The 331,372-nt window shown below is 66.2% G+C and carries 283 protein-coding genes, 3 tRNA genes, 3 rRNA genes, 7 pseudogenes and 1 riboswitch (1 of these 297 running past the window's edge); of the genes and pseudogenes, 179 read left to right on the plus strand and 117 right to left on the minus strand.

Annotation, left to right across the window (positions count from 1 at the left end; genetic code table 11):
* The 5 genes from E0E18_RS00560 to E0E18_RS00580 all read right to left on the minus strand — a co-directional run.
* Positions 1-273, minus strand: partial view of a DUF4191 domain-containing protein gene (locus E0E18_RS00560; protein ID WP_066589071.1) — the beginning only. 501 nt of this gene lie to the left of the window's left edge; 273 of the gene's 774 nt are visible here — the first part of the coding sequence; it begins with the start codon at positions 271-273; its stop codon lies beyond the left edge, outside the window.
* A 21-nt stretch (positions 274-294) separates the two neighbouring features.
* On the minus strand, positions 295-1,341 hold the full coding sequence (gene lipA, locus E0E18_RS00565; protein WP_066589068.1) for a lipoyl synthase: 1,047 nt from the start codon (positions 1,339-1,341) through the stop codon (positions 295-297).
* Between the two features lie 60 nt (positions 1,342-1,401).
* On the minus strand, positions 1,402-2,163 hold the full coding sequence (gene lipB, locus E0E18_RS00570) for a lipoyl(octanoyl) transferase LipB (RefSeq protein WP_130839067.1): 762 nt from the start codon (positions 2,161-2,163) through the stop codon (positions 1,402-1,404).
* A gap of 118 nt (positions 2,164-2,281) precedes the next feature.
* Positions 2,282-4,030 carry a 2-oxoglutarate dehydrogenase, E2 component, dihydrolipoamide succinyltransferase gene (sucB, locus tag E0E18_RS00575; RefSeq protein WP_130839068.1) on the minus strand — a complete coding sequence of 583 codons (1,749 nt, stop codon included), beginning with the start codon at positions 4,028-4,030 and terminating at the stop codon, positions 2,282-2,284.
* 135 nt (positions 4,031-4,165) lie between these two features.
* Complete coding sequence (locus E0E18_RS00580) at positions 4,166-5,779, minus strand: leucyl aminopeptidase (RefSeq protein ID WP_130839069.1); 1,614 nt, start codon at positions 5,777-5,779, stop codon at positions 4,166-4,168.
* Positions 5,780-5,856: 77 nt separating this feature from the next.
* Here E0E18_RS00580 and E0E18_RS00585 point away from each other — a divergent pair, with 77 nt between their 5' ends.
* Positions 5,857-6,969 (plus strand): branched-chain amino acid aminotransferase, encoded by a 1,113-nt coding sequence (locus tag E0E18_RS00585; RefSeq protein WP_066589057.1) that lies wholly within the window; start codon positions 5,857-5,859, stop codon positions 6,967-6,969.
* A 122-nt stretch (positions 6,970-7,091) separates the two neighbouring features.
* Here the strand turns inward: E0E18_RS00585 and E0E18_RS00590 are convergent, their stop codons facing one another.
* Positions 7,092-7,934 (minus strand): nicotinate-nucleotide--dimethylbenzimidazole phosphoribosyltransferase, encoded by an 843-nt coding sequence (locus tag E0E18_RS00590; RefSeq protein WP_130839070.1) that lies wholly within the window; start codon positions 7,932-7,934, stop codon positions 7,092-7,094.
* A gap of 4 nt (positions 7,935-7,938) precedes the next feature.
* A complete protein-coding gene (locus tag E0E18_RS00595) occupies positions 7,939-8,682 on the minus strand; it encodes a DUF3043 domain-containing protein (RefSeq protein ID WP_130839071.1) in 744 nt (247 codons plus the stop codon).
* A 166-nt stretch (positions 8,683-8,848) separates the two neighbouring features.
* Between E0E18_RS00595 and E0E18_RS00600 the strand changes: the two genes are divergently transcribed.
* Positions 8,849-9,193 carry a HesB/IscA family protein gene (locus tag E0E18_RS00600; protein WP_066589049.1) on the plus strand — a complete coding sequence of 115 codons (345 nt, stop codon included), beginning with the start codon at positions 8,849-8,851 and terminating at the stop codon, positions 9,191-9,193.
* A 92-nt stretch (positions 9,194-9,285) separates the two neighbouring features.
* On the opposite strand, the gene asnB is transcribed toward E0E18_RS00600, so the two are convergent.
* A complete protein-coding gene (asnB, locus tag E0E18_RS00605) occupies positions 9,286-11,223 on the minus strand; it encodes an asparagine synthase (glutamine-hydrolyzing) (RefSeq protein WP_130839072.1) in 1,938 nt (645 codons plus the stop codon).
* A gap of 553 nt (positions 11,224-11,776) precedes the next feature.
* Between asnB and ctaC the strand changes: the two genes are divergently transcribed.
* Positions 11,777-12,862 (plus strand): aa3-type cytochrome oxidase subunit II, encoded by a 1,086-nt coding sequence (gene ctaC / locus E0E18_RS00610; RefSeq protein ID WP_227870993.1) that lies wholly within the window; start codon positions 11,777-11,779, stop codon positions 12,860-12,862.
* 27 nt (positions 12,863-12,889) lie between these two features.
* Positions 12,890-13,321, plus strand: a complete 432-nt coding sequence (ctaF, locus tag E0E18_RS00615) for an aa3-type cytochrome oxidase subunit IV (RefSeq protein WP_066589041.1) — start codon at positions 12,890-12,892, stop codon at positions 13,319-13,321.
* Between the two features lie 159 nt (positions 13,322-13,480).
* Here ctaF and trpD read toward each other — a convergent pair whose 3' ends face one another.
* On the minus strand, positions 13,481-14,578 hold the full coding sequence (gene trpD / locus E0E18_RS00620) for an anthranilate phosphoribosyltransferase (RefSeq protein ID WP_066589038.1): 1,098 nt from the start codon (positions 14,576-14,578) through the stop codon (positions 13,481-13,483).
* A 465-nt stretch (positions 14,579-15,043) separates the two neighbouring features.
* On the opposite strand from trpD, the gene ctaE reads away from it, so the two are divergent.
* The 4 genes from ctaE to qcrB all read left to right on the plus strand — a co-directional run bounded on the left by ctaE (position 15,044) and on the right by qcrB (position 19,481).
* Positions 15,044-15,655, plus strand: coding sequence for an aa3-type cytochrome oxidase subunit III (gene ctaE, locus E0E18_RS00625; RefSeq protein WP_066589036.1), 612 nt, complete (start codon positions 15,044-15,046; stop codon positions 15,653-15,655).
* Positions 15,656-15,727: 72 nt separating this feature from the next.
* Entirely contained in the window at positions 15,728-16,636 is a 909-nt protein-coding gene (gene qcrC / locus E0E18_RS00630) for a cytochrome bc1 complex diheme cytochrome c subunit (RefSeq protein ID WP_066589033.1), read from the plus strand.
* Entirely contained in the window at positions 16,633-17,838 is a 1,206-nt protein-coding gene (gene qcrA, locus E0E18_RS00635) for a cytochrome bc1 complex Rieske iron-sulfur subunit (RefSeq protein WP_110481547.1), read from the plus strand. Before qcrC ends, qcrA begins: the two co-directional genes overlap by 4 nt.
* Complete coding sequence (qcrB, locus tag E0E18_RS00640; protein ID WP_066589028.1) at positions 17,835-19,481, plus strand: cytochrome bc1 complex cytochrome b subunit; 1,647 nt, start codon at positions 17,835-17,837, stop codon at positions 19,479-19,481. The genes qcrA and qcrB overlap by 4 nt, the downstream gene beginning before the upstream one ends.
* A 131-nt stretch (positions 19,482-19,612) precedes the next feature.
* Here the strand turns inward: qcrB and E0E18_RS00645 are convergent, their stop codons facing one another.
* The gene (locus E0E18_RS00645; RefSeq protein ID WP_130839073.1) at positions 19,613-20,200 is read right to left on the minus strand and encodes a 3'-5' exonuclease; all 588 of its coding nucleotides are present in this window, start codon (positions 20,198-20,200) and stop codon (positions 19,613-19,615) included.
* A 370-nt stretch (positions 20,201-20,570) separates the two neighbouring features.
* Here E0E18_RS00645 and E0E18_RS00650 point away from each other — a divergent pair, with 370 nt between their 5' ends.
* From E0E18_RS00650 to E0E18_RS00670, 5 genes are all read left to right on the plus strand, one after another.
* Positions 20,571-21,179, plus strand: coding sequence for a C40 family peptidase (locus tag E0E18_RS00650; RefSeq protein WP_110481546.1), 609 nt, complete (start codon positions 20,571-20,573; stop codon positions 21,177-21,179).
* 211 nt (positions 21,180-21,390) lie between these two features.
* Positions 21,391-22,551: an NlpC/P60 family protein gene (locus E0E18_RS00655; RefSeq protein ID WP_237559565.1), complete on the plus strand. Its 1,161-nt coding sequence runs from the start codon at positions 21,391-21,393 to the stop codon at positions 22,549-22,551.
* Between the two features lie 101 nt (positions 22,552-22,652).
* Complete coding sequence (locus E0E18_RS00660; RefSeq protein ID WP_237559566.1) at positions 22,653-23,816, plus strand: glycosyltransferase family 4 protein; 1,164 nt, start codon at positions 22,653-22,655, stop codon at positions 23,814-23,816.
* A gap of 76 nt (positions 23,817-23,892) precedes the next feature.
* Positions 23,893-24,924 carry an ROK family protein gene (locus E0E18_RS00665; protein WP_078057524.1) on the plus strand — a complete coding sequence of 344 codons (1,032 nt, stop codon included), beginning with the start codon at positions 23,893-23,895 and terminating at the stop codon, positions 24,922-24,924.
* A 14-nt stretch (positions 24,925-24,938) separates the two neighbouring features.
* A complete protein-coding gene (locus E0E18_RS00670; protein ID WP_130839076.1) occupies positions 24,939-25,718 on the plus strand; it encodes a lysophospholipid acyltransferase family protein in 780 nt (259 codons plus the stop codon).
* Between the two features lie 11 nt (positions 25,719-25,729).
* Here E0E18_RS00670 and E0E18_RS00675 read toward each other — a convergent pair whose 3' ends face one another.
* Positions 25,730-27,022 carry a glycosyltransferase 87 family protein gene (locus tag E0E18_RS00675; protein WP_237559567.1) on the minus strand — a complete coding sequence of 431 codons (1,293 nt, stop codon included), beginning with the start codon at positions 27,020-27,022 and terminating at the stop codon, positions 25,730-25,732.
* A gap of 58 nt (positions 27,023-27,080) precedes the next feature.
* On the opposite strand from E0E18_RS00675, the gene E0E18_RS00680 reads away from it, so the two are divergent.
* Genes E0E18_RS00680 through E0E18_RS00690 form a run of 3 tightly spaced genes read left to right on the plus strand, consistent with a single transcriptional unit; the run spans position 27,081 to position 30,215 of the window.
* On the plus strand, positions 27,081-28,235 hold the full coding sequence (locus tag E0E18_RS00680) for an acyltransferase family protein (RefSeq protein ID WP_130839077.1): 1,155 nt from the start codon (positions 27,081-27,083) through the stop codon (positions 28,233-28,235).
* 11 nt (positions 28,236-28,246) lie between these two features.
* The gene (locus tag E0E18_RS00685) at positions 28,247-28,768 is read left to right on the plus strand and encodes a polyadenylate-specific 3'-exoribonuclease AS (RefSeq protein WP_130839078.1); all 522 of its coding nucleotides are present in this window, start codon (positions 28,247-28,249) and stop codon (positions 28,766-28,768) included.
* Positions 28,769-28,826: 58 nt separating this feature from the next.
* Positions 28,827-30,215, plus strand: a complete 1,389-nt coding sequence (locus E0E18_RS00690) for a class II 3-deoxy-7-phosphoheptulonate synthase (RefSeq protein WP_110482541.1) — start codon at positions 28,827-28,829, stop codon at positions 30,213-30,215.
* Positions 30,216-30,291: 76 nt separating this feature from the next.
* Here E0E18_RS00690 and E0E18_RS00695 read toward each other — a convergent pair whose 3' ends face one another.
* The gene (locus tag E0E18_RS00695) at positions 30,292-32,583 is read right to left on the minus strand and encodes a PASTA domain-containing protein (protein ID WP_237559568.1); all 2,292 of its coding nucleotides are present in this window, start codon (positions 32,581-32,583) and stop codon (positions 30,292-30,294) included.
* Between the two features lie 173 nt (positions 32,584-32,756).
* Between E0E18_RS00695 and E0E18_RS00700 the strand changes: the two genes are divergently transcribed.
* Positions 32,757-33,119: an Rv2175c family DNA-binding protein gene (locus E0E18_RS00700; RefSeq protein ID WP_130841080.1), complete on the plus strand. Its 363-nt coding sequence runs from the start codon at positions 32,757-32,759 to the stop codon at positions 33,117-33,119.
* Here the strand turns inward: E0E18_RS00700 and E0E18_RS00705 are convergent.
* Positions 33,033-34,715 carry an alpha-(1->6)-mannopyranosyltransferase A gene (locus E0E18_RS00705; RefSeq protein WP_066589015.1) on the minus strand — a complete coding sequence of 561 codons (1,683 nt, stop codon included), beginning with the start codon at positions 34,713-34,715 and terminating at the stop codon, positions 33,033-33,035. The two genes, E0E18_RS00700 and E0E18_RS00705, sit on opposite strands and share 87 nt — an antisense overlap.
* 1 nt (position 34,716) lies before the next feature.
* Positions 34,717-35,856 (minus strand): polyprenyl synthetase family protein, encoded by a 1,140-nt coding sequence (locus E0E18_RS00710; RefSeq protein ID WP_237559569.1) that lies wholly within the window; start codon positions 35,854-35,856, stop codon positions 34,717-34,719.
* Between the two features lie 167 nt (positions 35,857-36,023).
* Between E0E18_RS00710 and E0E18_RS00715 the strand changes: the two genes are divergently transcribed.
* Positions 36,024-37,079 carry a methylenetetrahydrofolate reductase gene (locus E0E18_RS00715; RefSeq protein WP_130839080.1) on the plus strand — a complete coding sequence of 352 codons (1,056 nt, stop codon included), beginning with the start codon at positions 36,024-36,026 and terminating at the stop codon, positions 37,077-37,079.
* On the opposite strand, the gene E0E18_RS00720 is transcribed toward E0E18_RS00715, so the two are convergent.
* Positions 36,979-37,683, minus strand: coding sequence for a GNAT family N-acetyltransferase (locus E0E18_RS00720; protein WP_130841082.1), 705 nt, complete (start codon positions 37,681-37,683; stop codon positions 36,979-36,981). The two genes, E0E18_RS00715 and E0E18_RS00720, sit on opposite strands and share 101 nt — an antisense overlap.
* Before the next feature lie 220 nt (positions 37,684-37,903).
* Here E0E18_RS00720 and E0E18_RS00725 point away from each other — a divergent pair, with 220 nt between their 5' ends.
* The 24 genes and pseudogenes from E0E18_RS00725 (at position 37,904) to E0E18_RS00835 (ending at position 68,862) form a co-directional block, all read left to right on the plus strand.
* The gene (locus tag E0E18_RS00725; RefSeq protein ID WP_066589001.1) at positions 37,904-38,356 is read left to right on the plus strand and encodes an SAV_6107 family HEPN domain-containing protein; all 453 of its coding nucleotides are present in this window, start codon (positions 37,904-37,906) and stop codon (positions 38,354-38,356) included.
* A gap of 209 nt (positions 38,357-38,565) precedes the next feature.
* Complete coding sequence (locus E0E18_RS00730) at positions 38,566-38,946, plus strand: DUF3040 domain-containing protein (protein WP_066589000.1); 381 nt, start codon at positions 38,566-38,568, stop codon at positions 38,944-38,946.
* A 580-nt stretch (positions 38,947-39,526) separates the two neighbouring features.
* Positions 39,527-39,958: a division/cell wall cluster transcriptional repressor MraZ gene (gene mraZ / locus E0E18_RS00735; protein ID WP_066588998.1), complete on the plus strand. Its 432-nt coding sequence runs from the start codon at positions 39,527-39,529 to the stop codon at positions 39,956-39,958.
* A gap of 164 nt (positions 39,959-40,122) precedes the next feature.
* Complete coding sequence (gene rsmH / locus E0E18_RS00740; RefSeq protein ID WP_130839081.1) at positions 40,123-41,145, plus strand: 16S rRNA (cytosine(1402)-N(4))-methyltransferase RsmH; 1,023 nt, start codon at positions 40,123-40,125, stop codon at positions 41,143-41,145.
* 59 nt (positions 41,146-41,204) lie between these two features.
* Positions 41,205-42,005 carry a cell division protein FtsL gene (gene ftsL, locus E0E18_RS00745; protein WP_130839082.1) on the plus strand — a complete coding sequence of 267 codons (801 nt, stop codon included), beginning with the start codon at positions 41,205-41,207 and terminating at the stop codon, positions 42,003-42,005.
* 120 nt (positions 42,006-42,125) lie between these two features.
* Positions 42,126-44,048 (plus strand): peptidoglycan D,D-transpeptidase FtsI family protein, encoded by a 1,923-nt coding sequence (locus tag E0E18_RS00750; RefSeq protein ID WP_066588993.1) that lies wholly within the window; start codon positions 42,126-42,128, stop codon positions 44,046-44,048.
* Positions 44,045-45,772, plus strand: coding sequence for a Mur ligase family protein (locus E0E18_RS00755; protein WP_130839083.1), 1,728 nt, complete (start codon positions 44,045-44,047; stop codon positions 45,770-45,772). The genes E0E18_RS00750 and E0E18_RS00755 overlap by 4 nt, the downstream gene beginning before the upstream one ends.
* On the plus strand, positions 45,769-47,439 hold the full coding sequence (locus tag E0E18_RS00760) for a UDP-N-acetylmuramoyl-tripeptide--D-alanyl-D-alanine ligase (RefSeq protein WP_130839084.1): 1,671 nt from the start codon (positions 45,769-45,771) through the stop codon (positions 47,437-47,439). The genes E0E18_RS00755 and E0E18_RS00760 overlap by 4 nt, the downstream gene beginning before the upstream one ends.
* A 12-nt stretch (positions 47,440-47,451) precedes the next feature.
* The gene (mraY, locus tag E0E18_RS00765) at positions 47,452-48,552 is read left to right on the plus strand and encodes a phospho-N-acetylmuramoyl-pentapeptide-transferase (RefSeq protein ID WP_110481537.1); all 1,101 of its coding nucleotides are present in this window, start codon (positions 47,452-47,454) and stop codon (positions 48,550-48,552) included.
* Between the two features lie 9 nt (positions 48,553-48,561).
* Positions 48,562-50,103: pseudogene (gene murD / locus E0E18_RS00770) on the plus strand (UDP-N-acetylmuramoyl-L-alanine--D-glutamate ligase); the annotation flags it as partial.
* A 104-nt stretch (positions 50,104-50,207) separates the two neighbouring features.
* Positions 50,208-51,848 (plus strand): FtsW/RodA/SpoVE family cell cycle protein, encoded by a 1,641-nt coding sequence (locus tag E0E18_RS00775; RefSeq protein WP_237559570.1) that lies wholly within the window; start codon positions 50,208-50,210, stop codon positions 51,846-51,848.
* On the plus strand, positions 51,815-53,056 hold the full coding sequence (gene murG / locus E0E18_RS00780; RefSeq protein WP_419866055.1) for an undecaprenyldiphospho-muramoylpentapeptide beta-N-acetylglucosaminyltransferase: 1,242 nt from the start codon (positions 51,815-51,817) through the stop codon (positions 53,054-53,056). Before E0E18_RS00775 ends, murG begins: the two co-directional genes overlap by 34 nt.
* The gene (gene murC, locus E0E18_RS00785) at positions 53,049-54,539 is read left to right on the plus strand and encodes a UDP-N-acetylmuramate--L-alanine ligase (RefSeq protein ID WP_066588978.1); all 1,491 of its coding nucleotides are present in this window, start codon (positions 53,049-53,051) and stop codon (positions 54,537-54,539) included. The genes murG and murC overlap by 8 nt, the downstream gene beginning before the upstream one ends.
* 56 nt (positions 54,540-54,595) lie before the next feature.
* On the plus strand, positions 54,596-55,372 hold the full coding sequence (locus E0E18_RS00790) for a cell division protein FtsQ/DivIB (protein ID WP_237559571.1): 777 nt from the start codon (positions 54,596-54,598) through the stop codon (positions 55,370-55,372).
* 219 nt (positions 55,373-55,591) lie between these two features.
* Entirely contained in the window at positions 55,592-56,851 is a 1,260-nt protein-coding gene (gene ftsZ, locus E0E18_RS00795; RefSeq protein WP_066588975.1) for a cell division protein FtsZ, read from the plus strand.
* On the plus strand, positions 56,829-57,596 hold the full coding sequence (gene pgeF, locus E0E18_RS00800) for a peptidoglycan editing factor PgeF (RefSeq protein WP_066588972.1): 768 nt from the start codon (positions 56,829-56,831) through the stop codon (positions 57,594-57,596). The genes ftsZ and pgeF overlap by 23 nt, the downstream gene beginning before the upstream one ends.
* Positions 57,597-57,646: 50 nt before the next feature.
* Positions 57,647-58,198 carry a cell division protein SepF gene (locus tag E0E18_RS00805; protein WP_130839087.1) on the plus strand — a complete coding sequence of 184 codons (552 nt, stop codon included), beginning with the start codon at positions 57,647-57,649 and terminating at the stop codon, positions 58,196-58,198.
* Between the two features lie 5 nt (positions 58,199-58,203).
* A complete protein-coding gene (locus E0E18_RS00810; protein WP_066588961.1) occupies positions 58,204-58,503 on the plus strand; it encodes a YggT family protein in 300 nt (99 codons plus the stop codon).
* A 424-nt stretch (positions 58,504-58,927) separates the two neighbouring features.
* Positions 58,928-59,965, plus strand: a complete 1,038-nt coding sequence (locus E0E18_RS00815) for a DivIVA domain-containing protein (RefSeq protein ID WP_130839088.1) — start codon at positions 58,928-58,930, stop codon at positions 59,963-59,965.
* A gap of 21 nt (positions 59,966-59,986) precedes the next feature.
* A complete protein-coding gene (locus E0E18_RS13945; RefSeq protein ID WP_174217110.1) occupies positions 59,987-60,145 on the plus strand; it encodes a hypothetical protein in 159 nt (52 codons plus the stop codon).
* Positions 60,146-60,434: 289 nt separating this feature from the next.
* The gene (gene ileS / locus E0E18_RS00820; RefSeq protein WP_110481532.1) at positions 60,435-63,650 is read left to right on the plus strand and encodes an isoleucine--tRNA ligase; all 3,216 of its coding nucleotides are present in this window, start codon (positions 60,435-60,437) and stop codon (positions 63,648-63,650) included.
* A 188-nt stretch (positions 63,651-63,838) separates the two neighbouring features.
* Positions 63,839-65,302, plus strand: a complete 1,464-nt coding sequence (locus E0E18_RS00825) for an amino acid permease (protein ID WP_110481531.1) — start codon at positions 63,839-63,841, stop codon at positions 65,300-65,302.
* A gap of 231 nt (positions 65,303-65,533) precedes the next feature.
* The gene (locus tag E0E18_RS00830) at positions 65,534-67,054 is read left to right on the plus strand and encodes an amino acid permease (protein WP_130839089.1); all 1,521 of its coding nucleotides are present in this window, start codon (positions 65,534-65,536) and stop codon (positions 67,052-67,054) included.
* A 203-nt stretch (positions 67,055-67,257) separates the two neighbouring features.
* Positions 67,258-68,862, plus strand: a complete 1,605-nt coding sequence (locus E0E18_RS00835; RefSeq protein WP_337189521.1) for a DNA polymerase IV — start codon at positions 67,258-67,260, stop codon at positions 68,860-68,862.
* Here the strand turns inward: E0E18_RS00835 and E0E18_RS00840 are convergent.
* The gene (locus E0E18_RS00840; protein ID WP_130839090.1) at positions 68,795-69,712 is read right to left on the minus strand and encodes an asparaginase; all 918 of its coding nucleotides are present in this window, start codon (positions 69,710-69,712) and stop codon (positions 68,795-68,797) included. The genes E0E18_RS00835 and E0E18_RS00840 overlap by 68 nt on opposite strands.
* A 130-nt stretch (positions 69,713-69,842) precedes the next feature.
* On the opposite strand from E0E18_RS00840, the gene E0E18_RS00845 reads away from it, so the two are divergent.
* On the plus strand, positions 69,843-70,541 hold the full coding sequence (locus E0E18_RS00845; RefSeq protein ID WP_130841090.1) for a WKL family lipoprotein: 699 nt from the start codon (positions 69,843-69,845) through the stop codon (positions 70,539-70,541).
* Positions 70,542-70,597: 56 nt separating this feature from the next.
* Here E0E18_RS00845 and E0E18_RS00850 read toward each other — a convergent pair whose 3' ends face one another.
* Positions 70,598-71,557 carry a hypothetical protein gene (locus tag E0E18_RS00850; RefSeq protein WP_237559572.1) on the minus strand — a complete coding sequence of 320 codons (960 nt, stop codon included), beginning with the start codon at positions 71,555-71,557 and terminating at the stop codon, positions 70,598-70,600.
* 50 nt (positions 71,558-71,607) lie between these two features.
* Between E0E18_RS00850 and lspA the strand changes: the two genes are divergently transcribed.
* The 4 genes from lspA to rarD are packed head-to-tail and all read left to right on the plus strand — an operon-like array spanning position 71,608 to position 74,811.
* Positions 71,608-72,225 carry a signal peptidase II gene (lspA, locus tag E0E18_RS00855; protein ID WP_272914239.1) on the plus strand — a complete coding sequence of 206 codons (618 nt, stop codon included), beginning with the start codon at positions 71,608-71,610 and terminating at the stop codon, positions 72,223-72,225.
* Positions 72,222-73,157 (plus strand): RluA family pseudouridine synthase, encoded by a 936-nt coding sequence (locus E0E18_RS00860; protein ID WP_130839092.1) that lies wholly within the window; start codon positions 72,222-72,224, stop codon positions 73,155-73,157. Before lspA ends, E0E18_RS00860 begins: the two co-directional genes overlap by 4 nt.
* Positions 73,157-73,900 carry a hypothetical protein gene (locus E0E18_RS00865; protein WP_202616670.1) on the plus strand — a complete coding sequence of 248 codons (744 nt, stop codon included), beginning with the start codon at positions 73,157-73,159 and terminating at the stop codon, positions 73,898-73,900. Before E0E18_RS00860 ends, E0E18_RS00865 begins: the two co-directional genes overlap by 1 nt.
* Positions 73,897-74,811, plus strand: a complete 915-nt coding sequence (gene rarD, locus E0E18_RS00870) for an EamA family transporter RarD (RefSeq protein WP_130839093.1) — start codon at positions 73,897-73,899, stop codon at positions 74,809-74,811. The genes E0E18_RS00865 and rarD overlap by 4 nt, the downstream gene beginning before the upstream one ends.
* 26 nt (positions 74,812-74,837) lie before the next feature.
* On the opposite strand, the gene E0E18_RS00875 is transcribed toward rarD, so the two are convergent.
* Together E0E18_RS00875 and E0E18_RS00880 are read right to left on the minus strand one after the other, a co-directional pair.
* On the minus strand, positions 74,838-76,190 hold the full coding sequence (locus E0E18_RS00875; protein ID WP_419866056.1) for a D-arabinono-1,4-lactone oxidase: 1,353 nt from the start codon (positions 76,188-76,190) through the stop codon (positions 74,838-74,840).
* 8 nt (positions 76,191-76,198) lie between these two features.
* Positions 76,199-77,413 (minus strand): alanine racemase, encoded by a 1,215-nt coding sequence (locus E0E18_RS00880; RefSeq protein ID WP_130839094.1) that lies wholly within the window; start codon positions 77,411-77,413, stop codon positions 76,199-76,201.
* A 61-nt stretch (positions 77,414-77,474) separates the two neighbouring features.
* On the opposite strand from E0E18_RS00880, the gene nadA reads away from it, so the two are divergent.
* From nadA to E0E18_RS00895, 3 genes are all read left to right on the plus strand, one after another.
* Positions 77,475-78,593 carry a quinolinate synthase NadA gene (gene nadA, locus E0E18_RS00885; protein WP_187119935.1) on the plus strand — a complete coding sequence of 373 codons (1,119 nt, stop codon included), beginning with the start codon at positions 77,475-77,477 and terminating at the stop codon, positions 78,591-78,593.
* A 41-nt stretch (positions 78,594-78,634) separates the two neighbouring features.
* The gene (gene nadC, locus E0E18_RS00890; RefSeq protein WP_066588935.1) at positions 78,635-79,570 is read left to right on the plus strand and encodes a carboxylating nicotinate-nucleotide diphosphorylase; all 936 of its coding nucleotides are present in this window, start codon (positions 78,635-78,637) and stop codon (positions 79,568-79,570) included.
* A 66-nt stretch (positions 79,571-79,636) separates the two neighbouring features.
* On the plus strand, positions 79,637-80,161 hold the full coding sequence (locus E0E18_RS00895; protein WP_130839095.1) for a hypothetical protein: 525 nt from the start codon (positions 79,637-79,639) through the stop codon (positions 80,159-80,161).
* Here E0E18_RS00895 and E0E18_RS00900 read toward each other — a convergent pair.
* Positions 80,146-81,321 carry an ATP-binding protein gene (locus E0E18_RS00900; protein WP_161972224.1) on the minus strand — a complete coding sequence of 392 codons (1,176 nt, stop codon included), beginning with the start codon at positions 81,319-81,321 and terminating at the stop codon, positions 80,146-80,148. The genes E0E18_RS00895 and E0E18_RS00900 overlap by 16 nt on opposite strands.
* A gap of 124 nt (positions 81,322-81,445) precedes the next feature.
* Here E0E18_RS00900 and dnaE point away from each other — a divergent pair, with 124 nt between their 5' ends.
* Genes dnaE through E0E18_RS00920 form a run of 4 tightly spaced genes read left to right on the plus strand, consistent with a single transcriptional unit; the run spans position 81,446 to position 86,293 of the window.
* Entirely contained in the window at positions 81,446-85,012 is a 3,567-nt protein-coding gene (gene dnaE, locus E0E18_RS00905) for a DNA polymerase III subunit alpha (protein ID WP_110481523.1), read from the plus strand.
* Positions 85,013-85,678 carry an IMPACT family protein gene (locus E0E18_RS00910; protein WP_066588922.1) on the plus strand — a complete coding sequence of 222 codons (666 nt, stop codon included), beginning with the start codon at positions 85,013-85,015 and terminating at the stop codon, positions 85,676-85,678.
* 15 nt (positions 85,679-85,693) lie between these two features.
* Positions 85,694-85,918: a hypothetical protein gene (locus tag E0E18_RS00915; protein ID WP_066588919.1), complete on the plus strand. Its 225-nt coding sequence runs from the start codon at positions 85,694-85,696 to the stop codon at positions 85,916-85,918.
* Positions 85,919-85,924: 6 nt separating this feature from the next.
* Positions 85,925-86,293 (plus strand): RNA-binding S4 domain-containing protein, encoded by a 369-nt coding sequence (locus E0E18_RS00920; protein ID WP_066588917.1) that lies wholly within the window; start codon positions 85,925-85,927, stop codon positions 86,291-86,293.
* Between the two features lie 70 nt (positions 86,294-86,363).
* Here E0E18_RS00920 and E0E18_RS00925 read toward each other — a convergent pair whose 3' ends face one another.
* The 4 genes from E0E18_RS00925 to E0E18_RS00940 are packed head-to-tail and all read right to left on the minus strand — an operon-like array spanning position 86,364 to position 89,660.
* A complete protein-coding gene (locus E0E18_RS00925; RefSeq protein ID WP_066588913.1) occupies positions 86,364-87,353 on the minus strand; it encodes a GTP pyrophosphokinase in 990 nt (329 codons plus the stop codon).
* A gap of 5 nt (positions 87,354-87,358) precedes the next feature.
* The gene (locus E0E18_RS00930; protein ID WP_237559574.1) at positions 87,359-87,931 is read right to left on the minus strand and encodes a hypothetical protein; all 573 of its coding nucleotides are present in this window, start codon (positions 87,929-87,931) and stop codon (positions 87,359-87,361) included.
* A gap of 47 nt (positions 87,932-87,978) precedes the next feature.
* Positions 87,979-88,950 (minus strand): BRCT domain-containing protein, encoded by a 972-nt coding sequence (locus E0E18_RS00935; protein WP_130839097.1) that lies wholly within the window; start codon positions 88,948-88,950, stop codon positions 87,979-87,981.
* Positions 88,947-89,660: a TetR/AcrR family transcriptional regulator gene (locus E0E18_RS00940; protein WP_130839098.1), complete on the minus strand. Its 714-nt coding sequence runs from the start codon at positions 89,658-89,660 to the stop codon at positions 88,947-88,949. Before E0E18_RS00940 ends, E0E18_RS00935 begins: the two co-directional genes overlap by 4 nt.
* A gap of 118 nt (positions 89,661-89,778) precedes the next feature.
* Between E0E18_RS00940 and E0E18_RS00945 the strand changes: the two genes are divergently transcribed.
* On the plus strand, positions 89,779-90,489 hold the full coding sequence (locus E0E18_RS00945) for an Rv0361 family membrane protein (RefSeq protein WP_130839099.1): 711 nt from the start codon (positions 89,779-89,781) through the stop codon (positions 90,487-90,489).
* Positions 90,486-90,992, plus strand: a complete 507-nt coding sequence (locus tag E0E18_RS00950) for a hypothetical protein (RefSeq protein ID WP_110481519.1) — start codon at positions 90,486-90,488, stop codon at positions 90,990-90,992. Before E0E18_RS00945 ends, E0E18_RS00950 begins: the two co-directional genes overlap by 4 nt.
* A gap of 75 nt (positions 90,993-91,067) precedes the next feature.
* On the opposite strand, the gene E0E18_RS00955 is transcribed toward E0E18_RS00950, so the two are convergent.
* Positions 91,068-92,816, minus strand: coding sequence for a hypothetical protein (locus E0E18_RS00955; RefSeq protein ID WP_130841098.1), 1,749 nt, complete (start codon positions 92,814-92,816; stop codon positions 91,068-91,070).
* Positions 92,817-92,910: 94 nt separating this feature from the next.
* On the opposite strand from E0E18_RS00955, the gene hisD reads away from it, so the two are divergent.
* The 17 genes from hisD (at position 92,911) to E0E18_RS01040 (ending at position 109,785) form a co-directional block, all read left to right on the plus strand.
* The gene (gene hisD / locus E0E18_RS00960) at positions 92,911-94,263 is read left to right on the plus strand and encodes a histidinol dehydrogenase (RefSeq protein ID WP_130839100.1); all 1,353 of its coding nucleotides are present in this window, start codon (positions 92,911-92,913) and stop codon (positions 94,261-94,263) included.
* 9 nt (positions 94,264-94,272) lie between these two features.
* Positions 94,273-95,472 carry a histidinol-phosphate transaminase gene (locus E0E18_RS00965; RefSeq protein ID WP_066588885.1) on the plus strand — a complete coding sequence of 400 codons (1,200 nt, stop codon included), beginning with the start codon at positions 94,273-94,275 and terminating at the stop codon, positions 95,470-95,472.
* Positions 95,469-96,074: an imidazoleglycerol-phosphate dehydratase HisB gene (gene hisB / locus E0E18_RS00970; RefSeq protein ID WP_066588881.1), complete on the plus strand. Its 606-nt coding sequence runs from the start codon at positions 95,469-95,471 to the stop codon at positions 96,072-96,074. The genes E0E18_RS00965 and hisB overlap by 4 nt, the downstream gene beginning before the upstream one ends.
* Positions 96,071-97,384, plus strand: coding sequence for an MFS transporter (locus E0E18_RS00975; protein ID WP_130839101.1), 1,314 nt, complete (start codon positions 96,071-96,073; stop codon positions 97,382-97,384). Before hisB ends, E0E18_RS00975 begins: the two co-directional genes overlap by 4 nt.
* A gap of 46 nt (positions 97,385-97,430) precedes the next feature.
* Positions 97,431-98,081 (plus strand): imidazole glycerol phosphate synthase subunit HisH, encoded by a 651-nt coding sequence (gene hisH / locus E0E18_RS00980; protein ID WP_130839102.1) that lies wholly within the window; start codon positions 97,431-97,433, stop codon positions 98,079-98,081.
* Positions 98,082-98,174: 93 nt separating this feature from the next.
* Complete coding sequence (gene priA / locus E0E18_RS00985; protein WP_066588864.1) at positions 98,175-98,930, plus strand: bifunctional 1-(5-phosphoribosyl)-5-((5-phosphoribosylamino)methylideneamino)imidazole-4-carboxamide isomerase/phosphoribosylanthranilate isomerase PriA; 756 nt, start codon at positions 98,175-98,177, stop codon at positions 98,928-98,930.
* On the plus strand, positions 98,927-99,949 hold the full coding sequence (locus tag E0E18_RS00990) for an inositol monophosphatase family protein (protein WP_078057427.1): 1,023 nt from the start codon (positions 98,927-98,929) through the stop codon (positions 99,947-99,949). Before priA ends, E0E18_RS00990 begins: the two co-directional genes overlap by 4 nt.
* On the plus strand, positions 99,946-100,722 hold the full coding sequence (gene hisF, locus E0E18_RS00995) for an imidazole glycerol phosphate synthase subunit HisF (RefSeq protein ID WP_066588862.1): 777 nt from the start codon (positions 99,946-99,948) through the stop codon (positions 100,720-100,722). Before E0E18_RS00990 ends, hisF begins: the two co-directional genes overlap by 4 nt.
* Positions 100,719-101,081, plus strand: coding sequence for a phosphoribosyl-AMP cyclohydrolase (hisI, locus tag E0E18_RS01000; RefSeq protein WP_066588860.1), 363 nt, complete (start codon positions 100,719-100,721; stop codon positions 101,079-101,081). The genes hisF and hisI overlap by 4 nt, the downstream gene beginning before the upstream one ends.
* A gap of 1 nt (position 101,082) precedes the next feature.
* Positions 101,083-102,630 (plus strand): anthranilate synthase component I, encoded by a 1,548-nt coding sequence (locus E0E18_RS01005; protein ID WP_066588858.1) that lies wholly within the window; start codon positions 101,083-101,085, stop codon positions 102,628-102,630.
* Between the two features lie 119 nt (positions 102,631-102,749).
* On the plus strand, positions 102,750-103,376 hold the full coding sequence (locus tag E0E18_RS01010; protein ID WP_110482528.1) for a TIGR02234 family membrane protein: 627 nt from the start codon (positions 102,750-102,752) through the stop codon (positions 103,374-103,376).
* A 33-nt stretch (positions 103,377-103,409) separates the two neighbouring features.
* A complete protein-coding gene (gene trpC, locus E0E18_RS01015; RefSeq protein ID WP_130839103.1) occupies positions 103,410-104,213 on the plus strand; it encodes an indole-3-glycerol phosphate synthase TrpC in 804 nt (267 codons plus the stop codon).
* Positions 104,214-104,298: 85 nt separating this feature from the next.
* A complete protein-coding gene (gene trpB, locus E0E18_RS01020; RefSeq protein ID WP_130839104.1) occupies positions 104,299-105,603 on the plus strand; it encodes a tryptophan synthase subunit beta in 1,305 nt (434 codons plus the stop codon).
* Complete coding sequence (trpA, locus tag E0E18_RS01025; protein ID WP_130839105.1) at positions 105,600-106,373, plus strand: tryptophan synthase subunit alpha; 774 nt, start codon at positions 105,600-105,602, stop codon at positions 106,371-106,373. Before trpB ends, trpA begins: the two co-directional genes overlap by 4 nt.
* A gap of 24 nt (positions 106,374-106,397) precedes the next feature.
* On the plus strand, positions 106,398-107,390 hold the full coding sequence (gene lgt / locus E0E18_RS01030) for a prolipoprotein diacylglyceryl transferase (RefSeq protein ID WP_130841100.1): 993 nt from the start codon (positions 106,398-106,400) through the stop codon (positions 107,388-107,390).
* Between the two features lie 49 nt (positions 107,391-107,439).
* Positions 107,440-108,870 carry a pyruvate kinase gene (gene pyk, locus E0E18_RS01035; RefSeq protein ID WP_130839106.1) on the plus strand — a complete coding sequence of 477 codons (1,431 nt, stop codon included), beginning with the start codon at positions 107,440-107,442 and terminating at the stop codon, positions 108,868-108,870.
* A gap of 6 nt (positions 108,871-108,876) precedes the next feature.
* The gene (locus E0E18_RS01040; protein ID WP_130839107.1) at positions 108,877-109,785 is read left to right on the plus strand and encodes a patatin-like phospholipase family protein; all 909 of its coding nucleotides are present in this window, start codon (positions 108,877-108,879) and stop codon (positions 109,783-109,785) included.
* Here E0E18_RS01040 and E0E18_RS01045 read toward each other — a convergent pair.
* The gene (locus E0E18_RS01045; RefSeq protein WP_130839108.1) at positions 109,767-111,002 is read right to left on the minus strand and encodes an amidohydrolase; all 1,236 of its coding nucleotides are present in this window, start codon (positions 111,000-111,002) and stop codon (positions 109,767-109,769) included. The genes E0E18_RS01040 and E0E18_RS01045 overlap by 19 nt on opposite strands.
* A gap of 16 nt (positions 111,003-111,018) precedes the next feature.
* Positions 111,019-112,383 (minus strand): DUF4921 family protein, encoded by a 1,365-nt coding sequence (locus E0E18_RS01050; protein WP_066588833.1) that lies wholly within the window; start codon positions 112,381-112,383, stop codon positions 111,019-111,021.
* A gap of 72 nt (positions 112,384-112,455) precedes the next feature.
* On the opposite strand from E0E18_RS01050, the gene E0E18_RS01055 reads away from it, so the two are divergent.
* Positions 112,456-112,833, plus strand: coding sequence for a hypothetical protein (locus tag E0E18_RS01055; protein ID WP_066588831.1), 378 nt, complete (start codon positions 112,456-112,458; stop codon positions 112,831-112,833).
* A 179-nt stretch (positions 112,834-113,012) separates the two neighbouring features.
* Positions 113,013-113,207, plus strand: a complete 195-nt coding sequence (locus E0E18_RS01060; RefSeq protein WP_066588826.1) for a hypothetical protein — start codon at positions 113,013-113,015, stop codon at positions 113,205-113,207.
* Positions 113,208-113,289: 82 nt separating this feature from the next.
* Here the strand turns inward: E0E18_RS01060 and ehuA are convergent, their stop codons facing one another.
* The 3 genes from ehuA to E0E18_RS01075 all read right to left on the minus strand — a co-directional run bounded on the left by ehuA (position 113,290) and on the right by E0E18_RS01075 (position 116,145).
* Positions 113,290-114,069, minus strand: a complete 780-nt coding sequence (ehuA, locus tag E0E18_RS01065) for an ectoine/hydroxyectoine ABC transporter ATP-binding protein EhuA (RefSeq protein WP_066588823.1) — start codon at positions 114,067-114,069, stop codon at positions 113,290-113,292.
* Positions 114,069-115,040, minus strand: a complete 972-nt coding sequence (locus E0E18_RS01070) for an amino acid ABC transporter permease (protein WP_066588820.1) — start codon at positions 115,038-115,040, stop codon at positions 114,069-114,071. The genes ehuA and E0E18_RS01070 overlap by 1 nt, the downstream gene beginning before the upstream one ends.
* A 67-nt stretch (positions 115,041-115,107) precedes the next feature.
* Positions 115,108-116,145, minus strand: coding sequence for an ABC transporter substrate-binding protein (locus E0E18_RS01075; protein ID WP_130839109.1), 1,038 nt, complete (start codon positions 116,143-116,145; stop codon positions 115,108-115,110).
* Positions 116,146-116,506: 361 nt separating this feature from the next.
* Here E0E18_RS01075 and E0E18_RS01080 point away from each other — a divergent pair, with 361 nt between their 5' ends.
* The 3 genes from E0E18_RS01080 (at position 116,507) to E0E18_RS14415 (ending at position 119,389) form a co-directional block, all read left to right on the plus strand.
* Complete coding sequence (locus E0E18_RS01080; RefSeq protein ID WP_130841102.1) at positions 116,507-117,598, plus strand: Cj0069 family protein; 1,092 nt, start codon at positions 116,507-116,509, stop codon at positions 117,596-117,598.
* A 116-nt stretch (positions 117,599-117,714) separates the two neighbouring features.
* Positions 117,715-118,638, plus strand: coding sequence for a tyrosine-protein phosphatase (locus E0E18_RS01085; protein ID WP_161972225.1), 924 nt, complete (start codon positions 117,715-117,717; stop codon positions 118,636-118,638).
* 307 nt (positions 118,639-118,945) lie between these two features.
* On the plus strand, positions 118,946-119,389 hold the full coding sequence (locus tag E0E18_RS14415) for a DUF6968 family protein (protein ID WP_066588814.1): 444 nt from the start codon (positions 118,946-118,948) through the stop codon (positions 119,387-119,389).
* 83 nt (positions 119,390-119,472) lie between these two features.
* Here the strand turns inward: E0E18_RS14415 and E0E18_RS01090 are convergent, their stop codons facing one another.
* The 3 genes from E0E18_RS01090 to E0E18_RS01100 all read right to left on the minus strand — a co-directional run bounded on the left by E0E18_RS01090 (position 119,473) and on the right by E0E18_RS01100 (position 120,871).
* Complete coding sequence (locus E0E18_RS01090) at positions 119,473-119,874, minus strand: DUF805 domain-containing protein (protein ID WP_161972226.1); 402 nt, start codon at positions 119,872-119,874, stop codon at positions 119,473-119,475.
* Between the two features lie 199 nt (positions 119,875-120,073).
* Positions 120,074-120,150, minus strand: a tRNA-Leu gene (locus E0E18_RS01095).
* Between the two features lie 46 nt (positions 120,151-120,196).
* The gene (locus tag E0E18_RS01100) at positions 120,197-120,871 is read right to left on the minus strand and encodes a TetR/AcrR family transcriptional regulator (protein WP_237559575.1); all 675 of its coding nucleotides are present in this window, start codon (positions 120,869-120,871) and stop codon (positions 120,197-120,199) included.
* A gap of 155 nt (positions 120,872-121,026) precedes the next feature.
* Here E0E18_RS01100 and polA point away from each other — a divergent pair, with 155 nt between their 5' ends.
* From polA to E0E18_RS01120, 4 genes are all read left to right on the plus strand, one after another.
* Positions 121,027-123,759, plus strand: coding sequence for a DNA polymerase I (gene polA / locus E0E18_RS01105; protein ID WP_130839112.1), 2,733 nt, complete (start codon positions 121,027-121,029; stop codon positions 123,757-123,759).
* A gap of 33 nt (positions 123,760-123,792) precedes the next feature.
* Positions 123,793-125,040 carry an isocitrate/isopropylmalate family dehydrogenase gene (locus E0E18_RS01110; RefSeq protein ID WP_130839113.1) on the plus strand — a complete coding sequence of 416 codons (1,248 nt, stop codon included), beginning with the start codon at positions 123,793-123,795 and terminating at the stop codon, positions 125,038-125,040.
* 178 nt (positions 125,041-125,218) lie between these two features.
* The gene (gene rpsA / locus E0E18_RS01115; protein WP_066588808.1) at positions 125,219-126,679 is read left to right on the plus strand and encodes a 30S ribosomal protein S1; all 1,461 of its coding nucleotides are present in this window, start codon (positions 125,219-125,221) and stop codon (positions 126,677-126,679) included.
* A gap of 284 nt (positions 126,680-126,963) precedes the next feature.
* On the plus strand, positions 126,964-127,278 hold the full coding sequence (locus E0E18_RS01120) for a hypothetical protein (protein ID WP_130839114.1): 315 nt from the start codon (positions 126,964-126,966) through the stop codon (positions 127,276-127,278).
* 228 nt (positions 127,279-127,506) lie between these two features.
* Here the strand turns inward: E0E18_RS01120 and E0E18_RS01125 are convergent, their stop codons facing one another.
* Positions 127,507-128,061 (minus strand): PIN domain-containing protein, encoded by a 555-nt coding sequence (locus E0E18_RS01125; protein WP_130839115.1) that lies wholly within the window; start codon positions 128,059-128,061, stop codon positions 127,507-127,509.
* The gene (locus tag E0E18_RS01130; protein WP_130839116.1) at positions 128,058-128,585 is read right to left on the minus strand and encodes a helix-turn-helix domain-containing protein; all 528 of its coding nucleotides are present in this window, start codon (positions 128,583-128,585) and stop codon (positions 128,058-128,060) included. Before E0E18_RS01130 ends, E0E18_RS01125 begins: the two co-directional genes overlap by 4 nt.
* On the opposite strand from E0E18_RS01130, the gene E0E18_RS14545 reads away from it, so the two are divergent.
* Positions 128,584-128,778, plus strand: a complete 195-nt coding sequence (locus E0E18_RS14545) for a hypothetical protein (protein ID WP_237559576.1) — start codon at positions 128,584-128,586, stop codon at positions 128,776-128,778. The two genes, E0E18_RS01130 and E0E18_RS14545, sit on opposite strands and share 2 nt — an antisense overlap.
* Before the next feature lie 396 nt (positions 128,779-129,174).
* On the opposite strand, the gene E0E18_RS01140 is transcribed toward E0E18_RS14545, so the two are convergent.
* Together E0E18_RS01140 and E0E18_RS01145 are read right to left on the minus strand one after the other, a co-directional pair.
* Positions 129,175-131,445, minus strand: coding sequence for a 3'-5' exonuclease (locus tag E0E18_RS01140; RefSeq protein WP_130839117.1), 2,271 nt, complete (start codon positions 131,443-131,445; stop codon positions 129,175-129,177).
* 21 nt (positions 131,446-131,466) lie between these two features.
* Complete coding sequence (locus E0E18_RS01145; RefSeq protein WP_202616671.1) at positions 131,467-138,009, minus strand: DEAD/DEAH box helicase; 6,543 nt, start codon at positions 138,007-138,009, stop codon at positions 131,467-131,469.
* Positions 138,010-138,331: 322 nt separating this feature from the next.
* Here E0E18_RS01145 and E0E18_RS01150 point away from each other — a divergent pair, with 322 nt between their 5' ends.
* From E0E18_RS01150 to E0E18_RS01160, 3 genes are all read left to right on the plus strand, one after another.
* Positions 138,332-139,393, plus strand: a complete 1,062-nt coding sequence (locus E0E18_RS01150) for a tyrosine-type recombinase/integrase (RefSeq protein WP_130839119.1) — start codon at positions 138,332-138,334, stop codon at positions 139,391-139,393.
* Positions 139,390-140,094 (plus strand): hypothetical protein, encoded by a 705-nt coding sequence (locus E0E18_RS01155; RefSeq protein ID WP_130839120.1) that lies wholly within the window; start codon positions 139,390-139,392, stop codon positions 140,092-140,094. Before E0E18_RS01150 ends, E0E18_RS01155 begins: the two co-directional genes overlap by 4 nt.
* Before the next feature lie 82 nt (positions 140,095-140,176).
* Positions 140,177-140,917 carry a hypothetical protein gene (locus E0E18_RS01160; protein ID WP_130839121.1) on the plus strand — a complete coding sequence of 247 codons (741 nt, stop codon included), beginning with the start codon at positions 140,177-140,179 and terminating at the stop codon, positions 140,915-140,917.
* A gap of 25 nt (positions 140,918-140,942) precedes the next feature.
* Here E0E18_RS01160 and E0E18_RS01165 read toward each other — a convergent pair whose 3' ends face one another.
* The 4 genes from E0E18_RS01165 to E0E18_RS01180 form a co-directional block, all read right to left on the minus strand.
* On the minus strand, positions 140,943-145,382 hold the full coding sequence (locus E0E18_RS01165) for an Eco57I restriction-modification methylase domain-containing protein (RefSeq protein WP_130839122.1): 4,440 nt from the start codon (positions 145,380-145,382) through the stop codon (positions 140,943-140,945).
* Between the two features lies 1 nt (position 145,383).
* The gene (locus tag E0E18_RS01170; RefSeq protein WP_130839123.1) at positions 145,384-148,287 is read right to left on the minus strand and encodes a DEAD/DEAH box helicase; all 2,904 of its coding nucleotides are present in this window, start codon (positions 148,285-148,287) and stop codon (positions 145,384-145,386) included.
* Positions 148,288-148,528: 241 nt separating this feature from the next.
* Positions 148,529-149,470 carry a MaoC family dehydratase gene (locus tag E0E18_RS01175; protein WP_237559577.1) on the minus strand — a complete coding sequence of 314 codons (942 nt, stop codon included), beginning with the start codon at positions 149,468-149,470 and terminating at the stop codon, positions 148,529-148,531.
* 8 nt (positions 149,471-149,478) lie between these two features.
* On the minus strand, positions 149,479-150,813 hold the full coding sequence (locus E0E18_RS01180) for a 3-oxoacyl-ACP reductase (RefSeq protein WP_130839124.1): 1,335 nt from the start codon (positions 150,811-150,813) through the stop codon (positions 149,479-149,481).
* A gap of 282 nt (positions 150,814-151,095) precedes the next feature.
* Between E0E18_RS01180 and E0E18_RS01185 the strand changes: the two genes are divergently transcribed.
* The 4 genes from E0E18_RS01185 to E0E18_RS01200 all read left to right on the plus strand — a co-directional run bounded on the left by E0E18_RS01185 (position 151,096) and on the right by E0E18_RS01200 (position 155,802).
* Positions 151,096-152,412: an acetyl-CoA C-acetyltransferase gene (locus tag E0E18_RS01185; protein ID WP_066588795.1), complete on the plus strand. Its 1,317-nt coding sequence runs from the start codon at positions 151,096-151,098 to the stop codon at positions 152,410-152,412.
* A gap of 52 nt (positions 152,413-152,464) precedes the next feature.
* On the plus strand, positions 152,465-153,058 hold the full coding sequence (gene coaE, locus E0E18_RS01190) for a dephospho-CoA kinase (protein ID WP_066588791.1): 594 nt from the start codon (positions 152,465-152,467) through the stop codon (positions 153,056-153,058).
* Between the two features lie 76 nt (positions 153,059-153,134).
* A complete protein-coding gene (gene uvrB / locus E0E18_RS01195; protein ID WP_130839125.1) occupies positions 153,135-155,288 on the plus strand; it encodes an excinuclease ABC subunit UvrB in 2,154 nt (717 codons plus the stop codon).
* Between the two features lie 79 nt (positions 155,289-155,367).
* Positions 155,368-155,802 (plus strand): universal stress protein, encoded by a 435-nt coding sequence (locus E0E18_RS01200; RefSeq protein ID WP_066588784.1) that lies wholly within the window; start codon positions 155,368-155,370, stop codon positions 155,800-155,802.
* A gap of 43 nt (positions 155,803-155,845) precedes the next feature.
* Here E0E18_RS01200 and E0E18_RS01205 read toward each other — a convergent pair whose 3' ends face one another.
* Both E0E18_RS01205 and E0E18_RS01210 read right to left on the minus strand, forming a co-directional pair.
* Complete coding sequence (locus E0E18_RS01205) at positions 155,846-158,296, minus strand: HelD family protein (protein ID WP_130839126.1); 2,451 nt, start codon at positions 158,294-158,296, stop codon at positions 155,846-155,848.
* 34 nt (positions 158,297-158,330) lie between these two features.
* On the minus strand, positions 158,331-159,080 hold the full coding sequence (locus E0E18_RS01210; RefSeq protein ID WP_130839127.1) for an MBL fold metallo-hydrolase: 750 nt from the start codon (positions 159,078-159,080) through the stop codon (positions 158,331-158,333).
* A 286-nt stretch (positions 159,081-159,366) separates the two neighbouring features.
* Here E0E18_RS01210 and uvrA point away from each other — a divergent pair, with 286 nt between their 5' ends.
* Positions 159,367-162,231: an excinuclease ABC subunit UvrA gene (uvrA, locus tag E0E18_RS01215; protein ID WP_130839128.1), complete on the plus strand. Its 2,865-nt coding sequence runs from the start codon at positions 159,367-159,369 to the stop codon at positions 162,229-162,231.
* A 35-nt stretch (positions 162,232-162,266) separates the two neighbouring features.
* Here uvrA and E0E18_RS01220 read toward each other — a convergent pair whose 3' ends face one another.
* Entirely contained in the window at positions 162,267-164,207 is a 1,941-nt protein-coding gene (locus tag E0E18_RS01220) for a hypothetical protein (RefSeq protein WP_130839129.1), read from the minus strand.
* A gap of 370 nt (positions 164,208-164,577) precedes the next feature.
* Between E0E18_RS01220 and infC the strand changes: the two genes are divergently transcribed.
* The 37 genes from infC (at position 164,578) to der (ending at position 204,195) form a co-directional block, all read left to right on the plus strand.
* Positions 164,578-165,099 (plus strand): translation initiation factor IF-3, encoded by a 522-nt coding sequence (infC, locus tag E0E18_RS01225; protein ID WP_078057418.1) that lies wholly within the window; start codon positions 164,578-164,580, stop codon positions 165,097-165,099.
* A gap of 60 nt (positions 165,100-165,159) precedes the next feature.
* Positions 165,160-165,354: a 50S ribosomal protein L35 gene (rpmI, locus tag E0E18_RS01230; RefSeq protein ID WP_066588773.1), complete on the plus strand. Its 195-nt coding sequence runs from the start codon at positions 165,160-165,162 to the stop codon at positions 165,352-165,354.
* A gap of 58 nt (positions 165,355-165,412) precedes the next feature.
* Positions 165,413-165,796, plus strand: coding sequence for a 50S ribosomal protein L20 (gene rplT / locus E0E18_RS01235; protein WP_130839130.1), 384 nt, complete (start codon positions 165,413-165,415; stop codon positions 165,794-165,796).
* 101 nt (positions 165,797-165,897) lie between these two features.
* Positions 165,898-166,833, plus strand: a complete 936-nt coding sequence (locus E0E18_RS01240; RefSeq protein ID WP_130839131.1) for a TrmH family RNA methyltransferase — start codon at positions 165,898-165,900, stop codon at positions 166,831-166,833.
* Positions 166,834-166,933: 100 nt separating this feature from the next.
* The gene (gene pheS, locus E0E18_RS01245) at positions 166,934-167,956 is read left to right on the plus strand and encodes a phenylalanine--tRNA ligase subunit alpha (protein ID WP_130841109.1); all 1,023 of its coding nucleotides are present in this window, start codon (positions 166,934-166,936) and stop codon (positions 167,954-167,956) included.
* Positions 167,957-168,066: 110 nt separating this feature from the next.
* Positions 168,067-170,643, plus strand: coding sequence for a phenylalanine--tRNA ligase subunit beta (gene pheT / locus E0E18_RS01250; RefSeq protein WP_130839132.1), 2,577 nt, complete (start codon positions 168,067-168,069; stop codon positions 170,641-170,643).
* Positions 170,644-170,714: 71 nt separating this feature from the next.
* Positions 170,715-171,737, plus strand: coding sequence for an N-acetyl-gamma-glutamyl-phosphate reductase (gene argC, locus E0E18_RS01255; RefSeq protein WP_110481476.1), 1,023 nt, complete (start codon positions 170,715-170,717; stop codon positions 171,735-171,737).
* A gap of 47 nt (positions 171,738-171,784) precedes the next feature.
* A complete protein-coding gene (gene argJ, locus E0E18_RS01260; RefSeq protein ID WP_130841111.1) occupies positions 171,785-172,963 on the plus strand; it encodes a bifunctional glutamate N-acetyltransferase/amino-acid acetyltransferase ArgJ in 1,179 nt (392 codons plus the stop codon).
* A gap of 18 nt (positions 172,964-172,981) precedes the next feature.
* Positions 172,982-173,917: an acetylglutamate kinase gene (argB, locus tag E0E18_RS01265; RefSeq protein WP_066588753.1), complete on the plus strand. Its 936-nt coding sequence runs from the start codon at positions 172,982-172,984 to the stop codon at positions 173,915-173,917.
* Positions 173,910-175,082, plus strand: coding sequence for an acetylornithine transaminase (locus E0E18_RS01270; protein ID WP_066588750.1), 1,173 nt, complete (start codon positions 173,910-173,912; stop codon positions 175,080-175,082). The genes argB and E0E18_RS01270 overlap by 8 nt, the downstream gene beginning before the upstream one ends.
* Positions 175,083-175,090: 8 nt before the next feature.
* Complete coding sequence (argF, locus tag E0E18_RS01275) at positions 175,091-175,999, plus strand: ornithine carbamoyltransferase (RefSeq protein ID WP_066589938.1); 909 nt, start codon at positions 175,091-175,093, stop codon at positions 175,997-175,999.
* On the plus strand, positions 175,984-176,514 hold the full coding sequence (argR, locus tag E0E18_RS01280; protein ID WP_130839133.1) for an arginine repressor: 531 nt from the start codon (positions 175,984-175,986) through the stop codon (positions 176,512-176,514). Before argF ends, argR begins: the two co-directional genes overlap by 16 nt.
* Before the next feature lie 41 nt (positions 176,515-176,555).
* Positions 176,556-177,758, plus strand: a complete 1,203-nt coding sequence (locus tag E0E18_RS01285; RefSeq protein WP_066588744.1) for an argininosuccinate synthase — start codon at positions 176,556-176,558, stop codon at positions 177,756-177,758.
* A gap of 17 nt (positions 177,759-177,775) precedes the next feature.
* The gene (argH, locus tag E0E18_RS01290) at positions 177,776-179,215 is read left to right on the plus strand and encodes an argininosuccinate lyase (RefSeq protein WP_130839134.1); all 1,440 of its coding nucleotides are present in this window, start codon (positions 177,776-177,778) and stop codon (positions 179,213-179,215) included.
* A gap of 101 nt (positions 179,216-179,316) precedes the next feature.
* Complete coding sequence (locus E0E18_RS01295; protein ID WP_066590249.1) at positions 179,317-179,499, plus strand: Trm112 family protein; 183 nt, start codon at positions 179,317-179,319, stop codon at positions 179,497-179,499.
* The gene (tyrS, locus tag E0E18_RS01300) at positions 179,469-180,767 is read left to right on the plus strand and encodes a tyrosine--tRNA ligase (protein ID WP_066590251.1); all 1,299 of its coding nucleotides are present in this window, start codon (positions 179,469-179,471) and stop codon (positions 180,765-180,767) included. The genes E0E18_RS01295 and tyrS overlap by 31 nt, the downstream gene beginning before the upstream one ends.
* Before the next feature lie 388 nt (positions 180,768-181,155).
* Positions 181,156-182,674 (plus strand): 16S ribosomal RNA (locus tag E0E18_RS01305).
* A gap of 326 nt (positions 182,675-183,000) precedes the next feature.
* Positions 183,001-186,075, plus strand: a 23S ribosomal RNA gene (locus E0E18_RS01310).
* 129 nt (positions 186,076-186,204) lie between these two features.
* Positions 186,205-186,321: ribosomal RNA gene (gene rrf, locus E0E18_RS01315) — 5S ribosomal RNA — on the plus strand.
* Together the 16S, 23S and 5S rRNA genes form the textbook arrangement of a ribosomal RNA operon.
* Before the next feature lie 357 nt (positions 186,322-186,678).
* On the plus strand, positions 186,679-187,164 hold the full coding sequence (locus tag E0E18_RS14075; protein WP_237559579.1) for a hypothetical protein: 486 nt from the start codon (positions 186,679-186,681) through the stop codon (positions 187,162-187,164).
* Entirely contained in the window at positions 187,161-187,811 is a 651-nt protein-coding gene (locus tag E0E18_RS14080; protein WP_237559580.1) for a tetratricopeptide repeat protein, read from the plus strand. The genes E0E18_RS14075 and E0E18_RS14080 overlap by 4 nt, the downstream gene beginning before the upstream one ends.
* Positions 187,812-187,818: 7 nt before the next feature.
* Complete coding sequence (locus tag E0E18_RS01325; protein WP_066589648.1) at positions 187,819-188,835, plus strand: HAD hydrolase-like protein; 1,017 nt, start codon at positions 187,819-187,821, stop codon at positions 188,833-188,835.
* The gene (locus tag E0E18_RS13950; RefSeq protein ID WP_066587439.1) at positions 188,826-189,011 is read left to right on the plus strand and encodes a hypothetical protein; all 186 of its coding nucleotides are present in this window, start codon (positions 188,826-188,828) and stop codon (positions 189,009-189,011) included. The genes E0E18_RS01325 and E0E18_RS13950 overlap by 10 nt, the downstream gene beginning before the upstream one ends.
* On the plus strand, positions 189,011-189,847 hold the full coding sequence (locus tag E0E18_RS01335) for a TlyA family RNA methyltransferase (protein WP_130839136.1): 837 nt from the start codon (positions 189,011-189,013) through the stop codon (positions 189,845-189,847). The genes E0E18_RS13950 and E0E18_RS01335 overlap by 1 nt, the downstream gene beginning before the upstream one ends.
* Positions 189,844-190,767, plus strand: coding sequence for an NAD kinase (locus E0E18_RS01340; protein WP_066587447.1), 924 nt, complete (start codon positions 189,844-189,846; stop codon positions 190,765-190,767). The genes E0E18_RS01335 and E0E18_RS01340 overlap by 4 nt, the downstream gene beginning before the upstream one ends.
* Positions 190,768-190,821: 54 nt before the next feature.
* Complete coding sequence (recN, locus tag E0E18_RS01345; protein WP_130839137.1) at positions 190,822-192,552, plus strand: DNA repair protein RecN; 1,731 nt, start codon at positions 190,822-190,824, stop codon at positions 192,550-192,552.
* Positions 192,553-192,690: 138 nt separating this feature from the next.
* The gene (steA, locus tag E0E18_RS01355) at positions 192,691-193,884 is read left to right on the plus strand and encodes a putative cytokinetic ring protein SteA (RefSeq protein WP_066587452.1); all 1,194 of its coding nucleotides are present in this window, start codon (positions 192,691-192,693) and stop codon (positions 193,882-193,884) included.
* On the plus strand, positions 193,881-194,783 hold the full coding sequence (locus E0E18_RS01360; protein ID WP_130839138.1) for a copper transporter: 903 nt from the start codon (positions 193,881-193,883) through the stop codon (positions 194,781-194,783). Before steA ends, E0E18_RS01360 begins: the two co-directional genes overlap by 4 nt.
* Before the next feature lie 47 nt (positions 194,784-194,830).
* Positions 194,831-196,510 (plus strand): CTP synthase, encoded by a 1,680-nt coding sequence (locus E0E18_RS01365; protein WP_130839139.1) that lies wholly within the window; start codon positions 194,831-194,833, stop codon positions 196,508-196,510.
* 5 nt (positions 196,511-196,515) lie between these two features.
* Entirely contained in the window at positions 196,516-197,202 is a 687-nt protein-coding gene (locus tag E0E18_RS01370) for an NUDIX domain-containing protein (protein WP_110481469.1), read from the plus strand.
* Positions 197,192-198,130 carry a tyrosine recombinase gene (locus tag E0E18_RS01375; RefSeq protein WP_066587460.1) on the plus strand — a complete coding sequence of 313 codons (939 nt, stop codon included), beginning with the start codon at positions 197,192-197,194 and terminating at the stop codon, positions 198,128-198,130. Before E0E18_RS01370 ends, E0E18_RS01375 begins: the two co-directional genes overlap by 11 nt.
* Before the next feature lie 209 nt (positions 198,131-198,339).
* Entirely contained in the window at positions 198,340-199,206 is an 867-nt protein-coding gene (locus tag E0E18_RS01380; RefSeq protein ID WP_066587465.1) for a ParA family protein, read from the plus strand.
* A complete protein-coding gene (locus E0E18_RS01385; protein WP_174217106.1) occupies positions 199,206-200,015 on the plus strand; it encodes a segregation and condensation protein A in 810 nt (269 codons plus the stop codon). Before E0E18_RS01380 ends, E0E18_RS01385 begins: the two co-directional genes overlap by 1 nt.
* Before the next feature lie 135 nt (positions 200,016-200,150).
* Positions 200,151-200,705, plus strand: coding sequence for an SMC-Scp complex subunit ScpB (gene scpB / locus E0E18_RS01390; protein WP_130839140.1), 555 nt, complete (start codon positions 200,151-200,153; stop codon positions 200,703-200,705).
* A gap of 108 nt (positions 200,706-200,813) precedes the next feature.
* Positions 200,814-201,740 carry a pseudouridine synthase gene (locus tag E0E18_RS01395; protein WP_066589651.1) on the plus strand — a complete coding sequence of 309 codons (927 nt, stop codon included), beginning with the start codon at positions 200,814-200,816 and terminating at the stop codon, positions 201,738-201,740.
* Between the two features lie 26 nt (positions 201,741-201,766).
* The gene (gene cmk / locus E0E18_RS01400; RefSeq protein ID WP_174217158.1) at positions 201,767-202,501 is read left to right on the plus strand and encodes a (d)CMP kinase; all 735 of its coding nucleotides are present in this window, start codon (positions 201,767-201,769) and stop codon (positions 202,499-202,501) included.
* Positions 202,498-204,195: a ribosome biogenesis GTPase Der gene (gene der / locus E0E18_RS01405; RefSeq protein ID WP_130839141.1), complete on the plus strand. Its 1,698-nt coding sequence runs from the start codon at positions 202,498-202,500 to the stop codon at positions 204,193-204,195. The genes cmk and der overlap by 4 nt, the downstream gene beginning before the upstream one ends.
* 50 nt (positions 204,196-204,245) lie before the next feature.
* Here the strand turns inward: der and E0E18_RS01410 are convergent, their stop codons facing one another.
* The 3 genes from E0E18_RS01410 to E0E18_RS14085 form a co-directional block, all read right to left on the minus strand.
* Positions 204,246-206,069 (minus strand): siderophore-interacting protein, encoded by a 1,824-nt coding sequence (locus tag E0E18_RS01410; RefSeq protein ID WP_474077611.1) that lies wholly within the window; start codon positions 206,067-206,069, stop codon positions 204,246-204,248.
* A gap of 140 nt (positions 206,070-206,209) precedes the next feature.
* The gene (locus E0E18_RS01415) at positions 206,210-207,214 is read right to left on the minus strand and encodes an ABC transporter substrate-binding protein (RefSeq protein ID WP_130839143.1); all 1,005 of its coding nucleotides are present in this window, start codon (positions 207,212-207,214) and stop codon (positions 206,210-206,212) included.
* Positions 207,215-207,346: 132 nt separating this feature from the next.
* Positions 207,347-207,604: a hypothetical protein gene (locus tag E0E18_RS14085; protein WP_237559581.1), complete on the minus strand. Its 258-nt coding sequence runs from the start codon at positions 207,602-207,604 to the stop codon at positions 207,347-207,349.
* A 156-nt stretch (positions 207,605-207,760) separates the two neighbouring features.
* Between E0E18_RS14085 and E0E18_RS14420 the strand changes: the two are divergent.
* The 7 genes and pseudogenes from E0E18_RS14420 to E0E18_RS01440 form a co-directional block, all read left to right on the plus strand.
* Positions 207,761-208,288 (plus strand): annotated as a pseudogene (locus E0E18_RS14420) (AraC family transcriptional regulator); the annotation flags it as partial.
* A 69-nt stretch (positions 208,289-208,357) separates the two neighbouring features.
* Positions 208,358-208,852: a helix-turn-helix domain-containing protein gene (locus tag E0E18_RS14090; protein WP_237559582.1), complete on the plus strand. Its 495-nt coding sequence runs from the start codon at positions 208,358-208,360 to the stop codon at positions 208,850-208,852.
* A gap of 66 nt (positions 208,853-208,918) precedes the next feature.
* Positions 208,919-209,140 carry a hypothetical protein gene (locus E0E18_RS01425; protein WP_130839145.1) on the plus strand — a complete coding sequence of 74 codons (222 nt, stop codon included), beginning with the start codon at positions 208,919-208,921 and terminating at the stop codon, positions 209,138-209,140.
* Between the two features lie 10 nt (positions 209,141-209,150).
* Positions 209,151-209,327: a hypothetical protein gene (locus E0E18_RS14095; RefSeq protein ID WP_237559583.1), complete on the plus strand. Its 177-nt coding sequence runs from the start codon at positions 209,151-209,153 to the stop codon at positions 209,325-209,327.
* Between the two features lie 48 nt (positions 209,328-209,375).
* Complete coding sequence (locus E0E18_RS01430) at positions 209,376-209,813, plus strand: Fic family protein (protein WP_237559584.1); 438 nt, start codon at positions 209,376-209,378, stop codon at positions 209,811-209,813.
* Positions 209,814-209,882: 69 nt separating this feature from the next.
* A complete protein-coding gene (locus E0E18_RS01435) occupies positions 209,883-210,239 on the plus strand; it encodes a type II toxin-antitoxin system RelE/ParE family toxin (RefSeq protein WP_202616672.1) in 357 nt (118 codons plus the stop codon).
* Between the two features lie 11 nt (positions 210,240-210,250).
* Complete coding sequence (locus tag E0E18_RS01440; RefSeq protein WP_419866033.1) at positions 210,251-210,550, plus strand: helix-turn-helix domain-containing protein; 300 nt, start codon at positions 210,251-210,253, stop codon at positions 210,548-210,550.
* A 43-nt stretch (positions 210,551-210,593) separates the two neighbouring features.
* Here the strand turns inward: E0E18_RS01440 and E0E18_RS01445 are convergent.
* Positions 210,594-210,851, minus strand: a pseudogene (locus E0E18_RS01445) (ABC transporter ATP-binding protein); the annotation flags it as partial.
* A gap of 237 nt (positions 210,852-211,088) precedes the next feature.
* A complete protein-coding gene (locus E0E18_RS01450) occupies positions 211,089-212,636 on the minus strand; it encodes a helix-turn-helix domain-containing protein (protein WP_130839147.1) in 1,548 nt (515 codons plus the stop codon).
* Positions 212,637-212,750: 114 nt separating this feature from the next.
* On the opposite strand from E0E18_RS01450, the gene E0E18_RS01455 reads away from it, so the two are divergent.
* Positions 212,751-213,695, plus strand: coding sequence for an ABC transporter substrate-binding protein (locus tag E0E18_RS01455; protein ID WP_161972228.1), 945 nt, complete (start codon positions 212,751-212,753; stop codon positions 213,693-213,695).
* 103 nt (positions 213,696-213,798) lie between these two features.
* Here E0E18_RS01455 and mmuM read toward each other — a convergent pair whose 3' ends face one another.
* The gene (mmuM, locus tag E0E18_RS01460; RefSeq protein WP_130839149.1) at positions 213,799-214,809 is read right to left on the minus strand and encodes a homocysteine S-methyltransferase; all 1,011 of its coding nucleotides are present in this window, start codon (positions 214,807-214,809) and stop codon (positions 213,799-213,801) included.
* Positions 214,810-214,833: 24 nt separating this feature from the next.
* Between mmuM and E0E18_RS01465 the strand changes: the two genes are divergently transcribed.
* The 4 genes from E0E18_RS01465 (at position 214,834) to E0E18_RS01480 (ending at position 219,828) form a co-directional block, all read left to right on the plus strand.
* On the plus strand, positions 214,834-216,282 hold the full coding sequence (locus E0E18_RS01465) for an amino acid permease (protein WP_130839150.1): 1,449 nt from the start codon (positions 214,834-214,836) through the stop codon (positions 216,280-216,282).
* A 129-nt stretch (positions 216,283-216,411) separates the two neighbouring features.
* Complete coding sequence (locus E0E18_RS01470) at positions 216,412-218,058, plus strand: circularly permuted type 2 ATP-grasp protein (protein WP_237559585.1); 1,647 nt, start codon at positions 216,412-216,414, stop codon at positions 218,056-218,058.
* Positions 218,052-218,963 (plus strand): alpha-E domain-containing protein, encoded by a 912-nt coding sequence (locus E0E18_RS01475; RefSeq protein ID WP_066587518.1) that lies wholly within the window; start codon positions 218,052-218,054, stop codon positions 218,961-218,963. Before E0E18_RS01470 ends, E0E18_RS01475 begins: the two co-directional genes overlap by 7 nt.
* 13 nt (positions 218,964-218,976) lie before the next feature.
* A complete protein-coding gene (locus E0E18_RS01480; protein WP_066587527.1) occupies positions 218,977-219,828 on the plus strand; it encodes a transglutaminase family protein in 852 nt (283 codons plus the stop codon).
* 15 nt (positions 219,829-219,843) lie between these two features.
* Here the strand turns inward: E0E18_RS01480 and E0E18_RS01485 are convergent, their stop codons facing one another.
* Positions 219,844-220,788, minus strand: a complete 945-nt coding sequence (locus tag E0E18_RS01485; RefSeq protein ID WP_202616674.1) for a hypothetical protein — start codon at positions 220,786-220,788, stop codon at positions 219,844-219,846.
* Positions 220,789-220,991: 203 nt separating this feature from the next.
* Here E0E18_RS01485 and E0E18_RS01490 point away from each other — a divergent pair, with 203 nt between their 5' ends.
* A complete protein-coding gene (locus tag E0E18_RS01490) occupies positions 220,992-221,249 on the plus strand; it encodes a hypothetical protein (protein WP_130839151.1) in 258 nt (85 codons plus the stop codon).
* Positions 221,250-222,168: 919 nt separating this feature from the next.
* On the opposite strand, the gene E0E18_RS01500 is transcribed toward E0E18_RS01490, so the two are convergent.
* From E0E18_RS01500 to E0E18_RS01545, 10 genes are all read right to left on the minus strand, one after another.
* The gene (locus tag E0E18_RS01500; RefSeq protein WP_130839153.1) at positions 222,169-222,828 is read right to left on the minus strand and encodes a hypothetical protein; all 660 of its coding nucleotides are present in this window, start codon (positions 222,826-222,828) and stop codon (positions 222,169-222,171) included.
* Between the two features lie 17 nt (positions 222,829-222,845).
* Complete coding sequence (locus E0E18_RS01505; RefSeq protein WP_130839154.1) at positions 222,846-223,370, minus strand: hypothetical protein; 525 nt, start codon at positions 223,368-223,370, stop codon at positions 222,846-222,848.
* A gap of 1,045 nt (positions 223,371-224,415) precedes the next feature.
* On the minus strand, positions 224,416-224,868 hold the full coding sequence (locus E0E18_RS01510; protein ID WP_130839155.1) for a hypothetical protein: 453 nt from the start codon (positions 224,866-224,868) through the stop codon (positions 224,416-224,418).
* Positions 224,869-225,516: 648 nt separating this feature from the next.
* The gene (locus E0E18_RS01515; RefSeq protein WP_130839156.1) at positions 225,517-226,689 is read right to left on the minus strand and encodes a hypothetical protein; all 1,173 of its coding nucleotides are present in this window, start codon (positions 226,687-226,689) and stop codon (positions 225,517-225,519) included.
* A gap of 24 nt (positions 226,690-226,713) precedes the next feature.
* Entirely contained in the window at positions 226,714-226,959 is a 246-nt protein-coding gene (locus E0E18_RS14425; protein WP_130839157.1) for a helix-turn-helix domain-containing protein, read from the minus strand.
* Between the two features lie 2 nt (positions 226,960-226,961).
* A complete protein-coding gene (locus E0E18_RS14430; RefSeq protein ID WP_130839158.1) occupies positions 226,962-227,156 on the minus strand; it encodes an excisionase family DNA-binding protein in 195 nt (64 codons plus the stop codon).
* A gap of 428 nt (positions 227,157-227,584) precedes the next feature.
* Positions 227,585-228,844, minus strand: coding sequence for a tyrosine-type recombinase/integrase (locus E0E18_RS01530; RefSeq protein ID WP_161972230.1), 1,260 nt, complete (start codon positions 228,842-228,844; stop codon positions 227,585-227,587).
* Positions 228,845-229,039: 195 nt separating this feature from the next.
* Positions 229,040-229,113: transfer RNA gene (locus E0E18_RS01535), tRNA-Pro, on the minus strand.
* A 125-nt stretch (positions 229,114-229,238) separates the two neighbouring features.
* Complete coding sequence (gene rraA / locus E0E18_RS01540; protein WP_130839160.1) at positions 229,239-229,739, minus strand: ribonuclease E activity regulator RraA; 501 nt, start codon at positions 229,737-229,739, stop codon at positions 229,239-229,241.
* A complete protein-coding gene (locus tag E0E18_RS01545; RefSeq protein ID WP_237559586.1) occupies positions 229,732-230,745 on the minus strand; it encodes an alpha/beta hydrolase family protein in 1,014 nt (337 codons plus the stop codon). Before E0E18_RS01545 ends, rraA begins: the two co-directional genes overlap by 8 nt.
* Positions 230,746-230,940: 195 nt before the next feature.
* Here E0E18_RS01545 and secA2 point away from each other — a divergent pair, with 195 nt between their 5' ends.
* The 4 genes from secA2 to E0E18_RS01565 all read left to right on the plus strand — a co-directional run bounded on the left by secA2 (position 230,941) and on the right by E0E18_RS01565 (position 235,559).
* Positions 230,941-233,256: an accessory Sec system translocase SecA2 gene (gene secA2 / locus E0E18_RS01550; RefSeq protein WP_130839161.1), complete on the plus strand. Its 2,316-nt coding sequence runs from the start codon at positions 230,941-230,943 to the stop codon at positions 233,254-233,256.
* 164 nt (positions 233,257-233,420) lie between these two features.
* Positions 233,421-233,855 (plus strand): oxoglutarate dehydrogenase inhibitor Odhl, encoded by a 435-nt coding sequence (gene odhI / locus E0E18_RS01555; RefSeq protein ID WP_066589662.1) that lies wholly within the window; start codon positions 233,421-233,423, stop codon positions 233,853-233,855.
* A 113-nt stretch (positions 233,856-233,968) separates the two neighbouring features.
* Positions 233,969-234,736 carry a transcriptional regulator FtsR gene (gene ftsR / locus E0E18_RS01560; protein WP_110481456.1) on the plus strand — a complete coding sequence of 256 codons (768 nt, stop codon included), beginning with the start codon at positions 233,969-233,971 and terminating at the stop codon, positions 234,734-234,736.
* A gap of 262 nt (positions 234,737-234,998) precedes the next feature.
* Entirely contained in the window at positions 234,999-235,559 is a 561-nt protein-coding gene (locus E0E18_RS01565; protein ID WP_066587550.1) for a MerR family transcriptional regulator, read from the plus strand.
* Between the two features lie 12 nt (positions 235,560-235,571).
* Here E0E18_RS01565 and E0E18_RS01570 read toward each other — a convergent pair whose 3' ends face one another.
* From E0E18_RS01570 to gndA, 6 genes are all read right to left on the minus strand, one after another.
* Positions 235,572-236,030, minus strand: a complete 459-nt coding sequence (locus E0E18_RS01570; protein WP_237559587.1) for a hypothetical protein — start codon at positions 236,028-236,030, stop codon at positions 235,572-235,574.
* Between the two features lie 140 nt (positions 236,031-236,170).
* Positions 236,171-237,184: a 3-methyladenine DNA glycosylase gene (locus tag E0E18_RS01575; protein WP_237559588.1), complete on the minus strand. Its 1,014-nt coding sequence runs from the start codon at positions 237,182-237,184 to the stop codon at positions 236,171-236,173.
* Entirely contained in the window at positions 237,177-238,235 is a 1,059-nt protein-coding gene (locus E0E18_RS01580) for a hemolysin family protein (RefSeq protein WP_066587557.1), read from the minus strand. The genes E0E18_RS01575 and E0E18_RS01580 overlap by 8 nt, the downstream gene beginning before the upstream one ends.
* On the minus strand, positions 238,225-239,610 hold the full coding sequence (locus E0E18_RS01585; protein WP_066587565.1) for a hemolysin family protein: 1,386 nt from the start codon (positions 239,608-239,610) through the stop codon (positions 238,225-238,227). Before E0E18_RS01585 ends, E0E18_RS01580 begins: the two co-directional genes overlap by 11 nt.
* 6 nt (positions 239,611-239,616) lie before the next feature.
* Positions 239,617-240,777: a DEAD/DEAH box helicase gene (locus E0E18_RS01590; protein WP_078057330.1), complete on the minus strand. Its 1,161-nt coding sequence runs from the start codon at positions 240,775-240,777 to the stop codon at positions 239,617-239,619.
* A 528-nt stretch (positions 240,778-241,305) separates the two neighbouring features.
* Positions 241,306-242,754: an NADP-dependent phosphogluconate dehydrogenase gene (gndA, locus tag E0E18_RS01600; RefSeq protein WP_110481453.1), complete on the minus strand. Its 1,449-nt coding sequence runs from the start codon at positions 242,752-242,754 to the stop codon at positions 241,306-241,308.
* Between the two features lie 264 nt (positions 242,755-243,018).
* Here gndA and E0E18_RS01605 point away from each other — a divergent pair, with 264 nt between their 5' ends.
* A complete protein-coding gene (locus E0E18_RS01605; protein ID WP_130839163.1) occupies positions 243,019-243,603 on the plus strand; it encodes a PaaI family thioesterase in 585 nt (194 codons plus the stop codon).
* Positions 243,604-243,704: 101 nt separating this feature from the next.
* Here E0E18_RS01605 and E0E18_RS01610 read toward each other — a convergent pair whose 3' ends face one another.
* Together E0E18_RS01610 and E0E18_RS01615 are read right to left on the minus strand one after the other, a co-directional pair.
* A complete protein-coding gene (locus tag E0E18_RS01610; RefSeq protein ID WP_130839164.1) occupies positions 243,705-245,306 on the minus strand; it encodes a bifunctional hydroxymethylpyrimidine kinase/phosphomethylpyrimidine kinase in 1,602 nt (533 codons plus the stop codon).
* A riboswitch (TPP riboswitch) is annotated at positions 245,296-245,392 on the minus strand. (Overlaps the previous gene by 11 nt.)
* A gap of 177 nt (positions 245,393-245,569) precedes the next feature.
* Positions 245,570-246,997 carry an NAD(P)/FAD-dependent oxidoreductase gene (locus E0E18_RS01615; RefSeq protein WP_130839165.1) on the minus strand — a complete coding sequence of 476 codons (1,428 nt, stop codon included), beginning with the start codon at positions 246,995-246,997 and terminating at the stop codon, positions 245,570-245,572.
* Positions 246,998-247,340: 343 nt separating this feature from the next.
* On the opposite strand from E0E18_RS01615, the gene E0E18_RS01620 reads away from it, so the two are divergent.
* Positions 247,341-248,612 (plus strand): class I SAM-dependent methyltransferase, encoded by a 1,272-nt coding sequence (locus E0E18_RS01620; RefSeq protein WP_110481449.1) that lies wholly within the window; start codon positions 247,341-247,343, stop codon positions 248,610-248,612.
* Between the two features lie 12 nt (positions 248,613-248,624).
* On the opposite strand, the gene E0E18_RS01625 is transcribed toward E0E18_RS01620, so the two are convergent.
* Together E0E18_RS01625 and E0E18_RS01630 are read right to left on the minus strand one after the other, a co-directional pair.
* On the minus strand, positions 248,625-249,338 hold the full coding sequence (locus E0E18_RS01625) for a DedA family protein (protein WP_078057333.1): 714 nt from the start codon (positions 249,336-249,338) through the stop codon (positions 248,625-248,627).
* 246 nt (positions 249,339-249,584) lie between these two features.
* On the minus strand, positions 249,585-250,955 hold the full coding sequence (locus E0E18_RS01630) for an MFS transporter (RefSeq protein ID WP_066587580.1): 1,371 nt from the start codon (positions 250,953-250,955) through the stop codon (positions 249,585-249,587).
* A gap of 199 nt (positions 250,956-251,154) precedes the next feature.
* On the opposite strand from E0E18_RS01630, the gene E0E18_RS01635 reads away from it, so the two are divergent.
* Both E0E18_RS01635 and E0E18_RS01640 read left to right on the plus strand, forming a co-directional pair.
* Entirely contained in the window at positions 251,155-252,870 is a 1,716-nt protein-coding gene (locus tag E0E18_RS01635; RefSeq protein WP_066587583.1) for an FAD-binding dehydrogenase, read from the plus strand.
* Positions 252,871-252,907: 37 nt separating this feature from the next.
* Positions 252,908-254,383: an amidase family protein gene (locus E0E18_RS01640; protein WP_066587585.1), complete on the plus strand. Its 1,476-nt coding sequence runs from the start codon at positions 252,908-252,910 to the stop codon at positions 254,381-254,383.
* 20 nt (positions 254,384-254,403) lie between these two features.
* Here the strand turns inward: E0E18_RS01640 and E0E18_RS01645 are convergent, their stop codons facing one another.
* The gene (locus E0E18_RS01645; RefSeq protein ID WP_130839166.1) at positions 254,404-254,904 is read right to left on the minus strand and encodes a phosphoribosyltransferase; all 501 of its coding nucleotides are present in this window, start codon (positions 254,902-254,904) and stop codon (positions 254,404-254,406) included.
* A 45-nt stretch (positions 254,905-254,949) separates the two neighbouring features.
* Between E0E18_RS01645 and E0E18_RS01650 the strand changes: the two genes are divergently transcribed.
* From E0E18_RS01650 to E0E18_RS01665, 4 genes are all read left to right on the plus strand, one after another.
* Positions 254,950-255,894 (plus strand): 2-dehydropantoate 2-reductase, encoded by a 945-nt coding sequence (locus E0E18_RS01650; RefSeq protein ID WP_066587588.1) that lies wholly within the window; start codon positions 254,950-254,952, stop codon positions 255,892-255,894.
* A gap of 122 nt (positions 255,895-256,016) precedes the next feature.
* Positions 256,017-256,514 (plus strand): MarR family winged helix-turn-helix transcriptional regulator, encoded by a 498-nt coding sequence (locus E0E18_RS01655; protein ID WP_066587589.1) that lies wholly within the window; start codon positions 256,017-256,019, stop codon positions 256,512-256,514.
* On the plus strand, positions 256,511-256,933 hold the full coding sequence (locus E0E18_RS01660) for an organic hydroperoxide resistance protein (protein WP_066587591.1): 423 nt from the start codon (positions 256,511-256,513) through the stop codon (positions 256,931-256,933). The genes E0E18_RS01655 and E0E18_RS01660 overlap by 4 nt, the downstream gene beginning before the upstream one ends.
* Positions 256,934-257,032: 99 nt before the next feature.
* The gene (locus E0E18_RS01665; protein WP_237559589.1) at positions 257,033-258,022 is read left to right on the plus strand and encodes a zinc-binding dehydrogenase; all 990 of its coding nucleotides are present in this window, start codon (positions 257,033-257,035) and stop codon (positions 258,020-258,022) included.
* Positions 258,023-258,029: 7 nt separating this feature from the next.
* On the opposite strand, the gene E0E18_RS01670 is transcribed toward E0E18_RS01665, so the two are convergent.
* The 4 genes from E0E18_RS01670 to E0E18_RS01685 all read right to left on the minus strand — a co-directional run bounded on the left by E0E18_RS01670 (position 258,030) and on the right by E0E18_RS01685 (position 262,184).
* Positions 258,030-258,863: a hydroxymethylpyrimidine/phosphomethylpyrimidine kinase gene (locus E0E18_RS01670; protein WP_066587593.1), complete on the minus strand. Its 834-nt coding sequence runs from the start codon at positions 258,861-258,863 to the stop codon at positions 258,030-258,032.
* Positions 258,864-258,964: 101 nt separating this feature from the next.
* Positions 258,965-259,615 carry a DJ-1/PfpI family protein gene (locus E0E18_RS01675; RefSeq protein WP_227870969.1) on the minus strand — a complete coding sequence of 217 codons (651 nt, stop codon included), beginning with the start codon at positions 259,613-259,615 and terminating at the stop codon, positions 258,965-258,967.
* Positions 259,616-259,823: 208 nt separating this feature from the next.
* Positions 259,824-261,059, minus strand: a complete 1,236-nt coding sequence (locus E0E18_RS01680; RefSeq protein ID WP_237559776.1) for a pyridoxal phosphate-dependent aminotransferase — start codon at positions 261,057-261,059, stop codon at positions 259,824-259,826.
* A gap of 270 nt (positions 261,060-261,329) precedes the next feature.
* Positions 261,330-262,184 carry a DMT family transporter gene (locus E0E18_RS01685; RefSeq protein WP_237559590.1) on the minus strand — a complete coding sequence of 285 codons (855 nt, stop codon included), beginning with the start codon at positions 262,182-262,184 and terminating at the stop codon, positions 261,330-261,332.
* A gap of 100 nt (positions 262,185-262,284) precedes the next feature.
* Here E0E18_RS01685 and E0E18_RS01690 point away from each other — a divergent pair, with 100 nt between their 5' ends.
* Positions 262,285-263,709 carry an aminotransferase-like domain-containing protein gene (locus E0E18_RS01690; RefSeq protein ID WP_066587599.1) on the plus strand — a complete coding sequence of 475 codons (1,425 nt, stop codon included), beginning with the start codon at positions 262,285-262,287 and terminating at the stop codon, positions 263,707-263,709.
* Between the two features lie 7 nt (positions 263,710-263,716).
* On the opposite strand, the gene E0E18_RS01695 is transcribed toward E0E18_RS01690, so the two are convergent.
* Both E0E18_RS01695 and E0E18_RS01700 read right to left on the minus strand, forming a co-directional pair.
* Positions 263,717-264,595 carry an HAD family hydrolase gene (locus E0E18_RS01695; RefSeq protein ID WP_130839170.1) on the minus strand — a complete coding sequence of 293 codons (879 nt, stop codon included), beginning with the start codon at positions 264,593-264,595 and terminating at the stop codon, positions 263,717-263,719.
* A gap of 19 nt (positions 264,596-264,614) precedes the next feature.
* Complete coding sequence (locus E0E18_RS01700) at positions 264,615-266,417, minus strand: penicillin-binding transpeptidase domain-containing protein (RefSeq protein ID WP_130839171.1); 1,803 nt, start codon at positions 266,415-266,417, stop codon at positions 264,615-264,617.
* Between the two features lie 113 nt (positions 266,418-266,530).
* Between E0E18_RS01700 and E0E18_RS01705 the strand changes: the two genes are divergently transcribed.
* From E0E18_RS01705 to E0E18_RS01720, 4 genes are all read left to right on the plus strand, one after another.
* Positions 266,531-267,586 carry an alpha/beta fold hydrolase gene (locus E0E18_RS01705; protein ID WP_130839172.1) on the plus strand — a complete coding sequence of 352 codons (1,056 nt, stop codon included), beginning with the start codon at positions 266,531-266,533 and terminating at the stop codon, positions 267,584-267,586.
* A gap of 6 nt (positions 267,587-267,592) precedes the next feature.
* A complete protein-coding gene (locus tag E0E18_RS01710) occupies positions 267,593-268,504 on the plus strand; it encodes a class I SAM-dependent methyltransferase (protein WP_237559591.1) in 912 nt (303 codons plus the stop codon).
* A 174-nt stretch (positions 268,505-268,678) separates the two neighbouring features.
* On the plus strand, positions 268,679-269,251 hold the full coding sequence (locus E0E18_RS01715; protein WP_066589685.1) for a hypothetical protein: 573 nt from the start codon (positions 268,679-268,681) through the stop codon (positions 269,249-269,251).
* Between the two features lie 153 nt (positions 269,252-269,404).
* A complete protein-coding gene (locus tag E0E18_RS01720) occupies positions 269,405-270,403 on the plus strand; it encodes an isopenicillin N synthase family dioxygenase (protein WP_130839173.1) in 999 nt (332 codons plus the stop codon).
* Positions 270,404-270,480: 77 nt separating this feature from the next.
* Here the strand turns inward: E0E18_RS01720 and E0E18_RS01725 are convergent, their stop codons facing one another.
* Positions 270,481-270,819, minus strand: a complete 339-nt coding sequence (locus E0E18_RS01725) for a thiamine-binding protein (protein WP_066587614.1) — start codon at positions 270,817-270,819, stop codon at positions 270,481-270,483.
* 33 nt (positions 270,820-270,852) lie between these two features.
* Positions 270,853-272,019, minus strand: coding sequence for an aminotransferase class V-fold PLP-dependent enzyme (locus tag E0E18_RS01730; protein ID WP_130839174.1), 1,167 nt, complete (start codon positions 272,017-272,019; stop codon positions 270,853-270,855).
* A 122-nt stretch (positions 272,020-272,141) separates the two neighbouring features.
* On the opposite strand from E0E18_RS01730, the gene E0E18_RS01735 reads away from it, so the two are divergent.
* Positions 272,142-273,026 (plus strand): GDSL-type esterase/lipase family protein, encoded by an 885-nt coding sequence (locus E0E18_RS01735; RefSeq protein ID WP_161972231.1) that lies wholly within the window; start codon positions 272,142-272,144, stop codon positions 273,024-273,026.
* 90 nt (positions 273,027-273,116) lie between these two features.
* On the opposite strand, the gene E0E18_RS01740 is transcribed toward E0E18_RS01735, so the two are convergent.
* Entirely contained in the window at positions 273,117-273,443 is a 327-nt protein-coding gene (locus E0E18_RS01740) for a hypothetical protein (protein WP_130839176.1), read from the minus strand.
* Positions 273,444-274,371: 928 nt separating this feature from the next.
* Entirely contained in the window at positions 274,372-276,774 is a 2,403-nt protein-coding gene (locus E0E18_RS01745; protein ID WP_237559592.1) for an excinuclease ABC subunit UvrA, read from the minus strand.
* A gap of 99 nt (positions 276,775-276,873) precedes the next feature.
* Between E0E18_RS01745 and E0E18_RS01750 the strand changes: the two genes are divergently transcribed.
* A complete protein-coding gene (locus E0E18_RS01750; RefSeq protein ID WP_161972232.1) occupies positions 276,874-277,731 on the plus strand; it encodes a helix-turn-helix transcriptional regulator in 858 nt (285 codons plus the stop codon).
* A gap of 59 nt (positions 277,732-277,790) precedes the next feature.
* Here the strand turns inward: E0E18_RS01750 and E0E18_RS01755 are convergent, their stop codons facing one another.
* The 3 genes from E0E18_RS01755 to E0E18_RS01765 are packed head-to-tail and all read right to left on the minus strand — an operon-like array spanning position 277,791 to position 279,115.
* Entirely contained in the window at positions 277,791-277,976 is a 186-nt protein-coding gene (locus tag E0E18_RS01755; RefSeq protein WP_066587633.1) for a hypothetical protein, read from the minus strand.
* 24 nt (positions 277,977-278,000) lie between these two features.
* On the minus strand, positions 278,001-278,684 hold the full coding sequence (locus tag E0E18_RS01760) for a YceI family protein (RefSeq protein WP_066589689.1): 684 nt from the start codon (positions 278,682-278,684) through the stop codon (positions 278,001-278,003).
* Between the two features lie 56 nt (positions 278,685-278,740).
* Positions 278,741-279,115 (minus strand): hypothetical protein, encoded by a 375-nt coding sequence (locus E0E18_RS01765; RefSeq protein WP_066587639.1) that lies wholly within the window; start codon positions 279,113-279,115, stop codon positions 278,741-278,743.
* 44 nt (positions 279,116-279,159) lie between these two features.
* On the opposite strand from E0E18_RS01765, the gene E0E18_RS01770 reads away from it, so the two are divergent.
* Positions 279,160-279,531, plus strand: coding sequence for an RNA polymerase-binding protein RbpA (locus E0E18_RS01770; protein WP_066587654.1), 372 nt, complete (start codon positions 279,160-279,162; stop codon positions 279,529-279,531).
* A 123-nt stretch (positions 279,532-279,654) separates the two neighbouring features.
* Here E0E18_RS01770 and E0E18_RS01775 read toward each other — a convergent pair whose 3' ends face one another.
* The 14 genes from E0E18_RS01775 to arc all read right to left on the minus strand — a co-directional run bounded on the left by E0E18_RS01775 (position 279,655) and on the right by arc (position 295,876).
* A complete protein-coding gene (locus E0E18_RS01775; RefSeq protein WP_130839178.1) occupies positions 279,655-280,428 on the minus strand; it encodes a polyprenol monophosphomannose synthase in 774 nt (257 codons plus the stop codon).
* Between the two features lie 3 nt (positions 280,429-280,431).
* Complete coding sequence (lnt, locus tag E0E18_RS01780) at positions 280,432-282,117, minus strand: apolipoprotein N-acyltransferase (RefSeq protein WP_337189524.1); 1,686 nt, start codon at positions 282,115-282,117, stop codon at positions 280,432-280,434.
* The gene (locus E0E18_RS01785) at positions 282,114-282,665 is read right to left on the minus strand and encodes an FxsA family protein (protein WP_130839179.1); all 552 of its coding nucleotides are present in this window, start codon (positions 282,663-282,665) and stop codon (positions 282,114-282,116) included. Before E0E18_RS01785 ends, lnt begins: the two co-directional genes overlap by 4 nt.
* A 38-nt stretch (positions 282,666-282,703) precedes the next feature.
* Positions 282,704-283,435 carry an SDR family NAD(P)-dependent oxidoreductase gene (locus E0E18_RS01790; RefSeq protein WP_066587658.1) on the minus strand — a complete coding sequence of 244 codons (732 nt, stop codon included), beginning with the start codon at positions 283,433-283,435 and terminating at the stop codon, positions 282,704-282,706.
* Positions 283,432-284,589: a M24 family metallopeptidase gene (locus E0E18_RS01795; protein ID WP_130839180.1), complete on the minus strand. Its 1,158-nt coding sequence runs from the start codon at positions 284,587-284,589 to the stop codon at positions 283,432-283,434. Before E0E18_RS01795 ends, E0E18_RS01790 begins: the two co-directional genes overlap by 4 nt.
* Before the next feature lie 17 nt (positions 284,590-284,606).
* Positions 284,607-287,336 (minus strand): DEAD/DEAH box helicase, encoded by a 2,730-nt coding sequence (locus E0E18_RS01800; protein WP_237559593.1) that lies wholly within the window; start codon positions 287,334-287,336, stop codon positions 284,607-284,609.
* 161 nt (positions 287,337-287,497) lie between these two features.
* A complete protein-coding gene (tatC, locus tag E0E18_RS01805) occupies positions 287,498-288,361 on the minus strand; it encodes a twin-arginine translocase subunit TatC (protein WP_130841125.1) in 864 nt (287 codons plus the stop codon).
* Positions 288,362-288,445: 84 nt separating this feature from the next.
* The gene (gene tatA, locus E0E18_RS01810; RefSeq protein WP_110481433.1) at positions 288,446-288,742 is read right to left on the minus strand and encodes a Sec-independent protein translocase subunit TatA; all 297 of its coding nucleotides are present in this window, start codon (positions 288,740-288,742) and stop codon (positions 288,446-288,448) included.
* 64 nt (positions 288,743-288,806) lie between these two features.
* Complete coding sequence (locus tag E0E18_RS01815; protein ID WP_130839181.1) at positions 288,807-289,832, minus strand: helix-turn-helix transcriptional regulator; 1,026 nt, start codon at positions 289,830-289,832, stop codon at positions 288,807-288,809.
* Positions 289,829-290,905 carry a helix-turn-helix transcriptional regulator gene (locus E0E18_RS01820; RefSeq protein ID WP_130839182.1) on the minus strand — a complete coding sequence of 359 codons (1,077 nt, stop codon included), beginning with the start codon at positions 290,903-290,905 and terminating at the stop codon, positions 289,829-289,831. Before E0E18_RS01820 ends, E0E18_RS01815 begins: the two co-directional genes overlap by 4 nt.
* Entirely contained in the window at positions 290,902-292,338 is a 1,437-nt protein-coding gene (gene pafA / locus E0E18_RS01825) for a Pup--protein ligase (RefSeq protein WP_130839183.1), read from the minus strand. The genes E0E18_RS01820 and pafA overlap by 4 nt, the downstream gene beginning before the upstream one ends.
* Positions 292,335-292,538, minus strand: a complete 204-nt coding sequence (locus E0E18_RS01830) for a ubiquitin-like protein Pup (RefSeq protein WP_066587666.1) — start codon at positions 292,536-292,538, stop codon at positions 292,335-292,337. The genes pafA and E0E18_RS01830 overlap by 4 nt, the downstream gene beginning before the upstream one ends.
* A gap of 114 nt (positions 292,539-292,652) precedes the next feature.
* Positions 292,653-294,188 (minus strand): depupylase/deamidase Dop, encoded by a 1,536-nt coding sequence (gene dop, locus E0E18_RS01835; protein WP_066587669.1) that lies wholly within the window; start codon positions 294,186-294,188, stop codon positions 292,653-292,655.
* The gene (gene arc, locus E0E18_RS01840) at positions 294,185-295,876 is read right to left on the minus strand and encodes a proteasome ATPase (RefSeq protein ID WP_130839184.1); all 1,692 of its coding nucleotides are present in this window, start codon (positions 295,874-295,876) and stop codon (positions 294,185-294,187) included. The genes dop and arc overlap by 4 nt, the downstream gene beginning before the upstream one ends.
* 108 nt (positions 295,877-295,984) lie before the next feature.
* Here arc and E0E18_RS14290 point away from each other — a divergent pair, with 108 nt between their 5' ends.
* Positions 295,985-296,110 (plus strand): hypothetical protein, encoded by a 126-nt coding sequence (locus tag E0E18_RS14290; protein WP_272914240.1) that lies wholly within the window; start codon positions 295,985-295,987, stop codon positions 296,108-296,110.
* Here the strand turns inward: E0E18_RS14290 and E0E18_RS01845 are convergent.
* Entirely contained in the window at positions 296,089-296,925 is an 837-nt protein-coding gene (locus tag E0E18_RS01845) for a tRNA (adenine-N1)-methyltransferase (RefSeq protein WP_130839185.1), read from the minus strand. The genes E0E18_RS14290 and E0E18_RS01845 overlap by 22 nt on opposite strands.
* Positions 296,926-297,091: 166 nt before the next feature.
* Here E0E18_RS01845 and E0E18_RS01850 point away from each other — a divergent pair, with 166 nt between their 5' ends.
* The 5 genes and pseudogenes from E0E18_RS01850 (at position 297,092) to E0E18_RS01870 (ending at position 301,789) form a co-directional block, all read left to right on the plus strand.
* A complete protein-coding gene (locus E0E18_RS01850; RefSeq protein WP_066587675.1) occupies positions 297,092-297,769 on the plus strand; it encodes a YoaK family protein in 678 nt (225 codons plus the stop codon).
* A 137-nt stretch (positions 297,770-297,906) separates the two neighbouring features.
* A pseudogene (locus E0E18_RS14550) lies at positions 297,907-298,200 on the plus strand (FAD-binding oxidoreductase); the annotation flags it as partial.
* 246 nt (positions 298,201-298,446) lie between these two features.
* Positions 298,447-299,595 (plus strand): annotated as a pseudogene (locus E0E18_RS01860) (FAD-binding oxidoreductase); the annotation flags it as partial.
* Positions 299,592-300,986 carry an FAD-binding oxidoreductase gene (locus E0E18_RS01865; RefSeq protein ID WP_066587679.1) on the plus strand — a complete coding sequence of 465 codons (1,395 nt, stop codon included), beginning with the start codon at positions 299,592-299,594 and terminating at the stop codon, positions 300,984-300,986. The pseudogene E0E18_RS01860 and the gene E0E18_RS01865, both read left to right, overlap by 4 nt.
* On the plus strand, positions 300,983-301,789 hold the full coding sequence (locus tag E0E18_RS01870; protein WP_130839186.1) for a RecB family exonuclease: 807 nt from the start codon (positions 300,983-300,985) through the stop codon (positions 301,787-301,789). Before E0E18_RS01865 ends, E0E18_RS01870 begins: the two co-directional genes overlap by 4 nt.
* A 26-nt stretch (positions 301,790-301,815) precedes the next feature.
* Here E0E18_RS01870 and E0E18_RS01875 read toward each other — a convergent pair whose 3' ends face one another.
* The 8 genes from E0E18_RS01875 to E0E18_RS01910 all read right to left on the minus strand — a co-directional run bounded on the left by E0E18_RS01875 (position 301,816) and on the right by E0E18_RS01910 (position 308,921).
* On the minus strand, positions 301,816-302,748 hold the full coding sequence (locus E0E18_RS01875; RefSeq protein ID WP_130839187.1) for a Sir2 family NAD-dependent protein deacetylase: 933 nt from the start codon (positions 302,746-302,748) through the stop codon (positions 301,816-301,818).
* A gap of 61 nt (positions 302,749-302,809) precedes the next feature.
* Positions 302,810-304,276, minus strand: a complete 1,467-nt coding sequence (aspA, locus tag E0E18_RS01880; RefSeq protein ID WP_227871266.1) for an aspartate ammonia-lyase — start codon at positions 304,274-304,276, stop codon at positions 302,810-302,812.
* A 159-nt stretch (positions 304,277-304,435) separates the two neighbouring features.
* Positions 304,436-305,281 carry an ATP phosphoribosyltransferase gene (hisG, locus tag E0E18_RS01885; RefSeq protein ID WP_066589704.1) on the minus strand — a complete coding sequence of 282 codons (846 nt, stop codon included), beginning with the start codon at positions 305,279-305,281 and terminating at the stop codon, positions 304,436-304,438.
* A 28-nt stretch (positions 305,282-305,309) separates the two neighbouring features.
* Positions 305,310-305,573, minus strand: a complete 264-nt coding sequence (locus E0E18_RS01890; RefSeq protein ID WP_066589707.1) for a phosphoribosyl-ATP diphosphatase — start codon at positions 305,571-305,573, stop codon at positions 305,310-305,312.
* Between the two features lie 5 nt (positions 305,574-305,578).
* Positions 305,579-306,277 (minus strand): HAD family hydrolase, encoded by a 699-nt coding sequence (locus E0E18_RS01895; protein ID WP_110481425.1) that lies wholly within the window; start codon positions 306,275-306,277, stop codon positions 305,579-305,581.
* A 58-nt stretch (positions 306,278-306,335) separates the two neighbouring features.
* Positions 306,336-306,719, minus strand: a complete 384-nt coding sequence (locus tag E0E18_RS01900; protein WP_066587690.1) for a hypothetical protein — start codon at positions 306,717-306,719, stop codon at positions 306,336-306,338.
* Complete coding sequence (mshC, locus tag E0E18_RS01905; RefSeq protein ID WP_066587700.1) at positions 306,716-308,026, minus strand: cysteine--1-D-myo-inosityl 2-amino-2-deoxy-alpha-D-glucopyranoside ligase; 1,311 nt, start codon at positions 308,024-308,026, stop codon at positions 306,716-306,718. The genes E0E18_RS01900 and mshC overlap by 4 nt, the downstream gene beginning before the upstream one ends.
* A 22-nt stretch (positions 308,027-308,048) precedes the next feature.
* Positions 308,049-308,921, minus strand: coding sequence for an undecaprenyl-diphosphate phosphatase (locus E0E18_RS01910; RefSeq protein ID WP_130839188.1), 873 nt, complete (start codon positions 308,919-308,921; stop codon positions 308,049-308,051).
* Between the two features lie 43 nt (positions 308,922-308,964).
* Here E0E18_RS01910 and E0E18_RS01915 point away from each other — a divergent pair, with 43 nt between their 5' ends.
* The gene (locus E0E18_RS01915; protein ID WP_130839189.1) at positions 308,965-310,080 is read left to right on the plus strand and encodes a hypothetical protein; all 1,116 of its coding nucleotides are present in this window, start codon (positions 308,965-308,967) and stop codon (positions 310,078-310,080) included.
* An 86-nt stretch (positions 310,081-310,166) separates the two neighbouring features.
* A complete protein-coding gene (locus E0E18_RS01920; protein WP_066587712.1) occupies positions 310,167-311,279 on the plus strand; it encodes a quinone-dependent dihydroorotate dehydrogenase in 1,113 nt (370 codons plus the stop codon).
* A gap of 124 nt (positions 311,280-311,403) precedes the next feature.
* Here the strand turns inward: E0E18_RS01920 and E0E18_RS01925 are convergent, their stop codons facing one another.
* Complete coding sequence (locus tag E0E18_RS01925; protein ID WP_110481422.1) at positions 311,404-311,964, minus strand: YbhB/YbcL family Raf kinase inhibitor-like protein; 561 nt, start codon at positions 311,962-311,964, stop codon at positions 311,404-311,406.
* A gap of 162 nt (positions 311,965-312,126) precedes the next feature.
* On the opposite strand from E0E18_RS01925, the gene E0E18_RS01930 reads away from it, so the two are divergent.
* The 3 genes from E0E18_RS01930 (at position 312,127) to E0E18_RS01940 (ending at position 313,714) form a co-directional block, all read left to right on the plus strand.
* Positions 312,127-312,212: transfer RNA gene (locus E0E18_RS01930), tRNA-Leu, on the plus strand.
* Between the two features lie 97 nt (positions 312,213-312,309).
* Positions 312,310-312,978 carry a TVP38/TMEM64 family protein gene (locus E0E18_RS01935; RefSeq protein ID WP_066587713.1) on the plus strand — a complete coding sequence of 223 codons (669 nt, stop codon included), beginning with the start codon at positions 312,310-312,312 and terminating at the stop codon, positions 312,976-312,978.
* Between the two features lie 34 nt (positions 312,979-313,012).
* Entirely contained in the window at positions 313,013-313,714 is a 702-nt protein-coding gene (locus E0E18_RS01940) for a DNA-binding protein (protein ID WP_130839190.1), read from the plus strand.
* A gap of 48 nt (positions 313,715-313,762) precedes the next feature.
* On the opposite strand, the gene E0E18_RS01945 is transcribed toward E0E18_RS01940, so the two are convergent.
* Positions 313,763-314,626 (minus strand): DUF3097 domain-containing protein, encoded by an 864-nt coding sequence (locus E0E18_RS01945; RefSeq protein ID WP_130839191.1) that lies wholly within the window; start codon positions 314,624-314,626, stop codon positions 313,763-313,765.
* A gap of 39 nt (positions 314,627-314,665) precedes the next feature.
* Between E0E18_RS01945 and E0E18_RS01950 the strand changes: the two genes are divergently transcribed.
* Positions 314,666-315,508, plus strand: coding sequence for a hypothetical protein (locus E0E18_RS01950; protein WP_130839192.1), 843 nt, complete (start codon positions 314,666-314,668; stop codon positions 315,506-315,508).
* Between the two features lie 29 nt (positions 315,509-315,537).
* On the opposite strand, the gene E0E18_RS14295 is transcribed toward E0E18_RS01950, so the two are convergent.
* The gene (locus E0E18_RS14295) at positions 315,538-317,403 is read right to left on the minus strand and encodes a DIP1281 family NlpC/P60 protein (RefSeq protein WP_272914241.1); all 1,866 of its coding nucleotides are present in this window, start codon (positions 317,401-317,403) and stop codon (positions 315,538-315,540) included.
* Between the two features lie 1,046 nt (positions 317,404-318,449).
* Between E0E18_RS14295 and E0E18_RS01960 the strand changes: the two genes are divergently transcribed.
* The 5 genes from E0E18_RS01960 to E0E18_RS01980 all read left to right on the plus strand — a co-directional run bounded on the left by E0E18_RS01960 (position 318,450) and on the right by E0E18_RS01980 (position 324,050).
* Positions 318,450-321,251, plus strand: a complete 2,802-nt coding sequence (locus E0E18_RS01960) for an aconitate hydratase (protein WP_066587726.1) — start codon at positions 318,450-318,452, stop codon at positions 321,249-321,251.
* A gap of 33 nt (positions 321,252-321,284) precedes the next feature.
* Entirely contained in the window at positions 321,285-321,917 is a 633-nt protein-coding gene (locus E0E18_RS01965) for a TetR/AcrR family transcriptional regulator (RefSeq protein WP_130839193.1), read from the plus strand.
* An 80-nt stretch (positions 321,918-321,997) separates the two neighbouring features.
* Positions 321,998-322,264 (plus strand): ACT domain-containing protein, encoded by a 267-nt coding sequence (locus tag E0E18_RS01970; protein WP_130839194.1) that lies wholly within the window; start codon positions 321,998-322,000, stop codon positions 322,262-322,264.
* Between the two features lie 8 nt (positions 322,265-322,272).
* Positions 322,273-323,655, plus strand: a complete 1,383-nt coding sequence (locus E0E18_RS01975; RefSeq protein WP_066587730.1) for a PFL family protein — start codon at positions 322,273-322,275, stop codon at positions 323,653-323,655.
* A gap of 104 nt (positions 323,656-323,759) precedes the next feature.
* Positions 323,760-324,050, plus strand: a complete 291-nt coding sequence (locus tag E0E18_RS01980) for a PLD nuclease N-terminal domain-containing protein (RefSeq protein WP_078057346.1) — start codon at positions 323,760-323,762, stop codon at positions 324,048-324,050.
* Here E0E18_RS01980 and E0E18_RS01985 read toward each other — a convergent pair.
* The gene (locus tag E0E18_RS01985) at positions 324,023-325,651 is read right to left on the minus strand and encodes an ABC-F family ATP-binding cassette domain-containing protein (protein ID WP_066589716.1); all 1,629 of its coding nucleotides are present in this window, start codon (positions 325,649-325,651) and stop codon (positions 324,023-324,025) included. The two genes, E0E18_RS01980 and E0E18_RS01985, sit on opposite strands and share 28 nt — an antisense overlap.
* 421 nt (positions 325,652-326,072) lie before the next feature.
* On the opposite strand from E0E18_RS01985, the gene E0E18_RS01990 reads away from it, so the two are divergent.
* Positions 326,073-327,305 (plus strand): lycopene cyclase family protein, encoded by a 1,233-nt coding sequence (locus tag E0E18_RS01990; RefSeq protein WP_237559596.1) that lies wholly within the window; start codon positions 326,073-326,075, stop codon positions 327,303-327,305.
* Here the strand turns inward: E0E18_RS01990 and E0E18_RS01995 are convergent.
* From E0E18_RS01995 to sufD, 5 genes and pseudogenes are all read right to left on the minus strand, one after another.
* On the minus strand, positions 327,284-327,661 hold the full coding sequence (locus E0E18_RS01995) for a metal-sulfur cluster assembly factor (RefSeq protein ID WP_066589720.1): 378 nt from the start codon (positions 327,659-327,661) through the stop codon (positions 327,284-327,286). The genes E0E18_RS01990 and E0E18_RS01995 overlap by 22 nt on opposite strands.
* A gap of 182 nt (positions 327,662-327,843) precedes the next feature.
* Positions 327,844-328,284 (minus strand): annotated as a pseudogene (gene sufU / locus E0E18_RS02000) (Fe-S cluster assembly sulfur transfer protein SufU); the annotation flags it as partial.
* 27 nt (positions 328,285-328,311) lie between these two features.
* A complete protein-coding gene (locus E0E18_RS02005; protein WP_066587734.1) occupies positions 328,312-329,556 on the minus strand; it encodes a cysteine desulfurase in 1,245 nt (414 codons plus the stop codon).
* 63 nt (positions 329,557-329,619) lie between these two features.
* Positions 329,620-330,384 carry a Fe-S cluster assembly ATPase SufC gene (gene sufC / locus E0E18_RS02010; protein WP_110481415.1) on the minus strand — a complete coding sequence of 255 codons (765 nt, stop codon included), beginning with the start codon at positions 330,382-330,384 and terminating at the stop codon, positions 329,620-329,622.
* Between the two features lie 79 nt (positions 330,385-330,463).
* Positions 330,464-331,372, minus strand: a pseudogene (gene sufD / locus E0E18_RS02015) (Fe-S cluster assembly protein SufD); the annotation flags it as partial.

Genomic DNA, 331,372 nt, shown 5'->3' on the forward strand with positions numbered 1-331,372 from the left:
CAGTCGCCTCGAGAAGATCACCATGGCCACGACGGCGCCGATGAGCAGGCCGAGGATGAGGTTGAACCACCACGCTCCCACGACCAGGCTCAGGAGCAGAAGGACCGCGACCGGCACCAGCACACCCAGCAACATGTAGGGGACGAGCTTCTTGTCCCTCTTGCGCTGCAGCTGGAAAGCCTGCCACATCTGGCTGCGCGTCTGCTTCCGCTGAGCCTTCTTGGCGGCCTTCTCGAGCCGCTTGGTCTCTTTCTCCCGGGGGTCTTTCGCCATGCCGCCCAGTCTAGAGCATCACTACCGGGCGGAGGTGACCGGAGTCTCCTTCGACGGACCGTACTTGGACAGCAGGGTGCCGGCCTCCTGGCTGGTGGAGGAACCGAGATTGTCACCCAGGTGGGCGAGATTCTCCGGCAGTTCTTCGCCACGGGCGGCCATCGCCTCGGCGTAGAGCCGGCCGGACCGGTAGGAGGAACGGACCAACGGACCAGACATCACAGCACCGAAACCGAGTTCCTTGGCGAACTCCGAGTGCTCGATGAATTCCTCCGGCTTGACCCAACGTTCGATCGGGTGGTGCATGCTGGTCGGCCGGAGGTACTGGGTGATTGTGATGATGTCACACCCGGCGTCCTTCAGATCGGTCAACGACGAGCGCACTTCCTCGGCGGTCTCACCCATACCGAGGATGAGGTTCGACTTGGTGACCAGTCCGAAATCGCGGGCGGCGCGGATCACCTCGAGAGAGCGGTCGTAGCGGAATGCCGGGCGGATCCGCCGGAAGATCCGCGGCACGGTCTCCAGATTGTGCGCGAAAACCTCGGGACGGGCCTCGAAGACCTCGGCGAGCAGCTCGGGCCGTGCGGAGAAGTCGGGGGTGAGGTTCTCCACCCCGGTGTGGGGGTTAACCTCGTGGATCTTGCGGACGACCTCGGCGTACAGCCAGGCACCCTCGTCATCCAGGTCATCGCGGGTCACTCCGGTGATGGTCGCGTAGCGCAGGTCCATCTCGCGGATGTTCTCCGCCACACGCCTCGGCTCGTCACGGTCGAGGGCGGTGGGGCGCCCGGACTTGATCTGACAGAAGTCGCAGCGGCGGGAGCAGGTGTCCCCGCCGATGAGGAAGGACGCCTCCCTGTCTTCCCAGCACTCGTGGATGTTCGGACACCCGGCCTCCTGGCACACCGTGTGGAGACCCGCACCGGACACACGGTTCTTCATGTCCCGGTACTCGGGCCCCATTTTCGCGGTGGTCCGGATCCACCGGGGTTTCTGCTCGATGGGGGTCTGCGCATTCTTTGCCTCGATGCGCAGGAGTCGTCGGCCGTCTGCAGCGATAGTCACGGCTCCCAGCCTACGCTGAGGTGTCGGGTTAGTCACTGCGGGTAGTTCACTGTGGGTAATTCACTGTCGAGCGGTCGATTCCGCAGTCACCGGAACCGGACCGTGTGCGAGCTCCTCCGGCACATCCGTGACAGAGGTGGGCAGTGATCCGTCCAGCGCGTCAAGCATGTGGCGGGTGAACAGGGGAGACGCCTCGGCTACCGTGACCTCCCGGCCCAACTCGGCGGTCGCGGTGGTGACACCTGTGTCCGCCAGTCCGCAGGGCACGATGTGGTCGTAGAAGTCCAGGGTGTTGTCGCAGTTCAGTGCAACTCCGTGCATGGTGACGCCCCGGGTGACCCGAATTCCCACGGCCGCGATCTTCCGGGCCGGTAGCAGGGTACCGTCTCTGACGCCTGCCGGAAGCCAGACCCCGGAACGTCCGGCGACCCGCCCGACATTCTCGAGACCGAGGTCGCGGCATGTCGCTATGACCGCCTCCTCGATGCGGCGCACGTAGTCGACGACGTCAATCGGGTCCTCGAGTCTGATGATCGGGTAGGCGACGAGCTGCCCCGGGCCGTGCCAGGTGATCCTGCCACCGCGGTCCACGTCGATCACGGGGAGACCGTTGGTGGGAAGATCCTCAGGCTGTGTCCGCCGACCCGCCGTGTACGTGGAGGGATGCTGCAGCAGCAGGAGGGTGTCCGGAATCTGCCCCGCCGCACGTTGGCGGGCGAGATTTGCCTGGTGTCGCCAGGCCTCGAGGTAGTCCACGGTGTGGAGGTCGACGACATCGACCGGGTCGCTGGAGTGGCGTATTGATCCGTGCTGGAAGCCCATGCTCCAAGATCATACAACCGGCAAACACAACCGCCCCGCGAACTCCCGGTGAAAGGGAGTTCGCGGGGCGGCGGTTCACAGCGCCGGGCAGGTCCGCAGGCCGGCCGGGGCCGCCGGGCTACAGGCCGAGGTCGTCGGTGAAGTCCACGTTCTCCAGCCTGTCCTTCACACTGGTCAGGAACCTGCCTGCGTCAGCGCCGTCGATGCTCTGATGGTCGTAGGTGAGGGGCAGGTAGACCATCTGGCGGATGCTGATGGCGTCCTGTCCGTCCTCGGTGATGACCACCGGACGCTTGACGATCGCCCCAGTGCCCAGCATCGCCGCCTGCGGCGGAACGAGGATCGGGGTGTCGGTGAGAGCGCCCTCGGAACCGATGTTGGTGATCGTGAAAGTCCCGCCCATGATGTCGTTGGGCTTGAGCTTCTTGTTGCGGGCGCGGTCCGCGATGTCGGCGATGGCCTGGGCCAGCTCCGGCAGGGAGAGGTCCTGCGCGTTGTGGATCACCGGCGAGAGAAGACCCTCCGGGGTGTCTACGGCGATACCGAGGTTCACCGAACTGTGGTAGGTCATCTCCTTCGATCCGGCGTCGTAGGACACGTTGATGTTCGGGTGCGCCAGAAGTGCCTCGACGACCGCCTTGGCGAAGAAGGGCAGGTAGGTGAGGTTGACTCCGTAGCGCTCCCGGAAAGCACTCTTGCTGCTCTTGCGGAGGTCGGCGATCCTGGTCATGTCGACCTCGTGGACCTGGGTGAGCTGGGCGGCGCCGTGGAGGGACTCCAAGGTGGTCTTCGCGGTGATCGCCCGGATGCGGTTGACCTTCCGGGTGGTTCCGCGCAGTTCGGCCTTCGCCGGGTCGGCTCCCTTCAGGACCCGCGGGGCGGGCTCGGTGGTGGACCCGGTTGAACCGGAGGCTGCCTCTGCAGCGGCGAGGACATCCTGCTTGCGGATTCGTCCGCCGACTCCGGAGCCGGTGACGGTGGACAGGTCCACCCCGTGCTTCTCCGCCAGCTTCCGGACCAGAGGGGTGACATAAGGGAGATTGCCGGAGGAGGTCGCGGCTGCGGTCCCGGCAGGAGTCGGATCCGCGGTCTTGCCGTCCTTTCCGTCCTTGCCGTCAGCGGAACCGGAGGTACCGGTCGTGACAGGTTCGGCCGTCGGGGCTTCCGTCCGGGTTTCTGGCTGCGGCTCAGTCTCGGGCTCGGTCGGGGTTGCCGGGGTGCTGTCGGTCTTCTCCGGGGCGGGGGAGGACGTGGGGGCGGATGTGGCGGAGGCATCGCCGATGCGGGCGATGACGGCACCGACGTCGACGGTGTCGTCTTCACCGGCGAGGATTTCCACCAGGGTGCCGGCGACGGGGGAGGGAACTTCGGTGTCGACCTTGTCGGTGGAGACCTCGAGGAGGGGCTCGTCGACGGCGACGGTGTCGCCGACCTTCTTCAGCCACTGGGTCACGGTGCCCTCGGTGACGGATTCGCCGAGTTCGGGCATGGTGACGTCGGTCGCCTCACCGGAGGCCGCAGTGTCGGGGGCCGCGGCCGCCGGGGCCTGTTGCGTCTGCGGCGCGGGGGCGTCGTCACCTGAAGGCTCTCCGGCGTCCTCAGTCGTATCCGCTGCCGGGGCGCTTTCCCCGGCTTCGCCGATCACGGCGATCACGGCGCCGACATCGACGGTGTCGTCCTCGTCGGCACGAATCTCCAGCAGCACACCTGCAGCAGGAGAGGGGATCTCGGTGTCGACCTTGTCGGTGGAGACCTCGAGGAGGGGTTCATCCACGGCGACGGTGTCACCGACCTTCTTCAGCCACTGTGTCACAGTGCCCTCGGTCACGGATTCGCCCAGTTCGGGCATTTCGACGGAGTACGCCATGGTGTTGAAGCTCCTAAATGACGAAAAAATACAGATGTGGTCTCTGGCTGAATAGTACATAGGGTAGACCGATCCGGCGGAGTGGCGTACCGCGAACGAGGACGCCGGACCCGTCGTAGCCTCAGACTCCGGCTGTCACGCCAGGTGTTGCAGAGACTCCAGCAGTGCTATCAACGTCCGGACCGGAACACCTGTTCCGCGTGCAGGTGTGTATCCCCGGGCGGTGCCGGTGTTGTAGGCGGGCCCTGCGACATCCAGATGTGCCCACGGGATCCCGGCACCGACCGTATCCTCCGGGGTCACGAAATGCCTGAGATACAGGCCGGCTGCAGCCATGCCACCCTGTCGCAGTCTGCCCGTGTTGCGCAGATCCGCGACATCTGAGCGGATACCGTCAGCGACGTCGTCGGGAAGGGGCATGCTCCAGGCGTCCTCACCGGTCCTCCGCGCCAGCGCGGCGATCCGGTCACGCAGCGAAGGAGTGCCCATCACCGCGCTGACACGGTCACCCAGCGACACCACCTGTGCCCCGGTCAGAGTGGCGACGTCGACGAGGACGTCGGGGGAGTCCTCCACGGCACGGGCCAGTGCATCAGCGAGAATCAGGCGTCCTTCAGCATCGGTGTTGACGATCTCGGAGGTGGTGCCGTCATAGTGGCGGACGATGTCGCCGGGCCGCAGGGCGTCCCCGTCCGGCATGTTCTCCACCAGAGGCAGCGTCGCTGTGACCGACACCGGAAGCTCAAGCTCGGCCGCGGCCAGGACAGCGGCGACGACCGCTGCCGACCCCGCCATGTCGGAGATCATCGCGTCCATGCCGGCAGGCTTCTTCAGGGAAATGCCGCCGGTGTCAAAGGTCACCCCCTTGCCGACGAGGCCGGCGGAGACCTGTGCACCCTGTTCCGGGAGGTAGCGCATCCTCACCAGTCTCGGTGGGCGGGCGGACCCGCGCCCCACGGCGAGCAGTCCACCGTAACCCTGTTCCTCGAGATCAGTCTCGTCGAGGACCTCCACCTCCACCCCGGAGGCTGACGCGAGATCGCCGATGATCCGTGCGTAGGAGTCCGGACCGAGGTCGCCGGCCGGCGCGTTGACGAGATCCCGGGCACAGGCCACCGCCTCCACCACGGTGCACGCCCTGGTGAATGCGGCGTCCATCCCGGGCAGGTCAGGGCACACCAGCGTCACCGACCCGGGCAGCGCCCCGGCAGGTCCGGACCGGTGACCGGAGTAGAGGTATCCGCCGAGGGCGTGCCCCTCGGTCGCGGCCGTGACCACCTCCGCCGGGGAGGGGGCTCCGGTCACTCCGGTCAGATCCCCGAGCAGACTCACAGCGTGGCACGACGGCACGCCCGTCTGCTCTGCCAACTTCCTGAGCAGCCGGGAGACATCACCGGCGGCCTGTCTGACGGTGTCGGGTGCGATGTGGTCGGCGGGGCCGAGCCCGGCGGTGACGACCCTGGCCGCCGGAACACCGTCGACGGCCGGCTGGACGGAAGTCTCCCCGGACCGCCCGGTGATCCCCGCCCACACCGCCGTCTTCCACAGTGCCAGGCGTGCTTCCTCCCCCAGAGTTCCGGTGACCGGGATCTCGGGTCCTGACGCGCCCCTGAGCACGGGGACGACCAGGATGTCGGGACCGGCCGCCGGTGTGGAAGGTGCGGCCGGAACGGAGGAAACACTCAGGTTCAGGTCGGGGAGAAGGCCCCGGACGAGCCTGGGGACCTCCGTCGGTGTCACGGGTGTCATAGTTCATCTCCGCTGCTGGTGGACGGTGGTAGGGGGTGCCTCCGTTGAAAGTGCTTTCCGGGTCTAAGATACAGGGCATGTCAGCTTCCCCTGAGTTCACCCGCAATCTCACCAGCACCCCGACTCCGGCGGAGAAGATCGAGGAGATCCTCGCCAACCCGGGATTCGGCAACTACTTCACCGACCACATGGTCATCATCGACTGGAACAGGGACGCCGGCTGGCACGACGCCCGTGTCGTGCCGTACGGGCCCATCGCCATGGACCCGGCGTCCTCGGTCCTGCACTACGGGCAGGCGATCTTCGAGGGGCTGAAGGCATACCGGCACGAGGACGGGTCGGTGGTCACTTTCCGTCCCGAAAAGAACGCCGCGAGGTTCCGTAACTCCGCCGAACGGCTGGCCATGCCCGCGCTGCCGGAGGAGCTCTTCCTCGAGTCACTGCGTCAGATCGTGGATGTCGACCAGGCATGGGTTCCCGCCGCAGGAGGGGAAGAATCCCTCTACCTGCGGCCGTTCATGATCTCCCGTGAGGTCGGACTGGGCGTGCACCCCGCGTCGAGCTACTCCTACTACCTGATCGCCTCTCCTGCCGGTGCGTACTTCACCGGCGGGGTACGGCCGGTGAGCGTGTGGCTGTCCACCGAGTACGTCCGTGCGGCACCGGGCGGGACCGGTGCGGCGAAGTTCGCCGGTAACTACGCGGGGTCGCTCGCAGCCCAGGCGCACGCTGAAGAACAGGGATGCGACCAGGTCGTGTGGCTGGACGCCATCGAACGGAAGTACATCGAGGAAATGGGCGGGATGAACCTCGCCTTCGTCTACGGAAGCGGAGAGGACGCCGAACTCGTCACCCCCGCCCTCTCCGGCTCACTGCTCGCGGGAGTCACCAGAGACTCTCTGCTCACCGTGGCAGCCGACGCAGGGATGAAGGTCACGGAGAAGCGGGTGAGTGTGCAGGACTGGAAGGACGCTGTGGCGTCCGGAGCGATGACCGAGGCCTTCGCCTGCGGCACCGCCGCCGTGATCACGCCCGTGGGAACCGTCAAGGACAAGGACGGGGAGTTCCGGATCAACGGCGGCAGGCCCGGCGAGATCACGATGCGCCTGCGCGAGCTGCTCACCGGAATCCAGCACGGCACCGTCGAGGACACCCACCACTGGAACCACACCCTGATCCCCGCCCGGTGACAGTTCTTCCTCCGGAGGGCAGGGGCGCCTGACGGGGAAAGGTGGGGAAGGACGCCGGGAGTGCCCCCTAGAGAGCACCCCCGGGGGAGTTCCGGTCCCGGTGAGTGGTCCCGGTGAGTGGTTCAGGGGCGGGACACAACCACTGAGGCCCGGAGTACGGGCAGACAGGTCAGAGCAGCAGCACCGTCAGACACACCGAGATCGTGGCCGAACACCGGGGACAGTTCGAGTCGGTGTGCGGCGAAGGCGGCTGCGGCGTCCACCGGAACGTGCGGCAGGATCCATCCCTGCCGAGCACCGGGAGACACTGCCTCGGCCAGGAGGGCGGCGGCCAGCGTCCCTGCACCGTCAAGGATGACAGGAGTGCGACGGTCGGACGAACCGGAGAGAAATCCCACCAGGGCGGCCAGCGCCGGATCCCCGGCGAGGCGGAGAATTTCCTTCACCGCCCCTTTGTCCCACGGACCGTTCCGGTAGCCGCGGGTCCTGAAGAGGACGTCCCGGACAGCGACGATATCGCGCTTCCAGGCGGAGACGTCGTCTCCGGCCGCGTAGTTGAACAGGCTCACCGGCTCCTTCCTGCAGACGGTCCCTGTCACGGAAGCGGAGATGACGGGGTCTCCCGATCCACCGAGAAGCAGGAGCTGCACCCCGGAATCCACGGCACGGTCCGCGAGAGAGCGGCCGTGGGCAAGCCACCGGTCCACCTGGTCCGCCCGGAGCCCCGGTCCGTTCGCCGGGCCCTCGTCGGCGACAACCGAGACGGAGATGTCGGCGTCGGCGAGCTCCGCGAGCGGCAGCAGGGGAGAGGCACCCCCGGACACGTCCCTCCCGGTGTCGGCGTCAGAGGTGATGACGCTGAGCAGCGGCCTCGGAGCGTGCTCACCGGCCAGCGTGGCGGCAGCACCGTTGTCCTCCGCCCAGGCGCGGAGCGCGGGCAGCAACGGTTCTTCGGTCCCGGTCACGGCCCTACACCGTATCGCCGATACTGACCTGCGGGGCAGGCGTACGCATGCGGCGGATCATCGTCGCGCGGGTGAAGGCGTAGAAGCCGATGGTCCAGCGGCCGAAGGCGCGGTCGGGGAAGCGTTCGTCGATGAGCTTGTTGACCTTGCGCCCGAGGAACAGTCCTTCGACCACCAGCAGTGCGATGATGAAGAGCATCACCAGCGACACCAGGTTGGCGATCTCCGGAGCACGCATACCGACGATCATCACCAGCACCACGATGAGTGCGATGGGCAGGAACATGTTCATGGCGAAGCGCCGGGAGTCCACGTAGTTGCGGACGAAGAGCTTCTCCTTACCCTGGTCGCGGGGCAGAAGGTAGTTGGGGTCGCCGGCCATCATGCGCTCGTTGGCCCTGCGACGGGCGGCCGCGGCCTCCTCACGCTGACGGCGTTTCCTCTCCTTGTACTCCTCTTTCGACATGGAGGCTTTCTCCGCCTTCCTCCGCTCGCGGGCCTCCTTGGGAGTCAACGGGGCGTCATAGTGGACGCGGCGGGTACCGGCGGACCTCTCAACGTCATTGCGCTTCGGGGTGGGGCGCCCCTTCTTCGGGGTCACCCCTCTGGGCAGCCCTGCCCCGTCACGGGCATCCCCGGAACCTCCGGACCCGCGGGAGGCCAGGTCGTCGGAGTGCCCGGAGGGGGCGGTGGGGGCGGTGGTGGCGTCACCGTGCGTGTCGTCATCTTTTTTCCAGGGCAGCTTCACACTCACAGGCTAGAACACGGGAGTCGGGGTCCACCAACGAGGGCCCGAAGTCGGTGACGCCCGGCCACCAGTCACAGCTGGAAAGAGGTGGCAGGAATACGGCGGTGGAATTGTCGGTTGAACGGGGGTAGCGTGAACTCACATCCGCACTACCGAGGAGGAAATCATGACCGCTCCCGAGAAGACCACCGGCGTTGAACTGACCGGTGCGGCAGCTGAGAAAGCGGCCGCGCTGCTCGCACAGGAGGGACGTGACGATCTCTCCCTGCGCATCGCCGTGCAGCCGGGCGGCTGCGCAGGACTGCGCTACCAGCTGTTCTTCGACGACCGTATGCTCGACGGAGACCACGTCGACCACTTCGACGGCGTTGACCTCGTCGTCGACAAGATGTCCGCTCCCTACCTCACCGGCGCCAGGATCGATTTCTCGGACACCATAGAGTCCCAGGGGTTCACCATCGACAACCCCAACGCCACCGGATCCTGCGCCTGCGGCGACTCCTTCAGCTGAGTCACCACCACTGACCGCGTGTCCCCGGGCGGGGTCAGCCGGCGGCGGGCGGAGACCCCCGGACGAGAGTTCTCGTCCGGGGGTTCAGGCGTCTACAGCTGGACGGGGTAGTCGCGTTCGTCGATCTCCGGGTGGATGCGGTCCTCGACGAAGATCCCGTGCCAGATCATGAACGCGATGACGGTCCACAGACGGCGCGAATGATCCGGGCCGTGACCGGTGTTCATCGCAACCCGGTGCTCGTCGAGCATGGCGAGAACTTCCGCTCTGTTGAAGATCTCGTCGGTCTGGGACTCCTCGATGACGGTCCGGGCCCAGTCGTAGAGTTCAGGACCTGCGAGCCAGTGCCTGATGGGAACCGGGAACCCGAGCTTCTTCCGGTTGATCACGTGGGGCGGAACGATGAGCTCCATCGCACGGCGCAGTGCGTACTTCGTGGTGCCGTGACTGATCTTCAGATCGTAGGGGAGGGTACGGGCGACGTCGAAGACCACCTTGTCCAGGAAAGGCACCCTGAGTTCCAGTGAGTTCGCCATGGTGATCTTGTCTGCCTTGACGAGAATGTCACCCCTCAGCCACGTGAAAAGGTCGAGGTACTGCATTCTTGCCACCGGATCGAAGTTCCGGGAACGATCGTAGATCGGTGCGGTCACCTCCCTGTGGTCCCACTCCGGTCGTGCGGTCTTCAGCACCCTGCTGAGCTGCTCATAGTTGAAGGAACGGGCATTACCGTAGTACCGCTCCTCCATGGGAGTCGTACCGCGTAACAGCAGCGACTTACCCCGCCGGCCCTCCGGCATGATCTCACCGACCTTGTGCAGCACCTTCTTGACAGGGGAGGGGATCCGGTCGAACGGGGCCAGCGACAGAGGTTCCTTGTAGATGGTGTAGCCGCCGAAGAGTTCATCGGCACCCTCGCCGGACAGGATGACCTTCACCCTCTTGCGGGCCTCGGCGGCGACGAAGTACAGGGGGACGAGAGCAGGATCGGCCACCGGGTCGTCGAGGTACCAGATGATCTTCGGTACGGCAGCTGCGAACTCCTCCGGGGACACCACCTTGACCACGTGCTCCACACCGATGGCTTCAGCGGATTCGGCGGCGACATCCACCTCCGAGTAGCCTTCCCGCTCGAATCCGGTGGTGAAGGTCACCAGGTCCGGATTATGCCGCTTAGCGAGGGCCGCAATGGCTGTCGAATCGATGCCGCCGGACAGGAAGGACCCGACGGTCACGTCGGCCCGCATGTGCTTGGCGACCGAGTCTTCCAGCGCATCCGCGATGCGGTGGAACAGGGCGTCCTCCGTTCCCGCGGGGACGGGGGTGGGGGTGAAGTCCGGGCGGAAGTAACGTACCGCCTCGACCGGTCCACCGGGACGCAGGGTGGCGTGGCACCCGGACTCCAGACGGCGTATTCCGGAGTGGAGTGTCTCCGGCTCCGGCACGTACTGCAGATCGGTGTAGTGCTCTACGGCACGGTAGTCGAGGGAGAGGTCCAGTCCCGTCGAAGACGCCATGTCCAGGATCGACTTCTTCTCGCTGCCGAACACTGTCCCGGCAGCGGTCGTGGCGTAGAAGAGCGGCTTGATGCCGAAGGGGTCACGTGCCAGGAACATCTTCCGGTCCACAGAGTCCCACACCGCGAAGGCGAACATGCCGCGGAGGTGCTCGACCACCCCGGTTCCCCAGTGGTGGTAGCCGACCACGATGGTCTCGCTGTCGCCGGAGGTGCGGAAGGTGTATCCGGCGGCCTGCAGTTCCTCCCGGAGCTCCACGTAGTTGTAGATCTCACCGTTGAATGTCAGTGAGTAGCGTTCGGGTGAGTCCTCCGGGCCCCACTGGAGGGGTTGGTGGGAGTGCTCCAGGTCGATGATGGACAGGCGGTTGAATCCGAAGACGACGTCATCGTCGTTCCAGGTCCCGTCCTCGTCAGGGCCACGGTGGCGCATGCATGGCAGAGCGTGGGCCACGGGGTCGACAAACCGGGGTGCGTCACCGAGTGCGGTGAGAATTCCAAGAAGTCCACACATGAGCTGTAGAGGTCATCTCCATATAGATAGGGGAGGCGGTCGACCGCGAGGTACGACGGCGAGGTACCGGGTCCACACTACTAGCCGTGGGCCGAGGTACTGCCAGTCAAGTCTGTGGAACAGATCTCGAGCCGCCGTAGGCCCGCGGGAAGACTGTTCCGGTTGTCCTGCCGGTACCGATGTTCCGACTGCCCCGTTCTGCGAAGGGCGGTCCTCCGCACGGTGGGCAGACAGTTGGTCGTTACAGCGGAGGGGTACCAGGCACGAGACGACACGAACCTGTGTTCAACTCCCGAGAGCTCAACCCCGGAAGTTCAACCCCGGAAGTTCAACCCCGGAAGTTCAACCCCGGGAGTTCAACCCCGGAATAGGGCGGAGGTCCGGACACGGTCAGCCCCTAGATGGTGGCTGTCAGTGACGCATGGACTATTGTCACTAAGTGATACGGAACGAGTGGGTGGTCCTCTGCAGGTGACTGTCCGCGCAGGTTCCGGTGAACACGACGTGTGATTGAGGAAGGCATACTCGCGTGGAACAGCGAAAAGTTCACGGTATGGCCCGCAAGCTGGGACTGGTCGGTGCTCTGGGACTCGGTGCCCTGGCCCTTGCCGGCTGCGACGCCGCTCCACCTGACAACGGATTCTTCCATGCCCTGCGCATGGGGTGGCCGGACGGAATCACCCCTGAGTCCAAGTCGATGGGCAACTTCTGGGTCTGGACCTGGGTTGTCGCCTGGATTATCGGCCTGATCATGTGGGGCCTGATGTTCCTCGTGATGTTCCGGGACGGTGCCAAGCGCGCGAAGAAGGCGGGCAAGGGAGAGTTCCCTCGTCAGACTGCCTACAACGTCAACCTGGAACTGGCGCTCACTGCCGTCCCGGTGATCATTGTCATGGGTCTGTTCTTCTTCACTGTCCAGACCCAGGACAAGGTCACGGCCATGGACAAGGATCCGCAGGTCACGGTTGACGTCACCGCGTACCAGTGGAACTGGAAGTTCGGTTACGGCGAGGTCAAGGGCTCCCTGACCCAGGACGGGGCGGACTACTCCGGCGCGGACGCGCAGAAGAAGGCGGACTCCGCGCTGCTCTCTCAGCCGACCGAGGTTGATGAGGAGGGGGAGATCGTCGGTCCTATCCACGGTGGTTCCTCCGAGGACTTCTCCTACCTGAACTACGACAAGATCGAGACCGTAGGCACTTCCGAGGAAGTTCCGGTGCTGGTTCTCCCGACCAACACACCGATCGAGTTCAATCTCGCCTCCTCGGACGTCATCCACTCCTTCTGGGTTCCGGAGTTCCTCTTCAAACGCGACGTGATGCCGCATCCGGAGAAGAACCACCAGGAACGTCGTTTCCAGATCGAGGGCATCGAGAAGGAGGGTGCGTTCGTCGGACGGTGCGCTGAAATGTGCGGTACCTACCACGCCATGATGAACTTCGAGATCCGTGCGGTTTCCCCGGACACCTTCACCCGGTACCTCGAGTTCCGGAAGACCAACCCGGACGCCACCAACGCCGAGGCTCTCGACGCCGTGGGCGAAGACCCGTACGCCACCAGCACCCGGCCCTTCCTCCCGGACCGTGCAGGTACGCGCTCGGTCGACGGCGACAACTACATCGGTGACGCTGCCGCGTAAGCGGCAGTTAACTCGAAGGAGAGAACAATGCGGCAGACAGCCAAACTGATGTACGGTCTGGCGGCGTTCCTGGTCGTCATGACAGTGCTGTACTTTTTCGCCACCGCGAAATTGAGCGACAACGGTAATCAGCAGGGTATCGAGTGGGCGGGCGGAACGGGCCTGGTCCTCGCAACACTGCTGTGCCTCTTCCTCGGTGCCTACTTCCACCTTGCCAACCACAAGGCGGACATTGAGCCCAAGGACTGGGAGCAGGCAGAGATCGAGGACGGCGCCGGAGTCCTCGGGTTCTTCTCCGCAAGCTCAGGATGGCCCTTCCTCATGGCTTTCGCGATCATGCTGATGGGGTACGGGATCGCGTTCTTCCACATCTGGCTGATCCTCATGGGAGCGGTCATGCTGATCTGGTCGACCGTGATGCTGAACCTGCAGTACGGACTGCCCCCGGAGAAAGACTGACTTTCCACTGTCCGACAGGCCCGGCGGGCCCCACCTCGTAGCGAGGTGGGGCCCTCTGTTGTACAGCACGGCAGACCGAGGACCGCTGCGGGGGCGTCAGAGAGGTGACGACGCCCGGTCAGCCGCGAATTTCCCTCCGGAAGCTCTCGGCAGTGTCAGTCAGGCGGACAGGACGAGCTGCATGGCCTGCTCTGCTCGTCCGGACTCCAGCGCCTCACGGGCGACTGCAACCTGTTCAGTGAGGACGGTGTGCAGGTCGGAGTCCTCCCATCCCTTGACGGCGGCGAGCGCCGCTGCCGCATTGATCAGGACAGCATCCTTGACCGCGCCCTCGAGTTCGCCGGCCATGAGCCTGCGTGCGATGTCGGCGTTGAATTCCGGGTCTCCGCCGCGGAGTGCTTCTTCGTCGTAGATTTCGAAGCCGTAGGCGCGGGGATTGACGGTGAATTCGCCGGTTCGGCCGGTACTGTCCACCGTCACGACCTCGGTCGGAGCACTGACACTGATCTCGTCCATGCCGTCAAGGCCACGGACGATGAGGGCCCGTACGCCCTGGTGGGCGAAGGCGCCTCCCATGATCGGCATCATGTCCCGGAATGCGCACCCCACCAGCGCGTACTTCGGAGTTGCGGGGTTGGTCATGGGGCCCAGCAGGTTCCAGATCGTAGGAACCCCCAACTGCGAACGTACGGGGCCGGCGAAACGCATCGCCGGGTGATAGGTCTTCGCGTACATGAACGCGAACCTTGTACGCAACGCGTCAGCGTGCACGGTGCCGGGATCGCGCTCGATATCCAGCCCCAGAGCCTCGAGCACGTCGGCACCCCCGCAGAGCGAGGAGGCGGCGCGGTTTCCGTGCTTGACGACGGTGACACCGGCGGCTGCCACGACGAAGGACGCCATGGTGGAAATGTTGACGGTATGGTGGCCGTCCCCGCCGGTACCGACGATGTCCACGGCTTCGGGAATGTCGGAGAAGTCGACAGGGGTCGCGAACTCCCGCATGGTACTCGCCGCTGACGAGAGCTCTGCGGCGGTGATGCCTTTCACCCGGATACCGAAGGAGAACGCTGCGATCTGTGCGTCTGTCGCCCTGCCCGACATGATTTCGCGGACCGCCCAGGAAACCTGGGATTCGCTGAGCTCTTCGCGTCGACCGATCCGGTCAAGAACTCCGGGCCAGGTGAAGTAGCTCGGGGGAAGGCTGTCCTGCCCCAGTGGTGGAATGTGGTCCGGTGTGTGAGCCGGGGACGACATAGGGGATCCTCTTCTTTCGGGGTTTCTGTGATCTGGCGTCTGCCCAGAGAACCGGTCGGAGAGACAACCGGCGCTCCTCCAGTCTATTCCCGGGTCCGATCGGGGGTACGGCGAGCGGTGGTGGGTGTGTTCCGGCGTCTGCGGGTTAGCATTGGTGTGAGCCGACGCGACGACCCGGCGGATACCCGCCCGGGGCAGGACACAAGGGTGTTCGGACCACCCCCGATAAGGGGGGAGGGGTGGTTCCGCGGAGTTGGTGACGGGGTGTGCGGTCAGGTAAGGAAACCGCTCTCACCTGCAGGTATGCCACTACGTCGGATATGGGGGCAGGAAAGTTCCCGTCTAACCCCGTTTGTGGTGAACTCGCAGGAACAGGTGTCCGTTGACCTGCGGGTTTTCAGGAACCTCCGATTTACGGGGGGTCGCGAATCGACTACACGGTGATGACAGTACATACTTGATGACGTGACGAGCGCAGTTGGAAACCAAGGTATGGCAGCACCACAACGTGTTGCGACGCTGAACCGGCCGAACATGGTCAGCGTCGGCACGATTGTGTTCCTGTCGCAGGAATTGATGTTCTTCGCGGGACTTTTCGCGATGTACTTCGTGTCGAAGGCGAACTCGGGTGGTGACTGGCCGTCTCACCCGACGCACCTGAACGTGCCTTTCGCACTACTCATCACCGTGATCCTGGTGTCGTCGTCCTTCACGGCACAGTGGGGTGTTTTCGCGGCTGAGCGGGGCGACGTCTTCGGTCTCCGGAAGTGGTACGCCCTGACAGTCGTGTTGGGCGCCGTCTTCCTGTTGGGCCAGGCTTATGAGTACGTGAACCTGGTGCACGAGGGGACAACCATCGCGAGCAGCGTCTACGGCTCGGTGTTCTACATCACCACCGGCTTCCACGGTGCACACGTCCTCGCCGGCGTACTGGCCTTCGTCGTGGTGCTCATCCGCACCGTGAAGTCGAAGTTCACTCCGGCGCAGGCCACCGCAGCCGTCGTCGTGTCCTACTACTGGCACTTCGTCGACGTCGTGTGGATCGGCCTGTGGATCACGATTTACTTCATCCAGTAGGCCGAACGGGCCGATGTGTGACGCTCGGCCGTTAAGCCCATCGCATTCCATATGACGAGTTAAGGGAACAAGATGGATACCAACCACAGCATGACCGAGGGGGAGCAGCCGGTGACCGGCTCGCCCGAGGCATCCACAACACGCAGGACGCGCCGTAGCCGGCGTAAGCTGCGCCGGACCGTGGCCGGAGCGCTCGCGCTCGTGCTCGGTCTGTCCGGTGCAGGACTCATTGCCCAGGCCGTGACCCCGGATGCCCAGGAGGCGACCGCCGACGTCGACGCCGAAACCCTGATCAACCAGGGTCAGGAAATCTACGAGGTTGCCTGTATCACCTGCCACGGAGCCAACCTCCAGGGTGTCAAGGACCGTGGTCCCTCGCTGGTCGGTGTCGGTGAAGGTGCGGTGTACTTCCAGGTGCACTCGGGTCGTATGCCGATGAAGCGGAACGAAGCCCAGGCAGAGCGGAAGGACGCCCGGTTCAACGAGCAGCAGACTCTGGCTCTGGCAGCGTACGTCAACGCCAACGGCGGCGGCCCGGGGATCGTGCGGGACGAAGACGGCTCCGTCGCGATGGAGTCTCTGCGAGGAGCCAACAACGATGACGGCAAGATCGACCCGAGCGATGTCGCCCGTGGCTCCGACCTCTTCCGTCTGAACTGCGCCTCGTGCCACAACTTCACCGGTCGTGGTGGCGCTCTCTCCGGCGGTAAGTATGCCCCGGTGCTGGACAACGCCAATGAGCAGGAGATCTACCAGGCCATGCTCACGGGCCCCCAGAACATGCCGAAGTTCTCTGACCGTCAGCTCACCGCGGACGAGAAGAAGGACATCATCGCCTACATCAAGTCCGCGAAGGAGACCCCGTCCCAGGGCGGTTACGGTCTCGGCGGTGCCGGCCCCGTCACCGAGGGCATGCTGATGTGGATCGTCGGCATCGTCGTGCTCATCGGCGGTGCAATGTGGATTGGAACCCGGTCATGAGTGAGATCAAGAGCAAGTACACGGAAGACGAGATCAAGGCGATGAGCGACGAAGAGCTCGCCCGCCTCGGTACCGAGCTCGACGGCGTGACCGTCGCCTACCGCAAGGAGCGCTTCCCTGTCGAGGGAGACCCTGCGGAGAAGCGGGCGGCCCGTGGCGTCAACATCTGGTTCGCGCTCTCAGTGGTCTTCGGAATCGCCTTTGCTGCGGTGTACCTCTTCTGGCCCTGGCAGTACAAGCACCTCGAGGAGGACGGGCTGTGGATGTACACCCTGTACACTCCGCTGCTCGGTGTCACCGCAGGCTTGTCGATCATCAGTCTCGGTGTGGGTGCAGTCCAGTTCTCGAAGAAGTTCGTTCCGGAGGAGATTTCGGTCCAGACCCGTCACGACGGGCCCTCTGACGAGCTTGACCGGAAGACCATCACCGCGCTGCTGAACGACGCGTGGAAGACATCGACTCTGGGACGGCGCAAGGTCATGATGGGCCTGGCCGGAACCGGTGCCGCCCTGATGGGTCTTGCTGTGATCCTGCCGCTCGGCGGTATCGTCAAGAACCCCTGGAAGCCCAAGGCGATGGGTATTCAGGGAGACGGAACTCTGTGGACCACAGGATGGACCCTGACCGAGCAGAACACCAAGGTGTACCTCGGCCGGGACACCGCTGCGATTGCGGAGGAGCACGACGGGCACTACAGCACGCAGGGTGTGAACCGACTCGTACGCGTCCGCCCCGAAGATCTCGATGCCGGCGGTATGGAGACGGTGTTCCCCCTTTCCGAAGACATGGTCAATGACGGTGACCGCTACGACCCGACCCGGGACGTGTATGAGGAGCACATGCACTCGGTGCACGGATCCAGGAATGCCGTGATGCTGATCCGGCTGAGGCATGAGGACGCGTTGAAGGCCGTCCAGCGTGAGGGACAGGAAGACTTCCACTACGGCGACTACTACGCCTACTCGAAGATCTGCACCCACATCGGCTGCCCGACCTCACTGTACGAGCAGCAGACCAACCGTATTCTCTGCCCGTGTCATCAGTCCCAGTTCGACGCACTGCACTGGGGTAAGCCTGTCTTCGGCCCTGCGGCCCGCGCGCTGCCTGAGCTGCCCATTTCCGTGGACAGTGAAGGTTACCTCTACGCCAAGGGGAACTTCATCGAGCCGGTCGGCCCGGCATTCTGGGAGCGTAAGTCATGAGCACATCAACCAAACCGTCCCGTCTGGCGCATGCCGCCGACAACATGGACCAGCGGTACACGATGGCCGCCGGTATCCGCAGGCAGATCAACAAGGTTTTCCCGAGCCACTGGTCGTTCATGCTCGGCGAGATCGCCCTCTACTCGTTTGTCATTCTGCTTCTGTCAGGTGTCTACCTGACACTGTTCTTCGATCCCTCCCTGTCGAAGGTGATCTACGACGGTGCCTATGCTCCGCTCAACGGCGTGGAAATGTCGAAGGCGTACGAGACAGCGCTGAACCTTTCTTTTGAGGTCCGCGGGGGTCTCTTCATCCGCCAGGTCCACCACTGGGCTGCGCTGCTGTTCGCGATCTCCATCATCGTGCACATGCTGCGCATCTTCTTCACCGGAGCTTTCCGTAAGCCGCGTGAGGCGAACTGGGTCATCGGCTGTGTACTACTTCTGCTGTCCGTGGCTGAAGGCTTCATGGGTTACTCCCTCCCGGACGATCTGCTGTCCGGCGTGGGGCTGCGCATCATGTCCGCCATCGTGGTCAGCCTTCCGATCATCGGTACCTGGCTCCACTGGATCATGTTTGCCGGTGACTTCCCGGGTGACATCATCATTCCTCGCCTGTACATTGCCCACGTGCTGCTGATCCCCGCCATTCTGCTCGCGCTCATCGCAGCGCACCTGGCCCTGGTCTGGTACCAGAAGCACACCCAGTTCCCGGGGGCCGGGCGTACCGAGCGCAACGTTGTCGGTGTGCGGATTCTTCCGGTGTTCATCGTTCACTCTGCGGCGTACGGCATCATCACGTTCGGCGTCATCGCACTGATCGCAGGTCTCTTCCAGATCAACTCCATCTGGAACCTGGGCCCCTACAATCCATCGCAGGTCTCCGCAGGATCTCAGCCTGACATCTACATGCTGTGGACTGACGGTGCTGCCCGCATCATGCCGGCCTGGGAACTCTACCTGGGTAACTACACGATTCCGGGTGTGTTCTGGGTTGCCGTCCTGCTGGGTGTCCTTCTGGTTCTGTTGTTCACCTACCCCTGGATCGAGCAGCACTTCACCAAGGACACTGCTCACCACAATCTTCTGCAGCGGCCCCGGGATGTGCCGGTCCGTACCTCGTTGGGCGTCATGGCCCTGACCGCGTACTTCATTCTGACGCTGTCCGGCGGAAACGACCTGTTCGCTCTCCACTTCCAGATCTCACTGAACGCGATGACCTGGATCGGACGGCTGGGCTTCCTGCTGCTGCCACCGATCGCCTACTTCGTGACTTACCGCATCTGCCTCGGCCTTCAGAGGTCCGACAGAGCGGTCCTGGAACACGGTATCGAGACCGGTACGATCCGTCAGCTGCCGAACGGCGGTTTCATCGAAGTCCATCAGCCGCTCGGACCGGTCGACGACCACGGTCATCCTGTTCCGCTGGAGTACGCCGGTGCCCAGGTGCCGAAGAAGCTCAACGAACTCGGCCTTGCCGGACAGCCGGGCCGTGGCGGGTTCTTCCGCCCGGACCCGGAGGACATCGTCCAGAAGGTCTCCGAGATCGAAGAGGCCAACGAGCACGAGAAGATCGAGATGCTCAGGCGTCTCAACGATGCCAACCGTAAGGCACTCGAGAACGAAGGCCACGCGAACCCGTAGTCTCCTGATACCGTCATCTGACTGACGACACGTCACGTGAAGGGCCCCGCACAGTCTCACCTGAGACTGTGCGGGGCCCTTCAGCCCGGTGTGAGGGAGAGTCGGGTGTGGCGGGGGCGCGAGACAGACGCTCAGTCGTCGGCATGTATCACGCTGAGCAAACGGAGCAGATCCAGTGTGGCCCGGACGTCGTGGACAGCCCTGTGGGTGGGCCTGTGAGCAAGCTCGAAGACCTGTGACAACGTGGACAGCCTGTAGCGGCCCACCCGGGAACGCGGGACGAGGCGACGGGCGGTGTCAGCGGTACAGAGAGTTTCCGGTGGATCGAATGCCAGGTGGGAGCACGCTGCGCGGAGGAATGCGAGATCGAAGGCGATGTTGTGCCCCACCAGAGGAACATCCTGGAGAAAACCGGTGAGATCCCTGACAGCCTCTGCCCGGTCCTCGCCGGACTGCAGATCGTCCTCGGATATGCCTGTCAATCCTGTCACCACCGCGGGCACAGGGCGAGACGGACTGACCATGCGGTGGAACACAGCGACGGCGCAGCCGTTGCGGACGCGGAGAGCCGCGATTTCGATGAGGACATCTTCTGCCGGGTCGAGACCGGTGGTCTCGCAGTCGATGACCACACAGTTGGTCAAGGTCCGGCGCAGCTGCTCCTGGAGAAAAATGGAATCCACTGGTTCGTAGTTCTCCCCGTGCCGGACTGATGTCATGCTGCTCCATGCTAGGCACCGGACCGGACAGGTCACCCCCTGTTGTACCCCGTAACTGTTCGAATGTGTCGAGGATCACAGATGGTGGTGGTGTGCCATGGTCCGGTTGACCATGCGGTAGTGTGGCGCCGGCGCGACTCTCAGTATTTTGGCAGGTGAGAGCGTTATCTAATCGTTACTCCGGCAGGGGGGCGAGGGGTGGCGTGTCGGCGCGGCGCAATGCGTCACGGTCCGGTAACAGCCACGGCGGAGAAGATTCTCGGCTGCAGCACTGGACACGAAGCGTGATCGTTTCGTAATCTTCTCGTGACCTTGAGGGGCGCCGGTGATATCGCGTCCCCACAACGATCTCGAAAGGCTTTTCTTCCTTATGGGTATGCACAGTTTCAAGAACGGCTCCTCCCGGCGCAACATCGTGGCCGCGGCCGCGATCGGCGTCGGCGCCGTCGTGGCACTGCCTGCGACCGCCCAGGCCGCCCCCGTCCAGGTTCCGGGCACCGACTACTCGGTGGACGTCCCCGACGAACTGATCGCTGCGGCCCAGCCTTACGTCGATTCCGCCGTCGCCGCCGCCGGTTCCTACGCTGCGCCGGCTTCCGGTGCGGTCGCCTACGCCGCGCCTGCCCCCGTCGTCTCCGAGGGGCAGAGGATCGCGGATGCTGCACTGTCCAAGCAGGGTTCCCCCTATGCATGGGGAGCGACCGGGCCTGACGCCTTCGACTGCTCCGGGCTGACCTCCTGGGCCTACTCCCAGGTCGGCAAGTCCATTCCCCGCACCTCAGGGGCACAGGCGTCATCCGGAACCCCGGTGCCGCTGAATGCGCTGCAGGTCGGCGACATCATCTCCTTCTACTCCGGTGCTTCTCACGTGGGTATCTACATCGGCGACAACCAGGTGGTCCATGCTCCCACCGAAGGTGATGTTGTGAAGGTGACCTCCATGGACTACATGCCGATCAACAATGCGGTGAGGTTCTAGAGGCATCTCCTTCGCCGGTGCATCTTCAGTGCTGACGAGTGCTCGGGCCGACTCCACCTGGTGACAGGGGTGTCGGCCCGGCCCGTATCCGGGTGATAATCACAAATTTCACACCAGTCACAGGGTGTGTGGGTCGTTGAGGGTTCGCCGTGACCCTGTGGCAGTATGTCTGATGGAATTCAACGACTGTGTCCGAGAGGTTTGTTCAACAGTGATCAATCGTCCTAGTGCCCGGCACCGGGCAGGCACCACGAGGTTTCACACGGCCGGCGCCGGCCGCGCAGTCGCCGGCATCAGCCTCACCCTGGGTGCGGTGGTTGCGGGTGTGAGCGTGACCGGTGGCGGGCAGATCGCCCATGCGGACCCTGCCCCGGCCACGACAGCCGAAGATCCGGCGTCCTCGCCGGTCGACACGTCGGCCCTGCCCGCCGACGCTGACGGGCTGCTGGAGCGTCTGGAGGAGGTCTCCAGGCAGGCCGAGGCGACAAGTGACCGTGTGGTTGAGAATGCTGCCGCTCTGGAAGAGGCCAGGGCCCTGTCGGACCGTGCCAGAGAGGTCGTGGACAGGTACACCGCCGAGGCTGATGCCGCGGCCGCCCGGGCGAAGGAGGCGCAGGGGCCGGTCACCGACCTCTCCCGCTCGCTGTACCGGGGTGCGACCGTAGACCCGGTCACGGCCACCGTGGGTGCCTCCAGCCCACAGGACGCCATCGACAGGCGGGCCTACAGCAGTGCGCTGAGCGCCAGTCGTACGGCGAAGGTCACGGAACTCGAGGAATCTCTCCGCAGCGCGGCGTCCTCCCGCTCCCTGGCGCTGCGCACCAAGGCGACGGCCGACTTCCGGTTGGCTGAAGCCGCCCGGCAGCAGCGCGAGCTGGACGCCCGCACGGCAGAGCTCGACACGCTCAAGGACCAGATCGCCACTGCCGTGAACAACATGTCACCGGACCAGAAGCAGCGGTGGATCGACCGTAACGGGCCGATCCAGGTTGACGTCCCCCAGATTCTCCAGAGCGTGGAAGCGTCCCCGGTCTCGGACGGGGTCGTCGCCGCCGCCCTGAGCAAACTGGGTGCCCCGTACTCGTGGGGTGCCGCAGGACCGGACGCCTTCGACTGTTCCGGCCTGATGTACTGGGCCTACCAGCAGATCGGCAAGACCATCCCGCGCACCTCAGGCGCCCAGATCTCCGGCGGTACTCCGGTGTCCAGGGACCAGCTGCAGCCAGGGGACATCGTCGGCTACTACTCCGGGGTCAGCCACGTGGGAATGTACATCGGTGACGGCCAGATCGTGCACGCCTCCGACTACGGGATCCCGGTCCAGGTGGTCAGCGTGGACAGTATGCCGTTCGCCGGCGCCGCCAGGTACTGACCCCGCACCACCGACGGCCCCCAGTGGAATCTTCAGCAGAACCCTCAGCAGCGACTCGGTCAGCTGGCAGGCACGTCGCGGGAGAGGCCCGCGTACTCCTGGTGACCAATGATTTTCCCCCGGAACTGGGGGGAATCCAGAGCTATCTCCGCGACTACTGCGCAGAGTTCGAGCGCCGGGAACCCGGCCGGCTCGTGGTCTTCGCCTCCACCGGTGACGCCCGTGCCGCCGCAGTCTGTGACGCCGGTTTGCCGTACCCGGTTGTCAGGTGGCCGCACCGGATTCTGCTGCCGGGACCGGCTGCCGCAGCGGAGATGTCCCGGCTGATCCGCGACTTCGACATCGACACCGTCTGGTTCGGATCGTCGACGCCGTTCGCACTCCTCGCCGGTGCTGCCCGACGGGCCGGCGCGCGGCGGATCGTGGCGTCCACCCACGGGCACGAGGTCGGTTGGTCGATGGTTCCCGGAGGCAGGGCCGTACTGCGCCACATCGGTCGCTCGGTCGACTGCCTGACCTATGTCTCCCGCTACGCCCGCGACCGCATCATGGGTGCTTTCGGACCGACCGTGGCCTGGGAGCCCATGCCTGGCGGGGTTGACGCATCCGTCTTCCGGCCGGACGAGGAGGGTCGCCGGCGGATCCGGGAACGCTACGGCGTCGACAACCGCAGGGTCGTGGTGTGTATCTCCCGCCTGGTGCCGCGAAAGGGTCAGGACACCCTTGTCGAGGCCATGCCCCGGATCCTCAGCTCGATTCCCGACGCCCACCTCCTCCTCGTGGGGCCGGGTGACTACGCCGAGACGCTGCGACGGTCGGCACAACGTCTCGGCGTCTCCGACAGGGTCACGGTGACAGGTCCGGTCAGTCCAGGGGAACTTGTCTCCCACTACTGTGCCGGTGATGTCTTCGCCATGCCCGTGCGGACCGAGGCCGGAGGATTCTCTGTCGAAGGACTGGGGATCGTGTTCCTGGAGTCGCAGGCGTGTGGCGTCCCCACGGTCGCCGGCGACGGCGGCGGTGCCCCTGAGTCCGTCCTGGACGCGGTGACCGGAGATGTCGTCGACGGCAGGGACGCCGACGAGGTCGCCCGGATCGTGTCCGCACTCCTGGAGGACACGGAACGGGCACAGCGGTACTCCGTCCGGGGCAGGGAGTTCGTCCGACGGGCGTGGAACTGGCAGATCCTGGGGGAGGAACTGTCCGCGGTCATCGACGGTGACGGCAGGCGGACGCCCAGGCACAGTTGGAACTGGCGGGCCTGACGGATACGCTGGGAGGGTTGCACCGGGTAGCTCCGGCCTGCACTGCACGGTGAACTGAGAGGACGTGGACCCGGACGTGTCAACGAGTGAACGGCTGACAATCGGTATCGACATCGGCGGCACCAACCTCAGAGCGGCCGTGGTCGACGCCGGGGGCCGGATCATCGATGTTGAGCAGCTTCCCACCCCGAGCTCGGTCCCGGCCCTGGAGACCGCCATCAGCCACGTTGTCGCTGCTCTGCGTTCCCGTCACCGTGTCACGGCTGTCGGACTGGCTGTTGCCGGTTTCATCACTGCCGACCGGACCTCGGTGAGATTTGCCCCCCACCTGCCGTGGCGGGACATGGAGGTCCGTGACAGGCTGTCCCGGATCCTCGGTCTTCCGGTAGTCCTCGAGCATGACGCCAATGCCGCCGCATGGGGCGAACAGATCCTGGGGCCCGGCGGGGACGCGGGCACCTGGGCCTACTTTGCGGTGGGCACCGGTATCGGTGGTGCCCTCGTCACCGGCGGGCGGATATACCGCGGAGAATTCGGAACGGCCCCGGAGTTCGGACATCTCACCGTGGTGCGGGGAGGCAGGTCCTGCCCGTGCGGGAAACGGGGCTGCCTGGAGAGGTACTGCTCGGGGAGCGCGCTGGAACTGACCGCACGAGAATTCATCGCCACCGGAAGGCATCCGGACAGCGCGCTGGCGGAGCACTACCACTCCACCCCGGAGGGGATCACCGGTCGCACCGTGGTGAGCCTGGCGCGCAGCGGTGACATCCTGGCCGGGGAGGTGATCGAAGATTTCGGACGGTGGCTGGGAAGGGGACTCGCTGTGGTGCAGGAGATCCTCGATCCCGGGCTGATCGTCCTCGGAGGTGGCGTGAGCCGCGATGCGGACCTTTTCCTCGATGTCGCGGTGGAGGAGATGGCACTCAACGTCGTCGGTGCGGGCCACCGGCCTCTGGCCAGGGTGGAGACGGGAGTGCTCGGTGCGGACGCAGGTATGATCGGCGTGGCGCTTCTCGCCGGAGCAGTGGACGCCCGGCCAGATACCGGGTCCGATGCCCGGCCGGAAACCGGGTCCGATTCCCGGGTGGATTCCCGGGTGAACCCCTGAGAGAGGAAGAACAGTTGCACAACCGCACGTACTGGTGGTTGAGAAATGTCTTTGTCGGCCCGTTCCTGTGGGTGTACAACCGACCTTTCGCCAGCGGCCTCGACAAGATTCCCGCGTCAGGTCCGGTGGTCCTGGCCTCCAACCATCTGGCGGTGATGGATTCCCTCTACCTTCCGTTGCTGTCGAAGCGGCAGCTCACCTTCCTCGCCAAGAAGGAGTACTTCACCACTCCGGGGTTCGCAGGGGGAATCCAGAAGTGGTTCTTCTCGTCCGTGGGACAGGTCCCCGTCGACCGTGGAGACAAAAGCCAGCGCGACGCCGCCCTGCACACTGCGTTGCGTGTGCTGGAGAAGGGTGACCCGCTGGGCATGTACCCGGAGGGAACACGCTCTCCTGACGGTCGTCTCTACCGTGGAAAGACCGGGATGGCGAGGATGGCCCTGGAATCCGGCGCACCGGTGTACCCGGTGGCCATGATCAACACGCAGAAGGCGAACCACGCAGGCTCGTGGATCCTGCGCCCGTACCGGGTGGGCGTCATTGTCGGTGACCCTGTCGATCCGGCCGACTTCCACGTCGAGGGTGACCCCTACGCCAGTGCGCGGGGGCTGACGAACTATGTGATGGAACGGATCGCGGAGCTCTCGGGCCAGGAGTACGTCGAGGACTTCTACGCCGCGGACGTGAAGAAGTCCCTCGCAGCAGGGGAGGGCTACCCTGAAGGTTCAGAGCCGGGAAGAGGGGTTGTCCTGGGGCACCGTCCCCGGCCACGTTTCCTCCGTTACCGCCTCTGAGCAACTGCCGGTTACGTCGACGGCACCGGCGCGGCTCCGGGTTCAGTCCTGGCGTCGGCGCGGGGGGCAGGGCGGGTGGCCCGGGGAAGGAGGCCACCGATCACCAGCCAGCAGACCCCGGTGAGGACAAGTTCCGACCCGAGGATCTTCATCGCCACACTCCATGTCCTTTCGACGTCGTGGGTCGAGGGAAACCAGGTATGGACGACCAGCAGCACCGGTACCACGGTAACGACCACGGCGAGGAACACTGCGGCACGCCGGACCTGTCCGGTACCGGCACGGCAGGCGGACGCCACGGCGACAACGGCCATCGGCACGACCCACACCCAGTGATGCGCCCAGGACACCGGCGAGGCGAGAAGGCCGAGCAGAGCATTCGTGCACACGGCTGCCGTGGTGGCGCCGACTGAGAGCTGGCGGTACATCACGACCGTTACCGCGACGACAGTGACCACGGCCAGTGTGACCCATATACGGGTCTGGAGAGGGTCGTCGGTGAAGCGTGCGACAGCACCCCGCCAGGACTGGTTCGCCGAGTACATCAGACCGCCGATGCGGGTAGGGTCGCTGACGGTCTCGGTCCAGTACCGGAGGGAGTCTGCGGGGAGGATGACCCAGGCCAGGGCGGTGAAGGCGAGACCGGAGATGACGCTGGTAGCGGCGTCCTTCCACTGTCGGCGCAGAAGAAAGAACAGGCCGAACACGGCAGGGGTCAGCTTCAGTGCGGCGGCCAGACCCACCAGCATCCCCCGGGGCCACGGAGTCCTCGGCAGGAGGAGGTCGGCGGCGACGAGCAGCATGAGCATGATGTTGATCTGCCCGTACTCCAGGGTCGACACCACCGGCCAGGCGAACACCCCTGCCGCGGTGACCACAGCCGCAGTGGTCCACAGCCGGTGCCGGGGCAGGATGTCCCCGGATTCGCGGGAGAGAGAACGGAGCGTTATCACCGCGGTGAGGAGCAGGGCGACCACACTGACAACGGTGAACACGACTTCACCGAGCCACAGGGGCATCAGGGCGAGGGGGACGAATGTCACAGCTGACAGCGGTGGATACGTGAAAGGCAGCGTGATCCCTCCGACCCTGAACGATCCCTGGTAGAGGGGGACCGAGTCCAGGACTGCGTGTCCACCGGAGCGGTACACGTCGAAGTCGATGTGGTATACGACACCTCCGGGGCCGACGACGAACCTGACGGCGGTGTACACCACCGCGGCAGTGATAAGGACCACTGTCAGAGGGCGGAGTACCTGTCGGGCGCGCCCGGAGATGCGGGGGAAGCTCGCTGCAATGTTCACGGCAAGTCAGCCTACGGTGAGTTGCCGTTTCCCCGGAATTCAGGCAATCTCGTCACCCATGTCAGAAACTCCGGGGACAGCGGCCACGGCGGTGACGGGACCGGACAGGCCTGCACCGGCGGTCGGCGGCGCCCCGCAGAACGGGGTGCGCGAGCGGCTCCTGTGGGCGGACTGCGCCAAGGGGCTGTCGATCATCGCGGTGTGCTACATGCACGTGATCAGCGGCGTACCCGGGGCGAAGGACTCCGGCTGGCAGTGGTTCAGCACCGTGATGGATCCGGTCCGCATGCCCATGTTCTTCCTGATATCCGGCCTGTTCGCCCACCGGGTCATCTCCCGGACCCTCGGTGACCTCTGGTACCGGAGACTGTGGTTCCTGCTGGTTCCGTACCTCGTCTTCACCCCGGTACAGGCAGCCATCCGTATCTCCATGACCGGCGATGTGACCTGGGCCTCGATGCTCCGCGCCATTGCGCTGGGTGACCCCGGTATCTGGTTCCTCTATGCGCTGATGGTCTTCAACATCGCCGCCTGTCTGCTCCGCAGGGTACCGCCGCTGGTGGCCGTCGGAATGTCGGTGGTGCCGGCACTCGCCGCCGCCGCCGCAGGTCTGACCCAGTACAACGAGATCACCCACCTGACGGCGTATCTGCCCGCGTTCTTCCTGGGCCTTCACTTCCGCGAAGTGTATTTCCGGCTGTCGGAGGCGGCCTCGGACTGGCGGGTCGTCTCTGCGGCCGTGGTGGCCTATGTCGGGTGGGAACGGGTCATGGCGGACCTGACGCACCGGGTGGATCCCGACGGGTGGACCTCCCGGGAGGCTGCGTTGATGTCTGTCGCCTCGCTGGTCCGTATCTTCAGCGCAGTGCCGGCCGGCATCCTCCTGGCGACGTGGATCGCCAGGATACCTGTCGTGTCCACCGCGCTGGCGGCGGTGGGCCGGAACACTCTTCCCGTGTATGTCTCCCACCACGCCGCCCTGTTCCTGGTCAATGCGGTGATCCTGAGACGCCTGTTCGAGTCGGACCCGGAACGCTGGGCCTTCCTCACGGGTATGGACACACAGATCGTCATCGGCCTGGTCACCTGTGCCGTGGCGGGGATGCTGTTCTACCGTCTGGGTCGCGTTCCCGTGCTGAAATGGGTGCTCTACCCGCCGGCTCTTCCCCGGAGGAGACGGACAGGACAGGGCGGCGGACTGTCGGCCGGCTAGACTGGGCGACCGTGCGCTATTTCTATGACACGGAGTTCATCGAGGACGGCAGAACCGTCGACCTGGTGTCGATCGGGGTTGTCGCCGAGGACGGCCGTGAGTTCTACGCGGTCTCCACCGAGTTCGACGAGCGTAGGGCGGGGGACTGGGTCCGCCGTCATGTCCTCCCGCAGCTCCCGCCCCGGTCGGATCCGGCGTGGATGTCGCGGGCGGAACTGAGGGAACGGCTGTACCGGTTCCTCCTGCCGGGCCACACGCCGGGCGAGTGGCTTCCGGCGTCGGACCGTCCGGAACTGTGGGCGTGGATCGGAGCCTACGACCATGTCGCCTTCGCCCAGCTCTGGGGGGACATGACGGGGCTGCCGCGTGAGCTGCCGCGTTTCACCCGTGAGTTGCGGCAGCTCTGGGAGGACGCCGGGCGGCCGTCTCTTCCGGAGGAACCGTCGAACGCCCATGACGCGCTGGCGGACGCCCGTTTCAACGTGGTGAAGTACCGGCTGTCAGTGCAGGCGAAGAGGGCCCGAAGGTCCTGAGGCCGTCGGGGGCAGGGCAGTTCACCGTCCGGACAGGGTTGTCCGTATGATGACGCGCATGGGTTGGACTATTGACGCACCACTTGATGAGCTTCCTGATCTGCCACCGCTTCCGGGGGAGCTCGAGGACCGTTTCCAGGATGCCGTGGCACGTGACGCGAAGCAGCAGCCGGGCTGGGACCAGGGCCATGCGGACCGTGTCCGCAAGATCCTGGAGTCGGTGCCGCCGATCGTGGTCGCCCCGGAGATCCGTCGGCTCCGCCGGCAGCTCGCCGATGTCGCCAACGGCCGTGCCTTCCTGCTCCAGGGAGGTGACTGTGCGGAGACCTTCGAGTCCAACACCGAGCCGCACATCCGCGGCAACATCAAGACCCTCCTGCAGATGGCGGTGGTACTGACCTACGGTGCCTCCACACCTGTGGTGAAGATGGCCCGTATCGCCGGGCAGTACGCGAAGCCGCGCTCCTCGGACACGGACTCCAACGGTCTGCTCAACTACCGTGGCGACATCGTCAACGGCATCGAGGCGACCGAGGAAGGACGCCGACACGACCCCTCGAGGATGGTCCGGGCCTACGCGAACTCGGCCGCGGCAATGAACCTGGTCAGGGCACTGACCAGTTCGGGTACGGCAGATCTGGCGAAGCTCCACGAATGGAACCGCGAGTTCGTCTCAAACTCTCCGGCCGGGGCGCGCTACGAGGCTCTCGCCGAGGAGATTGAGCGTGGTCTGGAGTTCATGTCCGCCTGCGGGGTCAAGGACTCCACCCTCCAGACCGCCGACATCTACTGCTCCCACGAGGCTCTCGTCCGCGACTACGAGCGTGCGATGCTGCGACTCGCGCACGGCGAGAACGGTGAAGATGTCCTCTACAACCTGTCTGCGCACCAGATCTGGATCGGTGAGAGGACCCGGGGCCTCGAGGACTTCCATGTCGCCTTCGCAGCACTGGTGGGCAATCCCGTCGGAGTGAAGATCGGCCCGACGACCACTCCTGAGGAGGCCGTCGCCTACGTCGAGAAGCTGGATCCGGCGAATGAACCGGGCCGTCTCACCCTGATCAGCAGGATGGGCTACGACAAGATCCGGGACGCGCTTCCGCCCATCGTCCGGGCGGTGGAGGCCACCGGGCACAAGATCATCTGGCAGTGCGATCCGATGCACGGCAACACCTACACTTCGTCGAACGGCTACAAGACCCGTGACTTCGACCGGATCATTGATGAGGTGCAGGGGTTCTTCGAGGTGCACCGGGCGCTCGGCACCCACCCCGGTGGCGTGCACATCGAGTTCACCGGCGAGGACGTCACCGAGGTGGTCGGCGGTGCCCAGGACATCACGGACAGGGACCTGCCCTCCCGCTATGCCACTGTCGTCGACCCGCGGCTGAACACCCAGCAGGCACTGGAGCTGTCGTTCCTCGTCGCCGAGATGTTGCGGCGGTGAGCTGACGGGGGACTCCGGCAGTGTGCCCGGCGGTGTCCCCCTGACGGTGGGCGGTTCAGGCGCACATGGACCGGACTCACAGGGCCCGGACTGTGACCTCCGAGCCCAGCGTGGCCCGTGACAGGGGACCCGGTGACTGCGCCAGCACCACTCCGTTCGACCGACCGTCGACCGACACAGTGAATCCGGCGTCCTCCAGGATCCTCTTCGCATCTGCGACAGTTCTGCCGATGACCAGGGGAACCCTCGCCCTGTCGGAGGGGTGGAGTGTCACGGTGGTGGACTGCGAGGGATCGACCCGGGTTCCGGGTGAAGGCTCGGTGGAGGCAACGTCCCCGGCGTCCTCGTCGGTGTCGGAGACCGGGGTCCCGGTGACGGGGTTGAGGCCGGCGTCGCGCAACATCTGTTCGGCCTCCTCCACAGACCTGCCGGTCACGTCCGGCACGTCGACGGCAGAGGAGAGGACAAGCTGGACGGCGGATCCGGAGGGCACGCGGGAATCCGGTGCCGGGTCGGAGGTGATGACCTTACCTCCGTCGATGTCCTCGCTGAACCGGGAGGTGGTCCCCGAGACTTCGAGTCCGGCGGCCCTGAGAGTGTCCCGGGCCTTCTTCTCGGTCATCCCGGCGAGCCCGGGTACGGTCACCGGCCGCGGGCCACGACTGGTCTTCACGGTCACGGATGTCCCGGTGTCGACGGTGGCCCCTGCGACCGGGGATACGGAGGCGATCCCGCCTGCCGGTACGTCGTCGTCCCAGATCTCCTCGCCGATGGTCCAGTTCAGACTGCGTTCCCTGAGTTTGGCCTGATATGTCTGGAGAGTGTCACCGGTGGTGGGTGCAGGCACTGTCGGTCGACCGCGGGAGACCAGGACTGCAACCTCACTTCCCCTGACCGCACGGTCGCCGGACGCGGGGTCGGTCCCGGTGACGGACTGTGCGGGGTTGTCGTCCGACCACACCTCCGACACAGTCGACACGAATCCCGCCTGCTCTACGGCGGTGCGGGCACCCTCGACGTCCTGGCCGAGAACCTGCGGGATCTCCCCGTACCTGCCGGAGGTCACCCACCAGGACGCCACGGCGACGACCGCCACGGTGAGCAGGACCAGGACGGTCCACACCACTGTTCTGGCGACCCCCCTGTTCGTCAGGGGAGTGCCGGGGACAGGCTCAGGCGGCGGTGTACTCCGGGTCACGTGGGTGGGGTGGGACGGTTCCGGGTGCACGGTGGCACCGGGGAAGGCGGGTGCACCGGGGACCCGGGGGCCGGGTTCCGGTGGGACGTCGGGAACCGCACCCTGGCCGGGGTCCGGCACCCCCTGGTAGCGGGTCCGGGCAGTCTGCTGGTCGGGTGAACGTCCGGGTCGGCCGGGGGCCCGTCCCGGGGAACTCAGCGGTGGCACCATGCTGGTGGCCATGGCATCGTCGTCCCAGCTCAGGCGGTCACTGAATTCGGAGCCGGCCAGCGCGCGGTGGACGGCGGAGTGCTCGGGCACCGGCACCTTGAAGTCGGGCATGCCGAGGCTGCGTACAGTGTCCGTCACTGCGGCGAGGAACGCCTCCCCGTCCGGGTAACGGTCGGCGGGCTCACGACGGGTGGCGGTGAGGACGAGGTCGTCGACCTCGGCGGGGACCCCGTCAATGACATCCGACGGTGCGGGGACGTCGCGGGTGAGCCGCATTGCTGCGGTGTCACGCGGGGTCGGGCCCTTGAACGGCGGGCGCCCGGTGAGAAGTTCGAAGAGCATGATCCCGGCCGAGTAGACGTCACTCTGGGGGCCGGTGTCGCATCCCCGGACCTGTTCGGGGGACAGGTACGCGGCGGTCCCGATGACGGGACCGCCCTGGGTGGCGGACTTCTGCCGACTTGCCCTGACCAGACCGAAGTCCGCCAACTTCACCAGGTGGTCGTCGCGGATGAGCACGTTGTCCGGTTTCACGTCCCGGTGCACCATCCCCTCGTCGTGGGCGAGGGCCAGTGCCTCGAGCACGGGTTCCATGACCGCCAGTGCCGCGTACGGGGGCATCGGCCCCCGCTCGCGCAGGAGTTCCCGCAGTGTGCCTCCGGGGACGAGTTCCATGACCAGGAAAACGAGTTCGCCCTCCGGTCGTCGGTCGGTGCCCTGGTCGAAGACGTTGACCAGGCACGGGTGGCTCAGCCGGGCGACGGCCCTGGCCTCACGTTCGAACCGTGTCCGGGAGGCGGGGTCGGCGGCAAGGGAAGGGTCCATCACCTTGGCGGCGAGGTCGCGGTCGAGACGGATGTCGATGCAGTGGTAGACGGTGGACATTCCGCCGTGGGCGATGCTCGCCCCGATACGGTACCGCCCGTCGAGGAGATCACCGGGCCTGAGCTGATCAACCACGGTGTGTGGATCGCCTCCTGGGGGTCGTGGGACGGGGATACCGGGTACGTCGGGCCCGGACATGGGGTACCCGGCGATTATACGGGGGTCCTGAGGTTAAGGTGGTAGGCGTGAGCAACGACTACAGCACCGGAAATGCAGACGCCGCAGACGACACCGCCGCAGGAAAGGTCCTGACCACCCCCGTGTCAGGGATTCCGGCCGGTGAGAGGTTGCTGACCGTCCCCGATGCCGCCGAGCTGCTGAGCATGGTGGTCACCAGGGTCATGGACGAGATCAACCGGCACCGTCTCATCGCGGTCGAGGTCGACGGGGTGCGTTTCCTTCCTGCCCGGTTCTTCACCCGGGACGCGGAGATCAACAGGTTCGTTCCCGGCGTCATCTCCCTGCTGTCCGACGGGGGCTGGGAGGACGCCGAGATCCTCGACTACCTCTTCACCCCGGACGATTCACTGCCGGGGCGTCCTGTCGACGCCCTGCACGGTCACCTCGCCCGTGAGGTCATGCGCCGTGCCCAGGCCATGGCCATCGCCTGAGGGGTCACTGTCGTCGGTACGGTCACCCGTGGCGTCCGGCACCGTCGTGGTCGCTGCGGCGGTCCCGGCTGTGCCCCCGTCCCCGGTCTCCTGAACGTCCCCGGCGAGGCAGGTGCGGGTGATCCACCACATCACCAGCCCCACCATCACCAGCCACACCACGTTGTAGAGCCTGTTGTTGCCGCTGCCGTCGAAAGTCATCGACAGCACCATCGTCAGCCATGCCAGGGCGAGGACACCGCGACGGTCCCTGATCCACACGCCGACAAGCGCCAGGGGTGCAGCATAGTACCAGGGCAGGACCACGGCATTGAACAGACAGGTGGCAGCGTAGGCGGCGGTGGCACCGACGAACGCCTCCCTGACGGTGCGACGCCACACCGCCCAGGAAACGACCAGCAGGATCACCATGACGACCAGGGACACCGGTCGGACGACGCCGATGATGTCGTTGAAGAAGATGTTGTCGTCGATCATCCCGACAGGTCGGACCAGCACTGAAGCGATGAGTGACGGCACCGCCAGCGGATTGACGACTTTCGTGTTGCCGCTGATCTCTGAGATCCATCCCCAGCTCTGACCGCTTGCCACGGTCACGACCGCCACCGTCGCTGTCGCAACTCCGACTGAGAGCACACCGCCGCCGACGAGCGCGCCCGCCCGCCGCCCTGTGGCGTGTCTGATGTCCGCGAGGACCTGCCGCATGCTTCGCCGACATGCCGGGTCCTCACCCAGCGGACCGGCCGCCCGGGCGACGAATATCCACACCAGGAACGGAAGCGCGACGGCGGCGGTCGCCTTCAGTGAGATTCCCGCCCCGAGGAGTACCGAACCGAGCAGGACGCCGCGGACCGGCGAAAGCCGCACCGCAGCCAGCAGGCCGGCACACACCAGCAGCATCATGGTGACTTCGTTGTGCATGCCGCCGACCATGTGGAACACCGACAGCGGGTTGGCCACCCCCAGCCACACCGCTGTCTCCGGGTCGGCGCCGAGGGCCCCGGCCAGGCGGGAGACCGCCCAGACCAGTCCTGCGAAGCAGACGATGGAGAACAACTTGTAGACCACCACACCGGCGGTGATGTTCTCGCCGGTCAACCGGACCACGGTTTCGCCGATCCACATGTGCAGCGGGCCGTAGGGGGTGGTGGTGTTTCTCCAGTCGGGACTGACCTCGAAGAAGATACGCCCGGGTACGGCAGAGGCTCCGACCTCGTAGGGGTCGAAACCGTCCCTGCCCAGCGTGCCCTGCATGAGGTAGGAGTACACGTCCCTGCTCATCAACGGACCGGCGAAGACGAAAGGCGCAATCCAGGCGATGAGGGTTCCTCTGCCGAGCCGCTCGCCGTGGCGGAGGATCCTGCCCCCGATGACAGCCCAGGAGGCGATGTAGGCCAGGACACCGAGCCACATCACCACGACCAGAATGCCGGCGGCGTGGCCGAACCCGAGGTTCGTCAGACCGATCTCCTGGAGCAGACCGCCCCTGGTGCGGGTGGCACCGACGGCGTGGGAGGTGACGGCCATCACTGTCGCGCCCAGGGCTCCGAGCAGCACCGCCCGGCCCCGGGGAAGGTCGCGCAGACCTGGGGCCACCTCAGCTCCTCCGCTCGGTGAGCTGTTCGGCGAGAGCCACGAGCTCGTCGACGAACGGGGACGCGAGGTGACAGGACCGTAAAGTGTCCACGGCGTCCGAGGTCAGTTCCCGTACCCGGGCGGAGTTCTGCTCCGCGGCACCGGAGTCGACGATGATCTGCCGGAGTTCGTCGATTTCGGCGTCCGTCCCGACCGCACCGATTCCGGTGCGCAACCGGGATGCCGCGGCCGGGTCGGACCGGTCCGCACGGTCGAGGGCGCACATGAGAAGCCAGGTGCGCTTTCCGGAGCGGAGGTCGTCCCCGGACTCCTTGCCTGTGACCGCGGGATCCCCGAACACTCCGAGGTGGTCGTCCTCGAGCTGGAAGGCGACTCCGATCTCGCGTCCCACCTTGCGCAGCAGTGACACTGTCCGGGCGTCGGCGTCCCCCAGTGCGGCTCCCAGGTGCAGGGGCCGCTCCACCGTGTAGGCGGCGGTCTTGTAGACGTCGACCTTCAGTGCCGCGCCGGGATCCTCGGAACCGCTGTTCTCCAGTGCGATGTCGAGCATCTGCCCTGCGATGACCTCGGTGCGCATCCTCCGCCAGGGCTGGCGGGCACGGGTGAGTGCGGCGGCGTCGACACCTGAATCCGCGAACATGTCGTCGGCCCAGGAGAACGAGAGGTCCCCGACGAGAATGGCCTGGCTCTCCCCGTACCGCGCAGGGTCCCCTGTCCACCCCTGTTCACAGTGCAGCGCACTGAAGCGCCGGTGTGTCGTCGGCCTGCCGCGCCGGGTGTCCGACTGGTCGATGATGTCGTCGTGGATCAGTGCACAGGCCTGGATGAACTCGAGCGACGACACAGCGCGGAGCACGTCGCCGGGGCCGGTCGGTGCGGTCAGCGAGCCGCCGCCGCCCTCCAGTGCGGCCCGCAGCCCCGCCCAGGCGAACACCGGTCGGAGCCGCTTTCCTCCGCCGGTGACGAAGAGCTCGAGTGCTCCCACGGCATCGGCGACCACCGGATCGATGTCGTCGTAGTCGGCGTGCCGGGCACGGAAGAACGCGGCCAGTTCGGTGTCGACGGCGGCGGGGACATCCGTCAGCGGACTGTGGGCGGACCAGGTGCCCGTCATCTTCCGGCGGGCGGTTTCTGGGGTCATCGCGGTGCATCCTCCGGTGTCACTGGTCGGGCGGCAGGCACCGGACCGGAACGTACGTGGACCGTAGCCGTGGCACGGCTACGGGGCCCATGTGGACTCCTCCATACTAGGGGGTGGACGTCGACCCCCGGCCAGACACCCCGGGGCGTCTTCTATGATCAGGGACCATGCACTCTGACCCGTCCCCAGAATCGCCCACCGGCCAGGCTCCGGAGTCCGTGCCTGCGCCCGGCCTCCCCGGTGCCCCGGGTGTCCCCGGTGGGCACAGCCTTCAGGTGGCCGTGTCCGACACCCTCAAGCGCGGTACGCCGGGCAGGGTCCCGTTCTCGGTCGAGTTCATGCCGCCGCGTGACGATGCGGCAGAGGCCCGTCTGTGGTCGGCGGCCGAAGCTTTCCACGATCTCGGTGCGAGCTTCGTCTCCGTCACCTACGGGGCAGGTGGGAGCAGCCGACAACGTACCGAGCGCGTCGCGGGCAAGCTGGCGAGAAAGCCACTGACGACCCTGCTGCACATGACTCTCGTCGGCCACACCGGTGAGGAGATCAGGGCGATCCTCCGCGAGTTCGCCTCACTCGGTCTGACCAACCTGCTCGCGCTGAGAGGAGATCCTCCCGGGGATCCTCTCGGGGAGTGGCAGGGCATCGAGGGAGGTCTGGTCCACGCGATAGACCTGATCAGACTGATAAGGTCACTTCCCGAATGTGCGGACTTCGACATCGGGATCGCCTCGTTCCCGGAGGGGCACTACCGTGCGGCGAGTCTCGAGGATGACACCCGACACACCGTCGAGAAGCTCCGCGCCGGGGCCAGCTATTCCATCACCCAGATGTTCTTCAATGTCGAGCACTACCTGCGTCTGCGGGACAGACTGGCAGCCTTCGACCCGGTAGACGGGGCGAAGCCGGTGATTCCGGGGCTCATGCCGATCACCTCGCTGAGGTCGGTGAGGCGCCAGGTAGAGCTGTCCGGGTGTGAACTGCCCCGGGAAATGGAGGATCTGTTCACCAGGGTTGCCGCCGGTGACGAGCGGAAGAACGCGGCGGCCATCCGCAAGGTCGGAATCGAGGTCACGACGAGGATGGCCGAGCGTCTTATCGCTGAAGGGGCGCCGGATCTCCACTTCATGACCATGAACAATGTTCGTGCGACACAGGAGGTGCTCCACAATCTGGGGATGGCGCCGGCCTACGGGCCGGGTCTGGGGCAGGACGCCGTGCGCTGATCAGCTGCTCCGGCGCAATCACGGGGGAGGGGGTGCCGGTCCGACGGTCCCGGGCGAGAATACCGAAGGGCCGGGGGTCGGAGGTGAAGTGGAATCCGCGCAGTAGGTCCCGGAAGCCCAGACTGCGGTAGAGGGACCATGCGGCGTTGGTCCCGTCGTCGACTTCGGGGGTCGACAGCAGTGATGTACCGCACCGGAGCCGGGAGAGCAGATCGTCCATGAGCAGATGTCCGATTCCGTGACCCTGGTGGCCGGGCAGGACGTGGACCTCCGATATTTCGTCGTAGTCGCTGAGTATGTCGGTGGCGTCCTGTGGGGAGAGGCCGGCGCTGCGGAGGCCACGGTGAACCTCCCGGTACCACCAGGATCCGGGCGGTCCCGGAAAACCGTAAGCGACGCCGACGAGCTTCTGGTCCGGAGCTGAGGGATCCGGTGACTGCGCCGTCGCGTGCTCGACGGCGACCGATGCGGTGAATCCGGGGTTGGTGGAGTTGGCGGCCCAGAGGTTTCGGCGCTGGCCGAAGGTCGCCGGACCATATCCCATCGCCAGCAGGTGCAGGCGTACCAGCTCGTCCACCCGCTGCAGGTAGGTGCGGGTGGGCATCGCGCAGACACTCACGGTGGTGTCCGGGGTTACGGGGCAGGTCACGCCTCCATCGTGTCAGATACTGCCCGAGCCCCACAAATACGAACATATGGTCTATTATGGTGGAAGATGCGGTTCCTGCGTCCGGGGCGGCCGTAATGTCCCGGGCCAGGAAGAGCGTCACGGTGATGCTTCCGGTGGCCGGGCGGCCACCGGCCAGATCGGTCGAAGGAGGCGGATGATGGCAGGGCAGAAGGGGATGACCGCAGGGGAGGGCCGGGTCACCCGGCTCCGGCGGAGGACATCGGCGTTCCGGGCGTCGGCGGAAGCCTATGTGATCGAGGCTGAACGGCTGCTGGAGCGTAGTCGCGCGGAGGTCACCCCGGCAGAAAGGGTGACGTGGGCCTACCGGGCCGCACTACGGGCGGCGGGTGCGGTGATCGAAGCTTCTCCGGGGCAGGGTCGTCGACGTCGGGTGTCCGGAAGTGCATGGTCCCGGTTGCGGACCGTGGATCCGGATCTGGTGACCTGGGTGGACCGGTTCGAAGTCTATGCGCGCTTCGTGTCCAGGGTGGAGATGGGACTGGAACAGGGGCTGCGTGGAACTGACGCCGACCGCATGTACGACGAGGTCTGCCGGTTTGTCGACATGGTCAGGCAGCGTGTGGGATACCTGCCGGATGTGGCCTGACACGGGAACCGGAGGGTCGGGCCGCCGGAAATAGGGGACTGGGAGGATTCTACTGGTGGAGGCATGTCCTGGGGTAGACTCGTGGACAAGTACCACTGGTCCGGAGGATGACAGGTCGGGAACTTTTTCCGCCCCTCGGACGTTGGATCAGGTGACCCGCCAAACCCGCGGCCGAACAGGCGGCCCGAGAAGAACAGGGGAGGACAACTGTGGCACTGTCAGAGCAGGAACAGCGCATGCTGGATGAGATCGAGCAGGCGCTGATCGCCGATGATCCGGCGTTCGCGGAACGGAACCGCGCCGTAGCTTCCGGTGGAGTTTCCGTGGGTATCCGGTCTGTTGCGGTGTTTCTGCTCGGCCTCTGCACTCTTGTCGGTGGGATCGCGCTAGCCCAGGCCAGTCTCTGGTTCGTCATTCTGGGCGTCGCAGGATTCCTGATCATGTTCCTCGGGGGTCTTATGGCGTTCCGGTCGGGCGGGCGGTCCCGGCAGAAGTCCGCAGGCCGCGGTCAGGGGCACCGTGGAGGAAAAGGTCAGGGGAACGGTATCGCTGACCGTATGGAGAACAGCTTCCGTCGCCGTTTCGACTGACAGGTCGGCAACGGTGACCACCCCCGGTTGAGTACAGACTCTGCCGGGGGTTTCCCATGTCCGGGACCTGCCCGGTAGGCAGACCTGCCCGGTCTACGGGGTGGGTCTGGTGGTTCGGGGGTGCCGCGGCGTGCAGGGGGGGCGGGGGCCACCGCCCCCGGGGAGAGGCAGGGGTGGTCAGGGGCAGCACAAAGCAGGGGCGCATGGAACGGAACTTCCGTCGGGTCGTGCCGGGCGGGGTCGTAGAGGGAGGGGGCGCTCACTTCCCCCACTTCTCCCCACTGAAGGCAGCTGCTGATGTCATCGCAGGTAGTATGGGGTGTGATCGCCGCACAGGCTCAGACGCCTCACCGGGTGCTCTGTCTGCCGGTTCTCTCTGGGAGCCTATCTGCCTGCTCTTTTCTGGCAGATGCCTGTAAGAAGACCGCGTTGCGTGGAAGGAGTGGGGGACTGTGGGGTAAGGTGGGGCGCGCGGGACAGAGATGACGTTCCGTGACAACTTCACAGTGACAGCACACTGCACCGGCGACCGGCTCCTCCGGTCCGTACCCACGGCTACCGGAGGGAAGGAGCCGACGGCATGTTCTTCGGCACTTTCACTCCGAAGCTCGATGACAAAGGGCGACTGACCCTGCCCGCCAAGTTCCGCGAGGAACTGGGCGACGGGCTCGTCGTCGTCAACGGGCAGGACCACAGTCTGGCGATCTATCCGCGCTCTGAGTTCCAGGTCCGGGCCCGGAACGCGGCGAAGGCCTCCCGGGCCAACCCCCGGGTCCGTGCCTTCGTGCGACGCCTCGGTGCCAGCGCGGACGAACAGACCCTCGACAGTCAGGGACGGATCACCGTCGCTCCGGCACACCGGAAGTACGCGGGACTCGCCAAGGACTGCGTGGTCATCGGCTCGGTCGACCGGATCGAGGTGTGGGACGCCGGGGCCTACGAGAGGTATCTCGCGGACCACGAGGCTGATTTCGCCGACGGCGACGATGACGCCTTCGCCGACTTCCTGTGACCGGTGCGGTGTGTGGACGGGCTGTGTGCCGGCCCTCATCTGCGCGGACGACCGTTGTGATGTACTTCCCCGACGTCACATCGGCCCGCGCAGGTGGGGCCCCGTACGCAGCCCCTCCGTCACTGTGGAGCGACCAGCTGTCCCTCACCAGGAAAGGTATCCCGATGACTGAACCTGCCCGCCGAGTCAGCGGCGAGTTCGGCCACGTCCCCGTCATGCGGGACCGGATGGTCGAACTCGTGGGGCTCGGTGTCGCAGGTGCGGGGACTGCCACCCCCGTCATCGTCGACGCCACCCTGGGGGCGGGCGGGCACACCGAGGTCTTCCTGGAACACTTCCCTGACGCCGTGGTCGTCGGCCTCGACCGTGACCCCTCCGCCCTCCAACTCGCCAGGGACAGGCTCAGCCGCTTCGGTGACCGCTTCATCCCCTGCCGGACCCGTTTCGACCGCCTCGGAGACGCCCTCGACGCCCTCGCCGGAGAAGACAGGCTCCCCGACGACTTCGGTGACCTGGGCGTGTCGGGTTATCTCTTCGATCTCGGCGTCTCCTCTATGCAGCTGGACCAGCCGGAGCGGGGGTTCGCCTACGCACAGGACTCCCCACTCGACATGAGGATGGACCCGGCGGGGCAGCTCACCGCGGCGGAGGTCCTCAACACCTACAGTCACGGCCAGCTCGCGCACGTCCTGAGCACCTACGGGGACGAGCGCTTCGCCGGCAAGATCGCCTCGGCGGTGGTGCGCGAACGGGAGAAGGAACCGTTCACCACTTCTGGGCGCCTGGTGGACCTGCTCTACCGCACGATTCCTGCTGCGGCCCGCCGGACCGGAGGTCATCCGGCGAAGAGGACGTTCCAGGCGCTGAGGGTGGAGGTCAACTCGGAACTCGATTCACTGGCCGCCGCCGTTCCCGCCGCGACAGACAGACTCGCCGTCGGCGGGGTGGCCGTCTTCATGAGCTATCAGTCCCTCGAGGACCGCATCGTGAAGAAGGCGCTTGCGGAGATGACCACCAACCGGACCCCGCCTGGGCTGCCCGTCGATCTTCCGGACACTGCCGCTTCATTCGAGCTCGTGACACGTGGTGCAGAGAAGGCACCTGCCGACGAGATCGAACGGAACCCCCGTTCCGCTCCCGTCAGGGTCAGGGCAGTGCGCAGGATCAGGGCGCGTCCAGACCACTGAGCAGGGGTCTCACCGACTCTCTAACTCTCCACACCCATTCCAGGACAGCGAGGCACATTATGAGCACAGGAATCATGACCGGTACCGCCGGACTGGGAAGACCTGATGTACGGGAGCGGACCCCGACCCGCGGCCGCGGGACTTCGGCGGGGGCAGGCACCCAGACCCGGCGTCGTCACCTGGTTCCACCGCGGACCGGATCCCGCCAGCAGGTGACCGTCCGTGGCCGCAGAGTCACTGCGGTCCGTGACAGGCACGGATCGAATGTTCTTCGGCTCGTCATCGCCCTCGTGCTGCTCGTGGGGGCTGGTGTCGCGGCCACGATGTACCTGTCCGCCCGTACGACGGACCAGGCGTTCGTCCTCAGTGAAGCGAACGCCCGCAGTGAGACCCTGGGAAATGAGCTCGAGAGCCTGAACAGGGACTACAAGGAGCTGAGCTCATCTGAGCACCTCGCCTCCGAAGCTGCCAGACTGGGGATGGTGGTTCCCGGACAGGCTGGCGTCCTCGACGTGCAGGGCGGTGACATCCGGGAGGTGCGGCCGGCTGACAGGGCCGGCGACGGCCAGATCGTCGACCTGGACGGAACAGGCGCAGCAGTTCCCCGCACGGACCGGCCTACAAGTGATCCTGCCGCAGTCGCCGCAGTGCCGGCAACCTCACCCGCAGGTGAGCAGAGTGCCCGGGATGCTGCACAACAGGCCCCTGCCGCCGCCCAGCCGGCTCCTGCGGACGCCGCCGCCCAGCCGGCCCCTGCGGACGCCGCCGCCCAGCCGGCTTCCGGGGCGTCCCCGCAGAACCCGGCGTCGGCCACCGGCCAGCTGCCCTACCCGTCACGTGACCTCACCCCGGCCGGGTAAACTCCGGAGCGCCGGGGCGCCGACCGGGTGCCCGGCCGGTCCCTGACCGACTGAACGAGACTGCAGAGAGTCCACCGTGACCGGAGGAGACCGGTCAGACCCCGATGGGAGACCCGTACCTTGGAACCGGACCGGAAGCCCCGGCGCACCAGTGACCGCGGTGTGCCCGGAAACTCCTGGCGGACACTGGACATCAGCCCCGCACGTTTCCAGTCACGGGGGACGATCGTCGTGGTCACGGTCATGGTTCTCGCCGTGGTCCTTCTTCTGCGACTGCTGCAGATCCAGGTGTTTTCCACGGACACACTCGCCAGCAGTGCTGCCGAGCAGAGGGCCCGCCCCGTCACCCTGTACGCCGGGCGTGGCGACATTGTCGACCGGGACGGCCGCGACCTGGCCTACACGATGAAGGCGTCCATGATCGTCGCACACCCCGCAGAGCTTCCGACCTACATGGAGGACCGGTACCGCCTGTCGCCCAGGACACCGGAGAATCCCGACGGGGCGCTTCCCCCGGACCAGCAGCTCGAGGAGATCATCACCGAACTGCCGAAGATGCTGCAGGGAGATTCCTCGGCCGTCCAGGCCACGGACCTGCGCAAGGCCCTCACCTCGGACGAGCGTTACACCCGCCTCGTGCTCAACGTAGACCCTGATGTCGCCGAGAAGATCACCACCCGGTTCCCGGAGCTGTCGGCAGACCCCCAGGACATCCGCCAGTACCCCAACGGGGCGGTGGCGGCGAACATCGTCGGCAAGTACGGGTGGGTCGGCGACGGAGTCGAAGGTGGCCAGTACGGGCTCGAGCTGTCCCAGGACGCCCGGCTGCAGGGTCGGAACGGGTCCTACCTGGCGGACTTCGGTGACGGGGCAGTCATCCCCGGCACCCGACGCGATGAACACCCTGCCGTCGACGGGGACTCCTTCCAGCTGACGATCGACATTGACGCCCAGGCGTACGTGCAGCAGCAGGTCCAGCAGGCCAAGGACAGGTCGGGAGCGGAGAACGCCTCCGCGGTCGTCCTGGACGCGAAGACAGGCGAAGTCATCGCCATGGCCACCTCGGACACCATCAACCCGATGGGGGATCTCGAGGAACAGGTCACCGAGGGAAAGGAGTTCACCAACCGGGTTGTCGAGTCCGCTTTCGAGCCCGGTTCCGTCGCCAAGGTCATGACGGCTGCCGCCGCCATCGAGGAAGGAAAGACGACTCCCGACGAGGTGCTGCAGGTTCCCGGTTCCATCGACATGTCCGGCGTCACCGTGAAGGACGCCTGGGACCACGGTGTGGTCCCCTACACCACCACCGGAGTGTTCGGGAAGTCCTCGAATGTGGGGACACTGATGCTCGCCCAGCGGGTGGGGGAGGAGAAGTTCGCCGACTACCTCCAGAAGTTCGGCATCGGGCAGGCGACCGACCTCGGACTTCCCGCAGAGACGGCGGGCTACGTCCCTGACCTTTCACAGTGGTCCGGCGGGACTTTCGCCAACCTGCCGATCGGACAGGGAATGTCGATGAGCCTGCTCCAGATGACGAGCATCTACCAGGCGATCGCCAACGACGGCGTGCGGGTGACTCCCTCACTGATCAGGCAGGTGACCACGGCTGACGGTACAGAACTCCCCGCGGAGCAGCGGAAGGAGACCAGGGTCGTGTCCCCGGCGACCGCCCGTTCTGTCGTGGACATGTTCCGGGCCGTGAACCAGAGTGACCCGACCGGGGTACAGCAGGGAACCGCCCCCAGCGCGGGGATCGAGGGCTACCAGACAGCAGGAAAGACCGGCACCGCCCAGCAGATCGATCCGGAGACGAAGGCGTACTCCAACTCGAACTACTGGATCACCTACGCCGGCATCGCCCCCGCCGACGACCCCCGGTTCGTCGTCGGGATCATGCTCGACAACCCCAGGCGCAGCTCGGACGGCAGCGGTGGTCAGTCCGCGGCACCGCTGTTCCACGACATCGGGTCCTGGATGCTGGACCACTACAATGTGCCGCTGTCCGCTACCGCGGCACCCCGACTCATCCTGGAGGCACAGTGACGGACAGTTACCCCACACCGACACTCGGAAGGCTGGCAGAGCTCACCGGGGGACGCCTGGTGCATCCCGACGGGACCCCGGTCACCGGGGAGGACACCCGGCAGACAGTGACCACGGCGGCGATTGACGCCCGTGACGTCCCCACCGGCGGAATGTTCATGGCAGTGCCCGGCACACGGGATCACGGTGCCCGCTTCGCCTCCCAGTCGGCGGGGAACAGTGTCCTCACCGACGCGGAGGGACTCGGCGTCCTCAGGGGCCGGGGGTCAGGCACAGTGACACTGGTCGTCGACGACTGCCGTCGCTGGCTGGGACCGGTGGCCGCGGAGATCCACGGTCACCCTTCCCGGTCCATGACGGTCATCGGGGTCACCGGCACCAGCGGCAAGACGACGACGACGTACATGATGGAGAGTGCGCTGCTGGACCACCGGCAGGTCGGACTCATCGGAACCACCGGTACACGTATCAACGGCCGGAGCATTCCGACGTCACTCACCACACCCGAAGCTCCCACACTGCAGGCACTGTTCGCACGCATGCGTGACGAGGGCGTGACCCACGTGGTCATGGAGGTCTCCTCCCACGCACTCGTCCTCGGGCGGGTCAGGGGCGTCGACTTCGATGTCGCCGTGTTCACCAACCTGTCGCAGGACCACCTCGACTTCCACCCGACGATGGAGGACTACTTCCGGGCGAAGGCGATGCTGTTCACCGAGCCCCAGGACCCGGCGGGACACCTGCCCACCCCGGTCGTCTGTGTCGACGACAGGTGGGGCCGGCGCCTGGCGGACCAGCTCAGCGCAACTCCGGGGCCTGCCGGGTCCACTTCCGGAACACCGGCCGGAGAACCCGCCGGAGGTCCTGTCACCGTCTCCACGGACGGCGGGAACGCCGACTGGAGGGTCGACGGTATCAGTATCGGCGTCGACGGTACCCAGCACGTGGAGGTGACTCATGCCGGTGACACCACGCTTGCCTTCGACCTGTCCGTCCCCGGTGCCTTCAATGTCGCGAACGCCACCCTCGCCCTGGCGGGACTGGTTGCGGCCGGGGAGGACGCTTCGATCGCCCGGAGGTTGGCTGACGTACAGGTTCCCGGGAGGATGCAGAGAGTCACGGGGCACCGCGGCCACGGTTTCCTGGCCCTGGTGGACTACGCGCACAAACCGGGCGCCGTCACGGCGGTGCTGGAGACACTGAACGGCCAGCTGGACCGGGCTGCGGTCGTCACCGGCGCGTCCCCGGGTGATGACGGTTCACCGACCCGGGAGCGGGTGCGTGGCAGCCGGGGACGCCTGGGAATCGTCATCGGGGCCGGCGGAAACCGTGACCATGAGAAGCGACCGAAGATGGGTGCCGCAGCAGCACTCGGTGCAGACCTGGTCATCGTCACCGACGACAACCCGCGGGACGAGGATCCCGCGACCATCCGCGCCGCGGTACTCGCCGGTGCGGAGGAGGCTGCAGAGCAGCTGGACATCTCGCGCCGGCCCGACATCCGGGAGATCGGTGACCGTGCCGAGGCAATCCGGGCGGCCGTGCGGTGGGCACACCCCGGTGATGTCGTTGTGGTCGCGGGGAAAGGCCACGAGACCGGTCAGATCATCGGTGACCGGGTCCTCGAGTTCGATGACCGGACAGTTCTCGCCGCCGCACTTGACGATCTGCCCGACACAACACCTGACACACTTTCCGGTGACGATGAGGAGCCTGACGCATGATCGAGATGACAGCAGCCGAGATCGCGACCGTGACGGGTGGCGAACTTGTCGACGGAGCGGAACCGGGGACGCCGGTGACGGGACCGGTGGAGTTCGACTCCCGTCGTGTCACACCGGGTTCCGTGTACATGGCCCTGCCCGGGGCCAGGGTCGACGGACACGACTTCATTCCCTCGGCCCTGCAGGCGGGGGCCGCCCTCGTCTTCGAAGGCCGCCCTACCGGAAGTCCCGCTCTGCTGTGCCCTGAGGTCGACGACGAGCCCGGGACCCAGCGCAACTCCTCCTACCTTGAGCACGACCCTGACGGACTGGGTGAACGGGTGGTGGCCGCAGTGTCCCGTCTCGCCCGTCACAACACGGACGTCCTCGTCTCGGACTACGGACTCACCGTGGTCGGAGTGACGGGTTCAGCCGGAAAGACCTCCACGAAGGACCTTCTCGGCGCTGTGCTGTCGGCGGCGGGGGAGACTGTCGCGCCCCCCGGCAGCCTGAACAACGAGATCGGTCACCCCTACACCGTGCTCAAGGCGGGACGGTCGACCAGGTACCTGGTCGCCGAGATGTCCGCCCGGGGCAGGGGGCATATCGCCCACCTTGCCCGCATCGCACCCCCACGTATCGGGGTCGTGCTCAACGTCGGCACCGCACACCTCGGCGAGTTCGGTTCCCGCGAGGGGATCGCCCGGGCGAAGGGGGAGCTCGTGGAGGCCCTTCCCACCGCCGACAGAGGCGGAATCGCCGTCCTCAACGCCGACGACGACCTCGTCTCCGGCATGGCCTCCCGTACCACCGCGCGGATCGTCCGCTTCTCCGCCGACCAGGGAGCTGACGGGGACGCCGACTACCGTGCATCACAGGTGACGCTCGACGACATGGCCAGGGCATCTTTTCTGCTGCACCATCCCAAGGGAGATCCGGTGCGGGTCAGCCTCGGGGTCTTCGGCGCCCACAATGTGGGCAATGCCCTGGCAGCCGCAGCAGTGGGTATCGAGTGCGGACTTGACCCGGCCGTGGTCGCGGCGTCCCTCACCGGTCACACCGCCGACAGTGTCAACCGGATGGACGTGTGGACCAGGAATGACGGCGTCACCGTCATCAACGACTCCTACAACGCCAACCCGGACTCCGTGCGCGCCGGCGTCGACGCCCTGGTCCAGACGGCCTCCCGAAGGGGACGGGCGCGGTCCTGGGCGGTCCTCGGTCACATGGCCGAACTCGGTGACGACACCGTACGCGCCCACTCGGCGACGGGTGACTATCTCGCCGACCATGGGGTGTCCAGGGTCGTCGTGGTCGGGGATGGCCCCGGTCAGCGGGCGTTGGCCGGGGCGGCACAGGGCCGTGGGCTGTGGACGCGAACCGTACCCGACGTCACCGCCGCCGTGGAACTGCTCACCGGTGCCGACTCCGGAGTACACCCCGGGGATGTGGTCCTGGTCAAGGCGTCCTATTCTGACGGTCTGTGGCGGGTGTCCCAGGGTCTCGACCGGGGCCTCCCGCAGACTCTCCCGGAACGTGGCCCGGAACGTGGTCCGGTACGTGGTCCGGTACGTGGTCCGGACCCGGTTCCTGTACCGGGGGCGGAGGCCACAGGCAGAACCACGACCGAGACCCCCGACAAGACCTCCACCGAGACCTCCACCGAGACCCCCACCCAGACAAGGTAACCGGCACATCCCATGATGCAGATCATCATCGCGGCGGCAGTATCCTTCTTCGTCGCCATCTTCCTCACACCGGTTCTGATCCGACGGTTCTCCGCGGAGGGGCTCGGCCAGGAGATCCGTGAAGAGGGACCGAAATCACACCTCCGCAAACGCGGCACCCCGACCATGGGCGGTATCGCCATCCTCGCCGGAATCACCGTCGGCTACCTGGCGGCGGTCCTCGTGGGAGTGGCGACCAACGGTACAGGACCCGGAGTGTCCGGCTGGCTGGTACTCGGACTCACCCTGTCACTCGGCGCGGTAGGTTTCGCCGACGACTACATCAAACTGGTCATGGGGAGGAACCTGGGTCTGAACGCCCGGGCGAAGCTGGCGCTGCAGCTGGTGATAGCGGTCGTCTTCGGCGTCCTGGTGCTCCAGTTCCCGAACTCCGCCGATCTCACACCGGCGTCGACCAAACTGTCTTTCATCCGTGACATGAACACCTTCGACCTGAAGATCGGCGGCGCCGTCATCGGGATGCTGATCTTCCTGCTGTTCATCTACCTGGTGATCTCAGCCTGGTCGAACGCCGTCAACCTCACCGACGGGCTCGACGGGCTGGCAGCCGGGGTGACCGCCCTGGTGATGTCCGCCTACGTGGTGATGACCTTCTGGCAGTTCCGCAACTCCTGCTCCGCGGCGGCGTCAGTCAACTGCTATGCGGTTCGTGACCCCCTCGACCTCGCGCTTCTCGCGGCCGCCGGTCTCGGTGGCTGTCTCGGGTTCCTCTGGTGGAATGCGGCTCCGGCGAAGATCTTCATGGGGGACACCGGTTCGCTGGCGCTCGGCGGACTTGTCGCCGGCCTGTCGGTGACCTCCCGGACAGAGCTGCTGATGATCTTCGTGGGCCTGCTCTTCGTCATGGAGGCCGCCAGTGTCGTCATCCAGGTGGTCTCCTTCAAGACCACCGGACGACGGGTGTTCAGGATGGCACCCTTCCACCACCACTTCGAGCAGGGAGGATGGGCGGAGACTACTGTCGTCGTCAGATTCTGGCTGCTCTCCGCACTCTTCGCCATGGGCGGGGTCGCGCTGTTCTACAGCGAGTGGCTCCGCGGCGCCGGCCTCTAGGAGCACACAGTGACCACAGATCCCGCAGAAGTCGCAGGGGCCGCAGGACCCGCCACGGCAGCTTCCGGCACGGCAGTTTCCGGCACGGCAGAGACGACCCGGGCGCTCCGGTCCGGACGGGTACTGGTCGCTGGCGCAGGTGTCGCCGGGGCTGGCGCGGCCCGTATGCTGGCTGCACTGGACTGCACCGTCACCGTCGCCGACGACGCCGGGGACAGGGCGCGGACCCTCGCCGCACAGACCGGAGCGACACCGGTCGGTGTCACCGTTGCGCGGCAGTCACTGGAACAGTTCGACCTCGTGGTGACTTCACCGGGATGGAGGCCCGACACCCCCCTGCTGGTCGAGGCGGCCGACGCCGGAACCCCGGTCATCGGCGCCGTCGAGGCCGCATGGCGGGCGGACCGGGCAGGATTCTTCGGTGACCCCCGGACCTGGCTGGCGGTGACGGGAACCAGCGGCAAACCGACCACGACCGCCATGCTCGCCGCCGTTCTCGCCGAGGACGGCAGATCCGTCGCTGCGGTGGGGAACATCGGTACGCCCCCCGGCGACGCGCTCCTGGCTGACCCGCGTGTCGACGTCCTCGCCGCCGAAGTGTCGAGCTTCCAGCTCCACTGGGCGCCCGGATTTGCCCCGGACGCCGGGTGTGTGCTCAATCTCGCCGACGACCACCTCGACTGGCACGGCTCCTTCGCCGCCTACGCCTCCGACAAGGCACGGTGTCTGCGGGGAGCGAACCCAGTCCTCGCCGTCGACGAGCCTGCGGTGCTCGCCGCGGCAGGGGACGCCGGCGCCACCGTCCGTCCGCACCGAGCGGTCACCCTCGCCGACCCGACGGAGACGCCTGACCCTGACCGCACCGGGGCGACGGTGGTCACCGGCGTCCACGGTGGACGGATCGTGGAGTTCGACAGGGCCACCGGGACGGTCACCGACCTTGCCGCGGCGACCGGGATCTCCCCGGCCGGTCCCGCGGGTGTGTCGGACGCGGTCGCCGCTGCGGCACTGGCACGCTCGGCGGGGGTGTCCGCCCCGGCGGTCGACCGTGCCCTCGCCGCCTTCACCGTCGCCGCCCACCGGGGCCAGGTGGTGGCCAGTGAGGGTGGTGTCGACTGGGTGGACAATTCGAAGGCGACCAATCCTCACGCCGCCGTCGCCGCCCTGCGGGGCACCCACGACGTGGTCTGGGTGGCGGGAGGACAGCTCAAAGGTGCCCGGGTGGACGACCTGGTCGCCCAGGTCGCACCGTCGGTGAAAGCAGTCGTCCTGCTCGGAGTGGACCGTGGCGTCCTCGCCGGGGAACTGGCGTCGGCGGCCCCCGGGACCCCGGTCACCGTCATCGACGACACTGACCCGGTGGGGGCGATGGACGCCGCGGTCGCCGCCGCACGCGGGTACGCCAGCCCCGGAGACACGGTCGTCCTGGCTCCCGCGGCGGCGTCCCTGGACATGTACTCTGGAATGTCCCAGCGTGGTGACCTGTTCGCCCGCTTCGCCCGTGCCACCGGGAAGACACCGGCAGGCTCGGCAGAACCGGCAGGCTCGGCAGGGCCGTCGGCGTCGGACCGGCCGGACACCGCCCCGGGCGGCAGGGACACCGTGATCGGCGACGGGCGAGACGGGCGACTCGGTCGAGACGGGAGATACCGGAGATGAGGTCCACGATGAGGAGTGACCGGACCACGGACATGCGGGGCGGCACGGGCGGTCAGGGGCGGCGTCCTGCCGGAACGGTCACCGCCCGCGGGACCTCCGAGGTGTCACCCTGGGCGGGCCTGCGGGAGAAGTGGCAGCGGTTGCTGGCGTCCCCCCAGCTCGACTACAAGGTGATTCTCCTGGTCACCGGCGTCCTCGTCGCCCTCGGCCTCATTGTCGCACTGTCGTCGTCCATGGTCTCCTCCCGCTCACAGGAGGGCGGGACGGTGTTCACCGAGTTCTTCAAGCAGGCCCGGATGGTCCTGGTCGGTCTGGTCGTGATGTGGGCGGCCCTGTGGATCCGCCCGGCGAAGGTCCGGGCCTGGGCACCGGTCCTCCTGTTCGTCGCACTGCTGTTCCTGGTGCTCGTCCTGTTCATCGGTTCGGGTGACGAGATCGGCTCCAAGTCCTGGATATCTCTCGGTCCGCTGTCGTTCCAGCCGTCCGAGATAGCCAAGCTTGCGCTCGCGGTGTGGGGTTCAGCAGCCGTGGCGATGCACTCGCGGCGCAGTCCGACCGTCAGGGGTGGCCTGGGTGCCTTCCTCATCGTGTCCGGACTGGTCCTGGCACTGGTGCTGGCGCAGAAGGACCTGGGGATGATGTTCTCCCTCGCCCTCGTGATGCTGTCACTGCTGTTGTTCAGCGGCGTGGCGGGATCCGTACTCGGGCTCATCGTCGGAGCGGTCGCGGTGCTCGGTGCGCTGTCCATCGCGGCGCTGAGCTACCGGTCCGACCGGATCAGCACCTGGCTGAGCGCGCTGCGTCTCCGGTTCGACGGGACCTCCGCCCAGGACGCCGCATTCCAGGCGAAACAGGGAATGTACTCCCTCGCTGACGGCGGGCTGACCGGTCAGGGTCTGGGCCAGTCCCGCGCCAAGTGGAACTACCTGCCCGAGGCGACCAACGACTTCGTCTTCGCCATCATCGGCGAGGAGCTCGGTCTCATCGGTGCCGGTGCGGTGATAGCACTGTTCGCGTTGCTCGGCTGGTTCGGTATCCGTACCGCCACGAAGCAGTCCGACCCCTTCCTCCGTCTGCTCGCCGCGACCCTCACCGCCGGAATCGTCGGCCAGGCCTTCTACAACATCGGGTATGTCGTCGGGCTTCTGCCGGTCACCGGTGTCCAGTTACCCCTGTTGTCGGCAGGGGGCACCTCGGCGGTGATCACCCTGGGTACCCTCGGTCTGCTGGCCAACTGTGCCAGACATGAGCCGGAGACGGTTTCCTCGATGCAGCATGAGGGGCGTCCGTTCATCGACAGGCTGCTCATGCTGCGGGAACCCGATGTCCCCGACGCCGGTTCCGAACACCGTGAACAGGTCCGTCCCCGCCCCCGCAGGTACGGCACCCCGGTGACCCACCGTCCGGCGCCCCGGTCATCTGACCTGCGCGGAGATCCGGTGCTGCCGGGTGACCGGCCACGGTTCCGGCGCAGTACCGACAGCTACCGGGAGGGTCCGGACTCCGGCTACCCGGGTGACCCGGACCGACGGAGATCGGTCCGGTCGGAGCACCGGGCCGGTGCCCGGACAGAAGCCGGAGAAAACCCCGGAAGAAACCCCAGATCTGCCCAGCGCAGGAGGCGCTACAACCCGTGAACCAGTCACCTGAGACTCTGTCGGTCGTCCTCGCAGGAGGAGGCACCGCAGGACACATCGAGCCAGCTCTCGCCGTCGCCGAGGCACTGACCGCCCGCGATCCCGGGATCCGGGTCACTGCGCTGGGCACGGAACGCGGCCTGGAGACCAGACTGGTCCCGGCCCGTGGAGTGGCACTGTCACTCATCCCTCCGGTGCCGGTCCCGCGCAAGTTGGACAGGGCACTGTTCACCTTCCCGTTCCGGCTGGTCCGGGCTCTGCTGCGGACCCGTGCGACGTTGAAGGATCTGGACGCGGACGTGGTCGTCGGCTTCGGCGGCTATGTCTCCGGCCCCGCCTACCTGGCGGCGAAGTCCGCGGGGATTCCGGTGGTCATCCATGAGGCCAATGCCCGTTCCGGTCTGGCGAACCGCCTCGGTGCATTCCTCGGTGCCCGGGTACTCGCGGCGGTGCCCGGCTCGGGTCTGAAGGGCGCGGAGGTCGTCGGCGTCCCGGTCCGCAGGTCGCTGCTGGAGCTGGACCGTCCTGCACTGCGGGCGGAGGCCCGGAAGTTCTTCGGGCTCGACCCCGACGCGCCTGTGCTTCTCGTCACCGGGGGCAGTCAGGGGGCGGCCTCGATCAACGACGCCGTGAGCGGGGCCGCCCGCACCCTGGGAGACGCCGGTATCGGCGTCCTCCACGCCTACGGGCGCAGGAACAGTGTCGAGGTGGAGCAGCAGGAGGGTGCGCCCGCCTATGTCGCGGTGCCGTACATCGACCGGATGGATCTCGCGCTCTCTGCGGCGGACATGGTCCTGTGCAGGGCCGGTGCCATGACCGTGGCGGAGATCTCGTCCTGCGGTCTGCCCGCGGTGTACGTCCCTCTTCCTCACGGCAACGGGGAGCAGGAGCTCAACGCCCGGCCGGTTGTCGAGGCCGGTGGCGGGGTGATCGTGCCGGATGCTGAACTGGACCCGGGCAGGGTTGTCCGGGAGGTGGTTCCACTGCTGCGGGACAGAGCCAGGCTCGATGCCGCAGGTGCCGCAGCCCGTGGTGCCGGTCACCGGGACGCCGCGGCCCGGATCGCCGAGGTTGTCGTCGAGACGGCGCGCCACGGCAAGGGGGCTGGAGCGGCAGGGACGGCAGGGACGGCAGGGACGTCCGGGGCAGACGCCACGACCGAGCCGGAGAAACAGGGACCGGAGAACAGAAGGACTGAAAATGAGTGACGTCACAATCAGCTCGGCTGCACAGCTGCACCGGGTACACATGGTGGGAATCGGCGGTGCCGGGATGTCCGGCATCGCCCGGATACTCCTCGACCGTGGTGTGAAGGTCAGCGGTTCCGACATGAAGGAGTCCAGGGTGGTCCTGGCCCTGCGGGCTGCCGGGGCCCGGATCGAGGTCGGGCACCGGGCAGGGAACCTCACGCTCTCCGGTGGCACGCCGGACGCCGTGGTCACCTCGTTCGCGGCGATCCCCGAAGACAATCCGGAGCTGGTCGCGGCACGCGAGCAGGGTATTCCCCTGCTGCGCCGCAGTGATGTGCTGGCACTGCTCATGGTGGACCGGCGGGCGGTTCTCCTGGCAGGCACCCACGGCAAGACCTCGACGACCTCGATGACGGTCGTCGGGCTCCAGTCAGCCGGGCTGGACCCCTCCTTCGCGATCGGAGGCCAGCTCAACCGGGCGGGAACCAATGCCCATCACGGCACGGGGGACGTTTTCGTCGCGGAGGCCGATGAATCGGACGGGTCGTTCCTGTCGTATTCGCCGGAGGTCGCCGTGGTGACGAACATCGAGGCGGACCATCTCGACTTCTACGGGACCGAGGAGGCCTACCACCGGGTCTTCTCAGAGTTTGCCGGCCGCGTCGTACCGGGCGGGGCCCTGGTGCTGTGCCTGGAGGACCCGGGGGCGGCAGCTCTCGCCGAGGGTGCTGTCGACGGGTCTGTCGAGCTTGCCGGGGGAGTCAGGGTCCTGGGGTACGGCACCCCGGAGGCTCTGGCGGCGCACCCCGGCGTCCCTGTCGGCGCAGAGATCCTGTCTTTTGCCGCTGATCCGGAGGGGGGGTCCCGTGCACGGGTACGTTTCGCGGGTCTGCCGGAGGCACCGGTGGAGACCGTCGTCGTGAGGACGCCGGGACGTCACATGCTGCTCAACGGGACTGCGGCAGTTCTGGCCGGCTGTCTTGTCGGCGCCGACCCTGACGGGATGACCGCAGGGGTGGCGGACTTCGACGGCGTGCGTCGCCGGTTCGAGTACCACGGCACCGCGGCGGGGGTGGAGGTCTACGACGACTACGCCCACCATCCCACCGAGGTCAGGGCTGTGATCACCGCGGCGAGGGAGAAGGTCGCGGCGAGGGCGGAGGCGACCGGGCGGTCCGGGCGTGTCATCGCGGTGTTCCAGCCCCATCTCTATTCGCGGACCATGAGGTTTGCGGGCGAGTTCGCCGGCGCACTGTCCCTGGCGGATGCCGCCGTGGTCCTCGACATCTACGGTGCCAGGGAGGATCCGGTCGAGGGCGTGGACAGCAGGATCATCACCGGGAGGATGACGGTTCCGGTCGTCTACGAACCACGTTTCAGTGACGTCCCCGACCGCGTCGCCGAGCTTGCCGGCCCGGGTGACCTGGTCCTGACCCTGGGGGCGGGTACGGTCACGATGCTGGCGGACGAGATCCTGCACCGTCTCAGTGAGCCCCGCTGAACATCGGCGGGGGAGTTTTCCGCACAGGCAGAGTCATTGACAGGGAGGTGAGCCGGGTGGACAGGACGGACAGTACCGGTACAGGCAGGTCGGGGCAGACGCCCGCGTCTCCGGCGTCGGCGGGGCCGACGTCGGGGACGCGTGCGGGCAGGGCGGGGGGACGCCGCGGGTCCGGCCGTCGTCGGCGCCCTTCGCGGCTCACCGCGGTCCTGGGGGTGCTTCTTGTGCTCGTGGTGGCGGGAGCGGCTGTGGTGCAGTTTCTCACCGTCAGCAGTGTCGAGGTCTCCGGGACGGTCAACCAGGATCCCGGGGAGGTCCGTACCGCGTCGGGTGTCTCCGAGGGAGACCGCATGGTGACGGTCGACACCGGGGCCGCGGCATCCTCGGTGTCCGTCCTTCCGTGGGTGAAGACCGTGACTGTGTCGAGGGGCTGGCCGACGACGGTGAAGATCACGGTGACCGAGCACACTCCGGTCGGGGTGCTCGACGACGGGGGTACCCCGGTCGTCGTCGATACCGACGGTGTGCAGTTCCTCCGGGATGTCAGGCCGGACGGTCTCACCCCCATGAAGGTGGCGTCCTCGGATGATGCGGCGGTCACTGCCGCGGCATCGGTGCTCGCGGCACTTTCCCCGGAGGTGAAAGGTCAGGTGCGTGAGATCTCCGCTCCGGCGGCAGACAGCGTGACTCTCCGATTCGACGGGGACCGGGAGGTTTTCTGGGGTACGGCGGACCGGGCAGCGGAGAAGGCGGAGGCCACCCGGGTGGTGCTGACGCGTGACGGTGCGCGGTGGAATGTCTCGAATCCTGCACTGCCGTCGGTCCGGGGCTGACCCCGGTCCGGCGACTGCCGGGAATCAACCGGGAATCAGACAGACATCATGCCGGTATCCGGCCGGCATCATGCCGGCCGAGCCCGCAACCCTCAACCTCACCTTGAGACATACGACACGCCACGGAAAATGTTCCGTGAATTTGCGGCGCCGTCCTCCAAGATTGGATGCACGAGCGACCGCCTTGAACAGCCGAAGAGCACAGGGAGAACATGCAACATGAGCGACTTTGACAACCACATCGCCAAGATCACCGTTGTCGGTGTGGGTGGCGGCGGCGTCAACGCCGTCAACCGCATGATCGAGGCGAATCTCCAGGGGGTGGAGTTCGTCGCGATCAACACGGATGCACAGGCGCTGATGTTCACTGACGCGGACGCCAAGCTCGACATCGGCCGGGACGAGACCCGTGGTCTGGGAGCGGGGGCGAATCCAGAGGTCGGGAAGAAGGCGGCGGAGGACAGCCGGGACCAGATAGAGGAAATGCTCGAGGGTTCCGACATGGTCTTCGTGACCTGCGGTGAGGGCGGCGGCACCGGCACCGGCGCGGCACCTGTGGTCGCCCAGGTCGCCAAGAAGCAGGGCGCGCTGACCGTCGGCATTGTGACCCGCCCGTTCAGCTTCGAGGGGCGTAAGCGGACCAAGCAGGCACTCGAGGGAATTGAGGCGCTCAAGGACGTCTGTGACACGCTCATCGTCATCCCCAATGACAGTCTCCTGAAGTCAAGTGATCCTGACCTGCAGCTTATGGAGGCGTTCCGGCTCGCGGACGAGGTGCTCCACTCCGGTGTCGAGGGAATCACGAAGCTGATCACCACCCCGGGCATGATCAACGTCGACTTCGCCGACGTCCGCTCTGTCATGACCGACGCAGGGTCTGCGCTGATGGGCGTCGGTGTCGCCCGCGGCGAAAACCGTGCCAAGGAAGCGGCCCAGGCGGCGATCAATTCTCCGTTGCTCGAATCCACGATGGAGGGGGCGACGGGGGTCCTGCTGTCCTTCGCTGGTGGAGGAGATCTCGGACTGTTCGAGGTCAACGAAGCGGCGTCGCTGGTGGAGAGCCTTGCCGACGAGGACGCCAACATCATCTTCGGCACCATCGTCGATGACTCGCTCGGTGACGAGGTCAGGGTCACCGTGATCGCCACAGGTTTCGACGATTCGGCGAATGTCGCGGCCGTTCCCAGCCGGGGTGCGCACCGTGCTCCGGAACCCGTTCCCGCCGAGCAGACCGTCGAGCAGCCGTCCGTGCCTTCCGCGGCTGAGCCCCCCTCAGCGGACCGTCAGGCCGCCCCCACCCCCTCCTACCAGGGAATTTTCGGTGAGGATGCCGCTCCCAGACGTGCCCGTCCGGTCCGCGACCTTCCCCAGGATTCCCGTACCGGCGCCCGCGACGGGCTGTTCACCAGCTCGCGCGAGGAGTCCCGGGACCGTCGGCGTGAGGAGGACGACGACCTTGAGCTCCCCGACTTCTTCTGATCCGACCCCTGCGCAGTCAGCCACCACCCGACGTGTGCGCAAGGTCGTGACCGACCGTAACGGCGGCGTCTCCGTCGGCCCCTACGGGTCCTTCAATCTCGGGGACCATGTCGGGGACGACCCCGACGCAGTCGCGGCCAACCGGGCACGGCTGGCGGGGCTGCTCGGTCTTCCGGCGGAGCACATGGTCTACATGGAGCAGATCCATTCCCCGAACGTCACCGTTGTGACAGGGGAACTCCTGGACGAGCTTCGTGGAGCTCCCGTGGAGACCACCGACGCCCTGGTGACCACCCTGCCTGAGGTCGCGCTCGTCGTACTCACCGCTGACTGTGTGCCGGTGCTGCTCTCCGACGGGGAGGCGGGGATCGTCGCCGCGGTCCACGCCGGTCGTGTCGGCGCCCGCAACGGCATCGTGGCGCGGACGGTGGAGAAGATGGTGGAGCTCGGGGCGTCCCCGGCGAGAATCCATGCTCTGCTGGGGGCGGCCGCAGCAGGTGAGGACTACGAGGTTCCGGCGGCGATGGCGGCGGACGTGGAGTCGCGACTCCCCGGCTCCCGGACCACGACCCGGACCGGCACCCCCGGGCTGGACATCCGGGCCGGAATCACCCGGCAGCTGCTGGGGCTCGGTGTGCGCTCGATCGACGCCGATCCGCGCAGCACAGTCAGCGAACCCTCGTTCTTCTCCTACCGCAGGGAGGGGACCACCGGACGGCAGGCCTCGGTGGTCTGGATGTCCTGACACCGGTATCTTTGAGCCGGGACCGAAGAGCAACGAAAGTGAGAGAGACCATGGCAGAGGGATTCATCGAGAAGACCAAGGACTTCTTCGGTTTCGGTGCCGTCGAGAGCTACGATGACGCCGCCTACGACCGGGACGAGTTCAACGACTACCGGGCGGACGACGACCGCCGGACCGGTGGTGAAACGGCCACCGGGCGTCACAGTCACAGTCGTTACGCCGCGGACAACCCCGTCGACCGCCGGTCGACCGCAGTCCCGCCGGTCGAGGACCGTCGCCCCTCCTCCTACAGCCGCCCGGCGGTGGAGAGGGAGCCGGAACTGGTCGTCGTGAGCGTCGACTCCTACCGGGACGCAGGCAAGGTGACCCCCGAGGCCAGGCGTGGTGACATCGTCGCCTTCAACCTGGGAAACCTTGACAAGGCTGACGGCAACCGATTCCTCGCTTTCGTCATGGGGGTCGCGTCCGCTCTCGACGCCCGGGTCGAGAAACTTGACGGTGTGCGCAACTTCGTCCTGCTGCCCGAGGGCACCCGTCTGACCATGGACATCCGGGACGCCCTGTCCGCGCGCCTGTCCGGGCGACTGTCCGGGGAGCGGTAGCACCCGTGGCAACTGCGCTCTACGTTGTCGCCCTGGTCCTGCGTGTCTACTGGTTCGTTCTCCTCGGCCGGGTGATCATCGAGATGATCCGTTCGTTCTCCCGCCGGTGGTCCCCACCCCGGTGGTTCGCGGTGGCCGCCGAGCCGCTGTTCGTCCTCACCGACATCGCGGTCAAGCCTCTGCGCAGGCTGATCCCGCCGCTCCGGCTCGGGGGAGTGGCACTGGACATTTCGGTGCTGGTGCTCTTCTTCGGACTGTCCCTGTTGAGCACCATCGTGCTGTCGGTCGCCAGCGGTGTCGGCTGAGGACCCGGGCTTCACCGCCCCGAAACGCCTGTGTCCGTTGTGCGGAAGACTTTCGGCAGTTACACTTGACGGGTCTTCGTGGCACTGAGTCCACGGAGATGTCGTGTGTAGTGACTGAGACCGTCGTCTCGTCCGGAATGTGGGTCTGGGCGGGTCGGCGGTCTCTTCGCGCTCCGGGTACAGGGGCAGATGCGGGAGAAGTGGCGCCGGGGGAGCAGCGGGGCCGGCAAGGTGACTGCCCGACACCGGGGTGCAGGATGTTGCTGCTGTTGCCCATGAGGTTGAAGTTGCGGTATAACGTTGCTGATAGATTGCACTTGAGGTTGAGTTTGAAACTCTCGTTTGCGGTCCCTGCTAGGATCTGACCTGAAGTGGCACTGGTGACATCCAGTGGTACATACACCGACTGTGAAGGGAACTACCGATGCCGTTGACTCCCGCTGACGTTCACAACGTGGCCTTCAGCAAGCCGCCGATCGGCAAGCGAGGCTACAACGAGGACGAGGTTGACCAGTTCCTCGATCTCGTCGAGGACACGCTGGCTGAGCTTGAGGACGAGAAGGAAGAGCTCCGGGCGAGGCTCGAGTCCGGCGCAGCTGCCCCGGCCACCGGTGCCGCGCCTGCCGTCGACTCTGCCGCACTCGACCGGGCCACCGCCGCCGCCCGTGCCGCTGAAGAGACGAAGAACCGTGCCGAGGCACGGGTGAAGGAACTTGAGCAGGAGCTCAAGAACGCCCAGATCGCCGTCCGCACCGCCGAGGACCGCGCCACCAAGGCGGAGCACGTCGCAGCAGAGGCAGAGAAGAAGGCGGCCACGGCCACCGTCGCCCCGGCGTCCTCCACCCCCCAGCAGGTGGCTTCGACGGGGAGCACCAGCTCCTCCGCAGCGGAGAACTCCATGCAGGCCGCACGCGTTCTGGCGCTGGCACAGGAGACCGCCGACCGTCTCACCGGGGACGCCAGGCAGGAATCCCAGACCATGCTGGAGGAGGCCCGCGCCGAGGCGAAGAAGACACTCGACTCCGCGAACACCACCTCCCGCAACCAGCTCGCGGACGCCAAGCAGCGTGCCGAGACCCAGCTGACCGAGGCGAGGCAGACCTCCGAGAAGCTTGTCGCCGACGCCCGCCAGAAGGCGGACACCCTCGTCGCCGACGCCCGCCAGAAGTCGGACACCATGCTCGCCGACGCCACCGCCCAGTCCGAGGCCCAGGTCCGTGCAGCGCAGGAGAAGGCTAACGCCCTGGAGCAGGACGCCGAGCGCAAGCACTCCGAGATCATGGCGACGATCAAGAAGCAGCAGACCACCCTTGAGGCACGGATCGACGAACTCCGCACCTACGAGCGTGAGTACCGCACCCGCCTGAAGACCTTCCTCGAATCCCAGCTCGAGGAACTCAACAGCCGCAGCACTGCCGCTCCCTCGGGCAACGGCAACATCGGTTTCAACGGCGGCAAGTAGCCCGGGACGGTCTGACCCGACATGCTCGCACTCGCGCTCGTACTGTCCCTCATAGGGTTCATCGCACTGCTGGTGGCCCTGTATCTGGGGTCAGTGCTGTGGGCGTGGGTGTGCGTCGGAATCGCAGCAGCAGGGATCATCCTCTTCGTCACTGACCTGGTCGTGTCGAAGAGAAGATAGGGGTCTATACTTGACCCGCAGTGGACCCCGTACCGCCGTACGGGGTCGTCACGTGCAGTGATCCGGCCATCACCGGGGAGCACTTCCGGAAGAAAAGGACACCGCCGACCGTCACCGGTCGCCCGGTGTCCCCGGTAGAACCGGACGGGTGCGCGGCACGATACGCCGCACGAGGAGTGGACCACTCCGGAACCGGCGGTCGGGGTGGTCAAGCGGGGTGGTACCGCGTGACCGGTCGACGGGAGCGTCCCCGCGGACTTGAGACGTATCAACCTTCAAGGAGTCCGCGATGACCACCCCAGCCGGCGGCGCATACCCCCGCACCGACATGACCGACGGGTCCAGTTCCTTCCCCGTGATGGAGGAGAACGTCCTGAAGTACTGGGAGGAGGACGGGACTTTCCGCGCCTCCCTGCAGAACCGGGACGGTGCTCCGGAGTACATCTTCTACGACGGGCCGCCTTTCGCCAACGGTCTTCCGCACTACGGTCACCTCCTCACCGGGTACGTGAAGGACATCGTGCCGCGCTACAAGACCATGCGCGGCTACAAGGTTCCCCGGGTCTTCGGCTGGGACACCCACGGCCTTCCCGCCGAGCTTGAGGCGGAGAAACAGCTGGGGATCAAGGACAAGGGCCAGATCGAGGAGATGGGCCTGGCGGCCTTCAACGACTACTGCGCGAAGTCGGTGCTGCGGTACGCCGGTGAGTGGAAGGACTACGTCACCCGGCAGGCCAGGTGGGTGGACTTCGACCACGGGTACAAGACCATGGACCTGACCTACATGGAGTCCGTGATCTGGGCCTTCAAGACCCTCTACGACAAGGGCCTCATCTACCAGGGGTTCCGGGTGCTCCCGTACTCCTGGGCCGAGCACACACCCCTGTCCAACCAGGAGACACGCCTCGACGACTCCTACAAGATGCGCCAGGACCCGACACTCACCGTGACCTTCCCGGTAACCGGTGCCTTCCCCGGGACACCGGCCGTGGACACCGTGTCCGCGCACCCGGAACTCCTCGACGCTGCCGCTCTGGCCTGGACCACGACGCCGTGGACCCTGCCGTCGAACCTGGCGCTCGCCGTCAACCCCTCGGTGAACTACGTGCTGGTCAGTGTCTCGGACGACGGGGCGGACGCGATCGCGGGGAAGAAGGTGCTCCTCGCCGAGGACCTGCAGGGCAGCTACGCCAGAGAGCTGGGCGAGGACGCCACCGTCACCTCGACATTCACCGGTGCGCAGCTCGTCGGTCTGACCTATGAGCCGGTCTTCGGCTACTTCGCTGAGCGGGGTGACGCCCGGGTTCACGGTGAACACACCGCTTTCCGCGTCCTCGGTGCCGACTACGTCACCACCGAGGACGGCACGGGTATCGTCCACCAGGCCCCGGCCTTCGGTGAGGACGACATGGCCACCTGCCGGGAGGCGGGTATCGACCTGGTGATCCCGGTGGACATGGACGGCAGGTTCACCTCGCTGGTGCCCGACTACGAAGGCCAGCTGGTCTTCGACGCGAACAAGGACATCATCCGTGACCTCAAGGCGGCGGGAAGAGTCGTGCGTCACCAGACCATCGAGCACTCCTACCCGCACTCGTGGCGCTCCGGCCAGCCGCTGATCTACATGGCACTGCCCAGCTGGTTCGTCTCGGTGACGAAGTTCCGGGACCGGATGGTCGAACTCAACCACAACGAGATCGAGTGGATCCCCGAGCACATCCGCGACGGGCAGTTCGGGAAGTGGCTGGAAGGTGCCAGAGACTGGAACATCTCCAGGTCCCGCTACTTCGGTTCCCCGATCCCCGTCTGGGTCTCCGACGACGACAACTACCCGCGTATCGATGTCTACGGCTCGTTGGACGAGCTGGAGGCCGATTTCGGCGTCCGTCCGACGAACCTCCACCGCCCCTACATAGACGAGCTCACCCGCCCGAATCCGGACGATCCGACAGGTCGTTCCACCATGCGTCGGGTACCCGACGTGCTCGACGTGTGGTTCGACTCCGGGTCGATGCCGTTCGCCCAGGTCCACTACCCCTTCGAGAACAAGGACTGGTTCGAGACCCACAGCCCGGCGGACTTCATCGTCGAGTACATCGGGCAGACCCGCGGCTGGTTCTACCTGCTCCACGTGCTGTCCACCGCGCTGTTCGACCGCCCTGCATTCAAGAAGGTCGTCTCCCACGGCATCGTCCTGGGCGACGACGGTCTGAAGATGTCGAAGTCGAAAGGCAACTACCCCGACGTCAACGGGGTGTTCGACCGCGACGGTTCCGACGCCATGCGCTGGTTCCTCATGAGTTCCCCCATCCTGCGCGGGGGCAACCTCATCGTCACCGAGAAGGGCATCCGTGAGGGCGTCCGCCAGGCAATGCTTCCGATGTGGAACGCATACTCGTTCCTGCGCCTGTACGCGCACACTCCCGCGGAGAGGTCGACCTCCTCGACGAATGTGCTGGACCGCTACATCCTGGCGAAGCTCCACGACACCGTCACCGAAGTGACCGCCTCACTGGACGAGACGAACATCGCCGCCGCGACCGACGAGATCCGCCAGTTCTGTGACGCACTGACCAACTGGTATGTCCGTCGTTCCCGTGACCGGTTCTGGGCAGGGGACGGCGAGTACCCTGAGGCGTTCAACACGCTCTACACGGTTCTGGAGACCCTCTGCAGGATCGCCGCACCGCTGCTGCCCATGACCACCGAGGTGATCTGGAGGGGACTGACCGGGGAACGGTCGGTCCACCTGACCGACTGGCCGGACGCCGCGGAATTCCCGGCGGACCCGGATCTGGTCGCGGCCATGGACGAGGTCCGCAGTGTCTGTTCCGCGGCGTCCTCCCTGCGCAAGGCACACAAGCTGCGCAACCGTCTGCCGCTTCCGTCTCTGACGGTGGCCCTGCCTGGCTCGGGCAGGCTCTCCGGATTCACCGGAATCATCGGTGACGAGGTGAATGTCAAGGAAGTTGTCCTGACCGATGACGTGAAGTCGGTGGGCAGGTTCGAGGTGGTGGTCAACGCCCGCGTCGCCGGTCCACGTCTTGGCGGGGACGTCCAGAAGGCCATCAGAGCGGTGAAGGCGGGGGAGTACACCGTCAACCCCGACGGCACGGTGAGCGCCGGAGGGGTCACCCTCACCGACGGTGAGTTCTCCCGCCGGCTCGTCGCTGTCGACCCGGACCGTACCGCCGAAATCCCGGGCACCGAGGGACTGGTCGTGCTGGACATGACCCTGACCGAGGAACTGGAGTCGGAGGGGTGGGCCGCCGACCGTATCCGGGGGATCCAGGACGCCCGCCGGGCCGAGGACTTCGATGTCTCCGACCGCATCAGCCTGGTCCTGTCTGTCCCGGCCGAGCGCCGGGGGTGGGCTGAAGAACACATTGACACAGTTGCCCGGGAAGTTCTCGCCACTTCCGCTAAGGTCGTCACCGGCGAAGTGCTCACCCATGACACCGGTGACGGTTGCACTGTCGACGTGACCCGGGTCGCCGGGGTCTGACGGGTACCAGCCTTCCCGGACAATTCAAGAGGGATAGTTCAGGAGAACGTACGCACACCGACGGAAGACCGCCGGGACTGCGCCGGGAGGTCCACCGGGCCGGCCCCGACGCAGCCCCGGCGGGGGCTTCTGAAGGGCCCGGTGAGCCGAGATTTCACCGGGTTGACGATGAAGGAAGGTCGCCCACGGTGACAGAGAACAACCAGACCCAGGAGTCGGCGTCATTCCTGACAGCTGACCAGCAGGGGTACCGCAAGGGCCTCAAACACCGTCACATACAGATGATGGCCATCGGCTCCGCGATCGGAACCGGCCTCTTCCTCGGCGCAGGCGGTCGCCTGCATGATGCGGGACCGTCCCTGTTCATCGCATACGCGGTGTGCGGATTCTTCGGATTCCTGGTCCTCCGGGCCATCGGAGAACTGGTCATGCACCGGCCGAGCTCCGGCGGAGTGGTGTCCTACGCCCGGGAGTTCCTCGGCGAGCGTGCCGCCTACCTCATCGGATGGAACTACTTCCTCCAGTGGGCCATCACCGGTATCGCGGATGTGACCGCCTTCGCCCTCTACCTGAAGTTCTGGCCGCTCTTCGACGACGTACCGCAGTGGGTCCTGGCGCTGGTGGCGCTGGTGGTGGTCGTGGCCTTCAATGTCATCGGTGTCGCCGTCTTCGGCGAGCTGGAGTTCTGGTTCAGCTTCATCAAGGTCGCGGCAATCGTGATCTTCCTGGTGACCGGTATCATCTTCATCCTCACCGGACACCAGCTCGACGGGGTGACACCGGGCTGGTCGAACATCGCCGACCACGGGGGAATCTTCCCCGAGGGCGTCGTCCCGCTGGCCGTCGTCACCTCCGGTGTGTTCTTCGCCTACCTCGGAATTGAGGTCATCGCGACCGCCGCAGGAGAGACCGAGAACGCCCGCAGGGAAATGCCGCGTGCAGTGAACAACGTCGTGTGGCGCATCCTGGTCCTGTACTGCGGTTCAGTCCTCGTCATGTCCCTGCTGCTGCCGTACACCGACTATGACAAGGACACCAGCCCGTTCGTGACCGTGTTCTCCAAGGTCGGAATCTCCCAGATGGGCGACATCATGAACCTCGTCGTCATCACCGCGGTGCTGTCCTCCCTGAACGCCGGTCTGTACTCCACGGGCCGGGTGGTGCGCACCATGGCCCACGCCGGTTCCGCACCGCACTCGCTCGGTGAGCTCAACAACCGTGGCGTCCCCTTCGGCGGCATCGCCCTGACCAGTGTGGTCATCATCATCGGTGTGGTCATCAACTATGTCGCCCCCGGCCGTGCCTTCGACATCGCCATGAACCTCACCGCCGTGACCCTGGTTCTGACCTGGGGCTCGATGATCATCGCCCAGATGAAGCTGCAGAAGCGGGCTGAGGCGGGGGAGTTCGAGCGTCCCTCCTTCCGTATGCCCCTGGCACCGTACTCGAACTGGCTGACCCTGGCCTTCCTGCTGCTGGTGGTGATCCTCGTCGCGTCAGGTGACTCGATCGGTTTCTGGACCATCGTCATCTCTGTCCCCCTCATCCTCATCGCCTGGTTCTCCTGGCGCTGGGTTGAGCCGAGTGTGGAACGTCGTCGGGCGGAGTACGAGCTGAAGGTCGACCGTGCACACGTGGATCCTGCCCGGTAAGGACAGTCAGGATCTCAGTCCCCCCGGAATCCGTGTTACACAGAGGTGTCACCGGTGATTCCGGGGGGATTCTGTGTCATTGCAGGGGAGAGTCACAGGTAAAATGGCTCCTACGCAGGGCATTTTCCTCCATGGTGCACGTCATTTACCGGTGCGGGGAGCCGACAGGGACACTATCGTCACCTCCCGTCCGGACCCGAACCGCGGGTCCCCGATGTGCAGGAGAATGACATGCCCTCACCCGACCTCCCCCACGCGTCAGGATCCCCGACGCCACCGTCGGACGTGTCCTCCCCGTCCACCGACAGTTTCCTCACCGCCGACCAGAACGGCTACCGGAAAGGGCTGAGGACCCGCCACATCCAGATGATGGCGATCGGGTCAGCGATCGGCACCGGACTCTTCCTCGGTGCCGGCGGAAGGCTCCACACCACCGGTCCCTCCCTGGTCCTCGCCTACCTCGTATGCGGTTTCTTCGGCTTCCTGGTCCTCCGCGCAGTCGGGGAACTTGTCATGCACCGCCCCAGTTCCGGGGCCGTCGTGTCCTACTCCAGGGAGTTCCTCGGCGAAGGCCCGGCCTACTTCATCGGATGGGTCTACTTCCTGTGCTGGGCGCTCACCGGAATTGCAGACACCACCGCCATCGCGATGTACCTGAAGTTCTGGGGACTGTTCGAGTCAGTCCCCCAGTGGGTGCTCGCACTGGTCTCACTCATCGTGGTGCTGGCGCTCAACACCATCTCGGTGAAAGTCTTCGGTGAGATGGAGTTCTGGTTCTGTCTCATCAAGATCGTGGCGATCTGCGCCTTCCTCGTCGTCGGCATCGTCTTCATCGTCACAGGCCACGAGGTCGGTGGTCAGTCGCCGGGAATCTCGAACATCGTCGACCACGGCGGACTGTTCCCCGAGGGGACCATGCAGCTGGCCCTGGTGACCTCCGGCGTCATCTTCGCCTACTTCGGCATCGAGATGGTGGCCACCGCCGCGGGCGAGACAGAGAACGCCCGAAAGGAAATGCCGCGCGCGGTGAACAACGTCGTGTGGCGCATCATCGTCTTCTACTGCGGTTCGGTGCTCCTGCTCAGCCTGCTTCTCCCGTACACCGCCTACTCGGCAGACGAGAGCCCCTTCGTGACGTTCTTCTCCGCGGTGGGGGTGGACCACATGGGTGACATCATGAATCTCGTGGTCATCACCGCCGCACTGTCCTCCCTGAACGCCGGCCTCTACTCCACCGGCAGGATCGTCCGCACCATGTCCCTGGCAGGCTCCGCTCCGCTGCGTCTCGGCGTCCTCAACTCCCGGGGTGTTCCCTTCGGAGGGATCCTGCTGACCAGTGCCATCATCGTCGTCGGCGTGGTGATCAACTACGTGAGCCCCGGGAGGGCCTTCGATATCGCGATGAACCTCGTCGCCATCACCATCGTCCTGGTCTGGGGCTTCCTCGTGGTCTGCCAGATGAAGCTGAAGGCGAAGGCCGACCGGGGAGAGCTGCAGCGCCCGGGATTCCGGATGCCTCTGGCACCGTGGTCGAACTGGCTGACCCTGGTGTTCCTCGCCTCTGTCGTGGTGCTCATGGCCTACGGTGACGCCCTCGGCTTCTGGACGGTCATGGTCGCGATTCCGGTGCTCGCGCTGATCGCCGCCGGCTGGTACCTGGTCAAGCCTGCCACTGAACGGCGCAGGGCCGAGCACGCGGTCACCGCGGACACCGGCAGAGAGAACCTGCGGGTCGACGTGACCGAGCGCTGAGATCGGCCGGGTGGTGCGGGCCGGGCCGGGTGGGCCCGGCCCGCACCCGGCTCTTATACACATCTGACGCCGCCGACGGAGAGGGTAGGGGAGAGCGCAGGGGGGGCCGGGCCACTGAAAAAAAAAAAAACAANGGGCCGGGCCGGGTGGGCCCGGCTGCCCCGGCTCCCGGACGGTTCCCCGGCACCCTATGATGAGGGACCGTGGAAGAGACGGCGACAGGTTCCGGACGCCGGTGGGTGGTTCATGTCGACATGGACGCTTTCTTCGCCTCTGTCGAACAGCTCACCAGGCCGACCCTGCGTGGCCGTCCCGTCCTCGTCGGGGGAATGTCCGGCAGGGGAGTGGTAGCCGGGGCGTCCTACGAGGCCCGGGTCTACGGGGCCAGGTCGGCGATGCCGATGGTCAGGGCCGTCCGGTTGTGCCGGGGGCGGGCGGTCGTCGTCCGTCCCCGTTTTGAGGTGTACAGCGCAGCCTCGGAGCGTATCTTCGGCGTCCTGGAGAGGGAGGCCGGGTTCATCGAGAAGCTCAGTATGGACGAGGGGTTCGCGGAGCCGGTGGAACTGGTCGGCGCGACCGCGGAGGAGGCCGGACAGTGGGCGTTGCGGATCCAGGACGCCGTGATGGAGGAGACCGGTCTGGTGTGCTCTGTCGGGGTGTCGGTCGGCAAGCTGCACGCGAAGATGGCGTCCGACCTCAACAAACCCCACGGTGTCGCGGTGGTGGGGGCCGAAGACCTCGACCGGATCTTCGGACCGCGTCCTGTCGGTGAGATCGGGGGGATCGGGCCGGTCGCGGTGTCACGGCTGGCATCGGCGGGTGTGACCACCATCGGGCAGTTCACACAGATGGACGAGTTCGACCTGAAGAGTCTCCTCGGCTCGGTCGGAGTCCAGCTGCAGCACTATGCCAGAGGTGACGACCCGCGTCCCGTCGCCCCACGCTCCCGGGCCAAGCAGGTTTCCGCGGAGAGGACCCTGCAGGTGGACGCCGTGACGACGGCGGAGGTCGATCCGGTCCTCGTGGCCACCGCGACTGCCGCACACACCCGGCTCCGCCGGGACGGGCGCGCCGCGAGGACGGTGACGGTGAAGACGCGGACCTCTGATTTCCGGTCACACACCAGGTCTGTGACCCTTGCGGTGCCCACCGACGACCTTGACGAGATCATCGCGGCCTCGCGGTCGGTGATGCCGCACCCTGAGCGCTCCGGTGCAGTCCGCCTGGTCGGGGTCAGCCTGTCGGGACTGACGGCGGAACGTCAGGTCGCACTCTTCCCGGAACCCGGTGCGGATCCGGTGGGCGGCCACGGCCGGGTCGAGGGCCCGGGCGCCGACATGGCTGGAGACGGTGACGGTGACATTGCGGGTGACATTGCGGGTGACGGTGCCGGTGACGGGGTGGAGTCCGACCTGGTCGGCGACACTGCGGACGGCGGGGCAGAAGACCCCGGAACCGAGGACGCCGGGGAAGTTGCGGCCCAGGGAGAGACAGCAACCGCGCGGGGCCACGGCCCCTGGCTGCCCACACAGGATGTCCACCACCGTGAACTGGGGCACGGGTGGGTGCAGGGCACTGGGGCGGGGGTGGTCAGTGTGAGATTCGAGACCCGGGCCACCGGCCCCGGCAGGACGCGCACCTTCGACGTCGACGACCCTGACCTCAGCCCGGCTGACCCCCTGGACTCCCTTGCCTGGCAGCCTGATACGTCACCTGACGGGCCACCCGACGGTCAGACCCTCACCGGTCGGCCTGACGGGACACCGCCAGCTGACACAGAAGTTCCGTCCGGGCCTGGGCCGGGCTGAGGGTTCCCCCGGACCTGACACCGAGGGAGGCGAGGGTCGCTCCACCCCCCGGACCACCGTAGACGGGGCTCACCGGACCTGAAGGCACCCTGGTGCACATGACCACCGGAATACCGGACTGTCTTGCCCGGTGAATCCCGGGTGCCAGACCTCCGGCATTGCCCGAGCCGAAGGCGGCGATCACTAGACCGTCGGCCCCCGCCGAGAGCGCGGCGTCCACCAGGGTGCTGTCTGCCCCCTGGTAGGCGGTGACGATGTCCACCCTCAGCCCCTCCAGCGGTGCGGGTGCCGCACCTTCCCGGCTCAGGCACGCCGGGCGCAGGGCGGTCACGGCCCCGGACTCCGGGCCGGCGAATGCGCGGACGGCGGTGGTGTGGACCTTGCGCGCACCGTAGGCGGGAACGACGTCACCGCCCATGACGATCACCGGTCGGGTGACGGTGGCGGCTGCGGACACCGCCTCCCGGAGATTGCCGGGACCGTCGGGGGACCGGTCATCGGCGGGGCGCTGCGCACCTGTCAGGACGACGGGACCTCCGATGAGGCGGTCGACGGCCATGGCAGTCTCCTCCATGGAGTCCGTGCCGTGGGTGACGACCACCGGACCTTGTCTGACCGCGGCGGCGACGGCTACGAGGAGACGGTCCAGATCGCTGAGGCCCATCTCCGAGGAATCAGTGTGGAGCGTGTCCCGGACGGTGACCTCTCCGGGGAGGTTCCCGGGAATGAGACCGGCTGAGGCGCAGAGCTCCTCCGCGGAGAGCGTGGGCACCAGTGCTCCGGCCGCGTCGGTCGTGCATGCGATGGTTCCGCCGGTGGCGATGAGACTGACCGGAGTGGAGATACTCATGGGGTATGAGATTACTGGTGTGATGCAGGGAACGTCGGGTAGGTAGACTCGGGGGCAGCGTTGTACCGCGCCACCACAGGCCGGACACATCCACAGACTGCAAAGGAGCAGCAACGCAGTGAAGAACACCATGAAGGTCTCAGCCGGATCCCGGTCCTTCCGTTGTCTCGCGGCCGTCGCGGCCGTCAGCGTGGGGCTGTCCCTGGCCGCCTGCTCGTCCGACGACGACAGCGACGGAGACCAGACCACCACGGCGGCGGAGACGTCCGCCACCCAGGCCACGGCACTGCCGACAGTCGCTGAGCTGAACGGCGTCATCAACCGGGCAGTTGACCCGGCAGTTCCCTCCGACCAGAAGGTGGACACAGTCCAGGGGGGTGACCAGGCGACAGAACTCTTCGACGTGATGACCCGCTCCAAGGAGGAGACAGGGGCCACTGTGGAGGTAGTCGATCCCGTCCTTCCCGGTATCCTTCCGGACACCGTCAACGCCACCGTGAACTTCAACATTCCGAACAGTGACCCCATGCCGGTCACCGGAGTGGAGTTCGTCAAGGAGAACGGGGTATGGAAGCTGACCCGCGAATGGGCGTGCACCCTGATTCAGAATGTGGCGCCTGACCAGGTCCCGCCCCTGTGTTCGGCGGATCCGGCAGGTGAACTGCCGGCGGAGAGCGCCCCGGCTCCGGCTCCTGAGGGTGCTCCGGCCCCGGCTCCGGCTCCTGAGGGTGAGGGTGCTCCGGCTTCGGCTCCCGAGGGTGAGGGTGCTCCGGCCCCGGCTCCGGCTCCCGAGGGTGCCCCGGCAGCTGAACCGGCCCCCGCCGCCTGACAACAACAGGCAGGAGGCCCGACCCGGGCCTGCCCCGGCCAGGGTGGACGCCGGGCTCACTGCCCGGCGGCGTCCTCACCGCTCCAGGTCAGGGTGGTCTTCGATTCCTGCACCACGCTGACCGGGGAACCCGGCTGACCGTAGGTCACCACCGTCCGAGTCCTCACCGAACCCCCCACCGGAACGGGACGCCGCAGATCCAGGGTGAGGGAACCGCCGGACTCGCTGGTCGAGTCCATCACCTGGAGCTCCGTCCCGGCCATCTGCCTCACCGCCGGTGTGCGCGAAATGTCCACACCCAGGCTGATCACCGAATCACTGCGCGACGTGAGTGTGTAGGTCACCACCTGCTTCATGGACGCACCGGCGGCGACGTCGTCGATCTGACCGGTGACGGTCCACCGGGCACCCGCCCCGACCGGTTCAGCCGGGAACACGAGAGGAAGGTCGGTCATCAGTCCGAAACCCTGCTCCACGCTGGCGCGGGCCGAATCCGTCGCAGATTCGGGGGATGAGAAGCTGCGCGTGGCGACCTTCCCGTCGTCGCTGTACTTCTGGACCATGCGGAAACCCTCCGCAGTGGCGATGTCGGAGTTCCGGGCCTCTTTGTCCCCGGTCGGCGTCCCCGCCGTGACCGTGGACTCGAGATCCTCTCCGTCCGTGGAGACTGTCGCGCTCAGGGGAATCTCCATGGTGACCTCCGAGTAGGGGAGTTCCCCCTCGGCGGTACCTTCGGCGTCCCCTCCCTCGGTGTGCTGGCCCAGCCCTGTCGTCACCCGGAACTTCCCGGACTGGGTCCCCTCATCACTGAACCACGCCAGAGGGGCAGTCGGGGCGGCACCGACCTCGAGGAGCTTCACGGCGACGCCGTCGACCGTGGTCTCGACCGGGTCCGACATGGTCCGGCCCTCCGTGGAACCTGACGAGGAGCACCCTCCCAGACCCAGGGCCGCTGCCAGAGTCACGGTGGTGAGGAGAACGGCCACTGCCGGGGGAAGGGTACGTCGTCTGTGCACGACTGCCAGGTTACCAACCCGCCCCGGTGCACCCGCTAGGATGGACCTCCGTGACTCCGGACCACGCCTCCCCGACAACTTCCCGCCCCTCGGGCGACAGCCGCACTGCCGTCGGAAAGCGGGCAGTTCCGTGGGCCCTGGTCGTGCTCGCGGCGGTGGTGGGCCTGGACCAGCTGACCAAGTGGCTGGTAGTGGAGAATCTCCGACCGGCGACGCCGTACCCGGTGATCGGTGACGTCGCACGCCTCTACCTCATCCGGAACCCGGGAGCCGCCTTCTCCATGGGGGAGGAGGCCACACCCTTCTTCGCGGTGATCCAGCTGGCGGCGGCCCTCCTGTGCATCTACCTGGCTTTCCGCACCACCAGTCCCTGGGCCTTCACCGCCGTGGGGCTGATCGGAGGTGGTGCCGCCGGAAACTTCATCGACCGGGTGTTCCGAGACCCGGGCGGACTGCACGGCCATGTCGTCGACTTCATCTCGGTGGGTGACTTCGCGATCTTCAACATCGCGGATTCCGGGATCACCGTCGGCGTGGTCGTCTACCTCTTCTACGCACTGTTCATCGAACCGCGGCAGTCCCGTGACAGTGCCGGTGACAGTGCAGGTGACAGTGCCGGTGACAGTGCAGGTGACAGTGCCGGTGACAGAAACGGGGAGGTCCGGTGAGCGGGCGCGAATCGAGGATGCTGCCGGTACCGGGAGGACTCGCCGGAATGCGGGTGGACGCCGGCCTGTCGCGACTGCTCGGCCTGTCCCGCACCGTCGTCGCCGAACTCGCGGAGGCCGGCGACATCGTCCAGGACGGGCGCACGGTCGGCAAGTCCGACCGCCTGGTCGACGGAGCCTGGATCGACGTCACTCTCCCGGAACCTCCCCGGGACCTTGCCGCGGAACCTCCCCGCGCCGTTGAGGGGATGGAGATCCTCTACTCCGACGATGACGTCATCGTGGTGGACAAACCGGTCGGAGTGGCGGCACACCCCACCATCGGGTGGGAGGGGCCGACCGTCACCTCAGGACTGGCCGCGGCCGGGTTCCGGATCTCCACCTCGGGCCCCCCGGAGAGGAAAGGTATCGTGCACCGGCTGGATGTCGGTACCTCAGGAGTCATGGTGGTCGCGGCGTCGGAACGTGCGTACACGGTACTCAAGCGTGCCTTCCGTGACCGCACGGTGGACAAGACCTACCACGCTCTCGTCCAGGGGCATCCGGACCCGACCGACGGCACCATCGACGCACCTGTCGCCAGGCATCCCGGCCACGGGTGGAAGTTCACCGTCCGGGAGGACGGCCGCCGGGCGGTCACCCACTACGAGACCATCGAGGCGTTCCGTGAGGCGACACTGGTCCGGGTGCATCTGGAGACCGGCCGGACCCACCAGATCCGGGTGCACTTCTCTGCACTGCACCATCCTTGTGCCGGCGACCCCATGTACGGGTCCGATCCCGCCCTTTCCCGGCGGCTGGGACTGTCCCGACAGTGGCTCCATGCCGTCCACCTCGGTTTCCCACATCCCGACGGACGGTGGATGGACATCGATTCGCCCTACCCGGCCGATCTGCAGGCGGCCCTGGACCGGCTGCGTGAGACGAACTGATGCCCGCGCTGCCCACCCCCGAGAGGATTCCGGAGGACCGACGGACCAGGCGCAGGCTCGAGTGGCAGGACACCCGCCGACCTGCGTGGGTCATGTGGTTGTCCGTCGCCTGTGTCATTCTGATGGGTGTCGCGCTGGTCGCCCTGTCGAACTCGGAGCGGATGTCCCGACCCACGGCGGTCAACGGGGATTCTCTCGGCCCGGAGTCCGGTGAGAGTCTGCCGGCATATGCGGTTCGGGCGTCTGAGGCCCTGACCGACGGTGAAGCAGGTCCGGCCGATTCTGTGAGGTGGGCACTCGTCACACCGGAGGAACCTCTCGACGTCGCCGGACTGACCACGTTGTTCCGCCCTTTCGCCGGGGTGGCGGACCTGCGGGTCAGCACCCTGCTGGTCGGTGGAGTGCAGTGGCCGGTACCGGAACCTGCGGTGGGCCGCCGGCGCGAGGATGTCTTCATCGCCGTCCGTGACCGGGCCGCGACCTCCGCGGGCGTGGGTGTGGAGGATCCGTCGCTGAGGGTGACAGGTGTGCTCGTGCACGCCCGGGTGCCGGTCCTGCAGGACCTTGCTGCGGCCCGTGGCGTCCTCGCCGTGGAAGCGCTGCCGGCCGACGCCGTGTTCGGACGTTTCGGCGTCCGCCCCGCGCACACCGACGGGCACACCGACGGGGACACCGGGCGCAACGGTGGCACCGTCGGCACAGACGGTGCAGAGCGTGCCGGCGGCACGGGCGGTGCCGCATGATCTGGGGTGTCGCCTGCTACCTGATGTGGGGGTTCTTCCCCGCCTACTTTCCGCTGCTCGAACCGGCGGCACCCCTGGAGATCCTCGCCCACCGGTTCGTGTGGACCCTCCTGTTCGTCCTCGCGGTGCTCATGGTCCCGTTCCCGGGACGCGGACGCGGTGGACTGGGGTGGCTGCGTGACATCGGCGCAGCCCAGTGGTGCAGGATCGCCGCAGCGGCTGTTCTCGTCGCCGGGAACTGGGGACTGTACATCTACGCGGTGAACAACGGCCACGTCGCTGACGCCGCACTCGGGTACTTCATCAACCCGCTGGTCAGCGTGCTCCTCGGCGTCATCGTCCTGAGGGAGAGACTGCGGACACTGCAGTGGCTCAGCGTAGGCGTGGCAGCGGCGGCCGTCGTGGTGCTCACGGTGGCACTGGGATCTCCGCCGGTGGTGTCACTGGCACTGGCGGTAACCTTCGCGCTCTACGGTCTGATGAAGAAGAAGGTGACGCTCTCACCGGTACGGTCGTTGACCGCAGAGACTCTGGTGCTCGCCCCGGTCGGTGTCCTGTACCTGGCGTGGCTGCAGGTCCAGGGGACGAACACGATGCTGCAGGGAGGGCACGGCACCGGCCACGTGCTGCTGCTGGTGCTCTCCGGTGTGGTGACGGCCCTGCCGCTGCTGTGTTTCGCCCGTGCCGCCCACGAGCTTTCCCTGACGACCCTGGGGATGCTGCAGTACATCACCCCGGTCCTCCAGATGCTCTGGGCGGTCTTCGTCGCCCACGAACACATCGCTCCGGCACGGTGGTTCGGATTCGCCCTGATCTGGCTGGCGGTGACCGTGTTCACGGCCGACACACTGCTGAACTCATCCCGCCGTCCGCGGCTCACCCGCCCCGCCCCGCCTGCAGGCGACGCCTGACAGGGCCGCCCCGATACACCGGACACTCAGGCGGTGCCGAAGATTCTGTCGGTGTAGGGGTTGCGGAACATCCCCTCCGGGTCCACGGTCGCGCGTAACGCTCCCACGGCGTCCAGGTCCGGGTGCACGGCGGCGAGCCGGTCATGGCCGAGACTGTGCAGTTTTCCCCAGTGCGGGCGACCCCCGGCTGCCACGAGTACCGGTTCGACCACCGAGAAGAGCTCACGCCAGTCGTCCCGGTGGTACCGGTGGACGGCGACATAGCAGGAGGGTCGTCCTCTCGCGGTGGACAGGGGAACGTCGTCGGCGGCAGCGGTCCTCACCTCGACGGGGAAGCCCACCGGTATCCCGCTGGAGTCGATGACCCTACGGACCTCGGCGAGCACCTCCCCGGCATCGGGGAAGGGAACCGCGTACTCCATCTCGTTGAACCGGACCCGTCGGGGGGAGACGAAGACACGGTCGGCGGTGTCGGCGTACCTGCGTTGCGCAAGCGCCGCGGCGGACACCCGGTTGACCGCCGGGGTTGTCCCGGGAACAGCGTGCATCACCTCGCACATGGCCTCGAAGGCGACATTGTTGACCAGTTCGTCCTCGATGAACGACCGCCACCGGGGCACCGGGCCGGGAAGACCGGACCTGTCGGACAGGGGGTGACGGGTGTTGAGTTTGACATGCGCGGTGTCGGTCCCGGGGAACCAGTAGTACTCGAAATGGTCCGTCTGCCGGGCCAGCTGTCCGAAACCCGCGACCACCGTGTCCAGCGGCTCCGCCCGTTCCACGGCAGACAGCAGGAAGCCCTCCACGACAGACATGGTCACCTCGGTGAGGACGCCGAGAGCCCCGACAGCGACCCTCCCGAACCGGAACAACGGGTCACCGGGGCCGGCGTCGTGCACCGTCGCGTCGGCGGTGACGATACGCAGGTGCCGGACCATGCCCGCCAGACCGGTGAAGCCTAGTCCGGTGCCGTGGGTCGAGGTCGACACCGCCCCGACCAGGGACTGCGGGTCGACGTCGCCCTGGTTCGCCAACGCCAGTCCGTGGGGGCGCAGCAGGGCCGGGATGTCCCTCAGCCGGGTGCCGGCGAGGAAGGTGACCTCCATGGCGTCCTTGTCGACATTCACCACACCGGACAAGCGGTCAAGGTTGACCAGGACGCCGTCTGTCACCGCCGCCCCTGTGAAGGAGTGGCCGGCACCGACGGTCCTGACCCGCAGGCCACGGTCTGCGGCGTCCCTGATGACGGCGATCACCTCCTCCTCGGTGGCGGGCTGCACGACAGCCACAGGCTGTGCGGTCTGCACCCCCGACCAGTTGCGCCATGAGCTTCCGCGCAACCTCTGCACCGGTCCCCGGAGCGCGGTCCGGGACCTCACCCAGCTGTTCACACGAACACCTTCCCTTCTCCACGGTAGGTCGGCCACCGGCCGACGACACCTGTCCCGCCGACACCGTCCGCACCGGCGGTGCGGGCCACGACGACAACCTCGTCAGTCCATTCCGCCTGTTCGCCGGCCTTGGCGTGCCGGAACCACACCTGGTCGCCCGGCCTGAGCCGCCGCGCAGCCTCCCCGCGCAGCGGAGTCTGCACCTCCCCGGCCCCTTCCGTCGACATGAAGGACAGTCCGGCGGGATAGTCCACCACCGGAAGCCTGTCGGCACCGGGACTGCCGGAGGCCACCCGTCCACCACCGGCGACGGTGACGATGTCCGGTGCCGGTCTGCGCACCACGGGAAGGACGAACCACCCGGCCGCGGTCGGCCGGAACCTCCGGTAGTGGTCGAACAGTCCCGGTCCCATGATCCCCGAGCCGGCGCCGATCTCGGTGACCGCGGCTTCCGCCGCCGTGGTCTCGACGGATCCGGTGCCTCCGCCGTTGACGAACTCGAGGTGTCGCCCCCGGGCGGCCAGGACGTCACTGACCGCGGTGACGACTGCGGCGCGCCGGGCCGCCAGCTCCCGGACGGACACGGCCTTAACTGCGGCCACCGCAGGGGAGGTGTCCGTGGTGCCGGCGATCTGACCCTCGTAGGCCATGATCCCGACGAGGTCCACGCCGGGCCGGTCGCAGATCTGTGCGGCGAGTGCGGCAGCGTCCGCGACCGTGTGCACGGGCGAACGGCGGGCGCCCAGGTGCACCGGTCCGAGAACCAGGGAGGCGTCGACGTCGAGGCATACGCGCACCCGTCCGGCGCGCGTGTCCGGTGGGCTGACGGCGTCGATCAGGTCGAGGTGGGTGGTGCTGTCGACCGTCAGGGTCACGGTGTCCAGGTGGCGGGTGTCGGAGGTCAGATGTCGCAGCAGTGACGCCGAGACGCACGGGTAGGCGACGAGGATGTCGTCGCACACGCCTTCGTCGGCCAGCCAGAGGGCTTCCCCCAGGTCGTAGGCCAGCAGTCCGCGTATGCCGTCGACCCGGAGCAGGCGGGAGATCAGTTCCCGGATGCGGACGGATTTGGTGGCCAACCTCACCGGGGTGCCGCTGGCGCGGTCGACGAGGTCTGCGGCGTTGGCGAGGGCGGCGTCCAGGTCAAGGACACTGAACGGAGGTTCAAGGCCGGCGACGGCCGTACGGACCGCCGGACGTGGAACTCCCATGTCCGGATAATTCCACATCCGGCACTGTGCTGCCGGGCAACCGCCGTTATGATTGTCCGACATGACTGTGACGAAGACCACCGTGCCGGTAGACGAGCCGGCGGGGCGCTCCCTCGACCCCCTGGACAGCCCACTCCTGTCCACGGTATTCCGCGCACCCGGACACCAGGGACCCGAGGGACCGGTCGGCCGCTGGGAAGGGGTGCCCGGTGACGACACCTGGGCCGCGGAGATCCGACGCCTCAAAGAAGCCCGCAACGCCGTCATCCTCGCCCACAACTACGAACTTCCCGAGATCCAGGACATCGCCGACCACACCGGAGACTCACTGGCACTGTCCAGGATCGCCGCCGAAACCGACGCCGACGTCATCGTCTTCTGCGGAGTGCACTTCATGGCCGAGACGGCGAAGATCCTGTCCCCCGCGAAGACTGTCCTCATCCCGGACGCTGCGGCCGGCTGCTCACTCGCAGACTCCCTCACCGCCGACGAACTGGCGGAATGGAAAAGTGAACACCCCGACGCCCTCGTCGTCAGCTACATCAACACCTCGGCCGCGGTCAAAGGTCTCACCGACGTCTGCTGCACCAGCTCCAATGCCGTCGACGTGGTCGCCGGACTGCCCGGGGACCGTGAGATCCTCTTCGGCCCCGACCAGTTCCTCGGCGCCCATGTCCGTCGCAGGACAGGACGGGACAACATCCACGTCTGGGCGGGCGAATGCCACGTCCACGCAGGGATCTCCGGGCCGGAGCTCGCCCGGCGCGCCGAGGAGAACCCGGACGCCGACCTGTTCATCCACCCGGAGTGCGGTTGCGCGAACTCGGCGATCTACCTCGCCGGAGAAGGAGTCATCGACCCGGCCCGGGTCCACATGCTCTCTACCGGTGAGATGCTCACCTCGGCCCGGGAGGCGTCACGCTCAGGCAGGGGCCGGGTTCTCGTCGCGACGGAGGTGGGCATGCTGCACCAGCTCAGGGGGGTGGCCCCGGACGTTGACTTCGCCCCCGTCAACGAGCGTGCCTCCTGCCCGTACATGAAGATGATCACACCGGCGGCACTGCTGCGCTGTCTCGCCCTGGGCACCGACGAGGTTGACGTGGCCCCGGAGGTCGCGGAGAAGGCCCGGAACGCCGTGGAACGCATGATCGCTGTCGGGACGCCCGGCGGCGGGGAGTAACTTGATCCGCCGTGACTGCTTCCAGGACTGCACTGCCGCAGATGTTCCCAGGTGACCCGCGTTTCCCCTACACCTCACCGTTGGGACAGGACTGCGTACCCTCGTCGTTCACCGCACTGGCCCGCGCCGCACTGGCCGAGGACCTCGCCGACGGGGACGCCACGACCCTGGCCACCGTTCCGCGGGGAGCCACCGGTCGTGGCGTCCTCGTCGCCAGGGCAGGGGGAGTGGTCTCCGGTGTCGATGCAGCCCGCGCGGTACTGGTCGAGGCCGCGGAACCGGCGTTCGCAGCCGTGCTGGGAGGCACAGTGGCACTGACCGGGACGGTGTCCAACGGCACCGTTGTCGCGCCGGGCGACGTGGTCGGTGAACTCACCGGACCGGTTCGTGCGGTACTGCAGCTGGAACGCACGGTGCTCAACATGCTCACCCACGCGTCCGGGGTCGCGACACTGACGGCGGCGTGGGTTGCGGCCGTGGACGCCGCGGCACCGGAGGGACACCACGTCGCCGTGCGGGACTCCCGGAAGACACTTCCGGGGCTGAGACTGCTGGAGAAGCGTGCGGTGGTCCACGGCGGTGGAGTTCCCCACCGCTACAACCTGTCGGACCAGGCGATGGTCAAGGACAACCATGTGACCGCCGGAGGCGGCGTGGTGGACGCCTACCGTGCCCTGCGGGCCGCCCGCCCGGAACTGTGGTGCGAGGTGGAGGTGGATGACCTGGCGCAGCTGCGGGCGGTGCTCGCGGTGAAGAATCCCCCGCAGCAGGTGCTGCTGGACAACTTCACGGTGGAGGACACCGCGGAGGCGGTGGCGTTGCGCGGTGCACAGGCACCGGGGGTGCTGCTGGAGTCCTCCGGCGGTCTGACCCTGGATGTGGTCGGTTCCTTTGCATCCACCGGGGTGGATTCGGTCGCGGTGGGGGGTCTGACCCACTCCGCTGCGGCACTGGACATCGGACTCGACCTGGTCTGAGGGTCGGAGCCGTCCGGGTGTTCCGGGGCCGGCTGCCGGCAGCGGTTCCTCGTGTATCCTGAGAGAATGGGAAGAGGCGGGGGAAGCGGCACGGTGAACGGCGGGGAGGAGTCCGCGGTGTTCGTGGTCAACGTACCGGGCGACATGCGTGTCATCCCGTTCGTCGTGATGTTGCCGTTGTGGGTGATGGTTCTCGCGGTACGTGAGTGGTCTCTGGTCCTGGTGGCTGCGGTGGTACTGGTGTGCCTGATCGGGTTGTTGTTCTTCGCCGTTGTCCGCGTCCGTGTCGGTGGTGGGACGGTGGAGATCACCGGCCCGTTCTACCGGCGCCGGTTTCCGGTGGACCACATCGGGTCCGTGACCGTCGCCCCCGATGACGGCATGAACCACGGCCTGGTCAACTGGCCGGTCATCGGTAGGGCGACGTCGCCGGAGGGGGTCCGGCTCAACCTCGGGGGCAGTGCGGCAGTGCGGGTCACGACGGTGACAGGGGAGAGGTACACGGTCGTCTTCCCGACCGACGCGGATGCCCTGGCCTGCCGGGACGCTGTGGCCGGGATGACGGCGAAGCCGTCTCATCCGGTCGTGTGACGTCTCACCCACGTGCCCATGCCGGGCGTGATGAAGTGCAGGCCACCCGCCCCGCTCCGGTAGATCGTCCCTTTCTTTATCAGTCGGTCGCGCAGGTAGGAGACTTTCCGGGTCTCCTCGCCCATAGCCTGTGCCACCTGCCCTCCGTTCGGTTCCCTGACGGTGGACTGCACGGCTGCCAGTGCGGTGAGGTACTCGCGTTCACGGCCGCTGGCGTCCTCCCAGCGGCCGAGGAACAGCTGTTCCAGGTCGGCGGTGATCCGGGGGAGTGCGTCCCCGGCGTGTCCGGCGGTGATGCGGTCACTGCCGTGGGAGGCACGCCATGCGAAGTGCCCGGCGACCTGGATCGCGTAGGGGTAGCCACCGGTCCGGGTGAGGAGGAGGTCGGCGGCGTCAGGATCCATCGGACGTCCGGACTGCCCGGCGGGTCCGGTCAGTGCTTCCCTGGCGTCGTGGACCGGGAGGGACTCCAGAGGGTGCCATTCCGCCCGTTCGAGGTAGGTCGGCAGTTGACTTCCGCGCTTCCCGCGCAGGGAGGGGAGAGCGGCGACGGCGATGACCAGCGGCCAGTTCTCGGGCACCGTCTCCTGGAGGACGCCACCGAGTTCATGCATCTCTGCAGGGGTGGAGTTCTGCAGTTCATCGAGGGTGACGAGGAGCCCGGAGCCCCGGGCCGCGGCAGCTGTCATCGTCGAGCGGAGTGTGTCGCCCAGCGACTGCGGTGAACTGTCCTCTCCCCGCGACACTTCGACACCTCCGCCGATCCCGAGTACCGACGCCTGGATCCTGGCTCCGGTCAGTCGCGTCCGCCTCCCCGTTCCGGGGCAGCCGGGAGTGGTCCCGTCGAACAGGGCTCGTGCCGCGCGGAGCCTGGTGGTCAGCTCCCCGACCAGGTCAGACCTTTTGGCCTCGACGTGCACGGTCGGCCATGAATGCTGTTCGGCCGCGGCACGGGAGATCTCCCCGAGAGTCACCGTCTTCCCCACTCCCCGTGGGCCGACGAGGATCAGGGGGCGTGGCGTCCTCCCGTCGAAGGCGGCGACCTCGAGTGCCTCGTTGGCGGCGTCCAGTACATCGGTGCGGCCGGCGAACACCAGGGGTGCCTGGTTGAAACCCGGACGGTAGGGGTTCGGCTGGCGGGCGGGGTGTCCGGTGTCCATGTGCGAAGTATAGCGCGTATAGCAGATACGGACACTTATGGCGAAAAAGGCAACATAGAGCACCGTATAGCAGGACATGCGTCGCGTGTCGGGGAGATCCTGTGCCAACGGTAGACTGTCCGCCATGAAGAAGTCCTCCTTCGTCCACCTGCACAACCACACCGAGTACTCCATGCTCGACGGCATGGCGAAAGTGGACCTGCTCGCCCGGGAGGTGACCCGGCTGGGAATGCCGGCCGTGGGAATGACCGACCACGGCAACATGTTCGGATCGGACGCCTTCTACCACGCGATGACCAAGGCAGGGGTCAAGCCGATCATCGGGATCGAGACCTACATGGCCCCCGAGTCCCGGCTGTTCAAAGACCGGATCCGCTGGGGCGAGCCGGGGCAGAAACGTGACGACGTCGCCGGTGGCGGCTACTACCTGCACCAGACGATGATGGCGGAGAATGCCACCGGACTCCACAACCTCTTCCGCCTGTCCTCCCTCGCCTCCTATGAAGGCCAGGTGTCGAAATACCCGAGGATGGACGCCGAAATTGTCGCCGAACATTCCGAAGGCATCATCGCCACCACCGGCTGCCCCTCCGGGGACGTGCAGACCAGGCTCCGCCTGGGCCAGTTCGACAAGGCCCTGGAGGCCGCGGCGATGTGGCAGGACATCTACGGCAAAGACAACTACTTCCTCGAGCTCATGGACCACGGACTCGACATCGAGAAAAGGGTCCGTGACGATCTGCTCGAGATCGGCCGCCGTCTCGAGCTCCCTCCGCTGGTCACCAACGACTGCCACTATGTTCTCCAGAAACAGGCCAAGCCCCACGAAGTGATGCTCTGCGTGCAGACCGGTGCCACCCTCGACGAGCCCACCCTCGACGAAGGCGGCAAGCGGTTCGCCTTCTCCGGCGACGGCTACTACGTTAAACCCGCGGAAGTGCTGCGCGAATACTGGGACCCGATCGTCCCCGACGGCTGTGACAACACCCTGTGGATCGCCGAACGGGTACAGGACTACGGGGAACTCTGGGAGGAGCACCCCCTCGACCGGATGCCGAAATACGACGTGCCCGAAGGCCACACCCCCGTGTCCTGGCTGCGGCATGAGGTGGCTGAAGGTCTCAAGGCGCGCTTCCCCGGCAGGGAGGTCCCCCAGGAGTACCTGGACCGTGCGGAATATGAGATCGGCGTCATCGACATGAAGGGATACCCCTCCTACTTCCTCGTCGTCGCCGACCTGATCAGGCATGCCCGTTCCATCGGGATCTCCGTGGGACCGGGCCGTGGCTCCGCCGCCGGGGCACTGGTGGCCTACGCCCTGACGATCACCAACATCGACCCCATCGAGCACGGGCTCATGTTCGAGAGGTTCCTCAACCCGGAACGCCCCTCCGCCCCCGACATCGACATCGACTTCGCCGACGACCGTCGCGGGGAGATGATCCGCTATGCGGCGGAGAACTGGGGGGAGGACAAGGTCGCCCAGGTGATCACCTTCGGCACGGTGAAGACCAAACAGGCCATCAAGGACGCCGCCCGTGCCCACCACGGTCAACCCGGGTTCCAGATCGCCGACCGGATCACCAAGGCCCTCCCGCCGGCGCAGGCGGCCAAGGACATCCCCCTGTCAGGGATCATGGACCCGGAGCACCCCCGTTACGCCGAGGCCGCGGAGATCAGGACCCTCATCGAGACCGACCCGGTGGTCAAGGAGATCTACGACGACGCCCTGGGCCTGGAGGGCGTCGTCCGGCAGGCCGGGGTGCACGCATGTGCGGTGATCATGGCGTCCGTCCCGCTGATGGACCACATCCCGATGTGGAAACGCCCCCAGGACGGTGCCTACATCACCGGCTGGCCCTACCCCGCCTGTGAGGCGATCGGGCTCCTGAAGATGGACTTCCTGGGACTGCGCAACCTCACCGTCATCGCCGACTGCATCGAGAACATCCGGCGCAACAGGGGTGAGGACGTCGACCTGGAGAACCTCTCCACCGACGACCCGGCCTCCTACGAGCTCCTGGCACGCGGGGAGACCCTGGGGATCTTCCAGCTGGACTCCGGCGGCATGCAGGAGCTGCTCAAGCGGATGAAACCTACGGGCTTCAACGACATTGTGGCGTCGCTGGCACTGTACCGTCCGGGCCCGATGGGGGTCGGCGCGCACTGGGACTACGCAGACCGCAAGAACGGCCGCAAACCCATCGAGCCGATCCACCCCGAACTCGCGGAGTCCATCAGGGACATCCTGGAGGAGACCTATGGTCTGATCGTCTACCAGGAGCAGATCATGAGGATCTCGCAGAAGGTGGCCAACTACACCGCAGGCGAGGCAGACGGGTTCCGTAAGGCCATGGGCAAGAAGAAGCCCGAGGTGCTTGCCAAGGAGTTCGACAAGTTCTCCGCGGGCATGAAGACCAACGGCTACTCCGACGATGCCGTCAAGGCGCTGTGGGACACGATCCTGCCGTTCGCCGGGTACGCGTTCAACAAGTCCCACGCTGCCGGCTACGGTCTGGTGAGTTTCTGGACCGCCTACCTGAAGGCCCACTACACCGCCGAGTACATGGCGGCCCTGCTGACCTCTGTGGCCGACAAGAAGGACAAGTCCGCCATCTACCTCGCAGACTGCCGGCACCTCGGAGTGAAGGTGCTGAGTCCGGACGTCAACGAATCCGCCTACACCTTCCAGTCCGTCGGTGAGGACATCCGATTCGGGCTGGGTGCGGTCCGCAACGTCGGCGAAGATGTCGTCGAGTCGATCATCCGTGCCCGGGAGGAGAAGGGGAAGTTCCGCGACTTCTCCGACTACCTCGACAAGATCGACGCCACCGCCTGTAACAAACGGGTCACCGACTCCCTGATCAAGGCAGGGGCCTTCGACTCTCTCGGCCACCCCAGGAAAGGCCTGCAGCTCATCCACGAGGACGCCGTGGACGCCGTCAGCTCCACCAAGAAGGCAGCAGCCAGAGGGCAGTTCGACCTGTTCGCCGGACTGTCGGAGGAGGACACCGGCGACGCGTTCCGGGTGGATGTCCCCGACCAGCACTGGGACCGCAAGCACGAGCTGTCGCTGGAGCGGGAGATGCTGGGGCTGTACGTCTCGGGCCACCCTCTCGACGGGTTCGAGGCGTCCCTCGACGCCCAGATCGACACCCCTCTGACCACCGTCATCTCCGGGGAACTCCCGGACAAGAAGATGGTCAAGGTCGGCGGAATCATCTCCTCGGTCGACCGCAGGGTCGACAAGAAGGGCAACCCGTGGGCGATCGTGACCATCGAGGACCAGCATTCCGCCCAGGCCGAACTGCTCGTGTTCTCCAGGGTGTACAGCATGGTCGCCCCGGTGATCGCGGAGGACAACATCATCCTCGCCCAGGCCGAGGTCAGCATCCGGGACGACAGGATGAGCCTGTTCTGTGTCGACCTGAAACCGGCGGAGCTCAGCATCGGCGCGGGGTCCGGGGTACCGCTGCGACTGCGTATGCGCATCGACCAGTGCACCCCGGAGAACATTTCCCGGCTCCGGGACGTCCTGAGCAGCAACAGCGGAGACTCCGACGTCTATCTCACTCTCGCCGACGGTGACGAGGAACTGCAGTACATGCTCCCCCCGGAACTGAGGGTGAACCGCACCTCGTCGCTGATGGGTGACCTGAAGGCGTCCACCTGGGCCGGGATTCTCGGCTGAGTGGGGGAGAACAGGCAGCCGGCCCCGTTCCTGCGGCCGGCAGAGGCGGAGGAGCCCTGGCAGGCACTGACCGAGGTGAAACGGTCCCGGTTCCTGGCACTAGTGTCCCGGGCCACCGGTGAGGACGAGGCGCGGGCCTTCATCGCCCGGGTCCGGGCCGACCACCCGGACGCCCGTCACCACTGCAGCGCCTTCATTCTCCACGTCGGTTCGGCGAACCCTGTCGAGCGCTCCAGCGATGACGGTGAACCTTCCGGCACCGCCGGACAGCCCATCCTGGAGGTGCTCCGCGGTTCGGGTATGGAGGATGTCGTCGCCGTCGTCGTCCGGTGGTTCGGCGGAGTCAAACTCGGTACCGGGGGACTCGCCCGCGCCTACCGGGACGTGGTGAAGGAAGCGGTGGACAAGGTGCGGGTCGTACGGCGGGAGCCGCGGGCACTGTGGGTCCTGACAGTTCCGTACGCTGCGGCAGGACGCCTAGAAGCCGACCTGCGCAACCGGGGCTGCCAGGTCACTGCGTCGTACTCGTCCACGTCGGTGGAGCTGACCCTCGCCGTCGACGCGGGTGATGATCCCACCGGGACCGTCGCCGGCCTCACAGGAGGTGAGGTCCCTGTGCACCGGGCCGGTGAACAGTGGTGTGACGTGCAGGTGTCCTCCACCTGACGGTAACCTTGAGCCATGAGCATGGACAACTACCAGGGCAACACGGTGGCCCGGCGCAAAGCCGAGGTCCGACGACGGTCGCGGACACTGCAGATCTCCGGCGGGGTGGCGGTGGCAGGCGTCGTGCTGGGGGTCGTCACGACAAACTTCTTCTATCTGGTCGCAGTGGTGGCGCTGGTGGTCTTCGTGGCGAACGCCTGGAAGATCCGGGAGGTAGTCAACCAGAAGGACCAGTGGTGAGATCCGGTGAGCTCCGCCACCAGGATTGACGCGTGGGTCTGGTCGGTCAGGCTGTTCCGTACCAGATCGGCCGCCGCCGAAGCCTGCCGTGCAGGTCACGTCAAGCTCAACGACGAAACGGTGAAGCCCGCCCAGCCGGTGGCGGTCGGGGACCGGGTGCGGGTGTGGAACAACCACCGTGAGTACATCTACGAGGTCACCGGTCTGGTCAGCAAACGGGTCGGGGCGTCAGTGGCACGACAGTGCTACATCGACCACTCCCCGCCGCCACCGTCGAAGGAACTGCTGGACTCCCAGCCCCGTCGGGACAGGGGGGCGGGACGTCCGACGAAGAAGGAGCGGCGGGAGACCGACCGTCTCCGCGGCAGGCGCTGACCGGGGAGCCCCGGCTGTACCCGGGCCCGGTTGCCCCGGCGCTTTCTCCTACGGTCGTCACCTGCTGTCGTCACCTGCGGTCGGCACCGGTGAGTCGCTGCCACCGGTTACCCAGTCTTCCCGGCCGTGACCCGGGATTGTCGCCGATGTGGACTGTCCTGCGGATGTGGTCGCGACCGTAGGTGAGCAGGAGGAGGTCGTCGACAAGCCTCACCTGGCCCGGCGCGTAACCGTAGTCCATCGCGTCCATCAACCGTGCCAGATTCTCCGGACTGCACAGGGCACCGAGTTCCCCGATGGTGGTGATCCCGTGTGCTGCGAGCATGTCGACGGCGAACCCGTAGTAGTCGGCCTTCGAAGTGGGGTAGGCGGATCCGAGGATCATGGTGAGCACCCCGGGCAGTGTCGTTGCGGTGAGTTCGGCGTCCTCAGGGGCGTTGACCGCGGAGGAGACGATCCTCTGGATCTCGTCGAACTGACCGTCTGCGAGTTCGATGAGGCCCGCCGCCAGGGTGAACGCCCGGTGGACCTCGACGGGAAGGTCCTCGTCCGGATTCTTGTAGCGGATGTCGTGCTCGAACTCCGCCCAGGCATGCTGGAGCACTGTCCTGAGCTGGATCTCCACCAGCCTCCCGTCCAGGTCGGTGTGGTTGCCCAGACCGGGAAGGCGACGGTGGTCCACCCGGGCGATCACGTGGCGGGAAGCATAGCCGAAGCTGCCTTCCGCCCTGGCCTTCTCCGCCTTGTCGACGACATCCTCGACGGCGAAGAGATTCCTCATCACCCCGACGAGCAACGGGATTCCTGACGTGGTGAACACGGTGACCCTGATGCCTATCACATCGTGGGCGGAGGCGAAGTCACGGTACTCGGGGAACGCGGGGTTCCGCAGCTTCGTGAGGAAGCTCCTCCTGTCCTTGATCCTCACCGACACCTGGTCGTAGGAGATGCCGGCGTCGTTGAGCTCATCGGAGAGCACCCGCCGGATGTCGTCCGTGACCGTGGGGTGGTCGGCCAGCCAGACGTCGTAGTCGTGGAGCGCGGAATCGTACGAACCCATGGCCTTTACAGTAGGGCACCGGCGGTCAACCTCAGGGCCGGACCGCAGGCTTCACCACCGAGTAGAGCGCTGAGCTGCCCCGACGGAGGAAGTTGACACCCGGGTTCCGCGACGAGCAGGCGCCCTGACTCCGTCGTGGTGACCACGGGTCCTCCACGGAGTACCCGCAGCGTCGGTCGAAGGAGCAGCGGATGTGCTATCAACCCGGCGGCAGGGAAGAGGTCGTCGATGACGCCGACCTCGTGGAAGCCCGCTCCGAGGCGTCGCCTACGCAGGGACGTTCCGTGAGCTGCGGTCAGCCTCCCCAGGGCGGCGAGCATCTCCAGCGCGGCATCGGCCCACAGGCCACCGACCGTGGTGTCTCTCACGACAAGGTCATCGGTGGTGAGGCAGCGGGTGCCGTCCGCTCCGGACTGTCGTATTCCGGTGACGAGACCTGCACCGAGGGGGATGAGCAGCGCCGTTCCCGTGGAGTAGATGTCACAGGGTCCGGGGACGGGGCCGGTGATCGGCAGCAGGTGCAGGCAGGAGTCCATGCCCCAGTAGGACTCCGCGGACCCCCCGGAGGTTCCCTTCATGTCCCCGCACCTCCACCCCCCGCACACACCGTACCGGGTCCGGCCCGTCAGAACGGCGCGTCGGTGTCCCTGACCTCGGAGAAGTCAGGACGCCGTGGTCTGCCGATCTTGTCCAGGAACTCGTCGAAGCTCCAGATCTCGATCCCCTGGCCCTTCTCGTTGAGCTCCCTGGCACGTTTCTCCTTGCTGGTGACGGACTCCCAGGTGCCCACGACAAGTACAGTGGTCTTCTTCGTGACGTTCTTTCCCACCGTCCCTCCTGCCGCGGCAATCATGTCCCAGACCTCGCCTTTGCTGTACGGGTCGAAGTCACCGGTGACAGTGACGTTCTGCCCGAACACGGGACTGTCGGCGTCCGCGGTGAGATCCGGTTCCGGGACGACGTCCGGTGTGGACACCCGTTTCCAGTCGCCCCCGCCACTGTGCCGTGCCCCCTGACGTCCACCGCGGTCCGGGCGCCCGGTACCGGGGGACGTCGGACTGCCGGATGATCGGTCCCCGCCGGAGTCGCCGACCCCGGCAGTGGTCGCGCCAACGCCGGAGGCAGGCGCAGTGGTGTCAGCGTCCCCGACCGCAGTGGCCGGGAGGGGGCCGGCGTCCCCGGGGAGGGCGAGGGTGGCGTCCTCCGGCCGGAGGCCGCTCTGCAACGCGGTGAGGGCGGCATGCACTGCAGTGAACTCGCTGTCCTGTCCGGGGGCGAAAGCCACCACGGTGGACACCCCGTGCGTCGCCGGGTATCCGCGCAGCGGACGGGCCACGCCGAACTCCGGGATGTCCTGCAGGGAGAACTGGATCCACCCGGGTGATGCGGCGGTGGGGGCATGGTGGTACCACCCTCTCAGCTGGTCGCGCCGGACCGTGAGCTCGGGGGGAAGAAGAGTCCGTCCCATCGGCGTCCTGTGGACGTGCACCCCGTCTGACGCGACAGTGACCACGGCACCGTGGGCGGTCACGGTGACGGCGTCGTCGGGGGTTTCAGAAGAACTCTGTGCCGCACTGTGGCGCGAGTCGTCGGTCATGACTGTGAACCTTCCGCTTCCTGGTGATCCGCTTCCTGGTGATTCGGCTGACTGCCGCGGGACGCCGGCGGGGCTGCCGTGTCCGGTCCTGAAATGCCGTGTTCTGACGGGCCCTGACCCGGGGAACCTGAGGGAGCTGCGACGCCGTCAAGGATGAGACCTGCACCGGCGAGAATCCGCGTGACAGACCCGTCACCGGCTCCGTCCGATTCCGCTCCGGCGGAACGGGCGGTCTGCAGTTCCGTCACCGCTCCGAGGAGATAGCGTACGGTCACCCACGCCGCCAGCCCCACGTCACGGGCCGGGGCCCCCCGGAGGGCCGCCGAGACCTGTTCGACGGGATCGACCCCGAGAGCACCGGTGGCCAGAGAGGCTGCGACGATCTCGGCACCGTCCCGGGTGGACAGCAGTCTGTGGACGAGATGGTCCACCTCCGCGAGAGTCCGGGCCCTCCAGTCAGGGGACCCGGCCTCCGGACCGGCGTCCCGGCCCCCGGACTCCCCGACGTCGGCGGTGCTGCCGGAAGGGCCCTCCAGGATCCTGTCGGCCACTGCGCCGAGCAGGGCCTGCTTTCCGGAGAAATGCCAGTACAGGGCGCCCGGCGCCACGTCCAGGTTACGTGCCAACCGACGCATGCTGAGGTCACCGAGCCCGTAGGCGTCGAGGATGTCGAAAGCGGCGTCAAGAATGACTTCCCGGTTGAGCTGCACGCTGACCGAGTCTAGCCGGGATAACGGATCGCGGTCACCGTCGATGTAACCTCGGACAGGAATGTCATTCTGCAGCGTCCCGTTGCAGGATCTCCGGGACTGAAGGGATTTCAACGACATGGCTTTCGGACGCACAGGGCTCAGATCCGGGCTCAGGCGCGGGCCCGGCGCGGTGACGGCAGTGGTGCTCGCAGGAGTCCTCGCCCTCACCGCCTGTGGATCAGATGACGGAGACCCGGCATCGGACAGTGCCGCAGCAGCCGCATCCGGAGCCTCGTCCGGGGCGTCGTCCGGGGCGTCGGGAGTATCGTCGGCCGCCCCGGCCGACAACGGAGACGGTCAGGCCTCAACTTCCGGCGATCCTTCCGCTCCTGCCGACCCCGCGGCACCGGGATCCCCCGACGGCCAGGGCCCCGACGGGGCGGGCGCCGCCCCGGGTGACCCCGCCGCCCCGGGAGCACCCGCCCCTGCAGCAGGTCAGCCCGCAGGCGACGACAGCCGGCAGATCACTGACCTGATCATGGGGCTCAACGGTGACATCCCCGTGGCGGATGCCATGCAGTACACCGTGGACCACTCCTGCAGTGCCTATCTCGCTTCACGAGGTGGTCGGGATGTACTCCAGCAGCAGGTCGACGCCCTGCGCCAGACCAGTGGCGGGGCCACTCAGGGGCAGTTGGCCAACCAGGTCACCGAAGTCAGGGATATCCGCGTCGACGGTGACCGGGCCACCGCCACCGCCGTCGGGACGGTCCAGGGACAGGACAGTACCCAGGAGGTGCCCCTCCAGAGGGAGAACGGGGCCTGGACGCTCTGTCCTTCAGTATGAACAGGAGAGCACTCGGAGAATGGGGCAGGGTGACCGCCCTGGCACTCATCGTCTTCGCTGTCGCCGGTGCCGCCTGGGGCTGGTGGCAGCCGGTGACCACCGGTGAGGTGACCGACGACCTCACCGCCGTGACCGGTCTCTCCGGGGAGGACGCCCCGGTCACCGCATTCGGCATGTACGTGATCGTGACGGGCATACTGGGTGCCGCACTTGCCGGGTGGATGTTCGCCGCCGCCCGCAGTCTGCGGGGACCGGTGGCACTGCTGGGGGCCGGCGTCCTGTCCTTCCTGGGTTCCGGCGTGTTCCTGCTGTTCGGGGGCTACGTCACCTCCCATTTCAGGGCAACCGACCTGGACGGGGACCTCGTCGCAGGACAGCAGGTCACCCTCGTCGCCGATGTCGGTGCCGGGGTGGGGTTCCTGGTCGCTCCGGCGGCAGCGGTTCTGGTGTACTGGGCCTGTGCCCTCTTCTCCTCCGACCGGGCGTTCGAGCGGTCACTCTAGGCAGCTGTCCGGTGACCGTGCGGGGTGGCCGCGGCAGGTGACTGTTCAGGGGGGCCGGGTCGTAGGGGGCCCGGTCTAGCCCTGGCGCAGGTTCCTCAGTGCGAGGTAGCCCTCCCAGGCGGCGTTCTCACCGGTGTCGGCAGGCTCCCCGCCCCCGGCCGGGCCGGGGAGCCTGGTGAGCTCACTGTGTGCCAGGTCCAGGGCGCGGTCACAGGAGTCGCCGTCGCCCTGGTCCAGGTACATTTCTGCGGCACTGACCCAGTTGAGAGCGGCGCCGGAGTGGTCCCTGGCCTCACGGAAAAGTCTGGCGGCGCGTTCGGCGTAACCGACGGCGAGGTCCGGGCGGTCAGCCATCTCCCACACTGAGGACATGTCCTCGTTCCAGTCGGCGACATGCCAGGTCAGCATGTCGGAACCGTCGTCACCGGGCACGGTCGCCGGAACCTGGGCGGGTGTCGCGGGATCCTCGAGGACACGCAGTGCCCTCTCCATCAGTTCGATTGCCCGGGAGAACTCCCCGGAGGAACACCGCTCGCGGGCGGCTGTGCGCAGCATCCGGGCGGCGTCGACCGGCTCTTCCCGGTCGAGGTGGAGTGCGGCGGCACGCTCCAGCAGGGCGACAACCGTCTCGCCCGAGTTCGATGACCCGGAGGTGCCTGCCTCGCCCGCGTCCTCCGCCGCCATCGCGGCGATGGACAGGCAGGCGAGGGTCCGCTCGTCGTCACCGGTGAGTGCCGACCAGTCCGCTGTGGACGCCGCGAGTGCGAAAGCTTCATAGGGGAGGTCTGCTCCCAGAGCGGAACGTGCACGAACCGCGCGGAGGTTGAGCAGGGCGGGGCCCACCGGGGCACCGTCGAGGGCTGCGTCATAGCGTCGCGCCAGCTCATAGGCGGAGTCGTAGTCGCCTTCGGCGTTGAGCAGCTGACAGACCTGTTCGGCACGGTGGAGTCCTTCCAGCGGTGCCCCGGTCTCCAGCGCAAGATCGGCGCAGACCCGCCAGTGCCGTAGTACGCCCTCGGCGTCCATGTCGCCTGCGGTGTCACCGGCGGTGAGGGCGAAGAATCCCAGCATGTCATGGGCTTCGTAGACCTGTGTCGGGGACGTCGCGACGTCCAGACGGGCGAGGTACGTCGAGACCGTGTCCACCGCGTCGGCGGTGCGGCCGTCGGCGTGCAGCTGCTGGGCGCGGGTGAGGATCCGGTCGCCCTCCTGGCCTGCCAGGGTGGTGAACCGGTCGACGAATTCGCGGAAGATCCCCCGCATCGCAGTGTGTTCAGTCGAGGTCGCGCAGGTGAGGCCGGCACCTGCGGCAAGAGACAGGCATACGCGTTCTTCCGCGGTCAGGTCGCTGTCCGGCCGGGCTCCGAGCCCGGAGATCTCACCGGCCAGGTCATGGAGCAGGGCGGCCGACGGGGGCAGGGTGGTGGTGAGCACGGCGTCGTCGCACTCCACCGTCATCGCCACGAGGGTCAGCGACGCCAGTGCCAGGAGCGCCGGACCTGCGGCACCGGTGGACTGTGCAGCCGTACGCCAGGCCCGGATCTCGGCTACGGCTTCGTCGTGAAGGTCCATGCGGTCGGCTGCCGCGGCGCGGAGGACGTGGAACTCGGTCCGTTCGGGTCCGGTCAGCCCGTCGGGCAGGTCGTCAGGGGACGCCAGCCAGAACTCGGTGGCGAAACGGCTCGTCAACGACCAGCTTTCCGCGTGGTCGCCGCGCGCTGATGCGGCGAGCGACTCCCGGAGGAGTCCGGTGAGTTCCCGGATCTTCCTGTCGTCACTGTTCCGGGAACCTTCAGGATCCGGACCCTGCCCCGGTTCTGCCATCGTGCTCAAGACCCTCCGTCCCGTCGGCTGTGTGCTCTACGTCTAGAATCTGCAGACGATACCCGACCATCACCTGAGGAGACGATCCCAGCTCATGCTTTCGCGTCTGGATCTGAGGGGAAAGACCCCCTCGACCGCCGAACTCCGCCGCATCCTGCCCCGCGGAGGTGTCGACATCGACCATGTGCTGCCGGCGGTGACACCGGTGGTCACCGCAGTGCGTGACGGCGGTGCGGCCGCTGCCCTGGACTACGGCGAAAAGTTCGACCATGTCCGGCCCGCTGCAGTCCGCGTGCCGGATTCTGTGGTCGCCGGTGCCGCCGCGAACCTCGACCCGAAGATCACCGACGCCCTCACCGAGGCGATCTCCCGCGTCCGCGCCTTCCACGCCACCCAGGTTCCCGCGGACGCGACCGTGGAGATCGCCCCCGGAGGCCTCGTCGGAGAGCGGTGGATTCCGGTCAACCGCGTGGGCCTCTACGTCCCCGGTGGTAAGGCCGTGTACCCCTCCTCGGTGATCATGAACGTCGTTCCTGCCCAGGAGGCCGGTGTCGGTTCACTGGTGGTCTGCTCTCCGCCGCAGGCGGACTGCGGCGGCTGGCCGCACCCGACCGTCCTCGCCGCCTGTTCACTGCTCGGGGTGGACGAGATCTGGGCGGTCGGGGGTGCCCAGGCGGTCGCTCTGTTGGCCTACGGTGACGACGCGGAGGGGCTCGACCCCGTCGACCTCATCACCGGGCCGGGGAACATCTTCGTCACCGCGGCGAAGCGCCTGTGCCGCTCGGTCGTCGGGATCGACTCGGAGGCGGGGCCGACCGAGATCGCTGTACTGGCGGACGCGGAGGCAGACCCGGTGGCGGTCGCCTACGATCTCATCAGCCAGGCGGAACATGATCCGATGGCGGCGTCCGTGCTCATCACGGACTCCGAGGAACTGGCGGACGCCGTGGACCGGGAGATCACGCAGCGTTACCGGGTCACTCTCAACCACGACCGGGTCAGTGAGGCACTGACCGGTGTCCAGTCCGGGATCATCCTCACCGACGACCTGGACGCCTCCGTCCGGGTCGCTGACGCCTACGCCGCCGAGCACCTGGAGGTCCAGACCGTGGACGCCGACGCCGTGGCGGCGCGGATCACGAATGCCGGGGCGGTCTTCATCGGCCCGTACTCCCCGGTTCCGTTGGGTGACTACGCCGCGGGGTCCAACCATGTGCTGCCGACCTCCGGTACCGCACGGCACTCCTCGGGACTGTCCACGCACACTTTCCTGAAGCATGTCGACGTCATCCGGTACGACTGCAACGCCCTCAAGGAGGTCGCGGACACGGTCGTCACCCTCGCCGACGCTGAGCGGCTGCCCGCGCACGGTGAAGCGGTCAGGGCACGGTTCGGTGACACCGCGACAGGCGCTGCAGCAGGCACCGCGACGGACTCAGAGAGCTGAGGAGCTGACATGACCGGTCTCAACGACCTTCCACTTCGACCTGAGCTCCGCGGGAAGTCCGCCTACGGTGCGCCCCAGCTCAGCGTGACCAACCAGCTGAACACCAATGAGAACCCCTACCCGCCCTCCCCGGGGCTCGTCGGAGAGCTCGTGGAGGAGGTGCGCAGGCTCGCCACCACCCTGAACCGTTACCCTGAACGGGACGCCACCGAGCTGCGTGACGACCTGGCGTCCTACGTCTCCACACGGACCGGTGTCCGGGTGACCCGTGACCAGGTGTGGGCGGCCAACGGATCCAACGAGATCCTCCAGCAGCTGCTCCAGGCGTTCGGCGGGCCCGGACGCCAGGTGATGGGATTCACTCCGAGCTACTCCATGCACCCGATCCTCGCCTCCGGTACCCAGACGGAGTTCACCGCGGTGCCGCGGACCGGGGAGAACTTCGACATCGACGTCGATGCCGCGGTCGCCGAGATCCGCTCACGGCGTCCCGACATCGTCTTCGTCACGACCCCGAACAATCCGACCGGGGGGGTGACCCCCCTGGAGGATCTGCGCCGCATCATCGCGGCAGAAGAGGAGGTCGGGGGAATCGTCATCGTCGACGAGGCCTACGCGGAGTTCTCCGACGGACCCAGTGCCGTGACACTGCTGGCCGACCACCGGAAGTCCCTGGTCGTGTCGAGGACGATGTCGAAAGCCTTCGACTTCGCGGGAGGCAGGCTCGGCTACTTCGTCGCCGACCCGGCGTTCATCGAGGCGGTCATGCTGGTGCGGCTGCCGTACCACCTTTCCACCCTGTCCCAGGCGGCGGCGAGGGTCGCCCTCAGGCACGCCGGTGAAACGCTGGCCACTGTCGCCGCGATCCGTGACGAGAGGATCCGGGTCGAGGCAGCTCTGGTGGACATGGGTTACCGGGTGGTGCCGAGCGAGTCGAACTTCATCTTCTTCCGGGTGCCTTTCGCCGGCACAGAGACGGGTACAGGGACGGGTACAGTCGCAGACGCCGCAGGGCCCGCCGGGGAGCCGGGGGTCTCCTCCGGTGAGGTGGAACCTGACGCGCACGAGGTCTGGCAGAAGTTCCTCGACTACGACGTCCTCATCCGCGACGTGGGTGTGCCGGGTCATCTCCGGGTGACTGTCGGCCTGCCCGCGGAGAACGACGCCTTCCTGACCGCCGCAGACAAGATCATCGGAGAGTACAAGTGAGCACACCGCGCATCGGCCGTATTGAGCGGGTCACCCGGGAATCATCCGTCACAGTCGAGATCAACCTCGACGGCACCGGAGTGACCGAGGTGGACACCGGTCTGCCCTTCTTCGACCACATGCTCACCGCTTTCGGCACCCACGGGAGTTTCGACCTCACCGTGCATGCGGACGGGGACACCGAGGTGGACGCCCACCACACCGTGGAGGACACCGCGATCGTCCTCGGAAGTGCGCTGGCCCGGGCGCTCGGGGACAAGCGCGGTATCCGGCGCTTCGCCGACTCCTGGATCCCCATGGACGAGACCCTGGTGCAGGCGGTCGTGGACGTGTCGGGCCGTCCCTACTACGTGGGCACGGGTGAGCCGGACACCATGCTCACCACCGTCATCGGCGGGCACTACGCCACCGTGATCAACCAGCACTTCTTCGAGTCGCTGGCGTTCAACGCGAAGATCGCCCTGCACGTGCGGTGCATCTACGGCCGTGACCCCCACCATGTCACGGAGGCGGAGTTCAAGGCGGTGGCGCGCGCCCTGCGGGCCGCGACCGAGTCCGACCCGCGGGTCACGGGGGTCCCGTCCACCAAGGGAACACTGTGACGACTGGGGGCACTGCACTGGCGGTACTCAAAGTCAAGGGTCTTCCCCTGACACTGCTCAGTGTCTTCTGCGCTTTCCTCGGCTGGTCCCTTCTGCTGCCGGTGATTCCGGTGGCGATGCTCGACGACGGTTACGGCGACACCCTCGCCGGACTGTCCACCGGCGTCTTCATGGCAGCCACGGTGGTCACACAGTTCTTCGTCCCCCGCCTTCTGCGGTCGGTGGGCTATGTGCCGGTGATGATCGCCGCCTCGGTGCTGCTGGGGGTTCCCTCGGCGTTCTACCTCATCGACGGAGGACCCTGGCTGGTTCTCGTGGTCTCCGCTGTGCGGGGAACCGGTTTCGGTGCCGTCACCGTCGCACAGTCCGCACTGCTCGCAGAGCTGGTGCCGCCCCGCCAGCTGGGCCGGGCGAACGCCTTTTTCGGTGCGGCCATCGGTGTGGGGGAGATACTCGGCTTCAGTATCGGGCTGACCCTGTACACCCGTGCCGGTGACAGCGTCTTCCTCGTTGCCGTCCTGTGCGGTGTCGTCGGTGCGGTCGGTGCCGTCGGCGTCCCCCCGCTGCGAGCCGAACCGGGGAAGAAGAGGACGCCGCAGGCAGGTGACGACGCAGACGCTCCGGTCGGTGCCGAGACAGGTCCGGGAGCCGGACACGCCCCGCTGTGGAAACTGGCGTTCGTACCGGTGGTCGGGTTGTGCACCGGTGCGATGGGCTTCGGTGCCCTGTCCGCCTTCGCAGCCCCCGCGGTCGACGGTATCGACCCTGCGGCTGCCGCGACGGTGGCCGGGTCCGCGCTGGCGGTCACCGGAGGGGCGCAGATCCTCGGCCGCGTCATCTCGGGTTCGTGGGCCGACCGTATCGGGGAGCCGGGAAGGCTCGTCGTCTGGGCGTCCCTCTGTGCGGTCGGGGGGATGCTGGCGATGGCGGCCGTGATCCATGCCGCCCCCACGGGGCCGGGCCTTGTTGTCGGTGCGCTGGCGTCGGCGGCGTTGTTCGGGCTGGGATTCGGAGGGGTCCAGTCGGAGACCCTGCTGATGATGTTCGACAGGATGCCCAGGGACCGGGTCTCTGAGGCGTCCGCCACATGGAACATGTCCTTCGACTCCGGGACCGGGACCGGCTCGGCAGTTCTGGGCGTCGTCGCAGCCTCCTCCGGCTACGGCGGAGTGTTCCTCGCCGGCGCAGGGCTGGTGGGGCTGGGGACGGTCACCCTGGGCGCCGACCGTTTCCTCGGCAGGCACCGGGTGGTCGAGGAGCACAACATCCGGACCCGGCTGCGCCGTCTGACCACGGGCTTCCGTCGGTGAGCCCTGACGCTGTGGCGGTGCGTCGCGGAGGCTAGAATCGACGGTCATGGCAACTCCTTCGGTCGCACTGCTCGACTACGGCTCCGGTAACCTCCGTTCGGCCCAACGGGCTCTGGAACATGTGGGCGCGGAGGTCACGGTCACCGCTGATCCGGACACGGTGCTCAACGCAGACGGGCTTCTCGTGCCCGGGGTCGGCAACTTCGGTGCCTGTATGACCGGGCTGCGGGCGGTCCACGGGGACCGTCTCATCGACCTGCGCCTTTCGGGGGGACGCCCCGTGTTCGGTATCTGCGTCGGTATGCAGGTCCTCTTCTCCTTCGGGACCGAGGGCTCCGACGGTGACGGTCCGGGTACCGACGGCTGCGGCCAGTGGCCCGGCACGGTGACGAAACTGGAGGCGGAGGTTCTGCCGCACATGGGCTGGAACACAGTCCGGGCTCCCGCCGACAGTCAGCTGTTCGCCGGTGCCCGGCCGGAGGAGAGGTACTACTTCGTGCACTCGTATGCGGCCCGGGAGTGGGAGCTGGAGACGGACGGTCATACGGAGGCACCCAAGGTCACCTGGGCGCAGCACGAGGACTGCCGCTTCGTCGCCGCGGTCGAGAACGGTCCGTTGTGGGCGACCCAGTTCCATCCTGAGAAATCGGGGGAGGCCGGTGCGCTGCTGCTGCGCAACTGGCTGGCCACCCTCTGACCTCCACCCCTGTACCCGACCATGTATCCACACTGTGGGATACTCGGTCCCACCATACGACTTCCCCGTCTGTCCCCGCGTTAGGATGTTCCCATGACTCTCACACTGCTTCCCGCCGTCGACGTCCGTGACGGACAGGCCGTCCGTCTGGTCCAGGGAGCCTCCGGCTCCGAGACAGGTTACGGTGCGCCCCTGGATGCCGCACTGGCCTGGCAGGACGCCGGGGCACAGTGGGTGCACCTGGTCGACCTGGACGCCGCCTTCGGCACCGGCAGCAACTTCGAGCAGCTCAGCGAGGTCATCGGGCGTCTCGACGTCGACGTCGAACTGTCCGGCGGTATCCGGGACGACGCCTCCCTCGAACGCGCGCTGTCCACCGGCTGCCGCCGGGTGAACGTCGGGACCGCGGCCCTCGAGAACCCGGAGTGGTGCCGCCGGGTCATCGGAGAGTACGGGGACCGGGTCGCCGTGGGCCTGGACACCCGTGAGATCGACGGTGAGTGGAGGCTGCGGGGCCGGGGCTGGGTCTCCGACGGCGGCGACCTGTGGGAGGTCCTCGAGCGGCTGGACTCCGAAGGATGCTCACGGTTCGTGGTCACCGACGTCTCCCGTGACGGCATGCTCTCCGGTCCGAACATCGAACTGCTGCGCGAGGTCGCCGCGGCGACCTCGGCACCGGTGGTCGCCTCCGGCGGCATCTCTGAGCTCCGGGACATCGCCGCCCTCGCCGCCGTCGTCGACGAAGGGGTTGACTCGGCCATCGTGGGCAAGGCCCTCTACGCCGGACGGTTCACCCTCGAAGAGGCACTCGCCGTCGCCCGCGGCGGGTCGCAGGAGCAGATCCGATGACCGATTCGCCCGACAGCAGCCTGTCCACCGGTGCGGAGAATGCACCGGAGCTCCGCGCCACCGAGATCGTCGAGCACGAGATCGACACCCGTTCCCTCCTCGCGATCGCCGAAGCCGCCGTCGACGAGGCGGAGACCACCTTCACCGCAGCCGTGGGAGCCGACCCTTCGGTGATGAAGAGTCCCGGAGACTTCGCCACCGAAGCGGACCTGTCCGTGGAACGGCAGCTGCGCTCACTGCTCACCCGGTACACCGGACTACCGGTGCACGGGGAGGAGTACGGGGTCGTCCGTCCCGGGGAACAGGTCGAGGTCAACCCCAACGACGAGTACGCCGACGAGTTCGACGGCCCCCGCAGTCCCTCCCATGAGCCGTCGAACCCCGGTCTCAACGAACTCCCGGAGACCTGCTGGGTCGTCGACCCCATAGACGGGACCGCGAACTACGCTGTCGGCAATCCGCTGTGCTGCATCCTGGTCTCCCTCGTGCACAAAGGGGAGGCCGTGGTCGCCGTCTGCGAGATGCCGCTGCTGGGCAGCCGCATCACCGCGAGGAAGGGGCACGGACTCTTCGTCGACGGGCACCCCGCCCGTCCCATGCCGCCGTCGGACCCCGGTCTGACCCAGATCGGTTTCGGTTCGATCCTGTCCCAGCGGCGGGGCAATCTTCCGGTGTCGTACCGTCAGGACATGCTCAATGCCATCGGCCGGACCTATCCACGGATGCGGGTCACCGGATCCTGCGGGATAGACCTCGCCTTCACCGCGGCCGGAGTTTTCGGAGGCACCGTGACCTTCAGCCCGAATCTGTGGGACAACTGCGCCGGCATCCTGATGATCCGCGAGAACGGGGGAGAGGTCACGGACTTCGCCGGCAACAGGTGGGTCCCCGGTGTCTCCGGCATCGTCGCCGGAGAGCCGGAGGTCCACGCCAACCTGCTCAGACACATCCAGTCGGTGTCGATCGGCTCCGCCGCCCGCACCGCCCAGGACGTCAAGGACCGTGGAGGTATCCGATGAGTGTCGCAGTACGTGTCATCCCCTGTCTGGACGTCGACGAAGGCCGCGTCGTCAAAGGGGTCAACTTCGGGAACCTGCGTGACGCCGGTGACCCGGTCGAACTCGCCGCGCGCTATGACGCCGAAGGCGCCGACGAACTGACCTTCCTCGACGTCTCGGCGTCGAAGGAGGGGCGGGGAACGATGCTGGACGTGGTGCGCCGCACCGCGGACCAGGTCTTCATCCCGCTGACTGTCGGTGGCGGGGTGCGCAGCGAGGACGACGTCGACCAGCTGCTCCGCGCCGGTGCGGACAAGGTGTCGGTGAACACCTCGGCGATACGGCGTCCCGAACTGCTCAGTGAGCTTTCCGCGCGCTTCGGCGCGCAGTGCATCGTGCTCTCGGTCGACGCCCGCCGTGTGCCCGAGGGAGGACGCCCGCAACCCTCCGGATTCGAGGTCACCACCCACGGAGGAACCAGATCTGCGGAGCTTGACGCCGTCGGGTGGGCACGGCGCGGGCAGGAGCTCGGCGTCGGCGAGATCCTGCTGAACTCCATGGACGGCGACGGTACCCGCGAAGGCTTCGACCTGGAACTGATCCGCCTGGTGCGTGCCGCAGTCACCATTCCGGTCATCGCCTCAGGCGGTGCAGGTAAGGCGGAGGACTTCCCTCCTGCCGTCAGGGCCGGGGCAGACGCCGTCCTCGCGGCCTCCGTCTTCCACTTCGGTGACATCACCGTCGGAGAGGTCAAGGACGCGATGGCGCAGGCCGGAATCGAGGTCCGGAGGTGACCGGCCGTACCGACCCCGCAGACTTCGACCTCGACCCGGCCATCGCCGCACGGCTGAAGAGGGACGCCGCGGGTCTGGTTCCCGCGGTCGTCCAGGAACTGTCCAGCGGTGACGTCCTCATGCTCGCCTGGATGGACGACCACGCCCTGGCCCACACCCTCGCCACCCGCAAGGGCACCTACTGGTCACGGTCCCGCCGCAGCTACTGGGTCAAGGGGGAGACCTCCGGACACACCCAGTACGTCCACGAGGTCCGCCTGGACTGCGACGGTGACACGGTACTGCTCAAGGTCGACCAGACCGGCGGGGCCTGCCACACAGGAGACCACAGCTGCTTCGACGCAGACCGACTGGCCTAGGATGGCAGCGATGACTACAGACCCGTACCAGATCACTTCTCTGGACACCTTCCGCCGACTCGGCGCCCGCCACCGGGTGGTTCCCGTGGTGCGCAAAGTCCTCGCCGACGGCGAGAGTGCCCTGAGCGCCTACATGAAACTCGCGGGGGACCGGCCGGGGACCTTCCTCCTGGAGTCCGCCGCCCCCGGACAGTCCTGGTCCCGCCACTCCTTCATCGGCACCGGTGCCCGGTGTGCCCTGGTGGCCAGGGACGGGCAGGCGCACTGGACCGGTAACGCCCCGTCAGACCTGGTCGACGGCCCCACCGACCCGGTGGAGGCCGTGCGTCACACCCTCGATGTCCTGCACACCGAGCCTCTGCCGGGGTTACCGACCCTGAGCTCGGGCCTGGTCGGCTACATGGGCCATGACATGGTCCGCTACATCGAAGATCTCCCCGACACCTGTGTCGACGACCTCCATGTCCCGGACATGGTCCAGCTTCTCGTCGACACCCTCGCCGTCGTCGACCACCACGAGGGCACCATCTGGCTCATCGCCAACGCCGTGAACTGGGACGGTTCGGATGACCGGATCGAACAGGCCTACGAGGACGCCGTCGCCCGGGTGGAGGAGATGGAACGGCGGCTCGCCACCCCGTCAGAGCTGCCGGCCGTGACGTTCTCGACCCCCGACCCCGAGTTCCGGCGCCAGCGGACGAGGGAGGAGCACATCCGGCGGATCGGACTGTGCAAGGAGCACATCCTCGCCGGGGACGCCTTCCAGATCGTGCTGTCACAACGCTTCGAGATGGACACCCAGGTGCCGGGGACGGACATTTACCGCATGCTGCGCGTGGCGAACCCGAGTCCCTACATGTTCCTCGTCAACATTCCCTCCGACGACTTCTCGCGGACGGACTTCCAGATCATCGGCTCGTCACCGGAGTCACTGGTGCAGGTGCAGGACGGCAGGGTGACGACGTTCCCGATCGCGGGTTCGCGTCCCCGTGGGGCGAACTTCGAGGAGGACCAGCTGCTGGAGAAAGAGCTGCTCGCCGACGAGAAGGAGAACTCCGAGCATCTCATGCTGGTCGATCTGGGACGCAACGACCTCGGCAGAGTCTGTGAGCCGGGGACCGTCACCGTCCACGACTTCCGTCACGTGGAGCGGTATTCCGCGATCATGCACCTTGTCTCCGGGGTGTCAGGAAGGCTGGCCCCGGGAAAGACGGCGCTCGACGCCTTCACCGCCACCTTCCCGGCAGGGACACTGTCGGGTGCTCCGAAGCCGTCGGCCCTGGCCATCATCGACGAGCTGGAGGACACACGCCGGGGAGTCTACGGGGGCACGGTCGGGTACTTCGACTTCTCGGGAAACACCGACCAGGCCATCGCCATCCGTACCGGGCTCTACCGCGACGGTACGGTGTTCGTCCAGGCAGGTGGTGGAATCGTCGCGGACTCCGACCCCGAGGCTGAGGACCTGGAGACCAGGAACAAGGCTCTCGCAGTTCTCCGTGCGGTAGCCGCGGCGGAGACGGTCCGCCCGGTGGGGGTGGACCGGTGAGCGACGCGACCCGTGACACGACCGGGGCAGAGGACCGGGACGACGACGCGGCCCGGAACGACGACGCGGCCCGGAACAGTACCGGAGGCAGGGTACGCAGGAAGCTTGACGGCCGGAGCCTGGCTCTGGGGCTCACCGTGCTCAGCGCGGCCGGGTTGTGGGGTACCGGTCAGATGACCTGGCTGACCGCCACCGTGTCCGACGACAAGACCGGGGAGTCCACCAAGGAGATCATCGGTCGGGTGTGGGATGCTGCCGGGACTCCCCTGGCCCTGGCGATGCTCGCGGCGATGATCCTCTCCTTCGCGCTGCCTCCGGTGGCCCGGCGCGTCCTGGGGGGTGTCAGTGCCGCCCTGGCGGCGGTCGCCGGTTTCGCGGCGGTGGCCCTGCTCGGCGGTGATCCCGACCTGGACCGGGCGCAGCAGCTTCTGACCAGCGGTGCCGCCACCCAGCGGCAGTCCTCACCGGTACAGATCTCCGAATGGGCGGTGGTGACCGACGCCAGCGTCCACACCTTCCCTGTGATCCTCGCCCTCGCCGCCGCGGCGTGCGGAATTGTCGGTGGTGTCCTGCTGGCCATGAAGCCGGGGCAGGCCCGCCACGGGCACAGCCGTTACGAGACCCCGGAGGCGCGTCGCGAAGGGGTGGTCGAGGATCTCCGGGAGGATCCGGGGTCGGGGAGGGTGATCTGGGACGCACTCGACGCCGGGGTCGATCCGACGGAGCGGGACAGTCGGGCTGATTGAGACCCGGGGTGTCCCGGCGGCTACCATGGGCGCATGACTGTTCTCGACGAGATCATCGCGGGTGTCCGGGAGGCCACCGCCCGCCGCGAAGCTGAGGTCCCGCTCGCGGAGATCAAGGCCCGTGCCCTGGACGCCCCCGCTCCCCGGGATGCCCTGTCCGCCCTGTCGGCGCCCTCCGTCAGTGTCATCGCCGAGGTCAAACGGGCCAGCCCTTCGAAGGGGCATCTCGCCGAGATTCCCGAGCCGGAGATCCTCGCCAGGGCCTACGAGGCCAACGGTGCGGCGGTGATCAGCTGTCTGACGGAGGAGCGTCGCTTCCACGGCTCCCTGGCGGACTTCGACAGGGTCCGGGCAGCTGTGGACGTCCCCCTGCTCCGTAAGGACTTCACCACCACCCCGTACCAGATCCACGAGGCACGGGCCCACGGGGCCGATGTCATCCTCCTCATCGTCGCCGCCCTCGAGCAGGACCGGCTGGAGTCACTGCTGGAGAGGACCGAGTCCCTGGGCATGACGGCGCTGGTGGAGGTGCACACCGAGCAGGAGTGCGAGAGGGCACTGTCCGTGGGTGCGAAGGTGGTGGGTGTCAACGCCAGGAACCTCCGGACCCTGGAGGTGGACACCACGGTGTTCGGGAGGATCGCCCCGATGATTCCGGAGGGGGTCGTCAAGGTCGCCGAGTCCGGGGTCCGCAGCAAGACCGACCTGCAGACCTACGCGGCCGCGGGGGCGGATGCGATTCTCGTGGGAGAGGGACTGGTCACTGCACCGAATCCGGGGCAGGCGTGCCGGTCGCTGGTGGCGGCTGGCCAGCATCCTGCGTTCCCGCGCTTCTGAGCGGGAGAGGAGCGGGGCGTCCGGGCTGTACGTTTGACGGACTGTCGCAGGAACGGCGGGAGGGCGCAGGGTACAGTCGGAGCCCGTGAGTACTGATTCCGCGAAGAACCCTCTTGGTCTCCCGACGGCAGGTGAGGTCATTGCGACCCCGACCGCCCACGACGCCGACGAGCTCGGCCACTGGGGCGACTACGGAGGCCGCTACATTCCCGAGGCCCTCATGGCCGTCGTCACGGAGATCGAGGACGCCTGGGGTAAGGCCCGCGTCGACCCCTCCTTCCTGGAGACCCTCGATGACCTGCACCGGAACTACACCGGGCGTCCGTCGCCCCTGTACTACGGCCCGAACTTCTCGGAGAAGGTCGGGGCGAAGGTGTACTTCAAGCGTGAGGACCTCAACCACACCGGCTCCCACAAGATCAACAATGTGCTGGGACAGGTCCTCCTCGCCAAGCGGATGGGCAAGGCCAACGTCATCGCGGAGACGGGCGCGGGTCAGCACGGTGTCGCCACCGCCACGGCGTGTGCGCTGCTGGGGCTGAACTGCCGGATCTACATGGGGGAGGTCGACGCGAAACGGCAGGCCCTCAACATCGCCCGGATGCGTCTGCTCGGTGCCGAGGTTGTCGAGGTGACCGCAGGTTCCGCCACCCTGAAGGACGCCATCAACGAGGCGATGCGCTTCTGGGTCTCCCACGCCGACGACACCTACTACGCCTTCGGCACCGCCGCCGGCCCGCACCCGTTCCCTGAGATGGTCCGTGACCTGCAGAGGATCATCGGGGTTGAGGCGCGCGGCCAGATCCTCGCCGCCGAGGGGAGGCTCCCTGACGCGGTGCTGGCCTGCGTCGGCGGCGGCTCGAACGCCATCGGGCTGTTCCACCGCTTCATCGACGATGAGGGTGTCGCCCTCCTCGGGGCGGAGGCGGGGGGTGACGGGGTGGAGACAGGCCGTCATGCGGCACCGATCACCGTGGGCCGCGAGGGGGTCTTCCAGGGATCCTTCGCTGCGCTGATGGAGAACGAGGACGGTCAGATCATCGAGTCCCACTCCATTTCGGCGGGGCTGGACTACCCGGGGGTCGGCCCGGAGCACTCCTATCTGGCCCATATCGGACGGGCCGAGTACCGGCCGGTGACCGACACCGAAGCCATGGAGGCGTTCCGGCTGCTCACGCGGACCGAGGGGATCATCCCGGCAATTGAGTCGTCCCACGCAGTTGCTCTCGCCGTGAAGACCGCCGCCGAATACGCCGACGGCACCAGGACAACCGCTGACGGCGGACAGCCGCTGTTCATCGTGAACATTTCCGGGCGGGGAGACAAGGACGTCGACACGGCCGCTACCTGGTTCAACCTGCACCCCGCCGATTCCGAGGAGAACCGATGAGCGCCCTGTCCGAGATCTTCACCGCTGCTGTCGCCGAAGGGCGTTCCGCCTTCGTCGGCTACCTGCCCGCCGGCTATCCGACGGTCGGGGACTCTGTGGAGTTGGTCACTGTACTGGCCCGGTACGCCGACCTTGTCGAGGTGGGTATCCCTTTCAGTGACCCGATGATGGACGGTCCGACGATCCAGGCGGCCGGAACCGAGGCGTTGAGGAACGGTTTCCGGGTCCGTGACACTTTCCGGGTTGTTGAGGCTGTCGTCGCGGCGGGCAGTGCCGCGGTGATCATGAGCTACTGGAACCCCGTCCTGCAGTACGGTCCGGAGAAGTTCGCCCGGGAGCTCGCCGCCGCAGGAGGCCTCGGGGCCATCATCCCGGACCTGCTTCCGGAGGAGTCCGCCCGCTGGAGCGAGGCCTGCCGGGCCAACGGGCTCGACAACGTCTACCTCGTCGCACCGTCGACGACCCCCGAGCGCCTCGACATGACCGTGCACGCCGGTGGCGGGTTCATCTACGCCCAGTCGCACATGGGTGTCACCGGTGCGCAGGAGGACGTCTCCTCCGATGCACGCGAGGTCGTCGCCCGGGTGCGCGCCGCCACCGACCTGCCGGTCGCCGTGGGGCTCGGGGTGAAGTCGGGAGACCAGGCTGCCGCCATCGCCGACTTCGCTGACGGCGTCATCGTCGGTTCCGCCCTGATCACGGCGGCGGGCAGGGGAGCCGGTGCGCTCCGGGACCTGGCCTCCGACCTCCACGACGGTGTCCGGAGGTAGCGGGCGATGTTGACGGGGAGTTCCATGGTTCTGGCGTCCATTCCTTCCCCGCCCCGCGGGGTGTGGCACCTCGGGCCGCTGACCTTGCGCGCCTATGCGCTGTGTATCCTCACCGGGATCGTCATCGCAGTGTGGTGGACCGTCCGGCGCTACACCGCCCGCGGTGGCAGTGGAGACACCGTCATCGACTGTGCGATCGCTGCGGTGCCCGCCGGCATCGTCGGCGGCAGGGTCTACCACGTCATCACCGACCATGACCGCTACTTCGGGGAGGGCAGGCAGTGGACAGACGCCCTGAACATCACCAACGGTGGTCTGGGCATCTGGGGTGCGGTCCTGTTCGGCGGTCTGGCGGTCTGGGCGGTGCTGCGGTACAAGAAGCTGCCCCTGGCACCGTTCGCTGATGCCGTGGCACCTCCCATTCTCCTCGCCCAGGCGGTGGGACGACTCGGCAACTGGTTCAACCAGGAACTCTACGGGGGTCCCTCCGACGCTCCCTGGGCGCTGGAGATCTACCGGAGGGTGAACTCCAGCGGTCAGACAGACAACATGGACGGAATCTCCACCGGCGTGGTGGAGAAGCTCGTCCAACCGACCTTCCTCTATGAACTGCTGTGGAACCTGCTCGTCGTCGTACTGCTCGTCTGGGCGGACCGCAGGTTCCGCCTCGGTGGTGGACGCGTGTTCATGCTGTACGTCGCCGGATACACTTTCGGTCGGTTCTTCATCGAGCTGCTGAGGACCGATGAGGCGACGACTGTGTTCGGGGATGTGAGGATCAACTCGGTGACCTCCGCGGTGGTCTTCGTGTGCGCGGCGGTCCTGTTCGTCGCCACCCGCCAGCGCACCAGGGAGACGCCGGAGCAGGTTGCCGGTACATCCGGTACATCCGGGGATGGACAGCCGGTGGATGCGGAGGAAACCGCAGGTGAAGGCCGGGACCCGGCGGAAGATTCCGACGGGTCCGGGGTTGCGGGACCTCAGTCTCCGGACGGTCCCCGCGCTGCGGGCCGGTGACCGGCCCCGCGGTAGCGGCGTCCCGGATGCAGGTCTATCCTCGGGAACCGTGAGTAGACGCACCAAGATCGTATGCACCCTCGGCCCCGCCGTAGCCTCCCGGGAGAAGATCCGGGAGCTCGTCGACGCCGGGATGAATGTCGCCCGGCTCAACTTCTCCCACGGGGAGCATGCGGACCACCAGCAGAACTACGAATGGGTCCGGGAAGCGTCCGCTGCCGCGGGGAAGCCGGTCGGCGTTCTCGCCGACCTTCAGGGGCCTAAGATCCGCCTGGGCAGGTTCATCGACGGTAAGACCTACTGGGCTGACGGTGAAGAGGTGCGTATCACCGTCGACGACGTCCCCGGTACCCACGACAGGGTCTCCACCACCTACCGTGAACTGGCACGCGACGCCCGCCCGGGGGACCGGCTCCTCGTCGACGACGGCAAGGTCGGTCTCGTGTGCAAGGCCGTCGAAGGTAATGACGTGATCTGTGAGGTTGTCGAGGGCGGCCCGGTGTCCAACAACAAGGGCGTCTCCCTGCCCGGTATGGACATCTCCGTGCCCGCCCTGTCCGAGAAGGACATCGACGACCTGCGCTTCGCACTGAAGATGGGGGCGGATGTCATCGCCCTGTCCTTCGTCCGGTCCACGGCCGACGTCGAACTGGTCCACGCGATCATGGACGAGGAGGGGCGCCGGGTCCCGGTCATCGCGAAGCTGGAGAAGCCTGAGGCCGTCGACGCCCTCGAACCGATCATCCTGGCCTTCGACGCGGTGATGGTCGCCCGCGGCGACCTCGGCGTGGAGGTTCCCCTGGAAGAGGTACCGCTGGTGCAGAAGCGGGCGATCCAGATCGCCCGTGAAAACGCCAAACCGGTCATCGTGGCGACCCAGATGCTGGACTCGATGATCGAGAATTCCCGTCCGACCCGTGCCGAAGCATCCGACGTCGCCAACGCCGTCCTCGACGGCGCCGATGCGGTGATGCTCTCCGGTGAGACCTCGGTCGGCAAGTACCCGGTGCAGACCGTTCAGACCATGTCCCGGATTGTCGTCGCCGCCGAGACGGACGGGGAGGTCCCCCCGCTGAGCCACCTGCCCCGCACGAAGCGCGGTGTGATCAGTTTCGCCGCGAAGGAGGTCGGCGAGCGTCTCAACGCCAGGGCACTGATCGCCTTCACCGCCTCGGGTGACACGGCGCGCAGGATCGCCCGTCTCCGTTCCCGCCTGCCGCTGCTGGTCTTCACCCCTTCGGAGGACGTGCGCAACCAGCTGTCCCTGACCTGGGGTGCACGGACCTTCCTCACCCGCAGGGTGCACACGACCGACGAGATCATGCAGGAGGTCGACCGTCTCCTGCTCGCGGACCCCGACTACGGCCGTGACGACCTGGTGGTCATCGCCGCCGGGTCACCTCCCGGGGTCAGGGGAAACACCAACATGATCCACGTCCACCTGCTGGGCGAGGATCTCACCGTGGCTCCAGAGGAGTAGGTCACCGTGATCGCCGCCCGTGACACTGCCCTGCTGCTCGAGGGTGGGGGAATGCGCGCGGCGTACTCCGCGGGGGTCGTGGACGTTCTCATGGCCCGGGGTGTGGAGTTCGGCTGGGTGGGAGGGATCTCGGCCGGGGCCAGCCACATGGTCAGCTACCTTTCCGGGGAGCGGGACCGTCTGCGCAGCAACTTCGTCGACTTCGCCGCAGAGCGGGAGTTCGGCGGGTGGAGTCATCTTCTGAGGGGACGCGGCTACTTCAACGCCGAGTACATCTACGGGAAGGCTCCCGCCCTCAACCTGCCGCGACCGTTCGAGGCGGACCGTGTCCTGTCCGGTGACACTCCGTTCCGCATCGGGGCGACCCGTGCGGACACCGGGGAGAGCGTCTACTGGGGACGCCGTGACGTGGAAGATGTCGGCGCCCTGATGCTCCGGGTCAGGGCGTCCTCCTCCATTCCTCTGGCGATGCCGATCCCCACCGTCGACGGGGTGCCCTACGCGGACGGGGCGTTCGGCTCCTCCGGCGGTGTGCCGCTGGATGCTGCCGAGGCCGACGGTTTCGGACTGTTCTTCGCCGTGCTCACCCACCCGCGGGGCTATGTCAAGGAAGGGGTGTCACGACCCCGGCTCACCCGGACGGTCCTGCGCCGCTGGCCGGCGCTGGCGGAGGCCACGCTGACCCGGCACGTGCGCTACAACGCGACGATGGAGCGCCTCTACCGTCTGGAGTCGGAGGGCCGCGCCGTCCTGGTTTTCCCGGGGGACGCCTCGCCGCTGGTGAGCTCGACGAACAGGAGCATTCCCGAACTGCGGCGGTCACTGTCCTACGGCGTGGCGGACGCACTGCGCCAGTGGCCGGCCTGGGAGGAGTTCCTCACCGCTGGCTCCGCGGCTCACTCCTCCCAGAGGTAGGCCAGAAGTGCGGCGGTGGCGGCGTCCGCGGCCGTGCGCACGGACTCTTTCGTCGGCAGGAAGTTACCCGAATGGTTGGTGGGAACATCCTGGTTGACCCGGTCGGCCTCCACCGCGGCGTCCCACACGGACCGGTCGGTGCATCCGATGAGCAGGAACTCGTAGGGGACGCCGAAGTGCCGGGGAATCTCGGAGAAGTCCTCCGAGGCTGTCCACCGTGGGGCGTCCGCGGAATCCTCCCCGAACACTTCGTCGAGCACCGGCCGGACGACCTTGTGGACCTCGGCGTCATTGTCGGTGAGCTCTCCGTGGGCGGAGTAGACGATGTCCGCGGGAGCGGGGGTTCCGGAGGCCAGGCACTCGGCCCGGATGACCCGTTCGACGGCGGCATAGGTCCGGTCCCGGACTTTCGTGTCGTAGAAGCGGCAGTTGAGCACCAGGGTGGCGGTGTCCGGGATGGTGTTGTTCGTGTGACCTGAGCTCAGGGTCCCGACCGAGATGACCCCGAAGTCCTCCGCCGCGATCTCCCTGCCGACGATGCCCTGGAGCCGGACGACGATCATCGCCGCCAGGAATGTCGGGTCGACCGAGTTGTGGGGGGAGGACGCGTGGGCGGAGATCCCGTGGAGGGTCACGGTGATCGTGTCGCAGGCGGCCATCACCGGGCCGGGGGCCGAGTACACCGTGCCCGACGGTCCCGGATACACGTGGGCGCCCAGGCAGACGTCCGGGGCGGGGATCTTCTCCGCCAGCCCGTCGGCGATCATCGCCGAGGCTCCCCGGGTGACCTCCTCGGCCGGCTGGAACAGGGCGATGAAGGTACCTGACCACACGTCCCGCCGGCTGTCGAGGATCTCACAGGCCGCCATCAGTGCGGTGGTGTGGACGTCATGGCCGCAGGCGTGCATGACCCCCGGGTTCTTCGAGGCGTAGGACACGCCCGTGGTCTCGGTGACGGGAAGTGCGTCGAAGTCCGCGCGGTACAGCACCGTCGGGCCGTCGCCGTTCCGCCACACGGCGGTGATGCCGTGACCACCGATGTCGTGGGTGACTTCACAGTCCATCAGTGCCAGCCGCGACAGTATGTGTCCTGCGGTCCGCTCCTCGTGTTCGGACAGCTCCGGGTGTTCGTGCATCCAGGTGTAGAAGCTGTCCGTCCAGGACTGGTCGACGCCCGGTGCGGCGATGAATTCGGCGATGTCGGCTTCTCGGGTCATGTCCCTGCGCATCCCCTCACTGTATCGCCGGATTGTACTTCAGTGAATTGCGCTGGAACACACACTCGTTGCCGAGGCGGATGCCCGGGGCGAGGCGTCCTTCCTCCCTTGCCGTGAGCAGTGAGGCCAGGACCTGCTCCTTGAGGTCCTTCGGCGAGACGGTGTTGATGAAGATCTTGGTTCCGCCCTCGAAACCGGCGAGCGTGGACGTCCTCCACTTGATCACGATGCGCCACGGCATCGGCACGTCCACGTCCAGAGGCCGGTGCAGCCACTCCTCGTTCGAGGGGACGGCCGGTCCGGCGGCGACATGGCAGGCGTGGACGAGGTCGGAGACGGCGTCACGCTCCTCGTCACGCATCAGCCAGGGTTCGGTGGTCGCGGACCGGGAGAAGACCTCCAGGGTCGGCCCGCGGTGGCCGAATCCGGCGAAGGCGACCGCGTGGTCGTTCTCCGCGAAAATGAGGTTGTGGTGGCCTGCATAGTCCACCGCCCACTCGTTGTACATGTTGGGGTTCGACCTGACCTGGGCGATCTCTGTCTCATTCTGCAGGCCGTGTTCGTCGATCGCCACCAGCTGCTTGTGGAGGTGGTCGACACTGGCTCCGGCGGGGGCGAGCCAGTTCTGGAAGACCGCGACGTAGCGGACGTAGGGGTTGGCCCGGTAGAGCCGGTCCATGGCGTCCACGGTGAAAGCGATGTAGAGACGGTGCACCTGCCAGCTCAGCTCCCCGGAGCCGCACAACTGGTCACTGCGGGTGGCGCCGGGGATGAAGTGGTTCCGCGCGAGGATGAGGTCGTGGCCCCCGCCGAACAGTGAGGCGCCCTGCTCCTGCACGGTCCGGAACCTGTTGTCCCCGTCCAGGGCCTCGTCGATCTGTGCTGCGGGGACGCCGGCCCGTTCCATTTTCGTGCGCAGCAGGGAGGCGACATGGTCGACCCCGGCGTCTTCGGCAAGGTACTCGGCCATGTGACGGGCGGCTGAGGCGTCCATCCGGTACCCGTAGTTGACGGCCCAGTAGTTGTAGGTGAGGATCTCGTAGAGGTTGGCCACCCGCCGGAACAGGGGGTCGGTGTCATGCAGCCGGGAGACGGTGAGACCGCGGAGGATCCGGGGTTCGCCGTTGTCGTCGATGACCAGCCGTGCCTTCTCCGGGGTGGTCCGCAGCATATTGCCGATGCCGAAGTCGGTGGCGGTGTCCCGGTTGGCGTCCGTGACCTCGTACGGGGCGGGCCCGTGTACCGGGACAGGGCGGTGTGCCCGGCCGGGAACAGTCCAGACCTCGGTCCCCGAAAAGGGGTTCACCTGCTTGATCGTGCCGTCGGGCAGGGTGGTGAGAGGGGGGACGGGTGCCGGGTTCATCGGGGAGTGACCAATCACACGTCAAGGGTAACCCCTGGATGTGTCAGCTGCCCCTGGATGTGTGTAACAACCGGTGCTTTACTGGACCGCATGCCAAAGATCGTGTTCAGCGTCCTGTCCACCCCGGAGCAACGTTCGGAGATCGGCGAGGAGTTCCGCCGTCTGCTCGCCGCCAACGCCGACGTGCTCACCGCGGACCTGGAGGTCCGGACCGATGTCGCCGCCGACCCCAGTCTGGAAGGGGTGTGGAGGGACTACGGGTTCCTCGACCTCACGTCCGAGGCTCCGGAGCCCGCGGCGTTCGTCTTTGACGTGCAGAAGTACGAGGGCAGCATCAGCGGGTTGTCCATGCGTCTGTCAGAGGTGCTCACCGAAAGGGAGAAGCAGCCGGCGGAGCAGCTCTTCCAGCAGATCCTGGATGATCCGGGCAGGCCCCGGGTGCCCTGGCACGTCGACGTGCGTCCGTAAGGGACAGCGCAGGAATCTCGGGAACGTCTGCCCCGGGCGTTATCCGGCCGTTTCCGTCCCTGTGGACGGTGTGGTCGGATCGTCCGGGGCTACTTTTGCGCGTCTGCATACCCCATGGGGTATCGTCAGGGGCGAAGATACCCCGGAGGGTATCAGAGGTCCACCGAACAGGAGTGAACATGTGTCGTGCAGTGAAGTGTCGGGTCTGCGGCAAGACCACCTGGGCCGGGTGCGGCCAGCACATTGCGGCGGTGAAGGCCACAGTGCCGGCCGGCCAGTGGTGTGACGGCAGCCATACCGGAGAAGAAACCGCAGCAGCAGAGGCGGCGCGGAAGTCCGGCGGCAGTTTCCTCTCACGACTGTTCGGCAACTGAGGACCCTGCCCCCGGAACCCCGCCCCGGGTGAAACCCGGGTGAACCCCCGTTGAGCCCCCGTTGAGCTCCGGGCGGGGCCCGTCAGTCCAGAATGCTGGACAGGAAGGTGCGGGTGCGCTCCTCCTTCGGGGAGGAGATGAGTTCCCTGCCCGGGCCCTGTTCCACGATCCGGCCGTCGGCCATGAACGCCACCTGGTCCGCTACCTCACGTGCGAAACCCATCTCATGTGTGACGACCAGCATCGTCATCCCCTCATCGGCCAACCGGCGCATCACGCTGAGTACTTCGCCGACCAGTTCCGGATCCAGTGCGGAGGTCGGCTCGTCGAAGAGCATCAGCTTCGGCTTCATCGCCAGAGCCCGTGCGATGGCGACCCGCTGCTGCTGACCGCCTGACAGCTGCACCGGCCAGGCGTCGGCCTTGTCCGCCAGACCCACCTGGTCCAGCAGGTCACGGGCGGTGGCCTCGGCCTGCTCCCGGGACTCACCCTTGACTTTCACCGGGGCCTCGATGATGTTGCCGAGGACCGTCCGGTGGGGGAACAGGTTGAACTGCTGGAAGACCATGCCGACATCGGCACGCTGGCGGGCAGCCTCCCGCTCCGAGATCTCGTGGAGTCTGCCGTCCTTCTCCCGGTATCCGATGAGTTCACCTGCGACCTCGATCCGGCCGGCGTCGATCTTCTCGAGATGGTTGACGCAGCGAAGCAGGGTGGACTTTCCACCGCCTGAAGGGCCGATGAGGCAGGTGACCGAGCCGGTCGGGACGTCCAGGTCGATCCCGCGGAGCACGTCGAGGGAGCCGTAGCGCTTCCACACGTTGCGGAAGGAGATCATCGTCGGTGTGTCTCCGGAGGTCATCAGCGGTTCTCCTTGTTGTCGATGTCAGTGGTGCCGGGAGTGCCGGGGCCCACGACCTTCACATTCGCCGGAGGCACCCCCTCGGCGTCCGTCACGGCGGCCAGCTGTCGGCTCGTCAGGGTCCGGGAGGAACCCCGGGAGTAGTACTTCTCCAGGTAGTGCTGTCCGACCATGAGCACCGAGGTGATCACCAGGTACCACGTCGCAGCGACCAGCAGCATCGGAACCGGTTCGAACATCGCGTAGGCGATGTCTGTGGAACGGCCGTAGATCTCGCCCGCGTAGGGGACCGCGATGACCAGGGAAGTGGTCTTGAGCATGCTGATCAGCTCATTGCCGGTCGGGGGGATGATGATGCGCATCGCCTGGGGCAGGACGGTCCGGCGCATGGTCTGCCACCACGTCATGCCCAGGGCCTTGGACGCCTCGGTCTGTCCTTCGGGAACCGACTGCAGTCCTGCCCTGACGATCTCGGCCATGTATGCGGACTCGTTGAGACCCAGTCCCACGAAGGCGAGGACGAAGAAGTTCTTCAGGGCGTCCGTCAGGTCAATCTCGGCGAAACCGACGTTGATCGTCTTGTAGATCGCTCCGAGTAGTCCCCAGAACACCAGCTGGACGTACACCGGTGTCCCGCGGAAAATCCACAGGTAGAACCATGAGAATCCCCTCATCACCGGGTTGGGCGACATCCTCAGGACCGCCATCACCGCCCCGAGAACGATTCCGATGGCCATGGCGAGCACGGTCAGTGCGACCGTGTGCAGGGCGGCTTCCGCGATCCTCTTGTCGAGCAGGTACTTCAGGTAGGTGGACCAGCCGTAGGCACTGTTCGTCAGGGCACCGATGACGAACCAGGCCGCGAGCGCCAGCAGGATGACTGCGGCGACGATCCGTCCCGGATGTTTCAGAGGAACGACGTCGTTGTCGACCGGCCGGGTTCCGGCGGCGGTGGTTTCAGGGGTGGTCACTGGTCAGTCTCCTTGTTCGCGGAAGGTGCACCGGCTCTACCCGGAGTGCACCGGCGTTCACGGTCATTCACTGGTCTTCACTGTCGGTCGTCGGCCCGGCGCCGGAGGTGTTCCCGGTGCTGCTGTCGTCGTCCCCGAGCGTCGGCGTGGTTTCCGCGGACCGTTCCGGAGGAGCTGTGTTCACCGTGACAGCCTGGATCATGCCGTCGGTCAGCCCCCACGGAGTGAGGATCCTCCGGTATTCGCCCGAGTCGATGAGTTTCTGGAGTGCGGCGGCGAAGGCCGGGACGAGGTCCGAGCCCTTGCCGAAGGCCCATCCGAACGGGGTGGTGTCGAAGGCGTCCCCGGCGGGGACAAGTTTCCCTTTCGACCGTCCGATGGCGTAGTCCGTGACGGCGGAGTCGGAGCTCATGGCGTCCGCCCGTCCCAGCGCCGTGGCGGTGGACGCCGCATTCGCGGACTCGTAGACGAGTTTGGTCAGTGCCGGTTTTCCCGCGGCCGCACATTCGTCGGCCTTGACCTGGACGTCATCGGTGTCGGAGTAGGTCCCTTTCTGCACGGCCACGGTGAGTCCGCACGCGTTCTGAGGGTCAACCTCCCTGCCAGGGGTGGTGGCCCAGGAGATGCCGGAGGTGTAGAAGTCCACGAAATCGTAGCTCTTCTGCCGTTCCTCGGTGTCCGAGAATCCGGAGGCGCCGATGTCGACGGTGCCTCCGTCGATCGAGGGGAGGATGAGGTTGAAGTCCTGCTGGCGGAACTCCACCTTCAGCCCGAGCAGGGCTGCGGTGGCGTTGACGAGGTCGACCTCGAAGCCGATGATCCGGCCGTCAGGTGCCTTGAACTGGTTGGGCGGGAATGTGGGGTTCGTGCCTGCGGTGAGGGTACCGCCGTTCCGGTACCCGGCGGGGAGGAGCTCTCGGAGGGCGGGGTCCGGTGCGGGCAGGGTGGAGACCCAGCCTTCAGGATTCGCCGATTCCGTGTTTGTCACGCAGGCGGTGAGCCCCACCGCGGACGCCACGGCGACGACAGCGGCGAAGACCGCCCGGACTGGCCGGCCGCTCCTCCGCCCCGCCGGACTTCTCGGAGTGTGGGTGGGGGATGTCATGGGGAAGATCTTAGGGGACGCCGTATGCGGCCCGGACGGGTGCACGCGCAACGGGGACGGGAAGTTACCTGTCTGTCACACCACGGCCCGGTTGTGCCCGGGTGAACGCATGGCCGGTGCAGGGGCGGAACCGCTGTGAAACATGTGTGTGGCATTCACCGGGACCTCATGTGGGCGTCGGCCCGGTGTTTCCTTCATCCCGTAGCTTCCGCATCACCGGGCACCGACCGTTGCGGCACTGCTGTGGCACTGCTGTGGCACTACTGCAGCTCTGGCGTGGCGCCCGGAACAGACAGTCACGTACAAGTCAGGAGTGAGCCCCATGACCACTGTGATTCAGGATGACCGTGCCGGTGCGCGACTGCGCAGAGCCATCGCCGTGTTCGAGACCGAGGGCGGGGGAGACAAGGACTTCACCGGACACCGCAGAGACACGATGCCGATAGTGCAGTCGATCCGGGACCTCGGATGGAGATGCGAGGTCATCTACTACCGTCCCGAATGGGAGGAGGAGCTGTTCGCCCATGTCTCCGGGAGATTCGACGCCTATATTTCGCGGGTGAACCCGGGGACTGTTCCGGGCGGGGAGGCCGGCTATCTCCGTCTGCTCGGGCGACTCTCCGGTGCCGGCCTCGTGGGTATGCCCACCCCGCAGGACATGCTCGCCTTCGGCGCGAAAGACGCCCTGGTCCGGCTTGTCGGCACGCCGCTGGTTCCACCGGACACGGCCGCGTACTACGACACCGACACCTTCCACCGGACCTTCCCGACTTCCCTGTCCTTCGGTGAGCGTGTGCTCAAGCAGAACCGGGGTTCCGCAGGCTCGGGAATCTGGCGGGTCAGGGTCGACGACGACGAGGTGGCGGCGGCGTCCCGCCCGGGTACCGCGCTGCCCACGGACACTGTGCTGCGGTGTACTGAAGCTGCGGACAACCACACCGAGATCAGACGGCTCGACGAGTTCATGCGGTTCTGCGACAGCTACATCCACGGCGACAACGGGATGATCGTCGACATGCGATTCATGCCGAGGATTGTCGAGGGGGAGATCAGGATACTCATGGTCGGTGATGAACCGGTGTTCGTCGTCCACAAGAAGCCGGCTGAGGGCGGGGAGAACTTCTCGGCGACCCTGTTCTCAGGTGCCCGGTACACCTACGGCTCACCCGGAGAATGGCCTGAACTGGTCGGAATGTTCGGAGAAGCGATGCCTTTCGTCGCGGAGCGGCTGGGCGCGGGGGGAAGCGGACACGGTGACGTCCCCCTGCTGTGGTCGGCTGACTTCATGCTGGACACCGCCGACGACGGATCTGACAGTTATGTGCTCGGCGAGATCAACTGCTCCTGTGTCGGCTTCACATCGGAGCTGGACATGGGGATCCAGGAGAAGGTCGCCGCCGAGGCGGTGCGCAAGGTCCTGGCCCGCCATGCCGGTCTACCCGTACCCGCCTGAGTGCAGGTCGGCTCGGCGGGGCCGGGAAACGGAGAGTTCCCGGATACGGCCGTGTACTGACAATGTTCATCCGGTGGATGAACACTGTCCATTTTATCCGGATACGGTGTAAGTTCGTGATTGAGAAAAAGTACATGCTCGGAACAGTTGCACTTGCTTCAGTGATTATTCTGTCGACAACTGCCTGCTCTGAAAACCATGATTCCCATGCTGCCACCACCGCGGCAAGCTCTGAAGAATCAAAATCAACCGATGTAACAGAGATTCGCGATGCGGTACAGGTAACTCCCAGGTTAGAATCTGCTGATAATTTCCGAGATGTGGCAGGTGACGGTGACGGTTACGAAACTGCGGATGGCCGACATATTTCCCGGGGCGTAGTCTACCGTTCGAATGTACTCACCTTGTCCGAAAAAGACCTGAAGACTGTAGAGTCACTGAATATATCCACCATCCTCGACCTGCGTACTCCTTCCGAGATTCGTGAATCGCCTGACGTGACGGTGCCCGGAGCCAAATGGATCAACAGAAACATTCTCGGTACCGAGTCCACCGACTCCTCGGTATCGGCATCGACCACCCCTGAAAGTGCGACAAGAATGATGGAGGACACTGAAAGATCAATGGTCACGGATTCCGGTCTGCGCAAGCAGATTGCGGCGACACTGCGCGACGTGATCGATTCATCCGGGTCGGTGATCGTGCACTGCAGTGCAGGTAAAGACCGCACGGGATGGATTTCGGCAGTACTGCTGAAAGCTGCCGGTGTATCGGACAGTGACGTGATGAACAACTACCTTCTCACCAATGACTATACGAAGGACCGTATAGGGAAATACTATGACGCCATGGTGGAGAAGAACGGTCAGACTGCGGCCGACACCATGAAGCCACTGCTGGGGGTCCAGAGTTCATATCTCCAGGCGGGTCTGGACGAGGTCAACGAGAAATACGGCTCATTTGACTCCTACATCACCGACGGGTTGGGGCTTTCCGACAGTGAGCTGAACGATCTTCGTGGGAAACTGGTGGAAGGCTGATCCGTACAGCTGTTCCTGTGAGGTCGTCCCCGTCCAGTTGTCGGGCAGGAAGACCTGCGGGACGGTTGACCCCGTGTCTACCCTCCGATGCCCCGGTCGTCATCGTGTCCGGCGACGCGATCTGTCAGGCGTCACGCCGGTCTGCGGTTCTGCCTGTCCAGTTTCGGTGAGGTATATTGGCGGCCAACCCGACGGTGTGTGAGGCGGAAAGTGGAATGGCAGCGTCTCTGGCAGGAAATATGGTGGTGTCCCCCGGTGCGGTGGCTGCAGACCGCGCCACCTGCCCGGCAGATTGTCGGACCGTAAGATGACCGCGGCGGAGGTGCCGGTGGTGTCCCGTACTCTCCAGCGCGAAAACGGCGGAGCGGTGCGGATCCGTGTGTGGGCCCCGTACAGTGACGGGCAGGACTGGTTCGTCCGGTGGTCGATACACGGTCTCGACAGCGGGGAAGTTGAGATGGTTTCCGGAGGTGTCGACTCCATGCAGGCGATGATTCTCGCGTTGTCCGCGGTAGGTGACAGGATGGGCAGCGAGGCCGGCACATTCACTTTTCAGCAGGGGCCGGGCAGCCAGTTGTTGCACACTGTCTGGAACGGAATTCAGGACGAATGGACGGCAGCGGTGAGTATGCCTACTGTCCCTGCTGGTCAGATCACACTTCCCGGAACCAGCACGAGTGAGGCGGGAGGTCGGGAAAACGGACGAGGCAAGGTCACAGGTGACAGTCCTGATTCGCCGACTGCCAGCTGATGTCGCACAGCCGCAGGAATTTCTGTGGTCCTTGTACAGTTCGCGCGATGCAGCTGTCCCGATCCGGGCCATTTCCGTGCACCTCAGATATCGGCAGGCTCGCTCCATTTCTTCTTCTGCTTTGTCCTGTCGGTCGGTAAGAGTGTCATCACGATAAAGCCAAGCCAGCCGACGAAGGGGACGGCATTGATGAGGAACCAGAGACCTGCGAACCCTGCATCGTGCAGACGACGCCAACTCAGGGAAAGGGAAGGAACTATGAATGCGGCGAAACAGAATTTGCTGAGTACATTTGAAACTGACTCTCCTGCGAGAACTCCGACCATCGTCAAAGCCGACGATACCATGAGCAGATACAGCTGTACCCACCAGAACTCTTCACGCGATGCAAATCCTTTGAAACACCAGTATTTCTTGAAATAACGTGTGACTGATCTCCTGAACGTGTCCACATCCCGGGGGAGGGGCTGCTCAGCCGCAGGCATTGGCGCAGTGCCCCCGTCGGTGGAATGCTGAGCCGGCCTCATTCTCCCATTGGTACCATATAAGAACTGATCATGTGGCGCGCCTGATGTCTCAGGAATGAGTGGGAGTGATCCAAGGGTTCACAGGGCCCGTTCTCGCCGCCGCGATGTGGTACCGGACCGGTACCACATCATCGCTGCTTCTCTGGTGCCCTTTCTCTGGTGCCCCAGGTGAGACTCGAACTCACACTGGACGGGTTTTGAATCCGTTGCCTCTGCCAATTGGGCTACTGGGGCGGTTTCAGCGGCGGGCTCTCGCACCCCCGGCTGTCGGTGGACGATACTACTGCACCTGACCGGGGCGCCCGTCCAGGGCCCCCTGGATCAGGGAGCCGTAGTAACTGATGAATGTCTCCACCCGCTCAGAGACGAAGAAGTCCTCGGTGACGAGCCTGCGCATCAGGGACAGTCCCGCCAGCATTGACATGGCGGCTTCGGCGCGGGTCTCGGCGTCCATGGCGTCCTCTGCGGAATCGTTCCCGTTCTCCGGGGACTCCTCGGCGATCTTCTTCACCAGCCAGTCCACGACCTGCTCGCGGTAGGCGCGGCCGATGGCGTCCACGATGTGCCTGTTGCCTCCGGAATCCGCCAGGCGGTGGACGATCGAGTTAGGGGAGTCCGGCGCCGAGGTCACGGCCAGGCGGGTCAGATAGACTCCCAGGTCGGAAAAGGGGACCTCCTCGATACGCGCCGCCGCGGCCGAGAAGTCCAACTGGGACTCGAACAGGTTCTCCTTGGTGCGGAAGTACTTGATGATCAGCGGTGCGCTGACACCCACTTCGGCGGCGATCTCCTTGAGGGAGACCTCTGAGTACGGGCGTTCGGAGAACACCCGGCGTGCGGCGATGAGAATCTCACGGCGCGTGTCCTCGGACCGGCGGCGCGGGGACATGCTGTCCCGGGTGTCAGCGCCGTCAGGGCGGAATGCTCCCACAGGCCTCGGGGTCTGATCTGTCATGGCGACTAGGATAGCCCGCAGTACACTCGGTGAGCTGTTCCGCCGCCCCGTGTCCGGGCACATGCCGGTCCAGGCCGACCCGGATGCCGGCACATCTGCCCCGACGACAACCCCCGACGACATTTCCCCAGAACCCGTTCCCGCTGGAAGGCCCCATGACCGACGTCGCGCCCCCGAAGACCCGGAGTGACAGTACCGACAAGGCGACTGCCGGGCAGTCCACCCTTCTTCTCCTCGACGGACACTCCCTGGCTTTCCGTGCCTTCTACGCCCTGCCCGTCCAGAACTTCTCCACGACCGGTGGACAGCACACCAATGCCGTCTACGGGTTCCTCGGTATGCTTCTGGGGCTCGTCGAGACGGAGAAGCCGACCCATGTTGCGGCGGCCTTCGACCTGGCCGGACCGACGTTCCGCTCGGAACAGTTCCCCGCCTACAAGGCGCAGCGTCCCTCGACCCCGCCCGAGTTCCACGGCCAGGTGGAGCTCATCCGGCGTACGCTGCAGGCTCTCGGTGTCACCACCCTGTCGAAGGAGTCCTACGAGGCTGACGACATCATCGCGACCCTGGCCACCCGGGGCAGGGAGGCGGGGATGCGGGTGCTGGTGTGCACCGGGGACCGGGACAGTTTCCAGCTCGTCTCAGATGACGTGACTGTCCTGTACACGCTCAGGGGAGTGTCCGAGCTGGACCGGTTCACCCCCGGCCGGGTTCTCGAGAAGTACGGGGTCACCCCCGCGCAGTACCCGGACCTGGCCGCGCTGCGCGGAGACACCTCCGACAACATGCCCGGCGTTCCCGGGGTGGGGCCGAAGACCGCGCAGAAGTGGATCACGACCTACGGCAGTCTCGACGGCGTGGTCGAACACATCGACGAGATCGGCGGAAAGGTGGGCCAGGCTCTGCGCGACCATCTCGACGATGTGCTGCTGGCGCGCAACATCACCGAGATGGTCCGCGACCTCGACCTCGGCGAGGAGGGTTCTCTCGACGCGCTCGTCCCCGGCAACCCGGACCCGGCCGCCGCGTTGGCGGTGTTCGAGGCGTTGCAGTTCGGCACGACCCTGCGCAACAGGGCGTTCCGCACTTTCGGCGTGGAGTTCGAGGACGGGGGGACCACGGAACTCACCCTCGATGCACCCGGGAACGGGAAACTCGCGAAATGGCTCGCGGCCCACACCGCCTGGAAGGTGGACCGGCCGGCAGGGGACGCCACGGTGAACAGGCCGCTCGCCGTGGTCGTCACCGGCCTGGGCACCCCCTATGGTGGACGCGCCGACCGGATCGCCCTGCTCGACCCCGTGCCGGGGGAGGACGCCGCGGTGCATGTGGTCGACATCGACCTGTCCGACCAGGACCCTGCGGACGAGGCCACGTTGCGCGACTGGCTTGCTGACCGGGGCGCACCGAAGTGGGTCCACGACGCCAAGACCGAGTGGCACAAGCTCAACGGCTCCGGGCTCCGGCTGGACGGGGTGGAGCATGACACCGCCCTTGCCGCCTACCTGCTGCGGCCGGACCTGAGGACCGGTGATCTCGCCGACGTGGTCCAGCGTCATGTCGGTCATGAACTCCCCGCCGACGCCCCGGGCCCGTCGCGTGCACAGGCGGTCACGGAGCTTGTCGTCGCACTGACCCCTGAACTGGCGGACATCGGTGCCATGGAGCTCTACCTCGACCTCGAGGTTCCGCTCTCCACTGTCCTGGCGAGGATGGAGGCCACCGGGATCGCGGTGGACCGGGCGGAGCTGACCGCGTTGGCCGGGGACTACGAGGGGAAGATCGCCACCGAGGTCGCTGCGGCACGCCGGATCGCCGGTGACCCGGAGCTGAATCTGTCCAGCCCGAAGCAGCTGCAGAGGGTGCTCTTCGAGCAGCTGGGCCTGCCGACGACGAAGAAGACGAAGACAGGGTTCTCCACCGCCGCCGGTGAGCTGGAGAAACTCGCGGCGTCCCACCCCCACCCGTTCCTCGGACACCTGATGGCCCACCGTGAGTACCAGAAGATGAAGTCGACGATTGACGGACTCATCGAGTCTGTCGCCGACGACGGCCGGATCCACACCACCTTCAACCAGCGGGGTGCGGCCACCGGGCGACTGTCGTCCTCGGACCCGAACCTCCAGAACATTCCGGTGCGCACCGGGGCGGGACGGCGGATCCGTGAGGCGTTCCGGGTGGGCAGCGGCTACGAGACCCTGGTCACCGCCGACTACTCGCAGATCGAGATGAGGGTGATGGCGCACCTGTCGGGGGACCCGGGCCTCACCGAGGCCTACCGTAACGGGGAGGACCTGCACAACTACGTGGGTTCTCGGGTCTTCGACGTCCCCGTCGACCAGGTCACCCCGGAACTCCGGCGCAGGGTGAAGGCGATGAGCTACGGGCTGGTCTACGGGCTGTCCCCGTACGGACTCTCCCAGCAGCTGAGGATTTCGGCGGGTGAGGCGAAGCAGATCACGGAGAACTACTTCGAACGCTTCGGCGGGGTGAAGCGCTACCTGGACGAGGTGGTGGCCCGTGCCCGCGAGACCGGGTACACGGAGACCCTGTACGGGAGGCGTCGTTACCTTCCGGAGCTGAACTCGAGTAACCGTGTCGCTGCCGAGGCTGCGGGGAGGGCCGCCCTCAACGCCCCTATCCAGGGGACGGCGGCCGACATCATCAAGCGGGCGATGCTCCGGGTGGACCGGGAGTTCACCCGCCGTGACCTGGCGTCGAGAGTGCTGCTCCAGGTCCACGACGAACTGGTCGTGGAGGTCGCCGACGGGGAGAAGGACGTGGTCACCGAGGTCCTGGGTGAGCAGATGGACGCGGCGGCTGAACTGAACGTCCCTCTTGACGTCTCCACCGGTGAGGGGGGGACCTGGGACGCCGCGGGGCACTGACCGGGTCACTGGCCGGGTCGCTAGGATGGCCGCATGGCACAACCGTCGACGACCACCGCCCCTCGGCCGGACAGTCACAGTGGCGGGCACGTGGTGCTCGGCTACTGGGACGGGGAGGGGATCGGCCCGGAGATCACCCCTCCGACCCGTAGGGCGGTGGAGCTGGCGCTGGAGCCGTCCGGGGTGACGGTCACCTGGACCCGCCTGGAGCTCGGAGCCGCGGCTTTCGCCGCGACGGGGCAGGTGGTTCCGGACGCCACGCTCGCCACTGTCCTGGGCTCCGGGGAGGACGCCGGGCTCGACGGGTGGGTCCTCGGACCCCACGACAACGCGTCCTATCCTCCGGAGGCCAGGGAGCAGCTCAATCCCTCGGCCGCCCTGCGGTCGGCCGCCGATCTCTGGGCCAATGTCCGTCCGGTCCTGGCACTGCCGCGTGCACCGGCCCCGGACCTGGATGTGGTCGTCGTCCGGGAGAACACCGAGGGGATGTACGCGGACCGGAACATGGTCACCGGTTCAGGCGACCTGCGGGTGACGAGGGACGTCGCACTGGCGGTCGGGGTGTTCACCAGGGAGAAGATTCGGCGGATCACCGGGTATGCGGCGAAGGGGGCACAGGGGCGCGGTGGCGTCCTCACGGTGGCGCACAAGTCCAATGTGCTGGCCCGAACGTCCGGGATGTACCTGGAGGAGGCGGAGAGGGTGTCGGCAGCCACCGGGGTCGAGATCCGCCCCGTGCACATCGACGCCCTGTGCGCTGAACTGGTCAGCCATCCGGGGCGGCACCGTACCATCGTGGCCGAGAACATGTTCGGGGACATTCTGTCCGACCTCACGGCCGCTCTCGGCGGGTCGTTGGGCACGGCGGGCAGTGTCAACGCCGGGGACTGTCACGCCATGGCGCAGGCGGCGCACGGTTCGGCACCGGATATCGCGGGGCTCGGCACGGCGAACCCGGCGGGGTTGATGAATTCCGCTGCACAGCTGCTCTCCCACCTCGGTTACGTGCGGGAAGGCGGGGCTCTGGCCGCGTCGGTGCGGGCGGCGCTGCAGAGTCGCCCGACGGCGGACGTCATGGCGGGAGGACGCCCGGCCGGTCTCCCGGCGGGGGGATCCGCCGCGCAGGTGGCGGGGACGGGGAGGACCCCTGTGGAAAGTGACGGTGCAGGGCCCGGTGGTGCAGGCGGGAACAGTGGCTGGACCGGGGTCCGTCCGGCGTCCACCGCGGAGTACTCCGGGGAAGTGTTTGCACTGCTAGCGGGGCACAGTGTACGGTATTGACCGTTAAGCGCCTTTTGAGTTCGATGGGTCTGTTCATTGAGCTCACCGGGGTCGCGAAGCCACGTCGGGGAAGTCGTGCGACCGTGTGAGCAGCTGGGAACAGCCGGGATCGCGGTGCGGTGGAACCGGCGGAGTCCTGTCCACAACGATAACTATCCGTTTCGGAGCACCTTCACCTATGCCCACCAACAACGTTCCTCAGGTTGCCATCAATGACATCGGCACCGCTGAGGATTTCCTCGCCGCCGTCGACTCGACCATCAAGTACTTCAACGACGGTGACATCGTCGAAGGTACCGTCGTCAAGGTCGACCATGACGAGGTTCTCCTGGACATCGGCTACAAGACGGAGGGCGTCATCCCCTCCCGTGAGCTGTCCATCAAGCACGACGTCGATCCGGGGGAGGTTGTCGAGGTCGGCGATGAGGTCGACGCTCTCGTCCTCACCAAGGAGGACAAGGACGGACGTCTGATCCTCTCCAAGAAGCGTGCCCAGTACGAGCGCGCCTGGGGCACCATCGAGGAGCTCAAGGAGAAGGACGAGCCGGTCACCGGTACCGTCATCGAGGTTGTCAAGGGCGGCCTCATCCTCGACATCGGTCTGCGTGGCTTCCTGCCCGCCTCCCTCGTCGAGATGCGCCGGGTCCGCGACCTGCAGCCCTACATCGGCCAGGAGCTCGAGGCGAAGATCATCGAGCTGGACAAGCAGCGCAACAACGTTGTCCTGTCCCGCCGTGCATGGCTCGAGCAGACCCAGTCCGAGGTCCGTTCCGAGTTCCTGCACCAGCTGCAGAAGGGGCAGGTCCGCAAGGGCGTCGTCTCCTCCATCGTCAACTTCGGCGCCTTCGTCGATCTCGGCGGTGTCGACGGACTCGTCCACGTCTCCGAGCTGTCCTGGAAGCACATCGACCACCCGTCCGAGGTTGTCGCCGTCGGCGACGAGGTCACTGTCGAGGTTCTCGACGTCGACCTCGACCGCGAGCGCGTGTCCCTGTCCCTGAAGGCCACCCAGGAGGATCCGTGGCGCGTCTTCGCCCGGACCCACGCGATCGGTCAGATCGTCCCGGGCAAGGTCACCAAGCTCGTCCCGTTCGGCGCTTTCGTCCGCGTCGAAGAGGGCATCGAGGGCCTGGTCCACATCTCCGAGCTGGCCGAGCGCCACATCGACGTCCCGGACCAGATCGTCACCGTCGGTCAGGACCTCATGGTCAAGGTCATCGACATCGACCTCGAGCGTCGCCGCATCTCCCTGTCCCTCAAGCAGGCTGACGAGGACTACTCCGAAGAGTTCGACCCGTCCAAGTACGGTATGGCCGACTCCTACGATGAGCAGGGCAACTACATCTTCCCGGAGGGCTTCGACCCGGAGACCAACGAGTGGATGGAAGGCTTCGACGCCCAGCGCGAGGCCTGGGAGGCCCGCTACGCCGAGTCCGAGCGCAGGCACAAGCTGCACACCGCCCAGATCGAGCGCCACCGTGCCCAGGCTGCGGAAGCTGCCGAGGCCGGCGAGTCCGGATACTCCTCCTCCAGCTCCGAAGGTGCGGAGGCAGTTGCTGAGAAGCCCGCGTCCGACGCAGGTTCCCTCGCCTCCGACGAGCAGCTCGCTGCTCTGCGCGAGAAGCTCGCCGGCAACTAGTCCGCCGCTGCCGACGGTCCCCGTTCTTGGCGGGGACCTGAGGCGCAGCACCCGTCTCGCCGCTCCGAGATACTGCTGACACTCCCCTGAGGTGTGCCGGTGGGGAAAGCCCCCGTGGATCACTCCACGGGGGCTTTCCGCATGTCCGGACAGCTGGTGCCCCGTCACCCCAACCGGAAGCGGTCGCAGTACTCGCCAGGGGTGACACCGAGCGTCCGGTGGAAGGTCCGGGTGAAGGTGTGTCGACGGAGCCGAAACCGCAGGAGGAAGCGACACGGCCGAGGGTGTCGACTGCCGTCTCCAGTTCCGTGCGCGCGGCGTCCAGCCGGACGGCGGCGACACAGGCGGCGGGTCACGTCGAGGTCTTTCCTGATGACGCGGGTGAGCTGACGGTCACTGACGTGCAGCCGCTCCGCCAACCGGGGGACGGTGAGGTCGTCGGCGAGATGCTCCCGGACGTACTGCTGCAGCTCGGAGATTCTGCGGGACCGCGGTTGCGGGCGACGCACACGACATCGTCGCGGACTTCCTGGGGACAGGGCTGGGATATGAGGATCATCCTTCCAGGCCCGTCCTGCCGGGCAAGCCAGATCAGATGACTTAAAACGTGCAGCAGACCCCAGGGAAGTGACCCGGGAGTAACTTGTCGCGGTGATGCCGGCCATGCGCCGGTTCGCCCACCGGAAGCGCCTGCGGAGCCCCGGCCGGTGTAGTGGCGACGGTCCCGGTGACCGACGGGCCGGAACGGGTCATCTACATGGCCTGGAGCAGCTTCAACCCGTCACCGGCGGCGACAGTGCTGCTGAAGATCCCGGGGAAGCGCGCTGCTACTGCAGTTCGTCCCGGATCTCGGTGACGAAACCTGTGGCACCACAGTTCTCCAGTGCTGCCAGGATATCCAGGACGCTCTGTCGCGGATTTCTCCGACGCTCAGCAAGAATATGGACGGCGGAGACCACCCTCGTCGGATAGAGGTCGAGAAGGTCGAGGAGGAAGTCGTCGGTGGATTTCGCCTCGAGCTGGTACCGGTCGAGTGCCGCAGGTGGGAAGTGCCTGAGATTCTCTGTCACGATGAGAGATGCCTGTCCACGCAGGGCAGCTGCGATGACATGGGCATCGTCCGGATCCAGACGATTCTCCACGGTATCCATGAAGACCGACCAATCGGTCACCAGCGCATCAGGGAAAGCCCTGTTCATCTGATTCAGGCGGCGACCGATGTCGAGATTCTTGGTGTCGAGCACCGCAAGCCGAGTTTCCTCCTGCACTTTGTCGCTCCATACCGGGGCGAAGGCACCCGATGAGGCCAGTTCCAGCAACAGGTCCGTCCCGGTAATGGAGTACATCGAGCAGGCGTCGATGAACACCCGGAATCCGCTCATTTCGCAGCGCCACCGGACTTCCGGGCGCGGCGTACGGCGTCCACTGCCGCAACTCCGTCCGAGAAGTCAAGGTCATGCAGTCCCTGCTCCTCCGCGTCGTCCGCCATGTCCTGGAAGATCCGCTCCCGGTCTTCCCTGGCCTTCTGCTGGTACGAGAGGACATCCTCCAGGTTCAGTCGCCGGTGCCTGCCTCCGGTCGTCTTCTCGCAGGGGATCTCTCCGTTGTCGATGAGCTTGATGACGGTGGGGCGGCTGATGCCGAGAAGGTCTGCAGCCTGTTGTGTCGTCACCTTCCGGCCGACGGGAACAATACTCACGGCATTGCGCCGAGACATGGCCCGGACCACTTTTGACAGCACCTCGTAGACCTCGGCGGGGATGTCGAAGGATTCTCCGTCCGGGCCGACGAGTACCGCAGGGCCGCGGTTGTTGCCGATGAACCGTGCCAGTTCCGTCAGTTTCTCGAGGTCAGCCGGGGGCAGGGTGGTGTCACCGTAGCGGGGGGAGGTGTTGGCTGTCGTCATGGCACCAGTGTCCATCAATTTCGAAAGAATCGCAATGGCTGCCGCTCAGCGCATCAGCCTCCCCATGAGCCTCGCTGTGATGTCCGTGTCCACCCCGCCGGGGAAGACCACGGACACGGTGACGGACGTCTTCCGCAGCTCCACCCGCAGCCCCTCGGTGAACAGTTTCACCGCCGCCTTTGCCGCCCCCTAGGCGCTCTGGCCCGGCACGGGGACCAGCGCACCCATACTCGACACGTTGACCACCGTGGCGTCCGGACGGGTGAGCAGACCGGGCAGGAACGCCTCCCCCCTGTTCACCGCACCCCGGAAGCACACTGCCATGACGCGGTCGAGGGCCGGTCTCCGAGGCCAGGGCGTCGGTGTGCAGGTCGAGGGCGTGCACCGTCGCTCCGTGGTCGAGCAGTTGCCGGACGACCTCGCGTCCGATACCCGGCCCACCACCGGTGTCGACGACGGTCTTTCCGTTGATGTCCAGGCCCCCGGTGTGACACTGGGCGGAGTCGGGCACCGGTGCACGGAGATATCAGGGGCTTCCAGGGGTGGCGTGCTACGGGTGGGCGACCCATTACGGGAGTCGATGTGTCGCCTACGGCAGCAGTGCCGAGCGCTGTCCCGGAACAGTGATCACCAGGGCATCACGGGCCCGGGACGCGGCGACGTACAGCAGTGCCCGCTCCTTCTGGATCTCGTCATCGCGTTCGTGCTGGCCGAGTCCCTTGAGCGACCAGGCCAACGGCAGGGACCGGTCGTCGATCCCGACGAGCACCACGTTGTTGAACTCCAGGCCTTTGGCCTTGTGCATGGTCACCACGGAGACATTCGAGTCCTTCCCTGCGAGGTCCCTGTCATGGAGCGCGTCGGAGACCTTCTGCGCGATCCGGTTCGTCCGGGTGAGGACCCCGATCTGCGCTTCGGGATCCGAGATCGTCCAGTTCCGGACCACCTCGACGACACCGTTCAGCTCCGCCCCGTCGTCAGGGAAGGTGAGGATCTGCGGCCGGGGACCGGAACGCACCGACCGGTACCCGGACGTCGAGTCCTCGTCCCCGGAAGAGTCGGTCCAGGCGTCAGTGCTCCCGTTGAGGATCTGTACCGCGTACCCGAGGTTCTCCCGGGTGGTGCGGTAGTTCAGGGTGAGCCGTCGGGACCGGCCCCGGGTCTCGATGCCGAACCGGGAGAGGACCAGCTTCGCCCCGTAGATGCGCTGGTGGGAGTCCTCGGCGAGGAAGATGTCGTTCGGACCCGCAGCAACAGCGGCCCGCAGGAACCGCCAGTGACCGGCATGGAAATCCTGGGCCTCGTCGATGACGATGTGGTCGAAGAGACGGTGTCCCTCCGTCTGCGCCCGGTTCTCCAGGATCCGCGCCCCGAGGGCGGCCATGGCGGCGTAACCGATCGTCCCGTAGATCCCGCACTTGGCGAGGAAGGTCTCGATGACCGACCAGACCTGTTTACGCGCTGCCCGGTTCAGGGCGGTACCCCGTCCGGGCCGGGGGACGCGGAGATAGCCGGCGAGATCTGTGATGCCGTTGGCGATGACGACGGTCTCGTACTCCTCGGCGAGGAACCGGATGCCGGCGGCCTCGCCCCGCGGCGGGGTGTCGACCTGGTCGAGGCTCTCCTGCCACCGGTTGTCCCGGTCCTTGTCGCTGAGGTACTGGGGCACCGACGACAGGGTGATACCCAGGGCCTCCCGGGCCGCGGCCTCCCGATCGTCCTGGGAGGCGAGCTTGATCTCGTGCCAGATCAGCTTGTCGATGCCGGCGATCCAGAGTCCGGGTTCACCGGGGGTCGATGCCTCCGGGTAGAAGCGGTTGAGCTGGTTCATCTGCGCCTTGAGCGCCGTGGACAGTGGCGTGGTGTACGTGGTGAGCAGGACTGCCGGGGCCGGCCGGTCCTCCCCGAACACGTTGCCTACCTCGGCGAGGTCCCCCTTACGCAGCACCAGGTTGTTCGCCCGGTGCAGTGCGACGACGGTCTTTCCGGTACCGGCGCCACCGGTCACCCGGGCGCTGCCGTTGAAGGACTTCTCCGCGAGTTTCTGCTGCGACGGGTGGAGATAGACCCGCCAGGCGTTGAAGTCCCCGTCCTCGATGGCCCGCCGGAGATCCTCGTCGTTCTCGATGAAATCGAATTCCATCCGCGCGGCAGGGTGCTGCAGGCTACGGATGACGTCGGCGTCGTCGGTGACGTCAGGCAGCTCGCCCTCGTCGAGAATTTCGATGGACAGTTCGTCACGGATCTCCTCGACAGAGAAGCCGGCTGCGAGACCCTCGAAGGTGTCGGCCACCCACCGGGGCAGTGTCTTCAGTTCTTCGGCGAACTCCGGTTCCGTGGTGGTCGCCAGGACGCGGCGGGTCACCGTCGGGGAGACACCGATCTCCCGCTCGATGGTCTCCGGGGTGAAACCGGCGGCGATGATGTCGCGGGCCGGGGACTCCTGCGCAGGGATTTCCTGCACCGGTGTGTCCGGCGTCTGAGCCGGGACGGGTGCCGGGACGGGTGCCGGGGCCTCTGCCGGGGCCTCTGCCGGGGCCGGGTCCACGACGACGGAGGGGATTCCGTTGACCGGGTTGATGTCGAGCCGGATCCGGGGAGCCTTACGGTAGGCGTCGTCGTGGTTCCAGGTCCCCAGGTACATGAACTGGTGGAAGTCGGATCCCTGGAGCTCCAGGAGCACGGCCCGGAACTGATCGTTGACCCGGCCGGTACGGATACGCCGGTCGGCGGCGGAATGGACCGGCTCGATGTGCAGGGAGGGGCTGGCCGGATTCTGCTGCAGTTTCTGCAGGAAGTCGTAGACCTGTTTCTTGAGACTGCCGTCGGTCTTCGGGCCGATGTCATTGAGAATGACCATGGGAGACAAGGTGCGGATCCTTTACTTCGTGGTCGGTGAGGTGGTCGGGGTGAGCCCGGCGAGAATGTCCGGGACCTGTCCCTCGGAGATGTCGGTGAGGGAGAGGACATGCCAGCCGGTGAGTGCGTCAGCGTCAGCGCCGGTGAGGTCGTCGTAGACGATGGTGATCCGGGACTCCGGCCAGGCCATCGCGACCATGATTCCGTCGTTGATCTCGTCCCCGCTGACGGAAGGGGCAGGTACACCAGCTCCGGCGAGTACCGTCATGGGCACGGTGACGTCGTCTTCACCCTCGAACTCGGTGAGCAGTTCCTGCCACGCCGGGCTGACAGCGGTGGTGACCTGAGGAATCACCGGGGCGATGTCGGTGGTCGGGGTGGTGGTGACCGCCGGTGCACTGTTATCCCCCTCCGGTGCGTCAGCTCCGGTACCGGTGACCGTGACCGAGGCCCCGGTGGCACGCAGCCACAGCAGGTTGGTCAGGGAGAGGAACAGCTCCCAGTCCTGCGACGGGAGCAGTGGCCGGTCCTCCGGAGCCTGGACTGGCAGGGTACAGGTAAGCTCCGCCTGGTGCTCCGAGACCATGTCGACGGCGACCTGTGGGGTCAGTACCTGACGCCGGATGCTCCGGTCGGTCCGGTGCCCCTGGGCGACGAGGTGCATGACTGCAGCCCGGCTGAGCTTGTCCCAGTAGTCCGGATCGGCGTTCGCCAGCAGGTCGATGAGCTGGGTGAACGGGTCATGGGCCAGGATATCCAGTCGGTCCCGGCCGATCCCGTACTTTTTCACCAGTTTCGGTTGGAGGCGGGGAATGAACCAGGACGGGGCGGGGGACTCGGATGCCTCCTCGGCGATGTCCAGGTCATGCCAGGTCAGCGACCAGGGAAGATGGTTGTCCGGCCCGGTGTACAGACCGGCCCGTTTGGTGAAGTCCTCCGGCAGACTGAAGTTTCTGCCGCCGGCATGGAAGGCGCGGCCGTCGAGGTACACAGCGATCGGACGGATCCCGGGGCGGTCGTTGGTGAGCAGGAAGTCAGGCTGGGTGGACCCCAGCATCGTCTGTTCCTGCAGATGCCACGGGGAGTCAGTTCCCGGGACCGTGAAGTCCAGGCGGACGCGTCCCCGTTCGGTACGCTCCTCGATCCGGGCGTTACGGTCGGCGAGCGCGGTGCGGAACAGCGTCCGGAACCGCAGTTCCAGCGCCGACCCCTGCGAACTACCGGTGGGCCTGGTCTCGGAGACGACCCAGTTCTGCTCCATCGGGGCCTCCGGGTCACCGTCGGTGACCAGGTGGTCGACCCCGGTGAGCAGTTTCTCCAGGGCATGCTCGGCCACGGACCGGGAGGTGCTGTTCAGGCCTGACGGGGACGCGTAGGGCAGCAGGCAGGACGGGCAGCAGTCCCGGATCCCGTCCAGGCTCTCCTCGGTGGCGCAGGTGCAGTCCCGGACCTTCCGGTAGGCGGCGAGCAGCAGATCGTGGACGGACGCGGCGTCCGCGAACCGGGTGAGGTAGCCGGTACCGCCGGGCACAGTGTCATGCAGCAGCAGGGCCTCGGTGGTGGTCCCGTCACCGCTGCGCACCGTGACGGTGGAGACGTCGAGGTGCTCCGGGTCGCCGCCGAGAACAGTGGTGAACCCGAGCTTCACCGCGGCGATGAGACTGGTCACGGTCAGTGAGTCGCCCCGGGCGACCAGCGGAGGAAGATAGAGCAGCACACCTTCGGTGGTCATGGACCTGCCGAGGGCGAACTCCACGGTGGACTCCTCCAGGGCATCGCGCCGGGAGCACCACGGCCGGTGGTCCCACCGGGAGTTCGACCCGGCCTCGGAGTCCGTGTGCCCGCATTCACTGCAGACATGGAACAGCGGGGCAGTGACGGCGTCCCCGCCGAGTGTGCGTTCCTTCCCCGGTCCGGTGCCGAGGTTCATCCAGTGCAGGTCGACCCGGTGCAGATAGGTCGCTCCGAGACCACCGGGCACCGACCAGGACGCCCCTTCCCCGTTCTCCGGGATGTCGAGGAACAGTCGGACAGTGAACCAGGTCCGGCGTCGGTCATCGGTGATGTCGGAGATTCCGGCCCGGCCCCGGTCAACCTGGGCGGAGACCTTCCGCAGCGGCAGTGTGGGGATGAGCTGGGACTTGTCGGCCCACCCCGGGTTCCCGCACTCCGGGCAGGCCGGCTTCAGGTCCGCCCCCGGCCGTTCCACGGCGAGGTGTGAGCAGGCCGGGCAGACCCGCCACTGCTCGATGTCCGCACCCTCGTGACCGATCTCCACGGAGTCGATGGTCGCCGCGATGCCCTGGGCGTAGAACGTCGCCCCCGGGGCGAGTTCCTGCAGGGCGACGGAGGCCCCACGGGAGTAGTCCCGGGAGGCGTGGGAGAGCTCGAGGGTGTTCGGGTCCATCTCGGTGACGGTGACGGTGAGCTCCACCGTATCGTCGAGCAGGGTGAAGTTCGGCAGCAGCCCGGCGCGTTCCAGCGCGGAGATCCACTGGTCCTTCTGCAGCTCACGGAGCTGGTGGTGGACATGACGCAGGGCGGTCTCGGTCTCCCGGAGTTCCCGGCGCCCGTCCTCGTCGGCCCCGGCGGCACTGGTGGTGCGCCGGGTGAGCAGTCCGACCATCTTCTCCAGGGTGTCCAACCGGGTCCGGAGGGTGGCGGTGTCCGCCCGCCACCGGTCCCGGGCGGCGACGAGTTCCCCGGACAATGACCAGGTCGGACGGTCGGTGTCACGGGGGGCGACCCAGTCCCGCAGGGCCTGACCGGATGCCGCGGCGACCGCACGGGGCAGGGACGCGAGGAACCCGTCGAGGACCGCCAGGACGGACTCCGTGGCGGTGTCGAGCTGCTCGAGGAGGAACTCGGTGAGGTCCGGGTTGTCGGGTCCACCGCCGAAGACGCTCCGGCCGTCGGTGAGATCGACGACGGTGGTCGAGGGGGTGAGGCTGTCGAGCCACCGGGCGAGGAACTGCCGGTGCAGGATGTCGACGGCCGACAGGTATGCGGCCGGGGGCGTGACGGTCCCGTTGATGACGCTGAGCGGCTGGTCGAGTTTGGGCAGGGTCACACCGCGTCCACGGACCATTGCGAGGACCAGGGAGTTTCCGGTGAGACGCCCGGCACGGCCCACCCGTTGGACGTAACTGGCGACGCTGGTGGGCAGGGAGGACAGCATCACCGTGGAGAGGTCACCGATGTCGATACCCATCTCCAGGGTGGGGGTGGCGACCAGTACGTTGGGGGCGTCGGCCGGGGCGGTGTCCGCGGGCTGCTTGAAGGCGTCCTCGACGGCGAGCCGTTCGTCGGTGGGCAGGATACTGGTGTGCTCTGCGGCGATGACGGTTCTCGGCTCGGACGCCCGGTAGAGGTTGCGGTAGTAGTTGTCCTCCACCGGGACGCCGCGGAGGTGCCCGGTGCAGTCCGGGGCGGTGCAGGGCCGGTCGGTGAGGATGTCCCGGATGCCGGCGGCGAGCCCGGTCTGCCGGTGGCACACGGTGCACTCGAGGACGCCGGGGGTGTCCTCGATGCTGAGCAGGACTTTCTCCGGTGCCACGGCGTAGACGGTGCCGCGGGACCCGGTGGCGGTGGCGGTGAGGACACCGGCGGCGGCGAGTTCGGTGAACAGGGCGGTGACGGCGGTGGCGGCGTCATGGGTGGACAGGCCGAACAGGCGGGCGGTCCACCGGGCGTACCGGCCCCGGGCCGACTCCACCGGGGTGACGGCGTTGTTCCGGGCGGCGGCACCGGTCAGGGCTGGACCGGAGCGGGGGAATTCCGGCGCCCCGCCCCGGGGGAAGGCCGGTATCCCCATGGCCCGGGAGGTCCGTCGGTTGAGCAGGTAGGGGTTGCAGTCGCCGGACAGGTACCCGACCCCGGTGAACCAGGGGTGGTCGATGCCACCGCGGGCGCGGACGGTCTCGACCACGCCACGGGCCCAGGCGACCAGGCAGGTGTCATGGTCGTTACCTGCGTCGTCACCTGCGTCGTCGCCGTCGAAGGAGAGCGGAACCGCCACGGCGGACAGGGCCCGGTCCGCGGCGGTGCGCAGGGCCGCGGTGTCGGCGTCCACCCGGACGGTCGCGGACCCGGTGAGGGACAGGGACCGGGGCAGGTCGGCCCGTTGCCCGAACTCCAGGGCGAGGTCGAATCCGAGACGGTGCAGGGCACCGACGGTGTGCTCCCTCCTGTCCTTCGGCCGGGCCTCCGGGTCCCAGAACCCCCGGAACCGGGGAGAGTGGGCGAGCTCCGGGGGCAGCAGCTCGAACCGGGACCGGGCGACGTCGACGGCGGTGCCCCGGGCGTCGGCGAGGCCGACCAGCCGGGCCGGGAGTTCGCTGAGTCGGACGGTGCCCCGACCTTCGGCCTCCCCGTCGGCCCCGGTGCTGCCGGTGCCGAGGGCGCGCCGGGCGAAGGTGCGCAGGGCGAAGGCCCGGGACCGGGACTGGACGAAGGCGGCGCGGTGGGCGGCGTCCTGCACCGAGTCGGTGAAGACCAGGGTCTTCTTCTCCCCGGCGTCGAGCCCCGGCATGCCGAAGAGGTTGGACAGGGCGACGGAGAGCAGGGTCGCGACCGAGGACCCGAGGTAGCGGATCGAGTCCTTGTCCCCGCAGGACGGGCAGGTCTCGTCGCGGGCGAGATCGGCGGCGTTCTGACCAGTGTAGGTGAGGACGGGGACCGCCAGGCCGGTGTCGATCCGCTCCTCGGCGGGCCGGGACGGGCTCAGTGTGCCGAGCTCCGGGTCGAGCCACTGGACCGGTGCCCCGGCGGCGAGTTCGTCGAAGGCGGTGAGCAGGGGTCGGTGCCGGTCCTTCTCATCGAAGGACGTGGCCCGGATCTGCCCGGGGTCGAGCACCGGGGTGCCGGTCCCCGGTTCCAGGGAGACCATCCAGCCGGAGCGTCCGCAGTTACGGCAGTGGCAGGCCGGCAGCCAGGTGGCAGGTTCGGTGAGGTCGACGTCCGGGTCGTCGGCGACGGCGGTGGGGCCGTCATCGGACCAGCGGAACATCTCGCCGGGGGAGGAGGACAGGCCGACCCGACGGTCGATGTGGGAGACCTCCCGGATCCACAGGTGGGTCTCCACCCCGGGCAGCAGTTTGCCGCGCAGCGGGGAGTCCGTCACCCCCAGCTCGGACCGGAGCCAGGCCATGTAGGTCAGGACGTGGGTGAGGAACTCCGCGGCGGCACCGTCCCCGGCACTCCGGCGTTCCACGGCGGGCACGAGAGTCTCCACCAGCCCGGACACGTCGTGGTCCTTCCCGCCGCCACGGAGCGGGCGGGAGACTGTACAGGCCTCCAGCATGCTCCGGCACAGCGGATGGTGGGCCCAGGCGCTGATCTGGTCGCCGAGATCGGCCGAGGCGCTGAGACCGAGGTACTCGTCGGCAGCGGAATGCCCGGCAGGCTGGGCGGTCAGTGCGGTACGCACCGCATCGGTGTACCCGACACCGTCTGTGGTCAACGCGGCGACCTGTTCATTGACCGCCCTGATCAGCTCCGCGGTGACCGACCAGTCGGCGGGCACTGTGGTGGGAACGGCGTCTGAGACAGCAGGGAACTCCCGGTCGACCGTGTCGATCCATCCGTCGACACCGAGCATCGTCTCGGTGACCACCGACCGGTCCGAGGACGTCTCCGGGAACTCCTCACCGAACACGGTCCGGGCGAACTCCCGGATCCGCGCGGTGTCCCCCTGGTCACCGAGCGTGGCGGACGTGGCGACCGGGGTGATCTCCCCGAGCGGCCGGTCACCGGCGAACCGGTCCGGCGCGGAGTCCCGGAGCATCAGCCCCAGCCGCCGCAGCAGCAGGGAGACATCGGTGCCCTGTGCCCCGTCATAGGTGTGGAACTCATCGAGGACCAGGTACTGGAGGGATTCCGCCGAGGCTGCCCACAACGTCCGGTCCTCCTCACGCAGCAGCAGCTGGTCGAGCATCTTGTAGTTGGTCAGCAGGATGTCCGGCGGCGTCGCCCGGAGCGTCTCCCGGTTCGTGATCAGGGACGCCTCGGTCACCGCACTCGCCCCGTACCGGTCCGCTTCACCGGTGTACAACCCGGCCGTGACCCCGGAGAGCCGTGGATCACCGGTGAGCAACCGGGCCAGACGGTCCGCCTGGTCATTGGCCAGTGCGTTCATCGGGTAGAGGATCAGTGCCTTGATCCCCGTCTCACCCCGGGCCCGCCGGCGCAGCGCATGATCGAGCACCGGGTAGAGGAACGCCTCGGTCTTACCCGATCCCGTCCCGGTGACCACCAGCGTGGGGGACGGACGTCGGTCGGCGAACCCGTCATGGGAACGCAGCCGGTGGAACGCCTCCGCCTGGTGCCGGTAGGGGGTGAACCACTGCGGCAACCAGGACAGCAGCCCCCGCCAGTTCTCCGCCGGGGCGTAGGGCAGCCGGGTCCTGACGTACGGCCCCCGGAACATACTGTGGGCGGTCCCACCCAGGAACTGCTGCAGGGCCTCCGACGTACCCCTGTCCGCCAGGGAAAAACTGGTGGTCAGGTACTCGGTGATGCCGTCGACGAGGTTGCCGGAGGCATGGGCGGGACTGAGGGTTGCCACGGTGGAGAAGACCTCTCTGATCATGGGGATGCCGGTCTGAGAAGCATCTTAGGGGCACTGAACTTTCGCTGACAGGACCGGGTGTGGGAGATACGGGGGATTCGGCCCACCCGGTCCCACATTTCACGGGGGGTAACCGGATGCCCCGGAGACCCCTACGCTGATCTGCCCGGTGCATTCTCGGGACATAAGAAACAGACACCGACAGACAGGAGAAACCACGGTGAGTGTGCAACGACGACCGGCAAAAGGCCCCGCCAGAGATGGCCACCGGGTCCAGTGGATCGTGCGGTACCGGGACCCCGACGGACGGTCCCGATCCGTGTCTTTTCCCACCCAACGCGAAGCGAAACTCCGGGACGCGGAAATACGACGCGAAATTGCCCAGGGCGCATGGATAGACCCGAGGGACCAGACCATCACCGTCCGGGAACTCGGGGAACAGTGGCGGGACCAGGCGGTGCGGGAAGGCACGCGCCGGGACCGCCAGTTCCTGGTTGACAACCTGGGTGCGTTGACGGACTGCCCGCTGGTGAAGGTCCGGCGCACGATGGTGACCGAGTGGGTGAACCAGCTGCGCGAAGGCCGGCCTTGGGCCGGGGGAAGACCACTGGCGGAGAGCAACGTGATCAACCGGTGCGGGCAACTGCGCTCCCTGTTCCAGCACGCGATCGACGACGGTCTGCTGGCCCGGAACCCGGCAGTGGTACTCAAACGGCAACCCCGCCCGGAAGGCAGTGTGATCGAGCGGGCGGTGCCGACCCCGGCGATGATCAGGAGCCTCATCGCCACGGCGGTGACCGGCGGAGCGGTACCGGGACAGGCGGACGACCAGCCGGTGACACTGCCGGCCTCCCCGTGGCTGTCGATGGCGGTACGGATCGCCTCGGAGACGGGGCTGCGCGCCGGGGAGGTCGCAGGTCTGGTGTGGGAGGACGTGGACCTTACCGGCCGGGTGCTGCGGGTGCGACAGCAGCGTGGGCAGCGGTCGGGGGAGCGCGTGCCGTTGAAGACGAGGACCTCGGTACGCGACATCCCGATCAGTGCCCCGTTGGCGGACTACCTGGGGGACTGCCGGGACGGTGGGGACGTGGACCCGGTGGTGCGCAGTGTGCGGGGACGGCCGGTGACCACGCAGCGGATCTCGGCGGCGATGCCGAAGCTGCGGTACATCGCCGGGGTGCCGGAAGAGATCAGTTTCCACGGGCTGCGGCACTATTACGCCTCCCGGCTGCTGGCCTCGGGTGTGCCGTTGCCGACGGTCTCTGCGTTGCTGGGCCACGGGAACATCGCGGTGACGGCGCAGGTGTACGCCCACTACCTGCCGGGGCAGATGGACCTGGCCCGGGACGCACTGGAGCGGTTGGCGGGGGAGATCGGGTGAAGTGGGTCCTGAACGCGCCAACAATTCAGGCAAGCCGTGCCCGCGCTGCTGTCGCCGCAGGTCTCACGGAAACCCTGGCCACCGCCGCTTTCCTCGGTTCGGTGGCGGAGTTCCCGCACCTGAGGAACCAGGCCCCGGACCTGTACCGCGCGTTCATCGAACAGTGCTGGCAGCATGCCTCTGACCGCGGTCTGACATCACTGATCCATCCCCGGAGTCACTTCACCGAGGCGAAGGCAGCCCCTCTGCGTCGGGAGGCCTACCTCCGGTTGCGACGGAACTGGAATATCACCAACAAACTCGGACTCTTCGATATCAACCGTGATGAGAAGAACTTTGATGTCGCCATTTACGGAAGTCGCCGAGCAGAACCTGACTTCATCATGGCATCGAGCGTGCACCATCCCCGGGTGATCAACGAGTCCCTTATCCACGATGGGAGCGGGACTCTTCCCGCGTTTCGTGACGACAATGACAAATGGGACCTTCGGCCACACCGTGAACGGATCCTCCATGTGGATCTGGAACGTCTCTCTGCATGGAAGTCCATCCTGGAAGATGAGAACACGTCGGTCCTCGACACGCGGATGGTGTACACGGTGAACTCAAACGCCATGCAGATCTTGACACTAACTTGCCACCGCACCCCGGATGAAGGATCTACAGCTACAGTTCTCTGTAGGGTGGAACGAGTCCATTGATCGACGTAAGGGATTCTTTGATAGTGGTTGGTCTCGCCCTACGGCGTGGGACGAGGTCATCCTGCAGGGTCCGCACCTGGGCGTGTCGACACCCATGGCCAAAGAGCCGAACCCCACATTGAAAAATAATCAGGACTGGTCCTTGGTTGACCTGGAGAACATCTCTGAGGACTTCATCCCAGCAACCGCCTATAAGATAAGCAAAAAAACACAATTAGATATAGATGACAGCTATGGAAGATTTCATATCAAGGGAGAAGATGTTCCCTCACGTTCCATCTATAGGATAGCCTGGAGAAGGATGGCCGCCAATACAGGATTCAGAACGCTCTATCCGGCCATTATTCCACCGGGAGCACTGCATGTGCATCCCGTCGTCAGCGGAGCCAGTACGCTAGGAAACAAGGAAACTGTGATAGCTGGAACTATCATGAGTTCCCTGGTTTCGGATTTCTTCCTGCGCTCAATGAGCGTAAGCGACATTCACGGCAGTGTAGTGGAGAAGCTGCCAATTCCTAAGGATAATTCCCTTCTTGACGAGGCTGTATTCCTGTACTTGAGGCTCAACTGTCTTACTAGGGCATGGGCACTCCTCTGGGAGGAACTGCAGAAGAGTCGCTGGACTTCGACTGTCCCTATTAGAACTTCAAATTCCCGACGACGAGCTCAGGATAGAATAGACGAGATTGTTGCGAACCGTCTTGGCCTTACACAGATTGACTTGGCGAATATTTACTCAACACAATTTCCCGTCATGCGGGGATATGATAGGAAAGCGGATTATCGCCCCGCCTGGATATTGTACAAGCGCGTGACTTGCTGAAATCGTGCTCGGAAATAGGCGGATCCTATCTATTGAGATAGATCGGAGCGTACCCCTCACGCTGGTCACGTGCGCGCATGACGGGAAACTGTGTTCGGTAGATATCGCCAAGATCATCAGTTGAAAATCCAAAAGCATCAGCAGCTATCTCATCTATTTCATCCTGAGCCCTTCTACGTTCTTCTACTCCTCTTAAGGGGGTATCCATGGTCCAGCGCTCAGAGGTGACAGACTCCCAAATATCCGCGTATTCTTCGGTCAGACAGTTGAGTCGAAGGTAGATCCTTGCGATCTGACCCCTCAATCCGCTCTGTATGCGAGGTATTTTTGCAATAATATCGTTAAATATATGTGCAGACCCGCTGGACCTGACCCAAAAATCGGAAATTATAGAACTGAGTGTCGCTCCTATTGCCGATAATTCTAGAAGGTCAGGCGTCCAGAGTGAATTTACAGTGTGTACATGCATGGCTCCAGGAGGAATAATCGCCGGATAGAGTGTTCTAAAACCGGTCGTTGCAGCCATTTCTCGGTAGGCTATCCTATATTGACCCATAATAGGATATTCTTTTCCATTTCGCACCCAGGATCCGTACTCTTTACTAGTGGATCCAGATCCCGAATCTGCCAACTTATAAGACGTGGCCGGAATATAAGATCCGCTTATCTTCGTAAAATCTACACTAGACCAATCTTGGTTATTTTTCAATGTGGGGTTCGGCTCTTTGGCCATGGGTGTCGACACGCCCAGGTGCGGACCCTGCAGGATGACCTCGTCCCACGCCGTAGGGCGAGACCAAAAACTATCGAAGTGACCCTTCTTTTTGTCGATTGATTCATCCCACCCCCTTGAGAACTGTAGCTGTAGATCCTTCATCCGGGGTGCCGTGGCGAGTTGTGTCAAGATCTGCATGGCGTTTGAGTTCACCGTGTATACCATCCGCGTGTCAAGGATGGGAGTGTCCTCATCTTCTAGAATAGAATGCCATGATTCAAGGCGGTCGTAGCCAACCTTTGTTATCCTGCTTTTATGTGGTCTTCGGTCCCATTTTCCGGATTCATCTTTAAGTCCCGGCAATGGACCCGTTCCATCGTGAAAGAATGAGTCTAATATAGTCTTAGGATGGTAACATGAGGAAGAATTGATGAAATTGACCTCGCCGCGCTTGGAACAGTAAATGTGGACGCCGTAACTCACCAAGTGATGCACGTCAAATAGGGACAGTTCGTTCACGAACTGCCAGTGTCGGCGCAGTCGTAGGTAGGCTGCCGATCTCAACGGAGCTGCCTTCTTCTCAGTGAAGTGCGACTCCGGATGGATGAGGCCGATGAATCCTGCCGTGGAGTTGTGCCGCCAGCACTGCTCGATGAAGGCGCGGTACAGGTCCGGGGCCTGGTTCCTCAGGTGCGGGAACTCCGCCACCGAGCCTAGGAAAGCGGCGGTGGCCAGCGTTTCCGTGAGCCCGGCAGCAACGGCAGCCTGGGCACGGCGTCCCTGCTGGGTCTGCACATTCAGGACCAACGCAGTTCGCTCACGCTTGGCCGCCTGCGTCGGCTTGTTCGCCAGCGAGAACCACGGGTCAGCCTCAGAGAGCAGGGCATCCACGTCCGTCCGCGGCCGGACCCACGGCGGGTTACCGACCTGCAGATCGAAACCACCGGCGGCGAAGACCTTCGCGAAATCCAGCTCCCAGTGGAAAAAGCCCTGGGCGTCCGCGATCTCCCGGACCGTGGACAACCACGGGTGATCCTCGATGCACCTCTGCACACTCCGGGCTCCGGACATCGTCCAGTCCAGATTCTCCTCGGTGTTCAGGTCGTCCCAGAGAGACCCCGCATCCAGCACGAACTGGCCCTTGCCGGCGTCCCGCAGCCTCTTCGAGGTCTTTCCCACATTCTCGTCGACCGGAGTTCCGAAAAGATCCGTGAGCGTCGCCAGCCATTCCTCCATTGTCGGCGGATCGATCTCGCCGGTCACCGGCCAGAACCACAGGGCACACCACGCGTCCATCACCAGACGCAACCGCTGATACGCGCCGTCGTAATTCCCGAACAGCTCCGCCTCGATCTGCTCACGCGAGACATTTTTCTCCACCGGGGGCGCCTGGAACTCCCAGACATTCACGTCCCGGCGGATCTGGTCCTCCGCAATAGCGATCCGTCTCCCCGCCAGATCCCACAGCCGCTCGGCGCGGACCGACAATCGCTGCAACAGGGCCACCTGCTTCTTCGTGATCTTGCGGTGCGTGCCCTTCCTCCAGGTCTTCAGCTCCTTCTGCCGCGCCGCCGTCTCCTCCGACAGGGCCTTCAGGTCCTTCGAGTCCGCCGCGGCACCCCAGCTCTCACCGGGCACCAGGAAGTGGAAGATCCGTCCTTCGTCCACCCCACCGGGCCGGTGCGGGGTGGTCAGCCACGACCGGTCAGCCAACTGCTCAGGGGAGTAGGTGCCCCGGGACGCCCCGATCAAGGAGTTTCCCCGGCGCAGGTGCAGGCCGAACCACGGCGCGGTGAGGTCACCGGTCATGATGTCCAGCCACAGGGCGATCTCACCCAGCTCGACCGCCGTCCGGTTCAGGTCCACCCCGTACACCTGGTGCAGGGCAATGTAGGCCTTGACACGCTGCAGCTCCTTCGCCCGGTCCTCCGACGGGACCTGCCGACCCAGCTCATCCTCCCGCATCGTCAGGTACAGCTCCGCCAGTTGACGGACCGCCTCCACCGCGAAGGCGCCCGAACCCATCGCCGGCTCACAGATGGTGAGGGTGAAAATGTCCGCCGCTTTCTCCAGGCGTCCACCGGCCTTCAGCTCCTCCAGTGCCTGACCCACCGTGAACTCGGTGAGGACCTGCGGTGTGTAGAACGAGGCGGACCGCTCCCGGTCACGCGAGGACTGCCGGAACACGAATGACCCCCGCTTGTGCCGGCGGCGCACCCGGCGCACACCGCCACCCTCGGCGGCGGAGACCTCCTCGTCGACCAGGACGAAGGAGTCCTCCGGCAGGTGGTGCGTACCGGACTCCGGGACGACCCACGACCCCTTCTCCGGCTTACCGTGCGGGGCGACCTCCCACAGGTCGGTCTGTGCGATGAACCCCTTGAAGGACATCAGCCCCTCATAGACCTGGCCCAGCTCCGTGACACCCAGCGTGGCGTAGGAGATGAACCCCCGGTCATGGCCCTTCTGCTCCGGGGACAGCAGCAGCCGCTCCAGCACCCGGTGCAGGGCCAGGTTCGACAGCTTCGACGCGTCGATGTACGCCGTCTTCTCCGGGAGGAACAGATCAGCCCTGAGGTTGCGGAAGTTCAGGCCCGCCACCGTGTTGGTCACCTCGTCGGCGTCCCCGGGAGCGTCGGCCTCCGTCAGGTGCCCCTCGTCGACGAGCTGGAACAGCAGCTGCAGGGACTCATAGAGGTGCGTGCCGTTCTCAGCCTTCGCCGTCGCCGGGGGAGTGAGGATCAGCTCCCGGATCCGGGACAGGCCGTAGCCCTCGTCGTACTCCGGTGTGCCCACCGGCAGTACGTCCATCTCCGGGGACGCCTCGGCGAACAGCAGGAAGAGAATACGGTACAGGTACCGCAGCGCCTGCACACCCAGCTGCTCCCCGTCGAGGTCCGCGACCAGGCCCGCCAGCTCCGGGTTGCCCCGGTAACGGGAGACCACGTCATTACCGATGATCTCGATGGACTCCCGCACCGCCGCCCGCAGCTCCGCAGAGACCTTCACCGCATGCTCCCGGGACTCCTCGATCGTCGAGGTCCACCAGGTCGTCCCGTCGGCGGCCCGTTCCGTGTCCTCCCGGGCCAGGATCGCGGTGACCTGCTGCAGCTCACCCTTCGACTTCTGGTTGTTGCGCTCCACGGCAAGCCCCAGGTCGACCGTGAGATACCGGCCCAGCGGCCAGGACTCCCGCTCCGCCAGCGTCACGTACGGACCCGAGACCAGCAGGACGAACGCCGGGGGAGTGTCGGACAGGAACAGGTCGCCGACCAGTTTCGCCGCGGTCATCACCGCCGGCTTCCCGTCGACGGTCACCGCGTCACCGGGGACCCCGTTCCGGACCGGCTGTGCCGCGGGCAGGTCCTCGACCGAGGAGACCGCGGTCGTGTCGACCACGGTGACCGATCCGGCGTTGCCCGACCAGCCCGGGAAGACGATCTCCTGACCGTTGCGTTCGACGGTCAGCTCCTCGGCCGGGCCGTACCCGAACGCGTTCCTGATGATCCGGTTAGCTGCGGCGAGCGTGGCCGGGTCACCGGCATCCACCCCGGCGAGAGCGGTCTGGACCGCTTCCCGGTGGTGCTGCAGACGTGCCCAGGGAGACTCGGACCCGTCGGACTCGGCGTCCTTCTTCCACGTCTTGATCCGGTCCGCGGTCCGTTTGGCGAACGACGCACCCCGGGACTCTTCGGTGGTGAGGTAGTGGTCGGAGATCCACTCCTCGACATTGACGATCGAATCGAACATCTCAGAACCCTTCGATGGTGGTGGACGCGGTGCAGGGGAGGATAAGGGCCAGCGGGCGGATCAGCTCCCGGTCCGGGGACAGGGCATCGGCGAGCTTCCGCTCCCCGGCGATGGTCTGCTCCTGTTTGATCAGGGTCCGGGTCCCACGGTGGAGCGAGAGTTTCGCGGCCTCCCACTCCTCGGCGCGGGCCGACCATGCGGCGATCCGTTGTTCCGCGGTGTTCTTCGCCGCCGCCATCATCGGCTTCAGACTCTCGGCGCCGACCCCGACAGCGGTGGAGATCAGCTCCTGGGCGTTCGCCGGGACCGTCGTGGCGCCGGTGTTCACCGATGTGGCGGTGAGCCCCACCCCGGTCAGCCAGGCGACCGGATCGGGGATGATGCTCGGCTGCATACCCAGGAAACTCTCGGCGACAGTGACGAAAGCCCGGGAGACCACCTGGCCACGCCGGTTGGTCAGCGTCCCCATGAGCAGCACCGTAGGCTCCTCGACATCGGCGGTGACCGCAGGGATGGAGTGCCGCTCGGCAGAGGAGAGGGCACGGTCCGCCGCCCACGACAGCACCGGGTGCAGGGGACCGAGGAAGTGCGCCTGGGGCCATGTCGATCCGGACCCGCCCTCCCGGGCGACATCGAGGGACTCCCCGCCACGGTGCTTCGTGGTCGCCAGTGTCAACGTCTGGAGGACGTTCCGGGCGGCGAGGTAGTCCTGGGGCAGCAGGTCGAGACGACGGCGCAGGTCCTTCGGCGGGGTCAGCTCAGTGACACCGTTGCTGTGCCGGGAGAAGTCGACACCCCCGGCGGCCGGAGAGGACTCCGGCACATCATGGAAGGCCTCGTGCAGGGCGTCGTCGAGATAGTCGATGTCGGATGCGTACAACCCGGTGGCACCGGTACCGGTACCGATACCGGATGCTGCGCCGGACGCCGTACCGGCAACTGTGTCCGCGTCACCGGAGTCTGGGCCCCCGAGATCGAGGTCCGCGAAGAACGCGTCCACGTCGTCCATGTCCTCCAGATCACCGGAGGCGACCTCGTCCGGGGTGTGGACGACCTCGTCGAAGTCCCGGGCCCGGCGGAGCACGTCCCGGATCTTGTCCTCCTCGCCCCGGGTGGAGTACTCGCCCATCAGCGAGGACACGTCACCGATCGCCTGGTGCGCCTGGTTTTCACGCTCCATGAGCTTCTCGAAGACGTGGATGTCACCGATGTCGGCCTCGTCCTCCGGGTCGAGCAGGAGGGTGGTGATGACCGGCGGACGGGTCTGACCGTAGCGGTCGATACGCCCGTTACGCTGCTGGATACGGATCAGCGACCACGGGATGTCGTAGTGCACCAGCTGGTGGCACTGCTGGTGCAGGTTCACGCCCTCGGACGCCACATCGCCGGTGACGAGCACCCGGATCGGCGAGTCCTCCCGCTTGAAACTGTCGATCAGCCGCATCTGCTCCTGGTCGGACAAGCCACCGTGCATCACAGCGACGGCGTCCTCCCTGAGCTTGAGGTCCTTGACGAGGTTGCGCTGCAGCCAGTGCAGCGTGGGTACGCGCTCGGAGAAGACGACGACCCGCTCCGGGGACCGATTCGAGATCCTGACGGTGTTGAGCAGATAGTCCACCAGCGTGGCGTACTTGTTCGAGTTCTCCGGGGTGACCCGGTCATTGAGCTGCTGCAGCCGCTGCAGGGCGGCCTTCTCCTCCGAGGCCTTCCCTCCGATCCGGGCCAGGCGGGCATCGAGTGTCTCGCCCAGCGCCGCAGGGGAGGACAGGAACGCCTTGACAAGTGTCCAGGAGAACAGCGGGTCCGTTCCCGGGGCCTTCCCGTCCGGGGTCTCCGGGGTGACCCAGGTCCGGGACAGTTCCCGGGCGACCGCGTTCTCCTCGTCGGAGGCCTCCACCGGGATGTTCTGCGGCTCGGTACGGGCCGCCCACTTCTCTCCGACGACGGCGGCGACCTCCGGGGAGTTCCGGTGCCGGCGGATGATGAGGCGCCTGGCGACGGCATCGTCGATGGTGCCGTCCGGGCGGACACTGGTGGGGTCCAGGAGGCGGAGGATCTCCTTGAAGCTGTCCGGGTTGCCGTTGTGCGGGGTGGCTGAGGCCAGGACCAGCGCTTCCGTGGTCTTCGCGACGATCTTCGCCAGCTCATTGTTCTGGGTACCGGCGTTGGTCGCGTTGTGGACCTCGTCGATGACCACCGCGTCCCAGGTGACCTTCTCCAGCTGGGCCCGGTACTTCGGGGACTTCAGTGTGTCGATGGAGACGATCACCCGGGGGAAGAAGGTGAAGGGGTTGCGGGAGGCAGGGAGCTTCTGCCGGACCTTCTGGATTCCCAGTGAATCGAGCCGGACCAGGGGGATGGCGAAGCGGCACCACAGTTCGTGCTGCATCTGCTCCAGCACGTGCTTCGGGGTGATGACGAGGATCCGCTCGCCCCGGCCCCGGCGGATCAGCTCAGCCAGGATCATGCCCATTTCCAGAGTCTTGCCCAGACCGACCGCGTCGGCGATGAGGACGCGGGGCCGGATGTTGGTGTCACTGAGCGTCCGTCGGACGGCGGAGAGCTGGTAGTCCAGCGGGTCGGCGAGCATCTGCCCGGCGACGGCCAGATCCGGCTGATACAGCGGTACCGGGGTCTGCCGCAGCGTCGTCTCCAGCCAGAGCCGGGTACGGCGGTAGTGCTCACTGTCGTCGGCGACCGCGCGGACGTTGCGGGGATCTGTGACCCTGACCGTGTCGAGGGCGGTGAAGAACGTCGCCGGCTGGTCGCGGACGTAGTCGGTGAGGCCCCGGGCGCGGACCCGCCATCCGTCAGTGGACCGGGCCACACCTGTCACCAACCATTCCTCGTCCCTGACCTCGATGGTCGAACCGGGGGAGAGCTGGGCGTCCGCGGGGATGAGCATGTGCGTCAGAATAACAGTGGCCCGCCCGTGCACCGGAAGGTCCTCCCCGCGGCGTCCGGCAACGGTCACACCACATGACGGCTGGTCGGGGCGTCACCGGTGACGGTGTCGTCCTGTTTTCTATGCGATGAGGCGGCTGCGTCCCATCAGTTCTGAGGCCGCGTGGGCCGGGAGGTGTCCACAATCTCGGCCACACCGGAAGTGCGGAACTGCGGGAAGGTCGTGACCGCTCGGGGAGGCTCTACAGAGAACCGATCTCGCCCACGGCGTGCAGGGTCTCGAGCTTCGAGTAGCTGCGCACCTGGAGCTTCCACGTGCCCGTGGCGTCCTTCTCCGAGAAGAAGGCGAGCTTGCAGGGGAGAACCACCGGCTTGGCGAACTCGACGGCGAACCGGAGTCCGTCCGGGTGGATCTCGCCCTCCAGTCCGCTGACCATCCGGGCAGCCGACCACATGCCGTGGGCGATGCGGGCGGGGAAGCCGAAGGCCTTCGCGCCCAGGGCGGAGACGTGGATGGGATTCCTGTCACCGGAGGCGTCAGCGTAGATGCGTGTGAGCGAGGGCGTGGCGGTCCAGACGGCACTGGGTGTGGGGTCGTCCGGGACACCCGGCCGGTCGAACAGTGATCCGGAGTCCTCGGGGCGGGCCTTCACCTCAGCGGAGGCGGAACCGGAGAGCTTCGCACCCTTGGCCAGGAACGCGGAGGTCTGGGTCCACACCGGCCCATTTCCGGTGGAGCCGTCGGCGTCCTCCACGTAGATTTCGGTGACCATGTCGATGAGCAGGCCTTTGCGGTGGGGCCGCAGATTCTCCGCGTGGGTACGGACAGTGAGGACGTCGTCGACAGTCAGTGCCCGCTTCTGTTCGATCACGTTGGTGAGGTGGACCGACCCGACCGCGTTGAACGGGAAGTCCGGGGTGGTCATCACCTTCATCGCCAACGGGAAAGACAGCACATAGGGGTAGGTGACGGGCAGTTCACTGTCGAGACGCAGTCCGGTGGAGGCGCAGTAGGCCGCGAGGTGGCTGATGCTGATGCGCACTCCGGTGACCTCGAACCCCGTCGCAGGGTCCTCACTGGCGGACCGCTTCACCCCGAGGGCGGGGACAAGGTCCTTCGCCGCGGACTTGTACTCGTCCATCAGCTCCGGGATGGAGGGCAGGGTCGTGTAGGTGACAGTCACGGTGCCCCCTATGCGCCCATCAGGTGCTGACCGCACACCCGCAGGTACTGTCCGGTGACCGCACCGGAGGCGTTGCCGGCGAAGAAGGCCACCCCTTCGGCGACGTCGAGCGGCAGACCGCCCTGGTTCAGGGAGTTGAGCCGACGACCGACCTCGCGGGTCCCCGTGGGGATTTCGGCGGTCATCGCCGTCTCGATGAATCCCGGTGCGATCGCGTTGACGGTGATGCCCCGGTCGGCGACCTTCGGGGCCAGTGCCTCGGCCAGGCCGATCATGCCGGCCTTGGACATGGCGTAGTTCGTCTGGCCGCGCTGTCCGGCCAGTCCGTCCATCGACGACAGTGTGATGACGCGTCCGCCGTCGTTGAGCCCGCCGTTGTCGAGCAGTGCCTCGGTGATACGGACGGGAGCGACGAAGTTGATCGCCTGGACGAGGTTCCATTTTCCCTCGTCCATGTTGGCGAGCAGCTTGTCGCGGGTGACTCCGGCGTTGTGGACGATGATGTCGACTCCCTGTCCCCACTTCTCCAGCGCGTGGGCGCGGATCTTGTCCGCGGCGTCGGCTGCGGTGACGTCGAGGGGGAGTGCGGACCCCTTGACCTCGTTGGTGATCGCGGCGAGGGCCTCGCCGGCGGCGGGGACGTCGACGATGATCACCTTGGCCCCGTCACGGGCGAGGACGCGGGCGATGTCGGCGCCGATACCGCGGGCGGCACCGGTGACGAGGGCCACCTTGCCGGCGGCGGGGGCGTCCCAGGACTCCGGGAGGTCGACGTGGGTGGCGTCCACGCGGATGACCTGGCCGTCGACGTAGGCGGACTTTCCGGAGAGGATGAAGCGGACCGGTGCCTCGAGCCCTGACAGGTCGTCGGTGACAGCGGGGTCGACGTAGATCAGCTGGGCGGTGGCTCCGCGCAGCAGTTCCTTGGCCAGGGAGCGGGTGAAGCCTTCGATGGAGCGCTGGACGATTCGCTCGTCGGCGTCCTCGATGAGCTCCGGGGTGGTACCGATGACGAGGAAGCGGGCGCAGGGACGGACCTTGCGCATCTGGGGGTGGAAGAACTCGTAGAGTTTCCGGATGTCCTCGGGGGTTCTGATCCCGGTGGCGTCGAAGATGACGGCGGCTTTCTTGATGTCGGTGTCAGCGCCGACGAACTGGAAGTCCGGGGCGAGGAACTCGCGGACTCCCTGTGCCAGGCGTCCTTCACCGCCGATGACGACCGGACCGTCGAGGGCTGGTTCACCCTTCTTGTAGCGGCGCAGCTTCTCACCCTGGGGGACGCCGAGCTTGCCGGCGAAACTGGAGTTGATGATCTGCTCCAGCAGGCCCTTCTTGGAAGACATGTACTGATCTCCTTGGTTTAAGTGGTCGGTCGTGATGGTCGGTTGTTCTGGACTGTGCCGGCGGTGATCCGCCTGTGTCAGCCGTGTTAGCCGAAATCGTACCTTGCGGCCCCGTGAACAATGTATGTTCTCATTCGTACCCTAGCGTGTGACCCGGTACGCTGTCCCGCATTTCCGTGACAGAGACAACAGTTCCAGTACCACCCCGGATCCGGCGTCCGGACCACCCCCGACGGGTAGGCTGGCCGCCAGACACGACAGACAACGGAGCGAATCACGATCATGACCTCTACCACCCCGCGCAAGGTCGCCATCCTCGGCGGCAACCGCATCCCCTTCGCACGGTCCAACAAGGAGTACGCGAACGCCTCCAACCAGGACATGCTGACCTCCACCATCGACGGTCTCATCGCCCGCTTCGGTCTCCAGGACGAGAAGCTCGGGATGGTCGCCGCAGGTGCGGTCCTCAAGCACGCCCGCGACTTCAACCTCACCAGGGAAGTCGTCCTCGGTTCCGCGCTGAGCAACGAGACCCCCGCCTTCGACCTTCAGCAGGCGTGCGGCACCGGTCTCGCCGCAGCCGTCCAGGTGGCCGACGCCATCGCCCTCGGCAGAATCGACTCCGGCATCGCCGGCGGCACCGACACCACCTCGGACGCCCCGCTCGCCGTGAACGACGAACTCCGCAAGACCCTCATCAAGGTCAACAACGCGCGGACCACCGCGGATCGGCTGAAGCTCCTCGGATCGGTGAGACCCTCCCAGTTCGCACCGGAGCAGCCCCAGAACGGTGAGCCCCGCACCGGGCTGTCCATGGGCGACCACGCGGCAATCACCGCCCGGGAGCTCGGCATCTCCCGCGAAGACCAGGACCAGCTGGCCGTCGAATCGCACCGGAAGCTCGCGGCAGCGTATGAAGAGGGCTTCTTCGACGACCTGGTCACCCCCTACCTGGGAGTGCAGCGGGACACGAACCTGCGCCCCGACTCCAGCCTGGAGAAACTCGCCAAGCTCAAGCCCGTCTTCGGCAGGAAGGACGCCGCGGCCCACGGAACCCAGGCCACCATGACCGCCGGCAACTCCACCCCCCTGACCGACGGCGCGTCAGCGGTGCTCCTTGCCAGCGAAGACTGGGCGGCGGAACACAATCTCCCCGTACGCGCCTACCTGACCGACTCCGAGACCGCGGCAGTGGACTTCCTCCACGGTCATGACGGGTTGACCCCTGACGGGCTGCTCATGGCTCCGACCTACGCGGTCCCGCGTCTGCTGGAGCGCAACGGCCTGACCCTCCAGGACTTCGACTTCTACGAGATCCACGAGGCTTTCGCCTCCCAGACCCTCGCGACCCTGAAGGCGTGGGAGTCCGAGGAGTACTGCCGGGAGCGTCTCGGCCTGGACAAGCCGCTGGGCGCGATCGACCGGTCGAAGCTCAATGTCAAGGGTTCGTCGCTGGCTGCGGGGCACCCCTTCGCCGCCACCGGTGGCAGGATCATCGCCACTGCGGCGAAGCTGCTCGAGCAGAACGGCGGCGGCCGCGTCCTGGTGTCCATCTGCGCCGCAGGTGGACAGGGCGTCACCGCCATCATCGAACGGTGACCGCCCTACGGTGACACCCACGTACCGGACCCGACCGCGCTAACCTGGCCGCATGTACATCATCGGTCTCACCGGCGGCATCGGGTCCGGAAAATCGACGGTGGCGTCCAGGCTCGCGGAACTCGGCGCCACCGTCGTCGACGCTGACCGCATCGCCCGTGACGTGGTCGAACCCGGGGAACCCGCGCTCAAGGAGCTGGAAGAGCAGTTCCCCGGCGTCATCCGTCCCGACGGGACCCTGGACAGGGCAGGCCTCGCCCGGGTCGCCTTCGCCACTCCAGAGGCCACCGCCCGACTCAACGCCGTCACCCATCCGCGTATCCGCGAACGTACGGCGGAACAGTTCGCCCGGGCACGGGCCGCCGGCGTCCCCGTACTCGTCTATGACATGCCGCTGCTCATCGAGACGGGCCAGACCGACCTGGTGGACACGGTTCTCGTCGTCGACGCCCCCGACGACATCCGTGTTGACCGGCTGGTGCGCCTGCGCGGCCTCGATGAAGCGGACGCGCGGCGCCGGATCGCGGCGCAGGCGGACAGGGAGACCCGGCTTGCCGCTGCGGACACGGTCCTCGACAATTCCGGGGACACGGCGTCACTGATCAGGCAGGTCGACGACTACTGGAACTCCCTGCGTGCAGGCTGACCGTGGCGGACAGTCACGGGAGGACAGGGAACGGAACAACGGCACAGAGGACGCCGCGGCGTCCTAGAATCGAGCCATGGCCTTCGCAGCTGAGCATCCTGTCCTGTCCGAGTCCGAGTTCCGCCCGGTCGGGGAGGTCGAGCGCACTGACGCTCCCTTCAAGGTCGTCAGCGACTACCAGCCGGCCGGGGACCAGCCGGCGGCGATCAGGGAACTCGATGAACGACTGAACCGAGGTGAACGCGACATCGTGCTGATGGGAGCCACCGGCACCGGAAAATCCGCCACAGCGGCCTGGCTCATCGAGAAACAGCAGCGCCCCACCCTGGTCATGGCCCCGAACAAGACCCTCGCCGCCCAGCTCGCCAACGAGCTGCGCAGCCTGCTCCCCGACAATGCCGTCGAGTACTTCGTCAGCTACTACGACTACTACCAGCCGGAGGCGTACATCGCCCAGACCGACACCTACATCGAGAAAGACTCCTCGATCAATGACGATGTCGAACGGCTCCGGCACTCCGCCACCTCGAACCTGCTGTCGCGTCGTGACGTTGTGGTCGTCTCCTCGGTCTCGTGCATCTACGGTCTGGGCACACCCCAGTCCTACCTGGACAGGTCAGTTGTCCTGAAAGTGGGCGAAGAGGTGGAACGGGACAGGTTCCTGCGACTTCTCGTCGACATCCAGTACGACCGAAACGACATCTCGTTCACACGGGGAGCCTTCCGGGTCAAAGGGGACACCGTCGACATCATCCCCGCCTACGAAGAGCTCGCCGTGAGAGTGGAGTTCTTCGGCGACGAGATCGACAGTCTCTACTACATTCACCCGCTCACCGGGGACGTCGTCCGTGAGGTCGACGAGGTCCGCATCTTCCCCGCCACCCACTACGTCGCCGGTCCCGAACGCATGGAGAAGGCCATGCAGGACATCCGGGCCGAGCTGGAGCAGCGCGTCGCCGAGCTGGAGAACCGTGGAAAGCTGCTGGAGGCGCAGAGACTGCGGATGCGCACCGAGTACGACCTGGAGATGATCCAGCAGGTCGGCTACTGCTCGGGGATCGAGAACTACTCCCGGCACATCGACCAGCGCGCACCGGGTTCCGCCCCCGCCACACTCATCGACTATTTCCCGGAGGACTTCCTCACCATCATCGACGAGTCCCATGTCACGGTCCCGCAGATCGGGGGCATGTTCGAGGGGGACATGTCCCGCAAGAGGAACCTCGTCGACTTCGGGTTCCGGCTCCCCAGCGCCCTCGACAACAGGCCGTTGACCTGGGAGGAGTTCGACGACCGGAAGGGGCAGTGCGTGTACATGTCCGCCACACCGGGTGACTACGAGATGGCGGCGGCGGGAGGAGAGTTCGTCGAACAGGTCATCCGTCCGACCGGGCTCGTGGACCCGAAGGTGGAGGTGCGCCCCACAGAAGGGCAGATCGACGATCTCATCGAACAGATCCGGCTCCGGGTCGAGAGGAAGGAACGCGTCCTCGTCACGACACTCACCAAGCGGATGGCGGAGGATCTCACCGACTACCTCCTCGAACACGGTGTCAAAGTGCGCTACATGCACTCGGACATCGACACGCTCAAGCGGGTGGAACTGCTCCGGCAGCTGAGACTGGGCGACTACGACGTCCTGGTCGGCATCAACCTTCTGCGAGAGGGGCTGGACCTGCCCGAGGTGTCCCTGGTGGCCATCCTCGACGCGGACAAGGAAGGGTTCCTCCGGTCGGAGCGTTCCCTGATCCAGACCATCGGCCGTGCCGCCAGGAATGTCTCGGGCGAGGTCATCATGTACGCGGACAAGATCACCGACTCCATGGGGCACGCCATCGACGAGACGGAACGACGCCGCGAGAAGCAGATCGCCTACAACCGGGAGCACGGCGTGGATCCGCAGCCACTGCGCAAGAAGATCGCCGACATTCTCGACCAGGTCTACGAGAACAGGGGAGTGGACGGTCCCGACGACGGTTCCACGGGGACAGGGTCCACCGGATTCGGTGCAGACGTCGACGTCGCCGCAGGTACCTCGACCGTCTCCGCGGTGACCGACCGGAGCACCGCAGGTCTGGCCCGGCCGGAACTGGAGAAGCTCATCGCCGATCTGACCACCCAGATGCAGGACGCCGCGCGTGAGCTGAAGTTCGAGCTGGCAGGACGCCTCCGTGACGAGATCGTCGACCTGAAGAAGGAGCTGCGGGGAATGGTCGAGGCCGGGTTGTGATGGGGTAACCTGGGGGCCGGTCACTCACCGGGAAAAAATACCCTGGTGCGTGTGAACGGGATTCAGTGAAGGGACGGGCATGAGCTACAGCACCATCGTTGTCGGGACCGACGGTTCAGAGTCCTCTCTTCTGGCGGTGAGGCGTGCAGCATCTCTGGCAGCGGCGTTCGACGCCACACTGGTGGTCGGTTGTGCCTACTATCCTGACCAGGACGCGGCCGTCCAGGCCGTCCGGATGGACTCCAAGACCGTTGTCGGTGACACCCCGGCCCAGAAGAACCTCGAGTCGGCCGTCGCTGCCGCGGAGGAGGCCGGGTGCGCCGACGTCAGAACCGTGATCAAGGCAGGGTCGCCGGTGGAGGCACTCATGGGGATAGTCACCGATGTGGATGCGGATCTGCTCGTCGTCGGCAACCGGGGGATCAATTCGCTGACCGGAAGGCTCCTCGGGTCAGTTCCCGCAGACGTCGCACGTCAGTCCGACTGCGATGTCATGATCGTGCACACCGTGTAGCGGTCACCGCCGGCGCATGTCCCGGAGGCCTGCCTGCTCCCGCTCACCAGGGAAGCTCCAGGTCATGGACCAGTGTCAGCCCCTGGGTGGCACGGGTCACAGCGACATAGACATCGTTGAGTCCCTGGGGCGAGGCCGCGGCAATCTCTGCAGGCTCCACGAGTACGACTTCGTCAAACTCAAGTCCCTTGGCCCCGCTGACATCGGTGACGACCACCTCGCCGTGGTTTCCGGAGGGTTGTGCGGTGTCCTCGTCCGTCCCCCGGTCCCGCGGTCGGGTGGAGGCGGTACTGTCGGCCAGGCTGCGCAGTCCGGGGAGCCGCCCTGCGGTGGCGATCACACCGGTGAGGCCGGGCCCCGCCGCCTCCACGGCGTCCTCCAGGGCACGCGGAAGGTCACGGAGAACCGCCTCCCGCACACCGGTTCCGGTCTCCCTGAGACAGGACGGGGTCCTCTGCCCGGGAGCGACCACCGACTGTATCTGCGTGGCGATCTCCGCGATATCCGCCGGAGTGCGGTAGTTCACGGTGAGTTCGTGGAGTTTCCACCGGTCACTGACGAACGGGCCGAGTGCGTCCGCCCAGCTGTCCACTCCGGCGGGGCTGCCGGTCTGCGCCGGATCACCGACGAGAGTCATCCACCGGTTCGGGGACCGGCGGAACACCATCCGCCAGGCCATCTCCGACAGCTCCTGGGCCTCGTCGACGATGACGTGACCGAAGGCCCAGGTACGGTCAGCGGCCGCACGCTCAGCGGTGGACATGGTCTCCCGGACACGCTGCCTCTCGGCGAGCTGTTCGGCGTCGATGACGTCGTAGGCCATGAGGATTTCGGCGTCGGTACCGTCGTCGAGGTCCTGGTAGGCGGAACCGGTGAGGATGTCGAGGGCCTCCTGTGCCTCGGCAACCTGCTCCTTCCACTTCTTCCGCTCCGTGGCCTCAGCTTCCTCGGCTCCGGCGATGCCCAGGATCTCCGCCAGCTCGTCGAGGAGCGGGGCGTCAGCCTCCGTCCAGTCGTCGGGGGCCACGGTTCCGTCGCAGCGCAGCAGGGCGTCCCGGGTCAGATCGTCGTAGTCGGACGCTGCGGAGTCCACGGCTTCCCGCGACCCGTAGAGTCCGGCGAGCACCTCTTCGGGGGTCAGCAGTGGCCAGAGTTCGTCCAGGACGTCGAGTAGCTGCTGCTCCGTGCCGAGATCCTCCCTCAGCTGCCGGAGATCGGCGGCGGAGAGGAGGTTCCGGCCCCCCAGAGGGTCCGCGCCGATCTTCTCGGCCATGGCGTCCCTGAGACGGTCGAGTGCACTGTCCCGGAACCTGTCCCTGGCCTGGTTGTGCGGCTTCCTGGACCTGCGGGCGGTGGTACGTGCGGCCCGGGCCATGGCCGGGGTGAGGTACAGGGTCACACCGTCGACAAGGAACTCGACCGGCTCTTCCGGAACCGTCTCCCTGTCACGCACCGCGTTCCTGAGAATGTCCACCATCTCGACGGAACCCTTGACCTCCTGGGAGAGCAGAGGTTCTGCGCTCATGGGTCGGGTCGTGACCCCCGGATAGAGGGTTCCGGGTGTGGCGAGGACGACTCCGGTCTCTCCGAGACTCGGGAGAACCTGGGAGATGTAGTCGAGGAACCGGCGGTTGGGTCCGATGATGAGGACACCGGTCCTCTCCAGCTGTTCGCGCCAGGTGTACAGGAGGTAGGCGGTGCGGTGGAGTGCGACCGCGGTCTTCCCGGTGCCCGGACCACCCTGGACCACGGTGACGCCGCGGTGAGTCTCACGGATGATCCGGTCCTGTTCCGCCACGATCGTGTCCACGATATCGGTCATGTGGCGGGACCTGGCACGGTTCACCGCGTGGAGCAGGGCGCCCTCCCTGGCCACAGATCCTTCGCCCCGGTCGGTGGCGTCGAATCCGGTGTCACCGGACAGTCGTTCGTCGGTGACGTCGGTGACGGTCCGTCCCGAGGTCCGGATGTGACGCCTGACATGCACACCCTCGGGGTGGAGTGTGGTGGCGAGATAGAAGGGCCTGGCCATCGGGGCACGCCAGTCCATGAGAAGGGTCCGCATCTGCTCGTCGTCGGCGTGCAGGCCGATCCGGCCGATGTAGCGGCGGTCAAGGACACTGCCGTCTCCGCCGGGACCGTCGTCGGTCTCCGGATTCTCGGGGTCGTCGTCCTCGACGTCGATGCGTCCGAAGAACAGACCTATCTCTGCGGCGGAGTACTCGGAGAGGCGCCGTGATATCTCGTAGGTCTCGTGGTCGCGTTCCAGCAGTGCCTGGGGGTGGTCGATGTCTGCGGTGCGTCGTTGGACGGCGCGGACACGGTCGGTGAGACGTTGCCGGGCAGAGTCCACGAGCGCCAGCAGTTCGTCGAGCCGGTGCTGTTCCTCAGCTACCCCGGCCGGTGTCTTCTCCGGTGCGGCCGGTCGTGGTGACCCGGGGTCACCAGGGGAGGAGGTGCCGGTGGTGATGGGAGAGTCTTGCAGGTCGGACATGATCTCCTGGTCTGTGTGGGTGTGTTCCGGGGTGTCACCATCCCCGGTCGCGCCACTCGTCCAGGTGTGGACGTTCGGCGCCGAGGGTGGTGTCGTCTCCGTGGCCGGGGTGGACCGCGGTGGTGTCCGGGTATCGGAAGCATCGCGAGGTCACATCACCGAGCAGGAGTCTGAAGTCCTCCGGGGAGGCGGTGTTGCCCACGCCACCGGGGAAGAGACTGTCTCCGGTGAACAGATGGGCGGGACCGTCATCGGTCGGCAGGTACAGGGCCAGCCCGCCGGGGGTGTGTCCGCGCAACAGGACGACCAGCATACCCAGTTCGCTGAGCGCCGGCGACGCCGGGGCGAGGGGTTCTCCGGCGTCGCCCTCCGGTGAACGGGGGTCTCCCCAGGTGCGGTCCGACGGTGAAGGCAGGGCGGGCGCGTCGGGTCCGGCGGAGTGGTGGCGCGCCCCGGTCGCCGCGAGAACCTCCGCAAGCGCCCTGACATGGTCGGAGTGCCGGTGGGTCGTCAGGACGTCGGTGATCGTCACCCCGAGTTGCTCTGCGAGGGAGAGGAGATGGGTGGCGTCATCGGCGGCGTCGATGAGCAGGGCGTCCCCGCCGGCGGTGATGAGGTAGCAGTTGTTGTCCATGTCGCCGACTGTGGTCTTGACGAGGGTGACGGGAATCTCCCCGCCACTCCCGGAGCAGGTCACGGACAGGCTGTGGGCCTCGCGGGGCCCGGAGAGGTGGCTAAAAGTTCCGGTCCCCGGGCGGGCGGTGGCGTCATCTGAGGTGATCATGGTTCCACCCTAAGCGACTGCCGGGACTGCAGTGTCCGGGGAGGACGCCGCACCCGGGAGACGCCGGAGGACTTCCGGTGACGTCAGGGGGGACAGTTGTCGAGTAGGTGTTCGATATCGGGGACGGAAATGACGTAGACTTCACGAAGAACACGACTGCACCGGTCGGTTGAGGGGCTGTGCGAACAGTCACCGCCGCTACCGGAGGCGCGGGGCGGTGCGGACACCCGCAGACACGTCCCGGGCATGACGACGACTGGAAACCGAGAAGATCAGGAGTTCACCGGTGGCTGAGATCCTCACCGTGCGCGGTGCCCGCGAGCACAACCTCAAAGGTGTCGACATTGACCTGCCCCGCGACCGGATGATCGTCTTCACCGGTCTGTCAGGCTCAGGGAAGTCCTCCCTCGCGTTCGACACCATCTTCGCCGAGGGACAACGCCGGTACGTGGAGTCATTGTCCTCCTACGCGCGCCAGTTCCTCGGCCAGATGGACAAGCCGGACGTGGATCTCATCGAGGGCCTGTCCCCGGCGGTGTCGATCGACCAGAAGTCGACGAACCGTAACCCGCGTTCGACGGTCGGCACGATCACCGAGATCCACGACTACCTCCGGCTCCTTTTCGCCAGGACCGGCGTGGCACACTGCCCCGAGTGCGGCGCCAGGATCGAACGACAGACGCCGCAGCAGATCGTCGACCAGGTCCTGGACATGGAGGAGGGGCTGAAGTTCCAGGTGCTCGCGCCGGTGGTCCGGACCCGGAAAGGGGAGTTCGTCGACCTGTTCGAGGATCTTGCCTCCCAGGGGTACGCAAGGGTCCTCGTGGACGGGGACACCTACCGTCTGACTGACCCCCCGCAGCTGGAGAAACAGGTCAAGCATGACATCGACGTCATCGTCGACCGGCTCCAGGTCAAGGCCTCCCAGAAACAGCGGCTCACCGAGTCGGTGGAGACCGCCCTCGGGCTGGCGGACGGCCGGGTCATCATCGATTTCGTGGGGCTCCCGGAGGACGACAGCAACAGGCGGCGGAGATTCTCCGAGAATATGGCCTGCCCCAACGGGCACGCCTTGGCCATCGATGAGCTGGAACCCAGAAGTTTCTCCTTCAACAGTCCCTACGGTGCCTGCCCGGCATGTGACGGTCTCGGCACGAAACTGGAGGTGGACGAGGAGCTGGTCATACCGGACACGGACGCTCCCCTGGTCGGTGCAGTCGCGCCGTGGGCCTCCAGCCCGAACCACAGGTACTTCGACAAACTGTTGACCGCGTTGGCGGACAATCTCGGGATATCTCCGCAGACGAAGTGGTCTGAGCTGGGGAAAAAAGAAAAGAAGGCGGTCCTGGAGGGACATCCGCAGGAGATCACCGTGCGTTACCGGAACCGGTACGGCCGGTCGCGGCAGTATTCGGCACCGTTCGAGGGCGTCCTCCCGTACCTCCACCGCAAGATCGATCAGGCGGAGAGTGAAAACCAGAAGGAGCGGTACCTCGGCTACATGCGCGAGGTTCCGTGCCCGGCATGTGGAGGTACCCGCCTGCGGCCCGAGATCCTGCGGGTCACCGTGGATTCCGCACAGGGGGAGAAGTCGATCGCCGATGTGTCGGCGATGAGCATCGAGGACGCCAGTTCATTCCTCGACAGTCTCACCCTCAACGCCAGGGACGAGATGATCGCCGGGCGGGTGCTCAAGGAGATCCAGGCCAGACTGAGGTTCCTCATCGATGTCGGTCTGAACTACCTGTCGATGTCCCGCGCTGCGGGCACCCTGTCCGGCGGAGAGGCCCAGAGAATCCGGCTCGCCACACAGATCGGTTCGGGGCTGGCCGGGGTGCTCTACGTGCTCGATGAACCGTCGATCGGTCTGCGCCAGCGGGACAACACCCGCCTGATCGCCACTCTGGAACACCTCCGTGACATCGGCAACACCCTGATCGTCGTCGAGCATGACGAGGAGACGATCCGGAACGCTGACTGGCTGGTCGACATCGGCCCCCGCGCCGGCGAATACGGTGGTCATGTCGTCTACCAGGGGAAACCCGCCGGAATTCTGGACTGTGAGGAGTCGATAACCGGGCAGTACCTGTCGGGGCGACGGGTCCTCGCCGTGCCTGACCACCGCAGGGAAGTCGACCCGGAGCGGGTGATCACAGTTCACGGGGCCACCGAGAACAATCTGGCGGACATCACCGTTGATTTCCCCCTCGGCGTCCTGACCTGCGTCACCGGGGTCTCCGGTTCGGGCAAGTCCAGTCTCGTCAACGGTGTGCTGGCCCGGGTGCTGGCCAACCGGCTCAACGGTGCACGTCAGGTCCCCGGCCACCACCGTAAGGTGACGGGGCTGGAGCAGCTCGACAAACTGGTCCGCGTCGACCAGAGTCCCATCGGAAGGACGCCACGGTCCAACCCCGCGACATACACCGGAGTCTTCGACAAGATCCGGGCCCTTTTCGCCGAGACGGCGGAGGCGAAGGTCCGAGGTTACAAGGCCGGAAGGTTCAGCTTCAACGTCAAGGGCGGCCGGTGCGAGGCATGCCACGGTGACGGGACGCTGAAGATCGAGATGAACTTCCTCCCCGACGTCTACGTCCCCTGCGAGGTCTGTCACGGTGCCCGGTACAACCGGGAGACACTCGAGGTCAGGTACAAGGGGAAGACCATCGCGGAGGTCCTCGACATGCCCATCAGCGAGGCCGCCGAATTTTTCGCGCCGGTCACCTCGATTTCCCGGTATCTCGACACCCTCGTCGACGTGGGACTGGGCTATGTCCGGCTGGGGCAGGCGGCGACGACCCTGTCCGGTGGTGAGGCGCAGAGAGTGAAACTTGCTAGTGAGCTGCAGAAGCGGTCCAACGGCAGGACAATCTACATCCTCGACGAGCCGACCACCGGACTGCATTTCGAGGACATCCGCAAGCTCATGCTTGTCATCCAGGGACTGGTTGACAAAGGCAACACCGTCCTGGTCATCGAACACAACCTGGACGTCATCAAGGCGGCGGACTGGGTGATCGACATGGGCCCGGAGGGTGGTGCCGGTGGTGGCACTGTGGTGGCGCAGGGGACACCCGAAGATGTCGCCGGGGTGGAAGACTCCCACACGGGAAGGTACCTGAGGGACCTGCTCCCGGCCCTGCACACCGCCTGAAACCGGATCGACAGGGGACGGGACTCAGATCGGGTTCAGCTCGCCGGTGATGCCGGAGGAGTGTGTTCCTGTTCTGCCCGCCGCCCGCCGCGTTCCCGGAACGCGGCGCAGACGAGGAGTATCAGGCCGCAGAGGATGAATGCCGCCACCTGGATCAGACCGTCGAGTGTGGAGAGATCGAAGAGGACGAGTTTCGCCGTCGCCAGGGCGGTCACCCCCAGGCCGGCGGTGGCGTCCACCCGGGTCAGCAGGTACACCCCGGTGAGCATCCACAGGACGGACACTGTGAGGTGGCCGACCATGAACGATGTTCCGGTGTCGGTGAGGGTGCGTGCGATGAGGGGAAGTGCAGAGGACCCGGCGACAAGCAGAACACCGGCGACGACGGCAGCGGACGTCTGTGTCAGGTGCAGCGGAATCGCCCGGCCGAGTACCAACCCCGCGAGGGGAAGGTAGAGCAGGGCGGGGAGCCACGTGAACTCCCCGACGTAGCCGGCGGCAGGGTCCCAGGCGGGGATCAGGAGGGGGACAGACACGAGGAGTGTCCACACACCGAGGACCCTGTAGAGGGCGGACGGAAGAGGTGGGGTGAACCACATCATCGCCGCAAGCAGAGCAATGAGCAGCAGTGGCCACCAGAACTGCGCGGTACTGACGTAGAGGACCGTCAGTGCCAGCGTGGTCGCCGCTGTCCCTGTGCAGAAACCGGTTCTCATGCTGTCGGCGACAGCAGCGGGAACCTGGGGCAGGGGAGGTGGAGGCCAGCCAGGATACGGTGGGAGCCCCGGCGTCGCGGGGGCGGGAGCAGGAGGGGGAGCCGGCGTACCGACTGCGGGGGCGGGCAGGTAGGCAGGTGGGTGGCCCTGTGCGTTGTCTCGTGAGCGGCCGGGTGTCGGTGCGGGCAGCCGTCCGCTCAGGTCAGCAGGGGCCTGCGAAGGTGGGTAGCCGGGGTAGAAGACGGGAACGCCCGGGGCGCGGCGAGCGGGCCCGACAGGGCGGGCGGGGGCAGTGAGTGCATCCCGGTGGGTGAGCTCCCGGGCGACAGGCACCGCGCAGGTGAGGACGGCGACCCCGAGCGCACACCAGGCTGCGGCCGGAATCCCGCCGGTCCCCCTGCCGACGGGGTCCGGGTCCGGGTACAGCAGCAGGGCGGCGACCGGAACCGCCGAAGCCGGGATCCAGCGCGTGAGGAGAGAAGCGACGACGGCAGTGGACGCCGAACCGTACTTTCCTGTCACCCCGGCCAGTGCGACGACACCGACCCCCGTGATCGCCGCCGCAGTCGTGACAACCGTCGCACCGGTGAGCGAAATACCCAGCGGGGCAGAAGAGATCCCCGTCATGAAGACCACTGCAGCGACGGCATCGACGGCGATCCACGCGCGACGTAGAGCACTTGTCCATCCGGCCAGTCCAAGCAGGAGGAGACCTCCGGCGCCCGCGACGGAGTGACTGCCTTCCAGGGCGATCACGGATGTGAGGATGGTGAGGGACGGGACACCTGCGGCGAGCAGGACGGCGGCGAGCCACTGACGGTCCCACACGCGGGCGATTCCGAGTGCCAGAACGGCAGCTGCTGTCGTCAACGAAGCGGCGGTACCTGTGCTGAACCACTGGAGCCCGAGGGCCATGATCATGATGACCGCGTAGAGCCCCAGCACACCGGCGGTCAGCACGGCAGGGGCCACGGGGCCCTGCGGAGCCCTGACGTGGACTGCGAGGGCGGCACCGGTGAGTGTCAGTGACAGAACCGTGGCCATGACCACGGCGACATCTGCCTCGATCCACTGCTGGTCGACTGCCTGGACAGTGAGGAAAACCAGGCCGATCACGAGAAAGGTCGCGCCCAGCCAGGAGATGGCCCCGGTGACGGCGTCTCTGGTGGCAGGGGGCTCGGGCGGAGATCCGGGTTCTCTGTCACGATCTCTGTCCCCGGGCCCCCCGGGCCGTCCCCAGGTGCCGTCGTTTGAGTTCATGAGGCAAAGTTACCTGAAAGACAGGTAAGCGGTCCATGGTCCGTCGTGTCGTCCCGCCCACACCGTCCATGCGGGGGAAGTCGGGGAGACGGGGGCGGTTTGGTCTGTCCTGATACGGCTGCTACACTCCTGGTTACTACCGCCTGTCATCTCTGGCAGGCTGCAAGTGGAGCATCTCCCACCTGGAACCGCCGCGAGGAAGGGTCCGGGTCATATCAGCTGTTGCTCCGTCGTCTGTGGTGGACGGCGGACCACAACTGTCTGACGTGCGGCGTCGATGACACCGTGGGGGATCCATGGGGACGTGTCACGTCCGCACACACTCGCAGTACGCGGTACACGTTTCTACCACTGCTACTGAGGAGTTCTCATCAGCGCTCAAGCTCGCATCAACGACCGGATTCGCGTTCCCGAGGTTCGGCTCGTCGGACCGGGTGGCGAACAGGTCGGTATCGTCCGAATCGACGATGCACGCAAGCTGGCCTATGACGCCGACCTTGACCTCGTCGAAGTTGCCCCGAACGCCAAGCCGCCCGTGTGCAAGATCATGGACTACGGCAAGTTCAAGTACGAACAGGACCAGAAGGCCCGCGAGGCCCGCAAGAACCAGCAGCAGACCGTGGTCAAGGAACAGAAGTTCCGCCCGAAGATCAGCGACAACGACTACGAGACCAAGAAGGGTAACGTCGTCAGGTTCCTGGAGAAGGGGTCCAAGGTCAAGGTGACCATCATGTTCCGTGGTCGGGAGCAGTCCCGTCCGGAACTCGGTTTCCGGCTGCTGGAACGTCTGGCCGAGGACGTCAAGGACTACGGCGTCATCGAGACCCGAGCAAAGCAGGACGGACGCAACATGACGATGGTGCTGGGCCCGGTCCGCAAGGGCAAGAAGTAGCCTTCCGCCACGCCACCCGTGCCCAACGGTACGGGCGCAACGAGAATTTAAGGATCCACGATGAAGCAGAAGACCCACAAGGGCACCGCCAAGCGCATCAAGGTCACCGGTTCCGGCAAGCTCCGTCGCGAGCAGGCCAACCGCCGCCACCTTCTCGAGGGCAAGCCCTCCACCCGCACCCGTCGCCTGAAGGGCACCACCGACGTGTCCGGTGACGACACCAAGCGCATCAAGCGACTTCTGGGCAAGGCCTGAGAGCGCCTGCACCCCCTGAACCCGACTACCGTCAATTAGTTTGTAAAGGACGTCCATCATGGCACGTGTCAAGCGCTCTGTGAACGCTAAGAAGAAGCGCCGCGAAATCCTCAACGAGGCTTCCGGCTACCGGGGCCAGCGTTCCCGCCTCTACCGCAAGGCCAAGGAGCAGGTCCTCCACTCGAAGACCTACGCCTTCCGCGACCGTCGCGCCCGCAAGGGTGAATTCCGTAAGCTCTGGATCCAGCGCATCAACGCCGCCGCCCGGGCCAACGACATCACCTACAACCGTCTCATCCAGGGTCTGCGACTCGCCGGCATCGAAGTTGACCGGAAGAACCTTGCGGAGCTCGCAGTCTCCGACGAGGCCGCTTTCGCCGCTCTCGTCGCCGCCGCGAAGGCAGCCCTCCCCGAGGACGTCAACGCTGCAGTCGCCAAGTAGCGACTCAGGGACGTCCGCACCCGGACGCCACGCCCGACCGCACCGGCCGTTCCCACGGGCGGTGCGGTTTCCGCGTCCGGGGGCCCGATAGACTCGAGCACATGACCGACAGCCCGTCCTCACCCTCGTCCGCGACCCGCCCTCCGGTTCCGGGGTTCCCGGCGTCCCCCCTCTGCCGGGACTGGCGCAGCCGCACCGGTGACGAACCGTTCACGGAGCGCACCCCCCGGATCGTCTCCGCAGCCAAGCTCCACCGGGCGGCGGCACGCCGGAAGGCCGGAAGGTTCCTCGCCGAGGGGTCGAATGCCGTGACCTCGGCCCTGAGCTACGGAACAGTGGTCGAGGTCTTCGCCACGGAAGACGCACTCGCGTCCTTCGGGGAGGAACTCGACAGCTTCGAGGGCGACGGAGACGGAGGCGTCCGCGTGCATCTCATCACGGACCGGGCAGCCCACGCCCTCAGCGAGTCGGTGACAACCACCGGCCTGTTCGCACTGTGTGCGTCACAGCTTGTCGACCTCGGGGAGGTCCTGGACCGCGGCGACCGGGCCGGTGACGGGAGCGTCCTCGCGGTCGCGGTGGAGACATCCGAGCCGGGGAACGCAGGTGCCCTCATCCGGGTCGCGGACGCCACCGGTGCCGTGGGCGTCATTTTCGCGGGGGAGACCGTGGACCCGCAGGGGGGTAAGGCGGTCCGGTCATCGGCGGGCTCCCTCTTCCACCTTCCTGTGGCGAGGTCCACCGGTGTGCCGGAAGTCATCGACAGGCTCCACGACCACGGTTACCTGGTCCTGGCGACCTCGGGGGACGGCGATGTGACCCTGGACGAGGCTTCGGTTTCGACGGACGGCGCGCAGCCTCTTCTCCGGCAGAAGATCGCCTGGCTGTTCGGCAACGAGGCCCACGGTCTGGGGCACTGGCAGGACCTGGCAGACATCCGGGTGCAGATCCCCATGCACGGCCGGGCAGAGTCCTTCAACCTCGTCACCGCCGCGGTTGTCTGTCTCTACGAGACCGGACGTGTCGCCCGGGTGTGAACGGCCGGCCTCCGGGTTGCTAGGATTGTCTTCCGGCTGTTGACCATTTTCAAGGACTATCGACGAGCGTGAGGTGCAGCAGGTGGCTGACGGGGTAGACATGAGCGAAGCAGGCCTGGCGGCCGCAGCGGACGTGGCGGTCCAGGCATTCGCCGGGGCGACCGACCTGGACCAGCTTCCTGAACTGCGGCGGGCACACCTGGGGGACGACGCACCCGTGCCGGCGGCGCGCCGCAGTCTCGGCAGTCTGCCCAAAGAGGAGAGGAAGGACGCGGGAAGGCTGGTCAACCAGGCCCGCGGCCGGATCGAGAAAGCCTACAACCAGGCGAAGATCCGCCTCGAGGAGAAGCGCAACGCCGAAGTGCTCGCAGCGGAGCGCATCGACGTGACGATGCCGACGACCCGTGGTCAGCGGGGCGCCCAGCATCCGATCACGATCCTCTCGGAGCAGATCGCCGACATCTTCACCGGGATGGGCTGGGAGATCGCCGACGGACCGGAGATCGAGGCTGAGTACTACAACTTCGATTCCCTCAACTTCCTGCCGGACCACCCGGCGCGTACGCTCCAGGACACTTTCCATGTCGCACCGGAGAACTCCCGTCAGGTCCTCCGCACCCACACTTCACCGGTGCAGATGCGGACCATGCTCTCCCGTGAGGTGCCCATCTACATCGCGTGCCCCGGCAGGGTCTTCCGCACCGATGAACTGGACGCCACCCACACCCCGGTCTTCCACCAGGTCGAGGGTCTGGCCGTCGACCGGGGGCTCACCATGGCCCATCTGAAAGGCACCCTGGACCACCTCGCCCGAGTGCTGTTCGGTGAGGACGCCAGGACCCGTATCCGGCCCAACTACTTCCCGTTCACCGAGCCCTCGGCTGAGGTTGACGTGTGGTTCCCCGACAAGAAGGGGGGAGCTGGTTGGATTGAATGGGGTGGTTGCGGAATGGTCAACCCGAATGTCCTCACCGCAGCGGGAATTGACCCGGAGGAGTACTCCGGGTTCGCGTTCGGGATGGGCATCGAGCGCACCCTGCAGTTCCGTAACGGGCTTCCGGACATGCGTGACATGGTGGAAGGTGACGTGAGGTTCACCGAGCCTTTCGGCATACGGGGCTGAGAGGCGGTCTCCTCCCTGACCGCCCCTCCACCGCCATCCACCTCCCGTTGTTCCCCGACTGTTTTTCTCCCGCCCCTTCCCCCATTTCTCAAGGAACCGAGTAACACCCCATGCTGATTTCCCAGGACTGGCTCACCCGTCTGCTCCGGACCTCCACCGCGCCTTTCTCCGTCACGAGCGAGGAGATGGACGCCGGATTCGTCCGGGTCGGTTTCGAGACCGAGGGTTTCAGGCACATCGAGAGATCCACCGGGCCCGTCGTCTTCGGCAGGGTCGTGGACTTCGAGGAGCTGGAAGGTTTCAAGAAGCCGATCCGGTACTGCGAGGTCGACGTCGCTGACGCGAACGGTACCGGCGAGCCGCAGCACATCATCTGCGGTGCGAGGAACTTCCGGAAGGGGGACACTGTCGTGGTGTCCCTGCCGGGGGCTGTACTGCCGGGTGGTTTCGAGATCGCGGCCAGGAAGACCTACGGCAAGGTGTCCGAGGGGATGATGTGCTCTGCCGCGGAGCTGGGGCTGGCCTCGGTGCAGACGGCGGGGATCATCGCTCTGCGGGGTGCGGAGGCCGCTGACCCCCGGATCGTGGTCGGGCAGGACGCCCGGGGCTTCCTCGGTCTCGATGACACGGTGTTCGAGGTCAACATCACCCCGGACCGGGGATATGCGCTGTCCGCCCGTGGGCTCGCCAGGGAGCTTGCCAGCTCTTTCGGCCTGACCTACCGGGATCCGGCCCTGGATCCGGCGGCGGCGGCACTGCCGACAGATCTTCTCGCGGGACTGCCGTCGTCGTCGGCCCCCGGTGCCCTTCCTGCCGTGACGGTGGACCCGGACACGAAGGCGTCGCGGTTCGGCATCCGTGGGGTCACGGGCATCGATCCGACGGTGGAGTCCCCGTACTGGATGCAGCGTGAACTGCTCCTGTGCGGTCAGCGTCCGGTCAATGCAGCCACCGACGTCACCAACTACGTGATGTTCCTCCTCGGGCAGCCCATGCACGCGTTCGACGCCGGGCGGATCACCGGTGACCTCCACCTCCGTCGTGCCGCGGCGGGAGAGAAGCTCACCACCCTGGACGGGGTGGAGCGGACCTTGTCGCAGGAGGATGTCGTCATCTGCGACGCGACCGGTATCCAGTCGCTCGCCGGTGTGATGGGAGGGTCCACCTCGGAGATCACACCGGACACCACCGACGTCTACTTCGAGGCCGCGCACTTCGACCAGATCACCGTGGCGAGGACGTCACGGCGTCACAGGCTGTCGTCGGAGGCGTCCCGCAGGTTCGAGCGCGGGACTGATCCCGCCACGGTGGAGGCTGCACTGGATTTCGCGGTCGCCCTGCTCAGCCGTATCGCCGGCGGGACGGTGATGCCCGGGTCGACGATCGTCGGCGGTGTTCCGGAGATGCCCGTCATTGCGATGCACACCTCGGCACCCGGACGGACCGCGGGGATGGTCTACCCCTCCGGCACCACGGTCGGGCGTCTCACCGAAGTCGGCTGCTCCGTGACCGCCACCGGCGAGCGGGACTCCAACGGTGCGATGGCGATCGAGGTGACGCCCCCGACGTGGAGACCCGATCTGACGATGCCGGCGGACCTGGTCGAGGAGGTCCTCCGGCTGGAGGGGCTCGGCAAGATTCCTTCTGTGATCCCCACGGCCCCTGCGGGCAGGGGACTGACCCCCAGGCAGAGGATGCGCCGGGCGGTCGGGCATGCCCTGGCGTGGAACGGCTGGCTGGAGATCCTTCCGGGGCCCTTCATCCCCGACAACACCTTCGACGTGTGGGGGTTGGACGCCGATGACCCCCGCCGCAACGCGGTACGGGTCCTCAATCCCCTGGAGAGCGACGTCTCAACCATCGGGACGACTCTTCTGCCGTCGATGATCGACTCGCTGCGCCGTAACATCACCCGGGGACAGAAGGACCTCGGACTGTTCGGTGTGGAGCAGGTGACTCTGCCCACGGAGACCTCGGGTGTGTCTCCGATGCCGTCGACGTCGGGTCGTCCGTCCGAGGAGGAGATCGCGGCCCTGGCGGCGTCCCTTCCCCGGCAGCCGTTGCACGTGTCCGTCATCGCCGCCGGGGCCCGTGAACTCCAGGGAACCTGGGGCCCGGCCCGGCCCTACACCGCTGCGGACGCCTTTGAAGCGGCCAGGGTCATCGGCCGGGCGGCAGGGGTCGACGTCAGTCTGCGCAATGCCGCGTACCTGCCGTGGCATCCCGGTCGGTGCGCCGAGATCCTTGTCGAGGGCGATGACGGTCCCGTGGTCGTCGGACATGCCGGTGAGCTGCATCCCCAGGTGTGTGAACGGGCGGATCTTCCGCCGCGGACTGTCGCGCTGGAGATCGACCTGGATGCCGTACCTACACGTCCCCGGTTCCCCCGGCCGGTTCTGTCACCGTTCCCTGCCCTCTACCAGGATGTCGCGGTGGTCGTCGACGAGACGACTCCGGCGGCAGATGTGGAGGCTGCTCTGGTGGAAGGCGCGGGAAGCCTGCTCGAGTCCCTCAGGCTGTTCGACGAGTACCGTTCCGACACCCTCGGTGAGGGTAAGAGGTCGTTGACCTATTCGCTGCGGTTCCGGGCGCCGGACCGGACCCTTACCGAGGACGAGGCGTCCAGGGCGAGGGAGGCAGCTGTCGCCTCGGCGGCGCAGAAGGTCGGCGCGGTACTGCGGGCCTGACCCGCAGATTGCATAAAACTCGGAATAGTGCATAACTTGCGCTCTGCGGCCGCCGGGGGCATACTGACACGATGATTTCGATCGCAGTGGCCGGCGCCAGCGGATACGCCGGCGGAGAGGCACTCCGCCTGCTCCTCAGTCACCCCGGGTACAACCGGGACTTCACCATCGGAGCACTCACCGGGGCATCGAACTCCGGGGAACGCTTCGGTTCCCTGGTCCCCGGACTTCCGCAGCTCGCGGACCGCATCGTCGGAGACACGACCGCCGAAGTGCTGGCCGACCATGATGTCGCCGTCCTCGCACTTCCGCACGGGGTCTCCTCCTCCCTCGATCTGGGGGACACGAAGGTCCTCGACTGCGGGGCAGACCGCAGACTGGTCTCCAGGGAGGACTGGGACGCCTACTACGGCGGTCCCTGGCCGGGCAGCTGGCCCTACGGGATCCCCGAGCTTCCCGGTAACAGGGACATCCTGGCCCGCGCGACCGGCGTCGCCGTGCCCGGATGCTTCCCCACCGGGGCGACACTCGCGCTGCTGCCCGCCATGCACGCCGGACTGATGAGCCCGGCGGTCTCGGTCGTCTCCGTCACCGGCGTGACAGGGGCGGGAAAGAAGGCGACCGTGAGCATGCTCGGCGGCGAGACCATGTCCAACCTGCGGGCCTACAAGGTCGGCACCCACCGCCACACCCCCGAGATGGCGCAGAACATCCGTCGGGTGCTTCCCGAAGGCATGCACAGCGGTGACGTCCACGTGACCTTCACCCCGGTCCTCGCCCCCCTGCGACGGGGAATCCTCACCACCGTCACCGCCCGGGCACGCGGCACCGCCGCGGAGATCCGCGAAGCCTACCGGGACTTCTGCGCGGCCGAACCCTTCCTGCTGCTGCTCCCGGAGGGAGAGCAGCCGGAGGTCCGTAACGTGGTCGGGACGAACATGTGCCACCTGCAGGTCACCGTCACCGACGGGGTGGTGGTGGCCACCAGTGCGATCGACAACCTCACCAAGGGGACCGCGGGAGCTGCAGTGCAGTGCCTCAACATCATGCAGGGCTGGGACGAGACCGCAGGTCTTCCCATGTCAGGTCTGTGACCGGACAGGTGACCGACATGACAACCGCAACAGACGGAGCAGAGACAATGACAGAACAGACCACCGGAGTGACCGCAGCGTCGGGATTCCGGGCAGCAGCGACGACCGCGGGAATCAAGCCGTCCGGTAAACCGGACCTGGCCCTGGTCGTCAACGAAGGGCCCGAGTACACCGCAGCTGCAGTGTTCACCCGGAACAAGGTCTTCGCCTCACCGGTGAAGTACACCCGCGCGCACAACGACGGCACCTTCCGTGCCGTGATCCTCAATTCGGGCAACGCCAACGCCTGCAACGGTGCACAGGGTGACCGTGACGCCGAAGCCACCGCCGCGGCGGTGGGGGAGGCGCTCGGCGTCCCGGCGTCCGAGGTCGCGGTGTGTTCCACAGGTCTCATCGGAGACACACTCCCGATGGACAAGCTGCTGGCCGGGGTCGCCACGGTCACCACCGCGGTGAAGGAACCTTCGGCGGGTTCCCGGGAGGCGGGTCTTGCGGCGGCGACCGCGATCATGACCACTGACACTATCGTCAAGCAGGCGGTGTACCACGGTGACGGCTGGACGCTGGGAGGCATGGGCAAGGGTGTGGGCATGATGGCCCCGTCCCTGGCCACCATGCTGGTGGTGCTCACCACCGATGCGCATGTCGATGATCCGGCGCCCTACCTCAGCTCGGCGGCAGAGGTCACCTTCGACTGCATCGACATCGACGGTTCCACGTCCACGAATGACACCGTGATCCTCATGGCCAACGGGGCGTCGGGGGTCACCCCGTCGGAGGGGGAGTTCCGGGACGCGGTCCATCAGGTCTGCCTCGATCTCGCCCGCCAGCTCCAGGGGGACGCCGAGGGCGTGACCAAGCGCGTCACCGTGACCGTCACCGGCACAGCCACCGACGGGGACGCCAAGACAGCGGCACGTGTCCTGGGTCGTGACAACCTCTTCAAGTGCGCCATGTTCGGTTCGGACCCGAACTGGGGGAGGACGCTCGCAGCCGTGGGCATGGCCCCGGTGCCCATGGACGCGGAGAAGATCTCCGTCAGCTTCAACGGGCACCCCGTCTGCGTCGACGCCACCGGTGCACCGGGGGCACGTGACGTAGACCTCTCAGGACCGGACATCGACGTCCACGTGGACCTGGGCACAGGAGGTCCGGGGCATGCCACGGTCTGGACCACGGACCTCTCCCACGAGTACGTCCACATCAATTCCGCGTACAGCTCCTGAGCGGAAGGACAGGACCCCATGACTGAAACCGCACCAGAGAAGGTCGTCTACCGCGGCGTCACCGAGCTTTCGCCGGCGATCCGCGCAGACGTCCTCGCCGAAGCTCTGCCCTGGCTGCTGCACTACCGCGGGAAGATCGTCGTCGTGAAGTACGGCGGAAATGCGATGGTGGACGACGACCTCAAGGCCGCCTTCGCCGCCGACATGGCGTTTCTCCGCACCGTGGGCGCACACCCCATTGTCGTCCACGGCGGTGGACCCCAGATCACCGAAATGCTCGACAAGGTCGGGCTCGAGGGCCGGTTCATCGGGGGGCTGCGCTACACGACCCCGGAGACCATGGAGTACGTCCGCATGGTCCTGTTCGGGAAGGTCGGCCGTGAACTGGTCAACCTGATCAACCAGCACGGTCCTTTCGCTGTCGGCACCTCGGGTGAGGACGCCGGGCTCTTCACCGCGGTGAAGAAGAACGTCGTCGTCGACGGCGAGGAGATCGACCTCGGCCGGGTGGGGGACATCGCGCAGGTGGACGCCACAGCGCTGATGGACCTCATCGACGCCGGCCGGATCCCGGTCGTCGCACCGTTCGCCCCCGACGAAGACGGCAACGTGTACAACATCAACGCCGACACCGCGGCCGGTGCCCTTGCCGCCGCCGTCGGTGCCGAAAGGCTCGTCATCCTCACCAATGTCGAGGGGCTGTACACGGACTGGCCGGACAGGGGGTCACTGGTCTCGCGTATCGCGCCTGCTGAACTGGAGAAGATCCTCCCCGGTCTCGACGCCGGCATGATCCCCAAGATGGAGGCCTGCCTGTCCGCGGTGCGCACCGGTGTCTCCGCCGCCCACGTCATCGACGGACGTGAACGGCATTCCGTGATACTCGAACTCATGACTGAAGGCGGTATCGGAACGATGATCGCCCCTGACGACTGGGAGTCGCCCAATGCCTGACAACCGGACAAATGACTGGAAGACAGCCTGGGAGGCCGCGGTCATGCCGACCTACGGCACCCCGGCGATCGAACTTGTCTCGGGAAAGGGGTCCCGGGTCACGGATTCCGAGGGAAGAGAGTACATCGACCTGCTCGCCGGTATCGCCGTCAACGCCCTCGGTCACGCGCACCCCGCGGTGGTCAGGGCGGTGTCGGAGCAGATCGCGACCCTCGGCCACACCTCCAACATTTTCGCGCACCCCCAGGTCATCGCCCTGGCCAACAAGCTCCGCGGGCTCATCTCCCCGGACGCCCACGTGTTCTTCTCGAACTCCGGAGCGGAGGCCAACGAGGCTGCGTTCAAGACCGCCCGCCTGACCGGCAGGTCACGGATCCTCGCCGCCGAGCACGGTTTCCACGGCCGGACCATGGGATCACTGGCGATGACGGGGCAGCCCGGTAAGCGGGCCCCGTTCGAGCCCATGCCGGCCGGAGTGGAGTTCTACCCCTACGGTGACCTGGACGCCCTGCGCGAGCTCATCCTCGTCGCCCCGGACGACACCGCCGCGGTCATCCTCGAGTCCGTGCAGGGGGAGACCGGTGTGGTACCGGCCCCGGACGGGTTCCTCACCGGGGTCCGCGAACTCTGCGACGAGTTCGGCGTCCTCATGATCGTCGACGAGGTCCAGGCCGGCATGGGCAGGACCGGCCGGTGGTTCGGCTACCAGGTCGAGGACGTCCTCCCGGATGTCGTCACCCTGGCCAAGGGGCTCGGCGGTGGTCTCCCGATCGGAGCCTGTGTCGCCGCCACACCCGCCGGCCAGCTGCTGTCGGCGGGCCAGCACGGGTCCACGTTCGGCGGTAACCCGGTCTCCTGCGCCGCCGGCAATGCCGTGATCGACACCGTCATCGCGGAGAACATCCTCGACAACGTCAACCGGCAGGGGGAGTACCTGCGCACCGCCCTCGGCGACCTGGACGCCGTGGACCATGTCCGCGGACGTGGCCTGATGCTGGGGGTGGTCCTGAGGGAACCTCGCCCGGGTTTCACGGCCCGTGCACTGGAGGCAGGTCTCCTGCTCAACCAGCCGGCGGAGGATGTCCTCCGGCTCGTCCCGCCCCTGAACATCACCGACACCGACGTCCGTGAGGCCGTCGCCGTACTCAAGGAGCTGCTCAAGTGAACTCCCCCGTGGAATCCGCGCCCCACCACATCTTCGCCGACGATTCCTTGTCCGTCGCGGAACAGGCAGAGGTCCTGGAACTGGGCCTGGAGATGAAGCGCAACCCGATCCGGAAGAGCCTGGAGAACAGGTCGGTGGCGATCCTGTTCGACAAGACCTCCACCCGTACCCGTTTCTCCTTCGACGTCGGCGTCCACCAGCTCGGAGGGCACCCCATTGTCGTGGACTCCGGCAAGTCCCAGATGGGCAAGAAAGAGTCCTACCAGGACACCGGAGCGGTGCTGTCACGGTTCGTCGACGCGGTGGTCTGGCGCACCGGTGCCCACCAGAACCTCCACGACATGGCGGAGACCGCCACAGTTCCGATCGTGAATGCCCTGTGCGACGACTTCCACCCCTGCCAGATCCTCGCCGACCTCCTGACGATCAAGGAGAAGAAGGGGGACCTGCGCGGTGTGAAGGCGGTGTACCTGGGTGACGGCGCCAACAACATGGCGAACTCCTACATGCTCGGCTTCACCACCGCCGGGGTCGACATCACCATCGCCGCCCCGGAGGGTTTCCAGCCGGAGCAGCGGTTCATCGACCGGGCGAAGCTCCGCGCCGACGAGACCGGTGCGACCCTGCGGGTCATCGGGGAACCGGATGTCACCGGGGCAGATGTCGTCATCACCGACACGTGGGTGTCGATGGGGATGGACGCCGACCGTGACACCACCGCCCTGCGCCGCTTTCAGGTGGACGAGGCACTGATGTCCAACGCCGCCCCGGACGCGGTGTTCATGCACTGTCTGCCCGCCTACCGTGGATCAGAGGTCACCGCCGGCGTCATCGACGGACCCCGGTCCGTGGTCTTCGACGAAGCGGAGAACCGGCTGCACGCACAGAAGGCACTGCTCGAATGGCTGTTCCGCTGACCCGTTCCGCGCGGCAGGACCTCATCGCCAGGTTGATCGAGACCCACCGCATCCCCAGCCAGCGACACCTCCTTGAACGCCTCGAGGCGGAGGGGGTGGAGACGACCCAGGCGACGCTGTCCCGTGACCTGGTCGACCTCGGGGCGAGGAAGGTCCGCTCCGGTGGCCGCGCCTTCTACGCCCTGGGTCCACAGGAGAGCGAGTTCACCGCCGATGTTCCCGCGAAGCTGCGCCGGGTGCTCGGAGAGCTTCTCGTCGGTACGGACTGGTCCGGGAACACCGCTGTCCTGAGGACACCTCCGGGTGCCGCCCAGTACCTGGCCAGTGTCGTCGACAGGTCCGCGCTCCCCGAGGTCGTCGGTACGCTGGCGGGCGACGACACGGTCTTCGTGCTCGCCAGGGAGCCGGCCGACGGCAGACGGCTGGCTGAACGACTGTCCCACCTTGCCCGGCCTCCTGCCGACCGTCCCTCCGGGGACCGGCCCTCCGGAAACCGGTCCGGCCCCACTCTGTAGAATTCCCCCGACAGAACATCCCTGAAAGGATCACGAAGATCATGACCGACCGCGTCGTACTCGCGTATTCCGGTGGCCTCGACACCACCGTCGCCATCCCCTACCTCAAGAAGATGACCGGTGGTGAGGTCGTCGCGGTCTCCATCGACCTCGGCCAGGGCGGCGAGGACATGGAGTCCGTGCGTCAGCGGGCCCTCGGCGCCGGTGCCGTCGAAGCCGTCGTCGTCGACGCACGCGACGAGTTCGCCGACAACTACTGCCTGCCCACCATCAAGGCCAACGGCATGTACATGAAGCAGTACCCGCTGGTCTCCGCCATTTCACGGCCGCTGATCGTCAAGCACCTCGTCGAGGCAGCCAAGGAGCACGGCGGCACCCACGTCGCCCACGGCTGCACCGGCAAGGGCAATGACCAGGTCCGGTTCGAGGTCGGATTCATGGACAACGCCCCCGACCTGAAGATCATCGCACCGGCCCGCGACTACGCGTGGACCCGCGACAAGGCCATCGCCTTCGCCGAGGAGAACAACGTCCCGATCGAGCAGTCGGCGTCCTCCCCGTTCTCCATCGACCAGAACGTCTGGGGCCGTGCCATCGAGACCGGCTACCTCGAGGACCTGTGGAACGCTCCGACGAAGGACATCTACGCCTACACGGAGGAGCCCTCCCTGGGCCAGGCCCCCGACGAGGTCGTGATCTCCTTCAGGGCCGGCAGGCCGGTGGCCATTGACGGACGTGAGGTCACAGTCCTCCAGGCCATCGAGGAGCTCAACCGCAGGGCGGGGGCACAGGGTGTCGGGCGCCTCGACATGGTCGAGGACCGGCTGGTCGGCATCAAGTCCCGTGAGATCTACGAGGCACCCGGTGCGATCACCCTCATCACCGCCCATGAGGCGCTGGAGGACGTGACCCTTGAACGGGAGCTCGCCCGGTACAAGCGGGGCGTGGACGCGGAGTGGTCCAACCAGGTCTACGACGGTCTCTGGTTTTCCCCGCTGAAGCGTTCGCTGGACGCCTTCATCGAGTCCACCCAGGAGCACGTCACCGGTGACATCCGTCTGGTCCTCCACAACGGTTCGATCCAGGTCAACGGCCGGCGTTCGGAGGAGTCCCTGTACGACTTCAACCTCGCCACCTACGACACCGGTGACACCTTCGACCAGACCCTGTCCAAGGGCTTCGTGCAGCTTCACGGCCTGTCCTCGAAGATCGCGAACTCCCGCGACCGTCGCTTCAGCAAGTAAGGGAGCGGGACGGCAACATGACGGAGATCCAGAAGCACGCCACCAACCAGGGGGCCCTCTGGGGCGGCCGGTTCGCCGGCGGTCCCGCCGAGGCCATGGCGGCCCTGAGCAGGTCGACCCAGTTTGACTGGGTGCTCGCCCCGTACGATGTGCTGGCCTCGAAGGCGCACGCCAGGGTGCTGCACCGGGCCGGTCTGCTCACTGACGAGGACCTCGCGACGATGCTCGACGGGCTCACCCGCCTGGGTGAGGACGTGGCTTCCGGTGCTTTCGTCCCCGACCCGGATGACGAGGACGTCCACGGTGCAATGGAACGCGGACTGATCGAGAGGGTCGGGCCGGAGGTCGGCGGCCGACTGCGGGCCGGTCGGTCACGCAACGACCAGGTCGCCACGTTGTTCCGGATGTGGGTCCGGGACGCGGTCCGGGAAGTGACCGACGGGGTGCTCGACGTGGTCGACGCCCTGGTGTCGCAGGCCAGGTCGCACCCGGACACGATCATGCCGGGAAAGACCCACTTCCAGGCGGCGCAGCCGGTGCTGCTCGCGCATCAGCTGCTGGCTCACGCCCAGCCCCTGCTGCGTGACGTGCAACGGTTCCGGGATCTGGACCGTCGGCTGGCGGTGTCACCCTACGGTTCCGGTGCACTGGCGGGTTCCTCTCTCGCGCTCGACCCGGAGGCCATCGCCGCTGAGCTGGGCTTCGACTCCGCCGCCGACAATTCGATTGACGCGACGAGTTCCCGGGACTTCGCCGCGGAGACTTCCTATGTTCTCGCGCAGGTGGCCATCGACCTGTCCCGTCTCGCCGAGGAGATCATCGCCTGGGCGACCCCCGAGTTCGGGTACGTGACACTGGCGGACGAGTGGTCGACCGGATCGTCGATCATGCCGCAGAAGAAGAACCCCGATGTCGCCGAACTGATGAGGGGCAAGACCGGCCGGCTCATCGGCGACCACACGGGGCTGCTGGCCACCCTGAAGGCCCTGCCGTTGGCGTATGACCGTGATCTTCAGGAGGACAAGGAGCCGATTCTCGACGCCGTGACACAGCTGCACCTCCTGCTGCCTGCGATGAGCGGCCTGGTCTCAACCCTCACCTTCCACCCTGAGCGTCTGCGTGAGCTGGCCCCGGCCGGCTACACGCTGGCCACCGATCTGGCCGAGTGGATGGTCCGTCAGGGGGTGCCGTTCCGCGAGGCGCACGAGGCCTCGGGGCAGTGTGTCCGCATCGCCGAGACCAGGGGGGTCGGTCTGGCGGATCTCACGGACGAGGAGCTCGCAGGGGTGGATCCGCGGCTGACGCCCGAGGTCCGCTCCGTGCTCACTGTCGAGGGCGCGGTGGCGTCCCGGTCGACCCGCGGGGGGACCGCCGGTGTGAGGGTCGCCGAGCAGCTCGGCCGTGTCGTGGACGCGGTGGCGCAGGGTCGGCGGTGGGCGGCTGCGCCGTTGCGGTGACAGTGCCGCCTGCCCGGCTGGCTCGGTGATCCGCCGGCCTGCCGGACAGGTGGTGGGACCGGTGGTCAGCTGCGCGCCGGCGAGCGGATAGACTTGCCGTCATGATCGATCCCCGTCTTCTTGAGATTCTCGTGTGCCCCCAGGACAAGAAGCCCCTGGAGGAGCACGGGGACTATCTGGTCAATCCCCGCCTCAACGTGGCGTATCCCGTGCAGGACGGTATCCCCGTCCTGCTCGCCGATGAAGCAGTCGCATGGCCGGTATCTCAGGAAGGACAGCAGTGAACGACCACGGTACGAACATCATCGATGAGCTCGAGTGGCGGGGGCTCATCGCACAGTCCACGGACAGGGACGCCCTGCGCGGGCAGCTCGCCACCCCGACCACGGCCTACGTGGGGTTCGACCCGACGGGTCCTTCACTGCACGCGGGGCACCTTGTTCCGCTGCTGATGCTCGCGAGGCTGCAGCGTGCCGGACACACCCCGATCCTGTTGGCGGGTGGGGCGACCGGCATGATCGGTGATCCGCGTGATGTCGGTGAGCGGTCGATGCTCTCGGCGGAGACGGTGGCGGACAATGTTGAGCGCATCAGGGGACAGCTGGCGTCATTCGTGTCCTTCGAGGGGGACAATGCGGCTGTCATGGTCAACAACATGGACTGGACCGGGTCCATGTCGGTCGTGGATTTCCTCCGGGACGTGGGGAAGAACTTCAGCCTGAACACCATGCTGTCGCGGGACACCGTCAAGCGTCGGCTGGAAGGTGACGGTATCTCCTACACGGAGTTCTCCTACATGCTGCTGCAGGCCAACGACTACGTCCAGCTCCGCAGGAGTTTTGACTGCCGTCTCCAGATCGGCGGTTCGGACCAGTGGGGCAACATCGTCTCCGGGGTGGACCTGAACCGGCGGGTGGACGGCGAGACCGTCCACGGACTGACTGTCCCCCTGGTCACCGATTCGGAGGGACGGAAGTTCGGCAAGTCCACCGGAGGCGGCAAGCTCTGGCTCGATCCGGAGTTGACCAGCCCCTACAGCTGGTACCAGTACTTCCTCAACGCCGCCGACGCCGATGTCATCCGCTACCTGCGGTGGTTCACCTTCCTCGGCAGAGAGGAACTGGACCGTCTCGCGGTGGAGGTCGACGAGCGGCCGTTCCGTCGCGAGGCGCAGCGGACCCTGGCCCGGGAGATGACCGCGCTGGTCCACGGTGAGGACGCGGTGAAGAAGGTCGAGAAGGCCTCTGAGGCGTTGTTCGGCAAGGGGGACCTGGCCGATCTCGACGAGAAGACCCTGTCCTCGGCGCTGGCGGAGACGGAGATCGTCGAGGTGGGTGAGGACGCCACGATTCTTGACCTGCTGGTCGAGGTGGGCCTGGAGAAGACCAGGGGAGCGGCACGTCGCACGGTGTCCGAGGGCGGTGCCTACGTCAACAATGTGCGTGTGTCGGAGATCGACTGGAGTCCTGCCGCTGAGGATCTGATTCACGGCTCGTGGCTGGTTCTGCGCAAGGGCAAGAAGCGGTTCGCGGGTGCCAGGGTCGTGCGTTGACGGCCACGGGCTGACGGTGGTTGGCCCGTGGTGAGCGCGTGATTTGCCCTCTGACGCCGGGGTGTGTAGATTTGTCGGGGTTGCCACGGGAGGCCGGGACAGTGTTCCGGTCCGGTTCGTGGTGTGCGGTTGTTGTTTGAGAACTCAATAGTGTGATGAACCAAGTTTTTACAAGTCGCAGATGATGCAGACGGTTCGGATGGTCCCGGCAAGTGGGTGACTGCTTGTTAAATATGGATCTTTTGTTTTCTGTCTGTTGGTTTTTGTGACCTGCGTGCGGTCCCGGTCCCCCGACCGGGGTTGTGCGTGGATGTCCGGTTTTTGTGCCGGATGTCAGCAGTTCAGTTTTTTGTTGTGCCGGTGACGGCTCTTTGTAGGGTTTGTTGCTTTTATGGAGAGTTTGATCCTGGCTCAGGACGAACGCTGGCGGCGTGCTTAACACATGCAAGTCGAACGGAAAGGCCCTGCTTGCAGGGTACTCGAGTGGCGAACGGGTGAGTAACACGTGGGTGATCTGCCCTGCACTTCGGGATAAGCCTGGGAAACTGGGTCTAATACCGGATAGGACCATCGTTTAGTGTCGGTGGTGGAAAGTTTTTTCGGTGTGGGATGAGCTCGCGGCCTATCAGCTTGTTGGTGGGGTAATGGCCTACCAAGGCGTCGACGGGTAGCCGGCCTGAGAGGGTGGACGGCCACATTGGGACTGAGACACGGCCCAGACTCCTACGGGAGGCAGCAGTGGGGAATATTGCACAATGGGCGCAAGCCTGATGCAGCGACGCCGCGTGGGGGATGACGGCCTTCGGGTTGTAAACTCCTTTCAACCATGACGAAGCTTTCGGGTGACGGTAGTGGTAGAAGAAGCACCGGCTAACTACGTGCCAGCAGCCGCGGTAATACGTAGGGTGCGAGCGTTGTCCGGAATTACTGGGCGTAAAGAGCTCGTAGGTGGTTTGTCGCGTCGTCTGTGAAATTCCGGGGCTTAACTCCGGGCGTGCAGGCGATACGGGCATAACTTGAGTGCTGTAGGGGAGACTGGAATTCCTGGTGTAGCGGTGAAATGCGCAGATATCAGGAGGAACACCGATGGCGAAGGCAGGTCTCTGGGCAGTAACTGACGCTGAGGAGCGAAAGCATGGGTAGCGAACAGGATTAGATACCCTGGTAGTCCATGCCGTAAACGGTGGGCGCTAGGTGTGGGGGTCTTCCACGACTTCTGTGCCGTAGCTAACGCATTAAGCGCCCCGCCTGGGGAGTACGGCCGCAAGGCTAAAACTCAAAGGAATTGACGGGGGCCCGCACAAGCGGCGGAGCATGTGGATTAATTCGATGCAACGCGAAGAACCTTACCTGGGCTTGACATACGCCGGATCGCCGCAGAGATGTGGTTTCCCTTGTGGCCGGTGTACAGGTGGTGCATGGTTGTCGTCAGCTCGTGTCGTGAGATGTTGGGTTAAGTCCCGCAACGAGCGCAACCCTTGTCTTGTGTTGCCAGCACGTTATGGTGGGGACTCGCGAGAGACTGCCGGGGTTAACTCGGAGGAAGGTGGGGATGACGTCAAATCATCATGCCCCTTATGTCCAGGGCTTCACACATGCTACAATGGTCGGTACAGTGGGTTGCGATGCCGTGAGGTGGAGCTAATCCCTTAAAGCCGGTCTCAGTTCGGATTGGAGTCTGCAACTCGACTCCATGAAGTCGGAGTCGCTAGTAATCGCAGATCAGCAACGCTGCGGTGAATACGTTCCCGGGCCTTGTACACACCGCCCGTCACGTCATGAAAGTTGGTAACACCCGAAGCCGGTGGCCCAAACTCGTTAGGGAGCCGTCGAAGGTGGGATCGGCGATTGGGACGAAGTCGTAACAAGGTAGCCGTACCGGAAGGTGCGGCTGGATCACCTCCTTTCTAAGGAGTTTTTTTGGTTTGTTTCCGCGTGTCCGGGTCTCGGGTGCGTGTGAGTGTTTTTTCCGGGTGGATGATTGTCCGGTGTGTGTCGTGTGTGGCTTGTGGGTTGCCGTTGGTGGTGGCCGGGTTTGGTTTGTCATGGTGTTGGGTGTCTGGGACAGCGACGTTGTCGTGTGTTCTTGGTGCGGGTGTCTTGTGTGCTGGTCGTGGTGTTGTGCTGCGGGTGGTGTGTGGGGTGCCTGGTGTTGTTTGAGAACTGTATAGTGGACGCGAGTATCTTCTTTTGATGCAATTTTGCGTGTGTCGTTTTGTGCGGCGCAGTTGTGTGTGAAGTGTGTGAAGGGCGTACGGTGGATGCCTTGGTACAGTGGGCCGATGAAGGACGTGGGAGACTGCGATATGCCTCGGGGAGTTGTCAACTGAGCGTTGATCCGAGGGTGTCCGAATGGGGAAACCCGGCCGTGGTTGTGTGCGGTCACCTGCCGGTGAATGTATAGCCGGTGTGGAGGTTACGCGGGGAAGTGAAACATCTCAGTACCCGTAGGAGAAGAAAACAATAGTGATTCCGTGAGTAGTGGCGAGCGAAAGCGGATGGTGGCTAAACCGGTGTGCGTGTGATACCTGTCAGGGGTTGCGTGTGCTGGGGTTGTGGGGTCTTGTGTGACTGGTCTGACAGCTGGTCGCCCGGGTTGCGTGTGCTAGCGGAAGTGGTTTGGAATGGCCTGCCGTAGACGGTGAGAGTCCGGTACGTGAAAGCATGTGTGGTCGGGTTGCGAGTGTCCCCGAGTAGCAGCGGGCTCGTGGAATCTGCTGTGAATCTGCCGGGACCACCCGGTAAGCCTGAATACCCGTTGTGACCGATAGCGGATAGTACCGTGAGGGAATGGTGAAAAGTACCCCGGGAGGGGAGTGAAATAGTACCTGAAACCGTGCGCCTACAATCCGTCAGAGCCTTTCGGGGTGATGGCGTGCCTTTTGAAGAATGAGCCTGCGAGTCAGCGGCACGTCGCGAGGTTAACCCGTGTGGGGTAGTCGTAGCGAAAGCGAATACTAACGAGTGTGTTGTAGTGGCGTGTCCTGGACCCGAAGCGGGGTGATCTACCCATGGCCAGTGTGAAGCGACGGTAAGACGTCGTGGAGGCGCGAACCCACTTAGGTTGAAAACTGAGGGGATGAGTTGTGGGTAGGGGTGAAAGGCCAATCAAACTCCGTGATAGCTGGTTCTCCCCGAAATGCATTTAGGTGCAGCGTCGTGTGTTTCTTGCCGGAGGTAGAGCTACTGGTTGGTTTAGCGGGACTATCATCTTAGCGACATCAGCCAAACTCCGAATGCCGGTAAGTGAGAGCGCGGCAGTGAGACTGCGGGGGATAAGCTTCGTGGTCGAGAGGGAAACAGCCCAGATCGCCGGCTAAGGCCCCTAAGGGTGTACTAAGTGGAAAAGGATGTGGGATCGCGAAGACAGCCAGGAGGTTGGCTTAGAAGCAGCCATCCTTGAAAGAGTGCGTAATAGCTCACTGGTCGAGTGGTCCTGCGCCGACAATGTAGTGGGGCTCAAGTACACCGCCGAAGCCGCGGAACTCTGCACGTGTGTGCGGGGTTGGTAGGGGAGCGTCGTGTGGCCGGTGAAGGTGCGGGGTGACCCAGTGCTGGAGGCTATGCGAGTGAGAATGCAGGCATGAGTAGCGAATGATGAGTGGGAAACTCATCCGCCGGATGACCAAGGGTTCCTGGGTCAAGTTGATCTTCCCAGGGTGAGTCGGGGCCTAAGGCGAGGCCGACAGGCGTAGTCGATGGATAACGGGTTGATATTCCCGTACCCGTGTGTGTGCGATCATGGTGAATCGGTGATACTAACTGCCCTGAAGCTGTCAGGTCACGTCTTTGGCGTGGTGTGGTGGTGGATGCGTGGGACCTGAGCCGGTAGTAGTCAAGTGATGGGGTGACGCAGGAAGGTAGCCGAGCCACTTAGTGGATTGTGGTGTAAGCGTGTGGCCCGAGTCCCAGGTAAATCCGGGGCTTGTGTGGGTGAGGCGTGATGCGTACCCGTTTGCGGGGATGTCGGTGATCCTATGCTGTCGAGAAAAGCCTCTAGCGAGTGCATGTACGGCCCGTACCCCAAACCGACACAGGTGGTCAGGTAGAGAATACTGAGGCGATCGGGTGAACTGTGGTTAAGGAACTCGGCAAAATGCCCCCGTAACTTCGGGAGAAGGGGGGCCCGTGCTGGTGGCAGGACCGTGCGTTCTGGAGCTGGTGTGGGTCGCAGAGAATAGAGGGAAGCGACTGTTTACTAAAAACACAGGTCCGTGCGAAGACGGTAAGTCGATGTATACGGACTGACGCCTGCCCGGTGCTGGAAGGTTAAGAGGACCTGTTAGGGCTTTTGTCCGAAGCGGAGAATTTAAGCCCCAGTAAACGGCGGTGGTAACTATAACCATCCTAAGGTAGCGAAATTCCTTGTCGGGTAAGTTCCGACCTGCACGAATGGCGTAACGACTTCCCTGCTGTCTCAACCACAGGCCCGGCGAAATTGCAGTACGAGTAAAGATGCTCGTTACGCGCGGCAGGACGAAAAGACCCCGGGACCTTCACTATAGCTTGGTATTGGTGTTCGGTTCGGTTTGTGTAGGATAGGTGGGAGACTGTGAAGTGGCCACGCCAGTGGTTGTGGAGTCGTTGTTGAAATACCACTCTGATCGTATTGGATGTCTGAACCTCGGCCCATGATCTGGGTTAGGGACAGTGCCTGGTGGGTAGTTTAACTGGGGCGGTTGCCTCCCAAAGTGGAACGGAGGCGCCCAAAGGTTCCCTCAGCCTGGTTGGCAAACAGGGGTTGAGTGTAAGTGCCCAAGGGAGCTTGACTGTGAGACTGACAGGTCGAGCAGGGACGAAAGTCGGGACTAGTGATCCGGCACCGGCTTGTGGAAGCGGTGTCGCTCAACGGATAAAAGGTACCCCGGGGACAACAGGCTGATCTTCCCCAAGAGTCCATATCGACGGGATGGTTTGGCACCTCGATGTCGGCTCGTCGCATCCTGGGGCTGGAGTTGGTCCCAAGGGTTGGGCTGTTCGCCCATTAAAGCGGCACGCGAGCTGGGTTTAGAACGTCGTGAGACAGTTCGGTCTCTATCCGCCGCGCGCGTTGAAACTTGAGAAAGGCTGACCCTAGTACGAGAGGACCGGGTTGGACATACCTCTGGTGGGCCAGTTGTCACGCCCGTGGCATGGCTGGTTGGCTACGTATGGGAGGGATAACCGCTGAAAGCATCTAAGCGGGAAGCCTGTTTCGAGATGAGGTTTCGTGTGAGGTTCCCTGTAGACGACGGGGTTGATAGGCCGGATCTGGACAGTGTGTGAGCGCTGGAGGTGACCGGTACTAATTGGCCGAGTGCTTCACTTCTGATTGTGTGCGTGTGTTGTGTTGTTGTGAGGGTTTTTGCGTCCACTGTGCAGTGTCTGGAACGGCACCGTGTGCCCGGCTCCCTTGGTGTTGTGGGGGGTGTGTGGCGTGTGTTGTTTCGTTGTGTTTGTCGGTGGTTTCAGCGGTGGGGTCACGCCCGGTCCCTTTCCGAACCCGGAAGCTAAGCCTGCCTGCGCCGATGGTACTGCACCTGGGAGGGTGTGGGAGAGTAGGTCACTGCCGGCATCATTCTTTTTGTTGTTGAGAGTGTGTTGGGTCGGTACTGCACTGTGTAATGTGCGGTACCTTCTCGGCACGCTTTTTTTGTGTCCGAACAGTACATCGGAGCGTCCGGGGACTGCAGCGGGGGACATTCGCGTCGCTCCGTCTCTGCCCACGGCCTCCGGCGGGCCTGTCGACGGCTGTGTGTGCGAGGCTACGGTGGTGCGGTCAAACGCCAGAGCACCGTCCCTGTACGCTGGTAGTCGACTATGCCAGAAGCCTCGGTATGCGAGGTTTTCGAGTTGTATCCAGAGAGGTTTTTGATGAGCGAATCGTCCGGCACTTACGGAGCACGCAACGGTGCTGGAGGCGGTCCCCGGCGTGACCGTGGAGGCGCTCGTCGCCCACAGAACGACCACGGCCGTGGTGGTTACCGTGGTGATTCAGCCGGCAGGAGTGGTCGTGACGATGACCGTCGTGGTGGTTACCGGGGTGGCTCTGCCGGTGGCAGCGGTCGTGACGATGATCGTCGCGGTGGTTACCGGGGTGGCTCTGCCGGTGGCAGGGGCCGTGACGATGACCGTCGTGGTGGTTACCGTGGTGATTCAGCCGGCAGGAGTGGTCGTGACGATGATCGTCGTGGTGGTTACCGGGGTGGCTCAGGCGGCAGGAACGGCCGTGATGATGACCGTCGTGGTGGTTACCGGGGTGATTCGGCCGACCGGGGCGACCGTAGGGGTCATGACCGCAACGGCGGGCGCCCGGACGGGCGGCGACGCGACCATCACAACGGACCGCAGCGGTCGGGCTACCGGGAGAACCGGGTCAACGACCGCGTCAGTGAACCGGAGATCCCGTCCGATGTGAGTCCGAAGGAACTCGACCCGGCCATCAGGCAGGAACTCCGCAGCCTGTCGAAGGACAACGCTGACAAGGTGGCAGGCCACCTGATCATGGCCGCCGCGCTCATGGACTCCGACAGTGACCGGGCACTCGCTCACGCGCGTGCCGCGAAAGAACGTGGCGGTCGGGTACCTATCACCCGCGAAACCCTGGGCATCGCCGCCTACCATGCAGGTGAGTGGAAGGAAGCCCTCACCGAGCTCCGCGCTGCCCGCAGGATGGCCGGTGGCCCGGGACTGCTGGCGGTGATGGCGGACTGCGAACGCGGCCTGGGGCATCCAGACAAGGCTGTCGAACTCGGTTTCTCCGAGGAAGCGGCTGAACTTGATCCGGAACAGCGCGCGGAACTGGCGATCGTGGTCGCCGGTGCACACCATGATCTCGGTCATGCCACCGACGCCGTCGACGTTCTGGAGCCGGAGACCCGTGCCCGGGATCTGCCCGAGGTCACTGCGCTGCGCGTGACCTACGCCTACGCTGACGCGCTGGCCTTCGCCGGGGAGACCGGGGACGCCCGCGAGTGGTTCAGGAAGGCTGAGAAGATGGACACCCACGGCGTCCTGGACAGTGCGGACCGGTTGCAGGAACTCGAGCGGGATCTCGACGAGTGACGTGCCGATGACATTGCTTGAACAGCAGGAGCGGCGTCCTCACCACATCCTGGACCGTTACGATTCACTGCTCGTCGACCTCGACGGGACAGTTTTCCGTGGTGGCGTCCTCATCGACGGGGCGCTTGCCGGCCTTGCCGGCCGGCCGGCCGTGTACGTGACCAACAACGCCTCACGGTCACCACGTGCCGTGTCCGACCATCTCGCCGGCCTTGGTGTACATACGGAGCCCTCCCGCGTGCTGACCTCGGCACAGGTCGCCTGCACCCTCGCGGTGGAGCTGGCAGGTGGTGCCGGAGACGGCGGGGACGCCGCCGCGGTTCCCTCCGCGCTTGTGGTGGGGGCCGAATCCTTCCGCGAGCTCGCTGCCGAGGCAGGGTTCCGCGTCGTCCGCAGCGCCGACGACCGGCCGGATGTCGTGCTGCACGGCCACTCACCGGACAACGACTGGGCGGTCCTCTCCGAAGCGGCACTCGCGGTACGGGCGGGTGCCGTCTATGTGGCGTCCAACATGGACACCACCCTGCCGTCGGAGCGTGGCCTGCTCATCGGCAACGGGTCGCTGGTCGCCGCGGTCGTCAGTGCAACCGGTGTACATCCGCAGAGTGCCGGCAAACCCGAGCCGGCGATGTTCCACGTCGCGGCGGAACGTCTCGGCGCACGGCGTCCTCTGGCTGTCGGTGACCGGCTCGACACCGACATTGCCGGAGGCATCGCCGCCGGGACGGACACCCTCTGCGTACTCACCGGCGTCTCCGGGCACACCGACATTCTGCACACCCGGTACCGTCCGACCTGGATCGCCGCCAACCTGCGGGACCACCTGGACGGCTGGGGCGCCCACCGCACCGGAGACACGGTCACCGTGACGGCAGGTCGGCAGGGCGACGTCGAGGTCATGGCGGCTGAGGCTCTCGCCGCCGCCGCGCCCCTGGTCTGGGCTGCGCAGGATTCCGGCGACGACGTGACCGTCGTCGACGACGGCAGTGCCGCAGCGGCGGCAGCACTGGGGGCATGGCGGTGACGGGCCCGCTGCCCGGTGAGGGGCAGTTCGACGCGGAGGCACTGACCGCCGAGGTGGACGCCCTGCTCGCCTCGGACGCCACCGGTGCACAGGAGGCGGAGCTGCTGGAGAAGGCCCACCGAATCATCGCGGACGCACTGGAAGGGCAGTCTGGAAGGACAGTGAGGAACCCCTGATGGCCAGAGCAGGAGGAAACCGGCTGCGGCGACTGGACGCCGAACTGGTGAAACGACAGATGGCGAAGTCCCGCGAGCAGGCCAGGGAGATGATCCTCGGGGGGCGGGTCTCGGTGAACGGGATCGTGGCTTCCAAGCCTGCCACCGGCGTCGACGGTGAAGTGTCCATCCGAGTCACCGTGACCGACGACGACCGGTGGGCGTCCAGGGGGGCGCACAAACTTCTCGGCGCACTGGCAGTGTTCGAACCCCTCGGCCTTGACCTGGTGGGCACCCGGGTCCTGGACGCGGGGGCGTCCACAGGCGGTTTCACCGATGTCTGCCTTGACCGTGGCGTCACCGAGGTGCTGGCGGTCGACGTCGGCTACGGGCAGCTCGTCTGGAGACTCCGCAACGACCCGAGGGTCACCGTCCTCGACCGGACCAATGTGCGGACACTGACCCCCGACCAGCTGGGAGGACAGGTGGACGCCATGGTCGGTGACCTGTCGTTCATATCGCTGGAGCTGGTCCTGCCGGCGTTGGCCGGATGCGTCCGCGAAGGTGGCAGTCTGCTGCCCATGGTCAAACCCCAGTTCGAGGTCGGCAAGGACCGTCTCGGTCACGGCGGGGTCGTGCGCTCGCCGGAACTCCGGGCCGAAGTCACCCTGGACGTCGCACGGCGGGCGGCAGGTCTGGGCCTGTCGACACGGGCGGTCACGGCGTCCCCGTTGCCCGGCCCGAGCGGAAACGTGGAATACTTTCTGTGGTTGATCAGAGACGGCGGCGAGACATCCCCGACCGATGACCAGCTGCAGACCATGGTGGAGACGGCCGTCAAGGAGGGACCACAGTGACCGAGGAGATCCCCGCCCCCCGGGAGGTGCTGCTGGTCGCCCACACCGGCGGTGACGACAAGCTCAGCTCCGCAGCGGCGGCGGCCCAGCAGCTCGCGGACGGAGGCCTGACGGTCAGGGTCATGTCCACCGGGGATCCGGCACCGGTGGCCAGGCACGAGATCCTCGGCAGATTTCCCCGCTACGGGCACACCCCCGACGCCGCCAGGGGCGTCGACCTGGTACTGGTCCTCGGCGGCGACGGCACTTTCCTCCGTGCCGCGGACATTGCGCATGCCCAGGACGTCCCTGTCCTCGGGGTGAACATGGGGCACATCGGGTTTCTCGCCGAATGGGAAGGGGAGGACCTGCAGGCGGCGATCGACCGTGTCATCACCGGCGACTACCGTGTGGAGAACAGGATGACACTGTCCGTGACAGTGCGGGACGCCCAGGGCAGGGTCCTGGGGACCGGCTGGGCGCTCAACGAGTGTTCCGTGGAGAACCTCAACCGTCAGGGCGTGCTGGACGCGGTGCTGGAGGTGGACCAGAGACCGGTCGGGTCCTTCGGGTGCGACGGGGTCCTGGTGTCCACCCCGACGGGCTCGACCGCCTACGCCTTCTCCGCCGGAGGGCCGGTTCTCTGGCCCGAGCTCGAGTCGATCCTCGTGGTGCCGTCCAATGCGCACACCCTGTTCTCACGGCCGCTGGTCGTCTCCCCCGATTCGATGGTCGCGGTGGAGACGAACCCGATGACGTCACCGGCGACCGCGGTGATGGACGGTTTCCGTCAGATCCACATGCCGCCCGGTTCCCGGGTGGAGGTCCGTCGTGGTCCGCAGGACGTGCGTTGGGTCCGTCTCGACTCCGAGCCTTTCGCCGACCGGATGGTGAAGAAGTTTCGCCTGCCGATCACCGGCTGGCGGGGTCCACGGAGATGACCACGGGGAACACTCTGGCGTATCGCTCATCCGTTCGGTAGAATCCTGTCCATCATGTTGACGGAACTGCAGATCAGGAACCTCGGCGTCATCGAGGAGGCCACGGCCGAGTTCGCCGAGGGCTTCACCGTGGTGACCGGTGAAACCGGGGCAGGTAAGACCATGGTGGTCACGGGGCTGAAGCTGTTGTCTGGCGCCCGTGCGGAAGCTCAGCGGGTCAGGGGAGGGACCGACAAGGCCACTGTGGAGGGGGTGTTCAGGGTGGGGGACGTGGACAGGGACAAGATCGAACGCCTGATCGATGAGGTCGGTGGGTACCTCGAGGACGGGGAGGCCGTCGTCTCCCGGTCGGTGAGTGCATCGGGACGGTCGCGGGCGCATCTTGCCGGGCGGACGGTCGCCGCCGGGGTCCTCGCGGACTTCACCTCACGTCTGTTGACGATCCACGGGCAGTCGGACCAGCTCCAGTTGACCGACCCTGCCCGTCAACTGCGGAGCCTGGACAGTTTCGCGGGACTTGACGGGGACCGCCGTGAGTACCGGAAGCTTCGGAGGCGGTGGGCGTCTCTGGCCCGGGACCTCAACGAACGCACCGTGAAGCGTCGGGAACTCGCCCTTGAGGCGGAGATGCTGCGGCACGCCCTCGAGCAGATCGACGCTCTCGACCCCCGTCCCGGTGAAGACGAGGAACTGAAGTCACGGATCAGCCGGCTGCAGGATGTCGACGACATCCGTACAGCGGTCGCCTCCGCGGCCTCCGCCCTCGACGGCGCGGACCCGGAGTCAGGCGGGGAGTCCGTCACCGATGTCATCGGTGGCGCGTCTGCGGCCCTTGCCGCGGTGTCCGGGTCGGACAGGCGGGTCGCAGGCCTTGCGGCCCGGTTGTCCGCGCTGGTCGGTGAGCTCACGGACATCTCCGGTGAGCTCGGCGCGGTGCTCTCGGAATCTCCGGACCCGGCCGAGCTGGAGGAACTGCTCCAGCGGCAGCAGGATCTGCGGGAGTTGAGGACCTTCGCCGTCGACGTCGACGGTGCCCTCGCCTGGCGGGACGAGGCGCGGCAGCGGCTGGAGTCCATCGACGTCTCCGACGACGTCATCGAGGACCTGCGCGCCAGGGTGGCCGACGCGGCCGAGAAGATGCTGGACGCCGCCCGGTCGCTGGACTCGGCCAGGCGGTCAGCCTCCGACAGGTTCGCGGACGCGGTGACCGCGGAGATCCGTGGTCTCCACATGTCGGCGCAGTTCAGGGTGCAGGTCCGGACCAGGGGCGGCGACGGTGACGGGGCAGGGGAGGACGCCACGACCACTGACTGCGGTCCCGACGGCATCACCGACATTGAGTTCCAGCTGGTCCAGGGGGGTGACGCACATCCCCTGGGGGCCACTGCATCCGGTGGCGAACTGTCCCGGGTGATGCTCGCCCTGGAGGTCATCCTCGCGGGGCGGGGACGCACGATGGTCTTTGACGAGGTGGATTCCGGGGTCGGCGGCAGGGCCGCGGTGGAGATCGGCCGCAGGTTGGCCCGACTCGCCGTCCACAACCAGGTCATCGTGGTCACCCACCTGCCGCAGGTCGCCGCATTCGCTGACGTGCACATCCATGTCGCGAAGGCTGCCACGGACAGTTCGGTGAGATCTAGTGTGCACACTCTCAGCGAAGTCGAGCGGGTCGAGGAGCTGGCGCGGATGCTGGCCGGCCTGGATTCGGAGACGGGCCGGGCCCACGCAGAGGAGCTTCTGGCCACTGCGAGGGAAGCCAAGGAATTGATGGGCACCGCCGGGTGACGGCAGGGCACCGCCGGGTGACGGCAGGGCGCCGCCGGGTGATGGCAGGGGGCCGGTCGGCGTCGGAGGGTGACCGTGTGCTGTCTCCGGCACCGTCACCGGCGCGCCTCCGCCGGTCGCCGTGCCCCTGCGGTCACAATGGTCACCATGATCTTCTCCCGTACCGACGACACCCCCGGCATCCACGGCCACACCCGGGACTGCACCGGCGCGAAGGGCAGTTCCACCCTGAACAAGCTCGGTGAGGGCGACATCGTCGTCCTCGACGCCCCGGACATCTCCCGGGCCCTCGCGCAGAAGCTCATCGACACGCGGGTGGCGGCGGTGGTCAACACGGCTGCGTTCTCCACGGGCAACGTCCCGAACTTCGGCCCCCAGATGCTCCTCGACGCCGGAATAGTCCTGGTGGAGAACGCGGACGCCGATCTTCCCGCGAAGATGAAGAACGGGAAGAAAGGCCGGCTCGACGAGGGGAAGGTGTACTACGGTGACCGGGTGGTCGGTCGCGGGGAGATCCTCGACGAGGAGACGGCGCAGTCCCGCTTCCTCGACGCCCGGGAGGCCCTTGTCGACCACATGGAGGCTCTGGCCGGCAACACCGCCGAGTTCGTGAGCACCGAGGCGCCGTTGCTCGTCGACGGTCTCGGGGTGCCTGACGTCGACGTCGACATGGACGACCGGAAAGTCCTCGTCGTCAGTCCGGACCCGGAACTCGAGGACAAGCTCAAGGCGCTGCGCTACTTCATCCGCGAGTACGACCCCGTCCTCATCGGCGTCGACGAGGCAGTGGACGTCATGTTCCGGCACGGGTACCGCCCGGCCGTGATCATCGGAGACCCCGAGCTCGTCACCTCGGAGAATCTGAGGTCCGGGGCGAGTGTGGTCCTGCCGGCCGACCCGGACGGGCATGCCGTCGGCCTGGAGCGGATCCAGGACCTGGGGGTCGGGGCGATGACCTTCCCGGCCGCGACGGGAAACTCGACGGACCTTGCTCTCCTCCTCGCCGACTACCACGGTGCCTCCATGGTGGTGAACCTCGGGCCCTCGGTGGACCTGGACCGTGTCTTCGACACGGGCGAGGCTGAGGGAACTCCGTCGGCGATGCTCTCGCGGCTGAAGGTGGGTTCCCGCTTCGTCGACTCTTCCGCGGTGGCCGAGCTCTACCGGGTCTCCCGATCGGGCGGAGGATGGATCTGGGCTGTCCTCGGCGTCATCGTGGCTGTGGCGGTCATCATCCTCATCGCCGGACTGTCCGGGAGTGAAGGCTTCGTCGACAACCTGATCGACAGCTGGAACAACATCGCCCTCAAGTTCCAGGACCTGTTCTCGTGAGCGGGGGGAAGATCGTCGGTGGTGTCGCCGCAGGAGTGGCGGTGGGGACCGTCCTCGGTTTCTACGTCCTCGCCCCCAACGTCGAGGGCGGCCCCGCGGGTACCGACCAGTCCACCACCAGCGAGCTGGACACTGTCCGGGATGAGCTGGATGCCGCGAATGCGGGCCTCGAGGCAGATGACGCTGTCCTTGATTCCGCGGCAGCCGGAATGGTCCGTGACGTCCTGAAGGACCGGAGTGTTCTCGTGGTCACTCTCCCGGACGCTGATCCGGCCGTCGTGGACGCCCAGGAGAAGCTGCTCCGGGCGGCGGGGGCGGCAGATGGGGGCACGCTGCGCCTGACCCGGGCGGCGGTCTCACAGGACAGTGCGGACGCGGTGAAGACCCTGGCGACGAGCACTCTTCCCGCCGGTGCCAGGTTGTCCGAGGACCGCCGTGACCCCGGGTACCACCTCGGCCAGGTCGCCGGTCAGGCACTGGGTTCCTCGGCTGACGGGGAAAGCCAGGCGTCCCCGTCCGACAGGGACCTGTTCCTCGGCGCGATGTCGGACGGCGGATACCTCGACGGTGAGCTCTCCGGCACCGGGCCGGCGGACGCCGTGCTCGTGATCGCCGGCGATGACACGGGCTACGCGGGCACGTTCGCAGCTGATCTCGCGGCAGGTTTCGACGCCACCACCGGCGGAACGGTTCTCGCCGGTGACCGGGGTGCGGCGGCCGAGGGCGGTGCCCTGTCGGTCCTCCGCGGCAACCGTGGGGACACGGAGGTTGTGAGCTCGGTGGACAATGCGGACCGCGTGGCCGGCAGGATCACTGTGGTGCGGGCCCTGGCGGCACAGCTCGACGGTCGGGCGGGGTCGTACGGAACTGCGGAAAGTGCCGCTGCCCCGGCCCTGTGATAGGCTGAAATCCCGTAGGTTTAACGGTTACCACCACGGGAGTTCACTTGTCTCAGGGGCGCAACGAGCAGCACACCAAATTCATTTTCGTCACGGGGGGTGTCGTGTCCTCCCTGGGCAAGGGACTGACCGCGGCCAGCCTGGGGCAGCTGCTCGTCTCACGGGGGCTGACCGTGACCATGCAGAAGCTCGATCCGTACCTCAATGTGGACCCGGGGACGATGAACCCGTTCGAGCACGGGGAAGTCTTCGTCACTGACGACGGTGCAGAGACAGATCTCGACCTCGGGCACTACGAGCGCTTCCTGGACCGTAACCTCACGAAGAACGCCAACGTCACCACAGGCAAGGTGTACTCCACCGTCATCGCCAAGGAGCGTCGCGGCGAGTTCCTCGGCAAGACCGTCCAGGTCATTCCCCACATCACCGACGAAATCAAGGCACGGATCCTGGCACAGGCGGCCCCGGACGCCGACGGTGTCGTACCGGACGTGGTCATCTCAGAGGTCGGGGGAACGGTCGGTGACATCGAGTCGCAGCCTTTCCTGGAGGCTGCCCGCCAGGTCCGTCACGAGGTGGGCAGGGAGAACATCTTCTTCATCCATGTCTCACTGGTCCCCTACCTTGCCCCGTCCGGGGAACTGAAGACCAAGCCGACCCAGCATTCGGTCGCGGAGCTGCGCAGCATCGGTATCGTCCCGGACGCCATCGTCCTGCGCTGTGACCGTGAGGTCCCGCAGTCCCTGAAGAAGAAGATCGCCCTGATGACCGACGTCGATGAGGAGGGCGTGATCTCCTGCGCAGACTCCTCGTCGATCTACAACATTCCGAAGGTGCTGTACAACGAGCATCTCGACTCCTTCCTCATCCGGAAGCTGAACCTCCCGTTCCGCGACGTCGACTGGACGGTGTGGGGCGGTCTGCTGGACCGGGTCCACAATCCGCAGGGGGAGATCACCGTCGCCCTCGTGGGGAAGTACATCGACCTTCCGGACGCGTACCTTTCGGTGGCCGAAGCCATCCGGGCCGGTGCGTTCGGTGAGAACCGGAAGGCGAACATCCGGTGGGTCGCCGCCGACGACTGTGCGACACCGGAAGGTGCCGCCCGTCAGCTCGGCGATGTCGATGCTGTCGTCGTCCCCGGCGGGTTCGGTATCCGCGGTATTGAGGGCAAGATCGCCGCGGTGACCTTTTGCAGGGAGAATCTCATCCCGATGCTGGGTATCTGTCTCGGCCTGCAGTGCACCGTGATCGAGGCGGCGAAGGTCGCGGGGATCGAGGACGCCTCTTCCACGGAGTTCTCCGAGGAGACAGGCGGGACCTGTACCCCGGTGATCTCCACGATGGCTGAGCAGGAGGCGGCGGTCCACGGTGACGCTGATCTCGGCGGGACGATGCGCCTGGGCGCCTACCCCGCGGTCCTCGCCGAAGGGTCGGTGGTCTCCGGGGTGTACGGCACCACCGAGGTGTCCGAGCGACACCGTCACCGGTTCGAGGTGAACAACGCCTACCGGGAGCAGATCACCGAGGGATCGGGCCTCCAGTTCTCCGGGACGTCACCCGACGGCCGGCTTGTGGAGTTCGTGGAGTACCCGAAGGACGTCCACCCCTACCTCGTCGCCACCCAGGCGCACCCGGAGTACAAGTCCCGTCCGACCCGCCCGCACCCTCTTTTCGCCGGGCTCATCAGGGCTGCTGTGGTGCGGCACGAGTCGAAGCGGAGGTGAGTGGCATGTCCGACAGTTCCGCCGCAGATCTCTACCGGACACTGTCCAGTGAGCTTCTCGTCGACGCCGCTGTCATCGCGGTCCGCCGGGACCGGATGACGACCGTGACCGGGGAGGTCACCCGTGAGATCGTCGAGCATTTCGGGGCGGCGGCGGTCGTGGTTGTCCGGGACACTCCCGGCGCTGACGCCGGGGAGCGGGAGCTGCTGCTCATCCGTCAGTACCGGCGTCCTGTCGGAAAGTACCTGTGGGAACTGCCGGCGGGGATCCTGGATCTCGTCGGTGAAGAGCCGCTGGACGCCGCCCGGCGTGAACTGGCCGAGGAGGCGGGTCTCGCGGCCTCCACGTGGCATCTTCTCGGCGACGTGGTGACCTCACCGGGTACCAGTGAGGAGATGTGCCGGATCTACCTCGCGGAGGGGGTCCGCGAACTCACCGGCGCTGAAGCCGGTGAGCTTCCTGAGGCCGGGGGTGAGGAGGCTGACATGACCCGGAGGTGGGTTCCGGTTTCCGAGGCTGTGGACATGGTCCGTCGCGGTGAGGTGGTGAATTCCATCGCTGTCGCCGGGATCCTCCATGTGGCCGTGGGAACGAGGCGTCCGGTGGATGCCGCGTTTGACCGGGTCTCCGGTATCACTGACCGGCGTTCGGCGGGCCGGGAACCGGGCACCGACATGAAGTATGTCCGCTGACGACCGGGATCTTCTCCGCGACTGGGTGAGGCACCTGAGAACGGAGCGCGGGTTGAGCGCGAACACCCTCGAGAACTACGGGCGGGACGCCCGACGCTACCTCGACTGGTTGGAGGGTGAGGGGTTGACGGTGGACACGGTGGGGACCGTGGACATCGAGAGGTTCATCTCGGATCTGCGTCGGGGGCACCCGGTGACCGGTGGCAGGGCTCTGGCGCAGACGTCGGCGGCGCGGTGCCTGAGTACGGTCCGTGGTTTCCACGGGTTCGTTGCGGGGGAGAGGGGGATCCCTGACGTGGCGTCCGCGGTTCCCGCGGCGCAGCAGCGGGCAGATCTTCCCAAGGCGCTGACAGTGGACCAGGTGACCAGGCTGATTGAGGCGGTGCCCTGCGGTGAGGGTGCGGGTCCGCTTCAGCTGAGGGACCGTGCCCTGGTGGAACTGCTGTACTCGACCGGTGCCCGGATCAGTGAGGCGCTCGCCCTTGACCTGGGTGACATCGACAGGTCGAGGGCCACGGTGCTGCTGAGGGGGAAGGGGGACCGCGAACGTGTGGTCCCGGTGGGCACTCCGGCTCTCGACGCCGTGGACGCCTATCTTGTCCGTGCCCGGCCGTCCTTGTCCGCAGGGGGGCCGTCCCGGCCGGGGGAGGACGCCGCGGCGCTGTTCCTGACGGTGTCGGGACGACGGATGCGCAGACAGTCGGGATTCAATGTCGTGTCTGCCGCGGGTGAGCGTGCGGGGCTGGGGAGGGTGAGTCCGCATGCGTTGCGGCACAGTTTCGCGACCCATCTGCTGGCGGGTGGGGCGGACATCAGGGTGGTCCAGGAACTGCTGGGGCATTCCAATGTGGTGACGACGCAGATCTATGCGAAGGTGACCCCGGATCTTCTCCGCGAAAGTTGGGCACTGTCACATCCCCGGACTTGACCGTGGGTTCGATGCAGGATCCGATGCAGGACTCGGCTCAGGACTTGACCCGAGACTTGACGCAGTCCGGTGATGCAGGTGCGTGATAGTCTTACTGGTGTGATTCACGTTGCCGGGTCAGCCCGGTGACGGGCAGGAGAACCGGCGGCGGGACCCGGTCGGACACCGGTAGAGACCCGGACGAAAGTCCAGGGAAGGAGCTTGACGGGATGGCTGAAACCACCGACGGTCCGGAGGATGCACCGCAGATCGGACTGACCGGGCGACCTCTGCGTCCGATCCCGGAACCGCAGCCGGTCGAATCCCACGGGCCCGCGACTGTCATTGCGATGTGCAACCAGAAGGGCGGGGTAGGGAAGACGACCTCGACGATCAACATGGGTGCCGCACTGGCGGAGTTCGGCCGGCGGGTGCTTCTCGTCGACCTTGATCCGCAGGGTGCCCTGTCCGCGGGCCTGGGCATCAAGCACGAGAGTCTCGATGTCACCGTGTACAACCTGCTGGTGGACCCGGACGCCACGATCGAGGACGCCCTGCTGCACACCGGGGTGGAGAACCTCGACCTCGTACCCGCCAACATCGACCTGTCAGCCGCGGAGATCCAGCTGGTCAACGAGGTGGGCAGGGAGCAGGCGCTCGCCCGTGCGCTGCGACCGGTGATGGCGGACTACGACTACATCATCGTCGACTGCCAGCCCTCGCTGGGGCTGCTGACGGTCAATGCCCTGTGCTGTGCCGACGGCGTCATCATTCCCATGGAGTGCACCTACTTCTCCCTGCGCGGTCTGGCTCTGTTGAACGACACCGTGGACAAGGTCCGCGACCGTCTGAACTTCCGGCTGGAGGTCCTGGGCATCGTGGTGACCCTTTTCGACCGTCGTACCAACCATTCCCGGCAGGTGATGAACCGGGTCGTGGAGGTCTTCGGTGACCGGGTCTTCGACACCGTCATCACCAGGACCGTCCGCTTCCCGGAGACCACGGTCGCCGGTGAACCGATCACCACCTGGGCGCCGTCCTCTGACGGGGCGAGGCAGTACCGCGATCTCGCGGCCGAGGTCATCGAGCGGACGTAGTGGACGTTCCAGCGGTGCAGCCGGAGCTCACCGGTTTCAGGGTGGCCCTGGCCAACTTCGACGGCCCGTTCGACCTGCTGCTGCAGCTGATCAACTCCCGCAAGCTGGATGTGACCGAGGTGGCGTTGGCCACCGTCACCGACGAGTTCATCGCGTACACGAGATCACTGTCCGGTTCCGCCGACGACCTGGACGAGGTCACCGAGTTCCTGGTGGTGGCGGCCACACTGCTGGACCTCAAGGCCGCGCGTCTGGTGCCCCGCGGGGAGGTGGAGAGCGAGGAAGACCTGGCGCTGCTGGAGTCCCGGGACCTCCTTTTCGCCCGCCTGCTGCAGTACCGGGCGTACAAGTCTGTCGCCGAACTGTTCAGCCAGTGGCAGAGGGACGCCGCCCGCAGCTATCCGGTGCAGCTGTCCCCGGAGCCGCGGTTCGTCGATCTCATGCCGCCGGTGGAGCTGGGGCTGACGCCGGAGCGCTTCGCCGAGATCGCTGCTGTCGCGTTCAGGCCCAGACCGCATGAGGTCGGCACAGGCCACATCCATGTGCAGGCGGTGTCCGTGCCGGAGCAGGCCGGTCATATCCTGTCGACGCTGAAGATCGCGGGGCCCGACCACTGGGTCAGTTTCGCCACTCTCATCTCGGACTGTGACGTCTCGATGAAGGTGGTGGGACGCTTCCTGGCGCTGCTGGAACTGTACAAGGCGCGGGCTGTGGGTATCGAGCAGGAGGAACCGCTCGGTGAGATGAATGTGGCGTGGACCGGTCTGGAGGTGGATCCTTCGGTGGTCGCCGCGAGCAACTGGGACTGACCGGGGCCTGACCGGGGGACGGTGCCGGAGGTCTGCCGGTCGCCTGTGGTGGGGCGCCGACAGGGTTCCGGTAAGGTGCGGGACACGTCGGGCCGACGGGCCCGCCACAGGTGAACAGGATCCAGGAGGTCGACAATGCCGTCTGCGGGACCGGTGTCGCTGCTTCGCAGCAGGCTGGAGTCACTGCTTCTCGTCGCCGATGAGCCGACGACGGCGGCTGACTTCGCCCGGCTGCTCGGAGAGCCGGAGGAGGCGGTCACTGCGGCGCTCACCGAGATCTCCACCGAGTTCTCCGACAGGGGAATGGGATTCGACCTGCGGGAACGGGAGGGGGCCTGGCGTCTCTACACGCGACGGGAGAATTCCGCGACCGTGGAGGCGAAGATCCTCGCCGGGGCGCAGCCCCGCCTGTCGCGGGCGGCGTTGGAGACGCTCGCGGTGGTCGCCTACCGGCAGCCCGTGACCCGTTCCCAGGTTGCGGCGGTGAGGGGGGTGAACTGTGACGGGGGGATGCGGACACTGACGTTGCGGGGCCTGGTCAAGGAGGTGGGTGTGACCGGGGAGGTCGGCGGCGCCCACCTGTACGCGACCACGGAGCTTTTCCTCGAGCAGCTGGGCATCGGGTCCCTTGACGCCCTGCCTGATCTGGCGCCGCTGCTGCCGGAGGTGGACCAGATCGACCTGTCGTGACCACGGGCTGAGTCGGCAGGTCGTGGATGGGCTACACTGGTCAACCGGACAACTGAAGACCACCTCGACCATGCGGCGGACGTGCCGCAGAAAGACACTGAGGATACCGTGAGCAAGCCCGCTCGCCGAGACGGCACACCGGAACGCGACGACAGCAACAGGGACCACAACCGGGATGTGGACAGCTACATCTCCAATGCGCGTCCTGCCCGGCACCAGCATGTGGCCGACCGTAAACCACCGAAGAAGGCCGGGGCGTCCGGTGGGGACGGCCGGAAGAACAGGACGCAGAAGGCGGACTCCGAGAAGGTCCGCCTGCAGAAGGTACTCGCGGCCGCAGGCGTGGCCTCCCGCCGGATGAGCGAGAAGTTGATCGACGCCGGGCGTGTGGAGGTCAACGGCAGCATCGTCACCGAGCAGGGGATGAGGGTCGACCCGGAGAACGATGTGATCCGTGTCGACGGGGTCCGTGTCATCGCCGACGAGGATCTGGTGACTTTCGCGCTGAACAAGCCGCGAGGCGTCCACTCCACCATGCACGACGAAATGGGGCGCCCGTGCCTCAACGATCTGGTGGGGGACCGTATCGCCGCAGGACAGCGACTTTTCCATGTGGGGCGGTTGGACGCCCAGACCGAAGGGCTGCTGCTGCTGACCAATGACGGTGAGCTGGCGAACCGTCTGATGCACCCCAGCTACGGGATCAGGAAGACCTATCTCGCCACCGTTCTGGGGGAGGTGGACCGTAACCTGGTCCGACAGCTCCGGGACGGTATCGAGCTGGACGACGGGATCGCGAAGGCGGACGAGGTGCAGATCATCGACGTGTGGCAGGGGAAGTCGCTGGTGAAGGTCGTCCTGCATGAAGGACGTAAGCACATCGTCCGGCGCATGCTGAAGGAGGCCGGCTTCCCGGTCCAGGCCCTGGTCCGGACGAAGGTGCACACCGTGCAGCTGGGTGAGCAGAAGCCCGGGACGATGCGTGCGCTCAACAGGGCTGAACTGACGAGCCTCTACAATGCGGTGGGCCTGTGATGACGAACGTGAACTCACTCGGGCAGCTGAAGAACCTCGACAATGTTGTCGGCGGTGGACTCATCGTGGCAGTGGACGGGCCGTCAGGTACCGGGAAGTCCACCGTGTGCAGGTTGCTGGCCGGTGCCGCGGACGCCCGTTACCTTGACACTGGTGCAATGTACAGGGTCGCCACCCTGCACGTTCTCCGCCAGGGGACTGATCCCGCCGACACTGCCGCGGTGGTCGCCGCCACTGCCGACCTGCCGATCCGTGTCAACGAGGACCCGGCGTCCACGGAGGTCCTGCTCGACGGTGAGGATGTCTCCTCGGAGATCCGGGGCCCGCAGGTCACGGCGGCGGTCTCGGCGGTTGCCGCGGTCCCGGAGGTCCGGGAGAATCTCGTGGCACTGCAGCGTTCACTGGCGCTCGGCACGGGACGGTGCGTGGTGGAGGGGCGCGACATCGGTACTGCTGTGCTGCCCGATGCGGCCTGCAAGGTTTTCATGACGGCGAGTGCCCGTATCCGGGCGCGCCGGCGTTTCGACCAGGACCGTGCCGCAGGGCGTCGGGTCGACTTCGACGCCGTGCTCGCCGATGTGGAACGCAGGGACGCCGCGGATTCGTCCCGTGCCGTGTCCCCGTTGCGGCCTGCCGCCGACGCGACAATTCTCGATACCGGGGACCTCGACATCGACGGGGTGCTTCACGCCCTCGCTGACCTGGTTGTGGCGTCCTCCGCCCACCCCGCCGACTTCACGATCTCAGGGAGCAACCGATGAGCGACGAGAACAGGAACCCGGGAACCGGCACAGGACCGGACCCGGATGAGGAGCAGCTGGTGTTCCGCACCGCCGATGGTGCTGTGGTGGATGACGGACCGGCTGCGTCGGACGCCGACAGTGACACCGGCTCTGCCAGCGGATCTGACGGTGGCACCGACAGTTTCGACGATGAAGAGGACTTCTTCGACGAGTACGACGCCGAAGATTTCGTGGACGAGGATGACACCGACGTTGACGGTGCCGGTAGCTTTGACGGTGCCGACGATGTGGCCGCGAGTTTCGACCTTCTCACCGGGGTGGACGAGGACACTGACTGGGACGCCGTGGAGGCGGCTTTCGGCGTCCTCGGTGACGATGAGGCGGAGCGTGAGGCCCTGTGCACGGTCGCTATCGTCGGCCGGCCCAATGTGGGTAAGTCGACGCTGGTCAACAGGTTCATCGGCCGTCGTGAGGCGGTTGTAGAGGATTTCCCGGGCGTGACCCGTGACCGGATCTCCTACATCGGGGACTGGAACGGCCGGAGGTTCTGGGTGCAGGACACCGGTGGGTGGGACCCGGACGCCAAGGGCATCCACGGGGCTATCGCCCGGCAGGCGGAGACTGCCATGGCCACCGCCGACGTCATCGTTTTCGTGGTGGACACGAAGGTGGGTGTCACTGCGACGGACGAGATCATCGCCCGGAGGCTCCAGCGTTCGGAGATTCCTGTGGTGCTGGTGGCGAACAAGTTTGACTCGGATTCTCAGTACGGTGACATGGCGGAGTTCTGGTCGCTGGGTCTGGGTGACCCTTATCCGGTGTCAGCGCAGCATGGTCGCGGTGCGGCGGATGTGCTTGACAAGGTGTTGGCGTCCTTCCCGGAGACTCCCCGGGAGACGTCCGTGGTCTCGGGTCCCCGTCGGGTGGCTCTGGTGGGGCGTCCGAATGTGGGGAAGTCGTCCCTTCTGAACAAGATCACCGGTGAGGACAGGTCGGTTGTCGACAATGTCGCGGGGACGACGGTGGACCCGGTTGATTCGGTGGTGGAGCTGGGCGGGAAGACCTGGCGTTTCGTTGACACGGCCGGGATCCGGAAGAAGTCGAAGACGGCGCGCGGGCACGAGTTCTATGCGTCGTTGCGTACCCGTGCGGCCATTGATTCGGCGGAGGTCGTGATCTTCCTGGTTGACGCGTCGGAGCCGATCGCGGAGCAGGACCAGCGGGTGCTGAGGATGATTCTTGACGCCGGGCGGGCCCTGGTCGTGGCCTACAACAAGTGGGATCTTGTCGACGAGGACCGTCGGGCGGAGCTTGAACGGGAGATCGACCAGCAGCTGGCGCATGTGCCGTGGGCCCGGCGGGTGAATATTTCGGCGAAGACGGGTCGGGCGTTGCAGCGTCTTGAGCCGGCGTTGACGGAGGCGCTGGAGAGTTGGGACCAGAGGATTCCCACAGGCCAGTTGAACACCTGGTTGAGGGCGGTGATTGCGCAGACTCCACCCCCGATGCGTGGTGGGCGTCTGCCGAGGGTGCTGTTTGCGACGCAGGCGTCCTCGAAACCGCCGGTGATTGTCCTGTTCACGACGGGGTTCCTGGAGCACGGGTACCGGCGTTTCCTGGAACGTCGGCTGCGTGAGTCCTTCGGTTTCGAGGGGTCGCCGGTGCGGATTGCGGTGCGGGTCCGGGAGAAGCGGGAGCGGAGGAGGAAGTAGCAGGGTGGGTTACCGCCCTGCGGTTCCCTGTTGCTCCCTGCTGACTCCTGTTACGCCCTGCCGAGGGTGCGGACCACGGTTCCCCAGCCGACGGATTCGGCGGAGGTGACTTTCAGCCCCGCGGTGTCGACGAGGTCTTCGAGTTCGGACGGGGTTCGGTGGCCGCCGCCGACGAGGGCGAGGTTGAGAAGGTCGGCTTCTGCGGCGTGTTCGTCGGGGCCGTCGGACTCGATGATTGTGAATGTGGGTTCGATGAGGAGGATCCTGCCGTCTCTGGTGAGGGATTCGGCGGCTTTGCGGAGAACGAGCACGGCGTCCGCGTCCGGGTGGTTCTGGAGTTCGAAGACCACGAGAACGGTGTCTGCGGGGGTCGTTTTCTCGAACACGGACTGTTCGGTGACTGTGATCCGTTCGCGTGCGGCGGGGTCGGGGATGCTCTGCGGCCTGGCTCTGTGANTGGGTAGGGCGGGGATGGTGATCCTGAGGTCCGGGTCTGCTGCGACGAGGGCTGCTGCGAGTGCTCCGGCGCCGTCGGAGTGGATGACCATGTCCCGGGCGCCGGTGACGGAGTGGGAGTGTGCCAGTGGAGCGGCGACGTAGGACGCCCTGGTTGATGTCTGGTCGAGGCGTTCATTCTCGAATGCGGATTCGAGACGTTGCTGGGTCCATGTTTTCCCGGTGATCTTCCTGTACACGGGCCGTCCGGTCATGACTGCTTCTCTGATGCCGAGGAATGCCTGTTCGGTTTTCGACACGACGCCGTCGTGGTGGATGTGGTCGAGGACGGCCTCGTTGGTGAGGAATTCACCGATTTCGGACAGCCGGTAGGCGGTGCGGTTCTCCGCGGGGCCTTCGACAGGGTCGAGAAGTTCGATGCTTTCGAGGTAGCGGAGGAATTTGCGCAGCCCGGTGGGGTCGGCGCCGGTGGCGTCGATGAGTCCGGTGACTGTGGTGGTGCCTTCGGAGATGAGGTTCCCGAGGTTGAGGTCTGCGGCTGCGCGGATGGCCAGCGGTGGGAGGATCTCGGCCATCTCGTGGAAGCGGTGGAAGGCGGTTTCGTTGCGTTCGGGGTCAGGTACGGCGGAGTCGTCGTCGAGGGCGACGACGGTTTCTTTTCGCCAGTAGCCTGTGAAGTCGATCCAGGCTTTGTCCATTCCGCGGTCGCCGACGAGGTGGCGGCGGATGTCGCGGACGACGGACTGTTCTCCGGCGATCCATGCGAAGCACTGGCCGTCCTCCCAGATGGTCGGGGGCAGTGCTCTGACCGCGTCGAGGAGGAGCGGTGCGGAGTGTCCGGGGGCGCCGTGTCGGACCAGCCAGGTGACGGTGACGCCGGGGAGGTTTCGTCCTCGGAGGATGTCGTAGCGGTGGGCGTCCTCGGCCACTTCGATGAGGACGGTGGCTTCGGCGTTGTCGGGAAGTTCGTCGAGGTAGCGTGCGATGGCCGGGACGGCGGTGTCGTCTCCGGCGATGAGAGCTCGGTCAGCGCCGGTCGGCAGGCCTTTGGTGAGGGTGGGGCCGACCATGTGGACCTGCTCCCCCGGTTTTGTCCGGTAGGCCCAGGTGGTGGCCACGCCGATGCCGTGTTTGACGAAGTCGATGTCGATTTCTCCGTGGTCACCGGCATCGGGTCGCCATGCCCTGATCGTGTAGGTGCGTACCAGGGGTTCGGGTTCTCTGGGGAACCGGATTCCGCCGTTCTCGATGTAGGGGAGGACGGGCTCGGTCTGCCCCGGGTAGGGGAAGAAAAGTTTCACGTCGTCGTCGAAGCCGGTTGAGGTGAATCCGGCGAGGTCCGGGCCGGTGAGGGTGATGCGCCGAAGCGCGGGGGTGATGTCGGTGACGGCCGTCACCTCCAGGTTGCGCAGGGCCATGGGATGGACGGTGATCGGGCGGACGCGACGGGGCACGCGGGTCTCCTAGCGGTGTACAGGTTTACGGTCGCGTCGACCGTATGCGCTGTACCCACCAGGAGTTGTCCTCAGAGGACGGCCAGTTAGCCGGATTGGTTGTTCTACCTGCCCAGTGCTTCGATGGACGGGGCGAGTTTTTCTAGGATCCAAGACAAGCCTCCTGGGCTGGTTGTGTTAATAACCATAGCTTCGGGTGTGCCGACAACGATAACGTTTCCATTTTTTACCGAGGAAAGTGACTTGTATCCTGGATTGCTCTCGATTTTCGATAGCTGCTCGCTTGTTGTGGAATAAATCACCAAGAGATCGGAGTCTAATTGTGCGATGTTCTCAAGGGGAACCTTTGTCTGGTTTGCGTTGTCCTGATTATCCGAGGGCTTCATTCCGAACATTTCGAAGATCCTGCCGTCGCCATATCCAAAACCGGTCCCTTCTGAGTTTGGACCTCCGAAGGTGTAGGTCATGGACGATATTCCATCCACACGCGATCCGACCTCGCGGAAAGCTTCTTCGTTTCGCTTAATGATATCGTTTGCTGTGTCCACTTTGTTCACGGATTCTGCGGTGGCTAAGAAGCTAGCTTTCCATTCCGCTGTGGTGTCCAGAGAATTTTGAAAAACTGTGGGTGCGATAGTGTTGAGTTTTTTAAAGTTCTCCTCATTCTGAAACTGGTAGGGCATTCCGACGATGAGGTCGGGATCAAAATTTGCTATCTTTTCAACATTGAACTCACCCGATGAGTATAGGCCGCCTTCGGAGATTTTCTTGATATTATCCTTTATCCAAGGGGTGTTGTCGAGGCTCTTGGGGTCTGTGCCCACTTTCGCGGGGGTTATTCCAAGTGTGATGAGATGGTCGGCCACGGCTACGTTGAGTGCCAGTATCCTCTCTGGCTTCTTCTTGATAGTGACGTCCCCATGGGGTGTTTTCATCGTGTGCGGGTAGTAGCTGTCGTCAGTGGCCGAACTACTAGCGGAATTGTCATCGGAGTCATCTGAACTGCAGGCGGTGGTCAGTCCGCCGACGAGTGCCAGGCCGAACACCACGGCGAGGAGTCGGCGGAGTAGTTGCGGTGAACGCACCTGTTCCGTGGGAGTGGGGGTCATGGAACGTCAGGTCCTTCGGGGTCGTGTTCGTACGGGGAACAGTATGAAGGTAGGGTCGGCTCAGCTAAAAAGTTGTCCACTGAGGACAAGAGATTGACCGGAGGGTGTGCAGTGACACAGTTGGGCGAAACGTCAGTCGTAGCGACTGCGATGCCCGGGTGCTGCTTGGGAACCGTCACCGTGCACAGTGAGCACCATGTGTTCTGGGTTGTCCGGGGATCGGCGACGGTGCTGGCGGATGGCAGAGTCTTCCACCTGGGCCTCCTTGACGCGCTCTGGTTTCCGGGCGGTGCCGCTGTCGACCACGTCAGTACTGATCCCGGGACGGTGGCACTCACGGTGCTTCTTCCTGCCGCTGACTTCCCCGATACCGTCAACGGTGTAGTCCACCGGAAGATCGCCCCGGAAATGTCCACACTTCTGATGCACCTCTTCGGAAGGTGGCGGATGCCCGCTTGGGAAGGGGAGAATCTGACTGACAGCATGGTGACCGTGCTCCGGGAGGCTTTCTTCGGTGGTTGTGTCGGGGTTGTCGACAGACCCCGGATGCCGTTGAACACCGCTACCGTGACGGTTGCACGGCAACTCTTTTCTGATCCTGGAGATTCCCGGAGCCTGGAGCAGTGGGCCACCGAGGTCGGGCTCAGTGAACGACATCTGAGCAGACTGTTCCGTATCGAGACCGGTCTGTCTCTGACTTCCTGGCGGGCAGCGTTGAAGGTCGCTGCCGCAGCAGAGAAGGTGACTTCCGGTAAACCGATCGGTCAGATCGCCCGCGATCTCGGATACTCAGGAACGGCCGCTCTGTCTCATGCCTTCCGGCGGCAGACCGGCACCACTCTCAGCGAGGTCAGCAGTACAGTAGAAAAATCCATTGTACTGCAGGAAAAACTGAGCTCCCCGGACTTGGATCTTTTGATCCCGGCGGACCGGATGCGGCCGAATATTAACGAATTCCATGTGTGTATCGGTGTACTACGGGGATCCTGTCGTGTGGTTCTGCGGGGTCAGCAGATCCAACTTCCCGCAGGAAATCTGCTGTGGCTACCCGCGGGAGTCTGGCACCAACTGGAAACTGCTCCGGGAACAGTTCTTCTTCCAGTCGGGGTGTTGTCGGTGGCTTTCCCGTTGAACCCCAGGAATATGGAGCCGATCCCGGTAGCCGAGACTGACTACCCGTCCCTGCTCTACCGGGCGTGTGTGAACTACACCAGGCTTAAGCCCTACCCGATGATCGAGGGCGTCATGGATGATCTGATACCTCAGGTGGTGCGGTTGCGGGCGGCGCACGCAGGGAAACGACGGAACCCGGTGACCGATATCATCACCGGTGACCTCAGTGTCCAACAGACTCTGCGCGACTGGGCGGAACAGTTCGGGGAGAATGCCGAGGTCCTGTCCCGACGCTTCGAGTCGTTCACCGGGCAGCCGTACCGGGACTGGATCGTCGATCGGCGGATGACCGTGGCCCGCCGGCTGCTGGAGAACCCTGACCGGCAGGTCGCCGAAGTGGCGTCCGCCGTGGGGTACGGATCCTCGGCGGCGTTCGTGCGGGTCTTCAAGTCCAGGGTCGGGATGACGCCCGGCAGTTACCAACGCCGGTACCGGAAGCGGGAGATCTTCGAGGTGGTGGAGTAGAAGTAGAATGCCACGTCGGTGGGGTGTTAAGCAGGTATGATGGACCGGAAATAAGGAGGTCAGCACATGAAGGACTACCGCACCGAAGACCAGAAGGTCGCCGCCGTTGCTGCATCGATGACGATGGCGGGGCAGCCGCTGAGCGAAGAGACCGAGCAGGAGGTCCGCCGGATCCTCCGGGGAGAGATCTCCGCGGATCAGTCGGTACTCGACGTCCTTGAAAAGGAAGGTCTCGGGAATACTCCGAGGGCTCAGGAGCTGCGGCGGCGGATCGCTGCGAGCGCATAGGGGGAAAGGCATGGGGGATGGAGATACGGGGGCGCCGGACAACTGGTTCGGCATCACCGATCCGGAGCGGCCGGAGAGTATCGCAGGCGTCCTCGCCGCCAGACGGCTCGGTGAACTGGAGCACTCGGCACCACTGCCCAGTTTCACCCGTGACGACCTGTGTCGCGTCCATGCCTACCTCATGTAGGACGTCTACCCCTGGGCCGGACATCTGCGCGCCACCGAGGTCGGTGCGATGGGCATGGCGATGTGCCGGGCACAGTACGTCGACCGGGAACTCGACCGGGTGTTCCGCGACATCGAGCGTCGGCCGCCGTCGTCCACGGACGTGGATGCCGCAGTGGCCACCGTGGCCGAGCACTGGTCGGAGCTGACGATGGTGCACCCGTTCCGGGACGGCAACTCCCGGACCCAGCGGTACTTCTTCGACCAGATGCTCCGGAGTGCGGGCTGGGCCGTGGACTGGACACGGATCAACGCCGACCGGGTGCATGCCGCTCACTACGTCGGGTCAGCGACGGTGGACTACTCGTTCCTCGCCCGGGAGCTGCGTCCTTCGGTGCTGGCAGCGGATCAGGTCGCCTCAGGCGCACTTTCCGTGACCGAGGGCGTGCGTGACAACCGATCGGCCGCGGAGATCTTCCACCAGATGATGGCGTCGAAACGGCGGTGAACCCGGTCGCGTCCCGGATATCTCGAACAGGGCAAGATGTTGTCCTTTAGACCACGCAGGGTCTACACTATGAGCGTGTGGAACGTGGATATTGAGCTGGTCGCCGACTGGCTCACCGCGCTCGACGAAGACTCTCGTGAGCAGGTTGTGGCAGCCATACAGATTCTTGAAGACCAGGGGCCTCAGCTCGGGAGGCCGCTGGTGGATACTGTGGTGGCCTCGCGACACCGCAACATGAAAGAGCTGCGACCGGGTTCTTCGGGTCGGTCGGAACTGCGGATCCTGTTCGCGTTCGATCCGGAACGATCAGCGATCCTGCTGCTTGCCGGAGACAAGGCAGGGAATTGGTCCCGCTGGTATCGGCAGAACATTCCGATGGCCGACAAGATCTTTGATGAACACCTGCGACGACTGAAAGGACAGTAAATCCAATGGCTATGAATCTGAAGGACTATCTCGCTGATCACCCTGTTGATCAGGCGAGGGTCGAGGAGCATAAAGAGCGGATGCTGTCCGAGGTCCGTGCATACCGGCTACGTGAGCTCCGGGAACAGGCCGGGCTCACACAGGCTGAACTTGCGGAACGAATCGGGGTCGGGCAGCGGCAGGTCTCCAAGATTGAGCGGGGAGACATTGACAATGCCAAGGTGTCGACCATCCGAAGTTATCTGGAAGCTGTCGGCGGAGCACTGTCGCTGGATTTCGTGTCTGGAGATCACCGTATACAGGTTGCCTGAATGAGCCAGCGCCGCTACCGCCGCCGCGCGATCATGGAGACAGTCAGCTGACGCTCCACGCCGCCCACAGCTCCGCGTAGCGTCCCCGCGCGGCGAGCAGTTCCTTGTGACTACCGGGCTCCACCACCCGGCCGACCTCCATCACCACGATCCGGTCGCAGGCCGCGGCCTGGCTGCGCCGGTGGGCGATGACCAGCCCGGTGCGTCCGGCCAGGGCAACCTCCGCAGCGTGGTCGAGCACCCGGGCATGGGCGGAGCTGGCCTCCGCCGTCGCCTCATCGAGGATCGCCAGGTCGGGGTGGTGCCGGGATCGCACGTCACTGGTGACGGGGCAGGGGTTCGGGTGCCGCCTGGAAGAACAGGGGCCAGCGGATGCAGAGGAACCTGCTGCACAGTGCGCCGTCCGGGTCGGTGGCTGGGTCGGGGTGCATGCGGTCCTAGGAGATCGGTGGCGGTTGTCGCGAGTGATCCTAGGGGGCGCCCCGGTCAGACGGTTGTCCGCAGCGGTCGCACGGTTAGCGGGCGTTGCGGTGGGAACTCAGCCGGTCACCTCGTCGTAGATGATCGGCTGCGCGTACCGCTTCCGGAACTCGGTGGGCGTCATCCCGTGGCGTGCGGTGAACGCCCGTGTGAAGCCGGAGACGTGCGGGTAGCCGACCTCGGCGGCGATCTGTGTGATCGGTACCCCGGGCTTCGACAACCGGTAGCGCGCCGAGTTCAACCGCAGGTCGGTCTGCCACAGGGAGAAGGTCTGTCCGGTCTCCCGCCGGAACCGTTCGGACAGCCGGCCCAGCGGGATCCCGAGTTTTTCGCTCCACTGTGTCAGTGTGCGGGGGCCGGACGCGAGGTCGGCGTTGAGGATCGCGCTGACCGCGGCGTCCGGGCGGGCGAACGGGGTGACCGTCGGCGGGAGCAGCTTGGTCATGGTCGCCGGGTCATTCCGGTCGTAGGGCCAGGGGCGCAGATGGGTGTAGCTGAGACCCGCGTGGTACATCAGCTCCGCCTCCCGGCCAGGGGCGACATGCGTCACCGCCATATGGTGCCGCCGCATCGGCACTGTCGCGGGTAGATCACCGACCGGTACGAGGACGCCGCCCTCGTCGAGGCGGATGACGTGCCACACCCCGGAGGGGATCCACACAGTATCGCCGGCGGCCAGGGGGATCTTCCTGTCACCGAGGTCAAGATGTCCGGTACCGGAGGTGATCCAGATCAGGATGTGGAACCGGTTGATCCGGGGCATTGTGCTGATCGCGGGCAGCCCGCCGAGACAGTCCGCGGCCGTGCGGTGATCGGTGGTGGCCGCTGCTGCGGGGACCGGACGGCTGACGCGGGCTGCCCAGGCGCCCGGAGTGACGCCGAACTGCCGGCTGAACGCCCGGACGAAGGCGGGGGCGGTGGCGAATCCGACGGCGGTGGCGCTCTGTGAGACGCTGTCGCCCCGGCGGAGCAGATGGCTCGCCCGGTCCACCCGGAGGCGGGTGTGCCAGGTGCGGTAGCTCATTCCGGTCTCAGCCTGGAATTTGCGGGTGAGCTGGCGGCTGCTCAGCCCGAGACGTTCCGCCCAGGTCTCCAGACTGGTGCTGTCGGCCGGGTTCTGCAGTATAGCTTCGGCCATCGTCCGGAGAACCTGGGAACGGGGGACCGGTGGACTGTCCGGGACCGGTGAACCCGAGTCTGCTGTGGGGGAGGATGGGGTGGTATCGATCATGTAGGGCATGGCCCAGCGGGCGAACTGTCGGGTCAGTACGGCAGCGTCCCCGGCGTCAAGGTCGGTGACCGTCAGCCAGGTCGGTTGGCGGATCAGCCGGTCCGGTGGGACGAGGGCGGAGGTCGCGACGGTGCCGGGTGCGGTCTCGATCGAGGTGACGGTGGTTCCTGCCGGGAACCAGATTGCCTGACCTGTGCCGACGGTGAAGTGGTCCTCGTTGACACTGACCTGTGCCTCACCGTGATCCACCCAGAACACGTGGTGCCTGCTGTGGACGGTGATCTCGCCGAGCCAGCAGGGCGGGAGGGTGTCTCTGTGCCGAAGCTGTTGCGGGCGGTCAGTGATCACGGGGGTGGTGCGACGGTGGGCGATCACAGGCTGGGTCCTCGGCTGGACAGAAATGGTCAACGGAGGTCCGTTCAGGACAAGAACGAAGGTTAGCACGTCCTACTATTGCCTCCGACCTGACCACTTCACATGAGGATGATGATGAGAAACCCGTTGCGCCGTCTGTCGGCGCTGATCCTGGGGACGGCCGTCGCCGTCTCCCTCGCCGCCTGCGGCTCCGAAGGGGCAGACGATATTGCGGAAGTGAGTGATGGTGCTGCTTTCCCGGTCACGTTGGATCATGCGTACGGCACTGAAAGGATCGATGAAAAGCCCGAGAGAATTGTCGACCTGACCTATGGTTCAGCACTGGAGCCTTTTATAGCATTAGGTGAGGCTCCGGTGGCGGCAAACAGTATCGGTGACCTGTCGAATCTTCCCTGGTTGGGAAATCGGGTCAGCTGGCCGATGGAGGAGGGGCTGAGGGAGGATACGGAAAAGGTCGCCAGTCTTGATCCGGATCTGATCATCGTCAATGATATCGACAAGGCGGACTGGGAGAAATTGGAGAATATTTCTCCAACACTGGTGATTAGAACTGAAGATGACAAGTCTACCTGGCATACTTTCCTTCCTGTGGTTGCTGCTGCTACCGGAAACAAAGACAAGGTCGAGGCTATTGAAAAATCCTACAACGATCAGGTGAGGAGTTTTCAGGAAGAGCATGTGGGAGTTAATGAACTGACCTATAACAGTGGGGCGATGACCAGAGGATTTATCTATGCAGGAAATAATGTCTTCCAGGATATAGGTATCGAGATGGAGAGCGGTCAGAAGTCTAAGGAGAACGGAGACTCGATCTCGGACGAGAATATCAGCCTTCTACAGGGAGACATTCTGGTGATCTTTGATCCGCTAGGAAAAAGGTCAGAACTAGAGGGGAAGCCGGCGTTCAATGCACTGCCCGCGGTGAAGAATGATTCGGTGATCTGGCAGGACAAACCTATGGGCTTCGCGCTGTCTACCGCTCCCGGACCCCTGAGTCTGAAGTGGCTCACAGACAAGATTGCGCCGCAGGTGCAGTCCGCAATAGTCGCCCACGAGTAGCGTCGCCCGGTCAGTGCCAGATACCACTGTCGTTGGAATCCGGGTAGTCGCCTCCGTAGCAACGGACAGGACTCTTAACCTACGTGGCATCCGCCCGCGCGTCTCAGTCCCGCACTCTCCCTTGCACGGCCTCGGCGATCGCGGTGATCTCCCGCGGGGTGACGCGGCAGCAGCCGCCGATGAGTCGAACCCCCGCATCAAGAAAGTCAGGCACGGAAGCCAACAGGCTCGTCGTCGTCCCGCCCGCAGTCTCCGCCGTCCGCGGCAGCCAGCGGCGGTGCACGTGGTCCCAGATCTCGCCGCTGTTCGGGTACACGGACAGGGGGAGGGGACGCCCGGCGTCAGCCAGTCCCGCACCCAGCTCCCGTACACCGGCCAACGCCGCATCCGCACTCACACAGTTCACACCCACCGTGCGGAGAGCGGGGGTTTCCGCCACAATCCGGACGACCTCCGACAGTTCGGTGCCGTCACTCAGGACCACACCGTCGGCCGGCCTCCCCGGGGTCCGTGGCAGGACAGTCACGCTGAGCATGGCGTCCACCCCTGCCGCAGTGAACTCGCGGGCCAGTGCCTCAATTTCACGGACCGAGGGCACCGTCTCAGCGAGAAGAACATCGGCGCCCGAATCCGCGAGAATCCGGATCCGGTCGCGGTGCCAGTCCGCCAGCTCGTCGACGGTCAGCCCGTAGGCGCCGTCGTACTCGGTGCCCTCACCCGGGCCCGCACCGTAGGGGCCGACCGAGGCCGCCACCCACCTCGGAGCTCCCGTGACACCGGCAGCAGTGGACGCCGCGTCCCGTGCAACCTCCACCGCCCGGCGGAGCAGCAGCTCCGCCTGGTCGGTGGCGTCCTGCCGTGACAGTCCGGTGGCGACGAGACCGTCGACGGTCACCTCATAGGAGCAGGCTGTCGCGATCTCGGCGCCGGCGGTGAAGAAATCGCCGTGGGCCGCCTGCACCTCACCCGGATCGTCCCTCAGAATCTGCGCGGACCACAGTGTCCCGGTGATGTCACAGCCCCGGTCCTCCAGGCGGGTGCCGAGTCCACCGTCGAGGATGACAGGCCGCTGAGCGACGACGTCGAACAATGAAGGTGCTTTCAGGTCGGTCATCCTCGCAAGTATAGGCTGACACCCATGTCTGAAACCGCAGGGGCAGCAGCCGGGGAAACAACAGGCCTGCAGCGCAGCATGGAGCCCCGACACCTGGTGATGATCGCGCTGGGGGGAGTAATAGGTTCCGGCCTGTTCGTCTCCTCCGGATACACCATCGGTGAAGCAGGTCCCCTCGGAGCGGTACTCGCGTATCTTCTCGGCGCTCTCGTCGCATGGATGGTGATGTGCTGTCTCGGCGAACTTGCCGTGGTGTATCCGGTGTCCGGGGGGTTTCACATCTATGCAACCCGGAACCTGGGCCCCGCCTGGGGTTTCGCCACCGCCTGGCTGTACTGGCTGTGCTGGGCCGTCGCCCTGGGCAGTGAGTTCACGGCATCCGGGATCCTCATGCAACGGTGGTTTCCCGGGGTGGACGTCTGGGTGTGGTGCCTCGTGTTCGGGGTTGTGCTGTTCACCCTCAACGCCGTCTCTGCCCGCGTCTTCGGCGAGACGGAGTTCTGGCTGTCACTGGTGAAGGTTGTCGCCGTGCTCGCCCTCATAGTTGTCGGCGCCGCGACCGTCATCGGGATCAACCCTGCCGCGGACGGTCCCGCACCGTGGCTGACGAACTTCGACACCGACACCGGATTCTTCCCGACAGGGTTCAGTGGGATGCTGGTGGTGACCCTCGGTGTCTTCTACGCATTCTCCGGAACAGAACTCATCGGTGTCGCCGCAGGTGAAGCAAGGAACCCGGAGAAGTCCGTGCCGGCGGCAATCCGCACCGCTGTTCTCAGGCTCACCGTCTTCTTCGTCGGGGCGATCTTCGTCATCGCTGCGCTGGTGCCCTACGAGAATGCGGGCATCGACGAATCGCCGTTCGTCACGGTCTTCGACATCGCCGGAATCCCGGGGATGGGAGACGTGATGAACTTCGTCATCATCGCGGCACTGCTGTCGGCAGGAAACTCCGGGCTCTACTCCTGCACCCGCATGCTCTACTCCATGGCCTCCGAAGGTCAGGCGCCGGAAGCTTTCACCCGGACGACGAAGAGAGGCATTCCGATGCTCGCGCTCTGCGTCTCAATGGTGGGGGGAGTGGCGTCCCTCCTGTCCGGTCAGATCGCGCCGGACAGCCTCTATATGATTCTCGTCTCCGTCGCAGGTTTCGCGGTGGTGGCGGTGTGGATCGCGATTGCGGTGTCCCAGCTGTCCTTCCGTCGCCGGTTCGTCGCCGCCGGTGGGAATGTCCGTGGCCTGCACTACCGGGCCCCGGGATCCCGGCTGCTGGCGTGGGGGTCGATTGCAGCGCTCGTGGCGTCCCTGGTCGGGGTCGGGTTCGACGCCGACCAACGCGAGGCACTCACCGTCGGCATCCCCTTCACGGTGATCTGCCTGGTGTACTACCGGACCCGCCACGGGGCCGGCTGCTCCCCCCCGCAGGGGAGGGCCGCCGAGCGGGACGCCGCGGTCACGGCGTCCGGGAGTTGACCCGGCCCGGCCCGGTCCCGCCTCACCCGGGTTCGGGCGTACCCGGAACCACCGGCCCCGGACACCGAATGTTTCAGGCAGGTTAACTCTCCGGATGAAGGTTCAGCCGGTCGGCGATACTCTCAGGAAATGACCGATTCACCTGCGACGTACCCGGTCATCCCGGGTACCTACGACGAACTGATGTCACCGGAGGGTGTGCGATCGGTGTACCGCAAACTTCACCGGGTGTTCCGGGACATCAGACCCGAAGATCTCGCCTCGAGAGTCTCCTACCTGAGCACCCGGTACCTCGACACGGGAGTGACCTTCGACTTCGCCGGGCAGGAGGAACCGTTTCCCCTGGACATCGTGCCCCGCCTGATACAGCGGGCTGAGTTCGAGCGCACCGAACGGGGTCTGAAGCAGCGGGTGAGAGCGCTGGAGGCGTTCCTCGCCGACGTGTACGGCCCGGGACGCGCCTTCGCCGACGGCGTCATCCCCAGGTCGGTTGTCACCACATCCGACAATTTCTGTCGGGCGGTGGCCGGATACACCCCGCCCAACGGGGTGAGGATCCACGTCGCCGGGATCGACCTCATCCGGGACGGGGACGGTGAACTGCGGGTCCTCGAGGACAACGCCAGGATCCCCTCGGGAGTCTCCTACGTGCTGACCAACCGGCAGGCGACGGTGTCCGCGCTCCCTGAGGCCGTGGCACAGTACAACATCGCCAGAGTCGACGACTACCCTGCACGGCTACGCTCGGCCCTGGCGAAAGCGGCACCCCCCGGGGTCCCTGACCCGCAGATCGTGGTCCTCACCCCCGGTGTGTACAACTCGGCCTACTTCGAACACTCGATGCTTGCCCGGACGATGGGCGTCCCCCTGGTGGAGGGAAGGGACCTGGTCGTCCGTCACGGCGTGGTGTTTCTCAGGACCACCAGGGGACTGGAGCAGGTCCACGTGATCTACCGCCGCGTCGACGACGACTTCATCGACCCGGTGAACTTCCGGCCGGATTCCCTGCTCGGGGTCGCCGGACTGCTGTCCGCCCAGGCCAACGGCACGGTCACCATCGCCAACGCCGTGGGCAACGGTGTCGCCGACGACAAGCTGGTCTACACCTACGTCCCCGACCTCATCCGCTACTACCTCGACGAGGAGCCGCTGATCCCGAACGTGCACACCTGGAGGCTGGAGGAACCCGAGGCACTGGAGGAGGTACTGGACAGGATCGACGAACTCGTGGTCAAACCGGTCGACGGCTCCGGCGGCAAGGGGATCGTCATGGGCCCGAAGTGCACGAAAGCGGAACTCGACGAGACGAGGAAGAGACTCCGCGACGATCCCCGCGGGTGGATCGCACAACCCCTGATCCAGCTGTCCACCGTGCCGACGATGACCCCGGACAAGGGACTGCAGCCCAGGCACGTGGACCTGCGGCCTTTCGTCGTCAACGACGGCGAAGACATGTGGGTCGTCCCCGGCGGCCTGACGAGGGTGGCGTTGAAGGAGGGACAGATGATCGTGAACTCCTCCCAGGGGGGAGGGTCCAAGGACACGTGGGTGATCTCCGCGGGGGTGACCGGGCCGGAGTCGGAGCACGGCCGTGTCATCGCCGCCCCGGACCCGGACGCCGAGACGCTCGACAGGTTGGAGACCTCCGTCCTCGACATCAGAGACGACGAAGAAGAGGCCCAGCAGCAACAGCAGCAACAGCAGCAGAGGCAGGACGCCCCGGGCACCGACCCGTCGCAGGCACCACTCACGACACAGGAGGCGGACCAGTGCTGAGCCGCATCGCCGAATCACTGTTCTGGATCGGCCGGTACATCGAAAGAGCCGACGACCAGGCCAGAGTGTTGACCGTCAACCTGGAACTGAGCACGGAGGCGGACAGTTCCTCGTTCGGGGTGGAGCTCTGCCGTGCCATGGGCGCACCCCTGTCACCCGATGCGGGGGCCCGGGACGCCTGGTCACGGCTGGGCACCGACCCGGATTCCCCCCAGTCGATGGTCACCGCCCTGTCCAACTGCCGTGAGAGCGCGAGACGAGCCCGTGAGATCCTCTCCACCTCCTCGTGGGAGGCGATCAACCGTGCGTACCGCAAGGTGGCGTCCGGACGCCTCCAGCTGATGCGGCCGCCCCTGGCGTGCCGGGAAGTCCACGACCACTGCTCCATGATCGTCGGTGACCTCGTGGGGACCATGCCACGGGACGAGGCATGGCACTTCCTCATGGCCGGCCGCTACATCGAGCGGCTCGACATGACCGCCAGGATCATCTACGCCACAGTTGTCGCACCCTCCCTGCCCGCCCACCGACACCTGCTGCTCCAGGCCTGCGGGGCACAGCAGTCCTTCGTGATGTCCAGGGGGCAGGAGGACACCCTCACCGCCTCGGTCGACTTCCTCCTGCGGGACCGGTTGTGTCCGAGGTCGATCATCTTCTGTCTCGACGCCGCCCGCGACTGCCTCAGCGCCCTGGACCCGACAACCCTGCGTTCCGGATTCGAGGACGAGGCCCAGCGACTTCTCGGACAGATGAGTGCAAGGATCGAGTACATGCAGCCCAATGAGGCCCTCGAACAGCTCGGCGAGCTCACCCAGCTCACCCAGGAGACCGGTGCGTCCGCGACGCAGGCGCTCAGCCAGCGGTACTTCGAGGGTGCACTGTCGTCCACCTGGCACGAGAAGTAGGGAGAGCGAGACCATGACAACCACACTGCGTATCGTCCACACCACCGGCTACAACTACTCCGACCGGGTGACCGACTCCTTCAACGAGATCCGGATGACCCCCCTCTACACTCCCCAGCAGCTCATCCGGGAGCAGTCGGTGACCATCACCCCGAAGCCGTGGTCCTACTCCTTCATCGACTACTGGGGGACCCATGTCACCTCCTTCGAGATCCACGAACCCCACGACCAGATGATCGTGGGGGTCACGACCACCCTCGACGTCGACGCTGTTCCGGCGACCCGCACCGGGATGACGCTCGGGGGTCTGCGCGACCACGCCGACGCGCTCAACGAGTACCTCTGCCTGTCCCCGATGGTCGCGCCGTCGCAGGATCTTCTCCGGCGTGCCCGGGAGATCGCCGACAGCTGCGCCACCGTCGACGAAACCGCCCTGGCCGTCGGCCAGCTCGTCTTCGACGAGATGACCTATGAGACGGGGGCGAGTGACGTCACCGGCACCGCCGCCCAGGCGTGGGACGCACGCAAGGGAGTGTGCCAGGACTTCTCCCACATCATGATCGGCGCCCTGCGTGCCGTGGGTATCCCGGCGAGGTACGTCTCCGGGTACGTCCTGCCGAAGAAGGACGCCGGGATCGGGGAGACCGTCGACGCCGAGTCGCACGCCTGGGTCCAGTGGTTCAACGGCGGCGACAACAACGGCTGGTACAGCTTCGACCCGACCAATGACCTCGTCCCCGGTGAGCTGCACGTCATCGTGGGCACCGCCCGCGAGTACTCGGATGTCCCTCCGCTGAAGGGAATGTTCTCCGGACAGGCGACCTCGGAGCTCTTCGTCACCGTCCGGATGACCCGCCTGGGCTGATGCCGGGGAGCTCTGTCAGCTCTTCTCCCGGTTCTCTTTCTGGAGGACGCCGCGCATCGCCCGGGCCAGGTCCGCCCGTGCCTCGTGCAGCCGCTGCAGCGAGCGCTGCTCCTCCTGTCTCCGCCACTCCTCCTTCTTCTCACGCGACTTCCGCCCGTTGCGGACCGCTGTGACGCCGAAACCGATGCCGATCAGCACCGGAACCCATACTTTGGTGTAGTCGAGGGCCATGTCCACGATCCACGGAAGGTGCCAGTCGGGCAGACTGATCTCGGGCAGGTCGATGTCCGGCCACGGCACCGACGGCAGACTGATCTCGGGCAAGTTGATGTCCGGCCACGGCACCGACGGCCAGGTGATGTGCCAGTCGGGGAGCAGGGACGCCAGCCACCGCCACAGGGGATCGAGAATTCTCGACAGCACGGGCCCGAGAACCAGCACCGCCAGTGCCCACCCCCCTTTTCCGATCCCCCCGAGAACCGGGTACAGCCAGCGTTTCACCGCTGAGCGCTCCATCGCCTGCTGCCGTCTCTCCGCCCGTGAGCCCGAGGGGGCGTCGAACTCGACCACCTCGCCGGCGGACCTGAGGGTCACCGCCGTGACCCACCGGCGGGTCAGGGAACTGTCGATCTGCAGCATCGGAGGGGCGAACGTCACGCTGTGCCCGTACTGCCCGGGGCCGGGGTGCTGACGGGGATCGGCGAGACCTGAGGGTGTGAGGTCGATCTTCACGTCGTCGAGGGACCTGCATCTGGCGATGACCACCCCGTCGAACCTGATGAGCAGTCGGGGAGAGGATGACAGGGGACCGGTGCGGCGGCGTGTGGTATCCCGGGAGCCGGTGCCGGGGAAGTCCGGGTCGACTGCGCCGAGAGCGTCCACGGTCCCGGTGAACACCTCGATGACACCGAGGTCCGGGTGCCGGAGAATCCAGTGCTCTGCGTGGGTGTCCTGTTCCATGGTGGGCTCCACGGTACCTGGCCGGCATACAGGAATCCCGCCCCGGACTGCCCTCGCGGGCCCCGGAGCGGGATGTCTGTCGGACTGACAGGGTAACACTAGTCAACCACTAAACATGCAGGTCAACGCCCCACCCAACCACCGGCAAGACAATCTTGTTGGGCACTGGTTGGGTATCCACCAAAAGAAAGGTCATCCTAACCATGAGCACCGACACGCACACTGACCAGATCATCCGCCCCGGTTCGATGGATGTAGACACCCCGGACGCCAACACGGCCCTAGTGATCCGCACCACCGCCGCGCTCATCGAGCGGATGGACATTGCGCACATGGTCTACATCGACGACGAAAGCAACACCGAAGCGCTGGCGAATGCTTACGCCGACGTGGCCCTTCTCGCCCGCGACCTTGCCGACGAAGCGGACCGGGTTGCCAGTGCAGCAATGATGGACGCCTAACCGGGACACTAGCCCCAGATACACGACAGCCCCCACAGGACCGCGTTACAGGCCTTGCAGGGGGCATTGTCGTACTCGGGTAGGGGAACGGCCTACAGGGACGCTCAGGGGCGCTCAGGGGGCGTGCAGGGGCTTGTCTGCGGTGCCGCAGAACCACGTGCCACACGGGGCGACACAGGGGCGTGCAGGGGACAGTACAACCGGTGACCGGAATCTGAGTCCGGGCGCTCCACCCTCAATGGTGATACGCCACGGCACGACGACTGAACCATTCCGGCACATACCTTTTCGACCCCAAGGTCAAAAACCGCCCCGCCCCGGTGAACGGAATTAACCCGCCCCGGGTGAGGTTGGTTAACCCCCACCACACACCAAAAGAAAGCACCCCCACACCACTAGTTTCCTGAGGTAACCCTAACCCCAGGCACCACCCCGGGGGGTACCCCACGACCACGACCATCCCAGGCCCGGTGTCATGGCGCCGACGGTCGGGTACATGATTGAAAGCCGCACGGCGCACAGGGTGACATACAGTATCAGTCTCTCTATGTACGGGTTTCCTACTTTTCAACGGTGTTTCATCCCAGGTATTGAACTATTTGTCATAGGTCAAAACTGGTCACCCGAAAAAATCTGGTGGGGGTCGCAGACCATTTTTGGGATTGCCCCCAAAATTGCTGTTCAGAGCGTCCTTATTGTAACATTCCGCAGGTCACCGCATACATTCCCGGCGGCGGGGAGGTGCCGTTCTCGTTAGCGGCAACGAAAAGGGGGCTATCCAGAGTCAGGATGTGATCCTTGCGGGGGCGACCGCCAGTTTTGAGGGAAATTCCTGTAAAGTCCTGACCTGCGACGAAGCCGTATTCTGACCTGCAATTTTGCGGGCGTCCCCAAAAAATATCCCCCGCGCGTGAGGCGGTCAGTCGCGCCATTCCACGCTCGTCACGGCGTCAACACGGCGTTGCAGGACATCGACGGGCGTGAGGGGGAGTGGCAGAAACGTGTCGGCAAGGTACCGATCCGCGTAGGCGTCGGCGATTCGCTGGACCCGGTTAGCGATATCCACGCCCTTACGCTTAGCGTCACTGATCTTCGTCCGTGCATTGTCACACGCTCTACAGGCACGTTTGCCGTGGACTAGTTCACTGCTCCGCAGATTCTCGCCTACCAGGGGATGACCGGCGGGGCATAGCGTCTTCCGTGATTGGTGGTGGTTGCCGTCGCGCACCATGTCTGCGCTGTTGTCTGCCGCACTGCCCGGTCGGAGATTCCACACGGCCACGTAGTCCCGCTTAGGAACCTTGTGCAGCGCCATTGAACCATCATCCAAGCAACCGGGGTACCAAGCGGCAAGAACAAGCCGTTGTACCCTCCACTGTCGTCCACCGAACTTGACTACCGGGTAGCCGGCGTAATTCAGCCTAATTGATAGCGCCTTCTCTTTCTTCGCGTCCCATACTTCGGTTCCGTCTGCCAGCACGTGGATGTGCGGGTAGCCGGGAACACTGCGGTATCCGCCATTCCGGCAAAAGTGGGGGCTGTTGAGGTCCGATTCTGTGTAGCCTTCTAGTGTTTCCATTGTAGTTCCTTTCTGGTTCAAAATATGTTCTTCGTGGGCCGTGACATGCTTATTCCCGGCCTGTCGTCCCACCTTTCTCGTGGCACTAGTCTGACGTTGGTGAGTGATTCGGGGTTGACGATTATCTCCGGCTCCCCGACGTCTACTCTGGTGCCATTTTTGACTGCGCCTATGGCGATTCGTTGACTGTCTGCGAGGACGTGTTTCTGGTCAACGGTGCAGGTCAGGACCACCGGGTGTGCGTTATTGCGGGAGGTCGCAAAAATAATCGCGGTGGGGAGGTCGATTGTCCACGACATGCCGTAGTTACCGTTCTCGTATTCGCCGGAATCGGTGCCACGGTAGATCGTGACGGGCGTTTCGGGGAGGTATTCGTCGGGAATGATCCGGAATAATTCGATCCATTTGTTACGGCTCATGGCCTGTTCGGGGTGGCCTGCCCGTTGCCAAGCTGCGACAATCTCTAGTGGTGTCGGAGTAGTGCCGGTGAGTTTCTTTGAGAGTAGTTTCCGTAGTGGCCTGAGGTCGGAAACCAATTCCACGTTAGCGCCTGTCCCGGGTGTTCTCGACGATAAAAGCGCCTGGATTCCGTGAGGTGCCGGTGAGATAGTCCAGAAACGCGTCGATCGGCCCATTCCACGGGTCTCTCGGCGGTGTAGTAGGCCTATCCCGGTTCGCCCATTCGACGTGTGCCGGTCGGTCGAATGTACTGAGGACGGTGAGCGTGTTTGCCCATTCGTCCGACTCGGGTCCGTCGTACCCGTCGTTCATTACGGGGTGTCTGATTAGGTCCATCTGGTTGCTCTCCAATTCTAGTGTTTCTAGGCGATTAGACTCCTTAGGGTGGGTCAGTGGTAGGTCATGCAGTGTTCGTGGCCCTACGGGCCTTACAGCGTGTTTTTGAGGGTGTCTAGACCGGGGCGCTACTCAGTATCGAGAAGCCAGTCGTTCAGATAGTCCGCTAGAGCCTGAACCGTGCCCCTATCCAAGATCACCAGACGGTGAGGAAACTCCATCCGGACTGTCATGTCACCCTGACCGCGAACCGTGAATGTGGTGAACCGCTCCGACGACTTCCCCCAGTCCGTGGGGGCCGGAACAACCGGCAATCTGTGTGTGTCCATACAGGTCCTTTCAATGGTGAAATATCATGGTCAATCATGAGATACGTTTCGGGAACTCGGAACATGCCGACGACGTGACCGCACGTCAAAAAATGACGTGACCCCCAACCGCGGCGACCCCCCCGGCACGCTAAGCCTGACTAAGGCTCAGACCGTCGATCCTTCGTCCCCTAACCACGGCGACCCCGGTACAACCGGTCCCGGCCGAACCGTCCGGATACACCTCAATGAATAAGTGGTGAGTAGTGATGACCGCAAGCGGTGGGTGACCAATGGAGGGAGGTAGCGCACCTGGCGGTGCGAGAAACGCAAGAATGAGTCTAAGTCTGGTGCTACGCTAGATATAGGTCATATAGAGCGTTTAGGAACCCGCAGGTCAGACCCCACCTTTCCCTCAACCACTGAGTTGTTTGCCCTCAACCACTGAGTTGTTTTACTCGCAATCCCCCCCCAAACCACTCAACTACTGAGTTGTTTTCGACTCTCCGGGCACCAACCGCTGACGCGGAATCTGCGACACACTATCCGCGTCACGACTCACATTCGGAGCGCCGCCATACGGCCGATACCTGACCGCGATCGGCAACAGTAGAGACATCCGGGTTGACCCCTCACCAAGCCAACCCTCTTTAACCGCCGCGTCAACTTCACGCTTCACATTATCCGAACGGATACCCAGAAACGCCGACAATTCGCCACGCTCCGGGGAATAGGAAACAGCGCCCCGCTTAACCATCGCATAAACGTGAAAAGATAATTGCATCCAGTACGGCAACGTAGGATTAAGCGATTGAGCACGACAAAAAGCACGATCCATCATCACAAAATTGTTCTGATAGTTACTATCGCCATACCTGTTACCCCATTCGTTAGCCCTAGCCTCAAGCCATAGGGGGTCATTCTTTGCTGTCGTCATTTTTGTGCACCTCTCGTGCGTGATCGGGCAGGTAGTCGTACAGATACTCAATATCTTCGGCGCTTAGCAATAGAGACTTTGCAGCGCCGCGCAGTTTCACCTTGTATAGGTGAGTTTTCGTGGACCTTGCGTAATGGTCCGATACCTCAATGTTCACACTCATTCGTTACCCCTCGATAATCGCGGTTAGTGCGTTCGCCTGACGACGAGTCAGTTTGAGTTCAACATCGTCCACGCACAGGAACACATAGTCTGTTCCTTTAATGTCGTCGCGGACCTCGAACACGTCCACAGTAGTCCACTCTCGCCATTCGCCCCGGTGCCTAAACCGGCATGGCACTGCACCGAGGTCAGTACGCCGCTGTGTGCCACGGGTCAGTGCTACGGCGCTATCGTCAACTGAGTCTTCCATCATTCTCCTATTCTCGTCTCATTGCCCCGCTCAGGACGCCGTCTGACGGCCGAACAGGGCATGTCTGGTGTGATCGGCTACGCGGCCTGTTTCAGGCCCTCAGAATCGCTCCTGAACGGTTCCCGCAGGTCAGCACGACACCCGTCCAGCATGGCATTAAGCCGTTCCAGTCTCTCGTCGATCAAATCACACCGATCATTCAATTCGTTCACAATATCCCCGATAAGCATTCCAGATCAATTCCTCACCGGATCAACACGCCGCCGGATATTCGGCTCAGGGACGGTATCCCCAACCCTAATGCACTTAACCTCACCCGTTCGCAAATTAGTGCGATAGACGAACTTCTCGTACTCGTCTGTTTCACGGTTCAAAACATGAGTCTCGGAATCCTTAAACACGTCAGCACTAAAACGGCCTTCCCTATCCTCAGCCTTACGATCCGCTTTCTCAAACCGGTCCAGCCTATCCTGAAACACGTCCCAGGACGGCGCGATATCCAAAACCAGATCACCAACCAGGCCGCGTGCCAAAGGCGTTACAGCCCGGTCCCCGGAACCAATAGCGCTAAACTGGTTCGTCGCACTCAGCCTACGGCGGCCGTCAGCACGGTCAGTAAAGCCACCGAGGAATGCCTCGCGAAAATCTTTCGCTACCCTATGCGCAACCAGATCAGAATCAGTCCAGTCATTAACCACCCCGATAATGTCGCCCCTGTCGGACATATTGAATCGGTAGTTCAGGAGCCCCTTAATTCCCGGGTCTGTATATAGTGCGAAACCTTCCGAAGGGTCGGGGATGAGATAATCAATCATAAGCAGCCTATTTAGTCCGGCGCGGAACTCCGGCAGAACCTTATTCGCGGCCTCCGCAATGCGCAGATCGCTTCCAGTCAACAGGCCGGTGGAAATAGCCTGAGCGTTCGTGAAATTGCCGAGGTAGTTCGCCAGTTTCCGCACCCTTGCCGCCGTTTCCACAACAGGAAGAACACGCATGACGTAATCGTAGGTGAGTTCCGGAGCCTTTACACCCTCCAATACGGCCGTTGCACCATCCCGGTCTGCGGTCAATGCCTTTCGGACCTGTGCACGGTACTCGTTCTCACTGCGGGTATCGTTAATGATCTTTCGACGGCCCGCGTCATTCTTCCCCCGCAGTACTTCCACGTCAGGCAGCGGCACCGGGGCGTACTCGTTGATCTCGTCCTCGATCTTCTGAACCGCGTCCCGGGCCTCCACATACTCAGGTCGGAGTAGGTCACCCGGCGCGACGTCCCACGCCTCCGCAATGGCGCTCAGGCGCGTCTCGTAACCGCCCGGACGGGCGTTCTCGCGTGCATAGGCACGACGGTGGTCCGAGGGTGCAAACACGCACGCGGGCAGGGGAGTGGTTAGGTCAATTTTGCTCATAATGAGTTCCTTTCGATTGTTTCGTTATCGGCCAGCGGCAATTGTGCCGGCAGTAGGGATGAGAATTAGCGCTGCCAACAGGTCGGAGACTTTGTAAAGCCGCTCTTTCCCATTTGGGCCTAGCCGGTAGCAGTCCAGCGTCCCATCATTGGTTCGGCGGCGAATCGTATCGACGCTCACCCCGAGGAATTGGGCCGCTTGTTTCTGGTTAAGCACAGCGCGACCGGACAAGTCAACGCCGGACAGTGAATCAAAATCGGTCAATGGCACTCCTAGTCGTCGGTAGTGGTGGTGGGGTGGTTACCGGCGGCCATGACCGCGTGCAACTCGTTCTCATCCAGTCGGAGTACGCCACCCATCGCGTATCGGGTGAGCAGCCCCTGGTCTAGCTTGCGGAATATTGTTCTGCGGGTGACTCCCAGAATCTCCGCAGCGCGAGCGACGCTAATGTAGTTCGGTGTTTTCATTGCTAAATGGTCCCTTCTTTAGACATGCGAAAATGACCCAGCCGCAATGCAGCGTGGGCACAATTGGTTCGGAATGTGGTCCCGCCCCCTGCGGGAACCAGTGATCGTCAGTGAGACGAAAGCGCAGGTGTACGGCTTATCGTGCAGCCGGTGACATACTTGCCCCCCAATTGTAACACGGGCACAATTCTGTACACAAATTGAATTTGCAGGTCACAAGGCACACGGGAATTGGGAAGAACCTAAGTCCCCGCCTCCGGTAAAATGTCACACTTTTGCGCTCTTCGTCTCCCCCTAACTATAACAGTGGCCGATTATCACCACTCCCGAAAACCGCAGGTCGGAGACAGTAAGCCAAACGAGGGGTACCTAAGTCCCCAGCATTCGCAAAATGTCATACTATGACTAGAATGTGACCCCCGACACGCCTAGCCCTGCAACCGCTCCAACACCGACGCTGCCGCAACACCGAAACCGGACGCAGCGCGTTGGTACTCCATTAACTGCTCGACCCGTTCATGACCCATGAGCCGGCGGGCGTCCTCCAACGCAACCCCGTTAGTTACGAGCATGGTGCCGAAGAACCGGCGCAAATCGTGCGGGGATACGTCCTCACGGCCCGCCGCCACCTTGCCCCGATGCATAGCCTCACGAAACGACGTGTCCAACATGATCGTCCCGTCAGCCTTGCCACACAGTAAAGCGTCCTCACCCGGCCCCATATGCTCCACCGCGTGGGCACGCAACCGGTCCGCCGCAGGACCGGACACCACCACATCCCGATTAGCAGCGGCAGTCTTCGGCGTATCGAACTCAACCATCCGTTGCGTGAACTTCGCCCGCCCTGTCTTAGGGTTCACCACCTGCTCGCCCGTCACCGGGTCCACCACGGGCTCAGACACCCGCTCAGCGGTCCGCCGTACCCGGACAGTCACCGGACCGTCACCATCCAGCCCTACAAGGTCACGACGGCGCAACGCCAACATCTCACCGATCCGGATGCCCGACCACGCCATGAGCGATAGCGGTGCACGATAGCGGGGAAGAACGCTATCAACCATCGTGTTCACTTCACCTACGGTGAGTAGCGGTCGATCCCGCACAGCAGACCTAGGGGCCGTGCCAGCGCCCTTGATACTGACCGGGTTGACCTCAAGTATTCCCAGTTCATCCACGGCATACTGGAACGCTGTGTGCAGTTTCCGGTACGCCTGCGCGTTCGTGGTAGCGGTATCGGGGTGGGCGGCCTTAACGCTTCTCCACCACTCTCGTATTGTCTCCGTTGTCACGGACGTCACCCGCTCACCGGCTAGGGGAGTGTCGTACACGCGGTAGCGGAACTTGTCACGGGTGCTCGACTCACTGGATGCCTTAAAGTGCCCGTCCGTCAGCCATGTCTCGCACAACTGCTTCACGGTGAGGGAGTCGCGCTCCTGCTGTGCTCGCGCGGCCTCACGGCGTTGTTTCGGTGGGAGCCATGTGTCAGTGTTCCCGGTGCGGACAAGTGACTCCCAGTACTCACGTTCGGAGTTGAGCCATCCTACCGCCGCGCTCCGGGACATGAACGCCACTCCGGGTGTGAACCTACGGTCAGTGCCGGGGAGTCGGTAGCGCGGGTAGTACCGCCACCCTTTTGCGGTCTTGCGGCGCTGGACTTCCCCCCACTCGTTGCGGTCTCGTCGTGTCATGGTCTCCGGCCTCCCATTCCTCACCCAACGGCCCCCGATTCTGTTGGGTACGTGTTGGGCGTGTTGGGCACTCGTTGGGCAACAGTGCCGTTCATTGCAGCCCCCTGCTGTGCACCGGTGTGGTACGATCATGCCCATGACCTGCACAAAGCAAAGAACCCGCTGGTCTTGTTGACCAACGGGCTCCCACTCTAGTCGGACTGACAGGATTTGAACCTGCGACCCCCACACCCCCAGTGTGGTGCGCTGCCAAACTGCGCCACAGTCCGTCCGTTCATCTCTGAACGGGGAAAAGCTTACAACAGCCGGATTCAGTGCGCTAATCCGCAGGTGAGGGAGGCCAAACCACGGGTTCCGGGCGAAGTCGCGACACCGGGACCCCGGTGCCGGTCGGCTACCGGGTGGGGGTCACCGGGGCCTCGGTGACGACCACACCGTCGGCGTCCGCGTAGACGATGTGCCCCGGGACGAAGTCCACGCCACCGAAGTGGACGACCACGTCACGCTCGCCGGCGCCGTCCTTGGCCGATTTACGGGGGTTGGTCCCCAGCGCCTTGCATCCGAAATCCATGCCACCGACGGCGGAGGAGTCCCTGATCGCGCCGTTGATGATCACACCTGCCCACCCGTGCTCCACACCGAACTCCGCGATCATGTCACCCATCAGGGCGGTGTGGACCGAGGCGTCGCCGTCGACGACGAGCACTCCACCGGGATTGTCCTCCTGGAGGATCTTCTTCACGAGACCGTTGTCCTGGAAGCAGCGGACCGTGGTGACCGGACCGCAGAAGTCGGTGTGTCCGCCGAAGTTGCGGAACTGGGTGTCACAGCTGCGGACGCCGGCACCGATGATGTCTACCAGGTCTGCAGTGGGGATGAAGGTGATCTCAGTCATGTCTTCCAACTGTAGTGTGCCCGCCGACACCGACAGACCCGGCCCACCTCGCCACCGTCTCTCCGACCCACTGTGCCGAACCGCGCCGGGTCAGCAGGTGGTCGGCGTCGGGGATGCTCAGCAGCGACTTCGGCCAGGACGCCGCGGAGAAGATCTCCGTGGCGTCCGTCACCGGCACGGTCTGATCGGTCGGCGAGTGCATGACGAGCAGGGGGACGCCACGGCGTCCGACCGCTGCAATGTCCTCCCGGACGTCGGTGGTCACGGAATTCTCCGCCAGATCGGTGAGGAAACGTCTCCGGAAGGTCAGGTCCCGTCCGGCGAGGTGGACGGTGCGCAGGGTGTCGTCCCCGGTACCCGGCAGAGGAACCTGCCGGCCAGCCGGGTCAGCCGTTTCTGCCGGCCCGGCCGTCTCTGCCGGCGCTGCCTGCTCACCGGTGAATGCGTCGAGCAGGCTCGCCGCCGCCCGGCCCGGCAGGAAAGGGGCTCCGACCGTGACGACGGCCTTCAACGAGGGAATGCGGTGGGCCGCCCGCAGTACCGCGGCACCTCCCAGTGAGTGCCCGACCAGCAGGGAGGGCGAGCTGAGGTGACTGTCCAACCATCCGGACACCGACAGCAGATCGGCCACGTTGGAGCTGAAGGTGGTGTCCTCGAAGGCGACACCACCGTTGGCGGGTACGGAATCCCCGAGCCCGGGGAAGTCGAACCGCAGGCAGGCGATACCCGCCCGTGCCAGTGCCCGGGAGATCCTGAACACACCGGGTGCGCGTCGACTGCAGGTGAAACAGTGCGCGACGACTGCCACGGGCACCCGGGCGGCCCGCAGTTCCGGCAGGGTCAGTTCCCCGGACCCCGGGGGCAGGTCCAGTGACCCGCGCAGTGTGGAGGGGGAGCCGTCGGGACAGGGGAGGGTACCCGGCAGCTCGAGGTCCACCGTGGACACCGCCCGGGAGGTCGGGGAGTGAGACGTCCTGACACCTGAAATCCTGCCATCTGAGTTCACGGTACCGAGACTACGGTCAGCGCCGCTCCCGGCGTCCGTCCCGGCGTCCTTCGGGTGCCTTTCCGGTGCCTTTCCGGTGCCGTCCGGGTGCCCGGCCGCGGGCGTCCCCCGCGCCGGGACCGTGTCCGGTGGATCGGCTACGCTGGAACACAAGACTGCAGGACAAACGGGACCTGGTCCCAGGGAAGGCGTGACATGGCCGGATTCGGCTGGTTCTGGAAGGCCATGGGGTCGTCGGCGACGGCGAACCAGAAGAAGTCGAAGACCATTGTCGGAGAGGCGGACAAGGCCGCTGAACGGCTGGCCGCCGCGACGGACGCCGACATCGTCGACATCGCCCGGTCGTGTATCGGTGACGACGAGGAACGGACCATCGAGGACGCCCCGCTGCTCCTTGCAGCGGTCCGCGAGGCGGCGTCCCGCACACTGGGGATGCGTCCGTTCGACGTGCAGCTCCAGGGCGCCCTGCGCATGCTCGTCGGCGACGTCGTGGAGATGGCCACCGGCGAAGGTAAGACCCTGGTCGGTGCGATGACGGCCGTGGGCTACGGGCTCCAGGGCCGGCGGGTGCACGTCATCACCGTCAACTCCTTCCTCGCCGGCCGTGACGAGTCGTGGATGGGGCCGTTGCTGGACTTCTTCGGTCTCACCCACGGAGCGGTGGCAGAGGAGGCGGGTCCGGACGAACGCCGTGAGGTCTACCGCAGGGACGTGGTCTTCGGCGCGGTCAACGAGATCGGCTTCGACGTGCTCCGGGACCAGCTCATCACCCGTCGCCGGGATGCGGCCCGCCCCCCCGCCGATGTGGCGGTCATCGACGAGGCTGACTCGGTCATGGTCGACGAGGCACTGGTCCCCCTTGTCCTGGCAGGTTCAGAGCCGGGTGCCGGCCCCTCCGGCCGGATCACCGACCTCGTCCGCAGGATGGAGGAGGACAGGGACTTCACGGTGTCCGGGGACCGTCGGAACGTCTTCCTGACCGAGGCCGGTGCGGAATTCGTCGAACGGGCCCTGGGAATCGACTCGCTCTACGCCGAGGACGCCGGAGACGTGCTCTCCCAGGTCAACGTCGCCCTGCACGCCCAGCATCTCCTGGTCAGGGACGTGCACTACCTCGTCCGTGACGGCGCGGTGGCGCTGATCGACAACTCCCGCGGCCGGGTCGCCGAACTCCAGCGTTGGCCGGACGGACTGCAGGCGGCCGTGGAGGCGAAGGAGGGGCTGACGGTGACCGACGGCGGCCGTATCCTCGACCAGATCACCATCCAGGCGCTCCTCGGCCTCTACCCGCGCAAATGCGGGATGACAGGGACGGCGGTCGCCGCATCCGACCAGCTCCGCCAGTTCTACGACCTCTCGGTGAGCGTCATCGACCCCAACGTCCCCACCCGACGTTTCGACGAGGCCGACCATGTCTACGTCACTGCGGAGGAGAGGGACGCCGCGGTCATCGACCACATCGTCGAAGTCCAGGCCACCGGTCAGCCGGTTCTGGTGGGCACCCAGGATGTCGCGGCCTCGGAGGAGCTCGCCGACGCCCTGGTGCTGCGTGGGGTCGAGTGCAATGTCCTCAACGCGAAGAACCATGAGGTCGAGGCCGCGGTCATCGCAGAGGCCGGACGCCCCGGCCGGGTGACAGTCTCGACCCAGATGGCTGGCCGCGGTACCGACATCCGCCTCGGCGGCCCGGACGGTGAACCCGGGCAGCCGGAGCACGACAAGGTCGTGGAGCTCGGAGGTCTGCATGTCGTGGGCGTCGGACGGTTCCGTTCGGCACGCCTGGACAACCAGCTGCGGGGTCGGGCGGGACGCCAGGGCGACCCGGGGTCGACAGTCTTCTTCGTGTCGCTGGAGGACGACATGGTCTCCGTCGGAGGAGTGGGTGAGGAACTCACCGCCGAACCAGAGCAGGACGGACGCCTCGGTCAGAAGAAGGTGCTCCAGTTCATCGACCACTGTCAACGGGTCACGGAGGGCCAGATGCTCGACATCCACGCCACCACATGGAAGTACAACAAGCTCATCGCCGACCAGAGGGCGATCGTCAACGCCCGGCGTGACAGGGTCCTCGACACGGAGGCGGCCTGGGAGGACCTCAGCTACCACGACGTCGAGAAAGCCGGTGCGCTCCAGGCGCAGGGCATAGACCATGCGGTACTGGTCCAGGCTGCACGGGAGATCATGCTCTACCATCTTGACCACGAGTGGAGCGACCACCTGGCCTACCTCGACGACGTCCGCGAATCGATCCACCTGAGGGCCATCGCCAGGGAAAGCCCGATCGACGAGTTCCACCGGTTGTCCATCGCCGCCTTCGGTGAGCTCGCTGAGCGTGCCGTGGCACTGGCCAGGGAGACCTTCAGCGACGCCACCATCACCGGGGAGGGTGTGGACCTTGACGGGCTCGGACTGCACAAGCCCAGTGCCACCTGGACATACATGGTCAACGACAACCCTCTGAACTCGACCGGAGGGTCTGTGATGGGGTCCATCGCCTCGATATTCCGGTGAGAAACTTCACGGATGTAATCGGGTGACGCGCCGCCGACGCGGAAAAGGACGGGTAGTATGATGACATCGACTCACAGGCGGACCGCCTGATGTGCTTCGAGTCCTGTCGCACCCGCGACGGGGCGGCAACGGTCACCAGTACCAGATTCCAGGAGGAACTGAACATGAGCGACAACACCGGGATCCCGGAGGCCTCGGTCGAAACCACCTCGGTCTTCCGCGCTGACCTCCTCAAGGAGATGGAAACCGGTGTGCAGTCCGAATCCACGCCCGCTGGTGTGGAGGGACTGCCCTCCGGTTCCGCGCTCCTTGTCGTGAAGCGCGGACCGAACGCCGGCTCTCGTTTCCTGCTCGACCAGGACACGACCACTGCGGGCCGTCACCCCGACAGCGACATCTTCCTCGATGACGTGACCGTTTCCCGCAGGCACGCGGAGTTCCGCCGCAGCGGTGACGACTACGAGGTCGTCGACGTCGGATCCCTCAACGGCACCTACGTCAACCGTGAACCGAAGAACTCCGCAGTGCTCAGCAACGGTGACGAGATCCAGATCGGCAAGTTCCGCCTGGTCTTCCTCAACGGGGCCAAGGAATCTTGACCCTCGTTCCGTGGCGACCCGGTGCCGCGGACATGATTGACCCGGTCAGCAGGACCGCCCTGCGCGGTCACTGTCGCCGGGAGAAGTTCAACCGCTAGCGTGTGAGGAGAATCATGGGTTCGCAGTCCGGAACCGCCCGCCGGCCAGACGACGGCGGTTACGCGCCCAGGAATCCGTCTGTCGCCGACCGTGCACCCGGTATCCTCCCCACCGCCTCCATCGGGGACGTCATCAAGCAGCTCCAGGTCGATTTTCCCGAGGTGCGCGTCTCCAAGATCAGGTTCCTCGAGTCCGAAGGGCTGATCAGCCCCCGCCGCAGCAAGTCCGGGTACCGTCGGTTCTCCCCGGAGGACATCTCCCGGATCCGTTACATTCTCGGGCTCCAGCGCGACGAATTCCTCCCCCTCAAGGTCATCAGGGAGCGGCTCGAGGCCATGGACGCGGGGAATGTCACCGCGATCCGGCTCCACAGTGACTCGGTTGCAGGTGCAGTCACCCCTGACCAGCTCCGTGCCCCGCAGATCAGCAGGCTGACGCGGGCCGACGTCTGTCTCCGCTCCGGTGCCGACGACGAGTTCCTCGGGGCACTGGTCCGCATGGACATGGTCGTCCCCGATGCCGCGGGTTTCTTCTCCGCCGACGATGTCGACATCGTCCGTATCGCCTCCAAACTGCGTGAGTTCGGAATCGACTCTCGCCACCTGCGCACACTGGTGACCATGGCACGCAGGCAGGCGGACCTGATCAACAGGGTCGCCGAGCCCGTCGCCCACAGTCGTGACGACAATGCGAAGGAACGGGCGGCTGAGATCGGCCGCGAGGTCGGAGCCCTGGTCGTCTCACTGCATGCGACCCTGGTCAAGGGAAACCTCGGCCGCTGACGGCGCAGTCGCCGACCATCGGCGTCCGACCCCCACCGGTGGTGAGTGATGTCACTCCTGTGCAGGAAGACACGCGTGTTGTTACATGCGTGTCCTTGTCCTGCTCTGCTAGCATCATCCTCAACGTCAGTTCGGTCCCGGGGCACCGGGTCAGTCCACGGCCGGAACCTCCGCCACAGTGCGGCCGGAACGCGGACCGGTCCCCGGGCGGAGATCATGTGGCGCGCCCGCGACCGGCACGTCCGACCAGGAGGAGGAACGTATGGATCAGCAGGATGCGCTGTTCGAAGTCCATCATGACGACCGTGAGGTCGGTTACCGTGTGACCACCGCCTGCCAGGTTGCAGGCATCACATACCGGCAGCTGGACTACTGGGCCAGAACAAAGCTCGTCCAGCCCTCCATCCGCACCGCGAAGGGCTCCGGCACCCAGCGCCTGTACTCCTTCCGCGACATCCTCGTCCTCAAAATCGTCAAAGGTCTCCTCGACACCGGCATTTCCCTGCAGAACATACGGCGTGCCGTGGCGAAACTCGAACACTTCGGCATCGACGACCTCGCCGGGCTCACCCTCGTCTCCGACGGCAGAACCGTGTACGCCTGCAGCTCCCCCGAGGAAGTCATCGACCTCCTCAACGGTGGGCAGGGAGTCTTCGGCATCGCCGTCCCCGGCCTGCTGAAGGAGCTGTCCGGTACCATCACCGAGTTCCCCGCCGAACCCCGCGACGCCACCTCCGACGGTGACTCCACCGGCGCCGACGGACAGGCGGCCGGTGCAGGAGTCGACGAACTCGCCGCGCGGCGACGACTCCGCAGCTCCTAGCCTCCGCAGCTCCTAGCCTGCGTCCACGGTACGCAGCAGATCGGCGCCCGCACGCGCAGAATCCTCCGCCACAGCACCGGAGGAACCGAAGACGACCAGGGACACCGGGGCTCCGTCCGCAGTCGTCGCCACAACAGGGGGATCAGGGGGCGCACCCGCGACACCGGACCACGCAGAGTCACCCACCGGGAACCACACCGCGGCTGAACCGGGAGTTCGGGCGTTGTACGCCGCCGCAGCCTCAGCCGTGGGCCTGATCTCCACGACAGGGTGCACGCAGTAGTCCCTCACCACCGGCGACGTCGCAGAGTACTTTTCCAGCAGGTCCCGTGCGGCCACCTCCGCCGCCGGATCGACCCACGCCGTCAGCGACAGATCCCCGTTGATGCACTGTGGAGTCTCATCCTCCGGGTCATCCCGGATCAGGGTGAACCACCCTGCCACCAGAGCGGCGAGCAGGACAACAACCACAGGCAGCCCCCAGACCCACCCCGCCACACCGCGTCCACGACGCCCGCTGCGGTGACGGGCCCGGGAAACATCCCGGCTGTCGCCCGACGAACCCCCGGAAGAGTTCCCGGAAGAATTCCCGGAAGACGTCACAGGACCGCTCACCGGGACCGACCTCCTTCACCGGGACCGCCCGCAGTCGCGGGGTTCTCCACCGTCGCGTCGGACAACCTGCGCGACTCCGGTACCGGTGTATCGCACAACTGCGGGTACGTGGTCTCGAGGAGTTCGGTCAACCTCCTGCGCAGTCGCTGACCGCGGTCCGCGAAACTCCTCTGCCTCCTGGCGAACTCTGCGCGTCCTCCGGCTGTTTCGACCGGTACCGGGTCATGGCCCCAGGCGCTGAGATCATAGGGCCCCGCCTCCATGTCGGTGGCGCGGATCTCGCAGGCCAGCCTGAACGTGTCGAGCCAGAGATCACCGGGAACAAGAGGGCCCAGTTTCGTCGCCCACTTGTACAGGTCCATGGTCGCGTGAAGACAACCGGGCTGTTCGGAGTCGACCTGGGACTCCCGCGTCAGAATGCAGGAGTTCATCGGCGCGGCGTCCGGGGTGAAGAAACGGAAGGCATCGAAGTGGGTGCAGTTGACCGGTCTTTCCTCGACCAGCCGGTCGGTAGCCTCCCTGCCGAGCCGCAACGGTTCCGGATGCCGTGGAGATCCGTGGTACACCATCGCCCACTCGTGCATGCCGAAGCAGCTGAACCTGGGGGAGCGGCCGGCTGTCGCCCGCAGGAGACGGTGGATGAACGTCACGCTGTCCGCCCGGGCGGTGAAGAAAGCGTCGGTGTCCACGGTCCACACCTCACCGGCACCGGTCATGACACGGTGGTGGAATTTCGACGGTCCCGGAAGCGCGGTGTCCCGGGCCGCGGCCTCCGGCATGCCGTTGAGCAGGAGGCCCGCCCCGGCACCCGGATTCCACCGCCGCAGCTGTGAGGGCTTCACCGGGTAGTAGTGGAACATGAAGTCCCACACCGGATGCCTCTCACCGCGTGAACGGCGTTCCCGGTGCGCTGCCGTGAGCCTGTCGGCGTCCGCGGCGTGCCTGTCCCTCAGCCTCGTCCAGTCCCCGGGGGTCAGGACACGCAGTTCCCGGGTCAGCGTGTCAGTCATCGTGGGTCCAGTCCCTGACGGTACCGACAAGCTCCTCGATGACGTCCTCGAGAGTGACGATGCCGACGATGACGCCGTTCTCCGACACCTGTGCCATGTGGGAACTGGTCTGACGCAGTTCCTTCATCGCCACGTCGAAGTTGGCCCCGCCCTCGACGGTGATCAGAGGACGGAGGTCCTTCACATCCAGCAGCTGGTCCGGGCCGGTGGCAGGGTCGAGAACATTGTCCAGCACATCTTTGACGTGGACATACCCCATGTAACTGCCGGCGGGGTCCGTCACCGGGAAGCGGGAGAACCCCGTCTCGGAGACGGCCTCCTCGATCTGCCCCACCGTCAGCCCACGGGGGCCGTAGCTCAGTGCACGGACCCGGTCGCGGGGGATCAGGACCTCGTGGAGGGTACGTTTCGAGGAGTTCAGGGCATTGGACAGCCGTCTGGCCTCCGCAGGGGCGATCAGGCCCTCTGACCTGGACTCCGAGATCATCTCCGCCAACTCTGACGGGGACACCGTGGAGTCCAGTTCGTCGCGCTGCTCGACCCCCACCAGGTGCAGGGTCACCCTGGCGATCCAGTTCAGCATCACCATGATCGGGTGGGCGATCCTGCAGAACAGCATGTGGGGACCGACCAGCACCGTCGCGACCGACTCCGGGCCGGCCAGGGCGATGTTCTTCGGCACCATTTCACCGAGGATGATGTGCAGCACCGTGACCAGCAGCAGGGAGATGGCGAAGCCGACCGGATGGAGCAGGTCGTCGGGCAGCCCGAGAGCATGGAACGGCTCCTCGATGAGGTGCGCGATGGCCGGCTCGCCGACCTTACCGAGCAGCAGGGAGGCGATGGTGATGCCGAACTGGGCCCCCGCGAGCATGATCGTGAGATCCTCGGTGGCCTTGATCACCTGCCCGGCACGCCTGTTGCCGGCGGCCGCCATATTCTCGAGCCGGTCCCGCCGGGACGAGATCAGCGCGAACTCGACACCGACGAAGTAGGCGTTCACGCCCAGCAGAACGACGGTGAAGACAACCGCCCAGATGTCACCGCTCACTGTCGTCCTCCTTCTTCGTGGCGGCCACGGGACGCAGCATCACCTTGTCCACCCGACGGATGTCCATGGACTCGACCTGGGCCTCCCAACGGACCTCGGGTCCCTCGGCGAAAGAGTCGAGGGCACCCCTGTCGTCGACGGGAAGCAGCACCCTGTCTCCGACTGCCGGGATACGTCCCAGGGTCGCCATGATCAGTCCGCCGAGAGTCTCGTAGGGACCGTCGGGGGCGATGTACCCGCAGATGTCACCCAGCTCGTCGCACCGCAGCAGTCCGGACAGTTCCCAGCTCCTGCCGACCTGCCGGACCTCACGCTCCTCCTCGCGGTTGTCGTGCTCGTCCCAGACCTCGCCGAGGATCTCCTCGACGACATCCTCGATGGTCACGATCCCGGCCGTTCCGCCGTACTCGTCGGCGACGAGGATGAGCTGGGAACCGGCCAGTCTGACCTGACGGAGTACGGCGTCCCCGCCGAGGCTCTCCGGCACCGTGGGGACCGGACGGGCGAGCGAGCCGACCGTGGTGGTCGAGCGCTGCCCGGCGGGAATGGTCAGGGCGTCCTTGACATGCACCACCCCGACAGTTTCGTCGAGGTCACCGCGGACCACCGGGAACCTGGAATGACCCGAGTCGTGGGCCACCCGGATCAGCTGCATGGCGGTGTCGTCGGTGTCCAGGGTGTCGACCTTGGCGCGGGGGGTCATGATGTCCTCGGCCGTGGCGTCCCCGAACCGCAGGGAACGGTCCAGGATCCGTACCTTGGACTGGTCGAAACCCTCGGACCCGGAGGAGTGGCGCACCAGCGCACTGAGCTCCTGCGGGGACCGGGCGGACGCCAGCTCGTCGGCCGGTTCGATACCGAACCGGCGGACGATGTGGTTGGCCACCCAGTTCAGCGCCCGTATGAACCCGCGGAAGATCCGGTTGAAGTGCCAGACCGGTGCGGTGAGCACCCGTGCGGTGCCCAGCGGATTGGCTATCGCCAGGTTCTTCGGCACCAGTTCACCGAAGACCATCGACAGCACGGTGGCGATGACAAGACTGAGGACCAGGGCGAGCGGTTGCGAGGCGGACTCGCTGAGCCCGACGAGTTCGAGGGCGGGCGTGAAGAATTTCGCGAGAATCGGTTCGGCAAGGTAACCGGTCGCCAGTGTGGTCAGGGTGATGCCGAGCTGCATGCCCGAGAGCATGAAGCTCAGGTTCGAGTGGGCCTTCTGCACCATCCGCGACGCCGCGTCACCACGGGTCGCGACATCGTTGTCGATGGTGGAGCGCTCCAGACTCGTGGTCGAGAACTCCACCGCCACGAAAACCCCTGTTCCCGCGGTGAGCAGGATGAAGCCCAGGAGCCCGAGGATGCTGAGCAGGATGTCCATGGCGGGCTACCGACCCTCCACGAGCCCCAGCTCGCCGAGATGGGACGTGATCCCGGGTGCCTTCCCGGGGCCGTCGAGCGCCCACTCGGTCGGACTGACCCCGGCCTTGCGCATCATCGAGAGAGTGTCCTTCTCCTGGTCGGCCAGCGTCAGTGTGAGGACGACACCCTTCTCGCCGGCGCGGGCCGTCCTGCCTGCCCTGTGGACGTAGGCCTTGTGCTCGGCCGGAGGATCGATGTGGACGACCAGGTCCACGCCCTTGATGTCGATGCCCCGGGCGGCGATGTCCGTGGCAACCAGGACGGTGGCCGTGCCGTCGGTGAACTCACGGACGGCGCGGGTGCGCGCGCCCTGGCTCTTGTCACCGTGGAGTCCCACTGCCGGCGTCCCGTCCCGGACAAGCTTCTTGACCTGACGGTCGACGGTGTGTTTGGTCCGCATGAACATGATCGTCTTCGTGGACGCCCGACCGAGCTCCAGGACCACTTCGTTGCGCGCAGGCTTGTCCCGCACCACGCCGAGGTAGTGCTCCATGGAGTCGACTTTCGCGGCGACCTCCCCTGTGGAGTGGGTGACGGGATCGTTCATGTACCGCTCGATGAGCACCTTGATGTCACCGTCGAGGGTGGCTGAGAAGAACAGGTGCTGGGCGTCCTGCGGCATACGGTCGATCAGTCTCCTGACCTGGGGGAGGAACCCCATGTCGGCCATCTGGTCGGCCTCATCCAGGGCGACGATCCGGACGTCACCGAAGTCGAGGGCCTTCTGGCCGATGAGATCCTCGGCCCGGCCGGGGGTCGCCACGAGAATATCGACGGGGCGGGCCAGGGCCGTGAAGTTGCGTTTGATGTTCACCCCTCCGACGACCTCGATCACCCTCTGGCCCACGGACTCTGCCAGGGGACGCAGACGCTCTGCGACCTGCTGGGCGAGCTCACGGGTCGGGACCAGTACCACGGCACGCGGGTGTCCGGGCCGGGAGGACCCCCCGACGAGACGCGTGACCACAGGCAGACCGAAAGTGAAGGTCTTGCCGGAACCGGTGGGCCCACGACCCAGGACGTCCCGTCCCGCCAGTCCGTCGGGGATTGCCGCAGCCTGGATCGGGAAAGGATGGACGAGCCCCTGTGCCCCCAGTTCCCTGACGACGGGTTCGGGGAGAGCCATGTCGGCGAAACGGACCGAGGTGTCCACCCCGGAGGCGGGGGAGGAAGGCAGGTTGAGGGGGGAGGACGCCGTGGTCCGGGCGCTGGCGTGGGGAGTCGTGGCCCGGGGGGTTGCCCGGGGCGTCTCGCGGGCCCGGGAGACCCCGTTCGCGCGCGGTTCCTGACCGGAGCCGTTGCCGCCGGGTCCCCGGCGGTCGGTCTGACCGCGTCGGCGTCGGGAGCCGCCTGGGCTTCGGGACCTGCGTCCTGCGCCGTCGCGTACCGGCCTGCCCTGAAGGTCGACCTTGTCCGGGCGCCTGTCACGCCCGGGGCGTCGCCCGGCGTGACCGCCCTGACCTGTGGTGCCGGACTGTCCGGTCGGGGAGTCCTGTCGGGAACCCTGACCTGCCCGGGATGAGTTGCCGCCCTGGCTACGGGTACGTCTGTCACCGGAGTCGGAACCGGCACCGCTGCCGGTGGCGCGGCTTCCCCTGACCACTCGGCGACGCCGGTGGCTGGAGGAGGAACGTCTGTCGGAGGAGGATTCCACTTACGCTTCAACCTCGCTACGGTCGCCGGACCACAAGGTGTGGAACTGCCCGGCGCGGTCGGTGCGGCGGTAGGTGTGGGCTCCGAAGAAGTCCCGCTGGCCCTGGATCAGTGCGGCGGGCAGACGCTCGGCACGCAGCGAATCATAGTAGGACAGGGACGAGGCGAACACGGGCACCGGAAGTCCGAGCCGGGTGGCCACGACAATGACGCGTCGCCACGAGTCCACGAGCCCCGAGACCTCGCCCTTGAAGTAGGGGTCGAGGAGCAGGGAACGGACATCGGGATCGGCGTTGTATGCGTCGACGATCCTGTTGAGGAACTTGGCCCGGATGATGCATCCACCGCGCCAGATGGTGGCGAGATCGCGGGGATCGACGTTCCAGTTGTGTTCGTCGGATCCGGCACGGATCTCGTCGAACCCCTGGGCGTAGGCCACCAGTTTCGAGGCGTAGAGGGCCCGGCGGACATCTTCGACGAAATCGTCCCTGGACACGCCGAGCTCGGCGAGGGTGCTCAACTGACCCGACGGCAGGTTGCCGGTCGTGGCCTCACGCTGGTCACGGGCACCGGAGAGGGCACGTGCGAAGACCGCCTCACCGATTCCGGTGGTGGGGATGCCGAGATCGAGGGCGGCCTTGACCGTCCACCGTCCGGTACCCTTCTGGCCGGCGGAGTCGACGATGACGTCGATGAGCGGCTTCCCGGTCACGGCGTCCACCTGGGAGAGGACCTCCGCGGTAATCTCGATGAGGTAGGAGTCGAGGTCACCGGCGTTCCAGGTGCGGAAGATCGCTGCAATCTCGGCGGGTTCGATACCTGCGGCGTAGCGGAGCAGGTGGTAGGCCTCACCGATGACCTGCATGTCGGCGTACTCGATACCGTTGTGGACCATCTTCACGAAATGGCCCGCACCGTCCGGACCGATGTGGGTGCAGCAGGGGGTCCCGTCGACCTTGGCGGAGATGTCCTCCAGCAGCGGGCCGAGGGAACGGTAGGATTCCTCGGGGCCACCGGGCATGATGGCGGGTCCGTTGAGAGCACCCTCCTCCCCGCCGGAGATACCTGCGCCGACGAAGTGGAGGTTGCGTGCGGCCATCTCCGCCTCGCGCCGGATGGTGTCCGTGTACAGGGCGTTACCGCCGTCGATGATGATGTCGCCGGGCTCCATGGCGTCGGCGAGCTGGTTGATCACAGCGTCCGTGGCGGCACCCGCCTGCACCATGATCAGGGCGCGGCGGGGACGCTCCAGGGAGGCGACGAACTCCTCGACCGTCGCCGCGGGAAGGAAGGAACCGGTGGACCCGAACTCGGCCATGAAGGCGTCCGTCTTTGCGGTGGTGCGGTTGTAGACGGCGACGGTGTACCCGTGGTTGGCGAAGTTCCGGGCGATGTTCGAGCCCATCACTGCCAGGCCCACGACACCGATCTGTGCGGAGGAAACTGTCATGGTGACCCATAGTAGCGCCCGCACCCGCGAACCCGCCCGCCACGGCGCCGGGGTGTCTAGACTCACCAGGGACTGCACCGTCGACCATTCGCAGTCACCGGCAGTCACCGGGCAGTCACCGGCAGTCACCGGCAGTCACCGGCGCTGCACGGTGCATGAAGGACGGTGCACAGGTCAGCCGGCGAGGTTTCCGGCGGCGACAGACAGACCGCGACAGACAGACCGCGACAGACAGACGGCCAGAGGAGCAAGGAGTAGTCGACCATGACAGGATTCAACGGGGACGCCGCACAGCCGGGACAGACCGGGCAGGCACAGGACGCCACAGTGCAGGACGCCACAGTGCAGGACGCCACAGTGCAGGACGGTACGAAGGACGCCCTGACCAGAATGACCGGACTGCTGGCGAAGGTGAAGTCCGGTGGGCTCACGGAGGCGGAGACCGCCGAGCTGGCCGTGATTCTCGGTGGCAGGGTCGGGGGACTGGACTCCACCCTCGGCGTCCGCTACATCTCCTTCCTGCCGGAGATGGTGCTCGAGCTCACGGTCACCCGGGACCACGTCCAGCCCTGGGGGATCACCAACGGAGGGGTCTACGCCAGTCTCGGGGAATCAGCGGGGTCTTTCGCCGGATTCATCGCTGCGGGGGGACACTCCTCCGTCATGGGTGTGACCAACTCCACGAATTTCCTGCGGCCCTCTGTCCCCGGAGACGTCATCCGTTCGACCGCGCACGCGGTACACACCGGCCGGACGAGCCAGTTGTGGAGGATCGACCATGTCAACGCCACGAGCGGGAAACTGCTGGCGACCACGGAGCTGCGGACTGTCGTCGCACCGCGCAGGTGAGACCGGGTGGTGGGAGGACACCGAGCCCGGGTGAGTCAGATGCGGGGGTGAACCGTGTCCGGGGGTGGCTGACAGCCCCCGGGGGGGGACTGCTGCGACGTTCAGTGTCGGCGGGAAGCCTGGTCGAAGAACTCCAGTTCCCACCTGGAGGCGTCGAGGTAGGCGACGGCAGCCTCGGCCCGCGCTGCGGGACCGGCGTCCTCGAACGCCTTCTCCACCAGTGCCACAGCCTGTCGGACGCTGTCGGTGAAGTCGCTGCCGGAGTAGGTCTCCAGCCATGCCGAATAAGGGTTGTCCGCAGGTGAGTTGGCCGCGAGTTCCAGCCCGACCTCGGCGTACAACCAGTAGCAGGGCAGCACTGCGGCGGCGCCGACGACATGGTCACGGGTCCTGACACACCGCATGAGATGCGAGGTGTACGCCCCGGTCACGGGAGAGGGCAGGGCGGGGGCGCTGTCCCCGTTCCAGTTGCGGTGCAGTTCGGCCTCTTCCTCGAGACACTCCGCCGCGCCCTTCACCCAGAACAGTGCGGACTCCTGGTCCGGGGCGGACGCCGCCAATGAAGCCAGGGCGGGGGAGTACAGGGACAGGTAGACGGCGTCCTGCGCCAGGTAGAAGGAGAAGTCGTCCCGGTCCAGCGTCCCGCTGCCGAGATCGGTGATGAAGGGAAGGTCCGTGACGGACCTGTGGATGTGCGCCGACGCGTTCCACAGGGCCGCCGTCCACGGACCTGCAGCCGGAATACGCGGGGGTTTCCGGGTGGTGCCTGCACCGTCGAACTGGCCGGACAACAGATCCCCGGGCTTTTCCAGGGCTGCCGGCATATCCGGGACATGGTGCCAGGGGGTGGTGTCTGCGGCGGCGGCGAGCCGGCGCGACCGGTGGGTGTGGTCGACAGGGCCGTTTCCGGTGCCGACATGCAGGTCGTCGGCGTAGCGGATCGCCTCGGTCAGCCACCGGGTCGCCCAGGACAGTGCGGCTGCCACGGACTCTCCGGCGGCGAGGCGGGTGGTCAGGGCGGAGGACAGGGAACATCCGGTGCCGTGGGTGTTGTGGGTGGCGATGCGTGCCACCGGGACAGTGTGGACTTCACCGTCAGGGAAGACGACGGCGTTGTCCGCTCCACCGCCTGTCAGATGTCCGCCCTTGACTATCACGGTGGTACCGAGTTCAGCGGCGAGGTGGCGTCCCTGGTCCACGGCCTCCGGAAGCGTCGTGGCCTGCCCGGTCCCTGACAGCACCGCGAGCTCGGCGAGATTCGGTGTGATCACGTCCGCGAGGCGGCACAGTCCGACAAGAGCCTTCTCCCCGTCCGGGGTGAGCAGACGGTCACCACTGGTGGCCACCATCACAGGATCGACGACGAGCACCGGGACGGGGTGGGCACGCAGGTAGTCGGTGACCGTACGGGTGATCTCCGCGGTGCCGAGCATCCCCACCTTCACCGCGTCCACACGGACGTCGTCGAAGACGGCGTCCAGCTGGTCGGTGAGGAAGCCGGTGTCGGGGGTGTGGATGCTGCGTACCCCGTGGGTGTTCTGCGCCACCAGGGCGGTGACCACCGTCATCGCGAAGCCACCCGCTTCGCAGATGGCCTTGATGTCCGCCTGTACACCCGCACCGCCGGTGGGGTCGGTGCCTGCGACAGACAGGACCCTGGGGACGGAACCCTGCAGGGGGAGGACCGGGCGTGAAGATGTCATCTGACATTCCCTTCGCTAGTACGAACTAGAGCAGGTTCGACGGGTGTGATCTCAGCGTCATGGGCGACGCACCCCGTGTCACGGTGGACCATCCTACCCTGCAGGGCCTCCACCGGCGGCGGACACTCACGCCGTCCGGACCGGCTCCCCCCACCGGACGGTCGCGTTCCCGGCACGGCAGAAAAACCGGTGCCGTGGTCGTCGGGGACGACCACGGCACCGGGGCAGCTCAGACGGTCACGGGCACCGCCGGGCAGGGAATGTCAGTCGGTGGTGGGCCGGATGTCGCGGCCCTCCCCGACCTTGAGGTTGTCGCGGACCATGACGGAACGGATACCCTGCTCGTCCTCGAGTTCGCGCAGCCGACGCAGGATGTTGCGGCCGTGAAGCTGCTGGCGGGTCGCCACCAGGTTCCACCGGTTGGGCGACAGCGAGTTCAGCCCCCAGCTGTAGGCGGCGACGAAACGGTTACGGAAACCGACCAGGAACATCATGTGGACGGCGAGCCACATGAGCCAGCCCGGGAAGCCGGTGATCTCCCGGTCACCGATCTTCACCACGGCGTAGAACCGCGAGACGATGGCCATGGTGCCCTTGTCGTGGTAGCTGAACGCGGGACGGGAGGTGCGGCCTTCCTCGACCTCACCGCGGATGACGTCAGCGACGAACTGGCCACCCTGGATGGCGACCTGGGCCAGACCGGGCAGACGGTCGTGGCTCATCATGTCACCGACGACGAAGATCTCCTTGTGACCTTCGATGGTGAGGTCGTCACCGACGGGGACGCGGCCTGCACGGTCGGCGTCCACCCCGTCGATCTGCTCGGTGACCATCCTGCCCAGCGGGCTGGCGGCGACACCTGCGGACCAGATCTTGCAGTAGGAGCCGACAGTGGTCTCCTTCTCGGTCTTCATGCTCTTCCACGTCACGCCCTCGGCGTCGACGTTGGTGACCAGGGAGTCGGTGACGACCTCGACACCGAGCTTCTCCAGCTTCTTCTGGGCCTTCTTGCCGAGATTCTTGCCGAAGGGGGGCAGAACCTGGGGCGAACCGTCGACGAGGAGGATACGTGCAGAGTCGGTGTCGATGTCCCGGAACTCGTTGCGGAGGGTCCGGTGGGCCATTTCCGCGACCTGGCCGGCGAGCTCCACGCCGGTCGGACCGGCGCCGACGATGACGAAGGTCAGCAGGCGACGCTTCTCCTCGGGATCGGTGGTGATCTCCGCGCGCTCGAAGGCGCCGGTGATCCGCGCCCGGATCTCGAGTGCGTCGTCGATGCTCTTCATGCCCGGGGCGAACTCCGCGAAGTGGTCGTTGCCGAAGTAGGACTGTCCGGCACCGGCGGCGAGGATGAGCGAATCGTACTGGAGGACGACCTCACGGCCGCCCAGGTCACCGGTGACGGTCCGTGCGTCGACGTCGATCTCACGGACCTCGGCCTTGACGACCCGGGTGTTCTTCTGCTTCCGCAGGATCTGGCGGATGGTCGGGGCGATCTCACCCGAGGACAGCACGCCGGTGGCCACCTGGTAGAGCAGCGGCTGGAAAAGGTGGTGGTTGGTGCGGTCGATGATGGTCACGTCGACATCGGCGTCCGCGAGCCTCTTGGCGGCGAACAGTCCGCCGAAACCGGCTCCGACTATGACGACGTGGTGGCGACCGCCGGCGGGGCGGGTCGGGGTGGATGCCATGGAATCAGTCTCCTCGCTTTTCGGGGACGGTGACTGCGCCGGTGTGGGGTGCGGCCGGACGTCCCCGGAATTCTTGGTCGGTTGCACACCTGTCCGGGCGGTCCGATGACGCGGTACACGTCCCCTGCCGGCCGGTCTGACGGCAACCTCGGTTGTTATGCGACTAGTGTAGTGGTTTGTTCTGAGGTGTTCAGGGCGTGGGTACGTCTCCGGAGCCGGCCACGTCCGCTGATGTCCGTTTGGTGCCTCCCGCCCTGTCAAGGGGTGGGGGAAACCACCCCTGTTGTGCGAGAGATCACCCCGTCAGTGCCCCCGGTGGTGCCGACACTGAAAGGAGTTGCCGGTGTCCGAGGGTTTCATCGACCCCGAGCGGTGGCCGGATCTCGTGCGCCGGCCGGAGGCACCGTTGCTCGGCTCACGGGCCGCCCGTATCAGGGAACGTCTCGAAGAGCTCACCCGTGAACACGGTGTGTCCCTGGCCGGCGACGGTCACCCCAGGTTCCTCGTACATGACGGGCTCGTGCTCGACCGGATGGTCGCCGACGGGTGGCTCGGACTGGCCGAGGGGTACATGGCGGAGGAATGGGACGCCGAACCACTCCCCGAGGTACTGCAGGTACTGATGTCACGCCCTCTCGAAACCGGTCTGGGGGGTTTCCTGTCACGCAGGAGCAGACGTGACTTCGGGCACGTCGTCAACGGTGAGATCCCGGACGCCCTCGTCGAGCTCTACGCGGGCGGCACCCGGGCGACGGGGTCGGCACTGTTCGCCTCCGGCACCAGGACCTCCGCGACGCGGCTGGTCTCCCAGCACGGCAGGCAGACCCCGGTGGTGGTGACCTGGATGGACGCCCCCGAGGAGGTGGACCGCGCAGACCTCGATCCGGCCCAGGTCAACCGGATCAACCTGATGCTGGACGTCGCCCGGGTAGGGGCCGGGGACCGGGTTCTCGAGCTCCCCGGCAGCGGGGGCGCCCTGCCGGTGCTGGCAGCCCGGCGCGGAGCCAGTGCCGACGTGCTGACCTCGGACGCCGACCATGCCGAAGTCGTCAGGTCACGTGCCCACGCCGCGGGAGTCGGCGGTGCCGTGCGTGTGGAGACGGTGAGGGGGACGGTGCCGTCTCCGCGGCAGTGGTCGGGCAGCTATGACGCCGTGTTCAGCGTGGAACGGATGGAGACCCTGGGGGACAGGGGGTCAGAGGCTTTCCTCGCCGCCGTGCACCGGATGCTCACGCCGCAGGGCACGGCGGTGGTCCAGTCGTTGACGACCGCGGCGGACCAGGTGATTCCCGGAGACGTCGTGGACAGGAGCCTCGACGTGATGAGGGCCTACGTGTGGCCGGCGCTGCAGTATCCCCGGGTGGAGCGGGTCATTGAGCAGGCCAACCGTGTCGGCCTGGAGCTGGTGCGGGAGATCCATCTCGGCTCCCATGCGGCGCTGACCCTGGGACTGTGGCGGGAGGCTTTCGCTTCGCGGGAGCGTCAGGCTGCTGCGGCCGGGTTCGATCCGGTCTACCGGCGGCTGTGGAACTACCAGCTGGCCCTTCACGAGGCTCTGATCGGTTCCGGTGCCCTGGACTGTGTCCAGTACGTTCTGCGCCGCGCCGGGGCGTGACATGACAGAGGGTCAGACCGCGTTTCTGCCGGTGATGTCGTCTGTGGAGTCCCCGGCGTCCGTGCCGGTCGCCGTGTCGGTTTCTGTACCGTCCTGCGCTGCGAGGGTCTCCCGTATCCGGTCCTGCTCCCGGCGGGAGTGTGTCCGGAGCCGGACAACTTTGACGACCACCGGGACGAGCACCACACACACTCCCGCGATAATGATGAGGTCGAGGTAGTCCCGGATGAACGGGACGCCGCCGAGCAGGTAGCCGAGACAGGTGATACCCGCTCCCCAGATCACACAGCCGAGGACGGACCAGAAGGTGAAGGCCAGGCGGGGCATCCCCGCGATTCCCGCGACCAGGGGGTTGAGGGTCCGGACCACGGCGATGAACCTGGCGAACAGGACGGTCACCGCCCCGTACCTGTCGAAGAACCCCTCAGTCCTGGCGACGGCCTCCGGGCCTATCCAGTTGAGCACCCGGGACTGCAGTGCCGCTGGCCCGTAGCGGCGTCCCAGGGAGTACCCGAGCTGGTCGCCGAGTGCCGCGGCCAGCGGAATTCCGGTGCACAGGGCCCACAGCGGGGCGAAGGCGTTGTCGGAGGCGGCCATGATCCCGGCGGTGAACAGGAGGGTGTCGCCGGGGAAGATGAAACCGATGAGGACGCCGGTCTCCATGAAGATCACGAGCAGGACCCCTGCGAGTCCGAACGTGGTCAACAGGCTGTCGACATCGAACATACGGCGGTGACCTCACTCGGTAGGCGGGTTCGGGAGGGTGACGGACGCCGTGGGCGGCAGCGTGATCCGCGACCTGTGGTCCGGCACCTTCCGTCAGCTAAACGTGACCCAGAATAGGCCAACGGCCCCGGGGCTGCTGCCCCGGGGCCGTTGAGTCTGCCTCTGGAGGCTGCCGGGGGAGTTGAGGCCCGCCGATGTGTTAGAGCGGTCAGGAGGCCCGGACGGTGAGAGACCGGACGGTGAGGGTCAGATGCTGTAGAGGTCGATGTCGCGTGTCTCCCGCATGATTCGGATCGCCACCAGCGAGATGAGGGTAACGATCGCCAGGTACATGCCGACGGCCCAGGGACCGTAGTTGGTGGCCAGTGCCACGGCGATGAACGGTGCGACTGCGGCGCCGAGGATGGAGGAGAGGTTGTAGGCGATGCCCGAGCCCGTGTAGCGGACATTAGTGGGGAACATTTCCGGCAGGACCGCTGACATGGGACCGAAGATCAGTCCCATGAGGAACATGCCGATGGACAGGAAGACGCCCGCGGTGAGCTCGGTGGCGGTGTCCGGGTCGAGGAAGAGCTGGAAGGCGCAGCTGTAGACCAGGATGATGACGGAAGCCACAGTGAGGAACTTACGACGACCGACGGTATCGGCCAGGTGCCCGGCGATCGGGATCCCGACGACGAAGAAGCAGGCGGAGATCAGCTGGATGACGAGGAAGTGCTCGTACTCGATGCCCAGTCCGGCGCCCTTGTCACGGTCACCGATGCCGAAGGAGAGGAACCACGTCGTCACGATGTAGAAGAGCGTGTAGGTGGAGACCATCACGAAGGTGCCGAGGATGACCTCTTTCCAGGCGACCCGGAAGACCTCTGCGGTGGGGACCTTGACGTCCTCGCCCTTGTCGAGGGTCTCCTGGAAGACCGGGGTCTCGTCGAGCTTGAAACGGACCCACAGGCCGATGGCGACCATGACAGCGGAGCAGAGGAAGGGCACGCGCCATCCCCATGCCAGGAAGTCACCTTCGACGTCACCGTCGGTGTGGTTCATGATGGTCACCAGCAGCAGGAAGAGACCGTTGGCGAGCAGGAAGCCGAACGGGGCACCGAGCTGGGGCCACATGGCGGCCCGGGCACGCTTACCTTCCTCGGCGTTCTCGGTGGCCAGCAGGGCGGCCCCCGACCACTCTCCTCCGAGGCCGATGCCCTGACAGAAACGCAGGAGCGCCAGCATGGCGGGTGCCCACAGGCCGACCTGGTCGTAGGTGGGCAGGCATCCGATGATGAACGTGGCTATGCCCATGGTCAGCAGGGCACCGATGAGGGTGGCCTTGCGGCCGATCCGGTCGCCGAAGTGTCCGAAGAGTATGGATCCGAGGGGACGGGCGACGAAGGCGAGTCCGAAGGTCGCCAGTGACGCCAGGAGGCCCACGGTGGCGTTGTCGGTCTTGGGGAAGAACAGGTGCGGGAAAACCACGACGGCCGCGGTGGCGTAGGCGTAGAAGTCGTAGAACTCGATGGTGGTGCCGATGGTGGACGCGATGATCACGCGGCCGCGGCTGTTGCCGTTGACCCGGGGAGGGGTCTGTGGAGACGGCGGTTTCTGCTGGAGGGTGTCGGTCATTGTCTGCTCGGGCAATTCTGTCGGTTGTCAGGTGTCTCTCCGTCGCATTCCCACATCATGGAACGACAGAGTCAATGGACGGGAAGATACACTCTCACATCGTGGACGTCAATCTCCCAGAAGTTGGGATGGAGGAAGTCCCGTGGAAATGTGAACCGTCCGCTCCGCGGCGTCCCGCCACCCCTTAGGATGACTGTGTATGGGAGCGAAAACTGATGTGATCGTGGTCGGCTGCGGACTCGCCGGAATGGTCGCAGCCTACGAGGCCCAGCGCGCCGGGCTGTCGGTCCTGATCCTCGACCAGGAGAACCGGGCGAACCTCGGCGGCCAGGCCTACTGGTCACTGGGCGGACTGTTCTACGTCGGCAGCCCCGAACAACGGCTCATGGGTGTGAAAGACTCCGAGGAACTCGCCTGGCGTGACTGGGAGAACTCCGCGAACTACGACGACACCCGCCCGGGCGGAAACGACCACTGGGCACGGGAATGGGGTCGCGCCTACGTGCACTTCGCCGCGACGCAGAAACGTGACTACCTCAAAGGACTCGGCCTCAGCGTGCTGCCCACCGTCGGCTGGGCCGAGCGCGGAAGCGGGGACGCCTCCGGACACGGCAACTCGGTACCCCGGTTCCACCTCACCTGGGGTACCGGTCCCGAGGTGGTCCGCGTGTTCCGCGAACCACTGCTCGAGGCGGAGAAGGCGGGCAGGGTCAGGTTCGCGTTCCGCCACCGTGTCGACAGCCTGACCGTCGAAGCCGACAGGAACGGCACCCGCAGAGTCGTCGGTGTCCGGGGCAGCGTGCTCTGCCCCTGCGACGACCTGCCCCGCGGGGTCGCCTCACCACGGGAGGTCGTGGACACCTTCGACCTGCGGGCCGCGGCCGTGGTCGTGACCTCCGGAGGAATCGGGGGAAACCTTGACCTGGTACGCCGGTCCTGGCCCACCGAGCAGTGGGGGCAGTGCCCCGACGACCTGGTCAGCGGAGTACCCGCCCACGTCGACGGACGCATGCTCGCCATCACCGAGGACGCCGGCGCCGCCACCGTCAACACCGACCGCATGTGGGCCTACGCCGAAGGCATGAAGAACTGGGACCCCATCTGGCCCGACCACGGCATCCGCATCATTCCCGGCCCCAGTTCGATGTGGTTCGACGCCACCGGTCAACGACTGCCCACCAACCTCTTCCCCGGATCGGACAATCTCGCGGCACTGTCCCACATCGGACGCACCGGCCACGGTTACAGCTGGTTCGTCCTCGACAAGACCATCGCCGCCAAGGAGTTCATCTTCTCCGGGTCCGAGCAGAACCCGGACCTCACCGACAAGGAGTTCCGCAAACTGCTCGGCAAGATCGGCCCGGGAATGCACGTCGCAGTCCAGAACTTCATGGACCACGGCGAGGACTGGGTCATCGCCAACGACCTTGACGCCCTGGTCACCGGGATGAACGAGCTCGCCCACGCCGAGAAACCCGGCGCGCCCACCATCGACGTCGACCGGCTGCGCCGTCAGGTCGAGGACCGTGACAGTCAGATCGAGAACAAGTTCAGCAAGGACGCCCAGGTCAACTACATCCACACCGCGCGCAAATTCCTCGGGGACAAGATCGTCCGTGCCGCGGCACCCCACCGCATCCTCGACAACAGGCACGGGCCCCTCATCGCCGTGCGGCTGCGCATCCTCACCCGCAAGACCCTCGGCGGCCTGGAAACCGACCTGTCGGGACGGTGCCTGCGCCCGGACGGCTCAGTACTGCCCGGCCTCTACGCTGCCGGGGAGGTCGCCGGATTCGGCGGCGGCGGCATGCACGGGAAAAACGCCCTGGAGGGGACGTTCCTCGGCGGTTGCATCCACTCGGGGAAGAGAGTCGGGGAGGCACTGGCCGTCCAGGTCCGGGTCCTGCGCCGCTGACCCGGCGCGGTGTGCCCGCTGCGGCTAGGGTCGGAGGATGGAGAACTCCCGGACACCCCAGACATCCGCCACCGCACCGGTGGACTGGCACACCCTCGACGCCCACGACTGGCGCGAACAGGTCATCGCGCTCAGCGACAGCACCAGCGGCACCGGCCCTTCCGCCGGCAGCGCGCCGGGCGGCGGCGCGGTGGCGGGGATTCAGTCGGCCCTGGCCCGCATCGCCCGACTGGACCGCGACCTCAACGCCTTCTCGACCGTCCTCGCCGATGAGGCCCTGGAGACCGCCCGCACCCTCGACGAGCTTCCCCCGCAGCGTCGGGGTCCGCTGCACGGGGTACCGGTGGCGGTCAAGTCGGAGATCGACGTCAAGGGCGTCGTGACGACGTTCGGCACCAGGGCGAACTCGACCCCGGCCGGGGAGGACGCCCTGGTCGTGCGCCGGTTACGTGACGCCGGGGCAGTGATCATCGGGGTGACCCGGATGCCGGAGTTCGGGGCCTGGCCCTACACCCAGTCCTCGGGGTACGGGGTGACCCGCAACCCCCACGACCAGTCGAGGACCCCGGGCGGTTCCAGCGGCGGATCCGCCGCCGCGGTGGCCGCCGGCCTGGTCCCCCTCGCACTGGGCGGTGACGGGGGCGGGTCGATCAGGATCCCGGCGGCGAACTGCGGACTTTTCGGACTCAAACCGGTCCGGGGGAGGGTGTCCGCCTCGCCTCACCCGCACCTCTGGCACGCCCTGGGTACGACGGGCCCGCTGGCACGTTCGGTCCGTGACAGTGCACTGGTCTACGACATCGTCAAGGGGAACGTCGACGGTGACGCCTACACCGCACCACCGTCGGGGAGCTTCCTCGACGCGTACACGGGTGCCGCCAACCGTGACCGACTGAGGATCGGCATGGCGCTCGGCGCACCGGCGGCGACGGGCAGGCTCCACCCGGAGCATGCCGCTGCGGTGCACCGGGCAGCTGGCATCCTGAGGCAGGCGGGTCACAGTGTCGACCTCTTCGATCCCCGGTACCCGGACCCTACGGCGTCATTCATCCCCCAGTTTTTCGCGGGGATCCGGACCGAGGCCGCCGACGTGGAGCACCCGGAACTGCTGGAGGCCAGGTCGCGCAGTCTGGTGCGTCTGGGCAGCTGGGTGCGCGGGCCGGTGCACCGTCGCGCCGAGCGGGCCGGTTCGCGAATCGCCGCCGAACTCGACCGGGTGTGGAGGGAGGTTGACGTCCTGCTGACCCCCACCGTCCCCGACCGGCCGGGTGCCGCCGACGCCATCGTCGGCAGAGGGGCGGTGCGTACCCTGCTCGCGGCGTCAGGCCCGGTGGCCTACACCGCGATGTGGAATGTCACCGGACTTCCGGCCGCGGCGGTCCCGCTGGGGACCGGAACTGACGGACTTCCCCTGTCTGTGCAGCTGGTGGCGCCGGTGACGGGGGCGGGCGGGGTGTCCGGCGAGGAGCTGATCGTCGCCCTGGCTGCGGAGATCGAGTCCGCGGCAGCCTGACCGGCGTGTCAGCCGGACTGTCAGCTGGCCTCTCCACCGGCGGGGAGGCCGGACGGAGTGATGACGGGGAAAGAGGACCAGGGGAAGTCGATCCACCGGTCGGTCTTCTTCCACACGTAGTCGGGTTTGATGATCGACCGGGACTTCTCGTAGATCACCGCGGTGCGGGATTCGGTGACGGTCTCGGCGCAGAACTGCTGGACGAGCTCCAGGGTCTTGCCGGAGTCCGCGACATCGTCGGCGATGAGGACCTTCATCCCTGAAAGGTCCACCGCCTCCGGGGTCGGGGGAAGCATGACGGGCTGGTCGAGGGTCTCACCGATTCCGGTGTAGAACTCCACGTTGATCACCGAGACGTTCTTCACGCCCATCGCGTAGCCGAGTGCCCCTCCGATGAGGAGGCCTCCGCGTGCGATGGAGAGGATGAGATCGGGCCGGTAGTCGTCCACTATTTCCTGGGCAAGTTCCTTGATGGCGTCACCGAAGAGTTCGTAGGTGAGAATCTCGCGTTCGTCGCTCATGGGGTCTCATCGTAGCGTGTGCCCGCCGGGCCTAGGATGGGCGCCATGAGAATCGGAATCATCGGTGCCGGAGCGGTCGGCACCTACTTCGGCGCGTCCCTGGTGAAGGCTGGTCACGAGGTCACTGTCCTGGCACGTGGCGAGGCGCTCGACCGCCTGCGTTCGCGGGGGCTCAGCGTGACGGTGGGAGAGGCTGAGGCAGAGTTCACCCGGGCCCGGCCGGCGGAGAATGCCTCTCAGCTTGTCGGTGCGGACGGCCGCCCGCTCGATGTCGTCCTGCTGGCGGTGAAGGCGACGGGGGCAACCGTGGATGAACGGCGCTCCCAGATCTCCTCCATGGTGGAGGGCATTCCGGGCGCTCCGGTGATCGCGACGACACAGAATTCGGTGGAGGTCCACAGGCTGGTCGCCGATGTGGTCGGGGAGGAACGGACCTGGCCGGGGGTGGTCCGCGGATACTTCATCCACACCGGCCCGGCGGAGGTGCGTTTCATCCCTCCGGTGGCCAGTTACACCGTCGGACTGTGGAAGGGGGAGGGCAGTTCCGGTGACAGTCTGCTCACCGCGTTTGCCGGGGCGCTGACCGGGGCCGGTGTCGAGGGGATCGTCCGTGACGACATCTGGTGCGACATCTGGGAGAAGGCCATGTTCGTCACCTGTTTCGGGGCTCTGGGGGCGGTCGCGGACCGTCCGATGGGTGTGCTGCGTACGACGTTGCGGAGTAGTCTCCGCGCCCTGATGGAGGAGGTGGATGCCGTGGCACATGCCGGTGGTGTTCCGCTGGCCGGCGATGCGGTGGACAGGACGATGGCGTCCTGCGACGCCCAGCCGGAGGACGCCACGAGCTCCATGCAGCGCGACATTGCAGCCGGTCTGTCCGGTGAGCTCGATTCCCAGGTGGGGGCGGTGATCCGTGCCGGCGACGCCTGCGGTGTGGAGACTCCGGTGCATGACCTGGTCGACGGTCTGCTCAGGCTGCGGCTGAACTGACGGGCCCTGCTGGCTGGCCCTGCTGACGGGCACGGCGGGCAGGGTACGGTCACTGACCTGTGTTCCGGCCGACTGTCCCTAAAGGGTTGTGCACAATCGAATTGTGTGCAATCATGTCTGGCATGGGAGTGACAGATCAGATGGTGTGTTTCGCGCTGTACTCGGCGGCGAGGTCGACGGCCCGCGCCTACCGCACACTGCTCGCCCCGTGGGGCCTGACCTACCCGCAGTACCTGCTGCTGGTGATCCTGTGGAGCCACGGTGAGCAGTCGGTCCGGTCCCTCGGGCAGATGATGCAGCTTGATTCCGGAACCCTGTCCCCGCTGGTGCGCCGACTGGAACAGGGCGGCCTCGTGGAACGCCGGCGCGACAGTGACGATGAACGCGTCGTCACCGTTGCGCTGACCGACCGGGGTGCGGCCCTCCGGCAGGAACTGGCCCACATCCCCGGGAAGATCAGCGAAGCCATGGGCGTCACCGACGCAGAACAGGCCGCCGGTCTGATCCGCTCCCTCCATGAGGTGTGCGACTCGACGGAGCAGATGTCCCGTCGGTCCTCCGCCGACGGAAACGCCGACGGAAACACCACCCCCACCTCCGTGAAAGGAACTCAACCGTGAAAACTCTCTACACTGCCGAAGCACTTGCCGTCGGCGCAGGACGCGACGGACACGTCACCACCACAGACGGGAGGCTCGACCTGGACCTGGCCGTCCCCAGGGAGATGGGGGGCAGCGGTGACGGAGCCAACCCGGAGCAGCTTTTCGCCGCCGGGTACTCGGCCTGCTTCCACTCCGCGCTCCAGATGGTCGCCAGAACCCGCAAGGTCACACTGACCGACACCTCCGTCGGTGCCCGGGTCAGCATCGGTCCCGACGACAACGGAGGATTCCAACTCGCCGTCCATCTCGAGGTCACGGTCCCGGACATGCCCCACGCGCAGGCCCAGGAACTTGCCGACGCCGCCCACCAGGTGTGCCCGTACTCCAACGCCACCCGGGGCAACATCGAGGTCACGGTCACCGTCACCGACGACTAGTCCGGTACGGCCCGCCGGGCAGACTTCGACGCACATTCTCAGACACATCACCGCCGGCGGGGCTTTCAGAGTGCCCGGACCGGCAGACCGGAGGAAAAGATGACAGACACCATGGAAGCAGTGGTCCACGACACGTTCGGCGCACCCGAAGAGGTACTGCACCTCGAGAACCGCCCTGTCCCCGAACCAGGGCCCGGGCAGGTGAGGGTGCGGGTCATCCTGTCACCTATCCACAACCACGACCTGTGGACCGTGCGCGGTACCTACGGGTTCATCCCGGACCTGCCCTCCGGGGCGGGAACTGAGGCACTCGGTGTCGTCGACGCACTCGGCCCCGGAGTCGAGGGCCTGGTCACCGGCCAGCGGGTGGCCACCGGCAGCAGTTTCGGAATCTGGGCCCGGTACGCCGTCATTGACGCGGCGGCGGTCGTCCCGGTGCCGGAAGGACTCTCCGACGAGTCGGCGGCCCAGCTGGTCTCGATGCCGTTCAGTGCACTGAGTCTGCTGGACCACCTGGACCTGCAGCCCGGTGACTGGCTGGTGCAGAACTCCGCCAACGGTGCGGTCGGACGGAATCTCGCACAGCTCGCCGCAGCCCGTGGCGTCCACGTCCTCGGCCTCGTCCGACGGCAGTCCGCCGTCGACCAGCTGGCCGAACTCGGCATCGACGGCATCGTCGCCACCGACGGGGAGAACTGGCGGGACCGGGCTGCTGAGGTGACCGGTGGTGCCCCGGTCGTCGCCGCACTGGATTCTGTCGGAGGACCTGCCACGGCGGACCTGGTGTCACTGCTCGCCGACGGCGGGGATCTCGTCTCCTTCGGGGCGATGGGGTCACCGGTCATGGAGGTCCCCAACAGTGACGTCATCTTCCGCGGCATCACCGTCAGGGGCTTCTGGGGCAGCCGTGTCAGCCGCGAGATGGATCCCGCGAAGAAGGCGTCCCTGTTCGGTGAGCTGATCCGGCGGGTCCTCGACGGTCAGCTGGCACTGCCGGTGGCCGACATCTTCGACGCCGCACGGGTCGCCGACGCGGTGAAGGAGAGCATGCGGCCCGGCCGCACCGGTAAGACACTGCTGAGGTTCTGAGCCTCAGTCACGCACCCTGCCACACCGTGTCGAAGGGCGTGTTGGCACTGACCCGGTGCTCGATACCCCGGGTCACCATCTTCTTCGCGGTGTCGACCGCCGTGAGGATGTCACTGCCCTTGGCGAGTTCCGCGGTCAGCGCGGCGGCCACCGTGCAGCCGGCGCCGGAGACACGCTGTTCACCGATCTTCGGGGCGGTGAAACGGGTGATCTCGTGACCGTCCCACAGCACGTCCACGGCGTCCTCGCCGGGAAGCTCGACCCCACCTTTGGCCAGGACGTACGGAACCTTCTCGCCGATACGTTTCGCTGCTTCGGCGAGCTCGTCGACCGTGTCGATGTGGTCCATGCCGGACAGACTCGTCGCCTCGAAGACGTTGGGGGTGACCACGGTGGCCAGCGGGAGGATCTTCTCCTTGAGCGCATTGTCGGTGTCCAGCGCGGCACCGGGCTCCTGTCCCTTGCAGATCAGCACCGGGTCGAGCACCAGGTTCTTCCAGTCCCTCCCGGCGAGCTTCTCGGCGACGACGTCGATCGTCGCCGGAGTGCCCAGCATGCCGACCTTGGCGGTGTTCATCCGCTCGGGGGAGTGTGCGGCCAGAGCGGCCTCGAACTGCTCGGCGATGATCACGGGGTCGACCGGATGGAACCGGTGCGCCCAGCCGTCGGCGGGGTTGAAGGCGACGATGCAGGACAGGGCTCCGACACCGTACACCCCCAGCTGCTGGAAAGTCTTCAGGTCCACCTGGAAACCGGCGCCGCCGGTGGCCTCGGACCCGGCGACGACGAAAGCGATCGGGGGAGTGGCACCTGACCCGGTGCCGGTCACGGAATTTGTCATAGGGCAATTCTAGAGCAGTTCCTCGACGCATCCGGAGGTCCCCCCGGACTGTCCGGGAGCCCACTCGACAACAGCAGCGCGTGGGTGGGGTGTGACACCGCTCAGACCAGCCCGTGCAGGACCGCGAAAGGATCATCTCCTGGGTCCCGGTGGACCTCCAGTTCAATGTCCGCGGCCACGCTGTCGGCCACCTGCAGTCCCTCCCGGTCTGCGATGAGGGCGTGCGCCATATCCGTTCCGGCGGCGACACCGGAGGACGTCCACAGGTTCCCGTCGGCCACCCACCGCGCCCGCGCGACCCAGTCGACCCGACCGGTCAGCTCCCCACCCTGTCTGATGCCCTGGGACGTCACCCAGTCCCATGCGCGCTTGTTCGAGGTCGCGCGGCGGCCCTCCAGAAGACCTGCGGCGGCGAGAAGGGCGGAACCGGTGCACACCGACGCGACCGTCCCCGCCCGGGACGCCGTCGTACGCAGCAGGTCGAGGAAACCGGTGTCCCCGACCAGTCGCCGCGTCCCCGGCCCGCCCGGCACAAGAAGAATGTCGGTCGTCTCCCCGTCGGCGGTGAGATCGGACAACCCCGACTCCGTGGTCACCGTGACACCCTGGGCCGCTCGCACGGGACCTCCGGCGACAGGTCCGAGGAAACGGACCGTCCACCCCGGAACGTGGGAGAACAGTTCGACCGGCCCGAAGACATCGAGGACCTCGAAGCCGTCGAACAGGACGACGGACACCGTCTGCGCCGTCACCGCCGAACCACCGCACACCCGGAGGCGGAGGCGCGGACAGCGGCGGAAACAGGGACAGGCACAGTCGTCGTGCCCACACCGCCGGTACACGGACAGCCGGTCGTGGAGGGGGGACATGCTCTTCCGGACATCATGGGGCCCACCATACGACCGTCCGGAACATTCCGGCGCCGGTGCAGGGCACCGGTACCGCTAAACTCGCCTTCCGCTACTGCCGGTAGGACGCCAGGAAGTTGCCGAAGCGTTCCATCGCCGTGGCGAGGACCTGTTCCTCCGGCAACAGGACTATCCGGAGATGGTCCGGGGCAGGCCAGTTGAAGCCCGTTCCGTGGACCAGCAGGATGTGCTCCTGCTCCAGAAGGTCCAGCACCAGACGCTCGTCGTCCCGGATCTCGTGGACCTCCGGGTCGAGCCGGGGGAAGGCGTACAACGCACCGCCCGGTGTCACACAGCTCACCCCGTCCATGCCGTCCAGTGCCGCAGTCACGGTGTCACGTTGCCGACGCAGGCGTCCTCCCGGTGCGGTCAGTGCGGTCACGGACATGTCGGCGTCCTGCCCGGTGCCGGCACCGCCCAGTGCCGCGATGACGGCCTGCTGCCCGGGGACGTTGGGGCACAGACGGGTCGACGCCATGAGATTCAGACCGTGGAGGAAATCGGAGGCGTGGTCTGTCGGACCGGTGACCACCAGCCAGCCGGCGCGGTACCCGGCCAGTCTGCTGGACTTCGACAGACCGGAGTAGCTCAGGGTCAGAAGATCCGGGGCGACCGCGGCAAGGCTGGTGTGGCCCGACGACGGTCCTGCGACGGTGGCTGTTCCGGTGGCGTCCCCGTAGATGATCGCGTCGTAGATCTCGTCGACGAGGAGGGTGAGTCCGTGGCGGCGTGCGATGTCGGCGATTCCGCGCAGGATGTGCGGCGGGTAGACCGCCCCGGTCGGATTGTTCGGGTTGATCACCACCACTGCGGTGGTCCGTTCGGTGATCCGGGCCTCCATGTCGGAGAGGTCCGGATTCCAGGCGTCCTGTTCGTCGCACCGGTAGTGCACAGGAGTTCCCCCGGCGAGGGTGACCATCGCCGTCCACAGCGGATAGTCCGGGGACGGGACGAGCACCTCGTCGCCGTCGTCGACCAGTGCCTGACAGGTCATGGTGATCAGCTCGGACACACCGTTTCCGAGGAAGACCCTGTCACGGGTCAGCGAGGGGAAACCGGGAACAGCGGAGTACCGGCCTATGACGGCGTCGAGCGCCTCAGGCAGACCGTGGGAGGCGGAGTAGCCGTGTGAGATGTCGAGGGTCCGCGCCATGCCGGCCACGATGCCGGGTGGTGCCGCGAAGCCGAAGGGCTGCGGATTTCCGATGTTGAGTCTGAGGATCTCGACACCGTCACGCTCCAGTTCGGCGGCCCGGTCGGCGACCGGCCCCCGGATCTCGTAGAGCACGTTGCGGAGCTTCGACGACTGTCTGACGGTTCTGACGGTCCGGCCGGTACGGGAGGTACGGGAGGTACGGACGCCGGAGGGTGCGGAACCTGCGGGAACTGCGGGGACCGGGTGGAATTTCCGGGGGGAATGCACGGGGAACCTTTCGGTGGAGACAGGGGGGAGACAGGGGGGAGATAGGGNCCGATGTGTTGAAGAGGCAGGGGGGGAGATAGGGGGAGGAGCATTTCAGCGCTCATCTGCTTCCGGACATCTGTTTCCGGGAGCATCTCAGGAGCGGGAGCGCACGGCCGTGGCGGCGCAGACGATGACACCGGCACCGGCGAGGACGGTGGCCGCCGACACCGGCTCCCCGAGCATCAGGACGGCCCAGGCGATACTGAGCACCGGCTGGACCAGCTGGATCTGGCTCACCTGCACCATCGGCCCGTACGCGAGCCCCCGGTACCAGGCGAAGAAACCGAGGAACATGCTCACCACACTGAGATAGGCGAGGGACGCCCAGGCCGGGCCGTCCACCACGGACCAGTCGTCGGGCCGGGACAGCACGGCACACAGGGTCGTCAACGGCAGGGCCAGGACCAGGGCCCGGCAGATCGTCTGCCAGGAGCCGATCTCCCGGGACAGCAGACCGCCTTCGGCGTACCCGATCCCGCCTGCCACCACGGCGAGAAGCAGCAGAAGATCCCCTGTGGCGACACCACCGGTCCCGCCGTGCAGGACCCCGGCCGTCACCGCGACCACGGCACCGCACAGTGCGGCGGCCCAGAACCGGAGGCCCGGCCGTTCACCGGTCCTCAGGACGGTGATCACCGCCGTCGCCGCGGGAAGCAACGCGACAGTCACTGCACCGTGCGAGGCCGGCAGATCCTGAAGAGCGAAGGAGGTGCAGACAGGGAATCCGACCACGACGCCGCCGGCGACCAGGAACAGACGACGCCACTGGGATCCGGTCAGCCTGCCACGCAGCTGCCCGGCCGCGCCGAGCACGAGAACGGCGAGAACTCCGGCGACCACCGCCCTCCCCGTCCCGACGAAGACAGGGGAGAGCCCGCCTGTCACGGCGATGCGGGTGAAAGGAACCGTGAACGAGAAGGCGACGACTCCCAGTAAGCCCCACAGCACACCGGGGGACAGCTGTCCCGGCGGAGCTGCACCGTCGACCCCCGGCGACTCAGTCGATAGCAGTTTCGGAACACGCGCAATAGCGCTATTATCATTCTTCATGTCTGACAGTAGCAGTTCGAGGCTGGCAGCGGAACTCCGAACCTGGGTGGCGGACCGCGCGCCGGGAACCCGGCTGCCGTCCACCCGAACCCTCGCCCGGGACCACCGGGTCGGACCCGTCACCGTCCAGGAGGCGCTCAGAACCCTCGGCGCCGAAGGCCTCATCGAGACCCGCCCCGGGTCCGGTACCTTCGTCGCCAACGCACACAGGGCACGCAGGGTCCGGCCCACCGACTACTCCTGGCAGGTCGGAGCACTGGGAGAGGTCACCGGCCGCTCCGCCGCAACCGCCGGTGTCCTGCGGCCCACCCCGGTGGACGCCGTGGCACTGCACAACGGATTCCCAGACCCCGACCTGCTGCCCGTCACAGCGGTCAGGCAGGCACTGGTGAGAGCGGCCCGCTCCCAGGCGGCGGTCGGCACCGCGCCCCGGGCAGGTCTCCAGGAGCTGCGCGGCTGGTTCGCCCAGGAACTCGCCGACAGCACACCGCCGGGCGTCACCCCGGTCACCGCCACCGACGTCACCGTGCTGCCCGGCACCCAGGCCGGCCTCTCCGCGATCTTCCGTGCCGTCGCCGGGGCCGGGGAACCGGTCGTCTTCGAATCACCCACCTACTGGGGTGCCGTCCTCGCGGCAGGACAGGCAGGGGTGCGCTGCGTCCCCCTGCCCGGAGGAGCGGACGGGCCCGACCCCACCGAACTTGACCGCATCCTCACCCGGACCGGTGCCAGGCTCTTCTACGCCCAGCCCCGGTTCGCCAACCCTACGGGAGTGGTCTGGAGCCCCGGAGTGCGTCAGGGCGTCCTCGAAACCCTGGCACGGCACTCCGCCTTCCTCGTCGAAGACGACTGGGCCAGGGACTTCCCGGTCGATGCCGCCGAGAGCAACGACCCCCGGCCCCCGCTGGCCTCCACCGACGACTCCGGACGGGTGATCTACCTCCGGTCCCTCACCAAGTCCCTGTCACCGGCACTGCGGGTGGGAGCTGTCATCGCCCGCGGCCCCGTCCGCGAACGCATACTCGGCAACGTCGGAGCATCGGCCATGTACGTCTCACCTGTCCTGCAGGCCGCGGCCCTCGACGTCCTCGGTACCCCTGCCTGGCGCAGTCACCGCAGGTCCCTGCCCGAACGACTGGCCTACCGGCGCGACCTGCTGGTGACCGCCGTACGCTCCCGGCTGCCCGGGGCCGTACTCGACCGGGTGCCCTCCGGAGGACTGAACCTGTGGGTCAGACTGCCCGACACCACCGACCTCGGCAGGCTCGTCGCAGACTGTGAGGCCCGGGGGGTGATGGTCGCCAGCGGCGACGACCTCTTCCCCGCAGAGCCCACAGGCAGGTACCTGCGGCTCAACTTCGCCGGCCCCGAACCCGGACGCTACGACGAGGCGGTAGGGGTCATCGCGGACTGCCTCCGGTGACGGAAGTTCAGCCGAGTACCGATTCGATGACCCGTGCGACCCCGTCGTCGTCGTTGGAGGCGGTGATCCCGTCCGCGGCGTCCTTCACCGGGTTCAGGGCATTGGCCACCGCCACTCCACGGCCCGCCCAGGACAGCATCTCGATGTCGTTGAGTCCGTCACCGAAGGCCAGGACCTCCGTGCGGTCCACACCGAAATGACGGCACAGCCTCGACAGACCTCCGGCCTTCGACACCCCCGTGGCCATGACCTCCACGAACGGGGCACCTGAGAGTGTCACCACGAAACCTGAGCCGTCGAGTTCACCCGCGTCACTGAGCTGCCTGACAGTCCCGTAGAGTTCAGCCGCGCTGAGCGTGGCATGCCGGAGAACCAGCTTCACCGCCGGTGACGCTGCCAGCTCCCGGTGGGGGACACCGGTCATCGTCGCAGGATCCCGCCGGTGGTCCACGAAGGACGCCAGGTCGGCGTAGCCCTCCGACGGGACGAAGGTCTCCCCGGCGTCCCTGACGACCGCGTAGCGCACCCCGTCGACATGCCGGTCCACCGCAGAGATGATCTGCGTGAGCACCGCGGCCGGGATCTCGTCGGCGAAGAGCAGCTGCCGGGTGGTCAGGTGCACCCCGAAAGCACCGTTGCTGCACAATGCCCACCCGTCGAAGCCGAGTACCGGCTGCAGGTGGCGCAGTCCCACCGGATTGCGGGCGGTCGCCGGAACCACCCGGATACCGGCGTCCGCCGCAGCGTCCAGGGCGGCGCGGGTCCGGGCACTGATCCCGCCCCCGCTGGTCAGCAGTGTGCGGTCGAGGTCCGTGGCGATCAGGCGGGGACGCCACGGGACCGCAGGAGGGGTGACCGTCAGACTTCCTCCGGTGCCTGTGTCCATGGTCCTGCTGTGCATGGTCCTACTGTGCCACGGCCGGTTCACCGGGGGAACCGGCGGAAGAATCGTCGAGGGCCCCGTCGAGGGCGACGTCGAGGGCCCCGTCGCGCAGCAGGCGGCCGGAGAGCTCCACCGCAGGAAGAGAGGAGTCCGCGCCGGCGATGAAGGTGCAGAATGCGACGTCACCGACAATGCCCACGAACCATCCGTGGGCCGCCTGCCCGTCCACCTCGGCGGTACCCGTCTTGCCTCCCAGCCCCGGGATGTCCCGGAGCGACGCCGCGGTCCCGGACTCCACCGTCTCCCGCATCATCGTCTTCAGTTCGTCCACGACAGCAGGGTCGACCGGACCAGGGTTCCGGTCCGACGCCGTGCTCTCCCCCTGGACAAGAGAAGGGGTCACCATTGTCCCGCCCGCGGCGACGGACGCCCCGGTCAGCGCCATACCGAAGGGGGACGCCAGAACCTCGCCCTGCCCGATCGCCGACTCCACCCGGGCCGCACCCTGACCGGTGACCGGTACTGAACCGGTGACCGTGGTCATGCCCGGCGCGGTGAAGTCGACTCCGAGTCCCAGCTGCGCGGCCGTGTCCCTCAGATCCTCCGGGCCGAGATCACGGGAGATCAGGGCCTGGGTGGTGTTGCAGGACTGGGCGAAGGCGGTGTGCAGCGGCACCTGCCCCAGGGAGAAGTCGTGGTCGTTGGGGATGGTGCGCCCGTCGACGTCCACGCTCGCAGGACAGTCGACGATGTCGTCAGGGCCGACGGTTCCTTTCGACAGGGCTGCCGCCGTCGTCACCGTCTTGAACGTCGACCCCGGAGGGAAGAGGCCGGTGAGGGCGGGCGTGCCCGTGGCGTCCGCGGCGCCGTTCTGGGCGGCGGCGAGAACCCCGCCCGTGGACACTGACAGTGCGACGACGGACGCCGGGAGCTCCACAGAATCCACGGCCCGGTTCGCCGCGGCCTGCACTCCGAGGTCCACGGTCGTGTGCACCGGTTCGACCTGCCTGGCGGCCCTGCTGCCGATCACCGGGCCGGGTGAGCCGTCGGTGTGCGTGACCGCCAGCGTCCACCCCGCGGACTCGTCGAGCTTCCGGGTCCAGTAGTCGGTGAGCCCTCCGTCGAGCGCCGAGGAGGACGCCCTGTCCGCGAGAAGCCGTCCCTCCTCCCGGGTCGCGGTACCGGGCAGGTCGGTGAGCGCTGCTCCGACCCGGTCGAGATCCTCGGCCCGCAGGGAGAACAGTGCAACCGGTGAATCTCCGGCGTCGGCGATCCGGGCCTCGGCGTCGGCGACGTCGAAGTCGGGGATCACGGGGCGGACCGCCTCGGCGACGCGGGTGATGTCCGCCTCCCTCGTCGCGGTGACGACGGTCACCGGTGTCCAGGTCATCTGGACGGTGTTCCTCCGGTCGAGGATCTGAAGACCGTAGTTCCGGTCGTCGGAGTAACTGACGGTGGCGTCGGGGGAGAGGCCGTCGGCGAATATCGCCGGACTCCAGGTCACTGTGCCTTCACCACCGGTGGTCAGCGTGCCCGTGGACGTGGTCTCGTCGCCGTCCGGGACGGTCCAGGTCACCGTGGAGGTGTCATCCTCGGACTCCAGGTGCAGGCCGGTGTCACCGATGTTGTCGTCAAGGTCGCTGAGCCAGGCCTGCGCCGCCGCGGGATCCGAGGTCTGCGCCGCGGCGTCCTCCCAGTTACCGTCGTTGACCGCCGAGATGAACTTGTCGGAGGGGGAGTCCGACCACGGCATCGCGCACCCGGAAAGCACGAGAACAGGGACAGCGACAGCGGAGGCGGTGGCCAGGACCGTGGTTGTCTTCATCGGACCAGTAGACCGTGCCCGACCGACAGTTGCAAGGCGGCCTGCCGCCGGGACAACGCGAGTTCGTGTACTTTCGTCGACGACACTGACATTACCTCCGAAAGGACCGGGCGATGCTGCACAACGACTTCTACACACCCGACAAGCAGGGACCCTACGAGACCGCGTCCGTCGGACGCCTCGAACTGGAGGAAGGCGGAGTCATCGAAGACTGCTGGCTCGCCTACGCCACAGCCGGGGAACTCAACGCCGACCGTTCAAACGCGATCCTCATCCCCACCTGGTACTCCGGCACCCACTCCGCATGGTTCGAGAACTACATCGGGGAGGACCACGCCCTCGACCCCTCCCGCTACTTCATCATCTGCGTCAACCAGATCGGAAACGGACTGTCGGTCTCACCGGCCAACACCGACGACCCGTCCATCGCCATGTCGAAGTTCCCCCACGTACGTATCGGGGACGACGTGATCGCACAGGAACGGCTGCTGCGGGAGAAGTTCGGCATCGAGGAGCTCTTCGCCGTTGTCGGAGGGTCCATGGGCGCACAGCAGACCTACGAGTGGATCGTCCGATTCCCGGACAAGGTCCGGCGGGCCGCCCCGGTCGCCGGTACGGCCAGGAACACGCCGCATGACTTCCTGTTCACCCGCACACTCAACGAGGCGATCCTCTCCGATCCGGGGTACAACGGCGGCGAATACACCTCACACACCGACGTCGCCGACGGTCTGCGCAGGCAGTCACACCTCTGGGCGGTGATGGGCCTGTCCACGGAATGGTGGAAGCAGGAGGCGTGGAGGGGCCTCGGGCTGGACTCCGTGGACGCCGTCATCGACGACTTCCTCGATCCGCTGTTCGCCTCGATGGACCCTGGGACACTGCTGAACAACGCCTGGAAGTGGCAGCGCGGGGATGTTTCGCGGCACACCGGAGGCGACCTCGCCGCTGCTCTGGGGAGAGTGACCGCGAAAACTTTCGTCATGCCCATCAGCGAGGACATGTTCTTCCCGGTACGCGACTGCGCCGAGGAGCAGAAGCTGATCCCCGGAAGTGAGCTGCGGGTCATCGACGACATCGCCGGACATCTCGGCCTGTTCAACCTCAGCCCCGGGTACATCCCGCAGATCGACGCCAACCTCCGTGAGCTCTTCGACGCGGAAGTGTAGCCCCCGTTGACGTACATCCCGCTTGACGGCAAGTCCGACCGTGGCTTCCGGGGCGGCCCGTACGGCTACACGCACGGCCACGGAGAGGCGGTGCTGCGAAATCACTCCCGGCGCACGGCGGCCGGTTCCCTGGCTTATGTGCTGCCGTATCTCACCGCCGGCTCCAGCGTTCTCGATGTCGGGTGCGGGCCAGGCTCGGTCACCCTCGACCTTGCTGGGGTGGTCTCCGGGCTCGGTGGTGCCGCGTCCCAGGTCACAGGGGTGGAGAACACTCCGGTACCGCTGAGGGCGGCAGTCGCGGCCGCCGCGGCCCGGGGGCTCGGGGCCCGGTTCATGCAGGGTGACATTTACCACCTGCCCTTTGCTGCGGGGAGTTTCGACGTCGTCGTGGCGCACCAGGTGTTCCAGCATCTCACCGACCCCGTGGCCGCGATGAGGGAGTGTCTCCGCGTCACTGCCCCCGGCGGTGTTGTCGCGGTGCGGGACGCCGACTATTCGGCGATGTCCTGGTACCCGGAGCTCCCGGGGATGTCGGAATGGTCACGCGGATACCGTGCGGCCGCACGGGCCGACGGAGCAGAACCGGACGGGGGACGCCACCTTCTGCGGTGGGCGCTGGAGGCCGGCTGCGATCTACGTGAACTCACCTACACCGTGTCGACCTGGGTCTATTCGCATGCCCCGGGCGGCAGCTCCGCCGAAGAGTTCGCCGCCGACTGGTCCGACCGGGTCAGGGAGGACCGGTTCCGTCGACAGCTCGCGCGGGTGCAGCACTCCGGTGACGGGGACTGTGACGCGGACTGTGACGGGGACGTGGATGCCGCAGTGGAGAGAATCTGTGAGGGGTGGAGACAGTGGGCAGACGACCCCTCCGCCGTGTTCGTCATGCCCCACGGAGAGCTCCTGGTCCGTCGCTGACACTCGCGCGCAGCTGTCCCGGGTGCAGGTCACGGGCGGTCAGCTGCGGTAGTTCGCGGCGTCCTTCCAGGTTGCGGTGATGTTGCTGCGGTAGTGTGCCCGGTATCCTGTGGGTGTACGGGCCTGCAGTGTCCGAACCGTTCCGACCCCGATCCGATGGAGAGCGACGTCCCGATGAGTAACCAGTACCCCTACGGCAATGACGGTTACGACGACCGGACCCGGCAGTACCGCCGCGAGGACTACCCGCAGTCCGGTTACCGGGATCCCGGCTACCGGCAGGGAGGATACGGCGACCCCGGGTACTCCGACGGCTATGAGGCGCAGGGGCCCACCCTCATCGCCGGCAAGTTCGAGGCGAAGAAGGTGACGGTGAACCTGGTGCTGCTGGGCATTCTCGCCGCCATTGTGACCTTCGCAGTCGTTCTGGTTGCCGACCAGTTGATTTCCGTGGTCACCGATGACGTGGCCCAGGGGCCGGGGGCGGCGGTCCTGCACGGTGTGGTGTCCGGGATCGTCGGCGTCCTTGCCGGTCTCCTGTACATCCCGGTCTCCGGCACGGGCAATGAGGGACTGTTCAATGCGGCGATCATCGCACTGACGGTGGCTGCGGCCGTGTTCTACGTCATTTTCGGCGGACTGCTCGACGGTGACTGGCAGACACTGCTGTCACTGGCGGCCATCCTGTGCGCCGGGATCACCGCGTACACCGCTCCCAGCAGGATCGAGAACGCCAGGGTCCGCTGAGCGGACGGTCGGGCGGGGTCCGCTGAGCGGACGGTCGGGCGGGGAGCTCAATTTGCCCGGGAGCAGGGGTGGGTGTGAGGGGCACCACTGTCCATTGAGGATGATCTGAGTAGTATGACCGGCAAATATTGCACCTCAGAAAGGTAGTTCTGAATGCCCGTCACACCTGATATCCCACTCATCGACGTTTCAGTATGGCGTTCCGGGGACGCCGGGCAGAAGGCGGAGCTGGCCGAACGCCTTGACCGTGCCATGAAAGACTCGGGGTTCTTTCTCGTCACCGGTCACGGCATCGATCCGGACCTGTCGACACGGCTCCGCGCCGCGGCGCGGACGTTCTTCCACCTGCCCGACGAGGTCAAGGAACAGTACCGGACCGGGGTCGGCGGTCGTGGCTGGATCCGTAACGGTGACGAGGCGAACTCCTACTACGGGGAGGCCGTGGATCCGGACAAGGCCGACCTCAAGGAGACCCTCACCTTCGGACGTGACCATCTCACCGGAGATCCTGCGGCGGACGCGGAATTCTTCCGTCCCAACGTCTACCCGCAGGAGGTCCCCGAGCTCCGTGACCTCGTCCTGACATGGATCGGGCAGGGAAGGGCCCTGTACACCGACCTGCTGGAGATGTTGGCGGCGGCCCTCGGGCTCGACGAGAACTACTTTGTCGACAGGGCGTCCGATTCCCCCAACACCTTCAACATCAACAGGTATCCGGCACTGTCCGTGGTCGGCAGGGCGAAGCAGGGACAGTACCGCATCGCCCCGCACACCGACTGGGGGCTGGTGACCATTCTCGACAGGCAGCCGGGGTACGGAGGACTGGAGGTTCAGACTCTCGACGGGGAATGGGCACCGGCGCCGTACGTTGAAGGCGCGATGACCATCAACATCGCAGACCTGCTGGCCCGTTGGACGGGGGACAGGTGGAGGTCCACCAGGCACCGGGTGCTGGCCCCGCCGGAGGAGGCCCCGCAGGAGGAGCTCTACAGCATCATCCTGTTCTGTGAACCGGACATGGACCAGATCGTCGAGCCTTTCGCGCCGCCGGTCGGCGGGGGAGTCCACTATGAGCCCGTCCGGGCCGCCGACTATTTCACCGAGCGGAACAGTGCAGCTTCCGTCAACGGGGACGGCCTCGTGACGAAGTGACCGGAGAGCCGTGTGACACGGGGTCCGGGACGCCACGACCGGGTCAGGCCGCCACTACCGGGGCTCTTGAGACCCTGTCAGGATGCGTGATCGCCGGATCCGGCGTCCCGGTCGCTGTCCCGGATCGCACGGTTGAGTCGTTCGACCTTGCCGGTGATCTCACCGGACCTGCCGGGCCTCAGATCTGCCTTCAGTACCAGGGACACCCGGGGAGAAACCTCCGCGACAGCCTCGCACGCCCGTCTGATCACCGGCATCACCTCGTCCCAGTCACCCTCGACCGTGGTGAACATCGACGAAGTTTCCTGGGGCAGACCGGACTCCCGGACAACCTTGACGGCACGGGCAACCACCTCCGACATTGATCCGTCGGGGTCAGGGGTGGTGGCAGGGGAGATGGAGAACGAGAACAGCACGGCAGTTCCTTTCCGGCAGTCGGTTACACGTGTTCAGCCGGCGGTACCGGAGCGGTCAGCTGCGGCGGTGGCGGGTGTGAGCTTGTCCAGACCCTTGCGGAGGCGCTCGACCGTACCGTCGATGTCTCGGAGCTTGTCGATACCGAACAGGCCGAGACGGAAAGTGCGGAAGTCCGGGCGCTCACCGCACTGCAGCGGAACGCCGGACGCCACCTGAATCCCGACTCTCCTGAAAGCGGCACCGGACGCGATGTCAGGGTCCCCGGTGTAGGACACCACGACACTGGGGGCGGCATACGCGTTGGCGACGATGGAGATGAAACCCCGGTCTGCGAGCAGCGAGCGAACTCTGCCACCGAGTTCAGTCTGGGCGTCCTTCAACCTGTCCAGACCGAAGTCCCGCGCCTCGGTCATGAGGGCAGCATTGTGTGCGAGGCTGTCAGTCGGCATCGTGGCATGGTAGGGGGTCGAACCGTCGACATAGGCGTCGGCGATGCTCAACCACTTTTTCAGGTCCATGGCGAAGCTGGTGGACGTGGTGGACTCCACAGCCTTACGCCCGGCCTCGCTGAGCATGACGTACCCTGCGCACGGTGTGCCGCTCCACCCCTTCTGCGGCGCACTGACCAGGACGTCCACGCCGGTCCGGTCCATGGAGACCCACGAGCACCCCGAGGCCACGCAGTCGAGGACGAACAGGGCGCCGACCTCGTGCGCGGCGTCCCCCAGTCCACGCAGATACTCCTCGGGAAGCTGCAGACCTGCGGCAGTCTCCACGTGCGGGGCAATGACAACCCCGGGCCGCTGCGACCGGATCGTCGCAGTCACCTCGTCGAGCGGGGCAGGTACCCAGGGAGCCGTCGTGGCGTCAGCGGTCTGACGGGCCGTGAGCACCGTGACATCGTCGGTGACGCGGCCGGCGTCGATGATCTGGGACCACCGGTAGGAGAACAGGCCGTTGCGTACTATGAGGGTCTTCCGCCCGGTCACCAGCTGACGGGCGACGGCCTCCATTCCGTACGAGCCCCCACCCGGGACAACAGCGACGGCGGAGGCGTCGTACGCCTCGCGCAGAACCGAGATGATGTCCTGCATGACGCCGACGAACCGTTCCGACATGTGGTTGAGGGACCTGTCGGTGAACACCACCGAGTACTCCAGAAGTCCGTCAGGGTCGATATCGTCGTGGGGAAGTGTCATGACCACTATTCTGGCACAGCCCCGCCTGTGCCACCCGGCCAGCCGGAGCTTGGTGACATGAAGTTTCACTGTGCTACCATTCTTCAGGTTCACTACTCATCCGTACAGAAAGTGCCCGAACTTTGCGATCTGAAGCTCCCCGCCACAGCCGTCGTCGCCGCGGAACGCGTGCCCTTCTCTCACTCGCCGCGATCGCGGGAATTGCCGGCGGTGCCGCCGCCGCAGTGGCTCCCAGCGCCACCGCGCAGCCGGGCAACATCGTCACTTTCGGGGATTCCTTCTCCGCCAACCCGGACCAGGTCCAGAACACCCTCCGCGGTGTGCCCGGCGTTTCCGAGGTGCTCGAGCCCTACCCGAGTACGGCCGGGTGCCTGCAGGCTCCGGACAACTGGCCGCACCTGCTGGGGGAGAAGACCAGAAAAACTGTCGACGACTGGTCCTGCACCGCGCAGACGTCACGCAGCATGCTGGGGAGAGTCGACGGAGCACTCGCCGCCGGCGTGATCCGCAACGACTCCACAGTCGTCATGGCCATCGGGATGAACAACTTCGGTGGCTTCGGTGTTCTCGACGGGGTGAACATCCTCGACCCCGCGAATATCCGCGACAACTACATCGCCGACATCAGGACTGCAGCTGACAGAATCCGTGCCAAGGCGCCGGACGCCAAGATCGTGATCTCCGGTGCACTGCCCACAGTCGACCGGGACACCATGGTCTTCTGCCCGGTCAACGTTGTCCCGGACCACCCGGCCGGAATCCCCGTGCCGCTGCTGCGGGACATCGAGAACTGGAACCGCGAGAACCAGATCGCGGCCGCACAGGCTGCCAAAGGGACCTACGTCGAAATGATCGACACCTCCCGTGGCCATGACACTTGCGCCCCTGACCAGGAAAGATATGTGGCCGGAGTTGTAGACACGACAACCCCGAACTACCACATGATCTTCCACCCGTCACTGAAGGGTTCCCAGCACATGGCTGACGTCCTCAGCTCAGTGGTCTGACACAGGGTAGTGCCCGGCAGGCTTCAGAGTTGAGCCGGGTGGTGCACGGATGTTTTTCGGGGGTCAGGGGCAGAGGGGGCTTCGGGGGGGTCAGTGACCGGGGCAGGAGGAACCCGCCTCCCGGCGACGCTGTGGGCTCCTGCGCCCGGATCCGCCAGCCCCGGTGATCCGTAGGAACAGGACCACAACGGTCGCTGAGACCAGCAGTGCCGCTGCCTGAACCCACTCGGATTCATCCGCGGTCACGGTGTACAGGACCATCACGGTGGCGAACACCGTCAGTAGTGCGCAGGCTCCCATACCTCCCGTGAACTTCCTGACACGTGGAATCGTGATCATGTCGACGTCAGTGGTGGGTACATCGGCCGGTCCGGTGATCGGTTCAGTCTTCGGTCCGGTGATCGGTTCATCAGTCACGGTGCCGTCCTGGGGATACGTCCTCGGGTTCAGAACACTGCAGGTCCTTTTCCTGCGATGCTGTCCGTCTGCCGCCACGCTACGTGCACGCGTTCCGGCGGTGCAACCGGGGCCGGCACGTGTCCGGCCGGCAGATCGGTGTCTGCCGGTTCTCACCGGGCCGCTCCGGTTGCCGTCACTGGTCGTCGCGATCCGTCTTCTGTCACCTGAGCTGTCACCTGACCGGCGAGGTCGGGGAGTGTCTGATGCTGATCGGCGATGAGCATGTTGCCACAGGCGGTGTGGGAGCGGTGGTCGCTGCGGGCTGCTACTACACGTCGAAATGTCATAATGTATATTATCGGCTAACCGGGGATGTGGGGTGGTGGACGTCCTTGCCTGGCTGTGACCCCAGGCTGTGACCTCAGGCTGTGACCCCAGGTTGCGACACTGTGACGGAGCCGGTGCTGCACCCCCGGTGTTCCGCTGACCGGTGTCAGTTGTGCCTGCGTCACGACAGCACCACTTGTGGTGGGATTCTGTCCGCGGCTTGTGTCGGGCGTCCGCGGGCTATGTCGACATCGGAGTCTTTGTCGACATAACCCGCGGTCATCTGTCACAACCCGCGGACGCTCCGGTTGGCATATATTTCGTGGGGCTTCTCGGATGCGGACCTCATGATGCGTACCTCACCCTGCCTGATACGCCAGATTCGGCGGTCCTGCGTCCGGTGCCCGGCCACGAGACTGCGGCCCTCATGAGGTCCCGGTGGCTGAGGGTGTCGCTGAGTGTGCCGCTGAGTCTGGTGTGGCGTCAAACTCACAGTGGCCGGGGCATCTGCTCCGGATACCCCGGGTACGGGGAAAACCCTCTCCGGAAGCTCTGAGCCATGCCCGGTCCAGGTGAGAACCCACAACCCACTTACGTCACAGTGACGAAAATGATGATGTCAGCCACCCATGCCATTCAAGTACTCCGACAAACAGAGCCCGGTCAACGTACCGGATATCGACAGATCGGCCGGAGTCCCTTCGAAGACTACACGTCCACCTTCCGTCCCCGCCCCCGGGCCGATGTCGATGACATGGTCGGCACGTGCGACCGCCCGGAGACTGTGCTCGATGACGATGACTGTTCCGCCTGCCTCCACGAGGTCGTCGAAGACGGTGAGCAACAGATCGACGTCGCTGGCGTTCAGTCCTGTCATGGGTTCGTCGAGGATGATCTTCACCGGCTTCGTGGCACCGCTTCCGCCACTTCCGCTACTTCCGCCACTACCACCGTCGACGACAGCCTCCGCCAGATGCCGCGCCAACAACAGTCGCTGCCGCTCTCCACCGGACAGTCCGTCGACGGTCCGGCCCACGGCCAGGTAACCGAGTCCGACCCGGCACACCCACCGCAGACGCGCGGCGTCCTTCTCCCCCAGCAGGTCAGCGACAGCTGCTGCGCTCATTCCACCCACATCAGCCACGGTCAGTCCCTCCACCGTCGTCGCCAGCGCCCGGTCGTTGAAACCGGTACCGCCGCACGCCTCGCACCGGACCCGCAGGTCATCCATGAACGCCAGATCCGTACGCACCTCACCGCTGCCGTGGCAGTCCGGGCACGCCCCCTGCGAATTCCGGGAGAACCACGCCGCAGGCCCACCCGAGGACGCCGCGAACAGTGATCTCACGGCGTCCGCCACGCCCGTCACCGTCAGCAGATCCGAACGCCGCCCACCGCGCAGAGGTTCCTGGCCCACGACCGTGAAATCCGGGAACGCGGCGGGAAAATCCACTGTGAACAGGCTGGATTTCCCGCTGCCCGCAACCCCCGTCACCACAGTCAGAACACCCTCGGGCACCGTGACCGAAACATCGCGGAGGTTGTTGCTCCGGGCATGGGCCAGTGGCAGCGCACCTGAGGGGGTCCGCACCCGGGACCGCACCACAGCCGGGTCCGGTGACGGCATCGATGCAGACGGCCCGCAGTAGGTCACGCGGCCACCGGAGCTCCCCGCGCCCGGACCGGTGACCACGACATGGTCGGCTGCGGCAATGACATCCGGACTGTGGTCGATGACCAGGACCGTGTTCCCACGGTCCCTCAGTTCGCCCAGCAGCCCCGTCAGACGGCGGACGTCATGAGGGTGCAGGCCTGCGGAGGGTTCGTCGAAGATGTAGGTCACCTCCGTCAGCGGGCTGCCGAGATGCCGGACCGTCCTGATCCGCCGGGCTTCACCGCCGGACAGTGTCGGAGTCGGACGGTCGAGGGTGAGATAGTCAAGACCCACGGTGAGCAGGGCGTCCACCCGGCGTGAGATCTCCGCGGTCAGGGGTGCAGCCGCCTCGCCGAGTTCCTCGTCCGCGCGGTCGAGAAGTCCGTGGAGCCGGTCGACCGGGATCGCACACCACTGTGCGATGGACTCACCACACAGGAGACTGGCTCTTGCCGCGGCGTTGAGGCCGGCCCCGGAGCACTCCGGACATGTCGTCCGGCTCACCACCGCGTCCAGTCCCGCCCGCTCGGCGGCGCTGAGCCGGGTGGGCGTCCGCCGCAGGTAGCTGTCACGGATCCTGGGGACGACACCGTCGAACCTCCCGTGGGCGGGATAGCCCGGCAAAGGACTCTCCAGCTGCAGGTCGCGGGCGTGGAGCAGCAGGTCACGGGTGTGGGAGGGTAGTTCACCCCAGGGGACGCCGGGATCGCAGAGTCCGGAGGTGACCAGTCTTCTCCACCGGTACGTCCCGGGCGCGAAGGTGGGGAACTGTACCGCTCCTGCGTCCAGTGACCTTGAGGGGTCGACCAGGGCGTCCTCGTCGATGACGGTCACGGTCGCCAGTCCCTCACAACGCGGGCACATGCCGGACGGATCATTGCGCGAGTACGCGGGCGAGAATCCTGCGGAAGGTGAGGCGAAGCGGGAGAAGAGCATGCGCAGTGGCACGGCCAGGTCAACGGCGGTCGCCACCGTGGAACGGGCGTTACCGGTGAGTCTTCTCTGGTCGACGACACTGGTGAAGGTCAGACCGTCGATCCGGTCGACGTCCGCTGGTGGGAACCGGGCCATTCGAGTACGCACGAAACTGGGGAAGTCGGCGGCGGTGGCCCGTTGCGCTTCCGCGGCGACAGTGTCGATCACCAGGGAGGTTTTCCCCGATCCGGAGACTCCGGTGACCACCGTGACCGCGTGCGCAGGGAAATGGACGTCGATGTCGCGGAGGTTCCGGGTCCGTGCCCCCGAGACGGTGATCCCCGGAGGGGGTGAAGGTTGCAGGGCTGAGCGGGAAGAGTGCGAGCCGGGAGACGCCGAAGACGCAGGAGACGCAGGAGACATGGAGGACGCAGAAGAGGTGCCGGTTCTCATGGTCAGACACGGTACGGTGAAATGCGGCAGGAAAGTGGCCTCGTCTCCTGGCAGGTCGAACCGCCACCACCCCACCCACCCCGTGAAGGACGCTCACCGGTGACCCGGACAACACGACTTTTTAGACTGCTCGACCTTCTGGCCGGTGGAACCCCCTGGTCGACGGACCGGTTGTGCACACTGCTCGACGTCCCTGCCCGGACGCTGCGGCGCGACATCGCCGAGCTCAGAGAGGTCGGGTACGACATCGTCGGAGTACCCGGACCCGGCGGGCACTACCGGCTTTCCGCGGACAGCCGACTCCACGGCGCTCCTCCCCCCGTCCGTCCGACCCGGCACGGCACGGCAACCGACGCCACGTGGGCAGGCTCTCCCGCCACCTCCGACGCCGTGGAGGTCGACACCAGGGTCCCCGGAGTGCCCGACAGCCGGCTCGCCGTCCTCACCGCAGCAGCCGAGGAACACCATGAGGTGACCTTCACCCACAGGGGCAGGGACGCCACCTCCGCCAGAACTGTGGAACCCGTCCGGCTCGTGCTCCTCGATGGCCGGTGGTACCTGCACGGATGGGACCGCGACCGCAGGGACTGGCGGACATTCCGCATCGACCGGATCGACGACGTCACCGTCACCGGCAACCGCTTCATCCCTGCCCCGCTGCCCGGGAAGGACGCCACCGGCCTGCTGCGCGAGAGATTCAGGGGCCGGCGCACGGTAGAGGTGGTCCTGGACCTGTCCGCGGACCCGGTCACCGCCGCAGCGCGGCTCCACCGGGTCGACGGCACCCTGGAGGCACTCGAGGGTGGACGGGGCACCCGCTACACCGCGCTCGTGGACTCCTACGAGTGGCTCCTGACGGTCCTCCTTCTCAGCGACGTCGATTTCACCGTGGTCAGACCGGCAGGCTTCAGGAGCGCTGTGGCGGCAGTCGCGGAACGGTTCGGACGTGCCCTGTGAACTGTGGCGGCGAAGTTCCGGAGGCCCGGGCACCCTCCTGCCGCTCCCCGGCCCTCCTCCTATTTCAGGTACTTCTCGTCGTGGTACAGCTTCCACAGCTGCCAGCCGGTGAACCCGAGGAACAGGACACACACGGCGACGCACACCAGCGGCACCCAGCCGTCGAGGAAGAGCAGTACGACGATGAAAGCGAGAAGTGTCACCAGCCGTATCCAACGGGTGGTGACCATGACAGTGCGGTCCACGGGTAACTCCTGTTTCCGGTACGGCTAGCTGAGGGCGAGGACGAGCAGCAGGTCGATGGTACCGTCGTCGGCGATCTGGGAGGCGACGAACTGCGGCGACTGGAGCCCGAAATCCTTGCGCACGACCGGGAGTTTACCCTCGACGATGACGTTCTCCCCGGTCCTCAGAACCTTGAGGTCGGCCGACACCTGTCTCGTCTCACCGTGGAGGGTGAGGTCACCGGTGAGCTTCACCGTGGCCGCGGTCCCGTCGTCCGGCAGTGCGGAAAGGTCTGCCGGTTTCGTGACCTCGAACACGGCGTCCGGGTACAGGTCGGTCTGGAGGATGTGCCGCCGGACGTTGATGTCGCGCTTCTCGATGTCGGAGCCGATGGAGTTGACGTCGACGGTGACGGTGCCCTCGGTGAGGGTGCCGTCGTTGACGATGAGGTCGCCGGTGACGCCCTCCCCGCGTCCGGAAGTGGTCTTGGCCTGACCCGGCAGAACCTCGTCGAAGGTGTAGCCGGCCTGGGACCGGTTCGCACCCACCCCGGGGATCACCGACCAGTGACCGTCGACTCCCACGCTCGCGGGCTCCCCTGATCCGTCGGCGATGGACGCAGTCTGCAGTCCGTGACTGGTGATGAGCCGGTACACCGGGGGTGCGACCAACCCGACAGCCATGGCGATGACTGCGACGACGAACAGCGTGACAAGTCCCTTACGCATGCCGACCATGTTATCCGGCACCGGCCCCCGGACCCGCATCGGTCCATAAAGACCGGTTATCGCTCATCGACCCGGCCCCGGATCTTCTCCGCTGCCCGGGCGAGGTCGACCAGCTCACGGCACAGCGCACCGACGGATTCGGCGTCCTCCCCCGCCGCGACGGCCTCCGCGACATCCTCGGCACTGCAGCGCAGCTCGAACAGTCTGTCGGTGAGCTCCTCGGCCGCCGCGCGCGGCAGAATGAGAGCGTCGGCGGGGACAGAAGTTCCTGCCAGGTCCCGTCGCTGCTCATACGCCCGCTGCCGGCAGGAGTGACCGCAGTAGCGGCGGCGGCGGCCGCTGCCGGACTGGGTGACTTCCCTGCCGCACCATGCACAGTGGGTGACCTGTTCTGAGCTGCGGTGGGAAGGATCGGGAATGTGGGGTAACATTATGGGGTTGACAATACGCGAGAGACCGGAAGGATGATGCAGCGATGGCAGATCGCGTTCTCCGCGGAAGCAGGATGGGCGCCGTCTCCTATGAGACGGACCGTGACCATGACCTGGCACCCCGAAACGTGGCGAAGTACCGGACCGAATCGGGGGAGATCTTCGAGGTCCCCTTCGCCGATGACGCCGAACTCCCGAACGAGTGGCTGTGCAAGAACGGCCAGGTGGGAAAACTTCTTGAAGGTGAAGGACAGGAGTCCAAGCCCGTCAAGCCCCCGCGTACCCACTGGGACATGCTGCGCGAGCGCCGTTCCATCGAGGAACTCGACGTACTCCTCGAGGAGCGCATCGAGCTTCTCCGCAAGCGCCGGCGAAACGCGATGAAGCTTCTCAAGGAACAGGAGTCCCAGTCGTAGACCGGCCCTGTCAGCGGAGCTCCTGAGGTCTCCGCGGGCCGGAGCCGGCAACGTCAGCCTGTTCCGGTGGCCGGCCGGACCGCCCTGCGGGACCCCGGCGGCTGCTAACTGAAACTGCCGGCTCTACCGGCCGAACCGGTGCAGCAGGGACGCCGTCAGCTTTCCGAGCTGTTCGAGGCGGTGCCGGAGACCCCATCTGGTGACCTCGAGGAGACTGTCCTTGACGAAGCTCCCGTCAAGCTTCGATTCGCCGATCACCCTCTCCGTGAAAGTGATCGGTACCTCGCGGATGTCTGCCCCGGCCTGCACGGCCCGCCATGCCAGATCAACCTGGAAGATGTACCCCGCACCCGAGAGTTCGTCCAGGTCGAACTGCTCCAGAAGTTCCCGACGGTACGCCCGGTAGCCGGCGGTCATGTCCGACAGTCCGGCTCCCAGGGCCAGGGAGATGTACATGTTGCCGCCCTTGGACAGCAGCCACCGGTACCAGGGCCAGTTCACGGTGCGGCCACCACGGACGTACCTGGCGCCGATGACGAGGTCCGCTCCCCTGTCGATCTGGTCGAGCAGGAGGTGCAGCTGCTCGGGGGCGTGGGAGCCGTCGGCGTCCATCTCGCAGATGACCTCGTACCCCTTCTCCAGGCCCCACCTGAACCCCGCGACATAGGCACCGCAGAGACCACCCTTGCCGGCCCGGTGGATCACGTGGATGTGTCCGTCCTCGGCAGCCAGTTCGTCGGCGAGGTCCCCGGTCCCGTCGGGACTGTTGTCGTCGACGACGAGGATGTCGACCCTCTCCGGTTCGGCGGTCCGGACCCTGCCCGTGATCAGGGGCAGATTCTCCTTCTCGTTGAAGGTCGGGATGATGACGAGGGTTCTGTCGCTGGGATGTGCCACTGCTTACCTCTGTTTGGTCGGACGGACAGTTCGGGTCGGTCGTGCGGGACGGGCGGTTTCCACAGTGCGGCCGGAGCGGCCGGAGCGGCCGGGGCGTGAGGACCGGCCGGAGCGGGCAGCCACGAAGGCGTACACCACTGCTGCGGAGCCGAAGGCGGCGAACACCCACTCCGCCACCGGCCCGACACGTGCGGACAACGTCACAGTATCCCGCACGGGGACATCCGCCTGCAAAATGCCCTGCCGGAAAATCTCCGTACGTTGGCTGACCGAACCGTCCGGTTCGACGATCGCGGAGACCCCTGAGGTCGCCGCGACGACCACGGCACGGTCGTACTCGATCGCCCGCATACGGTTGATCGCCAACTGTTGGTAGGTCATGTCCGTGAAACCGAAGGTCGCATTGTTGGTGGGACTGGTGAACACCGTCGCACCGTTGCGCACGGCGTCGCGGTAGGCCCCGTCGAAGGACACTTCGTAGCAGGTGGCCACGGCCAGGGTCTGCCCCGCGGCGTCCACCGTGTTGTCGCCGGTTCCCGGGAGGAAGTTCCCCGCCATGTCGACATAGGGGCTGACATGCCTCAGCAGGTCGCGGAACGGCATGTACTCGCCGAACGGCTGGAGGTACTTCTTGACGTGCTGCTGGCCGGGGCCGTTCTGCGGATCCCACACGATCACCACGTTCCGGTCCCCCTCCTCGTCGCGGGTCACCGCCCCGACGAGGACCGGCGCACCGATCTGAGCGGCCGCGTCCTGGATGCGGGCGTAGGCGTCAGGGTTACGGTAGGGGTCGACATCGGAGGCGTTCTCCGGCCAGACCACCAGGTCGGGGCGTGTCCGTTGGCCGTTCCTGACCTCGGCGGCGAGCTGCTCGGTCGCACGTACGTGATTGTCCAGGACGGCCTCGCGCTGGGCGTTGAAGTCCAGCCCCAGACGGGGGACATTGCCCTGTACGGCGGCGACGTTGAGGGTGGGACTGTCGTCACCGGAGGACCACACCGGAGAGACCACAGGAATCAGTAGACCGCCGATGAGGGCCAGAGCGACCGGGACGGCGCCACTGACCCACCGCCGGTGCGCCAGAAGGCTCAGTGCGAAACCGGTGAGCACGACTGCGAACCCGACCAGAGAGGGACCCGCGACACTGATCCACTGTGCCAGCGGTCCCCCCAGCTGACCCCAGGCCAGACGGGCCCAGCCGAACCCGCCGAACGGCCAGTTGGCGCGCAGCCACTCCACTGCGACATAGCAGGCGGGCACGGCCAGCAGGAGCAGCGGATGACGGTGCCAGTGGCGCAGGAGGTACGCCAGTCCGGCGCCGAAGAGCAGGCAGTACAGGGATTCGACCAGTGACAGACCGATCCAGGCGATCGCGCCGACGTACTCCCCCACCCACGGCAGCAGGAACAGGTAGCAGGTCAGTCCCTGGACCCAGGTCAACCACAGGATCCACCGGGTGGGGTGCCGCGTGGCGGAGCCGGTAGGACCGGCGCCGTCGGTGACACGGTAGACGGCGAGGAAGAGGACGCCGAATCCGAGCGGTGCCGCCCACCACAGCCCCGTGGGCTGGTAGGAGGCGAACTGGGCGACCCCGGCGAAGGCTGCTGCAGCAGTCAGTGCGGCGAATCTCAGGGCAGGCTTCGCCGCCCCTGCCGGCTCAGACGATCCGCCTCGGCCGGAACGGGTCACCGGGGGTCACCGGCGTCCCCGGTGGTACCGGAACCGTGACCTCCCGGAGGATCCTCCCGGTCACGTACCGTACCGCCGTCACCGGCCTCCCCGGCGCGGTGGTCGATGACCTCTCCCCAGCCGGCGTCGCCGTCATTTCGGCCCCTGCCTGTGAAGATCCCGGTCCCGGAACCGGCGAACCGTTGACCGACGGAGATGACGCGAAGTCCCAGACTACGACCGAGACGTGAAGCGATGACCGTTCTCACCGGAGGCACTGCCACCACGAGACCGATGATGAACGTGGCTATCCCGGGAATGACGAGAAGAAGGCAGGCGAGCAGCGTCACCGCGGCATCTGCCGTGAAAGTGTCGGTCTTCGCCGGATCGGAGCGCTGGGAGGGGATACGGCTCCGCATTCTGCGGAGCAGGGCCCTGGCGATGAGGAACCCGATGACCGGTGTGAGCAGGAGCGCCGGGAAGACCCAGCCGAACCCCACCCATCGTCCGAGGAGAACGAGAGTGACGATTTCGACGGCCGGATAGACCAGGAACAGGAGGCGGAGCATGCGGACCACTGTACCGGCCGGACCGGACAGGTACGGTGTCACCGTGGTGCGAGCCGCCACAGAAAACGCGGCACCAGTCGCATGACCCGGGCCAGCAGTCCCAGCGACCGGGGCACCCACACATCGGTAGTCCCCTTCTGCAGCGCCCTGACCACGGCATCCGCCACCACGTCCGGTGTCGTCGACAACGGTGCCGGCTCCATCCCCCCGGTCATCCGGCCGATGACGAACCCCGGCCGTATGACCGTCAACCGCACTCCGGTGCCACGCAGGGCGTCCTGCATGCCCTGGCAGAACCCGTCCAGCCCGGCCTTCGCCGAACCGTAGACATAGTTCGGACGCCTCACCCGCGCCCCGGCAATCGACGAGAACGCCACCAGGTCGCCCCTCCCCCTGGCCCTCATCCGTTCCGACAGCTCGGTGAGCAGCACCGCCTGCGCCGTGAAATCCGTGTGGAGCACACGTGCCACTTCGCGACCGTCGCGCTCAGCCAGCTCCTGGTCCCCGAGGACACCGAAAGCGGCCACTGCCGTGTCTATCGCGCCGCGGGACTCGATGTCCCCGATCACGGACGCCTGCGCCTCCACATCGTCGGCGTCGAAGAAGACAGATTCGACGACAGCAGCTCCTGCCGTACGGCAGGCGTCCCCGAGAGCGGTCAACGACTCAGGCCGCCGGGCGGCGAGCACGATCTCATTGCCCGGTGCGAGACGGGTGATGATCTCTCCGCCGATCTCGCTGCTCGCCCCGAACAGGACGATGCGGCTCATGACCCCTCCCCTGCACCTGCTGCGACCAGGTCGCGGGTCGTGACATTCAACGGTTCGCAGCCGTCAGCGGTGAGCACCACGATGTCCTCGATCCTGGCACCCCAGTCGCCCGGCACGTAGATCCCCGGCTCGACAGAGAAGGTCATGCCCTCCTCCAGTGTGAGTCCATTGCCGGCGATGATGAACGGTTCCTCATGACCTGACAGGCCGATGCCGTGGCCGGTGCGGTGGGTGTAGAACCTGCCGTAACCGGCGTCGACGATGATGTCGCGGACGATCGTGTCCAGTGCACCGGCGGTGATGCCGGGCTTCGCGGCGTCCAGCCCGGCCTGCTGTGCCCGGCGCAGGACGCGGTACGCCTCCACCTGGTCCGGACGGGCGGCGTCCACCGGGCCGACGATATAGGTACGGGTGCAGTCCGAGTGGTATCCGGAGTCCAGTGTGCCTCCGATGTCGATGACGACAATGTCACCTTCTTCCAGGATCCGGTCGGAGTAGTCGTGGTGCGGGTCTGCGCCGTGCGGGCCAGAGCCGACGATGATGAAGTCCACGGCCACATGCCCGGCCAGGATGAGCTTCTCCAGATCACCGGCGACCTCCCGCTCGGTGCGGCCGGCGCGCAGTAGACCGGGGACCTGACGGTGCACCTCATCGATGGCGGCCCCGGCCCGACGCAGCTCCGCGATCTCGGACGCGTCCTTGACCATGAACACGTCCCGCAGTACCGCGGTGGCGTTGACCGTTCTCAGACCGCGGGCCTGGAGGTTCAGCAGGTGATTGGCGGGCATCTCGCCGGAGACCGCGACTGTGGCGTCTGTGGCGTCAGTGGCGTCTGCGGCGTGCCTGTGAATGTCTCCGACGGCGAGCTCGAGTGCATCCTGACCGTCGGTCCACGGCACGACCTGTACCCCGGCCTGTCCGGCGATCCCGTCGCGCAGTGCCCCGGCGTCCACGGCGGGCACCACGATGCGGCGGGTGGTCGGGGTGATGACGAGGGCTGAGAATCGCTCGTGGGTGTCGATGTCGCTGGCCAGCAGGAACCGTAGGTCGGCACCGGGGGTGAGTACCGCGGCGTCGATGTGCTGCTGCCCGAGCAGCGCTGCGACGGCGTCGAGACGTGCGGTGTAGGTGGAAAGTGGGAACGGGACAGTCATGGTCCCCCACTCTACGACTACGACGTAGCTCCGAGCTCCACCACGCCACGCCGGATCGCGGGAACCGCTCTGCGTGCGGCGGCTCTCACGGAGTCTGCGTAGCCGGTCCGTTTCACCTGCTCCAGCAGGTCGATCACCCGGGTACACCAGCGTACGAAATCCCCCGGGGTGAGCTGTGAGCCGGCGGCCTCAGCCGCCCGCAGACAGTAGTCCAGCGGGGCACCTGAGGTCCACTGGTGTACGGCGGTGGCGAAACCTGTCTGCGGTTCGCGGGTCAACGGCAGTCCGTGCCGGGTCTCGTCGCTGGTCAGCTCACCGTGGATGCGTCCCACCGCGGATATCGCGGTGGCCAGGGCTTCTGTCGGCACCTCGGTGACGTGCCGTCCGGTGGTCTCACGACGGTTCTCGAAGACGACTGTCGAGGCCACTGCCGCGAGTTCCGCCGGATCGAGATCGTCCCACACTCCTCGTCGCAGACACTGGGCAACCAGCAGATCCGATTCGTGGTGGATCCGGGACAGGCGCTCTCCCTCTGCCGTGACCTGCAGGTTCTCCCTCAAGGGATCACCGGCGTACTCCACGTAGTCCAGTTCCACCAACAGGTCGAGAATGTGATCGAAGGTCGCTGACAGGGTCTCTGAATCCGGGGTCACCGCCTCCAGCTCCCGGTCCAGGGTCCGGCGGGCGGCGACGACCCGCTCGGCCGGGCGCACCAGATCCTCCCGGTTTCGCAGCGAGTGCACCGGGTGCATGTGCACCTTCTCCCGCAGTACCGCCGCCTCGCGTGATGAGCCGCCGCCGGCCTTCATCTTCAACTTCCGTGGCCTGTCGACCCGCTGACGCCGCAGATTGGACGCCACCGCCCGGGCGTTGCGCTTCGGTGAGCGTCCCGCGTTCCTGTGCAGCTTCATGTGACCGACCGGCACCGGCACATTGCCGAAGGACTCCGGGGCGACCGGACCGCACCAGCCGTCCTCCACGACGATCCACGGCCGCGGGTGCCTGTGGTCGGAGTCTGACCGTACGACCACCGCGACGTCCGGGTTGTTGCCGGTGGGCAGGGCGATGATGTCGCCCACACTCAGCGACGACAGCAGGTTGGAGATCTCCTTCTCCCGCTGGCTGCCGGAATCGAGTTTCGACTTCCGCTCCGCCAGTGCCAGGTCACGGCGCAGGGCGGCGTACTCGATGACGTCCCGGGACGTCAGGTCCGTGTGCTGTGACCGCAGCTGCCCTGCCAGGTCCTTCTCCAGGCCGGCGAGGTCACGGCGTCGGCGCGTCATCCGGGAGGCCTGTTCCACCACGTGTGCGGCAGCCTGGTACTGGGCGAAGGAGCGGTCCAGTAGCTGCTGGGCTGCGCCGTATCCCCGGGTGGCGATGAGGTTGACGGCCATGTTGTAGCCGGGCCGGAAGGTGGAGTCCAGGGGGTAGGTCCGGGTCCCGGCGAGCTGTGCCACGGCGTGAGGGTCCAGTCCCCTGGACCACAGGACGACCGCATTGCCCCGGGTGTCGATGCCGCGGCGTCCCGCCCTTCCGGTGAGCTGCGTGTACTGCCCCGGGGTGAGCTCGACGTGCGATTCGCCGTTGTACTTCACGAGCTTCTCGAGCACCACTGACCGGGCGGGCATGTTGATGCCCAGTGCGAGCGTCTCCGTGGCGAAACAGGCTTTCAGCAGGCCCCTGCCGAACAGGTCCTCGACAATGTGGCGGAATGCGGGCAGCATGCCGGCATGGTGGGCGGCGTAGCCGTTGCCCAGCGCCCGACGCCACTGGCGGAAGCCGAGGACGCCGAGATCGCCGGTGGGGATGTCCCGGACCCCGTCGTCGACGGTGCGTAGGATGGCGTCCCGGTCGGCGTCGGTGGTGAGGCGTACGCGGTCGACGAGGAGCTGACGGACCGCTCCGTCACAACCGGCGCGGGAGAAGATGAAGTAGATCGCCGGCAGCATTCCGGCGGCCCCCATCCGGGCGATGACGTCGGTGCGTTTCGGTCCCGTGCGTCTGCCCTTCTCCTCCGCGCGCGCCGCTGCGGCGAGGACGGCCCTGTTGGCTTCCTCGGGGTGACCGGGGTCGTTGAGGGGAAGGATCTGCCGGTCGACCATCATGAACTGGTCGAGAGGGACCGGACGGTGGGTCGTGATGATGATGTCGGTGTCACCGCGGACCGTGGTCAGCCAGCCTCCGAACTCCTCCGCATTGCTCACCGTCGCCGACAGGCTCACCAGGACGACGGAGGGGTCGAGGTTGAGGATGACCTCCTCCCATACCGGCCCGCGGGAAGGGTCGGCGAGGAAGTGGACCTCGTCCATCACGACGTGGGTGAGGTTGTCGAGCCGTTCGGAGCCTGCGTAGATCATGTTGCGCAGCACCTCGGTGGTCATGACGATGACGGGCGCGTCACCGTTGACGCTGGTGTCTCCTGTGAGCAGGCCGACCTTCTCCGGTCCGTACCGCGCGACAAGGTCGTGGTACTTCTGGTTGCTCAGTGCCTTGATCGGGGTGGTGTAGAAGCACACCCCGCCACGTTGGAGGGCGAGGTGGACGGCGAACTCCCCGACCACGGTCTTCCCCGCCCCGGTGGGGGCGCACACCAGGACCCCTCGTCCGGCGGCGACCGCACAGGCGCCACGGAGCTGGAAGTCGTCGAGGGGGAACGGATACTGCGTGATGAAGGACGCCACGGCTTCGGGAAGTACCGCCGGGACCCCTGCTGCGGTGGAGTTGTCCACCGGGTCAGAGGATGTCATCGAGATTTCCGGACGTGTAGCTGTTCCCGCTGTTGCCGTGGGGGCCGGACTGACCGGACCGGGGGGGGTCGTGGGATAGGACACACTCTACAGAATTCCCGACACAGGCAACACGCCGGTACCGGATACTCCGCGCCACGGGTACCCCCAGACTCTCCCCCTTATGAAACGGTACNGGACAGCGGAGCGGCGGCGAGGACCGACGACGCTGCCCCGTCATCGAGTGCGTCGGTGTCGAAGGTGTCGGCTGAAGCGGGATCCAGGCCTGCCCGGCGGGCACGACGCCGGTCGTTGACTCGCGCGAACTGGGTGGCCATCTCCATCATGACGCACAGCGACACGGCGAGGATGATCATGGACACGGGATCCTGGCCGGGGGTGACCAGGGCGGCGAAGACGAACAGGAACATGATGATGATCCGCCGCTTCTCCTTGAGCACCCGGTACGGGAGGACGCCGGCGAGATTGAGCATCACCGTGATCAGCGGCACCTCGAAACTGACCCCGAAGATGAGCAGCAGAGCGAGAGCGAAGTTCAGGTACTCCTTGCCGTTGAGCGCGGAGATCTGGGCGTTGTCGCCCATGGTCATGAGGAAATCGAGACCGTAGGCGAGGACGAAGTAGGCCAGGACCGCGCCGAAGACGAAGAGGAGGGTGGCGACTGTAGCGAATCCGCGGGTCCAGCGCTTCTCGTTCTTCTTCAGCCCCGGGGTGATGAACCCCCAGATCTGACCCAGCCACACCGGGGCAGACAGCACGAGACCGGCGATGAGGCCGACCTTGAGCCGGAGCATGAACATGTCGAACGGCGCCGTGGCCAGCAGCCTGCAGTCTCCGGCGTCACCACCGAGCCGGTTCTCCGGGGGCACCTGGCAGTACGGTTCCTTGAGGATGTCGCCGAGGCTCGGGGTCCCGAGCACCGAGGCGTCATACCAGATGTAGCCCAGGATCGTGCCGACGGCCACGGCGGCCAACGCGATGAGGAGCCTGCGACGCAGTTCCTTGAGATGCTCGACCAGGGTCATGTTCGCGCCCTCGGCGCGGACCTTACGTCGGGAGGTACGCCGGGGCCGGACCCCGGTCTGCTCAGTGGTGGACATCGTCGGGGGCTAGAGCTCCCGGGTCCCGGTTTCCGTGGCGGAGCCCTTCACCGGGACGTCACCGGTGGTCGTGTCGGCGACATGCGTCGCGGGGTCGGCGATCCGGCGCGCCGCCTCAGCTTCTGCGGACACGGCAGGGGCTTCGACAGCGGGCTTGTCGTCGTTCTTCATCTCCTTCATCTCACTCTTGAAGATCCGCATGGAACGGCCGAGGGAACGTGCCATGTTCGGCAGCTTGGCAGCGCCGAACAGGAGCAGCAGAACGACGACGATGAGGAGAAGCTCGGGCCATCCGATGTTGCCCATTGGTCAGTGCCTTTCAGTAGTGGTACCGGGCCGTGAAGAGGCCGTAGAAGTTACACCGGTCAGGTTACGCCAGGCGTCCGTACGCGGCCAATGCGGACTCGCACCTGTTCACCGCACGTTCAGCTACGTCCGCCGGCTCAACGGCGGTGATCTCCGGGGCGTAGGCGATGAGGAAGCGGTCCAGCCACTGCCCGGTGTCGGGGATCTCGACCCGGGTACCGTCGATATGCCACACGGGAAGGTACTCCAGCATCCACATCGCCTCCCCGGTCAAGGTCAGTTCGGCCCAGGAGTCGGCGGCGTCAAGGAAACCGAACGGGTCCTCCGCCGTGATCTGCCGGGGCTGTGCGGGCGGGGCGGCACGGTCGAGGATCTCGACGTCGTCCATGCGTGACACCGAGAAACACCTCTGCGGTCCGGTGTCCTCCCCCGCCGCGGGGCGTCCCCACAGGTAACCCGAACCGTCGAGCACGGCGACGGTGTCAGGGATGATCTCCCGCACTGTCCGGGAGTCGGAGGACACCGAGAGATAGGAGAACCGCACCCACCGCCGGGACGAGTTCGCCTCGCGCAGAACCGCCAGGGTGTCCGCGGCGGAGGAACCCGGGCCGGTTTCCGCCGGTGCCGCCGGGGTGGGGACCGGCAGGGGTCCACCCCGGTGGCGGGGGGGCACCAGGGAACGGACCACAGAGGCGGCACTGTCGGCGTCGGCGCGTTCCCCGTCGGTGAGGATGCTGGACAGTTTCTCCAGGTTCAGTACCAGGGTGGCGGCCTCCGTGTCATTCAGGGCGAGGGGGCGGCCGAGGCCCTGGAGGTCCCTCAGCGTCACTCCGGCACCGTCGATGTCCAGGTCCACGGTGTCGCCCGGCAGAAGCCCCGGCAGGCCGCTGTACCTGACCTGCCTCAGTTCCTCCCGCAGCTGCGGGACACTCACCCCGAACCGTTCCGCGGTGGTCATGAGCGTGGCGTCCGGATGTGTCCGGAACCAGGCCAGCACCGACAGGATCCGTCTGAGCTGGTCGAGCCTGCTCACCGCACTGCCCCTGCGGGACGGTGCGGCGGGGGAAGCTGCATCACCGGTGGTGGTCACGGTTGTCCTCCTGTGTCGTCGGCGTCCCCGGCGTCCCCTGGCGTCCCCGGCACTGTGCCGGCACTGCGGGACAGGATGTCACGGGCGTGGCGGAGCAGGGTGACGATCTCGCCCACGATGTCGTCGGGGCCGAGCACCACCGCATCCGGGGCGTAGGCGGCGGCGGTCCTGACCAGCCAGAGGCGGTCCACCGGCCCGACCGTGAGGACCTCCCCTTCCCTGTGCAGGACAGGGTCTCCCACCGCCCGGGCGCGCAGTTCCTGCGCCCGACCGTTACGGAAGAGCACGGTCGCGGTGACCAGGGAGGACGCCGCCTCCAGACCTTCGATGACCAGTTCGCGGACGGGACGGTCCGGGACAGGCACGGACCGTGTGGCGGGCACCGGTTCCAGGTCGGCGATGCGGGAGAGTCTGAAAGTGCGCTGGGCACCGCGGTCGACATCGTGGCCGGTGAGGAAGAGACGGCCGTCCACCGCGGCGACCCCCCACGGTTCGAGGGTGCGTTCCCGGGGTTCCGCGGTGGGGCTGGGCCAGTAGTTGAAGCGCAGCAGGTGTCCCTGATCCAGGGACCGGGTGAGCGTACGGATGTCGTCGTCGGTCAGGTCGGTGGTGTCGGGCAGTGCCCCGACGACCGGTGCGGGGCCTCCGACGGAGACAGGACCGGCAGGCGTGAGCTTCGTCACCGCGGCACGTACCAGGGCAGCCAGTTCCGGTTCCATCGCCCACCGGCTGGCGGCGGAGACCGCCGCCCACTGCCCGGGGGTGAACCGGAACTCCGGCAGGAAACTGGTCTCCCGGTCCACGCTGTACCGCTTCTCGGTCAGTCCTTCGTCATCCGTGGCAGACTCCACGGTGACCTGCACCCCCAGCTGCCGGAGGATCAGACGGTCGCGTTCGAGCTGTTTACGGACCGTGTCGGCCGTGCCCTCGTAACCCCCGACCTTCTCCCTGATCCACCCGGTCGACCGTGGGGTACGGCTGTCGAGGAGTGTCACCAGGAGGTTGAGGATCCTGGAGGCGCCTTCCTCCCAGTAGACCGGCACGGGGCGGTTCCGACCTGACCTCCCGCTCATGCCGGGGACTCCGCCAGGACGGTGAGGAGGTCGTCGAGTCCGGCCTCGATCTCCGGGGAGGTGACGAGGAAGGGGTCGGGCAGGAGCAGTTCTCCCCCGCCCTCCCCGTTGACCTTGAGGCGGGTCCAGTCCACCGTCGTCGTCCGTGACGAGGCCCGGGCTGCGGCGAGGAACCTGCCCCGCACGGCGGCACGGGTGGTCGCCGGCGCCCGCCTGGTCGCAGCCTCGACAGCCTGCGGGTCGACGAGGGTGCGGGCGGCCCCCCGACGGACCAGGAGCCGGAAGAGTCCCCGCTCAGGGTTGATGTCGTGGTAGGTCAGGTCGATCTGGGCGATGCGGGGATCCGTGATCTCCAGACCGTTTCGCTCGGCTACCGCGTCGAGCAGCTTCTTCTTGATCACCCAGTCGATCTCGGTGTCCACGGCGGAGAAGTCCCCGGTACCGAAGCAGTCCAGGACCCGACCCCACAGGTCGAGGACGTCGGCGAGCTGGTCGTCGGGAGTGCCGGTGCCCTCAGCTTCGCGCCGGGTCAGCCACTCCGCGGCCGCAGAGTGGAAGGCGCGCTGGATCTCCAGGGCGGTGACGGTCCTCCCGTCGCGCAGTTCCAGCGGGGCTGCGCCGGTGAGGTCGCGGGCGATCTCCCGGATGGACCTGATCTCGTTGGACAGTTCGAAGTCCGGCAGTTCCACACCGGCCTCGATCATCTCGAGGACGAGGAGGGTCGAGCCGACCTTCAGTGCCGTCGTGGTCTCGGACATGTTCGAGTCCCCGACAATGACGTGGAGTCTGCGGTAGAGGGAGGAGTCGGCGTGCGGCTCATCCCGGGTGTTGATGATCGGCCGGGACCTGGTTGTCGCCGAGGAGACTCCCTCCCAGACGTGGTCTGCCCGCTGGGAGAGGCAGAACCCCGGCCCGAAGTTCTCGTTGGGGGAACCGGGTGACGGGACGCTGACCTTCCCCGCCCCGCAGATGAGCTGTCGGGTGACGAGGAACGGGAGCAGCTGCGCGGACAGTGCCTTCAGCGGCATCTCCCTTCCGACCAGGTAGTTCTCGTGGCAGCCGTAGGAGTTGCCGACCGAGTCGGTGTTGTTCTTCAGGAGGTAGACTCTGCCGCCCACGCCCCGTCGGGCCAGGGACTCCTCGCAGGCGACGGCGAGTCGGTTGAAGATCACCTCGCCCGCACGGTCGTAGGTGACCAGCTGGTGCAGGGAGTCACATTCTGCTGTGGCGTACTCCGGGTGGGCACCCACGTCGAGATACACGCGGGAGGCGTTGGGCCAGTAGATGTTCGAACTGCGGTGTTCTTCGACAACCGGGGCAAACAGGTGGCGTGCCACCTCGTCGGGGCCGAGACGACGGTGGGAGTCCAGGACACTGGTGATCCCGAACTCGGTCTCCAGACCTGTGATCCGACGGGTGTGGACGGTGCTCACTGCCCGCCCTTCTGAACGTAGGACTTCACGAACTCCTCGGCGTTGGACTCCAGCAGCCCGTCGATCTCGTCGAGCAGGTCATCGGTACCGGAGACCTTGAGCTGCTCCTGCCCGGACGCGGTGACGTCACCGGAGGCCGGACCGTCCCCCCGTCCCCGTCCGCCGTGGACCTGACCCTGTCCTGAACCACCTGTCGTCATGTGCGGGATCCTGTTCTTCGTGTAGTAGGTGTCTGTCTGCGCCTGCAGGTCTGTCCGCAGGAATCTGCGTGTGACCTCTCACAGGTGTCTTCTCCTGTGTCCAGGGTAGTCCCGTCAGCTTCCGGGCACCGGTGTGACACAGCCCGGGAGCAGTCTGTCGAGGACCGTGACCAGTTCCCCGGGGGACGCCACGGTCGACAGTGCCTCCTCCAGTTCCGCTGCAGTCGCCCGGGCAGGGTCAGGCATCCGTACACGGGTGGCGGTAGACCCGTCGTGTTCCACGTCGAGTACCAGGGAGTCCCAGTTGGCGGCCAGGAGACTGTCCGGGAAGCGCCGGGTGACCTCACCACGGAGCCAGGCCCGGGTGGTGCGTGGCGGTGTCGTCACCGCGGCCCGGATGTCGGCGGCAGGGACGAGCGTCCTGATCCTCCCCCTCCTGACCAGGGCGTGGTACAGGCCTTTGTCGGGGTCGATGTCGTGGTACTGGATGTCGACCAGCGACAGCCTGGGGTCGCCCCAGTCCAGTCCACGGGAACGGTACGCGTCGAGCAGCGAGTACTTCGCGGTCCAGTCCAGCCGGTCGGCGGTGGACAACGGGTCCCGGGCGAGATCCCCGAGGATCTCGCCCCACAGTTCGACGACGAGGTCGTCCCGGCCGGCGGCGTCGATGTCCAGTGCCTGTACCGTCCTGTCCCGGATCTCCTGCTGGATCTGCACCGCGGTGAGTTCGCGACCGCCGTAGAGACGGAGCGGGCGGGCGCAGCTCAGGTCACGGGACACCTCCCGGACCGCCTCCACCGGGTCGAGCAGTGCGAGGTCGGTGAAGTCCACGCCGGCCCCGACGGCGTCGAGGACCAGGGCGGTGGTCCCGAGTTTGAGGAAGGTGGCGAATTCGGAGAGGTTGGCGTCCCCGATGATCACGTGCATCCGCGCCCAGTCGGAGCCGGAGTGCGGCTCGTCACGGGTGTTGATGATCCCCCGGTTGAGGGTGGTCTCCAGGGAGACCGTGGTTTCGATGTAGTCGGCGCGTTGGCTGATCTGGAAGCCCGGGGTCCCACCGGTCTGGCCGATGCCGACCCTTCCCGCACCGGTGTACACCTGACGTGTCACGAAGTGAGGCACGAGTGCCGCCTGGACGGCGGCGGTGTCGTAGGCACGTGGGTAGAGGTAGTTCTCGTGGGCGCCGTAGGACGCGCCCTTGCCGTCGACGTTGTTCTTGTGGATCTGCAGTCTCGGACGGCCCTCGACCTCTCCTGCCGCTCGGGCGGCCTCGTGCATCATCAGTTCACCCGCCTTGTCCCAGATCACGGCGTCCCAGGCGTCCGTCGTCTCCGGCGAGGAGTACTCCGGGTGCGCGTGGTCGACGTAGAACCGGGCTCCGGACGTGGTCACCACATTCGCGTTGCCCAGGGAGTTGGGGTCGATCACCGGTGCGGTGCGGTAGCGGCGCAGGTCGAAGCCCCGGACGTCACGCAGGGGCGACTCCTGTGCGTAGTCCCACCGGGTCCGTCGGTCGACCCCGGCACCGGAGGCTGCCGCGTAGGCGACGACCGCCCTGGTGGAGGATTCGATCGGACTGGTCGTCGGGTCGTCGGGGGTGATGATGCCGAACTCGGTTTCGGTGCCGAGGATCCGTCTCGGCCGGTTCATGCCGCCACCTGGTCGTGGTGGACGGTGATGTCGACGACACGACGGGAGCTGTGGCCGGATATGCGGGCCCATTCGGCGGGGTTGGTTGTGTCGGGCAGGTCGTCGTTGTCGTGGCACTCCTCGGCGACGGCGAGGTCGACGTGCCCGGTGGAGATACCGTCACCCCTGCCCTGCAGGGCGTCCTTGATCGCGAATTTCTTGGCACGGTCGACGATATTGGCCAGCATCGCCCCGGAGGCGAAGTCACCGTAGTAGAGGGTGCGGGTCGTTCCGTCGGCGAAATGCAGGGTGAGGAAAGGCATGTCGCGGGAGAAGAGTCTGTCGACGATCCTCTCCCGGAGCTGCGCGGCACTGACCCCGGGTTCCAGAGGCAGGTCGTCGGTGAGGTACTTGCCCAGGATGTCGAGGGAGGCGGCACGGTCAGGACGCTCCACCCGGATCTTCACGTCCAGACGGCCGGGGCGCAGGATCGCCGGGTCGATCAGTTCCTCCCGGTTGGACGCCCCGATGACGATGACATTCCTCAGACCCTCCACACCGTCGATCTCGGCGAGGAGCTGGGGGACGACCGTGGACTCCATGTCGGAGGACACGCCGGTGCCGCGCGTCCTGAAGATCGCCTCCATCTCGTCGAAGAAGATGATGACCGGGGAACCCGCCGAGGCGATCTTCCGGGCGCGTTCGAAGATGAGCCGGATCTGCCGTTCGGTCTCACCGACGAACTTGTTGAGCAGCTCGGGGCCCTTGATGTTCAGGAAGTAGGAGCGGGCGGAATCCCCGTGGCCTGCATTGTGTCCGGCTACCTGTCCGGAACCCTGTTCCCCATCCTGTCCCGCGCTCTGGGCCGCAGCGTCCATCCTCCGGGCCAGGGAGGACGCCACAGCCTTGGCGATGAGGGTCTTCCCGCAGCCGGGAGGACCGTAGAGGAGAACTCCCTTGGGCGGCAGCAGACCGTAGCTGCGGTACATCTCCGGATGCAGGAAGGGAAGCTCGACGGCGTCGTGGAGCTGTTCGATCTGACTCTTCAGACCTCCGATGTCGGAGTAGGAGACGTCCGGGACCTCCTCCAGGATGAGGTTCTCCACCTCGGCCCTGGTGACGACCTCGAAGGCGTAGCCTGCCCGACGGTCCACGACGACCGTGTCGCCGGCGCCGACCTGCCCCTCCCTGATCGCGGAGGTCAGTGCTCCGGCGCACCGCATGAGAGACTCCTCCCCCAGCTTGTCGGCGACGATGATCCGGGATCCGTCTACAACCTCGACCACGGTCGCCAGGTCGCCGGAGTCGGTGACTCCGCACACCTCGACGACCTGCTGGCCCTCCCCCAGCCGGACCAGCGCCCCCGGCTGCAGGTCCCGGCGGTCGACCCGGGGGCTGACCTGCAGGCGCATCCGCCTGCCCGCGGTGTGGACCTCGGCGGTGGTGGCGTCCGGCCCGGACTCCAGCAGCGTGCCGTAGGTGCTCGGAGGCTCGGCCAGCGCATCGAGGCGGGCGTTGAGCTCGTCCAGCTTGTCGCGGCTGGCCTTGAGCAGTTCCGTGAGCTTCGCATTGCGGGTGCCCAGGGTCCGGTTCGCCAGCTGGAGCTGACGGTAGGATTCCGGGCCGGAGGTCACCGGGGACGAGGGGCCGCCGGGACCTCCGCCTGATCGGGCTTCGGGGGTGGTGTCGTGGGCCGGGCCGTTGGTCATGTCGACCAGTCTACTAGGCAGGTAACCCTGGGTTGACCGGTACCGGCGGACCGGCGTCCCGAGCCTGCTGCCGGACCCTGCACAGCAGGCCCTGCTGCAGGGCCCTGCATGGCAGGCTCTGCCGCCGGGCCCTACTTCCGGGCCCTGCCGGTCGGACCCTACTTCCGGGCCCTGCCGGTCGGACCCTACTTCCGGGCCCTGCCGGTCGGACCCTACTTCCGGGCCCTGCGCTGAGGACGCGGGGCCACGGTACCGTCGGCCAGTCTCCGCGCCCAGACCAGAAACGCCGTATGGGCGTTCATCCGGTGCTCGGGACGGGTCGCCAGGCCCTCGACCTTCCACTCCCGCACCAGGGACTCCCACGCCTTCGGCTCGGTGAAGCATTTCAGTTCCCGGATGCCCTCCATCACCTTCATCAGCTGCGGGACCGTGGCGACGTAGGTCATGAACACCCCGCCCGGGATGAGCAGGTCCCGTACCGTCTCCAGGCATTCCCACGGGGCGAGCATGTCCAGGATCACCCGGTCCACCGGACCGTCCGTGTCCCCGACGGTGACGTCCCTCAGGTCGCCCAGGCGCAGGTCCCAGTTGTCCGGGTGGCCTCCCATGTACTCGTCGACGTTGGTTTCGGCGAAGGCGAGATGGTCTTCCCTGACCTCATAGGAGATGACTCTGCCGTGTTCACCGACCGCCCGCAGCAGGGTCATTGACAGAGCACCGGAGCCGGCACCTGCCTCCAGCACCTTCGCGCCGGGGAAGATGTCCCCTTCGACGAGGATCTGCGCGGCGTCCTTCGGGTAGATCACCGCCGCTCCGCGGGGCATGGACAGAACATGGTCGACGAGCAGGTGCCGGAAGCACAGGTACTCACCTCCGACGTGGGAGACCACGACGGTTCCCTCGTCGCGGCCGATGATGTCGTCGTGCCTGATCTCACCTTTGTGGGTGAAGTAGCTTCCCCCCGGTTCCAGGGTGATTGTGTAGTGCCGGCGTTTGGCGTCGGTGAGCTGTACCCGGTCTCCGGGCTGGAACGGACCCGAGTAGGCCACGGTGTCCCCTTCATCTGTCGTCGTCTGTGTCGTGGAGGTGCCGTGCAGGTTGCGGCCGGCTGACCCGACCAGTCTAGAGCGAAGAGCCCGGATCTCCAGATCACCGCTGTCGTGTTTCCCCGACGGGTCCGGTTTCGCGCAGGGACGCCCACGGTAGTGTGAGCGCGTGCATACCTACCGTCGTGGCGAGCAGCTTCTCGCTGTCGCCCTCACCGTGCTGGCCGGGTTCGTCGACTCGGTCGGCTTTCTCTACCTCGGTGGCGTCTTCCTGTCGTTCATGTCAGGGAACACGACCCGATTCGCCACCGCCGCAGTGGAAGGCGACACCCACCTTGCCGTCCTGGCGGGCAGCTGTCTGGTGCTGTTCGTCACCGGTGTCATTCTCGGTGCCCTGGTCAACCGGCTGTCGGCGCGTCGCTGGGACATCACCCGTGCCCGTGAGGCGGTGATGGTCACCGTGACACTGCTGTTCGGCTTTTCCGCCCTGCTCGTCGCGCTGGACGCCGACCGTCCCGCCACCCTCGTGCTCTCCGTGGGAATCGGGGTGATCAACAGTGTCTTTGAACGCGACGGTGAGGTGGCGGTCCCTCTCACCTACATGACGGGCACCCTGGTGAAGATGGGACAGAGGATGGTGGACGCCTTCTTCGGAGGGGAACACATCCGGTGGATCTCGCACCTGCTGCTGTGGTGCGGACTGGCGACCGGTGCGGTGTGCGGTGCCCTCGTCTTCCAGGCGCTGGGAATCTCCACGGTGTACGTCATCGCCGTCTACATGCTCGTCCTCACTGTGGTGAACCAGATTGTCCGGGGCTACCGGCGTCGGCGTGGCCTGCCGCTGTGAGCGCACGCTGAGCATGTTCTGAGGAAGATCTCAGAATGTGACGGGCCCGGGAAAGGCCGGAAAAGGCCGGGAAAGCGGGGACGGGGACGGGGGACACTCCGGGGGGGTCCACCCGGCGCAGACTACAGTCATATGTCATGACTGTTTCCAACCCCGGTCCGGTTCCGGGTGCGTCCGCGGCGTCAGCGATATCTGTGGGGGCGGGTGCACCTGTCACAGAGGAGCTGCGCGAACTCGGTGAGAAACTCACCGGTTCACTGACCACCGACCCTGACATCCTCGCCACCTACTCCCGTGACCAGTCCCTCTACTCCCCTCAGGGCACTCCCCTCGCACTTGTCCGTGCACGGTCGGTCGACGATGTCGTCGAGACGGTGAAGTTCGCCCACCGGCGGGGTGTCCCGGTGGTGCCGCAGGGCGCACGGTCGGGCATCTCCGGCGGCGCAAACGCCGTCGACGGGTGCATTCTGCTGTCGGTGCGGTCGATGGACCGGATTCTGGAGGTTGACGAGGTCAACCGGACGGTGACGGTGGAGCCGGGGATCATCAACCTGGATCTGAAGAAGGCGTTGCGTGCCTACGGGCTGGCCTATCCGCCGGATCCGGGGTCGGTGGCGATGTGTTCGGTCGGGGGCAACATCGCGACGAATGCTGGTGGGATGTGCTGTGTGNGAGACGCCGTCGACGGGTGCATTCTGCTGTCGGTGCGGTCGATGGACCGGATTCTGGAGGTTGACGAGGTCAACCGGACGGTGACGGTGGAGCCGGGGATCATCAACCTGGATCTGAAGAAGGCGTTGCGTGCCTACGGGCTGGCCTATCCGCCGGATCCGGGGTCGGTGGCGATGTGTTCGGTCGGGGGCAACATCGCGACGAATGCTGGTGGGATGTGCTGTGTGAAGTACGGGGTGACCCGTGAGTATGTGCGGGAGCTGAAGGTTGTGCTGGCTGACGGGACGGTGACGCGTCTGGGTCACCGGACGGTCAAGGGTGTCGCCGGTCTGGATCTGGCAGCGTTGTTCACCGGGTCGGAGGGGACGTTGGGGGTGATCGTGGAGGCGACGTTGAGGCTGGTGCCTGCCGGTCCGGCACCGTTGAGCGCCCTGGCGACCTTCCCTGACGTCCGTTCGGCGACGGAGGCTGTCGCCGCGTACATGGACACGGGGGCGGAACCGAGTCTCCTGGAACTGATGGACAGCATCACGGTGGGTTTCGTCAACGAGATCGGGGATTTCGGTCTGGACGCCAGTGTGGGGGCGGTGCTGATCATGCAGTCTGATTCGGTGACGGCGGCGGCGGACACGGGGGCGTTCGCGTCGGTGGCCCGTGACAACGGTGCCCTGGACGTGGCTTTCGCCGACAATGCCGAGGATTCGGAACTGCTTGTCGCCGCCCGCCGCTCCGCCCAACCGGCCTGGGAGCACTACGCACACAGTCACGGCGGAGGTCAGCTCCTCGACGACGTCTGCGTTCCCCGTTCGAAGATGGTCGAGTTCTGCGGTCGCGTCGAGGAGATCAGTGCCCGGACCGGGGCGATGGTGGCGGTCATCGCCCATGCCGGTGACGGCAACATGCACCCCTCGGTCTTCTTCGACACCGGAGACCCGGAATCGGTTGCCCGGGCCCAGGACGCCTTCGACAGGATCATGGCGCTGGGTCTGGAACTCGGCGGTACGATCACCGGCGAACACGGCGTGGGAAACCTGAAGAGCCGGTGGCTGGCGGAGGAACTCGACGAGGGCAACCGTAGACTGCACCGTGAGATCAAGAACGCCGTCGACCCGACGGGAATCCTCAACCCCGGAAAGATGCTGGAGCACCTGTGAACGTCACCACCTCCGGCCTGGCGGATCTCGCCGGCCGGCTCACCGGTTCGCTGACCACCGACCCTGACGTCCTGGAGACCTTTTCCGGGGACGAGTCAGAGTACCGGGCGGAAGGTTCCCCTCTGGCACTGGTCCGTGCCGCCACCGTCGACGATGTCGTCGAGACGGTGAAGTTCGCCCACCGGCGGGGTGTCCCGGTGGTGCCTCAGGGTGCACGTTCCGGACTGTCGGGCGGGGCCTGCGCCGTCGACGGGTGCATTCTGCTGTCGGTGCGGTCGATGGACCGGATTCTGGAGGTTGACGAGGTCAACCGGACGGTGACGGTGGAGCCGGGGATCATCAACCTGGATCTGAAGAAGGCGTTGCGTGCCTACGGGCTGGCCTATCCGCCGGATCCGGGGTCGGTGGCGATGTGTTCGGTCGGGGGCAACATCGCGACGAATGCCGGTGGGATGTGCTGTGTGAAGTACGGGGTGACCCGTGAGTATGTACGGGAGCTGAAGGTTGTGCTGGCTGACGGGACGGTGACGCGTCTGGGTCACCGGACGGTCAAGGGTGTCGCCGGTCTGGATCTGGCGGCGTTGTTCACCGGGTCGGAGGGGACGTTGGGGGTGATCGTGGAGGCGACGTTGAGGCTGGTGCCTGCCGGTCCGGCACCGTTGAGCGCCCTGGCGACCTTCCCTGACGTCCGTTCGGCGACGGAGGCTGTCGCCGCGTACATGGACACGGGGGCGGAACCGAGTCTCCTGGAACTGATGGACAGCATCACGGTGGGTTTCGTCAACGAGATCGGGGATTTCGGTCTGGACGCCAGTGTGGGGGCGGTGCTGATCATGCAGTCTGATTCGGTGACGGCGGCGGCGGACACGGAGGCGTTCGCGTCGGTGGCCCGTGACAACGGTGCCCTGGACGTGGCTTTCGCCGACAATGCCGAGGATTCGGAACTGCTTGTCGCCGCCCGCCGCTCCGCCCAACCAGGTAACGAGCACTACGCCCGTAATCACGGAGGGGGACAGCTCATCGACGATGTCTGCGTACCACGCTCCCGTCTCGCCGACTTCTGCTCGGGTGTGGAGCGCATCAGGGACGAGACGGGCACGGTGGTCGCCCTGGTCGCCCACGCCGGTGACGGCAACGTCCACCCGTCGGTGTTCTACGACCGCAGGGATCCCGCCTCCGGCGTGGCGGCGACCGAGGCTTTCGACAGGATCATGGCGCTGGGTCTGGAACTCGGCGGTACGATCACCGGCGAGCACGGTGTCGGTGCGTTGAAGAGCCGGTGGCTGGCGGAGGAGCTCGACGAGGGCAACCGTAGACTGCACCGTGAGATCAAGAACGCCGTCGACCCGACGGGAATCCTCAACCCCGGAAAGATGCTCGATTGTCTGTGACCCGACGTCCCCTCGCCCTCTCCCCCTCCCGGGTGGGAGACTACCGGCAGTGCCCGCTGCTCTACCGGCTCCGGGCGATTGACCGTCTGCCGGAACCGAGCACTGTCGCGCAGGTCAAGGGAACTCTGGTCCACGCTGTACTGGAGGAGCTCCACGGTCTCCCGCGTGAACGGAGGACCTATCCGGCTGCCGTGAAGATGCTCGTGCCGCACTGGGACTCGATGAGGGCGGAGGACCCCGAGCTCGACAACCTGGTCCCGGACACTGACCGGCAGGATTTCCTCGTCGCTGCCAGGGACCTGGTCAAAGGTTATTTCCTCATGGAGAATCCCGAGGGTTTCGACGCCGAGGCCTGCGAGAAGTTCGTCGACCTCACCCTGCCCAACGGGGTGCCGGTACGCGGCTTCATCGACCGGGTGGATGTCGCGCCGTCCGGTGAGGTGCGTGTCGTCGACTACAAGACGGGAAAGAAGCCGGCTCCCCGGTTCGCCGGTCAGGCGATGTTCCAGATGCGTTTCTATGCGCTGGTGTGGTGGCGACTGTTCGACCACATTCCCGAGCAGCTCCGTCTGATGTACCTGAAGGTCCGCGACGACCTGGTGCTCTCCCCCACCCCGGCGGAGCTGAACTACGTGGAGAACGACCTTGGGAGGGTCTGGGCTGCTGTCGGGGAGGACGCCAGATCCGGGAATTTCGCACCGAAGACCTCGAAACTGTGCGGATGGTGTTCCTTCCGGTCGGTCTGTCCCGCTTTCGGAGGCACGCCACCGGAGTATCCCGGTGTCCCACCCGAGTTCAGCTGACCGGGGCAGGACCGGGGCCGGACCGGTCAGGAGAGGCCGAGGTCGTCCAGGAGTCCGAGGAACGCGGGTGCGACGGGGGTCCGCCAGACGGTGTCGACCCGGGCGTCCGCCCTCCCCGGACCACCGTTGACGACGCTGACCGTCTTGCCCTGTCGACTGGCCTGGAGCACCGGGCGGTAGCCGCTCATCACCGCCAGGGAGGAACCGACGACAAGGACCGAGGACGCCTCCTCCACCATCTGCGAGGCCCGCTCCCGGCGGTGCCCGGGAACCGGTTCTCCGAAGTAGACCACGTCCGGCTTCAGCAGCTCCGAACCACAGCCGGTGCAGCCCACCATGCGGAACCTGCGGACGTGGGCGTCGTCAAGCTCCACGTCCCCGTCGGGGTTGACTTGTGCGGGATCGGTCCGCACCTCGTCGAGGAAACCCGGGTTCGCGGCGTTCAGTCGGATGTCGAGTTCCCTGCGGTCCTCGACCTGGCCGCAGATCAGGCAGATGACCCGGGACAGGTCGCCGTGGAAGCACAGCAGGTTTTCTGTACCGGCCGCGGCGTGCAGGCCGTCGACGTTCTGGGTGATGACGCCTCCGACCAGACCGTTCTGCTCCAGTTCCGCTATCGCGTAGTGCACCGGGTTCGGCACTGCCGCCGCCATGGTCCGCCATCCGACGAAGGACCGTGCCCAGTACCGGTGCGAGGCACGCGGATCGTACCTGAACTCCTGGTAGGTCATCGGCCGGTGGCGTCCCAGTGACCCGCCGGGACCCCGGTAGTCGGGGATCCCGGAGTCCGTCGACACACCTGCGCCGGTGAGCACGAGGACGCCACCTCCCTCCAGCTGGCGGGCGACAGCTCTGCGGGCAACGTCGGGAGGGGTCGGATCGGCGGTCTCCCCGACGACCCTGGCGATGGAGCGCAGTGCAGACCGGTGGGCGAGGGAGATCTGCTCGGGGACGGACACGGGTCCAGTCTACGGCTCCGGGCCAAGAGTCCGGTCTAGGAGTCAGGTCTAGGAGTCAGGTCTAGGAGTCGAGGAAGAGTTCGCCCCGCCAGACCGGGTGCAGCAGGTTCTCCTTGCTCAGCACCTTGTCGAGAGTCTCCTCGTCGAGCAGGCCTTTCTCCAGCACGACCTCACGCACCGACTTTCCGGTGCGGGCGCATTCCTTGCCGACGATGTCACCGTTGTGGTGGCCGATCAGCGGGTTGAGGTAGGTGACGATACCGATGGAGTTGTCCACGTACGCGCGGCACACCTCGGGGTTGGCCGTGATGTCGACGACGCAGAGGGTGCGCAGGGTGGTACAGGCGCGGGCGAGCAGGCGGATGGACTCGAACAGGGACTGGGCGATCACCGGCTCCATGACGTTGAGCTGGAGCTGGCCCGCTTCTGCGGCCATGGAGATGGTGACGTCGTTGCCGAAGACCTTGAAGCAGATCTGGTTGACGACCTCCGGGATCACCGGGTTGACCTTCGCCGGCATGATCGAGGAGCCGGCCTGCCGTTCGGGAAGGTTGATCTCGTTGAGACCCGCGCGCGGGCCCGAGGACAGCAGGCGGAGGTCGTTGCAGATCTTCGACAGCTTCATCGCCACCCGCTTCACCACGGAACTGGCGTTGACGTACGCGCCGGTGTCGCTGGTGGCCTCGAGCAGGTCACGCGCGGGCTTGATCTCCAGACCGGTGACCTCCGACAGTGCCGAGGTCACCTGGGCCTGGTAGCCCGCCGGGGCGTTGACACCGGTACCGATCGCCGTGCCACCGAGATTCACCTCCAGCATGAAGGACGCCGCCCTGTCCAGCTGGGCCTGTTCCTCCGCCAGGTTCCGGGCGAATGCGGTGAACTCCTCACCGAGGCTCACGGGCACGGCGTCCTGGAGCTGGGTCCGTCCCATGGTGATGATGTCGCGGAACTCGTCACCCTTGGCGGCGAAGGCACGTTCCAGGGCCCCGAGGTGTTTGATGAGCTCCTGGAAGGCGGAGTGGATGCCGAGGCGGAACCCGGTCGGGTAGGCGTCGTTGGTGGACTGGCTCATGTTGACGTCGTCGTTGGGGTTGATGACGTCGTAGCTGCCCTTGTCCTCCCCGAGGTACTCGAGGGCGAGGTTGGCGATGACCTCGTTGACGTTCATGTTCGTCGACGTACCCGCACCACCCTGGTACACGTCGATGGGGAACTGGTCCATGCAGCGGTGGGCTTCGAGGACCTGGTCACAGGCCCAGACGATCGCCTCGGCCTTCCTGCCCGGCAGGGTGTGCAGGCGGCGGTTGGCCAGGGCCGCTGCCTTCTTGACCTGCACCATGCCCCTGATGAACTCGGGGAGCTGATTGAGCGTGGTGCGTGAGATCTGGAAGTTGTCCACCGCCCGCAGGGCGTGGATGCCGTAGTAGGCGTCGGAGGGGACCTCCATTGTGCCGAGGAGATCTTCCTCGGTACGGAAGGATTCCGCGGAATGGGCCTGCCGGGAGATGGACTCCGCGGAGGTGATGATGTCCGTCGACAGCGTCACCGGCCGGTATGTTCGGCCGGTGGGAACGGACTGGGCGTCATTCTGGGCGTCATTCTGCGGGTCGTTCTGAGTGTCTGACACTGGTACCGCTTGACCTTTCGGATCAGCGCCGGGCCCGGGACGACAGGGGTTGGGTGACGGTCAGATCCTGGCGATGCGGATGTCGCTGGCCAGGATGGCCTTGGCCCCCAGAGCCGACAACCGGTCCATGAGTGAGTTGGCGTCCCGGCGCGGCACCATCGCCCGCACGGCGACCCAGTCCTCATGCGCCAGCGGCGACACTGTGGGGCCGGACAGGCCCGGCGTGATCGACGATACCCGGTCCAGGATTTCCCTGGGACAATTGTAGTCGAGCATCACGTAGTTGCGCGCGTGGAGGATTCCCTCCAGGCGCTTGAGGAAGACGCGCTGCCGGGCGTCGATCTCGGCTCCCCGGCGTCCGACGACAACGGCCGCGGAGGAGATCAACGGCTCTCCGAAGGGCTCCAGGCCCTGCTGCCGCAGGGTTCGTCCGGTCGAGACGACGTCGGCGATGGCGTCGGCGACACCGAGGTGGATGGAGATCTCCACGGCACCGTCGAGGCGTACGACGTGGGCGTCGATTCCCCGGTTCCGCAGGTCCCTGCGGACGAGGTTCGGGTAGGAGGTGGCGATTCTCTTGCCTTCGAGGTCTGCGACGGTCCACGGGCGTCCTGCGGGTGCGGCGTAGCGGAAGGTCGAGGACCCGAACCCGAGGTCCATGAGTTCGTCGGTCTCCTCGCGGGTGTCCGCGGCAAGGTCTCGTCCGGTGATGCCGAGATCGAGGTGACCACTGGCCACGTAGATGGCGATGTCTTTGGGGCGGAGGAAGTAGAACTCCACCCCGTTGGGTTCGTCGACGACAGTGAGGGACTTGTGGTCCCCCCGTCCGGGGTAGCCTGCTTCACGCAGGATGTCGTCCGCGGTCTCCGACAGGGAGCCCTTGTTGGGGACGGCGACGCGCAGCAGTTCGTCGGGTGCACTCACGTCGGGTCTCCTAGAGGTACCTGTAGATGTCTTCGGGCCTGAGACCCCTCTTGAGCATGACGACCTGGAGCCAGTAGATGAGCTGGGAGATCTCCTCGGACAGTTCGTCGTCGGTCTGGTATTCGGCGGCCAGCCACACCTCCCCCGCCTCCTCGGCGATCTTCTTGCCGAGGTTGTGGATTCCGCCGTCCAGGGCCTTGACGGTGCCGGAGCCTTCGGGCCGCTCATCGGCGCGTCGGGCAAGTTCCTCAAACAGGGAGTCGAAGTTTTTCACGGCACTCATTGTCGCACATCAGCCGCCCGTGCACCGATGCGACCCCACAGTTCCCGCAGGTCCGCCAGTGACAGTCCGGCGAGACTGTCGTGGCCGGGCAGCAGCGCCGAGACGGTGACCGCCCCGGGGGGAACGGGATTCCCCGGTGAGGGGACGCCGAGGACCCGGCAGCCGGCGGACACGGCTGAGCGCATGCCGTTGGTGGAGTCTTCGACGACGAGGCAGTCGTCCGGGGCGTATCCGAGCATCTCGCAGGCGGTGAGGTAGGGGTCGGGGGCGGGTTTGCCGGAGTCGACCTCGTCGCCGCACACCGACGCCCGGAAGAATCCGGCGCCGATCGAGGACAGGGCGGTGTCGGTGAGTCTGCGGTAGGTGTTGGTGACCACCATCATCGGCAGTTCCGCAGCCCCTTCGGAGAGGAGGGCGGGGATTCCGGGTCGGAAGGGCAGACCGTGGGAGAAATTCCCGGACACTGTCGTGTAGAGCCTGTCGATCCAGTACTCCAGGTCGCCCGGGGCGAGGCGGACTCCGGCCCAGTCGGCACAGACCCGTACCGTGTCCTCGGCGATTCCCCCGACTGTCCTGTCCCTGATCTCCGGGGTGAGCTCCCGGCCCATCTCCCGGCACATCGTGTAGGTGGCCTCCCCCCACAGTGGTTCGGTGTCCACCAGTGTTCCGTCCATGTCCCACAGAATCGCCTTCATGATCTCCCATCATGCCTGCTGTGGTCCGGCACCGCCCGACGGGGGCCGCTCCCCGGTGTCAGGCGTCGGGGTCGGTGATGCGGTCCAGGTCGGCGAGGATCTCTCCGGGGTCCCGGTCGTTCTCCTCGGCCAGGGCGGAGACCAGCCGGCGGAAGTCCTCCTCCTCGTCATCTTCGAACACGGCACCTCCGTGCCTGTCGCTCAGTGCGGTCAGTGCCTCGTAGGCGGAGATCACCGCCAGCGGGATCTCCGTGGGATTCTGGCGCGCCTCGGTGGTCAGACGACGCAGGATCTCCGCGGCCTCCGCGGTCACTTCGGGCGGATAGGGGGGTTCCCAGAACTCCCGCTCATCCTCTCTCAGGTAACTGCCGGAGGACAGGGCGTCGAGTGTGCCGAGGAACTCGGAGACCAGCTCGGAGACGGGGTCGGACGACCGGCTCACAGGCGGACCCCCAGCAGGGCGTCGCACATTGTCCTCACCAGGGTGCCGGCGTCCTTCCCCTGCTCCGGTACGGATTCCGGTGCAGATCCGGGGACGGTGCCGGGGGCGGTGCCGGGGGCACTGCCGGTGGCGTCCTGCTGCCGTGCCCAGGCGTCGACCAGGTCGAGGACCCGGGGGGTGTCCAGGTCGTCGGCGAGGGCGGCGCGGACGTCGGCGACAAGATGGTCGGCGGCTGTCTCCGGCAGTCCGTCCGCGGTGCCGACGGCCCGACGCCACAGGGCCAGCCGGTCTTCGGCGCGGGTCAGCACGGCGTCCGACCAGTCCCTGTCCTGCCGGTAGTGGCTCTCGTAGAGGCCCAGCCGGATGGCGGAGGGGTCGTGCCCGGCGGCAGTGAGTCCGGAGACGAACACGAGGTTGCCCAGTGACTTGCTCATCTTCACCCCGTCCAGGCCGATCATCCCGGTGTGGACGTAGTGGTCGGCCATCCGGGTGCAGGAGTGCGCCGCCTCGGCGTGGGCCGCGGAGAACTCGTGGTGCGGGAACCTCAGGTCGATGCCCCCTCCCTGGACGGCGAAGGACGCCCCCAGCCGGTTGGTGGCGATCGCCGAACACTCCACGTGCCACCCCGGCCGGCCGGCGCCGAAGGGGGCGTCCCAGGACGGTTCGCCCTCTCTGTTCACCCGCCAGACCAGGGCGTCGAGGGGGTGTCGCTTACCCTCACGGTCCGGGTCGCCGCCCCGTTCGGCGAAGTAGCGGGTCATGGTCGCCGCATCGTAGCGGGACACGTACCCGAACTGCTCGGTGAACGTGTGGTCGACGTAGATGTCGGGGTAGCTGTCGTCGAGCCGGTACGCTGCGCCGACGTCGAGAAGACGGGAGACCAGGTCCACGACCTCGTCGACGGACTCCATCGCCCCCACGTACTCTCTCGGCGGGATCACCGCGAGGGTCTCCATGTCCGAGCGGAACAGGTCAATCTGGGACCGGCCGAGGTCCCGCCAGTCCACCCCGTCACGCTCGGCGCGCTCGAACAGGGGGTCGTCGACATCGGTGATGTTCTCGACGAAATGCACCTTATGGCCGTTGTCGAGGAGCTGACGGTGCACCAGGTCGAAGGTCACGTAGGTGGCGGCGTGACCCAGGTGCGTCGAGTCGTAGGGAGTGATCCCGCACACGTACATCCCCGTCTCCCCCGACGGCCAGTCGGTGCGTACCGGACGGACCTCGTCGTCGGCGGTGTCGTACAGGGAAAGGGGGACGCCGTCCCCGGGCACGACGGGGACTTCCGGGACAGGCCATGAACGCATGGCCACAGATACTACCGCGCAGTTACGCGGCCATCACGCCGGCACCCAGCAGGACCATCACGAGCAGGCCCACCGGGATGCGCCACGCGGCGAACCAGGCGAAGGAATGGTTGGCGACGAACTTCAGCAGCCAGGCGATCGCCGCATAGCCGATGAGGAAGGCCACTCCCGTGCCCACCAGGAGCTGCAGGCCGCTGGCCGACTGTCCCGCCTCCGGGTGGAACGCGTCCGGGAGACTGAACAGGCCGGACGCCAGGACCGCGGGAATCGCCAGCAGGAACGAGAACCGGGTGGCGACCTCCCGGTCGAGGTTGAGGAACAGGCCGGCCGAGACGGTACCGCCGGAGCGTGACACGCCCGGGATCAGTGACAGGCACTGGGCGAACCCCATGACCAGGGCGTCCTTCATCGTCAGTTCGGAGAAGCCGCGGGACTTACTGCCCACCTTCTCGGCCCAGATGAAGACGAACGAGAACAGGATGAGCACGGACGCGGTGATCCACAGGTTGCGCAGGGCGTCCCGGATGATGTCCTGCAGGAGGAAACCGAGCACTCCGACGGGGATCGTGCCGGCGATGACCATCCACCCCATCCGGTAGTTGAGGTTGTCGCGGCGGGAGCGGTCGAACAGGCCCGCGAACCAGGCGGTGAGGATCAGCCAGATGTCCTTCGCGAAGAACACCAGAACGGCCAGTTCGGTACCGAGCTGGACCACAGCGGTGAAGGAGGCTCCGGCGTCCTCCCCCCAGAAGAGTTCGGAGACGATCCGGAGATGGCCGGAGGAGGACACCGGGAGGAACTCGGTGAGCCCCTGGACGACGGACAGGACGAGGACCTGCAGCCATCCCATGTCGGTGGTCGCCGCCTCCGGGGCGGAGAGAAGAGTCAGGGTCATGGGACGACAGGTTACCGGCACCCCGTGTAGTAGCGTGAGACGGGTGAAGAGCCTGACCTCCAAGACAGTCTGTACCTCGGTGGTCGCCCTCGCGACCGCTGTCTCCCTCGTCGGCTGCTCCCCGGGCGGATCGGACGACAGCACCGACGGCGGGGAGTCCGTCGTCGGGGTGGCCGCCACACCGGCGGCGTCCCCGGACACTGACGGGGACGCCGCCGGTTCCGTGTCCGCAGGGGACAGGATCGGGGCCCTGGTGCGGCTCGGCGGTCCCCGTGCCGGTGACGCCGGAACACAGGACAGCTCCTCCGGCACCCGGGTCGCGGCCCTGGCCTCGGGCAGACTGCTGGTCGGCGACCTCGACGAGGTTGCGGAGGGTACGGCGAAGGCCACCCCCGTCGACCCCGACTGCCACTCCCTCACCGCCGCGGTCGACCAGCTCGTCATGGCGTGCGGGCAGACCGTCAGGATCCTCGACGCCACCGGACGCGAACTGCGTTCCGTCGACGCCGGTTCCCCGGTCACCGCCGCCGCGGCGGTGCCCGACGGCACGGTCGTCGTGACCACCGAGGGATCGGACAAGGCACGCTGGTTCGACGCCGCGGGCGCTGAACGCAACAGTGAAGGGGTCAGTGAGACACCCTCCTCGATGCTGGTCGTCGGCAACACCCGGAACAGTTCCGGTGACTCCGACGCCCAGCTGCGCGTGGTCGTCCTCGATGCCGCGCAGTCGAGCATCTCCGACCTTGACATGGACAAGGCGCAGTTCAACGCGTCCCTGCGGGCCGGTCAGGGTCTGGGGACCGCCTCCTCGGGCTCCCTGGCCGACGGTGTCGTCGTCGTCTCCGACCCGCGCTCCGACCAGGCCCTCGTCTACACGGTCACCGACGTGGTCCGGCACACCCAGGCCACCGTCACCGGTCCGTCCCCCTGGGCGGTGCTCTGGGACTCCGACAGACAGCTGATGTGGGTCTCCACCACCGGCGACAACCGACTGACCGCCTACCGGCTGTCCACCGGCACCCCGGAGCCGGTGGGGCATGTCACCACCGTCCCGGACGTCAGGTACATCGTCGACGGCGACGGCGGTGACCTCCTCCTCGTCGCCGAGGACGGCACCCGTCAGCTCATACCTTCATCCGACCTCCCCCTCAGTGACTGACAGGGGTCCGGAGAGCAGACCCGCGACCAGACCCCGCGACCAGACCCCGCGATCAGACCCCGCGATCAGAAAGGCAGCCCGGCACCTTGCCCGCTCACATCCCCACCTTCCGTTCCGTCCGCGGGGCCCTGTACGACTCCGCGTTGACGGTGATGTTCCGGCTGCGCCCGGAACGGATCCACATCCTCATGAACCGGTGGCTCAGCTTCGCCGCCCGACTTCGGCCGGTCCGCGGCGTCCTGCGTCGCCTCCTCGTCGTCGAGGACCCGGCGCTTGCACAGACCGTCGCCGGGGTGAGGTTCCCCCGTCCGCTGGGCCTGGCCGCGGGGTTCGACAAGAACGCCACCGAAGTGGACATCTGGGGTCCCCTCGGGTTCGGGTACTCCGAGGTCGGCACAGTCACTGCAGTGGGTCAGCCCGGCAATCCGACGCCGAGACTGTTCCGTCTGCGACGCGACCGTGCCCTGCTCAACCGGATGGGCTTCAACAATGACGGAGCCACCGCCGCCGCAGGTCGACTGCGCGCCAGGGTCGAACCGGAACCTGTGGGGGTGAACCTCGGGAAAAACAAGACGACTCCGGCCGTCGACGCCGCCTCCGACTACCGTGCCTGTGCGCGGGCGGTGGACGCCGTCGCCGACTACCTGGTGATCAACGTGTCCTCCCCGAACACGCCGGGACTGAGGGACCTGCAGGCCGTGGAATCACTCCGACCCATCGTGGAGGCCGTCCGGGAGGTCAGTGCGAGGCCACTGTTCGTCAAGATCGCCCCGGACCTGTCTGACGAAGACGTCGACTCGGTCGCCGACCTCGCCGTGGAACTCCGGCTCACCGGGATCATCGCCACGAACACCACGGTAGGCAGGGAGGGGCTTCTCACCCCCGGAGTAGCCGCCCTCGGCGCCGGCGGCGTGTCCGGTCCCCCGGTCGCGGACAGGGCGCTGGAGGTCCTGCGACGTATCCGGTCCCGGGTAGGCGACCGACTGGTGGTCATCGGGGTCGGAGGGATCACCGACGCCCGACAGGCGTGGGAACGCATCGGCGCGGGCGCCACCCTCCTGCAGGGTTACACCGGGCTGATCTACGGGGGCCCGGACTGGATCAGGGACATACACCTGGGGCTGCTGCAGCAGGTCCGGCGTCACGGTCTGCCGGGGATCTCGGCTGCGGTCGGGAAGGAACTCCCCTGGCTCGACTGATCGGGTCTGCGTGGCCCGGCGTGCGCGGTCCGGTCTGTGCTGCCCGGCCTGCGTGCCCCCGCCCCGCCGTGGCAGGAGTCTGCCGGGTGCCCGACCCGGCCGGGCGGGGTCATGGCGGGGGGTGTCAGTTCTCGGCCCAGCCCCACAGCAGGGCACGGGCGGATGCCCTGAAATTGAGGTTGAAGCCCAGGATCGCCGGGGTGGAACGGTCCGGGATGTCCAGCGTGCCCGGCACGGCGTGGACGGCGTAGAGGTAACGGTGGGGGCCGTGACCTGCCGGTGGCTTCGCACCGTAGTATCCGCGGCGTCCCGAATCTCCGCGCAGGGCGACCGCGCCCTCGGGAAGCCCGACGAGTTCGTCGTCCCCGGCACCGGCGGGCAGCGAGGTGACCTCGGCAGGAATGTTGAACACGGCCCAGTGCCAGTAACCGGAGCCTGTGGGCGCGTCCGGGTCGTAGCAGGTGACGGCGTAGGTGACTGTGTCTTCCGGTGCCCCCGACCATGACAGCTGCGGAGAAATGTCGTTGCCGCCGAGCTGTGCAGGTGAGAGCCGGGAGCCGTCGGTGAGATCGTCGCTCGTGAGAGCGAAGGTCGGAAGATCCGTCAACGGAGCATAAGGGTCAGGTCCCGGGAACCGGTCGTCAATGTACGTCGGCTGATGGTTCTTCTGTTCAGGAACGCTCATGTGCTCCAGTATGCCCCAAACCCCGTCGCCCGGGGAGCCCCGGACAGCAGACCCATGGACCTGCGGGGGCGGCCGTGACCCGGCGATTTGGAGACCCCGGCGGCCCCGGGCTACAGTGTGCGAGTCCGCAGGGCGCCCCACAGGGTGTCCGGTGACGACCCTGTCCGGGTGGCGGAATGGCAGACGCGCTAGCTTGAGGTGCTAGTGTCCTATTAACGGACGTGGGGGTTCAAGTCCCCCTCCGGACACTCACGGAGACCTGGAAAGGTCCCGGCAACCGTGGTCGAACACACGGTACCCACCGCCACCGGTTTCCCGGTGGCGGTTTTTTGAGCAGTGAGGAGAATGATGCGCGGACTGCCGTGGCGGAGAATTCTCGTTGCTGCAGCTGTCCTTGCAGTCCTGGTCGTCGTGGTGCTCACCGTTCCCTCCCCCGATGTCGAGGCGGTCCGTGGCGCCGTGGCAGGGACCGGGGTGTGGGCCCCGTTGACCTGGCTGCTGCTCATGGTCGCGTGCACTCAGCTGCCGTTCCCCAGGACAGTGTGGACCATCTCCGCCGGTGCCCTGTTCGGCGGGATGCTCGGCAGCGTCCTCGCTCTCGTCGGTCTCGGTGTCTCCGCCCTGCTGTCCCTGACGGTGATCCGTAGGCTCGGGGCCCGGGCGGTCCGGGCGACCTCGGATCCTGCGCAGCATTCGCGTCTCGCGGTGGTCCAGGAGATGCTCGCCGAACGAGGCTGGCTCAGTGTCCTGGGCCTGCGGATGATTCCGGCGGTCCCGTTCAGCCTCCTCAACTACTCCTGCGCGGTGACGCGGATTCCGGTGGGACCGTACCTGGGTGCGACACTGGCCGGCTCCGCGCCGAACACTGTCGCGACCGTCGTGGTGACCGACACGGTCCTCGGCGGGGGCAGTCCGTGGGTTCTCGCCGTGAGCGCGGTCGTGATCCTGACCGGGTGTGTACTCACCGCCAGGGAGGTCAGGACAGTGTCTGCGAGGGTCAAGGACACAGCATAGACATCCTCGGAACCACGGGAGGTATCCTCGGACCATGTTCGCCATCCACGCTGTCTACGACGGCCGCTCACGACGCCGGGCGGACTATATCCGCGACGTCGCCGAAGCCCTCGCCTCCACCCGTGCCGTCGCCGACGTCAGAGTGTACGGTGCCGAGGGGTTCGCGGTGATCTCCCCGGACGCCGACGGTGCGACGACCGTCGTGCTCAACCTTCTGCAGGCAGGTGACTTCGCCGTCGGCATCGGAACCACGGTCGGTGCGGCAGACACCGTCGGGCTCCAGTCCCCCGACGGCTCCCCCTCAGGGACCGCCGGTGCGACTGACGCGGCCAGCACTGACGGTGCTGACGGCGTTGGCGGCACCACCGGTCCCGACCACCTCTACGGTGCAGCCTCCCGCTCATTCGGGGGACGACACCGGGCGGGGACGGTACACACGAGGATCGAACGACCCGGGCCCGGTGGTGTGACGGCCCCCGGTATCCCGGCGGAGGTCGCCGAGGACATCACCGCGGCGTTCACCCTTCTCGCCCACGTCCTCTCCCGGCGGACCCCCGAAGGCAGGGAGGCGACCGCCCTGATGCGGCAGGGTCATCTGCAGACAGAGGCTGCGGAGATCGTGGGCATCACCAAGCAGGCGATGTCCCAGCGGTTGGCCGCGGCGGGCTGGCAGGCGGAGCAGGCAGGGTGGACCTTGGCGGTCCACATGCTCAGGCGTGCCTCCGAACTGCAGTGACGCTGACCGAACCCGGCATACACCGGTCACCGCCGGGGTGCGGAAACGTCAGGATCCGGGCTCGGTGACGAAGTCGACCAGCCTTTCGACGGCTCCGATGAGGGTGGCGTCCAGATCACGGAAGGTGTGCACTGAGGAGTAGACGTGCCGCCACCCGTCTCTCGGCGTCCCCCATCCGAGTCTGTCACATACACCGGTCTTCCAGTCTTCCCCCCGGGGAACCCGGGGCCATTCGCGGATCCCGACGGCGGCGGGTTTCACCGCCTCCCAGATATCGATGTAGGGGTGTCCGGTGACCATGACATGGTCGCGGAATGGCCGGTCGATCCCCTCGATGATCCTGGTCTCCTTGGACCCTTCGACCAGGTGGTCGGCGAGAACCCCGACCCGGCGTCCCGGTTCCGGCCGGAACTCGGCGAGCATCTCCGGGAGATTGTCCAGACCCTCGATGAATTCGACGACCACCCCCTCGATTCTCAGGTCGTGTCCCCAGACCTGTTCGACGATCGCGGCGTCATGGACTCCCTCGACCCAGATGCGGGAAGGGGCGGCGACCCGGGCCCTGGCACCGGTGACCTTCCTCGAGCCTGAATTCGACCGTTCGGGGGCCCGCTTCACAACGTGACGTACCAGTGTGACCGGCTTCCCGTCGACCAGGAACGCCCCGGGGCGCATCTTGAACAGTCTCTCGGCGCCCCGCCGGTCCTCGAGCCGGACGAAGTCACCGTCATAGGTCCTCTCGAAACCGGTGACCGCACCGACCCACTCTCCGTCGGCGGTCTCCACCACGAGCCCCGGCGTGGCCGGAACTTCCGGAGGTGCAGGACGCCGGTGTGCGTGTCCCCCACGAGCCGGCAGTCCTGCCCGCCCACCGCCGAGGATGTCGGAACCGTACCTGTCTGAGTAACCCATGGCCGTGAATTCTAGGCGGAGGCGGCTAAGCTGTGACGAATGACGTCCCCCCGTCCTACTCTCCGCCACTCACTGCGGGAGCAGCTCTGGTCCCCCGTACAGAATTCGACACTGTGGCTGGGCTGGTGGTTGCACGGTCTGTTGTCCACCGACGAGATCATCGACGCTTTCACCGAGGTCCAGGGACCCGCGCACAGTCTGATCGTGGACCCGGGTTCCGGCGACCCCTTCGACGGTGAGTTCGTCGGCAGACCCACGGGACTTGTCGACCTGTTCCGGGCCGTCCGTGCGGTGACATCCGATGCTCCGGTGTCGGTGCAGGACCGGCCCCTGGTGGGGCTGGCGCTCGCCGGCCCCGGTGACGTCCCGCCCCTGCCGGCCGGTACCAGGGGTGCGGAGGCCGTGGTGGCCTCCGGAGCCGGGATAACAGTCGCAGACGTCGACCCGGAGATCACACACGTACTGGTCCCCCGTCTGGTCGACCGTTCCCTGGTGCAGTGGACCTGGTACCGGACCGCCGGCCCCGTACCGGCGCTCACGGTGTACTCGCCCGGTGACGCCGACCTTATTCTGCGTGAGGCCACCGAAACGGCGGCGGCCCTGATCAGTTCGGACGGGCATGTCCCCGTTCCCCACCGCGGACCGCGACTGGCGGTGGGGGCCCTGAGCGACTACTTCGGACTTCCCGGTCTGCCCGCAGGAGTCAGCCCGCGTTCGGTGAAACTGATGTCACGTGCCGATGTTGTGGCGTCCGTCATCGAGGTCGCCCGCGAGTCGGCGGTGGGCCCCTCTCTCGACCACCGCCTGCTTCCCCTGTCACGGGCTGTGCGCACCGCGCGGACGACTGCCGTCGACCACGCGATGCGCGAGCTTCTCAGATAGATCCGCCGGGAGTGCGGGGCCGCAGGGGGCTACTCGATCATCCTGGTGGCGTAGGGCTCGATGCCGCTCCACCGCACATCCGAGACCTGGACCACGGAACCGGACTGCGGTGCCTCGAGCATCTTGCCGTCTCCGAGGTAGAGCGCCACGTGGCTGGATCCGCCCGGACCCCAGAAGAGCATGTCGCCCCGTTTCGCCTGGTCGACGGGGACCTGTGTTCCCGAGGTGTACTGGTAGCCGGAGTAGTGCTCCAGCTGGATTCCCACCGCATAGAAGGCGTACATCATCAGGCCGGAGCAGTCGAAGCCGACTTTGTTGTAGTCGCCGTAGGAGTCGGCGACACCACCGTCGCGGATACCGAGGGTCGGTCCGTACCAGTTTCCTCCGCCCCAGGCGTAGGTGACGCCCAGCTGGGTCATACCACGGGCGATGACCTGTTCGATCTGCTCCGCGGTCGTTCCGGAGGTGTCCGGGGAGGAGCTGTCTCCCTGGTTGGTTCCGCCGCCCGGAACCACGGCGTCATCGGTGCCGGTACCGTCGTCGGTCGTCTCGTCAGGGATGGAACCGTCGTCGGTGCCGGAGCTGTCGGTCTCGTCCCCGGTACTGTCGTCGGGTGTGGTGACGTCCCCGGTTCCGGTGTCTTCCCCTTCACCGGAACCGCCCTGTCCTCCGGTCAACGCCGCGTAGGACCGGGAGGCGGAGTCGCGTGCGGCGTTCCCTGCTGCGCTGACCGGGTTACGGCCCGAAGAGGCGGCGTCGACGCCGGACACCAGGGCAGCCCCCGCGGCGTCCACCAGACCGTCAATGGCGGCCTGCCGTCGAGTGTCACCCTCTTCACTGTCTTCAAAGGAGGTGTCCGTGGACCCGTCCGTGGATCCGGTCGGAGCAGAGGTCTCGACAGGTTCTCCGGTGGTCGTGGACTCGGCGGCGGGGGTGGTGGAGGGTGAGGACTCCTCTGTCGTGGCCTCTGTCGTCGAGGTCGGTGCGGACGTGGTCGCGGAGGTCGGTGCGGACGTGGTCGTCGAGACCTTCGCGTCCTTCAGCCCGTCGTCACCGGCGCTGCCGGACGAATCCGGGACAGCGACGCTGTCGGCGGCGGCCTCTGCCGCTCTGCGTTTGTCGAATGACGAGGCACCGGGGTCGCGGGCGACGATCCTGTCCACGGCTGCGCGGGCGGCGGCGAGACGCTCGCGTGCCTCTTCTGCGGCCTCCAGCAGTTTCCTGTGGGCCTCCGCCTTCTCACTGAGCTGGCGGGCGACCTGCTCCATCTGTTCCTGGGCCCGGTTGCGTGCCTCCTGGGCGGCGGCGACCGTGGCGTCGGCGGTGTTGCGGGCCTCTCTGAGCCTGGCGTCCTCGTTGGCGGCCTGGGTGCGGGCCAGATCGAGTCGGTCGATCTCAGCCTGCTGCTTCTCCTGCGCCAGGCGGATGAAGGTGGCGCGGTCGACAGCGTCATCGGCGGAGCTGCCGGATGCCAGGGGAACCGGTGAGGCGTCACCGCCTCTCGTGTACGCGGCTCGGGCGATCTCGTCGAGCCCGGACTGTGCGGTCTCCAGTTCCTCCTGGCTGCCTCCGAGACGGGAGCGCGCCTGGGTCACCGCGTCCTGGGCGTCCACGGCTTCGCGGGTGCTGCGGTCGAAGTCCACGCGGGACTTGTTGACCGACTCCCTGAGGCCGCCGAGTTCGGTCTCCAGGGAAGTGATCTGTTCCTGGGTGTCAGAGACACTGCCGACGAGTCCTGCGAGATAGTCCTCGGACCCGGATCCGGTGGAATCCTGGGCCACGGCCGGAGTGACCTGGGAGGTCAGGCCTGCCGTGACTGCGACAGCCAGCAGGGCACCTGATCCCCTCAGGGAAGCCCCGTGGGCACGGCCACGGGATGTCAGTCGAAGTGCCACGGTGATGATCTCCTCGTGCGGGTGTGCGGGTGTGGGTTTACCGGGTCGCACGCGGCGGCGGCTCCCGTTCCTCCCGCTTCCCCGCGGGAGGGGTCGGGGCCCGAGGCTGCGGACCACCCGCGCCGACCGGGACTGTGTCATCTTTCGTGACCTGGGTTCCTGACCCGGGCCGCTTTGATAACGATTCGTGACCAATCGGCGACAGGAGCACCGTAGGTCACACCACCCACGGAGGGAACCTCAACCACATCAACCACATCTGAAACCATGAGTAACAGGGGCCCCATACGGCCCGTGAGCTGCGGCCACGTCCCCCAGTGTGATGTGTATCACTATCAATGTTCTGGCGGCGTGTCGGCTTGCGACAGGCCCGAAGACTTTACTTAAACCTTCCAGAGGTCGTTTAACAGCGTCAAGGTTCTGTCATTGACAACTTGGTGAGTAGCTGGTGAGCTGCCCCCGGTTCCGGGGTGGCCTGGGTGGCCCGGGGTCGGGATTCGGACGGGTGCAAGCAGGTGCAAGCAGGTGTGGGAAGGTGCGGGCAGATGAGGAGATGCAATGTGCTGAAAGTCCGAGGTTCGGAGATTCGGGAGAATCAACAGACGTCAAGTGTGTGGGCCGTACTTTCATCGATCCGGAATCGGTGTGGGATGCAGTGGTCCCGGTGGCGGTGTCAGAGGGATGCTGACGGGGACAGACGGGTGCGGACGGAACTCGGCAGCGCGGCAGGCCGGTGCCTGCTGTGGCGGGATGACCACCGAATGTGACCTGGATCTCCGACAGGTCGAAGTTCTGCTGCTGTCCGCAGTCCCCCCGACCAGCGCACCTCTTCATCTTCCCACCAGCAATTATGTAGCAATACAGTCGTACTGTTATGGTGGATACGACGGATCAGGGACCGCTGTTGCACAATAGTGGTACGCCTCACGCCGGAGTCCCCGATATGGGCGGCGCCGCAGACCAGGTCCACGGTCGTGCGCGAGGTGAGACGTCAGACGAACGTCACAACGACGACATATAACGAGAAGAGACTCAGGAGCACTCACGTGACTGAAAGCAAGAACTCGTTCGGCGCCAAGGGGACTCTCGAGGTTGGCGACCGCACGTACGACATCTTCCGCCTCAGCGCAGTCCCGGGTATGGAGAAACTCCCCTACTCACTGAAGGTTCTCGGCGAGAACCTCCTGCGCAACGAAGACGGCGCCAACATCACCAGAGAGCACATCGAGGCCGTCGCCAACTGGGATCCCACGGCGGAACCCAGCATCGAGATCCAGTTCACCCCGGCCCGCGTGATCATGCAGGACTTCACCGGTGTCGCCTGCGTGGTCGACCTGGCCACCATCCGTGACGCCGTTGTCGCCATGGGAGGCAACGCTGACGACGTCAACCCGCTGAATCCTGCCGAGATGGTCATCGACCACTCGGTCATCATCGAGGCGTTCGGTGACGCCAGCGCCCTCGAGAAGAATGTCGACATCGAGTACCAGCGCAATGCCGAGCGCTACAAGCTGCTGCGCTGGGCCACCGGTGCCTTCGAGAACTTCCGTGTCGTCCCCCCGGGAACCGGCATCGTCCACCAGGTCAACGTCGAGTACCTGGCACGCTGTGTCTTCGACAAGGACGGCCTGGCCTACCCGGACACCTGCGTGGGTACGGACTCCCACACCACCATGGAGAACGGCCTCGGCATCCTGGGCTGGGGCGTGGGCGGCATTGAGGCAGAGGCCGCGATGCTGGGCCAGCCGATCTCCATGCTCATCCCCCGCGTCGTCGGCTTCAAGCTCAGCGGTGAGATCCCCGTCGGCGTCACCGCCACCGACGTGGTGCTGACCATCACCGACATGCTCCGTCAGCACGGCGTTGTCGGCAAGTTCGTCGAGTTCTACGGAAAGGGTGTCGCCGAACTCCCGTTGGCCAACCGCGCCACGATCGGCAACATGTCCCCCGAGTTCGGTTCCACCGCGGCGATCTTCCCGATCGACGAGGAGACCGTCAACTACCTGCGCCTGACAGGACGTGACGAAGAGACCCTCGCACGAGTCGAGGCCTACGCCAAGGAACAGGGCATGTGGCTGGACCCGGAGTTCGAGCCCACCTTCTCCGAGTACCTCGAGCTCGACCTGTCCACCGTCGTGCCCTCCATCGCCGGCCCGAAGCGCCCCCAGGACCGCATCGAACTGGTGGACTCCAAGGCCCAGTTCCGCAAGGACCTGCACAACTACACCGACAGCACCTCCGGCTCCACGGACGCGCAGGACTTCGTCGCAGAAGGCGGCAACGTCGGTGCCCACACCGGCAACCCCGCGTCTCCCGCGGACGCCAAGGGCAATATCCCCTCGGCGGCTCGTGGCAACGAGGGTCGCCCGTCGAACCCGATCGAGGTCAACTACGACGGTCAGGACATGGTCCTTGACCACGGTATGGTTGCCATCGCCTCCATCACGTCCTGCACGAACACCTCGAACCCGTCCGTCATGGTCGGCGCCGGTCTGCTCGCCCGCAAGGCAGCCGCCAAGGGCCTGCAGTCGGCACCCTGGGTGAAGACCTCCATTGCCCCGGGCTCCCAGGTCGTCACCGGCTACTTCGAGAAGGCCGGTCTGTGGGAGGACCTCGAGAAGCTCGGCTTCTACCTCGTCGGCTACGGCTGCACCACCTGCATCGGCAACTCCGGCCCGCTGCCGGAGCCGATCTCCAAGGGCATCAACGACGCCGACCTCGCCGCGACCGCTGTGCTGTCCGGTAACCGTAACTTCGAGGGACGCATCTCCCCGGACGTGAAGATGAACTACCTGGCGTCCCCCATCCTCGTCATCGCCTACGCGATCGCCGGCACGATGGACTTCGACTTCGAGACCCAGCCCCTCGGCCAGGACCGGGACGGCAACGACGTCTTCCTCAGGGACATCTGGCCCTCCACCGAGGAGATCCAGAAGGTCATCGACTCCTCGATCACCCGCGAGCTGTACACCACCGACTACGCGGACGTCTTCAAGGGCGACGAGCGCTGGCGCTCCCTCCCCGTGCCGGAGGGCAAGACCTTCGCCTGGGACGACGCCTCCTCCTACATCCGTCGTGCGCCCTACTTCGACGGTATGCAGCCCACCCCGGACCCGGTGTCCGACATCCACCACGCCAGGGTGCTCTGCCTCCTCGGAGACTCGGTCACCACCGACCACATCTCCCCCGCCTCGTCCATCAAGCCCGGCACCCCCGCCGCGCAGTACCTCGACTCCAAGGGTGTGCAGCGCAAGGACTACAACTCCCTGGGCTCGCGGCGTGGCAACCACGAGGTGATGGTCCGCGGAACCTTCGCGAACATCCGACTGCAGAACCAGCTGCTCGACGGTGTCTCCGGCGGCTACACCCGTGACTTCACTCAGGAGGGCGGCCCCCAGTCCTTCATCTTCGACGCAGCCGAGAACTACAAGGCGCAGGGAACTCCCCTCGTCGTGCTCGGCGGCAAGGAGTACGGAACGGGCTCCTCCCGTGACTGGGCGGCGAAGGGCACCCTGCTGCTCGGCGTGAAGGCGGTCATCGCGGAGAGCTTCGAGAGGATCCACCGCTCCAACCTCGTCGGTATGGGAGTGGTTCCGCTGCAGTTCCCCGCCGGCGAATCCTGGAAGTCCCTGGGCCTCGACGGTACCGAGACCTTCGACATCGAGGGCATCGAGAAGCTCAACGAAGGGGTCACCCCGGAGACCATCAAGGTCACCGCGACCAAGGAAGACGGGACCGTCATCGAGTTCGACGCCGTCACCAGGATCGACACCCCCGGTGAGGCCGACTACTACCGCAACGGCGGCATCCTCCCCTACGTTCTCCGTCACATGATGAAGAACGCCTGACGGGCTCTCCTCTCCCGGAAGGGGACATGACGCATGCCGAAGGTCAGCGAGAGCGACCTCTCTGAGCGGCGGGCCGACATTCTCGGCGCCGCGCGCCTGTGCTTCATCGCCTACGGGTATGACGGTGCCACAGTGTCCCGGCTGGAGAAGGCCACGGGGAAGTCCCGCGGCGCGATCTTCCACCATTTCCGGAACAAGGAGACCCTGTTCCGGGCCGTGGCGCACCGTGACATGCTCCGTATGACCGAGCTGGCGTCCTCCAGGGGCATGATCGGACTGATCCGGTACATCCTCGAAGAACCCGACCTGGCCGACTGGTGGAGTCTGAGGGTGGAGATCACCCGGAGGATCCGGTCGGACGCCCTGCTGCGCAGCAGCTGGGAAGCCGACCAGAAAGCCCTGAGGCAGGCGGTCACCGCCCGTCTCACGGAGCAGCGCGAATCCGGTCGACTCCGTCAGGACATCGACCTGGAGACAACCATCCAGCTGCTGGAGCTGACCCTGGAGGGAGTGATGTCCCACCTGGACTCCGACCGGGTCAGCGACCATCTTCCGGCCGCGCTCGACCTGGTCGAGCAGTCCCTGCGCTCCCCGGACGCCGTCGGAGACTTCGACGACACCGTGACCGTCACCGACACCGCCCTGGTGGACGCCGACAGACAGTGACAGAGGTCGACACACGCACCCTCCCCCGCTACCGCGGGCCGGAGGGTGCTGTCAGTTCCGGGGGCACTACCATAGCGGGAATGATCGCGATCATGACCGTCACCGGACGGGACCACACCGGAATCATCGCCGCTGTCGCCACCGCCTGCGCTGACCTGGGTATCAACATCCTCAACGTCTCACAGACCATCATGGACGAATGGTTCACCATGATCCTCCACGTGGAGCTGCCCGAGGAGCTGGACGTGACCTCACTCGACGAACGCATGGCGGAGGTCGAGAACGACCAGAAGCTCGTCATCACGGTCCAGTCCCAGGCAATCTTCGACGCGATGCACCACATCTAGGGGCCACCATGTCAGCGACATCACCGTCATTCCTCCCGTCCTCCTCGGTACTCGAGACCATCGAGATGATCCAGCGGTACCGCCTGGACATCCGTACCGTGACCATGGGTGTCAACCTCCTGCCCTGTGTCCGCGCGACCTCGGAGGCCACCTGCCGCGCCGTCTACGACACTGTGACCGAACGAGCCCGTGACCTCGTCCCCGTCGCCCGCGGAATCGAACGTGAACTGGGTATACCGATCGCCAACAAGAGGGTTTCCGTGACTCCGGTCTCACTCGTGGCGTCCGCCGTCCCGGGATGTGACCCGGTGGACATCGCCCGGGCCCTGGACCGGGCGGCCGCGGAGATCGGTGTCGACTTCATCGGCGGCTACTCCGCGCTCGTCGACAAGGGGGGGACCGACAGTGACCGCCGGCTGATCCGGTCCATTCCCGAAGCACTGAGCGAGACCTCCGTCGTCTGTTCCTCGGTCAACATCGGATCGTCCCGGGCAGGCATCAACATGAACGCGGTCCGGGAGATGGGCAGGATCGTCCGCGGCTGCGCCGAAGCCACCGCCGACCGCGGGTCCATTGCCGCAGCCAAGCTGGTCGTCTTCTGCAACGCGGTCGGCGACAACCCGTTCATGGCCGGTGCATTCCACGGTGTCGAGGAACCCGACTGCGTCATCAACGTGGGCGTGTCAGGTCCGGGAGTCGTCGACCGGGCGGTGGCAGCCATGGGCGGGGACGCCACCCTCAACGAGATCGCCGAGGAGATCAAGAAGGCGGCCTTCAAGATCACCCGCACCGGCCAACTGGTCGGGACGATGGCCGCCGAACGCCTCGGTATTCCGTTCGGGATAGTGGACCTGTCGCTGGCGCCCACCGCCGAGATGGGGGATTCCGTAGCGCACATCCTCGAGCACATGGGCCTGGAACAGGTCGGAACCCACGGAACCACCGCGGCCCTGGCACTGCTCAACGACGCGGTGAAGAAAGGCGGGATGATGGCCTGCTCCCGTGTCGGAGGGCTTTCCGGTTCCTTCATCCCCGTCAGCGAGGACGCCGGGATGATCGACGCGGTCCGTGCCGGCAACCTCACCGTGGACAAACTCGAGGCGATGACCGCGATCTGTTCGGTGGGCCTCGACATGATCGCCGTTCCCGGTGACACCCCGGCGTCCGTGATCTCCGGGATGATCGCCGACGAGGCGGCCATCGGCATGATGAACCACAAGACCACGGCAGTGAGGGTGATCCCGGCGATCGGCTGCTCCGTCGGAGACGACGTGGACTTCGGCGGACTGCTCGGTCACGCACCGGTCATGCCGGTGCATACCGTGGACAACTCGGGATTCATCGGCCGGGGCGGATTCATCCCCGCCCCCGTCCACGGTTTCCGGAACTGATCCTGCGGGCGTCGGAAAGTCATACCCGGGGCTGACGACCCTGCTGCCCGACAGTTGGACAATGGTCGCCGGAAGAAACACCCCTCCGACGAAAGAAGTGGTACATGGTCACCGTTGTTGCGGCAGTCACCGATGCGGACGGCGCGCTCACCCCGGGTTGGGGCACGGCACTCGCCGTGCTCCTCGGCGTCCTGGCACTTGCTCTCCTTGTCCTGGTCATCTCAGCGCTCGTGAGCATTGTCAGGGCTGACGCCCTGACCACCGGGGGGAAAGTCCTGTGGGCGGTGGTGGTCTTCGCGTTCCCCTTCATAGGGTCACTCGCCTGGTTGATCTGGGGCCGTGGTGCGGTGCTCCAGAGGCCGGCGGGTCAGGCCAGTTCCACGATGTCCATGTAGGCGTCGGACCAGAGATCCTCGTCCCCGTCCGGCAGTACGATGACGCGTTCAGGTTCCAGGGCACGCACGGCTCCGGGATCGTGGGTGACCAGGACGACCGCCCCGGTGTAGGTGCGCAGGGCGTCGAGCACCTGTTCCCTCGACTGGGGGTCGAGGTTGTTCGTCGGCTCGTCGAGGAGCAGTACGTTCGCCCGGGAGCTCACCAGGGTCGCCAGGGCCAGACGGGTCTGCTCACCGCCTGAGAGTGTCCCGGCGGGCTGGTCCAGCTGCTCACCGGAGAACATGAACGCACCGAGAAGGCCCCTCAGGTCCTGTTCGGCGGAATCCGGGCAGGCGTTCACCGCGTTCTCCCACACTGTCGCAGCAGGGTCGATGGTGTCATGCTCCTGGGCGAAGTAGCCGATCTTCAGGCCGTGCCCGGTGACCAGTCCACCCTCCCCGTCCGTCCGCTCGACCCCGGCGAGAAGTTTGAGCAGGGTGGTCTTGCCCGCACCGTTGAAACCGAGGACCACAACGCGGGACCCCCGGTCGATGGCGAGGTCGACTCCGGCGAAGACCTCGAGAGATCCGTACATCTTCGTCAGCCCCTTGGCGAACAGCGGGGTCTTGCCGCATGGTGCCGGCTCCGGGAAGGAGATGTGGGCGTACCTGTCCTCCTGACGGACCTCGTCGAGGCTGTCGATCATCCTGTCCGCACGGGCCAGCATCTGCTTCGCCGCCGCGGCCTTCGTGGCCTTGGCGCCGAGTTTCGCCGCCTGCTGACGCAGGGCCGAGGCCTTCTTCTCCGCGTTGACCTTCTCCCTGCGCCGGCGTGCCTCGTCGGTGGCCCGGGCGTCCAGGTATTTTTTCCAGGTCATGTTGTAGACGTCGGCTTCACCACGGACGGCGTCGAGGAACCACACCTTGTTGACGACATCATTGAGCAGGTCGACATCGTGCGAGATCATCACGAGACCGCCCTCGTGCTTCTGGAGGAAGCCGCGGAGCCAGTGGATCGAGTCGGCGTCGAGGTGGTTGGTGGGCTCGTCGAGAAGCAGTGTGGTCTGTGACCTGCCTGAACCGGCTGTCGCTGCGAAGAGAATCTGGGCGAGTTCCACACGTCGACGCTGGCCACCGGAGAGCGTCTTGAGCGGCTGGTCCAGGATGCGTTGGGGCAGTCCCAGTCCGTCACAGATCCGGGCGGCCTCCGAGTCGGCCTCGTAGCCGCCCAGTGCGCTGTATCTTTCTTCGAGGCGGCTGTACTTGCCGATAGCGGCGTCACGCTGGGCGTCAGAGCCTGACTCCATGAGTTCCTGCTGGCGGTCCATGGCTGAGCGGATCTGGTCGAGACCACGGGCGGAGAGGATCCGGTCCCTGGCGGACTGTTCGATGTCACCTTCCTTCGAATCCTGGGGAAGGTAGCCGATCTCCCCGGACCGTACGACCTTTCCACCGTAGGGTTCGGTCTCTCCGGAGAGGATCCGCATGGTGGTGGTCTTGCCGGCGCCGTTACGCCCGACAAGTCCGATACGGTCGCCGGGCTGCACGCGGAGCAGCTGTCCCGGTGCGTTGAGCAGGGTGCGGGCCCCCACCCGCACCTCAAGATCCTGGGTAACAATCACAACGGTCCAGCCTATCATGCCACTGCTGTCAGACCGGTATGCGGCATCTGTCGGTCGTGGGGGCGGGCGCCGCGCTCTCTACCTCCCCCCGAGGAGAGAGAGACTGCAACGGAGTAGTCCCGCGGGCGACCCGCCCCGCACTTCCGGTCGCTCCGGAGTATCTGTGTTTCCGACCCCCTCCGGAGCAGTCCTGCCGGATCACCCGTGAGGGGAGTCCATGTGGACAGTCAAGAATATATATCGTATATCAGTTTCTGGCTACAGTCTGTGATATTCCTGTCAGCTCAGACACAGTGGGTGGGGGTGGGTGAGACCGCCGTTTGTAGGGTCTGTTGTCCACTGAGGCAAAATGTTTAGGCTGTTCATATGATAGCGTGTGATTCTTGTATTCTGCCACCTACATCATGCTTTCGGGGGTAGAATGACATCCGTGCATGTCGCAGTCGTGGGCCTGGGGCCCGCCGGAGCCCTCGTCGCCCACCGTGCGGTCGCCCGGGGATGGACCGTCGACGGTTACGACCCCGCGTGCGTGATCGACGACGGTACCGTCGCACTACCCGGGTGGCGTCACACTTACGGCTTCCCGGTGAGGGCACTTCCCGCGGCCCTGCGGGAAAGTGTCCCCTTCTCGACCGTCACTGAACAGGTGACCGCGCACACTCCGCATCTGCACCGGCTGCACCACGGCCCCTACGGCATTGTCGATGTCGCGGCTGCGAGGGACCGGCTCTCCCCCGGTGTGCGCCTGCACCGGACCAGGGTCACCGACATGTCTGCGGCGGCACTGGGAGTTGACGCCGTCATCGACTGCCGGGGTGTGGTCGACAGGCCCGGAGCGGTCCGGCAGGTGGCCTACGGCCTTTTCCTTCCGGAGGACGCCGCGGCCCGTGCAGGCCTGACTGTCGGCGAGTTCATGGACTGGAGGCCTTCCCCGGCAGCATGTTCCGGTACGTCCGGGACAGCGGCATCGGGTCCGGCAGACCAGGCAGGTCAACCGGAGATGCGACCGGGGAGGCAGGGCACAGGGAATTCTTCCCCTCACACGGGCACGGACCCCAGTTTCCTCTACGTCCAGGACACCGGAACGTCGGTGCTGGCGCAGGAGACCGTCCTGGCCACCCGGACGCCCTCACGGACCCTGCTGCCGGAGCTGCGGGTGCGTCTCCTGTCGCGCCTCGGAGACGCCGCGGCACAGGCCACCGGCACAGAGACCGTGCACTTTCCGACCGACCGCCGCAGGCGCCCGTGGTACCTGGGGCCGGATGACAGGGGCACGGTCACCTTCGGCGCGGCGGGCGGTCTCACCCACCCTGCAACCGGCTACTCCGTGGCGGCGTCGGCCGCCGCCGCCGACCTGGTCCTCGACAGTATCGTCGAGGGTGCACCTGTGGGCAGGATGCTCTCGGCGTCCCTCGCACACCGGCTACGGCTGCTCGGAGCGGAACTCATCGTCCGGGCGGACGGGCCGACGCTGCGCAGGTTCTTCGACGCCTTCTTCAGCCTTCCGCCGTCGCTGCAGCGGGGGTACCTCCCCGGCCAGGGTGCGGGCGCGGTCGCCGCCGCCATGGTGGCCCTGGGTTGCCGACCGCGGGACTGCCTGCCTTTCCTCCGCCCCCTGCCGCAGGCTCTGCGCTACACGCTGAAACCCAGGTAGCGCAGCTGTTCGCGGCCTTCCTCATTGATCATGTGCGGCCCCCACGCCGGTGACCATACCCAGTTGATGCGCAGCTCGGCGATCCGGTCGAGGGTTCCCACGACCGCAGACTGGGACTGGTCCTCCAGCATGTCGGTCAGGGGGCACGCCGGGGAGGTGAGCGTCATGTTCACCACAGCCACGTTGCCGTCTTCGATCCAGATGTCGTAGACCAGTCCGAGGTCGACGACGTTGATGCCGAGCTCCGGGTCGATGACGTCGAGGAGACACTCCTCGACCTGCCCGGCCAGCTCCACCTCCTCCGGAGTCGGTTCGGCGGGGGGCCGGGGGACGTCGTTGAGCGGGTTCGGGTCCATCTGAGGTGCGGAGGGCTCGCCGGCGCCTGTCTGGGCGGTCGTGCCGGTGGTGTTGGCGTCCTCGTTCACTGTGCGGTCCTTTCAGTGGGGCGGGCATTGTCCGGGAGCGGGTCTTCCCGGTGTGCGACGTCAGGGGCCGGACTGTCAGCGGGGCGGTCGTCCGGCCGGTCGTGGGAAGACTGGGACACTCCGGCATCCAGGACCGCGGCCTCGAAGGCCTTCCATCCGAGGAGTGCACACTTCACCCGGGCCGGATAGCGGGACACCCCGGCGAAGGCTATGCCGTCACCGATGAGGTCCTCATCCCCCTCGAGCTCTCCCCTGCTGGTCACCATCTTCTCGAACTCGCCGAGCTTGGCGAAGGCCGACTCGACCGGCTGGCCGATAAGCTCCTCCGCCATGACCGAGGTGGAGGCCTGGCTGATCGAGCAGCCCTGGGCGTCGTAGGAGATGTCCTCCACCGTCGACCGGTCCCCGCTCAGACGCACCCGGAGGGTGACCTCGTCACCGCAGGAGGTGTTGATGTGGTGGACCTCGGCGTCAAAGGGGGTGCGCAGGCCCGCATGCTGCGGGTTCTTGTAGTGGTCCAGGATGACCTCCTGGTACATCTGCTCGAGTTTCACGGGCGGACCTCACTTTCTGTACTGGTGCTACCGGGTGCCGAAGAAATCCTGGGCGTGACGGACGCCGGCAGCCAGCGCATCCACCTCGTCGCGGGTGTTGTACAGGTAGAAACTGGCCCTCGCACTCGCCTGCACTCCGAGGCACCTGTGCACGGGCCAGGCGCAGTGGTGACCGACGCGGATGCACACCCCGAGGTCGTCGAGAACCTGACCCAGATCGTGGGGGTGGATACCGTCGACGACGAAGCTCACCGCCGAGCCACGGTTCTCCGCCGTGGCAGGTCCCACGATACGCAGTCCCTCGATCTCACCGAGCTGCCCGAGCGCGTAGGCGGTCAGGTCATGCTCGTGGGCGGCCACGGCGTCCATCCCGATTCTCTCCAGGTAGTCCACTGCGGCGCCCAGCCCGACGACCTGGGAGGTCATCTGGGTTCCGGCCTCGAAGCGTTGGGGAGGTTCGGTGAACGTCGTCTTCTCCATCGTCACCAGCTCGATCATCGACCCTCCGGTGAGGAAGGGCGGGAGCACCTCCATGAGGCTCTTCCGGCCGTAGAGGACGCCGACACCGTTGGGGCCGAGCATCTTGTGCCCCGAGAATGCGGCGAAGTCCACGTCGAGGGTGTGGAAGTTCACGGGCATGTGGGGAACCGACTGGCAGGCGTCCAGGACGAACAGTGCACCGACCTCGTGGGCACGGCGGACCGCCTCGGCGACGTCGAGCTGTGCACCGGTGACATTCGACTGGTGTGTCAGTGCGACGACCCTGGTCCGGTCGGTCAGCTCGAGGCTGTCCAGGTCTATGCGGCCGTCGGGGGTGGCGCTGTACCAGCGCAGGGTCGCACCGGTACGGATCGCCAGCTCCTGCCAGGGCACCAGGTTGGCGTGGTGTTCGACCTCGGAGATGACGATCTCGTCACCCTCTTTCACGGCGTACCTGCCGCTGCGGGGGTCGCCGAGAATGAACGCGACCTCGTTGAGAGCTTCGGTGGCATTCTTGGTGAACGCGATTTCGGCGTCCTCGGCCCCGACGAAGCGGGCGATCCTGTCCCGGGCGGACTCATAGGCGTCCGTCGCCTCCTCCGCCAGCTGGTAGGCGCCGCGGTGAACCGGAGCGTTGTGGTTCAGCAGGAAGTCGCGCTCGGCGTCGAGGACCTGCAGCGGCCGTTGCGATGTCGCCCCGGAGTCCAGGTAGACGAGGGGTCGACCGTCGCGTACCGTCCGCGACAGGACCGGAAAATCCGCGCGGACGGCGGTGGTGTCCAGTGTGGTCATGTGTGTGATGCCTCTTTACGCGTTCTACTTGTGCCGTACCGGTGGCTCTACCTGTGCCGGCACCTATGCCTTGGCCGTGTACTTCTCGTACCCGTGCGCCTCGAGCTCCTTTGCGAGGTCGGCACCACCGGACTCGACGATCCGGCCGCGGGCGAAGACGTGCACGAAGTCCGGGTGGACGTAGTTGAGGATCCGCTGGTAGTGGGTGATGAGCAGCAGTCCGCCGTTCTCCCGCTCCTTGTACCGGTTGATGCCCTCGGAGACGATCCTCAGGGCGTCGACGTCCAGACCGGAGTCCGTCTCGTCGAGGATGGCGAACTTCGGCTTGAGCAGACCGAGCTGCAGGATCTCGTGACGCTTCTTCTCACCTCCCGAGAACCCCTCGTTGACGGAACGCTCGGAGAAGCTCGGGTCGATGTCCAGCTCCTCCATCGCAGTCCTGGCCTCCTTGACCCACGCGCGCAGCTTCGGCGCCTCACCACGCACCGCGGTCGCGGCCGACCGAAGGAAGTTGGCCATGGACACCCCCGGCACCTCCACCGGGTACTGCATGGCGAGGAACAGCCCGGCGCGGGCACGCTCGGACACGTCCATGTTCACGAGGTTCTCCCCGTCGAGGAGCACCTCACCCTCGGTGATCTCGTAGCGGGGGTGTCCGGCGATGGCGTAGGACAGGGTCGACTTGCCTGAGCCGTTCGGACCCATGATGGCGTGGGTTTCGCCGGAGTTGATGGTCAGGTTGACGCCGTGGAGGATCGGCTTGGGCTCCTCGCCCTCCTCCTGGGGGACGACCTGGGCGTGGAGGTTCTTGATCTCAAGGGTGCTCATCGCAAGTGTGCTGCTTTCTTCTGCTGTTGTGGTGCTCTTCGGGGCGGAGAGGTCGGGTGCGTCCGGTGGGACGCCGTGGTCACAGGACGGTGTCGGCGAGTTCGCGCTCGACGACATCCTCGAGGTTGTCGCGGACCTGCTCGACCGGGACACGCCGGATGACGTCGGAGAAGAATCCGCGGATGATGAGACGGCGGGCCACCTCGTCGGGGATGCCCCGGGACATCAGGTAGAACATGTGCTCGTTGTCGAAGCGTCCGACCGTTGCGGCGTGGCCGGCACCGACGATCTCGCCGGTCTGGATCTCCAGGTTGGGGATCGCGTCGGCGCGGGCGCCTCCAGTGAGAACGAGGTTCTTGTTCGTCTCGTAGGTGTCTGTGCCTGTGGCTTCGGGACGGATGAGGCAGTCACCGATCCACACGGTCCGGGCCTCGGTGCCGTGGCGGCCTTCCTCACCCTGGAGTGCCCCCTTGTAGAGCACGTTGGAGCGGCAGTTCGGCTGACTGTGGTCGACGAGGAGGCGCTGCTCGAAGTACTGGCCGGCGTCGGCGAAGTAGACACCGAGCATCTCGGCGTCCCCGCCGGGACCTGCGTAACGGACGTGGGGCAGAGAGCGGACGACGTCGCCCCCGAACACTGCGCTGGTGTGGCGGATGGTGGCGTCGCGTCCGATGAGGATGTGGGAATTCGACAGGTGCACGGCGCTGCGGTCCCAGTCCTCCCACACGACCACGGTCAGGCGGGCGCCGTCGCCGAGGACGAACTCGAGGTTGTCGGAGTGGACGCCGGCACCGTCGTAACGGATGACAACGACAGCCTCCGCGAAGTTGCCGAGGTCGACCACGGTGGTGCCGTACGAGGTGACCTCGTCACCCGAGCCGGTGACCGTGACCGTCACCGGCTCGGTGAGGGCCGTCCCTTATACACATCTGACGCTGCCGCCGCAGAGGGGAGCGTAGACTTCGGTGGGGGCCGCGTGGCGCACAAA

The sequence above is a fragment of the Corynebacterium neomassiliense genome, assembly GCF_900626215.1.
Lineage (GTDB): Bacteria > Actinomycetota > Actinomycetes > Mycobacteriales > Mycobacteriaceae > Corynebacterium > Corynebacterium neomassiliense.

Coding starts and splice junctions, on each gene's coding strand:
- lipB (WP_130839067.1), bottom strand. CDS start 2,163: ATGGGCTTCCAGCACGGATCAATACGCCACTCCAGCGACCCGGTCGAT.
- sucB (WP_130839068.1), bottom strand. CDS start 4,030: ATGGCGTACTCCGTCGAAATGCCCGAACTGGGCGAATCCGTGACCGAG.
- E0E18_RS00580 (WP_130839069.1), bottom strand. CDS start 5,779: ATGACACCCGTGACACCGACGGAGGTCCCCAGGCTCGTCCGGGGCCTT.
- E0E18_RS00585 (WP_066589057.1), top strand. CDS start 5,857: ATGTCAGCTTCCCCTGAGTTCACCCGCAATCTCACCAGCACCCCGACT.
- E0E18_RS00600 (WP_066589049.1), top strand. CDS start 8,849: ATGACCGCTCCCGAGAAGACCACCGGCGTTGAACTGACCGGTGCGGCA.
- asnB (WP_130839072.1), bottom strand. CDS start 11,223: ATGTGTGGACTTCTTGGAATTCTCACCGCACTCGGTGACGCACCCCGG.
- ctaC (WP_227870993.1), top strand. CDS start 11,777: ATGGCCCGCAAGCTGGGACTGGTCGGTGCTCTGGGACTCGGTGCCCTG.
- ctaF (WP_066589041.1), top strand. CDS start 12,890: ATGCGGCAGACAGCCAAACTGATGTACGGTCTGGCGGCGTTCCTGGTC.
- trpD (WP_066589038.1), bottom strand. CDS start 14,578: ATGTCGTCCCCGGCTCACACACCGGACCACATTCCACCACTGGGGCAG.
- qcrC (WP_066589033.1), top strand. CDS start 15,728: ATGGATACCAACCACAGCATGACCGAGGGGGAGCAGCCGGTGACCGGC.
- qcrA (WP_110481547.1), top strand. CDS start 16,633: ATGAGTGAGATCAAGAGCAAGTACACGGAAGACGAGATCAAGGCGATG.
- qcrB (WP_066589028.1), top strand. CDS start 17,835: ATGAGCACATCAACCAAACCGTCCCGTCTGGCGCATGCCGCCGACAAC.
- E0E18_RS00645 (WP_130839073.1), bottom strand. CDS start 20,200: ATGACATCAGTCCGGCACGGGGAGAACTACGAACCAGTGGATTCCATT.
- E0E18_RS00650 (WP_110481546.1), top strand. CDS start 20,571: ATGGGTATGCACAGTTTCAAGAACGGCTCCTCCCGGCGCAACATCGTG.
- E0E18_RS00680 (WP_130839077.1), top strand. CDS start 27,081: ATGTCAGAAACTCCGGGGACAGCGGCCACGGCGGTGACGGGACCGGAC.
- E0E18_RS00690 (WP_110482541.1), top strand. CDS start 28,827: ATGGGTTGGACTATTGACGCACCACTTGATGAGCTTCCTGATCTGCCA.
- E0E18_RS00710 (WP_237559569.1), bottom strand. CDS start 35,856: ATGACCCCAGAAACCGCCCGCCGGAAGATGACGGGCACCTGGTCCGCC.
- E0E18_RS00715 (WP_130839080.1), top strand. CDS start 36,024: ATGCACTCTGACCCGTCCCCAGAATCGCCCACCGGCCAGGCTCCGGAG.
- E0E18_RS00720 (WP_130841082.1), bottom strand. CDS start 37,683: ATGCCCACCCGCACCTACCTGCAGCGGGTGGACGAGCTGGTACGCCTG.
- E0E18_RS00725 (WP_066589001.1), top strand. CDS start 37,904: ATGATGGCAGGGCAGAAGGGGATGACCGCAGGGGAGGGCCGGGTCACC.
- mraZ (WP_066588998.1), top strand. CDS start 39,527: ATGTTCTTCGGCACTTTCACTCCGAAGCTCGATGACAAAGGGCGACTG.
- rsmH (WP_130839081.1), top strand. CDS start 40,123: ATGACTGAACCTGCCCGCCGAGTCAGCGGCGAGTTCGGCCACGTCCCC.
- ftsL (WP_130839082.1), top strand. CDS start 41,205: ATGAGCACAGGAATCATGACCGGTACCGCCGGACTGGGAAGACCTGAT.
- E0E18_RS00760 (WP_130839084.1), top strand. CDS start 45,769: ATGATCGAGATGACAGCAGCCGAGATCGCGACCGTGACGGGTGGCGAA.
- mraY (WP_110481537.1), top strand. CDS start 47,452: ATGATGCAGATCATCATCGCGGCGGCAGTATCCTTCTTCGTCGCCATC.
- E0E18_RS00775 (WP_237559570.1), top strand. CDS start 50,208: ATGAGGTCCACGATGAGGAGTGACCGGACCACGGACATGCGGGGCGGC.
- murC (WP_066588978.1), top strand. CDS start 53,049: ATGAGTGACGTCACAATCAGCTCGGCTGCACAGCTGCACCGGGTACAC.
- ftsZ (WP_066588975.1), top strand. CDS start 55,592: ATGAGCGACTTTGACAACCACATCGCCAAGATCACCGTTGTCGGTGTG.
- E0E18_RS00805 (WP_130839087.1), top strand. CDS start 57,647: ATGGCAGAGGGATTCATCGAGAAGACCAAGGACTTCTTCGGTTTCGGT.
- E0E18_RS00815 (WP_130839088.1), top strand. CDS start 58,928: ATGCCGTTGACTCCCGCTGACGTTCACAACGTGGCCTTCAGCAAGCCG.
- E0E18_RS13945 (WP_174217110.1), top strand. CDS start 59,987: ATGCTCGCACTCGCGCTCGTACTGTCCCTCATAGGGTTCATCGCACTG.
- ileS (WP_110481532.1), top strand. CDS start 60,435: ATGACCACCCCAGCCGGCGGCGCATACCCCCGCACCGACATGACCGAC.
- E0E18_RS00830 (WP_130839089.1), top strand. CDS start 65,534: ATGCCCTCACCCGACCTCCCCCACGCGTCAGGATCCCCGACGCCACCG.
- E0E18_RS00840 (WP_130839090.1), bottom strand. CDS start 69,712: ATGAGTATCTCCACTCCGGTCAGTCTCATCGCCACCGGCGGAACCATC.
- E0E18_RS00845 (WP_130841090.1), top strand. CDS start 69,843: ATGAAGGTCTCAGCCGGATCCCGGTCCTTCCGTTGTCTCGCGGCCGTC.
- E0E18_RS00865 (WP_202616670.1), top strand. CDS start 73,157: ATGCCCGCGCTGCCCACCCCCGAGAGGATTCCGGAGGACCGACGGACC.
- rarD (WP_130839093.1), top strand. CDS start 73,897: ATGATCTGGGGTGTCGCCTGCTACCTGATGTGGGGGTTCTTCCCCGCC.
- E0E18_RS00880 (WP_130839094.1), bottom strand. CDS start 77,413: ATGGGAGTTCCACGTCCGGCGGTCCGTACGGCCGTCGCCGGCCTTGAA.
- nadA (WP_187119935.1), top strand. CDS start 77,475: ATGACTGTGACGAAGACCACCGTGCCGGTAGACGAGCCGGCGGGGCGC.
- nadC (WP_066588935.1), top strand. CDS start 78,635: ATGTTCCCAGGTGACCCGCGTTTCCCCTACACCTCACCGTTGGGACAG.
- E0E18_RS00895 (WP_130839095.1), top strand. CDS start 79,637: ATGGGAAGAGGCGGGGGAAGCGGCACGGTGAACGGCGGGGAGGAGTCC.
- E0E18_RS00900 (WP_161972224.1), bottom strand. CDS start 81,321: ATGGACACCGGACACCCCGCCCGCCAGCCGAACCCCTACCGTCCGGGT.
- dnaE (WP_110481523.1), top strand. CDS start 81,446: ATGAAGAAGTCCTCCTTCGTCCACCTGCACAACCACACCGAGTACTCC.
- E0E18_RS00915 (WP_066588919.1), top strand. CDS start 85,694: ATGAGCATGGACAACTACCAGGGCAACACGGTGGCCCGGCGCAAAGCC.
- E0E18_RS00925 (WP_066588913.1), bottom strand. CDS start 87,353: ATGGGTTCGTACGATTCCGCGCTCCACGACTACGACGTCTGGCTGGCC.
- E0E18_RS00930 (WP_237559574.1), bottom strand. CDS start 87,931: ATGAAGGGAACCTCCGGGGGGTCCGCGGAGTCCTACTGGGGCATGGAC.
- E0E18_RS00935 (WP_130839097.1), bottom strand. CDS start 88,950: ATGACCGACGACTCGCGCCACAGTGCGGCACAGAGTTCTTCTGAAACC.
- E0E18_RS00945 (WP_130839099.1), top strand. CDS start 89,779: ATGGCTTTCGGACGCACAGGGCTCAGATCCGGGCTCAGGCGCGGGCCC.
- E0E18_RS00950 (WP_110481519.1), top strand. CDS start 90,486: ATGAACAGGAGAGCACTCGGAGAATGGGGCAGGGTGACCGCCCTGGCA.
- E0E18_RS00955 (WP_130841098.1), bottom strand. CDS start 92,816: ATGGCAGAACCGGGGCAGGGTCCGGATCCTGAAGGTTCCCGGAACAGT.
- hisD (WP_130839100.1), top strand. CDS start 92,911: ATGCTTTCGCGTCTGGATCTGAGGGGAAAGACCCCCTCGACCGCCGAA.
- E0E18_RS00965 (WP_066588885.1), top strand. CDS start 94,273: ATGACCGGTCTCAACGACCTTCCACTTCGACCTGAGCTCCGCGGGAAG.
- hisH (WP_130839102.1), top strand. CDS start 97,431: ATGGCAACTCCTTCGGTCGCACTGCTCGACTACGGCTCCGGTAACCTC.
- priA (WP_066588864.1), top strand. CDS start 98,175: ATGACTCTCACACTGCTTCCCGCCGTCGACGTCCGTGACGGACAGGCC.
- E0E18_RS00990 (WP_078057427.1), top strand. CDS start 98,927: ATGACCGATTCGCCCGACAGCAGCCTGTCCACCGGTGCGGAGAATGCA.
- hisF (WP_066588862.1), top strand. CDS start 99,946: ATGAGTGTCGCAGTACGTGTCATCCCCTGTCTGGACGTCGACGAAGGC.
- E0E18_RS01005 (WP_066588858.1), top strand. CDS start 101,083: ATGGCAGCGATGACTACAGACCCGTACCAGATCACTTCTCTGGACACC.
- trpC (WP_130839103.1), top strand. CDS start 103,410: ATGACTGTTCTCGACGAGATCATCGCGGGTGTCCGGGAGGCCACCGCC.
- trpA (WP_130839105.1), top strand. CDS start 105,600: ATGAGCGCCCTGTCCGAGATCTTCACCGCTGCTGTCGCCGAAGGGCGT.
- lgt (WP_130841100.1), top strand. CDS start 106,398: ATGGTTCTGGCGTCCATTCCTTCCCCGCCCCGCGGGGTGTGGCACCTC.
- E0E18_RS01045 (WP_130839108.1), bottom strand. CDS start 111,002: ATGACCCGAGAAGCCGACATCGCCGAATTCATCGCCGCACCGGGCGTC.
- E0E18_RS01055 (WP_066588831.1), top strand. CDS start 112,456: ATGCCAAAGATCGTGTTCAGCGTCCTGTCCACCCCGGAGCAACGTTCG.
- E0E18_RS01060 (WP_066588826.1), top strand. CDS start 113,013: ATGTGTCGTGCAGTGAAGTGTCGGGTCTGCGGCAAGACCACCTGGGCC.
- ehuA (WP_066588823.1), bottom strand. CDS start 114,069: ATGACCTCCGGAGACACACCGACGATGATCTCCTTCCGCAACGTGTGG.
- E0E18_RS01075 (WP_130839109.1), bottom strand. CDS start 116,145: ATGACATCCCCCACCCACACTCCGAGAAGTCCGGCGGGGCGGAGGAGC.
- E0E18_RS14415 (WP_066588814.1), top strand. CDS start 118,946: ATGACCGCGGCGGAGGTGCCGGTGGTGTCCCGTACTCTCCAGCGCGAA.
- E0E18_RS01090 (WP_161972226.1), bottom strand. CDS start 119,874: ATGCCTGCGGCTGAGCAGCCCCTCCCCCGGGATGTGGACACGTTCAGG.
- E0E18_RS01100 (WP_237559575.1), bottom strand. CDS start 120,871: ATGACAGATCAGACCCCGAGGCCTGTGGGAGCATTCCGCCCTGACGGC.
- polA (WP_130839112.1), top strand. CDS start 121,027: ATGACCGACGTCGCGCCCCCGAAGACCCGGAGTGACAGTACCGACAAG.
- E0E18_RS01110 (WP_130839113.1), top strand. CDS start 123,793: ATGGCACAACCGTCGACGACCACCGCCCCTCGGCCGGACAGTCACAGT.
- rpsA (WP_066588808.1), top strand. CDS start 125,219: ATGCCCACCAACAACGTTCCTCAGGTTGCCATCAATGACATCGGCACC.
- E0E18_RS01125 (WP_130839115.1), bottom strand. CDS start 128,061: ATGAGCGGATTCCGGGTGTTCATCGACGCCTGCTCGATGTACTCCATT.
- E0E18_RS14545 (WP_237559576.1), top strand. CDS start 128,584: ATGGCACCAGTGTCCATCAATTTCGAAAGAATCGCAATGGCTGCCGCT.
- E0E18_RS01130 (WP_130839116.1), bottom strand. CDS start 128,585: ATGACGACAGCCAACACCTCCCCCCGCTACGGTGACACCACCCTGCCC.
- E0E18_RS01140 (WP_130839117.1), bottom strand. CDS start 131,445: ATGGTCATTCTCAATGACATCGGCCCGAAGACCGACGGCAGTCTCAAG.
- E0E18_RS01165 (WP_130839122.1), bottom strand. CDS start 145,382: ATGTTCGATTCGATCGTCAATGTCGAGGAGTGGATCTCCGACCACTAC.
- E0E18_RS01170 (WP_130839123.1), bottom strand. CDS start 148,287: ATGCTCATCCCCGCGGACGCCCAGCTCTCCCCCGGTTCGACCATCGAG.
- E0E18_RS01180 (WP_130839124.1), bottom strand. CDS start 150,813: ATGTCTTCCAAGAAGGGCCTGCTGGAGCAGATCATCAACTCCAGTTTC.
- E0E18_RS01185 (WP_066588795.1), top strand. CDS start 151,096: ATGACCTCTACCACCCCGCGCAAGGTCGCCATCCTCGGCGGCAACCGC.
- coaE (WP_066588791.1), top strand. CDS start 152,465: ATGTACATCATCGGTCTCACCGGCGGCATCGGGTCCGGAAAATCGACG.
- uvrB (WP_130839125.1), top strand. CDS start 153,135: ATGGCCTTCGCAGCTGAGCATCCTGTCCTGTCCGAGTCCGAGTTCCGC.
- E0E18_RS01200 (WP_066588784.1), top strand. CDS start 155,368: ATGAGCTACAGCACCATCGTTGTCGGGACCGACGGTTCAGAGTCCTCT.
- E0E18_RS01205 (WP_130839126.1), bottom strand. CDS start 158,296: ATGTCCGACCTGCAAGACTCTCCCATCACCACCGGCACCTCCTCCCCT.
- E0E18_RS01210 (WP_130839127.1), bottom strand. CDS start 159,080: ATGATCACCTCAGATGACGCCACCGCCCGCCCGGGGACCGGAACTTTT.
- E0E18_RS01220 (WP_130839129.1), bottom strand. CDS start 164,207: ATGAACTCAAACGACGGCACCTGGGGACGGCCCGGGGGGCCCGGGGAC.
- rpmI (WP_066588773.1), top strand. CDS start 165,160: ATGAAGCAGAAGACCCACAAGGGCACCGCCAAGCGCATCAAGGTCACC.
- rplT (WP_130839130.1), top strand. CDS start 165,413: ATGGCACGTGTCAAGCGCTCTGTGAACGCTAAGAAGAAGCGCCGCGAA.
- E0E18_RS01240 (WP_130839131.1), top strand. CDS start 165,898: ATGACCGACAGCCCGTCCTCACCCTCGTCCGCGACCCGCCCTCCGGTT.
- pheS (WP_130841109.1), top strand. CDS start 166,934: ATGAGCGAAGCAGGCCTGGCGGCCGCAGCGGACGTGGCGGTCCAGGCA.
- pheT (WP_130839132.1), top strand. CDS start 168,067: ATGCTGATTTCCCAGGACTGGCTCACCCGTCTGCTCCGGACCTCCACC.
- argC (WP_110481476.1), top strand. CDS start 170,715: ATGATTTCGATCGCAGTGGCCGGCGCCAGCGGATACGCCGGCGGAGAG.
- argJ (WP_130841111.1), top strand. CDS start 171,785: ATGACAGAACAGACCACCGGAGTGACCGCAGCGTCGGGATTCCGGGCA.
- argB (WP_066588753.1), top strand. CDS start 172,982: ATGACTGAAACCGCACCAGAGAAGGTCGTCTACCGCGGCGTCACCGAG.
- E0E18_RS01270 (WP_066588750.1), top strand. CDS start 173,910: ATGCCTGACAACCGGACAAATGACTGGAAGACAGCCTGGGAGGCCGCG.
- argR (WP_130839133.1), top strand. CDS start 175,984: ATGGCTGTTCCGCTGACCCGTTCCGCGCGGCAGGACCTCATCGCCAGG.
- E0E18_RS01285 (WP_066588744.1), top strand. CDS start 176,556: ATGACCGACCGCGTCGTACTCGCGTATTCCGGTGGCCTCGACACCACC.
- argH (WP_130839134.1), top strand. CDS start 177,776: ATGACGGAGATCCAGAAGCACGCCACCAACCAGGGGGCCCTCTGGGGC.
- E0E18_RS01295 (WP_066590249.1), top strand. CDS start 179,317: ATGATCGATCCCCGTCTTCTTGAGATTCTCGTGTGCCCCCAGGACAAG.
- tyrS (WP_066590251.1), top strand. CDS start 179,469: ATGGCCGGTATCTCAGGAAGGACAGCAGTGAACGACCACGGTACGAAC.
- E0E18_RS01325 (WP_066589648.1), top strand. CDS start 187,819: ATGACATTGCTTGAACAGCAGGAGCGGCGTCCTCACCACATCCTGGAC.
- E0E18_RS13950 (WP_066587439.1), top strand. CDS start 188,826: ATGGCGGTGACGGGCCCGCTGCCCGGTGAGGGGCAGTTCGACGCGGAG.
- E0E18_RS01335 (WP_130839136.1), top strand. CDS start 189,011: ATGGCCAGAGCAGGAGGAAACCGGCTGCGGCGACTGGACGCCGAACTG.
- recN (WP_130839137.1), top strand. CDS start 190,822: ATGTTGACGGAACTGCAGATCAGGAACCTCGGCGTCATCGAGGAGGCC.
- steA (WP_066587452.1), top strand. CDS start 192,691: ATGGTCACCATGATCTTCTCCCGTACCGACGACACCCCCGGCATCCAC.
- E0E18_RS01370 (WP_110481469.1), top strand. CDS start 196,516: ATGTCCGACAGTTCCGCCGCAGATCTCTACCGGACACTGTCCAGTGAG.
- E0E18_RS01375 (WP_066587460.1), top strand. CDS start 197,192: ATGTCCGCTGACGACCGGGATCTTCTCCGCGACTGGGTGAGGCACCTG.
- E0E18_RS01380 (WP_066587465.1), top strand. CDS start 198,340: ATGGCTGAAACCACCGACGGTCCGGAGGATGCACCGCAGATCGGACTG.
- scpB (WP_130839140.1), top strand. CDS start 200,151: ATGCCGTCTGCGGGACCGGTGTCGCTGCTTCGCAGCAGGCTGGAGTCA.
- der (WP_130839141.1), top strand. CDS start 202,498: ATGAGCGACGAGAACAGGAACCCGGGAACCGGCACAGGACCGGACCCG.
- E0E18_RS01415 (WP_130839143.1), bottom strand. CDS start 207,214: ATGACCCCCACTCCCACGGAACAGGTGCGTTCACCGCAACTACTCCGC.
- E0E18_RS14090 (WP_237559582.1), top strand. CDS start 208,358: ATGGAGCCGATCCCGGTAGCCGAGACTGACTACCCGTCCCTGCTCTAC.
- E0E18_RS01425 (WP_130839145.1), top strand. CDS start 208,919: ATGAAGGACTACCGCACCGAAGACCAGAAGGTCGCCGCCGTTGCTGCA.
- E0E18_RS14095 (WP_237559583.1), top strand. CDS start 209,151: ATGGGGGATGGAGATACGGGGGCGCCGGACAACTGGTTCGGCATCACC.
- E0E18_RS01430 (WP_237559584.1), top strand. CDS start 209,376: ATGGGCATGGCGATGTGCCGGGCACAGTACGTCGACCGGGAACTCGAC.
- E0E18_RS01435 (WP_202616672.1), top strand. CDS start 209,883: ATGAGCGTGTGGAACGTGGATATTGAGCTGGTCGCCGACTGGCTCACC.
- E0E18_RS01440 (WP_419866033.1), top strand. CDS start 210,251: ATGAATCTGAAGGACTATCTCGCTGATCACCCTGTTGATCAGGCGAGG.
- E0E18_RS01455 (WP_161972228.1), top strand. CDS start 212,751: ATGAGAAACCCGTTGCGCCGTCTGTCGGCGCTGATCCTGGGGACGGCC.
- mmuM (WP_130839149.1), bottom strand. CDS start 214,809: ATGACCGACCTGAAAGCACCTTCATTGTTCGACGTCGTCGCTCAGCGG.
- E0E18_RS01465 (WP_130839150.1), top strand. CDS start 214,834: ATGTCTGAAACCGCAGGGGCAGCAGCCGGGGAAACAACAGGCCTGCAG.
- E0E18_RS01470 (WP_237559585.1), top strand. CDS start 216,412: ATGACCGATTCACCTGCGACGTACCCGGTCATCCCGGGTACCTACGAC.
- E0E18_RS01480 (WP_066587527.1), top strand. CDS start 218,977: ATGACAACCACACTGCGTATCGTCCACACCACCGGCTACAACTACTCC.
- E0E18_RS01485 (WP_202616674.1), bottom strand. CDS start 220,788: ATGGAACAGGACACCCACGCAGAGCACTGGATTCTCCGGCACCCGGAC.
- E0E18_RS01490 (WP_130839151.1), top strand. CDS start 220,992: ATGAGCACCGACACGCACACTGACCAGATCATCCGCCCCGGTTCGATG.
- E0E18_RS01500 (WP_130839153.1), bottom strand. CDS start 222,828: ATGGAAACACTAGAAGGCTACACAGAATCGGACCTCAACAGCCCCCAC.
- E0E18_RS01510 (WP_130839155.1), bottom strand. CDS start 224,868: ATGACGACAGCAAAGAATGACCCCCTATGGCTTGAGGCTAGGGCTAAC.
- E0E18_RS01515 (WP_130839156.1), bottom strand. CDS start 226,689: ATGAGCAAAATTGACCTAACCACTCCCCTGCCCGCGTGCGTGTTTGCA.
- E0E18_RS14430 (WP_130839158.1), bottom strand. CDS start 227,156: ATGAAAACACCGAACTACATTAGCGTCGCTCGCGCTGCGGAGATTCTG.
- E0E18_RS01530 (WP_161972230.1), bottom strand. CDS start 228,844: ATGACACGACGAGACCGCAACGAGTGGGGGGAAGTCCAGCGCCGCAAG.
- rraA (WP_130839160.1), bottom strand. CDS start 229,739: ATGACTGAGATCACCTTCATCCCCACTGCAGACCTGGTAGACATCATC.
- secA2 (WP_130839161.1), top strand. CDS start 230,941: ATGGCCGGATTCGGCTGGTTCTGGAAGGCCATGGGGTCGTCGGCGACG.
- odhI (WP_066589662.1), top strand. CDS start 233,421: ATGAGCGACAACACCGGGATCCCGGAGGCCTCGGTCGAAACCACCTCG.
- ftsR (WP_110481456.1), top strand. CDS start 233,969: ATGGGTTCGCAGTCCGGAACCGCCCGCCGGCCAGACGACGGCGGTTAC.
- E0E18_RS01565 (WP_066587550.1), top strand. CDS start 234,999: ATGGATCAGCAGGATGCGCTGTTCGAAGTCCATCATGACGACCGTGAG.
- E0E18_RS01575 (WP_237559588.1), bottom strand. CDS start 237,184: ATGACTGACACGCTGACCCGGGAACTGCGTGTCCTGACCCCCGGGGAC.
- E0E18_RS01585 (WP_066587565.1), bottom strand. CDS start 239,610: ATGGACATCCTGCTCAGCATCCTCGGGCTCCTGGGCTTCATCCTGCTC.
- E0E18_RS01590 (WP_078057330.1), bottom strand. CDS start 240,777: ATGGCTCTCCCCGAACCCGTCGTCAGGGAACTGGGGGCACAGGGGCTC.
- gndA (WP_110481453.1), bottom strand. CDS start 242,754: ATGACAGTTTCCTCCGCACAGATCGGTGTCGTGGGCCTGGCAGTGATG.
- E0E18_RS01605 (WP_130839163.1), top strand. CDS start 243,019: ATGACAGGATTCAACGGGGACGCCGCACAGCCGGGACAGACCGGGCAG.
- E0E18_RS01610 (WP_130839164.1), bottom strand. CDS start 245,306: ATGACATCTTCACGCCCGGTCCTCCCCCTGCAGGGTTCCGTCCCCAGG.
- E0E18_RS01615 (WP_130839165.1), bottom strand. CDS start 246,997: ATGGCATCCACCCCGACCCGCCCCGCCGGCGGTCGCCACCACGTCGTC.
- E0E18_RS01625 (WP_078057333.1), bottom strand. CDS start 249,338: ATGTTCGATGTCGACAGCCTGTTGACCACGTTCGGACTCGCAGGGGTC.
- E0E18_RS01630 (WP_066587580.1), bottom strand. CDS start 250,955: ATGACCGACACCCTCCAGCAGAAACCGCCGTCTCCACAGACCCCTCCC.
- E0E18_RS01635 (WP_066587583.1), top strand. CDS start 251,155: ATGGGAGCGAAAACTGATGTGATCGTGGTCGGCTGCGGACTCGCCGGA.
- E0E18_RS01640 (WP_066587585.1), top strand. CDS start 252,908: ATGGAGAACTCCCGGACACCCCAGACATCCGCCACCGCACCGGTGGAC.
- E0E18_RS01645 (WP_130839166.1), bottom strand. CDS start 254,904: ATGAGCGACGAACGCGAGATTCTCACCTACGAACTCTTCGGTGACGCC.
- E0E18_RS01650 (WP_066587588.1), top strand. CDS start 254,950: ATGAGAATCGGAATCATCGGTGCCGGAGCGGTCGGCACCTACTTCGGC.
- E0E18_RS01655 (WP_066587589.1), top strand. CDS start 256,017: ATGGGAGTGACAGATCAGATGGTGTGTTTCGCGCTGTACTCGGCGGCG.
- E0E18_RS01665 (WP_237559589.1), top strand. CDS start 257,033: ATGACAGACACCATGGAAGCAGTGGTCCACGACACGTTCGGCGCACCC.
- E0E18_RS01670 (WP_066587593.1), bottom strand. CDS start 258,863: ATGACAAATTCCGTGACCGGCACCGGGTCAGGTGCCACTCCCCCGATC.
- E0E18_RS01690 (WP_066587599.1), top strand. CDS start 262,285: ATGTCTGACAGTAGCAGTTCGAGGCTGGCAGCGGAACTCCGAACCTGG.
- E0E18_RS01695 (WP_130839170.1), bottom strand. CDS start 264,595: ATGGACACAGGCACCGGAGGAAGTCTGACGGTCACCCCTCCTGCGGTC.
- E0E18_RS01700 (WP_130839171.1), bottom strand. CDS start 266,417: ATGAAGACAACCACGGTCCTGGCCACCGCCTCCGCTGTCGCTGTCCCT.
- E0E18_RS01705 (WP_130839172.1), top strand. CDS start 266,531: ATGCTGCACAACGACTTCTACACACCCGACAAGCAGGGACCCTACGAG.
- E0E18_RS01715 (WP_066589685.1), top strand. CDS start 268,679: ATGAGTAACCAGTACCCCTACGGCAATGACGGTTACGACGACCGGACC.
- E0E18_RS01720 (WP_130839173.1), top strand. CDS start 269,405: ATGCCCGTCACACCTGATATCCCACTCATCGACGTTTCAGTATGGCGT.
- E0E18_RS01730 (WP_130839174.1), bottom strand. CDS start 272,019: ATGACACTTCCCCACGACGATATCGACCCTGACGGACTTCTGGAGTAC.
- E0E18_RS01745 (WP_237559592.1), bottom strand. CDS start 276,774: ATGAGAACCGGCACCTCTTCTGCGTCCTCCATGTCTCCTGCGTCTCCT.
- E0E18_RS01760 (WP_066589689.1), bottom strand. CDS start 278,684: ATGCGTAAGGGACTTGTCACGCTGTTCGTCGTCGCAGTCATCGCCATG.
- E0E18_RS01765 (WP_066587639.1), bottom strand. CDS start 279,115: ATGTTACCCCACATTCCCGATCCTTCCCACCGCAGCTCAGAACAGGTC.
- E0E18_RS01770 (WP_066587654.1), top strand. CDS start 279,160: ATGGCAGATCGCGTTCTCCGCGGAAGCAGGATGGGCGCCGTCTCCTAT.
- E0E18_RS01785 (WP_130839179.1), bottom strand. CDS start 282,665: ATGCTCCGCCTCCTGTTCCTGGTCTATCCGGCCGTCGAAATCGTCACT.
- E0E18_RS01790 (WP_066587658.1), bottom strand. CDS start 283,435: ATGAGCCGCATCGTCCTGTTCGGGGCGAGCAGCGAGATCGGCGGAGAG.
- E0E18_RS01795 (WP_130839180.1), bottom strand. CDS start 284,589: ATGACTGTCCCGTTCCCACTTTCCACCTACACCGCACGTCTCGACGCC.
- E0E18_RS01800 (WP_237559593.1), bottom strand. CDS start 287,336: ATGACATCCTCTGACCCGGTGGACAACTCCACCGCAGCAGGGGTCCCG.
- tatA (WP_110481433.1), bottom strand. CDS start 288,742: ATGGGCAACATCGGATGGCCCGAGCTTCTCCTCATCGTCGTCGTTCTG.
- E0E18_RS01820 (WP_130839182.1), bottom strand. CDS start 290,905: ATGAGCGGGAGGTCAGGTCGGAACCGCCCCGTGCCGGTCTACTGGGAG.
- E0E18_RS01830 (WP_066587666.1), bottom strand. CDS start 292,538: ATGACGACAGGTGGTTCAGGACAGGGTCAGGTCCACGGCGGACGGGGA.
- dop (WP_066587669.1), bottom strand. CDS start 294,188: ATGAACCGGCCGAGACGGATCCTCGGCACCGAAACCGAGTTCGGCATC.
- arc (WP_130839184.1), bottom strand. CDS start 295,876: ATGACCAACGGCCCGGCCCACGACACCACCCCCGAAGCCCGATCAGGC.
- E0E18_RS14290 (WP_272914240.1), top strand. CDS start 295,985: ATGGCAGGCTCTGCCGCCGGGCCCTACTTCCGGGCCCTGCCGGTCGGA.
- E0E18_RS01895 (WP_110481425.1), bottom strand. CDS start 306,277: ATGAAGGCGATTCTGTGGGACATGGACGGAACACTGGTGGACACCGAA.
- mshC (WP_066587700.1), bottom strand. CDS start 308,026: ATGCGTTCATGGCCTGTCCCGGAAGTCCCCGTCGTGCCCGGGGACGGC.
- E0E18_RS01910 (WP_130839188.1), bottom strand. CDS start 308,921: ATGACCCTGACTCTTCTCTCCGCCCCGGAGGCGGCGACCACCGACATG.
- E0E18_RS01925 (WP_110481422.1), bottom strand. CDS start 311,964: ATGAGCGTTCCTGAACAGAAGAACCATCAGCCGACGTACATTGACGAC.
- E0E18_RS01935 (WP_066587713.1), top strand. CDS start 312,310: ATGATGCGCGGACTGCCGTGGCGGAGAATTCTCGTTGCTGCAGCTGTC.
- E0E18_RS01940 (WP_130839190.1), top strand. CDS start 313,013: ATGTTCGCCATCCACGCTGTCTACGACGGCCGCTCACGACGCCGGGCG.
- E0E18_RS01945 (WP_130839191.1), bottom strand. CDS start 314,626: ATGGGTTACTCAGACAGGTACGGTTCCGACATCCTCGGCGGTGGGCGG.
- E0E18_RS01950 (WP_130839192.1), top strand. CDS start 314,666: ATGACGTCCCCCCGTCCTACTCTCCGCCACTCACTGCGGGAGCAGCTC.
- E0E18_RS01965 (WP_130839193.1), top strand. CDS start 321,285: ATGCCGAAGGTCAGCGAGAGCGACCTCTCTGAGCGGCGGGCCGACATT.
- E0E18_RS01970 (WP_130839194.1), top strand. CDS start 321,998: ATGATCGCGATCATGACCGTCACCGGACGGGACCACACCGGAATCATC.
- E0E18_RS01975 (WP_066587730.1), top strand. CDS start 322,273: ATGTCAGCGACATCACCGTCATTCCTCCCGTCCTCCTCGGTACTCGAG.
- E0E18_RS01980 (WP_078057346.1), top strand. CDS start 323,760: ATGGTCACCGTTGTTGCGGCAGTCACCGATGCGGACGGCGCGCTCACC.
- E0E18_RS01990 (WP_237559596.1), top strand. CDS start 326,073: ATGACATCCGTGCATGTCGCAGTCGTGGGCCTGGGGCCCGCCGGAGCC.
- E0E18_RS01995 (WP_066589720.1), bottom strand. CDS start 327,661: ATGGACCCGAACCCGCTCAACGACGTCCCCCGGCCCCCCGCCGAACCG.
- E0E18_RS02005 (WP_066587734.1), bottom strand. CDS start 329,556: ATGACCACACTGGACACCACCGCCGTCCGCGCGGATTTTCCGGTCCTG.
- sufC (WP_110481415.1), bottom strand. CDS start 330,384: ATGAGCACCCTTGAGATCAAGAACCTCCACGCCCAGGTCGTCCCCCAG.